Genomic DNA, 447,564 nt, shown 5'->3' on the forward strand with positions numbered 1-447,564 from the left:
AACCTGGTGGACCTGGGCATCGAGCACCTTTGGGTCAAGGCCATCACCCCGTCGCACGGCAAGATCCTTTCGCGCATCGGCGCCAACCACGTCATCTATCCGGAGGCCGACGCCGGCCGCCGCGCCGCCCACCTGGTGGGCGGACGGATGCTGGACTTCATCGAGTTCGACGACGGTTTCGCCATCGTCAAAATGTACCCGCCGAAGGAGACCCAGGGCTTCACGCTGGGTGAGTCGCAGGTTCGCTCAAGGTACGGCGTCACCGTGGTGGGCGTGAAGTCACCCGGCGAAGACTTCACCTATGCGCGGCCGGAAACCAAGGTCTCCAGCCGGGACATGCTGATCGTCTCCGGGCACGTGGACCTGCTGGAGCGCTTCGCGGCCCGTCCGTAGCGGAGCCCGCGCCGGTCCCGGGATCCCAGGGCCTGCCGCGGTTCAGGCCAGTTCGCGCGACAGCTCGGCCGCCCGTTCGGCGGCGGCGGCGGCACCGCGCGCGATGACCCGCGGCAGCCCGTCGTCGTCGAAGGAGGCGATGGCGCGCTCCGTGGTGCCGTTCGGGCTGGTGACGGCGCGGCGCATGACCGCCGGGTCGGCATCCGGCGCGGTGAGCATGATGCCCGCGCCGGCCACGGTCTCGCGGGCCAGGGTCATCGACAGCTCCGGGTCCAGGCCCAGCTCCACGCCGGCAGCGGCCATGGCCTCGGCCAGGTAGAAGGCATAGGCGGGGCCGGAACCGCTGACCGCCGACACCGCGTCCAACTGGTTTTCCGGAACCACGACGACGGTGCCGGCGCCGGCGAACACCTCGCGGGCGGCAGCCAGCTGGGAATCGGTCACGTGGCTGCCGGCAGAGATGCCCACGGCGCCCCGGCGCACCTTGAGCGGCGTGTTGGGCATGCTGCGCACCAGCGGCTGGCCTTCCGGCAGCGCGGTTTCCATGGCGGCAACGGTGACCGCCGCGGCCACGGAAACCACCACCGTCGCCGCGTCCAAAGCCGGCGCGATGGTCCGGCACAGGTCCGCGATGCCCGCCGGCTTGACCCCCAGCACGGCAACGTCGGCACCCTGCACGGCGGTGGCGTTGGCGGCGGGGTCGTCCTGTTCCGCCAGCACCGTCAGGCCGGGATAACGTCCGTGCAGTTCCTCCGCGCGCTCGCTGCGGCGCACTGTCGCCGTCACGTTTTCGGCCGGTGTTCCCGAGGCCAGCAGCCCGGCCAGGATGGCCTCGTTCATGGACCCACAGCCCAGGAAAGCGATGCGGCGTGCGGTCGGTGTTCCGGTGGCGTCAGCAGTCATGTCTGCCATTGAATCATGTGGCCGTCATCGGGCGCGTGCCGCCGTTCCGTCCCCCGTCACAGCCGGCGGGGAAGAACTCACAGGTGTCGTTCAGGTATTTCACGGCGTTGTCCCAAAGTTGCCGCCTAGTGTCGTAAGCACCTCATCAAGGTGCGAGTGATGATGGACCGGATCTGCTGGTTCCGGTCCAGGCGCCGGCGAACAGCGGTTGACTCCCCCAACCGACCGCAACGTTCGCCGGCGTCGCCATTTAAGAACTCCCCCCGGGTACCGACAAACCTTGTAAGCCCCACGGGCACTGACAACTGCGCGGCTTATGGGCCGAAGTCGCTAGCTGCCCACCTTTTCGACGGCGGGGGCCGGCTCCAGCGCCTGCTGCACCAGCATGGTGCCCACCGGGCTGACCGGGGCGTCGCTGTCGTAGAGCAGGTGGTCGAAGCGTTTGAGGATCAGCCCCTCCCGCAGAGCCCAGGGGCAGATCTGCAAGGTCTCGATCCCGAACATTTCCATGGCCGCCTCGGCAACCATCGCCCCCGCCAGGAGCTGCGGCGCCCGCACCATCGAAACGCCGGGCAAATTAACACGGTCGCTGACCGGCATGGCGGCCAGCCTGCGCGCCCACAGGGACAGGTCCGTGCGGTGCAGTTCCCGCCGCACGTACGGGCCGGCGGCCGAGGGGGCGGCTCCGGCGATCCGTGCCAGCGAGCGGAAGGTCTTGGAAGTTCCGACCACCATGTCCGGCCGGCCCAGTGCAGAAAACTCTCCCACGACGGGAGCCAGCGTCTCGCGGATATACCCGTGCAGGTCCTTGATGCTCTTCACGCTCGGCGGGTCCTCGGGCAGCCACTGCCGGGTCAGCCGGCCGGCTCCCAGCGGCACCGATACGGCGAGTTCCGGCAGTTCATCATGGCCGATGGCCATTTCGAAGGAGCCGCCGCCAATGTCCAAATCCAGGATGGTGCCCGACCCCCAGCCGTACCAGCGTCGGACGGCCACCAGGGTCATGCCGGCCTCCTCCGGGCCGGTCAGCTCCTGCAGCGTGACATTGGCTTCCGCCTTGACCCGGTCCAGCACCGCCCTGCCGTTGTTCGCTTCGCGGATGGCGGAGGTGCAAAAGGCCAGCATGTCTTCGGCGCCATGCAGCCCGGCAAACCTCCAGGCCTCGCGGATAAAGCCGATGAGTTCCTGCTGGCCCTCTTCGCTGATATTGCCTTCGGCATCCAGGTAGGCCACCAGCGACAACGGCCGCTTGTGGGAGGCGAAAGGCACCGGCCGGGCACCCGGGTGGGCATCCACCAACAACAAATGCACCGTGTTGGAACCGATGTCGAGGACGCCCAGACGCATGTTCTCATTATGCAGTGTTGCGGCCCGGGCACCGCAAACAGGCAACGGTTCCGGCCCCGACCGCCGCGGGCCACGGCCGGGGCACGTCCGCTACTTCTTGGCGGCGGCCTTGCGCCGTACCGGTTTCTTTGCCGCCGGTTTCGCCGGTCCCTTCGCGCGCTTCTCCGCCAGCAGTTCGATGGCCTGCTCGCGGGTCAGTTCCTCGATGACGGTTGAGCGCGGCACCGTGATGTTCGTGACGCCGTCGGTAATGTAGGGGCCGAACCGGCCGTCCTTGACCACGATGTTCTTCTCCGACACCGGATCCACGCCGAACTCGGCCAGCGGCGCAGCCGCGGTGCGTCCGCCGCGGGTCTTCGGCTGCGAGTAGATCTCCAGCGCTTGTTCCAGCGTGATGGTGAAGATTTCCTCCTCGGAACCGATCGACCGCGAGTCGCTGCCCTTCTTCAGGTACGGGCCGAAGCGGCCGTTCTGCACGGTGATTTCGGTGCCCTCGGCGTCGGTGCCCAGCACCCGCGGCAGGCTCAGCAGCTTCAGCGCGTCCTCGAGGGTGACGGTGTCCACGCTCATCGATTTGAACAGGGAACCGGTGCGCGGCCTGACCTTGGCGGGCTTTTTCGGCGGCTTGGGCTTGCCGTTCTTGTAGTACTCCACCGGCTGCGCGGCCAGTTCTTCGGCCGTCGGCTCGTGGATCACTTCGGTGACGTAGGCGCCGTAACGGCCCTCCTTGGCCACGATCGTCCGACCGGTCTCCGGGTCCGTGCCAAGCTCGCGCTCGCCCGGTCCCTGGGTTTCCATCAGCTCGAGGGCTTTCTCCGGGGTCAGCTCGTCCGGAGCCAGGTCGTCGGGGACGTTGGCCCGCTCCGGCTCCTCGCCGTCGCCCTCGCCGTTGCGTTCCAGGTAGGGCCCGAACTTGCCCACCCGCAAGGTGATGCCCTCGGCAATCTCGATTGAATTGATCCGGCGCGGATCGATTTCGCCCAAGTCGTTCACCACGGTGTTCAGGCCGGTTTCCTTGCGGTCCCCGTAATAGAAGCCGGACAGCCACTCCGTCCGGCTGGCCTCGCCGCGGGCAATGCGGTCGAGGTCCTCTTCGAGTTCCGCCGTGAAGTCATAGTCCACGTAGTCGCTGAAGTACTCCTCCAGCAGCCGCACCACGGAGAACGCGATCCAGCTCGGAACCAGGGCGGAGCCGCGGGTGCGGACGTAGCCGCGGTCCATGATGGTGGAGATGGTGGCGGCGTAGGTGGACGGGCGGCCGATGCCGCGGTCTTCCAGCGTCTTGATCAGCGATGCTTCCGTGTAGCGCGGCGGTGCGGACGTCTCGTGTCCGACGGCGTCGACCGCCTGCGCGTCCAGCGCGTCGCCCTTGGCGAGGTTCGGCAGGCGTCCGCCGGTGGCATCGTCGTCGTCCTCGCGGCCGGCGTCCTTGCCCTCCTCATAGGCGGCCATGAATCCGGGGAAGGTGATGACGGTGCCGGATGCGGTGAACTCCGCGTCCCGCCCGTCCCCGGCCGTGGCGCCGAGCCGCACGGTGGACGTCGACCCCTTGGCGTCGGCCATTTGCGAGGCCACCGTGCGTTTCCAGACCAGCTCGTACAGCCGGTACTCGTCGCCGGAAAGCTGGCTGCGGACCTGGCCGGGCGTGCGGAACGAGTCCCCGGCAGGCCGGATGGCTTCGTGGGCTTCCTGGGCGTTCTTGTCCTTGCCCTTGTAGACGCGGCGGGCGTCCGGGACATATTCGGGTCCGTACAGCTCGGAGGCCTGGCGCCGCGCCGCGTTGACGGCCTGGTCGCTCAGCGCCGGCGAGTCCGTACGCATATAGGTGATGTAGCCGTTTTCATACAGCTTCTGCGCCACCTGCATGGTCGAGCGGGCGGAGAACCGGAGCTTGCGGGCTGCCTCCTGCTGCAGGGTGGACGTGGTGAACGGCGCTGCCGGACGGCGGGTGTATGGCTTGTTCTCAACCGCGCGGACGGAGAACCGGGCGCTGCGCAGGGAGTCTGCCAGGGCGGTGGCGGCGGCCTCGTCCAGATGGACGGCGGAGCGTGCCTTGAGCCGGCCCAGATCGTCGAAGTCCTTGCCGACGGCGACCCGGCTGCCGTCGACGGAGACCAGCTTGGCCTTGAACACCCCGCCCTTGTCGGCGTCCTCCGGCGCCACCGTGGCCACCAGGTCCCAGTAGGAAGCCGCCCGGAACGCCATCCGCTCGCGCTCACGCTCGACGACCAGCCGGGTAGCCACCGACTGCACGCGCCCGGCGGACAGGCCGGCCTTGACCTTGCGCCAGAGCACCGGGGAGAGTTCGTAGCCGAAGAGCCGGTCCACGATGCGGCGCGTTTCCTGGGCGTCGACCAGGTCGGTGTCCACCTCGCGGACCTCGGTCAGGGCGCGCTGCAGGGCTTCGCGGGTAATCTCGCTGAACGTCATGCGGTGCACGGGCACCTTGGGCTGGAGCACCTGCAGCAGGTGCCACGCGATGGCTTCGCCTTCGCGGTCACCGTCAGTTGCCAGATAGAGTTCGTCGGCGTCCTTGAGCATCGACTTGAGCTCGGAAACTTTTTTCTTCTTGTCCGGAGACACCACGTAATACGGCTCGAAACCGTTCTCGATATCCACGGCAAACTTGCCGACGGACGTCTTTTTCAGCTCGGTCGGCAGGTCGGAGGGCTGGGGCAGGTCACGGATGTGCCCCATGGAAGCCGTGACCTCAAAGCCCTCGCCGAGGTACCCGGCGATGGTTTTGCCCTTGGCCGGGGACTCGACGATGACGAGTTTCTTGCCGGTTTTTTCGCGGGCCTTGGCTGGCACTGTGCTCCTACGTAAAGAAAGGGGTGTTGATGCGCTTGTAAATACGTCCCCCAACCCGGCGGGGTGGAGGACCGTCAGCACTAGGTTAGCCGCAACAGTACCGCGAAACAGAAAACGCCAGCGGGTGCAGCCGGTTGCTTCCGGTGCCGCGGACCGCTGCCGATGCCCGCGGCAGGGCCCTAATCGTTGTCGATGTCGCCGGGCAGGAAGGAGAAGACATAGTAGAGCTTTTCCGCCCCTTCATCCCGGTTCTCCGGATTGGTGGTCGGGCTGTATTCCAGCAGGATCTCGCCGATCCGCCGGCCGAGGTCCTTTCGCTGTTCCTCGGTCAGGTAGAACCGTCCCGTGCTGAGGGCGGCCAGGTGCCCTTCCTGCCGCCACGTGTCAGGGTTCGGTAATTGCTTGTCCCGTTTAACGTACTTGGACAGACGTTCGCGCAGGTCGTTCAGTTCCACGTCCACCACGCCCATGGTGGCGGCACGGCTGTCCGCCACGCTGGTCACGTCCAGGCGTCCGGCTGCGGCCTGCCAATGCCGTTCCCGGCCGTCGCCCTGGTTCACGCACCGCTTGACGAATCCCCACTTTTCCAAGGCCCGGAGGTGGTAGCTCATGGCGCTGGGGGTCAGCCCGTGCCGCTGGGCCAACTCCGTGGCGGTGGCCGGCTGCTGCGTATCAAAGAGCTCTTCGATAACCTTCAACCGCACGTTATGGGCCAGGGCACGGATGGCTCGGGCGTCGGAGATATTGACCCTGTCTCCGGCTGCCGGCTCCGCCCGAGTGGCCGCCGCTGCAGCGGCCGCCCGGCCGGTCGTCGTGGTTGAACCCTTAGTCATGATCAGTAAGTGTAATGCCGGTCACCGCTCCCGGGCGGGGCTGCCGGGCAATCCCCGACTGCAATCCGGCAACAATTTCCTAGTCGCCGGCAGGCACCAGGAAGCCGTCTGCCACCAGGTTCCGCACTTCGGCGGACAGCTGCCGGGCGAAATCCGGCTCCTCGCGGCCCAACAGTGCCGCCAGGGCACCAATGATCTGGTCCACGCCCAGGTCGCCGTCGCTGGCGGAAACGAACCCGGCCAACTCGGTGCTCATCAGGTTGGTCCGGCGCAACCCCGCGCCTTGGCGCAGCAGGATGACGCCGGGATGTTCGGCGCCCGGCCGCTGGTGCCGCTCCTCGGTCACGTCCTCGGCCACCCGCAGATGCTGGCGGCCAAAGTCCGCGGCGTGCTCGGCCAGCCAATCGGCCCGTTCGACCGCTGCGGCCAGGTGCGGGCCGACGGGCTGCTCGATCGGATACGTGATCTCCTCGAACCGCCGCAGCGCTCCTGCACCTGCAGCGGCTGCCGTTGTCTCGAGCAGGGGGCGGCGCAGCCAGACCAGCCCAAAGCCGAGGGCCTCCACGTCCCGGGACGCGAAATCGTCCAGATAGGCGGCGTAAGCGGATTCGAACAGCTCCGGGTCGCGGTTCACCGAGGCGTCGCGCAGCCACGTCTGCGCATACTGCGCCGGGCTGAGCTGCTCCCGCTGGATCACCCAGGCGTCGATGTCCGGCGCCAGCCACTGCTCCAGCCGTGCGTGCCAACTGCCGGCTCCGGCCGGAATTTCCCAGTTGCCCAGCATCTGCGCAACACCGCCGTCGACCAATACCGAGGGCAGGGCGCGGAAGAGGGTGGCCACGATGTCGTCGCCGGGCAGCCCGCCGTCGCGGTAGGTGAATTGCTCGTCGGCGCGTTCGGCCGGGCGCCGCGGCGTGATCACGAACGGCGGGTTGGACACCACGAGGTCGAACCGCTCCCCCGCCACCGGTTCCAACAGGCTGCCCAGCCGCAGGCTGACCCGCTCCTCCAGGTTGTCCGGGTCCAGCCCGAGGGCACCGGCGTTGAGCGCCAGGTTGAACCGGGTGAAGGCCAGCGCCCGCTCCGAGATGTCGGTCGCGGTAGCGTGGCGGGCGTGTCCCAGCAGGTGGAAAAGCTGGATTCCGCAGCCGGTACCGAGGTCCAGTGCCCGTTCCACCTCGGGGCGGACGGTCAGCTGCGCCAGGGTCAGCGAGGCCTGGCCGATGCCCAAAACATGGTCGTGCCGGAGGACGCCGGGCCGCTGGTGCGCACCGAGGTCGCTGGCCACCCACAGCTCGGTCTCGCCGAAGGCGTACGGGCGGAGGTCAACAGCCGCCCTCCACTCACCGCCGTCGTGCTCGGCCAGCCGGAGGGCGGCCAGGCCGTCCAGCCCGGTGCGCGGGAACGCCCGTGCCAGCTGCCCGGGCTCCACGCCCCGGCCCAGCAGCCAGAGGCGCACGACGGCGGCCAGGCGGCCCTGCGCCGGATCCTCCAGCAGGCGGGCGGTGGCCAGAAGGGCCGGGACCAGCTGGTCGCGGTCGAGGGCCTCCCAGGCCTCTGCGCCGAGCAGCGCTGCCACCCCGTCCACGCTGTAATCGAGGTCGGTCATGTCTGTGGCCAGGTCCGCCAGCAGCCGCGGGTCGGTGCTGGCGGGCGCGCCGGGCACGTCGGAGAAGTCTGTTTTACGCACGGCCCAAGTTTAGTAACCCCGCCGGTTTCCCCGCCGTTCACCCCCACGGCGACGGCGTGTGGTACTGAGTGGGGCATGGATGCACGAACGAACGGGGCGGTCCTGCCCCGCACCGACCGGCCGAAACGCGTCGGCGACCTGGGTGTCAGGGTCCCGGTGGTCGCCGCCGACACCCTGGTGATGGAGGTCAACGGCTGGTTCCAGGCTGACCGCTCGCTGCAGGCCGTGGCGGTGGGAACGGACGGCCCGTACTGGCTGCTGTTGCGGGAGCGGCTGGAGTCGGAGCTCAGCGGCCGGCTCGGCTACGGCCGCGCACTTAACAGCCGCGCACGGGTGGGTCAGTTCCGGCCGGACCAATCCTTCGAAGTGGATCCTGAATTGTCCATGACGCAGACCGCGCGGGAGATCCTGGCCCGGCCGGCCGGCGCCCGGTACGAGGACTTTCTGGTGGTCGGTCCGGACGGTCCGCGCGTGGTGGCCGTCTCACGCATTTTCGAGGAAGTCTCGGCGCTCTTCCAGCATGACGCCATGCATGACCCGCTGACGGGACTGCCCAACCGGCGGCTGCTGGACGAGCGCGGGGCTGAGCTGGTCGGCGACTGCGACCCGGGCCGGGTTGCAATCCTGTGCATAGACCTCGACCGGTTCAAGCACGTCAACGACACCTTTGGCCACCGCGCGGGGGACGGCATCCTGAGGGGGTTCACCGGCCGGCTGCAGCGCACCGTGCGCGGCCGCGACATCGTGGCACGGCTGGGCGGCGACGAGTTCGCGGTGTTGCTGGTCGATGTCGGTCCCGAGCAGGCCCGCAGCATCGCGGACCGCATCTTGGCCGAGTCGATAAAACCTTTCCCCTTCGACGACCATGAGCTGCACGTGTCGGCGTCGATCGGGTTGGCCATGGCGTCCGACGTCGTCGAGGAAGAACAGCTAAGTCAACTGGACGTGCTGCTGCGGCAGGCCGACAGTGCCATGCTGGCGGCCAAACGCGCCGGGAAGGGCAGGGTTGTCTGGTTGGACACCCGCGGTGAAACCGCGCCGGTGGCCCGGCAGGCTCAGCTGCGGCGCCGGCTTCAGCTTGCGGTGGCACGGGGAAGTTTCCGCCTGCATTACCAACCCCTGCTGGATCTGGCCACCGACGGCAGCCTGGCAGTGGAGGCGCTGCTACGGTGGCACGACGAGGTCCTCGGCTCGGTGCCGCCGTCGGAGTTCATCCCCGTGGCCGAAAGCGTGAACCTGATCCAGCACATCGGACGCTGGGTCTTCAACGAGGCCTGCGCCCAAGCCGGCGCCTGGTTGGAGGCCGGCATCCCGCGAACCATCTCCATCAACGTCTCCCCGATCCAGCTGGCCGCGAACCGGGTCGTCGGCGAGCTGCTGGCCGCCATGCGTGCGCATCGCGTCCCGGCGGAACTGATCCGTGTGGAGATCACCGAGAGCTCCGCCATCGCGGACTTTCCCCGGGCGATTAAACAGCTGTCCGAGCTCCGCGCAGCCGGCATCTGCGTCGACCTGGATGATTTCGGCACCGGCTACTCGTCGGTCGGGATGCTGCGGGATCTGCCGCTGAACACCGTCAAAATCGACAAGTCCTTCATCGACAACATCGACACCTCCGAGCGCGAGGCCGCCTTCGTCGGCGGCCTGATCAATATCGCCCACGCTTGGGGCCTGAAGGTCACCGCCGAAGGCGTCGAACGGCTCGGCCAGCTGCGGGTGCTGCGGGAGCTCGGCTGCGACACGGCGCAGGGCTACTATATTTCCCATCCCACCGGCGCTGCGGACCTGCCCGGGGCGGAGTTGTTGGCGGGGCTTTAGCGACCACGGTCGCTGCTGCCCGTGCGTTACGCGGACGTGCTCGGGTGGTTAAATGACCTCATGCTCGTCACCACCACCTACCTTGAACAAACCGATCCGGCCCAGCTGGTGCCTGGCTCGCGCCCGCTGCCTGATGATGCCGCCGTGGTGCGGGTACCGCAGATCAGCCCCGAGTACAGCAAGTTTCTCTATCGGAGTGTGGGCAGCAGCTGGAACTGGGCTGACCGGCTGGTGCTCACACGCAGCGAATGGGACCAGGTCGTGCGTGCTCCCGGTGCGGAGACCTGGGTGCTGTACACCACCGGCGCCCCGGCCGGCTACGTGGAACTGCTGGGCCGCCCCGGCCAGGCGGGCACCGACGTCGAAATCATGTACTTCGGTCTGTTCCCCGAGGCGATCGGACGCGGCCTCGGCGGTGCCCTGCTGGCCGAGGGCATCCGGCAGGCCTGGCAGCTGCACGGCCGTTGGCACGGGTTTCCGCCGGTGCAGCGCGTCTGGGTGCATACCTGTTCACTTGACGGGCCGGCGGCGGTGGCCAACTACCAGGCGCGGGGCATGAGCGTGTTCAAGACCGAGGTCGAGGACATCGAACCGCAGGATGCAACTGCGGGCCTGTGGCCGGAGACCGCGAACGCCTGACCCGCCAGGGGACCGGACGTCCTTGGGAGGCCCCGAAATCGTCCCCGCGACGTAACAGTTCCTCGGGCAGTCCCTGCCCGGGAGCGACGTATGTGTTGCCGTCCGGGCCAGTCTGCAGGGCAGCCAGGCAGGGCAGTCGGGACAGTCAGGCGGCAGTCAGGCAGGCTCCGGGCAGCCGTCCGGGCAGCGCAGGGTCTGTGGATCCGCCGCGCACGCGGAACAGTACAACGTCAATTGGCGGCAGTCCGGGTTGGAACAGTTCTCGAACTTGTTGGTCGGCGCCTGGCAGCTGACGCATTCCCCGATGGTCTTGGCGTCCGGCGTGAACTCCAGGTGCATGCGCTGATCGAAGACGTAGAGCGAACCTTCCCACAGCCCGGCGTCGCCGAAGGTTTCGCCGTAACGGACGATTCCGCCGTCGAGCTGGTAGACCTCCTGGAAGCCCCGGTTGACCATCAGGGATGAAAGCACTTCGCAGCGGATGCCGCCGGTGCAATAGGTCACCACCGGCTTGTCCTTAAGCTCGTCGTACTTGCCCGAGTCCAGTTCCTTGATGAAGTCGTGGGTGGTGGCCACGTCCGGGACGATGGCGTCTTTGAACTTGCCAATTTGCGATTCAACGGCGTTGCGGCCGTCGAAGAAAACCACGTCTTCGCCGGCTGCCTTCTTCGCGTCGATGAGCTGGTGCAGTTCCTCCGGAAGCAGGTGCGTCCCGCCGCCGACCACGCCGCCCTGGTCCACTTTGAGCTCGCCCGGGGCACCGAAGGACACGATCTCGTCTCGGACCTTGACGCTCAGCCGCGGAAAGTCTTCCGCCCCGCCTTCGGACCACTTCACATCGAGGCCGCGGAAAGCGGGGTATTCGCGCATGGTTTTCACATACTGCTTCACCGCGTTCAGCTCGCCGCCCACGGTGCCGTTAATCCCGTCCTTGGAGATCAGGATCCGGCCGCGCAGGCCGAGTTTCTCACACAGCGCTCGTTGCCACAGCCGGACGGCGTCCGGGTCCGGCAGCGGGGTGAAGGCGTAATAAAGCACAATTCGGTTCAAAGCCACGCATCAAGGGTACGCGGTGGTCGGAAATCAGGGATTGTGACAGGGTTGTCATCGATTTCCTGTGCCGCCCGCGGCCGCTGTTCGGTACAGTCCTGCTATGGGTCACGAATACACGACTGACGTCCCCGACGACGTCCTTGCCGCCTGGGTTGCCGGCTGGTCGGCCTGCCGGGGCTACTCCGCCGAAGAGGTCGACGGACACCCGGCCGTGCTGCTGGCCGACAAGACCGGGGACTGGGAATACTTTGCGTTTGAACCGGGCGACGAGGAATTCGCCGCCGTGGCCCGCGACACCACCAAGTCGCCGGGACGGATCTTCACCGTGCTGACGCGCGACGCGCAGCGGATCCATCGACTGGCGCCGCAGCACGGGCTGCGCGTGCACCACAACGCCCAGTCGCTGATGGTCACCGACATGTCCGGCCAGGACACCGAGGACCCGTGGTACCGCGACCCCGATTTCAAGACCGAGGTCGAGAAGCACGGGAATGTCCACCGGGTCCGGGTGGTGCATGAAGGCAACGAGGCCGCCCACGGGGTCGCCGCCGCCGTCGACAATTTCGCGGTCTTCGACCATATTGAAACGGACGTTAATTACCGCCGCCGCGGGCTGGCCACGCACGTGATGCGCGCGCTGATCGCCTCCGTGTTGGAGCACATGGTGGACACCGGGCTGCTGATCGCCTCGCACGACGGCCAGATGCTCTACCGGCACCTGGGCTGGGACACCGTCTGCGATGTGATGATCCTCAAGCCCACGGCGGAGGGCTGACCGCCTACTGCCCGCCCAGTGCAGGTTGGCCGACGGCCCGGCAGGCGCCCGGCCTGCCGGGCAGCGGAAGCCCGCCCGCCGCGACCCGGGCGCCCGGCCTGCCGGGCTGCGGAAGCCCGCCCGCCGCGACCCGGGCGCCCGGCCTGCCGGGCTGCGGAGCCTGTCCGCCGCTCCTCCGTCTGGTGACACAATGTTCGGGTGGCCCTGCACGATTCCCTGATCCCGCTGCTCGGCTCCGGTCCGGAGCCTGAGCAACTCGTACACGTCCGCGAGCTTCCGGCCCGGGAGGCCGTGGCCGAGCCGTGGCCGGACTGGGTGCATGAAGATATTCGTGCCGCCTATGCCATGCTCGGGGTGCACGAGCCGTGGCGCCACCAAGTCCGCGCCGCAGAAAGTGCCCATCAGGGCCGCCATACGATCATTGCCACGGGAACCGCGTCCGGAAAATCGCTGGCCTACCAAGCGCCGGCTTTGGACGCCATCCACAGGACGGCCTTGGCAGACACCGTCAGGCTCGAGCCGAGCGGCGCCGTGGCCCTGTACCTGGCCCCGACCAAGGCGTTGGCGGCCGACCAACTGGCAGCCATCAAGGCGCTGAAGCTGCCCACCGTGCGGGCGGAAACCTACGACGGCGACACGGACCCGGGTGCCCGCCGCTGGATCCGGGACCATGCCAACTTCGTGCTGGCCAATCCGGACATGCTGCACTTCGGGATCCTGCCCAACCACGCCTGGTGGGCACGGTTCTTCCGCCGGCTGCGCTACGTGGTCATTGACGAGGCGCACAGTTACCGCGGTGTCTTCGGCTCGAATGTGGCCAACCTGGTGCGGCGGCTGCGCCGAATTTGCGCCAGCTACGGCGCGGACCCGGTGTTCATCGGGGCCTCTGCCACCTCCGCGGACCCCGGAACCTCGTTCGGCCGGCTGATTGGCGCGGAAGCCGAGGCTGTGACCGAAGACTGCTCGCCGCACGGCTCAACCACCGTGGCGTTCTGGGAACCTCAGCTGACCGAGCTCAAAGGCGAGAACGGCGCCAAGGAACGGCGCACGGTGGTTGCAGAGACATCCGACCTGCTGGCAAACCTCGTGGCTGCGCAGGTGCGTACCATCGCCTTCATCAAGTCGCGCCGGGGCGCCGAGACGATTTCCTCCATCACCAAGCGGCTGCTGGACGACGTCCATCCCTCGCTGCCGGGGCGGGTGGCTGCCTACCGCTCCGGCTACCTGCCGGAGGAGCGCCGCGAACTGGAAGCCAAGCTCAGGTCCGGGCAGCTGCTGGGCGTCTCGAGCACCTCGGCGCTGGAACTGGGCATCGACATCTCCGGGCTGGACGCCGTCCTGGTCGCGGGCTGGCCGGGCACCCGCGCGTCGTTGTTCCAGCAAATCGGACGTGCCGGCCGGTCCGGGCAGGACGCGCTGGCTGCCTTCGTGGCCAGCGACGATCCGCTGGACACCTACCTGGTGCACCATCCCGAGGCCGTCTTCGACGTCTCCGTGGAGGCGACCGTTTTCGACCCGTCGAATCCCTATGTCCTGGGGCCCCACCTGTGCGCCGCCGCCCAGGAGCTTCCGTTGACGCCGGCGGATATCGGGCTGTTCGGTGCAGCAGCTCCCGGCCTGCTCGACCAGCTGACCGCCGACGGTTATCTCCGGCGGCGGCCCGCCGGCTGGTATTGGACCCATCCGGAAAGCGCCGCGGCCATGGTGAATCTGCGGGCCGACGGCGGTGGACCGATCAGCATTGTCGAAACGGAATCAGGGACGCTGCTCGGGACCATGGACTCTCCGCAGTCGCACTACCAGGCCCACAGCGGCGCCGTGTACGTGCACCAAGGCACGACGTACGTGGTGGATGAACTCAACGAGCAGGACCACTGCGCGATGGTGACCCGGGCCAATCCGGACTACTACACGCAAGCCCGCGACGTTACGCAGATCGAAGTACTCGGTGCGCAGCGGACCGAGCAGTGGGGCGAGGTCCAGGCTTGTTTCGGCGACGTCAAGGTCACCACCAAAGTCATCTCCTTCCAGCGCAAGGCCTTCATCTCCAACGAAATTTTGGGCGAAGAGCCGCTGGATCTTGGCGCCCGGGAACTGTTCACCAAGGCCGTCTGGTTCGCCATCGGCGAGCAGCAATTGACGGCCGCCGGATTGGTCGCGGCCCGAGTCCCCGGCGCCCTGCATGCGGCAGAACATGCCGGCATCGGGCTGCTCCCGCTGGTGGCCTCCAGCGACCGGTGGGACATCGGCGGGGTGTCTACAGCACTGCATGCCGATACCGGCAAGCCAACCATCTTCGTCTACGACGGGCATCCCGGCGGTGCAGGCTTCGCTGAGCGGGGCTTCGAGGCGGCAAGGATCTGGCTGGCGGCCACCCGGGACGCCATCCGGTCCTGCGAGTGCGAAACGGGTTGCCCGTCCTGTGTGCAGTCCCCGAAATGCGGCAACAAGAACAATCCCCTGGACAAGTCCGGGGCGGTCACGCTGATCGAGGCCTTGCTTTCCCACGCCGGCCCTGCCCCTGCCGACCGGCACCAGACAGCCGTCGCATAACAGCGAGGCACCGCCGCCCTGCACTCGGCTTACCGCGCCGGTGGCGGTCCCGCCCGTGACAGGCCCTCGGCATGCGTCCATTGTCCGTTGAGCCACCCCAGCACGCCGGGCAGCCGGGTCCGGGTCCGAACGTCAACCACCACACCGCCGGGACCGGAGCGGCGGCAGGCGGACAGCTCGGCCTCCTGCTTGCGTGCCACTTCCGCGGCCAGGGTGCATGGTTCGCCGGCCAGCAGGCCGCGGGCAGCATCGGCACCGGCCAGGGCAGCCAGATCGGCCGCCTTGCCCGCCCGCGCCGATGCCGTACCCGCCTGCATCACCGTGACGACCACCGCGAGCATCAGGCACAGCAGCAGCACCAGCCCCACCGCCAGCACTGTTCCTGCCCCGTGGTCCGTGCCGTCCCCTCCTGTTGCGCCGGCACCGGCAGCCGCATCGGCCCCGGGCGGTGCCGCCCCGGGTGGTGCCGTCCCGGGCAACGGCGGACGGTTAACGGCCATCATTTCCTGCCTGACGGGACCACCGGCCCCCGGTCGGCTCGGCCGGCCCGGTGGCCCGGGCCTCCAGCGTCCAGCCGCCAAACTCCGGCCACGGACCCGGCACCTGCGCCGTGACATGGACAGTAACCCAGCCGCCGCCGCTGCCGGACGCCAACGTGGCGCCGTCCCCCGCGATGGAGCGGACGGTATGAGCGGCGGTTGTCTCCGACTCGCCGCGGCCGAGCTGCCGGACCGCGGCCTGCGCGGCCTTCTCCACATTCAACTGCGCAGCGCCGGCGGCTGCCCCGGCCAGCAGGAAGACCAGCACGACGACGACGGCGGGCAGGACGACGGCGAACTCAGCCGTAACGCTGCCGCGCTCGCCGGGACGGCCGAACTTGGCCTTGCCACGCTGACTGGCGCGGACGTGGGCGGGGCGGCACAGAGACACCGGTCAGACCGCCGTCAGCGCCAGTTCCACCAAGTCCGTGAGCATGCCACGCACTTCGCCGCTGCGCAGGATCAGGACCAAGAGGCCGGCGAAAGCCACCGCCGCAAGCGTCGCGATGGCATACTCGGCGGTAGCCATACCGGCTTCAGACCCTGCCAGGTGTCGCCATTTTCGCCTGTTCCGCTTGCCACAGCCGCCGGCCGGGAAGTCAATTTTCTCCGCCCGATGGCCGGAGTCCTCACGCTCCATCCGCGGCGGCCGCGACGGAGCGGGCCCGGCCGGCTGCGCAGCCGCGTTCCCGCGTGGATGCGGCAGCGCGGGGTTCGGCGTCAGCGCAGGGTTCGCCGGCAGCGCAGGGCTCGCCGGCAGCGCAGGGTTCGCCGTCAGCGCAGGGTTCGGGGCCGGCGCGGGGTCCGGCGGCAGCGAACGTGGTGCCGTCCGGTCCCGGATTTCGACCAGTGACAACGACATGTTTTCCTCCTGGATAAGGCCGCCGGATTGCGGTCATTCGAGCCTCCCCGACTACGCCAGGTGCGGGCACCGCCGACTTGCTGCCGGTGCACAACCTGCGGCGCGGTCTGCACTGTGGAGGAGTGCTTACAGCCTGGGCACGAGGGCGACGAGCACCGGCACGACGCCCAGCGCGATGAAGGCGGGAAGGGCGCACAGCCCCAGCGGGAGTACAAGCCTGGTGCCGAGGGCAGCCGCCCGCTGCTGGTCTTCCTGGTGCCGGCGCCGCCGCAGCTGGTCTGCTTGGGCAAAGAGCACCGCCGCCGACGGCGCCCCCGTTGCGGCACCGAAGCGCAAAGAATCACGCAACACGTCCAGTCCGGAACCGCGCTCCGCGAGCGCCCAGGCCTCCTGCCAGTCCACGCCCAGCAACAGCGCGGAAGCAACCTGATCCAACGCCGTCTTCGTCGTTCCCCGGATGGTGGCGGCGAGGGCAGCCACGGCGTGGGGCAGGGACAGCCCCGCCGACAGCATGGCACCCAACAAATCCAGGTGCAGGGCGGGATCGCCAGCCGCTTCGTCCCCGCCGCCGCCCTCCCGGCTTCCGTCTGAAACCCGCGGCGGCTTCGCGGCGATGCGCCTCGCGCCGAACAGGCCCGGCCACAGCAGCCAGGCCGCGGCAAAGAGCAGTACACCGGACAGCACCGGGATCACAGGCCCTCCCGTCCGGCAGCATGGCGCACGAGTCGCCGCGACCAGAAGCGTGCGCCCACCATGAGCGCCACCCCGGTGACCAGGACCGGCCACCCCGTCGGTGACAGCAGCAGCGTGGCGACGGGGTCGGCACCCATGGCAGCGCCGAGTCCAAGACCCAGCAGCGGCAGCCACCCGAGCAAGGCCGCGGTGGCCTTCGGCCCCGCCAGCGCGGTCCGGCGCGCAGCCCTGGCATCAAGCCGATGCTGCAGATGCCGCGCATAATTCTCCAGCAGCAACGCCAGTGGTGCCCCGGTCCTCTCGGAAACCTCCCAGCAGGAAGCCAGATCATGCCACATTCGTTGCACGGCGGCGGCCTCAGGGTGTGCCCGCCGGCCGCTCCCCGGCCCCTGCCTCCGCAGAACCGGTCCGATTCCCAGTCCCAGTTCCGCGGCCCGTGCTGCCGCCTCGAGGGTTGGGAGCAGCAGCCCGACTTCTCGCGCCGCCGCGCCCGATGCAGGCCCCGTTCCATCCCGCTGCCGTGCGCCCGGCGGGGACCGGTCAGACCGTCCCGGCGCAGCGTAGATCGAGAGCATATCCGGCCAGAGCTGGGCCGGTGTGCGCCCGGAACTCAACAGCGCGGCCAGCTGCCGCACGAAGAGGGGCAACTGGTCCAATTCGCTGGCAGCGGACCGCCGCCGCGTCCTGTCGCCGGCGCGCCCATGCCAGGAGCGGCGCCGTAGCCCGGCTGGACGGAACCTTGGCCTCGGCAACAGCAGCAGGCAGGCGGCCGCAGACAGCAGGAACACCGCGAGGCCCGTCACGGGAACAGCCGTCGGTGAAGTTCGTCCCAGCCAGCCGAGTACCTGATGCCGGCCCCGTCAGCGGCCAGCGCCGGGATGGTCTGCAAGCCACCCGCGGGATCGCGCCGCAGCAGGCAGATTTCCTGTACGCCACGCCCTTCCCCCGTGCGGTGCATCGAGATCACCAGGTCCAGTGCGCTCACCGCCTGCAGCACGACCGCTTCGGCGCTCATCCCGGCGAGCGCGCCCATCGCAGCCAGCCTGGCCGGGACCGCCGCGGCAGAGTTCGCGTGGATGGTGCCGCCGGCTCCCGCGTGGCCGGTGTTCATCGCCGCGAGGAACTCGCGGACCTCCGCTCCCCGGCACTCTCCGACCACCAGTCGGTCCGGTCGCATCCGCAGCGCCTGCCGCACCAGCTCCGCCATGCCGATCGATCCGGTGCCCTCGACGTTGCTGGTTCGGCTCTGCAGGCCCACCACATGCGGATGGTCCGGGTCCAGTTCGGGGCATCCTCGACCAAGACCATCCGTTCCTGCGGACCGGCGGTCCCCAGCATCGCCGAAAGCAAGGTCGTCTTGCCTGACCCCGTGGCTCCGCAGATCAGGAAGTTCAGGCGCTGCACGACGACGGCCTCAAGGTAGGGCTGCCACTGCGGTGCGGCGACAAGCAGTTCGGCGAGCGTGAAGCGGCGCGGACGGTGGAGCCGGATCGAGAGCAGTGTTGCGCCGGTCGAAACCGGGGGCAGCACCGCGTGGATCCGGTAACCCGCAAGGCGCACGTCCGCGCACGGGTTTCCATCGTCGAGCCTGCGCCCGCCGGCCGCGACCAGGCGTGCGGCCAGCGTCCGGACCTCCGCGTCGTCGGCAAAAGCGACGGGGGCGCGGCGCAGGCCGCTTTCACCGTCGGTCCAGACGTCCTGCGGGCCATTCACCAGGATGTCCGTCGCTCCCGCGTCGGCCAGGGGTTGCAGCGGCCCCAGTCCGCGCAACTCCGCGGCCAGTGAGTCCACCGCCCGCAGCGTACCGGCCGTTCCCAGCAAACGGCCGCTCGACTGAACGGCTGCCGCCAGTCGGGCTCCCGTTACCGGCGACGGATCGGAGAGCACGGCGCGGCGGAAGGGCTCAAGGCCGATGCCGGGGGTCGGTGCTGGGGCAGCCCGGTGCCTGCGTCCCGGGCCGTTCATGACCTGCTGCCCGGGCCAGGTACCGGGTTTAGGCGCTCCAGCAGGCCGGCGCACAACGCGCGGATCCGCCTGTTCGATGCCAGGTCCAGCAGGCGGCCTGCCCGCTGTGCAGCCGGGACCGCGCGCAGGTACGGCACATAGCCGGCCAACGGCAACCCGAGCTCGTCGGCGATCAGCTGCTCGTCGGCTCCCGCCGGCAGCGGTCCCCGGACCACCAGGTGCACGTTCGCTCCGGCGCCGGCAAGTGCAGCGGCTGCAGCGGCTGCCGCGGCCGCCCGCAGGGAACGGCTGTCCGTACGGGCCAGCAGCACGACGTCGTCCGCCGGCGGTCCCGCCTCGGGCGGCCTTCCCAGCCGTCCGGCGTCGACGACCACCAAACCAAAGGCACCTGCTGCGGCCGACATGACCTCCGCCGCGACCTCGTCCCGCGGGACGTCGTGCAGCGCGGGATCCCCCGTCCCCGGCCATGACAGCAGGGAGAAACCGCCCACAGCCGGCAGCGAGGCCGCCAGTTGGACCGGGTTCACCGTTCCCTGCACGGCCGCCAGATCCGGCCAAGCCAGGCCCGGGACATCGGCGGCGCCCAGGGCTGCCGAGAGCCCTCCGCCGAGCGGGTCGTCGTCCACCAACACCGTGGCCGTTCCCGACCGGGCTGCCGCTGTGGCCAACCATCCGGCCAGTGCCGAGGCTCCTACTCCGCCGCTGGCTCCGTGCACGGCGACCACCTTCCCGGCCGTTTCCCGCCGCCGGGTCCGGCTCAGGTATTCCGCAAGCCACGCTGCCCCCTCGGGCAGCACTGCCACCCGGCCCGCCCCCGTGGAGGCCGCGAGGTCCCAGAGGGCCGGTGCCTCGTCGATGAATCCGACCACGATGATTTCCCCGTCGGTCCGGTGCGCCCGGTGAGACCCGGCGGTTCCCAGCAGCAGCGGGGTGGCTCCGCCGGCAGCAGCAGGTGTTCCCGGCGCTCCGTCGGGGCGAAGTGCAAGCCCGGCGGCCGCCGCGATCCGGGCCACTTCATCGCGCAGCCGGTCGGTGCCGCCGACGAGCACGACGTCCGTCGCTTCCGCGGGCTTCCAGCGGGACCGTTCGGCGGCGGCGTGGTGTCCTGGCATGCTCCGATCGTCCCGGAGCTTCGGCCGGCGGCGGCCGAGGGGGCCCCGGATGTGGGCCGCGGCGGACGGTTTGGCCCGTGTGGAGGACAGGTCAGTGGAGAATTGAGGTGTGTACATGGTCCTGGCCTCCGCTGCGCGGAACATTTCCGTGCCGGAGGGCACGGAACCCGTCGCGTACCTGCAGCGCACCGACGCGCACGGCACCCCCTCGGGGCCGCCCGTCGTCGTGCCCCAGGGACAACTGGCCGCGACGGTCCGGAGCCTCGATGGCGAGGGACCCCGCTGGGTCTTCGAAGCCACGCGTGCCGCGTACCTGCCGCTGCTGGCCGCCGGCACCGACGTGGACCGCAGCCACGATCTCGCGCTCGCCCGGAACATCCTGGCGCTGTCGGTCCATGTCCCGGACACAGGGTATATCCGCGCGCTGCGGGAGGCGCCAGCCCTGCATCAGGACGAAGAGCTGCCCCGTCAACTGCCGCCGCCGCAGCAGTCCCCGGACCAGTTCACCCTCTTTGACGAACCACGGGTCGGCGGCACGGAGCTGGAGGACCTGGTGGCCGAGCTGCAGGACCAGTTGGCGGCCGTGGCCGCGTCGGCCCACCGCGGCCGGCTGCAGCTGCTGCTGGCGGCCGAATCGGCCGGCGCCCTGATCGCCACCGAGATGGAGCATGCCGGCGTGCCGTGGCGCGAGGACGTGCACCTGGGCATCCTTTCGGACCAACTGGGTGCACGTCCGCGGGAGGGCCAGCGGCCGGAAAAGCTGGAGGACCTCGCCGTCAGGCTCGGACGGGAGCTGGCCAATCCCACGTTCAACCCCGACTCCCCGCAGCAACTCATCCGCGCCCTGCACCGGGCCGGCATCGAGGTCAAAACCACGAGCTCCTGGGAAATGAAGCAGCATTCCCATCCGGCCATCGAGCCGCTGCTGCAATACCGGAAGCTCGCCCGCCTGTTCACGGCCAATGGCTGGGCGTGGCTGGACGCCTGGGTCCAGGATGGCCGTTTCCGGCCCGAGTATGTGGTGGGCGGCGTGGTCACCGGGCGATGGGCCTCACGCGGCGGTGGTGCCCTGCAGATACCCGGCCAAATCCGTGACGCCGTCCGTCCCGATCCCGGCCGCAAGCTCATCGTCGCGGACGCGGCCCAGCTGGAACCCCGGGTGCTGGCGGCGCTGGCGCAGGATGGGGCGCTGGCAGCGGCCGGCCGCGGCAAGGATCTCTATCAGGGCATCGCCGACACCGGATTCGGCGGCGACCGGGCCAAGGCGAAGATCGCGATGCTCGGGGCCATGTACGGTGCGACCACCGGTGAATCCGGCCGGCTGATGCCCCAGCTGACCCGGACGTATCCGCAGGCCATCGCCGTGGTCGAACGCGCGGCACGGGCCGGCGAAGCGGGGCAGGTGGTCAGCAGCTATCTGGGCCGCAGCTGCCCTCCGCCGTCGGAACGCTGGCTGGCCTCCCAGCGGACAGCCACCGCGGAAGAGCAGCGACGGGCCGACACCCTGGCGCGCAGCCGCGGCCGCTTCACGCGCAACTTCGTGGTGCAGGCCACGGCCGCCGAGTGGGCGCTGTGCTGGCTGGCGGAATTACGACGGCGGCTGCGCGCCTGCGCTGCCGAAGGAACCCCCGTGGGGGAGATGGTGTTCTTCCTCCACGACGAGGTCATGCTGCACGTCCGCGAGGACCGGACTCAACTGGCCTGCCGGTTGGTCGAAGAGTCCGCTGCTGCCGCCACCCGTCTGGTCTTCGGCCACATCCCTGTGGCTTTCCCGGTCAGTGTGGCAGTGGTCGATTCCTACGCCGACGCCAAGTAAAGCAGCGCGCCTCCCCCGCCCGGGTAACAAGGGGCCCACTACGACCGTCAGCCGGCTGCGGGGCGCGGGGCGATCGGCGCCGGGATCTCGCGCGACCTGTCCCAGTCCAACGACCAGCCCAGGTCGTCAAAAAGATGGCTGAGCAAAATGGCGGTGAAGCCCCAGACCACCACTCCGTGGACCAGGAACGCGGGGCTGCGGAAGACCTGTCCACCGCGGCGGAGCACCGACATGCGCCGGTTGACAGGGTCCAGCAAGTCGGCGACGGGCACCCGGAAGACCTGCGCCGACTCGGCAAAGTCGACCACGGCGACCGGCGAGGGGGCGGCCCACCAGGCCAGGACCGGCGTCACCAGGAAGTTGCTGACCGACAGCGGGATCTCCGGCAGGACGCCCAGGACTTCGACGCCGGCCGCATCCAGACCGGTCTCCTCGACCGCTTCGCGGACCGCGGCGGCGGCGGGTCCGTCGTCGTCGGGATCAATGCTGCCGCCCGGAAACGCCACCTGCCCCGGATGCGAGGAGAGGCCCGCGGCGCGTTCCACGAAGAGCAGGTCGAGGTCATCCGGTACGGCCGAATCGTGGAAGTGCGCCGGCGCGTCGTCCAGGGCGCCGAAGAGCAGGAGCACCGCGGCCGGCCGGGCCGCTTTCTGGTCCAGGGTGACGTCGTACCAGCGCTCCCGTTCGCGGACGGAGAGCCGCTGGTCCATCGGCAGCTCCATCAGCCGCTGGAGGTCCTTCTTGGCGCTCACCGTCAAGCTCCCAGAGGGAAGCCGGCTGCGCGAAGCTCCCGCCTCGTCTCACCGGCCATCATCCGGGCCAGCAGTTCTTCGCGCCCCGGCGCCAGTTCGTACTTCAACAGTTTCCGCGCCTTCTCCGGGTTTACCTCTCCCTCCCCGTAGGACGGGCACCATTGGGCCACGGGGCAGGCGCCGCACGCCGGCTTGCGGGCGTGGCACACCCGGCGGCCGTGAAAGACAACATGGTGCGAGAGCATGGTCCAGTCCTTGGGCTCGAACAGCTCCGCGACATCAAATTCCACCTTGACCGCGTCGGTCGACTCGGTCCAGCCGAAGCGGCGCGACAACCTGAGGAAATGCGTATCCACGGTGATGCCCGGGATCCCAAAGGCATTGCCCAGCACCACATTGGCGGTCTTGCGGCCGACCCCGGCGAGCTTGACCAGGTCGTCCAGGTTTCCCGGGACCTCGCCGTCGAACTCGTCGACGATCTGGTTGGCCATCTTCAGCAGGCTCTGGGACTTGGCCCGGAAGAAACCGGTGGGCTTGATCAGCTCCTGCAGTTCGGTCTCATCCGCGGCGGCGAGCGCACGGGCATCCGGGTACCGGTCGAAGAGCACCGGGGTGGTCATGTTGACCCTGACGTCGGTGGTCTGCGCGGAGAGGATGGTCGCCACCAGCAGCTCGAAGGGATTGGAGAAATCCAGTTCCGCCACCGCATACGGGTAGTGTTCGGCGAGCTCCTTGTTGATCCGCCGGGCCCGGCGCTTGCGTGCCAGGAGGGATTCTTCGGTTTTGCGCCGGCGGGGGGCCGGCGCCCGGTCAGGCACGCTCAATGTTTGTCAGGTCCCTTAGGACGCCCACCCGGCCGTCCGTGTGCTGCACCAGGAATTCGTCGCCGCGGTCCTGCAGCGCCAGGATCCATGACCCCGGCTCCACCGTGAACATGACCTGGCCGGTGTTCTCGTCCAGCACCGGGCGGGTGCGCCCGACGGCGAACCAAAAGGCTTCGTATTCCCCTTCGGCTTCCTCGTAGTGTTCCCTGGTGGCGCTGATGGGCGAAGACGCCGAGGCAGCGTCGGCGACGGAGCGCCCGGTGCCGGTCTCCCCGACGGACGGCATGGCCGTGGTGGCTGTTGTCGCCTGTCCGGCGGCAGCGGGAGCCGCGCTGGCTCCGGCCCCGGTCGGCTTGGCGGCTGCACCGCCGACGGCCCCACCGGCGGGAACGGCCGCCTCTGCCGGCCGTTCGGCTGCACCGGGCTCCGCTGTGCTGTGCTCCCCTGCGCTGTGCCCACCTGTGCCGTCGGCATGATCCCCAGCGCCGGTCCGGCCCGTTCCGGCAGGCTCCTGGGACTCCCGGCCCCCGGCCGACGAGGCGGAACCTCCCACCACCGTCCTCGCGGAGTAGCCGACGTCGCGGGCCACGCCGCCCGCTGAGGATGCGGCAGCGCGCGCAGTTGCGGATCCGCTCGCATCGGCGGTCACCGGAATGCCCACGGCCTCCCCGTCTGCAGCCCCCGGCGACACGGAATCGTCCGGTTCAAGGTCTTCGGCCCGCTGGGTGCTGATAGGGCTGGCGTCGGTGTTCCGTCCGGAGGCAATCGTCGCGGTACCGGCGCCGGGTTCGGACGAGTTCGCGGCGTGGGCGGCTGCGGCAGCGCCTGCTACTCCGGCTGCGCCGTTGCCGGAGGGTGAAGCGAACTGCCCGGTAGACGGTTGTTGCGCTCCGGTGTGGTGCGCGCCGGACGGAGCGTGGGCTGCGGAACCGGCGCGGGCTCCAGCGCCGGCGGTTCCCGGCGTCGCCTCGTCAATCCGGACGGCACCGGCCCGGGCCCCTCCCTTGCCGGCGGCTCCCCCATGGGCGGCCGGCTGCCCGGTGGCGGGCTTGGGCTGCCGCGGCCGGGGCGCAGCCGGAACAGCGTCGCGCGCCACGGGGTGGGCGACGGCTTTGGGGCGCCCGGCGAAATCGGCGGCAAGCTGCGGAATCCAGCGTGCGCAAACGGTTCCCGCAAAGAGCACCAGCGCGCCGATGAATCCGATGACTCCGCTGACGCTGAAGACGGTGACGATGGTCAGGAAGTAGAAAGCCAGGGCCAGGGAAGCGACCACCGAGGCGAATTGGTCGACCGACAAGGAGCCGACCCGCAGCGGCGTCTGCGGTGCCAGCCGCCGCACGACGAACAGGACCAGCACCACAGCCGGCAGCAGGATGCCCAGCCCCAGTTGGAACAGGCCGCCCGAGTTCCAAAGGTTCACGCCGATGCCCTGGAGAACCTGCAGGGGCATCACCGACGAGAGGAAAAGCAGGACGACGCCGGCGCCCACCACCGTGTCTCGCACGGTGAACGGGCCGGCCACCGCAGTTCCTGCCGTGCCGTGGGTCTGGGAGCTCTGGGACATCTTCGATCCTCCGGTTGTTACGGTTGCAGCGCGGGCCGGGCCCGCCATGGGTCGTTAGGGTCGCACCGCGGGCCGGGCCCGCCGTGCAACGTTCGGGCGCTGGTCTCAGCGTAGTCAAGGAACCCACCCTTCACTAGCCGGATTCCCGCGGGCGGAGGCCGTGCCGCGTGCCGTTCACCGCAGATTCACCTCCATTCACATCGCACAGTGTGACGCTGCACACTGCAGTCGGCGCGCGAAGGATTAGGCTGGCAAGCAGCAGGTGCGCCCGGCAGACGAGGCCGGGTGCACGCCATTGACCCAGCAAGACGAAGGGGCCTTCACATGTCTGAAGCCAACGGAACGCAGTCGACCGCCGCCACCGGCGACGCCCTGGAAAACCTGCTTCACGAGAACCGAAAGTTTGCGCCAAGCGCTGAATTCGCCGCCGCCGCGGTGGCCAAACCCGGCGTCTACGCGGAAGCCGAGGCCGACCGTCCGGCCTTCTGGGCCAAGCAGGCCCGCGAGGTCCTGTCCTGGGACAAGGACTTCACCCAGACGCTGGACTGGTCGGACGCCCCGTTTGCGAAGTGGTTCGTCGGGGGCGAACTGAACGCCGCCTACAACGCGCTGGACCGGCATGTGGAGAACGGGCTCGGCGACCGGGTGGCGATCCACTTCGAAGGCGAACCCGGCGACACCCGCACCTACACCTATGCGCAGCTGACCGAAGACGTGAAGAAGGCCGCCAACGCGTTCGAGTCCCTCGGCGTGGCCAAGGGCGACCGGGTCGCCGTCTACCTGCCCATGATCCCGGAGGCCGTGATCACCATGCTGGCCTGCGCCCGGATCGGCGCCGTGCACTCGGTGGTGTTCGGCGGTTTCTCCGCCGACGCCCTGCGTTCCCGCGTCGACGACGCCGATGCCAAACTGGTCGTCACCGCCGACGGCACCTGGCGCCGCGGCAAGCCGTCCCCGCTGAAGCCGGCCGTGGACGAGGCGCTCTCCGCCCCCGGACACACGGTCTCCAACGTCGTGGTGGTCAAGCGCAACGGCGAACCCGTGGACTGGCACGAGGGCCGCGACCTGTGGTGGGCGGACACCGTGGAGACCGCATCGGCCGAGCACATCCCGGTGCCGCACGACGCCGAGCACCCGCTGTTCATCCTCTACACCTCCGGCACCACAGGAAAGCCCAAGGGCATCCTGCACACCACCGGCGGCTACCTCACGCAGTGCGCCTACACGCACAAGGCGGTGTTCGACCTGAAGCCGGAGTCCGACGTGTTCTGGTGCACCGCGGACATCGGCTGGGTCACCGGCCACTCCTACGTCACCTACGCGCCGCTGATCAACGGCGCCACCCAGGTGATGTACGAGGGCACCCCCGATTCCCCGCACCAGGGCCGCTGGTGGGAGATCGTGGAAAAGTACAAGGTCTCCATCCTCTACACCGCCCCGACGGCGATCCGCACCATGATGAAGTGGGGCGAAGACATCCCCGCCAAGTACGACCTGTCCTCCATCCGGGTGCTCGGCTCCGTGGGCGAGCCCATCAACCCCGAAGCCTGGATGTGGTACCGGCGGGTGATCGGCGGCGACAAGGCACCGATCGTGGACACCTGGTGGCAAACCGAAACCGGCGCGCACATGATCGCCCCGCTGCCCGGAATCACCGCCGCCAAACCCGGTTCCGCGCAGGTCGCGATCCCGGGCATCGCCGTCGACGTCGTGAACGAACTCGGCGCCTCCGTCCCCGACGGGCACGGCGGCTACCTGGTGATCCGCGAGCCCTGGCCGGCCATGCTGCGCGGCATCTGGGGCGACCCGGAACGGTTCAAGGAAACCTACTGGTCCCGGTTCGAGAACATGTACTTCGCCGGCGACGGCGCCAAGAAGGACGACGACGGCGACATCTGGCTGCTCGGCCGGGTAGACGACGTCATGAACGTCTCCGGCCACCGGCTCTCCACCACCGAGATCGAGTCGGCGCTGGTCTCCCACCCCGCCGTCGCCGAAGCCGCCGTCGTCGGCGCAAAGGACGAAACCACCGGCGAAGCAGTCGTCGCGTTCGTCATCCTGCGCGGCGAAGCAGCCACGCAGCACGGATCAAACGAAGACATCGTCGCCACGCTGCGTGCCCACGTCGGCAAGGAAATCGGTCCCATCGCCAAGCCGCGCACCATCCTGGTGGTGCCGGAACTGCCTAAGACCCGCTCGGGCAAGATCATGCGCCGGCTGCTCAAGGACGTGGCCGAAGGACGCGAAGTCGGCGACGCCACCACGCTGGCCGACAACACCGTCATGCAGCAGATCGCGACCTCGCTGAAGGCCTGACGCCCGGCAACCGGCTGGATGCCGGGTCCTTCCGCCGCCCTTGGCGGCGGGAGGGCCCGGCATCATGCTTCGGGGACAGGGGCGCCCCGCCCGCAACAGGTCAGCTCCACCCGAACGTGATTGAGGCATAGTAAAAGGCATGACTGCAGACATCCCCGGCACCCGCCGCGTCCTGATCCTCAACGGCCCCAACCTGAACCTGCTGGGCACGCGCGAGCCGGACGTTTACGGCACCGCCACGCTGGCCGACGTCGAGCAGCTCGCCACCGACGCCGCGGCGGCCCGCGGCTGGACCGCCGAGTGCGTCCAGTCCAACCACGAAGGGGCGCTGATCGACGCCGTCCATGCTGCCCGCGGCACGGCCGATGCGATCATCATCAACCCCGGCGGCTACAGCCACACGTCCGTGGCGCTCCGGGACGCGCTCTCCGGCGTGGCCCTCCCGGTGGTCGAGGTGCACATCTCGAACATCCACCGGCGCGAGCAGTTCCGCCACCACTCCTACATCTCGGGCGTCGCGGACGCCGTCATCGCCGGCGCTGGCATCACCGGCTACCGGCTGGCGGTCGAATACCTCGCCGAGGCCCTGTAGCGGGACGGCCACGAACGATGGGCGGACAGCGAGGGAACATCGCCGGCTGGTACCGGAACTTCGGCCTGTACGAGGCCGCGGGCCAGTCCCCGGTGTACGTCAAGTGGGCCCTGGGCATCAGCGACGATCCCGAGGTCCTGGCGCTGATCGAGGCCCTGCCCGCGTCGAAGCGCCAGCCCAACCTGGTCCTGGCGGCAGCCCGCTCGCTTGGCGCCGGCGTCACGGAGTACGCGGGCTTCCGCGACTTCCTGCTGTCGCGGTGGGACTCGGTTCGGGAGGTGGCCCTGGCCCGCACCACGCAGACCAATGAACCCGGCCGCTGCGCCGTCTTCCTGCCGTCCCTGGCGGCCATCGCCGCCTCCGAAGCCAAGCCGCTGGCGCTGATCGAGGTGGGCGCCTCGGCGGGGCTGCTGCTCCATCCCGACCTGTACCGCTACCAGTACGACGGCGGTGCGGTCCTCGCGCCACGGCCCTCGCCTGCGGCCGGGGCCGGGGCGGACACGCCGGAGGCTGCACCTGCCGGCGGTGCCGCACCGGGGCCTCCGCTGCTGGAATGCTCCACCTCCGGCCGCCCGCCGCTGCCCGGATCGCTGCCCGAAGTCTGCTGGCGCGCCGGAATCGACCTGAATCCGCTGGACATCACCGATGCCGGCGATGTCGCCTGGCTCGAGGCCCTGATCTGGCCGGGGCAGGAGTTCCGCGTCCTCCGGCTGCACCAGTCCCTCGAGGTGGCCCGACGCAACCCGGTCCGGCTGGTGGCCGGCGACCTCACCGAACAACTGCCCGCGCTGGTGGCCCAGGCACCCGAGGATGCCGCCGTCGTCGTGTTCCATTCGGCGGTGCTGGCCTACCTGCCCGAGCCGGACCGGCGGCGGTTCCGCACCCTGGTGGAGGGGCTCATCCGGGAGCGGGGCGTGCACTGGCTCGCGCACGAAGGACCCGGCGTGATGCCGCTGCCGGAAGACGACTCCGGCATACCGGGCCTGGACGACCGGACCCAGCGGGGCCGCTTCCTGCTCTCGCACAACGGGAAGCCGGTGGCCGTCAGCGGCCCGCACGGCCAGTTCCTGGACTGGCTCCGGCCGGACAACCGCTAGCGGGTCACGCACTGGCCGGCGGAGATGGTCTCCTGATAGCCGAGGGCTTCGTCGACGACCGGCTGGACCTCGTCCAAGGTCAGGGCGTAGCCCACCGGCACGTTCTCCGTGGACTTGGCGAACACCACGCCCGCCACGTTTCCGTCGGCATCCAGCAACGGTCCGCCGGAATTGCCCTGCTGCACGTTCGCCGCCAGCGTGTAGACCTCGAGCGAGGACGGGTCCGCGCCGTAGATGTTCTGCACCAGCACCTGCGAACGGCCCTGCACGGTGGCCGGGTTGCTTTGGAAGGGACCGCCGGCCGGGTAGCCCTGGAACGCCGCCAGGTCGCCCTCGGACAGTTCGCCTCCCAGCGGCAGCGGCCGCACGTCCAACCCGTCCACGGCCAGGACGGCCAGGTCACGCACCGGGTCGAAGAACACCACCCGGCCGGGCAGCACCCGTCCGTCGGGGATTTCCACCACCGGTTCGTTGACGCCGGCCACCACGTGGGCGTTGGTCAGCACGCGGTCAGGTGCCACCGCAAAGCCGGACCCGGTCTGGTTCTGCCCGCATTGGAAGGCCGTCCCCGCGATCCGCAGCACGGAGGCCGCCGCCTCGTTCAGGGCCGCGGTATCGGTGCTGGCATCGGGAACCTGCGCCGATCCCTGCGGCACCTGCGGGTCGAGGACCAGCGGGATGCCGTCCGCAACGACGATGGAGCGCACCTGCGCCGCCCATGCCTTCACCGGATCCGGGGTCAGGTTTTCGATCGAAGCGATCACCTTGGACGCGGCAATCTGTTGCGAGATGAACGGCACACCCATGGTGCCCAGGCTGAACGCCAGCATGGAGATGACCAGCGCGGTCACGGCAAGGTTCATCACGCCGCCCAGCAGCCGGTCCAACGGCCGCAGCGGCGGGAAGTCCATACGGCGTCGGATGGCCGCACCGATTCCCGTCCCCAGGGCGTGCCCCAGCACCACCAGCAATATGGCCACCGCAATGGCTGCGGTCAGCCGCCAGGCGCTGTCCGGGACCCATTCGCTGACCAGCGGGATGGCGAAGAAGGCCGCCACCGCTCCCAGGGCGATGCCGGCTATGCCGCCGAGGGTGAGCAGGAACCCCTTGCGCAGACCTGAGACCAGGTACGCCAAGAGGATCAGCAGCAGGACGATGTCCAAGATGGTCAGGCCGAAAATCACTCATTCTCCGTTGCGGTGGGATGTGCATTAGTCTAGGCGGTCCGCCCGCGGGAATTATCAACCGCCGTTACCGGTTGTCACTTCCGGCAGCCCGTGTCGGTGCCCGATGCCGGCGCTTTCCTCCTCTGGGAGCGAAAAGCCTTGTGGAAGATGTCACAGGGGCTTTACATGCGGCAAAATGGAGAACAGTGCCCCAACGGGAGGGCAGCTTGAACCCCAGCCGAACAGTACTAACTTGGAGAATTCATGGACGTAGAGATCCTTCGCCGCGCACCGCTTTTTGCCACACTCGACGACGACGTTTTCGCCGCGCTGACCGACGAGCTGACCGAGGTCGATCTGTCCCGCGGCGCATCGGTGTTCCGCGAAGGTGACCAGGGCGACCAGCTCTACTTCATCGTCTCCGGCAAGATCAAGCTGGGCCGCACCGCTGCCGACGGCCGCGAGAACCTGGTGGCCATCCTCGGCCCGGGCGAGCTCTTCGGCGAGATGGCCCTCTTCGACCCGAGCCCGCGCAGCACCTCCGCCACCGCCGTGTCCGAAACCCGCCTCGCGGGGTTGAAGAACGAAAACCTGCGCGGCCTGCTGGAGACCCGTCCCGAGGTATCGGCGCAGCTGCTGCAGGCCCTGGCCCGCCGCCTCCGCCGCACCAATGACTCGCTGGCCGACCTGGTCTTCTCCGACGTTCCGGGCCGTGTGGCCAAGGCGCTGCTGGATCTGGCCGACCGCTTCGGCCGCCCCGCCACGGACGGCATCCTGGTGGCCCACGAACTGACGCAGGAAGAGCTGGCCCAGCTGGTTGGCGCCTCCCGCGAAACCGTCAACAAGGCGCTGGCCGAGTTCGTCCAGCGCGGCTGGCTGCGCCTGGAGGCACGCGCGGTAGTCATCCTGGACATCCAGCGGCTCCGCCAGCGTTCGCGCTGATTTTCGGCTGAAACGTACGACGGCGGGGGCTCACCAATGGTGGGCCCCCGCCGTCGTTGTGGTTGGGAGGATGGATCCGGGACGCCGACCCCGGGCCGCCGCGGCGGAGCGGGGTCCGGCTGAGCGGCGCGCGTGGCCGGATTCGGCGGAGCGGGGCCCGTGGCGGGGTCCGTGGCGGCTGAGCGGGTCCGTGTCGGCGGAGCGTGCTCAGCGTCCCCGCTGCGCGGCGCCGCCTTCGGTGGCGGAGTTGGCCGCCACCTGCAGCATGGGCACACCGTCAACCTGGATCAGTTCGGGGTGGTAGAGCCGCTGCGGGCGCTTGTGCGAGAGGTAGGCAATGCAGCCGCGGGCGCCGGCGATCTTTTCCACGATGATTTCCACCGCCGGCGAGGTCACTTCGCTAAACGTCAGCCCACGGGTGTCGGGCTGGTCCACCAGATCGCCGAGCGCCGTGGTGTTCCGCCCGGCCACCAGCTCCTGTGCAGGCAGCCACGATGCCCACACGCCCTTGCTTTCCAGCAGGGACGGCCGTTGGTTGGCCGGCTGCGCCGCAGCGAAGTAGCGCGTGTCGAAGCGTCGGTGGGCGAAGTCCGGGCTGAGCCAGTGGGACACGGGTTTGAGCAAGTCCGTGCGGACGCCGAGTCCGCGCTTGCCCAGCGCTTCGCCGAAGGACTTTTCCTGGTCGGAGACGGCCTCCCGGGTCCGCATCCAGTCGGCGCCGGACGTGGATTCCGGCAGGCTGGACTCGTCCGGGCCGGCCAGCAACACCCCGGTTTCCTCGAACAGCTCGCGGATGGCCGCCACCACGTGGGCATGGGCCAGGCGGTGGTCGTCCAGCCCGAGCATCTCGGCCCATTTGGTCGGCGAGGGACCGTACCAGGTGACCGGGTCGCCGTCGTTCTCCTCCACGCTGCCGCCGGGAAAGGCCACGGTTCCCAACGGAGAGGACCCCGACCGGTAGCCAAGGTAGGTCTCCGTGCCGGCTGGTCCGTCCCGCACCAAGACCACGGACGACGCCAGCCGGGGCTTCCGCGGCGTGCGCTCTCCGTGTTGGAACCAGCTGTGGGCGGCGCCCAGCTGGTCGGGCGCCACGGGGAAGAGCCGCTGCTCCTCGCGAAGCGGACTAGCTGAATTCGGCAATCAGTTCTACCTCGACCGGCGAATCCAGCGGCAGCACTGCCACGCCGACGGCGGACCGGGCGTGGGCGCCGGCCTCGCCGAGGACCTGCCCCAGCAGCTCGGAGGCGCCGTTAATCACACCCGGCTGGCCGGTGAATCCCGGATCGGAGGCCACGAAACCGACGACCTTGACCACCCGGGTGATCCGGTCCAGGTCCCCGATGACGCTCTTGACTGCTGCCAAGGCGTTCACGGCGGCCGTAGCGGCCAGGTTTTTGGCCTCGTCGGCACTGACCAGGCCGGCACCGTCGCCCACCTTGCCGGCCGCCGGAAGTTCGCCGTTGACGAACGGCAGCTGCCCCGAGGTGTACACATAGTTCCCGGAGACAACCGCCGGTACATAGGCGGCCACCGGAGCTGCCACGTCCGGCAGGGACAGGCCCAGACCGGCCAGCCGCTCTTCGACGTTGGACTTCCGGGCCTCTGTCGTTTCCGTCATGGCTACTGCTTCTCCCGCTTCAAATAGGCAACCGGATTGGTTCCGTTCGGACCGGGGAACACCTGGACGAGCTCCCACCCGTCCTCACCCCACTGGTCCAGAATCTGCTTGGTCGCGTGGATAATGAGCGGAATTGTCGCGTATTCCCATTTGGTCATAACTCAAAGGGTAGCGCTTGCTTGTAAACTGAACCCCATGGCCGCTCGCAAATCCCCCTTCTTCGACACTGCGACCACCCTGGGCAAGATCGTTGGCTTCTTGGGTATCAGTGCGCTCTGTGGCGTTCTCGCAGCCGGCCTGCTGGTTCCGGCCGCAGCCGTAGCCGGTGTCGGGGCCACCTCATCGATCGAATACTTCGACCAATTGCCGGACGAACTGCAGACGCAGCCGCTGTCCCAGCCGTCGCGGATCCTCTCCGCCGACGGCAAACTGATTGCCACGTTCTACGCCGAAAACCGCGTCCCGGTGACCCTGGACAAGGTCTCCCAGCACATGCAGGACGCCATCATCTCCATCGAGGACGTTCGTTTCTACGAGCACAACGGTGTGGACCCCCAGGGCATCATGCGCGCCGCGGTGACGAACATGGCCGGCGGGGACCTGCAGGGCGCGTCCACGCTGACCATGCAGTATGTGAACAACGTGCTGATCGATGCCGGTGCTTCCGCAGGCAAGGGCGCCGAAGAGCTGACCATCAGCGGCACCAAGGACATCGGCGACAAGCTGCGCGAGGCGAAGCTGGCCATCGCCGTCGAAAAGGAATTCAGCAAGGAAGAGATCCTGCAGGGCTACCTGAACATCGTGTTGTTCAGCGGCCAGGTCTACGGCATTGAAGCTGCGGCGAAGACCTTTTTCGGTGTTCCCGCGGCCAAGCTGAACATCCAGCAGTCGGCCATGCTGGCCGGCATGGTTCAGTCGCCCAACTACTTCAATCCGGTGAACAATCCGGAAGCGACGGTGGAGCGGCGCAATACCGTGCTGTCCGCCATGCTTAGCGCGGGCAAGATCACCCAAGAGGAGTACGACGAAGCCGTTGCCAGCGACCTGGGTCTGAACCTCAAGCCGGTGCGTTCCGGCTGTGTCGCGGCGAACTTCGCCGACTACTTCTGCAGCTACGTGCAGCACACCATCATGCAGTCCGATGCGTTCGGCGCAGATTCCACGGAGCGGGCGAAGCTTCTGGCCCGTGGCGGCCTCACCATCAAGACCACGCTCGACTCCCGCCTCCAGAAGGAAGGCCAGAAGCAGATCGAGCAGGAAGTCCCCGTGGGCGATGAGTCCGGCGTCGGCTCGGCCATGGTTTCGGTTGAGCCCGGCACCGGCAACATCCTGATGATGGCCCAGAACACGAACTACAGCCCCGAAGACGGCGTGGCCAATACGGAGCTGAACTACAACGTCGACGCGGATATGGGCGGCGGCAACGGCTGGCAGCCCGGCTCTACGATGAAGCCCTACACCATGGTCGCCTGGCTCGAAGCAGGCAAGGCGCTCAACGCATCGGTCGACGCGCGCCGGACGGAGTACCCGGCGCAGTACAACTGGAATGCCAGCTGCCTGCCTCCGGACGCGTGGTTCAGTGAGTGGGACTTCCAGAATGCGCTGCCCGGTTTCGAGCGGACCATGACCGCCAGCCAGGGCCTGACGTGGTCGATCAACTCCGCTACCGCAGCCATGGCCGCGCAGCTGGACCTCTGTGACATCCAGGATGCGGCAACCCGCCTCGGCGTCCGCACGGCGACGGACAAAGAGCCGATCAGCATTGAGCACCCGTCCTTCATCATCGGCACGACCAACGTTTCCCCGATGACGATGGCGGCTTCGTTCGCGGCGTTCGCCAACGGCGGCGTGTACTGCAAGCCGATCGCGCTGACCTCCGTCACGGATGCCCAGGGCAACGAGTACGAAGTGCCGAAGAAGTCCTGTGAACGGGCGATCTCGGAAGAAGTCGCTGCCGCAGTGAGCGTCCCGCTGGAAAACCTGGTCAACCTGCAGCTGGGCGGAATCCACCCGATTGGTGTTCCCGCCGCAGTCAAGACCGGCACCACCGACAAGTCTGAGTACACCTGGACGGTGGGCTACACGAAGGGCATCTCCACTGCTTCCTGGGTGGGCAACCCGCACGCCTACAAGTCCATCAACAACATTCCGATCAACGGCGTTACGCGCAGCTACGTGGACGGTGCGACCATTGCCGGCGGCCAGTGGACCGATTACATGGAGAAGGTCGCCGGCTTGTATAAGACGGGCGAGTTCGGCGCCGCGCCGAGCAACATGCTGTATCCGCCCCGGCCGGTGCAGGCACCGGCACCCTCCGAGTCGAACAACAACTCGAATTCCAGCAACAGCAGCGACGAGGGCAGCGGGGATTCGGGCGGTGACTCCGGGGATTCCGGCAACGGAAACGGAAACGGCGGAGGCAATGGAAACGGAAACGGAAACGGTGGAGGCAACGGGAACGGCAACGGGGACGACGACTAACCGTGGACACTGACTTGCTGCGAGCACGGCTCCGGACCGCAGGCAACCTGGCCCTTGGGGCCACTGCCGCGGGCGGGGCCGCGCTGGTGTACGGCTCCGTTATCGAGCGGAACCTGTTCAAAGTCCGCGAAGAAACGCTGCCCATCCTGCCCGTCGGCCGCGGCCCCCTGAAGATCCTGCATCTGTCCGACATCCACATGACACCCGGGCAGACGCTGAAGCAAAGGTGGCTGCGGCAGCTGGCCTCGCTGGAACCGGATCTCGTGGTCAACACCGGCGATAACCTCAGCCATCAGCAGGCCGTAAAGCCCCTGCTGGACTCGCTCGCCCCGCTGATGGACGTTCCGGGCGTGTTCGTCCCGGGCTCCAACGATTACTACTCCCCGGTGATGAAGAACCCGTTCTCCTACCTCACCGGTCCCTCCACGCAGCCCAAGGACTATGCGGAGCGTGAACTGCCGTGGCGTGAGATGCACGCGGCATTCGGCACCGCCGGCTGGGTCGACTTAACCAACCGGCACCAGTCGCTGGTGGTGGGCCGCGTGCGGCTGGACTTCACGGGCGTGGACGATCCGCACCTGCAGCGCGACCGCTATGCGGGTTTCCCCAACGGTTCGACCACCGCCGATGAAGCCGCGTACCTGCGGATCGCGGTGGCCCACGCCCCGTACCAGCGGGTGCTTGACCGGTTCACTGCCGACGATGCCGACCTGATGCTGGCCGGGCACACCCATGGTGGCCAGGTCTGCATACCGGGCTACGGGGCCTTGATCAGTAACTGCGATCTGCCCACGTGGCGCGCCCGTGGACTGACGTACTGGGAGCACGAGGGGCGTAGCGTCCCGTTGAATGTGTCGGCCGGGCTGGGAACGTCCCGTCTGGCTCCGGTGCGCTTCGCCTGCCGCCCGGAGGCTGTGCTGCTGACGCTGACGCCGGCGGCTCCGGCCGGCGAAGTCCCGGCCGGAGCCCCCGGGCTCAGCTGAGCGCAAAAGCTCTATCCCGGGCAGAGCCGATAGCTCAGCTGAATGCTGAAGCTCCGTCCCGGGCGGAGGCCCATTAGCTCAGCAGAGCTTGAAAGCTCGCTCCCTGGCGGTGGGCCATCAGCTGGCACATAAGCCTGTGGTGCCATTTGTCCTACAAAAGCTGTGCCTCGCCACTTGCAGGCCGCTGATGCGTTCCAACTGTCCCGTGCGCGTCCACCCGCAAGTGCATCTCCACTGTTCCCGCGCGTCCACCCGCAAATGCACCTCCACTGTTCCCCGCGCGTTCACCCGCGCCGGATTGGTCATGGTGCCGTTTGGAGTGGTTGGGGTGGGACGTAGGTTTGCCAGTAGGAGTTGCGCAGCGGTTTGCGGCGGGGGTCGATGTAGTCCGGCGGGGTGAACCAGGGGATGCCGTCGAGGACGTTGATCTGCCAGTTGCCTTGCTCGATCAGGTCGTGGTGGAGCAGGCAGAGGCACACCCCGTTATCGACGGTGGTGCGGCCTCCGGCCCACCACGGGATGATGTGGTGCGCTTCGGTCCAGAACGCGGGCATGCTGCACCCCGGGAAGGCACAGCCCTTGTCCCGGGCGACCAGTGCCCGGCGGATGGCGCGGTTGAAGAACCGTTGCGACCTGCCCAGGTCCAGGATTTCGCCCTCGGACCCGAGGACGGCCGGGATGATCTCGGCGTCGCAGGCCATCCGGCGCACTGTGGTGGCCGAGACCGGTCCGTTGAAGACCGCGTTGCCGCCGCCGGAGAGCAGCCCGGCCAGCTGTTCGTACCCGGTGGTGACGATCACCTGTGTCCGGTGCCCGCCGGACTCCGGAAGCCTGCCGGTGTTCAGCGCGATCCGGCAGGCCCCGACCAGGCCGGCGAGCAGCTTCTGCGCCCGGGTGGCATCGTCCATCGCCTCCACCACGGCCGGATCCACCGCCACGCGGCCATCAGCCCCTGCAGACGCAGCATCTTCTGCCGCGGCCATTTCCGGGCCAGCAGCGTCAGTGCCTGCGTCGGTGTTTGCCGCGCTGCCGGTGTCGGTGCCGGAGGGTCCTGCCGTGTCACTTTCACTTCCGCCGTTGGCGGCGGTTTCGATGGCGTCGGGGCGGATCCGCGGGTTCGCGGCGCTGTTCATCACGGTGGCGAGGGCTTCGTACTGGGCATCGGTGGTATTGATGACGAACTGGTGCAGCCCTCGGCGCCGGCCCCGGTAGAACATGCCCTGCCGGGCCCGCAGTTCCTCCTCGGTCGGCTCGGCACCGTCCTGGTCGACCGCCGTTTCCCACGTCCTGGCGACCATCACCAGGGTATCGGCATCAGCCTCTACGGCCTGCCGGACCAGCGCCGCTTCCATCGCCTGCAACGCCTCCGGGGTACCGGCGTGCCGGGCCCGGTCCAGGGAATCCACCACCAGGGCCGCGGCCCGGCCGCTGACCTCCCCGCCGGCCATGGCCTCCGCCAAGACCGGCAGCGCCGGGACACCGGGTTCCCCGTCAAAGCGCGCCGCCGCGCTGATCGCCTTGCCGACCCGCAGCCTGCGCCGCGCCTCGACAATGCCGATCCCCAGCCTTGAGCGCAGATACTCCGCGTTGTTGGCAAACTCCGTCTTGCGGCGGCGCTGCGCCTGCTTAGATCGGGACAGGTCCGGGTTCGCGGCCTCCACGCCGCCGGCGTTGATCGCCGCCGCCGGATCCGCCCACTCCCCCGCACCTGTGCCGGCCCCGGCAGTACCAGACCCCACCGCGCCGGCACAGGCTTCGGCCTCGGCTCCGGTTTCGGGCGCCGTGGAGTGTTCCCCGTTGCCGGCGATGTCCGCCCGTTCCACGGACTGGGCGCCGACGGCCTGCAGGAACTCCACCAGCTTCGAAACGTCCTCGACCGCCGCTACGGTATTGGCCAGATCCCGGGTACACAAAGATGCAGACTCTGCGGGGAAGCGGTCAGCGACATCTTGCAGCAGGACAAACGCCTGGGCCAAGGATGTTCCCATCTCCCCGGTGCGGTCCAACGGTGCAAGAGCCATACCACAATTTTATTCGTACACACATTCGACGGCCATCGAAAGGTGCCATTGTGTAGGAGTAGTGCCGGTCCAGAGGCAGTGCATGGGGGTAACAATGCGTGCGGGCTCCTAAACAATGGGAGCGGCCCGGAAATCTGTATAGGCGGGCTCCAGATCACGGCCGCAGCAGCCCGCTCGCCCACGCTGCCAAATGGAAGGCAAGCAGCCCGCGAACGCACCATGACGGCGGCCAGCAGCCCGCGAACGCACAATGACAGCGGTAAGCAGCCGCGAACACACAAAGGCAGGCGGAAGCAGCCCGCGAGCGCCCGACGCCAAGGGAAGCACGCTGCTAGGCGGAAGCGGCCGTCTCCGCGTGCGCCGCGCGCCACCTGGACCAGCCGTACAGACTCAGGACGCCCAGCAGGACGGTGAACACGATGCCGTCCAGTGCAAAGAGGACCTGCGGGTTTGCGTTCGCTGCCCCTCTGGCCAGCCCCATCAGCGAGAGGGTGACGCCGATCCACCAGGCTTCGATGACGCCGCGCGCGAGACCGAGGTACAGCAGCGGGGTCAGGAGGCTAACGACCACTGCTTCAGCAATGGCCCCCGGGTCGGCCATGTACATCAGCATCATGGGCAGCACCTCGATACCGAAGAAGACCAGGACCAGCCCCATCAGGAGCGCCGCGGCCAGCCAATCGGGCCGCTGGACCGGATGGACCGGAACCCCTCCGACCCCTGACCGCCCGCGCCACCGCCACCATCCATAGGCGGCCACCGCAGGCAGCACCAGGACGGCAGGGCTAAAAGCGCCCGCCACGCCCATCAAAACCAGGGACAGAACCGGTTCCACCAGCAGCACCAGCCAGCCGGCCGGTTTCCGCAGCACCAAGAGCAGGAAGGCGCCCACTCGCAGCATCGGAAAGAGCATTGACATCCACAGGACCAGCTCGAAGCCGTGCACCACGTCCGTCAGATCCATGCTCTCCCCCGTCGGTGAATGGTTCGGCCCAGACTAGCAAGCATCGGTTTCCCAGCGCGCCGGCCCGGCCGGGCCGGGTAGTGACCAGCGCCTCAAACCGGTCGCTAGGATAGTTGCTGCGGTACACGAAGCCTCCGAACCACTGCGATGAATCGACCACATGACTGAGTTATCCCTCTGGCGCTCGATCGCCCGGCTCAAACACTATGTCCGGCCCATCCTCCCGCGGCTGATCCTGGGATTCTTCAGTGCCCTCGGTGCCAGCCTGGTGGCGCTGGCCATCCCCCAGGTCTTGCGCGGCCTGGTGGATACCATCCATACCGGCGGCCGCCCCTCGGAAGTCTGGGGCCCCGCCGTCGTCATTGCCGTGCTTGGTTTGGCCGAGGCCGCCCTGGTGTACCTGCGGCGCGTGTTCGCGATCGCGCCCGCCACGGACGTGGAGATGGGCATGCGCACCAGCTTCTACCGGCACGTGCAGCATCTGCCGGCTGCCTTCCATGACCGGTGGGGTTCGGGCCAGCTGCTCTCCCGCGCCATGGCCGACTTGGGCCTAATCCGCCGGTGGCTGGCGTTCGGGTCGCTCATGCTGGTGGTCTCCTTCGTCACGGTGGTTGTGGGGCTGGCGCTGATGTTCGCGTTGAACCAACTGCTGGGACTGATCTTCCTGGTCGCCGCCGTACCCCTTGTCTGGCAGGGGTTCCGCTTCCGCACCGCGTTCGGCGCTTCCTCCCGGCTGAGCCAGGACCAGGCCGGGGACCTCGCCACCACGGTGGAGGAATCGGTGCACGGCATCCGGGTGCTCAAGGCCTTCGGCCGCGGCAAGTACGCCTTGGAGAATTTCCACGGCCAGGCCGAAGAACTGCGCCAGACCGAACTGGCCAAGGCCCGCACGCTGTCCAAGTTCCTCGCCACCGTTGTTTCGCTGCCCGATCTGGTGCTGGGCGCAGCGTTGGTCATCGGCATCATGCAGGTCTCCGGCGGACACATGACCGTGGGCGACCTGGTCGCCTTTTTTGCCACCGCTGCCGTGGTGGCCGGGCCGGTGGAAGCGATCGGTTCCCTGATGGGCATGACCCTGACGGCGAAGACCGCCCTGGACCGGCACTTCGACGTGATGGATACGAAGAACACCATCACCGACCCGGACGTACCGGCGCCGCCCGGCTCCGTGCGCGGGGAACTGCGCCTGTCCGACGTCGTCTTCCGCTATCCCGACGCCGCCGCGGACGCGCCCCCGGTCCTCAAAGGCGTGAACCTGCACGTGCGTGCGGGGGAAACTTTGGCGTTGGTCGGGGTCACTGGCTCGGGCAAGAGCACCCTGCTGCAGCTGATCCCCCGGCTGTACGAGGTCACCTCCGGCGCCGTGCACCTGGACGGTACGGATATCCGTCGTTTCCCGCTGGCCGAGCTGCGCGGCCATGTGTCGGTGGCCTTCGAGGATTCCACGCTGTTCTCCACCTCGGTCCGGGACAACGTGCTGCTGGGGGCCCATCCGAACGGCGAAGATCCAGAAAAACTGCTCTCCCGGGCGCTCGAGGTGGCGCAGGCCCGGTTCGCCTACGACCTGCCGCAAGGCGTGGATACGCGGATCGGCGAGGAAGGGCTGAGCCTGTCCGGCGGGCAGCGGCAGCGGATCGCGCTGGCCCGGGCCATCGCGGCCCGCCCGGCCGTGCTGGTGCTGGACGACCCGCTCTCGGCCCTGGATGTGCGGACCGAAGAAGCGGTGACGCAGCGGCTGCGGGAAGAGCTGCGCGGCACCACCACCGTGATCGTGGCGCACCGGCCCTCCACCGTGGCGCTGGCCGACCGGGTGGCGTTGCTGCAGGACGGCCGGATTGCCGCCCTCGGCAGCCACTCGGAACTGCTGCGCAGCAGCACACACTACCGGTACGTGATCGCCTCGCTGGCGGCCGAGCCCACCGTCGAAGACGTCCTGGACGCGAAGGAAGCCCGATGAGTTCCATGACCGGGGTCGCCGGCGAAGACAACATCAACCTGGACCAGGCCGACCGCAAAGCCGTCAGGCGGCGCTCGTTGCGCCTGCTCGGCGAACTTGTGTCTCCGCACAAGCGGCTGTTCGCGCTCTCGATCGTGCTGGTGGTGGCCAGCAATGCCGCCCGGGCAGCCGGTCCGGTGCTGGTGGCCTTCGGCATCAACAATGCGCTGCCGGCCTTCACCGGCGGCGACGCCACTCCCCTGGCGTTGGTCGGTGCCGCCTACGCCGCCATCGCAATTGCCGGCGGATCCCTGCTGGCGGCCTACATCTACGTCACCGCCCGGCTCAGCCAGGCCATGCTGCTGGCCCTGCGGGTCCGGGTCTTCCGGCACACCCAGCGGCTGAGCCTGGAGTTCCACGAAACCTACACGTCCGGCCGGATCATCTCCCGGCAGACCTCGGACCTGGAGGCGCTGCGGGAACTGCTGGACAATGGGGTCACCCAGCTGACCTCCGGCGTGATGTTCATGCTCTTCACGGCCGTCAGCATCGTGGGACTGGACTGGAAGAGCGGGCTGATCATCCTGGTCGCCGCCATCCCCATTGCCTTCGTCACCCGGTGGTACCAAAAGGGCTCCGAGCTGGCCACCCGGGCCTCCCGGGTGGTGTCCGCCCGGTTGATCGTGCACTTTGTGGAAACCATGACCGGCATCCGGGCGGTCAAGGCCTTCCGCCGCGAGCAGGAGAACTCCCGGCGCTACAACGAGCTGGCCGCCGACTACCGCGGCGCGACCCTGAGGAACATCAAGTACTTCGGCGTGCTGCAGCCGGTGTTGAACGGCGTCGGCAACCTGACCGTGGCCGTGGTGCTGCTAATCGGCGGCTTCCGGGTGCTCGACGGCGACCTTGCCATCGGCACCCTGGTCGCGGTGCTGCTGGCCACCAAGCAGGTCTTCCGCCCCACCGAACAGATCGCCATGTTCTACAGCTCCTTCCAGTCCGCGGCCTCCGCGCTGGAGAAGGTCTCCGGGCTGCTGGAAGAAGAGCCGACCATCGTCCCCCCGGCCCGGCCGGTTCCGCTCGAGGACGCCCGCGGCGCGATCCGGTTCCGTGATGCCGTCTTCGGCTACGGCGACGGCCGGGTGGTGCTGCCCAGCCTGAACCTGGACATTCCCGCCGGCCAGACGGTCGCCGTCGTCGGGCAAACCGGAGCCGGCAAGTCCACCGTGGCCAAACTGATCGCCCGCTTCTACGACCTGACGTCCGGATCGCTCACCCTGGACGGTATCGAGCTGCGGCAGCTGTCCAACGAAGACCTGCGCCGCGCCGTCGTGATGGTCACGCAGGAAGCGTTCCTGTTCAGCGGCAGCGTCGCGGAGAACATCGCCCTGGGCAACCCGGAGGCCAGCCGCGCACAGATCGAAGACGCGGCCCGCGCCGTCGGCGCCCACGAGTTCATCCTGTCGCTGCCCGAGGGTTACGACACCGACGTGAACAAGCGCGGCGGCCGCGTCTCGGCCGGCCAGCGGCAGCTCATCTCCTTCGCGCGCGCGTTCCTGGCCGACCCGGCCGTGCTGATCCTGGACGAAGCCACCGCGTCGCTGGACATCCCCAGCGAGCGGCAGGTCCAAAAGGGCCTGCAGACGCTGCTGGGCAACCGCACGGCGCTGATCATCGCGCACCGGCTCTCCACCGTCGAGATCGCCGACCGGGTGCTGGTCATCCACGAGGGGCGGGTGGTCGAGGATGGCTCGCCGGCGGAACTGATCGCCGGCGACGGCCGCTTCGCCCAACTGCACGCGGCGTGGAAGGACTCACTGGTCTGACACCGGCTGGCCGCCGTCGATTTCTCCTTTGGGGGCTGTCTCCGCTATCCTTGAACAGTTGCTTTCGCGGCCGTCACGACGACGGCGGGGCAACGGTATCGGGGTGTGGCGCAGCTTGGTAGCGCGCGTCGTTCGGGACGACGAGGTCGCAGGTTCAAATCCTGTCACCCCGACCAATCACTGAGAACTCCCGCTGCTCATCGGAGCAGCGGGAGTTCTTGCTTTTCCGCTCCCGGAACCGGTTTGTACCGGAGGAAAGTTGTGAACCCGGCCCTAAAGCGGGAAGTATGGTCCCATGGGGTCATTGCAGCGCTCGGCGCTCATCGTAGGGGCCGGAATCGGCGGGCTCGCCACTGCGCGGGCCTTGCAACGAACCGGCTGGAAAGTCCATGTGGTCGAACGCGCCGGGACGCTGCAGCAGCTGGGCACCGGGTTGACGATCTGGGCCAACGGGACGCGCGCCCTGCAGCGCCTCGGCGTATTGGACCCGTTTGAAGAGGCCTCCCTCCCCGTCGGCGGCAGCTCGCACGACCAGTTCGGCAACGTGCTGTCCACGTTCAGCAGCGAAGACCTCCGGCAGCGCTACGGCCACCCGCTGCGTTCCATCCACCGCTCCGACCTCACCACGCTGCTGAACGACTCGCTCTACGTCAACACGGTGCACCTCGGGCTGCAGGCGGTGAAGTTCCGGCGCGACCCGCACGGCGGGACGGTCACGCTGAACAACGGCGGCTCCCTGCACGCCGACCTGGTGATCGGCGCCGACGGCTTGCGCTCACTGGTCCGCCACGACCTGGTCGGCGACGGCGCCCCGCGCGCCTCCGGCATCACCGCCATGCGCGCGGTCTGCCCGATCGGCGATCTCGATCCCGACTGGCTGCCGTGGGGCGAGTCCTGGGGCAACGGGGAAGTTTTCGGCATGGTCCCGCTGCCCGGTGGCCTCATCTACTGGTACGCCACCATGCCCAATGACGCGCTGGCGCAGGACGAGGAAGTCCTCTGGCGCACCCTGGCCCTGCAGCGCTTCGAGGGCTGGCACCCGGCCGTCCGGGCGGTCATCGGCGCCACCAAGAGCCAGGACATCATGGCGCACGAGCTGTTCGACCGGAAACCCGCGGCCGTCTGGTCCGGCAGCCACGCCACCCTGGTGGGCGACGCCGCGCACCCCATGTTGCCGTTCCTGGGCCAAGGTGCGGGACAGGCCCTCGAGGACGCCGTCGCACTGTCCGACGCGCTGGCCGCCGACTGGGACATCACCACGGCCCTGCGCAACTACGAACGGGCCCGCGCCCCGCATACCGCCAAGGTCGTCGAGCGCTCGCGCAAGATGGCAGGCATGGCACGGCAGCGGAAGCCATGGAAGCAGAAGCTCCAGCGGACGTTGATGAGCAAGGCGCCGCAGGCCCTGGTCTTCAAGCAGCTGGACGACGTCGTCGGCCGCGTCAATACCTGACCCGGGCGCCGCAGCGCCCCCACCATTGACTCTGCCCGCGCCACGTACTGGAATGGAAGATAACTCCGTCAGCAGGGGTGTCGATGTTTCTCGCAGAGTTCGCGCAGCTGGCCGTGGCCACGGTCCTGCTTGCCGCCGTGGTTTTCCTGACCTCCTACGCGGTTGAACGCGGCCTGCGCCGCCGTCCCGATCCGGACACGGCCTTCTGGTACTGCTTCTCCGGGCTGTGCTGCGCCCTGGCCGTAGTACTCGCCGCCGCGGTCGCCTTCCCCGCCGCGGTGCCGCTCTGGCTGCTGCTCGCCGCCGGCTGCGCCGCGCCCGCGGTATGGCGGATCAGCAGTTCTGCCGCGGCCGCCATCCGCTACCAGGACACGCGGGACTGGCATAGCGCCGCGGCGCAACACGACGCCCTCCGGGCCCGCTGGCTGGCCTACGAACTGGATCCGGCGCTGGCCATCGACTACCCGGACATGTCGGATGCCTCGCGCCCGGAAACAGCTGCCATGCTGCGTGCCCTGAAACATGCGGACGCGCTGCGTTCCCTTGGTCCCGCTCACGACGGCAGTGCCGGCGCCTATCCCGCGGCCGTCGCCGAAGCGGAGGCCCGGCTGGCGGAAGCCGTACGTGCCTCTGGCCACGGGTAGCCGGAAAGCCCGTTCACCACGGTCGCCCGTGCCGGCAGGCGCAGTGCCATCTTTGGGTATGATCTCGCGCATGGCTTTTCGCGCGGGTCGGCAGGTTAACCAATGAGGCGCCCCCACCACCGCGCCGGTTCGCGCGGATGGACCGGCGTGCGGCGGGGAAATCCGCCCAAGCAACCGGTGGTGCCGGTAGCGCTGCGGACCAGGCCCTTCAAATGGGCATTCCTTGCCAGCCTCGGTGTGGGGGCCGGCGCCGCCGTGCTGAGCGCCATCATGTCCTTGGCGTCCGTGTTGGTGTACATAGGGCTGGCATTTTTCATTGCGCTGGCCTTCGAGCCCGTTATCCGCTGGGCCACATCGAAAGGTTCTCCCCGGTGGGCTGCCGTCCTCGGCATCGTGGCACTCAGCATCGCCACGGTGATTGCGCTGTTCCTCATCATCGTCCCGGCGCTGTCCAGTCAGATCCTTTTGCTCATCAACTCAGCCCCGTCGATCGTCGACGGTTTCCTTGCCCAGCCGTGGGTTCAGGACGGCGTTGACTGGGTCGGGTCGAGTGTCGATGTGGAAGGCCTACTGGACCAAGCTGTCACATTCATTTCCGATCCAGGCAACCTGTCTGCGCTCGGCAGCGGCCTGCTGTCCATCGGATCCACGGTTGTGAACGGCGTGACGGCGGTGATCGTGGTCACCATTCTCAGTCTGTACTTCACATCCACCCTTCCGGCGACCTTACACAAGGCATACCAGGCTGTTCCTCGGTCCAGAAGGAAGCGGACCGCCGAGCTCGCGGATGAAGTCTTTCTGACGGTGGGGCGCTACGTCGCAGGCCAACTGGTATTGGCCCTGGTCAATGGGCTGTTCGTGTTCACCGTCCTTAGCCTCATTGGCGTGTCATTCCCGCTGTTCCTGGCCCTGTTGGCCTTCGTGGGTGCTTTGATTCCGGTGGTCGGCACCATAGCGGCCTATGCCATCATCACGCTCTTTACGCTGATGGTTTCACCTGCCACGGCTCTCGGCGTTGGGCTCGTCCTGCTGGTCTATGCACAGATCGAGGCTTATGTTTTCACCCCTCGCGTGATGGCCCGTGCTGTTGCGGTCCCTGGCGCCTTGGTGATTATCGCCGCGATCGCGGGCGCCACGCTCGGCGGAATCCTCGGCGCTCTCGTCGCTGTCCCGGTCGCCACCGCCGCGGTGCTGATCTACGAACGAGTCCTCGTTCCCCATCAGCAACAAGCGTAGGCGCCGCCGCCGCCGGTCAGGCGAACGTCCGGCCGGTGAGCCGTTCGTAGGCCTCGACGTAGCGGGCCCGCGTCTTCTGCACGATCTCCTCCGGCAGGGCCGGCGGCGGGGTGTTTGAGTTTTTGTCCCAGCCGGAGGCCGGCGACGTCAGCCAGTCGCGCACGAACTGCTTGTCGAACGACGGCTGCGCCTGGCCCGGCTCATAGGTTACCGCGTCCCAAAACCGCGACGAGTCAGGGGTCAGCACCTCGTCGCCCAAGGTGATCTCCCCCGTCGTCGGGTCAATGCCAAACTCAACCTTGGTGTCCGCGAGGATGATTCCCCGCTCCCGTGCGATCTCTTCGGCGCGCGTGTAGATCTGCAGGGTCTTCTCGCGCAGCCGGGCGGCGGTCTCCGCGCCGACGGTCTGGACCACGGCATCGTAGGTGATGTTCTCGTCATGCTCGCCCACTTCGGCCTTGGCCGAAGGTGTAAAGATGGCGGGCTCCAGGCGGGAGCCGTCCACCAGGCCGGCGGGCAGGGGCAACCCGCACACGGTCCGGGATTGGCGGTACTCGGCCAGGCCCGACCCGGTGAGGTAGCCGCGGGCGATGCATTCCACCGGGTACATGTCCAGTTTCTTGCAGACCATGGCCCGGCCGGCCACGGCGTCGGGCACCTCGGTGGACACCACGTGGTGCGCCACCGGGTTGTCCCCCTGGGCGAGCTGTTCGAACCACCACAGGCTCAGCTGGGTGAGGATCCGGCCCTTGTCCGGGATCTCGCTGGACAGCACGTGGTCGTAGGCGCTGATCCGGTCGCTTGCCACCACCAGCACGGTGTCGTTGCGCCGGTCCAACAGGCCCTCGGCGGCAATGTCGTCGCTGGCCGTCTCCACCTGCTGCGGGGCGGCCGGGACGTACAGGTCGCGGACCTTGCCTGAGTAGACGTGCTTCCAGCCGGGCAGTTCGAGTACTTCGGGGGCAAATGCCATGGTTGACGGTCCTCAGTCTTTCTGTGCGCCGGCCCGGGAGTTCGTGCCGGACGCTGGCACCTTGATCTTGCCCTCGGCGGCCAACAGGGCAATGTCGTTGCGGTACTGCGACCCCTCCAGGCTGATGGCTTCGATGCCTTCGTAGGCGCGTTCGCGGGCTTCCACCAGGTCTTCACCCAGCGCGACGACGGCGAGCACCCGTCCGCCTGCGCTGACCACCTTGCCGTTCTCGTCCAGGGCGGTCCCGGCGTGGATCACGTGCACGTCGGTCAAGGCGTTGGCTTTCTTCAGGCCGCGGATCCGATCCCCGGTGCGCGGAGTCCCCGGGTAATTCTCCGAGGCCAACACCACCGTTACGGCGGACCGCTTGGACCAGACCAACTGTTCGGCGTCGTCCAGTTCCCCCTTGGCGGCGGCCAGCAGCAGCCCGCCCAGCGGAGTGCGCAGCCGGGCCAGTACCGCCTGGGTTTCCGGGTCCCCGAAGCGGGCGTTGAATTCGATCACCCGCACGCCGCGGCTGGTGACGGCCAGCCCGCAGAACAGCACGCCCACGAACGGGGTGCCGCGGTGGGCCATCTCGCGGATGGTCGGCAGCGCCACGCGGTCCATGACCTCGTCGACGAAGCCGGGCGGCAGCCAGGTCAGCGGGGTGTAGGCGCCCATGCCGCCGGTGTTCGGGCCCTCGTCGCCGTCGGAGATCCGCTTAAAATCCTGCGCCGGCACCAGCGGAATGGCGCGTTCACCGTCGGAAATCACAAACAGGGAGACTTCCGGGCCGTCGAGGAATTCCTCGATGACCACGGAACCGCCGGCGTCGAAGCAGGCCTGGGCGTGTGCCAGGGCGGCATCGCGGTCTTCGGTCACCACCACGCCCTTGCCGGCCGCCAGCCCGTCGTCCTTGACTACATAGGGGGCCCCGAACGAATCCAGGGCTTCGGCCGCTTCCTCGGCGTTGGTGGCCACATGCGCCATGGCGGTGGGCACGTTCGCGGCGGCCATGACCTGCTTGGCGAAGGCCTTGGAGCCTTCGAGCCTGGCCGCTTCCTTGCTGGGGCCGAACACCGGGATCCCGGCCGCGCGCAACGGGTCGGCCACGCCGGCGGCCAGCGGGGCCTCCGGGCCCACCACCACCAGGTCGGACTCCAGCCGCCGGGCAAGCTCGGTCACCGCCGCCGGGTCGTTCGCGTCTACCTGGTGCGTGGGCACGATCTGCGCGATGCCGGCGTTGCCTGGGGCGGCATGCACCTCGGTGACAAAGGGATCGGCCAGCAGGGAACGGATTATTGCGTGCTCGCGGCCGCCGGGGCCGATCACAAGTACCTTCACAAGGAACTAGCCTACTGGGCGCGGGGCGGAGCCTCGAAGTTGTTGCACCGGCCCCTAAACTAAGTCCATGCCCGAGACATTCAAAGCCGCGGACGCCGTGGAACTGGCCGTCGTTGAACGCAACGGTTTCATCGAGTCCCGCCATCTGGGCTCCGCGGTGGTCATGGCCGCGGACGGCACCGTGGTGACCGAACTCGGCGACATCGCCGCACCGATCTTCCCGCGCTCAACCCTTAAGCCCTTCCAGGCCCTGGCCGCCATGCAGTCCGGCGTCCCGCTGCGCGGCGACCAGGTGGCCCTGGCCTGCGCCAGCCACGTGGGGTCGCTCGAGCACATGGACGTGGTGGAGGGCATGCTCAAGGCCGCCGGCCTGACCGAGGCCGATCTTCGCTGCCCGCCGGCGTGGCCTCAGGACGAGCAGGCGCGCGGCTGGTTGGTCCGCACCGAACGCGGCCAGCAGCGGCTGTCCTTCAACTGCTCCGGCAAGCACGCCGCCTTCCTCTGGGCCTGCGTGGAGAACGGCTGGAACACCCACACCTACCTGGAACCGAACCATCCCCTCCAGCGCCGCGTGATGGAAGTGATCGAGGAATACGCCGAGGAAAAGATCGAGCACATCGCCGTCGACGGCTGCGGCGCCCCGGCACCCGCGCTGTCGTTGAGCGGCCTGGCCCGGGCCGTCGGGAAGCTGGCGAAGGCGCCGGCGGACAAGAACGCCGATGCCCGCGCCGCCACCATCGCCACCGCCATGCTGGACTACCCGTGGGCGGTGCACGGCTGGGGGCAGGAAAACACCGTGGTGATGGATCAACTGGAGATCGTTGCCAAGTCCGGCGCCGAGGGCGTGATCGTGATGGGCACACCCCACGGCGTCTCGGTGGCGGTGAAGATCCTGGACGGCAGCGGCCGTGCCGCGTCGCTGATCGCGCTGACCCTGCTGGCCGCCTGCGGCGCCGTCGACGTGGAGAAGGTCGGCCCGGTGCTGGAGGACGTGGTCAAGCCGGTGCTGGGCGGCGGCCAGCCCGTCGGCCGGTTGCGGCTGGCACCGCCCATGGTCGCACTGCTGGACTGAGCCGCGGAAGGACCTTTGATGGGAGTACGACGCCGGATCCCGGCTCAGGAGGGCAACGCCGCCGTGGGTGCGTGGCGGGGCGGGGCCACGGACCGGAAGACCACTGCCACGGCGGTGCGGTACGCCTTGGAAGAACTGGCCGAGCGTGCCCCCGGCAACAGCGTGGAGGTGCGAGTGCCGCCGTTCGGCGTCGCCCAGTGCATCGAGGGCCCCCGGCACACCCGGGGCACACCGCCGAATGTGGTGGAAACCGACCCCGCCACCTGGCTCGCCCTCGTGACGGGCGCGCTCGGGTGGGACGCCGCCGTCGCCGAGGGCAAGGTGGCGGCCTCCGGGCTGCGGGCCGAACTGGCGGACAGGCTGCCGCTCTTCGCCCGGTAGGCTGGAACGTATGACTTCTGAGCAAGAACCGGCTCGCGACCGCAGACCCATCGAGCCGGACCGCCGCGACGTCACCGTTCGCCGGGCGCCGAAGTTTGCGCCCTTCATCTTTGTCTGGGCCGTGCTGGGCGTCGTGCTGGCCGCCGTGTCCGCCTACACCGGGCCGGAGAACGAGGAGTTCACCCGCGGCACCGTTTTCGCCTTCCTGGCCGTGCTGTTCGCCTTGGGCGGCATCCTGGTGGGATCGCTGCTGTTCCTGCTGATCGACCGGGCCAGCGTCAAGCGCGCGAAGCACGTGACGGCGGTTGCCGAACCGGGGCGGGAAGATTCGGCGGACCCCGCAGCGGATCCCACGGGCCCCGCTGACCTTCCGGAGACGCCCGGTGACCGGGCCGGAAGCACCGCCATCACCCGCGAACGGGACGGCGAAACCGACGGCGACACCGAGGACGAACGCAAGGCGTAACACGCCGGCGGGCACCCGTAATGCCCGTCACCTCGGTGATGCCGTGCGCCGGACGCATGAGAGAATAGGCGGGTGGCACGCGGTGACGGAAAACTCTCCCATGAACTTCTCCCCGGCGAAAAGGGACCCCAGGACGCCTGTGGCGTTTTCGGCGTCTGGGCACCCGGAGAAGAAGTTGCAAAACTGACCTACTACGGCCTGTACGCCCTGCAGCACCGCGGACAGGAGTCCGCCGGTATTGCCACCAGCGACGGCAAACGCATCAATGTCTACAAGGACATGGGCCTGGTGTCCCAGGTCTTCGACGAAACCACACTGAACACGCTGAGCGGGCACATCGCCGTCGGCCATTGCCGCTACTCCACCACCGGCGGCTCCACCTGGGCGAACGCACAGCCGACGCTGGGCGCCACCGCCACCGGCACCGTGGCGCTGGCCCACAACGGCAACCTGACCAACTCCGCGGAACTGTACGAGAAGGTGCTGGAGAAGTTCGGCAAGCCCGACCGCGGCGAACTGGCCCAGGGCAACACCACGGACACCGCGCTGGTCACCGCGCTCATGGCCGGCGAGGAGGGCCAGACCCTCGAGGAGCGCTCCCTGGAGCTGCTGCCCAAGCTGCGCGGCGCTTTCTGCTTCACCTTCATGGACGAAGGCACGCTGTACGCCGCCCGCGACCCGGCCGGGGTCCGCCCGCTGGTGCTGGGCCGGCTGGAGCGCGGCTGGGTGGTCGCTTCCGAGACGGCCGCGCTGGACATCGTGGGCGCATCGTTCGTCCGCGAAGTCGAACCCGGCGAATTCATCGCCATCGACGAGAACGGCCTGCGCTCCCAGCGCTTCGCCGAGAAAAAGCCTGCCGGTTGCGTCTTCGAATACGTCTACCTGGCCCGCCCGGACACCTCCATCAACGGCCGCAGCATCCACGCGGCCCGCGTGGAAATGGGCCGGAAGCTCGCCAAGGAGCATCCGGCCGAGGCCGACCTGGTGATTCCGACGCCGGAATCCGGAACACCGGCTGCCATCGGCTACGCCGAAGCGTCGGGCATCCCCTACGGCCAGGGGCTGGTCAAGAACGCCTACGTGGGCCGGACCTTCATCCAACCCAGCCAGACCATTCGCAAGCTCGGCATCCGGTTAAAGCTGAACCCGCTGCGGTCCGTGGTGCAGGGCAAGCGGCTGGTGGTGATCGACGATTCGATCGTCCGCGGCAACACCCAGCGGGCCTTGGTCCGGATGCTGCGGGAAGCCGGTGCCGCCGAGGTGCATGTGCGCATCTCGTCCCCGCCCATCAAGTGGCCGTGCTTTTACGGCATCGACTTCGCCAGCCGGGCCGAGCTGATCGCCAACGGCATCGGGGTCGAAGATGTCAGGGCGTCGCTCGGCGCGGACAGCCTGGGGTACATCTCCGAAGAGGGCATGATCGAGGCGACGGAACAGCCCCGCGAGCGGCTGTGCACCGCGTGCTTCACGGGCGAGTACCCGATCGAGCTGCCGTCCGCGGACCGCCTGGGCAAGAACCTGCTGGAACGCAGCGCCGCAGACCAGGAACACGGCTCGTGCGACCCCGGGCCGGATTCGGAACTGGAGAAGCTCCTGACCGCCGACGACAAGAAAGAGCGAGTATGACCTCCCCCGAACAGGGCCAGATCACCTACGCCAGCGCCGGCGTCGACGTAGAGGCCGGCGATAAGGCCGTCGAGCTGATGAAGGGGGCCATCAAGGCCACTCACAACGCCAACGTCATCGGCGGGGTCGGCGGTTTCGCCGGTCTGTACGACGTTTCGGCACTGCTGAAGTACCGCAAGCCCCTGCTGGCCACCTCCACCGACGGCGTGGGCACCAAGGTGGCCATCGCCCAGGCCATGGACATCCACGACACCATCGGTTTCGACCTGGTAGGCATGGTGGTGGACGACATCGTGGTGGTCGGGGCAGAGCCGCTGTTCATGACCGACTACATCGCCTGCGGCAAGGTGGTCCCGGAGCGGATCGCAGACATCGTGCGGGGCATCGCCGCCGCCTGCGAGGTGGCCGGCACCGCCCTGGTGGGCGGGGAGACCGCCGAGCACCCCGGCCTGCTGGGCGAACACGAATACGACGTTGCCGGCGCCGCCACCGGCCTGGTCGAAGCCGACGACCTGCTGGGCCCGGAGCGGGTCAAGGACGGGGACGTCGTCATCGGCATGGCCTCCTCGGGCATCCATTCCAACGGGTATTCCCTGGTCCGCCGCGTGATCAACCATGCAGGCTGGGCGCTGGACCGGCAGGTCAGCGAGTTCGGCCGGACCCTGGGCGAGGAACTCCTGGAGCCCACCCGCGTCTACGCGGCGGACTGCCTGGATCTGGCCCGCTACGAGGCTGCCGGCGTCCACGGCTTCAGCCACGTCACCGGCGGCGGGCTGGCCGCAAATCTCGCGCGCGTGCTGCCTCAGGGACTCATGGCCACGGTGGACCGTTCCACCTGGGAGCTGCCGGCCATCTTCAAGCTCATCGGCGAGCTGGGCAACGTCCCGCAGGCCGACCTGGAACGGACGCTGAATTTGGGCGTCGGCATGGTTGCCATTGTGGACGGCGCCAGTGCCGATGCCGCCGTGCAGCGCCTGAATGAGCGCGGCGTGCCCGCGTGGGTGATGGGACAGGTGGGTCCGGCCGACCCGTCCCTGGGCGGCATCGACTATGTCCAGGGCGCCAAGGGCGTCGACGGCGGTGCCGTCCACTTGGTGAACTCCTACGCCTAGGCCCCCCTCGGACACCGGGCCGCCCTTGCACCGCGAACGCGACGGTGCAGGGGCGGTTTTGTTTCCCGCATACCCACCAGCCGGTCCCGGTGGCACACTGGGCGGATGGGTGCGTATGTGGTGGTGGCGTTCGTCAGGCCGGTGAGCGCCGGCTACTTGTTCCCGCGCAGCCAGTGGCCGCTGCACATCACGCTGGCCCGCTTCGATACCCGGGAGCCGTCCGACGCCGTCGGCGGGCGCGTTGGCCCGGCGCTCTCCGGCTGCCTGGGGTTTGACGTGCGCATCGGTGCCGACGCGTTCTTCGGGCGGGGCGGATCCGTGCCGGTCTCGCTGGTAGAGCCGGAACCACAGCTGCAGTTGCTGCACGACAGCCTGCTCGACGCGCTGGGCGATGATGTCCACCTGCTGAGTCCGCACCACCTGCGGGAGAACTTCCGCCCGCACGTCAGCCATCAGGCAGAAGGCCGCCTCCATGCCGGCGACACAGTCCACGTGGGCCAGGCGGCCCTGGTGGACATGCGCCCCGATGGAGACGCGAAGCACCGGATGGTCGTCGCCGTCTGGGACGGGACACGCTAGGCCGGCGACCTGACACCGATTCGGAGCAAATCGCAGGATGGATCAGGGCGGTTGCGGCGCCGGACCAATACGCGCAGGCCCCGGCTCCGAATATGAGGTGTGAAGACTCTCAAACTATCGCCCCGATCCATCCTGGCGGCCGCCGCGGGAATCATTGCCGCCAGCATCCTGCTGGGCACCGCACAGCTGGTGGGCACGTGGTTCCGCCCCGCTGCTTCTCCCTTGGTCGCCGTGGGAGCAGCGTTCATCGATTTCACGCCAACATGGCTGAAAAATTTCGCTGTGGACACCTTTGGCACGGCTGACAAGACCGTCCTGGTCGTTGCGATGGTTACTGTGATGGCCGTTCTGGCCGCCGCGGTCGGGCTGCTCGCCCGGCGCCGATGGCGGGACGGCACCGCCGCCGTGCTGCTGCTGGGCGGCGTGATCTCTTTGGCAGTGATCACCCGTTCGGGCGCCGAACTCCTTGATCTGCTGCCGACGGCGGCAGGAACCGTGGCCGGGCTGGCCGCCCTTCGACTACTGATGCACCGGCTTTCACCTCAATCCTCCGTGACTGGTCCGGGTAGCGGACTGCCGCCCTCCCGGCGCTCCTTCTTTGCCGCCGCCGCCGTCCTCAGCGTGGGCGCTGCCGTCATGGCAGCTGGCGGCGCGGCGCTCAAGGGAGTGCGCGGGGGCGTCCAGGAGATCCGGCGTGCCTTGCGCCTGCCGGCCCCTGCGCTCCCCGCGGAAGCCATGCCGCCGGGAGTGCAGGCACCGGTGCGGGGCGTCGTCCCCTTCGTGACGCCGAACGCTGATTTCTATCGGATCGACACCGCGCTGGCGGTACCGGAAGTGGACCCGGCGACCTGGCAGCTGCGGGTCCATGGCATGGTGGAAGAGGAGTTCACCCTGTCCTTCGCCGAGCTGCTGGCCTCCCGACTCGTCGAATCGCAGGTGACGTTGACCTGCGTCTCCAACGCGGTGGGCGGCGAGCTGGCCGGCAACGCCACGTGGCTCGGCTACCCCCTGGCGCAGCTACTGGACCGGGCACGTCCGCTGCCCGGCGCCGATATGGTGCTCTCGACCAGCGCCGATGGCTTCAGCGCCTCCACTCCGCTGGAAGCGCTGACGGACGGCCGCGATGCCCTGCTGGCCGTCGGCATGAACGGCGAGCCACTGCCTTTGGAGCACGGATTTCCGGTGCGCATGGTGGTCCCGGGCCTCTACGGTTTCGTGTCGGCCACCAAATGGGTTGTGGATCTGGAGGTCACCCGGTTCCAGGACAAGACCGCCTACTGGACGGACCGCGGGTGGTCCGAGCGCGCGCCGATCAAGACGGCGTCACGGATCGAGGCACCGCGGCCGTTCGCCCGTGTGCCGGCTGGCAAGGTGGCAGTGGGCGGAACGGCCTGGGCGCAACAACGGGGCATTGACCGTGTTGAAATCCAAGTGGACGACGGACCCTGGCGGGAGGCCGTCCTCGCCGCCGAAGCCACCATCGACACGTGGCGTCAGTGGTCCTTCAACTGGGAGGCGGAGTCCGGCCAGCATTACCTGCGGGTGCGTGCCTACGATTCCGCCGACGGGCTGCAGACCCCGGAACGGGCAGACCCCATCCCGAACGGCGCCTCCGGCTGGCATTCCATCTCCGTCACCGTCGAGCCCTGATCCCTGCCCTGCCCTGCCGAAAACTTTTCCTTATATCCAATCCGTCCCCGGCCCCGTTCCGAATACATGATGACAGCCCGGAGGGTTTCACCGCCGGGAACAGGGCGGCAGCTGCCGCCGACCAGTAAGGAGAAAAGCCATGTTGAAGAACACCAACAGGACGTTTGCAGCACTGGGACTCGTAGCGGCTGCAGGCTTGGGACTGGCCGCCTGCGGCGGTTCGGGTGAGACGGCTGCTCCCGGCGCCGCCGGCGAAGAGACCAGCGGTCCCGACTCCATGACAACAGAGTCGATGGCGCCGGAGGATTCCGGCACCGACATGGGAGACCCGATGGCCAACCTGGTCGGACCCGGCTGCGCCGACTACGCAGCACAGGTTCCCGACGGCGCCGGCTCGGTGGAAGGAATGGCCGCCGATCCCGTCGCAGTCGCTGCGTCCAACAATCCAATCCTGACCCAACTCACGGCTGCCGTCTCCGGCAAGCTTAATCCCGACGTGGATTTGGTGGACACGCTGAACAGCGGGGAATTCACCGTCTTCGCGCCGGTGGACGCCGCCTTCGAGGAGATTTCGGCCGAAACGGTGGACACCCTCAAGGCGGATGCGGACATGTTGACCAGCATCCTGACCTACCACGTGGTGGAAGGCCAGCTGGCGCCGGAAGACATCGCCGGCGAGCACGCCACCGTGCAGGGCGGTTCCGTGGAGGTGACCGGCAGCGGCGATGAACTGATGGTCAACGACGCCATGGTGGTTTGCGGCGGCGTACAGACCGCCAACGCCACCGTCTACCTGATCGACTCGGTGCTGATGCCGCCGGCCAAGTAGGCCGAAGCCCTCCCCTTTGGGGAGTGATGGGGGAAGGTACGACGGCGGCCCGAAGCCGCCGTCGTACCTTGGCCAGGCAACAACAGGCGGCTGCAGCAGGGCATAATCTGCCGAAACCAGGAGTCAGGAGGTGCACCGTGGCGGACGGACATGAGAACCTTGACCCCATGCGATTGCCGTGGCTGCGGTCGGTGGAGTCGACCGGACCAGCGACGCAGGAGGAACTCATCCGCCGCGTGGCACTGGGCGACGAAGCCGCTTTTGAGGCACTCTACGATGCCGTGGCGCCCACGATCTTCGGCCTGGTGCGGCGGGTGGTCCGCGACCCCGCCCAAAGCGAGGAGGTCGCCCAGGAAGTCTTCGTGGAGGTCTGGCAGCAGGCCGGACGATTCGATGCCGATCGGGGCAAGGCCCTCTCTTGGATATTGGTGATCGCACACCGGCGGGCCGTGGATCGGGTCCGCTCCAGTCAGGCCAGCGCAGACCGGGACCTGCGGCAAGGGGTCAAGGAATACCAGGCGAGCTACGATGACGTCGCCAGTACGGTGGAACTTCGACTCGAGTCTGAACGTGTAGCCAAGGCGCTTGATGCGCTGACGGACAACCAGCGCGAAGCCATCAAGCTGGCTTACTATGGCGGCCATACACACCGGGAGGTGGCCACCATGCTGCATATTCCGGTGGGAACAGTGAAGACGCGGATCCGGGACGGAATGATCCGCTTACGGGACAAGTTGGGAGTGGCGTGATGGACGAGCAGTTGCATCTGTTGACCGGCGCGTACGCCCTCAACGCCTTGGACGACGACGAGCGCGCGGCTTTTGAACGTCACGCGTTGTTCAACGAGGACAGCCGCGAGGAGGTGCGCGGCCTCAGCGAGACCGCCGCCCTGCTGGCCTACGGCACTCCGGCCGTGGCCCCACCTCCGGAGCTCAAGGACAAGGTCATGTCCTCCATCCGGAACACCCGGCAGCTGCCGGTGAATGCGGTCGTGACGGACCTTGGTGATCGACGGAAGGCTGGGGAAACCGGCGCCGGCCGCGAAAAGGCTGCGGCCGCGAGTACGACGGCGGTTCGCTGGCTGGGCGCGGCGGCGGGCATCCTGCTGGTCGCCGCGGCTGCCCTGGGCGGCTGGGCCGTGGGCCTGGCGAATGACCAGGCACGGACCGAGCAGCACCTGCAGGCTCTCGCCGACCAGCAGGCTGAAGTCCTGTCCGTCCTGATGGCCCGGGATTCCAAGGTGATACCGGGGCGTTTGCCGGATGGTGCGGTGGTCAACATCGCGGTCTCGGTCGAGAGCGGCAAAGCAGCGGTGATCACCGAAGGCCTGCCTGCGCTGGCGGAGGACCGCACATACGAACTGTGGCTGATTTCCGACAAGGGGGCCATGCCTGCAGGTCTTATCGAAGCCACGGGGCAAACCAGCATGAATATGCTGGAGGACATTTCAGGCGCGACCCACGTGGGCCTCACGGTAGAACCAGCCGGGGGCTCGCCCCAGCCGACCACCGATCCCATCCTGCTGCAGGAACTCTAAGAACCTGGCACCGCAAGGGTGGGAAAGCTTGTCCGCCCCCGCGGGCATGCATTGTCCGACCCGCGGGCATGAGCGTGTTCCTCGTCATGGAGCATGACCGGACGCCGGCGTCCCAAGCCGCAGTGCGGTAAACAAGGATCGGGCACGGGACGTGCTGCAGCGGAAGACTCCCGTCCGGGAGGAAACGACCGAAGCCGGCTAACCTACGTTGCGGCTGCCGTGATCTTCGTCGTCGTCGTACTGATCTGCGTACTTGTCCTCGTAGTCCGAGTAGTCCGGCTCATATGGCTCCTCGGAAAACGTGTCGGAGTTATGGCGTTTCGCAGCGCCGAGTTCGCGCTGGAGAGCAGTCAAGTCAGTGGCCGGGCTGAAATACTTCATGTCCCGGGCCTGCCTGGTTGCTTTTGCCTTCTGACGGCCGCGCCCCATGGCGTGACCCCCTTTGTACGTCGATCCGGAAGTGGTCGCACGACTAGCGCACGAGGCCCCGGAATAATTGATCAATTCTGTCGTACTTATAGGGTACATGGTTTTCCCGACCGCTCGTGGCAGGCCAACAAGGGCCGGGAGGCGGCCCTCCCGGTCTCCGAAACGACGAAATCGTGCGGCGACGCGGGATTGTTGGCTAAAGTCATCGTGGACCGGTTCTCCCGTTCTCCCGGAAGACAACACGCACGGAAGGCAAGTTTCCCCATGAGCGAACAGGACAAGCTGCCTGACGACGACGGGAGGCCTCCGCTGGAGCGCCCCGAGAACCTTGAGGTACCCGATCCCAGCCTGCGCGTCAGCGCCGACGAGGTAGAGCTGGCCGAGCCAACTCTGGGTCCGGCCCGCATCAGTGAGGATGCCGCGACCGAGGCCGACCTGGCCAAGGCCGCCGCCGAAGCCGAAGCGGTGGAGAAGGAAGCCGACGCCGCCGGCGAACTGGTGGGCGGTACCCGCGAGGACCGCAGCATCAAGGCCCGCGGCACCGCGCCTGCGGGAGCACCCGCGGGCGATCACGTCCCGGCGGACGGCGCAGCAGCGCGCGACCGAGACGCGGCGGGCGGCGCGCCGGCCGCCCCTGTCACCGGCCCGGCGGATGCCTCGGAGCCCGACGTCTCCGCGGCCCCTGCCCACGACGCGGACGCACCGGAAACCTCGGAGCCAGAGACGCCTCGGCCCCCTGCCCACGGGGCCGCCGTAGCGGGGGCACCGGCGCCGCCGGCCGCAGCCGTCCCGCCCTCGGACTGGGACTCCGCGCCGCCCGGCTCCGACGGCTCCGCGCCGGAGAAGAAGTGGTATTCCACCGCCGTCGGCGGCCTGCGCCGCAACGGCGCCCGTGACGGCGCCGGGGACGACGCCGGCGATCCCGCCGCGGGCCCGGCGCGGAAAATGGACTGGAAGCCGCTGGTCATCATCGGCGCGGTCGTCATTGTGGCCATCGTGATTATCGCCATGATCGTCTCCAGCCTGACCAGCGGCTCGCCTGCCGGCGGGGCGGCCACTCCCGCGTCGTCGCAAACCGCCGCACAGACGCCCAACGGGGACGGCGTTGTCGCGGAGAACGTCTCGCCGTTCGATTTCCAGCAGGGCCAGTGCTTCACGAAATTCGAATCCGTGATGCGTGAAGCGACGGTCGTCACCTGTGACACGCCGCATACGGCGCAACTTGTCGGCACCTTCTCCTACGGGGACGACGAAGAGTTCCCGGGCGCCGACGAACTGAACATCAAGGCCCAGGAGGTCTGCACCGCCGTCGCCCTGAACGACTCCGCGGCGGACCAGCCGGACCTCAAGGACTCCTACGGCATGCCTTCGAAGGAGACGTGGGCGCAGGGCGATCGCAGGATCGACTGCTTCAAGATCGCCGAAGAGGGCCAGGAGATCACCGGCTCGCTCGTCGACCAGTAACCCGGGGACGAAACAGTCCGGCGGCCACCGCTGTGCGGGGCCGCCGGACTTCTTTTGGGACTCGGCCGAGGCCCGGGGTCAGCTGCCCCGGACCGCCCCCACCTTCGACTGGACGGTGAGGCCGCCGGCCCCGCCGTCGACGTCGATCTCCGGTACATCCACCAGCACGGTGTCGCCGTCGCCGATCGCACCCGCGAGCAGCCCGCGGGCCAGCTTGTCTCCGATCTCGCGCTGGACCAGCCGCCGCAGCGGCCGGGCGCCGTAGGCGAGATCAAAGCCGGTCAGTGCCAGCCATTCGCGGGCCGCGTCCGTGACCTCGAGGGTCAACCGGCGTTCGGCCAGCCGCGCAGCCAGCGACGCCACCTGCAGATCCACGATCCGGGACAGTTCTTCGATGCTCAGCGGGTCGAAGACGATCACGTCATCCAGCCGGTTCAGGAACTCCGGTTTGAAGCTGGCGTTCACCACGTTCAGCACTGCTTCGCGCTTCTTGTCCGCGTCCATCGTCTGGTCCACGAGGAACTGCGAGCCGAGGTTGGAGGTCAGCACCAGGATCACATTGCGGAAGTCCACGGTGCGGCCCTGCCCGTCGGTGAGGCGTCCGTCGTCGAGCACCTGCAGGAGGATGTCGAAGGCCTCGGGATGGGCCTTCTCCACCTCGTCCAGCAGCACCACGGAGTACGGGCGGCGGCGGACGGCCTCGGTCAGCTGGCCGCCTTCTTCGTAGCCCACGTAGCCCGGAGGGGCACCGACCAGGCGCGAGACGGAATGCTTTTCCGAATACTCGCTCATGTCGATCCGGACCATGGCCCGTTCGTCATCGAACAGGAAGTCCGCCAGCGCCTTGGCCAGCTCGGTCTTGCCCACGCCGGTGGGGCCCAGGAAGAGGAACGAGCCGGTGGGCCGGTCCGGGTCGCTGATGCCCGCACGGGCGCGCCGTACCGCGTCGGAAACCGAGGCGACGGCCTTGGACTGGCCGACCAGCCGCGAGCCGATGAACTCCTCCATCTGCAGCAGCTTCTGGCTTTCGCCCTGCAGCATGCGACCGGCGGGGATGCCGGTCCACGCGGAGATGACCTCGGCAATGTCGTCGGCGGTCACCTCCTCGGAGACCATCTGGTCCCGGCCGGCGCCGCCCTGCTCCTCGGCCGCCTGCGCCTGGGCCAGCTCCTTTTCCAGCGTCGGGATCTCCCCGTAGAGGATCCGGGAGGCCTCGGCCAGGTCGCCCTCGCGCTGGGACTTGTCCGCCTGCGAGCGCAGCTCGTCCAGCTTGGCCTTCAGGTCGCCCACCTTGTTCAGCCCGGCCTTCTCCGCCTCCCACCGGGTGTTCAGGGCCGCCAGCTGCTCCTTCTTGTCCGCCATGTCGGCCCGCAGCGCCTCGAGCCGTTCCCGGGAGGCTGCGTCCGTCTCGTTGGCCAGCGCCAGTTCTTCCATCGTGAGGCGGTCGACGGCGCGGCGCAGCTGGTCGATCTCCTCGGGTGCCGAGTCGATCTCCATCCGCAGCCGGGAGGCGGCCTCGTCCACCAGGTCGATGGCCTTGTCCGGCAACTGCCGGCCGGAGATGTAGCGGTTGGACAGCGTCGCGGCCGCCACCAGGGCGGAGTCCCCGATCGACACCTTGTGGTGCGCCTCGTAACGCTCCTTGAGCCCGCGCAGGATGCCGATGGTGTCCTCGACGCTCGGCTCCCCCACGTAGACCTGCTGGAAGCGCCGCTCCAGCGCCGGATCCTTCTCGATGTTCTCGCGGTATTCGTCCAGCGTGGTGGCGCCAATCAGCCGCAACTCGCCGCGGGCCAGCATCGGCTTGAGCATGTTGCCGGCATCCATCGATCCTTCGGAGGCGCCCGCGCCCACGACGGTATGCAACTCGTCGATGAAGGTGACGATCTGCCCGTCCGAGTTCTTGATCTCTTCCAGCACGGCCTTCAGTCGTTCCTCGAACTCGCCCCGGTACTTGGCGCCGGCCACCATGGCCGCGAGGTCCAGCGACATCAGCGTCTTGCCGCGCAGCGATTCAGGCACATCGCCGGCCACCATCCGTTGGGCCAAGCCCTCCACCACGGCGGTCTTGCCGACCCCGGGTTCGCCGATCAGCACGGGGTTGTTCTTGGTGCGGCGCGAGAGCACCTGGACCACGCGGCGGATTTCCGCGTCCCGGCCGATCACCGGATCAAGCTTCCCGGCGCGCGCGATGGCGGTCAGATCCGTGCCGAACCTCTCCAGCGCCTGAAACGTGTTCTCCGGATCGGCGCTGGTGACCTTCCGGTCGCCGCGCACGCCCGGCAGGGCGGCGAAGAGCGCCTCATGGGAGGCACCGGCGTCGCGCAAAATCTTCCCGACGGCGGCGCTGTCCGCCGCGAGGCCCAGCAGCAAATGCTCGGTGGAGACGTAGGAATCTCCCAGCTTCTCCGCCTCCTGTTGCGCGGCCTGCACCGCTTGGAGCAGTCCCCGGGAGTACTGCGCCTGTGCCACGGAGGAGCCCGATGACGCCGGCAGCGCCTTGATCGCGGTGCTCGCCTGGACACTCACCGAGTCCGGATCGGCCCCGGCGGACTTCAGCACGGCAACGGCCACGCCGTCGCGCTGGTCCATCAGGGCCTTGAGCAGGTGGGCGGGCTCGATCTGCGGATTGCCCGCCGTCGAGGCGTTCATGGCCGCAGCCGACAGCGCTTCCTGGCTCTTGGTGGTGAATTTAGCGTCCAACTCTTGTCTCCGTTCACTCCGGAATGGTTCTGGCCAGCGCGTCAGTGCTGGCCTAAAAGCTAAGTTGAGTCTACTTCACTCAACTTTGGAAGTAAAGTTATCCACAGGTTGCGGAGCCTGCTTGCCCACGACCCATCTTGTCGCTCCGGCGGCCTGCCCGGAAGGGCGTCCGACGAATAGGCTGTATCGGGGACGTGAAGGAAGCAGGACGGAGGTGGCCACGACGGAAACCATGTTGGAGACTGCCCGGCTGCTGCTGAACCAGCCGACGCCGGAGGACATCGGCGCCATGTTCAGGATCCTCTCCGACCGGCGCACCACGCGGTTTAATCCTTCCGACGCGCTGATCTGGAACGAGGAAGCCGAGGGCCTTTTCCAGCGCTGGGAAGCGCAGTGGGAGAACCACGGCGTTGGCTACTTCGCCGTCCGCCTGCCCGGCCGTGAAGACGCAATCGGCTTCGCCGGCGTTAAGCACGTGGCGCTGTCCGGCCGCCCCGTGCTCAGTCTCTACTACCGCTTCGACCCCGCCGTGTGGCACCGCGGTTACGGGCGCGAGGCGGTCGCCGCCGTCGTCGCCCATGCAAACGAGTTTTTGGAACTGCCGCCGTTCCTGGCGCTGGTCCATCCGGCCAACACCGCGTCCCTGCGCATCGTCACGTCGCTGGGCTTCGAACGGAACGAGGCCGCGGCGGTCAGCGGCGCGGACGGCTACCAGGACGCTTATGTGCTGAACTGGGACCGGCAGCTTTAACATCCGGTCAAGGAGTCCCAGTGGAAATCATTCGCGCAGCCGCGCTCAAGGAACAGCGGTGGCGGAACGGCGGCGGCGTGACCAGGGAACTGGCGGCCGGTGACGCCGGCGCGGACGGATTCCCCGGCTGGCGGTTGAGCCTGGCGGACATCACGTCGGACGGCAGCTTCTCCGAATATCCGGGCGTGGACCGGATATTCACCGTCGTGGACGGCGACGTCGCCTTCCTGACCGTGGATGGCAGCCAGCACCGGATGGAACGCTACCGCCCCTTCCGCTTCGACGGCGGGAGCAGCACGGACTGCAGCCTGCCGACGGGACCGTGCCGCGCGCTGAACATCATGACCCGCCGCGGGGCCTGGGGCGCCGGCCTGCTGATCGTTGAGCTGTCCAAAAAACAGCCGCTGCAGCTGGCCGACGGACAGTTCCTGGTGCTGCTCCAGGGCCAGGCACAGGCGACGGCGGAGGGCACGGCCCAGCCACTGCATACCTACGACACGGTGGCCGGTTCAGGGACGAGCGAGGTCAGCGGGCGCGGCTTCGCGGCACTGGTGTCGGTCTACCCGGCCGGGGATTGAGGGCGGCGGATTATCCGGGCGCGCCGGCTGCTTACGGCGCGGCGGGGTCCTCGACCTTGACGGCGGAGACCTCGAACTCCAGCATCACGCGGTCCGACACCAGCATGCCGCCCGAGTCCAGTGCCGTGTTCCATTTGACGCCGAACTCCTGCCGGTCGATGCGCCGGGAGCCTTCAAAGCCGGCCCTGAGCTGCCCGCCCGGGTCCCGCTCCACGCCGATAAAGTCAATCGGAACCGCGACCTGCTTGGTGATGCCGCGGATGGTCAGGTCGCCGTTCACTATGAAGTTTGCGCTTTCCACCTGATCGATGCGGGTGCTGACGAACGTGATCTCCGGGTAGTTGGGCGCATCGAAAAAGTCATTGGTGCGCAAATGCTCGTCGCGTTGCGGGCTGCGGGTATCGATGCTGGCGACCTTGATCGTGACCTTGACCGACGAATTGGCCGGGTTATCCACGTCGGCCTGGATGATGCCTTCCACGTCGTTGAACGCACCCCGGACTTTCGTCACCATGGCATGGCGGGTGGAGAAACCAATCCGCGTATGCGCCGGATCGAACCGCCACTCGCCGGATAGATCCGGAGATAGTTCGGACATTGCAGCGCTCCTCCTCTGGCACAGGCACTGCCCTCCCCAAAAGCCAGATGGATGCGCCTGGCCGACCCATTCAGCCGCGTGCGGCTCGTGTGGTAATTCCAGCACATATTGGGACGCATTGCACCACATCGGTGCGTGAATTTCGGGGCTGCTCCGGCGGCCCGTAGCGGCGCCCGGCGGGCGAATGCGCACCCTATCCCCGCCGGTCAGGGATCAATAAACTGAAACCATGACCGCCGCGAACGAGCTGCCTTCATCGACGACACAGCTGCCTGTCGCCGATTGCTGGAAATTGTTCCGCAGCGCTGACTTCGGCCGGCTCGGAGTCGTCGTCGAGTCTCACCCGGAGATCTTTCCGGTCAATTACGTAGTGGACCACGGCAGCATCGTGTTCCGCTCGGCCCCGGGCACCAAGCTCGATGCCGCCCTTGCAGGCGAAGTGGTTCTGGAGGTGGACGGCTTTGATCCGACCACGGGCGTCGCCTGGAGCGCAGTGGCGCGCGGCAGCGCCCAGCGGATGGACACCATTGAGGAAGTCCTGGAATCGGCCATGCTGCCGCTGTTCCCTTGGCAGTCGGGCGAAAAGAACAACTTCGTCCGCATCGTTCCCACTGTGGTCACCGGACGGCGTTTTGTGGTGCCGGCTTCAGCGCGCCGCATTCCGGGGCTCAGCGACAGCCGCCGCCTGCAGATCGAGTAGCCCGCCCTCGGGACCGGCCGGCCAACAACGTCGGCCGGTCAACATCCTCCGGTCAGCGCCACGTAACGGCGCCCGGCTGATAGCCGGGAACATACCCCGGGAACGCGCGGTCGGTGGACACGATCTCCTTGCCCAGCGGCGTCAGGGACACCGGAATCATCTTGAGGTTCGCGATCGCCAGCGGAATACCGATGATGGTGATGGCCTGCGCCACCGCTGTCAGCACATGCCCGATCGCGATCCAGATGCCGGCGACCAGCAACCAGATGATGTTCCCCACGGTGGACATGAAGTAGGTGCGCCCGCCGCGGTCCACCACCATGCGGCCGAACGGCCACAACGCGTAGCCCGCGATCCGGAACGAGGCGATGCCAAAGGGGATCGTCACGATCAGCAGGCAGCAGACGATGCCGGCCAGGAAGTAGCCCAGCGCCAGCCAAATGCCGCCGAACAGGAGCCAGATAACGTTCAGAAGTGCCTTCATCCCACCATTCTGGCCAGTGACGCGGTCGGCCGCCATACGGGATGCCCCTGAGTGTCCCCCTAATGCGTTGTTTGGGCGGACCCGTGGATCTCGCGGACAGGGGAAGGATCGCGGCAACCAGCACTACAGGACCTTTCCCTCTGGGGCAACAAAAGGCCGCAGGGCGGCCCCTCCGTACGAAGGGACCGCCCTGCGGCTTCGGCTGTGCGCCCGGCCTAGTTTGTCCGGCGCTTTTCCTGCGAAGCCGGTGCCGTGGCGCGGCGCGGGCCGCGGCGGGCCGGACGCTCGGCCGCCGGAGTCTCCGACCGGAAGACCGGCCGGGTGCCGGCCGCGGAGCGCTGACCGCCGGCGGCGCGCTGTGCGCCGCCCGAGCGGGCCGGGGCGCCGGAACGCGCCGGCCCCGAGCCGCTGCGGCCGCCTGCTGCGGTGCCCGACTGGCCGCGGCGTGCGGCGGAATCCGAACCTGCGGCGCTGCGATGGCTGCCGTGGCTGCGGGCGGCAACGTCCCGGCCGGCCTGGCCGTGGCTTTCGCCGCGGGCCGGCTGGCGCTGGCCGTTCTCCGGGCCGCCGGCGCGGGCGGCGCCGGAGGCCTGGCGGGCCTCGCCGGAACGGGCTTCACCGGAACGGGTCCGGCCGCCGCGGCCGCCGGACCGCATGGCCCGCTTGCGCTGGGCGTTGGCGCCGGTCGAGGTGCCACCGCCGCGCTGCGGCAGGTTCGCTGCCTGCTGCTGGGCCCGCAACTGCGGATCCACGGGTGCGGCAACCTCGCCCACCAGGTTCGCCAGCAGCTCCGAGGAAGCCGTGACGCTTTCGAAGGCTACGTCCACCCCGGCGGCCTTCATCAGCTTGCCGACTTCCAGCCGCTGTTCCGGCAGCGCCAGGGTCACGACGGTGCCGTCGGAACCGGCGCGGGCGGTACGGCCGGAACGGTGCAGATACGCCTTGTGCTCGGTGGGCGGATCCACGTGGATCACCAGTTCCACGTCGTCCACGTGCACGCCGCGGGCGGCCACGTCCGTGGCGACCAGCACGCGCACATGGCCGGAGGAGAACTCTGCGAGGTTGCGGTCGCGGGCGTTCTGCGACAGGTTGCCGTGCAGGTCCACCGCCGGGATGCCGGCGTCGGTGAGGGCCTTGGCCAGCTTGCGGGCGTGGTGCTTGGTGCGCGTGAACAGCACGCGGCGCCCGGCACCGGCGGCCAGCCGGTTGAGCACCTGCTTCTTTTCGGAGGCATCGCGGGTCACCAGCACGTGGTGTTCCATGGTGGTGACCGCGGCCTGCGGGTCGTCCACGGAGTGGGTCAAGGGGCTGGACAGGTAACGCTGCACGAGCTTGTCCACGCCGTTGTCCAGGGTCGCGGAGAACAGCATGCGCTGGCCACCGGCCGGCGTGGTGTCCAGCAGCTTCTTCACCACGGGCAGGAAGCCCAAGTCGGCCATGTGGTCGGCCTCGTCCAGGACGGTGATTTCCACCGATTCCAGCGTGATGATCTTCTGCTTCATCAGGTCTTCGAGCCGGCCCGGGCAGGCAATCACAATGTCGACGCCGGCGCGCAGCGCCTTTTCCTGGCGCTGCTGCGAGACGCCGCCGTAGATCACCGTGGTGTTCAGGCCCAGCTCGGCCGCCAGCGGCTCGATGGTGTTGTTGAGCTGGGTGGCCAGTTCGCGGGTCGGAGCCAGAACCAGGCCCAGCGGGCGTCCGGGTTTGCGGAAATGGGCGGCTTCGCGCTCGGCGAGCCTGGCCACCAGCGGCAGCGCGAACGCCAGCGTCTTGCCGGAGCCGGTGCGGCCGCGGCCCAGCACATCCCGGCCCGCCAGCGTATCGGGCAGGGTCTCGGTCTGGATGGGGAACGGAGCTTCAATGCCATCGGCAGCGAGCTTCGAAGCAAGGGACTTGGGCACGCCAAGGGCAACAAAAGTAGTCATAAGAAAGTGCGAATGTCTTCCGGTCAGTGTCCCCGCGGCAGGTTAGCCCAGGGTCGCCGAAGAAAAATCAGACAGTGCCAACCGCCCGGATCTGCCCGGTCACGTCGTTAGACGGATAGCGGCGGTGCAATTGAAAGCGTTCATCGACGCAGGGAAACGCGTCAAACTGCGCCTCCGAGTAGTTCAAGTCTAGCAGCACGTGCGGGCCGCCCGCGCACGGGCGATACTCTGGTGGGGATGACCAGCGACTCCCCCACCCCTGATGTTCCCGTGCACGACGACGGCGCGCGCCTCACGCAGCCCACCCACCTCGCCCGTCCGGTCAGCTTTGTACGACGCGGCTCACGGCTGCAGGGCCGCCGCCAGCAAGCCTGGGACGAATACGGCCCGAAGTTCGCCGTGGACCTCCCCCGGCACGGCGGCGACACCACCGTGGACCCGGCCTTTGTCTTTGATGCGGCGGCAGCTTTCGGACGCGAGGCACCTCTGGTCGTGGAGATCGGCTCCGGCCTGGGCGAGGCCGTCTGCCATGCCGCGGAGCAGCACCCGGAGTGGAACTTCCTGGCCCTGGAGGTCTACCGGCCTGGGCTGGCGCAGACCCTGCTGCGGATCGGCCAGCACGGCCTGTCCAACGTGCGTGTGGCGCAGGTCAACGCCCCGGACGCCCTCGCGACCATGCTGCCCGAGTCCTCGGTGGCCGAACTCTGGGTGTTCTTTCCCGACCCGTGGCACAAGACCCGCCACCACAAGCGCCGGCTCGTGCAGGAGAGCTTCGCGGGCCTTGCCGCCCGCGTCCTGCAGCCGGGCGGGATCTGGCGCCTGGCCACCGACTGGTCCGACTACGCGATCCAGATGCGCCGGGTCGCGGATGCCTCGCCGGACTTCCGCAACCTGCATGCCGGCGAGCGTACCGGCAAGGACAGCCCGTTGACCCAGGTCTGGGAAAGCGGCGTGGAAGGCGTGGTGGGCGGCGCCCCGGTGCGCGAAGGCAAGATCCCGGTCAGTACCGGCAATGCCAGCACCGGTGAAGGCATGGACGAGCTCGGCGGCTGGGCGCCCCGCTTCGACGGCCGGACCATGACCAGCTTCGAGCAGAAGGCCCACGACGCCGGCCGGATGATCTTCGACCTCGCCTACCGCCGGAACTGATCCGCAGGGACCTGGTTGCGGGCCTGCTCCTGCTCAGTCCGTAGCCACGGCCGCCAGCGTTGCGTCCGCCCCGCTGCGCAGTTCCACCTGGACGATCTCGTCGGTGTCCATGGCGCAGGCTGCGGTGAGCGTGGCGCGGCCCGCCGACGTCGCCTGCCAGGAAGCCACCTGGTAGGTGTAGCCGGTATCTCCGGTCACCCACAGGGTGAGCAGGCCGTCCCGCGGCAGCTGCTCCCCCGCTACCTGCATCTCGGTGCCCCAGGCCTTGTGCACCAGTGCCAGCTCCAGTTGCAGGCCGCCGTCGGCAGTCATCACATAACTCTCCGTCGCCGGCGGCTGCTGCTGCTGCTGGGTCAGCAACGGCCCGATGGCCGCCCCGGCGACCAGGCAGACACCCGCCACGGCCGCCACCAACCCGACCCACCGCCGTCGCTCCTTCCGCCGCCGGTTGGCCAGTTCATCCACCAGTTCCCGGGTGCGTTCCTCGACTTCATGCTGCGGCGGCGCCGCCAGCTCCAACGCTGCGTCGCGCGGCAGCGCGTCCAGCAGGTCGGGCAGCGATTCCAGCTCGTCGGCTTCCCTGCGGCACGCGGGGCAGGAGGCCAGGTGTTCTTCGAAGCCCGCCCGTTCGCGGCGGTCCAGCCCGCCCAAGACGTAGAGGCCGAGCAGTCGGTGCTGTTCCTCGTTGGTGTTCACGGCTGCCCCACCCCCATCTCGTCCAGTACGGCCCGCAGGGCCTTGGCCGCGTAAAACGCCCGCGACTTCACCGTGCCCAGCGGAATGCCCAGCGACCGGGCGGCTTCGGACGAGGTGAGCCGCTGGTAATGCAGGGCAAGGATGATGTTGCGGTGGTCGGGGCTGATGCGTGCCAGGGCTTCCTCCATGACCACACGGAGCAGGAGCCGCTCCAGCTGGTCTTCTTCGACGGCCGGCTCGTCCTCGCCCAGTCCGGTCTCTCCCGGCCGCCGGGTGCGGCGCCGGTAGCCGTCGATAATCACGTGCCGGGCGGTTTGGTACAGGTAGCCGCGCATGTTGTCGGTTTCCGGGCCGCGCTTCCACACCCGCAGGATCGTCTCCTGCACCACGTCCTCCACCTGGTCCGCGTCGGAGGTCGCGGCGCGCACGAACCGGCGCAGCGCCGTGGCATGGTCGCGGTAGAGGCGGGCCACGGCCTCGTCGTCCAATGCCACGGCCGCCTCCTCCCTGCCGGCAACCCCGGCCGCCTCACCGGCGGTCGCAACCTCCCCACGCGGCTTCCTACCGGGTACGACGACGGCGGCGGCGTTCCGGTTCATCCTGCCCACGGGATTCCCTCGCCCAACGTTGAACCATTGTGGGCGCGGCCGGCGTCTTTGCCAATAGCGGGCCGCGCCCCGCGGCACCGCGCTCCGGGCAGCGCCCGGGAGACGGCAAAGGAAGCCCCATGAAAATCACACAGACAGCCGCGACAGCCCTGCTGGGCGCTGCCATGCTGGGCCTCGCCGGTTGCGGAGGCGGTTCGGGTACGGAAACGCCCGCCGGCCCGGAGGCACCGCCGGCAGTCGAGACGCCGACGGCCGGCGCCCCCGAAATGACCACGCCGGCGGCCCCGGAGACAGACGGCGCGGAGACAGGCGGCGCGCAAGCGTCCGGATCTGCCTCCACCTTGACCACGGCCGATTCCGACCTGGGCGAAATCGTGGTGGACGGCGAAGGCATGACTGTTTACTACTTCACCAAGGACGTCCCGGACTCCGGCGAAAGCGCCTGCACGGGCGACTGCCTGGCCGCGTGGCCACCCGTACTGGCCGAGGAAGAGCCGGAACTCGACGGGGTCACCGCCGAGGTGGGCCTCATTGACACCCCCGACGGGCAGCAGCAGGTGACACTGAACGGCATGCCCATCTACTACTGGGCCCAGGACAAGGCCCCGGGAGACACCACCGGCCAGGGCGTTAACGACGTCTGGTACGTGGTCGCCCCGGACGGCGAAATGATCAAGTAGCTCCACGCCGCCATCCTGCCCGCAGCCGCCTGCTTGGGGCCGGCAGCTGCGGGCGTTCGATCATAGGCGCAGGCCGAACGGATCAGCGCTCCGGACGCCAGGCCATCAGCGCTGCGGACGCCAGACCATCAGCGCCTGGCTGCGCGGACGCGGCCGCTGGCCGCGGGCGAGCGTCACCACGTCCCCGGCCAAGCCGGCGGCGAACACCCGGCTGGAGTCGGTGCCTCGGCGCTGCCTGGCCATCAGCTCCTCGGAGAGGTCCCGGACCTGGGCCTTGAGGGCGGCGACCTCGTTTTCCAGCTGGAGGATGCGCTTGATCCCTTCCAGCGAGACGCCTTCCTGGGAGAGCCGCTGAACCTCGCGCAGGGTGTTCACGTCCTTCTGCGAATAGCGGCGCTGCCTGCCCCGCTGGCGCGACGGAGAGACCAGGCCGAGACGGTCATACTGGCGCAGGGTCTGCGGGTGCATGTCCGCCAGTTCGGCCGCAACCGAAATCACGAAGATCGGCGCATTCATATCGATGCTCATGGTGCTCTCCCTCCTGCGCTTCGCGCGTTTCCCGTCCGGCCAGTCCCGGCCGGTTGCAACTTCCGCCCGCTACAACCTGGCCTTGGCGGCAAGATTCCCGCGCGGGTCGGACCCGGCAGTCGCCGCCGCGAAGGCGTTGACTGCTTCTTGGGCCTCTTTCCCAAGGTTCTGCGGGACCACCACGTCGATGGTCACGAGCAAATCGCCGGTGTTCTTCGAGGTCTTCACCCCGCGTCCCTTCACGCGGAGTGTCCGGCCGGAGGGTGTTCCTGCCGGCACCTTGACCTTGACGAACTCACCGCTCAGGGTCGGAACGTCGATCTGCGCGCCCAGCGCGGCCTCCGGGAACGTGACCGGGACGTGGATCCGGATGTTGTCGCCGTCGCGCTGGAAGAACGGGTGGGGCTTGACGTTGACGGTCACCATCAGGTCTCCCGCGCCGGCGGGGCCGGGCTGGCCCTTGCCGCGGACGCGGACCTTCTGGCCGTCTTTGATCCCGGCCGGGATCCGCACGTCGATCACCTCGCCGCTGGGTTCGCGCAACCCGATGGTGGTGCCGTTAATGGAACCGGCGAAGGAAATGCTGGTGGTCGCTGTGCGGTCGGCGCCCCTGCGCGGCGGCTGCTGCTGCTGCGGGAAACCGCCGAAGCCGCCGAACAGATCGGCGAACTCCGGCGGCACCGTGCCCCCGGAGCCGGCACGGGTGCGGGTGCCTTGGCCGAACAGGTTGCCGAAGATGTCCTCGAAACCGCCTGCGCCCGGCCCGCCGGCGCTGCCGGGTCCCCCGGCGCTGAAGCGCGCGCCGCTGCCCATGGCGCGGATCGCGTCGTACTGCTCGCGCTCCCCCGGGTCCGAGAGGACCGAGTAGGCCTCGGAGATGTCCTTGAACTTCTTTTCCGAACCTTCATCCCCCCGGTTGGTATCCGGATGGTGGGTCCGCGCGAGCTTGCGGTACGCCTTCTTGATGTCCGCATCGGATGCGTCCTTGGAGACACCGAGGATCTTGTAGAAGTCCTTCTCGACCCAGTCCTGGCTAGCCATGCAGGCGCCTCCTTTCAGTTGTCACAAAGTCTATGGGCACGGGAGCCCCGGACGGTGACGGGTTGGCCTCCGACGGTCCGGAGGCCAACCCGTCATCTGCGGCTGGGCGCCGGGGCGCCCCCTGCCGGTGTCATTCCGCCGGTACGGCTACCACTACCTGGGCCGCGCGCAGCACGCGGTCGCCGGCCCTGTAACCCAGGCGCAGGACCTGGCTGACGGTGTCCATTTCCACCTCGGCGTCAGGCTGCTGCATCAAGGCCTCGTGGATGTTCGGGTCGAATTCGACGCCGGCCTCCTCGATGCGGGTCAGGCCATAGGTCCTGAGCACGCCGTCCAGCTTGGTGGCAATGGCCGCGAACGGGCCGTCCGCGAGATCGCCGTGCTGGCGCGCGGCGTCGATGTCGTCCAGGACGGGCAGCAGCGAGTTCAGCACACCGATGACAGCCATCTCGCCGGCCACCGCGCGGTCGCGTTCCACCCGCTTGCGGTAGTTCACGTACTCCGCCTGCAGCCGGAGCAGATCGTTCTTCAGCTCCTCGGCTTCCTGCGACGTGGTCCCTTGGGCAACAGATTCCCCCGCGGGGACCTCGGCGCCGTTCAGGATCTGCTCCGCCTGGGCCAGCGCGTCGGCGTCGGCGCCCTGGCCGGCCGCGGAAGTTGCCCCCGCAGCCGCGCCGGCATCCCCGGTTGCTCCCGCGGCGCCGCGGACCTGTCCGGTTTCCGGATCGATCTTGCGGTTGTCGCGGAAGTTCACCGGCTCTGTCTGGTGTTCTTCTTCGTTACCCTTTTCCGCCATGGTTACTTCTTCTCGTCTTCGTCGACCACTTCGGCGTCCACGATGTCCTCGTCGGCCGCGCCGGAGCCGGCCTCGGAGGAACCGTCACCGGCGGCTGCACCGTCGCCGGCCGCGCCGGAGGCCTGCGCCTGCGAGTAGATGGCCTCGCCCAGCTTGGTCTGGGATGCCTGCAGCTTCTCGAACGCGGCCTTGACCTCGTCGTCGTTGTCCTGCTTTTCCAGTGCGGATTTCAGGGCGTCGACGTCGGACTTGACCTCGGTCTTGACCTCTTCGGGCAGCTTGTCGTCGTTGTCGGCGAGCAGCTTGTCCACGGAGTAGGCCAGCTGCTCGGCCGAGTTGCGGACGTCGGCGGCCTCGCGGCGCTTCTTGTCCTCGGCGGCGTGCTCTTCGGCCTCCCGCACCATGCGGTCGATGTCATCCTTGGACAGCGCGGTGCCGCCCGTGATGGTCATCGACTGCTCGGCGCCGGTGCCCTTGTCCTTGGCGGAGACGTGCACAATGCCGTTGGCGTCGATGTCGAAGGTGACCTCGACCTGCGGCACGCCGCGCGGCGCCGGCGCGATGCCGGTCAGCTCGAAGGTGCCCAGCGGCTTGTTGTCGCGGGTGAACTCGCGCTCGCCCTGGAAGACCTGGATGGCCACCGACGGCTGGTTGTCATCGGCGGTGGTGAAGGTCTCGGACCGCTTGGTCGGGATCGCGGTGTTGCGCTCGATCAGCTTGGTCATCACGCCGCCCTTGGTCTCGATGCCCAGCGACAGCGGGGTGACATCGATCAGCAGGACGTCCTTGCGCTCGCCCTTCAGGACGCCGGCCTGCAGGGCAGCGCCCACGGCCACGACCTCGTCCGGGTTCACGCCCTTGTTCGGCTCCTTGCCGCCGGCCATTTCCTTGACCAGTTCGACGACGGCGGGCATCCGGGTGGAACCGCCGACCAGCACGATGTGGTCGATGTCGGAGACCTTGATGCCAGCTTCGGTGATCACGTCGTGGAACGGCTTCTTGGTGCGCTCGAGCAGGTCCGCGGTCAGTTCCTGGAACTTGGCCCGGCTGAGGTGCTCATCCAGGTGCACCGGTCCCTCCGGCGTGACGGAGAGGTACTGCAGGGAGATGTTGGTGGAGGAAGCCGAGGACAGCTCCTTCTTGGCCTGCTCGGCCGCTTCCTTCAGGCGCTGCAGGGCGATCTTGTCCTTGGACAGGTCGGCGCCCTTGGACTTGGCCTGCTTCAGCAGGAAGTCGACCACCCGCTGGTCCCAGTCGTCGCCGCCCAGGCGGTTGTCGCCGGAGGTGGCGCGGACCTGGATGGTGGAGAAGTCGTCCTCGTCCTTGCCCACTTCCAGCAGGGACACGTCGAAGGTGCCGCCGCCGAGGTCGAAGACCAGGATCAGTTCGTCTTCCTTGCCCTTGTCCAGGCCGTAGGCCAGCGCGGCTGCGGTCGGCTCGTTGACGATGCGCAGCACGTTCAGGCCCGCAATTTCGCCGGCTTCCTTGGTGGACTGGCGCTCGGCGTCGTTGAAGTAGGCCGGAACGGTGATGACCGCGTCGGTGACCTTCTCGCCCAGGTAGGACTCTGCGTCGTGCTTGAGCTTCTGCAGGATGCGGGCGGAGATTTCCTGCGCGGTGTAGTTCTTCCCGTCGATCTCGGTCTTCCAGTCGGTGCCCATGTGGCGCTTGACCGAGGCGATGGTGCGCTCGATGTTGTTGACGGCCTGGCGCTTGGCGATCTCACCGACCAGCACCTCACCGGACTTGGAGAATGCGACGACGGACGGCGTGGTGCGGCCACCCTCGGCGTTGGCGATGACGGTGGGTTCGCCACCCTCCAGAACAGAAACAACGGAGTTGGTGGTTCCGAGGTCGATACCTACTGCACGAGACATACGCGTGTCCTTCCTTTGCGGCCGCTTTCGCGGCCTCGATTACTGTGGCGGCCCATCACCCGGGCGTACCCGGGCGGCGCCGCTGTGGGCGGCAGCCGATGTGAGCCTTCTGCACTCAAGTTTACTCGGACGACGGCCATTGTCAATCAAGTTGAGCGCACCGGACTCAAGTTTGGCTCGATGGGTAGCGGGACCCGCGGCGGGCGGCAGCGGCAGGGCGGTTGTTTGGCGGCCATCATCGCCGCCACCGAAGCCGCCTGTTCCGAGGTCACCGCGGCCGACAAATAGCGCAACATTCCGGCACGGCAGCTACGTGGCCGCTGGGGCGCGGAGTAGTCTCCCACTATGAAGGACGAGGTCTACTCACACGGACACCACAAGAGCGTGGTCAAAGCCCATGCGATCCGGACGGCCGAGGACTGCGCGGCGTACCTGCTGCCGGAGCTCAAGCCCGGGATGATGCTGCTGGACGTGGGCTGCGGCCCGGGCAGCATCACCGTGGACCTGGCAGAACGGGTGGCCCCGGGACAGGTGACCGGATTGGACCGGTCCGACGACGTCCTGACCCAGGCGGCCGAACTCGCCGCCCTGCGCGGGATCGAGAACGCAACCTTCGTCGCCGGCAACATCTACGACCTCGAGTTCGACGACGATACTTTCGACGTGGTGCACGCCCACCAGGTCCTCCAGCACCTGACCGACCCGGTCGCCGCGCTCTACGAGATGCGGCGTGTGGTCAAGCCCGGCGGCATCGTGGCCGTCCGGGACGCCGACTTCCACGGCATGAGCTGGTACCCGGAACTGCCCGAACTCGACGACTGGATGGACACCTACCAGCAGCTCGCCCGCGGCAACCGCGCGGAACCGGATGCCGGCCGGCACCTCATCTCCTGGGCGCAGGCGGCAGGCTTCCACGACATCACTCCGTCGTCGTCCAACTGGCTGTATGCCACCGAGGAGCAGCGCCGCTGGCAGGGCGACGTCTGGTCCGAGCGGGTCCTGCACTCCGGCTACGCCGAACAGTCGCTGGAGCGGGGGCTGATCGACCGGGCCGGGCTGGAACGCATTGCCCGCGGCTGGCTGACGTGGGCAGCCGCCCCGGATGCGTGGTTCCTGATCCCCAACGGCGAGATCCTGGCCCGCAAACCCTGATCCCCGCCGGCGGGACGGAAGGACTGACATGCCCGAGCACTACGACGTGATCATCGCCGGCGGCGGCCACAACGGCTTGGTGGCGGCCGCCTACCTTGCGCGCGCGGGGCGCCGGGTGCTCGTGCTCGAACGCGAGGACCAGGTCGGCGGAGCCGCGGTTTCGGCAGAAGTCTTTCCCGGCACCGGGGCCCGCATCTCGCGCTATTCGTACCTGGTCAGCCTGCTGCCGCGGCGCATCATCGAGGATCTGCAGCTGGACCTGCGGCTGCTGCGCCGGCGCTTCTCGTCCTACACCCCCCTGCCCGGGGCCGCGACGGGCCTGCTGGTGGACAACCAGGACCCGGACGCCACCCGCTCGTCCTTCGCCGCGGTGGGCGCGGCAACCGACTTCGAGCCCTTCACCGGGTTCTATCAGCGCACCAACCGGCTGGCCCGGGCCCTCTGGCCCTCGGTCACCGAACCGCTGCTGCGCCGCTCCGAGGTGCGCAGCCGGGTCGGCGACGACGAGGCCTGGCACGACTTCATCGACCGGCCGATCGGCGAGGTGGTCGAGCGCAATTTCGGCTCGGACCTGGTCCGCGGGGTGGTGCTCACCGACGCCCTGATCAGCACCTTTGCCGGCGCCCACGACGCCTCGCTGCAGCAGAACAAATGCTTCCTGTACCACGTGATCGGCGGCGGTACCGGTGACTGGGACGTGCCCGAGGGCGGCATGGGTGCAGTCACCGCGGCGCTGGAAAAGGCGGCCCGCAGCGCCGGCGCGGAGCTGCGGACCCGGGCGCGGGTCACCTCCGTCTCCCCCGAGGGCGAGGTGAGGTACGACGACGGCGGTGCGGGCGGCGTCGTCGTCTCGGCGGAACGGGTACTCGCCAACGTCTCCCCCGCCGTGCTCAACGGGCTGCTGGCCGCCGGCGGCGCCGGCCCGGCCACCCGGCCGGACGCGGCTCCGGAAGGCGCGCAGGCGAAGGTGAACCTGCTGCTGTCCCGGCTTCCGAAGCTGCGGGAGGGCTCGGTGGCGCCGGAGGCGGCCTTCGGCGGCACCTTCCATATCAACGAGTTGTACTCCCAGCTGGAAGCGGCCGCTGCCGAAGCGGCCGCGGGCCGGGTGCCGGTTCCGCTGCCCGCCGAGATTTACTGCCACTCCCTGACCGACCCGTCCATCCTCTCGCCCGAACTGCAGGCAGCCGGCGCCCACACGCTCACCGTGTTCACGCTCCAGACCCCGCACCGGCTGATCACCGAGGAGAACAACGACGCGATGCGGCAGCGGCTCCAGGACGCCGTGCTGGCCTCGCTCAATTCCGTGCTCGCCGAGCCGATCGAGGACTGCATCCTGCGCGATCAACGCGGCGAGCCGTGCATCGAAACCAAGACCACCCTGGACCTCCAGCAGGCGTTGAACATGACCGGCGGCAGCATCTTCCACGGCCCCCTGGACTGGCCGTTCGCCGAAGACGACGAACCGCTCGACACGCCGGCCCGGCGCTGGGGCGTGGCCACGGCGCACGAGCGGATCCTGCTGTGCGGGGCCGGCGCGCGGCGCGGCGGCGGAGTCAGCGGCCTGGGCGGCCACAACGCGGCCATGGCCGTGCTCGAGGCCCGCTGACCGGAAGCGGCCGGGCCGCACCGTAGGATCATCTGGTGCAAATCTCGTTATGGCTGGCGCTGCTCGGCGCCACCGTGGTCATCAGCTTCACCCCCGGCGCCGGTGCCATCAACACCATGAGCAACTCGCTCAATGCCGGCTTCCGCCGCTCCATCTGGGGAATCCTGGGCCAGCAGGCCGCCCTGGTCGTCCACGTGGTGATCGTGGCGCTGGGCCTGGGCTTGCTGGTCTCCAATTCGCCGATGCTGTTCGCCGCCATCAAGTACGCGGGTGCGGCGTACCTGATCTACCTGGGCCTGCGCCAGTTCTTTGCCAAGCCGACGGGCGGCGCGGAAATCGAAGAGTCGCGCCGCAACGAGCCCGCCTTCTCCATGTTCCGGCGCGGTCTCTGGGTCAACCTGCTCAACCCGAAGGCGATCGTCTTCTTCCTGGCGTTCATGCCCGGCTTCATCCGGCTGGACCAGCCCCAACTGCCGCAGTACTTGATCCTGATCGCCACCGTGGTGGTGGTGGACATCCTGGTGGTGTGGTTCTTCTTCGCCGCCGCGGCCCGGTCCTTCCAGCGCTTCACCCGGACAGTGCGCGGGCTGATGTTGATGAACCGGGTCTTCGGCACCTTGTTCATCGCCGTCGGCCTCATGCTGGCGTTCCTGTAGCCGGGTTCTCATAGACTCGAAGACATGTATCGCAACATCGCAGTCAGCGCCGGCAGCCCCTGCCGCCGCGATACGGTCCGGGGGCATTCCCCGGGCCGGGCCGCTACCGCGTCCGGCTGCGGGGAAACCCGTGCGCACTAAGCCCGTCCTGATCGCCGTCGACGGGCGCTCGGGGGCAGGCAAGACAACGCTGGCGGTGGAACTGGCGGCGATGCTGCGGGTCCATCGCACGGTATCGCTGTTCCATCTGGAGGACATCTACCCGGGCTGGCACGGCTTGGCCGGCGGGCAGCAGCGGTACTTGGAGACCGTGCTGCGGCCCCTGGCCGCCGGGGATACCGCGCTCTGGACCGCTTGGGACTGGGACAAGGACGACGACGGCGCCTCCCGCACCACGGAGCCGGCCGACGTGGTGGTGTTCGAGGGCGTCGGTGCCGCCCATGCCGCCGCCCGCGGGCTCCTCGACGCCGTGATCTGGCTGCAGGCGCCCTCCGCCGACCGGCGCACACGCGCCCTGTCCCGGGACGGCGCTACGTATGAACCTTTCTGGGACGTCTGGGCCGACCAGGAAGAGGCCTGGCTGGCCGCCGACGACGTCGCGGCGGCGGCGGACGTCGTCGTCGAATCCGGTCCCTCCGGCACCGATCCCCGGCAGGTGCTCCGAGCGCTGGCCTCGGTACCGGCCCTCGAACACGCCCTGGCCCCGGAGCGGGCGGCCCGCGAGGGCGTCCGCCTGGTCGCCGAACGCCTGGCCGCTTACCCGGACGCCGAAGGCATCTACCGGCGCCTGTACGCCGGCTCCGGCCGCAGCGTCTGGCTGGATAGCTCCAACACCCACGAATCCGCTGACCGAAACCGGATCAGCATCCTGGCCGACGACGGCGGCGGCTTCGGCGCCTGGGCGGAACACCGCAACGGCACCACCGTGGTTGGCCAGGGCAACGCCACGGCCCGGATCCGTGGCGGCTTCTTCCGCTGGCTGGACACCGTGTGGGGACGCCGCATCGTCACCCTGCCGGACGAGGTCCCCGGGAGCTTCGCCCTGGGCTGGATGGGCTACCTGGGATACGAGCTCAAGCGCGAGACCGGGGGCGCGGACACTGGCGCCGCGGCACCGGACGGCGCGCCGGATGCCGCGCTGCTGTTCGCCGGCCGCGCCATCGTGCTGGACCACGAGCGGCGGTGCACCTGGCTGCTCGCCCTTGCCGGCCCTTCCGCGGGGGACGGCGCCGCCGACTGGATCGCGGCGACCGCAGCGGTGATCCGCGGCCTGCCGGCAGCCGCCGGCCCTACCCCGGATCCGGTTGCGCGTCCAACGGCCTTGGGCTTCCGGTCCCGCGACACGCGCGAAGCCTACCTGGCCAAGATTCGGGAGGCGCAGGCCGAGATCGCCGAGGGCAACACCTACGAGGTCTGCCTGACCACCTTGCTGCACGCGACTGCGGCGGAACAGCTGGATCCGCTGGACACCTACCTGACCCTCCGCAGCCGCAATCCCGCGCCCTTCGCCAGCCTCCTGCGGTTCGGGCGGCTCACGGTGGCCAGCACGTCGCCCGAGCGTTTCCTGGGCCTCGATGCCGGCGGGCGGCTGCGGGCCGAACCGATCAAGGGCACGCGGCGCCGTCTTGCGGATCCCGACGCCGATGCCGCCGTCGTCGAGGAGCTCGCCGGCAGCGCGAAGGACCGCGCCGAGAACATCATGATCGTGGACCTGCTGCGCAACGACCTGAGCCACTTCGCGGTGCCGGGCTCGCTGCAGGTCAGCAGGCTGTGCGCCATCGAGTCCTACGCGACGGTGCACCAGATGGTGTCCACGATCGACGCGCAGCTGTTGCCCGGGGCGGTGCGGGCCGAGGCCGTGGCGGCGGCGTTTCCCGCCGGGTCGATGACGGGCGCACCGAAGATCAGCACCATGGACATCCTGGACCGGCTGGAGACCGGACCGCGCGGCGTCTACGCCGGTGCCGTGGGCTACTTTTCGCTGGACGGGGCGGCGGACCTGTCCGTGGTGATCCGCACCCTCGTGATGGACGGCAACCGGCTGAGCCTGGGGGTTGGCGGCGCGATCACGGCGGACTCGGTTCCCGAGGACGAATGGGACGAGGTCCGGGCCAAGGCCTACGGGGTGCTTTCCGCGCTCGGGGCAGCGTTCCCGGAGTAGCGCATAACTGTGCCGGTAGACGTGGACGGCTCGTGGAGCCGGTGACCAGAATCGAGGAATCGTGGAAGCAGCCGGTGGCGGGATGACCGCCCGGGTGGGCATTTTGGTCTTCGACGGGGTGAAGCTTCTCGATGTCGCCGGCCCGGCGGAGGCATTCGCCGAGGCGAACCGCCTCGGCGGCTCCTACGAACTCATTTTCCTGTCACCGGACGGGAATGACGTCGCCTCGTCGGTAGGGCTGCGGGTATCGGTGGATGCCGTCGCGGCCGGCGCCGGAAACTTCCACACGGTCCTGGTAGCCGGCGGGGATGCCCTGCCCGAGCACCAACTTCACGCCGGGCTCGTCGCCGCCGCCGGACATCTTGCCGACAACACCCGGCGAATGTCCTCGATTTGCACCGGCGCCTTCGTTCTGGCGGCGGCGGGACTGCTGGACGGGCGCCGGGCGACGACGCACTGGAAACACACCCGTGAGCTGGCCAGGCGTTATCCGGCAACGCGGGTGGAGCCGGACGCCATCTTCGTCAGCGACGGCCGGATCCACACTTCGGCCGGCGTCACGGCCGGCATCGACCTGGCCCTTGCGCTGATCGAAGAGGACCACGGCCCGGATCTGGCCCGCGAGGTGGCCCGCTCCCTCGTGGTGTACATGCAGCGCTCCGGCGGACAGTCGCAGTTTTCGGCGCCGCTCCAGGGGGATCCGCCCAAGTCCTCGCCCCTGCGGCCGGCGCTCGACGCCGTGCGCGCCGATCCGGCGGCGGTGCTCTCTGTTCCGGCCCTCGCCCGGGACGCCAACCTGAGCGTGCGGCACCTGACGCGGCTCTTCCGTGAAGAACTGCAGACGACCCCGGCGAAGTATGTGGAGCTCGTCCGCTTCGACACCGCCAAGGCGCTGCTGGACTCGGGGTACAGCGTCACCGAGGCAGCCGAACGCTCGGGGTTCGGCAACTCCGAAGCGCTGCGGCGGACCTTCGTGGCACGGATCGGCGTGCCGCCGTCGAAATACCAGCAGCGTTTCCGGTCCACGGCGAAGAACGGCTGAGCGGCAACGCCGTTGGCCGAATCCGAGGGATTGTCGTCCTTTGTGACGGTGCCCGGCTGCCGGTGGCCGGGCAGTATGGGAAGCAAGGCACATTCCCATGCCTCTGGACAAAGGAGACAACCATGGCAGAAGTCATCGCCGGCATTACCATTCCGGACACGGAACTCGTTCGGAAGGCGACCGAGTTGGTCCGCGATACCACCGACGACCTGCTGTTCGACCATTCCCGGCGGGTGTACCTCTTCGGCGCCCTTCAGGGCCGGCGGCTCGGCCTCGACGTCGACCACGAGCTGCTCTACGTCGGCGCGCTCTTCCACGATCTGGGCCTCACCGGCACCTATGGCACCGACACCCTGCGCTTCGAGGTCGACGGCGCCAATGCCGCGAAGTCCTTCCTGCTGGAGCAGGGGCGCCCCGAGGCGGACGCGGCCAAGGTGTGGACCGCCATCGCGCTCCACACCACGCCGGGGGTGCCTGAATTCATGGATCCGGAAATCGCGCTGGTGACCGCCGGCGTCGCGACCGATGTCCTGGGGCTCGGCTACCAGGACCTCACGCGGGACGACATCGACGCGGTAACCGCGGCGCACCCGCGCCCGGACTTCAAGCGGCGGATCCTGGCCGCCTTCACGGACGGCAACAAGCACCGCCCGGAGACTACCTTCGGCAATGTCAACGCCGACGTGCTCGAGCACTTCAGCCCCGGCTTCCGCCGCATCGACTTCGTGGACATCATCCAGAACTCCGCCTGGCCGGAATAGGCACTCGCCGGACGCCCGGCGGTCGTGACACCCGGTGTGCCGGCGGGGCGCGCGGCCGCCCCGCCGGCTCGCCGGGGGGCGGCGGGGCGCGGCTACCCCGCCGGCTCGCCGGGGGGCGGCGGGGCGCGGCTACTGCAGCGTTGCCGTCAGCCGGGCCACGTTGTCCACGTAGCGCTGCCAGCGGGGCCGCTGCCTCCACTCCTCCAGCGTGAGCTCCCGCGAAACCACCCGATAGCTGTCCTGAATCTCCGACACCCGCTCGACGATGTGGTCCCCGAGCATCATCACGGAGACCTCCATGTTGAGGGAGAAGGACCGCATGTCCATGTTGCTGGAGCCGATGACCGCGACCTCATTGTCCACGGTGAAGTGCTTGGCGTGCAGCACCAGCGGCTTCGGGTAGCGGTAGATCCGCACGCCGGCCTCCAGCAGCGCCTGATAGTAGGACTGCTGGGCGTGATGGACCAGCAGTTGGTCGCCGCGTTCGGACACGAACAATTCGACCTCGACGCCGCGCTGGGCCGCCGTCGTAATGGCATAGAGCAGCGAGTCGTCCGGTACGAAGTACGGGCTGCAGATGGACAGCCGCTCCACCGCCGCATAGATGAGCGTGTTGAACAGGCGCAGGTTGTTCTCGGTTGCGAAGCCGGGACCGCTGGGCAGGGCCTGGCAGGTCATGGGGCCGGGCTCGCGGAACGGGGCCGGGGTGAACAACTCGCCTTCGAGCGTGTCGTCGGTTTCGCTGGACCAGTCGGTGGCGAACACAACGTTCAGCGCGGTGACGATGGGGCCTTCGTAGCGCGCCATCAGTTCCACCCATTTGCGGCCGATCTTATGGCTGGAAGTGCGGCGGTAGCCGGGCTCGATCAGGTTCTGCGATCCGGTGAACGCCACACGGCCGTCCACCACCAGGATTTTGCGGTGGTTGCGCAGGTCGATCCGGCGCCACTGGCCGCGGACCGGCAGCACCGGCAGCATCCGGCGCCAGTCGATGTCGGTGGTCTCCAGCCAACGGCGGAACTTGCGGTAGCCGGCGACGCGGAGGGTGCCGATGTGGTCGAACAACAGGCGCACGCGGACACCCCGGGCGGCGGCTTCTTCCAAGGCGGTGAAGAGCTTGCCGGTGGTTTCGTCGCGGCTCATGATATAGAACTCGATGTTCACGAACTCACGCGCCTCGCGCACGGCCTCGGTCATCGCGGCAATGGACTCGTCGTAGTCCGAGTACAGCTCCACGTGGTTGCTGTCCACCATGGGGAACGCGCCGAGCCGCCGGTTCAACTCCGCCGCCGAATGCACCCACGCCGGCGCTTCCTGCTCGCTGCTGGGCTCCTTGAGGTTCCGGGTGGCGGCCCACACCCGGCTGTTAATCTCCGACTGCTTGGCGATCCGGCGCTCCGAGAGGCGGTACCTGCCGAACATGAAAAAGAGCAACAGGCCGATCAGCGGGATGAAGAAGATGGCCAGCAGCCAGGCCATGGCGGTATTGGGGCGGCGGTTCCCCGGGATCACGCCCAGTGCAATGATGCGGATGGCCATATCGACCACGCCCAGAATGGCGACGGCCCAATCGGGGAATGTGCCCAGCCCCGCAAACGACCACAGCACGCGGCTGTTCCTCCCCTCCCGCCGTGTGCCGGCGCAATCCTCCCAGCCTACCCGGCGTTTGGGGGCAAACTAACTAAGCTGTAGCCATGACAGTTCTGGTGTTTTTGGACCCTGCCCACGAGGCGGGCCGCGTCGCAGATGCTTCCCGACCTCAGCTGATGGCCACCGATCTCGGCGCCACCCGCGGGGACGGCATCTTCGAGTCCCTGCTGGCAGTCAACGGGGCCCCTCGCAAGCTGCAGGCGCACTTGGACCGGCTGGCCAGTTCGGCCCGAATCATGGGCCTGCAGCTTCCCGCCCCGGACGCCTGGGAGCGTGCCATTGCGACGGCGATCGCCGAGCACCCGCCCGTCGAAGAACTGGTGATCAAGCTGCTGGTGACCCGCGGCGTGGAAGGCGCTTCCACGCCCACGGCCTGGGTCCAGGCTTCCCGGCCGCCGGCGGCCGGACGGCGCCAGCGCACCGACGGCATTTCCGTGCTGCTGCTCGACCGCGGGTACGACAGCTCGCTGGCCGAACGCGCCCCGTGGTTGCTGATGGGGGCCAAGACGCTTTCCTACGCGGTCAACATGGCCGCATTGCGTTATGCGCACAAGAACGGCGCCGACGACGCCATCTTCACGTCCAGCGACGGCCGCGTGCTCGAAGGGCCCACCTCCACCGTGCTGATGGCGCGGGTGCGCGACGGCGTAAAGACTTTGGTGACGCCGCTGCTGGAGAGCGGCATCCTGCCGGGCACTTCCCAGTCGGTGCTGTTCAAGGAGGCGGAAGCTGCCGGCTGGCAGTTGGGCTACGGTCCGCTGGAGCCGCACGATCTCTACGAAGCCGACGCCGTCTGGCTGGTGTCAAGTATCCGCCTGCTCGCCCCGGTCAAGAGCATCGACGGCAAGGAAATCCCCGTCTCGCCCGACCTGACGGAGGAGCTGACAGCGCTGCTGGCCCAGGGCAGCCGGGAGTAGCCGGCCGGAGTCATCCGCTTGACGCTGTCCCGACCGAGTATCCCAGGAGCCACCGCCGATGTTCTTGAAGCTTGAATGCGTCTGCGTTCCGACGGTCGACGTTGAGGCCTCCGTCAGGTTCTATGCCGGGCTCGGGATGCGGGAGTCCTGGCGGATCAACCGCGAGACTCCAGCAGGACTGGCATGGACCCTGGTGGGCATGCGTTTTCCGGGCGGGAACAGTTCCGAACTCGTTCTCAGCGACAACCCCGATAACCGGCGCCTGGAGGTCGAGGTATTCGTGGGCGATGTCCGGCGCGCCTACGAGGAGCTGTCTTCCAACGGCGGGGTGGAATGGATAGAGGCGCCCTTCGCGACCGAGTCAGGGCACGTGGCCGTGATGCGTGCGCCCGACGGCAACGTTTTCGTCCTGGTCGGTTCGTAGGGCGGGGGGGCTGCCGCTGCGGAAACAGCCTCCAGGATGATCTGCTTGGAACACCGCGCTACTGCGATGTTAGGGTCGATTGACCGAAAGATCAGCATGCTGTCGTTCCGTCCGGGGCGGCAGCCCTGAGAAGGAGGGCAATGAAGGCTTTGACGTGGCAGGGAAAGCGCTCGGTCAGCGTGGAGGAGGTCCCGGATCCGCGGATCCAGGAGCCCACGGACGCGATCGTGCGGATCACCTCGACCGGCATCTGCGGCTCGGACCTGCACCTTTACGAGGTGCTCACTCCGTTCATGGACAAGGGCGACATCATCGGACACGAGCCCATGGGGATAGTGGAGGAAGTCGGCTCGGCCGTCACCCACATTAAGGCCGGGGACCGGGTGGTCATCCCGTTCAACGTCTCCTGCGGCCACTGCTTCATGTGCCGGAACGGTCTGCAGTCCCAGTGCGAAACCACCCAGGTCCGCGAGTACAACAACAATGCACAGTTCCTGGGCTACTCGCGGCTCTACGGCTCCGTGCCCGGCGGGCAAGCCGAGTACCTGCGTGTCCCGCACGCCGACTACGGGCCCATCAAGGTGCCCCAGACCGGTGAGGACGAGCGCTATCTGTACCTCTCCGATGTGGTTCCCACCGCCTGGCAGGCCGTGCAGTACGCGGCCCCACCGGAAGGCGGTTCCCTGGCTGTACTGGGCCTTGGCCCTATCGGCCAGATGTCCGCTCGGATCGGCCGGCACCTCGGCTTCCGCGTGCTCGCGGTGGACCCCGTCGCGGAGCGGCGAGCAATGGCGGAGCGTCACGGCATCGAGACGCTGGACCTGCACGGCGACGTCGCGGACGAACTGCGGGAGCGCACGAACGGCCGCGGGCCGGACTCGGTGGTGGATGCGGTGGGCATGGAGGCGCACGGCTCGCCCGTGGCAGGCGCGGTCCACCAGGCGGTGGGGCTGCTGCCGTCCGCCCTGGGCCGCAAGGCGATGGAGACAGCCGGAGTGGACAGGCTCGACGCGCTCTACACCGCGATCGACGCCGTCCGGCGCGGCGGCACGATCTCGATCAGCGGCGTGTACGGCGGGATGAAGGACCCCCTGCCGATGCTGACCATGTTCGACAAGCAGCTCCAGCTGCGGATGGGCCAGTGCAACGTGAAGCGGTGGATTGATGACCTGCTGCCGCTGGTCGACGACCCGTCGGACCCGCTGGGCGTGCTCGACCTGGCGACCCACCAGGTTCCGCTGGAGCAGGCTCCGGAGATGTACGAGAAGTTCCAGAAGAAGGAGGACGGCTGCATCAAGGTGGTGCTCAAGCCGTAGCCCCGAACGGAACGGCGGACCCCGGCTTTCATGGGACGGCCGGGGCCCGCCGGGCCCCGGTTCACACGAAGATGAAGTTCCAGGTCCCGGCGGCCACGGCGGCGGCGGCTGCCGCTCCGGCAATGACCGCGCCACCCAGCAACACCCAAACATCCACCACGCTGTAGGTGGATTCCCGCGCCCAGGTCCTGGGCCCGGCGCCGAAGCCGCGGGCCTCCATGGCGACGGCCAGCCGGGTGGCACGGCGGATGGCCTGCACGATCAGGCCGAACGCCTGGCCTACGAACGCACCAGCCTTGGCCAGCGGCCGGTTCTCCGCTCCGACACCGCGGGCGCGGCGCGCCAAACCGAGAATCCGCCATTCCTCTACGAGCAGCCCCACCAACCGCATGGCGGCCAGCGCTCCCAGCACGAAGCGGTGGGGCAGCTTCAGCTTCTGCGCCAGGGCGTCCGCCAGATCCGTGGGGTCGGTCGTCAGGAGCAGGAAAATGCCCGGCAGCGCCACGGCGAGCGAACGCAGGCCGATGGCAACGCCTCCGGCCACCGAGTCCTCGGTGAAGATCAGCGGACCGAACTGGAACAGCACGGCCCCGGTCTTCTCGGCCAGCAAGGCCGTTGCCCAGGCCCCGACGGCAGCCGCCGCCAGCAGCGGCCAGCCGCGCTTGAGCAGCACCCACGGCTTGACGCCCAGCACGGGCATCAGCAACAGTTCGGCGGCCAGCACCACGGAGGCGCTGACCCAGTCCACACTGAGCATGACCACCACGGTGATCAGGGTGGCGGCTGCCAGCTTTGATACCGGGTTGGCGCGGCCGAACGGGGAGGCTGCCAGCCGGGGGGTCAGCAGGTCCATGTTCATGCTGCCCTCCGAAGCGGCTGGGCCGGGCGCACGCCGCCGTCTGCCACCCGTATGCCGGCACCGCCGAGCGCCGCGGTGAAATCGGCGTCGTGCGTCACCGAGACCACGCTCCTGCCATCGGCCACCAGCTCGGCCAGCAGCGTGACCAGCTCGGCCCAGGTGTTGGCGTCCTGTCCGAAGGTCGGCTCGTCCAGCACCAGGATGTCCGGGCTGGTGGCCAGCATGGTGGCAACCGAGAGCCTGCGTTTCTCGCCGCCGGAGAGGGTGAACGGGTTGGCCTGCAGCAGGCGGGTCAGCCGGAGCCGCTCGGCGATCGTGTCCACCCGCTGCCGGACCGTCGCCTCGGGCAGTTTGGCCACGCGGCGCGGGCCAAACTCAAGTTCGTCAAGCACCGTGCCGGTGAGGAACTGGTGTTCCGGTTCCTGGAAGACGCTGCCGATCCGGGTCACCAGCTGCGCGGACTTCCACTTTGCCGGTGACAGGCCGGCGCCGCGGTGCAAGGCCGGTGTCGCCGACAGCTCCCCTCCTGCGGGCGGCACCAGGCCGGCGAGGGTGAGTGCCAGCGTGGATTTGCCGGCGCCGTTCGCGCCGGTGATGCTGAGCGCCTGCCCGGCCAACAGGTCCAGGTCCACCCCGCACAGCACCGGTGCGGCCCTCCGGTTACGCGACACGTCCAGCGCCGCCGCCCGCAGCAACGGCCCGCCCGGGGACGGCGCCGGGGGCAGGTCCAGCCCCGGGGTGTGTCCGGGAACCCAGACGCCGGCGTCGATCAACCGGGCGCGGGTGGCGCTCTCGGCGAGCACGGTGCCCGGCGGCCCGTCGGCCAGCACGCCGCCGCCGGCCGCGAGGACGATCACTCGGTCCACCACGTCCGCCCAGACAGCCACCCGGTGCTCGACCACCACCAGGGTGGCGCCGGTGCGGTCCAGCACCCGGGCCACGGCGTCGCGTACTTCCTGCACGCCGTCCGGGTCCAGGTTCGCGGTCGGCTCGTCCAGCAGCAGCAGCCCCGGCCGCATGGCCAGGACGGAGGCCAGCGCAAGCCGCTGCTTCTGGCCCCCGGACAGCGCCGAGGTGGGGTGATCCAGCGGTACCGTCAGGCCGACATCGGCCAGGGAATCGCGGACCCTGTCCCAGATCTGCGTGCGCGGCAGCGACAGGTTCTCCGCTCCGAACGCCACCTCGTCGCCCACCCGGGCCAGCACCAGCTGGCTCTCCGGATCCTGCAGCACAAGGCCGGCCCGGCCGCGGGCCTCGGAGGGACGGACACCCGCCACGGTGAGCCGGCCGGTCTCCTCGCCCTCGCCCTCGTCGCCGAGGACGCCGGCCAGGGCGTGCAGCAGCGTGGACTTGCCGGCCCCGGAGGCGCCCAGCAACAGTACCCGTTCCTCCGGGGCGATGCTGAAACTGGCCCCGCGCACCGCCGGATCCTTGCGGCCGGCATGCCGCCAGCCCCACCCCTCGGCGTGGACCGGCACGGGCCCGGGCACCGCCGTCGTACTCTGCTCTCCCATGGACCGGCTCAGACGTCGGCCGAGCGTCCCGCGGCGAAGGAGGACAGCACGCCCGTCTTCGCCAGGCCCCTGACCGCCAGCCACGGCAGCAGCCCGGCAATCACGACGCCGGACACGGCGGCGAAGCCCACGTAGGCCAGCTGCCACTCGGCGGCCCAGAGCATGTTGTAGAGGATGTTCTCGCTGATGGACAGTGCCAGGCCTGCGCCCAGGCCGGCCAGCAGCGCCACGCCGAGGTTGAACTTGCGGTACAGGAAGAGCAGGAAGACGACCTCGGCCCCCAGTCCCTGGATCAGGCCGGAGACCAGGACAGTCATCCCGAAGCTCGTGCCCAACAGCGCGGAAACAATGGCGGCCAGCATCTCGCAGTAGAGGGCCGCGCCGGGCTTGCGGATGATCAGCCCGCCCAGCACGCCGGCCATCAGCCAACCGCCGGTGTACAGTCCGGCGGACGGCGGGAAGGCAAGGGTCAGGCCCTCGATCAGCGGCCAGCCCGCCGACCAGGCCCAGAAGATGACGCCGACGGCCACGGCGACCACCGAGGCCACGACAATGTCCACCACCCGCCAGCCGTACCGCGGCTTCCGGGCAGGGGTGGGCGTGGCGGGTGCATTCGAAACGGTACTCATTGGGATCCTCCTGGTTGCAGGAGGGGAGGGCGGCCATGCGGCGCGCCCCGAGAACTCGACTCCCTTCGCCGGTACTAACCGGAGCAGGTTCGAGGGTCTGCGGTTCATCCGCACTCTCAGCGTCCCTCCCGGTCTCCGGTGTGAACCGGCCGGTCGGACGCTCCCCTGTCGTCATAGGTGCTGTCTAGCAGCACGCACCAGTCTACACTCGCCCGCAGCGGCGGGCGATTCGGGCTTCAGACCCTTGGAAAACGCACGACGGCTTACGGCCCGGGCGGGTGCCGGGCAGTAGGCTGGGAACCGGAACAGCAGTTGAGACGGGGCCCCGGCCCCGGAAGGGAGCGGGCATGAACATTGTGTTGAGGCTCTTGGGCACACTGGTGAGTATCGGCGCGGGCCTGGCAGCCAGCCAGCTGCTGGGGTTTGTCTGGAAGATGGTCACCGGAAAAGATGCGCCGAAGAGCGACGACGACCTGGAGAACAGCCTGCGGGCGGCGGTCGCCTTCGCCGTGGTGTCCGGCACCGTGGCGCGCGTGATCCAGGTGCTGACCAAGCGCGCCACCGCCAAGGCGGTCATCCGCTACGACAAGACGCGGGAAATGGTCTAAGCGGCTCCTTGAGGGGGCCCGATGGGGGACGGGACCGCGGTCCCGTCCCCCATCGCGCTTCTGTTCCGGTCCGCAGGAACCCGCCACCGGACCGGTTTCTTTTGTCCGCGGGTTATTTCTTGTCCGCCGGCCCGGCGTTGTCCTCATCGTTCCGCGCCGGACCAGCCGCAGCCGCCGCGGTGGGCCGCTCCCCCGGCCGCCCGGCGTCCTGGCCGCCGGCTGCGACACCGCTGCCGGCGTCGCTGCTGGAAGGCGCGACGTCGTCGGATGCCGCCGCGGAATCTTCCTCGGCCGCTGCCTCCACCACCGCGTCGAGATCGTCCACGCTGAGGATTTCCTTGCGCAGGTGTTTGGTGCGGTATCCGGCCCGGCCCACCATGTGGGCGGAAACCGGCACGGTGAGCAACTGGAACAGCCAGGCTATGAGGAGCAAGGGCACAGCCGCCCAGCTGCGCAGCTGCAATCCCAGTCCCGTCAGCAGCAGCAGCAGGCCGAACACCTGCGGTTTCGTGGCGGCGTGCATCCGGGAAAGCAGGTCCGGGAACCGCAGCAGGCCGATGGCCGCGGCCAGGGACATCGTCGCGCCGGCGATCAGGCAGACGGCGGTCGCGATGTCGAGTATCAGGTCAGTGTTCACGGGGCCGCCCGTCCGTCACAAAACGGGCCACCGCGACCGAGCCGATGAAACCGACAACGCAGATGACAACGACCAGCGTCAGGTTGTTCAGGTGGCCGCCGGCGGCCATGTCCACGATGAGTCCGGCGCAGACAATCGCCAGCAACACATCAATGGCCAGCAGCCGGTCCAGCAGCGAGGGTCCGCGGGCGAGGCGGATCAGCGACAGTACCGCGGCCACGCCCAGCACTGCGCTCACGACGACTTGGGCAACCGGAATGACGCCCCCGTTCACACTGCACCTCCCCTGCCGCTACCTTCGGCCTTGACCATTGCCAGTTCTTCCTTCGTGCCCATCATCCGGATCAGGCCCGCCTCGATCCGCCGCACGTCTGCCCGGAAACGTTCTGCGGCGTCCTCGGTGGCCACGTCGATCACGTGCAGGTAAAGGGTGGACGTCGAGCGGTCCACATCCACCACGAAGCTGCCGGGGATCAGCGAAATGGCATGCCCGGTGGCAGTCACCAGCAGGTCGGAATGGCTTCGCAGCCGGACCGCCACCACCGCGTTGCGCAGCGTCGGACCGCGGGTCAGGGCCAGCCACAGGACTTCGACGCTCGCCACCGCCACCTGCCACACGAACGTGACGGCGAAGACCAGCGCCGCCAGCGGATTAAAGCGTCCGCTGAGTTCGACCGGCGGCAGGTAGAACAGGTTCACGATGACCAGCGCGATCAGCAGGCCGAAAATCAGGTTGCCGGGGCTGAAATCCTGCCACAGGGAACCCCAGAGGATGACCAGCCAAGCCAGCAGCGGCAGCTCGACCCAGATGGAGATGCGCGGTTTCCTCATTGGCCACCCTCCTGCAGGGCACCCTCACCCAGGACGGCCTCGATGTACGGGGTGCGCTGCAACATCTCCCGCGCCGCCTGGTCGCTGAGCTCGAACAGGGGCCCGGCGAACAGCGTCAGGGCAAGGCCCATCGCCACCAGCCCGACCGTCGGCCAGACCATGGGCAACGGCAGCAGTTGAACGATGCCCCGTCCGGTGAACCGTCCGTGCGGGTGGTCCTCCACATGGCGGGTGGTCCGCACGGCCGATCCGTCAGGCTTGGTGGCGACCAGGACCGGGTCCGGGTGCTCGGCATCCTCGGGGCGCCGCCAGAACACGCGGTTCCAGACCCGCGCCATGGCCAGCAGGGTCAGCAGCGACGTGACCATGCTGCCCGCCACCAGCACCCAGGCGATCGGGGTGCCCAGCTCCACGCCGCCCTGCACGAGGCCGATCTTGCCTAGGAAACCGGAGAACGGCGGGATGCCGGCCAGGTTCATGGCCGGCACGAAGAACAGGATGGCCAGCAGCGGCGACAGCTTGGCCATGCCGCCCAGCCGGTCCATGTTCGTGGTCCCGCCGCGGCGTTCAATCAGGCCGGCCACCAGGAACAGGCTGGTCTGCACCGTAATATGGTGCGCCACGTAATAGACCGCCGCGCCGAGGCCCACCACCGAAGACATGGCCAGGCCAAAGACCATGTAGCCGATGTGGCTGACCAGGGTGAAGGAGAGCATGCGCTTGATGTCGATCTGTGCCACGGCCCCCAGGATGCCTACCACCATGGTCAGTACCGCCACGACCATCAGGAACGTGTTGAGCCGGTCGCCCGGGAACAGCAGCGTCTCGGTGCGGATGATGGCATAGACGCCGACCTTGGTGAGCAGGCCGGCAAACACCGCGGTGACCGGCGCCGGCGCCGTCGGATACGAGTCGGGCAGCCAGAAGGACAGCGGGAAGACCGCCGCCTTGATGCCGAAGGCCACCAGCAGCATCAGATGCAGCGTCATCTGCGTTGCCGGATCCAGTTCGCCGAGCTTGATCGCCAGGTCGGCCATGTTGATGGTCCCGGTGGCCGCGTAGATCATCGCGATGGAAACCAGGAACAGGACCGAGGAAATGACGCTGACGACGACGTAGGTGACCCCGGCACGGATCCGCGGGCTGGTGCCGCCAAGAGTCATCAGCACGTAACTGGCCGTGAGCAGCATTTCGAAGCCGACATACAGGTTGAACAAGTCGCCGGTCAGGAACGCGTTGGAAACCCCTGCCACCAAGATCAGGTACGTCGGGTGGAAGATCGAGACAGGGCCTTCTTCGTCGCCGTCCGTCATGCCCTGGCCCGAGGCATACAGCAGCACCGCCAGGCTGACGGCCGAGGAGACCACCAACATCAGTGCGGACAGCTCATCCACCACCAGGGTGATGCCAAAGGGAGGAAGCCAGCCGCCGAGGTTCACTGCCTGCGCCCCGTTGGTCCATGCCGAGGCCAGCATCACGGCCTCCAATGCCAGCGTGACCGTGAGCGTGATGGCACCGGTCCGGCGCTGCGCGTTGGGGTGGCGGATCAGCACGAACGCCAGGGCAGCACCCAGCAGCGGCAGGACTACTGCCAGCGGCGCGATGGTGGCGGCGTTCACTGCTTTCTCTCCATCCGGGACCTGGTGGTGGCTGGCGTTTCTTCGGCTTCGTCCGGCGGGACGAACTCCGTGGTCTCGGCCGGGATCTCCGCGTCGTCCTCGGCATCGAAAGTGGGCTGGTTGGCCACCCGGCGGTCCTCGATATCGTCCTGGACCTCGTCTTGCCGTCCCAGCACCCAGGAGCGGTAGATGATGGCCAGCATGAAAGCGGTGACGGCGAAGGAAATCACGATGGAGGTAAGGATTAACGCCTGCGGCAACGGATCGCTGTAGGCGTCCGCGGGGATGTCGCTGCCGAAGATGGGCGCCAGGCCCGCGGGCCCGCCGGTGGTGAGCAGGAGCAGGTTGGCACCGTTGGTGATGAGCATCAGGCCGAGCATCACCCTGGTCAGGCTGCGTTCGAGGATCAGGTAGACGCCCACCGCGAACAGTACGCCCATCACGAGGAGCAGCGTCAGGTTAACAGTCACCGGGACACCTCCTCCTCGATCGCTTCGGGTACTTGCAGTTCGGCACTCTTGCGGCGGCCGTGTGTACGTTCCTCGGTGCGTTCGTCGATCTCGGCGCCGAAGCTGCGCAGCACGTCGAGCACCAGTCCCACCACCACCAGGTAGACCCCGATGTCGAAGATCGTCGACGTGACGAACTTGTGTTCGCCGAAGACCGGGAGGCTGAACTCAAGGATCGCGCTCTGGAAGACCTGGCCGCCCAGGAAGATCGGGACGACGGCGGTCAGCGCCGCGGCGCCAAGCCCCAGGCCGAGCAACAGGCCCGCACTGATGGGCGTGGCTTCCGCCAGCTCGATCCGTCCGCCGGCCAAATAGCGGACGGTCAGGGCAATACCGGCCAGCAGGCCGCCCGCGAATCCGCCGCCGGGGAGGTTGTGGCCGGTCAACAGCAGGTAGACCGAGAAGATCATCACCGAGTGGAAGAGCAGGCGGGTGATCACCTCGAAGATGATGGAGCGGCGTTCCGGCGCGAGGGTACGGCCGGCCACCAGCCAGGCGTCGCGCGGCACGACGGCGAACTTGCGGGCGGTCGCCAGGGCTGCTGCCTCGCGGTCCGAATGGGCCACCGTCTCGTAGCCGCGCCCCACCGATCCGCTGGCCACGGCGTCCACGGGCTCCGGACGCTTCTCCCCGCGGCTCCGGATGAAGATCAGGCTGGCCACGCCGGTAGCTGCCACTGCCAGCACGGAAATCTCGCCGAATGTGTCCCAGGCCCGGATGTCCACGAGGATGACGTTGACGATGTTCTCGCCGCCGCCGCCCTCGTAGGCCAACTGCGGCAAGGCCAGGGACACCGGAGCTGCCGTACGTGCCGCCATCGCCGTCATCGCGATCACAATCATCGTGAGGCCGAAGGCGGCACCGATGATGGCGCGCAACAGTTTGAACCGTCCGGGTGTGCGCAGCCACAGCCGGGCCGGCAGCGAACGAAGGGCCAGCACGATGGCCACCAGGGAGATGGTTTCCACCAGCAGTTGGGTCAGGGCGAGGTCCGGCGCCCCCTGCATGGCGAAGATAAAGGCCAGCCCGTAGCCGGCCACCGACACCATGAGCACCGCCATGAAACGCTTGTTCGCGCGGATGGCGCCCAACGCGCCTGCCGCCACGATCAGCCCGGCGATGGCCTGCGCCGGGGTATCGAACCACACCAGGCTCTCCGGCAGCGGGGCATCCATCAGTACGATGGCGCTCAACGGAGTCACGATGGCAACGATCAGGATCACGCACAGGTAGAAGACCAACGAGCCCCGCTGGGTCCGTCCGGTGACCCAGATGGCCACCTCGTCCAGCACGCCGATGATGCCGCGGTAGATCCGGTCGGCGTCCGGAATGAACCGGATCCGGGCCTGGAAGGCGGCAATAGGGGTGCGCAGCAGGAACAGCGCGACGCCGGCGGCGATGGTGATGACGGTCAGGCCGAGAGCCGGCGTGAATCCGTGCCACAGCGCCAGGTGTGTGGCTGCGGTGTCCAGCGTGAACAGGCCGGCATAGGGCGTGACGGCGGCTTCGACCGGAGCGGGCCAGAGCCCGAACAACACGGTGGCCACGGCCAGCACGGCCGGTGCCGCCAGGAAGGCCCACGGAACGGGCTTGAATTCGATGGCCGCGCGGCCGGGTTTGGGCGCGAATCCGCCCCAGATAAAGCGGGCGCTGTAGGCGAAGGTCAGGACGGATCCGGCCACCACGCCGGCCAGGAGCAGGCCTCCCACCCAGCCGGAGACTTCGGCGCGGTGGATGAAGGCTTCGTAGACCGACTCCTTGGCGACGAAACCCAGCAACGGCGGCAGGCCGGCCATGGACGCGGCACCGATCAGGGCGACCGCGAACAGTTTCGGGGCCTTGCGGTACAGGTGCGACAGTTCGCGGATGTCACGCGTTCCGGCCTGGTGGTCGATGATGCCCACCACCAGGAACAGGGTCGCCTTGAAGAAACCGTGGGCCAGCAGCAGGCCCATCCCGGCCAGCGCGGCTTCCTGCGAGCCGAGCCCGACCACCAGGGTCAGGAACCCCAGTTGGCTGACCGTGCCGTAGGCCAGGATCAACTTCAGGTCATTCTGGCGCATGGCCTGCCAGCCGCCCACCAGCATGGTCAGCAGCCCGAGCCCCAGCACGACGCCGTGCCAGTAGTCGGTACTGGAGAATCCGGGCGACAGCCGCGCTACGAGGTAGATGCCGGCCTTCACCATGGCGGCGGCATGCAGGTAGGCGCTGACCGGAGTCGGTGCCGCCATGGCCGCCGGGAGCCAGAAGTGTAAGGGCACCAACGCGGACTTGCTGATGGCCCCGATGAGTACCAGCAGAATGGCTATGTCGATGATCTGCCCGTGGGCCATCAGCGTTCCGGCTGCTGCGAGGATCTCGGAGATCCGGTAGGTGCCGGCCGTTTGACCGAGCATCAGCAGGCCAACCAGCATGGTCAATCCGCCGAAGGTGGTGACCATCAGGGCCTGCAACGCGGACCGGCGCGCGGAGAGGCGGTGCCTGGCGTACCCGATCAGCAGGTAGGACAGGACGGTGGTGAGTTCCCAGAAGATGTAGAGCAGGATCAGGTCGTCGGCGGTGACCAGGCCGAACATGGCGCCGCTGAAGGCCAGCAATTGCGCGCCGAAAGGACCGATGTCCGGATCGTCAGCCTTGAAGTAGCGGGCGCAGTAGAACAGCACCAAGGCGCCGACGCCCAGGATCAGGATGCACAGCACCGCCGCGAGGGTGTCCATCCGAAAGGCCAGTTCCAGCTGCAGGCCCGGGACCCAGGCGAAGACCTCCGACGGCGGGGCGTTGGGAGCGCCGTCGAGCGCTTTCTGGTTCGCGCCGGTGTAGTTGTCGAACGTGGCGATCAGCCAGACGAATCCGGCGGCGGGAACCGCGGCCAGGATATAGAACGTTGACCGTCCGAGTTTCCGGAAAATTAAGGGCGCTATAAAGGCCACCGCAAAAAGCAGGGTGAGCACAATCAGCACGGGATACTCCGGAACTTCCTTCAGGTTTACCAAGGATTAGACGGACATGGCCAAGGTCCATTCTACCCATGGCATAGACGGTGCGGCGCCCGCGGAGGGTCACAAACAGCCGTCGGGAACCCCACGGCAAGCGCGCAATCTGCTTGTTCGCCAAAGATTCACGCGGCTCCCGGCGCTGCTCAGAGTTCGCAGCCGGCGAAACGGATAGCATCGCGGTATGACTGAGTCGGCCGGCATTCCGGCAACCCAAGATGCGGGCGGCAAAACGGGCGGCGCGGCCGCGGAGCGGTTGAATAGAAAGCACGTCCTGGCCTGGGCCTCTTGGGACTGGGGCTCGGCGGCCTTCAACGCGGTCATGACAACGTTTGTGTTCACCGTCTACCTGACCAGCGATGCGTTCGGCGGCGAAGCGTTCGCGTCCGAAATCCTCGGTTACGGCCTGGCCATCGCCGGGCTGGCCATCGCCCTGCTGGCCCCGGTCACCGGGCAACGTTCCGACACCGGGGGCCGCCGCAGGCTTTGGCTCGGGCTCAACAGCGTGGCTGTCGCAGTATTAACCGGCCTGTGCTTCTTCGTCTTCCCCTCCCCCGGCTTCCTCTTCCTGGGCGTGGGACTCATCGCGCTTGCCAACATCTTTTTCGAGTTTGCGAATGTGAACTACTACGCGATGCTCACCCAGATCTCCACGCCGTCGACCATCGGCAAGGTCAGCGGCTTCGGCTGGGCCATGGGTTACGTCGGCGGAGTCGTGGCGCTTGCCCTGGTGCTGGTCGGGTTCGTCCTGCCGGAAACCGGCTGGTTCGGGGCGACTGCGGAGAACGGGCTGAACATCCGCCTGGTGGCGGTGTTCTGCGCCGTGTGGTTCATGGCCTTCGCGCTGCCGGTACTTTTCGCCGTCCCGGAGATCCCGCGCCAGCCTGCGGCCGCGTCGCTCAGTTTCTTTGCGTCCTACGGGCTGCTCTTCCGCCGCATCAAGGCAATCTTCACCTCCAGCCCGCACACAATCTTTTTCCTGATCGCCAGCGCCATCTTCCGCGACGGACTCGCGGCGGTGTTTACCTTTGGCGGGGTGATCGCCGCGGGCACCTTCGGTTTCTCGCTCAGCCAGGTGATCGTCTTCGCCATCGCCGGAAACGTTGTCGCCGCGATCGGAGCCGTGGCCGGCGGGGTGCTGGACGACCGCATCGGCCCGAAGAACGTCATTGTGGGGGCGCTGATCGGGCTCATCGTCGCCGCCGTCGCCATTTTCGCGTTGGGCCCGGGGAACCACGTGTTCTTGGGCAACGCGTGGTCCGGTGATACCACGTTCTGGGTCTTCGGCCTGCTGCTGTGCCTGTTCGTTGGGCCGGCCCAATCGTCGTCGCGCGCCTACTTGGCCCGGCTGGCACCGCGCGGCGAGGAGGGCGAGTTCTTCGGCCTCTACGCCACCACCGGGCGCGCCGTCAGCTTCCTGGCCCCGTCCCTGTTTGCCCTGTCCATCACCGTCTTCGGCGAACAGCGTCACGGCATCCTGGGCATCCTGGTGGTGCTGCTGGCCGGCCTGCTGGCACTGCTGCCGGTCAAGACGCCGGCCCGGATCCAGCGCGCCAGCACGCCCAGCGCCTGAGCCGCCCGGCCGGCCGGCCCGGATCAGCGTTCGATGACCGTGCGGTGGAAGTTCTGGTAGCTGCGCGAAGCCGTGGGGCCGCGCTGGCCCTGGTAACGGTTGCCGTATTCGCCGGAACCGTACGGATGCTGTGCCGGCGAGGACAACCGGAAGAAGCACAGCTGGCCGATCTTGGATCCCGGCCAGAGCATGATCGGCAGCGTCGCCATGTTGGAGAGCTCCAGCGTCACGTGCCCGGAGAAACCGGGATCGATAAACCCTGCCGTCGAGTGGGTCAGCAGGCCCAGCCGGCCCAGCGAGGACTTGCCCTCCAGCCGGGCGGCTATGTCATCGGGCAGCGTCACCGTCTCGTAGGTGGAGCCGAGCACGAATTCGCCGGGATGCAGGACGAACGGTTCCTCCGGGTCCACCTCCACCAGCCGGGTCAGCTCCGGCTGCTCCAGCTCCGGGTCAATGTGGGCGTACTTGTGGTTGTCGAACAGCCGGAAGAACCGGTCAAGCCGCACGTCGACGCTTGAGGGCTGGATCATGTCCGGTTGGAACGGATCCAGGACGATGCGTTGGGAGTCCAGTTCGGCACGAATATCGCGGTCGGAGATCAGCACACTTCAAAAATACACGGGACCGGCCCCTCCCCTGACGCATGACGCGGCCGCCCCCCGGGCTTTCGCGCCTGGCCTCTGTCCCGATCGGTGTGGGGGTGCGACCATTGAACCAGGCGGGCCGCAGCACCTCGTTGGCGGCCACCGGGCCGCTGTCGGCGGGGGAACGAACGGCCTCCGCCGGCAGCTTTAAAGCCGCCGGTCAGGCCTTGCCGATTTCCGTGCGCACCGCGTACAGCTCGGGGAAGAAGGTGAGCTCCAGCGCCCGGCGAAGGAAGCCGGCGCCGGAGGATCCGCCGGTGCCATGCTTCATCCCGATGGTCCGCTCCACCGTCTTCAGGTGCCGGAAGCGCCAGAGCTGGAAGTTGTCCTCCAGGTCCACCAGTTCTTCGCAGGCCTCGTAGACGTCCCAGTTCGCGCCGGCGTTCTCGTAGACGGCCTTGAAGGTCCCCACCAGCTCCGGGTTGAACTCGTGCGCCTCGGTCACGTCGCGGTCCAGCAGTTCCGCCGGAACCGGGTAGCCGTGCCGGTGCAGGTAGGCCAGGAATTCGTCGTACACGCTGCTTTGTTCCAGCAGCTCGCCGAGCATGGCCTGGGCGGCGGGATCGTCCGCAAAGACGGCCAGCATGCCCCTGTTCTTGTTGCCCAGCAGGAACTCCACGGCCCGGTACTGGTAGGACTGGAAGCCCGACGCCGATCCTAAATCGCCGCGGAATTCGGCGTATTCGGACGGCGTCAGCGTGGCCAGCACCGACCATTGCTCGGTCAGCGAGCGCTGGATGTGCTTAATCCGGGCGATGCCTTTCATGGCGAACCGCAGGTCGTCGTCGCGCAGCTTCTGCCGTACGGTGCGCAGCTCGTGCAGCACCAGCTTCAACCACAGCTCGGACGTCTGGTGCTGAATGATGAACAGCATCTCGTCGTGGTGCTCCGGGCTGCTGACCGGGTGCTGGGCAGAGAGCAACTGGTCCAAGGACAGATAGGAGCCGTAACTCATCTTGTCCGAGAAATCGGTCTCGATGTCTTCCTCGAGACGTCGGGTGTTCTTGTCTACGGTCATGGCGGCTTCCGTCGGTTCTCCTGCCTCGTTGCAGGCCTGCTACCAGCCTACGGCCCCGACGCCGCGAATGCCTCCGCCGCCGCGATGGGCGCCGTCAGCCACGGACCGAGGAGTCCCACCGCCACTTCTGTCCGCGGGTTTCGGGCGTCCTGCCGCTGGCGCTGAGCAGATCCTGCCAGGGATCGTCCGTGCGCCGAGCCGCCGGAAAGATGCGGTTCAGTACCCGCCCTATGACAGCTTCGTCGGGCCGGTATCCGACCCCGTGGACAGCCAGGATGTCGAATCCATGCAGCACGGCTTCGGCGATGCCCATCGCCGCGAAACCCGAGGCGTCCGAGGTCCCGGCCGGATGGTAGCCGCGGTGGGTGCCGGGGGCGGTGGCGGTCACCGCGTACAGCAATCCAGCGGCGGCATCGAAACAACTCGCGATGCCGGCCGTTCCCGTGGAAGGGTCGGGCCAGAACAGGATTGGCGGCCCGCCCGGGCGCCACGGCGGCGGGTCCAGCAGCACCACGTAGCCGTCCTGCGGCGGTTTCCGGCCTGACAGCTGCAGGGCGTAGAACGCGAAGTCGTCCATGACGTGGGCCGCCGTCTCGCGGCAGCTCCACTCCAACTCCAGCGCGGGCTTGTCCCAGGCATCGTCGGGGAGCTCCGCCAAGCGGCTGGTGAGGTCATCGGTGATGGTGCGGAAGTCTTCCGCCGTTGGTTCCATCCGATGATCCTGCCGTAGACCTGCCGCCGGCGCCACCATTCCCAGCGAATGTCAGCTCACGCGGCGCTCCCCGGCTTCCACCGGTGCCGCGATGATGTTGCCCTCCACCGGCATCGGGCAGATGCCGAAGTCGGTGAAGGCGCTGGGAAAGTTGGTGGCCCGGTTGAAATCGATCAGTACCGTGCCGTCGGGCCCGGGACGGCGGGTCACCACGGAACGCCAGCCGGCGGTGCTGTCTCCGTTGGTTTCGTCGTGGAAGTTCAACGACAAGGCGCCCAGTTTCTCCGGTTCCGCCACCAAGGTGTGGACGGTGCCGCCCAATTCGAAGCTGACCGTCCCGACCGCGGTGGCGATCCCTCCCACGTCCGGGTTTGACGTGGCAATCTGCAGTGTGACGGGTTCCGGATACGCTTCGAACCGGCCGGCCACCACCAGGTCCGGGTTGTAATCGAACACCGGGACCCCGTCGAAGTCCTGCCGGTTGGGCGAGTCATTGTCCCGGGTCCGGACCGCGTACCGGTCGCCGCGGACGGCCAATTCGACGGCGATGCTGCCGCGGCGCACCCAGAGCAGCGATTCCTCATTTCCCAAGGTTGCCGTCAAGGTGCCTATTGCCGGCTCCCCGCTTTCTGCCCAGTACAAGCCATCGTCGGCGGTCGCCGTCAACGAGGCGTGGCCGCCGCCGGATGCCGGTCCGTTGGCGCTCCACAGGCCGGTGACCTGTTCCAGCCGCGCCGGTTCGGCCGGCAGCCACTGCAGCGAGGTGAGCGTGAGCCAGCCGTGCTCCGCCGCCAGCGCCTGGTTGCGGTTGTCCCTGAACCGGAGCCAGCTTTCCCGCCTGCGGGTCTCGTCACGTGGATTGGTCATGCTCGCCTTCCCTCGATCATCGCCGGGCAATTGCCGGGCGGTACGGGCACAACGTGCCGCCCGCCGCGCGGTATTCCCCGTGCCGGCAGGCTCCTTGTCATTGCGACCATGGCGCATTCGCCTGCATGCGAATACGCTCTATTTCACAAGGCTGCGTGGCACAAAGCGCAACGGAAGCCGGGCGGCCAGTGCGTCTACCAGATTGGGAGGCTCATGCCGATGCCCAGAGACGGAAACCGGCGGTTCCGCCGGCGCGCGACGGCCCGCCTGGGGGCAGCAGTGACGCTGGCACTGGGCGCTACACTGCTGGCCGGCTGCGGCTCCGGGGAGGGGCCTCCCACGCTGACCTGGTATATCAATCCCGACGACGGCGGGCAGGCTGCCATCGCGCAGCTGTGCACCGAGCAGGCGGGCGGCGAGTACCGAATCGAAACCTCGCTGCTGCCCAATGAAGCCGCGTCGCAGCGCGAGCAGCTGGCCCGGCGCCTGGCGGCCGGCGATGCGTCGCTGGACATCATGAGCCTGGACCCGCCGTTCATCCCGGAGCTGGCCGAACCAGGATTCCTGGCTCCGGTCCCGGACGACGTGGCCCAGCGCACCACGCAGAATGTCGTGGAGGGCGCGCTCGCGGGGGCAACGTGGAAAGACCGGCTGGTCGCCGTCCCGTTCTGGGCCAACACGCAGCTGCTGTGGTACCGGAAGTCCGTGGCCGAGGCAGCGGGCCTGGACATGACGCAGCCGGTCACCTGGCAGCAGCTGATGGATGCCGCGGCCGAGCAGGAGAAGTTTTTGGGCGTCCAGGGCCAGCGCGGAGAGTCCATGACCGTCTGGCTGAACGCGTTGGTCGAATCGGCCGGCGGCCAAATCCTGGAGAACCCCGAGGCGAACGCGGACCAGATTCAACTGGGCCTGGCCAGCGAGGCCGGTACGGAGGCGGCAGAGGTCATTTCCACCATCGGCAGGGAGGGACTGGGCGGCCCTGGCCTGCCGACCCAGGACGAAAACAATTCCATGATCCTGTTCCAGGGCGACGAGGGCTCGTTCATGGTCAACTGGCCGTTCGTCTGGCCGGCGACGAACACCGCCGCTGAAGACGGCACGGTGGATGCCTCGCTGATCGAGGACATCGGCTGGACGCTCTACCCGCAGATGAACGAAACCGACCCCACCGCTCCGCCCCTCGGCGGCATCAACCTGGGCGTCGGGGCGGCCAGCGAACACCCGGATTTGGCCTACGCGGCCATTGAATGCATCGTCGCCACGGAGAACCAAGCCGAGTACTTCATCACCAACGGCAATCCGCCCTCGAACACCGAGGCCTACGAGGATCCGCGGATCGAGGAAGCCTTCCCGATGGCCGACGCCATCCGGGAGTCGCTGGAGATGTCCGCACCGCGGCCGCAAACCGTGTTCTACAACGAAGTGTCCACCAGCCTGCAGCAGAACTTCGCCCCGCCGTCCCAAGTGGATCCGGCCACCACGCCGCAGGAGACTTCCGACTTCATCGTCTCCGTCTTACGGGGGGAGAACCTGCTGTGAGCACCTCGACCGAAATTCCAACCCTGCCGAACGGCCGGACGGGACGGGCCGGCCGGCGCCGGGCGGTCCAGCAGTACAGCGACCGGGCCAAGGCGGAGCGGCGGCTCGGCTGGCTGCTGGCCGGGCCGGCGTTCTTCCTCATGCTGGCCGTGACGGCCTACCCGATCCTGCAGGCGCTGTTCGACTCGCTCTTCAGCTACCGGCTCACCGCGCCCGACGAACGCGAGTTCCTCGGGCTGGGCAACTACGCGGTGATCCTCACCGATATCGTGTGGTGGCGGGACCTCGGTGTGACGCTGCTGATCACTGTGGTGACCGTCGTCGTCGAACTCATTCTGGGCTTCGCCCTGGCGTTGGTCATGCACAAGGCGCTCAAGGCGGTGCGCGGCTGGCTGCGGACCGCGATCCTGGTCCCGTACGGGATTATCACCGTGGTCTCCGCGTTTGCCTGGTTCTACATGTTCGACATCAACTCCGGCTTCGTGAATGCCTGGTTCAACTGGGTGCCCGGGATCGATGAGGACCTCAACTGGTTCGCCGGCACCTGGACCTCGCTGTCCGTGATCATGGCCAGCGAAATCTGGAAGACCACCCCGTTCATCTCGCTGCTGCTGCTGGCCGGCCTCGCCCAGGTCCCCGACGAATTGACCGAGGCGGCCGAGGTTGACGGCGCTACCTGGTGGCAGCGGATGCGCCGGGTGGTCCTGCCGAACATGAAGGCCGCGATCATGGTGGCCGTGCTCTTCCGGGCGCTTGACGCGTTCCGCATCTTCGACAACGTGTTCATCATGACCAACGGTGCGTTCAACACCGAGGTGCTCTCGCTGCTGGCCTACCGCACGTCCATCGGGCGGCTGGAGATCGGGCTTGGCTCGGCCGTTTCCGTGCTGCTCTTCGTGTGCGTACTGCTGATCTGTTTCATTGCCGTCAAGCTGTTCAAGGTCGACCTTGCCGGCCAGAGAGGAGGCAAGTGATGCGGGCTTTGCGGACCAAGGAGCGGGTTACGTGGACCATCATCTCCGTGCTGGTGGTGCTGTATGCCCTGTTCCCGGTGGCCTCCATCCTGGCCACATCGTTCAAGCTGCCCAGTGACCTGACGTCCGGCAAGTTCCTCCCCGGCACGTGGACGGGCGCCAATTACGAGCAGATCCTGGTCGGCTCGGCGCAGGGGCTGTTCCTCAGCTCCCTGTGGAATTCGATCGGCATCGCGCTGATCGCGACTTTCATCGCCGTCGTGTTGGCCACGCTGTGCGCCTACGCGATTGCACGGCTGGATTTCCCCGGCAAGAAGGTCATCCTGACCACCGCGCTGGCAGTGTCCATCTTCCCGGTCATCTCCATCGTCACCCCGCTGTTCAACGTCTGGCGGACCATCGGCCTCTATGACACCTGGCCTGGGCTGATCATTCCCTACCTCTCCCTGACCCTGCCCATCTCCATCTGGACCCTGGCCGCCTTTTTCCGCCAGATCCCGTGGGAACTGGAACAGGCCGCGCAGGTTGACGGGGCCACCACCTGGCAAGCATTCCGCAAGGCCATCGTGCCGCTGGCCGCACCGGGTGTCTTCACGACGGCGATCATCGCCTTCTTCATCGCGTGGAACGACTTCGTCTACGGCATCTCGCTGACGTCCACCGAAGCGGCGCGGCCGGTTCCCGCGGCACTGGCGTTTTTCACCGGCGCCTCCCAGTTCGAGTCCCCCGTCGGGGCGATCTCGGCGGCGGCCATCATCGTCACCATCCCCATTGTGCTGCTGGTCCTGCTGTTCCAGCGCCAAATCGTCTCCGGCCTGACCCAAGGCGCCGTCAAGGGCTAAGCCCGCGGCAGGAAAGGACCTCCCATGGCATCGATCACGCTGCAGAACCTCGTCAAGGAATACGGCGACGGCTTCGCCGCCGTTAACGACGTCAGCATCGACATCGCCGACGGCGAATTCATCATCCTCGTGGGCCCGTCCGGCTGCGGCAAGTCGACCCTGCTGCGCATGATCGTGGGGCTCGAGGACATCACCTCCGGCGACCTGTTAATCGACGGCGAGCGGGTCAACGAGAAGGCCCCCCGGGACCGGAACCTGGCCATGGTGTTCCAGAATTATGCCCTCTACCCGCACCTGACAGTGTTCGAGAACATCGCGTTCCCGCTGCGCCTGGCCAAGGGTAAGTTCACCGAGGACGACATCCGGAAGCGCGTCACCGGTGCCGCGAAGACCTTGGAACTGACCGACCATCTGGAGCGCAAGCCGGGAAACCTGTCCGGCGGCCAGCGGCAGCGCGTTGCCATGGGCCGGGCTATCGTGCGCCAGGCCGATGCCTTCCTCTTCGACGAGCCGCTGTCCAACCTGGACGCGAAGCTGCGGGGCCAGATGCGTTCCGAGATCTCGCAGATGCAGCGGCGGCTGGGAGTCACCAGCGTCTACGTCACGCACGACCAGACCGAGGCGATGACCCTTGGCGACCGGGTGGCGGTGCTGAAAAAGGGCTTGCTGCAGCAGATCGCTTCCCCACGGGAACTCTACGAGCAGCCCGTCAACCTCTTCGTGGCAGGCTTCATCGGATCGCCGTCCATGAACTTCCTGCCGGCCACCCTGGAGGGCAGCGTCCTGAAGACGCCGATCGGCGACATCCCCGTGGCCGGTGACAGGGCCAGGGCGGCCGAAGGCAGGAGGGTCGTGCTCGCGGGTCTTCGGCCCGAGTTCTTTGAGGACGCCTCGCTGGTGGAAGAACACAAGAAGGACCAGGGATCCACGTTCATGGCCGAACTGACCCACACCGAGTGGCTGGGGAACGAGCAGTACGGCTACATCAACTTCGACCCGGATCCCGCCGTGCGGGAGCTGCTGAATTCGCTGGCCAGCGACATGGACGCCGAGGAACTGCGGCCGCAGATCGTGGTCACGCTGGATGCCGCCAGCCGGATTCGCGGCGGACGCTCCGCCGAACTCTGGCTGGACACGCGGAAGATGCATCTGTTCGACCCCGAGACCGGTGAGAACCTGACCCGTGATGCCTCGGCCGGCGCGGCTCTGACGGAGGAGGCCAACCGTGCCCGGGCAGAGGAAATTGCCGAAGCCCGCGAACGTGAAGCCTCCGCGGCCGGCCAGCCGGCCGAATTCCGGACAGCCGCCGAACTGGGGTAAACTCGGTTTCGTTGTTGACGGATCCGGCTTCCACGGCGGATCCTGTGCGGGCGTAGCTCAATGGTAGAGCGCTAGCTTCCCAAGCTCGATACGCGGGTTCGATTCCCGTCGCCCGCTCCACTCGCACTGCGCACCCCGGCCCTCGGACCGGGGTGCCTTTCTTTGCCTTTGCCTGCAGGAAGCGGCCGCAGCTACTCGTCGTCGTCCGGCACGAAGCCCGCACGGTCGATGGCCCGGTGATAGCGCATGCCCGCGGCGCCGCCCAAAAGCGATCCGGCGAGGCTCGCCAGCAGCACTACAGCCAAGGCAATCAGGCCCGGCATCGCCAGCTGCTCGACGGGGCGGTCGATCACCGGCGCCGGTCCCGTCAGCATGCCAAGTCCGCCGACCGACAGCCCGGCCACCGCCGCGATGACCGCCACCACCAGGCCCCATAGCCACACCGCGAAGCCCTGCCGGACGCCGTCAAACCGTGCCATCCGTCCCGCCACGTAGCCCCCGCAGAAATAGGCGATCAGGATGATGGCCCCCAGCGCCGCCCCGGCGATCCCGGCGGCCTGCCCGCCGCCGGCGGTGATGCTGTCCAGCAAGCCGCGCACTTCCGTATTGTTGGCGACGCCGATAGCCGCGGCAACGCCGGTGGCGACCGCCGTGAGCAACACGATCATGGCGGTGGCGGTCAGCCAGCCGAAAAACGCGGACCCCAGCCGCAGCCCGCCGTAGGCATGGTGCTGCCGCTGGTACAGCAATTCCTCGTCGAGGGTTGCTTCTGGGCGGTAGGCGCTGGTGTCCCGGTAGCTCCGCTCGGCGTAGATGCCATCATCCGGGCTGCCGCCGACGGCATCCGGGTCCATGTCGTCCGCCGTGGCTTGGCGGCCGAACACGGCCGTTTCCGGCTGGTCGCTGCGCGTGCGGTCCTGGCTTGCCACCGGCATCGCCTCGGTCGGCAGAGGTTCCGCCGGCGCGGGCTCCGTTCCAACGTCCCGCGGTTCCCGGGCAGTTGCCGGAACATCGCCTCCCGGCCGCACGCCGCCGTCGTCGCGCCTGCTGCTGCCGATTTCCGAACTCATCGCATGCCTCCTGCTTCGATCGCTCTCGCTCAGCAGGTTGTTGCCCCCTGTGGCTCCACCCTAGACCTGCACCCGCCGGCGGACCAGATCGGGAACCCCTTTCATGGGCGGCCGGGGTGGAGACTAAACTGGTAGGCGATGATGCGCAAAATGTTCAAGTCCAAAATCCACCGCGCGACGGTCACGCATGCGGATCTGCATTACGTCGGGTCCGTGACCGTGGACCTCGACCTGCTGGACGCCGCCGACATCCTCCCCGGCGAGCTGGTTTCCATTGTGGACGTCACGAACGGCGCCCGGCTGGAGACGTACGCCATCGCCGGCGAACGCGGCTCAGGCGTGCTTGGCATCAACGGTGCGGCCGCGCACCTGATGCACGAAGGCGATCTCGTCATCCTGATCACCTACGCCGACATGACCGATGACGAGGCCAGGTCCTTCGTGCCGTCCGTGGTGCATGTAGACGCGGGCAACAGGATCGTAGAGCTGGGCTCGGATCCGGCGGAGTCCGTGGACGACGGGCTGATGCGCCCGCCGTTCGCGGTTCAGCAGTAGTCCCCGAGCTCAGCGCCGGTGGAACTGCCGGTGCAGCTCGCGGACCTCGTCCGCAAGCTCGTCGGACGGCCCGCCGACCGGGATTCCCGGTGCCACCACATGAATCGGCAACGCGGCCACTGGGGCCGGCGCTATGCCCCACCCCGCCAGCCACCGGCCCAGCTGATCCGATGACACAGCGTAGATAATCCGTCCCAGGCCCACCCACGCGTGCGCTGCCGAACACATCGGACAGTGCTCGCCCGAGGTGTAGACGGTCGCCGCGCGGCGTTCCTCGGGTGGGAGGTTCCGCGCGGCCCAACGGGCGATCTCGAACTCCGGATGCCGGGTATGGTCGCCGTCCTTGACCCGGTTGCGGTCCTCGAACAGCACGTCGCCGCCGGCATCGACCAGCACCGAGCCGAACGGCTCATCGCCGTCGTCCAACGCTTCGCGGGCCAGTTCGACGCAGCGCCGCAAATGCCTAAGGTCCTCCGCTGCCGGTTCCATGAGCCGATTATGGCAGAGCGGCACAATTACCGGCACGTAACGCAGCCCACGCGGAACCGGGGAACCGCGCCGCCAACAGGTAACGCGTCCTGCCAGCAGGTAACGTAGTGCGGGTGGGAAATTCGACAGTGCTCAGGACCGTAGCCACGTGGCTGCTGTGCCTGATGCTTGCCGTGGCCGCTGCTGCCCTGACGATCATGCTGGTCAATGCGTTCGTGTTCAGCCCGCAGCACCAGGTGAAGGCCTACTTCAAGGCGCTGGAAGACGGCGACGGCGGTGCGGCGCTGGGTTTGCTCCACGCAACCGTGCCGGACGCCAACGCCGCCATGCTCGACGGCGCCGCACTCAAGTCCTCGGTAGAGGATCTCGAAGACCTGGAAATCGGAGATCCGGTGCCGGCGGGCGAGAACAAGGTGGACCTGCCCGTCCATTACACGGTTGGCGGTGACGCGCACACCTCGACGTTCGCCTTGGAGAAGACCGGCACGACGTGGCTCTTTTTCAACCAGTGGTCCTTCGTGCCCAGCACCCTTCCCACCATCAGCGTGGACGTGATCAACGAGAACGAAGCCTCGCTTAACGGCACCCGGGTGGCCCTGCCGGAAGGCAAGAATTCCTTTGCGGTGTTCTATCCCGGAACCTTCGAGGCCCACTACGCCAGCGACTACTTCGCCGCCCCGGTCGTCGAGTCCGTGCTGACCGGCCCGCAAAACGCACAGGACGCCCGGCTCTCGCTGGCGACGGCAGCCACGCCCAAGCTCGTTCAGGACCTGGGCGCGCAGGTCAACGCCTTCCTTGACTCGTGCGCGGAGCAGCGCGTGCTGCAGCCCTCCGGCTGCCCGTTCAGCGCAGCGATGGACCGCGTCCAGGACAGCACCATCAACTGGTCGATCGTGAAGTACCCGGACGTCAAGATAGAGCCGTTCAAGGGCAGTTGGGTCCTCAGCCCGCTGACCGGCGTCGCCAAGCTGAACGTCGTGGAGATCGATTTGTTCACCGGCGCCGCCGTCGAGCGGGAAATCGAGCAGGAGTTCGGCTTCACCGGCCGGCTGTCCGTCAATGACGGCAATGTGACCCTGACCCCCGTCGTGGAGTACTGAGTCCGCTCCACCTGAGACGCCGGAGGCGGACAGGCTGGTCCTGTCCGCCTCCGGCGTTGGCAGTCCTGCCGCGCGGCCCGCCTAGTTCAGCCCGCGCAGGTCCAGGGTCATCTCGCCGGTTCCGGAGCCAATGACCACGGGGATGCCCCAGTCCTGCTGGTACAGGTGGCAGGCGGCATGGTCCGGGATCTCGCCGCCGGGCTCGCCGTCGCAAGCCGCCGCCCGAGCGGTGATGTGCAGGACGCCCTCGCCGACCTCGTCGGACAGCACCAGCTCGCGCACCAGCCCCACGGAGGTGCCCGCGCCGGAAACCAGCAGGTTCTCCGGTGAAGAAGAGATTTTCAGCTGGGTCGGGTCTCCCCAGCGGTCATCCAGCTTCTGGCCGGAGGGGGCTGCGAAGCGGACGGTCAGCGCCAGCGGCCCGGCCGAGACCTCGGTCTTGGGCCGCTGCGTCTGGGAGGCCCCCTCGTCCACCTTCAGCGCTTCCTTGGGGAGGGGAAGCCGGACGAGCTGATGCTTGTTCGCTTCGACCACCAGCAGCAGCGGCTCGCCGCCGCCGGCCACTGCAGAGGTGTCCAACAGAACGTCGGACGGCTCGGCCAGGCCGCGCGCCAGGGTGGAGACGGTCCCGCTGCCCGGGTCGTAACGGCGTACCGCCCCGTTGTAGGTATCCGCCACGGCCACCGAGCCGTCCGGCAGGACGGCCACGCCCAACGGATGCTGCAGCCGTGCCTCGGCTGCCTCCCCGTCGCGGAATCCGAAATCGAAGAGGCCGGTGCCGACGGCGGTGGAAACCTGCGCGCGGTGCCCGCCCTTGACCTCCACGAAGGAGATCTTGCGCAGGGCGGACGTTTCCGAGTCGGCAACCCAAATTGCGCCTGCCGCATCCTCGGCCAAGCCGGACGACTGGGCGAACCAGGCCGCGGCGGCCTCGCCGTCCTGCAGGCCTTCCAGTCCGGTACCGGCAAGGATGTCGACCGCACCGGAGGACGGATCAAAGGTGAAAATCTGGTGCACGCCGGCCATGGCGATCACCACGGCCTCCAGGCGGGTGGACCACAGCACGTCCCACGGCGAACTGAGCGAGACGGCCAGCGGGTCGGCGGGAAGCTGCTCCCGGCCAGATGCGATGGCTTCTGCCAGCTCCTCCCCCAGCCCTTCCCCGGAAGCCGCTTCGTCGGCCACGGATCCGGGACCGGCTTCGGCGAGCCCGGGGGCGGTGCGCTGGGAGTCGGCATCGAGCAGCCGCTGCACTCCGCTGCCCGCGACCGTGGTCACCTCGCCGGTGGCCAGGGACAGGCCGCGGAGGCGGTGGTTCACGGAATCCGCAACAACGACGTCGTAGCCCGCCTTTTCGCGGATCCCTTCCGGAAGCAGGGCCACTCCCTGGGGCTCGTTGAACTGCGCAGCGTCGGCCGGCCCGTCCTGCCAGCCCTTCGTTCCCGAACCGTAGGTCTTGAGGACTGTCGACAGGTCCGCGGCAAGTTCCACCAGCCGGTGGTGACCGGTGTCGCTGACCAGGAAGGACCCGCCGGCGGAGCCGACGCCGTCCGGCAGCGGAATGACCTTGCCCGGGAAGCGCAGGTCGCCGGCGGTGGTTTCCGCCGGCACGTACGGCCCGTCGCCGCGGTGCAGGGTGCCCTTGGCTTCGTGTTCGGCCACCAGTTCCTCCACCAGCGACGCCAAGCCGCCGGAGTGGCCTTCGCCGGACAGGTGCGCCACAATGTAGCCCTCGGGGTCCACGACCACCAGCGTCGGCCAGGCCCGGGCGGCATAGGCCTGCCAGGTGTCCAGTTCCGGATCATCGAGCACCGGGTGGTGGATTTCGTACCGCTCCACGGCGGCGGCCAGCGCCACGGGGTCGGCCTCGTGCTCGAACTTCGGGGAGTGCACGCCAACGGTGACCAGCACGTCCTTGTACTTTTCCTCCAACGGCCTCAGTTCGTCCAGCACGTGCAGGCAGTTGATGCAGCAGAAGGTCCAGAAGTCCAACAGCACGATCTTGCCCCGCAGGTCTTCCAACCCCAGCTGCTTGCCGCCGGTATTGAGCCAGTTGCGGCCCACCAGGTCGGAGGCACGGACCCGGTAGTCGCTGCGGATGGTGTCGGCTGCCTCAGTCATCTGGTTTCTCCTTGTGCCCGGCCGGCGTCACCCGGTTCCGGAACGGGCGGCTGCCCGGTGGTCGTTGTCGGAAGTTCATGGTCGCCGGAGTCCGTGCCCGGCCCGGCGGCAGGCCTTGCTGCCCCCGGCGGGACCACGCGTGCGTCCTGCCGGGCCATCTTGGCAAACATATCGTTATAAGCCGCCAGTTCGGCGTCGTTATTCCTCTCGGCCGAACGATCTTTACGCTTTGTTTCCCGCGCGTCGGACCGCGACCAGGCAATTGCCACTCCGATGGCGATGCAGAGGGTGGGTATTTCCCCGATGCCCCACATGATGGCCCCGCCGAGTTGCTGGTCGTCCATGGCCGACAGTCCCCACTCCCGTCCCATGCTGCCGAACCAGGAGGCCTGGATCAGGGCCGTGGAACTGGTGAGGGCGACGCCGAAGAAAGCGTGGAAGGCCATCGTCGCGAACAGCAGCAACAGCCGCAACGGATAGGGCGCGCGCCGCGGCAGCGGATCCTGGCCGATCATCGAGAGGATGAACAGGTAGCCGGTGAGCAGGAAGTGCAGGTTCATCAGCTCGTGCCCCACGTGCTCGCGCAGGGCGAAGCCGAACAGCGGCGAGTAGTAGAAGATGATGATCGAGCCGGCGAAGTTCGCTGCCGTGAAGAGCGGATGGGTGATGATCGCGGAATACTTCGAATGCACCAGCCAGAGGATCCATTCGCGCAGGCCCTTGCTGCCGTCGCGGCGCGGCGGCAGCGCCTTCAGCGCCAGGGTGACCGGCGAGCCCAGCACGAGGAACAGCGGCACCACCATGGTCAGGGCCATGTGGTCCAGCATGTGCGCGCTGAAAAGCACCATCCCGTAGACTGCCGGCGGCCCCGACGTGACATAGGTGAGCGCCAGCAGGCCGACAATCCAGCTGATGGTCCGCGCCACCGGCCAGCCGTCGCCGCGCCGGCGCAGCCTGGCGGCTGCCACCAGGTAGGCGATGCCGGTGACCAAGGCGAACGTCACCCACAGCCAGTCCCACCGCCAGACGGTGAGCCAACTGCTCCCGACCAGTTCCGGCGGCAGCTCGTAACCGGTCAGGATGCGTGCGGGGGACGCGTCCAGCGGCAATTCCTCGGGCGTGGGCGGCGCGGTGCGGGCCAGCGCCGTGGCCACACCGAAGACCGCCGCCATGATGAGGAGTTCCACGGTGATCAGCTGCCAGAGGACGCGCTTGCCGGACTTCGTTCCGAGTTCGGGGATGATCCACTGCCGGTGCATGAAGCCGATTGCCCCCAGCAGCAGCGTGGCGAGGGCTTTGATCACCACGAGCACCGCATACGGGCTGGAGAGCTGGTCCAGCGAGGTGATTCGAATGGACGCGTTGATGATGCCGGAGAAGAAAACCAGGCCGAAGCTGATCAGCGCCAGCGATGAGTAGCGGCGCAGCACCTGCCCGGTGATGTCCTTGGTGCCCAGCGTCCCGGAGATGACCGCGAGCACGATGATTCCGCCCACCCAGAGGCAGGCACCCAGCAGGTGCAGTCCGATGGAGTTCACGGCCCCGTAGTGGTCGTCGCCGCCGGCCGAGTGCCCGATCAGGGCCATCGGTAGCAGCCCGCCGATGGTTGCCAGCACCAGGGTGGCTCCCAGCCCGGGGAGGGAGCGGAGTCCGAAGATCAGCGTGGCCACGACGGCGGCCACGACGGTGATGGACAGCCAGGCCTGGCCGGTCCCGATGTCCGTCATGAAGCCGATGAATCCGGCGGTGTAACTGGCGTCCCCGCTCACCGGCAGCCCGGCGACGTCGGAGAAACTGAAGACCAGCACGGCCATGGCCGCCAGTGTCCAGACGACGGCGGCGGCCGCGGCCAGCCGCAGCGCGGCCGTGAAGGCGGGATGCTCGGGGCCCTCGTCGCCGTTGTCCGGCCTGCGGCCGGGGCGCAACTGCTTGGGCAGGATTCCGACGGCGAAGAGCAGCGCGGCGATGACTGTCGCCAGGGCGGTGTTGTTGGCGGCCTTGGCCACCGGCAGCGCCCATCGGGTCAAGGCGCCGGGGTCGGAGAGTTGGCGGGTAGCGGCCGCCCCGGAGTAGAGCAGGGCGGCTGCCAGCGCCAGGACGAGGACAACCGCACCGGCCAGGACCCATCCCCTGCCGATCCCGTCGGCGGTGATGGCCGCAGGACGCCGGTCAGCTGCAGGGGTCAGCCGCTCAGCCACGACCGCCAGCGCCTCCGCCCCGCTTGCTCATCACGAAGGCGGCCAGCCCGGCCAGGATGGCCAGCGTGCCGGCGCCCAACGCGAGAAACAGTCCCCCGCTGCCGGCCCCGTCCTCTTCCCCGGCCGCCTCGGCGGTGTTGCCGGATCCGCCGGCCGCGGACGCGGATGCCGCGGGCGAGGCCGTGCCGCCGGCCGCAAGGGAGAATTTCGTGGTTCCTTCGATCGGATGGCCGTCGCTGGAGACAACCCGCCAGCCCAGCTGGTAGTCGCCGTCGGGCATGCCGTCCTGCAGGGGAATGGTGACCTCGCGGCCGCCGAGCACCGGTGCGCCGGCGGCCCAGTCGGTGCCGGCGGTGTCCAGGACCTGGGTGGTGGTGCCGATATCCATCACATTCGCGCTGAACTCCAGCACGATGCTCTCGGGCTGGACGTCGAGGACGGCGCCGTTTTCCGGGGTGGATCCGATCAGTTCGTCGTGGGCCGACGCCGGACGTGCCAGCGTCAGCGCCGCCGACAGCCACAGCAGCATGGCCACCAAGGCGGCCACGAGCAGCCGGCGCAGGGCAGCCTGCCGGGCAGTGTGGCGGGCGTCCTCGCGGCGCTGCCTGGCGGCCGAAGACCCTGAGGTGGCAACGCGGACGGGTGCAGGGGCGGTCGTATGGGGGTTCATCACGTTCTTTCGTCGGGGGATGCGCACGTGCGCCGGTCAGAAAGCGTGATGCAGGGGTGGTCCCCGGTGGCGCAGGGAAAGCAGCGGCACTCCAAGCGCGGCGAGTGTGCCGACAGCCCGTGCCCCCGGGACGGCGAGCCTGGCCAGCGGTACCGGATGCCACCTGTACAGCCGGCGCGGAATTGCCAGCGACATGGTTCCGGCCAGGGCCGCGGCCGCTTGTTCACCGCGGCGCAGCAACACGACCGTTGCAACGGCTGCGGCAAGGTGGGCGGCCAGCATCGCCGAATCCTCGGCTGCAGCCGGCGGGGCAGGTACGGCCGCCACCCATTCGCCGGGAGGCAAGGAGATGCCGTGTCCGGCATGGGCTCCGGCGCCCGGGGTAATTCCCGCAGGGGCGCCGTGGCCCATTCTGAAGAGCCGGTGGTAGATGGACTGGCTGCCCCCCACCGCGGCCAACAGGCGCGGCCAGGACAGGGACTTGCCGGCCAGGCCCACGCACACGAGCCCGGAGAGGGCGAGGGACAGTGTCCAGACGGCCAGGGCAGGCGCATGTCCTCCACCGGCAAGGTGCGACAGCGCAGCCGCGGAGGTGGCCACGGCAGCGCCAAGCCAGCCGCGCAGCAGTCGCGCTTCCCGCTGGACCATGCCCTGAGTCCTCCGTCCCGATGCTTACGGGCATGCTCATGGCGCACGCCCCGCCCGGCTATTTTACCGCCGGTAGAAGTCAAGGCGTTAAAGAGCAGGACCGCCACCGGTTGCCGGTGACGGTCCTGCGGAAGTCTGGTGGGAAACTACTTCTTGGCGACAGCAGCCTTCAGCTTGGAACCAGCGGTCAGCTTCACGCTGTGGCCTGCCGGAATCTGGATGGATTCGCCGGTCTGCGGGTTGCGGCCGGTGCGGGCCGCGCGGTCGGTGCGCTCGACAGCGAGCCAGCCCGGGATGGTGATCTTCTCGCCCTTGGCGACGGAGTTTGCGAAGATGTCGAACACTGCGTCCAGAACACCGTTCACTGCGGTCTGGCTGGTGCCGGCCTTCTCTGCAACAGCTGCAACAAGTTCACTGCGATTGATAGCCAATTTTTGTCCTCCTGGACTGCTTCGGTTTGGTCAGAGCCTCCGCAGGCTGCGGAAAAGCTACTGAGCGAAAACTTACCAGCTTGGCCGCCCGGATCCGGCAAAATCCGCGGAATCTGGCGGAATTTTTAGCGAAATACCCTGATTTTGGGCCGATTTCGCCCGGCGGGGTCCGCTTTTTGCGCCGAGAGCATATGATGGGCCGTTTCCGCGCGTCCCCGGCCGCCCGGTCCCGCGTGGCACCGCCGTCGTTCTTCCCGCCGCCTGCCCGATGCATCCCGGACATGGCAAAGGGCGGCGGTCCCGAATGGACCGCCGCCCTTTGAAGCAGCTTCACCAGGAAGCCAGCCGGATTCCTACCAGCTGGACTTCTTGATGCCCGGCAGTTCGCCGTTGTGCGCCATGGTACGGAAACGCACGCGCGAGATTCCGAACTTCTGGAGCGTGCCGCGGGGACGGCCGTCGATCTGGTCACGGTTGCGGACGCGGACCGGGGACGCGTTGCGGGGCAGCTTCTGCAGGCCCAGCCGGGCCTCTTCGCGGGCCTCGTCGGTCGCGTTGACGTCGACCAGGGTCTTCTTCAGCTCGGCACGCTTCGCGGCGTAACGCTCGACAACGACCTTGCGCTGCTCGTTGCGAGCAATCTTGGACTTCTTGGCCATGTTTAGCGCTCCTCTCGGAATTCGACGTGCTTGCGGATGACCGGGTCGTACTTCTTCAGGACAATGCGGTCCGGGTCGTTACGACGGTTCTTCCGGGTCACGTAGGTGAAGCCGGTGCCAGCGGTGGACTTCAGCTTGATGATGGGACGTACGTCCTTGTCCTTTGCCATTAGAGCTTCACACCCTTCGCGAGGAGCTCGGCAACGACTGCGTCGATGCCGCGGACGTCAATGGTCTTGATGCCGCGGGCCGAAACTTGCAGCGTAACGTTGCGGCGCAGGGACGGAACCCAGTAGCGCTTCTTCTGAATGTTCGGATCGAACCGGCGCTTGTTGCGGCGGTGCGAGTGCGAAATGCTGTGGCCAAAGCCGGGCTCGGCTCCGGTCACCTGGCAGTGTGCTGCCATGATCTCTCCTCCAGTTGTAGTAAATATTGACGGACCTGACGCAGAGACGTAAGTAAAGCGGCCTGCGAATCTGCGTGTAAGAGCGCCCGCCACCAGTTGTGACACCGTTATTACTGCGACTTTCCGGAGGTGAACCTGGCGGGGTGAGATCCAGCCGAAGTGCCTCGCCGCGGGGAAGACGGTGAAGTCAGGTGCAATAAACCGCGCATTTCCCGGGGGAAGCACGGCCTATCCGCGACCCTCAATTCTAGGTAAACACGGACGCCACGCAACGTCGTCTCCCTCTGCCTGGGCAAGGGGGTGCCAAAGTTGCGTGACTTAACGCCTCTCCATCTTAGGGGCAGCGGCGGTTTGGATCAAACCAACTGCCACCCATCGACTGCGGTTGCGAGCCGCGGTGCCGGGCGCGCGGCTCAACTGTTCAGCCGCGGTTCGCGCAGCACCCAACTGCTGGGCTCCAACTGCTGCACGATCTTCTTGCCGATGCGCTCCAGGTCCCGCACATCCTTGCGGTCCAGTCCGTCGAAAACCGCCTGGCGCACGGTTTCGACATGTCCCGGCGCCAGCGCCACGATCGCAGCCATCCCCGCATCCGTGAGCAACGCCATGGTCACCCGGGCGTCGTCGGCGCACTGCGCCCGGGAAACCCAGCCGCGGCCCTGGAGCTTCTTGACCACGTGCGAGAGGCGGGACAGCGAGGAATAGGTGCGGGAGGCCAGCTCGCTCATGGGCAGCGACCGGTCCGGCGCCTCGGACAACATGGCCAGCACGTTGTAGTCGAAGAGCGTCAGCTTGCCTTCCCGGTACAGCGGGGCGTCAAGGTTGCCCGGCAACAGGGTGGACACCGCCAGCAAGGCCAGCCATGCCTGGCGCTCTTCGGGGTCGAGCCAGCGTGCAGAAGTCATACCCCTATTCTGCCATAAAACTTGAGGCTTCAAGTGTTATGGGCCGACGGGGCGCCCGGATAAGGACCGGCTCCCGGTCGTCCCCGCGACGGGCCCGCGTCGACCCGCTTCTGCGCGACACTACCCCGGCCGGCCGGTGGCGTGGAGCCCGGTTAGCTGCGGGTACTTCGCGGTGAGCGAGTCCCCCGAGGACGTTCCGCGCAGCCGGCGCCCCATCCACGGGCCCAGGTGCTCCCGGGCCCACCGGACATTGGCGGCCATTGCGCGGCGGCGGGTCAGCGTCGCCAGGTCCGGCAGCGCCGGCAGGTCGATGATGTCCTCTGCTTGCAGCACTTCCAACACCTTCTTGGCCATCAAGGTGTGCCCGGCGGTGGACATGTGCAGGCGGTCGTCGTCCCAGTAGCGCCAGTCGCGGAACTCGCGCATCCGCCAGTAGTCAACGATTTTGGCTCCGTGCAGGTCGGCAATCTCCCGCACCCATTCGTTGTAGATGGCGGTGCGGCCGCGGGTCTTGCCGAAGACCGCCGAGGCCACCGTGTCAAAGCCGGTAAACAGCACGACGTCGGCCCCGGTGGCCGCCAGCTTGGCCACCCCGGCTTCGTACCCGGCCATCAGGTCGTCGATGTCCACCCGCGGGCGCAGGATGTCGTTGCCGCCGGCGTAGAGGGTCACCACGGTCGGCCGGAGCGCTACGGCGGCGTCGACCTGGTCGTTGAGTACCTGGGCGATCTTCTTGCCCCGGATGGCAAGGTTCGCGTAGCCCCAGCCGGTATCGGCGAGCATCAGCTGCTCGGCAACCCGGTCGGCCCAGCCGCGCACCCCATTGGGCAGGTTGGGGTCCTTGTCCCCCACCCCTTCGGTGAACGAATCCCCCAAGGCCACAAAACGCTTCGCAAAAGTCACCGGACCAGATTAACAAAGAACCGTTCCGGCAGCGGCCCGCGCGACTCCGGCCTCCGCTTGGCCGGGCAAGCGCACCGGCTCAGCGCCAGCTGACCGGCACCGCCGACCGGCACCGCTTAGCCGCCGCTGCGCGGTGCGTACATGATGACAGCAACCCCGGCGAGCGCGAGGCCGGCGCCGATGTAATCCCAGCGGTCCGGCTGGAATCCGTCCAGCAGCATCCCCCAGGCCAGTGACCCGGCGATGAACACTCCGCCGTACGCGGCCAGGACCCGGCCGAAGTTCGCATCCGGCTGCTGGGCGGCGATGAAACCGTACAGGCCCAGGGCCATCACGCCCAGGCCGGCGAACCACCAGTCCCGGCCTTCGCGCACCGCCTGCCAGACCAGCCAGGCGCCGCCGATCTCCGCGATGGCGGCGAGGACAAACAGGATGGCGGATTTGGCGATCGTCATCCAGCCAGTATCCCAAGCCGACGGCCCGGCGCGGCCGCCTCAGCGGCCCGTCAGCTCCCGGACGGCTTCTTCGAAGACCTCGTGGTGCCGTTCGACGTCGGCGCTGGTGGTTTGCGGGCACATCAGGGCCATGTTGTGGAACGGGGTGAGCAGGATGCCGCGATTGGCCAGGTACAAATGCAGGAAGTCTTCCAACCGGCCGTCGTGGCTGGCCGCCGACTCCGTGCCGTTCCGGGGGGCCGGGCTGGCGAAACGGTATTCGGCACGTGCACCCAACCGGGACACCGACCACGGCAGCGAATAAGCATCGATCAGCCGCTGCACGCCGGCGGCGAACTCCGCGGCACGCGCGGTCATGGCGGCGAAGGCCTGATCCGTCAGCACGTGTTCGAGCGTGGCCCGCATGGCGGCGACGGACAGCGGGTTTCCGGCCAGGGTGCCGCCCACACCGCCCATGTCCACCAGGTCCAGGTCGGTCCGGCCCAGTGCCCGCTCGGCCAGTTCGGCGCTGAGCCCGTAGGCGCCGCAGGGGATGCCGCCACCGATCGATTTGCCGATCACCACCACGTCCGGCTCGAGCCCCCACGCCGCCGTTGCCCCGCCGGGTCCGGCGGAGAAGGTGTGTGTCTCGTCGATGATCAGCAGGGTGCCGTGCCGGCGGGTCAGTTCCCGCACGCCGTCCAGGTAGCCCGGTTCGGGCAGCACGATGCCGATGTTGGTCAGCGCCGGTTCCATCAGCACCGCCGCCACGTCGCCGTGGGCAAGTTGACGTTCCAGGGCCGCAAGATCGTTGAACTCCGCGACCCTGCTGGTCTCCGTGACGTCCACCGGCGCCCCGACGTTGCCCGGGCGGTTCATCCCCTCGCCGTCGGGGCCGGCTACGATCAGCGATTCGTCGACCGACCCGTGGTAGCAGTACGGATTGAACAGGATCTTGCTCCGGCCGGTCAGGGCGCGGACCAGCCGGATGGCCCACCGGTTGGCATCGGTGGCGGTGAGCGAGAAGCTCCAGCGCTCCACCCCGAACCGGCGGGCGAGCTCCGCCCCGACCCACTCCGCGTCCGCGGTGGGCAGCATGGTGGCCAGCCCGCCGTCCTCGGCGGCACGCCGGATCATGGCCTCGACGGTGGGCTCCGGGGAGTGGCCGGCCATCGCGCCGGTGTCGCCCAGCGCGAAGTCCACGTATTCGAGGCCGTCCACGTCCCACACCCGGCAGCCACGGGCCCGCGCCAGATAGAGGGGGAAGCCGCCCGGCTTCTTGTTCATCCACGTCATCGGGACTTTCCCGAAGAGGTGGGAGGCGCCGTCGTACAGTGCCTTGGACTGGGGATGCTTCGCCTCGAAGTCCTGCAGTTCGCGGGCGAAGAGCACTGCCAGCCTGTTCCGGTCGATCATGAAGTGCTCCTGGTCAGCAAGCCGGCGGCGGTCAGCGTGCCGCCAACATCTTGGCGCGGCGGTGGGCGAGGATCTGCCCGCCGATGACGATCAGCAGCGCGATGATGAACATCGCCGAGCCGATCACATTGGCCTGGGCGGGAATGCCGCGGGTGGCGGCCACGTAGATGAACGTCGGGAAGGTATCCACGTTGCCGGAGTTGAAGTTGGTGATGATGAAGTCGTCGAAGCTGATCGCGAAGCTCAGCAGGGCTGCCGCCACGATCCCCGGCAGCAGCAGCGGGAAGGTGACCCGCCAGAAAGCCTGCATCGGGGAGGCATAGAGGTCCGCCGCTGCCTCCTCCAGCTTCGGGTCGAGGCTGGACACCCGGGCCTTAACCGTGACCACGACGAACGAGATGCAGAAAACGGTGTGAGCGATGATGATGGTGCCCTTGCCCAGTTCCGCGCCCACGTTCAGAAACTGCGCCAGCAGCGAGGCGCCGAGGACCACTTCCGGGGTGGCCAGCGGGAGGAAAATCAGCATGTTGGCGGTGGAATTGAACCGGAACCGGTAGCGGACCAGCCCGATTGCAATGGCGGTGCCCAGCAGGACGGCGATCAACGTGGCGACCGCGCCGATCTGGAGGCTGTTGCCCAGCGCCTGGCAGACCGCTGGGGCGCCGCACGGGTTGGTCCAGTTGTCCCAGGTAAAGGCGCGCCAGGTGAGGTTGGTGCGCCCGGCGTCGTTGAAGGAAAACACGAAAACGTAGGCGATCGGGACCAGCAGGAAGACGAACGCCAGTCCGCCGAACACAGGGACCAGCCAGCGGCCGAAGGAGTTTTTCACGTCAGGGCCCCCTACAGCAGTTCTTTGGTGCCGAAACGGCGGACGTAGATGAAGACCAAGGCGAGGATGGCCAGCATCAGCACAAAGGACAGTGCCGAGGCGCCCGGATAGTCGACGACGCGGAAGAACCGGGAGTCGACGACCTGGCCGATCATGGTGGTGTTCTGGTTGTTGCCCAGCAGCGAGGCATTAATGTAGTCCCCGGCCGCCGGAATGAACGTGAGCAAGGTTCCGGCCATCACCCCGGGCATCGACAGCGGCAGCGTGACCGTCCTGAACGTGGTGAAGCCGTTCGCGTAGAGGTCGTTGCCGGCCTCGATCAGCCGGGTGTCCAGCCGTTCCAGGTTCGCGTAGATGGGCAGCGTCATGAAGGGCAGGAAGTTGTAGGTCAGGCCGCAGACCACGGCGAAGGCGGTGGCCGTGAGCCGCCCGTCCTCCGGGAGCAGGGCAAACGTCCTGAGCACGGCGACTACCGGGCCCTCATCGGCGAGGATCTGTTTCCAGGCCTGGGTGCGCAGGATGAAGCTGGTGAAGAACGGCGCGATGATCAGCACTAGCAGGATGCCCCGCAGCAGGCCGCGACCGCGCAGCCTGACCGCAATAAGATAGGCCATCGGATAGCCGATCAGCAGTGCAGCGGCAGTGGCGACCAGCGCGAACCCGAAGGAACGCAGCAGCTCCGGCCAGTAACTGCCCAGCACCCGCACGTAGTTGTTGAATTCCAGCGCCGGCGCGAATTGGCCGATGTCGGCCCCCGGCGGCTTCGTGTAGAGCGAGGTCGCCAGCAGCGAGAACACCGGGAGCACGAAGAACAGCAGCAGGAAGAAGAAGCCCGGCAGGATCAGCCAGTAGCCCATCCGCCCCCGGCGGCGTTCCTCCTTGAGCTCGCCGCTGCCGCGTCCGTTATCCGCAGCGGGGGACTTGTCTGCGGTGGCAAGGGCACTCATCAGTCACCGTCCTCGGGCGCCCCGTACTGCGGTTCCTCGTCGCCGTCCAGGCCGAAGGCGTGCTCCGTGTCCCAGCTGAGCACCACGGCGTCGCCCGGCTGCGCCAGCTGCTGGCCGTGGTTCTGGCTGAACACGCCCACCGTGCCCACCCCGGCAACCCCTACCAAGTACTCGGTGCTGACCCCGGTGAACGAGGTGTCCAGCACCGTGCCGCGCAGGATGTTGGCTGCCTCGGCCGGCGCATCATGCGGCCACATCATCTTCAGCTTCTCCGGGCGGATGCCGATCAGCGCCTTGCCCCGGTGCACGGTCGCGCGCTCCTTGAGCACGGCCAGCCGGTTGCCGTTGGCATTGACGACGACGGCGTCGCCCCGGTCCTCGATAATCTCACCGGCGACCAGGTTGGATTTGCCCAAGAAGTTGGCCACGAAGACGGTGCGCGGCAGCTCATACAGCTCCCTGGGTGCCCCCATCTGCTCCACTTTCCCGGCGTTCATGACGGCCACGGTATCCGCCATGGTCATGGCTTCTTCCTGGTCGTGGGTGACGTGGACAAAGGTCAGCCCCACCTCGGTCTGGATTTTCTTCAGTTCCACCTGCATTTGCCGGCGCAGCTTCATGTCCAATGCGCCCAGCGGCTCATCCAGCAGCAGCACGGCCGGCTGGTTCACGATCGCCCGCGCCAGCGCCACCCGCTGCTGCTGGCCGCCGGAGAGCTGGGCCGGCCGGCGTGCGGCCAGGTGCGACAGCTCCACCAGCTCCAGCGCCTTCTTCGCCTGCTCCTGGGCGTCGCGGACCTTGCGCCGGCGCAGCCCGAACGCCACGTTGTCCAGCACGCTCATGTGCGGAAACAGGGCGTAGTTCTGGAACACCGTGTTGACCGGCCGCTGGTGCGGGCTGGTCTTGCTGATGTCCTTGCCGCCGATGCTGATGCTCCCCGACGTCGGCTGTTCCAGCCCGGCTACCATCCGCAGGGTGGTGGTCTTGCCGCAGCCCGAGGGGCCGAGCAGGGCAAAGAACTGGCCCGCCGGAATAGTCAGGTCCAGGGCATCGACGGCCACGAAGTCGCCGAACCGCTTGGTCACGGACGCCAGTACCAGATCCGCGCCGCTGTCTTCGCCGATGGCGTTGGCGTGCTCTGTCCTCAGTGGTGCCTGGGTCATCAGTTGCCGATCGCCTGCTGGAAACGGTTGCCGAAATCGGTTTCCTCATCGGCTTCCAGGCTGCGAAAGACCTTGACCTTGGCCAGGTCTTCGTCCGTGGGGAAGATCAGCGGATTGTCGACCAGTTCCGGATCGATCTTCTCCATGGCTTCCTTGGCCCCCTGCACCGGGCAGATGTAGTTCACGTAGGCCGCGACGGTCGCCGCGTTTTCCGGATCGTAGTAGAAGTCCATCAGCGCTTCCGCGTTCTTCTTGTGCGGCGAGCCGATCGGCACCAGCAGGTTGTCCGACCACAGGGTTCCGCCGGCTTCCGGGAGCGCGAATTGCCACTTGTCGCCCTCTTCGAAATTCAGCTGCGTGATGTCGCCCGACCAGCAAATCACTGCCAGCGCGTCGCCGGAGATCAGGTCTTCCTTGTAGGAGTTGCCCTTGACCTGGCGGATCTGGCCGTCGGCAATCTGCTTTTGCAGGACCTCCAGCGCAGCGTCGTATTCGCTCGTGCCCCAGTCGCCGGAAATGTCCACGCCGTTCTCCAGCATGAGCAAGCCCATGGTGTCGCGCATCTCGTCGAGCACTTCCACGCGTCCCTTGAGCTCGGGCTTCCACAGATCGGATACCGTCCGCAGCCCGCCCGGGACCGCTTCCTTGTTCCAGGCAATGCCCGCGTATCCGGACTGCCAAGTCAGGGAGTTCTTCCGGTCCGGGTCGAAGTCCACGTTCTTCAGGGTTTCCAACAGGTTGGCCGCGTTCGGAATGTTCGCGTGGTCCAGTTCCTGCGTGTAGCCGAGCCGGATCAGGCGTGCGGCCATCCAGTCGGTGAGCGTGATGATGTCCTGTCCGATGTCCTGCCCGGCGGCGAGCTGGCCCTGGACCTTCCCGAAGTACGTGTCGTTTCCGTCGATGTCCTCGGAATAGTTGGCTTGGATCCCGGTTTGCTTCGTGAAGGCCTCCAGCGACGGGTAGGTCTGGGTGGAGTCGTCATAGTCCAGGTACAGGGTCCAGTTGGCCCAGTTGACTTCCTTTTCCTGGTCAGACAGGTCTTCCGCCGGTGACAGCGCACCTGCCGAACCGGTGTTCGACGAGCCGCCCGTGCCGCCCGTGCCACACGCAGCGAGCAGGCCGGCCAAAGTCAGTCCGCCGGCGCCCATGAGGACGTTGCGGCGTGACATCTGCGCAGCGACCAGGCGGCGCAGGCGTGGGTCTTCAGGTAGTCGTTTCGGCATCTGGTGCTCCTGTTGACGGATCGGACCTCGCTGGTGCGTCGATACTTGCAGACGCCGGAGACCCCGACAATAGTTTCAGTTGTAAATTTTTGATTACACGACGAAATCCGAAGCAAGCCCTCTTCCGGAACGCCGATTGTCCTGTCGCAACGGGCACACCCGCGAAGTATGCACCCGGCGGCCGGAACTGCCGCGCCAAAAAGCTGCTGTGAGCCGCTTCACAACAGATAGTAGCCTCAAGGTCTTCGTATTTCGATAGCCGCGGCGGCTAATCTTTTCGAAATCAGCACTTGCGCTCTTCCCTGACAACGGATTCAATAGTCAGCAATCCTGCCGGTGGCGGGTATTCGCTTAGGAGGTGGATACGCTTGACCTTGCTGCCCAGCGCCGGCCACGGCCCCATCGGCAACAGCCACAGCCCTGCGGTTGACGAGGTCTCCAAGGCCATCATCGAGCAGCTGCAGGAAGACGGCCGGCGTTCCTACGCCGCCATCGGCAAGGCGGTCGGGCTCTCCGAAGCAGCCGTCAGGCAGCGCGTGCAGAAGCTGATCGACTCCGGCATCGTGCAGATCGTCGCGGTGACCGATCCACTGCAGCTGGGCTTTGCGCGGCAGGCCATGCTGGGCATCAAGACCGCTGCCGACCTGCTGGAAGTGTCGGACAAGATCGCGGAACTGGACCAGGTGGACTACTGTCTGGTCACCGCGGGCTCGTTCGACATTCTGGCCGAAGTCATTTGTGAAAACGACCAGGACTTGTTGCGGCTGGTCAACCAGATCCGCGGCATTCCCGGCGTCCTGAGCACCGAAACATTCATGTACCTCTCTCTGCGCAAGCAGGAATACAACTGGGGAACCCGATGACACAGACATCCGCATCGCCAAGCACCAGCATCCCGGGCCAAGGCACACCCGCCGGCACGACGACCGACGCCCCGATGCGCCGGACCTACACCACTCCGATGGGAACGGACCGCCAGCAGGCGGCCCGCGACCACCTGTGGATGCACATGGCCCGCCACTCACCGCTGGTTGCCGGCGGCAACGTACCGGTGATTACCCGCGGCGAAGGCCACCTCATCTACGACGACCAAGGCCGCGAATACATCGACGGTCTCGCAGGGCTCTTCGTGGTCCAGGTGGGCCACGGCCGCGAGGAACTCGCGCAGGCCGCCGCCCGGCAGGCCAAAGAACTGGCCTTCATGCCGCTGTGGTCCTACGCCCACCCGGCGGCCATCGAGCTGGCCGAACGCCTGGCCCACCACGCCCCGGGCGATCTGAACCGGGTCTTCTTCACCACCGGCGGCGGTGAAGCCGTGGAATCTGCGTGGAAGCTGGCCAAGCAGTACTTCAAGCTGCAGGGCAAGCCCAACAAGACCAAGGTGATTTCCCGCGCCGTCGCCTATCACGGCACCCCGCAGGGAGCGCTGTCGATCACCGGCATCCCGGACATGAAGGCACCCTTCGAACCGCTGGTGCCCGGCGCTTTCCGCGTTCCCAACACCAACCAGTACCGCGCACCGGCGGGCCTGGAAGACCCGAAGGCCTTCGGCCGCTGGGCTGCGGACCGGATCGGCGAGGCCATCGAGTTCGAGGGCCCGGACACCGTTGCCGCCGTGTTCCTGGAACCGGTGCAGAATTCCGGCGGCTGTTTCCCGCCGCCGCCCGGGTACTTCGAGCGGGTGCGCGAAATCTGCGACGAGTACGACGTTCTGCTGGTCTCCGACGAAGTCATCTGCGCGTTCGGCCGGATCGGTTCGATGTTCGCCTCCACCGACTTCGACTACGTGCCGGACATGATCACCTGCGCCAAGGGCATGACCAGCGGCTACTCACCGATCGGCGCGATGATCGCTTCCGACCGCCTGTTCGAACCGTTCAAGCACGGCGACACGACGTTCTACCACGGCTACACCTTCGGTGGGCACCCGGTCTCGGCCGCCGTTGCCATGGCCAACCTGGACATCTTCGAACGCGAGGGCCTGAACAACCACGTCAAAGAGAACGCCCCGGCCTTCCGCAAGACGCTGGAAAAGCTGCTGGACCTGCCCATCGTCGGCGATGTCCGCGGCGAGGGCTATTTCTACGGGATCGAACTGGTCAAGGACAAGGCCACCAAGGAGACGTTCAACGACGAAGAGTCGGAGCACCTGCTGCGCGGCTACCTGTCCAACGCGCTGTTCGACGCCGGTTTGTACTGCCGCGCCGACGACCGGGGCGATCCCGTGGTCCAGCTGGCTCCGCCGCTGACCATTGGCCAGCGCGAATTCGACCAGATCGAGCAGATCCTGCGCTCCGTCCTCATGGAGGGGATGAACCACCTCTGACCGGCAGCAAAACCCCGGTGGAGGGAGCTTATCCCCGGGGACGGCAAGGCGGCGGGTGGCCGGGCAGGGCACCCGCCGCCTTCATCCGGCTTCGCCGCGGACCTGCCGCAGCCAGGAGCGCCGTTCGGCCAGGCAAGGCTCGATGTCGGCTACGCTCTCCAGCGACACCCCCGCCGGCTCGAGCCCGGCCGCTTCGATGATGATGCCGTAGCGGCCCCGCTCGGCCCCGGGTCGCCATGCAGCAGCCCGTGCGGACCGCCGTCGAAAATCCATTCGCCGACCATGATGCCGCCATCCCAGCCGCCGAGGCCGAAACACGGCAACTCAGCAAAAGTTTCCCGAATACGCTGTTCCCCTTCGGCCACCATGGCCCAGAATCCGTCCGGGTCGCGCTGTCCATCAACGTCCATGGAGCAAGTATGGCAGCGGCCGCCTCGGTGTCGACCAAAAACCTAGTCCGCGGCCTTGGCGACCACCGGGCACGTTGACCGGCTCCCCTGTCCCCCGGCAGCCAAGTGCGCCGCGATGGAGGACGGGCGGGTACGCAACCCCTACAGTTCGGCCTTACCGGCCCGCCAATAGCCCATGAACGCCACCTGCTTGCGGTCCACTCCCACGTCCCGGACCAGATAGCGGCGCAGCCCGCGGATGACCGCCGCCTCCCCGGCAATCCACGCATAGAACGGCCGGGTGGAACCGGCGGTGGTTTCCCACAGGATCACCCGGTCGATATCCACGTCTTCGGGGTCCTCCCCCGTGGACGGGGCCAGGCCCGCTCCGGGCACAACGACGGCGGCGCGCACCGCCTCGTCCAGCAACTCCCCGTGCGGGCGGCCGCCCCGCGCCAGCCAGGAGATCTGCACGTCCGCCGCAGACCGGATGTCCTGGAAATCCGCCGGGGCGGGAACCTCGAGCACGGCGTGGCCCGTCATGTGCTCCGGGAGGCTCTCCAGGATGGCCGCGATGGCGGGAACGGCGGTCTCGTCGCCTGCGAGCAGCACGTGCGACGCCAGCCCGGGCCGCCACTCAATGCCGCCGTAGCTCTTGGCCGTCGCGCAGTTGGCCGCGGCGGCGTTCGGGCCAATGATGGTGACCTCGTCACCCGGGGCGGCAGCGGCCGCCCAGCACGACGCCGGGCCGCCCTTTCCCTCGGCATCGAAATGCAGCACAAAGTCCACGTCCAGTTCCGCGCCCCGGCCGCCTTCCGCCGGCCGGAATCCGCGGACGGTATAGGTGCGCATGGAGCCGCGTAGGGCCGGGTCCGTGGCCAGCCACTGCTGGTACCAGCCGCCGCCCAGTTCCACCGCGGTGCCGGTGGTGACCGCCGTGGCTCCCTGGGTGGCCGTGGTTCCGGGATCGGCCGCGGGCACGGGGCCGCCGAATGCCGGCAGCGGCAGCGGCAGCGGACGTCCGTCGGCGCCGGTGGACGGGATCATCACCTTGATCCGCAGATCCAGCGTCGGCCCGTCCACGCCGAAGCGGCGGAGTGATTCCCCGGAAAACGTGACGCGCCGGTAGCTCGGCGAGAGGTCCTCTACCCGGGCGACGGCGACGCCGAAGGCCAGCACGGGCACTACGGCGGATGTCTCAGTTGCTACGGCGGTCATCGTGCTCCGTATCTCCTTGTCCGTTCCATCGGCTGCGCGGGCGGGTTCCTTTAGCGCAGCACGGGCCCGTGCGGGCAGTCGGTGACGCCGCCCGGCGCCGCTCACGCCGCGGGTTCTTTGTGCTCGAGGTCCGCCGTGGAGAGGACCGGCGCGGCGGCTGGTTCTCCAGCCGGGGCGGAGGCCTCGCAGTGGTGGCGGCCCACCGGAACCACCATCGGCGTTCCGGACACCGGGTCAGGGATCACCCGTGATTCCAGTCCGAACACCGTCTGCACCAGCTCCTCGGTGACCACGTCGGCCGGGGCGCCCTCGGCCACCACCTGGCCCCCCTTCATCGCCACGAGTTGGTCGGCGTAGCGGGCGGCCAGGTTCAGGTCGTGCAGCACGATGGCCACCGACGTGCCACGGCGCCGGTTCAAGTCGGTGATCAGGTCCAGCACCTCCACCTGGTGCGAGACGTCCAGGAAGGTGGTCGGCTCATCCAGCAGCAGCACGTCGGTCTCCTGCGCCAGCGCCATCGCGATCCACACCCGCTGGCGCTGGCCGCCGGAGAGTTCGTCCACGTTCCGGTCGCCCAGCTCCAGGGTGTCGGTGGCCGCCAGAGCCGCGTTCACGGCGTCGTCGTCCTCGCGGGTCCACTGCCGGAACCAGCCCTGGTGCGGATACCGGCCGCGGCCCACCAGTTCCGCCACCGTGATGCCGTCCGGTGCCGCCGGGCTTTGCGGCAGCAGGCCCAGCACCTTCGCGACCTCGCGGGTGGACTGCCGGTGGATGTCCTTGCCGTCCAGCAGCACGGACCCGGCAACGGGCTTGAGCAGTCGCGCCAGTCCACGCAGCAGCGTCGACTTGCCGCAGGCGTTCGCCCCGACGATGATCGTCACCTTGCCCTCTGGCAGCCGGACGGTGAGGTCCTGCACCACGGTGCGCTGGTCGTATGCCAGCGTGAGGTCACGGGATTCGAGCGTTCGCACTTAGCCTCCTTGGCCTCGGCGGTTGGTGTTGACCAGCAGCCAGAGCAGGAACGGCGCGCCCAGCGCACCCGTCACTACCCCGACCGGCAGCGAGGCGCCGTCGGTCAGATACATCGGAATGAGGTTCGCCGCGGCGAAGTCGGCGGCCAGCACGATCAGGGCGCCCACCAGCGCGGCCGCCGGCAGCGAAGCCGCACCGCCCAGCAACCGGCGGGCGATCGGCCCGGACAGGAACGCGATGAACGCCACCGGGCCTGCCGCCGCGGTGGCTGCGGCGGCCAACAGCACGCCCACAGCCATCAGGCCCAGGCGGGCCGGCCCCACCCGGACCCCCAGCGCCGCAGCGGCGTCGTCGCCCATTTCCAGGCCGCGCAGGCTGCGTGCCAACAGCGCCACGGCGACGAACAGCGCGGCCAGTCCGGCCACCAGTACCCCCGCCCGGTCCCAATTGCTGGAGTTCAGCGACCCGTTCAGCCAGACCAGCGCGTCCTGGGCGGTGCGGATGTCCGTGCGGGTCAGCAGGTAGCTGACCAGGGCCTGCATCACGGCCGCGAAGCCGATGCCCACCAGAATCAGCCGCGAGCCGGCCGCCCCGGACACCGTGCTGGAGCGGTACGAAATCGCGTAAATTCCCGCCGCCACCACCAGCGCGCCGGCCATGGCTGCGGCCGAGACCGCCGCCCCGGCCGCGCCGAACACGACGATCGCGGTCACGGCGGAGGCGCTGGCCCCGTAGCTGATGCCGATGATGTCCGGGCTGGCCAGCGGGTTCCGCAGCATGGTCTGGAAGATGCTGCCGGCCAGGCCGAACGCGAGCCCGACCAGCACGCCGATCACGGCCCGCGGCAGCTTGTGCTCCATCACGATAAAGCTGGCCCCGGGAATCTGTTCCCCGGCCAACAACCGGAGGAAGTCCGGAATGGTCACGGTGTAGCTGCCCAGCAGGACGTCGACAAAGAACAGTACGACGACGATGCCCGCCAGAATGCCGACGGTTACCGAGCGCCGCCGGCTGCGTCGTCCGGCCCTGCCCGAAGCGGCGGCTCGCTGGTCGCTGCCTTCGCGAGGGCGGGGTATGTCTTCGAGGGCACCCTCTATATACCCTGCCCTCGACGACAAACCCTGCCCTGGGCGATCCGGGGCCTGGGGCAGAGCGGAGTCGGCCGCCTGCTGCGCCGCTTCCGGGCGATTTCCGCGCGGGGTGTGCAGCCGGCTCACAGCCCGGCCGCCTTCCGCCGCCGGACCAGCCAGATGAACACGGGAGCGCCGATGACCGCGGTGGTGATGCCGGCTTCGATCTCGCCCGGCGGCGCAACGAAGCGGCCCGCCACGTCGGCACCGACCAGCAGCACGGGGGCCAGCACCATGGAGTAGGGCAGGATCCAGCGGTAGTCGGGTCCGGTCAGCGCACGGACCATGTGCGGAATGATCAGGCCCACGAAAGCGATCGGGCCGGCGATGGCTGTGGCCGCGCCGCACAGGATCACCACACCAAGCGCGGTGAGGGCACGGGACAGGCCCACCATCTGGCCCAGGCCGCGGGCGACGTCGTCACCCAGCGACAGGTTGTTCAAAATCCTTCCGGTGAACAGCGTGACAACCAGGCCGACGGCGATGAACGGGGCCACCTGGCCGATCAAGTCCCAGCCGCGGCCGGCCACCGATCCCACCTGCCAGTAGCGGAAGCCCTCCAGTGTGTCCTGGTTGGTTACCAGCACCGAGTACATCAGTGAGCTCAGCCCAGCGGACAGGGCGGCGCCGGCGAGCGCCAGTTTGATCGGGGTGGCGCCTTCCCGTCCCATGCTGGCCACCCCGTAGACCAGCACTGCGGCGAGCGCGGCCCCGGCGAACGCGAACCAGACGTAGCCGGACAGTTGGGTCACGCCGAACAGGAAGATGCCGGCCACCACCGCGAGCGCCGCGCCGGCGTTAACGCCCAGGATGCCCGGATCGCCCAGCGGGTTGCGCGCCACGCCCTGCATCGCGGCGCCGGCGACGCCCAAGGCCGCTCCCACCAGCAGTCCGGTGACGGTCCGCGGGATGCGCGAGTGGACCACGGCGTGGTCTCCGTTGGCGGGGTCGAAGGCGGTGAAGGCCTGGATGAACGCCTCCACGCTGATGGGGCGCGCCCCGAGGGCCAGCGAGGCAAAGCAGATCAAGGCCAGCACCACCAGGGCGGCCGGGATGCCCACCAGCGCCCTGCGCGGGAGCCGCGCACCGGGAGCGGTGGAGGAGGGCCCGCCGGGTCCGTTGACGCCGCCCGACGCGCGGCCGGCGGGACGTCCGGACACCGGATGGGAAGGCGCCGCGGCCGCCAGATCAGCTGGCATGCGCATACCCCCTCGGGCCGGAAAAAGCGACTCAAGTAAGGCTAACCTATCCTCGCCGGGAATAAGAAACGATTTCTTGCCCTATTTGCCGCCGGCGCAGGACCCTGGCTCCGGGCCTCGGGCCGGCCCCGGCGGCGCCGCCGCGTCATCCGGCGGGCGCCTGGCCCGCCGGGCATAATCGAGCCATGACGCCTCCGATCGTCCTGCTGCACGGCTGGGCCTGCTCCGCCGGCTACTGGAAACCGCTGGCCGCCCGGCTCTCCGCCGGCGGCCGCGACGTCGCGGCCCCGGACCTTCCCGGTTACGGCGGCGGCCTGCCCGCCGGCTTCGACTGGACCGTCGAGAACGCCGCCGCGGCCCTGGTCGACCGCTTCGGCAGCGGGCCGGTGCACTGGGTCGGGCACTCCCTGGGCGGAAACATCGCCGCCACCATCGCGGCATGCTTCCCGCGGACGACGGCGTCGCTGACCTTGGTGGGGATGGTTCCGGTGGCGCCGTCCGCGGCAACCGTCGACAAGCTCAGCCGCCTGTTCGGTCGGGAGCCGGCCCGCCCGGAAGAGGACCTTGCTGCCGCCGATGAACTCATCGGGGCCTGGTTCCGAGGCGGCAGCGAACCGCAGGGTGCGGACCGCGAAACATTCCGGGCCCCCTTCAGGCGGCACCCCGACGTCGTGCGCCGGAGCCTTCCCGCGGGGCTGGCCGGCGCCGCACCTGGGGTCGCGGAGCTGGTGGCCGCTCCCACCCTGGTGGTGACCGGCACGCGGGATCCCACCCGGCCGCCCGCCGCGGTCGCGGACTTCTTGGCCCGGCACCCGCACTGGCACCACGTATCCGTGCAGGATGCCGGGCACATGGTGCACTGGGAGCAGCCTGCCGCCTGTGCCGCCGCGCTCCTGCAGCACTCGGAGTCCGCCGAGCACGGCGCCTGACCCAAGCCGCGGCCGGGGTCGCCGACACCCGGGCCAGGTGCGCTAGGGCTGCTTCGCCGGATGTGTTTCCCGCTGGATGACCGGCATGATTTCGGTGGCCAGGAGTTCGATCGACCGGGCGGTATCCGCGAACGGCAGCCCGCCCAGGCCCACCTGGGCCATGTAGCGGTCGTGGCCGAACAGCTGGTACTGCTCCATGATCTTGTCGATCACTTCCTGCGGGCTACCGGCCAGCAGCCCTCCGCCCGGGCCCGCCCAGGCTTCGAAGGTCTCGCGGGGAAAGTGCCCGGCCGGCCGCGGCATGTTCTGCTCGAAGTACGCGCGGTAGTACGGGTAGAACGTGTCGCGCGCCTGCTGCGAGGTCGGAGCCACGAAAAAGTGGCCTCCCGTTCCCACCGGCAGCGTGGCCGGATCGTGCCCGTGCGCGGCGGCGGATTCCCGGTAGTACTCAATGTGCCGGACGAAGTGCTGCGGACCGGAGAGCAGCGCCAGGTACAGCGGCAGCCCCAGGCGTCCGGCCCGCTCAAAGGAAGAAGGCGTGCCGCCCACGCCCACCCAGACCGGAAGGCTCTCCTGCAGCGGCCGCGGCGACACGTCCATGCCCCGGATGCTGTGGTGGTACGTGCCGTTCCAGCTCAGGTTTTCCTGTCCGCGGGCGGCCAGCAGCAACTGGAGCTTCTCTTCGAACAGTCCGTCGTAGTCGGCCGTGTCGTACCCGAAGAGCGGGTAGGACTCGGTGAAGGCGCCGCGGCCGGCAATGATCTCGGCGCGCCCGCCGGAGAGCAGGTCCAGCGTGGCAAACTGCTCGAACAGGCGCACCGGGTCCTGGGTGGACAGCACGGTCACCGCCGTGGCCAGACGCAGGTTGGTGGTCTCGCGGGCAATGGCAGCCAGGACGATTTCCGGCGCCGAAATGGCGAAGTCCTTGCGGTGGTGCTCGCCGAGCCCCAGGAACGAGATGCCGGCCTGGTCGGCAATCTTGGCCAGCTGGACCAGTTCCTCCAGGCGCCGGCGGGGCGACAGCGCCTGGCCGCCCGGGCCTCGCGTCAGCTCGCCGAAGGTAAAGATGCCAAAGTCCATGGTGCTCCCGGGGTTGCTTGCAATAACTAATTACTTGAAGCTTCAGTTATTCACGGATATTCCCGAGATCCCGACTCCACCCCTCGGCAAAAGGGCTACCGGGCAGTAACATGAGGGGACAGCACAGGGCCTGGAGCCCGGCAGGCCCGCGTCGAAGGGGACTGCCATGAGCGCCGAGACCGACCAGACAACTGCCGCCCGCGCCGCCGGTGCTGGAACGAAGGCCGGGCCCGCCGGCACCGCGCCCGACGCGGGACCGTTGCCGGCCGAAGCAGGGACAGCCGGACCGGCCGAGACCGGCGAGCGGGAGGCGCGGGAACTCGCCGAGGCAGCCCGCGAGACCGAATGGAACCGGCCAAGTTTCGCCAAGGGCCTGTACATGGGCCGCTTCGAGCTGGAACTGATCCATCCCCATCCGCTGCCGACTCCGTCCGAGCGCGAGGCCGGTGAGTCGTTCCTGGCAACGCTGGAGGAGTATGCCCGCACCATGGACGGGGCGCGGATCGAGCGCGACGCGAAGATCCCGGACGAGTACCTTGCCGGACTGGCCAAGCTCGGCGCCTTCGGCATCAAGATCCCGGTCGAATACGGCGGCCTCGGCCTGTCGTTGCTCTATTACGGCCGCGCCCTGATGCTGCTGGGCTCCGTGCACCCCTCGCTCGGTGCGCTGCTCTCGGCCCACCAGTCCATTGGTGTTCCCGAACCGGTGAAGGTTTTCGGCACCGAGGAGCAGAAGCGGGAATACCTGCCCCGCTGCGCGGCCGGGGCCGTGACGGCGTTCCTGCTCACCGAGCCCGACGTCGGATCCGACCCAGCCCGGCTCGGCACCACCGCCACGCCCACCGAAGACGGCGAAGCGTACCTGCTCAACGGCAGCAAGCTGTGGACCACCAACGGCGTGATAGCGGAACTGGTAGTGGTGATGGCCAAGGTCCCGGAGCATGACGGACAGCGCGGCGGCATCTCCGCCTTTGTGGTGGAAGCGGATTCCCCCGGCATCACGGTGGAAAACCGCAACACCTTCATGGGCCTGAGGGGCATCGAAAACGGCGTGACCCGGTTCGACAACGTCCGCGTCCCCGTGGCCAACCGCCTGGGACGTGAAGGCCAGGGCCTGAAGATCGCCTTGACCACGCTGAATACCGGCCGCCTGTCCATCCCCGCCCTCTGCGCCGCGAACGGCAAGTGGTCCCTGAAGATCGCCCGCGAATGGTCCAATGCCCGGGTGCAGTGGGGCAAACCCGTGGGCAAGCACGAGGCGGTCGGCAAGAAGGTCGCCTTCATCGCCGCGGGCTCCTTCGCCCTCAACGCGGTCTTTGAGTTGTCGGCCGGACTCGCCGATGCCGGGATGAAGGACATCCGGATTGAAGCGGCACTGGCCAAGCTGTGGTCCAGCGAATTCGCCTGCAGGATCGCCGACGAGCTGGTCCAGATCCGCGGCGGCCGGGGCTACGAGACCGCCCAATCGCTCGCTGCCCGCGGCGAGCGCGCCGTTCCGGCGGAGCAGGCGTTCCGCGACATGCGCATCAACCGGATCTTCGAAGGCTCTACCGAAATCATGCACCTGTTGATTGCCCGCGAGGCCGTCGACGCCCACCTGGCAGCGGCCGGAGACCTCGCCTCGCCCGACGCCGGCGCCCAGGCCAAGGCGAAGGCGGCCCTGGGCGCCAGCAGCTTCTACGCCAGGTGGCTCCCCCAGTTGCTCGCCGGCCGAGGCATGGATCCACGGTCGTACAACAATTTCGGCCTGCTGGCCCGGCACCTGCGGTTCATCGAACGGTCCTCCCGCCGACTGGCCCGGCAAACATTCCTCGGGATGGGCCGGTGGCAGGCCGGGTTGGAAAAGCGGCAGGCCTTCTTGGGCAGGATCGTGGATATCGGTGCCGAGCTCTTTGCCATGGCCGCCTGCTGCAGCCACGCCGAAATGCTGCGCAGCCGGGACGCCGCCCAGGGCAGGTCGGCCTACCAGCTGGCCGACGCCTTCTGCCTGCAGTCCAGGCAGCGGATCGACCGGCTCTTCGGCGAACTCTGGCGTAATTCCGACGCCAGCGACGGCAGGCTGGCCTCGCATGTGCTGGCGGGCGACTACGCCTGGCTGGAAAGCGGCGTGCTGGACCCGTCCGAGGGCACCGGGCCGTGGATTTCCGAGCACCCGGGCGGCGCCTCCACCAAGGAAAACCTGCACCGCTCCTACCGCTGATTCCTCCCGGGACTCAGAGCAAGGGCCACACCCGGCGCTGCGCATCGAAAACGTCCCAAGCGCGCGGCACCAGGCCCAGCGACACCTCGCACATCCGCTGCAGCTGCTGCATGCTCCCGGACCGGAATTCCCCGGTGCCGGATTCGGTGAACGGATCCGGGTACCGGGCTCCCTCCGCGGAGGCCCACTCCAGCCCGTGTGAATGGCCGCTGCAGAACTGCCAGACATACATCAACGACGGCGGCAGATCCTCCTCCCGCAGATCCTTCAGGATGGAGGTTTGCGTACGGTTCTTGGTGGCGTAACCCCAGGAACCGTCGGCCTTGTGGGCGAAGACCGGCGGCAGCTGCAGCGACTCCGCGGCCCCGTTGACCGCGCGGCGCAGCCCGTTGAAGTAATCCATCGCCCGGGCATGCCGTTCCGGCCAAAGATCGGCGAGATACGCATCCCAGAACGACGCGGCATTGAAGACGTCGCGGGAAATGAGTACCAGGCTGCGCCGCGCCCGCTCAGTGCCGTCTTCGGGCAGGAGCGCCCACAGCACGGTGGAGGTGCATTCGATGACCGTTCGTACCAGCGAGTACGGCGAGTGCGTGTGCACGCGGTAGGCCGCGGTCCCGCGGTGCCCGGGCTGCCGCGGCTCCTCCTGCTCCGGGTGCTGCCCATGCTCCTGGTGCTCCTGCTCCCCCTGTTCCTCGAACAGCAGCCGGCGCAGCGCCAACACATTGTCGGTCGCGGCGGCCAGGGACTGGCGCAGCAGGCTGCTCACGCTGTGGACCGTGGCGAATCGATCGTCCAGCAGCGCCAGCGGGGACCCCTGCTCGACGACGGCGTCGTTCCGCAGCAGCCATGGCTCCAATTCGCGCAGCATGCGCAGGACGGCCAGCGCCGCGCGGCTCTCCGGATCCGCTCCGAAGACCGAGCGCATCGGGCCCACCGAGGCACCGCCGTCGTCCATTGGGCCATGGTAGCGCCGCCCACCGGCCGGCCAACCTTCGGCGCTCAGCCTGCCTGACGTGCGCGGCCGGGATGACGGCGGGCGCGGCCGGAACGGGCAGCAATCAGCAGCCCCGCGCCCGTCAGCCCGATGCCCACCAGTGTTTGCGGACCGACCGCGCTCCCCACGGATGGCCAGAAGAGATCCAACACCAGTGCACCCACCAGCTGCCCGCCGATCACCGTCAAGGTCGTCAACAGCACGCCGGTGCTGGCCACCGCGACGGTGGCGGCGGCCAGGATCAGGGTTCCGAGGGGCCCGCCCAGATACAACCACCACTCGCCGGTCACCAGGTCGGCCCGCCCGGTATATACCGCCTGGACCGCCCAGACCGCCAACAGCGCGACGGTCCCTACGCCGAAGTTCAGCAGCGTGGAAATCACGGGGCTGCCGTGTGCCGCGCCGATCTGGCCCAAGACGCCTTGCTGCACGCTCTGCATCAACCCGGCCGCCAGCGGGATGAGCATGAACAGTACGAGCAGCCCCGCGGAACGTGACGAGCCCAAGTGGGCGCTGGCGGCAACGAGCGAGGCCAGGAAAGCCAACGCGGCGCCGGCAAACCTGGCACCGCTGACCTCGATTTTCCGTCCGGCCCCGATTCCCCAGCGGTCCATCAGGAGGCCGGAAGCCATTTGGCCGGACACGATGGCGATGGTGAACAGCGACAACCCGATCGGCCCGACGGTGGCTGCTTGTGCGAACACATAGAAGGCGCCGACGACGCCGGCCGCCAGGTACCAGCGGGGATAGGCACGCTGCAGCAGGAGCCCGGGAACGGCACGCAACTTCGCCCGCACCGACGGGTGCACCAGCGTGAAGAGCAGGACGGCCGCGAACCCGGTACCGAAACTCACCAGGGCCGCTCCCACGTGGTCCCGAAGCTCGATGCCCAGCTGGCTGTTGAGGCGGCTCTGCATGGCCAGCCCGACCCCCGCCACCAACGCCAGGGACAACGCGAACGGCCCGGACATCCGGATGCCTTGGCGGTGCGCCGCGTTGTGCGCGCCGGGTGGGTGGGCACCGCCGTCGGCGCCTCGGGGAGAATCTGCGGGCCGGTCGGAGTACACGTGCCGATGCTATCCCGGACGGCCAGGATCCCGTCCCTGTGCCCACTTGACCTTGCCGCTACGTCAACCTTCATAGTGGTTGTCATGGGAACAGCGCCGCGGGCCGAACGGGCCGAATACTCCATCCAGGAGGTCGCCAGGGCGGCAGGAACAACCAGCAGGACCCTGCGGCATTACCAAGACATGGGCCTGCTCGAACCGAGCCGCATCGGCCACAACGGCTACCGCTATTACGACGACGGAGCCCTGCTTCGGTTGCAACGCATCCTGCTGCTGCGTCAACTCGGATTGGGGCTGCCGGAGATCACCAATGTGTTCGAGGGCGCCCGGGACGCCTCAGCGGCCCTGCGCGGCCATCTGGAACTTCTCCTGCAGGAGCGTGATCGGCTGGAAAGGCAGATTGCCTCCGTTGAGACCACCATCGACAAGACAGAAAGGGGCGAGGATCTCGTGGCCAGTGAAATGTTCGACGGATTCGACCACACCCAGTACAAGGAGGAGGTCGAAGAACGCTGGGGCAAGGACGCCTACGCCAGGGGCGAGACGTGGTGGCGCGGCATGTCCGCCGGGGAGCGGAAGGCGTGGACGGAACGGTCCGGCCAGCTGATCGCCGACTGGGTCGCCGCCAGCCAAGCCGGGGTCGCCGCCGACAGCGCGGAGGCGCAGGCGTTGGCCCAGCGCCAGTTCGACTGGCTTTCCAGCGCCAACGGCGGCCAGCAGGTCTCCTACGGTTACTTCACCGGCCTTGGCGAGATGTACGTGGCCGACCCGCGGTTCGGCGCCAACTACGGCGGCGGCGCCGGCGCGTCTTTCGTGCGGGATGCCATGAAGGCCTACGCCGAGAAGCACTTGGCTTAGGCCCCTCCCGGCTTCGGCGGGACCTGCTTTACTGCCGGGTTCCCACCGGAGCCTGCGGAGGCACAGTCCGCAACCACCCGGGCAACCGCTGCGCCAACCGGCTCCGCAGCCGCCTTGGTCAGCCCAGTCCTGCGGTCGTCTTCCGGCACGCCTCGACGAAGGGCTCGAGCAATGCCCGGAACTGCCCTTCGGGCGACCCGGGTTCTTCGGGGTGCCACTGGACCGCCAGCAGCCAGCCTTCATCGGGGCGGGCGAGTTCCACCGCTTCCACCACGCCGTCGGCCGCGGTGGCCACGACGCGAAGCCGGTCCCCCAACCGTCGCACCGCCTGGTGATGGCCGGACTGGACCGCGACTTCGCCGGTGCCGAGCGCCGCCGCCAGCAGGCTGTCGGGGGCAATCCGCACCGGGTGGCTGGCCATGGGCGGCTGGGGCCGGTGGATCTTGTGGAACGATTCCGGGCCCAGATCCTCAAAGAGGGTGCCGGCGAAGGCGACGTTGATCAGCTGGAGGCCGCGGCAGATGCCGAGGACCGGCCGCCCGTTCGCGATAGCCCCCTTGACCAGGTCGATCTCGGTCTCGTCTGCGGCGGTGTCTACGCCATGGACCGTTTTTTCGTCGGTGTCGCCACCGTAGCGGGCGGGATCCACGTCCCCGCCGCCCAGGATGACCACGCCGTCATAGTCGAGCGCGCTGAAGACGTGGCCCGACGCCGAATTCACGACGACGGGGTCCGCGCCGGCGGCTTTCAGGCCTGCGGCCGCATGCCGGGCCAGCGCGGCCAGCACGTCCGAGAACCAGGCGGGATGGGACGGGGCGGTCTGCGCGTAGCTGACGGCAATACGGGGATGGTCGGTGCGGCGGCCGGGACGCCCGACGGCGGTGCGCGGCTCGGTGCGGACACCGCCGTCGTCATCCAACCCGCGGGACACAGCGGCTACGCGGGGTAGAGCGGGTTGTGGCCGGCGGTGACACGTTCGGATTCGCGCACCAAGCCCGGCGCGGTGCCGTCCCCGAAGGGGCTGCCGCCGAGGGCCTCGCGGCCGTGGTCGGTCAGCCAGCCGGAGAGGTCGGGGCCCTGCGGGACGATCCTGGTGGGATTGATGTCCTCGTGCACGATGTAATAGTGCTGCTTGATCTGCACGAAGTCGATGGTGTCGCCGAAGCCCGGGGTCTGGAACAGGTCGCGGGCGTAACCCCACAGCGCCGGCATTTCTTCCAGTTTGTTCCGGTTGCATTTGAAGTGGCCGTGGTAGACGGCGTCGAAGCGGGCCAGCGTGGTGAAGAGTCGGACGTCTGCCTCGGTGATGGTGTCGCCCATGAGGTAGCGCCGGCTGGTCAGGCGCTCCTCCAGCCAGTCCATAGCCACCCAGAGCCGGTCGTACGCCACATTGTAGGCTTCCTGCGAGCCGGCGAACCCGCAGCGGTACACACCGTTGTTGACCTCCGTGTAGATCCGCTTGATGACCGGCTGCATTTCGTCGAGCTTGTCGGCGGGCAGCAGGTCCGGCGCGCCCTCGCGGTGGTAATCCTTCCACTCGGTGGAGAAGTCCAGCGTCATCTGCGGGTAGTCGTTGGTGACGACGGCGCCGCTCGCCTCGTCCACGATGGCCGGCACGGTAATGCCGCGCGGGTAGTCCGGGAAGCGCTTGAAGTAGTTCTCCTGCAGGCGCTCGGTGCCGAGGACCGGGTCGCGGCCGTCGGGGTCCAGGTCGAAGGTCCAGGAGCGGGCATCATGGGTGGGACCGGGCAGTCCGAGCGAAATGGCGTCCTCCAGCCCGAGCAGGCGCCGCACAATGATGGCTCGGTTGGCCCAGGGGCAGGCACGGGCGGCGACCAGCCGATAACGGCCGGCCTCCACCGGCCAGGCCGTGGCACCTTCGCCGAGGCCGCCGTTCGGGTTGCCGATGGTGCCGCCGGTGGGACCGTTCGAGGCCCGGACCGCCTCGGGATCGGCGACAATCCGGTCCTCGATGTAGTTGGTGTCCCGGTCGAATTCCCCGCCGCCCTGGATGTAGGCGCCCTTGGTGCTGAACTCTGCCGTGTCGCTGCTCTGGCTCATGCCTCCACCATATCGGCCCGTCGGCGCCCGGTGGCAAGGGTCCGGGGGCAAGGGGCCGGGGGCAAGGGGCCGGTCTCCGGCGGCAAGGGGCCGGCGCTCATCCTCGCCGGCTGTCTGCCGTCTCGGGTCAGCCGCGCATCCTGTGCAGCAGCAGGGCCACGTGCAGCGAAGCCCGCGACTCGGCGTCGTCGAGCGGGACGCCGAGCTGCTCCTGCAGGCGGGCCAGCCTGGCATAAAGAGTGGGGCGGCTGAGGTAACCGTCGCGCGCGAGCCGGGCCTTGTTGCCGCCGGCCTCCAGGTACCGCTGCAGGAGGTCCAGCGCGTCGCGGTCGTTGGCGATGGCGGCGAGTTCGGCGTCCGCGAAGGCGGCCACGCGCGGGTCGTCGCGCAGCAGGGAGAGCAGTCCGCGCATCCGGACGTCGGCAGAGCGGTAGAACCGTTTTCCGGTGCCCAGCCCGGCCGCGGATTCGGCCACATGTGCCGCTTCGTCCATCCCCGCCGCGGCGGCCAGCAGCTCCGGCCGGCCGCGGCCAACCCCCACGGTCCAGTCGGCGCTGGTCTGCTCGGCCAGCTGGCCGCAGAGCCGTTCCAGCACGGGGTCCTCCAGCTGCCGGGCCGGCACGGAGACCAGCAGCCCGATGGAGCCGGCCTGCAGGCTCGCGGCCAGCGCCGACACCCGGGCGGCCGCGGCGACACTGTTGAGCAGGTCCAACAGCGCCCGTTCCCGCCGCTGCAGTTCGATCGGTTCTTCCGCGGCAGGCCGCGCCAACCGGAACACCACCGGCAGGTAGACCGGAGCCGACGCCAGCCCCAGGGCTGCCGCCCGCGCCAAGGCTTCGGCCTCTTCCAGTGCGCCGGGCCGGCGGAGTTCGTGCAGGAGGCCGGAGCGGGCCTGGTGGGAAAGTTCGCGCTGGTCCCGTTCCGCCATGCGGTTGATGGTCAGGGCCTGGCCCGCCCGCTCCAGCACCATGGCGGCGTCGGCGTCAGCGGTTCCGGCATTCGCGGCCGCGCGGCCGCCGGCCAAGGGTTCCTTCGGCGAGGGGCCGCCGCCGGCCGGGGGTTCCGCCGCCGGTCCGCCCCCTGCTTCGCCCGCCACCGGCACCACCAGGCGGCCCCAGCGCTGGCCGCGCAGCCCCACCGGCGCCTGCAGCCAGCCCGCCGAACCGGCACGGACCGTCTCCTCGCGATAGTGCACCAGGCGCGACCGTTCGGCCCAGCCGTCGAGCAGTTCCGAAGCGGGCACGCCGGCCGTGGCGAAGGCCAGCACCAGGTGCGCCACGTCTTCCAGCACCACGGGGGCACCGATCAGTTCGGCGGCCCGGGCAACGATCTCCTCCGGCGCGGCGTTCTCCAAGCTGAGCATGGTGAAGACCTCGTGCACCTGGCGCGACCGTTCCAGCTGCGCCAGCTGCCCGGCCACCAGCATGCGGTGCACCACCTCGGTGACCTCCACGAACCGGATGCGGCGGGTCACCAGGATGACCGGCAGGCCGGCGGTGCGGCCGGCCTCGCGCAATGCCGCGGCGGCTTGCGGTCTCTGGGCAGTAATTTCGACGATGACGGCGGCGGCCCCTGCCGCTGCCAGCTCGGCGAGGTATCGGGTCGCTTCGGCGGCGGAGTCCTCGAACGCCAGGCCGGTGGTCAGGACCAACTCGCCGCCCTCCAGCAGGCCGGCCAGGCTCCTCAGCTCGGCCACGTGGACCCAGCGGACGGGCGTGGCCAAGGCGTCGGCGCCCGAGAGGACTTCGGGTCCGCCCGCTCGCACCACCTCGAGGTCGAGTACATCCCGCACGTTCAGCTGCATTGACACAGTGTAAGTCGCAGGGCAGTTATTCCGACAGAGTGTCAGTGGCACCGGCGCACGAGGCGCCGGACGATAGGGGAAGACCCACGCACACCTCCACGGTTCACAGGAAGGTTGGGCGTGCAAAACGAGAAGCCGCGAGAGAAGGAGCACCATGCAGACCATCCAGCACTGGATCGGAGGGACCTACACGGCCCCGCAGGCCGACAGCCGCCTCGGCGACGTGACCAACCCGGCCACCGGCAAAGTTTCCTCCCGCGTCGCCCTGGCCAGCACCGCCGTCGTCGATCAAGCGGTGCAGGTGGCGGCGGCGGCGTTCCCGGCCTGGCGAGACACGTCGCTGGCCCGCCGCATGCAGATCCTGTTCAACTTCCGCGAGCTGCTGAACGCGCGCAAGGGCGAGCTGGCCGCCATCATCACCGCCGAACACGGCAAGGTGTTGGACGACGCGCTCGGCGAGGTGTCGCGCGGGCAGGAGGTCGTGGAGTTCGCCTGCGGCATCCCGCACCTGCTTAAGGGCGGCTACACCGAGAACGCCTCCACCAAGGTGGACGTGCACTCGGTCCGGCAGCCGGTGGGGCCGGCGGCGATCATCTCGCCCTTCAACTTCCCCGCGATGGTGCCCATGTGGTTCTTCCCGGTCGCGATCGCCAGCGGCAACACCGTGGTGCTGAAACCCAGCGAAAAGGACCCCACGGCCGCCAACTGGATGGCCGAGCTGTGGAAGGAAGCCGGGCTGCCCGATGGCGTGTTCAACGTGGTCCACGGCGACAAGGAAGCCGTGGATGCCCTGCTGGAGCACCCGGAGATCAAGTCCGTTTCCTTCGTCGGTTCGACGCCGATCGCGCGCTACGTGTACGAGCGCGGCACGGCCTCCGGCAAGCGGGTGCAGGCGCTGGGCGGGGCCAAGAACCATATGCTGGTGCTTCCCGATGCCGACCTGGACCTTGCCGCGGATGCGGCGGTCAACGCCGGCTACGGCGCCGCCGGCGAGCGCTGTATGGCGATCTCCGCGGTGGTGGCCGTGGAGTCGGTCGCTGACGAACTGGTGGCCAAGATCGCCGAGCGGACCGCGAAGCTGCGCGTGGGCGACGGCCTGCGCGGCACGGACATGGGGCCCCTGATCACGGCGGCGCACCGCGACAAGGTGGCCGGCTACATCGCGGCAGGTGCCGAAGCCGGCGCCGAACTGGTGCTCGACGGGCGCACGGTGGAGCCGGACGCCGAGGGTGACGGCTTCTTCCTGGCCCCGACGCTGTTCGACCGGGTGACGCCGGAGATGTCCATCTACACGGACGAGATCTTCGGACCGGTCTTGTCGGTGGTGCGGGTGCCGGGCTACGACGAAGGACTGGCGCTGATCAACGACAATCCGTACGGCAATGGCACCGCGATTTTCACCAACGACGGCGGCGCCGCCCGCCGCTTCGAGAACGAGGTACAGGTGGGTATGGTGGGGATCAATGTGCCGATCCCGGTGCCCATGGCGTACTACTCGTTCGGCGGCTGGAAGAACTCGCTGTTCGGTGACAGCCATGCGCACGGTTCCGAGGGCGTGCACTTCTTCACCCGCGGCAAGGTCGTGACCACGCGCTGGCTGGATCCGAGCCACGGCGGCATCAACCTGGGCTTCCCGCAGAACGTTTAAGAGGAGAGAGCGATGACCACCACCACAGGCACCCCGTTGAGCTCCGCGGAGCTGGAAGCCGGCCGCCGCGCCTATCAACTGGACCGGCAGCACGTGTTCCACTCCTGGTCCGCCCAGGAACAGATCACGCCCATGGTCGTCACCCGGGCGGAAGGTTCCTGGGTCTGGGACGGCGAGGGCAACAGGCTGCTGGACTTCTCCTCGCAGCTGGTCAATACGAATATCGGCCACCAGCATCCCAAGGTGGTCTCGGCCATCCAGGAGCAGGCCGGGCTGTTGTGCACCGTGGCGCCCCAGCATGCGAACGCCGCCCGGTCCGAGGCGGCGCGGCTCATCGCCGAGCTGACCCCGGGCGACCTGGACCGGATCTTCTTCACGAACGGCGGAGCGGATGCCGTGGAGCATGCGGTCCGGATGGCCCGGCTCCACACCGGCCGCTACAAGGTGCTCTCCGCCTACCGCTCCTACCACGGCGGAACGGCGCTGGCGGTCAACATCACCGGCGACCCGCGGCGGGTGGCGAACGACTACGGCAACGCCGGCACGGTCCACTTCCACGCCCCGTTCCTGTACCGCAGCCAGTTCCACTCCGCCGACGAGGCACAGGAATGCCAGCGCGCGCTGGAACACCTGGAAACCACGATCCAGCTGGAGGGGGCGGCCAACATCGCCGCCATCGTGCTGGAATCGATTCCCGGCACCGCGGGCATCATGGTGCCACCGCCCGGCTACCTCCGCGGCGTCCGCGAGCTGGCCACCCGGTACGGGATAGTGTTCATCGCGGACGAGGTGATGGCCGGGTTCGGCCGTGCCGGCAAGTGGTTCGCCATCGAGCACGCCGACGACGTGGTGCCGGACCTGCTGACCTTCGCCAAGGGCGTCAACTCCGGCTACGTGCCCCTGGGCGGTGTGGCGATCTCCGAGGAGATCTACGCGACCTTCGCCCAACGCGCCTACCCCGGCGGCCTGACCTACTCCGGCCACCCGCTGGCGTGCGCCGCGGCAGTGGCCACGATCAACGCCATGCGGGACGAAAAGATGGTCGAGCATGCGGCGGAGCTGGGCACCACGGTGTTCGGCCCGGGGCTTGCGGAGCTGGCGGCAAAGCACCCGTCGGTCGGCGAGGTCCGCGGCGTCGGAGCCTTCTGGGCGGTGGAACTGGTGCGCAACCGGGACACGCGCGAGCCCCTGGCGCCGTACGGTTCCTCCAGCCCGGAAATGAACGAGGTGGTTGCTGCCTGCCGCCAGCGGGGGCTGCTGCCGTTCGCCAACTTCAACCGGATCCACGTTGTGCCGCCGCTGAACATCAGCCCGGAGGATGCGCGCTCCGGCCTGGCTATCCTGGACGAGGTGCTGGAGGTGGCGGACACGCACGCCGCGGGCTGATGCTTTCCCGCAGCCGCTGACTTGGTAGGTTGTTCATTTACTGCACGAACCTACCGCAGGAGAGCCAGGCGCGCATGGGCATTCATTGGGATCGGTTGGACGAGCGGTTGCGTGCGCAGGTGGAGGCCAACACCGCGCAGTACGAGCGGGTGCGCCCGGCGCTCGCAACCGTCACGTCGCAATTGCAGTCGGGCATCCGGGACATCTTCCGCACTGCCGAACTGACGCCCCTGTTCGTCACCGCCCGGACCAAAAGCGTTGAATCGTTCCGGGACAAAGCGTCGCGGATGCTGCAGCCTGCCGAACCGGGCGGTGCCCCGGCGCTGGAGTTTCCGGATCCCTTGCGAGAGATCCACGACCTGGTCGGCGTCCGGGTGATCGTGAGCCTGCCCCATCAGATCCGGGAGGCCGCAGCGTTGATCAAGCGGCAGCGCAGCGACTTCGACTGCCGTGCCGACCGCGAGAAGGACATCGGCTCGATCGAGTCCGGCACCTATGGCTACGCCAGCCGCCACCTGATCATGCGCACACTGCAGAACAACACGGTAAAGGCGTACCAGCAGGCCCTGGGCGAACCGGCCCGCGCCACCGGCAGCTACCTCTTCGAGGTCCAGATCCGTACGATCCTTTCGCACGCGTGGTCGGAACTGGAGCACGATATCCGCTTCAAGTCCTCTGACCCGCGGGCCTGGAGCCCCTACTTCGACCGGCAGTTCACGGCTACGGCCGCCATGCTGGAGGCAGTCGAATCGGCCTTCGCCGAGCTGCACGAGCGCTACGAAACCGTTACAGGCTACTGGGACGAAGAGGGCGAAGGCGCGGCGCCGCTGACCCCTCGCCGGGTCCGCGAGGTCTGGCAGACCCTGCTGCCGCACGTGGACCGCAAGTCCGACGACGACTGGGGCTGGGCGGCGGAGTTGCTGGCAGCGCACGGCCTGAAAACCACGACCGAGTTGGCTGCCTTGCTGAACCCGGAAACGATCACGGATGTCCGCGCCGCCCTGGAACACCGCTACTCCCCCGGACCGGACCGTCTGCTGGACGACCTGCTGCTGTGGCGCTTCGGCCGCCGCCACATCGAACTCACGGCGGGCGAGGACGTGCACCGGCGCGAATCGCTGCAGCGCCGGTTCCGGCAGCTGGAGACCTACCGCCAAGGCGTGTAGAGGCGGCCGGCCGGGGCGCTCGGGGGCTCACCCGGCCGGCGCTGCCGGGCTCACCGGTGCGAAGGCGAAGCGATCCCGTCCGACCAGCAGGCCGATGGCCGCCTGCGCCACGGCGATGAGGCACAGCAGCGCCAGGGAGGTTTCCCAGGCGCCGGTGGCGGCGAAGAGCCCGCCGAAGATCGGCGGACCGGCGGCGGCCAGCAGGTAGCCGATCGACTGAGCCATGCCGGAGAGGGCGCCGGCTTCGCGGTGGGTGCGGGTGCGCAGGCCGAAGAGCGAGAGCGCGGTGACCAGGGAGCTGCCGCAGCCGAAACCCGCCACCAGCACCCAGAACAGCATGACCTGCGGCATCAGCATGATGCCCAGGCCGCCGGCCACGACCAGCAGGGGCGGCAGCGCGGCGGCCAGGCGCTGGGTCGGCCCGCGCAGGACAACAGGAGTCAGCAGGCTGGATACCACCCCGATCAGCTGGAACAACATGAGGTCCCAGCCGGAGGCAAGCTCGCCGCGGCCGTGGAAGCGTTCCAGGGTGGGCAGCCACGTGATGAGAATGTAGAAGGTCATCGACTGCAGGCCCATGTACACCGTCACGTGCCAGGCGAGACCGGACTTCCACACCGAACCGCGGACCAGAGCCGGCGCGGCGGCGGCGGCACGGGCCCGCTCTTCGGCCGCGTCGCTGCGCCGCAGGCGGGGCAGCCACAGCAGCACGGCCGGCACCGCCAGCACCACGAAGGCGGCCAGGGCGAAGCGCCAACCGGCCGGTCCGCCGCCGAACGGAACGAGCGCCAGCGGCACCGCGAGGCCTGCCCCGAGGGAGGCGCAGCCGCCCAGCACGGCCGAATAGGCGCCGGTGAGCGAGGCCATCCGTTCCGGAAAGTCGCGCTTGAGCAGCGCGGGCAGCATCACGTTGCAGACGGCGATGGCCGCACCGACCAGGAAGGTGCCGACCCACAGGTTCGCGATGGTGCCGGGAACCGGCCGCAGGAACGTCCCGGCGACCAACAGCATCAGGGCACCGAAAACCGTGCGCTCGACGCCGAACTTTTCGCTCAGTCCGTGCGCCAGCGGGGACACCGCGCCGAAGGCCAGCAGCGGGACCGCGGCCAGCACGCCCAGGGCGGTGGTGCCCAGCCCCGTGTCCGCGCCGATCTGGTCCAGCAGCGGGCCGACGCTGGTCAGCACCGGGCGCAGGTTGGCTGCCACCAGCAGGATGCCGGCAATCAGCAGCCCGGCCGACATCGCCCGGCTGGACCCGCGGGTCTTCACCACCCCCACCCCTTCCGCGATAGGCAATCTCCGGCAACCTTATGCGACGGGACAGGCAAAGGGGCACCCTGCCCGCGCCGGCACTGCCCAATCCGCGCGGAGGGTGCCCCTCGCCGTCGTACCGGGGCGGCGCCGCAGGCTACTGGGCGGCGTCAGCCGCGTCGGCGGCCTTGGCGAGCATGGGCAGGAAGGTATCCAGCGCCCACGGCAGGCTCAGCGGCGACGCGGCCGAAATGGACAGCGTCAGCGTGTTGTCCGAGTCCGCCACCAGCGCACCGTCTTCGATCGCCGGGATCTGGCTCAGCAGCGGGTCGGTCGTGATTTGCTCGGCGGTCTTGTCGTCCGGCACCCAGGTCACGAACACATCGGATTCCAGCTCGTTGGCCTTCTCGGCCGACCACGGAATGAAGAACTCGTCGGAGCCGGCGGTGGCCTCGGTGACCACATCCGCCTGAACCATGCCGATGCTGGTGAGGAACTTCGGCCGGTTGTCGTTGGCAGTGTAGACGTTCACGCCGTCGCCCTTGGCCGGTTCAAGGTTGCCGTAGATGAAGCTCTTGCCAGCCAGCTGCGGGTACTCCGAGGCCTTGGCCACGATGGCCTGCTCGGTCTCGGCCACCAGGTCCTCGGCGGCAGCACTGCGGCCCAGCGCCTGGCCGATCAGCCGGGTGGAATCCTGCCAGTCGGTGCCGTACGGAGTCTCCGGGTACGCGACGACCGGGGCGATCTTGCTGAGCGTGTCGTAGTCTTCCTGGGTCAGCCCGGAGTAGGCGGCCAGGATGACGTCGGGGGCCAGCTCGGCAATCTCGTCGAAGGCGATGCCGTCCGCCTCGGAATACAGCGTGGGCGCGTTTTCGCTGCCGATCGCGGAGCCCAGCTCCTCCAGCTTGGCGTCCCGCCACGGGGTGGACCCGTTCTCGTTTCCGCCCCAGTCCTCCTTGGGCATGCCGACCGGAACCACGCCCAGCGCCAGCGACACGTCGGAATTGACCCAGGACACGGTGGCCACGCGTTCGGGCTGTTCTTCGATCACGGTCTCGCCGAAGGCGTGCTCAACCGTCACCGGGAACTGGTCCGACGCCGCGGCCGACGGGCCGGCCTCGGAACCTCCGCCGGCGGGACCGGTGGAGCAGGCGGTCAGGGACATCAAGACGACGGCGGCTGCAGCAGCCAGCCCGCGCATGCGTGAAAGGGCCAACTCGGGGCCTCCTCGAATCAAGGGAAACGAACAAAGTAAGGGTAGCCTATGCTCACTCCTATTAAGCAAGTACTTCGTTACGTATTCCACCGAGGCTTGGCCGACCGGCCAGAGCGAAGTCGGGGCCGCCCTCTTCCCGGGGAACTCCGGCAAAACCGTTGACAAAGAGACCCGCCGCCTGTGTCATAAGTGAAACCCATTCATTTCCGGCGGCGGCCGGGTCAGAGGAGCGGCCATGGCGGCAGACTGGATATTCCACTCCGGCAGGATCTTCGATGGGCTGCGCCTGCTCCCCGGGCCCACGGCGGTTGCCGTCACGGGCGGGGTGGTCACCGCCATTGGAACCGAGGCCGAAGCCCGGACAGCGGCGGGGCCGCATGCCACCGTCGTTGACCTGCGCGGCCGGCTGCTGGCGCCCGGCTTCACCGACGCCCACGTGCACGCCGTGATGGCCGGGATGGAACGGCTGGGCTGCGACCTGTCCCTCTGCACCGGAACCGACGAGGTGCTGGCCCGGATAGCCGGGTTCGCCTCGTCCAGCACCAGCGGGTGGATCACCGGCGGCGGCTGGCACAAGGCGGACTTCCCGGGCGGCTACCCGACCCGGCAGGCGCTGGACGCGGTGGTCCCGGACCGCCCGGTCTATCTGGTCAACGCGGACCACCACAGCGCCTGGGTCAACAGCCGTGCGCTGGAGTTGGCCGGCATCGATGCCGCCACCCCCGACCCGAAGGACGGCCTCCTGGAGCGCGATGCTTCCGGAAGACCGGACGGTACCCTGCACGAAGGCGCCATGGATCTGGTCAACCGGGTCATCCCCCGCGCGACGGTCGAGGACATGCGGGCCGGCTTGCTGGAGGCTCAGCGCTACCTCCACTCGGTAGGCGTAACCGGATGGCAGGAGGCGATTCTGGGCGACTATGCCGGCTATCCGGAGGCCAGCGCCGCGTACCGGACGTTGTGGGAGGAGGGCCTGCTGACCGGCCGCGCCGCCGGAGCCCTTTGGGTGCCGCGGAGCACCAGCCTGGCGTCGGTCCCCGACCTGGTCGCGGAGTTTATCGCTCGCCGGGAACGGAATGCGGCGGCCGGTTTCCGCACCACCAGCGCCAAGATCATGGTGGACGGGGTGCCGGAGAACAGGACCGCGGCCATGTTGGAGCCGTACCTGCAACCCTGCGCCTGTGCCGGCGCGGCGGGACACGAAAGCCCTGCCGCCCGCGGCAACGCGGCGGGCAGTCCGGCGGCGACCCGCGGGCTGACCTATCTTCCCGAGGACGTTCTGGTGGCAGTAGTGACGGCACTGGATGCCGCCGGATTCGACCTGCACCTGCACGTGATAGGCGACCGTGCCGTGCGGGAGGGACTTGACGCCGTCGAGCGGGCCAGGCGCGCGAACGGCCCCGGCAGCGGCCGGCACCACATGGCGCATTTGCAGATCATCCACCCCGCCGACATCGCCCGATTCGGGGAACTGGGCATCACCGCGAACCTGCAGGCGCTCTGGGCCTGCAACGACGCACAGATGCGCGAGCTGACCGTGCCGCTGATCGGCGAGGAACGGGCCGGCTGGCAGTACCCCTTCGCCTCCCTGGCCGCCTCCGGCGCCCGGCTCGCGATGGGCTCGGACTGGCCGGTGTCCACGCCGGATCCGTGGCAGGCCATCCACGTGGCGGTGAACCGGTGGCACCCGGACGACGGCTCGGACGGGCCGCTGCTTCCGGGCGAGGCGTTGTCCCTGCAGACGGCGCTGGCCGCCTACACCTCCGGCTCGGCGTGGCTGAACCGCCATGACGACGGCGGCCGTATTGTCCCCGGAGCGCCGGCCGACCTGGCGGTGCTGACCGTCGACCCGTTCAGCCTGCCGCCGGCGGAGCTGCACACCGTCGGCACCGACATAACTCTGGTGGCCGGCCAACCGGTCTTCGAACGACAGGGGGCGCCGGCATGAAAACGTTCTATGACCGTGCCGAAGAACAGATCCCGGCCGCCCGCCTCGACGCCGCATTGGCCGGGGCGTCCCCGACGCCGTACTGGCTGGATGATCCCTCGCGTCCCGCACCGCTGCCGTCGTTGCGCGGCCCGGTGACGGCGGATTTGGCGGTGGTCGGCGGCGGCTACACCGGCTTGTGGACCGCGCTGCTGGCCAAGGAGCGGGACCCGGACCGCTCGGTGTTGCTACTGGAGGGCAACCGCATTGGCTGGGCCGCGTCCGGGCGCAACGGCGGCTTCTGCGAGGCCAGCCTGACCCATGGAAGCGCGAACGGGCAGAGACACCTCCCCGGCGAAAACGAACTGCTGGACAAGCTGGGTCTGCAGAACTTGGACGAGATCGAAGAGAGCCTGGCCCGGTACGGGATCGACGCCGGCTTTGAACGCACCGGCACGCTGTCCGTGGCCACCGAAGAGCACCACGTCGCCTGGCTGGCCGAGGAGGCCGCCGAGGACCCCGCGCTGGAGTTCCTGGACCAGGCCGCCGTCCAACAGCAGGTGGCCTCCCCCGCCTACCGGGCGGGGTTGCGGGACCGTCGGGGAACGGCAATGCTGCACCCCGCGAAACTCGCCTGGGGACTGCGCGACGCCTGCCTGGGCGCCGGCGTCGAGATCTATGAACACACGCCGGCACGCTCCCTGTCCCAACGGGCGGGATCCATCCTGCTGCGCACCGACGCCGGCTCCGTGGCCGCCGGACGCGTCGCGCTGGCGACCAATGCCTTCCCGTCGCTGCTGGCGCGCACCCGGCTGCATACCGTCCCGGTGTACGACTACGCGTTGATGACCGAACCGCTGACCGGCGGGCAACGGGAAGCGCTGGGTTGGTCGGAGCGGTTTGGCATTTCCGACAACGACAACCGGTTCCATTACTACCGGCTGACCACCGATGCCGACGGGCGGGACCGGATGCTGTTCGGCGGCTACGACGCCGTCTACCACTACGGCAGGTCGCTCCGGCACGGCCACGAACACCGCCCGGAAACGTTCCGCCGCCTCGCCGCACACTTCGCCGCCACCTTCCCGCAACTGGCGGACGTGCGCTTCAGCCACGCCTGGGGCGGCGCCATCGATACCTGCAGCCGCTTCTTCTCCTTCTTCGACACCGCCTGCGCCGGCCGGGTGGCCTATTGCGCCGGCTTTACCGGCCTCGGCGTGGGAGCCTCGCGTTTCGGCGCCAACGTGATGCTGGACCTGCTGTCCGGCCGGCCGACCGAACGGACGGAGCTGGAGCTGGTGCGGCGGAAGCCGCTGCCGTTCCCGCCCGAGCCGCTCGCCTGGCTCGGCATCAAGCTCACCACCGCTGCCCTGATCCGCGCCGACCGCAACCGGGGACGACGCGGCCCCTGGCTGAAAGCCATGGACGCGGCCGGCATGGGCTTCGACTCGTAAAGGAGACAAGAATGCACCAGTACATCGACGGCGGACTCCGCGAGGGCCGCGGAGAGCGTGCCACGCGCGTCAACCCGGCCACCGGAGAGGCCGCGGAGACCATCCGCTATGCTTCCGGGGCCGACGTGGACGACGCCGTGGCGGCCGCCAAAACCGCCTTTCCGACCTGGGCGGGCGCGACGCCTGCCGAACGTTCCGAGGCCCTGCTGAAACTGGCGGCCGAACTGGACCGCAGGGCCGCAGAGCTGGCGGCGGTCGAAACCGCGCAGACCGGCAAGAGCATCCGCCTGGCCACCGGGTTCGACGTTCCCGGGACCGTCGACAACGCGGCGTTCTTCGCGGGCGCGGCCCGCCAGTTGCAGGGAGTGGCGGCCGGCGAATACGGCACCGGCGGCACCTCGATGATCCGGCGCGAGCCGATCGGCGTGGTGGGTTCCGTGGCGCCGTGGAACTACCCGCTGCAAATGGCCGCATGGAAGATCCTGCCGGCGATCGCCGCCGGCAACACCATTGTGCTCAAGCCCTCCGAACTCACGCCGGGCACCAGCCTGATCTTCGCCGAAGCCGCGGCCGCGGCCGGAATACCGGACGGCGTGGTCAACATCGTCACCGGCAGCGGCCGGGAAGCGGGCGAGGCCCTGGTGACCCACCCGGATGTGGCCATGACGTCCTTCACCGGCTCCACCGCCGTCGGACGCCGCATCATGGCGCTGGCGGCGGGGCGGGGGAACCGCGTGCACCTTGAGCTGGGCGGCAAGGCACCGTTCGTGGTGTTCGACGACGCGGACCTGGAAGCCGCCGCGCACGGAGCGGTGGCCGGCTGCACCATCAACGGCGGCCAGGACTGCACCGCCGCCACCCGGGCGTACATCCAGCGGCCGCTGTTCGACGCCTTCACCGCACGGGTGGCCGAGCTGATGGAACTGGTGGTGGTGGGCGACCCCACCGACGACGCCACCGACATGGGCTCCCTGATCAGCAGCGCGCACCGGGACAAGGTGGCGGGTTTCGTGGACCGGGCGCGGGACGCGGGGGCGAAAATCCTGGCCGGCGGGGCGGCTCCCGGCGCCGAACTGGCGGACGGTGCGTACTACCGGCCCACGCTGGTCACCGGCGTCGGGCAGGACGCGGAAATAGTCCGCGACGAGGTCTTCGGCCCGGTGCTGACCGCGATTCCGTTCGACACCGACGGCGAGGGCATCGCGCTGGCCAATGACACCCAGTACGGGCTGGCTGCCTCCGCGTGGACCAGCAGCCTGGCCCGTTCCCTGCGCGCATCGGCCGACATCCAGGCCGGCTGCGTCTGGATCAACGACCACATCCCGATCGTCTCCGAAATGCCGCACGGCGGGTACAAGGCCTCCGGTTTCGGCAAGGACATGTCCGCGTATTCACTGGAGGACTACACAAACATCAAACACGTGAGCATGGGCAGCGACCCGGCCGCGCACAAGGAGTGGCAGGACACGGTGTTCCGTTACCGCGGCTGAGCGGCGCCACGCGCCCCGACGGCACGCTGCCCCGCGCCGGACGCCGCTGCCCGGAGGAAGTCGGAACAGTAGCGCGGGACTCACCTCAACGCGCGCCGGAACGTCTGCACGGGAGAGAATGAAAGCGGACGAAGGAGCGCCATGACCCGCGTGCACACCCTCATCGATACCCCGGTCGGGGAGCTGACGGCCGTCGCCGAGGACGGGTCGCTGACCGCGCTCTACTTCCCGGGCCACAAGCGGATGCCAGCTGCCGCCACCTTCGGCGAACGCACCGCCGTCGGCCGCGAAGCAGTCTTTGCAGCAGTCGCTGAGCAACTGGCAGAGTATTTCGCCGGCGGGCGCAGGGAGTTCGACCTGCCGTTGGCGCCGAAGGGTGACCCCTCTAAGCTCAAGGTGTGGGCGCTGCTGCGGCACATCCCCTACGGCCAGACGCGCTCCTACGGACAGCTGGCAGCCGGCCTGGGCGATCCGCATCTGGCCCAGGCGGTGGGTTATGCCAACGGCCAAAACCCGCTGTCCATCGTGGTGCCGTGCCACCGCGTGGTCGGAACGGACGGCTCGTTGGTGGGTTATGCCGGCGGGCTGGAGCGAAAGCGCTTCCTGCTGGAACTGGAAGAGCCGGCAGACGTGAAGGCGGGCAAGCTTTTCTGATGCGCCAACCTCACGGAATGCGCCCGGCGAGCGTCTACAAGGTGTGCAGATGAAACCCTTCGAGCAACTGGTCAGCGACCACGGCCCCACGGTGCTGCGCGTCTGCCGGGTGGTGCTGGGTCCCGGGCCGGACGCCGAGGATGCCTGGTCGGAGACCTTCTTGTCCGCGCTCAGGGCCTATCCGGAGCTGCCCGCCGCCGCAAACCATGAGGCCTGGCTGGTCACCATCGCCCACCGCAAGGCCATCGACGTCGTCCGGCGTCGGGCGCGCACTCCGGTGCCGGCAGAGTATCTGCCCGAGTCACCGTCAACGCTGGGTATCCCCGGTAATGACGACGACGAACTGCGCCAGGCCGTCGCTGCCCTGCCCCTGAGGCAGCGCGAAGCGGTCGCGTTGCATTACCTGGCCGGGTTGCCGTACGCCGAAGCCGCCGAAATCACCGGGTCCACGACCGGAGCCGTCCGTCGCGCAGCCGCCGACGGCATCGCCAGGCTTCGGGCGCTGTACCGCGGTGACCGGGAGCAAGCCGCGGCGGCCGCCCCACAACACGCAAGTGAAGGAGTTATGCGATGACTACCGCACAATCGGCGGCCCGGGACGCCGCGCCCGGCCCCGCGCTGGACGTGCTGACCCGCCTGGATCCGGCGCTGCTGGAGCGGCTGCACACCAGGCTGGAACACGAGGCCGCGGCCGCAGGCACCCTCGACCTGGCCTACGCTACCGCCGACACTCCGCTCGGGCAGCTGTTGCTGGCCGCCACGGACGAAGGACTGGTCCGCGTGGCCTTCGAGGGCGAAAATCACGAAGCCGTGCTGGCCGGCCTGGCAGCCAGGGTCAGCCCACGGATCCTGCATGCTCCGGCCCGGCTCGAGGCGGCCGCTCGGCAACTGGACGAATACTTCGCCGGCCTGCGGCGCTCCTTCGACCTCCGGCTGGACCGCCGGCTGTCCAAGGGATTCCGGGCGGACGTGCTCAGGCACTTGCCCGAGATCCCCTACGGCCGGACAGAAAGCTACGCTCAGGTGGCCGCCGCCGTCGGAAATCCCAAGGCGGTACGTGCCGTGGGCAGCGCCTGTGCCACCAACCCGCTGCCCGTCGTCGTGCCCTGCCACCGCGTGCTGCGCTCTGACGGCGCCTTCGGCGGTTACCTCGGCGGGCCGGAGGCGAAGGCCTACCTGCTGGGCCTGGAGGCGGCGGCGTGAGCACGCTGTTCGACGACGCTCCGGCCGGCCCCCGCGAGATCGCTCCGGGCGCGGTGCATGTGCCGGGCTGGCTGACCGTGGCGCAGCAGCGCGAGCTGGTCGAAGCCTGCCGGGAGTTCGGCCGCGGGCCGGTCCCCTACCGCGCGGCCAAAGTGCCGGGCGGCCACGAGATGAGCGTGCGGACGCTATGCCTGGGCTGGCACTGGGCGCCGTACAAGTACACCCGCACCGCCGACGACGTGAACGGCGCCCGCGTGCTGGAGTTCCCCGGCTGGCTCGCCGAGTGGGGCAGGCTGGCCCTGGCCGACGCTTCGGGGGATCCCGCCGCGGGGCAAGGCTACGAGCCGGATACGGCCCTGATCAACTTCTACGACGACACCGCCAAGATGGGCATGCACCAGGACAAGGACGAACAGGCGGACTTCCCGGTGGTATCGCTCAGCGTCGGCGACGACTGCCTGTTCCGCTTCGGCAACACCGAAACGCGGACCAAACCGTATACCGACCTCCGGCTGCGCTCCGGGGACCTGTTCGTATTCGGCGGACCCGCCCGTTTTGCCTACCACGGCGTGCCCAGGATCTACCCTGGCACCGCCGATCCCGCCTGCGGGCTGACCGGCGGCCGGTTGAACCTGACCATGCGGGTGACCGGACTGGGGTGAGGGTCCGCGGTTTTCCACAGCGTGTCAGGCGGTCCTGCGGGCGGCGCCACGGTAGGAGAGAATCGAACCATGGAGACAACCGCTTCCGGCGTAGTCCTCTGCGAGGACGGCCTGGCACGGCCGGCGTGGGCCGCCACGGATCCGATGCTGCGCGAATACTACGACACCGAATGGGGCATGCCGGTCCGGGGCGAGCAAGGCGTCTATGAGCGCATCACGCTGGAGGGCTTCCAGGCCGGGCTCTCCTGGGCCACGATCCTGCGCAAACGCCCGGCCTTCCGGGAAGCGTTCCAGGGTTTCCACGTGGACACCGTCGCCGCGTTCACCGAAGACGACGTCGAGGCACTGATGCAGGACGTCGGAATCGTGCGGAACCGGGCGAAGATCCGCGCCGCCATCACCAACGCGAACGCCACCATTGAGCTGCGTGCAGAAGGCGGCCTGAGCGACTTCGTCTGGTCGTTCCAGCCGGAGGAAACACCGGCCCCGCGGCACATCCAGGATGTGCCCACCACATCGCCGGAGTCGGTCGCCCTGTCCAAGGCGCTGCGCCAGCGCGGCTTCGCCTTCGTCGGCCCCACCACCATGTTCGCCCTGATGGAGGCCATCGGCATGATCGACACCCACCTGGTGGACAGCCACCGCCGCGGCTCCTCCGGCGTCTGGAACTGACGCCCGCTTTCACAATCACTTCACGCGTCCGCCGCACCGTGAGATGCGTGCCACAATGAAGTGCATCCGCTGGCTTCGGGGGGAACCGGACGTGCATGTTCGACCGGGAGCCGGCACCGCAGGAGTTATCTCGGTAAGGAGAGCACGTTGACGATTCTTGTTGCCTACGCCCCGCGTCCCGAGGGCCGTGCGGCCCTGAGCAAGGGCATTCAGATGGCCACCCAGACCAATGAGAAGCTGGTGGTCGTCAACGCCAGCCCGGGCGGGACGCAGAAGGACGAGTCGTTCGCGGACGCCCATGACGCGGCGTGGGTGCAGCAGGAACTGTATAACTCCGGCCTGGAAGCAGAGTTCAAGCAGTTCGTCCGCGGCAAGGATGCCGTGGACGAAATCGTGGAGCTGGTCGAAGAACTCTCGGTCTCGCTGCTCGTCATCGGCCTGCGCCGGCGCTCGCCGGTGGGCAAGCTGATCTTGGGCAGCACCGCCCAGGAGATCCTGCTGTCCGTCGACTGCCCGGTCCTGGCGGTCAAGGCCCGCTGACGCATGCAGGTTAACCTGCCGCTGCTTCCGCCGTTCGACTCCTCCGCCGCGCTGGCTGCCCTGGCCGCCCATGCGGTACCCGGCATCGAAACCGTCAATGTGGCGGCGGGCACCTGCACCCGCCTGTTCGGCACCAGCGCCGGCCCGGTGCCGGTCACCGCCACCCTGTCGCCCGACGCCGTCGACCTGGACATCTGCAGCGATTCCCCCGCCGTCCTGAGCGAGATTACGACGGCGGTGCGCGGCTGGCTCGACCTGGACCTGGAACCGGAGCGGGTGGCGGCGGCGTTGGGCGCCGATCCGGTGCTCGGGCCGCTGCTCGCTGACCGTCCCGGGCTGCGCATCCTTGGTTACCCGGACGGCTTCGAGGGTGCCGTCTCCACCGTGATCGGCCAGCAGGTCTCGCTGGCCGCTGCCCGCACCTTCACGGCCCGGCTGGTCTCTGCCTTCGGCTCCCGGTCCGGCAGCGGCCTGGCGCTCTTCCCCACACCGGATGCACTGGCCGCCGCCGGCCCCGACGCCGTCCGCGAAGCCGTCGGCTTGACCGGTGCCCGCGCCCGGACCGTCCAGGTCTTGGCCGAAGCCTGCGCGGATGGGCTGGACCTCTCTCCGGACACGGACCACGCCGACACCCGCCGCCGCCTGCTGGCGCTGCCCGGCATCGGTCCGTGGACGGTCGAGTACCTTGCCATGCGGGCGTTGCACGACCGCGATGCCTATCCCGACGGCGATCTGGTGCTGCGGCGGGCCCTCGGAGTGAAGACCGCCACCGAGGCCCGCGCGCTCGGCCGGTCGTGGTCTCCAATGCGGGCCTACGCCGTCTTCCACCTCTGGACCGCCTCGGCCTACCTGCCTTAGGAAAACCGCCCTTCACCGGCTGCCCGCGCGGGCGGGAGCGGCGTTCCCTTTTTCGGCCCTCACCCGGCGCGCACACCCTTCACCTCCGGGCTGCAGAACCTGCCTGCTCGATCCGCTCCAACAGCTCCGCGGGCAACCGGACCTGCGGCGCCTTGAGGTTGGAGCGCAGGTGTTCCGGCTTCACGGTGCCGATCACCGCGCTGGAGACTCCGGGATTGCTGAGCACGAAGGCCAGCGCGATCTCGCTCGCGGAGAGGCCGTCGACGTCGTTAATGAACCGGTACTTCCGGCCTTGCACAAACTTGTGCCGGTGGTTTTTCAGCGCCCGCAACAGGTACCAGACGTCGCTGGGGCCGGTGATCTTGAAGATGTCGCGCGAGTAGAGGGTCTGGGCGAGCGGCGACTTGAGCTTGACGCCCACGCCGGCGTCCCGCGCCTCGGAGATCACCGTCGCCAGCGACCGGTCCACGATGTTGTATTCCACCATCAGGGCGTCGAAGATGCCCAGCTTCAGCGCCTTCCCGGCCCCGCCGCGGCCGGTGGAGACGCCGAGCGCCCCGACCTTTCCCTGTTCCTTCAGCTTCAGGACGGTGTCGATCGCAGGACCGGCCGGCTGGGGGAAACCATGGAAGTGCAGCAAGGGCAGGTAGTCCAACTGGAGCCGCCGCAGGCTGCCATGCACGCTGTTTTCGATGGCCCGGGCCGAGTAATCCTTCACATTCCGGTTGTTGATCCAGTGGGACCCGACCTTCGTGGAGATCACCAGATTCTCCGTGCGGCCTTTGAGGATCCGGCCCAACCTCTCCTCGGCATTCCCGCGGCTGTAATTCGGGCCGGTGTCAAAGGCGGTGATGCCGCCGTCGAGCGCTTGGTCGATCAGGTGCGCCGCCTGCCGCTCGGGGAAAGCCTTCATGCCCCAGTACCCGCCGGCACCGAAACTCAGTTCTGAGACGTGCAATCCCGACCGTCCGAGTGCGCGTTGTTTCACCGTGTGCCTTCCTGCAGTCCCAACATCTCCGTTCACCAAGCTACCCGAGGCGAAATCAGCGCACGACGCCGGCGCGGTTGCCGTAGGCGCGGAGGGCGACGGCCAGCACCGAGCACAGCAGGTATCCGGCGCCCACCAGCAGCCAGCCGGTATCGAAGCTGCCGGTGGCCTCGAGCAGCAGACCCATGAGCAGCGGCCCGGCGGCGAAACCGGCATACATTCCCATCGAGACAATGCCGGAGGCTGCTCCGACCCGTTCGGCCGAAACCACGCGCATCACGCCGGCGATCACCACCACATTGGTGCCCAACACGGTGGCACCATGCAGGACGACGCCCAACCAGAGCAACGCCGGAATTCCGAGCGAACCCGCGGCCAGGAATGCCCCCGCTCCGCCGAGCGCCCCGATTCCGAGCAGGATGAGCAGCGTGGAGGCCCGCACACCCGTGGCCATGCGCCGCCCCCACAGCACCCGGGAGGTTACGCCGACGACGCCGGAGACGCCGGCTGCCACGCCGCCCATGACCAGGCTGAAGTCCAGTTCCCGGACGGTGAACAGCGGCAGGTAGACGTTGGTGGCCTGCATGCCCAGGCCGGACAGCAGTGCGTAACCGGCGAACAGCCAGACCGAGAGCGGGAACCGGGCCGGCCCGCCGGCGCCCTCGGTTTGCTTTGTGCGGTCCGAGCGGTCCGTGCGGCCCTGCCGGGCGGCCGGGGCGCTTGCGCCAGGTGCGGCCGGGACATCAGCCGGCGGTGTGGCGGACGGCGCCGCGTTTGCGGGAGGCGCCTTCGCCGCCGTCGTTTCGGTGCCCCGTCCCGGGAGTTGGCGCAGGCCGTAGAGCAACAACCCGACGACGACGACGGCCGCCAGGGCGGTGGCGCCTTGCCAGCCGGCCCACAGCGCGGCGACGGGGAAGAACAGGCCCGAGAACAGTTGGCTGCCCTGGACGCCGGACTGCTTGACCCCGATCCAGCCCGGGCGCTTGGGCGCAGGAACCTGGGTCATAATGATCCGGTTTGTGGTCGGGTTGGAAATGGCCTGCGTAGGGCCCGCCAGCAACGCGGCGATCACCAGGACCAAGTAATGGTGGGACAACGCGGCGACCACCAGGGCCACCGCCGTGCCGGCGAAGATCAGGATCAGCTGGGAGCGGCTGGAAATCCGGTCGCTGAGTTTGCCCAGCCACATGCTGGAGACAGCGGCGCTGGCGAAAATGGTCGTGGCCAGCAGGCCGAATTGGCCCTCGCTGATTCCCAGGTCGTCGATGACCAGCGGGCTGACGGCGCTCAGGCCGTAGTTCAGCAGCGGGCCGACGCCCATGGCGCAGGTCAGGACGAAAAGCAGTGCGCCACTGGGGTGTTTGGACATACTGCTCTCCTCGCTGCCCGGGTCGGGCTCCGTCCAGCAGGCTACTCCCCGCGCCGGCCTTCCGGCGGCAGGCTTCGCAGCAGAACGGTCTCCCACCGTAACAATGGAGAGCTGGCTCACGTTTGGCCGCGCCGGCTGGACTCCGGCCGCCCTGGTGGTGCACGGACGGGCGCGGGAGGGTGCGGATTCGGGGGCTCCGCTGGCAGCCGGTGGGCAGCCGCTGTGCTGGCGGCGGAGGCCCTGATATCAGCTCAGCCGGCAGCCCGGGCCAGGGCCCTGCCTGCGGCCTGCCTGCTTGCCCCGGGCCTGCCTGCTACCCGGGGGCTTACGTCCGGCCCTTCTGCGTGTCGGCATGCGCCTCGACGAAGGCGCGCCGCGGATGCTGGGTGGCCCCCATCGACGTGATGTCCCGGCCGCCGAACACCAGCGGGCTCCAGCCTGCCAGCAGGCGCCATTTGTGGATCCAGGTGGGCAGCGCCATGCCGTGGTAGCCCATGGCGACGTACCAGGCGGGCTTGCCCTTCAACTCGTAGCCAAAGATCTTCGCGGCGCCCCGGCCCACGCCGTAGGTCGCGACCGTGCCCAGCGATTTGTGCCGGTACTCGGCCGGCGTCTGGCCTTGCACGGCGTTGACCACGTTTTGGGCGAGCAGCTTGGCCTGGCGGACCGCATGCTGGGCGTTCGGCGGGCAGTAGGCCGGCTGCTTCTCCGCCTCCAGATCGGGTACCTGGGCGCAGTCGCCGGCGGCCCACGCGCCTTGCACCACCTGGCCGGCATCGTCGATTACCTGCAGCCGGGCGTTCGCGTTCACGTGTCCCTTCGGGCCGCGCGGCACGTTCGTGTCGTCCAGCACCGGATTGGGCTTCATGCCGGCCGTCCAAATAATGAGGCCGGCCGGGATACGCTCGCCGGTGCTGAGCTCGGCCACCGAGTCCTCGCAGGAGGGCATGGTGGTGTTCAGCCGCACATCGATGCCGCGCTGGCGCAACTGGCCCAAGGTCCACTCCGAAAGATTCGGTCCGACCTCGGGTGCTACCCGGTCCAGTGCCTCGACCAGCACCCAGCGCAGCTGCGAGCGGTCCAACTCCGGATGCGCGTCCACAGCCAGCTTGGACAAGTCGCTCAACTCGGTCAGGGCCTCGACGCCGGTATAGCCGCCGCCGACCACCACGAACGTGAGTGCCCTGGCCCGTTCCTCCGGGTCGCTGGTGCCGGCGGCCAGCGCCACGTTGTCGAGCACCTTGTCACGGCAGTAGATAGCCTCCTCCACGGTCTTGAACCCGATGCCGTGCTCTTCCAGCCCCGGCGTGGGGAAGGTCCTGGTGACCGCACCGACGGCGAACACCACGTGGTCGTAGGCCACCGAAAATTCGTCGCCGCCGAGCTCGCGCAGCTGGGCGATCCTGGCCTGGACGTCCAGCGACACCAGCTTGCCGCGGACGATGTCTACCTTCTTCAGCGCGCTGCGCAGGTTAACCGTGACGATTCGCGGTTCGATCTCCCCGCCGCCTACCTCCGGCAGCAGCGGCTGGTACGTCATGTACGAGTTGGGCTCAACAACGGTGATCCGTGCACCCGCCGGTCCCAGCCGCTTGCGTATCCCCCAGGCAGTGTAGAGGCCGACGTAGCCGCCGCCCAGGATGAGTATGTGAGGCGTCGCTGAAGTGGTCATGGTCCAGGTTTCCTCCCTGTTTGTCGACAGTGTTTGAGTGGTCCTGGTGCATTCCTCGCCGGCAGTTTCAGGGCCGGCCTGCGGCCAGACTAGCACCGCCCCAGACGCAGCTGAACCCTCGGTCCGGCCCGGCTTCCGGCAGGGCCGCATTCACCGGCCCGTCCCTCCGGCGTGCCCTCCGCGCCCGGGGCGGGCGGCGGCCTACAATGTGCTCAGGTGCCTGAATTCGTGGGGCTGTCGTTGGGGAGTAGGAAGCGTGGAGGCGGCTAAGCACACCGTGCGCGGGCGGTCGCTCCGTACCTATCGCCGGGCCCGCACCACGCTCTGTGGCGTCATGGTTTTCTGGCTCTGGCTGCTGCTGGGAGCCGCGGCCTTCGTCGCCGGCATGTTTGATTCCCCCGCCAAGGTGTTCCTGGCCATGTATGCCGGCGCCGTTGCCGTGCTGGTCTCCATCCCGGTCGCCTTGCTCGCCGCCATCCTGATGGTGCTCAACCGGCCCGAGGCGGATGGCCGGCGCCCGGCCGCCCAACGGCTTTTAGCCGCGGCACGCGCCGCCGGCGCGGTAATCTCCGGGCTGCCGTGGGGTGAGGCCGCCGGTCGTGCCACGGTCTTGGCCAGTCAAATCGCCCCGGCTGCCCGCAGGATTGGCGCTGCCGCCAAGTCCGGCGCCGGACAGCTGGGCGCCGGTGCCGGACAGTGGCGCGACGCCGTGGGGCGCCGGCCGGGGACACCGCATCAGCCGCCGGCCGCACCTGCCCGGTCGCAGACCCCTGAACGTCCTGCCTCGGTCTTGTCCGGCGCCCGAAAGCCGGTCGCCACGCGCCGGCCGCCGATGCCGCCGCGGCGTCCCGCCGGCCCGCCCGCCGTCGACCGGTCGGGACAGGACATGGAGGACGTGGCTTCCTAGCACTCCACGACGTTGACGGCGAGACCGCCGGTGGCGGTTTCCTTGTACTTGTCGCTCATGTCGCGCCCGGTCTCGCGCATGGTCACAATGACCTGGTCCAGCGACACCCGGTGCGTGCCGTCACCCATCAGCGCCATCTTGGCCGCGTTCACGGCCTTGGCCGCGCCGATGGCGTTCCGTTCGATGCACGGGATCTGCACCAGCCCGCCGATCGGATCGCAGGTGAGCCCCAGGTTGTGCTCCATCGCGATTTCGGCCGCGTTTTCCACCTGGGCCGGGGTTCCGCCGAGGATTTCGGCCAGTCCCGCGGCAGCCATCGACGACGCGGAGCCGACTTCGCCCTGGCAGCCGACCTCGGCACCGGAGATGGATGCCTGCTCCTTGTAGAGGACCCCGACGGCGGCGGCGGTCAACAGGAACTTCACGACCACCTGCTCCTTGTCCTCGCGGGTGGCCTGTTCCATGCCGGGTGCATAGTGCGTGGCATAGAACAGCACGGCGGGGATGATGCCGGCGGCCCCGTTGGTGGGCGCGGTGACCACCCGCCCGCCCGAGGCGTTTTCCTCGTTGACGGCCAGCGCCACCAGGTTGACCCATTCCTGCCAGTACTTGTGGTCCCGGTCCGGGTCTTCCTTGCGCAGCCGTTCGTGCCAGGCGGGGGCCCGACGACGGACGTTGAGTCCGCCGGGCAGGTCGCCTTCCCGGCGGATGGCCGAGTCCTTGCACTCTTCCATGACGTTGTAGATGTGCAGCAGCCCGGCCTCGATCTCCTCGCGCGGGCGTGAGGCCTCTTCGTTGAGCATCATGATGTCGCTGATGGCCAGGCCGGTGTTGCGGCAGTGCTCCAAAAGCCCTGCCGCCGTGCGGAACGGATAGGGCAGCTGCTGCTTGGAGGACTCCAGCTCCTCGCGGGCGGCTTCCTCCTCGCCGCCGCGGACAATGAAGCCGCCGCCCACCGAGAAGAAGGTGGCTTCGTGCAGGAGGCGGGACTCGCCGTCGTCGGCCGATTCCAGCACCTGGAACGTCATGCCGTTGGTGTGCCGGGGCAGCACGGTCAGCGGGTGCAGCACCATGTCCTGCACACCGTAGTCAAGCGTCCGGCCGGCGGCGCCGGGCAGTTCCGCGCCCAGCCGCAGCCGGCCGGAGGCGGCGATGTCCGCCAGCCGCTCTTCCACCTGAGCGGGCAGGATCTGCTCCGGTTCGAAGCCCTCCAGCCCCAGCAGCACGGCGGTGAACGTCCCGTGTCCGCGTCCGGTGGCAGCGAGCGAGCCGTACAGGTCCACGCGCAGCCCGTCCACCCTGTCGAGCAGGCCGGCCTCGGCCACCTCCCGCACGAACACGGAGGCAGCCCGCATCGGGCCCACCGTGTGCGAACTGGAGGGACCGATGCCCACGGAGAAAAGGTCGAAAACGCCTACAGCCATGTCATCCCTTTCCTTATTCACGCAGCTCTCTGGCACAACGGGTCCGCGGTGCCGCCGCTACTTGCCTGCCGGGACGCGGTTACTTGTCCCGCCGGTAGAAGGGCAGCTCGACGACGTCGAACGGCTCCGGTTTGCCGCGCAGGTCCACCTCCACCCGGGTCCCGGGTTCTGCGTACTCGGCGTCCACGTAGGCCAACGCGACCGGGTAGCCGAGGGTGGGGCTGGGCTGGCCGGAGGTGACTTCGCCGATGGTCCGGCCGTCTTTCAGGACCGGGTAGTGGGAGCGGCCGGCGCGCCGTCCGGCGCCCTTGAGCCCCACGAGCTTGCGGGCCGAGCCCTTCTCCTTCTGCGCCTCGAGCGCCTCGCGGCCCACGAAGTCGCCGTCCTTCTTCAGCGCCACCACGCCGCCCAGGCCGGCGTCGAACGGGCTGGTCTCGAGGGTGAGCTCGTTGCCGTAGAGCGGCATGCCCGCTTCCAGCCGGAGCGAGTCGCGGCAGGCCAGCCCGGCCGGCAGCAGGTCGGAGCCCCGCCCTGCTTCCAGCAGGGCGTTCCAGAGCGTGGCCGCGTTGATGTTGGGAACGTAGATCTCGAAGCCGTCTTCGCCGGTGTACCCGGTCCGGGCCAGCAACAGCTTGAGCGGCGCCCCGGACACGGTGAAGTCCACCTCGTCGGCGGCGTAGTACTTCATGTCCCGCACCGCGGCGTGCTGGTTGGCGGGCACCAGCTGGAGCAGGATTTCCACGGACTTCGGTCCCTGCACCGCCACCAGCGACGTTTCGGCAGTGGCGTCCTCCACGGTGGCGTCGAAGCCCTGGACCCGGGCGGCGAGTTCCGCGGCGACGGTCGGGGCGTTGCCGGCATTGGGCACCACCAGGTAGCGGTCCCCGTCCTGGCCGGCGGGACGCCGGTAGATGATCAGGTCGTCGATGATCCCGCCGTCGGCGTTGCAGATCAGCGAATACTTGGCCCGGCCCTCGGTGACGGCGGAGAGCTTGCCGACGAGTGCGAAGTCCAGGAACTTCCCGGCTTCCGGGCCGGTGACCCAGACTTCGCCCATGTGCGAGAGGTCGAACAGGCCGGCGCTGTTGCGCACGGCACGGTGCTCGGCCAACTCGCTGCTGTACTTCAGCGGCATCATCCAGCCGCCGAAGTCGGTGAAGGAGGCACCCAACCGCTCGTGTTCCTCGTAGAGGGCGGTGTGCCGGGGCATGGTGGTGGTCTCGGTAGTCATTCGGTGCGGACCTCTCTAGTTCTCGAAGGCTTCGGGCGGCGGGCAGCTGCAGATCAGGTTGCGGTCGCCGCCGGCGCCGTCGATCCGTCCGACCGGGGCGAAGTATTTGTCCACCTGCAGGCCCGGTACCGGGAAGGCGGCCTGTTCGCGGGTGTACGGCCGGTCCCAGTCGGAGCTGACCACGGCCGCGGCGGTGTGCGGCGCCAGGCGCAGCGGGCTGGCGTCGAGCGGGAAGTCGCCGGCGATCACCTGGTCGATTTCGCCCTTGATCGCGATCATCGCGTCGATAAACCGCTCGATCTCCGCCAGGTCCTCGGACTCGGTCGGCTCCACCATCAGGGTGCCTGCCACGGGGAAGGACAGCGTGGGCGCGTGGAAGCCATAGTCGATCAGGCGCTTGGCCACGTCCTCGGCGGTCACCCCGGACTTGGCGGTGAGTTCGCGCAGGTCCAGAATGCACTCGTGCGCGACCAGTCCGTCGTTGCCGGTGTAGAGCACCGGGAAGTGCTCGTTCAGCCGGGCGGCGACGTAGTTGGCGGCCAGCAGGGCGCTCTTCGTTGCCTCGGTCAGGCCCTCGGCGCCCATCATGGCCACGTAGGCCCATGAGATCGGCAGCACGCCGGCGGAGCCGTACTCGGTGGCCGAGACCGGCACGCCCTTGCCTTCGTGTTCGGCCAGCGCGGCGTTGCCCGGCAGGAACGGCACCAAATGCTCGGCCACCGCTACCGGCCCGACGCCGGGGCCGCCGCCGCCGTGCGGGATGCAGAAGGTCTTGTGCAGGTTCAGGTGGGAGACGTCGCCGCCGAACTTGCCCGGCTGGGCGAGTCCGACCAGCGCGTTGAGGTTGGCCCCGTCGATGTAGACCTGGCCGCCGGCTGCATGGACCGCCTCGCAGACGTCGCGCACGTCGGCGTCGTACACACCGTGCGTCGACGGGTAGGTGATCATGATGGCCGAAAGCGCGTCCGCGTGCTGGTCGATCTTCGCGCGCAAGTCGGCGTGGTCGATGGTGCCGTCCGGTGCCGTGGCGACCACTACAACCTTCATGCCGGCCAGCACGGCCGAGGCCGCGTTGGTGCCGTGCGCTGAGGCGGGGATCAGGCAGACGTCGCGCTTGTCGTCGCCGTTGGCCAAGTGGTAGCGGCGGATGGCCAGCAGCCCGGCGTATTCGCCCTGCGAACCGGCGTTGGGCTGGATGGAGACGCCGGCGTAGCCGGTGATCGCCGCGAGGCGTTCCTCCAGGTCGGTAATCAGTTCGCGCCAGCCGGCGGTCTGGCTGGCCGGGGCGAACGGGTGGATGGAGGCGAATTCCGGCCAGGTCATCGCTTCCATTTCCGCGGTCGCGTTCAGCTTCATGGTGCACGAACCCAACGGGATCATGGTCCGGTCCAGCGCCAGGTCGCGGTCGGACAGCCGGCGCAGGTAGCGCAGCATCTGGGTCTCGGAGCGGTGGCTGTGGAACACCGGATGATCCAGGTAGGACGAGCTGCGCAGCAGGTCGTCCGGCAGCTCGAAGCCGGCGCTCCCGGCCGTTTCGGCGGTCTTGCCGGCGGCGTCCTCCACACCGAAGGCCTCCGCGACCAGGGCGAGGTGCTCCGCCGTCGTTGTTTCGTCGGCGGAAATGCCCACGTGGTCGGCGTCGATGCGGCGCAGGTTCACGCCCTTGGCCTCGGCGGCGGCGGCGATCTCCGCGGCCTTGCCGGGAGCCTTCACCGTGAGGGTGTCGAAGAACCGGTCGGCCACCAGCGAGTAGCCTGCGCCGGTGAGCACGCCGGCCAGGGTGCGGGCGGCCTCGTTGGCGTGCTGCGCAATTGCCTTCAGCCCCTCGGGTCCGTGGTAGACGGCGTACATGCTGGCAACGACGGCCAGCAGCGCCTGCGCGGTGCAGATGTTCGAGGTGGCCTTCTCGCGGCGGATGTGCTGCTCGCGGGTCTGCAGGGCCAGGCGGTAGGCGGGGCGGCCGGCGTCGTCCTTGGACACGCCCACCAGGCGGCCGGGCAGCGAGCGCTCCAGCCCCTTGCGCACGGCCATGTAGGCGGCGTGCGGGCCGCCGAAGAAGAGCGGCACGCCGAAACGCTGGGTGTTGCCGACGGCGATGTCCGCGCCCTGCTCGCCCGGAGGCGTGATCAGGGTCAGGGCCAGCAGGTCGGCGGCCACGGTGACCAAGGCGCCGCGCTCCTTGGCCTGCGCGATCACCGGAGCGTGGTCGAACACGCGGCCGGTGGCTCCCGGCTGCTGCAGCACGATGCCCGAGATGTCGCCGTCGGGCAGGCCGGCGGAGAGATCGGCAACCACTACGTCGAAGTCCAGCGCCTCGGCCCGGCCCTTGACGACGGCGATGGTCTGCGGCAGCAGGTCCGCGTCCAGCACGGTCTTGCCGGCGGACTTGGACTTGTTGGACCGGCGCATCAGCAGCACGGCTTCGGCCACTGCGGTGGCTTCGTCCAGCAGCGAGGCGTTGGCGATCGGGAGCGCAGTGAGGTCCTGGACCATGGTCTGGAAGTTCAGCAGCGCCTCCAACCGGCCCTGCGAAATTTCCGGCTGGTACGGGGTGTAGGCGGTGTACCAGGCCGGGTCCTCCACCACGTTGCGGCGGATCACGGCCGGAGTGATGGTGTCGTAGTAGCCTTGGCCGATCATTTGCACGGCCTTCACGTTCTTCGCGGCGAGGGCGCGCAGGTCCCCCAGGACCTGGGACTCGCTGCGGGCGGCGGGCAGGGCCAGCGGTTCCTGCTGGCGGATGTCTGCGGGCACGGCCGCGTCCACCAGGTCGTCGATACTGCCATAACCCAGCTGCTTGAGCATGGTTTCCGCGTCGTTCCGGCGCGGACCGATGTGGCGGTCGGTGAAGGAAGCGCTGCCGGGCCGGGTAGTGCTGGTGGACTTAGCCGTCATGTGAGGAACTCCAGTTATCCCCGGCTGGGCGGACCATGCCGGTAGTGAAGGGTTCCTCCCCGCTCTGTGACTGAACCTGAGAGATTCCGCAGGGATGGCCCAAGGGGCCGACTCCTGCTTGCACCGTCGGTGAGCCGGTCCTGAACGGTCCGGCTGCTTTCCAGAGTTGCCTCTCCGCGGCGGTACAGGGGCCTGAGAGATTCCTGGGGAGGTATTGCTCCTACGGCGCCTGCTGACTGGTACCCAGCAGGACTCTCCCGCCGCATGTCGAAGGCTGTATTCAGTTGTTTCTGACTCCTTGAATGGTAGTCGAGCGGCTGGCGGGCAACAAGGCGGCGACGGCCACGGCCCGGTTTAGCGGCCGCGGCCGCTAGGCTTTCGCGCGCGAGAGCATGCCCTTCACGTACGCGGCCTGCCCGACGTGCTCCAGGCAGTCGTCCAGGACGCTGACCAGCCGGACCCCCAGGCTGACGTGCGGGTCCCACCGGGTGTCCACGATCTGGTCCAGGTCGTCCTCGGTCAGTCCTTCCAGGTACTTCAGGGTGCCCGCATGGACGTCGTCGTAATAGCCGCGCAGCAACTCGGCCGATTCGACCCGCACGGCCGCTACCTGCTCGGACGTGTGGCCGTAGCCATGGTCTTTCCGGGGCAGCGGCAGGTCGAACCGCTCCGCCCAGCCGGTCAGCCAGTACTGGTCCGTGCCGGCGACATCGGCAATATGGTCGTCCTGGATGCGCGTCAGATGCCAGAGGAGCCAGGCGATCGAGTTGCTGTCGCCGCCTGGCCGGGCGGCCAACTGTCCGGCGTCCAGCCCGTCCAGCACGGTGTGGACGCGTTCCTGGATCCTGCCGTAGGCATCGGCGAGCAGGTCATTGAACTTCATGGCGCCTCCTCGTGGTCGATTGTGGCGCCAGCCTACCGTCTGGTGCCACAGCGAGGAATGCGTGCCCCGCGTGAGGGCGTGGGGACGGCGCATCCCCGCCCGAACCGCCTCGAAGCCGTCAGCTGTAATCCGCCGTGATGGTTCGGTTCCGGCCGTCGAGCCGCATCGTTCCGCCGTAGGGGACGATCCATTGCGGACGGGTATGACCGAACGGGACCCCGACACAGACGACGGCGTGTTCGTTGTAGCGCTTCATCTCGGCGAGGACCACATCGCGTTGGGCGGCGCGGAGACCGGCCCGCTCGTCCGCTGGCGGGACCATGTCGTGGGTGCTCACCGGCGGCCGCGCCACGACCACTCCCTCCACGGCCGACAGGACCCCCCGTTCGCCCAGCGCCCGGACCCACCTCTTGACCCATGCCGCCGGAGGAGTCTCCTCGCTGGACTCAAGGATCAGGATCGATCCCTCGAGGGATTCCCGAGAAGGGAGCCGATCGGCCAGGGCCAGCTGATCGATGACCTCCAGGCACCCGCCCCAGGTGCGGCCGGCCGCTTCCCGCTCCGGTCCCGCCCAGGTCCACGGCTGCGTGGGTTCCCGTTGGCCGAATTCGACAAGGGCCTGGGGCGTCAGCCAGTCCGGCCCAAAGTCCTCGGACTCGCCGGGATCCACAAGTTCCAGCTCGGCGCCCGTGAACAGCGCTGCCTTCAGCGACGCCAGGTGCACGTCGTCAACGTGCGGGCCGGCTCCGAGGTGCACTTGGGTCGAGCCCCCGTAGTAGCCCGCTATTCCGAGCGACCACAGCCAGTTCAGGAGGTTCGTGTTGTCGCTGTAGCCCATGAAGATCTTGGGGTTCGCGGCGGCGAGACCGGCGTCCAGGTGGGGAATGACGGCTATCTGGTCATCGCCGCCGATCGTCGCGAGGATGGCCCGGATGGCCGGGTCCGACCACGCGGCATGGAGGTCCGCAGCGCGTTCCGCGGCGGAAGCGCCAAGCTTTCGGGTCGTCGGGTATTCCACGGGGATCAGTCCCGTTTCGGCGATGAGACGACGCATCGCCTGCTCGTGGACATCCGGTGCGAATCCGGGGGCCGCAAAGGACGGAGAGAGAATCGCGACCCGGTCGCCCGATTCAAGCTTGGGCGGCGATACGAGGGCATGGCTCGTCGGCATTTCCCCATCCAACCACGGGCTGTCCGTCGGCAGCCGCTACCGGTCCCGGGCCGAGTCCTCCAGATAGCGGGGCCGCCGCACGATGACCAGGCCCACAGCCAGGATGAGCAAAGCAGCTCCCAGCAGGCCGAAAGAAGCACCCCAGCCGCCGCTGACGTCGCGCAGCAGCCCAAACATCAGCGGACCGGCGCAGGCGACGGTGTATCCAATCCCCTGCGCGAACCCGGAGAGCGCCGCCGCACCGGCCGTGGTGCGGGTCCGGAGGTTGACCAGCAGCAGCGCCATGGCATAGGTGCCCTGGCCGAGCCCGGCCAAGGTGATCCACAGCCACGTGCCAAACGAGGGCGACAGCAGCAGCCCGGCGTATCCGGCCGCGTAGAAGCCGATGAACAGCAGGCCCAAGCCCAACGGATTGCGCAGCCGCGCCGCGATCAGCGGCACCAACAGGCTGGTCGGCAGGCCCAGGATGGCGTAGTAGGCCAGCATGGTGCCGGCCGTCGGGGGCAGCATCCCGCTGTCCACCAACAACGGCGGCAACCACGTGAACATGGCAAACGTGTTCGACGAGGTCCCGGCGAACACCAGGGCCAGCCCCCAGGCGACCGGCGAGCGCCAGACGCGTACCTCCGTCGTTTCGGCGGAAGCGGCCGCGGCTCCCGCTGCGGAACCCGTGGCCTCCGCCCCGGGCGGCCCACCGGTCGCCCCGGGGCCGGCCGCCACCCCGGAGCGGGCATCGCCGGGGCCACCTGCCGTCCCGGGACCCACGGCCGGCCCGGGCCCGGCCGCGTTCCGGGCGCCGCCGTCCTCCGGCGGGAGGATGTCCAAACCGCCGGGGCGGTAGGGCTGCAGCACCAGGCGCGCGGTCCGACGGCGCCAATGTTCCGTCCACGCGGTCATCAGCCACGGCACGAGCGCGGCCACGCTTACGGCCGCCCACACTCCGATCGAGAACCGCCAGCCGGCAGCCTGCTCAAGCGGCACGGCAAGCAGCGGGCTGAACGCCGTGCTGACCGCCAGCAATGTCACGTAAAGGGCGGTGATGAGGCCGATCCGGTCCGGGAAATAGCGCTTCACCAGCGGCGGCAGCAAGATGTTCCCGATCCCGTAGCCCGCCATGGTGAGGCCGGACAGGACCAGGAACGACGGCACGTCGGAGACCATCGCACGGCCGAGTTGGCCGATCGCGGCCATGCCCAGTGCCACGAGCAGCAGCGCTTCCAAGCCGATCCGGCGCATCAGCACCGGAACGGCGAACCCGGCGGCGGCGAAGGCTGCGGTGGGCAGCATGCCCAGCACACCGGCGGAAGCCGTGCCGAACGGCAAATCCGCGGCAATATCCGCCAGCACCGGCGACACACCGGAGACGGCCAGCCGCAGGCTCAACGCGAGCAGCAGGACGCCGGCGAATACGGTCAGCCGGCCGGCAAACGGGGCGGGGCGCCGCCGCTGGGCGGGGCGCGGCCCGGTGCGGGTCTCCGGAGGCGGCGGGGAATCGGGGCTCGGTCGGTTATCGGCAGTCAGTTGTGCGGGCGAGGGCAAGCGTGGTCCATGGGTCGAAAGGCCGGGCGGGCGGCCGGGATCAAAACCGGCCGGGAATCACTTTATCCCGTCGCGGCCCGGTCGCCCGGCAGGCGGGCCAGGAACCTCCTGGGCCAACCCTTCGGCGAGGATCCAGAATGTTTGCCGCAGTCGCTCCACTGCCGCCTCGGGCTGACCCTGCTGGAGATACTGCACGGTCTCGCGCCAGCCGTCGGTCCAGAGAGGATAGGCGGCGGCATGTTGGAAGAGGTGCAGCCGGGCGAGCGAGCGGTCGAGCACATGCGTGTTCACGGCCTTCAGTTCCTGATGATCTGCCGCCCCCAGGATGACGGCCACCAGCCTGCCGACCGCGCGGTAGGAGGCCAGCGTGTCCTCGCGGTTGATCGCCCCCTGCAGGTCCTCCGCCAGCGTGGCCATGGTGTCGATCTCGGCGGGCGACAAACGCGGGGCAGCCCGCTCGAACAGCGCGACCAGCACCACGCCCATCACATCCAGGAGCTGGATGGCCTGCTGTGGACCGGGATTGGCAATCCGGTGTTCGTGCCCGGTGGCCTCAATCAGGCCTTCTTCCGTGAGGACGCCGACGGCGTCGCGCACCAGGGCTTCCTCCGCATCGATGCGCCCGGCGAGCCCGGCAACGGTCACCCTGGAGCCTGGCTGCAGGCCGCCGGCCAGGATGTCCTCCCGCAGTTTCCGGACCGCCTCGTCGCGGCCCGCCCGTCCGGGCCCGCTGCCCCTCATCATGACCTCCTGCCGGATTATGACTGGCGTCACATACGAGTAATGTACGCGAAAAGGTAGATCGGGGTCACGGGGCTGGCTACTCTGATGGGACCTGCGGCACAGCGTCGTGCGGCAGGTTCTAAACGTGCAGTCAGGACGTGCGCAGCATGAACGCCACCTATACCGCCACCGCAACCGCCAACAGCAAGAACCACCAGGACTGGGGCCGGGCGATGGCCGCCGCCTTGGCCGATCTGGTGCAGCAGAGCGAAAGCGGCCCCGCAGGTCCCCGGGAACTCTATGGCGATGAGCTGCGCCTGGTCATCGAAGAGACGACGGACGGGGTCCTGATCCACCTGTCCTGGACACCCGGCGGGCGGGACGCCTCCGGCACCGTCGGCTGAATCCATCCCGGCCGATGGACGGCCGGCGCAGATTGTTCCGGGACTGCCGATGCTGCCAAGATGAGTAAATGGTCTACCGCCAGCCGTATCTGCACGATCTCACGGGAGTCTTTGCGGCACCCGTCCAAGCCTGGAGCGAGCCCCACGGACAGATCAGGGGTACCGGAGCCCAAGGGGTCTACTGCGGGGACGACCGCGTGTTGGCCCGCTGCCTGCTGGCGGTGAACGGGCAGGAACCGGAGTGGATTTCCACCCAGTCGCGCTCGGCCGGACGCGCCGACTTCTTCGCATTCATCCGGACCACGGCGGACGGGACGGATCCGCTGGTGACGTTGAACCGCTCGCGGGCGGTGGAAGCCGGCCGGCTGGCCGAGGCGCTCACGTTTACGTCGGCCCTCGAGGACGAGTTGGAGCTCCAAATCCGCGTCGACCTGGTGGCCGACGCCATTCCGCTGGAACAGGTGCGCGCCGGGGCCGCGGGCGAGGCCGGCTCGGTGGCCCCGGGCGAAGCCGCCTGGAGCTGGCGCGACAATACACGCGCCGCGCTGACGGCCGAAGGTGCCCGGGTCAGTTTTGACGGCAGCCTCATCCGGCTGGAGTGGACGGAGCTGCTCAAGCCGGGCGCCGTCGTCGTGCTCTCCTGGAGTCTTGAGCTTAACGACGACGATGCTCCCCTGACTGCCGCGGCCGCGCCCCCGCTGCGCACGCCGTCGCTGGCGGGGGATCCCCGGCTGCAGCGGCTGATGAGCCGGTCCATCACCGACCTCAACAGCCTGCGGATGGCGGGACGCCAGACCCCTGGCGATGTCTTTTTGGCGGCGGGTGCCCCCTGGTTCCTGACGCTGTACGGCCGGGAGTCGCTGGTTGCCGCCCGGCTGCTGCTGCCGGTCGACGCCGCGGTTGCGGAAGGGACGCTGCGGGCGGTGGCGGCGTGGCAGGGCACGGCCGAGTCGGCCGAATCGGGAGAACGGCCCGGCCTGATGGTCCAGGAGGTGCGGCAGCGCCGCCTGGCGATGCCCGCCGATGCCGTGGTCCGGCAGCTTCCCCCGGTCCTGTACGGGTCGCCCGACGCCACGCTGCTGTGGATCGTACTGCTGCACGACGCCTGGCACTCGGGGATGCCGGAGGACGCCGTCCGGGACCTGCTGCCCCATCTGGAGGCTGCGCTGGACTGGCTGCGCATCGACGGCGACCCCGACGGCGACGGCTTCCTGGAGACGCCGGTTCCCGCCCTGCAGGGGCCGGGGCACCAGGGGTCCGGCGACACGCGCGCCGCGTACCGCTATCTGGACGGCCGGGCGGCGACCGGGACGGTCGCGTCGGGCGAACTGCAGGCCTACGCCTACGAGGCGGCCCGTGCCGCAGCAGTGTTGCTGGACTACTTCGGCGAAGCGAACGCCGGCGCCGAGTGGCGGGATTACGCGTCCCGGCTGGCGGAGAACTTCCGCAGCCGGTTCTGGTGCACCGACGACGCCGGCCCTTACCCGGCGATGGCACTCGACGACAAAAAGCAGCGGGTGGACGGCGTCGGGTCCGGCATGGGACACCTGCTGGGCACGGGGCTGCTGAACCCCGAGGAAACCCGGACGGTGGTTGCGCGGCTGATGGACCGGACCTTGTTCTCCGGCTACGGCGTCCGGACCCTGTCCACCGCGAACCCCGGGTTCTGGCCCACCCGCCGCCGCTCAGGGGCGGTCTGGACGCAGGAGACCGCCTGGATTGTGATGGGGCTGCTGCGCACCGGCTTCCAGGAACAGGCCGCACAGTTGGCGGCAGGGCTGCTCGACGCGGCCGAGGGATTCGACTACCGGTTGCCGGAGCTCTTCAGCGGGCAGGCCGCGGTGGAGGTCCGCCCGGCGCTGCCGTATCCGTCCGCCTGCCGGCCGCACGCCGGGGCGGCCGCGGCGGCGGTGCCCGTGGCGCTGGCCCTGGGCGGTTTCAGCGCCACGGCCGTTTAGCACACGCCGCCGGGCAGGCGGTCCGTCCCCGCCGGGCGGCGGGCGTCCGCTCGGCGCGCCACGCCCGGGCGCTCCGGCGCTCCGGCGCTCTCGGCACGCCGGAGGACCTTAGCCTCGCGGCACGTCGGGGCCGGTGGGCCAGCGGAGCAGCGCCGCTATGCTCTTCCCTCCCGGCAGGGCCCCTTCGGGGACCATGGTCACCCGGGCGTCGGTCAGCGCCGCTGCGCGGACCAGCGCCGCCGGGGCAGGAACCTTGGCCAGCAGGTCGCCGTTGACGGCTTGCTCGCCGGCCGTAGCGATCCACGGTTCGGCCGTCAGGGCGTGCACCTGATGATCGGCGAGGGCGTCGTCGTTCATCAGCAGCGTGCCAACCTGCGCCTGCTGCAGCGCCCGGACGCACTCGCCCAGGCCCGCCGTCCACTCCGGATGGGCCTGCCCTGTTTGGTTGGCCAGGCGGTCCAGGATGGCTTTGCGCTGCTCGGTCCACACATGGGCCACCCGGGCGGCTATTTCCGCACGGAGCGCTTCCTTGTCCGCTCCGCCGGTGCGGGTGTGCGAGTCGATGGTGGATTCGATCGCACGGCTGGCTTCGGAAAGCTGGTCGACCACCAGCTCGCGGGCCCGGATATCCCCCGCCACAATCAGCAGCCGCGCCTTGCTGGCCTGCACCACGCGATCGATCTCGGCGGCGATTTCATCGGCGTTCTTGCGCCAAATCTCCTCGGTGCGGTGCTGATAGCGGCCCTGGGACCAGCCGCCGCCGGGGACCTTGGTGAGGTTCTCCCGCTCGCCCTCCACCGTCCTCGTTTCCACCACGCCGTTCCGGCGCGCGTACTGCAGGTGGACCTCGCCGCCGTCCCGGCCCACCTCGGCCACCACGTATGGGAAGTCGTCGCCGCGGGCCTTCAACAGGGGCACCAGGTCGGGAATCGGGCCGGCCTGAACCACCTCCGGACCGGACAGCGCGCCCGGGAGCACCTCATTAATCTCGGCCTCACCGCCGCGCACCAGCACGAAGCGGCCGACCGGAGACGGAACGCCGGTGGCCGGGGAAACGGCGTCGATCACGGCTTCTATGTCCGCCTTCGCGGCGCCCTGTTTCTCGAGCGATTCCCGCAGCCTGTCCGGCAGCACATCGCCGGCCCGCAGGGATTCCACGGTGCCAGTACTGGCGTCCACGTAGACGGTGATCCAGGGTCCCGGCTTCTTGTACAGTTCGGCGTACCTCTTGTTGGCTGCGTGGGTCGTGTTGACCTGCTCGGTCATCGTGATCACCTTCCCTGCGATTGGAACTGCGGGTTTTCTTGATCAGTAGCCCTCACCGTAGCACCGGACGTTTTGCCCTTGAAGAGGCGGCCGGTCTGTCCTCGCCGGCCCGGCGAATCAGTCCGCCGGGCCGGTTTGCCGCCGTCGCCAGCGGTCCGCTTGGGTGCGGGAACGGGGGTTTTGGGCCTGCCGGCACCCCGGTGGGACGTCCTTGTGGGGTCCCGATTCCTGTGCCCGGCCGGCTCAGGCGGCCCTAGCTCCTCTGGTATTCCGCGTGCTGGCGGTGGGCCTCGGCCACCTGTTCGCGGATGATGTCCACGTCCTTGGCCTTGTTGCGGTACTTCGGTTCCATTTGCACGATCTGGCGTTCTTCTTCCACCAGCAGCCGGTAAATGCGTTCACGTTCTGCCGGATCAGCGGTGTAGGAGAGATCCATGTAGTTGACCGCGTGCCGGCGTGCGTTGTTGATGGCGTTCTGTGCCTTGCCCGCCTTGCTCATCAGCGAGGCCACGACGGTGACCACCAGGATGCCGATGATGACGGTGAGCGAGAGTCCAGTGGTGATCTCGACGACCGGAACCGGGTTGCCGTCGTTGACGAAGGGCAGGTTGTTCTCGTGCAGTGCGTGCAGGATCAGCTTCACGCCGATGAAGGCCAGGATCGCTGCCAGGCCGTAGGACAGGTAGATCAACCGGTCCAGCAGCCCGTCGATCAGGAAGTACAGCTGGCGCAGGCCCATCAGCGAGAAGGCCGTGGCGGTGAAGACGATGAAGACGTTTTGCGTCAGGCCGAAGATCGCGGGAATGGAGTCCAGGGCGAACAGGATGTCCGTGCCGCCGATGGCCACCATGACCAGCAGCATCGGGGTCATCGCCTTCTTGCCGTCCTTGATGGTGAACAGTTTGTCGCCGTCGTAGTAATCCGTGGTGTGGAAGAACCGCTTGGCCAGCCGGATGATGAAGTTGTCCGCCTCGCCGCCGTCGTGTCCGGGCTTGAGCAGGTTGCCTGCCGTGATAATCAGGATCAGTCCGAAGGCGTAGAACACCCAGGCGAAGGTGTTGATCAGCGCCGCGCCCAGGAAGATGAATCCGGTGCGGGCGATCAGCGAGAACACGATACCGAACAGCAGCACTTTTTGCTGGTCTTCGCGCGGCACCTTGAAACTGGCAATGATGATGAGGAAGACAAACAGGTTGTCTACCGAGAGCGCCTTCTCGGTGATGTAGCCGGCGAAGTACTCGGAGCCCATGTCCACGCCGCCGTAGATCAGCACCAGGATCCCGAAGACGATGGCGATGCCCACGTACAAGGCGGACCAGATGGCGGCTTCCTTCAGCGACGGCACGTGCGCCTTGCGGATGTGGAAGAAGTAGTCGAAGGCGAGCAACGCGAGGATAACGGCGATTGTGATGCCCCAAATCAGGGGAGAAACGCTCATGTGTTTCCTTCCGTAAGCGGGTAGCGGTGAGCCCGCAAGTCTCTCCTCCGGCACGGCCGGCCACTGCAACCGGCCGGGCGTCGGTGCCCTACGTGTTGACGGCTGCAGCGCATCTGGATACTCCCTTACGCACCTGCCAGTCTAACGACGACGACGGTGCACGGCTAACCGGCCGCGGGCAGATCCGGGGCGGCCGGGGCCCAATCGCCCCGCCGGACGGGCCGGACTCCTGCGGCCTATGCACCGCATTTCGGCTGTGACAGGCTGGGGGCCCGGGCCGCCGCCCGCAATTGACCCGGCGGCCGACCAGCGCCGAAAGGAGCACCGCCATGTCCTATTACCTGGAGTACACCATCCCGGCCGCGCCGGACGAGGGAAGCTTCGAGTTCCCGATCAGCGAAGAACACCGCGGCTATACAGTCCCGCTGAGCGAAACGGATGCGGAAATCGTCCGCACGGACCAGTTGCCCGCCCGCAGCGAGGTGTTCGGGGCGTCGCTGGCGGAGGCCAAGGAAGCGGCGGAGTCCATCCTGTCCAACAGCAAGGCGGACACGGCGCAGCTCTACGACGATCCCGACGATTCGATGCAGCCCGGCGCCGGCACGCTGGTCGCCAGCTACACAGTCGGCGGCGGGTGGGAGGACGCCGGGCAGGTTGCGGCCGGCTGATCAATCCCGCAGCACGACGTCCGCGGCTTCGGTGGAGCGGTCGGTGACGGTGGTCGGCGATTCCAAGTGCACGGCACCGGAGGGCAGGATGCCGGCACCGCCGTAGCGTTCCATGACCCTTAGCTGCGCCACCACATCTTCGCCGGCGTGGGCCGGCGGCAACTCCTCCCAGAACCCGAAGCCGCCGCAATCCAGCAGCGCGCTCCGCCGGTACAGCACGCAGCCGCCGGCCCACGCGATCTTGTACAGCCGCCAGCCGCCGTCCGGAATTCCCAGCTCGGCGGCGATATGCGTCAGGTTTGCCGCGTTGTGCAGTTGCCAGCGGCCGAACCGGTCGTCAGCACGGCGGATGCGCTCGGGACGCACCGAACCGTCCCACAGTTCGAAGGGTTCCTGCTCCCCCGGCCGTACGTCGTCCAGGTAGGACATGCCCTGCACCGCGGCACCGATGAACCCGCAGCCCGCCTCCCGAATGGCCGCCGTCATCCGGGACAGCATGCCCGGTTCCAGCCACACGTCGTTGTCCAGGAACAACACCAGTTCAGCCGTGGCAAGCCGGAGCAGGAAGTCGCGCTGCTCGGCCAGCCCGCGCCGGGGCAGATTCCGTTCCAGCCGGACCGGGCGCCCTTGGGCTTCCAGCACCCTGATCATGGCGCCGGCGGCCGGGTGCTCCAGGCGGCGGCGCCGTCGGTCTGGTCGCTGATAATGACCGAGAACGCCGGACCGTCCTGTGCCGCCAGCCCGGCGAGTGTTACCGCCAGCTCCGCTTCCCGGCCGTAGCTGGGCACCAACACGTCCAGCTCAGGCCCTGATTCCGCTGAAGCCAGGGCCCAGCTGGCCGAACTCCGGCGGCTCACGCCGAATCGGCTCCCGAGGCGGGCGCCGGATCCGCTCCCGCCTCCGGCGCGGTACCTGTCCCGGCCGCGGGCGCGGAGCCGCGGATCCGGCGGACCACCGCCGTGGTGGAGTGGTCGGACACATAGTCCAGGATGCAGACCTCGCCTCCGCAGGCTTCCACCACCGCCGCTTCCTCAAGCATCTCCGGGGAGTAGTCCCCGCCCTTGGCGTAGATGTCGGGGCGGATCGCTTCGATCAGCGGGATGGGCGTGTCCGTGTCGAAGACGGTCACGTAGTCCACGCAGCTGAGGGCAGCGATAATGCCGGCCCGGTCGGCGGCCGGGTTGATCGGCCGGTCCGGTCCCTTCAGCCGCCGGGCGGACGCGTCGCTGTTCAGCGCCACGACCAGCACGTCGCCCAGCTGCTTGGCCTGGTTCAGGTAGCGGGTGTGCCCGCGGTGCAGCACGTCGAAACACCCGTTCGTCAGCACGATGCGCTTGCCCGAGGCCCGCTCGGCGGCGACCGCCTGCCCGAGCGCCTCCGCACCCAGCGCGGCGTCGGAGAAGCTGCCCAGGTGCGCGGCGAGGTCGGTGGTGCCGCAGACCGACGTGCCGCGCCGGCGCACCACCACATCCGCGGCGGCCTGGGCCAGGTCCAGGCTCGTGCTGAGCTGCAGTCCCGCGGCCCGCGCCAGGGTCAGGCAGGCCACGTATGTGTCGCCGGCGCCCGATGCCTGCTTCTCGGTGACGGGGCTGGCCCAGGTGCGGTGGGTTCCGCCGTCGGGCGTCAGCAGGAAAGAACCGTCCTTGTCCAGCGTGACGACGGCGGCGCCCGCCCCGGTCGCCTGCAGCAGCTCCCCGGCATGCTCGGCTATGGCGGCGGCCCGGTCCGTGTCGGGATCCAGCGTCATGCCCAGCAGCGCGGCAGCTTCCGCAGCATTCGGAGTGACCAGGTCCGGCGCGATCGCCGACCAGGGCCGCGGGTCGTGGGCGTCGACCACCAGCAGCCGGCCGTCGCGGTGACGGGCCAGCACGCTGCGCAAGGCATCGCCCAACGCACCGGAACCGTAGTCGCAGACCACCACGGCGTCGCTGCCGGCGAGCGCGTCCGGCACGGCTGCGGCCAGCCGTTCCTGCGCCGCTTCCGGTACTCGCTCCGTGCGCTCGTCCAGCCGCAGCATGATCTGGTCGCCGCCGATAATGCGGTACTTGGTGGTGGTCAGGACGTCCTCGTGTTCCACCAGCCCCGAAATGTCCACCCCCGCACCCTGCAGGAGGGCACCCAGCCGCCGTCCGGCGTCGTCCCCGCCGATCAGGCCGACAATGCGCACCCGCGCCCCGAGGGCGGCGAGGTTCATGGCCGTGTTGGCGGCGCCGCCCGGGGCGTACTCCCGCTTGGTCATGTCCACCACCGGGGCGGGGGCTTCCCGGCAGAACCGTTCGATCCGGCCGCTGAACCACCCGTCCAGCATCACGTCGCCCACCACGGTGACCTGCGATGCGGCCTCTGCCAGCCGGGCCGGCAACCAGCCGGCCAGCCCGGAAACGTCCGACAGGGGCGTGCTCATGGCCGCACCCCACCGGGCAGGCCGACGTGGACCACCTTCACCGCGCTGAACTCGTCCAGCAGTTCGGGGCCGTAGCCGAACCCGTCGCCGCTGTCCCGGCGCGGCTGGGCGGAACCGCCCGGCGCACCGCCGAAGACGGCGTTGATCTTAACCGTGCCGACCTGGAGCGCCGCAACGGCCCGGTGCGCATGCTCCAGGTCCGGGGTCAGCACCGTGGCGGCCAAACCATACCGGCCCTCCGCCGCCAGCTGCAGCCCGTCGTCAAAGCTGTCAACCACCCGGACCGGGGCCACCGGGCCGAAGGTCTCCTCCTGCATCACGGTCATTCGGTCCGTACAGTCCAGCAGCACGGTGGCCGGATAATGGGCGCCCGGCCCCTCGGGCACCGAGCCGCCCTCGGCAGCCGTCGCACCGAGCGAGAGCGCCTCTGCCACCTGGGCGTTGACGCTGTCCCGCAGCCTGCGGTCCACGAGCGGTGCCATCAGTCCGGCGTCGTTGCGTGTGCGGGCCTCGGCGACGAGCGCTTCACAGAACGGGCCGGCGACGTCGCGGTGCACGTAGATCCGCTCCACCGACGTGCAAATCTGCCCGCTGTTGGCGAACGCCCCGATGGCGGCCTGCTCCGCCGCCCACGCCGGATCGACGCCGGCGTCGACGATCAGCGGATCGTTTCCGCCGTTCTCGCGGATCACATGGGCGCCGGTGAGCGCCGCCGCCCGGGCAATCCGGGCACCGGTGAGGCTCGATCCGACGTGCGCGATCACGTCGACATCAGGATGGCCGGCCAGCGCCGCTCCGACCGCGGGTCCGCCGGTCAGCGTCGTGAAGACCCGCGGCGGCAGCACGCCCGAGAGAATCCGACCGAGCAGCTCGCCCAGATGCGGGCAGCGTTCGCTCGGTTTGTGCAGGACGGTGTTTCCCGTGGCCAGGGCGGCACCCAGCAGCCCGGCTGCCACCGCCACCGGATCGTTCCAGGGCGTGAGGACAGCCGCCACGCCCCGCGGTTCGTTCACCGTGTAGTCGGCGGCAAGCGAACCGCCGCGCAGGCTGCGGCCGCGGTGCACGGGGCCCAGCTGGGCGTACTGCCGCAGGGTCCCGGCCCCGGCCAGCACGCCCTCCAGGGCTTCATGTTCCGGCCGACCGGTTTCCCGCGCGTTCATCTCGGCCAGCTCCTGCGAATGCTCCTGCAAGGCAGCCGCGGCCGCTTCCAGCAGTTCGCCGCGGGCGGCAGCGTCGGTGGCTGCCCAGCCGGGTTGGGCAGCCTTGGCGGCCGCGACGGCGGCCCGCACCTCGTCGGGGCTCGTTTCCTCAAGCCCGCCCACCAGGCTGCCGTCCCTCGGGTCGTGCACCTCCAATAAGGCAAAATCCCGGGCAGTATCGGAATCGGTGGTCATATTGCTCCTCCCCTCCACGGCGGCCTGGGCCTGCCCGTTTGGTCTCTGGCCAAAGTCCACGACACGCAGCGGCAGTCCGGTGCCCGCCACGGGCACGCCGACGCCGGCAACAATGCGTGGTACTGGTTCCCTACCCCGCATCGCGCGGTTTCAGACATCGGTGTGCAGCCGGTTCCGGCTGGCCGGTTCGTGCCTCTGGGCCCGATTCGGGCTCTGGCCAGCGGCTCGAAAGCACCCTAGGGTGAAGTTCACGAGGGGCCCGCGGGGGCGGGTTCGCAGGGGTTGCGGCAGACCCGAAACCCGCGCGCCGGGTGGAGGCGCCGCGCGGGACATTGATCCAGGAGGTGGAGATGGCTGGTTCTCCCACAGGCGGCGCCGCTTTCGGTGGCCAAAGGCTCAGTACCGAGGCCCGGCATGGCCGGGGCATCGGACCGGTGTTGGAGCCCTTCGAGGGTGTTCGGAAGATTGCGGTGCTCCGGGGCGGAGGACTGGGCGACGTGCTTTTTTCGGTTCCGGCACTGGAGTCGCTGGCTGCCGCCTATCCGGAGGCCAGCTTGACCCTGCTGGGCACGCAGGCCCACGCCGCGCTGTTTCGCGGCAGGCCCGGCCCGGTGCACCGGGTGGAACCGCTGCCGTTCGCCCACGGGGTTCGCCCGGGACCGGAGGATCCGCAGGCCATCGCCCGCTTCCAGCAGCGGATGCGCGCCGAGCAGTTCGACCTGGCCGTGCAGTTGCACGGCGGCGGCCGGAACTCGAACCCATTCCTGCTGAAACTGGGCGCGCGGCACACGGTGGGTACCCGGACCGAAGACGCGGCCGCGCTCGAGCGGTCCATCCCGTACCTGTACTACCAGCACGAGGTGTTGCGCGCGTTGGAGGTGGTGGGCCTGGCCGGCGCGGCTCCGGCCGCGCTGCAGCCGGAGCTGCAGCCCCTGGCCGACGAAGAGGCGATGCTGGCCGGGCTGCTCGAAGAAGGCAGGCCATCGCTGGTGACCATCCACCCGGGCGCCACCGACCCGCGGCGTCGGTGGCCGGCGTCGGAGTTTGCCCAGGTGGCCGCGTGGGCGGCCGACGACGGGTGCCAGGTCCTGGTCGTAGGCGACCAATCCGACATGGCGCTGGCCGAGGAAGTGGTGAACCTGGGCCGCGCGGCGGCCGGAACCGGCGGCGGCGGCAGCATCGACTCCGTGGCCGGCCGGCTGGAGCTGGATGAGCTGTCCGCCGTGCTGCGCGCCAGTGACGTGATGGTCGGCAATGACAGCGGGCCGCGGCACCTGGCGCAGGCGGTGGGAACGCCCACGGTGGGCATCTACTGGGCCGGCAACATGATCATGGCCGGGGCACTCGGCCGGACCATGCACCGGATCCACATGTCCTGGATGACGCAGTGCCCGGCCTGCGGCTCCGACCTGAGGCAAGTGGGCTGGACAGCCGAACGCTGCAGCCACGAATTCTCCCTGACGGATCAGGTCCGCGCAGAGGATGTCTACGCGGACCTGCGCCAGCTTAGGGCCACGAGTCTTCTTCTTCGTGGCAAATGACCATCTCGCGCACCTCGCAGCCCTTCGGCTGTGACAGGGCGAAGATGATGGCATCGGCCACCCGTTCCGGATCGTTAAGCCGGGAGTCGTCCTGCGGCTTGTACTGCTCGGTGCGGTCGTCGAAGAACCTGGTCTTCATGCCGGCCGGAATCATGGTGGTCACTCCGACCTGTCCGCGGGTTTCGGCCGCCAGCGCCCGGCTGAAACCGACCACGCCGAACTTGGAGGCGCAGTAGGCGGTGGCGTCGGAGACGGCCTTGATCCCCAGCGACGAGGCGACCGTGATCACCCGCCCGTGGGAGGACATCAGGTGCGGCAGGGCCGCGCGCACCACGGAGACAGTGCCCATCAGGTTGACGCCGATGACCTTTTCCCATTCTTCGGCCGGTACATCTTCCAGGCGTCCGCAGCGGTCAATCCCGGCAGCCGTCACGACGGCGTCCAGCCCGCCGAGGGTATCGGCGGCCTGCTGCACCGCCGCTTCGACGGCGGCGCGGTCGGCGACGTCCACCTCGATGCTCTTGGCCCGGCCCACCCGGCTGACGTCACGGTCCAGCACGACCGGCGTGCCGCCGGCGGCAAGTACAGCCTCCACGACGGCGGCTCCGAGTCCGGATCCTCCGCCGGTGACCAGGACGCGCCCGGGGTTCGTTGGTGCAATGCTCATGTTTTTCCTCCTCAGGTTCGGGGATGGTTCTTCGGTCCAGGGTCCGCCGGATCGGCGGAGCGGTCCTGTGTTTCAGCCGACCTTCGCCAGGGCGGCGGCCAGGCCGGTGGTGGAACGCGCCCGGTAGTAGGGCACGGTGACGGTTTGCCCGCCCCAGGACTGCAGCAGCCGCGCTTCGGGCAGTTGGTCCGCGGTGTAGTCGCCGCCCTTGACCCAGATGTCCGGGCGCAGCCGTTCCAGCGCCGCTTCGGGGGTGGCCTCGTCGAAGACCAGCACCGCATCCACGCACTCCAGCGCCAGCAGCAGCTCGGTGCGGTCCTCCTGGTTCATGATCGGACGCTCTTCGCCTTTGAGGCGGCGGACCGAATCGTCCGAGTTGAGGCAGACGATCAGGCAGTCGCCCAGCTTCCGGGCGGCGGCCAGGGTCCGGGCGTGGCCGGCGTGCAGCAAGTCGAAGCAGCCTCCGGTGGCTACCACCGTGCCACCGGCTTCGCGGGTCTGCGCGGCAACGCGCATGGCGTCTACCCCCGGCCCGTGCAGCGGGACCGGGGCCGTTTCCCGCCGAAGCGATGCCACCCCGCCTGCGGCAAGGAAAGCCGCCGCCTGCCCGACGGCCTCTTCCACCGCGGCGGTCAGCGGCTGCCCGGAGGCCAGCGCCACCGCCAGGGAGGCGGCGAACCGGTCCCCCGCTCCGCAGGTGTCGGCCGGGTCCAGCGTCGGGGCGGGAACGGCCTGCGGCAGGTCGCCGTCCGTCTGGATCAAGGCTCCTTCCGCGCCCAGCGTGACGACGACGGCGCCGCTGTTCCAGCGTGAACGCAGTTCCGCCGCGGCCAGTGCCGCTTCCCGGGTGCCGCTGTCCCGCTGTCCGGCGATGCGCAGGGCTTCGGGCAGGTTCGGCGTCGCGGCGGCCACGCCCTCGACCGGGGCCGGGCCCGCCGGGTGCGGATCCCACACCACGGGGATCCGGTGCACCAGCGAGGCCAGGGCATCGCGCAGAGCGGGTGCGGCCGCCAAGCCGCGGCCGTAGTCCGCCACGACGATCGCGTCGGCCGTCCCGAGCGCGTCGAGCATGTCCGGTGTCGGGACCGGCACAGGTGCCGGGGCGCAGCCTTCGTCCACCCTGACCACCGACTGCCCGCCGGCCCGGATCCGGGTTTTCACCGGCGTTGGGGCGCCGGATGGCCCGGCGACCACGCGGACGCCATCCAGGGCGTCGTGCAGCCGGGAGGAAGCGCCGTCGTCGGACATTGCCGTGACCAGGAGGACGTCCCGACCGTCGCGGGCCAGCATCCGTGCCACGAGCCCGGCTCCGCCGGCGCGGTAGGTCGTTTCGGCGGCATCAACCACCGGCACCGGTCCGTCCGGACTCAGCCGGGTTGCCGCGCCCTCCACATCGGCATCGAGCAGTACATCGCCCACCACCACGATCCTCATGGCCGGCCTCCCTGCCCGCGCCCGCCGGCGGTGCCTGCCTCAAGGCGCGCCACCTCGGCGTCGAAGGCCCGGCAGATGGCGTGCAGCGCCATGAGGTGACCTTCCTGCACATTGGCCGGCGCAGCCTCCACGGCTACGTAGTCGTCGCACAGCAGGGTCAGCGGATTCGGTGCCTGGCCGGTCAGCGCCCAACAGGTCACGCCGATGCTGCGGGCAGCTTCGGCCGCACGCAGCAGGTTCCCGCTCTTGCCGCTGGTGGTCAGCAGGAGCAGCACGTCGCCGGCCCGGCCGTGGCCCAGGACCTGCCGGGCAAACAGTTGGTCGAAGCCGTAGTCATTGGAGATGGCCGTGACCGCCGAGGTCTCCGCATGCAGCGAGATGGCGGAAAAGGCCCGGCGTTCGCCGTCGAAACGGCCCACCAGTTCGGCGGTGAGGTGCTGGGCTTCCGCCGCGGAGCCGCCGTTGCCGGCCGCCAGCAGGCGTGCGCCGCCCATCAGGCGCCCGGCCAGCTCGGTTCCCCAACCGGCCAGCTGGCCGGCCTGGGCGCGCAGCGACTCCACCGCCGGCGCCACCGCCTGCAGGTGCGCCAGGACCGCGTCCACCGCTTCGGTCCCGGCCTGCTTCGGGCCGGTCGCCGGCACCGGAACCAGGGCGGGTCCCGCGGGTCCCGGCCCGGGCGGCCGCACGTACGCGTCCGTGCGGGCAGGGGCGGCGGGGGCGGCCGCGGCCAGAGCCGTGGTCCGTGCTGCCGTCTTGGCGAGGCCGGCTGGGCGCTTCACAGTGCCTCCCCTTCCAGCTGCCGGACGCCGGCGGCGACTGCGCCCGAGCCCCTGCTGACGGCCAGGTGATAGGCCTTCTCGGTGTCGGCGGCCACCCGGTCCCAGGAGTAGCGGTTGCGCACGCGCTGCTGGCCGGCGCGGCCGAGCTCGCGGCGCAGCTGAGGATTCGCCAGCAGCTCGGCCACCGCGTCTGCCACCGCCGCCGGATCGCGCGGCGGTACGTGCAGGCCGGTCTTGCGGTCCACCACGGTATCGATCAGCCCGCCCACCGAGGCCGCGACCACCGGTACGCCGCAGGCCATCGCTTCCAGCGGGACAATCCCGAACGGTTCGTACCACGGCGCGCAGATGACGACGTCGGCGCTGCGCAGCACCGCCGGGATTTCTTCCCGCGGCAGCTGGCCGCGCAGCACCAGCTGGTCTTCCACGGCGAGCTCGCGGGCGAGGCCGCGCAGCCGTTGCGCTTCCGGGTCGGACGCCAGCCCGGTTGCACCGGAGGCGCCGCCGACCACGATCAGTTCGACGTCGTCCAGTCCCTGGTCCTTAAGCAACCGCAGGGCCTGCACGGCCAGGTCGATGCCCTTGCGCGGAACCAGCCGGCCCAGCGTGACGATGCGGTGGGCGCGGCCGCGCGGCTCGGCCTCGCCGTCGGCCTTGAAGAGTCCCAAGTCCACGCCGCAGGGGGCAATGGAGATATTGCCGCGCGGGATGTCCATGGCCGCCAACTCGAACACTTCGTCCGAACACGTCGCAATGATGCGGTCCACGCTGCGGCCGACGGACGGTTCCAGCCAGGCCCGCTCGGCCGGGCTGGTGTCCTGCGCGCCCTGGTGCCGCCGTTTCACGGTGCCGAGCGCGTGGAAGGTCTGCAGCACCGCCACCGGCGGGCTGCCCGGGCGGCGGGCAGCGTCGAGGGCCGCCACCCCTGACATCCAGAAGTGCGCGTGCACCAAATCCGGCGGTGTGTCCGCCCAGTCCGCGCTGATCCCGTCGGCCAGCTGGCCCATGAAGGGCAGCAGCTCGTCCTTGGCGACCGGCTCGGGCGGTCCGGCGTTGAGGTGGACCACTTCCACCCCCGGCCGCATGGTCACGCGGGCTGGAAGCAGCGGGTCGTCGCGGCGGGTGTAGACGCGCACGCTGTGCCCGCGCCGGGCCAGTGCGGCGGAGAGGGCCGCCACGTGCACGTTCTGGCCGCCGGCGTCAACACCACCCAGCGCGGCCAGCGGGCTGGCGTGTTCGGAAACCATAGATATCCTCACGGATCTCTCCTCTCGTTGGCGGCAATGGCCCGTCCGGTGCGCGTGGTGGTCTCTGCCAGCAGAGAATCCCAGTTGTCCAAAAAGGCCTGCAGCCCGTAGTTCCGCAGTGCCGCCTCGCGGGCCACGGCGCCCCGTGCAGCGGCCTCCTCCGGGTCCCGCAGCAGCCGGGCCGCCTCGAGCCGCAGCTGGTCCACGTCCGCTGAGATGGCGCCGGCTTCCGGCGGCACGGCCCGGACCGCCTCCGTGCTGGCCAGCACCAGAACCGGCATGCCCAGATGCATGGCTTCCAGCAGAGCCAGGCCCAGCGAGGTCCAGCGCAGCGGGTGCAGGTAGAGGCGGCAGCGGGCCAGTTCCGCGTGCAGCAGCGGGCCGGGCAGGTCGCCGCGCACACGCAGCCGGTCCGGGCCCAACCCGGTGGCGGCGCCCAGCTGGTCGGCACCCATGCCGAACACTTCCAGCGGTCCTGTCTCGGCGAAGGCCGGCAGCAGATCCGTTCCGGTCACGCGCCAGCGGCGGACCGGTTCGTTGACCACCACGCCCTGGCGTTCCAGTTCCCCGGTGTAGAGCGGACCGGGATCCACGATGCCGTGTTCGATCACCGTGGTCCGCGCCGTTCCGCAGTCCCAGAACAACCGGTTGAAGTAGGTGACATGCACGACGGTCATGTCCTGCTGGTCGGCCAGCGGGTGCAGCGAGTTGGGCACGTCCCCCTTGGGTGTGTTGTGCTCCAGGAACACCGCCGGGATGTCCCGTCCCGGCCGGCGGCCCAGCAGCCGCTCGCATTCCTCGATCTCCTCGGGCCGCTGCAGCACCACGACGTCGGGTTCTTCATCGCGCAGCCGGTCCGGGTGCACGTCCCGGACCGACGACGGCCAGTCGCGGCCGGCCCGGCCGAGGCCCCACGGCCCGCCCTCGGCGGTGGCGGGCAGCAGGTATTCGTGGCGGCCGCGCACAAAAGCGTCGGTCCAGCCGCCGTGGACATGCCAAAGCAGGATCTTCATGCGTTCCTCGTCTTTCTCCGGGCGGACAGATACGTCACGCCGCGGGTCAGCCGCTGTACAGCCTCGAGCACTTCTTCGGGTGCCACCTGGGTCAGGCAGGGATGTCCGGGAACCGGGCAGGTACGTGCCCGGCTGAGCCGGCAGGGCGCATTCTGGTCGCCGAGCAGCTCCAGCGGAACCCTGTACGGCGCCCAGCGGACCGCCGGAACCACCGGCGCGAACAGGGACACCACCGGGGTACCCACGGCCGCGGCCAGGTGGGCCGGTCCGGTATTTCCGGTCACGACGGCGGACGCGCCGCCCAGGACCCCGGCCAGGCTCCGCAGGTCGGTCTTCCCGCCCAGGTCCAGCGCGCCGGGGACGGCGACGGTCGCCGTCAGCTCCTGTTCCTGCGGGCCGCCGGTGACCACCACGCGGTAGCCGGCGCCGATCAGCAGTTCGACGGCGGCGGCGTGGTGCAGCGGCGGCCACGCCCGCGCCGGAACGGAGGCACCGGGGTGAACGACGATGTAAGGCTCGCCGCCGGTCAGGTCCGAGGTATCCGGAATGCCGCGCACCTGGAGCCGGCCGTCGTCGTCGGCAGGAAGCCGGTACCCGGCGGCAGCGGCGATCTGCAGCGCCCGCTCGGCCTCCGGCTGGTCCTCCGGGAAGTCCTCGCCGGGCCGGAGCCGCTGATCCAGCAGCGAACCGGCGTAATCGACGGAAGCGCCGGTGATACGGCCGACGCCGGCCAGCCGCAGCAGCAGCGCCAGCGGCAACGGCGACTGGTGGAAGGACGTGAGGATGACGGCCTCGGAGATCTCCGAGGCCCGCACCCAGTCCGCCAGCGCGGCGACGTGTTCCCGGGTTGCTGGCGGCGCGGGGTCGACGATCCACGGGCTGGCCCAGCTGAAAACGCCTGCGACGCCGGGCAGCAATTCAGCGGCGGCTTTGCCCTGCGGGCCGCACAGCATCACGACGTCGCGCGGATTGCCACCGTTGCCTGCCGCGACTGCCCGCACCGCGGGGCCCGCCAGCAGTACGTCTCCGACGCTGTCCATCCGCGCCACCAACACACGGCTCACCGCCGGCCCTCCAGCAGCAGCGACACCGCGGCGGCGAGGTCTTCGGCGACCACGGCGGCGGCCTCGACCTCTTCGCGCCGGGTCACCGGGGTCGGTACCAGGACGCCGGTGGCGCCGGCGGCGGCAGCGGCCTCGACGTCGGCCCCAATGTCCCCGACGTAGGCCACCTCCGCGGGATCGAGCCCGAGCCGGCGGCAGGCCGCCAGGATCATGCCGGGCTGCGGTTTCCGGCAGGGGCACCCGTCGTCCGGGTTGTGCGGGCAGATCTCCCAGACGTCAAACGGTCCCAGCAGCTCTTCCACCCGCATGTTGACGGCGTCGACCTGTTCCCGGCTCAGCAGGCCGCGGCCGATGCCCGACTGGTTGGTGAGCACCCCGCACGGCAACCCGGCGGTGCGGACCGCTTCGACGGCTTCCCGCGCTCCGGCCACCGGCCGGACCTTCGCGGGGTCCGGGTTGTAGGGCACGTCCGTGACCAGCGTGCCATCCCGGTCGAACAGGATGGCCCGCGGCGGGTATGCGGCAGTTGTGCTCATACCAGCACTGTTCCCAGCACGGCTGCGACCTAAACACTTCTCCTGCTACTACTTTTGTGTCGCACACTTCCCGCCGCGGCAACGGCTGCCGCTGAAAGCGTACGGTCGGGCATCTGGGAGGATGGGCACAGCCGGAAGGAAGGACGGGTGCAGTGGCAGAACCTGAAGGACTTGAACGGGACGGACGCCCGGAACTGCTGGTGCTCCGGGCGCTCAAGCTGGGCGATCTTTTGGTCGCGGTTCCGGCGTTGCGGGCGCTGCGCGCGGCCTACCCCGAACACCGGATCATCTACGCTGCCCAGGCCTGGCTGCGGCCCATCCTCGGACTGACCGGCTCGGTGGACGACCTGTTGGCCACCCATGGACTCGATGTCCCGCTGGCGCTGGCTCCCGGCCGGGTGGAAATCGCCGTGAACCTGCACGGCAACGGGCCGGAGAGCCGCGGCCGGCTGGAAGCCCTGCAGCCCGCCGTGCGCATCGGCCACCGGGCCCCCGGATGGGACGGCCCCCAGTGGCCGGAAGGCGTGCACGAACGCGAGCGCTGGGCCCGGCTGCTGCGGTGGCACGGGATAGACGCGGATCCGCTCGACTACCGGCTGGACAAACCCGCCGTCCAGAGCCCCTGCCCGGGAGCGGCGGTACTTCATGTCGGTGCCGCCTACGGCAGCCGGCTGTGGCCCGCCGAGCGCTTTGCCGCGGTCGCCCGGGAACTGGCAGCCCAAGGACACCGCATCCTGTTCACCGGCAGCACGGCGGAACGGCCTCGGGCACAGGCGGTGGCCGAATTGGCCGGGCTGGGTCCGGACACCGTGGTGGCCGGCACCCTTCCGCTGGCGGAGTTTGCCGCGGCCATCGCCGAGGCTGCCCTCGTGATTTCCGCCGATACCGGGGCCGCCCACCTGGCCTCGGCCTATGCCCGGCCGTCGGTGGTCATTTTCGGGCCGGCACCCGTCAGCGTCTGGGGTCCGCCGCCCGGGCCCCATACGGTCCTGACCAACGAGAGCCTGCGGTTGGGCGACACGTTCTCCGCGGACCCGGACCCCGCCCTGCTGGCCGTCAGCCCGGACGACGTCCTGGCCGCCGTCGCGCAACTGCCGGTAGCTACGCCGTCCGCATCCGCTGCCGGGCCGGGGCCGGCCGTTCCCCCAGCACCCGGTGCTGGAGCTTGACCAGGATCCTGGCCAGCGCGCGGGAGACCTGCATCTGCGTCATGCCGATACGTTCCCCGATGCGGCGCTGGGACTCCTCCTGGAAGTAGCGGTAGAAGAGCAGCTGCCGTTCCTGCGGCTCAAGCTCGCGGATGGCGCCCCGCAGCATCAACAGTTCCTCGGTCCGTTCGGTCCCGCCGTCGGAGGCAGCCAGCGTCTCGGCCAGGTCCTGTCCCTCGGGGGTCCCCTCCAGTGATTCCGGCCGCAGGCTGCCGTGGCAGTTGAGGGCTTCGGCGACCGTTTCCGGGCTTTCGGCGAGTGCGTCGGCCAGCTCCTGCAGCCTGGGTTCGCGGCCCAGCCGCTGGGCAAGTTCCGACGTCATCTTGATCGCCGCCGTCCGCAGGTCCTGGAGGTGGCGCGGCGGGCGGATCATCCACGAGCTGTCCCGAAGGTAGCGCTTCAGCTCGCCGTGGACCGTGGGGGCTGCATAGGCGCGGAAGTCAGCGCCGTGGTCGGGGTCAAAGCCGCGGACCGCCTTAAGCAGCCCCAGCCGTGCAACCTGGTTTAGGTCATCGAGCTCCCTGCCGGGGCCCGAATAGTTGCGGGCTATCCCCTCGGCAATGCCCAGGTGTCCCAGCACCAGCTCCTCTTCCAGGGCGGCGCGCAGGGATCCCCTGGCGCGTCTCGCCTCGCGGAATAAAACCTGTATGTCTTTCTCGTTGTGTTGCATCAGAAGCCCACCCTCTGTTGGGAAGTGCGCGACCAGAACCGCTTCTCCCCCAAGAGAACATAAGCATGCTGATTATGCAACAGGTCACCGCCGAAAAAATGCGCAGAAGTCTTTTCTTCTCCGCGGAGAAGAAGGTATAAGCAGCAGAAGCAGGCCGGTGGCCGCTCAGGCGGGTTTCGTCAGCGGATCAGGACCAGGGCGTGTCCGGCTTCTCCTGCGCCTGGCCGTCGACCACCAGGTCCACCTTCTCGTTGTAGAAGCAGAAAAGGTCGCGGATCTTGGGATTCTCCGGGATCGGATCCGGATAGCTCCACACCACATCGTGAACGATGTTCTCGCCGACGCGAACCGACCAGTACCGGGCCTGGCCCTTGTACGGGCAGCTGGTCACCGCGTCGCTGGCTTCCAATAGGTCAGTGCGCACGTCGTCGGCTGGCAGGTAGTAGCGGACCGGCAAGTGGGTCTCAAAGAGCAGCAGCGGCCGGATGCTGTCAGCTATTTTCTCGCCCTCAAGGTAGACCTGGACCCGGCGCGAACTGCGCAGCGTGTCCACCCGCTTGTAGGGATCGCGGGCGTGCACCAGCGCGCGTTCGTCTTCCTCGTACCATTCCAACTGGCGCCACGAGAACGTCACATGCCCGGCCAGCGGGCTCAGTTCACCCGACGGGTCGGCATGCTCCCACGCCCCGGCTTCGGCCCTCTTGCTGCCAAGGGCGACGTCCCATACCTGCTGCCCCGCCCGCCCGGTGCGCGGATTGGACAACGCTCCTTCCACCACGTCCTCCCGCGGAACGTAGTAGGTGGGCAGGCTGCCGGTGTCGTACTGGATCAGCAGCCTGGCCCGGGTGCTGTCCGCCACCAGGCTTCCGCCCAGCCGCACCCGGATGCGCCGCGCGGTCGGTTCCGTGAAGGGCCTTCCAAATTCCATGTGGCACACGCTACTCCGATCGGGCCGCCGCGGGCAGGGCTGTCAGAATGGAGGTCACCCCCAGCAACAAGGAGGCTTTGAGTGAGCACCGACGAACGTCCGGCCAGGTTCTACATCGACAAGCAGACACCGGCGGCCCACCGCGCGCTGAACGGGGTCGCGCTCAAGGTAGCCGACGCCGCCGAGGCAGCCGGCCTGGACAGGAAATTGGTGGAACTGCTGAACCTGCGCATCTCGCAGATCAACGGCTGTGCCTACTGCCTGAACATGCACACCCGGCTTGCCCTGGGCGAAGGCGAGACCGCGCAGCGGCTTTCCGTGCTTCCGTCCTGGCGGGACACCGAGGTCTTCACAGACAAGGAACGGGCCGCGCTGGCCCTGGCCGAGGCGCTGACCGAACTGCCGGACCACCACAGCCAGGAGCGCGCCTACTCCGCAGCCCGCGAGGAACTGACCGACGACGAGTTCTCCGCGGTCAGCTGGATCACCGTCGCGATGAACGCTTTCAACCGCGTCTCCATCATCAGCAAGCATCCGGTCCGGCCGCAGTAGCCGCCCCGGGCGGGACACGCCGGCACATCGCTGGGCGCGGCTCGCGATGGCGGTGCGCCCCGGCGGCACCGGGCCGCGGCTATTCGGGCTGCGACGGGACCTGGGCGAGCGCGTCGATCTCGACCAGCACGCCGGGCCGGGCAGAGCCCACCTGCAGGACGGTGATCGCCGTCGGCACCGGGCCCCACACCTCCGCGGCCGCGGCGTACCCCTCGTTCGCGTCCTGCCCGGCCGCGAGGTAGATGTTCAACTTGGCCACGTCCCGTTGCGTTGCTCCGGCCTCCTCGAGGACCGCCAGCACGTTGCGCATCGCCTGCCTGGTCTGTCCGGCAAGATCGTCGCTGACCATGTTGCCGTCGGCATTGATGCCATTCTGGCCGCCGACGATCAGCAGCCGGCCGGGCCCGTCCACGAGCACGCCCTGGGAAAAGGCCGGACTGCGGTACATTCCGGCTGGATTGATGTGCGTGAGGGTCATGGCTGTCCTCCGTTTTCCGGTTCCGGTGCGCTGGACGGGCACCACGTGCCGGTGCCCGAGCGGGAGCGTATCCACGGTAGGCGGTTGCAGCACCGGGCACCAGACCCGCACAGTGGTGAAGCCCACATGAACGCCTGATGCACTGTGTGAAAAAATGGGGCATGCGTCCGATGCAACATTCCAGCAAACTCCAGAACGTCCGGTACGAACTTCGCGGCCCTATTTTGCACGCGGCCAAGAAGATGGAGGCGGAGGGCCACCGCATCCTGCGGATGAACCTCGGCGACCCGGCGCCGTTCGGGCTGGAGGCGCCGGAGTCGATTGTGGTGGACATGATCCACCACCTGCGCGGCGCCCAGGGCTACAGCGATTCGAAGGGAATCTTCTCCGCCCGCACGGCCATCTCGCAGTACTACCAGACCAAGGGCCTGATGCAGATCGGCGTGGAGGACATCTTCATCGGCAACGGCGTGTCCGAGTTGATCTCCATGACGCTGCAGGCGTTCCTGGAAAACGGCGACGAGGTGCTGATCCCCGCGCCCGACTACCCCCTGTGGACGGCTTCGGTCACGCTCTCCGGCGGCAAGGCCGTGCACTACCTCTGCGATGAGGACAACCACTGGTGGCCCGACATGGCGGACGTCGAAGCCAAAATCACCGACCGGACGCGGGCGATCGTGCTGATCAACCCAAACAATCCCACCGGCGCCGTGTACCCGCGGCACGTGCTGGAACAGTTCGCGGCCCTGGCACGCAAGCACGATCTGGTGCTGTTCTCCGACGAAATCTACGAGAAGATCACCTACGACGACGCCGTCCACATCCACACCGCCTCCGTGGCCCCCGACCTGCCGGTGCTGACCTTCAGCGGGCTGTCCAAGGCGTACCGGATGCCTGGCTACCGCGCCGGCTGGGTGGCGATCAGCGGGCCGCGCGCCGAGACCGCGGCCTACCGCGAATCACTGGAGCTACTGGCCTCGCTCCGGCTGTGCTCGAACGTCCCGGCGCAGCACGCCATCCAGACGTCGCTGGGTGGCTACCAGTCCATCGGCGACCTGGTGAAGCCCGGGGGCCGGCTGCACGAACAGCGCGACCTGGCCTGCCGGCTGCTCAACCAGATTCCGGGGGTCAGCTGTGTCCCCGCGGCCGGGGCGATGTACCTGTTCCCCAAGCTCGATCCGGCGGTCTACCCCTTCGAGGACGACGAGAAGTTTGTGCTGGACCTGCTCGAGGAGGAGAAAATCCTGGTCTCGCACGGCACTGCCTTCCACTGGCCCACGCCGGACCACTTCCGGTTTGTGATCCTGCCGTCGGTAGAGGATATCGAAGAGGCGGTGCGCAGAATTTCTTCCTTCCTGGCCATCCACCGGAAGAAGACGGCCGACGCCGCTGCCGCCGTCTAAAGCCTGCCTACCCACCGGGTGAAGGCATGCCGCGCTGCCTAAGCCGCGCGCCCGGTCGGTCGCGTCAAGCGGTCGGCCACAGCGGCTCCCATCCACGCCGGCCGGCCCCTACCCGCGGCCCCGTTCGAAACGTCCGAGGGGTACCGGCTCCATCTGGTCGCGGACAGGGCCTGACCGCAGTCCCGCGCCGGCCCCTACCGCCGGGTGCCCTGCCGGCGCTAGCGTGTCGGTCATGGAGATGAAACTCGAGCTGGTGGCCGTGCCGGTCACCGACGTCGACCGGCCAAGAAGTTTTACGTGGAACAGGTCGGCTTCCATGCCGACCACGACCACCGGGTCAGCGACGGCCTGCGGTTCGTGCAGCTCACGCCGCCCGGCTCGGCCTGTTCCATCGTGATCGGCGAGGGCATCACCGAGATGGCGCCCGGCTCGCAGCAGGGGCTGCAGATGGTCGTTGCCGATGCCGAAGCGGCCCGGGAAGAACTGCTCGGCCACGGCGTCGCCGCGAGCGCCGTGGACGCACAGCCGTGGGGGAATTTCGTCTACTTCAGCGACCCGGACGGCAACACCTGGGCGCTGCAGCAGCTGCCGGCCAGGGACTGAACCTACCGCTCGCGCGCTGGCCCTGGGGTTCCGGGCTGGCCCTGTGGCCGCCGCAGCGCCCGCATGAAATCGCCCGTCATCTGGCGTGGCCGAAGCCTGGGTTCCGCCTGCCGCCCTCGACGGAAGCCTGGAGAAACTTTTCTTGCTCCGACGGAATAAACCGGCCCGCCGGGCGTGTTCCTTAAACTGAGACTGCCAAGACAGCTGAGGAACCACCGAGTTTGCAGCAGGAGATCAGCGGAGAAGCTCTTTCCCGCGCCCTGCAGGATCGATGCCCGCCTTTGCTGTTAGCGCTCACCAGCACCCGGCATGAGCCGGCGCTTTTTCGCCTACCGAGCAGTCCCCGAACTTTGCCACGGCAGGGTCAGCCCCACGGCTGACCCGCCTGGTACAGCACGCCCTTACCGCCACGACACAGGAGGTCACGCATGACACCATCCGCAACCGGTCAGTCCCCGCTGGTCAATTCCACCCCCACCAGGATCCGCAATCTCGGGCATCTGCGCCGCGGCGATTCGGTCGAGGCCCGCATGGACAATGCCGTCCAGTACCGGGGCCGCGTGGACCGCACCGCTCCCGGCGTCGGCCTGGTGTGGATCCGCGATGACGTGGACGGCTCACGCCGCGCCATCAGCACGCAGGATTGCACGGTCTGGCGGCTGCCGCAGAAGGGCTGACGCCAGCACGGGGCGGCACGGCCCCACCACGGAGCGGACGGCTTCGGCACTCACCACAGCGCCGGCGTCGTCCGTTGCTTCGTTAACCTGACCCTTCAGGGTTCACGTGCTTGTCCCGGCGGCCCGGGCGGAGTTGAATGGGTGCCAGCATTCCGGCCGGCCACCGCCCCGGCCACCGCCTTCGGAGCATGCCATGGCCGTCTCGTTCAGCCACACCATCGTCTACGCCGCAGACAAGAAAGCGGCGGCGGAATTCTTTGCGGAGATCTTCGGCCTCGATCCGCCGCAGCCGATGTTCGGACACTTCATGACGGTCCTGCTGGAGGGCGGTGTGGCACTCGACTACGCGGACACCGGCGGGAATGTTCAGCCCCAGCACTACGCCTTCCTGGTCACCGAGGACGACTTCGACGGGATCCTCACCCGCGTCCGCTCCGCCGGAATCGACTACTGGGCGGACCCTGCCCGCAGCCGGCTCAAACAAATCAACCGCAACGACGGCGGCCGCGGCGTCTACTTCACCGACCCGAACGGCCACTTCCTGGAAGCCATAACGCGCCCCTACGGTTCCGGCACCGCGTGAGGCGGGGCAGCGCCGTCGTACGCTGGACGGATGTCCGAACAGGAGCGAAGCATGCACCAACAACAGGAAGCCGCCGGAAGCGTCCGCCTGAGCGCGACGGTGAGCGGCCGTGTCCAGGGAGTGGGCTTCCGTTACTGGACACGCGAACACGCTGAACGACTGGGGCTGGTCGGCTCGGCCGTGAACCAGGCAGACGGCACCGTAGGTGTGGTGGCAGAGGGGCCCCGCGACGCAGTGGAGCAATTCGCGGCTGCGCTCAAGTCCGGCGCGGCGCCGGGGCGCGTGGACGCTGTCGAAACGACGTACGCCCCGCCGACGGGCGGATTCACCGGCTTCGAAGTGGGCTGAGTTTTCACCGGCCTGCAAGCGCCCCGAGGGCTCTTCCCAAGCGGGACCTTGGTGTGACGTTTAAATCGAGCCGGCCCCGCGGCATATTCACGCGGGACCGGCTCTTGGGGGTTCGCCGGCCCGGCAAAAAAGTGGGGGTCCGAACCGGCTAATGCTGGAATTATGCCACTCGCCGTCCTTTAAATTGCAGGGTTGTGATTTATGTTACGAAATGGCGTAACACTTCCTTGTCGCGGTCTTTGATTACGGGCGGGCCGTGTTTCCGGTTACCGAAGGATCAAGAAAAGCGTGCCCGGGGCGCGGGCCGTAACGGTTTTGGCGTTATCGCGAAGGCGCCGGGTCCCACCGTGGAAAACGCCCCTATTCTGAGTGCATCTGTCACCCCCATGAAAGGCGGTGTGCCATGCGCAAGCTCCCCACATGGCTGTCCGTTATCCTGCTGGTTCTCGGCTTGGGACTGGTGGCGCCCGGCCCCGCCACCGCAGCGCCCTACTGCGGCATTACCTGGGGCTCAACGCCGGAGTGGGCGCCGGGGACCACCACCGCCCCCATTACCAACGTCCGCACCGGCCGGCATGCCTGCTTCGACCGCATGGTCGTGGACCTTCGCGGCGATGTGGCCGGCTACTCCGTGAGGTACGGGACGGTGCGGGCCCAGGGCTCCGGCCACGCGATCCCCTTGCGCGGCGGCGCCGACCTGGCGGTGGTCGTGAAAGCTCCGGCGTATGACGCCAACGGGCGCGCCACCTACCGGCCCGCCAACCCGCGGGAACTGGCTAACGTCGCCGGCTACACCACGTTCCGCCAGCTCTCCTGGGGCGGCAGTTTCGAGGGGTACACCACCATCGGCCTCGGCGTGCGCGCCCGCCTGCCGTTCCGGGTCTTCACCCTGGATGGCCCGGGCAGCATGTCCCGGTTGGTGATTGACGTGGCCCACCGCTGGTAGGCCTGAAGCGCTACAGGCCGGCCGTTGTCCGGCCTTCCGCTGACGACGGCGGTGCCTGCGTTCGGTGCCTTCACGCACCTCGGGCGGGCACCGCCGTCGTTGCTCAATGCCTAGCCGGCGGCGGCTTCCAGGAAAGCCTCGGCCAGCGGGCCGGCGGTTTCGGAGCCGAGCTCGCCGTCCTCCACGAACACCGCAATGGCCAGGTCCCCGTGGCCGGCGATGACCCAGGAGTGGGTCTGCGGCGGGTCCTGCGAGCCGTACTCTGCGGTGCCGGTCTTGCCGATGGCGGGTTTGCCGGGCAGGTCGGCCAAATTGGTCAGGTAGCCGTCCACCACTGCCGAGCGCATCATGGTGCGCAACTGCTTGGCCTCCTCGGCAGTCAGCTCCGGCACTTCCGGGAGCTCGGCCTTGGGGTCGTGCCCGTCCACCAGCGTGGGCACGACCGATCCGCCTTCCACCACGGCGGCCATCAACGTGGCCAGCGCCAGCGGCGACGTCTGCACCCGTGACTGGCCGATCAGCGAGGCCGCGTGCGCGGTCCCCTTGGTATCCTCGCGCGGCACATGGCCCATGAAGGCATCGATGCCGGGGTTCGCCTTCATGCCGATGCCCAAGGCGCCGGCGGCATCCGCCAGCTGGTCCTGGGAGAGTTCCTGGTGCTCGGCGATGAACGCCGTGTTGCAGGAGTGGGCGATGGCCTCGGTCAAGGTGATCTCGCCGGTGAAGGCCGCGGGATAGCTGTCCGCGTTCTCGAAGCTGCGGCCGTCCACCACGAGCTCCGGATCACAGGTGACGGCGGAGTCGGGTGTCATGCCGTTGCGCAGCAGGCCCAGCGCGGTGGCGATCTTAAAGGCGGAACCCGGGGCGTACTGGCCCAGGAACGCCGTGTTGTAGCCTTCGCTGTCCGGGCCGTTCGCGGCCGCCAGGACGGCACCGGTCGACGGCCGCAGCGCGACGATCGAACTCGGCGAGTCGATGTCGGCCAGGATGTCCTCGGCCTCCGACTGCAGGTCCGGCACCAGCGTGGTCTTCACGTTTTCGCCGCCAACCGGATCTTGGCGGAACAGCTGCCGGGACGGCGCTTCGCCGCCTTCTTCGGCAGCCTGCCCTACGGCGGAGACGGTGACTCCCGGCGTGCCGGAGAGCTCGGTGTTGAAGGCTGCCTGCAAGCCGGACGAGCCGACGGTCTCGCCCGCCACCACCGCGCCTTTGGACTTCTCGATGTCCTCGGCCGTGGCCTCGCGCACCGATCCCAACACCGGCGCGGCGAACGTGCGGCTGGGCGCCAACGGGATCTGGTCATCCACCGCCAGGAAGCCGTCGATGTCCTTCAGCTTCTTCTGGTCCAGGTCGTCGAAGGCGTCCTCGCGCAGCGTGATGGCATCCACGAAAGCTTTCGGTCCGTAGGCGGCAACCTTCTCCGCGTAACCGGCGGCGTCAATGTCCACCAGCTTGGCCAGCGCCCGCGCGGAGTCCTCGGCGGCCGATTTGTCCAGGCCTGTCTTGTCGATGCCGACGATTTTGACCGGGCGGTTCTTGACGATCGCCTTCCCCTCGGCGTCGAGGATCTGGCCGCGCTCCGGCTCCTCGGTGGACAGCACCAGCCGCTCGCCCTCGGCAAGCGAGGGCTCCAGGATTTCGGGCGTCCACCGGACCTGCCAGGCGTCCTCGGCGTAATGCAGGTCCGCCGTCGTGGTGTAGCTCCAGCCCTGCTCCGCATCCGGCACCGGCCAGTCATAGGAAAGGGTGGCCCGAAAGAGGTTGGATTCGACCTCTTCGACGCCGGTCACGGTGACTTCGGGCTCCCACGGGCCCATGCCCTCGGTCAGCCCGGCCAGTTGTTCCTGCACCTGGGCGCCGGTGGCATCGGCGAAGGCGACGTTCGACACGTCGTTGGCGGTCAGCCCTTCCGCCAGGGCCTGGGCGGTTGGATCCGGCGACTCCCGCTCCGGGGCGCAGGCAGCCACCGCTACCGCCATCAGCAGGGCCATGATGAGTGCAAGTGCGCGCCGAAGCAATTCTTCTCCCGGATCCGAGGGTGTCCTGTTAGAACCTATAAGCGGCCAGCAGCGATGTCGAGCCGGGCAGCGCGGGCCGGATGGTGCTTGAATGGGTTCCGTCGGGACGTCGGCCTTGGAGCCGGCAAACAGGACAGTTAGGACACCATGACCGAATCCGCTCCCCCAGGTTCCCGCCGTGCCGCGGTGGTCTGGAACCCGTCCAAAAAGTTTAACTTTGACCTGGTGGCGCTGGTCGAGGGCCTGTGCGCCGAAACCGGCTGGCAGCCGCCGCTCTGGCTCGAGACCACTCTGGAGGATCCGGGCGCCGGCCAGGCGCACCAGGCGCTGGAAGCGGGGGTCGACCTGGTGATCGCCGCCGGTGGCGACGGGACGGTGCGCCGGGTGGCCGGCCGGCTGGCGGCAACGGACATGCCGCTGGGCGTGATCCCTTTGGGCACAGGCAACCTGCTGGCCCGAAACCTGGACCTGCCGGTTGACGACCCGGAGACCGCTGTCGGCATCGCGTTGGCCGGCCGGGACCGGCGGATCGACGTCGTCCGGGCCACCGTGGACAAATCGGGCGGCGATTCCGTGTTCCTTGTCATGGCCGGTCTCGGGTTCGATGCTGCTGTCATCGGCGGCACCGACGACGGCCTCAAGGACCGTATTGGGTGGCTGGCGTACGTGGAAGCCGGCCTGCGCAACCTTCCGGGCAAGCCGGTCCGCGCCACGCTCACTATCGACGGCGGGAAGCCCATGACCTTGCGAATGCGCAGCGTGATGGGCGGGAACTGCGGCAAGATCCAGGGCGGATTCGAGATGTTCCCCGGCGCGCAGCTCGACGACGGCCTGCTGGACATCATGACCATCTCCCCGCGTGGCCGGCTGGGCTGGCTAGGCGTGCTGGCCGGGCTCGCCAAACGCGGCCGGAGCGTGGATCCTTCGGTTGACTACTACCAGGGCAAGCACGTGGAGATCTACGCCGGCCGGCCCCAGGAGATGCAGCTGGACGGCGACCATATTGGCATGGGTTCCCGTTTGATGATGCGCGTCGATCCGGGCGCACTCGTGGTGCGGGTGGCGGCGGAATAGAAGCATAACGACGCCGGTGCGCGGCCTCGGGAGTGCCGCTGCTCACATTGCCGACACAGTTCGGAACATATCTTGAGGTACCCGTTGTTGTACGTGCTAGCGTTCAGCGTTTGCCGGTCACCCGCCGGTTGGCTTTTCGTCCCACACCACAAGGGGTTTTCCACCATGATTCGTCGTCGTTTGTCCGTCCTCGGTGCCGCCGCATCAGCCGCCCTGGTGCTGGCCGGCTGCAGCACGTCCTCGCCGTCGGAGTCGGAGCCGGCGACCTCTGCCGCCGCGACCACGCTGCAGGAGATCCAGGACGCAGGCGTGATCACCGTGGGGACCGAGGGGACCTACCGCCCGTTCAGCTTCCACGAAAACGGCACCGGCGACCTGACCGGTTACGACGTCGAAATCGTCACCGCGGTGGCGGAAAAGCTCGGCGTGGACGTGCAGTTTGAAGAGACCCAGTGGGATGCCATCTTCGCCGGGCTGGACGCGGGACGTTTCGACGTGATCGCCAACCAGGTTTCGATCAACGAAGACCGCCTAACCAAGTACGACTTCTCGGATCCGTACACCGTCAGCACCGGCGTAGTCGTCGTGAAGTCGGACAACAACGACATTTCCTCCCTGGCGGATCTGGAGGGCAAAACTTCCGCCCAGTCGCTGACCAGCAACTTCTACAAACTGGCCAAGGCCGCCGGCGCCGAGGTGCAGGCCGTGGAGGGCTGGGCGCAGGCGGTTTCGCTGCTGGAGCAGGGCCGCGTGGACGCCACCGTCAATGACAAGCTGACCTACCTGGACTACCAGGCCACCAACAACAACGAAGCCATCAAGGTAGCCGCCGAAACCGACGAAGAGACGCAGAGCGCCTTCGCCTTCCAGAAGGGCAGCGACGACCTGGTGGAGGCCTTTAACACGGCGCTGGAGGAGTTGCGCGCGGACGGGACGCTGGCGGAGATCTCCGAGAAGTACTTCGGCGCGGACGTCAGCAAGTAGAGGGGCTGGGTCTAAAGGGAAACGCTAACGTAGCCGTATGGACATCGACTGGGAGCTTGTCGGCAGTTCGCTCTGGCCTATCGTCCAGGGCGGGCTGACCGGCACCATCCCCCTCTCGCTGGCCAGTTTCGCCATCGGCCTGGCGCTGGCCCTGGTCGTTGCCCTCATGAGGTTGAGCCGCAACCGGCTCCTGGCCGGCATTGCCCGCGCCTACGTGTCGGTGATCCGCGGCACCCCGCTGCTGGTCCAACTGTTCGTGATCTTCTACGGCCTCCCGTCGATCGGCGTGGTGCTCGACCCGTGGCCGAGCGCGATCATCGCGTTCTCACTGAACGTGGGCGGCTATGCGGCAGAAATCATCCGCGCCGCGATCCTCTCGGTCCCCAAGGGTCAGTGGGAAGCCGGCCACACCATCGGGATGGCCGGCACCACCACCCTGCGCAGGATCATCCTGCCGCAGGCTGCGCGCGTATCGGTGCCGCCGCTGTCCAATACCTTCATCTCCCTGGTCAAGGACACCTCCCTCGCCTCGCTGATCCTGGTGACCGAGGCGTTCCGTGCGGCTCAGGAGATTGCGGCGTTCAGCCAGGAGTTCATGCTGCTCTACATAGAGGCCGCGGTTGTCTACTGGGTGTTCTGCCTGGTGCTGTCCGCCGGGCAGTCCCGACTGGAGAAGAGACTGGAACGCTATGTCGCCCACTGACATCCCTGCCGCCCCCGGCCCGCAGCCCGGCGCAGCCGGGCCCGTGCTCTCCGTGGAGGGGCTGCGCAAGTCCTTCGGCAGCAACCAGGTGCTCAAGTCCATCGACCTGTCCGTCCAGACGGGCGGGGTACTGGCCCTCATCGGGCCCTCCGGATCGGGCAAAACCACAGTGCTGCGTTGCCTGAACGGCTTGGAAACCCCCGACGGCGGCCGGGTCGCCTTTTCCGGCGGCCCAGCCGTGGACTTCGGTTCGCCGGTGAACCGGAAACAGATCGCCGCCCTGCGAGACCGCAGCGCCATGGTGTTCCAGCACTACAACCTGTTTCCCCACATGACCGTGCTGCAGAACATCATCGAGGGCCCGGTCCAGGTGCAGAAGCGGCCCAAGGCCGAAGCCGTGCGCGAGGCCAGGTCGCTGCTGGACCGCGTCGGGCTGTCCGGCAAGGAAGACCAGTACCCGCATCAGCTCTCCGGCGGGCAGCAGCAGCGGGTCGGCATTGTCCGGGCCCTGGCGCTCAAACCCTCGCTGCTGTTGTTCGACGAGCCCACGTCGGCGCTGGATCCCGAACTGGTGGGCGACGTGCTGCACGTGATCAAGGAACTGGCCGACGAAGGCTGGACCATGGCCCTGGTGACCCACGAGCTGGCCTTCGCCCGTGAGGTGGCCAGCGAAGTAGTGTTCATGGACGGCGGCGTGGTCGTCGAACGCGGGCACCCCGAACAGGTGCTGCGCGAACCGAAGGAAGAGCGCACCCAGCAGTTCGTCCACCGGCTGCTGAACCCGTTCTAACGCCACGCCCACCCAAAATTCATCTGATGTCCATTGGGATGGCAGAATGTAAACTTCCATGCACCGTTCCGCATGGCAGGCTCGTTCCGGCCGGAAGCTTCCATCCCGCGTTTTCTCCTCTGCGGAAACCTCCGGCCACGAAAGGCAGAACCATGGCCACCTCCTTGGCTACCAAGTCCTTGACGGCACAGACGGCTTCCGAGGCGCACGATCTTCTGAATGCTGCGGTCGAAGAGTTGCAAAAGATCGCGGCCCTCGACGGCGATTGCGGCATCCTGGTCACGCGCACCGGCCCCGGACATTTCACCGTGGAGCTGAGCGACGACGTGCCCTACGGCATCACCCAGGAATCCCATCTGTACTAAGCCGCGTGCGGGCCGGTCATGTTTTGTGACGCCGGCCGGACCTCCGGAATGAAGCAACGGCCGGCCCCGGTGGGATAATTTCGCCCATGGCTCCAGCAATTGCGTACCAAGGCGAACCCGGCTCGAACTCCCATATGGCTTGCCGTGAAGTGCGCCCCGGTTGGGAAGCGGTGCCGTGTGCCAGCTTCGAGGACGCCTTCGCCGCCGTCACGGGCGGCGAGGCCGAACTGGCCATGATTCCCATCGACAACTCGATCGCCGGCCGGGTGGCGGACATCCACGCACTGCTGCCCAAGACCACCCTGCAGATCGTGGAGGAATTTTTCCTGCCCATCCGTTTCAGCCTGCTGGGCATACGCGGGGCCACCGTGGAGCAGGCCAGGGAGGTGCACAGCCACATCCACGCGCTGGGCCAGTGCCGGAAGCTTATCCGCAGGCTCGGGCTTACTCCGGTGATCGCCGGCGACACCGCAGGTTCGGCCCGAGAGGTGGCCGAGTGGAACGACCCGGCCAAGGTCTCGCTGGCGCCGCCGATGGCTGCCGAGCTCTACGGCCTGGAAGTCTTCGCCGAAAATGTCGAAGACGATCCGACGAACACCACCCGGTTCGTGGTGCTGGCCGACCGCCGGCCGGTCCCGTCCCGCGAAGATTTGCCCGGCCCGGCCGTGACCAGCTTCGTCTTCCGTGTGCGGAACGTGCCGTCGGCGCTGTACAAGGCCCTGGGCGGATTCGCCACCAACGGCATCAACATGACCAGGCTGGAGAGCTACATGGTGGGCGGCGAGTTTGCCGCCACCATGTTCATGGTGGACGTCGAAGGGCACCCGGACGACCAGGCCATGGTCCACGCCTTCGAGGAACTGGACTTCTTCACCACGGAAATCCGCATTCTGGGCGTCTACCCTGCGCATCCGTTCCGCCAACAGACCGTGCGCCCCGGCGGCGTCGCCCGGTAGCAGTCGGGCGACAGCCGTCGGGCAACAGCCGTCAGGCGGCAACCGTCGGGCAGCCGCAAGTAAAACGCGGCATTTGACGAAGTATTACCGGCGTTTGACCCAGGCCCTTCCCCGCTCTTAGCGTGGAGACGAATCAAGAGTGCCAACTGCACAGCCCTGGCTGGTTGGCCGGCAACCCTCTACCGTAGCGGGGTGCTCCAGGTGATGATTCGGCCCGCCGGGTATGTCGGCAGGCAAGTACGCGTATCCTCCCGCAGCAGCCCGGCAGCAGCGGATGCGCCCAAGCCCCAAGGACGCCATGTCGCTACACAATGACCTGACACCCAACACATTGCGCTCCGCCTTCGGCCGCTTCCCCTCGGGTATCGCGGCGCTGTGCGCGATCGTCGACGGCGAGCCCCAGGGCATCGTCGCCTCCTCGTTCACCGTCGGCGTCTCCCTCGAGCCGCCGCTAGTGATGTTCGCCGTGCAAAACACCTCCCGGACCTGGCCGGTGGTCCGGCGGGCCGACCGGATCGGAGTCTCGGTGCTCGGCACCGGGCACGACGGCGTCTGCCGCCAGATCGCGTCCAAGAACGGTGACCGCTTTGCCGGACTCCGCCTGCACGGCACGGACGACGGCGCGCTGTTCCTGCACGACGCGGCGCTGTGGCTGGACTGCTCGGTGCACCAGGAGGTCCCGGCCGGGGACCACCACGTCGTGCTGCTGCAGGTGCACGGCCTGTCCACGCACGACGGCACCCACGAGCCCCTGGTCTTCCACGATTCCGGGTTCCGCCGGCTGGAACAGCCGGCCTTCGTCTAGGCAGAAAAGTTCCCGCACCGGCGGCAGCCGTCGGCTAGGGCAGCGGCCTTCCCCGGGCCGCCACCCACAGGGAGTACCACTCCTGGCGGGTCATCGCCGCTCCGACCGCCTCCGCCTGGGCGCAGGCCCGGATCCGGTCCGGGCTGCTGGTACCGATGACAGGCCGGATGCCCGCGGGATGCCGCAGCAGCCAGCCCAGCACCACGGCTTCCGGAGGGCAGCCCTTGTCCCGGGCAAGTTCCGTGACCAGGGCAGCGGCCGAATGGTCCGCGGAGAGTGGGGCATCCGCCCGTGCGGAAGCATCCGTCGTCACAGCCCCCTCTGCCGTCCGGCCGTGATTCTGCCCGGTCCCGGCGGCGGGCGTTCCCGCGCCGGCCGCCGCGTCGGCCAGGCCTGCCGCACGGCCGCTGTAGCGGCCCTGGGCCAGCGCGCCCCAGGCCTGCAGTTCCACCCCGTTGGCGGCGCAGTATTCCAAGGTGCCGTGCGGGAACCTGGTGCCCGTTCCGTCCGGGTGGTTCACCAGCACGGCGGACTCCAGCCAGTCGCGTCGGTACAGGCTCATTTCGAGCTGGTTCACCGCCAGCGGCTCGTCCAGCGCCGACTGCAGCCAGCGCATTTGGTCGCCGGACATGTTCGAGACACCAAGCCGGCGGACCTTCCCGGCCATCCGGAGCTCGTTGAACGCCGCGGCGATCTCTTCGGCCGGCGCCAGCGGGTCCGGCCGGTGGATCAGCAACGTGTCCAGGTGATCGGTATGCAGCCGGCGCAGGCTTTCGTCGGTGCGGGCCAGGATGGCTTCGCGCGAGGAGTCGTACTGCCCGGCCAGGCCGGGGACCGGCAGCCGGATGCCGCATTTGCCCTGCAGCTGGATCGAGTCGCGCAGCTCGGGACGTTCGGCCAGCACCCGCCCGAACGCCGCCTCGGCCTTGCCGTGGGCGTAGATGTCGGCGTGGTCGAACGTCGTGATCCCGGCCTCCAGCGCCGCCGCGACGGCCACATGCGCGGCGGCGACGTCGGCCGCTTCCAGCGGCCCGCTCCCCCAGCCGCCGCCCAAACCCATGCACCCGAAAATGAGCCGGGATCCGGCGTCGTCCATTGGTAGTTCCCCCTTCGCTGGGCAGGTTCCCAGCGTACGACGGCGGCGCCCGGGGAGGCATCGGCGCCGGCAACCCGGGGTGACGCAGACACCGAAGATCTTGCCTCGCAGCAGGGCGGGCCCTGCCCGATGGGCCACCCGCACCACAGGCTCGTCCCCCGGCCCCGTGAGGCGGTTCACCAGTGGCGGCTCAGCGTGTCCCAAGCTTCACCCGGTGTGGCGGCGGAGGAACGCCACGCTGCGCTCCAGCACCTGCCATGCCGCCTCCAGCTCCAGGTTGAACTGGAACTGGTGCCCCAGCCCGGCGCCCGTTTGGGGGAAGAACTCCTCCACCACCGCGCCCTTGGCCCGCAGTGCTTCGACCAGCCCGAGCGAGTGCGGCAGCAACGGGTCGGTGTTGCCTGCAGAAACGAGAGCCGGCGGGTAGTTGGCGCCCACATGCCGCGCAACGGAGGCCAGGGCGATGTACGGCCGCTCCAGATAGTCCTTTGCCCCGGTGTAGGACCACAGCACCGTCCGCAGGTAGTTCTGGTTCCCGGCTTGGTCCGCCCCGGCGAGCGATAGATCGTACGCCCCGCAGTGCAACAGCACGGCGCGCAGCCGGTCCGGCCTGGTGGGCGAGGCAATGCCCAGCCTCTTGGCATAGTCAGGGTCGGCGATGACCAGCGCCAGTTGCGCAGCGATCTGTGCGCCCGCCGAGTCCCCGGCCAGCACGATCCGCTCGGTATCGATGTGCAGCCGGTCGGCATTGTGCTCCAGGTAGCGCAGCGCGGCGGCTGTTTGGCGCACCGGGGCGGGGTAGCGGCGCACGTGGGCCAGCGAATAGTCCACCCCCACGGCGGTGAAGCCGTAGGAGGCGAGGATCCGAAGGTAATTGGCGACGTCGTTCTTGGTGCCGGAGATCCAGGCCCCGCCGTGAATCCAGACGATCGTGGGAAGGCGCAGCGAATCCTGGGCCGCCTTGTCCGGGAAGAACACGTCCAGGTGGGTATGCCCGTGGTTGCTGAGGTACTCCTGATTCAACACTTCGCTGATGCCGTCCGGCACATGCCTTGCCATGGCCCGGGCCGTGCGCCGGCCGTCCCGCTCGGACAGCACCCGCAGCAGCACCGCCAGCGGCCGGGGGCTGAAGCGCAGCCAGAAGACCAGGCCGCCGGCAAGAGCCGCCGGGACGGTGATGAGCACCGCGATGGCTGCCAGTGCGCGGCGGAAACGGACCCGCATTGCTTCCTCCCGATCGGCCGGTAGTGAACCAATCGTGAGGCCGCCCCGCCCGCAGGGCAAGCCCCTCCCCCGCCTCCCGCCAACGGCCGGCAAGCCCCGCCGGCCAAAGGGCCGGAATGCCTGTCAGCCGAGGGCAACCACCAGGCTCAGGCCGGCCAGCGCCAACGCGACCGGCGTCATGGTCCACCGCTCGGGCTTGCTGCGCGAGATGGCGTTCATGAGGACGCCGACGAACAGGTACGCCGTCAGGATCCAGATCAAGACGAGCGAAGCGGTCTCCGGCAGCGTGTCGAGAAGCTGGGCCCGGTCCATGATGATGAACGCGAAGAACGCATACAGGACTACCGAGACCGCGCTTCCAAGGCGCAGCTTCGTTGGCAGCGTACGGTGGCTTCCTCCCCAGGCGAACCGGCCCAGCGGCAGGCCCGCGGCAAGCAGGATCTGGAAGACGGCCAACAGCGCGAAGACAATGCACGCGGCGATGGCCGCAACGGTGATCATGGAGGGCAGTGTAGCGGTGCTCCCTCCGGCAGCGGTCAGGCGGCCACGCGGTCTGGATGCGCACCGTCAGCCGCTGGCGGCCTTGCGCGTCAGCCGCTGGCGGCCTTGCGCGTCAGCGGCTGGTGACCTTGCCCGTCAGCGAGCTGGCGGCCTTGCCCGTCAGCGGCTGGTGACCTTGCCCGTCAGCGAGGCGATCGGCCGCAGGAAGATCGGGCGGGCCAGGAACCAGGCCGCCACCGTCACCGCGATGGAGGCCGCGAAGATCCAGAAGCCAGTCCATCCGCCGTCGTCCGTAGCCGCGTACATGTGGTTGAGGTTGCGCAGCGCTCCGGTGGCCAGCACCAGGGTCACGTGCACGATGATGAACAGCACGAAATACACCATCACCGGGAAGTGGATGGCCCGGGCCGCCTCAATCGGGAAGTACTTGTTGACCGCCGCCCGCTTGGGCCAGGCGGCGGAGGTGCGCAGGCCGGAGACGATGGCCAGCGGGGCGGCGATGAAGACGGTCGCGAAGTAGGTCAGCAGCTGCAGCGCGTTGTAGTTCACCCACCCGTTCTCCAGCGGCCAGTCCAGCGAAGCGTACTGCAGCACGGCGGAGAGCGCGTTCGGGAAAATGTCCCAGCTGGTGGGCACGATCCGCATCCAGTGCCCGGTGGCGAAGATCAGCACCATGAAGACGATGCCGTTCAGCACCCACAACGCATCCAGGGTCAGGTGGAACCACAGATTCAGGGTGATCTTTGTCGGCGGGTTCTTGGTCTTCACCAGGCCCTTGTTGTTGCGGGTCCAGTACGCCGGCGAGCGCGTGCCGGCGCGCACCTGCAGGCCGGTGCGGATGATCAACACGATCAGGAAGAAGTTGAGGAAGTGCTGCCAGCCCAGCCAGGCAGGCAACCCGACGGGCGCGGACTCGGGCAGTTCGGAGCGGCCCGGGTAGGCGGCCAGGAAGTCCTGGACACCCGGCATCGTCCGCAGCCACTTGGCCAGCAACACCAACAACAGAAGCACGACGACGGCGGCGGCCACTGCCGCGGTGATCTTCAGCCACGTCTTCCGGGTGCTTCCGGACGGTTTCGTCGAAGTGGACATCGCCAGCTTTCCTCGTTCCCTGCTTCCCGACAGTCCGGGCTTCGTGATTCAAGGTACCCCGCCTGCGCGGCATCGTGCCACAAGCCCGGCCGTGGCGGCCAAAGCCCCGCCGCCGCTCGGCGCTGGCGGGGCGCTATTGGCCTTTCTGCGGCATCCATTTCAGGCAGTAGCGCAGGTTGGCGGTGACGGTCCGCACCGCGGCTTCTTCGTCCCCGGCCGCGATGGCCTCCGCGAGGTCCTCGTGTCCGGCGCGCAGGCACCCATCGAAGCCGTCCCGCAATCGCTGGGCCATCTTTGCCCCGTGGAACACGTCGCCAAAGCTGCCGTACAGCTCGTGCAGCAGCGGGTTGCCGGAGGCCTCGGCCACGGCCAGGTGGAAGTCCCAGTCCGCAGCAATCCAGCCCTCCAGGTCCTGCTCCGCCCAAGCGCGCCGGCGCCGGGCCAGCATTTCCCGCAGCGACTCCACGGCGCCACCATCGGTTGACGGCTCCGACCGCACGGACTGCGCCGCCAGCCGCGCGGCCTGGGTGTCCAGCGCAAAGCGCACCTGAAGCACGTCCTCGTCGTCGTACTCGCGGTAGGCGCGGCGTGCGGTGCCGCTGATCTCGCTGGTGGCCCGCACGTAAGTGCCGTCGCCGCGGCGCACCTCGAGCATCCCGGCGTGGGCCAGCGCCTTAACTGCCTCGCGCAGCGTGCCGCGGGAAACGCCCAGACTTGCCATCAGTTCCGGCTCCGGAGGGATCCGGGCACCCAGCTGCCACTGCCCCGCCGCGATGGACTCCCGCAGCCTGGACGTGACTTCCTCCGCCAGCGGCGGCCGCTGGAGCGGGCCGGACCTCACGCCCGCGCCTTCCGCACCAGGCCGCTGACCGCGTGGGCCAGCAGCAGTTGCAGCGCCGCGCCGGCCACCAGGAGCACCAGCGGGATGGTCCAGTCGGCGAGCGCATCGTGCAGCAGGCCAAGGCCGAACGGGCCCAAGGCGGCGAAGAGGTAGCCCACCGATTGGGCCAGCGTGGACAGCGCCGTGGTTTCGGCGGCATCGGAACCGCTGCGGCTGATCACCAGCATCAGCAGCGGGAAAACGCCAAACCCCAGGCCGATCAGAACCGCGGGGAGCACGGCGAGTTCGGCGGGCAGCACGAGCAGGGCGAGATAGCCCGCCAGCGACGCCGTGCAGGTGATCATGAAGGCCGGCCGCAGCAGGCCCGGGCGGGCTGCCATTGCCAGCAGCAGGACGACGGCGGGGATGGACACCAGCTGGACCAGCGCGAGCAGCTGCCCGGCCGCCGCGGCATCCACCCCGCGCGAGATCAGGATGTACGGCAGCCAGCCCATCACGGTATAGACGAGCAGCGCCTGGATGGTGAACAGGCCGGTGAGCAGCGCGCCTTTGCGCGTGAGCAGCAGCGGCCACGGCGACGAGTGGCTCCGGGTCCGGGTGCCTGACTCGCGCCTGCCGGCCAAAGCCATGGGCAGGAACACCGCCAGGCCGACGACTGCCAGCAGCGCCCAGGCGGCCAGGGCGAGCGACGGCGAGTCCAACTGCGCGGCCAGTGGGACGCTGACTGCGGCGGCCAGGGTGGCGCCCACGGACATGGAGATGGTGTAGGCGCCGGTCATTGTCGACGGCCGGTGAGCGAAGTACTTGCGGATGAACGCCGGCAGCGCCACGTTGCAGACCGCCAGTCCGGACATGGACACCACCGTGCCGGCCAGCAGCATCCCGACGGACTCGATCCCCCGCAGGCCCAGTCCGGCAATCAACAGTGTCAGCGCGAGCGCGATGGCCCGTTCCAGTCCAACGCGGTTGCTCAGCCAGGCGGTCGCGGCTCCTGCCACCGCGAAGCACAGTACGGGAACGGTGGGCAGCAGGGCGGCGACCAGCGGCCCGTACCCCAGCAGCTGCTGCAGGTCGTGGAAGAGCGCGGCCGCGCTGGCAATGCCCGCCCGCAGGTTCAGCCCGATGAGTATCACGGCGGCCACGGCCACGGCGATGAACCAGCGGCCGCGCGCGGCCGGGGCCGGGACCGGCTCCCGCACGTCCAGCTCAGGTGCCAGAGCCTCGGCGAACTCCACCGCAGGGACGTCCTCCCCGCCCGGCTCCTGTCCGCCGCTGGCGCCCTCGAATGGCAGTCGGTTCGATGTCACCCCTAAACGTTAGACGTTTGATGTTTGCGCGGCAAAATGAACCGCTCCTTGGCTGGCGTCCGTTCGGGTACCGGGACTCCGGCGAGGGAGCACCGACCTCGTAACTTTCGGGGCGGCGGATGAAAACGACGCCGGACCCTCGGCGGGGCGGAAGCCCTGCCCGAGGGGCCGGCGTCGTCCGTAAAGACGGTTGCCGCTTAGTTAGCAAAGACGTCCTGCAGCGTGCCCTGCGGGGTCCACAGTGCCATGGAGTCGCCGCCGTTGTTCAGCAGTGACGCGGTGCCGTTGTTGTAGTAGGCCTCGGCGCTGTTGGTGCCGGGACCGGTGTAGACCCGCAACTCCGCGCCGGGGGCAAGCACGTAGCCCTCGCCCACAGCAAGGATATTGTTCGCCGCGTCGCGGATGATGTAGCCGCTGGCGTCGACGCTGTGGTTGGCGGTGTTGCGCAGCACCACGTGCTCGCCTGTTTCCGGCTGGACGTCGCTGCCGGCCGGGTCATTCACCGCGCCCGCGATTTCCAGGCCGGTGCCCGCGGGGAAGGGCTTCCGCCCGTCCAGATAGCGCATGGTTTGGATCGGGAAGTCACCGGTGACGGCATCGACGCCGAGGTCAATGGAGTGCTGGACGGCCTCGGGCGAGTTGGCGGTGTAAACGCCGACGACCAGCCCGGCGGCCTTGGCGTCTGCTACATTCAGCGCCGTCAGGGTGCGGTAGTTGGTGCCGATCGAATCGGCAAAGGCCGCCCAGGATTCCAGCGTGGCCGGAGCCGGGACTGTGCTCGAGAGCTGCTGCAGCGCGATCTCGGGGGCCAGGTCGGCGAAGGTGCGGTTGGAGGCCTCGTCGAAGCCGAGGACTTGGACCTTGTCGGCCGCAACAAGCTTTTTCCAGGTGGCATCGGTGCGGAGCTCGTCGGCGACGAGCTGTTCGATGCCCGGGGAGTTCTTCGGCGACTTGATTTCGATGTACACGCCGGTCTTCACCGTGGCAATCTTCGCCGCGTCATCCAGGTGCGGGATCCGCTCCCCTTGGTACTTGGCGCCGAAGTAGGATCCGGCGTCGAGCTGCTGCAGTTCATCCCAAGTGAAGGACGTGATGGGGTCCCCGGCACGCTCGGGGAATACCTCCTCCACGTTGGTGGTGCGGGCGGGAGTGTCGTCGTGGAACAGGAACGGCACGCCATCGGCGCTGAGCTGGACATCGATCTCGAAGAAGTCGGCCCCGGAGGCGCGCCCGTCCTTGAAGGCCGCGACCGTATTTTCGGGGGCGGTGCCGGCGGCCCCGCGGTGGCCGATCAGCAGCGGGGCTTCATCCTGCCCGCCGGGGTTGATCTGCGCGCCGGCCGCCGGGGCGGCCGCGAGGGTAGCGCCGACGGCGACGGCCGCGGCGGATGTGGTCAATGTTCGGAACAGGCGAGATGCCATGGGATATGACGCCCTTCGTAGTGGTTTGCCGGGTTCCCCCGCCATCGAGCTTCACAGCGCCAGTGAGCCTGCGGGCTAACCGGCTGTGAACAGAGGGTGAAAGGAAAAACCACGGCGCGCGTGGGAGGGACGGTGACGGCGGCGGCGTGATCCGCCCGGCCGGGGCCGCCGCCGCGGCGGCGCTAGACTCGGAGGGGCCATGAACACTTCCGCCAATACCCCGAGCTCGGTGCGCGTCGATGCGTGGCTGTGGGCCATCCGCGCCTACAAGACCCGCTCCGCGGCCACCGCCGCCTGCCGCGCCGGACACGTCCGGTTGAACGGCAACCCGGTCAAGGCCTCCCAGCCGGTGGTACCGGGCGATACCCTGCGGGTGCGGCAGCCCGGCTACGAGCGAATTCTGGAAGTGCGCCGGCTGATCGCCAAGCGGGTAGGTGCCGAGGCGGCCTCACACTGCTTCACCGACCACACGCCGCCGCGCCCGGCCATGCCGTCGCTCGGCATTCCGCAGCGCGACAGGGGCACCGGCCGGCCGACCAAGAAGGACCGGCGGGAGATGGACAGGCTGCGCGGCCCGCGCTAGGAACGGGAGCCCGGCAGCGGTTCGCCGGACACCTCAGGGCGTGCGGACGGGCCGGACTGGACCCCATCGTGACCGGGCTACCGATCAACCTGGCGGTGCCGGGCTTCTTGGTCTCATGCCGTGAGCGTAACTCACTTCACATAACCGGCCGGACGGTACAAGATGGGAAGCGGAGACGGCCGCGCCGCCGTCCCGCTGCTATGTCATTATCTGAAGGAGATCAGGGCTGTGACCACCACTTCCCACGCCGCTTCATCCACCCAGCCGGGCTACCGGGTCCAAAACCCGTCCACCGGCGAGGTGGTCGAGGAGTTCCCCACCGCCACCGACGCCGAGGTCAAGGACGCCCTCGCGAGGTCCCAGGCCGCCTACACAGCGTGGAAGGCCACGCCGATCACGGACCGCGCCAAGGTGGTGTCCCGCATCGCGGAACTGTTCACCGAACGGGCCGACGAGCTGGCCGCGATCATCACCGAGGAAATGGGCAAGCCGTTGTCCGAGTCCAAGGGCGAGGCCGAGTTCTGCACCGACATTTTCAGCTACTTCGCCACTGAAGGCCCCGAGCTGGTGGCGGACCAGGAAATCAAGGCCATCGGCGGCGGCCGCGCCATGATCCAGAAGCTGCCGGTCGGCCCGTTGCTGGGCATCATGCCGTGGAACTACCCCTACTACCAGGTGGCCCGCTTCGCGGCGCCGAACCTGATGCTGGGCAACACCATCATCCTCAAGCACGCCGAGACCTGCCCCCGCTCGGCCCTGGCCATCCAGAAGATTATGGACGACGCCGGTGTGCCCGACGGCGTCTACATCAACCTCTTCGCCAGCCACGAGCAGATCGCGGACATCATTGCCGACCCGCGCGTTCAGGGCGTCTCGCTAACCGGCTCCGAACGGGCCGGCGCCATCATCGGCGAGCTCGCCGGCAAGAACCTGAAGAAGGCCGTGCTGGAACTGGGCGGTTCCGACCCCTACGTGGTGCTGGACACCGACGACGTCAAGGCGGCTGCCGCCCAGGCGTGGGCCACCCGCATCGAGAACACCGGGCAGGCCTGCAACTCCAACAAGCGCATGATCGTCATGGAGGACATCTACGACGACTTCGTGGCGGAGCTGACCAATCTGGCGAAGGATCTCAAGCCCGGCGACCCGGCGGAAGAAGCCGAGGGCACCTTCGCTCCGCTCTCCTCCCGGGCCGCCGCCGAAGGGCTGGCCGAGCAGCTCAAGGACGCCGTCAACAAGGGCGCCACCCTGCACGCCGGCGGCACCCTGCACGATGGCCCCGGCGCCTACCTGGCCCCGGCCGTTCTGACCGGCGTCACTCCGGAAATGCGCGCTTACCGCGAAGAGCTCTTCGGCCCGGTGGCCGTGGTCTACAAGGTCAGCAGCGACGAGGAAGCCTTGGAACTGGCCAACGACACCGACTACGGCCTGGGCGGCGCTGTCTTCTCCACCGACGAGGAGCGCGCCCGCAAGATCGCCCAGCAACTGGAGGTTGGCATGGCCAACGTCAACGGAGTCGGAGAAGGCGCCGACATTCCGTTCGGCGGCGTGAAGCGCTCCGGCTTCGGACGCGAGCTCGGGCCGCTGGGCATGGACGAGTTTGTCAACAAGCGCCTGTTCTACATCGCCGACTAACCGGTTTGGCATCGACTGATCAGCGGGCCCCTTTCCACGCGTGGAAAGGGGCCCGCTGATCTTTGCGCCTTCGAGACGGCCCGGTTCGGGATGGTGACTTTCGGGCACCGGACTCGCGGCAAGCTGCGCTGGCCCCTGGTCTCAAAGGGCCGGACGGATCTGCTCAGACGCCGGCGGGTTCCGCTATCAGTTCCTTCAACCGGACGCTGCCGTCCGCGGCCGCGTCGGCCGGGATGTCTTGGCCATTGACCAAGGCACTTCGTACCGCCATGAAGTCCGCCGGAGAATTGACGCTGTCCGCGGCAATGATCCTGCTCTCCCGGTAGTACAGAAGGCTGAACCTGTCACCGGCGGCATCTCCCCGCAGCACTGTATGGTCGAAGCCCGCGGAGAGGCCGGCGATCTGCAGTTTGATGTCCGCCTGGTCGGACCAGAACCACGGCAGCATCCGGTACGGTTCTCGGCCTCCCAGCAGGCTGGCGGCGGCAGTTTTCGCGTGCTCGATGGCGTGCGGAACAGACTCCATCCGCAGCCTGCCGCCGCTGCCGCGTAAGTAGGGGTTGGGCAAGTTGGCACAGTCTCCCGCCGCCACCGTCGACCCGTCGGAGCACAAGCCGTACTCGTCCACCAAAATCCCGTTGTCCACGGACAGCCCCAGCTGTTCGGCAAGTTCCGTCCGCGGTACCACACCCACACCGATCAGGACGACGTCGGCCGTTACCTCGGTGCCATCGGCAAGTTCCACGCCTCTTACTTTGCCTCCCCCGCCGGCCAGTCGAACGATCCGTGCATTAAGCAGCACATCCGTCCCCCTGCGCTGGTGCGCGGCACGGAAGTATTCGCTGGTCTCCTCGGCAACCGCGCGCGCGACCAGTCGCGGTGCTGCCTCGAGCACCGTGACGTGTTTGCCCGCGGCGCGGGCTCCAGCCGCCACTTCGAGCCCGATGAAGCCCCCGCCGATCACAACGACGTGGCGGGCGGCCGCCAGATCCGCGGCCAGGTTTTCAGCGTCTGAGGCATCGCGCAGGTAGTGCACGCCGGCAAATTCCGACCCTTCGAGTGGCAGCCGCCTCGCGGCAGCGCCGGTGGCCAGCGCAAGCCGGGCGAAGCGGAACCTCCGCCCGTCCGCTGAGGTGGCGACACCGCCGTCGCTGTTCCGTTCAATCTGCACGATCCGCCCGCCGGTAACCAACCGGATGTCCTGGCGCTGGTACCAGTCCGCGGTGCGGAAGGACAGGGCAGCCGCATCTACCGACCCTCCGAGCAGGTTTTTCGACAACGGGGGACGCTGATACGGAGCATGCGGCTCCTCCCCCACGAGGGTGATCGGCGACGAGTCGCCGTGGTCGCGCAGGCTGGCCGCCAACTGCACTCCTGTTTGGCAGGCGCCGATAATGAGGGTGCCCGCGTCGACTGCCACGTTCAGACCTGCGCTTCCGGCAACCGAACGACAATGTCTGCCTCGACGGGGAGCTGGCAGGAGAGCCGGCTATTGGCGGAGCGCGCAGAGGCAGCGCAGTCCAGCATCTCATCCTCCACGTCGCTGACCGCCGGCAAGCCGTCAAGATGCCCCTCCACGTAGACGTGGCAGGTGGCGCACATCGCGGACCCGCCGCACTCGGCGACGATGCCCGGGACCCCATGGGAAACTGCTGTCCGCATCACACTGGTGCCGGCGTCGGCGTCCAGCACGGTCTGGATGCCGTCGGGGTGAATGAACGTTACTTTGGGCATTGCCCGGTCCTTTCTTTCGTTCTTAGACGGCTGTCAGCCGCAGCGGCAAGCTGTCCAGCCCGCGCAGAGTGTTGTTCAGCTGCTGCTTCGGCGCCCCGGCCGGTTCAAGATGCTTCACGTGGCGGGCCAAGGCCGTGAGGAAGCACTCGCCTTCCAGGCGGGCCAGCATCTGGCCGAGGCAGGCGTGGACGCCGAACCCGAAGCCCACGTGGCCTGTGGCTTTGCGCTGGATGTCGAACGTGTCGGGTTTCTCCCACTGTCGCGGATCTCGATTGGCGGCGGCCAGGAACATCAGGACCTTGGAGCCTTCTGGAAGGGTCAGGCCGGAGAGCTCCGTGTCCTTGTTGGTGGTGCGGAAGAACGTCTGGACAGGCGAGGAGTAGCGCACTGTTTCCTCAAAGGCCGCGCGCGCCAGCGAAGGATCCTCGCGCAGGGCCGCGAATTGTTCCGGGTTCTCTGCCAGGCACTGGAGGGCATTGCCGATACCGTGCACGGTGGTATCCACGCCGGCCGAGAGGAATGAGCGAAGCAGCTTGGCCTGGTCCTCCTCGCTGTACCCGGCCTCCGCGGCCGCGGCATGGATCTGCGCGCCCAGCCCGCCCGGAGCCGGAGCGCCCGGCTGGCACTGCTCCATGATCCACGCCTGTGCCTTGGCGCCGCGTTCCAAGGCCAGCTCGAAGTGACTGTTGCGCGGCCCGAAGGTGTTGAACACCATGGAACCGTACGGCAGCAGGTTCTCCCGCCCGTCCTTGGGCAAACCGATGAAGTCCGGAAACACCTCAAGCGGATAGGCTTCGGCCAGCTCGGCGACACCGTCGATCTCACCGCCCTTGGCCGCCACCCGCGCCACTAGTTCGTCAGCGCGCCGTTGAAAGCCTTCCTTCAGCGAACGCAGCACTTTGACGGTCAGGATCTTGGTGACCACGTGCCGCGCCTTTGTGTGCTGCGGCGGGTCGGCCTCCAGCAGCAGGCTCGGCGGGCGCCACGGCTTCTCCTTGGCGAAGTCGGAAATTCCGACGCCGCGGGACGAGACGTAGGTCTCATGGTCCGCCAGCACTTGGGATACCTCGTCATGGCGGGCAACGCCGTAGATGCCGTACCGATCCAGCCAAAATACCGGGCCGGCTTCGCGCATCTGCTCATGCGCGTCGTACGGGTCGGTGAGGAAGTCGTCGCTGAACGGATCAAGGTCCAGCGCCGGGACGTTGGCGGCCAGGGTTTCGGCGGTCATGGATTCCTCCTACTTTGCGACCAGCGACTGGACGTCCAGCTCGCTGTCGGTGATCTTGTACTTGAGCATCAGGTCGGCGGTCTTTTGCAGCTGCTCCACGTCGAGGTCCCCTTGGAATTTGGGCATCTCCACCGCCTTGACGACGTCGGCCGTCACCTTGGTAAAGGTCGGCACGAGTTCGACCAGCCGCTCGCGGTTGTCCTGCAGTTCCTCGGCGGATGCTGCGATGGATTTTTGGAAGGCTGCCACTGCTTCCGGGTTTTCCGTGGCGAAGGCTTCAGTGGTGACCCAGCCGGCCACCGGCATGTCTGACACGGGCCCGCCGAACAGGTCGCCGAGCTTGACCAGTCCTGCCGCTTTTGCGCTGGCCTGGAACGGTTCGACCTGCCAGATGGCATCCACCGCTCCCCGTTCGAGCGCGGCCTGCATGTCGGGGTAAGGCATCTCGACCAGGTCGACGTCTCCGGCGTCCATCCCGGCGTCTTCAAGGTGCGATTTGATGGCTACCGTTCCGATGTTTTGCAGGTTGTTCACCGCGAATGTTTTGCCCTTGAGGTCTGCAATCTTCTCGATGCCAGACCCGGCGGCGACGAAGATGCCGTGGTCGGAGCTGCCGACGTCGTTGCCTGAAACCATTCGAAGGGGCAGGCCCTGCTCCACTGCCAGCAGCATGGAGGTGTAGTTGCTGTAGGTAAAGTCGACGCTGCCGGAGACCAGGGCTGGAATAGCGGCGGCCCCGCCCTGCGTCTGCACGAGCTCGACATCAAGGCCGTTGTCCTGAAAGATTCCGGTTTCATCGGCGTTGACCGCGGTGGACGTGTGGACCAGCGGGAAGTAGCCCACTTGGACGGGCTCGTCCCCTGCGCCGGCGCCTGCTGCGGCACCGCCCCCGCAGGCACTCAGGGCAAACACCGCCGTCGTCATGATGGCGAAGGTTGCCCCTGTGGTGATGTCTCTCCGTCGAAGCATCTCTTTCCTTCCCACGGGCGTCTTCGCCCTGCGCTAAGTTGTTCCGGCTGCTCTGCCGACACACACAGAACTATGAGCTGTGACACAATCTGGGAACAGTAGGTTTTCCGATGAAAGGAAACTTTAGGTGGCGCGAGCTTCAGCCGGGCGTTCTGCCTTGAGCCGCATCATGCAGGTTTTGGGCGCCTTCGACGTGGACGCCGTGTTCCTCACCGTGTCCCAACTGGCCGCCCGCAGCGGCCTCGCCTTGGCGACCACGCATCGGCTGGTGGCGGAAATGGAGCAGTTCGGCCTGCTGGAACGCCAACCCGACAAGACCTACCGGCTGGGCGTTCGACTGTGGGAAATCGCCTGCCGGACTCCCGGTGCGCTGGGGCTGCGTGAAATCGCCAAACCGTACCTGCAGGAGGTGCAGGCACGGGTGCGGCAGCATACCCAGCTGGGCATCCTGGAGGGGCACGAAGTGTTGTTCCTAGAGCGCTTATCCACGCGGGATGCCGTGGTGAATGTGACGCTGGTGGGCGGACGGCTGCCGCTGCATGCCTCAAGCAGCGGGCTTGTGCTGCTCGCCCACTCTGATTCCGCATTCCAGGACGAGGTGCTCGCCGGCGCCCTGTTCCGCTACACCGACCAAACCGTGCAAGCACCCGACAACCTGCGTTCCTTGCTCCGGCAAATCCGCGCTGACGGCTATGCCTGCGGCAGCGGCTACATTCACCCCGAGGCGAGGGGGATTGCTGTCCCTGTGCGAGGGGTCAACAACGTGGTCGTCGCCTCGGTGGGCGTGGTGGTGCCGAATGACGACGCCGCCGTCATCCCGTTTGTGCGGTTGCTCCAGGCCGCCTCGCAGGCCATCAGCAAGGACCTCCATGCTGCCTATGCCCCCGCCAACGACCCTGAAGCGACCCCCGGGGGCCGGTACCGGCCGCTGGTCAGCTCATCCCTCGACTCGATGGAGTACTTACCCACCGCGCCGCGGCCGAATGCTCGTCACTAGAAGCGCGCAGCGGTCCGCCGCAGCAGTCCCTCGCGTCCTCACAGCATGCGAATTCGGTCCGGATGATGGCCGGAGCGCCTCCTACCAGTGACAACCTGGCGCTGCGGCGGTAAGTTCACAAGACTGGTGCTGAAGCTTTACGGCCGGCTGCACCGACGTTATCAACCCGCCGGACGCAAGGCATGTCATGGACTTTCAGCCCGAGCCCCAGACCAATACGGCTCCCCAGCCCAATTTCGATCGCGAACCAGCTCGCCCGTCCCGCGCGCCCAACAGTATCGCGGCCGGGTACCTGGCACTCATGGCCCGCATGAAGTCCGCCGGCCTGCTGACCCGGCGCAGGGGCTACTACATCACCCTCTTCGCAGTGCTCACGTTGCTGCTGGCCGCGGCCTGGACGGGATTCTCGTTGCTCGGGAGCAGCTGGTTCCAGCTTCTGATCGCGGCCGGCATGGGAATACTGTTCACACAGTTCGCCTTTCTCGCCCACGAAGCGGCCCATTCGCAGGTCTTCAAGACCAAGCGGGTCAACGAATGGGCTGCCCGGCTGGTTGGCACCTGCCTGGTGGGCATTAGCTACGCCATGTGGATGCGCAAACACACCAAGCACCATGGATTTCCCAACACCGTGGACAAGGACCCGGACATCAGGACGGGGTCTATCGCCTTCCACCCGGATGCTGCGGCCGGCCGCCGCGGCGCCATGGTGCGTGTCACGCGGCTGCAGGGCTACCTGTTGTTCCCGCTGCTGCCGTTCCTGGGCTTTAGCCTCTATGCGGATTCCTTCAAGTACCTGATCCGGCAGGGCAAGGTGGAGCACCGCTGGCTGGAACTGGGCATCCTCGTGGCCCGCGCCGCGGTGCTGCTCACGGTTGTCTTCTGGCTGCTCCCCTTGGGGCAGGCCTTCGCGTTCATCGGCGTGCAGATGGCGGTCTTCGGCTTCTACATGGGCGCGTCGTTTGCGCCGAACCACAAGGGCATGCCGATCTATTCCAAATCCAGCCGGCCGGACTTCGTCACCCGCCAGGTGACGGCCTCCCGCAACATCCGCGGCGGTTGGATCATGGACCTCCTGATGGGCGGCCTGAACCGTCAGGTCGAACACCACCTATTCCCCGACATGCCCCGTCCCTGCTTGAGCAAGGCGGCGCCGATGGTTCGCCAATACTGCCGCGAGCACTCCATCCCGTACACGGAGACCAGCCTGCTGGCTTCCTATGCGGCCATCGTCCACTATCTGGGCGCCGTAGGAATAGCCGCTTCCGATCCCTTCCAGTGTCCGGTGGCGGACATCTACCGCCGGGCTTAAGCGCCTCCACAGGTACGTCTCCCGCCGGGTCTACAGCCGTCAGGACATCCATCGCCGGCCAGCGCCCTGCAGGCGGGTGTAACAGCCAAAGTTCCGCATGCCGGCAGGCTTTCCCTCCCGTTTCCGCGTCGCCCGTGTCCGCGAGGTCATGGACACTGGCTGGGACAGCACCGAGAATGGGCGCATGGACCTGCCCGTAATGCCACCCGTTCCCCCAATGCTGGCCAAAAGCGTGGCCAAGATCCCCGACGGCGGAATGACGTACGAGCCGAAGTGGGACGGCTTCCGTTCGATCATCTTCCGCGACGGCGACGAAGTTGAGATCGGCAGCCGTAACGAGAAGCCCATGACGCGTTACTTCCCCGAACTGGTGGACGCGTTCCGCGAGCAGTTGCCGGAGCGTTGCGTGGTGGACGGCGAAATCATCCTGGTGGGCGAAGGCGGGGACCGGCTGGACTTCGAGATGCTGCAGCAGCGCATCCATCCGGCGGCCAGCCGGGTCAAGCTCCTCGCGGCGGAGACACCGGCCCGGTTCGTGGCCTTCGACCTGCTGGCCCTCGGCGACGACGACCTGACCTCCCGTCCCTTCGAGGAACGGCGGGCCGCGCTGGAGAAGGCGCTCTCCGCCGTCGTCAATCCCATCCACCTGACCCGGGCCACCACCGACCCGGCGGTGGCCGAGAGGTGGTTCGGGGAGTTCGAGGGTGCCGGGCTGGACGGTGTGGTGGCCAAGCCGCTGGACGGAAAGTACCAGCCGGACAAGCGGAGCATGTTCAAGATCAAGCACGAGCGCACCGCCGACTGCGTGGTCGCGGGCTACCGGGTGCACAAGAGCGGGCCCGGCCTGGTGGGCTCGCTGCTGTTGGGCCTGTACAACGACGGCGGAACCCTGGTGCACGTGGGCGTGGCCGGGGCGTTCAGCATGAAACGCCGCGAGGAGCTGTTTGAGGAGCTGCAGCCGCTGATTGCCGACTCGGACGACCACCCCTGGAATCGGGAGCAGCACGAAGCCGGCAAGCGCACACCCCTGACGACCGAAGGCAGCCGCTGGAGCGGGGGCAAGGACCTGTCCTTCGTGCCCCTGCGCCCGGAAAGGGTGCTGGAGGTCAAGTACGACCACATGGAGGGCGAGCGCTTCCGGCACACCGCGCAGTTCGTCCGTTGGCGGCCGGACCGCGACCCGGAGTCGTGCACCTACGAACAACTGGACGAGCCGGTCTCCTACGACCTGAACGACGTGCTGCTGTAGCGTCGGGCCGGGTCCCAGCGCCAGCCGGCCCGGATGACCTCGCCCGGGTCTCAGCGCCAGCCGGCGGCCGGTGCCACGTGCCGGACGATGGTGTCCAACAGCTTGGTGTTGTACGCAACGCCCAGATAGTTCGGCACCGTCAACAGCACCGTATCTGCCGCCTGCACGGCCTGGTCCTTGGCCAGGTCTGCGCCTATCTTGTCCGGCTCCCCGATGTAGCTCTTGCCGAACCGCGAGCGGGTGCCGTCCAGCATGCCGACCTGGTCGTGCTGGTCGGCCTGGCCGCGCAGCCCGAAGTAACGGCGGTCTTCGTCGTCGACAATTGGCATCACGCTGCGGCTGACCGACACCCGCGGAGCATGGGCGTGGCCGGCCTTCTGCCACGCCTCGTGGAACAGGTGGATCTGTTCGGCCTGCAGTTGGTCGAAGGGCACACCGGTGTCCTCGATCAGCAGGGTGGAGCTCATCAGGTTCATGCCCTGCTCGGCGGTCCACACCGCAGTGGCTCGGGACCCGGCACCCCACCAGATGCGCTCCGGCAACCCGGGAGAGGTGGGCTCCACCGGAAGCATGCCGGCATGCCTGCCCTGGAGATGGTTCGGGTCGGAGGGGACCATGCCCGCACCCGTGATGGCCCTACGGAACACCGCGGTGTGGCGCCGGGCCATGTCCGCATCGGTCTCGCCCTCGGCCGGCCGGTACCCGAAGGCTGCCGCACCGTTCAGCGCCGGCTCGGGCGACCCGCGGCTGATGCCCATCTGCAGCCGGCCGCCGCTGATCAGGTCCGTGGCCGCAGCCTCTTCCGCCATGTACAGCGGATTTTCATAGCGCATGTCGATAACGCCGGTGCCGATCTCGATCCGGCTCGTCCGAGCGGCAATCGCAGCCAGCAGCGGAAACGGCGAGGACTGCTGCCGCGCGAAGTGGTGCACGCGGAAATACGCGCCGTCCACCCCAACCTCCTCAGCCGCAACGGCAAGGTCGATGCTCTGCAGCAGCCCTTCGCCTGCGGTGGGAACCGGCGAGCCGACGGCGGGGCTCCAGTGGCCGAAGGACAGGAAACCGATTCGCTTCATATCCGCCACAACCCCGCCGCCGGTACTTCAATTCCCTAGCTCCCGTGCGGGACCACCACGGCGCGGCCGCTGAGTTCGCCGGCCTGCAGCTTGCGGTAGGCCTCCAGCGCATCGTCCATGCTGTAGCGCTCGATCTCCGGAGCGATCTGCCCGGCCTTGTACATGTCCACCACCTCATGCAGGTCCTCGATGGTGCCCCAGTAGGTGTTCGTGATGACGGACTCGTACGGGTTGGTGAAGAAGCTCCACTCCAACGTGCCGCCGGCGATCCCCACCACCGTCAGCCTGGACAGCCGGGCCATGGAAGCGTGGGCAGTCTTGACGGTCGGGCCCACGCCCACGAAGTCGAACGCGGCATCGACGCCGCGGCCGCCGGTGATTTCACGGATCCGCTCAGCCTGCCCCTCGCCGCCGGGAACGGTCACGGCGCCGGCCTCTTCGGCCTTGCGCATCGCCTCTTCCTTCATGTCGGTGGCGATGACGGTGGCGCCGGTCAGCGCCTTAAGGATCTGCACGGCGATCTGGCCCAAGCCGCCCAGCCCGATGACCAACGCGTACTTGCCGCCACCGGCCAGGTGCGGCAGCGACTGCTTGATGGCGTGGTACGGAGTCAGCGCAGCGTCGGCCAGCGGCGCCGCGGCCACCGGATCGGCGTCGCCCAGCGGCACCAGATTCCGCGCCGGCACGCTGACGTACTCGGCCATCCCGCCGTCGCGCCCCAGCCCCACGCCGAGGTAGGGCATCTTGGCCGCGTTCTCGCAGTAGGTGTCCTGGCCGCGCGAACACGCCTTGCAGTGCCCGCAGCCGATCGGCCCGTACACCAGATAGGCATCGCCGACGTTGAAGCCTTCCACGCCCTCCCCGAGCTCCTCGACCCACCCGGAGTTTTCATGGCCGAGCGTGAACGGCGGCGGCACCGCTCCCGGCCCGCCGGCCTCGAAGTCGTTGTAGATCGCCACATCGGAGTGGCACGCTCCGGCGCCGGCGACCTTCAGCAGCACCTCCCCGGCCCGGGGCTTTGGCCGCTCCACATCCTTGATGGTGGGGAAAGTCTTGAAGTCCTCGAACACTACAGCGCGCATGATTCACTCCTGCCGGTTGACTCTGCGATTGCTACACAGGCCACCCTACGCACTGCAGAAAATGGTCAGCAAGCTGTCTAATAAGTTGTCACCTTTCACCAGCCTGTGTAGCGTAGGCAACGAGGCCACCTCGAGGGGCGCAACAGCGGCCCTGGCCCAATTCCAAAGGAGGCAACTGATGCAAACCGTGGAAGAAACCATTGATGTAGCCGTTCCGGTCCGCACAGCGTACGACCAGTGGACGCAGTTCGAATCCTTTCCGAACTTCATGTCCGGCGTTGAGTCCGTGACCCAACTGACCGACACCACCAACCACTGGAAGACCAAGGTCGGCGGCGTGGAGCGCGAGTTCGACACCGAAATCGTGGAGCAGCAGCCGGACGAGCGGATCGCCTGGCGCAGCGTCGACGGCAAGTCCCACGCCGGCGTCGTCACGTTCAGCCCGCTGGGCGCCGACAGCACCAAGGTCTCGGTGCGCTTCGAGTGGGATCCGGAAACCTTCACCGAGAAGGTCGGCGCCGCCCTGAACATCGACGACAAGCAAGTGAAGTCGGACATGCGCAAGTTCAAGGAGTTCATCGAAACCCGCGGCGCCGAAACCGGCGCCTGGCGGGGAGAAGTCAATGACAGCGGCCCCGTCGGCACGCAGCTCTAGACCTCAAAACACAGCATGACGACGGCGGTGGGCCGGCTCTTGGAAGCCGGCCCACCGCCGTCGTCATAGCCTCACGGCTCCAGGTTGAAGAAACCGGCCCGCCCCCAAGACCACGGCGGCGTTCCGGCCTCCTGCTTGATGCCCGCTCCCAGGGCTCCTTCAGCCGACAGCGGGCCGGCGGCGCCGGGAAGGCATTTCAGCACTTCCCCGACCAGGATGACGTGGTCGCCGCCGTCGTACATGTTCCACGGCGAGCACACAATCGTGGCTGCGTTTCCGCTCAGGACGGGAACGCCGTCGGCGTAGCGCCAGCCGGTAGTGAGAGCGGCTCCCCCGGCAAAGTCGTGCGGCGCGTCGGCCGGCACGGTGGGGAGTACATTGACCGCGAACTTGGCTTCGTCCGCCAGTCTTCTGGCGCCGGGACTGCGCCACAGGGTCACTTGAAGCAACGGAGGATCCTGCGAGACGGGTCCAGCAGCGCTGGCCCCGATCCCGCAGGGTATCCCCTCGCGGTCGACGGCGGTGACCACCGATCTCGCAGCGCCCAGCCGGGCGAACAGGTCCGTTACCACCCCGGCGTCCGGACCGGACAGGGAAGAGTGCGGCGACACGCCATCCTCCTGACCGTCAGCCGGCCGGGCTAGGACTCGGGGTCCAGAACGAAGTCGTACGTGGTCTGCACGCCCTGGCCGTCTGCGGTTGGCTGGATGTCGAGCATCAACTCCGGCTTGGTCGCCGTGGCAATGTCGTCCTCATTGTGCGGGTCGCCCGGGAAGTACAGCTGGGCGGTGAGCAGTTCATAACCCGGGGCCGAGACCTTCAAGTGCAGGTGGGCCGGGCGCCATGCGTGCCACCCCGCCGCGGCGATCAGCTGGCCGCAAGCCCCGTCGGTCGGGATCTGGTAGGGCGCCGGCTGCATGGTGTCGATGTGGAAGTTGCCCTGCTCGTCGGCAATGAAGGTGCCGCGCAGGTTCCACTCCGGAATACCCGGTGCGAACTGCGAGTAGAAGCCTTCCTCGTCCGCGTGCCACAGCTCGATTTTGGCGTTCGGCAGCGGAGTACCTTCGGTGGAGCGGACCTGGCCCTGGAAGAGCAGCGGGGTGCCCTTCTCGTCCGGACGCATGGAAATCTTGGCCGGCGACTTCTGCTCCGGGGAATTCGGGATGTAATACGGACCTTCAATGGAGCCCTTGTTGCCTTTGCGGTGGCTGGTGGCGACCTCCTCGACGGAGTGTTCGACCCAGACGTCGAGGAAGAGCGGCCATTCGCCGTCTTCGCCCACCTTGATCAGCCACGCCTTGAAGGCGTTGTACTCGTCGTAGGTCACGTGCTCTTCTAGCACGATGTCATTGACGGCCTTGACCAGCTTGCTGGCGAGCAGGTCAACCCGCTCCTGGGATGCCTCGACAGCGGCGGTCTTGCCGGACTGGCGAAAACGGTCGGTGGCGGCGTTGCCGGAGGCAGCCGCGGTGGCATTGGTTTCGGTGGACATGGCGCTCCTTTGTGCGATGTACGGTCGGCTGGGCCTACTGCCCGAAGCCAGTGGTTGAAGTGGCGGAACCATTCAGGCGGAGGTGATGTGCCTCCCAATCTAGAGGCCGGTACAACCCCGAGGGAAATACCTAAATGGCCCCTATTGAGAGGGCAGAGGTCTCAAAGGCGTCGCATTCATTTGATTGAGTTCGGGTGCTTCGCCAGCGGGGTGACCTTGATCTTCATGTACGGATACATCGGAAAGCCGCTGAGGATTTCGTGCAGTTCGTCGTTCGATGCGACGTCAAACAACGAATAGTTGGCGTACTCGCCCACCACGCGCCAGATGCCCGCGAACCGGCCATCCCGCTGCAGTGCTTGCGAGTACTCTTTTTCCAGTCCTTGGAGCCGGGATATTTCTTCCGGTTCCAGATGTGCCGGAAACTCGACTTCCATGCGGGCCAGGAACAGCATGTGATTTCTCCTCTATTCGTGGGTCATATCCGGCGGGCCGGACGGCCGGGCTGCGGCTAGGACAGGCGGTACCTGTTGAGCTTCTCCTCGTCGATCTCCGCGCCGACGCCCGGCATGTCACGGACGATGATGGTTCCGTCTTTGATGCGGATCGGCTCTGCCAGCAGGTCGTCGGACATGTCGAGGAAATTGGACAGCTCTCCGGCACGCCGGCTGGTCGCCTCGTGGGCAGCACCGAAGGTCACCGTTGCCAAGGAGCCAATCTGGGTATCAATCTGGTTCCCCATCGTCACGTCGACACCCAGTCCGGTGCAGAGGCCCAAGATTTGCTGTGCCTCGGTGAAGCCGCTGCGGGCAGTCTTGATGCAAATGGCATTGCAGCCTCCCGAGAGCAACTCCCGCGAGACGTCACCCGCCGTCGGAACCGACTCGTCGCCCACAACCGGGATGGGGGACTTTTCCACCAGGCGCCGTCTGCTCATGGTTTCTTTGGCGTCGCATGGTTCCTCCAGCAAGGTCAACCCAAGGCCGTCGGTACGGCGCAGGACCTCCAGCGCTTCATTCGCGGTCCAGCCACGGTTGGCGTCAAGGTAGATTTCGACGTCGTCCCCCAAACCTTCCCGCAGCACATGACAGGCTTCCACATCCAAGGCGAGCGGCCGCCGCCCCACTTTCAGCTTGAACGTGGTGATGCCGTACTCCTCGCCAAACCGGAGTGCCTCATCCAGCAGCTCCCGTGCCGGCCTGAAGCCGAGCATGTGGCTGACACGCATGCGGTCGGTGTAGCCGCCGAGCAGCTTGTGCACAGGCGTGGACAGTGCCTTGCCCATAAGGTCCCACAGCGCAATGTCCAAGGCTCCCTTGGCCACCTGGTTGTGGATCGTGCGGTTCAGCACCGCATGGATCTTGCCGCGGTCCAGCACGTCGAGGCCCGTCACTTGCGGGCCGAAGACCTGTTCCACGATGGAGACAATGGACGTCTGCGTCTCACCATACGTATAGGGGCGCGGGGGCGCGTCCGCGATCCCGACCAGCCCGTTGTCCGCATGGACCCGCAGCAGGACGTGGTCCGCCGTGGCCACTTCGCCGCTGGCAAACTTAAGCGGGTGCGTGTAGGGGATCGCATAGGGAATGGCTTCAATCCGCTCAATCTTCACGGGCGGTTCCTTCCGGGGCAGTGGATGTATCGAATAGGTCGAGGAAATTGTTGATCAGCTGCGACGTGTTCCCCTTGCGCCAGGCCAGGGCGAGATCGACCGCGGGGGCATCGCGCAGCGGCCGCAGCACGGTCCCCTGCAGCGCAAAGACACGGCGCGTCATCGGCACCAGCGCCAGCCCCATGCCGGCGGCCACGAATGCGAGCAGGGTGGAGGTCTCGCGTGCCTCCTGCACGATGCGCGGCCGAAAGCCGACGTGGCGGCAAGCATCCATGAAAATGCCGCACACTGCAGAATTACGGGGATAGGAAACAAACTTCTCAGCGGCAAGGTCGGACAGGTCCAAGAAGCCCTGGGAAGCCAGCGGGTGGTCTTCGGGAAGCGCGACGACCAGTTCGTCCTGCTCCAGGAACTTGAGCTCGAGGTCGCCGGAGCGGACCGGCGGCCTCAGCACTGCCACGTCGATCCGGTTTTCTTCCAGCGCCTCTTCCAGTTGCGGCGTGAGCATCTCACCCAGCACGTGGAGCTTCAGCCCGGGCAGCCGACGTCCGGCCGCGTCCACAATGCGCGGCATCAGGCGGTAGGTGGCGGAGCCGACGACGCCAACGCGCAGCACGCCGCTGGCGCCTTGCCCCACCAGCTTCACATCCTCGCCCAACTGCTCAATCTCCGCCAGCAGGCCGCGGGCGCGGTCCAGCAGTAACTCGCCCGCGGGCGTCAGCTCCACCTTGCGCGTGGTGCGGACCAGCAGTTGCGTGCCGAGTTGCTCTTCGAGTTGCCTGATCTGGTGCGAAAGCGGCGGCTGGGCCATGTGCAGGCGCTGCGCCGCGCGGCCGAAATGGCGCTCTTCAGCAACGGCCACGAAGTAGCGCAGCTGGCGTGTCTCCACACTGGCCTCCTGTCCGTCTCCGGACGCAGCCATTGCGGCGTGCGCTCGCACCCACTTTAGGCGCCGTGATTAGTGAGAGGAAATACTTGATTTCGACCTATTGAGACTTCCTGCGTATCGATCCGGTCGGGGCTTGCGCCGCATCCCTGCTACGGGCCCACGCTGGGCAAGCTTCCCCTGCCGCTTCAGAACGCCACCGGGGACCTTGACACCTCGTCCCATCGGCGTATGTTTAAGTAATCACTTACATAAGGAGTTGCTTACATGGCAGGGGCCGCGGACGAGCTGAGCCTGATCTTCGCCGCACTGGCCGACCCTACCCGCCGGGCCATCCTGTCCCGGCTGCGGCAGGGGTCCGCGACGGTCGGCGAACTGGCAGAGCCGTTCCGGATCAGCCGGCCCGCCATCTCGCAGCACCTGCGGGTGTTGCAGGATGCCGGGCTGATCGGGCGCACAGCCACCGCACAGTGGCGCACCTGTACTTTGCGCACCGAGCCCCTGGACGACGCTTCGGCCTGGATCGACCACCACAGAGGTCTCTGGAACGAGCGCTTTGACCTATTGGACGAGCGGCTCCGCCAACTCAAGGAAGAAGCCGGAAATGACTGAGCAAACCACGACTCGGGACAAGCAATTCACCATCACCCGCATCTTTGACGCCCCGCGCGAAACCATCTGGCGCGCGTGGACCGATCCGGACGAAGCCGCCCGCTGGTGGCACCCGCGCGAAGTGGACAGCCCGCGCGAGTTCGTCAGGATCGACGCCCGCGTCGGCGGCACCTACGAGTACAAGATGATCGCACCGGACGCCAGCGAGTACCCCACCGCCGGCGAGTACCTCGAAGTTGTCGAACCGGAGCGGCTGGTCTTCACCTGGGCCTCACCCGGGGACCGCCGCGAAGACTCGCCGGTGATCACGGTGGAGCTGGCCGAACTCGAGGGCGGCCGCACCGAGATGACCTTCCACCTGCGCGGCATCGAAGGTTTCGCCGGCGACAACAACGTCCACGATGGCTGGAGCGAAGCCTTCGACATTCTCGCGGAGCAGCTCCGCTAGCAGCGAGTTTTCCCCATAACGACGGCGGGGCGCGGCTTGTCGGGCTGCTCCCCGCGGTTCGCCGCACGTACGGGCCCGCGGCCGAACCAGCCAGCGCTCCTAACGCGTCTGCGCTATTGACACTCCCCCGCAGGACAGCATGATTGGACACCATCAGCATCCGCATCCAGCGAAGGAGTCCGCCATGGCCCGCCCCGTGCACTTTGAGATCCAGGCAGAAGACCTGGAACGAGCGAAAAACTTCTACGCAACCGTGTTCGGCTGGACGTTCGAGGACTATTCACAGGTCACCGGCACTCCCTACTACGGCGTCGTGACCGGCCCGGAGGACCAGCCCGGCATCAATGGTGGCCTCATGCAACGCCCCGCCCCGACCCCGGGCACCGGCCAAGGCACGAACGCCTGGGTGGTCACCATGGAGGTGGATGACTACGACGCGACCGAACGGAAGATCCTGGATGCGGGCGGCCAAACGGCCCTGCCGAAGTACGCGTTGCCGGGAATGGCGTGGCAGGGCTATTACCTGGACACGGAAAACAACACCATCGGCATCCATCAGCCCGACGAACAAGCCGGGATGTCGTAACCAAACCCGAACCAGCGGCGAGGACAGCTATCGTCCGACTCCGGCCGCGACCGACTCTAGGACAGCACGTCCTTGGTGCTGAAACGGCCGTAGGCGAGGGCGCAGGACACGGCGATGTAGCCGCCCTGCAGGAGGGCGTTGGCGCCGAAGGCGTCCCAGGAGATGGGCTGGCGCAGCAAGTCGGCGAAGCTGAGCCAGTGGTGGGTGAACAGCCACGGGTGCAGCCATTCCAGCTGCGGCAGGGCGCCGACAATCTGGGCGACGACGGCCAGCACAGCGGTCGCCGCCATGGCGCCGACGGGGACCTCGGTGAGGGTGGAAATGAAGAGCCCGATGGCCGCCAGCCCGGCCAGCGACAAGGCTACATAGGCCGCCACCAGCAGCAGCCGAGCGAAGGACTCGCCGACGCCGATCGTGTCGCCGGACAGCAGAGTCACCGGCCCGATGCCAAAGAGCAGGCCGCCGATCAGCGCACCCGCGACGGCGATGGCAAGCGCCGCCGCGGCACAGAAGGCTACCGCCGCACCGTACTTGACGGCCAGCAGCCGCAGCCGGCCGGCCGGCGCGCTGAGCAAGTAGCGCAGGGTGCCGTGGCCCGCCTCCCCGGCGATCGTGTCCCCGGAAACGACGCTGACTGTCAGCGGCAGGAACAACGGGATGGACACCACCAGCCCGGTCAGCGCCACGAACAGCCCGTTCTCCGTGATCCGGTTGAGGAACGGCGGCCCGCCGCCTGGCCCGTCCTCGTCCGCAGCGAACCGGACCACCACCGCGATGAGCGTCGGGACAGCGGCCAGGGCCAGCAGCATGGCCCACGTCCGACCGCGGCGGAAGAGCACGCTGAGCTCGGAACCGAAAAGGGCCCAACCGGCGGACTTACCGCCTTCGCGTCCCTCGGCCGGAGGTGCCGCCGAAGCGCCGGGGCTTTCCTCGGCGGGGTCCTCGACTTCCACAATCTCGGGCCCCACCCGGCGGTGGCCGCCCGTGCCGGGCTGCTGCTCACTGGACAACGTCGAAGCCCTCCCCCGTCAGCTCCACGTACCGGTCCTCGAGGCTGCTTGCCTCCACGGAGAACCCGCGGATCCGCACGCCGTCCGCCACGAGAGCGGCGGCGATGTGCTCGGGCAGCAGTCCGCCCTGGTTCATCGGGGCGTTCACGTGTCCGTCGAGTGCGGCGCTCGGGACCTCGGGTTCCAGGCCCAACCGGCGCAGCACGCCGCGCGCCGCCACGACGTCCGGGGTCTGGACGCTCACGTGGGTGAGGCCCGCCCTGCGCACTTCATCCAGGGCCCCCTGCGCAACCAGCTTGCCGGCGCGCATGACGGCCGCATGCGTGCAGATCTGCTCCACCTCGGAGAGCAAGTGGCTCGAGACGAAAACCGTGGTGCCCTCCCCCGCCAGCGAACGGACCAGGCTGCGGACTTCGCGGGTGCCCTGCGGATCGAGCCCGTTGGTGGGCTCGTCCAGCACCAGGAGCTGGCGCGGCATCATCAGGGCGTTGGCGATGCCCAGCCGCTGCTTCATGCCCAGCGAGTAGGCGCGCACCTTCTTGTCCGCGGCGTGGGTCAGGCCGACACGCTCCAGCGCCCTGCCGATCCTCTCCCGCCGGGTGTTTGACGGTGCATGGCGGTCCGCGGTGTCCAGCCGGTGCAGGTTCGCGGCGCCGGACAGGAAGGGGTAGAACGCCGGGCCTTCGATCAGGGCTCCGACCCGCGGAAGCACGTCCCGCAAAGAGCCGGGCATGTCCTGGCCGAAGATCCGGACGCTCCCGCTGGTGGCTGCGGCCAGCCCGAGCATGACCCGGATGGTGGTGGTTTTCCCCGAGCCGTTGGGTCCCAGGAAGCCGAAGACGGAACCGTGCGGGACGGCCAGGTCCAGGGAGTCGACGGCGGTTTGCCGGCCGAAGCGTTTGGTCAGTCCGGAGGTCTCGATGACCAGCGCGGCAGGGTTGCCGCTGCCGCTCACCGGGCCTCCGCGGCTGCCTGCAACGACTCGAACGGGACGGACCCGGCCAGAACGCGGCCATCGTCGGTCAGGTACACGTTGACCAGGGCGGTAGAGATCAGCCGGCCGCCGTCCACCGCTTCGGTGGCTTGGGCGAGCAACGGCGAGTCCTCCCAGCCCTCCGGCAGGGCCCCCGCGGGGGCTTCCGCCACGGTCTCCCAACCGGAGCCGTGCAGGGTGACGTCATCGCTCAGCGCGGCAGCGCCGTCGTCGTGCTGGCCATGGCGGCCGGACGGTGGCTGTTTTCCGTGCCGCGGCACGGCCTTTTGGGTGACGCTGGCACCGGCCGGCGGGGTGAACTCGAACAGGCCCTGGTCGGGGGCCTCGAGGCTTAGCTTGCTGAAGCCCAGCTGGAACGCCGGGTCTTGCTGTCCCCGGGCAGTTACACGGAGGCTGAGCGGCAGGCCGGTCTCGGCGTCGACGGCGACGGTCACGGATCCCACCAGCGTGGCAGTGCTGTTCGGCTCCACCAGCAGCTGATAGGCGCTGCGGCCGGCGACCTCGGTATCGGCGCCGACGGACACCTTCGTTTCCGGGCCGATCTTGGCCAGCAGGTGCTCGGCGAGCTGTTCGGGGGTGTAGGCCCCACCCGGGTGGGGTGCACCGCCGCGTTTTCCGGCGTCCGCACAGGCTGGCAACGTCAGGTGGACCGCCTCGTTCTCCTTGGAACTGTAGACCCAGGCCTCGGTGCCGTTGCGGATCACGTCGCGCTCCGCAAAGCGGTCGAAGAGCTGCAGCCGGGCCTGATCCGGCCCGTCCAGGTAGACGCGGGCGGTGCGGGAACCGGTCAGCAGTTCCAGCGCCGCGGCCACGTCGCCGCCCTCGTCCGCGGGCAGGTCCTCGGGAAGTTCCGGAAGCCCCAACGCGGAGTCCTGTTCCAGCGTGCCGGAGAGCGCGCGGACGTCGCTGTCCGCCACCAGTTCCAGCAGCTGCTGCGGAGTCTTGTCCGGCAAATCCGTTGCGGCGTTGGCCTGCAGGGAACCGGTGAGCACTCCGCCGGCAATCACCGCGGGCACGACGGCGGCCGGCAGCCAGCGCTTCCACGTCCGGTCCATGGCACATCACCTTTTTCTGCTGCAGGACTCGCTTCCCAGCCTACGCTTCCCGCCTCCCGCGGTCACCCGTCAAAGCACACTGCCCTGGAGGATCCCGACCGTCGCCGATGTCCAGCGACTGCTCCTGCTGCCCGGCAGCGCCGTCCGACCGGCCCGGACACCCGCTGGAGACCCGCCCGCACACACGCCGGGGATCATGCTTGTCAGGCCCCTGTAGCCGTGTTGTAGTTGACTCACGCAATGACATGGACGCACCGCAGCGTCCCGGCAAACCCGGCCTGGCTGCGGCAATCCAGGCGCCGGTCCGCACCCAGGCCGGTAGCCGGAGGGGTGAGTGGCGATGGTTGTGCAACGGTTGGTGCCGACGGAGGAAGCACAGGACCTGATCGAGCTGGTCCGCGACATCGCGGACCGCGAGCTGCTGCCGCAGGCGGCCGAGGCCGAGGCCGCCGAGCGGTTCCCGCGCGAGGTCTTCCGGATGCTGGGGGAAACCGGGCTGCTCAGCCTGCCGTACCCGGAGGAGTTTGGCGGCGGCGGCCAGCCGGCCGAGGTCTACCTGCAGGTCCTGGAGGAACTCGGCGCCGCATGGGGCAGCGTGGCGGTGGGCGTCAGCGTCCATGCCCTCTCCTGCTTCCCGCTGGTGCATTTCGGCAGCGATGCGCAGCGCAAAACATGGCTGCCGGACATGCTTTCGGGCGACACCTTGGGGGCCTACTGCCTCTCCGAATCGCACGCGGGCTCCGACCCGGCGGCGATGCGTACCCGCGCCATCCGGAAGGGCGACGGCTATCTGATCCGCGGTGCGAAGGCCTGGACCACGCACGCCGGCGAAGCCGATTTCTACACGGTCATGGCCAGGACGTCCGACGATCCGCGGCACGGTGTTTCCTGCTTCCTGGTTCCGGCCAACACCGAAGGCCTGAGTGCGGCCCCGCCGGAGCGCAAAATGGGGCTGACCGCCTCCACCACGGCGACGATGAACTTCGACGACGTGTACGTTCCAACCAACCGCTTGATCGGCGAGGAAGGCCAGGGCCTGGCGATCGCCTTCGCGGCGCTGGACTCGGGCCGGCTGGGCATTGCGGCGGTGGCTGCCGGGCTGGGCCAGGCCGCGCTGGACCTGGCCGCCTCCTACGCCAACGAGCGCGAGGCCTTCGGTAAGCGGTTGATCGAGCACGAAGGGCTGGCCTTCCTGATCGCCGACATGGCGGTGGAGGTGGAAACCGCGCGCGCCATGTACCTGGCGGCGGCGCGGTTGAAGGACGCCGGCCTCCCCTACGGCCGGGAGGCCTCGATCGCCAAGCTGGTGGCCACCGACAACGCGATGAGCGTGACGACCAACGCCGTGCAGGTGCTGGGCGGGGCCGGTTACACCCGGGACTTCCCGGCCGAGCGGTACATGCGCGAGGCCAAGGTCATGCAGATCTTCGAGGGGACCAACCAGATCCAGCGGCTGCTCATCTCCCGCCACTTCATCCGCTGACTGGGACCGGGCGGATGAGACCCGCTTGATGGCGGCAGCCCGCCCGGCGTGGCGGCACGCGCCCGCCGTCCCGGCGTGGCGGCAGTCCGCCCGTGCGGCGTGTCAGGCCGTTACCTCCGGTGCTTGGTCCGCCCGGTGGCCGGCGCGGTCCACGGATCCTCCGGCCACGGGTGCTTCGGGTAGCGGCCGCGCATCTCGGCGCGGACCTGCGCGTAGGGACCGGACCAGAAAGACGCCAGGTCATCGGTCACAGCCAGCGGCCTGCCCGCGGGTGAGAGCAGGTGGAACAGCACGGGGACGCGCCCGCCCACCAGTCGGGGCGTGTCCGCCCAGCCGAAGCACTCCTGCAGTTTGACCGCCACCACCGGGCGCTCTCCCCCGTCACGTTCCGGGTAGTCGATCCGCACCCGTGAACCGCTGGGAACCTCCAGCCGCTCCGGCACGAGCTCATCGAACCTGGCCGCTTCCGGCCAGGGCAACAGCCGGCGCAGCGGCTCGGCCAGGTCCACTGCGGCGGCCGGCTTCCCGCCGGCCAGTGCCTCCAGTTCCGGCGCCAGCCAATCGGCCAGCCGTCCCAGCAGCGCTGCGTCGGCGACGTCCGGCCAGGGCGCGCCCAGTTCGCGGTGCAGCAAGGCCAGCCGGCGGCGCAGCCCCTGGGCTGCCTCCGACCAGCCAAGAATGCCCAGCCCGCCGTCTTCCAGGGCCCGCGCTACCGCCTCCCGGCCCTCGTCCCGCGACGGCCGGACCGGGGCCGAGGAGAGCACGATGGCGCCAAGCCTGCGTTCCCGGCGGGCCGCAAGTTTGCCCGACTCGAAGCGCGCCTCCACCCGGTCGGTCATCAGGTGCTGGGCCGCCGCTGCGGCCGTTTCCCCCGCCAACGGGGCGGCGGCTCGGATCACCGCTCCGGTGCCTGCCGCGTCGCGGCCCTGCGCCCGGGACACCTCGGCCACAGCCAGCCACTCCTGCCCGGCCAGGGGACTGCCGGACGGCAGCCCGGCCCGGGTTCCGGACGCCAGCAGGTAGGTCTGCCCGGGACCGGGCACGCGGCGGGCGACCCGCTCGGGGAAGGCCAGCGCCACCACGAAGCCCGGATGCTCCGACCCCTTCACATCGCCGGTGGAAGGGACGACGGCGGTGCCCTCCTGCTGTGCGATGCCCTCCAGCCGTTGCGCCTCCTCCCGCCAGCGCCGGGCAGCCGGGTCGCCGCGGCCTGCCGAACGCAGCCGGGACAGCAGCACCGTGAGGTCTGCCCCGGCCGCCCGCTCCTCGCCGGAGACCATGGCGACTACCTCGGCGGCAACCTGCCCACCCACTACCGCCGCACCGTCCAGCAGCGCCCGGCCCAGCCGGGGGTCGGCCGGGACCCGGGAGAGGACACGCCCCAGATCGGTGGCGCGGCCGCCGTCGTCAACAGCCCCCAGCTCATGCAAAGTGCGCACGGCGTCCGCCATGGCCGACGCCGGCGGCGCGTCCGGAAGCTGCAGCCCCTCGCCGCCCGGGGCACCCCAGCAGGCCAGCACCAGGGCGGAATTGGTGAGGTCGGCGACCGCGATCTCCGGGGTGGGATGGGCCGGCGCGGCGCCATAGGTTTTCGGCTCGTAGCAGCGCACCACGGTGCCCGGACCCTGGCGGGCGGCGCGGCCGGCGCGCTGGTCGGCGGAAGCGCGGGAGGCTGACACCGTCACCAGCCCGGACATGCCGCGGGCCGCGTCCCGGCGGGGTTCGCGCGACAGACCCGAGTCGACGACCAACCGCACGCCCGGCACGGTAAGCGAGGACTCGGCCAGCGAGGTGGAGACGATGATGCGCGGCGCCCCGCCCTGGTCCCGGCCGGAAACGGCGCGGTCCTGCGTGGCCGTGTCGGCCTGGCCGTGAAGTTCCAGTACCTCGGTGCCGGTGCCGCCACCGCCGGTGCCGGTGCCGCCGCGGATCCTGTCCCGGATCAGCGCGGCCACCTGCTGCACTTCCCAGGCTCCCGGCACGAAGACCAGGGCGTCCACCGAGGGGTCGTCCGCGAGCGCCGCGGCATGGGCGGCCGCCGCGGTGGAGGCAACGTGGTCCAAAAAACCGCGGGCAACTCCCCGCCCGTCCAGCCGTGGCACGGAGGCAGGAGCCCACCGCACCTCCAAGGGATGCAGCGCCGAAGGGCAGTCGACCACCGGGGCCGGCCCGGCGCCGTCGTCCCCGCCGATCAACGCGGCGAAGCGCGGCGCGTCCAAGGTGGCCGACATCGCCACCAACGTAAGATCCCCGCGCAGCTGGCGGACCTCGCCGAGCATGCCGACCAGCAGGTCGGTCTCCAGGCCGCGCTCATGCACTTCGTCCAGGATCACCGCGTCCGTCCCGTCCAGGCCGGGATCGGTGAGCAGCCTGCCCAGCAGGATTCCCGGCGTGACGAATTCGATCAGGGTCTGCGGACCCGCCCGGCGTTCCCCGCGCACCGTATAACCGACGCGGCCGCCAAGCTGGCTGCCATCCAGGGCTGCCAGGCGCCTGGCAGCTGAACGGGCCGCGACCCGGCGGGGCTGGGTGACCACGATGCGCGGCCGGCGGCCCGGTGCGCTGCCCGCCGCCAGGTTGGCCACCAGCGGCGGGACCAGGGTCGTCTTGCCCGTGCCCGGCGGAGCCTGCACGACGGCGGTGCCGGCCCGGGTGCCGGTGGTTGCCGGCCCGCCGGCACCGGCCCCAACCGGGCTGCCCGTCAGGGCAGCGGCCAGATCGTCCAGGGAATCGGCGAAGACCAGGCCCGCACCCATCGCGGCCAGGTCGAAAAGGACGTGGCGGTGCGCGGGTTCCTGCGGGGCTGACTGGCTCACCCTTCCATTGTGCCGGTGCCTGTTGCGTCCTCCGGCATCGCGAAGGTCCGCCGACGGCAGGCGGCTGCTCCGCCGTCGTTGTTCCCATTTCCACAGGCGCCGCATCTCCCTTGGCAGCGTCGGGGAACTGTGCCACGTTGGAGGTGGAATGGCGAACAATCCTTTCTGAAGGGACGTGGTCCAGATGCCGAAGACGACGAAGAGCGGCAAGCCGAAGCAGAGCGAATTGCCCAGCACACTGCGGCGGTCGGGCAAGAAGGCCCAGGAGACTTTCGCGGAAGCCCACGATTCCGCCGCCGAGACGTACGGCGACGAGGAACGTGCCCACCGCGTGGCCTACAGCGCGCTTAAGCACACGCACGAGAAGGTGGGCGATCACTGGGAGCCGAAGGAAAAGAAGGGCCCCTCCGACCCGCAAGCGGAGGGCGGCGCCGGCACCTCGCGGGAGACCAAGGGCGGGGTGGACGCAAACGCCTCCAAGCAGCACCTCTACGATCTGGCCAAGAAGCTCGATGTCCCCGGCCGGTCGAAGATGGACAAGTCAGAGCTGGTCGATGCGCTGCGCAAGGCCAACGACAGGGAGACCAGAAAGTCCCGGTAGCCGTTGCATGGAGCGGCGGCTTCGGCGTCGTGCCCTGACCTCCGCTGGCGCCGGCTCCAGCGCTGCGGGTGACCCACGGACAGCTGCCGCCCGCACGGGGTTTGCATCGTCACCCCGCCAACCGTGGCCGAAAACAACCGCGGACGGCCGCTCCTATTAGGCTGGGGCACATGGACCTGGAGAGCGCGGCACGGGAGCTGTACGCGCTGTTGCCCGGCGAATTCACCGCGGCCCGCAACGCGAGGGCCAAGGAGGCAGCCCAGGACGGCCACAAGGAGCTCGCCGGGCAGATCAAAGCGCTGGCGAAACCGTCGGCCGCGGCCTGGTTGGTCAATCTTCTGAGCCGGCACCGGAGCGCGGACATCGCCGGGATCGTGGAACTGGGCCACGCCATGAGCGAAGCCCAGGAGCAGCTCGATCCGCAACAACTGCGCCGACTGGGCGACCAGCGCCGGGAACTGCTGGCCGCCGTGGCGGCAGAGGGCCGGAAGCTGGCCGATGAGCTCGGGCAAAAGGTGAGTGCCGCGGCCGTCGCGGAGGCGGAGCAGACGCTGCATGCGGCGATGGCAGATGCCGCTGCGGCGGCGGCCGTAACCAGCGGCCTGCTGACCGAGTCGCTGTCGTCGAACGGGATTGACCCGGTGGACCTGGACGGCCGGGTGGCGCTGCCCGGGGCTGGCGCTCCCCCGGATGCGGGTGCCGAGCCGGCGCCACCGCGCCAGCCGAAGCGGTCCTCGCGGGACGAACTCGCCGAGCGCCGGGCCGCCAAGGCCGACCGGGCCGCCAAGCAGGAAGCCGAAGAGGCCGAACGGCGGCGCCGGCAGGCGCAGGCGGCGCTGGACAAGGCGGAGCAGCGCAAGGAAGACGCCGAAGCGTCGGAACAGAAGGTACTGGACAAGCTGGACCAACTGCAGAACCGGCGGGACGAACTGGTGGGCGAGCTCGCCGAACTGAAGCGGCGCATCGAAGACCTGGAGCGTGAGGTCGCCTCGACGGACCGCAAGATGGAAGCCGCCGAGGAAGACCTGGTTTCCGCGGCCAAGACCGCCGACCGGACGCGCAAGGCTGCCGCCGCCGCCCGCCGCGAGCTCGACGACCAGGACTAGCCGCCCGGCGGTCACCGTGCGGCCGGCACGGTGTGAACATGTAGCCTAGGTCTCAGGTCCGGCGGGCAGAATGCCCGGACCGGCCGGAGCCGACAGGGGGGCCAACATGTGGCGCATTGATGCGGCCAGGACCGCACTGCTGATGATCGACATGCAGAACGATTTCGTGCTGGAAGGCGCACCGATGGAAGTGCCGATGGCTCGCCACCGGCTGCCGGAAATGGTGACCGCCGCCGCGGCTTGCCGGCAGGCAGGCATCCCGGTCATATACACCCGTCACGTGCTGCTGGATTCGTTCGACGTTTCACCGTTGGAGACCACCTACAACCAGCGGCTGCGGACGGCCGGCATGCGCCGCGGAACCAGCGGAGTTGAGATCATCGAGGAACTCAAGCCCGAAGCCGGTGACTACGTGCTGGACAAGCACCGCTACGACGCCTTCCACAACACGCCACTGAAGAGCGTCCTGACGACCATCCGCGGCCTGAACACCGTTGACACCGTGATCATCGCCGGCACGTTGACCGAGGTGTGCTGTGAATCGACCGCGCGCAGTGCCTACATGAACGACTACAAGGTGGTTTTTTTGTCGGACGCCACCGGCGGCCGGTCGGAGGCGGCCCAGTCCGCCAGCCTGGACGCCATCGGCACCTTCTTCGGCCGGGTAATGAACACCGTCGAGATGGAACGGGAGATCGGCACCACGGCGTAGGGAGTTTTTCTCCGTAGTGAAACGTTGTATAGGTGACGTATCAACATAGCCGGCAAGACCGTAAGGAGCATGGCAATGAAGATCAATGCGCTGGTAGTCGAAGAAAAGGACGCCCCGTTCGTCCCCGAGCAGCTGGAGCTGGACGCACCCGGGCCGGGCGAAGTGCTGGTTAAGGTCGCCGCCGTCGGCCTCTGCCACACCGACCTGATCACCCAGGCCGGCGACATGCCGCTGCCGCTGCCCGGCGTGCTGGGCCATGAAGGCTCCGGCGTGGTGGAGGCCGTCGGGGACGGCGTGACGAATGTTGCCGTGGGCGACCACGTGATCATGGGCTGGGCGTACTGCGGCGAGTGCAAGAACTGCCTGCGTGGCGAGCACCGCTACTGCCTGCGGCTGGGCGAGGCGCTGGTGAGCGGCGCACGGTTCAAGGGGCCGGACGCGGGAAAGTCCGCGTACACCCGGGCCGACGGCGGCAAGGTCTCCGGCCACTTCTTCGGCCAGTCATCCTTCGCCGACTACTCGCTCGCACTGGCGTCGTCGCTGGTGAAGGTGGACAAGGACATCCCGCTGGAACTGCTCGGGCCGCTGGCCTGCGGTATTACGACGGGTGCCGGCGCGGTGTTCAACACCGCAAAGCCCGAACCGGGCCAGTCGCTGGTGGTGTACGGAGCCGGCGCCGTGGGCCTGGCCGCGATCATGGCCGCGAAGAACACGCCCGCGGCCACCATCATTGCCATCGACCTGCATGATTCGCGGCTGGAACTGGCGCGCGAACTGGGTGCCACCCACACCATCAACTCCGGCAACACCAGCGCCCTCGAGGAGATCCAGCGCATCTGCGGCGGCCCGGCCGACTACGTGCTGGAATGCACCGGCAACATCAAGGTGGTTGAAGAAGCTGCGGACGCCGTGGGCATGCTGGGCACACTGGTGCTGATCGGCGGGGCGCCGGCTCAGGCGCGGTTCTCGGTGGACCACCTGCGCACGCTCTGGGGCAAGCGGATCATCGGCACCCTCGGCGGTTCCAGCACCTCCGCCCAACTGATCCCCGGGCTCATCGCCCTGTACAAGGCCGGACGGTTCCCCTTCGACAAGCTGGTGAAGTACTACGGGTTCGACCAGATCGACGCGGCCATCGCCGATTCCGCCGCCGGCGGGACCATCAAGGCCGTCTTGAAAACCGCCGGCTGAGACCCTTCTCCACACGGCCGCGCCGCTACGGCCGGCACAACCATGCAAATCAACCTGAAAGGACGGGATATGTCCCTGCTTGATGCCTCCCTGTGGGAGGGCAAGATTTATGTCAATGGCTGGCGCGACGGCGGTGCCGGCACCGCCGCTTCGGTGGAGCCGGCCACCGGCGAGACCTTGGGCTCCTACGGCCTGGCCTCGGTCGAGGACGTGCACGAGGCGGCAACCGTTGCCGCCGCGGCGCAGAAGGAATGGGCCGCCCGCAAGCCGGAAGAACGCGCCGCCGTGCTGCGCCGCGCCGGCGCGCTGTGGGAAGAACACGCCGAGGAAATCCAGTCCTGGATCGTGCGCGAATCGGGCGGCATCGGCCCCAAGGCCGGCCTGGAAACTCACATCGCCGCCAACGAATGCTACGAAGCCGCAGCGCTGCCCTCGCTGCCGGCCGGCGACGTGCTCACCTCCAACGAGGACCGCTGGTCCTTCGCCCGGCGCCGCCCGGTCGGCGTGGTCTCGGTCATCGCGCCGTTCAACTTCCCGCTGATCCTCTCCATCCGCGCCGTCGCCCCCGCCCTCGCGCTGGGCAACGCGGTGCTGCTCAAACCGGACCCGCGCACCGCGGTGTGCGGCGGCGTGACCCTGATGCGCGTCTTCGAAGAAGCAGGCCTGCCCGCCGGGCTGCTGTCCCTGCTGCCCGGCGGCGCGGACATCGGCGCCGCCGTGGTCGAAGCCCACGAGGTCCGCGTCATCTCCTTCACCGGCTCCACCGCCGCCGGCCGCAAGATTGGCGAATCGGCCGCCCGGAACCTCAAGCGCGCACACCTGGAACTCGGCGGCAACAACGCCATGATCGTGCTGCCCGGCGCGGACCTGGCCAAGGCCGCGTCCGCCGCAGCGTTCGGCTCTTTCATGCACCAGGGCCAGATCTGCATGACCACCGGCCGGCACATCGTCCACGAGGACATCTACGAGGACTACGTCGCCGCGCTGGCCGAAAAGGCCAGGAACCTGCCGGTCGGCGACCCCAAGACCGGCACCGTCGCGCTCGGCCCGATCATCGACGAGAACCAGCTCAAGCGCATCGACTCGATCGTGCAGGACGCCGTCGCCGCCGGCGCCCGGCTCGCCGCCGGCGGCACCAACGACGGCCCGTTCTACTCCCCCACCGTGCTGGCCGACCTCGACCCGGCCAACACCGCGTGGAAGGACGAGATCTTCGGCCCGGTCGCCCCGGTGATGAAGTTCTCCACCATCGACCAGGCCGTGGAACTGGCCAACGCCAACGAGTACGGACTCTCGCTGTCCATCCTGGGCGAGGTCGGCCTGGCCATGCAGATCGCTGACCGCGTCGACTCGGGCAAGGTCCACATCAACGAACAAACCGTCTCGGACGAAGCCAACTCCCCGTTCGGCGGCACCAAGAACTCCGGCAACGGCTCCCGCATCGGCGGCCACCAAGCCAACATGGACTCCTTCACCGAAACCCAGTGGCTCACCGTCCGCCCGGACATCGCACAGTACCCGTTCTAAACCCCGCGGGTACCGACGACGGCGAGCGGCTGGCAGCCAGCCAGCCGTTCGCCGTCGCGTGGATTGAACTCCCGGACCAGGCTGCAAAGTGCCGCCCGTCGGCGTGGGGAAGGCGCCGCGGTCACCCGGCGGAGAACCGCCCGTACCGGGTTCACTGAAGGCGTAGCGGCAGCAGGATCAAACCTGCCCATTCTGCGTTTCCATGGAGAGCAAGCAAAGCTCCCGGAGGTGGGCCGTGAACACAATCCCGGAACCGCATGCCGAACCACAGGCCGCGGACACCATGCAGGACCCGTTGGACTCGTATTCGGCGTCCGTGGTGCGCGTAGCCGAGACCGTCACGCCGCACGTGGCGGGCATCCAGATGGAAGTACGACGCCGGGACAGGACCTTCCCGTCCGGCGGCGGCTCCGCTGTGGTCTTCACCGAAGACGGCTACCTGCTCACCAACGCGCATGTGGTGGCCAACTCCGACGGCGGCCGTGCGGCCTTCGCGGACGGGTCACGCACGGACGTTGACGTGGTCGGCGCAGATCCACTCTCCGACCTGGCCGTGCTGCGCGGCCGGCTCACGGTGCCGCGCCCGGTCGAGCTGGGCGATGCTTCCAAGCTGCGCGTGGGCCAGTTGGTCGTCGCCGTGGGCAGCCCGCTGGGCCTGTCCGGCTCGGTGACGGCAGGGGTGGTCAGCGCCTTGGGGCGCTCAATCCCGGTCGCCGCGGGCAGGAACCGGAGGGTGATTGAGGACGTCATCCAGACGGACGCCGCGCTGAACCCGGGCAATTCCGGCGGCGCCCTGGCCGACGCCTCCGGACGGGTTATCGGGATCAATACGGCCGTCGCCGGGATCGGGCTGGGCCTGGCCGTGCCGATCAACGCCACGACCCGCCGGATCATCTCCGCGTTGCTGGCCGACGGGCGCGTGCGGCGCGCCTACCTTGGCCTGGTGAGTACTCCGGTGCCGTTGTCCCCGCGGGACATCATGAGTACCGGCGAGCGAAACGCGCTGCGGGTGGTCGAGGTGCTGCCCGGCTCCCCCGCCGAGCAGGCCGGACTGCGACCCGGCGACCTGGTGATCCGGGCCGCCGGCCAGCCGGTGGCAAACGCGCAGAGCCTGCAGCGGCTGCTCTTCGCAGACGCCATCGGCGTGGAGTTTCCGCTGGCCGTGCTGCGCAGCGGGTCCGTGCTGGAGCTGATCGCCTGGCCGGTGGAGATGTCAGCCGGTTAGATTCGGGGCACCGCGGGCTCTTGCCCCGCCGGCACGGTGTCTGGGTGAGGATAACCCGGACCCGAGACACCGCCGTCGTTGTATCTGAATGGGCCCAAGTCCTACGGTTGGAGAAACCGCGCCGAACCAGCCGGCCCTCACGTCGGGCCGGCGGACCAGGAGGGGCAAAAACATGGCGATCACGGACGGCCTCGCCGGCTCACTGGAGAAAGAGCTGGGCTGGCAACGGGACCTGTACAAGGACCTGCACCGGAACCCCGAGCTCAGCATGGAAGAACATAACACCGCCGATCGGATCGCGTCAGAGCTGACCGGCTTCGGCTACGGGGTCCAGCGGATCGGCGGGACGGGCGTCGTCGGGGTCCTGGCCAACGGTTCCGGCAGCACCGTGCTGGCTCGGGCGGACATCGATGCGCTGCCGGTCGCCGAGGCCACCGGCCTGGACTACGCCGCGGAGACCACCACGAAGCTTCCCGGCGGCGGGACCACCGGCGTCATGCACGCCTGTGGCCACGACATGCACATCGTGTCCTTGCTGGGCGCGGCGAAGCTGATGGCCGCGCACCGGGACGGCTGGGCAGGCACCTACGTGGCACTCTTCCAGCCGGGAGAGGAGACGGCCGCGGGGGCCCAGGCAATGGTCGACGACGGCCTTGCCACCAAGGTTCCCAAACCCGACGTCGCCTTCGCCCAGCATGTGATGCCCACCGAAGCCGGAAAGATCGGCACCACGGCCGGCCCCATCCTCTCTGCCGGCGACTCCCTGAAAATTACGGTCTACGGGCGCGGCGCCCACGGCTCCATGCCGCACAACGCCGTGGACCCGGTGGTGTTGGCCGCGTCGATCGTGCTGCGGCTGCAAACCATCGTGTCCCGCGAGACCAAGCCGGGCGAATTTGCAGTCGTGACCGTCGGCGCCTCCAACGCGGGCACCAAGTCGAACATCATCCCGGACCGTGCGGAGCTGCTGCTGAACCTGCGCACGTACGATCTGGTGCTGCGGGAACGGATCATGGCATCGATCGAACGGATTGTCCGCGGCGAGTGTGCGGCCGCCGGATCGCCCCGCGACCCGGAGTTCGAGTACTACGACCAGTTCCCGTTGACCAGCAACGACGCGAAAACCACCGAGCGCATCACGGCGGCCTTCACCCGGCACTTTGGGGAAGACATGGTCTACCACGCCGAACCGGCCACGGCCTCCGAGGACTTCAGCCGGATTCCGGATGCCTTTGGGGTGCCCTACACCTATTGGACGGTCGGCTCCGTCCCGGCCGACGTCTACCGGAAAGCCGTGGAGAACGGCACGGTCGCCGAAGACATTCCGGCCAACCACTCACCGTTCTTCGCTCCCGCCATCGACCCGACGCTCTCGGTCGCCACCCAGGCGCATGTCGTTGCAGCGCTGGAGTACCTGGCAAAGTAAGGGGTCGTTTGCCATGACCGAATCCACCACGGCCACCGTCCGCACGGACTGGAAACCTACCGACATGTGGCTGCTGGGCATCGTCCTGGCCGTCATTAATTTCTGGCTCTTCGCCCAGACCCTGCTCAACGTCATCCCGGGGATAAGGGACGAGTTGGGCGTTGAACAGACGCTGGCCAACCTGGCAGTCTCGATCACGTCGCTGTTTTCGGGCATCTTCATCGTCGTCGCGGGCGGACTCGCCGACCGGCTGGGCCGGGCCAAGGTCATGTACGCCGGGATCTACCTCAGCATTCTCGGCTCCCTGCTTATCGCGCTGACACCCGAAAACCTCGGCGGCCTCACCGACTTTATGCTGCTGGGCGGCCGCGCGATCCAGGGCCTGTCCGCCGCGTGCATCATGCCTTCGACCATGGCGCTGATCAAGAGTTACTACGAGGGCAAGGACCGGCAGCGGGCACTCTCGTATTGGTCCATCGGTTCCTGGGGCGGCTCGGGCTTCTGCGCGCTGTTCGGCGGGCTGATGGCCACCTCCTTCCTGGGCTGGCGGTCCATCTTCTGGATCTCGATCGTGCTGTCCGTGCTGGCGCTGTTCCTGCTCCGGGGCACGCCCGAGTCGCGGGCGGCCGCCGATCCGGAGGCCGCCGGGCACCGCTTCGACTGGGGCGGGCTGGCCTGCTTCATCGTCATGCTGGTGGCCATCAACGTGTACATCTCCCAGGGGCCGGCCATCGGCTGGTTCAGCTGGCCGGGGGTCGCGCTGGTGGCCGCTTTCGTGGTGTTCGGCCTGCTGTTCCTGCAGATTGAAAGCCGTCGCCACTTCGCGTTTGTGGACCTGAAGCTCTTCAGAAACGGCACCTTCACCGGCGCCACCCTGTCCAACTTCCTGCTCAACGGCGCCGCGGGAACGCTGATCGTTTCGCTGGGACTGGTGCAGGTGGCCGCCGGGTTGAGTTCGCTGCAATCGGGCCTGCTGACGCTCGGCTACCTGATCGCCATCCTCGCCACCATCCGGGTGGGCGAGAAGCTGCTGCAGCGCTTCGGTCCAAAGAAGCCCATGCTGTGGGGCAGCATGATCACCGGTGTTGGCATCCTGTTCTGCTCCGCGACCTTCCTGCACATCGAAGAGTACATAGTGCTCACCGTCATCGGGTTCACCCTGTTCGGCGTCGGCCTGGGGTTCTACGCCACCCCGTCCACCGATGCCGCCCTGTCCAACGTCCCGGACGCCCAGGTGGGTGCGGCGTCCGGCATCTACAAGATGGCGTCCTCGCTGGGCAATGCCATCGGCGTGGCCATCTCCGCGGCACTGTACGTGGCCGCGCAGGCGGTGAACCCGGAGCTCATCCAGTCCTGGGGCCTGTTTATCGGCCGCCAGGACAACGTGGCGCTGCGCTTCGGCGGGGCGGTCGGGCTGTTGTTCAACGTCTTCATGGTCGTGGTCGCAATCGCCTCGATTATCGTCACGGTCCCCGCCACCAGGAGCAAGGATGAGGAGGAGGCCAGGCCGGACGAAGTCGCGCCGCCGGCCTTCGGGAACTAAAGCGTCGTTGACCGCAGCCGTGACCCGGAGTATAAATGGCCGTTCAGGTCGCCGTTCGCCAATCCTTCAGTGGAGGCACTGCCATGTCGGTCCATGCATCCAGCGGTTCAAGCATTCCAGGCTACGAGTACGGCACGGTGGCCCACTCACCGGTTACTCTGGCCGAGCTCGAGGAGCTCAAAGCAAGCGCCATGTTCGGCAAGGAGGACGCCGCCGTGCTGCGCCGTGCCGGCGAGGTCCTCGACGGCCAGGTGGAGGACGTGCTCGACGTCTGGTACGGCTTTATAGCCGGGCAGCCGCATCTCGTGGCCCACTTTTCCCGGCCCGACGGCCCGCCGATCGAGGACTATCTGGGGGCAGTCCGCCTGCGGTTCGGCCAGTGGATCCGGGACACCTGCACCAAGCCCTACGACCAGGAGTGGCTGGACTATCAGAATGAGATTGCCCTGCGCCATACTCCCGAGCACAAGAACGACACGGACCATGTCGGGTCGACGCAGGTGGTCCCGCTGCGGCATCTCATCGCGCTGATCGGGCCCGTAGTCACCACGATGCGGCCGTTCCTGGCACGCGGCGGAGCTTCGGCCGAGGACGTGGACGCCATGATGCAGTCCTGGCTGAAGGCCGTGGTCCTGCAGATTGCGTTGTGGTCCCGGCCCTACACGCTCCCTGGCGAGTGGTAACGGCCCCGGGCAGAAGGCTCAGCGCCGGGGCCGCTCCGGTACGGCGTCGGCCGCCGGCAGCCAGCGCCGTGCTGCGGCGATAAGCATCAGGACCAGCAGGATGAGCAAGGCACCGTCGGCCGCGATATAGAAATAATGCAGCGCGGAACCACCGTCGTCCGTGCCTGCCAGCACCATGTCGGTCCGGCGGTTAAGCAGCGGCCGGACCACTATCACCTTGGCCAGCAGCACGACGACGGCGCCGCCCACCAGCGCCCAAAACCGACGGTCTACGCGCTGCCCCACCAGCGACAGCACCAGCAGCGCGGCCAGGACGAGTTCCGCGATGTTCATCGCGGTGAAAACCAGCCGGCCGATACCCAGCCCCAGCGGAATGGTGATGCCGGGCGCCTGAAACTTCAGCGGCGCCTCGATCAGCGAAATGCCGACAATGAGGCCCAACCAAAGGGCCGGCAGCACCAGCCGCGCCGCCATGCGCAGGCGAACCATGTTGTACCTCCAAGTCCACCCTCCATCCTACGTTTCCGCCCGAGCGGCACGGGCGCGCGCGCACGTTCCTCAGGATTTGCTCAAGGATGCGCGCCCGCGACAAATTGCTATCGACAAGGCCCAGCGGTGTCCATACACTCCAAACTCTAGTGACTTACTAGAGTATCGAGGAAAGGCACACAAGATGCGCAATCTGTTCCTCATGGCCATCGTCGGCCTACTCGCCCAAATGGTCGACGGCTCGCTCGGCATGGGATACGGCGTGACCTCCTCCAGCCTGATGATTGCCGTAGGCATCGCTCCCGCTGCGGCCAGCGCAGCAGTCCACCTCTCCGAGGTCGGCACAGCGCTGATTTCCGGTTTCGCCCATCACAAGTTCGGCAACGTCGACTGGCGCATCGTCGGGATCATGGCTGTCCCCGGGGGCATCGGCGCCTTCATGGGAGCCAACTTCCTGGTCAGCCTGCCGGCCGACGCCGCCAAGCGATGGGTTGCCCTGCTGCTCTGCCTGCTCGGTGGCTACGTCCTGTTCCGGTTCCTGATCCTGTCCGGCCGGAGGCCGCAGTTCAAGGGTCGGGTCAAGGCCGCCTTCCTGATGCCGCTTGGCCTCGTCGCCGGAACGATGGACGCCATCGGCGGTGGCGGCTGGGGGCCTGTCGGCACCACCTCGCTGCTGTCCACCGGCAAGATTGAACCCCGCAAGGTTATCGGCTCGATCTCCGCCACCGAATTCATCGTTGCGGTCAGTGCGTCATTGGGCTTCCTGCTCGCACTCGGACGGGAGGGCATCAACTTCGCTTGGGTTCTGGCCCTTCTGGCCGGCGGCGTCATCGCGGCCCCCGTCTCGGCGTGGCTGGTACGGCACCTGGCCGCAGCGGTCCTCGGCGTAGCAGCCGGAAGCCTCATTATTCTGACCAACGCCAAGACCATGATGGAGACTTGGGGCGGGGCGGAAAAGAACTCCGACCCGGTCTGGCTCACGCTGGCCGTCCTGGCGGTCGCGGCCGGCCTGTTGATCACGCAGGCCGTCCGCAAGGAGTCGCGCCGCCGCCATGAGGAGGAGCCCGAGCGGGAGCTCGCCGGCGCCTGAGACAATGGGGTGGTGCACATCACCGCCAAATCCGACTACGCCCTGCGCGCCCTGATCGTCATCGCCCGGTCGTCCGAGGCGCAGACCGGGACGCTGGCGGCCGAGGCCGTAGCGGCCGCCCAAGACATCCCGCACAACTACTTGCTGTCGATCCTTGCCGACCTGCGGCGCAGCGGCATTGTGCGCAGCCGTCGCGGCCAAGGCGGCGGCTGGCACCTGGCCCGCACGGCAGCTGAGATCACCGTCGCGGACATCATCCGTGCGGTCGACGGGCCCCTGGTGAGCGTGCACGGAGTGCGGCCCGAAGCGGTGCAATACGGGGATGCGGCAGCGGTTCTCCAGCCGGTCTGGATCGCCGCGCGCAGCAGCCTGCGCGAAGTGCTGGAGTCGGTTACCCTGGACCAGCTCGCCTCCGGTCAGCTGCCGGCTGAGGTCACCCAGCGCAGTGCGCGCGACGACGCCTGGGAGCCCAGGTAGCCACGCCTCGGCGGCATCTCCTCGCTGCGGGTCACCGGCCGACGGCTGGGCACGCGGCTTGCAATCGGGCCCGGCGAAGTCGGCCGCTCTCTATCTCGCCAACCCAGTACCCTCGGTGCCGGCTGAAGGAGTCTTCGACGGCACCGTGGTGTCCACGCGGTAGAGCGGTTTCCTGCGCCGGCCACCGGCCCCGGGCGGGTCCTCGATGTTCCTGGGCCCGTTGATCATGACGGCGCCGACCAGCATCACCACGATGCAGGCGCCCAGCATGGCGAAGGAAGCGTTCCAGGACCCGGTGGCTTCGTGCACCACGCCGAACAGCAGCGGGGCGATGCCTGCGCCGGCGTAGCCGATGCCTTGGCTGAAGCCGGACAGGACCGCCGAGCCGTGCGTGGTGCGCGAGCGCAGGTTCACCATCAGCAGCGCGGTGGCGAAGGTGCCCTGGCCCAGCCCGGAGAGGGTCATCCACCACCATGTGCCGCTCTCCGGCGAGAGCAGCAGGCCCAGATGCCCGCCGATCCAGCAGGCGGTGAAGACCAGGATGGCGGCGATGGGGTGCTTCAGCCGGGGCACGATCAGTGGCACGAGCAGGCTGGCGGGCAGGCCGAGGATGGCGAAGTACGCCAGGGCCGAACCCGCGGTCGCAGCGTCGATGCCGTGCTCGGTCAGGTAAGGCGGCAACCAGGAGAAGTACACATACGTCTGCGCGGAGTTGCCGGCCAGGAAGATTGCCAAGCCCCAGGCGACCGGTGAGCGCCACGGGTTCAGCTTCGCCGGCACCGCCGGAGGTTCCGGAGCGCGAACGGCAGGCCCCTTGGGGCGGATCGGCCCGAGGGCGTCCTCGTCCGCACGCTGTTTGGGCGAGGCAACCGCCGGAGCAGGCCCACCGGCGTCGTCCGTCCGGCCCTTGCGGCGATCCCCTACCGCCTGGACCGCCCACGGGATCAGCACCACGGCGCTGACCGAGGCCCAGAGCGCGATCGAGGTCCGCCAGCCCGCGGCGTCCGCCACCGGGACAGCCAGTTGCGGACTCATCGCCGTGCTGACCGCAAGCAGGGTCACATAGCCTGCGGTCACCACGCCCAACCGGTCCGGGAAGTATTTCCGGACCAGTGGCGGCAGCACGACGTTGCCGATTCCGTACCCCGCCATCACCACCGCGCTGAGGGTAAGGAACGGCCACACGCCGTCGGCGGCGGCGCGGCCCAACTGGCCGACGACCGCCAGCAGCACGGCGGCCACCAGCACCTTTTCCAGCCCGAGCCAGCGGATCAGCGCCGGGGTGCCCAGGCCGGCGGCGGCGAACACCAACGGCGGCAGCATCGCCAACACTCCGATGGTGGTGGCGTCGAAGCCGAGTTCGGGGCCGAGCTCGCCCAGCAGCGGCCCGACGGCGGAGACCGCGGCGCGCAGGCTCAGCGCCATCAGCAGGATGCCCAGCAGCGCGCCGATCCGCCCGGTCCACGGCCTGCGGAGAAAGTAGTTCACCCGCCCACCCTAGCGGCGGCCGGCCCGCTTACCCGGCCGGATACGGTTCGCGGCGCAGCAGCCGGGCCAGATGAACGGCGTTGCGCGCCGCGGTCGCCGTCGTCGTCACCGTCACTTCCGGGGTTTCCGGCAGGTCCTGGAAGTCGGTACCGTGCATCGCCTCGCCCACCCAATAGGTGGACCCCTGCGCTGGCAGGCTGAAACCGACGTCTCCCAGGCCCTGGTACAGCTCGGCCGTGACATGGTGGGCGCCGTCCTCATTGCCGACGACGGCCACCAGCGCGACTTTGTCGAACATGCTGGGCCGCCCCTGCTCGTCGGTTTCGGATAGCTCGGCGTCCAGGCGTTCGAGCACGAGTTGCGCCAGGCTCGCGGGGTGGCCCAGCCAGATCGGTGTCGCAAGCACCAGGATGTCCGCGGCCAGGATCTTGGTGCGAATGGACGGCCAGGCGTCGCCGTCGCCCATGTCGGTCTGCACGCCGGGTTTGACGTCGTGGTCCACGACCCGCATGAGGTCACACGTGACGCCGTGTGCCGATAATTGCGTGATCACCTGCCGGGCCAGCAGTTCGCTGCTGGACGGTTTGGGCGACGGCGTCAGGGTGCAGACCAGTGCCAGTGCGTTGAGTTTCGTCTCCTCCATAGCGCCATCCTGCGGCTTCGCCAATCCGTCGGGAAGGGGAGGCAATGAGTGGTGCAGCTGTGACTGCCGAATCTGGTGTTCGGGAAGGCGGTGTTCCGCACCTCGAGCATTGACGTCCGGAAAGGAGACGGTCGCCGTCGTTGTTCGCTTCCGTTGTAACCGACTTCCGGGCGGTGACGCGTGCCACCGTAAGATGGTGCTGGCGCCCTTCCCGTGCGGCGCCGCGACCGCAAAACCGCCCGCCAGGGGCGGCTGCGGCCCTGCGAAGAACTAGGAAGTGGTGCCAAGGATGCTTGACCCGTCAACGATCGAGTCCATCGCCGACGAGCTGGTGGAAGCCGGACGGACCCGGACGCCGGTGAAACGGCTGACCGCCCGCTACCCGGAGATGACCATTGAGGACTCCTACAAGGTGCAGAACCTCTGGCGCGAGCGCAGCGAGGCCGCCGGACGCACGCTGGCAGGCCGGAAGATCGGCCTGACGTCCAAGGCGATGCAATACGCCACCGGCATCAGCGAACCGGACTACGGGATCATCTTCGACGACATGATCCTGGAGAACGGCTGCACGGTGAAGTGGGACCAGTACACCCACCCGCGCATCGAAGTCGAACTTGCCTTCGTGCTCAACCGCGACGTCAAGGGACCCAACGCCACCATTTTCGACGTCCTGAATGCCACCGAGTACGTGGTTCCCGCGCTCGAGATCCTGGACTCGCGGATCGAGATGGAGGGCCGCACCATCGTGGACACCATCTCGGACAACGCCGCCATGGGCGCCATGGTGATCGGCGGCAACCCGGTCCGCCCGCAGGACGTGGACCTGCGCTGGATCTCCGCCATCCTGTACAAGAACCAGACCGTGGAGGAAACCGGCGTCGCCGCCGGCGTGCTCAACCACCCGGCCGCGGGCGTGTACTGGCTGGCCAACAAGATCGCCCCGCACGGCGACCACCTCAAGGCCGGGGAAACCATCCTCGCCGGCTCCTTCACCCGCCCCATGTGGGTCCACGAGGGAGACACCGTCTTTGCCGACTACGGGCAGCTGGGAACCATCACATGCCGTTTCGAGTAGAGCCCGATCGGTCCTTGAAGGACGCACTGTCCGCCGCCGACCGCCCGTTGGCCGGCATCTGGGTTTGCTCCGGCTCGCCGCTGGTGGCCGAACTGTGCGCCGGGGCCGGCTTCGACTGGATCTTCATCGACGCCGAGCACTCCCCCAACGGGCTGGAGTCGGTGCTGGCCCAACTGCAGGCCGTGCGCGGCTACCCCGGCATCCCGGTGGTCCGCCCGCCGGTCAACGACACCGTGCTGATCAAGCAGTACCTGGACCTGGGCGCGCAGTCACTGATCATCCCGATGGTTCACACCGCCAAACAGGCCCGCGCCGCCGTCTCGGCCACCCGCTACCCGCCGGCCGGCGTACGAGGGGTCGGTTCCGCGCTCGCCAGGTCGGCCCGGTGGAACCGGATCCCGGACTACCTCACCCGCGCGGAGGAGACGCTCACGCTCATTGTCCAAATCGAGTCCGCCGAGGCCGTGGAGAACGCCGCGGAAATTGCCGCGGTGGACGGCGTGGACGGCGTGTTCATCGGCCCGTCCGACCTGGCCGCCTCGATGGGCGTGATTGGCCAGCAGGAGCACCCGGACGTGGTCGCCGGCGTGGAGAAGGCGTTGAAGGCGGCCAAGGCGGCCGGCAAGTTCGTGGGGGTTAACGCCTTCGCCGAAGCCTCCGCCCGCCGCTACATGGAGTGGGGCGCCGATTTCGTCGGCGTCGGGGCCGACGTGGCGCTGCTGGCCCGCGGCTCCGAGGCCCTGGCGGCCAAGTACATCCCCTCGGACGGGGACGGCACGGCCGGCACCCCGGCCAGTTACTGATCCTCCGTAGAACGACGGCGGTGCTTGGGTGGGTTCGCAGCCTACCCGAAGCGCCGCCGTCCTGCGCGGCGAGGTGGAGCAACTGCGGGTTGGGGAAGCGTCCTTCGGCTAAAAATGCTAAGACTTGACCATGGCTGATTCTTTCAAGGTTGGCGATAGAGTGCGCTGGAATTCAGAGGCCGGCGAAATACACGGCAGAGTCACCAAGGTCCACACCAAGGACTTCGAATTCCGGGGCCGCACGAGGCGCTGCTCCGAGGATGAGCCCCAGTACGAAGTCCAGAGCGACAAGACGGACAACTTGGCTGTCCACAAGGGCTCGGCGCTGCGCAAAGCGGGCTAACCGGCGACGCAGCCGAAGGCTCTCGGGCCTGGGACTCCACCGACGTTTGAGGCTCCGCACCGGTTCCAGGAGGTTGAGACGTGGCAACTGCAGCTAACCGGACCCCCGGCCCGCTGCACCGGGCTCCCGCCCTGGCCCGCGTCACCCAAGAACCGGGCGGCGTCGGGTTGATCGAGCACACGCTCCGCGCTCCGGGTGCGGACGAGCTGGAGCTGCAGATCGGCCTGTGCGGGCTGTCCGGCTCGGACGTGATCGTCTACCGTGCGGATCCGGCAGCGGCTTCGGTACCCAACGGCATGGTGCTGGGACACGAATCGGTCGGGACCGTGACCTCCGCCGGGCTGCTGGCCCCGGAGGGCCTCTCCCCCGGCACAAGGGTGGTACCGATGTCCACCGTTGGCTGCGGCCACTGCGACGCCTGCCGGGCGAACCAGCCGCACCTGTGCCGCCGGCGCTCGATCCTGGGCCTGACCCAACACGGTCAGGCGGCCGCCAGCGCCCTTGTTCCGTGGCGCAACGTGGTTCCCGTACCGGATGCCGTTCCGGATGCAACGGCGGTGCTCACCGAGCCCGCGTCGGTCGCTTGGCGTGCCGTGACGACCGTGGGCCAGATCAGGCCCGGGGAACGCGTGGGGATATCCACCACCCGCAGCATCGGCCTGCTCGCCGGCCTGATCGCGCAAGGCGCAGGTGCCGAGGTCACCATGATCGGGCGCGAGGGGCCGGGGCATGCCGCCCGGGTCCGGCTGGCCGACAGCCTCGGGCTGCCCAGCTCCACCCGGGAGCGTCCCGACGGCTACGACGTATGGATCGAAGCCACAGGCGCGGGCACTCACCTGGCACGGGCCGTGCAGGAGCTGCGTCCGGGCGGTCGGCTGGTCATGGTGGCCATGTACGCCACCGGTTCCGCCGCTCCGGCGGTCCGGACGCGCAAGAACCTGGCTGTCCTGGACAGCTTCATCTCCACCCGCCCGGACTTCGAGCAGGCCCTCGAATTCCTCGCCGGCGTCCCAGATCTGGGCCAGCGGCTCATCACGACCTATCCCCTGGACCAGGCCGTCGAAGCGCTGCGGCTGACAGCCGAAGCCAGCACTGACGCCGCGGGGCGGCCGCTGGTCAAAGCCGTTCTGGACCCCAACGGCTGAGCGGAAGCCTCGACATGTGACCGATTGGTCACCTATGATGCTTGCATGGATGCCGTGTTCAAGGCCTTGGCGGATCCCACCCGGCGCGGGCTGCTGGATGAACTGTTCCGCGAGGACGGGCAGACCCTCACCGCACTCGAAGCGCGGTTCGGCATCACGCGCTTCGGCGTCATGAAGCACCTGAAGCAACTGGAAGAGGCCGGCCTGGTGGTCACCCGCCGCCGTGGCCGCGAAAAACTCCACTTCCTGAATCCGGTGCCCATTCGGCTCATCCACGACCGCTGGGTGAGCAAATATGCACAACCATGGGCCGCTGCCCTCAGCGACCTCAAATCCCGATTGGAAAGTCCCATGGAAAAAATCTTCGAGATCTACATCCGCACCACTCCGGAACAGCTTTGGGAAGCCATCACGGACAGCGAGATCAGAAGCAAGTACCAGTTCGGCAACCGGATCGAGACCGACTGGACGCCGGGTTCCGGGTACGCGGTGACCAACCCAAAGGCCGATGCGCCGCTGAGCGAAGGCGAGAACCTGGAAGTCGATCCGCCGCGCAGGCTGGTCCAGACCATGCGCGCGTTGTGGGGCGAGGACGTTGTGGCCGAAGGCACGTCCCGGGTGACGTGGGAGATCGAGCAGGTGGAGGATTCCTGCCGCCTCACCGTCACGCACGACCAGCTGCGCGAGGGGGCCAACGAGCAGGTTTACGGCGGCTGGCCGATGGTCCTTTCCGGCCTCAAGACGTGGCTGGAGACCGGGGAGAAACTCACCACCCCCGGCTCGCTGATGTACACCTGATACCGGCCCGGCAGACCCCTGGCGCTTCGTGCGGGCGCAGCCACGCGAAGCCCAACCGCCCGCGGAAGCAGAACAGCAGGTGCCCTCGTGAGGGCACCTGCTGGCTTAGGTGGACGACGGGTCCGAAACCTGCGGAATCAGGACAGCTTGGACGCCACCAGGGAGGTCAGGTCCACCAGGCGGTTGGAGTAGCCCCACTCGTTGTCGTACCAGCCCACGACCTTGACCTGGTTGCCCATGACCTTGGTGAGCCCGGAGTCGAAGATGGCCGAGGCAGGGTCGGTGACGATGTCCGAGGAGACGATGGGGTCCTCGGTGTAGGTCAGGATGCCGGCCAGGCGCGGATCTTCTGCGGCCGCCTTGAACGCGCCGTTGACTTCCTCGACCGTCACCTCGCGGCCGACCGTGACCGTCAGGTCCGTGGCCGAACCGGTGGGCACCGGCACACGGATGGCGAAGCCGTCCAGCCGGCCCTTGAGCTCGGGCAGCACCTGCCCGATCGCCTTGGCGGCCCCGGTCGAGGTGGGAACCATGTTGATCGCAGCTGCCCGGGCCCGGCGCAGGTCGCGGTGCGGTCCGTCCTGGAGATTCTGGTCCGCGGTGTAGGCGTGGATGGTGGTCATCAGGCCCTGCTCGATCCCGAAGTTCTCGTGCAGCACCTTCGCCAGCGGGGCCAGGCAGTTGGTGGTGCAGGAGGCGTTGGAGACGAGGTGGTGGGTGCCGTCGTCGTACTCGCCGTCGTTGACGCCCATCACCACGCTGAGCACATCGCCCTTGGCGGGAGCGGAAATGAGGACCTTGCGGGCGCCAGCGACCAGATGCTTTTCGGCATCCGCAGAGCTGGTGAAGTGCCCGGTGGATTCGATCACGATGTCGACGCCGAGCTCGCGCCAGGGGAGGTTTCCGGGATCGCGTTCGGCAAGCACCTTGATGGTCCTGCCGTCGACCACCAGGTTGCCGTCGGCGACCGTGACGTCCGCGCCAAGCCGGCCGACGACGGAGTCGTACTTGAGCAGGTGCGCCAGGGTTTCCGGCGAGCCGAGGTCGTTGATGGCCACGATCTCGAGGCCTGAGCCAATCTTTCCCTGTGCCATGGCCGCCCGGAAGTAGTTGCGGCCAATGCGCCCGAAACCGTTGATGCCAATCCGTACTGCCATGGGAACTCCTTTTATTTAGCCTCTAAATTTATGTTCCATTATTATTATCCTGATACTGCCGGACAAGGTCAAGGGGATCGATGTGAGCACCACAGCCACCACTCCGCAGGTCCTGCGGCTGACCAACCTGAAAGCCGTGCTGTCCGTGATGCGGGAGAACGGCGCGGTGACCGGGAGCGACCTGATCGAGGCGACCGGGCTGACCCGTGCCACGGTCATCGCGGTCTGCGACGACCTGGTGGCCCGCGGCTGGGCCCGGGAGGTGGCCGGCGAACGCGTTGTCGGCACGGCGAAGGGCCGGCCGGCCCGGCGGTTCCAATTCAACCCCGGTGCGGGCTGCGTGCTGGGGTTGGACGTCGGCATGGCCACCGCCACCGTGCTGGTGGCGGACTTGAACGGCCTGGTGCTGGCCCGCATCTCCGAGCGGTTCGAGAAGCCGCCGGCCACGGCGGAGTCACGCCGCTCCACCATCAAGCAAGCAGTCGCGTCAGCCCTGGCCGAGGCCGGACTCCAGCCGGCCTCGGTACTGGCCACGGCCATCGGCGTATCCACCGTCGTCGACCGCCACGGCAACGTGGCACCCGGACATGAACTCTCCGAGCACTTCGACATCGGCCTGCAGACCGAGGTCTTTGCCCGCTACGGCTGGCCGGTGCTGCTGGAGAACGACGCGAATCTGGCGGCCCTGGCGGAGCGCTGGAGCGGCGCCGGCAAGGGCGTCGACGACCTGGCCGTCATGCTGGCCGGCGAACGGCTGGGCACCGGCCTGATTGAATCGGGCCGGCTGCTGCACGGCTGCAACGGCGGCGCCGGCGAAGTGGGCACCCTGGAACTGGTGGACGGGGTGGGCAGCCAGGACGGCATCGCGCGGCTGGCCCGCTATTGGGGCAACGAGGCCCTGGCGTCCGGCCGGCCCACCTTGATCCGGGAGCTGGTGGGACCGGGCACCACGCGCGTGTCGGCCCGCTTCGTCTTCGAAGCCGCTGCCAGAGGCGACGGGGTGGCGCAGGAAATCCTGGAGCGCATCGGCCGGCGGATGGCCCGCGTGGTCGCGATACTGGGCACCTTCCTCAACCCGGAGCTCGTGGTGATCGGCGGCGCGGTGGCCGCCTCGGCGTCGGCCCTGCTGCCCACCATCACCCGGGAGCTTCCCCTCCTCACCGCGACGCCTCCGCGGGTGGCGGTCTCGGGCTTCGGCGACGCGATCGTGGCCACGGGGGCGGTACGGCTGGCGCTGGACTACGTGGAGGAGCATGCCATGGAACTTGCCCCGGCCGGGATGCCGGCGAGGTAGGCGGGATCCCGTCGGGCACCTTTACGAAGCCCGGCGGAAAGGACGACGGCGGGGCGCGCCGCCGCCGGTCAGGTGAGGGTGTTGATCGGCGCCCCGTCGAGGTAGGCCAGGATGTCCTCGAGCATCTGCGTGTACCCCAGCCTGTGGGCCTCCTCGGTGACGAAGCCGACGTGCGGGCTGAGGATCAGGTTGGGCACGCTGCGCAGCGGGCTGTCCTGCGGCAGCGGCTCCACGTCGTAGACGTCGAGCGCTGCGCCGGCGATCCGCCGCCCGGCGAGCGCTGCCACCAAGGCGGCCTCATCCACCAGCGGTCCGCGCGAGGTGTTGACCAGCCGGCCGCCGGGACCGAGGAGGTCCAGCTCGGCGGCGCCGACGATCCCGCGGGTGGACTCCGCCAGCCTCAGGTGGACGCTGACGATGTCCGAGCGCCGGAACAGGTCCTCCTTGGACACCAGCTCCGCCCCGTGGCCGGCGGCGCGCTCCCGGGTCAGGTGCGGACTCCACGCCAGCACGTCCATCCCGAAGGCCTGCGCGTAGCGGGCCATCAGCTGGCCCAGCCGGCCCAGGCCCAGTAGCCCGAGGGTGGAACCGGCCAGGTCGACGCCCATCCGTGCCTGCCAGATTCCGGCCCGCACGTCCCGGTCGTTCTGCGGGATCTCCCGGGCCACGGCCATCACCAGCGCCCAGGCCAGTTCGGCCGGAGCCTGCGTGCTTTTCCGGGTTCCGCAGACAATCACCCCGCGGGCGCGCGCGGCGTCCAGATCGATCGAGGCGTTGTGCATGCCGGTAGTGGTCACCAGCTTAAGGCCGGGCAGCAGGTCAATCAGCTCGGCGGTGATGGGAGTCCGCTCGCGCATGGTGACCACCACGTCCGCCCCTTTCAAGCGCTCGGCGAGTGCGCCGACGTCGTCAACATGGTCAGTGAAACGCTCGACGGCGATGCCCGCCGGCAACTGCTCCCACGGGGCGCTGGACAGTGCTGCGTCCTGGTAGTCATCGAGGATGGCGATCTTCACGATGCCAGCGTATCCGCCCGGAACACGGGAACCCGGCCCCTCGGGCGGGGCCGCCGCCGGCTCCGAGCAGTTCCGGATCAGCGCCGTTGCCCCACGGCGTTAACGCAGCAGGCAGGGCCCGGAGAGGATCCGGGCCCTGCCTGTGTGGCGCTGGTTAGTTGGCCGGCAGCACGAAGGCCGAGTCGACCGTGATGGTGACCTTGTCGCCCACCAGCACGCCGCCGGCTTCCAGGGCGGCGTTCCAGGTGATGCCGAATTCCTTGCGGGAGATCTGCGTGGTGGCGGAGAAGCCGGCGCGGGTGGCACCGAACGGGTCAACCGCCATGCCGCCGAATTCGACGTCGAAGACCACCGGCTTGGTGGTGTCCTTGATGGTCAGCTCGCCGGCCAGCTGGAACTCTTCCGGAGTGCCTTCGACGCTGGTGGCCTTGAAGGTCATCTCCGGGTACTGCTCCACATTGAAGAAGTCTTCGCCCTTCACGTGGGCGTCGCGGTTGTCATCGTTGGAGTCGAACGAGGCGGTCTTCACGACGGCCTCGACGGAGGAAGTGGCCAGGCTGTCGCCGACCACGAGGGTGGCATCGGCTTCGGTGAACTGGCCGCGCACCTTGCTGATGCCGGCGTGGCGGACGACGAAGCCGACCTCGGTGTGGGACTGGTCGAGATTCCAAGTTCCTGGGGTGAGCTGAACGGCCATTAAGTGCCTCCTGGTTGAAGTTAGGATGTGAAGCTCGGGCGAACTCCATGCTTATGCATTTATCGTAACACGCTGATAGTTGAAGAGTCAACTAATAGCCGGTGAACGGCGGGGCAACAACTATCAGCCCCGCGCGGCGCGGCTCGAAGCGGTCAGGCGTGGTTGTCCTACGGCCTGCTTCAGGTAGATGATCGGACCAAGGGCACAGTGCCATCCGCCGGAGACACATAGCCCGTCGTCGAGCGAAGGACAAGGTCGGCATGGCAGCACCGCCAGCCACGAAGGCCGCGTTGACCGGGTGGATGCCGGCCATGCTGGCGGGCGTCGTGTCGGCGTCCGCCCTCTTTGCCACAGCGGAACTGGCGGCCGCGTTTTTCGGCCCGGCCGCCTCCCCCTTCGGCTCGGTAGGTGCCGCCGTCGTGGAGCTCTCGCCGATCTGGCTGACCGAATTCGCCATTTCCACATTCGGGACAGCGGACAAACTGGTGCTGTTCATCGCCATGGGGATTGTTGCGGCGCTGATCGCTGCCGCGGCCGGCCTGCTCGCCGCCCGGCGCTGGACCGCCGGCGCGCTTCTGGTGGTGCTGCTCGCGGCGGGCATGGCGGCCTGCGTGCTCACCCGCGCCGGGGCGGTGCCGGCCGATGCCATTCCGACGGCGTTGGGAACCGCGGCAGGCCTGTTCGGCCTGCGCCGGCTGATCAGGCTCTTGCCCCGGCCCGCGGCCTTGTCCGTTGGCGGCGCGGCCGTCTTGCCGGAGGATCCGGGCCGCCGCCGCTTTCTGGCGAACGCCGCAGCAATGGCGGGTGTCGCCGTCGTCATGGGGATCGCCGCCGGCGCCGTTTCTGCCGCGCGGAACACCGCACGGCAGGTGCGGCAGGCACTGGGGCTCCCTGCGCCCGCGCGGCCGGCCGGGCCGTTGCCGGAGGACGTGCAGGCACCGGTGGACGGGGTGGTTCCCTTCGTGACCCCTAACAATGAGTTCTATCGCATCGACACCGCACTGATCGTCCCGTCGGTGGATCCGGGGCAATGGCAGCTGCGCGTTCACGGACTGGTAGAGGAAGAATTCAGCATCAACTTCCAGGAGCTGCTGGAGGCCAAACTTGTGGAGAGCTACACCACGCTGACGTGCGTTTCGAATCAGGTGGGCGGGGAACTGGCCGGCAACGCCCGCTGGCTGGGCTATCCGCTGCGGGACTTGCTGGCGCGTGCACGGCCGCTTCCGGAGGCGGACATGGTCCTGTCCACCAGCATCGACGGCTTCACTGCTTCGACCCCTTTGGAGGTGCTCACCGACGGGAGGGACGCGCTGCTCGCGATCGGGATGAACGGGGAGCCCCTGCCGCTGCAGCACGGTTTCCCCGTGCGGATGGTGGTGCCGGGACTGTACGGATACGTGTCCGCGACCAAGTGGGTGGTTGACCTGGAGCTCACGCGCTTTGCGGACAAGGCGGCCTATTGGACCACCCGCGGCTGGTCGGACCGCGGCCCGATCAAGACGGCCTCGAGAATCGAGGTGCCTCGGCCCGGAGCCCGCCTGCCCGCCGGGCCCATGGCCTTTGGGGGAACGGCATGGGCCCAGCACCGGGGCCTGTCAAGAGTCCAGGTGCAGTTGGACGACGGCGACTGGGTGGACGCTCAACTGGCGGCGGAGGCTTCCGTGGATACCTGGCGCCAGTGGTACTTCGTGCAGGACAATGTTCCGGCCGGGCAGCACCGGCTCCGGGTGCGTGCCTGGGAGGCGGACGGCACGCTGCAGACCGAGGCCGCGGCGCCGCCTGCTCCGGATGGCGCCACCGGCTGGCACAGCGTTGAATTCACCGTTGATTAACCGCCGGGTCATCTTCGTCACAGGGCCTGGGCATTAAGCCCGGGATTCCGCCACCGGCCTGCAGGAGGCGCCCAGCTTCGGTTGCTATGCTCAATACCCCGCCTCCCGCAGCCGCAGGCGGCTGCCCGTTCCCAAGGCGGCACCGCCGTCGTTCCCGGCGGCCCCATTTCCCTACCGTTCACCTTCCCTTCCCTCCAGGAGACCCGCACCCCGATGACCAGCCCGGCAGTATCCGATCATCACAAGGACCTCATGGACCGCAGGTACGATTCCGGCGTCGCCGACATTAACCGTCTCTGCGACGAACTGCGGGACCTGAAGCCGGGTACCGAGGTCCCTTACGTGGATCCGATCCACGACGCCGATGAATGCCGGATCGTCTCGCTCTACTCCAACATCGGGCAGGCATCGGACACCGGTTTCATCTGGCCCGGGGACCAAGAGGCAGCGACGCGGATGCTCGGACTGCAGTGGCAGCTCGGCCTGCGGCCCCAATATGTCATGCCCTGGAATGTGCACCCGTGGTTTACGCCGGGCGAGGCCAACGGCAAGCTCACCCCGGACCAGATCAGTGCCGGCCTCAAGCCGCTGCTGAAGATGTTGACACTGGTCCCGCGGGCCTCGGTGCTCGTGGCCCACGGAACCGAAGCCCAGCGGCTGGCCGGATTGCTGCTGAAGACCGAGAACCCGCTGCTGTGGCGGCGCGGTTTCAAGACGTACAAGGTCAGGGCGCTCAGCGGACGGGCGTTCGCAGGTTCGCCGGCCCGCCAGCAGGAATGGCTGGACGCCATGCACGATGCCTACGCGGACGCGATGGCCCGCACCGGGTTGGGCCGGCCCGCCAAGTAGCCCTTCGGCACCCAGGCATCACCGACGCCCAGGGCATCCTCGCCGCTGGGCGCCGGCCCGGGATCCATGCGGGCGGATAGCGGCGGCGGAAGCCCGCTTCGGCGGCGGGCGACACCGCCCGCCGCCGTCGTTGTGCGCACGGTAGCCGGAGGGCCGCTACGCCTGCGGACGAGCATTGCGGTGCCGCCGGGGTGCGGCTACATTACTTGCATGTCTCATGAACCAGGGATGGGGGCGCCTGGAGCTCAGGGAACCGGGGGGATGTCCGGCGAACCGGACCGTCCTGCACCGCCGCGTCCGCAGATGTCCGACCATACGCCCCCGCCGATCGCAGGCATCCTGGTGCCTCCGCCTGCAGTCAAGAGGGTCCGCTTCTTGTGGATCCTCAGTTTTGTATCAGGGCTAATTGCAGGGATATTCGCGTACTTCGCCCAGGACGAGATCCTCGAGCACCTGCGCGGGCTCATCAACGGCTTGGAGCAGGGCGCCGACGAGGAGACCGTGGAAGCCATGGCGGTGCTGGTTTTCTGGGGGACCTTGGGCATGCTGGCGCTGGTCATTCTGATCGAGGCCCTGCTGCTGCGGACCCTCATGCGCCGCCACGGCAAGGTGCGCTTCGTGCTGCTGGCCATGCTGTTCGTCCACGGGGCAGTGACCCTGTTGGCCGACGAATTTTTGGCCGCCCCCGGTGATCAGGAATTGGGCATCAGGATCATGCTGGTTCTGCAGCTGGTGCTAGCCGGCGCGGCGGTAGTCGCCAGCGTCCTGCGCGGGGCCAACCGATGGTTCCGCGCCGAGCACCAGGGGCGACGAGGCCGGACCGCCTGAAGCTAGCTGCATGCCGGCCAGTAGTTCCTCGCAGCTGCGAATGACGGTCTGGCAGACCTCGGCAACGGCCCGGCCGCGCAGCGGATCGCCCGCCACGGCGTGCCAACGTCGCAGGCACGCCACGGCGGTCTCCCGCAGGACCTCGTCGGGAGTGTCACCGGGCAGTCCCAGGCGTTCGGGTGCCGAGACACCTTCGCCGCCAATCATTCGTTCAGCTTCGGCGGCCAGCTCCGGTTCCAGCGGCAGCCCGGTGGTGCGCGCAGCCGCCAGCAGGCGCAATTCGCGGAAGGCGTGAGCGCTGGCGAGCAGCCGTTCCAAGCCGGCCGCGACTCCGGCGGTGCCCGGGCGAGGATGGTCGTTCAGCAGCTTTTCGATGCCGACCAGGGCCGTGCGGGCTTTGAGCTGTCCGGCCCGGGCTTGGAACTGTCCGGTCATCACGGCCAGCAATTCGTCCAGCCCGCTGCGGCGGGCCAGTTCGTGGGCCAGCTCGGTCGGCTCGGAGATTCCTCCACGGAGCAGCGCCGCTGCCAGCCGGAGCCCGAAGAGCCCGAACCGGTCCAGCAAGCTCGCCCGCGCTTCCGGCGTGGCGGACAGCGGCCCCCCGGGGCGGACGAAGCGGTCGGCGGACAGCAAGAGCCGCTCCCGTTCCCGCCTGTCCAAGGAAGCTAGCTCGGCGAGGACGGAGTATTCCCCCTGCCGCAGGCTGCGCGCCGACTGGGCCAGCAGGCCCGCGATCGGCACTACCCCGAGGGCCAATGAACGCAACGCGCCGTCACGGCGGTAGCGCGCCGCGATTTCCCGGGCGGAGAGCATGGCGTCGATCCGGCCGGATCCGACTTCGTCCGCGCGGGACAGCACCGCCAGCGCGTTCACGGTACCGCTCTGGCCGGCCGCGGTATCACGGAAGGACTCCAGGAAGCCCAGGTCGGACGCGTGCAGGTGCCGCAGCAGGTAGATGATTGCGTCGGCCTCCGAAGGTGCGTCTACTGGCGTCAGGAAATCGGTGGAGCGGGCCGACACGTCCCGGGAGAGCGAGGCAATGCCCGGCGTGTCGATCAACGTCAGGTCGCGCAAGGTTCGGGACGGCCAGTCCACCACGAGCCTGTCGACTTCCTCTGCCTTGATCCCGCCGAACTCGAAGACCAACCGGCCGTCGGTGCGCTTGGTCGGAAGGTCCCGGGGCGCTCCGGAGCGCGGATACAGGGTGATGCGCGGGGTGTCGCCGTAGCGGTACCAGGTGACCACCCGGGTGCACTCTCCCGTGTCGGTCGGGGCAATCTCCTCCCCGATGATGGCGTTGAGCAGTGTCGACTTGCCGGCTTTGATCATGCCCGCAATGGCTACCCGCAGCGGCTCGTCGAGCCGGCGCGCATACGCCTCCAACACCCGACGCACCGCAGGGTCGTCGCGGTAGGCCTCGATCGCTTCCCGGACCAGCCCGCGCGCCGCTTCGACGTCCGCTCCGGCTGCCGCGGGGTTCATGCCTGTCCCGCCGGTTGCGGTGCAGCATCCAGCGCCAGTGCCTGCTTGCGCAGCGACTCAGCGAGCGCGAGGGACGCCTTGAGCTCCTTGATCCGCAGGTCGCGTTCCTGGTGGAAGCTGCTTGCCGCCTTCTGTGCCGCCAGCACAGAATCCGCCAGCGAGCGATGGTGCTCCTCGGCCAGCTCGGTGAAATGGTCGCGCGTGGCCCGCTGCACGATCCGGAGCCGGTCCTTGAGCTGCTTGCCCACTTGGAACACGACCTCGTCAACTTGTTTCCGGACCAGGGCCTTGGCCTCCGACTGGCGGCGCTTCAACCGGGCCTCCTTGTCTTCGCGGTAGGCCTTGCCGCCGAGCAGCAGGCCGGCTCCGACGGAGATCGGGTTGATCAGCGCCATGCCCACGATCCCGGTGAGGAGGCCGAACATCAACACACCGCCGTACGAGCCACGCATGCCGATCAGTATTTTCTGGACCGGTCCCAGGCGGCCCGCATCCAGACCCGGGATCTCCTCGACCGGGTCGAGCACGTTCTCCGTAGAATCGACCTGCAGCAGCGGCAAGGTCACGTCGTCCTGGTTGAAGTGCTCGGCGACCTTTTCCGCCAGCCACAGCGACCGTTCGTTGGTCCACACGAAGGTGTCGGACACGGCAGCGGCCACCCGCTGTTCAAGCCAGTGCACAAACTGCTCCCACTGCGGACCAGGATCCCCGGCATCGATGGACTGTTCGGCTTCCCGCAAAATACTGCGCAGCCGGTCGCGCAAGTCGTGTTCCATGTCGGAGATGAGATCGCTCATGCCGTCGTTGAGCGTGACCTGCCAACGGGAAGAACGACGGCGGAGCTCGTCGGCGCGTTCCTTGGCCGCCTCCAGCTCGGCCAGCATCTCGGGTGTGCCGTCCGGATTCTCCAGCGCGCTCAGTTCCGACTTCAGCGACAGCCGTAAATGATCCACGGCCGAAATCAGGTCCTGCGCCACGGAGCGCCGCTGGAGCCGCTCGGTCTGGCCCAGGATCTTTTGCCGGAGATATGCCACCAGCTCCGGAAATCCCGATTCGCCGTTCAGTTCGCTGTCACGCATTTCGGCCGCCCGCAGGCGAAGTTCCGAGGAGATCGGAATCAGCGGCATGTCTGCCCCGATCCGCTTCAAATGGCTTCTGTCCAGTTCGGCCACCTGCCGCCACTGCGGGTACAAATCCGTCTTGGACAGCACGCCGGCCACATTGGGGCAGATTCGTTGGGCCTGCCGCAGGAACCGGATCTCCGGTTCGGTGAATTCCTGGGATGCGTCCGAGACCAACAGCATGGCGTCCGCCGTCGGCAACGCCGTCAGCGTGGTGAGAGTATGCGCCGAGTCCAGCCCCCCGACCCCCGGCGAGTCCACCAACGCTAGTCCGCCCTGCAGGATTTTCCGGGGCAGGGAGACTTCCGCGGCTGCGAGCCGGCGCTCGTTACCCGGATTTCCCCGTTCCGAAACGTGCTCGGCGAGTTCGTCCAAGGCGATCGGGCGACGCTCCAGTTCAACGTCCCCGTCGTTGGAGTCGGTACCTTCCTTCGGCACCAGGATCACGGCTGAGGCAGGCTCCCCGTGCTTCACGACCGTCGGCACCGAGGTGGCGACGTCGTCGTCAATGGGACAAACCGGCGCATTCACCAGAGCATTGATGAGCTGGCTCTTGCCCTGCTTGAATTCACCGACGACGATCACCCGGGTAGTCGGGTCCTGCAATCGCTTGCGGGTCTGCTCCAGGCGCCGCTGCAAGTCTGCGCGCTCACCCTTCTTGGCCAATTCCAGGCCCTGATCAACCAGCTTGACGAGCTCGACCACCGTACCCCCTTCTGGGTCCGGCCGCCAAGCGGCCGGACCGTGACACTGTCCAGCAGGAGGTCCCCCGGCCTCCTGCTGGACAGCTGATCTGTCGTGATTCAGTTATCAGATCGGTTAGAGGTTGACCTCTTCGGCAACAACACTGTCTTCGATTTCCACTTCATTCTCCGCGATGATCACGGAGTCGTTCACCGAGTTGTCCGTGAATTCGGCATCGATGTCGGCGTCCACCTGCACGTCCGTGTTCGTGGAGTTGTCGTTGAACGAATCCTCGACCTCGACCTCGTTGAACGAATCCTCGACCTCGACCTCCTTGTTGAAGGAATCCTCCACGTTGATGTCGGTCGTGGAGTTGTCCTCGTTGAACGAATCCTCGACCTCGATCTCGGTGGTATTGCCGTTGTAGGAGTCCTCGATTTCCACGTTGGTCGAGTTATCCGTCGAGTGGTCGGAGTTGTCGTTGAAGGAGTCTTCCACCTCGACGTCCAGATCGACATCCGTGTTGTAGGAGTCCTCGTTATAGGAATCCTCATTGTAGGAGTCCTCATTGTAGGAATCCTCAACGTTGAAGGAGTCCTCCACGGAGATGTCGGTAGTATTCCCGACGGCCACATCGCCCTCAATGTCACCGGTGGTTACGGTGGTGGAATTGTCGGTGGAGTAATCCTTGGAGTTGTCCGTCGAGTTATCCAGGGTGGCGTCGTCGCCGGCTGCAACAGAGTCGTCGCCCGAGGCAATCACGGCGTCATTGTCGAACCACTGGTTGACGTCGCCGTCCGCCCAGATGTTCTGGTTGACGGACTGGTCCGTGATGGTGTCCCGATCGTCGATCGTCGAGGTGTACGAGTAGTTGTTCACGATGTGCGTCAGCTGCTGGACAGCATGGGCGTGGTCATCGTGGTCGTGGTCCCTGCCGCCGCCGTGACCGTGGTCATCGTCGTCATGACCGCCGCCGTGACCGTGGCCGCCGTCGCCGTGGCCCCCGCCACCGTGACCGCCGCCGCCCCAGCCACCGCCATTGTTCCCGGAGTTATCACTGGACCAGTCGCCGGTGTCGCCGCCGGAGTGGTTGCCGCCGGTGTTGTACTCGCGGTCGAAGGACGAGCTGGCATCCACGGGAGCGTAGTCGAGGATGACCGGCATGATGGCGTCCACATCATCGGAGCACACATCGCCCAGGCCGGCCTCGGCGAGGGCGGCCTCCGGGTCCGCCTGGAATTCCGCGGCGGCGCGCGGATCACGGAGCAGATTCATGATGAATTCGAGAAGAGAGCTTGCGAGTGTAGGCATTATATGAATCCCCATTCTTTTTCCTACTGGATCTGGCCAAATTATGGATGGTGGCCCGCCGAGCTGAGCTGCTTGGCTTGATTCAAAGCTACGGTCGGGCTGCTCCGCCCGCATCGGGGCTTCCTCCCCCGCCACCCGGCCCCTGCAGGGGGATCGCGGTATCCGGGGACTAGGTAGGGAGGGGTCCCAAGGCCGGAAGTCCGCGGAATTACTGCGCTTGGGAACCGTCTTCGCCGAGCGCAAGCCGCAACTGGGTCAGCAGTTCGGAGCGGTTCGAAGCCCCTAACCGGCGGCGGATACGCGCAATGTGGTGCTCGGCGGTACGCGGCGAAATAAAAATTGCGGCACCGATCTCCCGGTACGTCTTGCCCTCTAAAACCAACCGGGCAACTTCGCGCTCCCGCTCGCTCAAGACAGCCCCCTCCTGACCGTGTGCTGCTCCGGCGGGGACTGGTGTCTGCCCTTCGTGCTCCACGGCAGCTGTCTCGGCCGGCGCGTCCATGGTCCCGCGCGTACCGGGATGAAGGTCCCTGGCGCAGGCCAGGAGGCGGCTCATGTCCTTGCGCTCGTCCGCATGCGCTGCCGCGTGCCCGGCGAGCCGAGCCCCATCCCATGTGAGGCCGACGGATGCGAGCGCGCGGGCGGACTCCTCCACCAGCCGCGGATCAATCCGGCCGGCCAGCACCGTCACCCACGCCCGGCCTGCCGCCGCAAGCACGCCCGCCAGGCGGTACGTCCCCGAGGCGCGCACCAGCGCCGAGGCATGCGGGGCGAGCTCATTGGGGCTATCCGCCAAGAGGGCTGCCTGGACCGCGTACCAATGCAGGGACGTAGACCACAGCGCCGGTTCGCCCAACCTCCCCAGCAGCGCCCACGCCTCGGTCAAGTGCGGCTGTAGCCGCGAGGAATCCCGCAGGCGGGCAGCGGCTACTGCCAGTTCGCCCAGGGGCAGCAGACTGTAGAGATCGACGGCGACGTGCAGCAACCGGCCCCGCGCCCGGTCCCAGGCGCGCACCAAGGCGGCCGTGTCATCGGTTCGGCGTGCCAGCCCGACCCGTAGTGCGTCCAGCAACAATCCATCACGTGGGGTGGGAGGGATTCCGCTGGCGGTCGCCTCTGCAATGGCTGCTCCTGCGCTGTCCGGGTGGTCCTGCAGCATGGAGACCCAGGCCCGCAGGAGCAGCAGCCTCAACCGGGCCGCCGGACCTCCCTGCCCTCCGCGCAGTGCATCGTCGAGGATGGATTCCGCTACGGAAAGCTCACCGCTGTGCAGGGCCACCAATGCCGCGAGGGCAGCCGGGCTGTCCGGCAGCGGAATCGCGGCGCCCGAGGCGGTCAGCATGTCGGAGGCCCGTACCAGGGCGGGCAGCGCCTGCTCGGCGTGCTCGCCGATGGACTCGGCAATGCCTTGTCCCATCAGCGAGACGGCCACGTTCGTCAGTGTTGGCGAGTTGTCGGAACGGCCGCCTGCGAGCAGGCTCCGGGCCGCGTCGGGCTCGCCCGTACCGATCATGACGACGGCGGCCAGCGCCCTGGACGCCTCCGTGGCGGGAGATCCGAGCCACCGGTAGACCTGTGCGCTGCGCGCCAGCATGCCGCGCTGCGCCCACAGCGACGCCGCCACGTCCGCTCCGCGGAGCTTGTCGGGCGCGTCCGGGTGAGCCAGCACCCGGTCAAGGATGCGGCCGGCTGTTTCGAGGTCTCCGGAGGCCAGGGCCGCTTGGGCCCGGCGTGCCGCTGTTGCCACCCCGTCGGCTCCGGCTGCCGCCGCTTCGTTGTAGAGTGTCGCGGCCACCAGAGGCTCGGAAGCCAGGGCGCCGTCGCCTGCATCTTCGAGGACGCGGGCGACGCGTGGGTCCTGGAACCCGCCCCGAACCAGGCCGCGGGCCACGTCAAGGGGCGCCTGTGCGCTGTTGTTGGCTAAACAGTCCGCCAAGGCCCGCTGGACCGCCCGCACATCGTGCAGCGGCGTGACGTGAAGCAGGACGCTGCGCATGAGGGGAGCCAGGATTCCCTCGGGCAGGATCAGCCCTGCGGCCGCTGCCTGCGACATCAGCGGCCCGATTCCGCCAGGCAGTTCCCGCAGTCCGGAAGGCAACGGCCCGGTTAGATCAAACCCGACCGCTAGTGCCAGCAGCAGCTCCCGAAGGTTTGGTTCCAGCCGTTCGAGTTCGTAGCCCACATGGTTGACCAACCCACCGAACTTAACCGGATCTGATGGTATTTGGCGGGCGTCATCGATCGCTTCCAACACATGCTGGACCAGCCAGGGCAGGCCCCCGGTGAGCCGGAAAATCTGATCAATGGCCGGCGCAGGAAGCCGTTCCGGGCGGGCAGCCGCTGCATGGCGGGCGATGTCGTGACGGGTCCAGGGGCCCAACAAGACCGGCCGCCGGTGCGCTTCCAACACCGCGGTCAGCCGCTGCAGGGCCGGCAACTGCGGCCACGTCCGATACGCGACCACAAGATTCACGTTCTGCTCGACGGCCAACCGATGGACGCGCTCCAGTTCGGCGTCGTCCAATTGGTGGGCATCGTCGATCAGTACCGCGGTGCCTTCGTCCACCGGGTCTTGCCCCAGCGCTTGCCTGCTTGAGCTGACGGGGACTCCTGATTCGTCATAGGCTGCCGCCAAGTTCTCCAGCAGAAGGCTCTTCCCCGAACCTCCCGGACCGGACACGGTAGCCAGTAAACGCGACGTGGGCTCCGCCGCGGCTTCCGTCAGCAGTTGCGCGGCATCCCGGTTCACCAAACGACGTGCCGCCGGCTGCGCCGGTGTCGCACCTGTCATGCCGGCCCCGGAGCAGGCGCATCGGTGGGGTCACCCGACGGAGCTGGCGGCTGCGTCGGATCCATCAAGGCCGGCGCGGTCGGCGGAGGATCGACAACAGCCGTCTCTGACGGTGCCGATGAAGGCTCCGGCGCTGGCTCCGGGTCAGGTTCCGGCGCGGGCGCGGGAGACGGAGGCGTCTGCACCGGATCCGGTTCCGGTGCCGTTGTCGGTGCAGTTGGAACACTCGGTTCCGGCTCCGGGACGGGAGGTTGGGGAGTCGTGCCTGGCTGTGGCGTCGCGGGCGGCACGGGAGCTCCGGTGGTTCCCGGAGCAGGGGTGCTGGTGCCGTTATCCGGATTCGTTCCCGGCCCCTGCCCGGAATCGCCGGCCGGCGTAGACGCGCCGCCTGTGCCCGTTGACGGGGTGCCGTCCGGCGCCGTCGTCGCCGTTCCCGTTGCCTGATCCTGCGCGAAGCCCAAGGCGCCGCCAAACCCTGGTGAGCCTTCCGGGCTCCGAGTCACCGCACCCGGGGACGCAGCCGGGTTTTCCCAGAAAACCACAGGACTCATGCCAGGCTGCGACGGCTCAGCAGCCATCACGGAATTGGCCGGCCCGTCCCCTTTACTCCCCTGCGGCGCTCCCCCCGGTACGTAGCCGTTCCGTTCCGCTGCACTGCCCTGGGCAACTCCCGGCTGGGAGCCGAAGAGGCCGAATTCGTGGGGGCTTTGCGCGGCGGTTGCCGTCAAGGCCGTGAGGGCCGCGACCGCCACCGTAACGGCGGCGGCGCGCATGGCCAGCACGGGTTTCCGCGCGCCGCCGGCGCCTTCCACCGCGGACGCCGCATGGGCGTGGAACTGGGGTGGCGGAAATGCGCGACCTACGGCGGCGACCAATTCCGGCTTCGGCTCCGCTGCATCTTCAGGTGCCAGGGCGAGCCGGTTTCGCGCCGCGAAGTACGCGGCGCCCAAGCTGATCGAGGCCTTCGGATCCGCATCCACGGCGAGGGGACGGTTCAGTTCGGCGGACAGCAATTGGGCAACCAGGGGGATGCGGGAGGAACCGCCAGTCAAGAGGACCGCGGTGAGGGCCTCGGCAGCTACTTCCGCTGTTTCGAGGGACCGGCGCAGGGAGTGGATCGTATCGCGCACCAGTGGGTCAATCATGCCCTCAAACTCGGACCGCACCAGGCGGACGCCTGTCTGCAGATCCGGCAGCAACACAGGGATCGTTGCCTCTGAATCGGCCGAAAGAGCTTCTTTGGCTTCAACGCACTCCCGCCGGACACGGTCCAGGGCCACGCGCGTTTGCATCGAGCCGGGGTCCACGGTGCTGAGCCCGCCGTCCAAGCTGGCGACGACGTGGGCGAAGACAATGTCGTCCACATCCGCTCCCCCCAACCGCTCCAAACCTTCCGGTTTGCCCAGCAGCGTGAACGTGGACGTGTCGTTCTTGTGCAGAACTGCCGCGTCGAAGGTACCGCCGCCAAAGTCATAGACCGCGACCAGGCTGCCCGTGCTGACGCGGGTCTGGGAGGCGTAATGGAGCGCGGCTGCTTCCGGCTCGCTCAACAGGATGACGTCGGCCAGCCCCACGCCGGCCATGGCATCACGGATCAGGCCGGTTTTGTAGTCACCCCAGCCGGCCGGATGCGACACCACTATGCCTTCCGGAGCTTCGCCTTCACGTTCGTGGGCGCGGTCTACGACCCACCGCACCACGGTGGCGAATATATCCTCAGGCGTGACGAACAGGTCTCCGACCATGATCGGCACCGCGTCGCCGATCCGCCGTTTGAATTCACGAACCACCCGGTCAGGAGAAGTCGTGCCGCGGCGTTCGGCTGCCTCGCCGACCAGGACTGCGCCGTCGTCGCCTATATAGATCACCGACGGCACGGCCGCCGCACGCGAACCCAAGTGGACGGCCTGCGGCTGCTGAGGCTTTCGGTCCCCGCTCCCGTATCGCGCTATCGCTGCTGCCGTGAAACTTGTGCCGACATCGACACTCAGTACATAAGCCATGAATCCCCTCAGGTACGCCCAGCAAGGAACGTCCCCCACCGCTTCTTTATACTGTCTCCAGAGTCATGCTCTGCTCCCCGCTAGGCGGGCGGTATCCATCCGCCCGTGTCCCCATGAAGCCGCTGCGAATGACGCCCTCAGCCGCCGCCAGCCGCAGTTCCCCATACATGGATCCGGCGTCCTTCAGAAGCCGGTCCGTTACATTCAGCCTAGGAGGGGTTAGGGGGTTAGACAAGGGAACGTTTCCCCCGGTTTCGAGGAACGCGCTCCACCAAAATCTGGTTAATGGTTTACTCCAAGAGGCGCCTCCGCCCTTGATTTTGCCACCCTCGGGTAATACATATGCAAAGGCGCGCATTTTCTTTTGCCTAGCGCCTGAATGGGTGGGACCACCAAGCGATTACGGCCGGTGCATACAATGATTTCTCCGCCAATATGACCCGGGAGCTCAATGAAAAATAAATGCGGCGAACCCGATTCCTTGCGGTCTTATGCCGTCTTTTTACGCGGCATCAACGTTGGGGGCATCCGGATTGCCATGAAGGACCTGCAGCGGGTCCTCAGCGAAGCCGGCTTCAGGCAGGTGGAGACGGTCCTCGCCTCGGGCAACGTCGTGCTGTGCGCAGAGACCGATGACCCGGGTGCGGTCAAGGAAAGGGTCGAAGCGAGCTTACGGACGGCATTCGGCTACGACGCGTGGGGCATCGTCAAGACGCCGCAGGAACTGGCCGCCATCGTCGAGGGCTACCCGTACATCCCACCCGACGACGGTGTTCCCCGGCACGCTTACGCGGTGCTCACCACGGGTGCGGCGGTTGTGGAACGACTGCTCGGGGACTGCCCGGAACTTTCGCCCGAAGAACGCGCGACCCCAATTGGCGACGTCTTGTACTGGGAGGTGCCGAAAGGCAGCACGCTGGAGTCGAAGCTGTCCAAGCAAATGGCCAAAACCATGTACAAGCCGGTGACCACCACCAGGAACCTCAACACCCTGCATAAGGTACTGGCCAAGTTCCAGACGGAGGACTGAGGCCCCGGGCCCCTGCTACCGAGGGAGGAGCGTAACCGCTCCGAACTCATCCTCTCGGAGGATAGCCGCAGCACCGCTGCGATTCTAGACTCGTCATGATGCGGTCTTTGGTGCGGGCCGGCGGCCGGGTACGGCCAAGGAGGGGGATCCTATGCTGTTCGACTCGGTCACGTGGATATCAGCTGTCGTCTGTGCCGGACCGTTTGCCCTTTTCCTGGCGGTCGGAGCGCTGGTCAGCATAGGGCGGAGCAAACGGCAGCGGCAGGCGAAAGCAGTCTGGTCGCTGGTGGTGCTCATGTTGCCCATCCTTGGCCCCCTGGCATGGTTCCGGACCGCATCTCGCCGGGCCGCCGCTGCTGGGCCCCAGCCAGATCCCGGTCGGGCGACGCAGGCGGCGGGACCTTCTGTTCGATGAGCCTGCGCCCCAAAGGGGCCACGGCTCCTCCGCTCCATGTCCCAACGGGCTTTCGGTGCAGTATCCGGTTGGACTTGCATCGCCGGATGTCTCTACTGTTCTGGCATGACCACCAGCACAAACGCGCAGGCCGAGACCACCAGCGCCATCAGAGGCAGATCCTTCAGGGCGGCCCGGTGAACCCCGTTATCGCCGCTTCTTTGACTGATGAGCCTGGAGCCCTGATGCTCTCCGACAACCCTGAATAGGGCTAGTTCCTGCAGCGGCACGCCCTCGGTATTTGTGTGGCGGTGTGTCTCGGCCGCGTTCCGCCCATCAGCCACAGCAGACCATCCGCAGTCCAGAAGGAGCATCCTATGCCCAGCACGCAGACAACCCTGACAGGCCACTCGATCATCGCCGGCGAAGCCGTGACAGGCACCGGCGGCACGGTCAACGGTTTCGACCCTGCCACCAACAACGTCCTCGAACCGGCCTACAGCCTCATCGACGCAGCCCAGCTGGCTACCGCCACCGCCGCAGCCGCGGAGGCTTTCGACTCCTTCAGCACGCTGGATCCGGAAACGCACGCTGCCTTCCTGGAGAAGATTGCCGAGAACATCGAGGCGGTCGGTGAAGAGCTGGTGGAACGCGCGATGGCCGAAACCGGCCTGCCCGCCGCGCGGCTGAACGGCGAACGCGGCCGCACCACCGGCCAGCTCCGCCTGTTCGCCGCGGTGGTGCGCCAGGGCGACCACCGCGGCGTCCGCATCGACCCGGCGCAGCCGGACCGCCAGCCGATGCCCCGTGCCGACATCCGCCAGCGCAAGGTTCCGCTGGGTCCGGTCGCCGTGTTCGGCGCCAGCAACTTCCCGCTGGCCTTCTCCACCGCCGGCGGAGACACCGTCTCCGCGCTGGCCGCGGGCTGCCCGGTGGTGTTCAAGGCCCACAACGCCCACCCGGGCACCAGCGAAATCGTCGGCCACGCGATCGCCAACGCGGTGGCCGACTCCGGCCTGCACCCGGGCGTGTTCTCGCTGGTCTACGGCCCGGGCGCCAGCATCGGGCAGGCGCTGGTCGCTGATCCGGCAATCAAGGCCGTCGGCTTCACCGGTTCCCGCTCCGGCGGCACCGCCTTGGTGGCCACGGCCGCGGCACGGCCGGAACCCATCCCGGTCTACGCCGAAATGAGCTCCATCAACCCGGTCTTCTTCTTCGACGGCGCGCTCAAGGGCGGCCTGGATGCCCTTGCCGCGGCGTACGTCGGCTCGGTCACCGGTTCCAGCGGGCAGCTCTGCACCGCCCCCGGGCTTGCCTTCGTGCCGGCCGGCGACGCCGGGGACGCGTTCGCGGCCGCCGTGGGCCGCGCCCTGGCCCCGGCCGCCGGCCAGACCATGCTGACCCGCGGCATCGCCGACTCCTGGACCGCCGGCGTCGACTCCCTCGGCCGGCAGGACGGCGTGGAACTGGTGGCCCGCGGCCAGGAAGGCAGCACGCAGAACGCCCCCGCTCCGGCGGTCTTCGGCACCGATGTCCGCACCTTCCTGACCAATGACGTGCTGCACGAGGAAATTTTCGGCGCCGCTTCGCTGCTGGTCCGCTACACCTCCGCCGAGGACCTGGTCACCGCCGCCAAGCGGCTCGAAGGGCAGCTGACCGCCACCCTGCACATGAGCGACGAGGACCACGCCACCGTGGCCCCGCTGCTGCCCGTCCTGGAGCGCAAGGCAGGCCGCATCCTGGCCAACGGCTGGCCGACCGGCGTCGAGGTCGGACACGCGATGGTCCACGGCGGGCCCTTCCCGGCCACCTCGGATACCCGCACCACGTCGGTGGGCACGCTGGCGATCGAGCGGTTCCTGCGCCCGGTGGCCTACCAGAACTTCCCCGAAGCCCTGCTGCCGGCACCGCTGCAGCAGGACAACCCATGGCGGCTCACTCGCCTGATCGACGGCACCCTGGAACTTGCTGAAGGGCAGGCATGAGCAACCAACCCACCATTGCCGCCGTCGAGGCGTTCGCGGTCGCGGGCCGTGACCCGATGCTGGCTAACTCACACGGCCTCGGCGCCCGCGACGACGCCGTCTCCATGCAGTACCTGGTGCCCGGCTGGGAATTCGATCCCAAGCGCCCCTGCCTGGTCCGCTAGGACCTCACGCCCGCTCCGCATCCTGCGGGGCGGGCGGTCTTCTCTGTTCCGCCGTTTGACTCTGTTCGGCCGCCCGTCCCGGGCCGGCCGGACAGAGCCGTGACTTCTGGAGGTCCCGTGGAAGGTGTGCTGCTCGGCTTCGGCGTGGTGCTGGTGATCGTTGCCGTCGGCTTTGCCGCCGCAGCCATCGTGCCGCAGAAGGCGCCGGAGATGCAGCGCGGACTCACGCCTGTGATTTACTACATCACCAACCCGGCGCTGATGCTGGTGCTGCTGTCCGACACGGATCTCGCGTCGGTCGTCGGCGTCTACACGCCGATCGCCTTGATTACCGCCGCCCTCGCGGGTGCGGTTTACGTGCTGTTCAGCCGCTTCATGCTGCGCCGCCCGGCAGCGCAGACGGCCGGCGGCGCCATGGCCTCCACCTATGTCAACGCGGGAAACATCGGGGTGCCGATCGCCCTCTACGCCGTGGGCAGCGCCGACCCGGTGGTGTCGGTGCTGCTGGCGCAGCTGCTCGTCATCGCGCCCGTGTACCTGACCGTCTTCGCCTGGTGCCAGCGGAAGGCGGCGGCGGGGATGCCCGTGAAGCACGACGGCAGTGCTGCCGCGGCTGTCCCGTTGTGGCGCACCGTGGTGAAGTCCATCCTCAATCCGGTCACCGTCGCCACCGCCGTCGGCGCGCTCATCTCCGTGACCGGGCTGCACTTGCCCGAGGTGGTCTGGACGCCGGTGGAAATGCTCGGCAACGCGTCCATTCCGCTGCTGCTGATGCTGTTTGGCATGAGCCTGCACGGACAAAAACCGCTGACCCAACGCGCCCTGCGGGCCGACGTCGCGCTGGGCTCCGTGGTGAAGCTGGCCCTGATGCCGGCCATCGCCTGGGCGGTGGCGCACTTCGTGTTCAATGTGGGCGGCATCCCGCTGCTGGGCGTGGTGGTCATGGCGGCCTTGCCGACGGCGCAGAACGTCTTCCTGTTCACCAGCCAGTTCCGGATGCAGTCCACGCTGGTGCGGGACATCATCTTCCTGAGCTCCCTGCTCTCGCTGCCCGCCGTCCTGCTGGTCGCCCTGCTGCTGGGCTAGGTCGGGCCTGCAGACGTGTTGCTGCCGGCGGTGCCCGCGACGCTGGTCCCGGCGTTCACCGGCGGGACCTGTGACAGAATCGACTGCTGTTGATGTGGGTGACCGTGTTGCCTGTGCAGCAGTGCCGTGGCGTGAGCAGGATTTGGCGATGATTGGATGGCAGGCATGACGTTCGCGTTGATACTGGACCTCTTCGGCACGTTCTTTTTCGCCATGTCCGGCTGCATCCTGGCGGCCCGGCGGAAGTTCGACATTATCGGCTCGCTGTTCCTGGGTTCGCTGGCCGGGCTGGGCGGCGGAGTCATCCGCGATTTGATCTTGGGCACCGTCCCCAGCGCTTTCAATAATCCGCTGTATGTTGTCCCGCCCGTCCTGGCCGCCCTGGTGGTCTTCTTCCTGTTCCGCAGCGTGGAACGGTTCCAGCGTCCGCTGCTGATCTTCGACGCCGGCGGGCTGGCATTGTTCTGCATCACCGGGACGGTCAAGGCCCTGAGCCTGGGCATGAACCCGGTTGCCTCGGCGCTGCTGGGCCTGACCACGGCCGTGGGCGGCGGAATCATGCGCGACGTAGTGGCCAACCGGGTGCCCCAACTGTTTAGCCCGGACGATCTGTACGCCGTGCCTGCCATGTTGGGTTCTGCCTTGGTGGTCGTGCTGTGGTTTGCCGGCGTCTACGGGACGCTGGCCGCCGTGGGCGTGGCCGCCGTGGTGTTCGGACTGCGGGTGGTCTCGCTGCACTTTGGCTGGCACATTCCGCACGCCGCCCCGGTATCGCGCCTGCCGCAGGACGAGGACTGATGGGGAACGCCGCGCCCGGACGGCCCACGGCTGGCGGCCCCACGTCGACAGGGGCAGCTTCTGTGAGCGCGCTGCCGGCCCTTATGCCCGGTTTTGCCGGTGGATCTCCTCGATGATGCGGATGGCCGCCACCGCGTCCCCGGGCTCCACGGGAACCGGGGCGCCGTCGATGATGGCCGCGGCCAGCTGCCGGTAGAACTCCGGGTAGGCGCCGGCCAGGGAAGGAACCTTGCGGGCATGGCCCGGCGTGCCGAGGGTCCCCCACCGCTCTGCGGGTTCCTCGCCGTATCCGGCTGCCCCGGGAACCGCGCCGGCTCCCAGCGCGGCCTCCTGGCTGTCCGTGCCCCACAAGGTGAAGGCGGCGGCCGAGCCGAGCACATGGAAGCGTGGCGCGGGCAGCGCGGAAATAAGGTTCATCGACAGCCGGGAACGCACGCCTGACTCGTGCAGCAGGGACACGAAGGCGTCCTCGTCGGCGGCGGATGCTTCGGGAACGGTGTGGCGGGCGGTCTCGCCGTAGACCGTGGCGGCCGGCCCGAAGAGCGTGAGCGCCTGGTCGATGAGGTGCACGCCAAGGTCGAAGAGGATGCCGCCGCCCCCGGTGGCGCCGGCCGTCGCTTTCCACGCCCGCAGTCCCTCCGGCTTCCAGCGCTCGAAGCGTGACTCGAAGGTGTGCACCCGGCCGAGTTCGCCGTCCTCGATCAGCTTCTGCAGGGTCAGGAAATCCGAATCCCAGCGGCGGTTATGGAAGACGGAGAGCACCACGCCGGCCCGCCCGGCCTTGGCCATCAAGGCCTCGCCTCGGGCGGAGTCCGGGACGAAGGGCTTGTCCACCACCACGTGCAGACCGCGGTCGATCGCGGCGTCGGCGAGCGCGTAGTGGCTGGCCGGCGGGGTGCCCACCACCACGAGGTCGAGAGACTCCGGCGCCGCCAACAGTTCGTCCGCGGATGCCGCGATCCTGGCGCGGGGGTGCGCGGCCGCTGCCTGTGCCGCCCGCTCGGGGTTGGCCGTCACGATGGCGTCCAGCGAATAGTCGCTCGATGCCTCCAGCAACGGCGTGTGAAAGACCCGCCCGGAGAGTCCGTAGCCGATCACGGCGGTGCGCAGCGGGTGGTGCCCGGCCATGGTTGCTCCTAGCGTGCTCTGGTGCCGGCCGGAGGTGGCGGCTGCCCCGAGCTTACCGGCGGTTCTGCGGTTGCTCGCGCAGCTGCTGCGTGAGTAGGTGTGCTTCCTCCAGCAGCAGCTTGCCCAGGAACTCCTGCCGGTCGGGTCGGAACCGCTGCTCGATGCCGGTCAGTGACAGCGCCCAGGCCGGCTGGCCCTGCCGGTCGAAGACGGCCGCGCCCATCCCCCAGCTGCCCTCCAGGATCAGCCCGGGGTTGACCGTATAGCCCCGCTCCCGGGTTTCGGCCAGGTTGGCGCGGATCTTGTCCGGCGCATGGGTCGGGCCGAAGCGCTCGACCCGGGCACCGCCGTCGTCGAGCAGTCGGTCAATTTCCGCAGGCTCCAAAAAGGCCATGATGGCCAGCCCGGCGGAAGCGATGCCCAGCGGGAAGCGGACCCCTTCGTGCAGCACGAAGGAGCGCACCGGGAAGCTGCCTTCCACCCGGACCAGGCAGACGGTTTCGTCGCCCCGCCGGATGGACAGAAAGGCGCTCTCGCCGGTCTCGTCCGCCAGCCGCTGCAGGCGCGGCCGGGCCAGGTCCTCAATCGCGAAGCGGCCGGCGGCAACCGAGCCGAGTACGTAGAGCTCCGGGCCCAAATGCCAGGTGCCGGTCTCGGCATGCTGGTCCAGCAGGCCTTCGGCAGCCAGCGAATTCAGCAGCCGGTAGACCGTTGGCCGCGTCAGGCCCGACGCCCGTACGATGTCGGCCAGGGCCGCGCCGGTCTCCGGCGCTCGCCCGACGATCCGCAGCAGCCGGGCCACCCGGCCGACCACCTGGGCACCCTGCACCTGTTTGTCCGGCAACTGTCCTCCTGGCGGGTCCTGGCCGGCGGACGGCTCAGTTTCGCAGCCAACCGATCCACAATGTGGACAGTCTACCTCCTGCTGTCCACAGTGTGAATGTGGCATCTGAGCTGCCGTTGACGGTTCCGCCGCGACCCCACTAGTCTGCCGGATAACAGCTGTCCACAAGATGGACAAATTCCGCCCCCGTGTGCAGACGAGCGGGTGGGGACGGCACTCAACGAGGAGGAAGCAATGTCCAAACTGACGGCAGGACCCGCCGCCGCACTGGCCGGCGTGCTGCATGACGGCATGACGATCGCGGTGGGAGGATTCGGGCTCTCCGGCATCCCCGCGGACCTGATCGACGCGGTGCGCGATTCCGGCGTCAAGGACCTGACGGTGGTCTCCAACAACATGGGCGTGGACGGCAAAGGCCTGGGCGTGCTGATCGAAGCCGGGCAGGTCCGCAAGGTGTTGGCCTCCTACGTGGGCGAGAACAAGCTGTTCGCCCAGCAGTTCCTGGCCGGCACGCTGGAGGTCGAATTCAACCCGCAGGGCACGCTCGCCGAGCGCCTCCGCGCCGGTGGGGCGGGCATCGCGGCCTTCTACACGAAGACCGGGGTGGGCACCGTCATCGCCGAGGGCAAGCCGCACGAGGAGTTCGACGGCGAGCTCTACGTGCAGGAGCGCGGGATCGTGGCCGACCTGGCCCTCGTCCACGCGCACACCGCTGACACGGACGGCAACCTGATCTACCGCTACACGGCCCGCAACTTCAACCCGGTGGTGGCCACCGCCGGCCGGGTCACCGTCGCCGAGGCCGAGGTGATCGTGGAGCCGGGCCAGCTGGACCCGAACCACATCGTCACCCCGGGCGTGTACGTCCAGCGCCTCGTGCAGGCCTCGGACCGCGCCAAGGACATCGAGCAGCGTACCGTCCGCCCCCGCCCCGCCGCCGTCGGCGCCTGAGATTTTAGACCAGAAGGAGCACATCATGGCTTGGACCCGAGACGAGATGGCGGCCATCGCGGCCGCCGAACTGAACGACGGCGACTACGTCAACCTGGGCATCGGCATCCCCACGTTGGTGGCCAACAACCTGCCGGACGGCGTGCGCGTGGTGCTGCAGAGCGAAAACGGCCTGCTGGGCATGGGCCCGTTCCCGTACGACGGCGACGAGGACGCCGACCTGATCAACGCCGGCAAGCAGACCGTGACGGTGTTGCCCGGCGGGTCCATCTTCGATTCGGCCACCAGTTTCGGCATGATCCGCGGCGGGCACGTGAAGACCGCCGTTTTGGGCGCCATGCAGGTCTCCGCGGCGGGCGACCTGGCGAACTGGACCATCCCCGGGAAGATGGTCAAGGGCATGGGCGGCGCGATGGACCTGGTCGCCGGCACCCCGCGCGTGGTGGTGCTGACCGAGCATGTGGCCAAGGACGGCACACCCAAGATCGTCAACGAATGCTCGCTGCCGCTGACCGGCGTGAAGGTGGTCAACCGGATCATCACGGATCTCGCCGTCTTCGACATTGACGACGACGGCGGCGCCCTCCCGCTGCGGCTGGTCCGCCTGGCACCGGGGGTCACCGTGGCCGAGGTGCGGGAGAAGACCGAGCCGGACTTCGCCGTCGCCCCTGAACTGGACGAAGACGCCGCCGCACCGGCCGGCGCACGGGAAACAGCCCTGGAAGGAACTCACTGATGAGCCTGAAGCAACATTTCGGCCGGGACATCCTGCTGACCGGCTGGGGGCATTCCCCGTTCGGCAAGCTGGCCGACGAGACGCTGGAGTCGCTGATCGTCGGGGTGGCCCGTGACGCCATCTCCAATGCCGGATTGGAGCCCGGACAGATCGACGAGGTCTACCTGGGCCAGTTCAACTCCGGCATGGTGCCGCTGGGCTTCGCGTCCTCGCTGGCCCTGCAGGTCTCCGACGACCTGGCCAACGTGCCGGCCACCCGGGTGGAGAACGCCTGCGCCTCCGGTTCGGCCGCCGTGCAGCAGGGGGCCAAATCGCTGCTGGCCGGCACGGCGCGCAACGTGCTGGTGATCGGCGCGGAGAAGATGACCCACGCCGGCGCGGACGTGGTGGGCGCTGCCCTGCTCGGCGCCGACTATGAGGCCGCCGGCAAGCCGAGCTCCACCGGGTTCGCCGGCCTCTTTGCGGAAACGGCCAAGCACTACCAGAAGCGCTACGGCGAGGTGGGCGACGTCCTCGGCTCGATCGCGGCGAAGAACCACCGCAACGGGGTGGCCAATCCCTACGCGCAGCTGCGCAAGGATCTGGGCGAGGAGTTCTGCCGGACGGTCTCGGACAAGAACCCGGTAGTTGCCGACCCGCTGCGCCGCACGGACTGCTCGCCGGTCTCCGACGGTGCCGCCGCGGTGGTGCTCAGCACGGAGGCGCCGCGCCCCGGTGCCGCCGCCGCCGCAGTCCGGCTGGCAGGCTTCGGCCACGCCAACGACTTCATGCCGGCCGAAAAGCGCGATCCCACCGCCTTCGCGGGCAGCCGCGCCGCCTGGCAGCGCGCCCTGGACATGGCCGGGGTGGGGCTGGATGACCTGGACCTGGCGGAGGTGCACGACTGCTTCACCATTGCCGAGCTGATCATGTACGAGGTCATGGGGCTGGCGCCAGCCGGCGAAGGCCGCCGGGCCATCGAGGAAGGCTGGGTATACCGCGACGGCAAGCTGCCGGTGAACTTGTCCGGCGGGTTGAAGGCCAAGGGCCACCCCGTCGGCGCCACCGGCGTCTCGCAGCACGTGGTGGCCGCCATGCAGCTGTCCGGCACGGCCGGTGACATGCAGCTCCCGGGCGCCCGGCGCGCGGCCGTGCACAACATGGGCGGCCTGGCGATCGCCAACTACGTCAGCGTGCTCGAAGCGGTATAGTTCGCTTGCGTCCTCGCGGCAACGGGCGCCCGGCAACCGGCCGGGCGCCCGTTCGCGTCCCTGGCCTGCCGAACTACGTCGCCGCGGACTGGTTGATGCCGGCCTCCAGCAACTCCTGCAGTCCCCGGCGGAACAGCTCCTTGCCGCCATGGGCCGGGTGGCGGACCTTCGGCACGTTGAGCCCGGCTGCGGCGACGCTTCGGTGCCCGATGTTCCCCACGGCAACAACCGTGTCGATGCCGAAAATCCGGGCCAACTCCTGCCAGAGCGGCAATCCGTCTTGGATTTCGGTGCTTGAGGGTGTCCGGTTGGACAACGGCCGGCCGGGCTGGTGCGGGTGGAAAGGGTATGCACTCCAGAGCAGCGGCAGGAAGTCCAGATCGGCCAGCACGTTCCACATGACCGTTGCCGTCGGCTCGGCCGGGACGGTGAGGACTTCCGGCGGAACCACGTAACCGTTGTCCGGGCCGAACATACCGAACGGGTCACCCCCCGAAATCAGCGCCTTGTTGGTGAAGGGGACTCCGGTCACGGTCATGCCGCGGTAGCCGGGGGCCTCCCCGACCAGCAGGACCTGTGGCCGGCATTCCAACATCTGTTCAAAGTATCTGCTGATGTTGTGCCGGCGCGCTGCGTTCTCCGTTAGAGACGTCGAGAAGAAGTTGCGGCTCGCCGGGCCCGTCTCGAACTCCCCCAGCCGCACCACAAAGTCCCTGATTTCCTGCTGCGCCGTCACCATCCCAACCTATGCGATCTGTGCGGCAGACGGCGGAACCTGAACCCCGGAACCCCCGCCACCGAATTGCTAACAATCCGCACCCGCGCCACCGAATTGCTAACAATCCAGTGGCGGGAAGATGCAGCGAAATGGCCCTGTTCGCTGCCTCTTCTCTCCACTCGAGTGGCGCAGGGGAACACATGTCAGTGAACTGCTGGGGGAACAGGAAGGCGCCGGGGAGCCAACCCGGGGCTTCGTCCCGCCCGCCCACAGACAACGACGCCGGCGCCCGGGTGAGGAACGAATCCCCAGCCGGACACCGGCGTCGTGCTATGAAGTTGTCCGGCTGCAGCGGGCGCGGAGCCTGCCGCCCACACGCTAGGGGCGGGCAGAGTCCTTGGGCAGGCGGGCCGCCAGCTTCCACGCAGCCGGCATGGCGGCTGCCGCGATCAGCGACTTCACGATGCCGCCGATGATGAACGGGTACAGGCCCCACTCGAGGGTCTGCTGCAGGTCGGCGCCCAGGGAAATGGCCAGCCAGGCCATGCCGAAGACGAAGGTGACCACGGTGCCCGCGAGGAAGGAGACGGTGGCGCCCAGGAACTTTTTGTCCCAGTTGCGCTTGGCCAGCCATCCGGTCAGCCCCGCGGCGGCGATGAAGCCCACCAGGTAGCCGCCGGTCGGGCCAACGGCGGCGGCCAGGCCGGAGGATGCGTCGCTGAACACCGGCATGCCGGCCACGCCGGCCACCCAGTACAGCGCCATCGACAGCATGCCGCGGACCGGGCCCAGCGTGCTGCCGACCAGCAGGACGGCCAGGGTCTGGCCGGTGATCGGGACCGGCCACAGCGGCACGGCCAGCTGCGCCATCACGGCGGTCAGGCCGGCCCCGCCGACAACCAGCGCGGTGTTGGCCAAGGCGGTGCTGGGGACGAGGGCGTCGGCCAGGACACCCTGGCGCGCGACGGCGGCTGAACTCATGATTGCTCCTTCTGGGGACATTTCCCTGCGGAAACTGTGGTCCGGTTTCGGCACCACTGTACCGGCTGCCCTCCGCGGCGGAACCGTTTATGGCGATGATTACGCGGTTCCCTGCAGGCTGCAGGAGGACTACCCTGAAATGCAGGAGCGCTATGGAGCCAATCGAAACACTGCTGGCTACTGCACGCGATGCCTACGCGCGCGGGGAATGGCGCCCAGCCTATGACGGATTCGAGAAGGCCCGCAGCCTCTCGCCGCTGGACGTGGAGGATCTGGCCCGGCTGGGCGATGCCGCTTGGTGGGTGGGGGATGTCCGCGAATCGGTAGTGGACTCCGAGGAGGTCTTCCACCGCTACGAGAACGACGGCGAGAAGCTCGCCGCCGCCATGAAGGCCCTGGATCTGGGGCTGCTGTGGACACTGCGCGGGGACCTGATGATCGCCTCCGGCTGGATCAACCGGGCGAGGCGCATGCTGATGGATGCCCCGGAGAGCCCGGTCCACGGTTACCTGCTGTATCTGGACACCGTCAACGCGCTGCTGTTTGCCGAAGACCCGGAGCCGGCCCTGGCCGCGGTCGCTGAACTGCAGCAGATGGGGCGGAGGTTCAACGCACCCGTGCTGCATTCCTTCAGTCTCACCCTGGTAGGGCTGGCCGATCTGCGAGCGGGGCGGACCGCTTCGGGGTTCGCGGCCTTGGACGAGGCAATGCTCCCGGTCCTGGCCGGGCAGGTGCCACCCACCTGGGCGGGAGACATCTACTGCACAGTACTCCACGCCTGCTACCAGCTGGCCGACCTGCCGCGAATGCGGGCATGGACCGAAGCCACCGAGCGCTGGTGCGAGCAACTGGCGGGCGGCATGGTCTATTCCGGCGTGTGCCATATCCACCGGCTCCAGATCCGCAGCATAGAAGGCAATTGGGACGGAGTGGAACGCGAGATAGCCCAAAGCAGCCTGGAGTTGGCAGACCGAAACGTGTGGGCCGCCGGGGAAGGTTACTACCAACTCGGCGAGCTGCGCCGACTGCGCGGCGACCTGCAAGGTGCCACCGAGTCCTACGCCAAGGCGCGCGACTTGGGTGTTGAACCACAGCCCGGCGAGGCCAAAATGCTGGCGGCTCGCGGAAATGTCGACGCCGCGTGGGCCGGCCTGGCAGCGGCTCTGGAATCCAGTGATCGGCTGACCCGGGCGCAGATGCTGCTCCCCGCCGTAGAACTCGCTGTGCAGATGCATTCGCTGGCGGAAGCCGAGGAATACTGCCGCGAACTGGAGCAATCGGCCAGTGACTTCAACAGCCCCGGTTTCCTGGCCTGGGCGCGGCATGCCCGCGGCGTCCTGCTGTTTTCCGGCGGCCAGGCCGCGCAGGCCCTCTCGGTGCTGAGGTCGGCGCTGCAGGGTTATCGTTCCCTGCACCACCGGCACGACACCGCCCGCGTCTACGAACTGCTCGCTGCCGTACGCCGGGAACTGAACCAGCCGGACGCCGCCGCCTCCGAGGCAGCCATTGCCCTGGCCATCTACCGGGAACTCGGCGCGGAACCCGATGTGCGGCGCTTGGACGGGCAAAAGTCCCCGGGCGGACTGACCGACCGCGAAGCCGAAGTGCTGGCCTGCATCGCCCGCGGCGCCACCAACAAGGAAACCGCGGCGGAACTGTTCATCAGCCAAAAGACGGTGGGCCGGCACCTGGCCAACATCTTCCTCAAGATCGGTGTCTCGTCGCGCACCGCGGCCGCCGCGTGGGCCCACGAGCACGGCATCACCGCTCCCTTGGCGCGGCGCTGACGCCTGCACCCTCGGCGCGGCACCGACGCCTGCATCTTTTGCCCCATCCGCGCCGCCCGGCCCCACAGAACTTGCCCGATGTTCCGGGTGCCGCCAGCTCCCTACCGTGGGATTCAGCAGGCAACAGGTGCCTGCTCCCAGACCGCAGGAGAAGCCATGACCACCACTCAGGAGACAGCAGAGCACCTCGACACCCAGGCAGCCGAAGCCTTTGCGCAGCGCTGCCTGACCATCCTGAACGACGGCGCGCTGGCCATGCTGGCCAGCATCGGACACCAGACCGGACTGTTCGACACCCTGGCGGCGTTGCCGCCGGCCACCAGCCAGCAGATCGCGGACGCCGCGGAGCTGGACGAACGCTACGTGCGCGAATGGCTCAACGGCCTGGCCGCGTCGCAAGTGGTGGTCTACGACCCGGTTGCCCGCACCTACCGGCTGCCGGCCGAACACGCCGCCTCGCTGACCAGGGCCGCCGGCCCGGACAACCTGGCGCGGCTGCTTCAGTACATCCCGCTGCTCGGCGGCGTGGAGGAAGGGGTCGTCGCCGCATTCCGCCAGGGCGGCGGGCTGTCCTATGCCGACTATCCGCGCTTCCACCAGCTGATGTCGGAGGAAAGCTCGGCGGTTTTCGACGCCGGCCTGATCGAGGAAATCCTGCCGCTGGCCGACGGGCTGGTTGAACGCCTGCGCGAGGGCATCGGCGTGGCCGACGTCGGCTGCGGCAGCGGGCACGCCATCAACCTGATGGCGCAGGCGTTTCCCGCCAGCCGGTTCACCGGCTACGACTTCTCGTCAGAGGGAATCGCCCGGGCACGGCAGGAAGCGGCGCGCATGGGCCTGCAGAATGCCTCGTTCGAGGTCCGGGACGTCGCCGAGCTGAATGAACCGGAACGGTTCGACCTGGTCACCGCCTTCGACACCATCCACGACCAGGCCCAGCCGGCGCGCGTGCTCGGCGAAGTCCACGCGGCCCTGCGGCCCGGCGGAACCTTCCTGATGGTGGACATGAAGGCCTCCAGCAATGTGGAGGACAACGTGTCGCTGCCCTGGGCGGGCTTCCTCTACACCATTTCGGTCATGCACTGCATGAGCGTTTCGCTGGGCCAGGGTGGCGCGGGACTCGGCACCGTCTGGGGCCAGCAGCTCGCCCTGTCCATGCTGGCGGATGCGGGCTTTTCCGGGGCGGTGGTCAAGGACGTCGAGCAGGACCCGTTCAACGCCTACTACGTCGCGTCCAAGTAGCCGCGACCGTGCGGAGAGCGGCTCAAGCGGGCCGGCGGAACTCAGCCCGCAGCTAGAGCGGGCCGGCGGAACTCAGCCGGCGGCCCCGCACGGCTCAGCAGCCAGCGCGGCTCAGGCAGCCAGCGCGGCTCAGGCAGTCAGCTCGGCGGCTTGGGCCGTCAGCTCCAGCGAGCGCAGCCGCTCCGCAACGGTCGGCGACTGGAAAGCCACGATCAATTCGTCCGCGCCGGCATGCTTGGCGAAGCCTTCCAGGTACTCCGCGACGGCCTCGGGCGTCCCGACGGCCGAGTACTTGACCATCTGCTCCACGTGCTGGCCCTGCGGCGAGTCCAGGATGAGGTCCGCTTCCTCGTCGGTGAACGTCCGGTCGCGCCCGAACAGCAGCGAGACCCGGCTGCGCCGGACAAGCCGGAACTGCTCCTGCGCTTCCTCGTTGCTGTCCGCGGCGATCGCGTTCACGCCGGCGATCACGTAGGGCTCCGCGAGTTGTTCCGAGGGCTGGAACTCGCGGCGGTAGACGGACACGGCGTCCTGCAGCGCATTGGGCGCGAAGTGCGAGGCGAACGAGTACGGCAGGCCCAGCGCCGCGGCCAGCTTGGCACCAAACAGCGAGGAGCCCAGGATGTACAGCGGCACGTTGGTGCCCTTGCCCGGTGTCGCATCCACGCCCTTAATGCGCGTCTGCCCGGTCAGGTAGCCCTGCAGCTCCAGCACGTCCTGCGGGAAGGACTCGGCGCTCATCGGATCACGGCGCAGCGCCCGCAGGGTGTTCTGGTCGCTGCCCGGCGCGCGGCCCAGGCCAAGATCGATCCGTCCCGGGTGGAGCGCCTCCAGCGTGCCGAACTGCTCGGCGATGGTCAGCGGGGCATGGTTCGGAAGCATGATGCCGCCAGCGCCGAGGCGGATGCTGTTGGTATGCGCTGCCACGTGGGCAATCAGCACGCTGGTGGCCGAGGACGCGATCGACGCCATGTTGTGGTGCTCGGCGTACCACACCCGCCGGTAGCCCAGTTCCTCCGCGCGCTGCGCCAAGGACACGCTGCCGGCAAGGCTTTCACCCACGGTTTCATTGCTGCCGATGGTTGCCAGGTCAAGGATGGACAGGGGTACGTTCACGTCGGCGGAGCCTTTCGTTGCGGGACGCCCACGGTGGTTGCCGCGGGCACACATCCTGCACAACGACGGCGGTGCCCATCTTTATTTCTTCCCTCCCGGCCTGCGGGGGCTGGCTACCAGCCCGTCGCCGCCGTTATACCGCCGTCGGCTCCTGCTCCTGCTCCTGGTGAAGCACGTCAGGACTTCTGCGCCGAAACCGCACGGGCGTAGAGTCTGCAGGCATGGAGCATCATCACGACCACCTGGAAGCGCCCGACCAGTTCTGGGAGTCCTTCTACAGCCAGCGGGACCAGGTCTGGAGCGGCCGGCCCAACGCCATGCTGGTCCGCGAGGTCTCCGGCCTGCGGCCCGGCACCGCCCTGGAACTGGGTTGCGGCGAGGGCGCGGACGCCATCTGGCTCGCCGGCAAGGGGTGGGTGGTCACCGGCCTCGACATGTCCGGGCTCGCGCTGCAACGGGCGGCCAAGCACGCCGATGAAGCCGGAGTTGCGGACCGCATCCGGTGGCTCCGGCAGGACTTGGCCCGCTGGGAACCGCAGGAGAGCTACGATCTGGTCTGCGCCCAGTTCCTGCACTCGCCGGTCGAGCTGCCCCGGGACGCCATTCTCACCACGGCGGCCCGCGCGGTAGCACCCGGCGGCACGTTGCTGGTCATCGGCCACGAATCGTTTCCGCCCTGGTCGGGACATCCGGAGCCCGAGGAACCGCTGCCCACCGCCGGGGAGTTGGCCGGTGGGCTTGGCTTAGGTTCCCCGGTCTGGGCCCTCGACACCCTCGACTCCGTCCCCCGCGAGGTCACGGGCCCGGACGGGCAGACCGCCACGATCACGGACAGCGTCCTGCGCGCCCGGCGGCTGGCGGGCTAACCTGCAGCCGGCTCGATGCTGCAGTCGGTGCCCGGGAAGACGATACTTTCATGGCCGTCGTCGAACCTCACGAAGTAGGGCGGGGCACCGTCGTCGCCCCTGACCTCGATGACTTCACCGTGACGGTCCGCCGATTCCACGGTCCTGCCCCTGATGACGATGCGGTCTCCGGGTGCTGCGATCATGACCGCTCACCTCCTTTCCCATAGCGTAGGGGAACGCGCTGTCGCCGACCAGAGTCAGCGGACCCAGAGGTGCGGGGCGGGACGGCGGGTGCTGGGCAGGGCGTTGTTCTCCCGCCACTCATGCAGCCATTCGGGCAGGACCAGGTCGGCCGGCGGCCGCTGGCCGACGGCCGCGAATATTTCTTCATTGGCGACCGGCCCCTGCTTCGAAACCAGCCGGGTGGCAATGTAGGCGCGGGCATATATCTCGCCGGCGGACACCATGCGCTGCTCGAAGAAGATGGCGCGGTCGTCGAAACCGATGATCCGGGTTTCGATGCTGTACCGCTGGCCGAGCGTGAGCGATTTACGGAAGGCAATGGTCTCCGCGCCGACCACCGGCGACCAGCCGTTGCGGCGGAAGATGTTCCACACCCCGGCGCGCACCATCAGCTCAAAGCGGCCCAGGTCCATCAGCGAGAAATACATCCCGTTGTTGACGTGCATGGCGATGTCGATGTCGGTGGGCAGCACGCGCAGGGACAGCGTGGCTGAATCCCAGATGCCGAGGGCGGGCCGGCGGCGGGCCGTCAACAGCAGCAGGAGGGTCCGGAAGATCAGATGCATGCCGCCATGTTACCCGCAGGTAACATGGCGGCGCCGCAATGTGGCCCGTCAGGTCGCGACGCTGCGGACAATGACGCCCCCGGCGCCCACGGTTCGGCACCCCACATCTGGCCTAAGCTTCTGCTGTGCAGAACATGAGCATTGTGAAGAGGCCCGGATACGCCGTCGATTCCGTGGACCGGGCCCTGCAGCTGATTATCTTGCTGCAGGAGCGCGAGTGGCTGCGGATAGCCGAGGCGGCCAGGGCACTGAACGTCGCACCATCCACGGCCCACCGGCTCATGTCCATGCTGGTCTACCGGGGCTTCGCCCTGCAGGATGACCAGCGGCGCTATTGCGCCGGCCCCCTCCTGCGTGGCGAGGCCTCCGCGGGTCCCAGGCGTACCCTCATCACCGTTGCCCGCCCCCACCTCGAGGCCTTGGCCCTCGCGGTCCGCGAAACGGTGAACCTCGTGGAACGGGTGGGTGTAACCGCCCGCTACCTGTTCACCGCCGAGGGGCCACAGTTGCTGCGCGTGGGCAACCGCACCGGCACCGTCCTGCCCGCCCATATCTCCTCCGCGGGCAAGGCCGCCCTCGCCACGCTGCCCGAGCCGGCCGTCGCGCAGTTGTACAGCGGCAGGCAAGCGCAGCAGAAAGGCAGCAGCCTCGGGGCCACGGAACTGCGGGCGCTGCAGCACGAACTTGCGGAAGCACGGGCGAGGGGTTTCGCGATCAACCTTGGACGCAGCGAGGCCGACCTCGCGGCCGTCGGGGCGCCCCTGGCGCGCGCGGGCGGGCCGGCAACACTGGCGTTGTCCGTCAGTTCACCCCTGTCTCGCGCCGGCGACATCCAACGCCCCTCGGTCATCGGCGCCCTCCACGCCACCTGTGACGCGGTGCTGAAGGATCTGGAGAGCGAGGGGCTCCTGCCGGCTTCCTGACATTCTGTGCAGCAGAATGCCTTGGCTGAAGCGTGGCGCCGGTCACTACGATGTGATGCACCGCGACCACTTCCTTCAGCGCGGGCTGCCGCCCGGCGGACGACCAGGAGCATCATGCAGTTTTATCTCGACGGCTACCACCCCGGCGATCCGGAGCCCCGCCCGGCTGCTCCCGGCCGGCCCGACGAACAGGGCAACTTGCCGGAAGAGGTCGATGTCCTGATCGTCGGCACCGGCCCGGCCGGCGTCGTACTGGCAGCACAGTTGGCCGAGTTCCCGGGAATCACCACCCGCGTGGTGGAGCGCCGGGAGGGCCCGCTGGCCCTGGGGCAGGCCGACGGCGTGGCCTGCCGCACCGTCGAAATGTTCAACGCGTTTGGCCTCGCCGAGCGTTTAGTCCGCGAGGGGTACTGGGTCAACGAAACCGTGTTCTGGCGTCCGGACGAGCAGGACCGTTCCCGCATCGTGCGCAGCGGGCGGGTCCAGGACGTTGCCGATGGGCTGTCCGAATATCCGCACGTGATCGTCAACCAGGCCCGGATGCAGGACTACCTGCTCGAGCACATGCGCAAGTCCCCCAGCCGGCTCGAGCCGGACTACGGCCTGGAGGTCGCTCACGTCGAGGTTGAGTCCTCCGGCGATTATCCCGTCCGGGTGACGATGCGCCGCACCGGCGCCGAAGCCGGTGCCGAAGCCGGTGCCGAAGAAGTGACCGTCCGCGCGAAATACGTGGTGGGATGTGACGGCGCCCGCAGCGCAGTGCGCAGGTCGATCGGCGCCGAACTGCGCGGCGACGCGCGCAACCACGCCTGGGGTGTCATGGACGTTTTGGCGGTCACGGATTTCCCGGATGTCCGCTTCAAGGCGGCCATCCAGTCCGCCCACGACGGCAACATCCTGCTGATCCCGCGGGAAGGCGGCTACCTGATCCGGCTCTATGTCGACCTGGGCGACCTGGACCCGGCCGACCGCGAGGCCCGGAAGCGGTTCACGTCCGAGATGATCATCGAAACGGCCCAGCGGATCCTGCACCCGTACACGCTGGATGTGAAGGACATTGCCTGGTGGTCGGTCTACGAAGTGGGCCAGCGCATCGCCGACCGTTTCGACGACGTGCTGCCCGAGGATCGTGGTCAGCGCACGCCCCGCGTATTCATCGCGGGCGACGCCTGCCATACGCACAGCGCGAAGGCCGGCCAGGGGATGAACGTCTCCATGCAGGACGGCTTCAATCTCGGCTGGAAGCTCGCGGCGGTCCTGGAGGGCCGCAGCCCCGAGGCCCTGCTGGATACGTACTCCGGCGAGCGCCGGGCCGTGGCCCAGGAGTTGATCGTCTTCGACACCCGCTGGTCCAAGACCGTGAGCGCCCGCCCGAAAGACCCGAACCAGCCCGGCGGCGAAGGCCTGGACCCGGAGGAAGTGGAACGGCAGTTCGTTGCGGCCGGGCGCTTTACCGCCGGCTTCGCCACCGACTATGCGCCCTCGTTGATTACCGGGCCTGATGCCTACGAGCATCTGGCCAAGGGCTTCCCCATCGGCGAGAGGTTCCATTCCGCCCCGGTCGTCCGCCTGGCCGATGCGAAGCCGGTCGGCCTGGGCCATGCGGCGCGGGCGGACGGACGCTGGCGGATTTACGTCTTCGCCGATTCCGCGCATCCGGAGGCCGCGGAGTCCCGCCTTGCCGGCCTGTGCCGCTTCCTGGCCGGTTCGGAAGATTCGCCGGTCCGCCGCTACACACCGGCCGGAGCTGACGCCGACGCCGTCTTCGACGTCCGCGCCGTCGTCCAGCAGGGCCACCGGGATCTGGACGCCAACGCCGTGCCGGCCTTCCTGTTTCCGCGGAAAGGGCCGTTCGGCCTGAAGGACTACGAAAAGGTCTTCTCGCCCGACCTGGCGTCCGGGGAAGACATCTTCGACCTGCGCGGGATCGACCGGCAGCAGGGCGCCATGGTGGTGGTCCGCCCGGACCAGTATGTGGCCCATGTGCTGCCACTGGACGCTTACGGCGAACTGTCGGAGTTCTTCGCCGGCATCATGGTCTAGTTCTCACGGGCCGCACGGAACAAAGCAGGGGGCGGGACCGGCGTCGCTACGCCGGTCCCGCCCCTTGGCTTGTTCGGCTACGCGTGGTGTCCGTGTTTTTTGCCGTCGCCGAGGTCCTCCGGCAGTCCCCCCGCGGGATGGTCGGGGCCGCCGGAACCATTGATGCGCTCCGGCTGTCCAGCCTGGACGACCGGCGTCTCGGACGTCACCGGCACGGCAAACGGCACGTTGCTGGGAACGCTGACGGCTCCGCGCACCGGGCCCATGCGCCGCTGCCGCAGCGGATCCCGGCGCAAGTCCACGTACAGCGAGAGGCAAAGCCCGACCATGATCAGCACGAAGGGCGTTGACGCCAGGATGGTGAACGTCTGCAGCGCGTCAAGCCCGCCGACGAACAACAGCACGGCCGCGACGGTACCGGTGAGAACGCCCCAGAGGATGACCAGCGGTTTCCACGGCTCCTTGCGGCCACGGGAGGAAAGCGTTCCCAGCACGACGGCGCCGGCGTCGGCGCCGCTGACGAAAAACACGGCAGTCAGCACCATCACCACGATGGCTGCGCCGATAAAGAACGGATAGTTCTGCAGGGTTGCGAAGAAGCCGGCCGCCTCGTTTCCGGCCCCGGCAATGTCTTCACCGCCCAGCTGCAGGTGGATACCCGCACCGCCGAACACGGAGAACCAGACCACGCTCACCGCGGTGGGCACCAGCAGCACGCCCAGGACGAACTCCTTGATCGTCCGCCCGCGGGAAATCTTGGCGATGAACGTGCCCACGAAGGGGGTCCAGGAGATCCACCAGGCCCAGTAGAAGATGGTCCAGTTGGCCAGCCACTCGGTGCCGCCGAAGACGGCCGAGTGGAAGCTCATGGGGACGAGGTTGGCCAGGTAATCGCCGATCGCGGCTGGGACCAGGTCAAGGATGAAGACGGTGGGGCCCAGCACGAAGACGAACAGCAGCAGCACCGCGGCCAGCACCATGTTCGTGTTGCTCAGCCACTTGATGCCGCGGGCAACGCCGCTGGCCGCCGAAATCACCACGCCCACGGTCAGCACGCAGATGATCAGGATCGGAGCCGCGACTCCGGGGTTCTCCTCGAACTGGCCGGTCCGCAGCAGGGCCAGCCCGGCGGCAATCTGCAGCGCCCCCAGGCCCAGCGAGGTGGCTGAGCCGAATTTGGTACAGATGATCGCCAGGATGTCGATCGGCTTGCCCCAGCCCTTTTTCTCGATCCGTTCCTTGCCGAAGATCGCCTGGAAGGGCGAACTCATCAGGTTGCCGCGGCCCATCCGGTACGTCGAATAGGCCAGTGCCAGGCCAACCACCGAGTAGATGGCCCACGGGTGCAGGCCCCAGTGGAAGAGCGTGTAGGCCATCGCGCTGTTCGCGGCCTCCGGGGATCCCGGTGCGGCATCCACGAAGGGTGGCGGCGAGGCCAGATGGGTGACCGGTTCATAGACGCCGAAGAACATCAGGCCGATGCCCATGCCTGCGCTGAACATCATGGCGATCCACGACAACGTGGAGAATTCGGTCGTCTCGCCCTCCTGCGCGAGCGGAATGTTGCCATACCGGCCGAAAGCCAGCACCAGGGAAAAGACCACGAAGCCGGTGGCGCCGAGTATGAACAACCAGCCGAACGAGTTGGTCACCCAACCGAGAATGGATCCGGTTACTTCAGTCACCTGCTCGGTAAAAAAAACGCCCAGCAGGCAGATGGCAACAATAATGCCGCCCGAAACGAAGAAAACCGTCTTATCGACGGTATTCCAGCCCCGCTGCCCGTCGTCGCCCGTATCCTTGGCGACCGTCGGCAAGGGGCCGGTAAATTCGCTGCTCATCATGATCCTCACTGTTGTCACCGGCTGTGCGCATGCTGCGCCCCGGGCTTCCTGCGGCTCTTCGATGTCAAACGTCCCGTCAGTATGATGGCAGGCATGAGTGGAGATCGCGACTTTCAAAGGGATGACCAAACCCGAATGGACCACTATGGAGACACCGGGTACACCGACTTCGGCAGCCACGGCGAGGTGTCCAAGAACGACCCGAGGGTTGTCGGGCATGCCGAAGTGGATGCCGCCAACGCCGCGGTGGCCGTGGCCATGGCGAGCGGCGGGTTGTCCCCGGAGGTCAGCGCCATGCTGGTCAGCGTCCAGAACGATATGTTCGACCTGATGGCCGACCTGCTGGTGCCGTATCGTGGCAATCATCCTGCGGACGCCCGCATCATCCCCGAGCATGTGGAGCGGCTGGAACGCGCCATCGAGCACTTCAAGCAGGAAGCCCAAGACCTCAGCGGCATGCTGCTGCCGGGCGGAACCCTCTCCGCTGCGCTGCTGTACCAGGCCCGCACGGCGGTGCGGCGCGCCGAACGCGCGGTCTGGGCAGCACTGGACGAGTACGGCGACGTGGTTAATCCCGAGGCCGGCCGTTACCTCAACCGGCTCTCCGGACTGCTCTTCGTGATGGCCCGGGTGGCCAACGCCGAGCACGGGGACGTGATGTGGGTCCCGGAATCCTCCGTTCGCGGCGTCCTCGAGGACCAGTCCGGCACGGAGTAGCGCTACGCGGGGTGTAACCGCCGTCGCGAGGCACGGGCCCGGGGGTATCCTCGACGGTGATGAGCATCACCTCCGCCCAGCCCGTAACCGCGGCCACGACCGGGCCGTCCGTGCGTGCGTTGGCGCGCGGCCTGTCCGTCTTGAGTGTCTTCGATGACGGGCATCCGCAGATGCGGGCCGCCGAGATTGCCGCCCGTGCCGGCCTCAACCGTGCCGCTACCGCGCGGGTGCTGCGGACACTGGTCTACCTTGGTTATGTGCGCTGCCGCGACGACCGGTACTCGTTGACCCATCAAGCGCTGGAGCTGGGCCATGGCTACCTCTCCGGTTCTCCGCTGGTCCGCGCCTCCCGGAGGGCCGTCCAGTGGCTGACGGAGGAATTTAACGAGCCGTGCACTGCGGGCGTGCTGGCCGGCGGTGACGTCATCTGCATCGCGGCCACCCGCGTTCCCGGGATGATCCGCGCCGGGCTGACGGTCGGCATCCAAATTCCCGCGCACGCCTCGTCGATGGGCAAGGTGCTGGTGGCCGGACTCTGCGGGGACGACTTCCAGTCCGCCGTCGACGGCAGCCTCAGCAGGCTGACCGAGCAGACCATCGACAGCACCTGGCGTTTCCGGCAGGAGATCGAGCGGGTCCGGCGGCAGGGCTACGCGGTCAACGACAGCGAGCTGCAGCCGGGCCACCGCACCGTGTCCGTGCCCATCCGCGACGCCGCCGGAGCGGTGGCCGCCGCCGTCGGGGTCAACATGCTGGCAACGCCGGACACACTGGACGCCGCCACCGCGGCCCACCTCCCGCTGCTGCGCCGTGCCGCGGAGCGGATCACCGAAAGCGCCACGCGCTAAGAGCCCGAGGGCGGGGCCTGCTGTCGGTGCCGATCCGCCCGAAGCGGGCACCGCCGTCGTCGTCCTCCGGTTCAGGCGATCAGGACACCGGATCCGCGGCCGCCGCGAACTGCGACATGTACAGCCGGTAGTACGGGCCTTCGGCCGCCAGCAGCGCCGTGTGGTTGCCCTGCTCCACGATCTTGCCGTCCTCCATCACCAGGATCACGTCAGCGTCCCGGATGGTGGAGAGCCGGTGCGCGATGACGAAGCTGGTGCGGTCCGTGCGCAGCGCGGCCATGGCGTGCTGGACGAGCAGTTCCGTGCGGGTGTCCACCGAGCTGGTGGCTTCATCCAGGATCAGCAGCGACGGGTTCGCCAGGAACGCGCGCGCGATGGTGATCAGCTGCTTTTCACCGGCGGAGACGTTGTTGCCCTCTTCGTCGATCACCGTGTCATAGCCGTCCGGGAGCGCCCGCACGAAGCGGTCCACGTAGGTGGCCTTGGCCGCCGCCATCACTTCTTCCTCGGTGGCGTCCAGGTTGCCGTAGCGGATGTTCTCGTAGATGGAGCCGCCGAACAGCCAGGCGTCCTGCAGCACCATGCCCACCTTGGAGCGCAGTTCGGCGCGGCTGAGGGCGGTGATGTCCACCCCGTCGAGGGTGATGCGGCCAGCATCCAGTTCGTAGAATCGCATCACCAGGTTCACCAACGTGGTCTTGCCCGCGCCCGTCGGCCCCACGATCGCCACCGTTTCGCCCGGCCGCGCGGCGAAGGAGAGGTCCTCGATCAGCGGCTTGTCGGGGCTGTAGCTGAAGCTGGCGTTGTGGAACTGGACCTGCCCTTCGGTTTGGGCGGGCAGCGATGCGGTGGCGGTGTCCGGGGCCTGCTCATCGGCGTCGAGCAGCTCGAAGACGCGCTCGGCCGAGGCGACGCCGGACTGCAGCATGTTGGCCATGCCCGCCATCTGGCCCAGCGGCTGGTTGAATTCACGCGAGTACTGGATGAACGCCGTGGCATCGCCCAGGGTCATGGAACCGGACGCCACGCGCAAGCCGCCCACCACGGCGATGCCCACGTAGCTCAGGTAGGAGATGAACTGCATGACCGGCATGATCATGCCGGAGACGAACTGCGCGCCGAACGAGGCCTTGTAGAGTTCCTCGTTCTTCTCGTCGAACTGTTCCACCGACTGCTGCTCGCGGCCGAAGGCGCGGACCAGATCATGGCCGCTGAACGATTCCTCGATGTGTCCGTTGAGCGCTCCGGTGTTCTTCCACTGCGCGGTGAACAGCTTCTGGCTGCGGGTGCCGATGATGCCGGCGGCCGCTGCGGAAAGCGGCAAGGCAATCAGGGCGATCAGGGCCAGCTGCCAGGAGACAATGAACATCATGATGGTGATGCCGAGCAGGCTCAGCGCGGACATGATCAGCTGCGCGAAAGCCTGCTGCAGCGCCTGCTGAATGTTGTCGACGTCGTTGGTCACCCGGGAGAGCATGTCGCCGCGCTGGCGGGTGTCGAAGTAGTTCAGCGGCAGCCGGTTCAGCTTGGCTTCCACGTCGCGGCGCAGCCCGAAGACCACCCGCATGACGATTTGGTTCAGCAGCCAACCCTGCAGCCACATGAACAGCGACGCGACGACGTACATCCCCAGCACCAGCAGGATCAGGTTGCCCAGCAGCTGGAAGTCGATGCCCACGCCGGGGATCAGTTCCATGCCGCTGAGCATGTCGGCAAACTGGTCCTGGCCCTGCGCGCGGAGCCCGGTGATGACTTCTTCCTGGCTGGCGCCGGCGGGCAGGTTCGCGCCGATCGCGCCGCTGAAAATGACGTCCATTGCGTTGCCCAGCACCTTGGGCGCAATCACGTTGAGCACAACGGCCACCAGCACCATCGCCAGCACCAGGATGATCCCGGCCTTCTCCGGCTTCAGCAGCCCGAACAGGCGCTTGGCGGACGGCCAGAAGTGCTGGGCCTTGCGGGCCGGCGTCCCGGTCATAAAATCCTGGTCGGCCTCGCCCGGCTGGAACTGTTCTTCCAGGACTTCTGCCTCGGCTTCAGCGGCGGCTCCCGGCGTTGGCGCCGTCACGGGGTCCGGTCCGGTGGCGACCTCGGCCGGGGTTTCCTTGTCCGGCGTCATGCCGCTTCCTCCACCGCAGTCTGGGAATGAACAATTTCCTGGTATGTTTCCGAGCTTTCCAACAGCTGCTCGTGCGTGCCGCGGGCCACGATTTGTCCGTGCTCCATCACCAGGATCTGGTCCGCGTCGATGATGGTAGCCACGCGCTGGGCGACGATGATGACCGTCGCGTCCCTGGTGGTACCCTTCAGCGCAGCCCGCAGCCTGGCGTCGGTTGCCACATCCAGCGCGGAGAACGAGTCGTCGAACAGGTAGACCTTGGGCTTGGCCACGAGCGCGCGGGCAATGCACAGCCGCTGGCGCTGGCCGCCCGAAACGTTGGTGCCGCCCTGCGAGAGCGCAGACTCCAAGCCCTTGTCCTTGGCGCGGACGAAGTCCTCCCCCTGGGCAACCCGCAGCGCCTCCCAGAGTTCTTCATCCGTGGCGTGCGGGTCGCCGAAGCGCAGGTTGTGCGCCACCGTGCCGGAGAACAGGTACGGCCGCTGCGGCACCAGTGCCACGCGGTCCGTGATGTCGGTGCGCTCCATCGAGGTGACCGGAACGCCGTCGATGAGCACCTCACCGCTGTCGGCGTCGAACAGCCGGGGCAGCATGCTGATCAGCGTGGTCTTGCCCGCGCCGGTGCTGCCGATGATCGCCGTGGTCTGCCCCGGCCGGGCGGTGAAGCTGACGTTGCGCAACACCGGCTCTTCGGCGCCCGGATAGGCGTAGGTGACGTCGCGGAACTCGACGACGCCGGCGGGTTCCCGGGCTTTCTGCGGCTCGTCGGGTTCGTGCACGGAGGGCTCGACGTCGAGCACTTCGCCAATGCGTTCGGCACAGACCGAGGCCCGCGGGATCATCATCGCCATGAAGGTGCCCATCATCACCGCCATGAGGATCTGCAGCAGGTACTGCAGGAAAGCGGTCAGGGCGCCAACCTGCATCTCGCCCGCGTCCACGCGCAGGCCGCCGAACCACAGGACCGCCGCCGTGGCCAGGTGCAGGATCATGCCGATCGAGGGGAACATCAGCACGAACAGGTTGCCGACCGAGAGCGAGACATCGGTCAGTTCGCGGTTGGCCTTCTCGAAGCGCTTGGCCTCGTAGGGCTCGCGGACAAACGCCCGGACCACGCGGATGCCGGTAATCTGCTCGCGGAGCACGCCGTTGATGTTGTCGATCTTCGTTTGCATCATGCGGAAGAGCGGCATCAGCTTCCATACCAGCACGCCGACGACGACGAACAGCAGCGGCACCGACGCCCACACCAACCAGGACAGCTGGAGGTCCTCGCGCAGCGCCATGATGATGCCGCCGACGCACATGATGGGTGCCATCACCATGAAGTTCAGGCCCATCAGCACAAGCATCTGCACCTGCTGCACGTCGTTGGTGCCGCGGGTGATCAGGCTCGGCGCGCCGAATCGTCCTACCTCGCGGGCGGAGAACCCGGTCACCTTATGGAAAATGCCGCGGCGGAGGTCACGGCCCAGGGCCATTGCTGCCTTGGAGCCGAAATAGACGCCGGCGATCGCGGCGGCCACCTGGATAAAGCTGACGACCAGCATGAGGCCGCCGGTGCCCCAGATGTAGTCGGTGTCGCCGCGGGCCACGCCCTCGTCAATGATCTGGGCGTTCAAGCTGGGCAGGTACAGCGCGGCGATGGTCGCGATCAGCTGCAGCACCACCACGGCGAACACGTAGGGAAGGTAGGGGCGGCCGTAATGGCGGATGAGGCGGAGCAGCATCGGGACGTGACGCAACTTTCGGCGAAAAGGTGGATTGAGGCCAGATAGAGGCTACACCTTGGCTGTAGCGGCTGTAACCCACCGCGAGCCTTGGTGCCCGACGGGACCGCACAGGTGCCTTCCCGACGTCGGGAAGGGCACCTTTTGCCTGGCGGACCAGAGCGGCCCCGCCGTGCACAGTCCCCCGCCAGTGCCAATCCTCGGCCGGTACCGGACGACGAACCTCGGCCAAAATCGCCCGCCTCAAACCATCGACATAACTATCTCCATAGGTATAGAGTCTGAGTATCTTGGAAATGTGCACTGCGTCACACTCCGGCCCGCCATCGAGGAGGACAAGAACCCATGAGCGCCAAGAATCTTCAGGAAGTTTTGGACCAATCCGGCAACACCGTCGAGATGCTTCGCAACTCGCAGATCGGCGCCTACATCTACCCCGTCGTGGCCCCGGAATTCACCAACTGGCGCAGCGAGCAGCGCGCCTGGCGCGAATCCGCGGTGCTGTTCGACCAGTCGCACCACATGGACAATCTGTTCATTAGGGGCAAGGACGCCCTGAAGCTGATCTCGGATACCGCCATCAACTCGGTCGCCAGCTTCCCCGTGAACAAGGCCAAGCAGTACGTTCCCACCACCCCGGCCGGGCACGTCATCGGCGACGGCATCCTGTTCCACGAAACCGAGGACCAGTACGTCTACGTGGGCCGCTCCCCCGCCGCCAACTGGCTGATCTACCACGGTGAAACCGGTGGCTACGATGTGGACATCGAGGTGGACCGGCGCTCCCCGTCGCGGCCCATGGGGCAGCCGGTGAAGCGCAAGTACTGGCGCTTCCAGATCCAGGGCCCGAACGCCTGGAAGATCATCGAAAAGGTCAACGGCGGTCAGGTTGAACAGCTGAAGTTCTTCAACATGGACCAGATGCAGGTCGCCGGCCAGCAGGTCCAGACCCTGCGCCACGGCATGGCCGGCGCACCGGGGCTGGAGATCTGGGGGCCGTACGAGACGTATGACCAGGTGCGGGACACCATCCTGGAAGCCGGCCAGGAGTACGGCCTGCTGGCCGTCGGTTCGCGCGCCTACCCGTCCAACACCCTGGAATCGGGCTGGATCCCCTCCCCGCTGCCGGCCATCTACACCGGCGAGGAGCTGCGCCCCTACCGCGAATGGCTCGGCGCCGACAGTTACGAGGCGGTCAACGCGGTCGCCGGCAGCTTCGTCTCCGACAAGATCGAGGACTACTACCTCAACCCCTGGGAACTTGGGTACGGCCACATGGTGAAGTTCGACCACGACTTCATCGGCCGCGAGGCCTTGGAGAAGATCGACCCGGCCGCCCAGCGGAAGAAGGTCACCCTCGAGTGGCGCGCCGAGGACATGGCGAAGATCTTCGCCTCGCTCTTCGATACCGAGGGCACGCCGTACAAGTATTTCGATTTGCCGCTGGCCAACTACGGTTCGTCCAACTACGACGCGGTGCTCGACGCCGCCGGTGAGACGATCGGCTTGTCCATGTTCACCGGCTACTCCGCCAACGAGAACAGGGCGCTGTCCCTGGCGACGGTGGACGCCGATGTACCGGAAGGCACGGAGGTCACGGTGGTCTGGGGCGAGCCGGACGGCGGGACCCGCAAGACCACCGTGGAGCCGCACCAGCAGCTGAACGTGCGGGCCATTGTCAGTCCCGTGCCGTACTCCCAGGCAGTGCGCCAGGACTACCCCGGCGGCTGGCGCTCCGGCCAGAAGGCCTGAGCAACCCTGCGTTAGGCAGCACGACGACGGACGGCGGGGAAGGTGCCTGGGGCACCTTCCCCGCCGCTTGCGTTGCTGAGCCGACACCGACTGGACGCCGGCCTGCGAACCCGCCCGGAGGCCGACCCGCTTCAGGCGCCCATCTGCCTCAGGCAGGGACCGACGTCAGCCGCCGTTTTCTGGTGCTGCTCAGGCGGGACCTGCCTCAGGTGCCGTTGTCCTGGCCGCCGGTCTCTTCGATGTACCGCTCGCCCGATTCGGTCTCCCCGACGCGGTAGTGCTGTTCCATGTGCTCGATGGCTGCGGCGTCTTCGGGGCCGGGCGCACTGACTGGATCGTCAATAGCCGTCCGGTCGGCATCGCCGTAGACGTTCGCCAGGCCCTTCTTGGCGTCCGCGGGCAACTCGCCCGGCGGGAGCAACTCCTCGTCCCGGGAGGTTTCGCTGCCCTGGCTCTCCCGGCGATCCGTACGGTCGTAGCGGTCCGGGTTGTTGATTTCCTCGCTCATGAATCTCCTTCCCTCAAGCGCTGGTGCGCCCTGCCTTCACCTAATCACAGAGCGGCGGCACGCAACAGGGCCGGGAACTGCGCACCACGCCCTCTGGAGCTCGATCAGCCGACCTGGGCGGGGCCATGGAGTGGCCCAATCCAGCCCTGACTCCGGCAAGCGCCGCTAGGGAGCGGCGCTGTCCAAGTATTAAAACCTGCTCAACCATCGTCCCTTGTCAGGGCGCCATGGCGCACCAAGAGATGGACAATTCCGTCTGAACGTGGACAGCGCAGCCCCAAGAAGCCCGCTACCATCGCCGCGGCGCGGAGTCACCGTCCCCTATGAGCTTCCGTTCGCGCGCCGCTACCGTCCGGCCCGGAAGCCCTTGACCCAGTCGGCCGTGGCCTTCATCCCGCCAAAGGTGTAGAAGTGGAGCTTCACGGTGCCGTGCACAGCGGGGTCATAACGGTTGGCGAATTCCTCCAGGAACTTGTCCGGCCCGGCGGTCCCCAGCAGGTTGGTCAGGGAGAACCCGTACTTGTGCACGATCCCGGCCGATGACGCCACCCCGAACCGCTTGGCATAGTTCAGCAGCCTCTTGACCCCGGCCGGCCCGGGGATGCCGATGCGCACCGGCGCGTGGATCCCACGGCGGCGGGCCTCGGCCAGCCACTCGAAGACCGGATCGGCGTCGAAGCCGAATTGGGTGATGATGGCCGCTTCAAGGTTTTGCCGCTGCAGTTCGGCGTGCTTGTCTTCCAGCGCCTTCCACAACACCTCGCCGGAAATGTCCGGATGCCCCTCCGGGTAGCCGCTGATGCCGACCCGGCGGATTCCGTACCGGGGCAGGAGCCCGCTGCGGATGACCTCCAGCGAGTCCGGATAGGGCCCCATCGGCTCGACCGGGTCGCCGCCGACCACGAAGACGTCCTCGGGTGCCGCGTCGGCGGACAACGCCCGCAGGAAGTCTTCCAGCTCGGCCCGTGACGCCAGCCGGCGGGCGGAGACATGCGGCACCGGGACGAAGCCGTGCCGCTTGACGGCGGCGGCCGCCGCCACCCGCGTCGGCAGGTCCTCATTCCCCAGGAAGGTGACGTTGATCCGCGTCCCCGCCGGGATGGTGCCGGCGGCGTCTTCCAGCGCGGGGACATCCTTGCCTGTCATCTCGAGCGAGAAGTCGTCAAGCAAGGTCCGGGCTGCCTGCGACGGTGCGTGTTTGGGGTCGGCCATAGTCGGAAGTCCTTCCACGTGTGGTGCCGGTCACCCTTGACCGACCTGCAGCGAGTCTAGCCGTAAAACCACTACGGATATAGGGGTTGGGGAGTGATTTGCTTTTCTCAATCACTGGATGGATACTATGGGAGCCTTCCCTTCTAATCCCAGGAACCACATGTCCACGCCCCGCGCGCTGCGGCCGTTCGCCCATCGCAACTATCGGATCCTCATCTCGGCCCTGGCCATCTCGGTCTTTGGCGCCGGCATGTGGGCCGTGGCCATGGTCTATCAGGTCATCGCCCTGGGCGGCGGGCCCATCCAACTCTCGCTCGTCGCAACCTGCGCCAGCATCGGTTTGTTGGCGTTCGTACTGCTCGGCGGCATCGCGGCCGACCGGCTTCCGCGGCGCCGCCTGATCATCAGCGTGGAGGCGGCCAATCTGGTAGCCATCGGCTCTGTGGCCCTGCTGGCCACGACCGGGCTGCTGCAGCTGTGGCACCTGGCCGCTGCCGCTTTCCTGCTGGGTGTGGGAGCCGCGTTCTTCTTCCCTGCCTACTCGGCCATCCTGCCGAGGATCCTGCCAGCCGAGGACCTGCTGGCGGCCAACGGCATGGAGGGCACCATGCGGCCGCTGCTGCAGCAGGCCGCCGGCCCGGCGGCAGCCGGCATGATCGTCGCCTCCCTCTCCCCCGGTGCGGCCATCGGGTGGATCACGCTGTGCCATCTGGCCGCGCTGATCATCCTGAACTTCCTCGGCCAGGAACTGGTTCCGGATGCAGGGACGACGGCGTCGGTCGCCGCTGCAGACGAGCCCACGGCCAAGCGGGGCTCCGTGCTGGCGGATTTGCGCGAGGGCGTGGCCTACACGCTGAAGACTCCCTGGTTGCTCTGGACGCTGCTGTGGGCCGTCGTGAGCGTACTCATCTTCATCGGCCCCATCGAGGTACTGCTGCCGTTTGCGGTTGCGGACCAGCTGGGCGGGGACTCACGCACGTTCGGCTTCCTGCTGGGCATCTTCGGCATCGGCGGCGCCACGGGGGCGATGGTCACCGCATCGCTGCGGCTGCCACGGCGCTACCTGACGGTGATGCTGCTGTTCTGGGGTGCCGGCGCCCTGCCGATCGCCGTCATCGGCTTCACCGGCAGCTTTTGGGCGATGGCCGCCGCGCTGTTCGTGGTTGGTGCGACCGGCAGCGCGGGCCAGGTCATCTGGGGCACGCTGCTGCAGCGCCGGGTGCCGCCGCACCTGCTCGGCCGGATCTCCAGCCTGGACTTCTTCGTTTCGCTGGCCCTGATGCCGGTCTCCATGGCGCTGGCCGGCCCGCTGGGCGAAGTGGTGCCCATCTGGCTGATCTTCCTGCTGATCGGCCTCGCCCTGCCGCTCCTGGCGGTGCTGGCGCTCGTTTTCGGCGGAATGCTGAAGGACGAGCTTGAGCACCCGCTGGACCGGACCCTCGAACCGACGGGGCAGGCGCGCACTTAGCCGGCCGGCCGCAGGGCCGGGAGGGGCACATCCCGAAAACGGCCCGTTTCGAACCCGCTGTCTCAGGATCCACATGGATTTTTGCGTGGCCATCCGACTATCGATGGATATAGTGATTGGCAACACAACACTGAAAAGGAAGTTGAATCAGTGAGTCTCCGTTATGCCTTATTGGCGCTGCTCAGCGTCGAACCAATGACCGGTTACGACCTCTACAAGGAATTCGAGGCGTCCGTCGGGAATGTGTGGCACGCGCCCGACTCCCAGATCTATCCGGAGCTGCGGCGGATGGAGCAGGAAGGCCTGCTCGACGGGGAGGAGGTCGTCTGGGGCCAGCGCGGCAAGAAGCGCCGCTACCACATCACTTCCGCCGGCCTGCAGGCTTTCCGGGACTGGATGAACACCACCCTGGACTACACCCGGGTGCGGGATCCCGCCCACCTGAAGGCGGCCTACCTGGAGTGGGCCGAACCGGACGCCGCGCGGGAGCAGATGCGCGCGCACATTGAGCACCACACCGCGCTCCGGCAGCAATGGGAGCAGCGGATCCGCGAGATCGACGGCGACAGCAGCGAGATGCTCAATCGCCGGCTGGCCGGCACCCCGGACAGCGAAAGGACGCGGGTGAAGGCCTTCAAGCGCTTCACCTATGAAGGGCTGGTTGACCGCGCGGAACAGGAAATTACCTGGGCCCGCCGCGGTCTCGCCCTCATCGACCGCCTTTACGTCGACCAGCCGGACGCCGGTCAGCCGAAGGCCCCGCAGCCGGCCGGCGCCCGCAAGTAGCTTCGCTCAAGGGGGAAGCCCGGGGGCTAGTTCGAGTATTCCTTCCGCAGGTCGGCCTTGCGGATCTTTCCGCTGGCCGTCCGCGGCAGGTCCTGAACGAACACCACGGACTTGGGAATCTTGTAGCGGGCCAGCCGCCCGTCCAGGTGCTGCTGGATCTCCTCGGCGGACACCGAGAAACCGTCACGGACCGTGACCACCGCGCGTGGCACCTCCCCCCACTTCTCGTCCGGGATGCCGATGACGGCGGCACTGCTGACGGCTTCCAGCTCCAGGATGACCTGCTCCACCTCGGCCGGGTAGATGTTCTCGCCGCCGGAGATGATCATGTCCTTGAGCCGGTCGGAGATGAACAGGAAACCGTCGTCGTCCACATAACCCATGTCGCCGGACTTGAACCAGACGCCGTCGGCATAGCTCTCGGCCGTGGCATCGGACCGGTTCCAGTACTCGCGGATGACGTTGGGACCCGAAATCTGGATTTCGCCGACCTCGCGCGCCGGGAGGACCTCGCCCATCGGATCGGTGATCCGGATGTCGGTGAAGAAGTGCGGAAGCCCGGCCGATCCGGCCTTCGGGCGGGACTTTTCCGCCGCCAGCGTGGTGGCGCCGGGCGCCGTTTCGGTCATCCCGTAGCCGTTGGTGAAGGAGAGCCCGCGGGCCTCGTAGGCCTCCAGCACCCGCATGGGCACGGCCGATCCGCCGCACGTCAGCTTGTTCAGCGAACTGATGTCCGTCCTGCCCCAGTCCGGGTGCTCGCAGAGCAGCTGGTAGGTGGTCGGCACGCCGCTGATGCTGGTCGCCTTGTACTTCTCGATCAGCATCAGGGTCCGCCCCGGATCGAACTTTGGCTCCAGCACCACGGTGGCCCCCTTGAGCAGGGCCGGCAGCACGCCCATGCCCAGGGAGGCCACGTGGAACATCGGGGCGATCATCAGGGCGACGTCGGTGCTGGCCATGTCGAAGTCCACCAGCACATTAATGCTGTTCCAGGTCATGTTGCCGTGAGTGAGCAGCGCACCCTTGGGCCGGCCCGTGGTGCCGGACGTGTAGAGGATCATAGCCGGGTCGTCCAGCGACACTGCCTCATCACGGCGTTCCGCACTGCCGGAGGCTATGACCTCCTCCAGAAGTTCGACGGCGGTGTCCCGCTCCCCTGCCTCGGCAACGGTTCCCGCCGGGGCATCTTCCACCACTATCCGGTGGCTCAACCCTAGGAGCGAACTGCCCCGGGCGGCCAGCGCTTCCAGGCTGCGTGCGTGCACCAGGATGCAGCTGCCGGAATCCTGCAGGGCGAACTGAACCTCGGGCGGCGCCAGCCGGGTGTTCAGCGGGACAAAAATGGCGCCCAGGGTCCCGCACGCAAAAAAGGTTTCAAGGAACGCCGGGTGGTTCTCCCCCAGGTAGGCCACCCGCTCGCCGCGGGTGACGCCGCGGTCCGCCATGGCGTTGGCCAGCCGGTCCACCCGCTCGGCGAAAGCGCCGTAGCTCAGTTCGCCTGCGCTGCTGATGATCGCGGTCTTCTCCGCAGACTTCATGCGGCGCTTGTGGATCCAGGCACCGAGCCCTTGGTTCTGCATCGTGACATACCCTTCCGACGTACCCGGCGAGCTGGTCTGGACAGCCCCGGCACGCCCCAACTCATAGCCCGGCGGGGCCGAACTCACAGCTTCGCGGTGAACCACATCACAGCGGACACCTCCAACCTAGGGCTTATTAGTTGAGAAAGTCAATAGTTGAGGATGCAGTGCTACCAGCAGGTTCGCGACGCCCCCGGAACAGTGAAACGCCCCTCCGCAAACGCGGAGAGGCGTTTCTGCTCGGGGCCCGCCCGTAGCCGTACCGCCAGGCCCTCAGCAACACGTCGGCCAACGCAGGCCGGTGGACGGTTATTGCTGCGGCAGGAGCGCCTTCATGTCCGGGATCTCCTCGATCAGGCCGTTCTTCAGCGAGATGTCGGCGATCTCCTGGATGGATTCGGCATTGACCTCCTGCGGGAATTTCGGCAGGGTCAACTGCTCAATGACCGCCGGGTCCAACTGGGTGTACTCGGGCAGGATCTCGCGCACCCGGTCCGGGTTCTCGTCGGCGAACGCCAACGACTTCTTCATCGCCCGAACAAAGGCCTGGGTGACATCCGGCTTCTCCCCGGCGATGTCGTCCGAGGTGAAGTAGGTCGCCACGGTGAGATTTTCCACGGGATAGGCGTAGTTGGAGAACACCGGCACCGCACCATCACCTTCGACGATGGTCACGAACGGCTCGACCGCGGCAATCGCGTCAACGTTGCCGTTGGCAAGTGCCGCGGGCATGTCCGGGAAGGGCATCTCAACGAAATTCAGGTCGGACGAGTCCGCACCGGCCTGCTCCACCGCCTCACGGATCGTGGAGTCACTGATGTTGTTCAGCGTATTGACGCCGATGCGCTTGCCGGTCAGGTCCCCAATCTCCTTGATCCCGCTGTCCGGCTTGACCATCACGGCGGCAAAATCCTCATCCTGATTGCCGGTGGTCGAAGCGCCGTTGGCCACCATCTGCATGTTCAGCCCCTTGGAGCGGGCGATCACCAGTGACGTGACATTGCTGAAGCCGAAATCCATCTGGCCGCTGGTGATGGCAGGAATGATGGCCGCGCCGCCCTGGGCCGGAACAAGCTCGAGATCCAACCCCTCCTCTTCGAAGAATCCCTCCTGGTCGCCCAGGTAGATGGGAGCCACGTCTACGATCGGGATGACCCCAACGCTGATCGGCGTCAGTCCACCGCCGGCCTCGGTGCCGGTCGGCGCCGCACCGCCGCCACCGGATGGACTGCCGCCGCCGCAGGCTGTCGCCGCCAGCACTGCCGCCAGCGCGGCTACCGTTCTGATTCTCTTCATGGGTCCCTCTCCCACTCACCGCCCCATGCAGCAAGAGTGTGCCTTAGGTCACAGTATCTACGGACATAGTGGAGGCAGTCAACGATCCTGGGCCGCGCGCTCCAGTCCGGGCTCCGGCCGGCCGCCGGGGCGCCCCCGAGGCGCCACGGCACATTGGCGGCGGAACCTTGCGGGTTGACCCCCCCCGGGACGGGCAGAGACACGGCGGCAGGGCGGCTGCCGCACCACCGGAAACCGCCCTGCCGCTTGCGACGAACGAAAGTTACTGCACGATCATGGCCGGCACGTCGGGAGCCTTGTCCACGTACTCGTACTTGACCATCAGCTCGCCCATGTCGCTGAGCACCTGGGTGCGGACCTCGCCGTCGAAGACCTCCATCTTCAGGTTTTTGGCGACCTCCTCCGGCATGCCCATGAATTCCGGCAGCACCGCGCGGACGCCGTCGGTGTCACCCTCGGCGGCCTCCAGGGTTTCCGTCACCGCGGCCTTGAAGTCGGCCACAATGTCCGGGTTCTGCTCGGCGTAGCTGCCGCTGGTGAACGTGACCATGGTGGGCAGGCCCGGCAGCGTCTTCTGGTTCGGGTAGCCCAGCAGTTTGTAGGCGTCGTTGGAGAGCGCCTTGGACTGGAACGGCTCCGGCACCCAGATGGCGTCCACGTTGCCGCGCTCCAACTGCGCTTCCATGTCAGGGAACGGCATTTCGCTGAACTTCAGCGCGGAGGGGTCGGCCCCGTCCATCTCGGCAGATTCCATGATGGTCAGGTCGCCCTGGGTTTTGAGCGTGTTGACGGCAGTCGTCTTGCCGGCCAGGTCGGCAAAGGTTTCGATTCCCGAGTCGGCCTTGACGATGACGGCATTGTTGTCCTCGCCCTCGGCGCGCGAGGCGCTGAAGCCGGAGACAATCTTCATGTCCAGGCCCTTGTCCACCGCCGTCATCACCGACAGCGGGTTGCCGACGGCAAAGTTCATGGTGCCGGTGGAAACGGCGGGCAGCATGGCAGCGCCGCCCTGCCCGGTCTGCAACTCCAACTCCAGGCCGTGCTTCTCGAAGATGCCCTCATCGATGCCGTACTGCATGGCCCCCGACGGGGCGATCGGCAGCACGCCCACGGTGAGCTTGGTGAGCCCGGAGCCGGCGGCGCCGGACTGTTCTGCCGGCGCTTCGTTCGTCCCGGAGGGGGAGCCGGAGCCGCAGCCGGTCAATGCCATCGCTGCAATCGCGCCACCGGCCAGTAACTTCGCCAAGTGCTTCTTCATGAATTGCTCCTCGCGGTCTTCGGCGCCGCCGCCCCCGCCGTCGGGAGACTGACTGTGATCGGCACCACACCTAAATACAATGTAGATACAATAGTTGAATAAATCAACAGTTAGGCAGGATTTGTAGAACTGCCTTCCATTGCGACCGGGAGCGGCCAGGCGTCAGGCGTAAAAGCGGGCCAAGAACTCCGCGATGACCGCGGGGCGCTCCTCGCCTTCGATTTCGATGGTGTTGTTGGTCTTGATCTGGACGCCGCCTTTGACCTCGTTGACCTCGGATATCACCGAATGCATGCGGACCTTGGAGCCGACTTTCACCGGGCTGGTGAAGCGGACGCGGTCCAGGCCGTAGTTGACCTTGGTCGCGACGCCTTCCACGTCGAACAGTTCGCTCCAGAGCGGAATGATCAGCGACAGGGTCAGGAAACCGTGGGCGATCGGTGCGCCGAACGGGCCTTCCTTGGCCTTTTCCGGATCGGTGTGGATCCACTGGTGGTCATCGGTGGCATCGGCGAAGGTGTTGACCTGGTCCTGCGTGATTTCACGGTAGTCCGTGTAGCCCAGGTCCTTGCCGACCAGGTTGGGCAGTTCTTCGAGGGTGACGACGGTGTTGCTCATGGGTGCTCCTTGGGGAATGTGGTGCGGAATGGTTCTAGCGGAATGCGCCGGTGCCGGTGATGGCCCGGCCGACTATCAGGGCGTTGATCTCGTGGGTGCCTTCATAGGAATAGACGGCTTCGGCGTCGGCGTGGAAGCGCGCGACGTCGGTGTCCAGGGTGATGCCGTTGCCGCCAACGACTTCCCGGGCCAGCGCAACGGTCTCGCGCATGCGGGCGCTGCAGAACATCTTGGCCAAAGCCGAGTTCTCGTCCTTGTAGATGCCCTCCTCCTGCTGCTGGGTCAGCCGCACCGCCATGCCGAGCGAGGCCGTGAGGTTGCCGAGCATGGTGGCCAGCTTCTCCTGGACCAGCTGGAATCCGGCCAGCGGCTTGCCGAACTGCCGGCGCTCCTTGACGTAGCGCAGCGCGGCTTCGTAGGCGCCGGCCTGAACGCCGGCGGCGATCCAGGCGACGTCGGAGCGCATGTTGCGCAGCAGCGAGGCCACGTCCGCGAACGAATTGACGTTCTGCAGGCGCGCGGACTCCGGTACGCGGACCCCCGCCAGTGTGATGTCCGCGTTCTGCATCATCCGCAGCGAGGTCTTGCGCAGGATCTTGGCGATGCCGACGCCGGGGGCATCGGTGGGGACGAGGAAGCACTTGACCTGTCCGTCCGCCTGGTCGCGGGCAAAGATGGCGAGCACGTCAGCGGTGACGGCTCCGCCGATCCAGCGTTTGGCGCCGTCGATAATCCATTCGTCCCCCTCGCGGCGGGCGCTGGTCTCGAGCCCGCCGGCAATATCCGATCCGTGTTCCGGTTCGGTCAGCGCAAAGACCCCCTTGAGCTCGAAGCTGCGGATCTTCGGGTCCAGCTCTGCAGCCTGCTCGGAACTGCCGCCCAGGTTGACGGCCGTGCGGAACAGGCCGGACTGGGCGTTGTAGAAGGTGGCGACGGAGGCGTCGGTCCGGGCGAGCTCGAAGTTGCGGAAACCCTCGTAGAGTCCGGAGGGCTTCGCGCCGCCGTCAGTCAGTTCGGCCGGCGCCATCAGGTTCAGGTCATAGAGCGGCTGGGCAATCTGGTACGGGAACTCGCCCTGTTCCCAGTAATCCGCCAGCAGCGGCTGAACCTGCTCCTCCAGCACGCTGCGCAGCCGGCCGAGCACGGTCCGCTCGGCGTCGGTCAGCAGCGTGGCGTAGCCGTACTGGTCGGAGGGATAGAACGGCCCGGCCGCGGTGCCTGCCTTCTCTTCGGCCACGGCGCTCATGCCTGCCCACCGCCCAGCCCGAGCAGGCGCACTGCGTTGTCCTTGAGAATCTTCGGCCGGACCTCGTCCTTCAAGGGCAGGTCCGCGAAGGCGCCCAGCCACTTCTGCGGGGTGATCAGCGGGTAGTCGGTGCCGAACAGCACCTTGTCCTGCAGGACCGAGTTGGACAGTTTTACCAGGGATTCCGGGAAGTACTTCGGAGACCAGCCGGACAGGTCGATGAACACGTTCGACTTGTGCGTGGCAATCGAGTTGGCCTCGTCCTGCCAGGGCACCGAGGGGTGCGCCATGATGATCTGAAATTCCGGGAAGTCAGCGGCGATCTCGTCCAGCAGGAGCGGGTTTGAGTAGCCAAGCTTGATGCCGGAGCCGCCGGGAGTGCCTGCACCCATGCCGTTCTGGCCGGTGTGGAACACCGCAGGCAGGCCCAGCGACTGCAGGGCTTCCCACAGGGGGTAGAACCGCTCGTCGGACGGATTGAAGCCCTGCAGGCTCGGATGGAACTTGAATCCCCGCACCCCGTAGTCCTCGACCAGGGACTTGGCCCGGTCGATGGCCGCCGGACCCGTCAGCGGATCGACGGAGCCGAACGGGATCAGCACGTCGTTGTTGCGGGCGGCGCCCTCGGCGATGTCCTCGATGCTGTTCGGCTCGTGCTTCAGGCGGGTCCGGGCGTCCACGGTGAACACCACGGCCGCCATCTTAAGTTCCCGATACGTTGCGGCAATCGCGTCCAGCGACGGCGTCCGCTCCTCGGCCTTGAAGTACTTGCTCGAGGCGTCCATCAGCTCCTGCGGCAGCGAGACGTGCCCATGGCCGTCGATCTCGATGTGCACATGCATGTCGATCGCGGCCAGCGACGCAACGTCGAGCCCGGGTTCGTAGCGCGTGGGAGCCATGGCTACTTGGCCGCCGGTTCGGGCTGCAGCTCGGCCGGCAGCTCGGGGAACTTCTCGCCCACGCTCTGCAGCCGACCGCCGAACAGGTCGTCGAAGCGCTCGGTCAGCGCCTCGTAGGTCCAGCCGCCGTCCATGAACTCGGTGGCGACGGCCTCCGGGTGGGACCACAGCTGCAGCCGGTCGCCGCCCACGCCGAGCGCCTGTCCGGTCACGGTGGCTGCCGCGTCCGAGGCGAGGTAGGCAACCAGGCCGGCGACGTCGTCGGCCGTTCCGAAGCCCAGGTCCTTGCGGAAGAAGTCGGGCATGGCCTCGCCGCGTTCGTCCGCCTCCACGGCCTTCTGGAAGAACGGCACGGTCTTCGTCATCGCGGTAGCTGCGACCGGGATGACGGCGTTGGCGGTGACGCCGGCCTTCTTCATTTCCAGTGCCCAGGTGCGGACCATGCCGACGATGCCGGCCTTTGCCGCGGCGTAGTTGGTCTGGCCGAAGTTGCCGCGCTGGCCGGTGGGCGAACCGATCGTGATGATCCGGCCCGCGACACCGTTCTCCTTGAAGTAGGCGTAAGCCTCGCGCACGCAGGTGAAGGTGCCGCGCAGGTGCACGTTGATCACCAGGTCGAAGTCCTCGTCGGTCATCTTCAGCAGGGACTTGTCCCGCAGCACCCCGGCATTGGTCACCAGGATGTCGACGCGGCCGAAAGTCTCCACGGCGGCGCCCACCAGCTGCTTGGCTGTTTCGGTGGACCCCACCGGAGCAACGACGGCCGTAGCCTTGCCGCCGGCAGCGGTGATACTGGCAACGGCTTCCTCCGCGACCTGCGCGTCCACATCATTGACCACAACGGAGGCGCCCTGCCGGGCAAGCTCCTGCGCGTAGGCCAGGCCGAGGCCCCGGCCGCTTCCGGTGACGATCGCTACTTTTCCGGCCAAAGACATCTGTTGCTCCTTCGTCCCGCACCGTGGAGGTGCGTTGCGGTTTATGCTGGTCTAAAACCAATGACAACCCATATGATTGAAAAAGTCAATCATTTTTGGCAGCACCGACTTCGAGCGAGGGAACATGTCCGCACCAACCACGGCCGTCCGCCCGTCGGCAACCAACGGCCTCGAACGGCTGTACGGTACCGATCTGGCCAACGAGATCGAGTTCCTCACGGCGCGGGCGCGTTCGCTGGGGTCAGGCCTGGCCAACACCATGCTGGCCGAGCTGGACCTGAAGGTGCGGTCCTACTCGGTGCTGTCGCTGGCGTGCAGCGGAGAGAACCCGTCGCAGCGCGAACTCGCCGACTTCCTGAGCCTGGATCCCAGCCAGATCGTGGCCCTGGTGGACCAGTTGGAGCGGCGCGGTGCCGTCACCCGCGAAGCCGACCCGCGCGACCGCCGCTCCAAGGTCATCGTTGCGACGGCGCCCGGCCGAAAGCTGTACAAGCAGGCCGAAGCAATCATCCGCCAGGCGTCGGACGAGTCCCTGGCCCAGCTGAACGAACAGGAACGGGAGACGCTGCGCGACTTGCTGCGGCGCATCGCCTTCTGAGCGGCGGCACCGGGCCCGTGAAGGCACAGGGGAAAGCTGGCAACAAAGGGCCAGCGGTCCGCGCAAGACGCATGGCACACAAACCCTAGTAGCTCGACGATCCTATTGGCGTTGGTGATTCCTATCGGAAGCCTTCATCTCTGCAGACTGCCCCTCGACCCGTTGAGCAGGAATTGGACGATGAAATGGCAGCGAGAAAAGGCACGGCGACGGGCCGGCAAGAGACAGAGGGCAATGTTTAGAGAGCGCAACTTGAGCAGCGGCATACTCGCCGCCGAAGATGATGCCACTGTAGGATCGGACCCCTCTCGAGCAGCAACGACAGCTTCAATTTTCGATCGTGATCCGATCGCGTGGGGCACGAGATTTCTTGTCGATCTCAAGAAAACGGAGGTCAATCGCGCGTTCCATGAGTACTCGACTTCTCAGTGCCGGCGGGCCACGGATGGGTCGGCCTGAACGGCCCGCAATGTCAGGTCCAGGAATTCTGCCGCCAACTCGTTGGCGCTTCGTCCGCGAAAGGCTTGACCTGTCCACGTGCGCAGGCTGTTTAACGACCCTTCGATGTACCGGCCCAAGATGCGCGCATCGGTCGTGCTGCGAATCGAGCCGTCTTCCTGGGCGGCGGAGACCAGGGTGCGAATCCGCTTCTCGTATTCGCGCCCCCAGTTTTTCATCTGCTCCAGCCGCTCACCAGTCAGATGCCGGCCTTCGGTGTAGTAGATGTTCGCCCGGTCTTTGTACGTCAGGTATCGCACTGCTTCACTGCGAAGGAATTCGCACAGCTCGCCCAACGGGCCCAGCCCCAAGGCCTTGGCTTCCTCGGCGGCAGCATTCGCGTGGAGATAGGACTCTTCGATCACTCGGAAGAGGAGGTCCTCCTTCGAGGAGAAATAGTGGTAGAGGCTGCCCTTGAGCACCCCTACGGCGTCGGCAACTTCCTGCACTGACATCGCGGAATATCCCTTGGCTGCCATGATGGACACGGCGGCCTCGATCACTTCCGTGTCACGGTTGCGTCGCTCGACCACCCGCCCGGACGGCGACTTCAGGCTTACGTTTCCATTAGACCGAGCCATAGCCCCACCTCCCTGCCTGCGCCAGGCTCAAATTTTCCTCTCGCCACACACCAACCGATGCGCTTCCCAGAATAGCACCGTGTCAAACGAACGGTCGGTTCTGATCTTATCGATTTTGGGTCAGGTAGTCGATTGCCCTGTCACGCCCGTCCGCGCCGTCGATTCTCAGTAGGGTACAACACACCATGGGCGTAACTTTGAACGCCGCACCGGTCATGCCGTTGCCGCTTCGGCCAGCCGGTGCCGCACCACTTTTCCGCTCGCGTTGAGAGGGAACTGGTCGACGACACGGATCCACGCGGGACGTTTGAATCCGGCCAGCATCTGGTTGCAGTACACCTCAAGGTCCTCCTCGCGGGGGCGGGGATCACCGGCGAGCACAAAGGCCGCGGGTACTTGCCCCCAGCGGGCATGGGGCACCGCCACCACAACGGCGTCCCGCACACCCGCCACCTGACACAGCACCTGCTCCAGCTCGCTGGGGTAAATGTTCATCCCGCCACTGTTGATCAGGTCGTTGCGGCGGTCGACGATCCTGACGAAACCACCGTCGTCGATCGTGCCTAGATCGCCCGTGAAGTACCAGCCGTCGCGGAACATAGCGGCGGTAGCCTCGGGACGCCCCCAATAACCACGCGCCAAGGCAGCCGAACGGGCCACCAGCTGGCCGACCGCCCGACCGTCTTCGGGCAAGGGCGCTCCTGTTTCATCCAAAACCGCCACCTCGGTGCCGGGCACCGCCCGGCCGACGGTCTCCAAGACCCCGCGCCCCGACGCCTGTAGGTCGCGGATGGACGTAGCGGTCAACAACCCGCCGGAGTTTTCGGTCATCCCCCAGCCCTCGATCAGTTTGGACCCGACAGCCCGGTACAACTGCTCCAGGTCGGCGGCCGGAACCTTGGAGGCGGAGTGCAGCACCGACACCAGGGAGGCAATGCGTTCCGGCTGGCGGGAAACGGCCTGCCCGAACTCGGCCACCACCGGGCTGGGAACGATGAGGAAGGTGGCCGCGTGCTCCTGCACCGCGGCGATCACCCGTTCGGTGTCCCATTTGCCGAGCAACACGGTAGTGCCGCCCACGAACAGGTGCGGCAGGATATGTGCGGGTACGGTCGCCGAAAAGGACAGGGACATCCCGAAGACCTGGACACTGCCGAGCACGTAGCGGCAGGCCAAGGCGTTGCTGCGGCCGAGGTGCGCCACGCTGCGGTGGGTCAGCATGGCGCCCTTGGGTGTGCCGGTCGTGCCGCTGGTGTAACCCAGGATGAACAGGTCATCGCCCTGCGCGTCGATCCGCTGCAACTCCTCCGCTCCCGCCAGCAGTGCGTCCATCGCTTCGCTGCCGTGCTCCCGCGACGCGTCGAAGGAGACCCTGAACCTGACGTCCGTGCCCGCGCATGCTTCGTCGACGTACCGTTCCATGTCGGCGGAGTAGAAGAGCGCGGCCGCTCCGGAGTCGGCGAGGATCACCGAGGCTTCCCGCCCTTTGAAACGCGCGTTCACGGGAACCACCACCAGACCTGCCTGGGCGCAGGCGATGTAGACATCCAGGTAGTCGAGCCGGGTGTCGGACCAGATGGCTACCCGGTCGCCCTTAGTCAGGCCTCGGAAGAGGAGCGCCCCCGCGATCCGGGCGCTCCGTTCGGCCAGTTCCGCATAGGTCCGTACCGCGCCACCCTGCACCGCCAACGCCGGACGGTGCGGGTGGGCGCGGGCCCCGAGCTGCACCGAGGTGGCGATATTGTCCGTCACCTCACCTGCTACAGGCAGCATGGGTGACTACACCCGTTCGACGATCATCGCCATGCCCTGTCCGCCGGCCACGCACATGGTGGCCAGGCCGAACTGCTGGTCGTGCCACTGCAGGGAGTTGAGCAGGGTGGTGGTGATCCGGGCGCCCGTCATCCCGTAGGGATGGCCCAAGGCGATGGCGCCGCCGTTGACGTTGACCTTGTCGGCGTCGAAACCGAGCTGGCGGTAGCTGGGAATAACCTGCGCCGCGAAGGCCTCGTTGATTTCCACCTGGTCGATGTCCGCGGCGGTCAGCCCCGCCTGGACGAGCGCCTTGCGGCTGGCCTCGACCGGCCCCAGCCCCATGATCTCCGGTGAGAGCCCGGAGACTGCGGTGGAGCGGATCTTCGCCAAGGGCCGGATTCCCAGCTCCCTGGCCCGGTCGCTGCTCATGATGACCAAGGCGGCAGCGCCGTCGTTAATCCCGCAGCAGTTGCCCGCGGTGATCCGGCCGTCTTCCCGGAACACCGGCGCCAGGCCGGCCAGGCCCTCGGCGGTGGTCGACGGTCGGGGGCCGTCGTCAGTCTTGACCGATGTGCCGTCAGGGAGCTGGACCGGCGTAATGTCGACGTCCCAGAATCCCTCCTGCCGGCGCTGCTCGGTGAGCTGCTGGCTGCGGAGGGCAAAGTCGTCCATCTCTTCGCGGGTGATCCCGCAGATGTCGGCGACGTTCTCGGCGGTGGTGCCCATGTCCTGGTAGATGTTGGGCATGCCCCCGGTTGCCCGGGGATCCTGCCACAAGCCGGACGGCCGGTCTGACGGAGCAAAGATGGGGTTCTTGGCTTCTTCCGGCCCGTCGGGCACCCCGGGAATGGTGCGGGAGACCACTTCCACGCCTGCCGAGATAAAGACGTCCCCGGCGCCGGCCAAGACAGCGTGGTGGGCCATCCGGGTGGTTTGCACGCTGGAGGCGCAGTAGCGGTTCACCGTCAGCCCGGGCACGCTGTCCAGGCCAAGCCTGACCGGCACGACGCGGCCGATGTTGAAACCCTGTTCGCCGCCGGGCAGGCCGCAACCCATGAACAACTCGTCCACGGTGGCCGGGTCGAGTTCGGGCACCTTGGCCAGCGCAGCCGAGACCATCTGGGCGGCCAGGTCATCGGGCCGGATCGACACCAGCGAACCCTTGTAGGCCTTGCCGATGGGCGAACGGGTCGCGGAGACAATGACTGCTTCAGCCACGGCGCGCCAACCCATCAACGATTTCGCGCAGGCTCAGCACGTGCCGCAGGTAGAAGTGGATGCCCATCTCCCACGTGAACCCTAGGCCGCCGTGGACCTGGATGGCCAGCTCGATCGCCCGCACCGCCTGGTTGATGCCGTGGTAGGCAACGCCGAGCGCCTTCTCCGGTTCCAGACCCGCCCAAATGGCAGCGGTCTCTGCTTGCTCCGCCGCGATGTGCGCGTTGGCCAGATGGTGCTTAACCGCCTGGAACGATCCGATGGGTTTGCCGAACTGGGTGCGTTCGGACACGAATGCGACGGCGTCGCGGACGACCTTGGCAGCCGCACCGCCGGCTTCCGCGGTAAGAACCGCGGCGTACGCCATGGCAGCTTCCGAGGAAAACTCGGTCACTACCGGGACTTCCACGGAGAGCAGGCTGGGCGCGAAATCGGCCGTCGCCCCTTCCGGGATGGAGACCAGCCCATCCGCGCCACTGCCGAGTCCGGTGGCAAGGCTGATCCCGGGCATCTGCCCGAAGACCGCCACGCCCCAGCCCGGGCGGCTGACCGCAGTAGGAATGCTGACGGTCACTGGGCCTTCGGCTTCCCGTGCGGCCTCGGAGTAACGCTTGGCCAGCAGACTGGAGATCAGCGGCAGCTGCAGGCAGCTCTCACCCCAAGCGCGGGCGATCTCGACCAAGTCCATCACACTGGCTGAATCCTCGTCTTCGATGACGCCGGCCAGGTCCCAGCCGCCCTCGGCGAACACATCCCAGGAAACTGGGGAGTCGGATTCAACGTACATGGAAATGTTGTCGGTACCTACCGCCTTGGCCGCGATTTCACGGACCGCTGCGGCCCCCGCCAACCCAATTTCACCTGCAGTCGTCAGCTTTATGGTCATCGCGGCAACCCCAGAACTCGTTCGCTAATAATATTCCGTTGGATCTCGGAGGTTCCCGAGTAGATGGTCGAGGAGCGGGTCTCCAGGTACTGGAAACGCCAGTGATCACGGTCCTCCGGCACGCCTGCCTCGAGCCCGAGGGAGGTGATCTCCTGCCACAGTTCGCTCCACAGCACCTTCAGGACCGAGGTGGCCCGGAAGAACGAGGCCTCATCCTCCTGCCGGTCCACGGCCTTGGAAATCTGCCAGCGCACCAGCTCCACCCGGGTATCCAGCTCGGCCAGCTTCCGCCGGTACTCCGGCCGTTCGCCGCAGGAGGAGAGCAACAGATCCATGTCCGCCCTGATCTCCACATAACGGGTCGCTGCCTCGACGCCTCCGCGCTCGTTGGCCAGGACGGTCATGGCCACGCGCCAACCGTCGCCCTCCCCGGCAACCCGGTCGTCGTCGGCCACAAAAACATCGTTGAATTGCACCTCGGCGAAGTGGGTGATGCCCGAGATCTGCCGGATGGGGCTGATTTCCACGCCGGGTTGCCGGATGTCGGCCAGAAACATGGTGAGGTTCTTGTGACGCGGCGCGTCGGGATCCGTCTTAGCCAGCAGCAGGCACCGATCGGCATGCTCCACGAAGCTGGTCCAGATCTTCCGCCCGTTGATCAGGTAGCCGCCTTCGACCTTGGTGGCACGGCACGAGACGCCTGCCAGGTCGGATCCCGCTGATGGCTCGGAAAAGCCCTGGCACCAGATCTCTTCGCCGTTGAGAATCTTTGGCAGGAATCGTTCCCGCTGTTCATCAGTGCCGTGTGCGATCAGTGTCGGTGCCGTGAGGATTTTGCCAATGCGTGCCAGCCCGTCCGGCGCCTGGGCGCGCGCGGCGAGCTCGTGGAACACGACCTCCTCGGCCAGCCCCAGGCCCTGTCCGCCGAACTCACGCGGCATCGACAATCCGGCGTAGCCGCCACGATGCAGCTGCCGGTCCCACTCGCGCCGGATCTGTACGACCTCGTCTTCGTCCAGTCCCCCGCGGTGTTCCCGCCATCGCGGCGAGACGTTCTCCTGCAGCCAGGCCCTTGCCTCTGCGGCAAATCCGGCCAGGCTGTCTGTGGCCTCGGTAACCATCAATTCCTCTATCCTAAAAGCTCCCAAACGGTTGGTAGACAGATTAGTCCGGCCAATGACCGCTTGTCAATGAAATTCGATGCGGGCTCGGCACCCGCAGGCCCGCCGCGAGCTGCGGCCGCCGCCAGGGTGCGGCTGCTGCGGCACCGGATCGGCGCCACGGCAGCCGCACCCTGGACGTTTGGCACCCTTTGGCCCGCGCTCAGGTCTTCAAGAGGGCCGGGCCCTTCGCCTTCAGGCTGCCGTTCAGGAAGCCACCGCGAGGGACGGCTCCTCGACCCTGGGCAATACCTCGCTTACCAGCATCTCGAGCGAGGCGTTCCATGGCGCCGGGTCGTCAATGTAGTCGTACGAGAAGGGCATGATGTGCCCGAATCCGTCCACCTGGTGGCTGAACTCGCTGAGCTTCTCCGCAACGGTCTCCGGCGAGCCAACCAGCCAGACATGCTCGGCCAGGTACTCCACGTCCATCTGGTCCGGGTCGATCTCATGACCTTCGACGACCAGTCCGCGGTTCAGCCCAAACATCTTGTAGACCGGCAGCAGGTACTCCATCCAGGCTTTGCCCATACCTCCTTCCATGGCCAGCTTCTTCGCCTCCGCGTCGGTTTCGGCAACGAATACGTCCCGCACGATGTAGTGCATCGACTTGTCCACCGTCTGGCCATGGGCCGCCGCCGCTTCTGAGTAGACCTCCCAGTGCGACTTGATGAAAGGCACACCCGAGTAGGTCGACAGCGCCCGGAAGCCATTCGCGCCGGCGAACGTGATGGAGGGGGAACTGGCGCTGTTGCCGGTCATGCCCACGATCATGTTCTCGCTGTAGGGACGCACGTCGCGGTTCGGGTGGTGCGGATCATTCTCGGGCAGTCCAGCACTCCAGAATTCACCTTCGTGGAAGAACTCCTCACCCTTCCAAATCTTCTGCATGATCTCCAGCGACTCGATGGTCATGTCCCGGTTCCGTGACATGTCCTTGATCCCGTGGACGTAGGCGTCCTTGGGAAATGAACCCATGGCTACCCCCGCCATGTAACGGCCTTCCAGGATCTGGTCCAACCAAGCCATCTGCAGCGCCAGGGTCGACGGATGGTGATAGGGAAGGATGTGGGCCATGGGGCCCAGGACGATGTTCTCGGTCTGCAGGGCCGCCGCAGCGATCACCAGGTCGGGGTTGGGAATGGACTCCCAGGACTGGGTCGCGTGCTCGCCCACCAGGTAGGTGCCAAAGCCCGCCTTGTCACAGACAACCGCCTGATCCACCGCCCATTGGAAAACCTCCTTCGGCGAACGTGTCGGAGGGATGAAAGGGGTCTGGAACATTGCAGCCTTCATGTGCGTCTCCTTGACTCGAATTATCTAACAGTCGTTTGGTAGATATAGTATGTGCTGCGTCACACCCGCCTGTCAAGGTGATTGTGGTATGCAGCAGACGGATCTGAGGATCCGGTTTCCTCCCCGGCCGACAGCCGCGCGCAGGCGCCCCGGAGGCTCAGAAGGCGATCATGACTTTCAGCGCCTCGCGGTCGGCCACAGCCCGGAGCGTCGGGTGCCTCGTCGATCCGGGCGGTCCGGTCGAACACCCGGCCCGGATTGAATTTCGCCCGCTAAGACCTGCTGGAGGCGGGCCCCATGTAGGCACGGGCGGGCGCGGGGCCACCAGTGAGAGTCGCGATCTTGCCGAATAACGATCCGAAGCCGATGGGTGCCTCCTCATACTGGGGAGCGCCCACCCCCGAAATCACGCCGCCCGGGCGGTCGATGCCACAGGCCTGCTCGTAGGCGGGCATATAGCCCACGGCGTCCAGGATGACGTGGCTTCCCTCGCCCTTGGTCAGCTTCATGACCCGCGCAATGCCGTCGTCTCCGCGTTCGGCGAGGATGTCGGTAGCCCCGAACTCTAGACCCAAATCGGTGCGCTTCCGATGACGGCCCATCAGAATGACTCGTTCGGCACCGAAGCACTTGGCCGCCATGACCGCTGAAAGTCCCCCGGCGTCGTCGCCGGTCACCGTTTTCCCTGCCTCCACCCGGCCCATATAGGCGGCGTGGTGCCCGGTTAGGTAGACATCCGAGAGGGGCAAGCAGCGACGGCAGCAGGTCACTGGTCTCATCGACTCCGGGCACGGCGACCAGGCTCCCGTCGGCCAGCGGAATGCGGGCAAGCTCGGCTGGAAGGCCTACGGAGTCCGGCCGGCCGTACCAGCCCCCCGTGGACACAGGAGGTGTGGATGCCTTCACGGCAGAACACAGAGGTATTGTCCTGAAAGCCGAAGGGGGCGATGACGAAGTCGCCCTGCTTCACGGTGTGCGCACGGCCGAGCCGACCTCCTCGACAACACCTATGACCTCGTGACCCATCGGCGTACCGGCTTCGGCTGCCGGCATGGACTTGTAGCGGTGGAGGTCGGAACCGCAGACGCATGAGCGAACGGCTCGCACAAGTGCGTCGGTCGGCTCCTGGAGAACCGGATCGGAAACGTCTCAACCCTGACGTCGCCGGCGCCGTAGATTACGGTAGCTTTCATGAATCCTCCGAGGGGCTCATGGAGTCCGCCGAGAGGCTGCCCCACAACCCCCTCGGAGGCTCGGTCGGTTTATCGGGGAAGGCTCAAGGCCTCGGTCGCGTCCCGCAGGGGCAGACCCACCATCTCCTGCAGAGCGGTGAAATCGACGTCGCGGTCAAAAATCTCTAGGACGCGCACCTCGCCGTCGCCGATCTCGAAAAGCGCGACGTCGCTGTACACCCGCTCAACACACTGTTTGCCGGTCAACGGGTAGGTGCAGGACTCCACCAGCTTGCACTCCCCTGTCTTGGTGAACAGGTCCATAATCACGTAGACGTGCTTTGCGCCCACGGCCAGGTCCATCGCTCCCCCGACACCGGGAATTCCACTCTTGGAGTTGGTGCGCCAATTGGCCAGGTCCCCGGCCGCCGACACCTGGAAGGCGCCCATGACGCAGTAGTCCAAGTGCCCGCCGCGCATCATGGCGAACGAATCCGCGTGATGGAAGTACGCGGCGCCGTCCTGCTCGGTCACATAAATCTTGCCGGCGTTGATCAGGTCCGGGTCGGTGTCCCCCTCATCGGCGGCTGATCCCATCCCCAGCATTCCGTTTTCCGTGTGCAGCACGATCTCTCTGTCTGCGGGCAGGAAGTCAGCTATGAGCGTGGGCACCCCAATGCCCAGATTGACGTAAGCGCCATCCGGGATGTCCTGCGCAACCCTGGCCGCGATTTCCTGACGACTAAGCCTCATTTGCCAGCCCCTTTTCTGTTTCCAGTCCGGATGTTGAAACGAACCTGTCGACGTAAATGCCCGGCGTCACTACCGATTCCGGGTCGAGACTGCCCAGCGGCAGAACGTTGTCCACTTCCGCGATGGTCGTCTCTGCGGCCGTAGCCATGATCGGTCCGAAGTTTCGGGCCGTCTTGCGGTAGACCAGGTTGCCCCAGCGATCAGCGGCATGCGCCTTGATAAGCGCAAAGTCCGCCTTGAGCGGGGTTTCGAAAACATAGCGGAACCCGTCGAACTCCCTAACTTCCTTGCCTTCAGTCAGCTCGGTACCCACGCCCGTGCGGGTAAAGAAACCGGCGATCCCTGCCCCCGCTGCACGGATTCGTTCAGCGAGGCTGCCCTGCGGGACCAGCTCAAGCTCGATTTTGCCCGCGAGGTACAACTCATCGAACACGGTCGAGCCGATGGCTTTGGGAAAGGAGCAAATGACCTTCCGGACGCGTTCCAGTTCAAAGAGTCTGGAAATCGCGTCCCCGCCGGCACACGCATTGTTGTTGATGACCGTGAGGTCTCCCACCCCCCGCTCTACGAGCGCGTCGATGAGGTGAGTGGGTTGCCCGGGAGGGCCGAAACCGCTGATGAGGAGGGTGGCGCCGTCCTGGATGCCGTCGACGGCGGCGGCGGCATCAGCGACCTGTTTGTTGATCATCGTCATTCCTTCTCAGAATTGGTCGGGATGTAGAGGCCATCGGGGTGCTGCTATCGCGTGACTGAACCGGTCAGCGAGGCGATGGGCCGGAGGAAGAGCGGTCTGGCCAGCACCCAGAGCACAACCATGACCACCACCGACGCAGCGAAGATCCAGAAACCTGTCCACGATGCGCTGTCCTGACCGGCGTACATGTGGTTGAGATTGCGCAACACCCCTGTGGTGGCGACCAGTGTGACGTGGACGATGATGAAGACTACGAAGTACAGCATCACCGGGAAATGCACGGCCCTGGCCAGTTCAATCGGATAGATCTTGTTGATCCTGGCGGTCTTAGGCCAGGCACCGGACATCCGCAGTCCGGTGATGATAGCCAGCGGCGCGGCCACGAAGACCGTCAGGAAATAGGCCATCACCTGCAGGCTGTTGTAATTGACCCAGCCGTTCTCCATCGGCCAGTCGAGGGAAGCATAATGAATGGCTGCCGAGACAGCATTCGGAAAGGCGTCCCAGCTGGTGGGAACAATGCGCATCCATTGCCCTGTGGTGAGGAGCAGCACATAGAAGACGAGCCCATTGATCACCCACAGTGCGTCCATGCTCAGGTGGAACCACAGATCAAGGCTGATTTTCGACGGCCTGCCCTTGGTCTTGAACAGACCTGAGTTTTTTCGGGTCCAGTGCGCGGCGGGCCGCGCCACGGTGCGCACTTGGATGCCCGAACGGATGATGAGCAGGATAAACAGCGAGTTCAAGAAGTGCTGCCAGGAAAGCCAGGCGGGGATTCCCACCGGCGCGCTCTCCGGCAATTCGCTGTGACCCGGGAACTGCACCATGAAGGACTGGACGTCAGGCAGGGTCCGCAGCCACTTGGCGAGGAGCACCAGGCCCGCCAGCACCAGCAGGCTCAGCGGGACAGCCCACAACAGCGTGGCCCATTTACCGCGCTGCCGCTTCTGGGCGCGTTGTGGATTGAGCAGCGTTTTCATAGCGGATCAACCGCGCTTGGACTCGATGGTCTTGATCAGCTGTGGAACCACAGTGAACACGTCCCCGACGATACCGAAGTCGGCGATATCAAAGATCGGAGCGTCTTCATCCTTGTTCACGGCGACGATCGTCTTCGAGGTCTGCATCCCGGCCCGGTGCTGGATGGCCCCGGAGATACCGAGCGCTATGTACAGCTGGGGTGATACGGTGACACCGGTCTGCCCCACCTGGAAGGTCTGCGGCCGGTAGCCGGCATCCACGGCTGCGCGGGACGCCCCGACGGCGGCGCCGAGCGTGTCGGCGAGTTGCTCGACCAGTTCGAAGTTCTCCGGGGAGCCGAGTCCGCGGCCGCCTGAGACGACGATGTCGGCGCCTCGGAGCGGAGGGCGATCAGTACCGGCTTCTGACTGCTGCACGCTTCGGATCGTGGCCGCGACAACAGAATCCAGGGCGATGTCGGCCGTTACTGCTTGCGGGGCCGCTACGGGTGCCGCGGGTTCCGCGGCGGCATCCTGAAGGATGACGACGGCGGTTCCGGCCGCTGCGGCCGCCTCGACGTCGTAGGCACCGCCGAAGACCGAATGGGACGTGACGATGCGCCCATCCTCGGTGCGCACGTCGACGGCGTCGACCAGCAGCCCGGCGCGCAGCTTGACTGCGGCACGGGCGGCGGCCTCGCGGCTCTCGATACTGCCGCCGGCAAGTACGGCAGACGGACTGTACCGTTCCGTGGCTGCCATGAGCGTTGCAACCTGGGCGGAAACGAGGAGTTCGGAGATCTTCGCTGACTGGCCGATGAAGACCTCTGCCGCGCCGGCTGCCCCGAGTTGTCCGGTGAGGGAGCTGCTTGTTTCGCTGCTCGCGGCCACCACGGCCACGGGGGTCCCCAGCTTCGCGGCGGCGGCCAGCAGCATCGGGGTGCTGTCATGGATCTGGCCGTTCTGGGTGACTTCGGCCAAGACTAGAATGTTCGACATTTTGCGTTCCCTTCCTCGGGTCAAATCAGGCGGCCGGCGGCCAAGAACTCGGCGAGCTGTTCGCCCGCGTTGCCCTCATCGAAAATCTTCTTGCCGCCGGTCCGGGCCGGCCGCTCTGTCACCGACACCATCTGCGTGCGGACGCCTTCCGACAGAACCGCGTCAATGTTCAGGTCGGTTGCATTGAGCTCAGTGAGCGGCTTCTTCTTCGCCATCATGGTGCCCTTGAAACCCGGGAACCGTGCCTCGGGTGTCCGCTCTGTCACGGAAATCACGGCCGGCAGCGCCGCCTCCGCTTCTATGGTTCCGCCTTCGATCCCCCGCTTTCCGGAGACGTTCTGAGGCGTCAACTCGACTGAGTCCAAGTAGGTCAGATGCGGCACGGCAAGATGTTCGGCGACCATTGCGGGAATGACACCGCCGCCTCCGTCTGTAGATGCGTTTCCGGCAATGACCACGTCGTACCCGCAGTCCTGCACGGCCGCCGCAAGGACGACCGAAGTCTGCAGTAGGTCCGAACCGGCCAGGGAATCATCCTGAACGTGCAAGGCCGAGGTGGCCCCCATCGCCAGTGCCTTCCGCAAGGCCTTCGTCACCGTCTCCGGCCCCATGGCCACGGCGACGATCTCCGTATCCTTGTTGGCGTCCTTGTAGCTCAGTGCAACTTCCAATGCCCGCTCACTGATCTCGTCGATCACGGCGTCGCTGGCCTCGCGGTCGACGTACCCCGTATCAAGGTCTAGCTTCCGCTCCCCGTAGGTGTCGGGAACCTCTTTAACCAGAACTACGATTTTCACGGATTCGCTCCTTGTAACTTCTACTACCGGCGCCTCATTTCTAGATCCAGTACAACACGCGGCGCCGAAATTATCAACCATCCGTTTGATTGATTATCGTTACCGCTCCTCCGGGTCGAGTGCGTCAGTCGTCGGCGCCCCGTCCCGGAAGTAGATGCACTCCTGCATGATGAAGGAGAAGCGGCGCTCCGGGGCGGACACGTCCCCGGCGATCTTGGCGACATCGCTCTCCGCAAAGCTTTCACAGGCCAACTCCAGTCCTTTGCGATCGGCAAACCGGAACTCCTCTAAGACGCCGAACGAGGGAAAGCTCTCAACTTTCTCGCCGGCCAGGGATGTGGCCGGTCCGACGGTGAAGCCCGCTGTCCAACCACAGACATGGCGGGAGAATGTGCCAGTGCCCTGAAGCTCCGCCGCGTATCGGGTGAGGTATTGCCTGCGGAACTCTTCTGGCGGCACGTCATCGCGGCAAGCAGACATGACGAGGAGCTTGACCGGGCCGGTTCCGGTAATGACCACATGATCCGTGAGCGCCAATGCCACACTGGCTTGCCTGTCGAGGAATTTCTGCTCGTCGCGAAGAATGCGATGCTGGAACTCTGGAGTTTCGGAAAAATCTCCTGTTGCGTTCGCGGTCGTGGGCAGGCGGACTTCCGCCAAGCCGGCGAAGCAGGCGGCTGACCCTACCGGCCCCTCCCCGACGATGTAGCTTTGCGCGTAGAAGGTGCGGTATTTCCCGTAGCCGGGGGTGGAGGCGACCAGCGGTCCGTGGACGTGCTTCCAGTAGTGCTCGAAGGATGCAGGACTCATCCCGGGCTTGGGGACCAGCAGAGCCGCTCTGCGTAATTCCGGCACTGATCATGCCTCCAGCTTCTCGAAGTGGAACCGCTACAGGGTCAGGCCGCCGTCGACGGTGATGACCTGCCCCTGCACCATGGCGAACTCCCGACGGCACAGGAACTCCACGACACCCGCAACGTCATCGAATTCGAGGCCGCGCCCACTGGGGTTGGCGCTGCTCTGGGCCGCGAGGCGTGCCTCCCAGGTGTCCGGAAACATCCGGCGGCGGGCTTCGGTATCAAGGGGTCCCGGCGAGACGCAGTTGACCCTGATTCCGTCGGCTGCCAATTCAATGGCCAGGTAACGGGCAAAGTGCTCCGCCAGGGCCTTGGGGGCACCCAGCGCGCCGTAATCCTTAAGAGCGCGCGAGGAACCAGCGCTGGTTACGAAGACGATATTGGAGCCCTCCCCGTATAGATGCCTGGTCTCGCGCACCAGATGGACCAGGGACGTCCCGTTCGTGGCGACAGCTTGGTCAAGGACGTCAGCGGACATGCCTAAAAGGCTTCCAGGCGCCGCCATTGCTGCAGCGTGCACCATCACTGTCAGGTGGTCGGTAAACGAAGAGATTTTCTGCGCGAGATTCCGGACTCCGGAATGGGTACCCACGTCCGCTTGAATAAGGTGCGGTTTGGCGCCAAGGTCTTCAATGCTTTTCGCCGCTTCCTTGGCGGCCACTTCATTGGAGCGATAGTTAAGGAATACATCGGCACCCGGTCGAGCCAACCGTTCAGCGATGGCCCGCCCGATCCCGCTGGTTCCTCCGGTCACGCATACTGACATCTCCTGGTCCTTTCCAGACATGCAAGTGGAGAGCATCCGGTCCGATGCTCTCCACTTGTGGGACTGATTTATCCGTAATCTTCGTACTTGCTGACTTTTCCGTCCGAGATCGTAAAGACGGTCGCCAGGTTAATGCTGATGGGCTCACCCGCCGGCCCGAAGGGCGTGTCAACCTTGTTGGTCCCCTTGAGCGTGTGCTGGACCAGTACCTTATTACCGTCCACCATCAGTCCGGTCCTATCGACGAGGGCCCGATCGGGAATGAGGTCCGGCGTCGCCCGGTACAGGGCTACCGTTGCCTCGCGACCTTCGGTGACAAAGCCGCGGTTGTGGTGGGTGAGGTAGACGTCTTCGGCGAGGAGCGCCTCAAGTCCGTCGATGTCAAAGTTGTTGTAGGCCTCGAGGTACTGCTCAACGATTTCTACCGGTTTCGCTGCCATGGTGCCCATTGCTCCTTAGATTGATTTCTTCATTTGACAACCCCGCAATCAACCGGGCGTTTGTTTTATTATTGTGGCGCCTATCACTCATGTCAAGACTGTACGCGGCCTGCTATTGCTGCATCAGCGTCGGCAACCAGTCCACCAGCTCCGGGAAGCCCGCGAGCAAGAAGACGACGGCAAGGGCGGCCGGGACGAACCATAGGGCACCCTGAAAGACATCCCACAGACCCACCTTCTGGCCCACGTTGACGTCCTTGTCCTGCGCGATACGGTGCACCAGGAAAGACAGCATGCCAACCGGCGGCGTGAGGAGCCCGATCTCGCCCATCAGGACGACGAACACGCCGAACCAGATCGCACTGAATCCCATCTCCATGACCACCGGAAGCAGGATCGGCACAACGATCAGGATCGTTGCCATGGGCTCCATGAACATGCCCAGGACCAGGAAAACCAGCACCAACAGCACCACGAATCCGACAAGGCCTAAGCCAGCGTCCGAAATTTGGTCAGCGAACCACCGAGCCAGGCCGGTGAGGGCCAGCATCCGATTCAGCAGCGCCGCGCCGATGAGCAGGAACATGATCGCTCCGACCGATGCGAGGGTGTCACGCAGCGCCTGGCCGACCGATGGGAGAAAGTCCTTCTTGTTCTGGCGCCATGCGGCCAGGATCAGGGCGCCGAGGGCGCCGATTGAACCCGCCTCCGTCGGAGTGAAGAACCCCAGATACATGCCGCCGATCACCACAAGGATCAGCGCGATGAGCGGCCAGATGCGGCCGAGGCTGATCCACCGCTCCCCCCAGCTCGCCCGTTCGCCCCTCGCGGGGCGCGGCGCCAGGCGCGGGCGGACGACGGCGATGCCAAGGACCAGCAGGATGTAGGCCAGCGTCAGCAGCAACCCGGGAATGATCCCCGCCATAAGCTGCGGTCCGACCGGGATCTCGGCAAAGCTGGCGTACACCACCAGCAGGATGCTGGGTGGAATGAGCTGCCCGATCGTCCCGGCTGAAGCAACCGCGCCCGTGGCCAGCCGCTTGTCGTAGCCCGCTTTCAGCATTTCCGGAATGCCGATACGGCCCACAGCATAGGTGATGCCCATCGTGGAGCCGCTGGCCGCCCCGAGGCCCGCCCCGGCTATGTTGGTGGTGATGGCCAGCCCTCCGGGCAGCCAACCCAGCCAGCACTTGGCCGCGTTGTAGAGATCCGTTGTCACCCCGGAACGCCAGAGCAGCAGCCCCATCAGTACGAACATGGGCAGGACACTCAGCATAAACGAGGCTGTGTTCCCGAACGGCACTTCGGTCATCATGTTGACCAGTCCCGGCGTACCGGCGATCAACCAGACGCCCAACAGCCCCGGAATTGCCATGGCGACGCCGATATTGATGTTGAGCAACAGCAACACCAGCATCAAACCGAGCAACATCGCGCCTTTCGCGACATTGGGGACCGGCTGGTTCACGCCCCAGACAAGTGCGACGATGGCAACCGCGCAGGCGATCAGGAGGAAAGGTCCGACCTTCCGGGTCTTCCGCGGAACCGGCGTCATCACGGCCGGCTCCGCAGTGCTCTTGATTTCGGCAGTTGACGCATTCCGGATCATCGTGCATCCGTTTCTGGAAGTATGTCGTCAGCGAGAACCGCCAACGGGGTTCGGATGTATTGGACGGTTTGCACGGCCAGGGTGAGGAAAAACGCCCCCAGCGTCACAGGCACAACGAAGCGCATGGGCCACACAGGGACCGCCGTCGCTCCGCTGAACTCGCCCAGCGCAGCCTGGTGAAGTGCGCCTTCCAGCCCGAACCAGACAAACGCGGCGAGTAGAACCATGGTGATGATGTTTCCGCCGATGGCGGCGACCGCCTGAGACTTCAGCCCCAGGCGTTCGGTCACCAAGCTGACGGAAATATGCTCCTTGCGCTGCTGCGCCAGCCACATGCCGATGAAGGAGATCAGCACGATGTACCAATACGTCACCATCTCCAACGTGCCGGCTATGGGCATATTGAAGAAGGAACGAAGTGACACTTCAGCCACGACGTGGAGCATCATGACGACGATGGATGCCATGCCGACCCATTCGATCAGCCGTGCCATCCATCCGACGCCGATGGCGGCCCTCGGGCCGACGCCTGGGTTTTTTTCCATGGTTCTACTCACCGTTACTCTGCTAGCTGGGCATGTTCGGGGCGAGGATCTTCTCGGTCACGGCGTCCAACCAGGGCTGCAGATCCGGAATGTCCTTGCCGTTTGCCTCCACGTGGTCCGCCCAAGACTGCGCATCAGCCGGGTAGCCGAGCTCGTCGACCGCGCTCGTCAGCCATTCCTTATGGTTGGCTTCCATGGCGCCGAGCGTGGCACCAGGATCAGCGATGACGCCAGGTGCGGACTTCACGATCTGCTCATCGAGTCCGGCGTGGTAGTCAGCGATCTTCTGCGACATAGCTTCGTCCGGGACCACGTAGTTCATACCCTCGAGATCGAGCGCCTTGATGTTCTGCTCGAAATTGCCCGTGATCATGGCCTCTAGATAGGCAGGGATTTCGCCCCAGATGGCGTCCTTGGCTTCCTGGGGCAGACGGTCCCAGGTATTGACGGACATTCCCAGGACCATGCTGCTGAAACCCATCAGGCCGGCAGCGTTGTAGTACTTCGCGTGGTCCTGAAGGCTCAGGGCCATCATGTCCGGCGGCTGGGTCCAGGAGCAGTCCAAGACGCCCTGCTGGAAGGCCGAGTAGGTCTCCGCTCCGGTCACGGAGGTGGGGACCATGCTCAACATTTCGGCCTCGCCGGTCGCCGCGGCGCTGCCCACGCGGGCCCGCTTGCCCTGGACCTCGTCAAGCGTCGAGTTTTCGCTGGAGCAGAGGATGCCGTACTTGTGATGCGCCAGGAGTCGCGGGACAAGCGGCGTAATCCCCTGCGACGTCAATTCGTCCATGTACTCGTCCGTCTCGAAGGCCCACTCCATCGTGGCCGCCGCGCCCTGCAGGGCGCCGGCAACAGGACTGTTGTCCGCCATGTACGCCAGGCTCGAAGCCCACTCATCCATCGGGAAGGCGGCCGGGGTATAGACGGGCACGAAGGTGGCAAGGTCGATAATGCCATCCTTCAGTCCACCGGCCAGCTCGTCCGAGCCCAGGAGGCTGTCGCCGTAGAAGTACTCAAAGGTGATCTTCCCGTCGGTCGCCTCGGTGACTCCGTCGGTGAACGATTCCATGGCAGCGGTCTGCCAGTTTTCGGGGCCATACATGGTGCCGACCTTGAGTGTCATCTCCTCAAGTGCGCCGCCGCTGCCGGAATCAGAGCCGGCACTGGAGCCGCCTCCGCCACATCCGGAGATGAGAAGCGCAGATCCCGTCACACATGCGACAACCCCTGCCCTCCCCAACCCTACTCGCGGCTTACTGGTCCAAGACATGGGGTTCCTTTCTCGCTGCACCTACAAGGCGATGCATTTGACCATACGTCTGGTTGGTTCGACATGCCAGCCTAGCGCGGTCACTGGGAATGCGTCAAGGATCACAAGTGACATTGATTACCAGACGATTGGTTGACGGCCGGCCATGACAGCAGCGCTACGCGGGAGCATCATCACTTCGTCCTCGACCGCAGGTCTCGCGGGCAGCCCGGGGTGGTTTCGTACGTGACTTCCAGGCATGCTCTCGTGGGGTTGACGAAGTTGCCGCGCTGGAGGCCGCGCCCTTCCGGGGTGCGCGTCATCTCCATCCATCCCTCCCCCGTCGATTCACGTATGATGCGGGCGCTGGAGGCTGGATATGTTTCCGGCGACGCCCAATTCGGTCCGTGAAGCGATGGCCGCAAGCATCCCGCTGGCCCGATACGCTACCCCACACGATGTGGCGGAGGCTCGTGCTGTTTCTCGGCTCGAATGACAGCTCTTTCATCACCGGTGTGCAGTATCGTATCGACGGCGGAAAGGCCGCCCTGTAGGACTAAGCTGACCAACCGCTGCAGGCGCAGTTCCGCGCGGACGATCGGTTCCCCGCAGGACGCGTTGCCGGAGGACCAGGCATCTGCCCTCCAGCAAGCGTTTGACTACCGGGCCACGAGCGCAATGGGCCGCACCGGCGATCCGGTGCCGCCGCCGATCCGCAGGGGGATGGCGATAAACGTGAAGTCGGTGACGCCGTGCTCCGCAATGCCTTCCAGGTCCATGCTCTCCATGATCGATATGCCGTTCTCGACCAGGTTGTGGACGTGCACCGGAAGGTTGATGATCTGCGACGAGGGTTTGTGTTCGTAATTCATGGTGTCAGAGCCGGTGGCAACGATCCCACGTTCGCTCAGCCACTTCGCCCCTTCCAGGGTCACTCCGGGTAGGCCCGTGGACAGACCAATGTATTTTTCCGGGTCGTCCCAGTACTGCATCCATCCGGTGCGCAGCAGCACGATCGAGCCCGGGCCGGGCTGCGTCTTATCGGAAAACCAGGCTTCGAACTCCTGCGGCCCAAACCCGTCCGCCGGGGTCAGGTCGCGGCCGAGCAGCTTCGGACCGTCCACGAGATGGCCGGGGCCAATAAGCGGACCCGTTTCTTCGATACTCCCGGCGTTCAGCCCGTTCATGCAGTCGAGGCCTTGGGCCACGTCCCGGCTGCCGTAGGTCTTCCCATCCTTGATCACATGCCCCAGCGCATCGACATGGGTGCCGACGTGGGCACCCATGGCGATCATTTCCATCGCGGCGGATACGCCGTCCTTGTAGCCGAACCCGCCATGGGTCTTGGCCATCGCGAAGGCGTACGGCGGGTGGTGCGGGTGGCGTGCCATCCCGTTCTCCAGCCGGACTGCAAGGTCGAAGATCCGGGTCGGACCGCCGATCTCCGCTCGAATGTCTGTGTCAAAGTGTCCGCCGGACCAGTCCACCATCTGTCTTCCTCCAATAGTCAAAGTCTTTTGCCGCCCAACTCCCCCGGCGCCTGCAGCTCGAACCCCGCCGGCACGGGCAGTTCAGAGGATTGCCAGGGCGTTGGACGTCGAGCTGACGCCTCCGGTGATGGGGAGCGGCACGGCGACGAACAGGAAGTCGTACTTCCCCGTCTCACGGCAGCTGCCCGCCAGCCGGTCGAGGTCGAGCAGCTCTGCCATCGGAAGGCCCAGCCCCGGCAGCAGGCGGCGGTGCAGCGAGCCCACGCGGGGGTCTCCAGGGGCGCTCTCCACCGCAGGGTTGTCGGAGCACACGGCCGCCATGCGGCTGTCCCAAAGCCAGGCCGCCATTTCATGGCCGGATTCCAGTCCGATGAAGGCATCACCGGCGTCCGCGAGGTCCTGCCCCGATTCCCGGCGGCTCCTGTATTCCTCCAGCCAGCCGGTTCGGACGCATAGGATATCGCCGGGCCGGAATTCAACGCCCTGTGCGGCTGCCACCTCACCCAGCTCCGCGGGACCGATGGTTCCCTCCAGGAACGGGTCCGTCCCCAATCCGCGCTCAGCGCGATACCCTGCCACATCCAGCAGGACGCCCCGGCCCACAATCCCGCGCTCAGCCCAGTGGTGCATGCCTAGGGTCTCGCGGGCTTCCTGGTCGTCGGTGATGCCGCCGTAGTATCCAAACTCCCGGGCACGGATATGGGTGAGCCCGTCCCATTGGGATGAGGCCTGCGGGTTGAAATCGTTGAGAACGTCCTCGTTGATGTTGCGGGCGCTTTCCAGGAGATCGTGCCGCACCGCCGGCCGGCCAAACAGGGCCGGATTGAACGTGTCCATTGGAACGTTCAGTGGAACCGTCCGGCCAGTGGCCGCTTCGCGCGTGGCCGTCAGAACCCGCTCCGGGGTCAGATGGGCCAAGGTGCCCAGTGAAGCCGGCAGCAGCCCCCAGGACTGCTTGACGTCCAGCGGCCCGATGTGGGGAAGTTCGTCGTATTTCGGCAAGTCATCAACCTGGCCCTCCGTCATGCTTCCTCCCCGTTGAAGATGCGGATGGCGCCCTTCAGCCCGTGGTCCTTGATGGATTGCTGCAGCTCCTGGATCTCCGGAGTCAGATGCAGCAGCGCATCGGTTTCAGCGCCCATGCGGCCGATCAGCTCGAGCCCCTGCAGTTCCGCAACCCGGTTGACCCCCTCCTTCTTCAGCTTGAGGATCGACGCCGGTGTCCGGGCGATCGACTCCGCCGTGCGTCGGACATGCTCCAGCAGTTCCGCTTCCGGCACCGATTCCGTTGCCCAGCCCCAGGCCGCAGCGGTCGTGCCATCGATCCGATGGCCCGCGTCGAAGGACATCAGTTTGGCCCGTTTAGGGCCGACCAGGGTGGACCACAAGGGCGAGATGAATCCTCCGCCGATGGGAATCGCCGGGGAGGCGGCAATCACGGCGTCATCGGCCACGATCGTGATGTCGCTGAACACGCACATCTGCGTGGCGCCGGCCATGCAGTATCCATGGACGGCGGTGATCACCGGGACCGGGTGGCGCCAGATTTTCATGTAGCGCTCGATGTTGGAGAGCTGTCGGTCACGGTCCTCGACCGGGTCCCGCTCGTCCGCGTATCCGATCTCTGCCGAGTCGCCCGAGACGTCATACCCTGCGGAGAACGCGCGGCCGGCTCCGTGGATGACGACGACGCGGTTGTCGGTCTGGGCCAAGCGGTCGAGGGCGTCCTCCAGTTCGGAGAGTAACTGGTCGTTGAGGGAGTTGAGCTTCTCCGGCCGGTTCAGTGTTATCCAAGTGACATAGCCCTCCTGTTTGACCAGGAGCGTTTCGTAATTGTCGTTCATGGCGTCCTTACCTTGTCCTGCGGGCGAGCTTGACCCGCATTTCGGGCGTCGTGAGCGAGAGGCTGGTCGCACTGCCGCGCGTCCCCACCAGCTCCTTGATGTGGTTCAAAATGGTGTTGGCACTGTACCGGGGATCGGTCTGAATGGGACCGGCGGCGAGCATCGCATCCACTTCCAGCTCATTGGTCATGTAGCGCAGCAGCAATTCCTCGTCGCTGATTCCCTGGGAGAACCGCTTGCGGATGTCGGTAAGGCTCTCACTCGGCTTCTCCCACGATTCAAAGGCCTTTGCCCGGGGATTCGATAGGATCTTGTCGCGGACATCCTCGTTGAGTTTGCCGTGGATGGGGCCGTAGTGGCCCATGATGTAATGAAAAACCTCGTCCGGGATAATGGTGTAGGGGTCTCCGGTGACGACGTTGAGCACGGCCTGGATCCCGACGAACTGCGAGAACGGGGTGGCCATAATCGGTTCGCCAAAGTCCAAGCGCACCTGCGGAATGGCCTCCAGAACCTCCGGCAGCCGGTGCTCCATCCCGTGCTTGGCCAGCTGTGCGCGCAAGGACCCCGTCATGCCGCCCGGCAGTTGATGATCGTAAACCCGCGGATCATGCTCAACCGGCTGGCCGGTCCGGTACCCGCCGGCGGCGGCCTGCCTGATAAAGTTCTGCGCTACCGGCCCCAGCTGCGAGGCATCCAGAGAGTGCGTACCGCCGAGATATTCGACGATGCCGATCATGCTTTCGGTCGACGGCAGGGACACCCCGTTGGCCATCGGGCGGGAGGCCGTGTGAATCCGATCGAAGCCGGCCTGGATGCCGATCATGTAGTTGAGCTCTGCCATCGCCGCATTGTTGTGGCAATGCAATTCCAGCGGCAGGCCCTGGACGGCCTGGCGGATCGCCGGCAACAAAGTCTTGGCCCGATCCGGCTTGAGGATGCCGGGAGCGTCTTCAACCTCGATGGCGTCCACACCGTCCCAAGAGGCCATTTCCGCTGCGCGGGCGGCGAAGAAGGCGTCGTCGTGCACGGAAGTCAGTCCGTACATGACTGTAGGCACCGACTGACCGCCCTCGCTGACGATGTAGTCGGACAATCGCTTCATGGTAGGCATGTCATAGGCGCAGTCGTAGATCCAGAAGCTGGTGACCCCGTGCTTGATCAGGGTGCGCACCCACAAGTCGATGATCGATTCGGGTGCCCGCTGGAAGCCGATAACGCTGTGCGTGCGCATGCCCGCGCGCAACTGGTTCCCGGTCAGGCCCCGCGCCATGAAGTCAGTAGTCGCCCACGGATCGTCGTGGAAATCGCGGGTCAGTACCTGGAACATGCCAGGACCGGTCAGGTCGATGGTCCGAAAGCCCGTGTCACGCAGGTGTGGCAGCGCATCGGCGGCGTCGTAGGCGCGCATCTTCAGACCCCAGTGGCTCTGCTGCCCGTCGCGTAGGGTCTGGTCGACAAAATCAATGTGCATCCGAGTCTCCTAAAAAATTCTGTTTCTGTGCGGCGCCGGTTCTCTGAGGGCTCCGTCGGTGGGGATTCGCCTCGTCCCCTACCCGCGCTGGGGCAGGAACACCTCTTCAAGCCATTTAGTGGTGATCGGCTTCGTCCGGAAATACTCGTCGGCCATGATGTCCTGGTGCAGGTCGATCGTGGTGCTGATGCCGCTGACGCGCGTCTTCGCCAGGACTCGCGACATCAGGTCGATGGCCCCCTGGCGGTCTTCGGCATGGACGATGATTTTGGCGATCAGGGAGTCGTAGAACGGCGGGACCTTCGCTCCGTCATGGGCGTACGTGTCCACGCGGATTCCCTGCCCTTGGGGCACTTTCCACTCCGCCAGGGTGCCGGGGGTCGGCAGGAAGCCGTTGCGTGAATTCTCGGCGTTGATCCGGCACTCGATGGCGTGGCCGGAGACCGCGACTCCTTCCTGAGAGAAGGACAACTTCTCCCCGCGGGCGATGCGGATTTGTTCCCGGACAATATCGATGCCGGTGACTTCCTCAGTGATCGGATGTTCTACCTGAACGCGGGCATTCACTTCAAGAAATACGAATGTCAGTCGCTGGGCATCGACGAGGAATTCCACTGTGCCCGCGCCGACGTAATCGAGGGCCTTGGCCAAATCCACCGCGGACTGGCGGATTTGCGCAACCAGGCCTTCCGGCAGGCCGACGCTTGGGGCTTCTTCGACGAGTTTCTGGTAGCGGCGCTGCGCGGAGCAGTCACGCTCCCCCAGGTGGCAGATGTTGCCGTGCTGGTCGGCGAGAATCTGCACCTCGATGTGCCGTGCCTTCTCAATGTAGGGCTCGAGGTAGATCGTGCCGTCCCCGAAGGCCCGCTCCGCTTCGTTGCTTGCCCGGCCGAATTCGCGACGGACTTCTTCTGCATTCCGCACAACAGTCATACCTCGGCCGCCGCCGCCGGCCGAGGCCTTCAGCAGGAACGGATAGGTGTTGATCTCTTCGGCCGCCACCACCGCCGCTTCAGGATCGGTCAAACCGTGGGTCCCGCGGCCCACCGGAATGCCAATGGATTCCGCCATGGCACGAGCGCGAAGCTTATCCCCGGAGCGCTCCATAACATCAGCCGGCGGGCCGATGAACGTGATCCCGTTCTCCTGGCAGGCTTCGACCAATTCCGTCCGTTCCGACAGGAACCCGTAGCCGGGATGCAGGGCATCGCAGCCGGCGAACTTGGCGGCAGCTACGACGCGGTCCACGGAGAGGTAGCTGTCCGTGGCAGCCGCGGGACCGATGGCTACAGTGCGATCCGCCAGACGGGCAGCCAGCGAATCGCGGTCGGCTTCGGAGACCGCCAGCACGCTCTCGATGCCTTCGTCAAAACAGGCCCGGATGATTCGAACCGCTATCTCACCGCGGTTGGCAACGAGGATACTGCGCACTGCCTAGCCTTTCACCGGAATGATCGTGAACAACGGCGTGCCGAACTCCACGTTCTGGCCGTTCTCACTGTGAACCGCCGCGATCTCGCCGCTGACGTCCGCCACCACGTTGTTCATCAGCTTCATGATTTCCACGATGCACAGCGTGTCGCCGGCCTGGACTGAGTCCCCAACCTCAACGAAGGGCTTGGCCCCGGGTTCGGGTGAAAGCCAGAAGACACCCACACTGGGAGCCGTGACCACGTGGCCGTCCTCGATCGGACGTTCGGCAACAGCAACCGGCGATGGGCTTGCCGCCGCCTGGGCCGGTGCGGCCTGCGCCGTCGGGGCTTGCTGGGGCGCGGGAGCAGCCTGTGCCGCCGGCGCGGCAACAGCGGCCGGCTGCGGTCCCTGACTGCCACCGTCCAATTGTGCGCCGTTACGGGCGACGGCTATGCGGACGTCACCGACCTCGACGACTGCTTCGTCCCATTCGGACTTCTGCAGTGCATCGACGATGCTGTTGATTTCGTTCGGCGTCAAGCTCAAGGGAATGCTCCTTCTTTCATGTAACGGGAGAATCAGGCACGGTGGCAGGCGGTACTTGTTTCGATGGTCAGCTGGCCCGCTTCTCCTGACGGGCTGCAAACATGCCGTATTGGCCTCGGTGGAAAACCAGCGGCTCAGCGTCCTCACGGGCTTCAAACCCAGTGACCCGTCCCAGCGCCAGGACGTGGTCGCCTGCTTCGGCCTGCGAGTGAAGGTCGCAGTCTATCCACGCGACAGCCTCTGCCAAGCCCGGGCCGGACGCGCGCTTTGACCATTCAACTCCTGCAAACCGGTCTTCATTCCTTCGCGAGAAGGCGCGCGACAATTCGTCATGATGGCTGGCGAGGATGTTGACGCAAAACTTACCGGAGTCCCGGATACCGGGCCAGGTCGACGAGCTCAGGGCGGGGAAGAATCCAACGAGGGGGGGCTGCAACGACACTGAGGTGAATGAGTTGCAGGACATGCCGATGGGCTGCCCCTCGGCCATCGCGGTAATGACCACCACGCCAGTGGGGAGATGCCCCAGCACCTTGCGGAAGTCGGCGTCATCAAAAGTTACCGAAGTCATAATGTCCTCGTCCTTTCACGGCCGCCCCCGGCTGCCGCCTTGAAGTAGCCCTGATTCATTACTGGATCTCGGGAACCAACCAATCGGTTGGCAGGAAAAGTATATGTGACCAGCTTCATAATGGTCAACAGCCAGGCCTTCAGGCTGTGACTCGCGCCGGCTCCTCGGCGTGTTGGCGTTGCTCAACCCCGTCCCGGTGCAGCACTGCAGCCACTTCCGCCGGAACTTCTCCCCGGCAAGCCGGTTCCGCGATGGCGTAGGTCAGCGGGCATGAGTCATAGACGGCAGCAAGGCCCTCCACAAGCCACGAAGTCGGCATGGTGAAGGCGTAGCGCAGCGGTCCGCCCCTCCACCTGGGGAACGCGAAGCCCTCCGTCATGACCACGTCGACAACAGCGGCGTCGCGGGCGATGCCGTCGCGGACAGCCTCCGCTGCGGCACACACGATGGCGGACAGCACCCGCTGGACAATCCGGTCAGGCGCCTCTGCATGGGCGTTGATGCCCTTGGCCACCCTCTCGGCAGCAGCAATGGCTTCAACCTCAGGATCTGCGGCCCCCCGGGGATTGTTTTGGTAGGAGTACCAGCCGCTGCCGGTCTTGCGGCCCATCCGGCCCGCTTCGCAGAGGCGGTCCGGGATGCTGACATAACGCTGCCCCTGCGGCATGAGGGGACGCAGGCGCCGCCGTCGAGCCCAGGCAATGTCCAGCCCGGACAGGTCGGCAACGGCGAAGGGGCCCATGGGGAAGCCGAACGCCTTCAAGGCTCCGTCGATGTTCTGCACTGTCGAACCGTCTTCCAGGAGGAATTCACACTGCGTCCGGTAGGAGGCATAGATCCGGTTCCCAATGAACCCTTCTCCGACCCGGGCATGCACGGCGGTCTTGCCGAGCTTTCGCGCAAGCTTTCCGAGGGTGGCTACCACCCCTGCCTGTGTAGCATCGGTCTGCACAACTTCCAACAGCGGGTTCTTCCCGGCCGGGACAAAGAAGTGGAACCCGGCGAAGCGTTCCGGGTGGCGCAGCCGGGCTCCGAGTGCATTCAGGTCCAGGTATGACGTGTTGCTGGCTATGATCGCGCTCGACGGCATCACCTGCTCAAGCTGGGCAAACAGGGTGGATTTGACCTCCACGTCTTCGAAAACGGCGTCAATCACGACATCCGCCTGAAGTTGTTCCAGCGACGCGACCGCCCTGATGGCTCCCCCGCGCGGCACCTCAGGTTGGTTCTCGACGACGCGGCGCACCGCCTCCTCATGGGTATCGAACAGCGAAACCTCGAAACCTGCCGAACTGGCCAGGGCCGCAATGGCCGCCCCCATGGTGCCGGCGCCCACCACACCTAGCCTCCGAACCTCCCTGGCGGGGCCGAATCCCCGCAGGTAGGACGCGCTTTGTGCCTTGGCGAAAAAGAGGTATCTGAGGTTTCGTGATTCCTCACCCGTTCGCAATTCGTGGAAACAGGCGCGCTCGGCCGTGAGGGCTTCAGCAGGGTCTTTCGTCAGTGAAGAGGACACCAGTTCCATCGCCCGGAGAACATTCGGTCTGGCCCTGCCACCCTTGGCCAGCCGCTCGATCGCCGCATCAAGCTCAGCGTCTGCAACGGCGGGCACATCCCGGTGCAGCACACGGGACTTGGTCGTCATGGACTGCGCCATATCCAGGGCGCTTTCGAGCAATTTGCCCTCCGACGCAATGCGGTCGATCAGTCCAATCGCCAGCGACTTCTCCGCGGTCACAGGCTTTCCGGAGGCGATCATCTCCAGTGCCGTCACGGCGCCGACCAGCCGGGGCAGCCGGACGGTCCCGCCCGCCCCTGGGATAATTCCGAGCGTTACCTCTGGCAGTCCGAGCTGGGCCGACGCGTCTGAAATCCGGGCATCGCACCCCAGGGCCAGCTCAAGTCCGCCGCCCAGCGCCAGGCCTGAGATGGCGGCGACAACCGGGATACCAAGCTCCTCGACGGCCGAGATCACCGCCGGGAGCTGGGGCTGCAGGAGCGGCCCGTCGAATTCCTTAATGTCGGAGCCCGCGTAGAAGTTCGGCTTCCCAATGATCACCGCCGCATCGATGTCCACGCCTTCGAGGGACTGGATGGCGGTGAGGAGATCGGCCCGCAGCCCGCTACTGCCCACGTTCAAAGGGGGATTGTTGAGCGTCAGCACCGCACAGCGCTCACGGATTGTAATGGAAACCTTGTCCATTTCGCCCTCTTCCTATCTCCTTGGCGGAGCATCTGCGCAGCCCACTGCTCAAAAAAACACTCTCGACCAATTGTTTGGTTGATGCTAGTCTAAGTGCCACTTCCGGCTTCGTCACCTTGCCGGAGGACCTACTCTTCACTACATCACCAGGAGGCATGATGAGTTCCATTGCAGCGGCGGGCAGCCCCAGGGTAATTGCCGACGTTTTCATCCCCACCAATGTGGTTGCCAATACCGCTGCCGTGGTTGGCGGGGCGGCGTTGACTGCGGTCATGGCCCAATTGGCGGTGCCGCTGTGGCCGGTTCCGATCACCGGCCAGACTCTGGCCGTCCTGCTGGTGGGCAGCACTCTGGGCCCGGTTCGGGGCATGCTCTCCATGGCGCTGTACTGGGTAGCCGGCGTGGCAGGAATGCCAGTGTTCAGCGACGCCTCGTCCGGCCTGGCCGCCGCAGTCGGACCCACCGGCGGATATCTGGTGGGATTCATCGCGGCCGCGGGCCTGACCGGTTGGCTGGCCAAGCGCGACTGGGACAAGAAATTCCTGGGCGCCACGGTGTCTTTCCTGACCGGCACAGTCATCACCTTCGTCTTTGGCATGGCATGGCTGGCAATTTCCCTCGGCGCCAACCTCCAGCAGACCCTCGAGTGGGGCCTCTACCCGTTCATCATCGGCGGAATCATTAAGTCCCTGATTGCGGCAGCCGTCATGCGGGCCGCATGGAAACTTGTGGCCAAAAGCCGCCGCTGAATCCCACGCGGGTGCCGTACGTTCTCCTGCCCTTGGGTTGATACCCAAAATTGCCGTCGGCCGGGCCCAACTCCGGCCGACGGCAGTTTTCTGCCGAGCCGGGCATCGCGTGAAGAGAGCCAGGATCCCGTCGGCTGGGAAGTCCGGGCACCCTTATATAGGGGCAAAGATGTGCCTCACAGCAGCGGCGGCCTGAGATCGGCCGCGAACCAGAGCCATCAAGGCACCTGCGCCGCGGGCTGCCTGCCGGGGGCGTGATCGGCGTGCTCCTGTATGTTCCGCTGTCGCATCCGGAATCCCGACCGGTGAGCCTGCTGGAAGCACCACGCCGGGCCTTTCGAGAGTTGGTCCTCCGGGCCCGCTTGCTTGGCCCGCCCGTGCAGCTCTGGCTATTGGCTAGCTGCTGCCGCCTCTGACTGCGCTCCTCGCCGGCCTGCTGCGGTTTTACCGGCTCGATGAGCCGGGCTCGCGGGTGTTCGACGAGACCTATTACGTCAAGGACGCCTACTCCTATCTGCTTACGAGTGGGAGTGGCCGGAGGACGCCAACGACTCCTTCAACGCCGGCAGCCCGGAGCAACCTCTGGAGTCGCCGGTGGGCAAGTGGATGATCGCCGCCGGCATATGGCTCTTCGGACCCGACAACGGGTGCGGCTGGCGGTTCGGCGCCGCCCGCCAGTCTCTGTCCGTCCTGGTGATCGCCCTGATCGCCCAAATGCTGATCAGGTTGGCTGCGCTCGGCGGGGTTGCGGGCCTCCTGACGGCCATCGACGGCACCACCCGGCGCATTCACGCACCTCGCTGCTAGACGTCTGCCCGATGTTCTGGGTGGTGGCCGCGTTCCGCGCGCTGCTACTGGACCGCCGGGACGGTCCGGGGCTGCTCGGCGGAGATCACGGTCGTCGGAAATTCGCTGAGCTGGTGGGCGGCGGCCCCGTCGCTGCTGGTCCTGCTCTCCTACTGGGCCGGGCGCCGCGACTGGCGTGCCGGCGCGATCTTGGCCGGGGTTGCCGCCGACACCTGCCCCGGTTCCTGTTCCCGGAGCGGACCATGTCCTTCTTCGACGGCATATTCTGGCCCTGACCTACGCGCTAGGCCTAGTACTGGGACGGTTTGCCGACCCGCCCTGGCGCCGCCGCCAGGGCATTCTGGGCGTCGCAGTGTTCCTGGCCGCTGCTCTGCTGGTCTCGGCGTCCTTCTTGCCTGTGTGGACCGCCGAATTGATCCGTTGTCACCCGAGTGGCGCTGGCGCATGTGAATGCCAAGCTCGCCCTGGTCCCGGTTTCGGGGGCTACCGCCCGCTAAACTCCGTCGTCCCTACCGCGCGGTGTACCCGCCGTCAGCCACATAGTAGGCACCGGTAATAAAGGAAGACTCGTCCGAGGCAAGAAACGCAACCAGAGAGGCGATTTCCTGCGGGGTTCCCAGCCGGTTCAGCGGATGCCGCGCACCAATTTCGGCCAACTGTTCGGGGTTCCGCCCGGCAAGCATCGGAGTTTCGATGTAACCCGGCCCCACGGCGTTGATACGGATCCCGGCGTCGGCGTAGTCCAGTGCCGCCGCTTTGGTCAGACCCACGACGGCGTGCTTGCTCGCCACGTACGCGCCCGCCCCCCGTGTCGCCACGGTGCCCATGATGGAGGCGATGTTGATGATAGATCCGCCTGCCTCCAGCATGGCCGGTATCTCGGCTTGGAGGGAGTAGAACATGCCGTCGAGGTTGACCGCCATCAGGCGACGCCACTCGCTGATGGAGATGTCCGCCAGCAGGCTCTTATCCGCGTTCCCCGTTCCGGCGTTGTTGACAGCAAAATCGCAACGTCCGAACGCGTTCTGCGTTTCCTCGACCATCCGGCGGCAGTCCTGTTCAGCACTGACATCCGCCTGCACCGCCAGAGCGTCGGGGCCAAGTTCGTCAGCCAGTTGCTGCGCAGCGGCCATGGAGTAATCGGCGACGACCACACGATGGCCCCGTTCGGCAAGGAGCCGGGCACAGGCTGCGCCTATGCCCGACCCCGCACCGGTGACCAGGCCGGCGAGCCGGTCGGTCTGGCGGCTCACGCTGTCCGGACCGCGCTTTCCTGTTCGGCCGTCACGGCGTCGACGAACTCCCGGCACGCCTCATTCACCTGATCGGAGTGCGTCAGGTTGACCGCGTGTGGCCCGTCCTCGACCAGCAGCAGGCCACGCGAGTCCGGGACCTCCTTGGAGACGCGGACTCCCCGCTCAAGCGGCGTTGAAATGTCTGCCAACCCATGAATGACCAGGGTCGGCGCCGTCACTTCGCCGAGCCGATTGTAGATGTCTTCTGCGTCATACAGCGCATAGGTCGCGTCGTTCAACTGCTTGGGAGTGAGGGTCGTCCAGTAGTTGCGCCAGAATTCTTCGTCGGCACCCGAGCCGAGGATCAGATTGACCAGGAAGTCGAGCTTTTCCTTGGTTGGACCAAGCTCGACCCACTCGGCTACGATCGCGCGGAAGGCCTGCTCCTCTTCACCGGCCAGCCCGCCGGCCTGCGAGGAGCACTGGATGAGGCCGGCAAAGCGTTCGGGGTACTTCATGGCTGCCCGAAGGCCCAGCAGGCCGCCCTGACTGAAGCCGAAATGGATGAACTTATCGATCCCCAAGTGGTCGGCGAGGGCGATCAGGTCGTCAGCGGAGTCCCAGTAGGTGAACTCCCCTTCCCAACTGGTTTCGCCGTGCGCCCGCTCGTCCCACGTGACGCATCGGTGATCCTTGATGAACTCTTCGAGCTGGGGTCTGAACATTTCCCTGCTCATGAACAAACCGTGGCTGAAGATAATCGGGATCCCAGCACCGCCAGAGTCCGTGTATGAAAGAGTAGGGCCATTCGGAATTTCTACAGTAGGCAAGGTCAGGCTCCTCTGTTGTTAGTGACCTAAATAATCCAAACGTTTGATTGGTAGCTTAGTGGCTCCAGGACCCGAGTCAAGAAGGGGTACAAAACGGCCTGGTTGCCGCTCTAGGCGTGTTTTGCGACTTCCTCGGACAGATAGTCCTTGGCGGCCGCCACAACATCGACGGGCGAAGGACCCTTGGGTGATAGACGTTGCGCCACGTCGACATGCGGAAGGTGGGTTACGCGGCGGAGGGCAAGGCGCCTAGACCCGCGCCCCTGACCGGCTCAAGTAAGTTTCTTTGAAACGGTTCTGTGCTTCTGCCGTAATGTCGGCCCCGGAAGAGTCCTTCATGACGTCGTCGAATGAACGCAGCATCGGCTTGATCGTCCCGTCAAAATACGGCATGACCTCCTGCGCGAAGAGCCGGTGGCTCCGCAGTGTGTCGTCATGGTTGGCCCAGTCAACGCCCATCATGAGGTAGGAACCAAAACCGCCGGACTTTTCGATGAGCCGCGTGATCTGCGCACGGGCCATTTCGGGGGTTCCAATGATTGCAGCCCCGGTTTCGTTCATCATGTCCACCGTATTATCAAGGTCCCAGTAGTCGGGCCCCTGCGCCTGCGGGTGGATATGTGCCCGGTAGTCTTCGATCTTCGACAGACCAAAGCGAACCTCTTCGAGAGCCTGCTCCTTCGTCGGCGCCAGGTGCATGGGGCCCATCAAACGCCAGCCGCTGCGCTCCGGCACGCCATGGCCGAACTCCGCGTAGGTGTCTTCCAGGATCTTCCACTGACCGGCCAGGGCTTCGATCCCGGCCGGACTCGTTGCCGCGACGGAGAGCATGTTGCCCCCGACCTTCCCGACGTTGTAGGGAGCATTGGGAGAGACACCACTTACCCCCAGAATGTCGAAGTCGTTATAAGGAAGCATCTGAAGTTCAGCGTTCTTCAACGTAAACCAGTCAGTCGAGTAAGTGACAACCTCGCCCTTCAAGAGGCGGACGATGCAACCGAGTGACTCATCCATCATTTCCCGATGCCTCAACGGATCGGTGCCCATCATCTCGGCATCTTTAACAAGCTGGCCCGGTGCCACCCCAAGGTGTACCCGTCCACGGGTCATGTGCGAAAGCTGAACAATACGTTCCGCCACCTGGAAGGGGTGGTGCCAGGGAAGCGTGACGGCGCCCGTGCCGAACTGGATGCGCTTCGTCCGCTCCGCCGCAGCAGCAATAAACATCATGGGGTCGGCGATCGTCTCAACTCCGCCGGAGTGGTGCTCACCGACCCAGACCTCGTCGTAGCCGAGTCGATCCAACTGCTCGATCAACTCTAGGTCCTGCTGGAAGGTCAGCGTCGGGCTGATTCCAGGTTTGTGGTAAGGACCAATGAAGAGGCCGAACTTGAGCCGTGGTTCCTGGCTAAATCGCATTTGTGCATGTCCTTTGCATTGCATGTGATGGATCACACAGAGGTGAGAGCATCACCAGCTTGCCTTGCCTCAAGCTAACCTGTCAAGCGTTTGGTTGGTAGACAATTCCTGCTCCTCTTGGCCACAGCCACCCTCGCCTCGGCCTTACCAGAAAGATGCCGCCAACCTGAAAGGATGGCGGCATCTTTTGTTGCAGCAATCGGTCTAAGCAGAGCTGCCGGCCTGGGTGGCGGCTGCCGGCCGGTGGCCCTGCTTGGCCAGCTGGATCTGTTCGTAGACGTGGTGGCGCAGTTCGGTGAACCGCGGCAGCGCGCGGGTGTTCAACTGGTCGCGCTCGTCGGGCAGGTCGATCTGGAGGTCTTCCTGGATGACGGTCGGCGAGGAGGACAGGATGATCACGCGCTGGCCCAGGTAGACCGACTCGTCGATGTCGTGGGTGACGAACAGGACGGTGACGCCCAGTTTCTTCCAGACCGTGCGGATCAGGTCCTCCAGGTCGGCCCGGGTCTGCGCGTCGACGGCGGCGAACGGCTCGTCCATCAGCAGCACCTCGGGCTGGTAGGCCACGGCCCGGGCGATGGCCACGCGCTGCTGCATGCCGCCGGAGAGCTGCCACGGGTAGGACTGCGGCACGTGGTCCAGGCCCACGGCCTCCAGGGCGTCGTCCACCAGCTTGTCGCGCTCGGCCTTGCCCATGCCGGCGTTCTTCAGCGGCAGCTCCACGTTTTCGCGCACCCGCATCCAGGGGAACAGCGAGCGGCCGTATTCCTGGAACACCACGGCCATCTTCTTCGGCGGGCCGGTCACCCGGGCGCCGTCCAGCAGCACCTCGCCCTCGGTGGGTGCCAGCAGGCCGGAGATGCACTTGAGCAAGGTGGTCTTGCCCGATCCGGACGGACCGACCAGGCAGGCCAGCTCACCGGCACGCAGGTCGAAGGTAAGGTTGCGCACCGCCTCGATGTCGCCGCCGTCGGTGTGGTAGACCTTCTTGACGCCGCGGACCGAGAGCATGGCCTGGCCTTCGGGCAGGGTTTTGCCGGTCGGAACCGGGGTGGTTTCAGGCTGCATTTTCTACCTCTCGCAGGCCGTGGTACCAGCGCAGGATCTTGCGCTCGGTCCATTGGAAGATGAATGACATGGCAACACCGATCAGGCCCAGCACCACGATGCCGGACCACATTTCCGGAATCGCGAAGGAGCGCTGGAACTGCACGATGGTAAAGCCGAGCCCCGACGACGAGGCGAACATTTCGGAGATGACCATCAGGATCAGGCCGATGGACAGGCACTGGCGGACACCGGCCATGATCTGCGGCCCCGCCGAGGGCAGCACGAGGTGGCGCACGCGGGCCATACCGCCGATGCCGTAGGTGTGCGCCGAGTCCGAAAGCACCGAGTCGATGGCGCGGACGCCTTCGATGGTGTTCAGCAGCACCGGCCAGATGCAGCCGGAGATGATGACCACAATCTTCATCGTGTCGGTGATGCCCATCAGCAGCATCAGTACCGGAATCAGCACCGGCGGAGGGATGGCGCGGAAGAACTCCAGCACCGGCTCGGTGAAGTCGCGCAGCCACTTGATCGAGCCGATCAGCAGGCCGGCGACGATGCCCAGGATGATCGCGGCGGCCACCCCGATGAGCAGTCGGCCGATCGAGGGCAGCACGTCGGACAGGAGCCGTTCGCCGAACCAGGTCTCGGCGAACGCGTCGACGAGCAGTGCCGGCGTGGGCACGAAGAAGTTTGCCTCGCCCAGCGTTGAGGCCCACCAGATCAGCACCAGGATGACCGGCAGTGCCAGCGCGTAGGCAATGCTTTTCAGGACTTTCACGCGATCACCTCGGAACGGATCGATTCATGCCAGGACAGGGTCTTGCGCTCAATGAAGCGCATCACCAGGTTGACCAGCACGCCGATAAGGCCGGTGGCCAGCACCAGCGCGTACATTCCCGCGATCGCGCCGCCGGACTGCGCCAGTGCGATTTCCCGGCCCAGACCCGGCGATCCGATCACCAGTTCGGCCGTGATGGCCAGAATCAGGGCGACCGCTGCGGCCAGCCGCACCCCGGTCATCAGGTACGGAAGGGCCGTGGGGAACACCACGTGGCGGACCCGGGCGAACCGGCCCAGGCCGTAGGACTTCGCCGTCTGCATAGCCACGTTGTCCACGTCGGCCACCCCGTACAGGACCTGGATGAAGACCTGCCAGAACGATGCGTAGACGATCAGCATCAGCGAGGACTCGATTTTCACGCCGAACAGCAGCACGGCCAGCGGAATCAGCGCCACCGACGGGATTGGCCGCAGGAACTCCACCGTGGAGTTGGTGAACTTCCGCAGGAAGTTCGACGAACCGATAATGAAGCCAAGCACCACGGCCAGGAGTACCGCCATCAGCAGGCCAAGGAACCACGCGAGCATGGTCTCGCCCACCGCCAGCCAGAACGCCGCCAAACCGAAGTCGTTGATGAGCACGGCCAGCACCTCGGACGCAGGCGGCAGGAAGCGCGCCTCCACTATCCCCACCCGCGGAACCAGTTCCCACACCAGCAGGAACGCAAGGATCCCGGCAAGCCCCAGCAGCTGCTTGGCGGGACGCTTCTTCGACGGGCGCCGGCGGGACCGGCTGGGCGCCGGGCCCTTGCTGTCCGTGGTCACCGCGGGGGCGCTCATGAGAGCATCTCCGCGAAGTGCGGCGCCCTATACAGCGCACATTTCATTTCCACTCCTTCTGCCCCGAGGAGAACGGGGATACAGACCGCCCTGTTCGCTAGCCGAACAAGCGTTCACTAGCTTAAGTGTGGTCGATGCCACTTGGTGACGTCAAACACTCTAGGCCATCGTTACGCAGGCAACACTGCGCGACGGTGTTTAACGCCGGTGAATTGAAATGATCAACGGTTTGTGCTTGGCGGTTCAGCGCTTTCGGCCGAGCAGGAAGTAGGCCAACGGGCCGACGAAATTGAGGAAGGACGCCGCGAACCACACCGGCTTCGGCCCGTTGACCAGGGCGGCCGGGCGCTTCTTCAGGTCCTTGAGTGCGGCCGTCTGCAAAACAAGCTGCAGTCCGGCCATGGTGGCCACGCGCAGCCGCTGTGCCCCGCTCAAATCCTTTAAGGACTTCTTCTTCATGGCTTTCTTCATGGCGGCCTCCCGGTCTGTTCTGGCAGCAGGTGCCTCAAGTGTAGGCGTGCACCGGCCGGCCGCGTAGGGGCTCAGCGGTCCCGTTCGTACCGCCACGGCAGCGACCCGGTGGAGAGCCGGTGCCGGGCCCCGGCGGAAGCCGCCGGCCCGGGACCGGGGTAGGCGTCATCGCCCGCCCACACGATGACTTGTCCGCCCGCCGGGCCGTCAATCACGTGGCTCTCATAGTTGAAAGGCTCCGTCGTCCGGGCGGCTTCCAGCGCGTCAGCCACGGTGCCGTAGCGGCCCAGTTCATGCAGTGTCACCCAGGTCGGCGGGACCAGCCGCATCCGGCCGGACTCATGCCGGCGGAGCGCTTTCTCGGGCGGCATCCAGGCGAAGTTGGCCAGCTCGCCGTCGTTGAGCACGATTTCCCCGGCCGGCGCCGCTGCGGCAAAAAACCACGTCTGGAAGCGGCGGACCAAGCTGTGCCGCGGCACCCAGTTCGACAGGTGCACCAGTTCCTGCCCGGCGATCTGCAGTCCGGTCTCTTCGAAGGTTTCGCGCACCCCTGCAACTTTTGCCGCCGCCAGCTGCCTGTCATGTTCACCCTCGACGGCGCTGCCGATCCCCGTGCCGCCGAGCGCTTCCGCTTCGGCCGCCAGGTAGTCCCCCGGATCCACCTTTCCGCCGGGGAATACCCAGGCCCCGGCAAAGGATCCCCTGCCGGGGCGTTCCAGCATCAGGACTTCCAGTCCCTCCGGGCTATCGCGCAGCAGGATGACTGTTGCCGCCAGCTCCGCTTGGTTCGCGTGCTTGTCCTCCGCTTTATCCACGCCCTTAGCTTAGGACGATGGCTGAAACGTTGGTTTTCGAACCAACCCTGTCGCGCCTACCTCCGTGACAGCAGCCGCTCAACCCGCGGCTTGACCTCCGTGGCCAGCAGCGTGATGGATTCGATCAGGTGCTCGTGCGGCAGCCCGCCGATGTCGGTCTGCAGGAAGTGGCGCACATGTCCCAGGTATCCGTGCAGGTGGGCAATCCGCTCGGCCACGTCGTCCGGATCGCCGACGTAGTAGGCGCCCGGGGCTTCGGCCTGGGCCAGGAAAGCGCGCTTGTCCGGCGCGGGCCAGCCGCGCAGCCGGCCCATTTCCACGTTGAGGTTGTGCCAGCCGGGGTAAAACCGGTCGAGGGCCTCCTGCTTGCTCGGCGCTACCAACCCGAGGGCGGCTACGGAAACCTTGATCTGCGGACCGCCGTGGCCGGCCTGGGCCGCGGCGCGCCGGTAGAGCTCGGCCAGCGGCGCGAACCGGTGCGGGGCCCCGCCGATAATCCCGTAGGAAACAGGCAGTCCGAGCTGCCCGGCCCGGGCCGAAGACCCGGCGTTGCCGCCGGTGGCCAGCCAGATCGGCAGCGGCCCGGCGGCGGGCCGCGGGACGACGGCCAGGTCCGCGATGGCCGGCCGCCGGGATCCGCTCCACGACACTTCCGCGGCGCGGCTGTTGTTGATGGTCATCAGCAAATCCAGCTTCTGCGCATATAACTCGTCGTAGTCGCCCAGGTCGTAGCCGAACAGCGGAAAGGTCTCCACCGACGAACCGCGGCCGGCGGTGATCTCCACACGGCCGCCGCCGGAGATCGCGTCGGCCGTGGAGAACTGCTGGAACACGCGAACGGGATCGTCCGTGGAAATGATGCTGGCGGCGCTCCCGAGCCGGATCTGCTTCGTGGCGGCCGCGGCCGCGGCGACGATCGCGCCCGGCGAGGACGCGGGCATGCTGGTGGTGTGGTGCTCGCCGATCCCGAAGTAATCCAGGCCTGCCTTGTCGGCGTGGACGATGGCGTCGAAGAGGTTGCGGATGGCCTCGGACGTCGGCCGCTGGGTGCCGTCCGGATTCAGTTGCGTGTCGCCGAAGCTGTAGGCACCGATTTCCATGTCTTGTCCTGTCCTGCCTGTCGACGCCGTCATGGACGTGCGGGTTCGTTGGCCGCCGCCAAAAGGCCGCGGAGCTGCCCGGCGGTATGGGCCTCGTTGAAAATGCGGGTGCCCGGTTGGAAGACGCGGCCGGCGGACAGCGGGCCGGCATCGACCGGGTCATAGCCGAGGCGGTCGATGAATCCGGCGACCAGGGACTTGGCGTCGTCATCGTCGCCGGCAAGAGCCAAGGCCCGGCGGTCGGCGGAACCCGGATCGCGGCCGTCCTCTTCGAGTTCCCGGTAGCCGATATGGTTCAGCGTTTTGACCAGGCGCGCGCCCGCCAGGAAATCCTGGATGACTTCGCTGCTGCCGCGCGGGTCGTTCTCAAAGTCGTCGATCACGCCGTCGGTGGGTGCCCAATAGTTCATCGCATCGATCACGGTCTGTCCGGCCAGTATGCCCGGATCCAGGGTGCGGTATCTGTGCAGCGGCACCGCGGCGAGGACCAGGCCCGCCGTCACAACCTCGGCGGCGTCCACCGGTTCCGCCCCCGGCGTGATGATTTCCGTCAGCAAGGCGATTTCTGCGGCCGGCTTGGACGTTGCGATCTTCACCCGGTAGCCGGCTTTGAGTGCTTGACGGGCCACGGCGGTGCCCACCCGGCCGGCACCCAGGATGCCAATGGTGCCCAACTCCATACCAACTCCAGTCTGCAAATATGTTGTCCGACAGACTATATTGTGCGCAGATTATCTGTGCAACTTCGCTTGGGTGGATATCATGTGAGGCATGACAGGAGAACGAGCCGCCACAGCGGACAGGACGCACAGCCCGGTTCCTGGCGATCTCGGCTGGAACCTCGGCATGGTCCTGCGCGGGTACCAGGAGAAATTCGAGGAGGCCGTCACCGGCATGCCGGAAGGCATCCGCGGCTACCAAATCCTCTCCGCCGTCGTTCATCGGGACCCGCCGAACCAGCAGGCCCTCGGGGCTCACTTGGTCATCGACCGAACCGTGCTGACCTACATCCTGGACAAGCTCGTGGCCGCCCGGCTGGTGAAGCGCGTACCCGCCGCCAACGACCGGCGTGCCCGGAAAATCGTCCCCACCGCGCAAGGACGCGAAGCGCTCGCTGACCTCGAGGTCCGCGTCGCACGTGCCGAGCAGGCCCTGCTCTCCGGCTTGTCGCCGGATGACGTGCGCCGGCTCTCCACCCTGGTCGAGGTGTTGGCCATGGAGATCCACCGCGCCCAGCCGAACTCCAGCCCGTGCGAGGCGATGGACCACCTGCCCTAAACTCGTCAGCATGTGGATCGGCTGGATTGAGTTCGACCTGCTCCTGGGCGACGTGCATTCACTCAAGGAAAAGCGATCCGTGCTGCGGCCGATCGTCGCCGAGGTACGGAAGCGGTTCGATGTTTCCGTTGCGGAAGTCGGCCAACAGAACCTCTACCGCCGGGCCGAACTGGGCATCGGGCTGGTAGGCGGCGACCGGGCCCATGTGGTCCAGGTGCTGGACGCGGCCGAGAACTACATTGCCTACCGCCCCGGCGTGGACCTGCTCAGCACGCGGCGGAGAATCCACTCCAGCGACGACTGAGTCCGGCAGCGGACCGCTGCATACCGGTCATGCAAACAGCTGGTGCGCATCGACCGGCGCGGATATTGGTAGCGTTGGTCACGCCCATGATCCATGCCACATCCGGAGGCTCTGTTGACCACCCCCGCCACCGACGCGCAGTTTTCTACCGTTGAGGAGCTTGTCCGCCACCGCTATGCCTCGGACAAAGCGTCGCAGCATCTTGGCATCGAGGTGCTCGAGGCCGAAGAAGGCCGCGTGGTGATGGCCATGGGCGTGCAGGACTACATGCTGAACGGCCACCACATCCTGCACGGCGGCTACCTGTTTACCCTCGGCGATACGTGCTTCGCGTTCGTTTGTGAGTCGCTGGGCCGGCCGTCGGTCTCCCGTCAGGCCGAGATAACGTACATTGCGCCCGGCGCGGCGGAAGCCCGCCTGGTGGCCACCGGCGTCGAACGCACCCGCTATGGCCGCAACAACATCGTGGATATTTCCATTCACGACCAAGACGGCCAGCACTTGGCCGAAATGCGCGTCTACGGCGTGCTGGTCCCGAAGAAGTAGTTCCGCCCCCGCACCGAAGGAGCATTCCCGATGGCCGTAGTGCCCGCGATCGATCTCAATAACGGCGTCAGCATTCCGCAACTGGGCTTCGGCGTTTTCAAGGTGCCGCCGGCTGAAACAAAGCGGGCCGTTGAAGCTGCGCTGGAGGCAGGCTACCGCCACATCGACACCGCCGCCGCCTACCGCAACGAGTCCGGCGTCGGCGCCGCCATCTCCTCCAGCGGGATCCCGCGCGAGGAACTGTTCATCACCACCAAGCTCCGCAACGGCGAACAGGCCGACGCCCGCCGGGCTTTTGATAACAGCCTGCGCGAACTCGGCTTGGATTTCGTGGACCTGTACTTGATCCACTGGCCGGTGCCCTCGCAGAACCTGTACGTGCAGGCGTGGCAGGCGCTCGAAGAGCTCTACGCCGAAGGCCTCAGCCGGGCCATCGGCGTCTCCAACTTCCTGTCCGAGCATCTGAAGACCCTGCTGGCCGCCGGAGGCATGGTGCCGGCGGTGAACCAGATCGAAATCCATCCCACCTTCCAGCAGCGCGAGGTCGCAGGGTTCAGCCGCCGGCACGGCATTGCCGTCGAGGCCTACAGCCCCCTGGGCCAGGGCGCTGATTTGGAGAGCCGGACGGTCACCGCCATCGCGGCAAAGTATTTGGCGACCCCGGCCCAGGTGGTGCTCGCCTGGCATCTGGCGAACGGCAACATTGTGATCCCCAAGTCCGCCAATCCTGACCGTATGGCGAAAAACCTGGCCGCAGCGCGGCTCACGCTCGATGCGGAGGACCTGGCCGCCGTCACTGCGCTCGACGCCGGCGGCCGCGTGGGCGCCGATCCGGCCACGACCGCCTTCACGCAGCTCTAGAAACGACGACGGTTGCCGGTGTCCGCGTTGGACACCGGCAACCGTGGGGAACCTGCTGAGCGCTAGAGCCGGCGGTACTCGGCCACCATCGGGCAGTCGAAGGGATCCCGGGCCGACAGGCCAACCTTGTTCAGGTACTGGACCACGATGCCGTAGGACTTGGGCAGCGACGTTTCGGTGTACGGGATGCTGTGGTTGGCGCAGTATTCGCGCACGATCTGGGCCGCCTTAGCCAGGTTGGGCCGGGGCATGCTCGGGAACAGGTGGTGCTCCACCTGATAGTTGAGTCCGCCCATGAGTGCGTTAATGGCGCCGCTTCCCGTGGGGGTGCGGCCAACGATGTTGCGGCTGGTCAGGACCTGGCGGCTGAGGAAGTCCACCTTCGAGTCCTTGGGGATCAGCGGCATGCCCTTGTGGTTCGGTGCGAAGGACGCGCCCATGTAGACGCCGAAAACGGCCAACTGGACTCCGAGGAACGCGAAGGCGATGCCGGGCGGCAGGAAGACGAAGATGGCCGCGACGTAGAGAGTCAGCCGGGCGAACAGCACGGAGATTTCCCGTTTGCGGCCCTTGACGGGGCCGCGGGCAAACAGCGACTTAATGGAGGTGATGTGCAGGTTGATGCCCTCGAGCATCAGCAGCGGAAAGAACAGGTAGCCCTGCCTGCGGGTGAACCAGGCCATCAGGCCCCGGCGTTCGGCAGCCTGTTCGGGCAGGAAGGAGACGGTGTCCTGCTCGATGTCCGGGTCTTTCCCGATGGTGTTCGGGTTGCCGTGGTGCCGGGTGTGCTTGTTCATCCACCACTGGTAGCTGATCCCCACGACGGCGTTGGCCAGGAACCGTCCGGCACGGTCGTTGGCCGGCCCGGTTTCGAAGACCTGCCGGTGGGCGGCCTCATGGGCCAAGAACGCCAGCTGCGTGAACAGGATGCCCAGCGCGCCGGCAATCAACAGCTGGAACCAGCTGTCGCCGAGCAGTACGAATCCGGTGACCGCCCCGGCCAGCCCCAGCACCAGCGCAACAAAGAGGCTGATGTAAAACCCCCTGCGCTTTCGCAGCAGACCTGCATCCCGCACCGTACTCAACAGCTGGGAGTAGCCGCTGGCGGCGGAAGAACCGCGCTTGCTACGGGTAGAAGTTGTCGGGGGAGATACAGATATGCTCATGCGGCCTTCAGTGGATCGGGTCCGGCTTCCCAGCCGTGGTGTAGGGCGAGCGCCCCGTAGATGAAGATCACTTTACGGTAGCAACCTGAACGAGTCCTGAACAGAGGGTGCCGTGGTAGCGCCATTCGGATTCCCGGAAAATGTCCTGTACAGTAGTTCTTGTAGTTGTTGTGTTGCGCATTTGATTTTGAGCAACAGGCCCTTCACCGAAGGGCTTGTGCTTCTCTGAACGGCGGACGAAAAACACCGCTGCAAACGACCCGTGAAGTCCGCGGGGCGTGAAAATACTCGGAGGAGTACAAGAATGGCAACTGGAACCGTCAAGTGGTTTAACTCTGAAAAGGGCTTCGGCTTCATCGCTCCGGACGACGGCTCGGCCGACGTCTTCGCTCACTACTCGGCTATCGAGAACAGTGGCGGATACCGCGAACTGCGTGAAGACCAGAAGGTCGAATTCGAAACCGTGCAGGGCCCCAAGGGCCTGCAGGCTGCCAACATCCGCGGCCTCTAAGACGGCAGCGGCAACGCCGCTCTAGTCTTTCCAATGGAGCCGGTTCCCGTAAGGGAGCCGGCTCCATTGTTTTGCCCGCTGGCTTGCCCTTGGTCTTTTGCCTGGCTGTTTTGCCCGGCTGTTTTACCCGGAATTCCACTCCCACTGGCAGGAATCGAGCATCCGGGGGCAAACTTGAGGCATGCCCTTGACACCAGTGCCCGCCAGTACCGGAACTTTCGTGGCCGACATGGTCCTGCAGATCCTGATGTTCACCGGCATCGCCGTGCTGTGCGTCGGGACGGCGGCGGCCGTGACCGTTTGGCTGGTGATCCGCAGGATCCGGCGCTCCCGCCGGTTCCGGAACGGGCTGCGCCGGGGATCCCTCACCGTCCGCAGCTTCACCAAGGACGACGCCGGCCGCCGCCTTGCGCGCCAGCGGCTCGGGTTGCAGCGCTCGGCGGAGGCAACGGAACGGACACTCGCCGCCGCCCGGGCGGAGGGCCGCCCCGTCGGGGAACTGCCGCTGGTGGCGGCCAGGCTTGAGACGGCTTCCCGGTCCCTGGACGAACAGCTGAAGTTGGCGGAAGGCGAGCCGCTGCCGGAGGTGAGGCGCTCCCTCGCCGCCAGCTTGAGCGGGCGGGCCGAACAACTTAACCGGCTGTCGGGCCAACTGCGGCAACACCTGGTGGAAGCCGGGTACTCTGCCGACGCCGAACAGCTGGAACTGGCCGGACGGCATTTGTCCCGGGAGATCGAGGCGCTGCATGCCTGGTCCTCGGCCTACCGCGGTGTCCGCGATGGGCGCAGCGCTGCTGTCCCGCCACACACCCGGTCCGGCTTCCCGCCGCGCCGCCAGCCCGCCCCGGCGCAGCGTCGGCCCGATCCCATGAGGAGCTAACGTGTCCATCAAGCACCGCCTTGGACGCATCATCCGCGCCAACCGCGCGGCCAAGGAGACTCCGGTCGATCCCCTGGCGGCCATTGAGGCCAGCCAGCAGCAACAGTCCGAAGCGGTGGACCAGGCCCGCCGCAGCGTCGCGGACATCGCGGCCGATTGCCGCCGCATCGGGCTGCTGCTGGATGAGGCCAAAGCAGAGCAGGCATACTGCGACCGCCAAGCCGAAGAGTGCGTGGCCCGCGGCGACGACGACGGGGCCCGCGAGTTCCTGCACCGGAGCATCACGGCGTCGAAGCGCGTGGAAACCCTCGCCCGGCAATATGAGCGCATGGCCGATCAGTGGCGCCGGCTGGACGGGGAGCTCGCCCGCTTGTCCTCGCGGATAGACGAGAGCCGCCTGCGGTACCAGACCCTCCAGGCACGCCACAACGTCGCCCAGGCCACGCTCGGCATGCAGCAGGCCGCTTCGGCGGCAGCCGGCAGCGCAACCGGAATGCAGTCCGCTGCGCGAGATGCCGAGCGGGAGACCCGTCGCATCGAGGCCGAGGCATCCGCCCGCAACGAAATCGCGTGGTCGGACCCGGACTCGCCGCAAGTGCAGGAGGCCTTCGAATGGCTGGAGGCCAGCACGGAAGTTGACGACCAGTTGGGCGCGCTGAAGTCGCGGCGCAACAAGGCGCCGGAAGCCTGATGGCCGCAGCCGCAAGACCCGTCGTCACCGTCCTGTACAAAGACCATCTGCCGCCGGGCATGGAGGACGTGGAGGCCGCCGCGGAGGTGCGTTATGCCACCGCGGACCAACTCGCCGAGGCCCTGGACGGCGCCCACGTGCTGTTCCTCTGGGACTTTTTCTCCCCCGCGCTGGAGGACGCCTGGCATGCCGCCCGCTCGCTGGAATGGATTCACGTGGCGGCCGCCGGCGTGGACAAGCTTTTGTTCCAGGACCTGCGGGATTCAGGCGTGGTGGTTACCAACGCCCGCGGCATTTTCGACCGGCCGATCGCCGAATTCGTCCTCGCCGGAATGCTGGCCTTCGCCAAGGACCTGCCCGGCCTGCTGTCCCTGCAGCGGGGGCGAACCTGGCAGCACCGCGAGACCGAACGCCTGGAGTCCGGCCGAGCGCTCATCGTCGGCGCCGGGGCCATCGGACGCGAAATCGCCCGCGTGCTCAAGGCCCTCGGCCTGCGGGTTGCCGGGGCTGGGCGCACTGCCCGCAGCGGTGACGCCGATTTCGGCGAGGTTTACGCTTCGTCCGAGCTTGCCGCCGTCGTCGGAGACTTCGACTGGGTGGTGATGGTGGCACCGCTGACCGAAGAGACCCGGCACCTCGTCGACGCACCCGTGCTGGAGGCCATGAAGCCGAGCGCCCGGCTGGTCAACGTGGGCCGCGGGGCGTGCGTGGACACCGACGCGCTGGTGGCAGCGCTGCAGTCCGGCGCCATCGCCGGAGCCGCCTTGGACGTGTTCGAAACCGAGCCGCTGCCGGCCGACCACGCGCTCTGGACGATGGACAACGTGATCGTCTCGCCGCACCTCAGCGGTGACGCGCGCGGTTGGCTGCCCCAGCTGGCCAGCCAGTTCGCGGACAATTTCGCGCGCTACATCCGGCAGGAACCGCTGGAGAACATGATCGACAAGAAGCTGGGTTTCGCCGCTCCTGCAGGATCATGAACGAACACGCGGGCATCTCCCTCTAGCGCATTTGCTCACCGGTTATGCCGTCAATCAGCACATCAATGCTGGAGCCGTCTTCGCGGTCGATTTCGATCTCCCACACCGGCAGGCCGCCCTCATTCCCCAGCGTCACTTCGTCCACGTTGCCTGGTTCTGCCTCCGCGGCGGTGGCAAGGGCCTCGGGCATGGAAACCCTGGTTTGCTCCAACTCTCGGGCATGCTCCGGTTCGGCACCCCCGGATTCGCGCTGCTCAAGCACCTCGCTGCCGTCCGGCGAGACCTGTACCTCGACCTCAGCATCGACGTCGAAGACGTCCACTTCCCAGGCCTGAAGCCGGTCGCTGTAGTCGAGTTCGATCGCGGAACTGCCGTGGACGGCAGTCACCGCGGTTTCGACAGCGGCTATCGCATTGCGTTCACTGGGCATGGCAGATCCGGTGCCGGCAGGGCTGGGGTTGCCGGCCCCGGCTGGGGTTTCGGCCGGCTGGGCCTGGCCCGGTTCGGGCTGGGATACGTCGTCTCCGGTGGCGTCACAGGCCGACACTGTAAGGGCCAGCCCGGCAGCAATCGAAAGGGCGGTGAAGGTCTTCCTCAGCTGTTCCATACACCGATTCTCCGCCCCGACCACCGGCTTGGCCATGCCTCGGAGCCTCCGCCGTCGCCCCACCCGGTAAGCCCGACAACGTCCGCTGCTGTCCTAGACTGACATGGAATGCCCCCGAGCGATCAGGAGTAGGACCTTGGCCAACAACCCGACGTACCAGAACGTCACGTTCGAATCCGCAGGCACCCAGGCCCACGGCTATCTGGCAGTGCCTGAGTCGGGGTCCGGCCCCGGCGTCATCGTCATTCAGGAGTGGTGGGGCCTGGTGGACCACATCCGGGACGTTGCCGACCGCCTGGCCGCCGAAGGTTTCGTCGCGCTGGCACCCGACCTCTACGGCGGACGCATTGCCCACGACGGCAAGGAAGCCGCGGCGATGATGTCCAAGCTGCCGGAACAGGAAGGTGCCCGGCTGCTGGCCGGCGCCGTGGACTACCTGCTGGCCCACGAGGCGGTCACCAGTACCACCGTGGGCGCCATCGGTTTCTGCATGGGCGGCGGCTTTGTCCTGGCGCTGGCCGCACAGCAGGGCGAGCGCATCAGCGCGGCCGTGCCGTTCTACGGCGTCGGCCAGGGCGTGCCCAAATCGTACGAAAGGGTCCGCGCCGCCATCCAGGGCCACTACGGCGAACAGGACTCGTCCTACCCGGTGCAGAAGGCCAAGGCGCAGGAGGAGCAGATCCGCCGCGAGTCCGGCGCGGAAGTGACCTACTACTTCTACGACGCCCCGCACGCCTTCCACAACGACGAGAACCCGCAGGGCAACTACCGTCCCGAGGAGGCCAAGCTGGCCTGGAGCCGCTCCGTGCAGTTCCTCAAGGACAAGGTCAAGTAGCCTCCACAAGTCATAGGACAACGTCGGTGCCCACCTTGGCACCGGCGTGGTCCTTTGTGTTCGTGATCGAGTGCCGGAGCGGCTTCCGCCGGCCCGGCCACGGCCCCCGCCCGCGGAAGTAGCCCCTCCCCCGGCGGCGGGGCGGTTCGGCCATGTTGTTCTTTCACAGGGGCCGCTACTCTGTTGACCATGAAGCCCGAGGCGGCGTTGGTCGACTGGCTGCTCGACTCCGATCCGGCACTGCGCTGGCAGGTCGAACGGGACCTCGCACACGCTCCCCCTGAACAGTGGGCCTCAACCAAGGCGCGCGTGGCTACGGAGGGTTTCGGCGCGCGGCTGCTCGCGCACCAGGACCCCGACGGCCAGTGGGCCGGCGGGGCGTACTTCCCCAGCGACTTCGACTTCCAGGGGCCGGAAGCAGCCGAGGGTGCCGGACAGCCGTGGACGGCCACCACGTGGTCGCTCAACTCCCTCCGGGACTGGGGCCTCGAGGCCGCCGCGCTCGCCGGCACCTCCGAACAGCTCGCCGCCAACAGCCGCTGGGAATACGAGAACCTGCCGTACTGGGACGGTGAAGTGGACTGCTGCATCAACGCCTTCACCATCGCCAACGGCGCGTGGCTGGGTGCGGATGTGGACGGAATCGCCACCTGGTTAACCGAGCACCAATTGCCCGACGGCGGCTGGAACTGCGAGTGGATCGAAGGTTCCACCCGCTCATCGTTCCACTCCACGCTCAACACCCTGAAGGGGCTGCTGTACTACGAGGCCGCCACCGGCGGCTCCGCCGAACTCCGCGCCGCCCGCCACGCCGGCGAGGAGTACCTGCTCGAACGCCGGCTGCTGTACACCCACTCGACCGGTGAACTCGTCGCCCCGTGGGCCACGCACTTCGCCTACCCGTTCCGCTGGCTGTACAGTGCACTGAACGCCGTGGACTACTTCAGATCGGCGACCCTCCATGACGGCGCGGCACCCGATCCCCGGCTGGCCGACGCCATGGAGCTCATCGAATCCGCGCGCCAGCCCGACGGAACCTGGCTGCAGGAACGCCGCCACCCCGGCCGCGCCTGGTTCGACGTCGACGTAGCCCCTGGCGAGCCGTCCAAGTGGCTCACGTTCCACGGCCTGCGCGCCCTGGCGTGGTGGGACGAGGTCGGCGCCTTCCCACCTGCGCCGGGTTACAGGTCCGAGACCGTGTGAAGTTGGTCGCGTCCCTTCAGACAGACGGAGCGAAGCGGATGACACCGGGGAGCTCGAGATTTCAAGCAATTGCGAGGCGGTGGTGCCACCGGATTCCCATCAAGTTGCCGGGTGCAATCTCCGTGGCTATCCTTGCCTTATCCACGGGCCTCCCGGTCTAGTCTCTGACCGGTTGTAGATAACGGGTGGACGCTTCTTTCTGTTAAGGACTAGGGAGTTCTACATGCATTTAACGCCCCGTGAGCACGAAAAACTCATGATTGTGGTCGCCGCCGACCTGGCCCGAAGGCGCCAGCAGCGCGGCCTTAAACTCAACCATCCCGAAGCGGTCGCCCTGATCACGTACGAGCTGATCGAGGGGGCCCGCGACGGCCGGACGGTCGCGGACCTGATGAGCTACGGGTCCACGATCCTCTCCCGCAGCGACGTTATGGACGGCGTCGCAGAGATGATCGCCGACGTGCAGGTCGAGGCCACCTTCCCCGACGGCACCAAGCTGGTCACCGTCCATAACCCGATCCGCTGAGCCTGAGGAGGAGTACCTATGAAACCGGGAGAATACATCCTGCGCGGCGAGCCCATCATCTGCAATGAGGGCGCCGCGACCCGAATCATGAACGTGACCAACCGAGGCGACCGGCCGGTCCAGGTCGGGTCGCACTACCACTTCGCCGAGGTTAATCCGGCGCTGGACATGGACCGGGTCGCGGCGCGCGGCTTCCGGCTGGACATTCCGGCAGGCACGGCCGTGCGTTTCGAGCCGGGCGATGCGCGCAGCGTGCACCTGGTGGAGATCGCCGGGAACCGCGTGGTCCATGGCTTCCGAAACCACGTGAACGGGTCGCTGGGCGCCAGCGTCCCCCCGGGCTACACCGAGGCCATCGGAGGCACCGCCGGCATCAATGCGGAGGCCGAGCCCGAACTGGCGGCCGAATACGCCATTGATCTGCCCAACGTTGGCTTCGAGGGGGCCGGCTTCCACACTACGTACGGCCTGGACCCCGTCGACGAATCGCGCGGACCGAAGGCCCGCGGCGCCGGCAAGAAGCCGGGCCGTGGCGAGGCCGCCGAGAAGACCGACGACGGTGCTGCCACTGGGAAGACCAACGGCGACGGGGAGGAGCAGCGATGAGTTTCGAGATGAAACGCAGGCACTATGCCGAGATGTACGGGCCGACCACCGGCGATGCGATCCGGCTCGCAGACACCGACCTGCTGCTGGAGATCGAGCACGACTTCACCCGCTACGGAGAGGAAGTGGTCTTCGGCGGCGGGAAGGTGATCCGGGACGGCATGGGCCAGAACGGACAGCGTACGCGCGACCAGGACATTCCGGACACGGTCATCACGAACGTCGTGGTGCTGGACTACAGCGGGATCTACAAGGCCGACGTCGCGCTGCGCGACGGACACATCTTCAAGATCGGCAAGGCCGGCAACCCGGACATCTCCGCCGGCGTCGACATCACCATCGGTGCCGCGACGGACGTGATCGCCGGGGAGCACAAGATCCTCACCGCGGGCGGCATCGACACTCACGTGCACTTCATCAGCCCCGACCAGGTGCCGGTTGCCCTGGCGAACGGCGTCACCACGCTGATCGGCGGCGGCGCCGGCCCGTCGGATGCCTCCAAGGCGACGACCGTGACGCCGGGACCGTGGCACATCGGCCGGATGTTGCAGGCGGTCGACGACCTGCCGGTCAACATCGGGCTGCTTGCCAAGGGCCACGCCAGCGCGCGCGGTCCGCTGGCCGAACAGATCCGGGCCGGTGCCATCGGCTTCAAGGTGCACGAGGACTGGGGCGCCACAACCTCCTCCATTGACATGTCGCTGCGGATCGCCGACGAGTTCGACGTGCAGGTCGCCATCCACGCGGACACGCTCAACGAGTGCGGTTTCGTGGAGGACACCATCCGCGCCATCGACGGTCGGGTGATCCACACCTTCCACACCGAAGGCGCCGGCGGCGGGCACGCCCCGGACATTATCCGCGTCGCCGGGCTGCCGAACGTCCTGCCCGCTTCGACCAACCCGACCCTGCCCTACACCACCAACACGCTCGACGAGCATCTGGACATGCTCATGGTCGCCCACCACCTGAACCCGGACATCCCCGAGGACGTAGCCTTCGCTGACTCCAGGATCCGCAAGGAGACCATCGCCGCCGAAGACGTGCTGCACGATCTCGGCGTCTTCTCGATCACCAGCTCGGACGCCCAGGCCATGGGCCGCGTCGGCGAGATGGTGCTGCGGACCTGGCAGGTGGCGGATGCGATGAAGCGCCAGCGCGGCAAGTTTGAGCAAGACCCGGAGATTGGCGACAACTTCCGGCTCAAGCGCTACGTCGCCAAGTACACCATCAACCCCGCGCTGGCCCACGGCATCGCCGACTCCGTCGGCAGCGTCGAGGTGGGCAAATTCGCCGACCTGGTGCTTTGGGATCCGGCCTTCTTCGGCGTCAAACCGGAGATGGTGATCAAGGGCGGACAGATCGTCCAGTCGATCATGGGCGACGCCAACGGTTCAATTCCCACCCCGCAACCACGGGCCCTGCGGCGGAACTTCGGGGCGTTGGGCAACGCAGTGCACTCATCCTCGATCACGTTCATGCCGAAGATCGCCATCGACGAAGGCATCCCGGACCGGTTGAATCTGCGCCGGACCATCCGGGCAGCGCACGGCATCCGCACCCTGACCAAAGCCGACCTGAAGTACAACGGGGAGACCCCGGACATCCAGGTCGACCCGCAAACCTACACCGTCACGGTGAACGGTGAGGTAGCGACCTGCGAGCCCTCGAGCGTGCTGCCGATGGCCCAGCGCTACTTCCTGTTCTAGACCGAGCCATACCCGAAAGGACGTAGTCAATGATTGTTGAGCGCGTCATCGCCAACCGGCACGATCTTCCGAACACGGAGCTTGCCGGCCTGCACGAGGAGAAGGTAGCGCTTCCCAGTAGCGAACTGGTCAAGCGCGTCCAGCGCGTCACCACCGATCTCGGCCGCGAAATCGGCATCCGGCTGGCCACGCCGGGCGACCTGCGCGACGGCGACATCCTGTTCCGCGACGAGTCGAACGTCATCGTCGTCAGCGTCCTGCCCACGGACGTCCTGGTCATCGCCCCGCGCACCATCCGGGAGATGGGCGTGGTGGCCCACAGCCTGGGCAACCGGCACCTGCAGGCGCAATTTTTCGACGCCGGCAGCGACTACCGCGCGGAGGTCATGGTGGTGCAGTACGACCACACCGTCGAAGACTACCTGCAGCACATGCAGGTGCCCTACTCCCGGCAGGAACGGGTCATGCCCGTGCCGTTTCGACATGCCGAACACACGCACTGAGGCACCCGGCCGCCACTCGTCGTCGTACCTGTTGCCCCTGCTGCAGCTGGCCGACTCCGCCCTGCCCACCGGCGCCTTCAGCCACTCGTTCGGGCTCGAGACGTTTCTGGAACGCGGGCTGGTCCGCGACGAGAAGACCTTCGCGGTCTGGCTCGGCCAGTTCATCCACAGCCAGCTGACCTACAGCGACGGCCTCGCCATCCGGCTGGCTCTGGGAGCCCGCTCGACGGCTGAACTGCGTGAGCTGGACGCGATGCTGGCAGCGCAGGCCCTGCCGCGGCAGGTGCGCGAGGCCGGAGTGAAGATGGGCGCGCGGATGCTCCAGATCGCCTCGGTGATCCTCGATAGCGACGAGATCGAGCAGTACCGCGAGGACGTCGCGAGCGGCGCCTGCAGCGGACACCCGGCGCTGGCGTTCGCCCTCGCCGGGCGCAGCCTGCAGGTTCCGCTGCCGGAGCTGCTGGGCACCTACCTGTTTTCGACGGCGACCTCGCTGACGCAGAACGCCATCCGCGGCATCCCGATCGGCCAGGATGCCGGCCAGCGGGTGCTGCGCCAGGTCCATCCGGAGATCACCGCGGCCACGGCCAGGATTTCCGGACTGGACCGCAGCGACTTCGGCGCCGCCGCACCTGGGCTGGAGATCGCCCAAATGCGCCACGAGCGGCAGCGGGCCCGCATGTTCATGTCCTGACCCGCCGTCGCGCACCGCAAGACCCGGCCGCCCAGCGGCCGGCCCCACGGAACAAGGAGTAAGACAATGGAACCCATCAAGATTGGTATCGGCGGCCCCGTCGGTGCCGGCAAGACCCAGCTGGTCGAACGCCTCACCCGGCACCTGTCCGGCGAGATCTCCATGGCCGCCATCACCAATGACATCTACACAATCGAGGACGCCAAGATCCTGGCCGCCAACGGCGTGCTGCCGCTGGACCGGATCATCGGCATCGAAACCGGCGGCTGCCCGCACACAGCCATCCGCGAGGACACCTCAATGAACTCCGCCGCCGTGGAGGAATTGAAGAACCGGCACCCGGACCTGCAGGTCGTGTTCATCGAAAGCGGGGGTGACAACCTCTCGGCGACGTTCAGCCCGGAACTGGTGGACTTCTCCATCTACATCATCGATGTGGCGCAGGGCGAGAAGATTCCCCGCAAGGCCGGCCAGGGCATGATCAAGTCGGACCTGTTCATCATCAACAAGACCGACTTGGCGCCGCACGTGGGCGCCGACCTGTCGGTCATGGAGTCCGACTCGAAGGAATTCCGCGGAGAAAAGCCGTTCTGCTTCACCAACCTGAAGACGGACGAGGGCCTGGACAAGGTCATCGAGTGGCTCCGCCGCGACGTGTTGATGCAGGACCTGGCGCAATGAGCGCGGCCCAGCCGGTGGGCGTGCAGCTGCCGACCGGTGAGCTGCGCCTGACGGTTGGCCAGCGCGGCGGCCGCGGCGTCGCCACCTCGCAATACCACCAGGGCGCGCTGCGCGTCATCCGCCCGCACTACCTGGACGCCTCCGCGCAGGTCGCCTACACGATCGTCAACCCGGGCGGCGGCTATCTGGGCGGGGACGTCTACGACGTCGACATTAAGGTCGAGGACCAGGCCCGTCTGTTGCTGACCACCCAGTCCGCCACCAAGATCTACCGGACGCCGGGCGATCCGGCCGTGCAGCACACCCGGTTCCGGCTCGGCCCCGGCGCCAGCCTGGAGTACCTGCCGGACCAGCTCATCGCGTACCGGGAGGCTACCTACCGCCAAGAGACCGTCGTCGAACTCGCCGCGGACTCCTCGCTGGTGATGTGCGATGTGGTCACTCCCGGCTGGTCCCCGGACGGCCGGCCCTTCCGGTACGAGGAGGTGCGCATCCGCAACGACATCTACCGCGACGGCCGCCTGCTCGCGCTGGACAACCTGCTGATCCGCCCCGGCGATCCGGACGCGCCGCTGTCCAGCATGCTCTTCCTTGAGGACTATTCGCACCTGGGCTCGATGCTCGTGGTCGACCCCCGAGTGGACGGTGACCTGGTACGCGAGTTGCAGGACCTGTTGGCCCCCATGGATCCCGGCGGACAGCTCGGCCTGTCGCTGCTGAACGGCCCCGGCTTCGCCCTGCGCGCCCTGTCCCGCAGCACCGACACGCTGAACGCCATGCTGCACGCAGCCGTCGACATGCTCCGCCACCGCTGGTTCGGCCAGCAACCACTGAATCTTCGCAAGTACTGACCGAGCCTTATTGGAGGCACTAATCTTCCCGTCATCGGCCCCTACCCCGCGCGAACGCGAGGTGCGCGACGGCAACACCTCGTGCGGCGCGGACCCGCTGCTGCGGGCAAGACTCCGGCGTCGTCATCTCTTCTGGATGCTGGCGCTGGCCGCGCTTCTCGCCACCGGAATGGTGCTGTCAGTAGCGACCGGGCCTGTCATGCTGAATGCCGCGACCGTAGCCCAGGTGATTTGGTCGCATATGCCGGGCCAGCTGTCCGGGCACCAGCCCGATCCGATAGCCTCTGCGATCGTTTGGGACGTCAGGCTGCCCCGCGTGCTGCTCGGAAGCGTCGTTGGCGCCGGGTTGGCGGTGTGCGGAGCAGCACTGCAGGCAATGGTGCGCAACGTGCTGGCCGACCCCTACCTGCTCGGCATAAATTCCGGGGCCTCCAGCGGTGCAGCAGCCATGATCCTGTTCGGCGTCGGTCTGGGTGTGGGCGAACATGCTCTGCCCGCCAGCGCCTTCGTCGGCGCGCTGGCCGCGTCGATGATGGTCTTCCTGGTCGCACGCTCGGCCGGACGGGTGACATCAATGCGGCTGCTACTGGCTGGCGTTGCGATCGGGTATGCGCTGACCGCCGTGACCAGCTTCCTGGTCTTCGCCTCCGGGTCGGCAGAGGGCGCCCGGTCCGTAATGTTTTGGCTGCTTGGGTCCCTGGCCTTGGCCAAGTGGGGAAGCCCCCTGGTCATCGTCGTCGTGGTGGTCCTGATAACCAGCTGCGTGCTGACCCTTGGCGGAAGGCGCCTGGACGCCCTGGCCATTGGTGACGAAACCGCGCACATCGTCGGCGTTGCACCCGGCCGGTTCCGCACCCAACTACTGATCATCATCTCCCTATGCATCGGTGTGGTCGTCGCTGCCTCCGGATCCATCGGTTTCGTTGGACTGGTAGTTCCGCATCTGGCCCGCAGGCTGGTCGGCGCCGCCCACTCCCGGGTCATCCCGGTCTCTGCCCTGCTCGGTGCAATCTTCCTGATCTGGGCCGACCTGCTCGCACGGATCCTGCTGCAACCGCAGGAATTGCCGATCGGGATTATCACGGCTTTCATCGGCGCCCCCTTCCTGCTCTACCTCATCCGCAGGATGAGCCCGGCGGGCTAAGTGTCCCCCGCTCGACCCACCGTCCCAAACATCCACTAGCCAGAGGAATATTCATGAGAACTGCCGCCCATCTGCTGTCCGTTGCAGCCGCGGCGGCTTTGGCCGTCGGCCTGGCCGGCTGCGCCGGTGCTCCCGGGAGCGCAGGGACTCCCGAAAGCGCCGGAATAGCCGAGGCCGATGGCTACCCGCTGACCATCACTAATTGCGGCGCCGCAGTCACCCTGGACGCGCCGCCCGAACGGGTTGTCATGCTGGACAGTTCACCGGTCTCCTACCTGGCAGCACTCGGTGTCATGGACACAGTCGTGGCCCGCGCAGGCGTCTACCCGTCCGAATACTTCGACCCGGCCACCCAGACCGAACTCGCCAGCATTCCGCTCTTGACCGACCGCTTGGACACCACGGGCCACCTGCAGATTTCGCAGGAAGTCGTGTTGGCGCAACAGCCGGACCTGGTTCTCGGTTCGGCCGAAAACCTCAACCGTGAAACACTCGCCGCCGCGGGCATCCCCATGCTTCAGGAACCGTCCTTTTGCCCCAACGCCTCCGAAACGCCGGGGTTCAGCACCATTGAGGATCAGCTGCTCACCTACGGCAAGATCTTCGACGTCGAAACACGGGCCGAAAAGGCAGCCGGCGAACTCAAGGCCCAGGTGGAGCACATCACCTCCAAGATGGCCGACATCGGCCCCCGCACTGCAGCCGTCCTGTACCCGACAGTCGGCGGCGGAAGCACCTACGCCTACGGCACCAAGTCCATGGCCCAACCGCAGTTGGAAGCCGCCGGGCTGGAGAACGTATTCGACGACGTCGACCAGCGGGTCTTCGAGGTCACGCGCGAGGAACTCATTGGCCGCAACCCCGATGTCCTGGTCCTGCTCCACTCCGCCGGGGACCCAACCGAGGTCATCGACGCCGTGACATCTTTGAAGGGCGCCGCGTCCATAACCGCGGTGGCCAACGACGACATCCTCGTGCAATTGTTCAACTTCACCGAGCCGCCGTCACCGCTGTCGGTCACCGGACTCGAGCGGATTGCGGAGCGGTTCGGGCAGTGATTTCCGGCTCCGGCATCTCTTTCTCCTACGGCTCCCGCGACGTCCTGGACCGTGTTGACCTCCAAGCCCGGCACGGTGAAGTCCTCGGCCTGGTGGGGCCGAACGGCAGCGGCAAGAGCACCCTGCTGCGGATCCTGTACGGATCACTGGCCCCACACATCGGCACGGTCATGCTGGACCACACGGACCTGCGCCGGCTCACCGCGCAAGAGCGCGCCCGGACGGTTTCAGTGGTCGTGCAGGAGACACCGGGTGACCTGCCGCTACTGGTTTCCGACATGGTGCTGCTCGGCCGCACCCCGCACCAATCGCGGCTGGGCCGGCGTAAGGCGCGAGACGAACAGGCCGCCGCCCGGGCACTGGAACGGGTCGGCATGCTTGGCCACGCGGACCAGAGCTTCGACCTGCTCTCCGGCGGGGAACGGCAACGGGTATTGATTGCGCGGGCGCTGGCGCAGGAAGCAACGCACCTGCTGCTCGACGAACCGACCAACCATCTGGATATCCGCTATCAACACGAGATCCTCAAGCTGGTGCGCGACCTGGCGGGGACCAACGATCATGCCATCGTTGTGGTCCTGCACGACCTCAACCTAGCCGCGGACTACTGCGACCGGGTCCTGCTGCTCAACGAAAGCCGGGTGGTCGCCTCCGGGACACCGTCCGAGGTCCTGGTCCCGGAAAACCTTGAGCCGGTGTACAACATCGGGGTCCGGCGTTTCCAATTCGACGACGGCTTCCAACTGGTGTTTAGACCATTCCCTGTAGGTAATCCGCCAAACTGAGGCGTCGACGCTTCACGACCCGTGGTCAAGAACATCGAAGGCACAACTGCACCAGCCAGCGGAAAAGGCTCCGCCGTTGTTCCGCCGGGTTAACCGGGGCGCAAAGGCCTCTTGGTGCCGAACCTGTCGTTGCCGAGACCCCGGACGACACCGATGAGCTGATTTTTGAGCTGCTCGGTCTCGTCGTCCTCGCCCAGCAGCTCTTGTCCCAATCTCACCACCTGGTGGAAGGTCTCCTTGCCTCGTTCGGAGATGTTAACCCGTTGCTCGCGCCGGTCGTTCTCGCCACGGACGCGGGATATGTGGCCAGTCGCTTCCAGCCGTGACAGAGTCTTGCCCACGGTCTGGGGCTGAACCCGCACCCGCTTCGCCAGTTGTGCTTGGGCCATCGCCCCCTCCACGGCCAGGATCTCCAGGACAGTTGCACCCGCATGGGTCAAGCCGAGGGAGGCCAGCCGCTCGTTCCACTCGTATTCGACAAGCCTCGCGGCTGTTGAGAGAAGCCGGGCCATGTGCCACTTGGAAAGATCAGGCATGCAGGATTATAAGCAAACTGATCTTTGCTTGGTCAATGGTTTACCCGCCGGAGGGGTCAGAACCTGCCTCTATCTTCTGCCAGCGCGGCCACCGCCACCGCCGACCTTGTCACGCTCTGCCAAAGGCCAACCCGTGCGGTCCCCAGGAGGCAAAATGCCGGGGTAAGGTCGCCGTCCGACGGCGCGCTGGCGAAAGAACCTGCGGGCGCCGACAAGGAGGCGGTTGCCGGGGAAGTGCTGCCCATGGCACAGCGCGACCGAAACCGGCAATCCCGCTGCCTTCCGTGTGTGACGGTGCGGTAGGCTTCGACTCAGTAGGCAGGCCTGTCTGTCTACCACACGCAGCAAGCGCTCTCTCACCAGAGGAAGAAGCGCTGCATTTTCCCTTGAAAGGGACATTGATGGATCCCGTGACCGAAACCAACACGCTGCCCCTGTCCATCGCGGAGTTGGACTCCACGATCTATACCGGACGGCCAGCTGCGACAGACACACTCCCTGAGGGACGGGCGCAGACAGTTTCCGACCTGACCCCGGGGCAGAAGAAAGCACTGGAGGCCGTCACCGTCCGGGCAGGACAAGTCGAGGCGGCGGAATGGGCCCTGGACCAGGCGAAGGCCGTCTTCCAGGAGCAGACATCCGCCGCATTGGCCTCCGGCGTACCTGCCGAACTGGTTGCCGCAGCCGCCGGAACGTGCGCCTCTGCCCTCCCCGCACCGACCGGTGGGGCTGCCGCGAGCCCGCTGGATTTGGTGGCCATCGGCTGACCCGCTCTGCCGGCATGGCGGTCCGGCCGCAGGCGCGCCGCGCCGGGTCCTCTACGAAGCCGCTACGAAGGTGACCCACGAAGCCCGGGGCATGCGGGTCAGCCTCTGCCGCCGGGCGTCGAAGCGTCGGTGTGGTGGGGACGTTGCCGGCTATGGTCAGCCGGGTCTGTTTCGTTGGCTGAGAGATCACGCAGGTGCTGCCGGTCGGCAGGATGCAGCCTGGAGTTTCCGTCGATCGCTTCCGTCAGTATCGTCAGGTGCTTGCGGAGCACCGGGACGTGCTGGGGACGACCCGACTCTTGTGACAACTGGATGAGCATGCGGAGTGTTCTCAAGATTGCGGCAGCCACCTGCGGCTGTTCGGTTGCGGCATGCCGCAGCTGGTCAAAAGCATGGTCAATGTATTCATCCATGTTTAGCTCCCAGGGCCGCAGCAGGAGCCGGCCTTGGCGCCCGGCGATCCTTTCCGGAGGCAACTCCGAGAGCACCAGTTTTCGCAGGAGGCTTCCGAGCCGCAACACCACTTCGACGGCGGTGTTCGGATCGTTAATCGCCGAGCTCAGCGCCCGCAGGCCGATGTCGACCAACTGCCGAATGGAAAAGTCGATGTCCTGCTGGGCAGTGCGGGCGTTGCTGACCCTGATCACGCCCCTCAAGCGGCGGGCGACGGCCGCGTCGCCATCAGGCCAGACGGTGGCCAGCGGTTCGCCCTGGTGGATGTAAGCCCCGACGCGGGTCTCGAGCCGGACGGTGGTGCGGGCGGGAACGGCAGCAAGAATATTCTTGCTCAGGGCTTGGGTAACCCAACCGTCCCGGTGCGCGCGGACAACAAATCCTGGCTGCGTTTCCGGCGGTACCGGTGATCCTGTGGGACTTGTTTCGTTTCCGCTGCTGTGCAGGACGGTAGCCGCAATTCTTTGGCCTTCGTTGGCGATGGTCCGGACAATTTCCCCCACCTGGAGCCGGTGGGCAAGGTGGTTAAGGTGCGCAATAATGAGCAGCACCGTCCCCACCGTCAGCAGCACCGCAATGGTCATGGATAAGCGGGGCGCAGGGTCGCTGGATTCGGCATTGATGTTCCGCATCACCAGGACGCAGTAAACGAACGTGGCCACGAGCAGTCCCACCACGCATTGGCTCAGACGGTCGCGGACAAAAGAGCGCATTACCCGGGGCGAGAACTGGCTGCTGGCCAGCTGCAGGCTCACGACCGTCAGGGAGAAAACAACACCTGCGGTCGTGATTGTCGCACCCGAAACAACGCTCAATAACCAGACCGCAGCGTTGCTCGACATTCCGAACGTGAAGCCAAGCAGCGGAGTTTCTGTGCCCGCCGCGTCAATCGCTGCGGCAACCTCCGCCAACCCGGCACCGCACACGACGATGATCGCCGGAAGAAGAAACAGGCTCTCCCGGAAGGCATATGCCGCCGCACTGGCCCTGATCCCGAACCTTGTCCACATCATGGGCTGAGACTATGGAGGAGCGCGAGGCCAGTCAAAACACCGTCGTCGAGCGTTCAAACCCGGAAGGGTGGGACCAGTCCCATGAGCCTCTTTCGGACTAAGTCCATCGAGCAGTCCATGGCGTGCATGACGGAGCCAGGGCGGGAGCTGCAACGCACGCTGAGCACCTTCGACCTGATGGTGCCCGGCGTGGCTGTCGCCGTCAGGCCGGCATCTTTTCCGTCGGTGCGAAGGCCGCCGACAGCTACGCAGGCCCTGCCGTGACGGTGTACATTGCGGCTTCTGCCGCGTTCTACGAGAAGCTCGGGTTCAGCCAGCACGGCGGTGACATCACGCAGAACTGGTTGATCCTGAAAAACGGCGAGGCCGTCATCGGACTCTTCCAGGGAATGTTCGAGAAGAACGCCTTGACCTTCAACCCGGGCTGGAATCAGGACGCCCAGGCCCCTGACTCATTCGCAGATGTGCGCGATCTCCAGCGGCAGCTAAAAGCGGAGGGCGTGCAATTCCTGTCGGAAGCAGACGAGGCAACCACCGGTCCTGCCAGCTTTGTTCTGCAGGACCCCGACGGCGACCCGATCATCGTGGACCAGCATATTTAACGGCCGCTGACTCTGACCCCCGAACGGGGAGGGCCGAGGTCGAGACGCTCATGGCGCTGCACCCGGAAAAGCAACCAGCAGAGGAACCGCCCCCCAACCACAAGGATCCGGGGGCGGAATTCAAAGCCGTCCGAGCGGGCGGATGTTCTCAGCCTGCGGGCCGTCCGCCCCCTGGGCGTCATCGAACTCGACCCTTTGGGTCTCTTCCAGGGAGCGGTAGCCGCTGGAGGAGATTGCCTAAACGTGCGCGAACACGTCCGGTCCTTCGTCATCATGGCCGATGAAGCCAAGACCCTTTTCGGTGTTGAACCACTTGACGGTGCCTGTTGCCAGTTCGGGGTGGCCGAGGGGTGCAGCTTTGGGGCGGCTACCGGTTGGTGATGGCGGACGCCTGCGCGAAGTATTCTGAGTCGACCATGACGGCGTAGCGCTCGGCTTCGAGGGACTTTACCGACTTGAAGTCCCGGCGTCCGCCGCTGCTCCAGTGCCCGATGAAACCGAACAGGGCACCCCACACGGCGGCGATGAGCACGCTGCCCAACAGCACGCTCAGCCATACGATGCCGGGGACGAACAGCCCGAACAGCAGCCCGATGAGCAGGCCGAACCAGGCGCCGCCGGCAGCTCCGGCCAGCGCGGCCTTGCCCTTCGTCATTCGGCCCGTGACTTGCTCCACGCTGCTGATGCCGAGGCCGACAATGCGCACGTGCTCCACCGGGAACTTTTCATCCGAGAGCCGGTCCACCAGGCGCTGCGCCTGCAGGTAATCACCAAATTCGGCCAACACGGCCGTGGCGCGCGGAGCGGAAAGAGTTGACTGGTTTTCGATCGTTTCGCTGGTCATATTCCTCCTCTAGTTGTACTCGGTCATCTATCTGAGGACGCTTCCACCGTACCAACCTTAGTTCGGTTAGTCGAACCGAACCTTGTTGATAAACTCCTTCCATGACCGACCCTCATTCGACAAAAGCCGGCGATGTGCCGACGCCCGGGGAACAAGTGCGCCACGGCTTCGCCCTGCTGCTCCAGTGGTCCAGCCGGAGAAAAATCCGGAGCTACGTCCTCGGGCCCGCCGCCGCGAACCTCTCGCCCACCGATACCGCGCTGCTGGAATATCTGACCAGGAACGGGCCGATGCGGCTTTCGGATCTGGCAGCACAGTGGGGTGTCAACAAGTCCACCATGAACCCGCAAGTCCGCCGCCTCGAGGCCAAGGGGCTGATCGACCGCCAACCCGATCCGGCCGATCGCCGTGCCACCCTGTTGGGGACTTCCGCCAGCGGAATCGAACTGCAACACCAAATCGGCGTGGCCGGTGCTTCAACGTTCGACGAAATACTCTCCACTTGGTCCCCGGGAGATCGAGAAGTCCTCGGCGTCATGCTGGTCCGCTTCGCGAACGAACTCTCGGCCGCCACACCCGAACTCCTCCACAAAGGTGCCGCCGGGGCCTCCCTGCCCGGTTCCAGCTGAGCGCCCGCACAGCAAAGGCGCGATCCGACCGACGGCCGGCCGCTGCATATGCCGATGCGCCTAACGACCATCCTCCCGCGAAACCAGACCAGCAATCGTCGTCCCGATGTCCCGGACGCACCGGAATCCGATGTGCGTAGTGGCGGAGTCGCGGTCCTGGGGCTGTCGGGCGGCGGGCCGGTAGCGCAGGCAGTATTCGGGGGCGCAAAGGTGGGAGCCGCCCTTGACCACGAAGGCGTCGCGTGGATTTTCCGGGCCGGCATGCTCCCGGCGCGGATCCGCCGGGACGCAGCAAGGGGAGGCCGCGGCCCGAGGGTGACGGGGCGACCACCGGTCGGCCGTCCACTCCCAGACGTTTCCGATCAGGTCCAGGGCTCCGTAGGCGTTGGCAGCGTAGGCGCCCACGGGAGAGGTCGCGGGCCAGCCGTCCTCGGCGGAGTTCCGGTAGGGGAACGCCCCTTGCCAGGTGTTGGCCAGGTGGTGACCGCCCGGGCAGCGCTGGTCGCCCCAGGCGTAAGGAGTCGGCGCGGTACCCCCGCGGGAGGCGAACTCGTGTTCCGCCTCGGATGGAAGCCTTCGCCCGGCCCATCTGGCGTAGGCCGCGGCATCATCCAGTGACACCTGCGTGACGGGGTGGTCCGACCGGTCATCCAGTGCCCGCGAGCCGGGGCCCTCGGGGTAACGCCACGACGCGCCGGGCACCCAGGACCACCAGAGTGACGGGTCGCTCAGTGGAACCGACCCGGAGGTTCCGGTGAACACCAGCGCCCCTGGAACCAGCAGTCGTGGGTCCACGCCGGGGTAATCCCCCGGGTCGGGGGCCCGTTCGGCCACGGTCAGGTAGCCGGTGTCGGCGGCGAACCGGGCGAACTGCGTCACAGTCACGGGCGTGCGGTCCATCAGGAACGGGGACACACGCACCGGGTGGACGGGCCGTTCTTCGGGATAGAAGTTCTCTGAGCCCATCGGGAATGTCCCGCCGGGTACGAGAACCATTCCAGCCGGAACCTCAGCCTCCGGGACAACACCCTGGCTCACGGCTCTTGCTCTTGCCGCGCTGCGGTTGCGGGACCAGGTTCGGCCGGCAGCCCGCCGCCCGGGGCCCCGGCCTCGATGTCCTCCAGCCGGTAACGGACCTCCCGCGTGCCGAAGAGGTCCAGGTCGAAGGGCGGTTCGTCCTCGCCCAGCTCGGTGTCGATAAGGTTGACAAGCTTTTTAAGCATCGACTCCATCAAGTGCTCGTCATAGTCCGGGTGGGAGGGATCCCCGATGTTACGTGTCTCGCCGGGGTCTTCCAAAAGATCATAGAGCGCCACCTCGGAGACTGCGTGCAACTCCTCGACCGTACGGGGTACGCCGTACTGGGTGGGAGAAAACCACCGGACCAACTTGTACCGGCCGTCGGAGACCGATCGAAAGAACGTGCGCTTGTCCAGGTCCGGGGCCCCAAACTTTTTCCCGGCCGCACGGCAGTCCTCCAGTGTTTTCTCAGGGCCTTCGTGCAACTGGGCCAGTTCGCCCAAGGCGCCCTGGATAGCCCACTCCGGGTCCTGCATGTTGAGGCCGTCCCAGCTTATTAACGCGCCATCGCCGGGCTCGGAGGACGAGCCGCGAGGCGGCTTCGCCTGTCCGGGGCTTTCAAACACGGGCCGCAGGTTCCGGCCTTTCAACGCCGGGTACAGGCGACCTATCTCCGTCTCCTCCAGCCCCGCCCATGACAGGAAAGTAGTGGCGAGGTCCAGATGCGATCCGACGGCGTCGGACTGCACCCCCTTGGGGCTGCGCGGCGCGACGACGGTCATGTTGACGATCGAGGCCTCCTGGAAGGGAATTGCTCCCTTCTGTGTCATGCCGTGCCCGCCGTTCATCTCGCCGTGGTCGGAGGTGAGGATCACCACGGTGTTCCGCCACAGGTCCTGCCGGTCGAGCTCGTTCAGGATTTGCTGGAACTGTGCGTCGACCATCCGCAGGCAGTTGATCAGGTAGTTCCGCCGGGCCTTCCACAAATCTTCCCTGCCCTCCGGAATCCGGCCGTAGTTCCATTCGGTGCTCCGCTTGTAGGACCGCACCCCGTACGGCTGGGAGTCAAGGTCGTCGTGGAAGTTCACCGGGAGTTCCACGTCGTAGTCGCGCATGAACCCCAGGTCCTGCGCCGGATGGGTCAAGGCGGCCATCACCCCGTTCGCGTGGGCCTGCTCCTCTTGGCCGGAGCGCAGGAACATGACGTCGTGGGGGTTGACCATCGAAGAAATCAGCAACCATGGGCGATCCTGCGGCCGCTTGTGGCGCAACCAGTCCACGGTCTCGAAGGCCACCGCGCCGTCCAAGGTCTCGCCGTGGAACGGGGCGCCCCAGTTGTCGCCCCAGGACTGGTAATCCGAGAAGCCATAGCCTTCAAGTGCGTCCGAAGATTGCCCTGGGTGCGACAAGTGCCACTTGCCCTTGAACGCGGAGTAATATCCCTGCTCCCGCATCATCGTGCCGATCGTGGGGACGTCCTCGTCCAGCACGTCTATCCACGCGAAGTTGGTGTTGTCCCACAGACCAATGTTCTTGGCGTGCTGGCCGGTCCACATCGTGGCCCGGGAGGGAGTGCACTGTGGGACCGTGCAGTACTGGTTGCTCAAGCTGACACCCGCCCCCACCAGGCGCTGGATGGCAGGCAGTTCCACACCGGGCGGCAAGTCCATGTGCACGTCCCACTGGTCCATGCACAGCACCAGGATGTTCGGTCGTTGATCGCGGGCAGCGCTCATGATTCGGGGCCTCCTCCACATGTGGTGTCTATGTATCGTCCTCGGATTCCCCCGGGGCGTCAGCAGCTTGGGGTATCAGGAAGTCGAAACTGTTTTCCCTGCTCATCAGCTTCGCGGCAACGATGAGCATGACCACCCCGAAGGTGTTGAGCAGCGTGATGACCACCAGTATGCGCGGATCGTCGAAATTGGCCTGGGCGACGATCAGGGCTGCGGCGATGCCGCGCTGAGCCGTACTCAATCCGCCCACGTCCTGCAGGTGGTCGTGGCCATCGCCCATGGTCCAGCCTAGGAACAGGGCCAGCAGCAGCACCACCATGCCCACGCCGATGGCCACCCACAGCCCTGGATCGGCCATTGCCGGTAGATACCCGATCGGGATCGCGACGATCAGCACGTACAGCGAGATGTTGGAGATTATCGCCACCCACGGCTGCACGGCGGCCACCACGTTCTCGGTGAACTGCCGGACGAGCATCCCAACCACCAAGGGCAGGACCATCTGCGTGAGCAGCCCCTGGACCACTGCCCAAGTGTCCACCGTCACACCTTCCAGTACCTGGGGAAGCAGGAGCGGGAGCCAGAGGACGGTGCCGACAATCAGGACGAGCATCACGGTCGCGCCCAGAGCGATGTCCGAATCGGAGACCCCGGTGAGCTTGATGGAAAACGGAGCCCCGGCGGACAAGGAGAACAGCAACAAACCAGCCGAGTAGACAGGGGCCAGTTCAACGAGGTCCGTTGCAGCCATCATCAGGGCCGGCACCACAATGAAATTCAGCAACAGCATCCGCAGCAAAAATGCCCGGTTGGACAGGTGCGTGAGCAACCGTGAGGGTTTTTGGGTCAACCCCACGTTGAGCATCGAGGCGACCACGAAGACGGTCACCCCCCATGAGCCCAGAGCCTGGAAAAATTCGTACACGCGCGGATCCATCGTTGGGGAACTTCCGCCCCCGAACGGAACCGGTGCCGCTGGTTTCGTCCCGGGTTGTCTAACCATCCAATCACGGATGTACGTTAGATAGGGAGTAACGGCTTAGCAAAAGCGCTTCCGCTACAGGAAAAACCTTTGCATAAAGGGGCAAGCCCCCAAAGAATCCACACAGCCGGGAGGGACCGTGCCACAGGACAGTGAGAAGGCGTCGGGGTTCCTACCGCGGATGAAAAACCTACCCGGGGATGCACTGGCCGGGCTCGTCAACGCCGTGGTCAGCGTGCCCTCCGGCATGGCCACCGCCGCACTGGCCGGGGTCAACCCCGTCTACGGCCTCTACGCCACCGTCGTCGCCCCGACCGTGGGCGGTTTCTTCGCCAGCTCCCAGCTGATGCAAATCGCCACCACCAGTGTCTCTGCCATCACCGCAGGCCAGGCGATCGCGGCATTTCCCGCCGAACAGCGCGCGCCGGCCCTGTTCTTCCTCGTGGGGCTCAGCGGGCTGTTCCTGGTGGCCTTCGGCCTGCTCGGTGCCGGCAAGCTGGTCCGCTACATCTCCTACCCGGTGATGACCGCCTTCCTCTCCGGGGTGGGAGCGGTGCTGGTGATGGACCAGGCGGCACAGCTCGCCGGATACACCTCCCAGGCCAGCACCAGCCTCGGGGCGTTCGTGGACCTGATCCTGCACGTCGGGCAGTTCAGCTGGAACTCAGTGCTGGTCGGATCCATCGCGCTGATCATCATGATCTTGCTGGGGCGCACGCGGCTGGCCAACGCTGCTTCCCTCCTCGCCCTCGGCATACCCAGTCTCATCGCCATCTGGTGGCAACCTGAAGGTGTGAAGATCGTTCAGGACGTCAGCGACATCCCCACGGGCCTGCCGCCCTTCGCGATTCCCAACCTCACCCTTTTCACCCCGGGCCTGGTAGCCTCGGCCTTCGCCGTCGCGGCAGTCATTGCTATCCAGGGCGCCGGGGTGAGCCAAAGCGTGCGGAACCCGGACGGCTCCCGGCCCGACATCTCCCGGGACATGGTTGCCCAGGGCCTGGGCAACACGGCCGCCAGCTTCTTCCACGGCATGCCCACGGGCGCCTCCGTGAGCCAGAGCGCGCTGAACACACAAGCCGGAGCAAAGAGCCGCTACGCCATGGTGTTCCACGGGTTGGTCATGCTCGCGATCATCCTAGTCGCCTCGACCCTGATCGGTCAGGTACCCATGACCGTGCTCGCCGCGATCGCAATCGTCGCCGGCTTCCAAGTCATCAAGATCACCGAGATGCGCTCAATCTGGCGCGTGGGCGGAACCGCACGATGGGCGATGGTCATCACCTTCCTCGCCACCCTGCTGACCTCCATCCCGGTGGCCGTCGGCCTAGGCGTGCTGCTGACCTTGGTCTTGTTCATCTACCAGGCCGGGCAACTGACCGAGGTGCATGAACTGGTCCGCGAGGATGACGGCAAGATCCACGTCAAGGACGCCCCGACCCGATTGCGTTCGGGTCAGGTCACGGTCCTGGACGTCTACGGCCCGCTCTACTTCGCCGCAGCCCGCACGCTGCGGGAACGGCTTCCGGCGCCGGACTCCGCCGAGAGCGCCGCACTCGTGCTGCGGATCCGCGGCAACAGCCAGATCGGAGCCACCTTCATCGAAGAGATCAACGACTACGCCCACGAGCTCGCCCAGCACGGGGGCCGGGTCTACCTGTGCGGCATGACCCCCGACCTCGCCGACAAGCTATACCGCGCGGACCGTTTCGCGCTCGACGACGAAGTCGTCCTGGTTCCGGGAACCGAGATACTCGGCTCCTCCCTTCAGGACGCAGTACGGCAGGCCCGGTCCTGGCTGGACAATCGCGGTGAGGATGAGGGCCGGCTGGCCTGACCCGGACTGCCCAGCCGGCGCTTTCGTGCTAGCTGGCGTCGCCGGTACGGGAACCGAGCTGCTCGTCCAGGCGCAGCAGGCCGGGCCCGTCGTCGTTGACCAGCTTGACCCGGCCGATGATCTCGCCGACCGTGGCTTCTTCTTCCAACTGCTCGTCGATGAACCAGTTGAGCAGCGGAATGGAGTCGATGTCGCCCTCCTGCTGGGCGAGCCGGTACAGGTCGCGGATCGACTCGGAGACCTTCTTCTCGTGTGCCAGCGAGGCTTCGAACGCCTGCAAGACGGTCCCGGCGAAAATTGTCGGAGCGGTGATCGCCTGGATCTTCGGGTGGGCGCCGCGGTCCATCATGTGCTCGATGAACTTGTTCGCGTGGACCACCTCTTCCTCGGCCTGGGCGCGGAACCAGCCGGCGATCCCGGGCAGGTCGATGGCATCCATTTCGATGGCGAGCTGGCGGTAGACCACGGAGGCCTGTAGTTCCAGCGTGACCTGGTCGTTAAACGCTTCTGCGAGTTTTCCTGTGAGTCCCATGGCTCCAGATTATGCGCCGGCCTGCATCCCCGCCAGCAAGGTAAGGCAAGCCAAGATTAGGGAAGCCTGTGCTATCCGTCCCCTGGACTGTCGGTGGCGTTGAGCGGCACGGCGGGTTTCGCCAGCCCTTCAATCACGACGGCGCCGGGCAGCTTGGACAGCTCCCCGGGCCTGAGCAGCAGTTTGCTGGACCGGTTGCCGCCGCCCATCACCACGCGTTCCTGGTCCATCACGGCGGCGTCGATGTAGATGGGGTGGCCGGAGGTCCCGATGGCGGTCACTCCCCCGATCTCCATGCCGGTCACGGCTTGGGTGGTCTCCGCGTCGGCGAAGGACGCGCGCTTCACGCCCAGGAGTTCGCGGACCGTCTTGTTCACGTCCAGCCGGGCGGTCCCCAGCACCACGCACACCGCGTACCTGGCCGGTTCCACCTTCTTCGACGCCACCAGAATGGTGTTGGCCGACTGCTCCAGGGCGAAGCCGTAGTGGGCGCAAAACGCCGCCGTGTCCGCCAGGTCCGGGTCGCAGTCGAGGACCTCGTAAGGGAGACCGTGCCCGGCGAGCGCTGCCTCGACGGCGGGCAACAGTTTGGCTGCGCTCACTGCGCCCCGGTTGCCTCAACGGTCTTGGTGACCGCGGCCAGGATGGCTTCGCCGAGCTCCGCCGGTTTGGTGAACTGCGGCCAGTGCCCCGTAGGCAGGTGCACGTACTCGACGTCCCGGATCCTGGCCAGTTCGACCACCTGGGGTGCGCCGGCGTCGATCCAGCCCTGCAGCTGTTCGGGCGTGAACTCGCACGTGATCACCGTGACCGGAACGTTGAAACGCCGCTCGTCGGACAGGTGCTGCGGATCGGAGGCCACGCCCCTCGGTTGCGGGATGGCCCGGGCACGGAACGCGGCGCGGAGCCCCTCGTCGAGGTCCACCAGGTCTTCTTCCTCGAAGAGGCTCCAGTCCGGCAGCGGCACCTCGTCGCCTTCGGCGGGCAGTTCGTCATTGATCACGCCGCCTTCACCCAGCGGGCCGCTGTCCACGTAGACGGCACGGGCGATCCTGTCCGGGCGCTGGTCTACCACGCCATGGATGATGGCCCCGCCGCCGGAATGGCCCACCAGGACCACCGGCCCGTCCAAGCCGTCCACCGCTTTGACGGTCGCGTCGATGTGGTCGCGCAGGCCGATCCCAGCCCGCGGCGCATCAGGCGCTTCCAGCCCGGGCAGCGTCAACGGGTGCACCCGGTGCCCGGCGGCGGCCAACGGTGGGGTCGCCTCGGCCCACGACGACGCGTCCAGCCAGAATCCGGGTACCAGGATGATGTCCATGTCAGGTGACTCTAGTGCCCGACCGTGACCCGGAACACCCTTGCGGCGAAATTCAGGACAACCACGGTCCCTTAGGTGGTTCCGGAGGAGAACAACGGCCGGGTCCACCGGCCGAAGAGCCATAGGCTGGTTTCGGCGAACTTATTGGCCCCGACCCGGAGGACCGTATGGGAATCATGAACGACCTGCTGGGGCCGGCCGCCGTCGAGCGACTGCAAAGTTCCCTGGCCGCAGCCGGCGGCCAATCTGCATGGCCGGCGCTCCGCGAAGCAGGGATTTGGCTCGAGCCGCTGGCCCTGCGCGCCCGCGCCGACTTCCTGGCGGAAGCGCTCCTCGCCGACTTGGATGGCGGCTACGAACGGGTTGCAGCCATGATCCGCGCGGCGCTGGCCGACGGCGCCTTCACCGGCTGGATGCTCTGGCCGGTCGGCGAGGCGGCCGTAACCCGCGCCTTGGAAGACGGGAGCCAGCGGACCTTCGACGATGCTCTGGCCCTGCTCGCGGAACTGACTCCGCGGATGAGCAGCGAGTTCGCCATCCGCCGCCTGTTGCTCCAGGACCTGGACCGGGCGCTGGGAATCATCCGGGACTGGACGGCCCACCCGGATGAACAGGTGCGGCGGCTGGCCAGCGAAGGCACGCGGCCGTACCTGCCGTGGGCCGTCCGGGTACCCGGCATCATCGCCCGGCCGGCGGCGACCCTGCCGATCCTCGACGAGCTGTTCCAGGACGACAGCGACGCCGTCCGCCGCTCGGTGGCCAACCACCTGAACGACGTCTCCCGCCACGCCCCGGACGACGTGGTGGCGACCGCGGCCCGGTGGAACGCTGCGGCGGGTGGCCACACGGCCTGGGTGGTACGGCACGGGCTGCGCACGCTGGTGAAAAAGGCCCACCCCGCCGCCCTCGCGACGCTTGGCTTCACAGCCGACGCCGTCACGGTGACCGTCCCGCAACTTGACCGGAACATTGTCCACCTGCCCGGGGAGCTCGGCTTCGCCGTCGAGATCCGCAATGAAACGGACGCCCCGGCTCGCGTGGCGGTGGACTACGTGGTCCACTACGTCAAGGCAAGCGGTTCGCTGGCTCCAAAGGTCTTTAAGCTGGCGGTCGCTGACCTCGCCCCGGGCGAGGCCCGGCAGTTCCGCAAAACGCACGCCTTCCGCCAGATGACCACGCGCGTGCATTACCCCGGTCGGCACTTCGTCCAAGTGCAGGCCAACGGAACCCTGTCGCCCGAGGCGGGCTTCGACGTCGTGCTCTGACACATGCACGGTGCGCAAACGTTTGGAATTCGCTCTCGGCATGGTGCGCCCGCATCTACCCGTTTGGGCCGGTAGCATCCGGTAATCTTGCTCCAACCTTTATCCGGGGTGCCGACCCTGACGGCACACCCGGAGGCTCCGACCCGTCCCACAAGGGAAAAGTGCATGAAGTTTGACTTGCCCTTGCCGCAAAGCACGTGCAGCGCGGCGCGCATCCGTCCAGGCGGACTCATCCAGCAGACAGGACTCCTATGAACCCGTTGGCCGAGCAGGAACGCAAGCTCCATGTTTCGCACCACGACGCTGAAGACATCGGCGCGCTGGCCGCCGACATCGTGGCCGACCTCGTCGAAGAGCTGCCCCGTGCCGTCATCGGGCTGGCCACCGGGTCCTCGCCGCTGCCGTTGTATCAGTCCTTGGCACGGCGCAGCCTGGATCTGTCCGGGGTCCGCTGGTTCGCGCTGGACGAATACGTGGGACTTCCGGCCGGGCACCCGGAGAGCTACGCGCAGGTGATTGACCGGGAAGTAATCCGGCCGCTGGGGCTCGACCGGGCGTCGGTCCTGCTGCCGGACGCCGTCCGGACCGATGTGGACCGGGCGGCTGCGGACTATGAAGCGGCCATCGCGTCGGCGGGCGGAATCGACCTGCAGATCCTGGGCATCGGCCACAACGGCCACCTGGCCTTTAACGAGCCCGGCTCGGCCCTGGATTCCAGAACCCGGGTCGAGGAGCTGACGATGACGACGCGCCGAGCCAATGCCCGGTTCTTCCCGTCGCTCGACGACGTCCCCACCCGCTGCATCACGCAGGGCCTGGGGACCATCCTGGATGCCAGGCGGCTGCTGTTGATGGTGCAGGGTCGGGACAAGGCCGACATCCTTCACCGCGCGCTGACCGGGCCCATCGACCCCGACTGCCCGGCCTCGGTGCTCCAGCTGCACCCGGACGTCACCGTCCTCACGGATGTCGAGGCGGGCTCCCGGTTTCCCGCCGGATAGGCCTCGATTCCGCCATGACACGCCTAGGCGCGGGCAGCACTGACGGCTCCCCCCTCCCGTTCCGCGAAGCGGAACGGGAGCCGCTGCCGGGCGGCCGGACCATCCTCAGGGGCAGAATCCACACGGGCGAGGGTGAACTACGGGACGGAGCCGTTGCGGTGTCCGGCGCGAAAATCAGCTTCGTCGGTCCGTCGGAGGCCCTGCCGCCCGGCGAGGCGGACACCGTCGTCGACGTCCCTGCCGGCCAGAGGGTGATCCCCGGGCTGGTTGATCTGCACTGCCACGGCGCCTTCGGCGTCGACTTCCCCACCGCCCACGAAACGGACGCACGCCGCGCGGCGGCCGGCATCCATGCTTCGGGCACTACCACCCTGCTGGCGAGCCTGGTGACAGCACCGCCCCAGGATCTGCTCGGCGGACTCGACGTCCTCGCGCGCATAGCCGCCGACGGCGAGGTAGCCGGCATCCACGCGGAGGGGCCATTCCTGTCACCTGCCCGATGCGGCGCGCAGGACCCGCGATGGCTGCTGGAACCGGACCTCGGCCTCACACGCGAGATGCTCGCGGGCGGTCGCGGCTTCCTGCGCACCATGACGTACGCGCCCGAGCTGGCCGGCGCCGACGAACTCGTGGAACTGCTCGCCGGCCACGGCGTTGTCCCCTCGCTGGGCCACACGGCCGCGGAAACCGCGGTCGCGGCCGACTCCCTGCGCCACGCACGGGATGCCCTCGCCCGGCGGTTCGCTGAGGGGTCAGCGGTGCCCACGGTGACGCATTTGTTCAACGGGATGGAACCGCTGCACCACCGCTCCCCCGGCGCCGTGAGCGCCTGCCTCCGGGCCGCCCGCGCCGGCGAGGCCGTCGTGGAGCTCATCGCGGACAACACCCACCTGCACCCCGACCTCGTCGTGACCATGTTCGAGCTGCTGGGTGCCGACAACATCGCCTTGGTCACCGACTCGATGGCAGCAGCCGGGCTAAGCGACGGCGTGTACCCCCTGGGCCCGGCGGAGGTGCGGGTGCAATCGGGAGTGGCCCGCCTGGCATCCGGGGCCATCGCCGGAGGCACCGCCAGTATGCTGGACCTGCTGCGGAACGCCCTCGATGCGGGAGTCCCTTTCGACCAGGCCCTCCGGTCGGCCACTGTGGTCCCGGCCCGGATCATGGGCCTGGCCGACAGCGTAGGCACCTTGGCTCGCGGCAAGTTCGCCGACCTCGTAATCATCGATGAAGCCCTGGCAATCACCGGCGTCATGCGCCGGGGCCGGTGGCTGGGCCGGCACTGAGCGCGCGCAGGACCGCCGCCGGGATGGAATACCAGCCTGCCGGCCACGTTGTGACTGGTATGCAGCGTGCCTCCACCCCCGTCTCCATCCTGGACCGCGCCAACGCCCGCGAGGGCACCTCGGCGTCGGCGGCCCTGGACGCCACCATCGGCCGGGCGCGGCGTGCCGAGCAGCTGGGCTACCGCCGGTTCTGGGTGGCCGAGCACCACGGTGTGCCGGGGATCGCCGGTTCAGCTCCGACGGTGCTGATGGCCGCGGTGGCTGCGCAGACGGAACGGATCCGCGTCGGCTCCGGCGGCGTGATGCTGCCCAACCACCAACCGCTGGTGGTGGCCGAACAGGCCGCCACCCTGCAGGCGCTCTTTCCCGGCCGGATCGATCTCGGGGTCGGACGCTCCGTCGGATTCACGCCGGCGGTACGGTCGGCGCTGCGGCAGGACAAGGATGCCGCGGACCGCTTCGGCGAGGACCTGGCGGAACTGATGTCCTATCTCGACGGCAGCGCCGCCGTCACTGCCCGGCCGCACGACGGCGGTGCGACGCCGCTTTTCGTGCTGGCTACCGGCAAGGGAGTGGACATCGCCGCCAAGGCGGGCCTCGCCGTCGTGGTTGGCGGTCCTGCCTTTACCGGACGCAATGCGGAACCGGCCCGCGGAGTTCTGGGGCGCTACCGGCAGAATTTTCGGCCGTCCGCCTATTACGCCGAGCCGTACGTGATCGCCTCCGCGACCGTGGCAGTTGCTGAAACCGCCGAAAAGGCGCGGGAGCTGCTGCTGCCCGAGGCCTGGGCAATGGCGCAGTCCCGCACCCGCGGGGAATTCCCGCCGCTCGCGCCCGTCGGCTCCATCCGATCAGCTCCCATGACCTCCAGGCAGGAGCGCCTGGTAGCCGAGTCCCTTGCCGCTGCCGTGCACGGAACGGCGGACCAGGTGGGCCAGCGGCTCGGACGCTTGCTGGAGGTGACCGGTGCCGACGAACTCTTGGTCACCACCAATACCTTCGACACGGACGCCCTCGCCGACGCCGACCGGCGGCTTGCCGCGCTGTTAGGCCTGGGCGAAGGTACAAATACCAGCGTTTTTTAGAGGCTGGCAAGGAGGTCCTGCATTTCCTGGATTTCCCCTTCCTGGTCTTCGATGATGGTCTGTGCCAGTTCCTTGGCCTGCGGGTTGGAACCCTGTTCGACTTCCTGCTCGGCCATCTTCACGGCGCCCTCATGGTGGGCGATCATCTGGGTCAAAAACAACTTGGCCGCCTCGGGCCCCTGCGCGGACTCCAGCCATGCCAGATCTTCCTCCGACATCATGCCTTCCATGGCACCCATGCCGGCCTCCCCGGATTCTGCGCCGTGCATGTCGTGGCCTTCCATGCCGCCGGTGCCCGCGGACATACCGACCTGTTCTCCCCAGGCTTCAAGCATGGCGGTCATCCGGTCGATTTCCGGGCCCTGTGCTTCCTTGATGCGGGTCGCCAGCTCGGTGATCCGCGCGTCCAGGCCTTCCTTGGACAACATGGTCCCGCTCATCTCCACGGCCTGCTGATGATGCGGGATCATCATCTGCGCGAACATCGTGTCGGCGTCGTTGTGCTCGGTGCCGGTTTCCGCGCCGGCCTGAGGCGCCGTCCCCGTGGTCGCGGCGGTCGGTGCAGGGGCGGTTTGGCCGCCGGAGTCTCCGGTTGCACAGCCGGCGAGCGCGAGTACGACGGCGAGGGCGGCAGCGGACAGGGTCAGGTCATGCTTCATGATTTTGTTCCTTCGAAATAGCTTGCTCGTGCGGGTGTGGCTCCGCACTGCTACTGGATTCGTTCCGGGTCCAGGTCAATCCGCCGCAGCAACTGGGCGTTGAGGGCGACCACGATGGTAGAAACGGACATCAGGATCGCCGCAATGGCCGGGGAGATGGCGACCCCGGCGAAGGCAAGCACACCGGCGGCCAGCGGCACGGCGATGATGTTATAGCCGGTGGCCCAGATCAGATTCTGAACCATCTTCCGGTAGCTGGCCCGGGACAGGTCGATCATCGACAGCACGGACCGGGGGTCGTTGCCCGCCAACACGACGCCGGCAGATTCCATCGCCACGTCGGTGCCGGCTCCGATGGCGATGCCGACTTCGGAGCGGGCCAGGGCTGGCGAGTCGTTGACGCCGTCGCCGACCATCGCCACTTTCAGGCCGCGTTGCTGCAGTTCGGTGACCTTCTTGTCCTTGTCCTGCGGCAGGACCTCGGCGAAGACCTCGTCGATGCCCAGGTCGCGGCCCACGGAGTTGGCGACTTGCCGGGCGTCCCCGGTGATCATGGCGACCTTGAGCCCGCGCGCCTGCAAGGCCCTGACCGCCGCCCGCGACTCGGGGCGGACCTTGTCTTCCAGGGCCAGCGCCCCAATAATCTTGCCGTCGCGGACCACGTGCAGCACACCGGCGCCCCGATCCATCCAGGCCGAGGTTTCTTGGGCTACCTCCGCCGCCTCAGCCCGGTTCAACTCCCGGAGCATGTTCGGCCCGCCCACGGAGATGTCGGCCCCGTTAACCACGGCACGCACGCCCCGGCCGGTGCTGGAGGTGAAGTTGCGTCCGGTCAGGCCCAGTCGTGCCGCCTCGGAATGCTCGGCGGCAGCCAGGACGATCGCGCGGGCGACGGGGTGTTCGCTGTCGGATTCGGCGGCGGCAGCCAGGGCCAGCAGCTCGCCTTCGGTCACGCCCTCCGCTGCGGCGACGGCGGTAACCGCGTGTTCGCCTTCGGTCAGCGTGCCGGTCTTGTCGAACAGGACGACGTCGATGGTGCGCATCCGCTCCAGGGCGATGCGGTTCTTGATCAGCACGCCGGAGCGCGCGGCGCGTTCGGTGGAGATAGCGATGACCAGTGGGATGGCCAGGCCCAGCGCATGGGGGCAGGCGATGACCAGGACGGTCACGGTGCGGACGACGGCCTCATCGGGACTTCCGAGCAGCAGCCAGGCCCCGAAGGTGATGATGCCGGCCACCAGCGCGAAGTAGAACAGCAGGGCCGCAGCCCGGTCGGCCAGGGCCTGGGCCCGGGACGATGATGCCTGGGCCTCGGCCACGAGGCGCTGGATGCCCGCCAGCGCCGTGTCGGAGCCCACGGCAGTGATCTGGACCCGCACCGAGTTGTCCGTGGCGACCGTACCGGCGACGACCGTATCGCCGGTCGCCCGGGCGACGGCTTTGGATTCCCCGGTGATCATCGATTCGTCGAACTCGGCGCCGCCGTCGATGATCTGCCCGTCTGCCGGCACGCGGGCGCCGGAGCGCACCAGCACGATATCGCCGGTGGCGAGGGACCCGACCGGCACGGTTCGGACACTTCCATCGCTGTTGACCACGTCCGCCTCATCCGGCAGCAGGGCGGCCAGCGCGTCGAGTGCTCCCTGCGCGGAGCCCAGTGCACGCATTTCCATCCAGTGGCCCAACAGCATGATCACGATCAGCAGCGCCAGTTCCCACCAGAAGTCCAGGTCGAACCCGCCGAGGCCGAGCGTCGTGATCCACGAGGCGGCAAAGGCAACCGTGATGGCCATTCCAATCAGCAGCATCATGCCCGGCTGCCGGGACCGCAGTTCCTTCATCGCCCCCTTCAGGAAGGGGGTGCCGCCGTAGAAGAAAATAATGGTGCCAAGTACCGGCGGGATCCACGCCGCCCCGGGGAACTCCGGGACGGTGTAGCCCAGGAGCATGGCGAACATCGGGCTGAAGAAGACCACCGGGACCGACAGGACCAGGGACAGCCAGAACTTGTTCTTGAACATCGCCGTACTGTGCCCGGCGTGCTGGCCATGCGTATGGACGGCATGTTCCTCGTCCACCGCCGAATGGACGGGTCCGTCCGGCATGGCCTGCCCGTGCGATTCGTGGTCGGTCACCATCGGGCCCTGGCCCGGATGGCGGTGCTCAGGGCCAGGGCTTTGGGTCTGCTGGCCGGAATTGTAGAGGTGCTGCGAATGCTCGCTTTTCATGACTCTTCTTTCGCGGGCGCCCCTGCCTTTGGAAGCGGGGCGGCCCTTAGCGGGGAACCTGATCTTCAGGAGGCAATAAGTTCGTAGCCGGCGTCGGCGACGGCCAACCGAAAGGCCGCCTCGCTGACCGGCGATACGGCCGCAAGGGTGACGGCGGAAACGCCGCCGGGAACGAGGGCGACCTGCACGTCGCTCACTCCGTCGAGAGCGCCCAGCGCGCAACAGGCACATCCTGGTGCGAACTTGGCGGTCGGGGACAGTGCCCGGTCAAGGGACTCGGCCATGGTGTTCTCCTCACACATCATTGGTGCTGGCTGCGGGAAGTGGGAACGCCAGACCATGTGGAATGACGCTCCGCCGCCGAAGCCGGTGAGGACCTTCACTGCGTTGAAGCCCTGGCGGGCTCGTGACGCTTGTTCCGGTTGCTCTGAAACTATACCCCCGGGGGGTATAAGTCAAGGGGGTGGCAGGAGCTCCGAGTGCTTGTGCGGCTGTGGCCACAATCCCGGCGCAAGGGCTACGGTGCTTAAGAGGTGGCCGGCGGACGGCGGCCCGCAACCGGACGACAGGAGCAGATTATGACGCACATCAGCTCGATGCTCGATACCTACCCCAAGGACCTGGGCGGCGTGGACCGCCAGAAGCTGGCGGAGTGTATTGCCGCCTGCTTCGATTGTGCGCAGACGTGTACCGCGTGCGCCGACGCGTGCCTCTCGGAGGACATGGTTGCCGATCTCACCAAGTGCATCCGCACCAATCTGGACTGCGCCGACATCTGCGCAGCCACCGGCCGTGTCCTCTCGCGCCACACCGGCTACGACGCCAACATCACCAGGGCGCTTCTGGAGGCCTGCCGGACTGCCTGCAAGGCCTGCGCCGACGAATGCGTGCAGCACGCGGAGATGCACGAACACTGCAAGGTCTGCGCGGAGGCTTGCCGCCGGTGTGAACGCGCCTGCGACGAACTCTTGGCCTCGCTGGGACGCGACGCCTCCGCTTAAGCAGGCACCGCCTTCCGCGTTTCCTTCACCGGCGCGGCCGCACCCATCCCGCCACGGGCCCAAGGCCCCGGACCTGCCCTGCTACGAGCCGATCTTCAGGCCGTTCCAGCCGCCGACACCTACAGTGATGCGCTTCTGCATTTTCTTCGAGGAGACCGGGTAGAAGTGCAGGTTGCCCTTCTTGTCGCGGGCGAGGATGCCGGACTGCCCAGCGCTCACATGGTCCTCGGCAGTGGACAGGTGCGTCATCGCGTTCCAACCGGACGTGGCGATCACCTTCCGGGTCTCGCTGATGAGCTTGCCTTTGCCGTTGGAGCGGGAGAGCTCCAGCTGTCCGGCCGCGGTGCGGGCGACCAGGTCCATCTTCTTGTCCGCGTCGAAGTCCAAGGCCATCACATCCATGCCCTTCCAGTTGCCGGAGCTAAGCAGCTTCCGCGGCTCGGGCGTTGTGCCGGCTGCGTTCGCGTAGGAGTACAGCTTGCCGTCACGGTTCTTGGCGATGATGCCCGGGTGCTTGTCCGCGGTCTTCCACTTGGTAACGAGGATGGTGTTGTGCTGCCAACCGCTCGCGCCCAAGGTAGATCGTTTGAAGCCGCCGTTCTTCTGCCCATAGTCGACGGTGAGCCGGCCGTCCTGCCAGTTGGCGATCAGGTCCTGGATGCCGTCGGCGTTCCAGTCGGCGATCTCCACGGCTCGCGCTGCTCCCCATCCGGCCGAAACGTACGAGCGCTTGTTCAGGTCCCGCCCCTTGGCGGACGGGTATAGGTAGAGCTTGCCCGCGGAGTCCACGGCTGCGACATCACCGGACTTGGCCTTGGCTGGCGCGACCGCGGCCGGCAAGGCCTTCAGGTCGTTGGCGATCAGCTTCGGCATGTCATAGGTGTAGTGCGTGACACCCGGGAGAACGGTCATCTTCGTGTTGGTGAATCCAAGGCTCTTGTATTTTTTCTCCGCGCTCTTGGCGGTGCCCAGGGCTGACCAGGTCTTCAGGCTGGTGCCGCCGCGTCCGTCGCGGCTGCCGCAGATCCAGTGCAGCTTCATCTTCTTCACCGCCGCGGGAGCGGCAGTCTCCATGCCCGTGTATCCGCCGCCGCCGACGATGGTGGCCCCGCCGCCCTTCATCCACTCTTGGCGGTCTGCGAGGAGCTCATAGGTGATGAACTCGGCTCCGCCGGAGTAGCCGTGGAGCCAGATGCGGCGGGCGTCGAGCTTGTGTTTGGCGATCAGTGTTGCGGCCAAGGCCCGGAAGTAGTCACCGTTCCGGTCGGCATCCTCCCACCAGGTGATGCCGCCCTTCCTGTCCGGAGTAATGACGGGAACCATGATCATGTTCTTCTTGGCAGCCTCTGCTGCCATCTTCTTCATGATGGAACCGTTGGGGTGGTGGACGTAGGACTGCGCCGGGTAGGAGTAGTCGCCGTGGAAGACGAATAGGACGCCGACCGGCTTCTTCGCGTCGATGCCGTTGGCGTAGACGTGGTATTTGCTGCTGACGCCGTTGGGAGCGGTGTAGGTCTGGTAGGTCGCGTTGCGCGGTGCTGCGGCCTGGGCCGGTGTGCTGACAACCAGCGCTGATGCGAGCATAGTCGTTCCGAGGATTGCTCCCAGGAGCGCGCGGATGAGGGCCTTCATCGAACTGGATCCGTTCATAGTGCTGCCGCACTGCGCGAATGCGGGCACGGGTGCTAAGGGATGCAATCGGACGTAAGGGCTCATCCGTAAGGAATTTCGGGAAACGCGCCAGTTCCTGCCATCAAACCGCCTAGCAGGACGACATGGAGGACATGCTCCTCTGAGAGCTCATCCTGATCCTTGAACTCCCGCACCCTGCCTGACGGCGCCCAGGACTATCCGGGCCTCGGACACGAAATTTGCCCGTCATCTGACGGGGCAGGTTGATTTCCCCGAAAGGTGTGGAGCTTAGGGGAATCGAACCCCTGACCCTTTTATTGGACGGCCAATGGCACGCAAAAGCTGGCCAGAACCGCTCCGTCCTGTCGGCAGCGGTCCGGCCGGCTGTATCCTGCCTCGCTGCGAGACGCTCAGGCCCGTCCCTTCAGGATCAGGTGCCAGTAGATCTGCGGGAGGATCCGCCGGTCCATCACCCACTGCCAGCGCCGTTCCTTGGCCATCCTGAGGACCGGGTAGCTCGGTTGGGGGCGGTATTGGTCGTCGAACTCGGCAAAGAACGCGGTGCGGCGGCTCAGCGTGAACGGGCAGACTGAGTAGCCGTTGTAACGCGCATCAGGCGCACGCCCGGCCAGAACAGCGGTGAGGTTCTTCGCCAGTACCGTGGTCTGTTTGCGGAGCGCCCCGCCGGACTTGGAGTTCCGCGTTCCGGCGGCGTCGCCGAGGGACCAGACGTTGGGAAATCGCGGGTGGCGCAGAATCTCTGAATCTACCTCGACAAAGCCGCCGCTGCTCCCCCTCGGCGGCAGTGAAGTGGCTTTTAACCAGTCCGGCGCCGACTGCGGCGGCACCGCGTGCAGCAGGTCGTACCGGACCTCCCGGTCCCCCGAGGAGCCGTGCAGCACCAGTGTCTGTGCCTCAGGATTGACCGAGGCTACGGTGGTGGAGGTCCACAGCGTGATCCCGTACTCGCTGATCTTGCGCTCCAGCTCCCGGTCCACCTCCGGCATCCCGAAGACGGTAGGCGTGGGCACCACCATGTGCACGTTGATGTCCTGCAGCACGCCCTGTTCGCGCCAGTAGTCGCAGGCCATGTACGCAATTTTTTGGGCGGCACCTGCGCACTTTGCGGGCCCGGGCGGCTGAGTGAATACGGCGGTGCCGGCGCGCAGCCCTCGCACCAGGTCCCAGGTCTTGGGGGCCAGCGCGGCGTCGTAATTGGACGAGCCGTGCGGCGAGGCTATCGCCTCGGCAAGCCCGGGAACGGCGCCCCAGTCCAACTGCAGGCCCGGGCAGACCACCAAGTGCTCGTAACCAACGCGATCGCCTCCGGCCAGGACGACGACGTTCTCCTCCGGCCGCACGTCGGCCGCCGCCCCGCGGATCCAGTCAACCCCCTGCGGCATGACATCCGCCTGGGGGCGGACTGCTTCGGCCATCCGTGCAGCCCCGGCTCCTATGTGGGAGAACAGCGGTTGGAAGTAGTGCTGGTCCCGGGGTTCGATGATTGCGATGTCCTTAACCTTCCACCGGCGAAGCCGCGCGGCCAGCGAGATTCCCGCATTGCCGCCGCCGACAACCACTACCTGATGGTGCTTGTCCATGTTTCGGCCTTCCGCCATTGGCGGCCGCGCCCCAGCCGCTCCCGCATCCGCCCAGTCCACAACGCCCAGGGCCTTCCGTCAAGGCCGGAGAGCCAGGACCGGGTCGTGAAACGTCGGCCTCAATCTCCAAATGCAGCGGTGCGCGCAGGATGGGGCTGGGACGTTACGGCGGCGGTCCGGGATGAGGCGGTCGGGTTCCGGCACATGCGGTCGTGATTGGCGGCTGCGAGCACCAGCGCGACCGATGAGTAGCAACGTTGGCCTCGATGCCATTAGTACTGCCAAAGTCTGTGGAAAGTGTGTTCTTTGGGAGGCGGAACACAGAAGTCGCGCGTCTTCAGTGGAGCTTAGGGGAATCGAACCCCTGACCTTTTCATTGCGAACGAAACGCTCTACCAACTGAGCTAAAGCCCCGGATGCGCAGGTTACCCGCGCTATCACACGTGTGTAAGGGTAGCGCATCGACCCGCGTGTGCACCAAATGAACTCCGGCTTTCTGATGTGCAGCTTCGAGGGTGCTATTCCCTATTCAACGCCCACGGCCGTTCGGGATCCCACGCTCGGTCGGACCGCTGGGAGCTCACCAGCTAGCTCGGATGGTGGCGTCCGGGCGACCTCCGACTACTTCTCCTGCAAGACCGACAGCACGTTCCCGGACGGATCTTTGAACCATGCGATGTAGGGGCCTTCGTCGCGAAAGATGCCATGTTTATCCTGGGCAAAACCCTCATAGCGCTCGAAATGCACTCCCTGCGAGGCCAGTCCGGTCACGGCAGCATCGATGTCATCCACTTGAAAGTTGAGGATCGTGAAGCTCGCCGGAACGGCGTCGGGCTGTTCGTAGACAAGCGTGTCCCGGCCGCCTGCCAGATGCAGCCACATCAGCCCATACTCGTCGGACGTTCTCAGGCCAAGAGTTTCGCCGTAAAAGCGTTGCGCCTCCTGCAGATCATGAACGGCGATGCCGCTGTAGGCCTTGCTGTTGGTGAGCTTCAACGCAACCCCTCCCCTGTCGACCCAGCCGTAAATTTGCATGGCTTGTCCCCCACGTTTTCGGCCGTCGGCGCTTGGCCGGTGGTGATCCGCTACGGCGAAAGTTCCTGCTCAACAGTGTCGCAGTTCGAGGGATTTCGGGGAAGACGCTTGCTCGCTCAGGGAATGTAAGCCAGTCGCGACGCACCCGCAGCTGGGAGGTTCTGCTTAGTCTTAAACCACAGGTGCGGCCTTCGCCGTCGTGGGCGATTCATCGATGAGGGCCAATTCCCCGCCCGTATGTCCTCGGGCTTACCTCTAGTAGGTGCACCCGCCCAGCCGGCTGAAGGCGGGAGAGACAGGAGCAGCAATGCAGCAGGTACCGCAGCAGAAAATCACCACCTTCCTCATGTTTGATGGTCAAGCCGAGGACGCGATGAACTTCTACGTCTCGCTGTTCCCCGACGGCGAGGTGCTGAGCCTCGTCCGCTACGGGGCCGATGGCCCCGGCGTTGAAGGAACAATCGAGCACGCGGCCTTCTCAATTGCCGGGCAGCAGTTCATGTGCAGCGACAGCAGCGTCAAGCAGAGCTTTGGCTTTACTCCGTCCATGTCGCTGTACATCGAATGTGAAGCCGAAGATGAAATCGGTCGCCTTTACGACGCAGTGGCCGTGGACGGGGAGCTCCTGATGCCCTTGGACTCCTACGGTTTCAGCACAGAATTCGCCTGGGTACAGGATCGGTACGGGGTGTCTTGGCAGCTGAACCTGAAATAGGCGCAAACCTCTCACGGAGCACGCCGCGGGCGACGCTTGGAGCGCCTGCGCTACAGGATTGCTAGAACAAACGCAGCAAGACCCCTGGCGGTCCGGCATCCGGACTGGCAGGGGTCTTCAGCTGTGTGAACAACAAGGTCGGGGCTTTGCGGGCCCGCAGACACTGCTCCGGCGTCGTGGGCCTGAACGGTGCACCTCAACGGGCTGGCAGCTTGTGGCTTAGCCCGATCTGATAAGTATCAGAGCACTCTGCCTACAATCCGTGCAAGCGCTCCCCTTACAATTGATCAGACTGTTCAAGCAGTAGTGCGGCACTCGACAGGAAGTGGTCATTTTGCAGCAACTTGATGCGACGGACCGGCGGATCCTGCTGGCGCTGGATGAGGATCCGCGGATCCCGGTGATGATGTTGGCCCAGCGGCTGGGTCTGGCCCGCGGCACGGTCCATTCGCGGCTTGAGCGCCTGGCTGCCTCTGGTTGCATGCGCACACACTCCGCGCGGGTGCTGCCGGAAGCCTTGAACCGCGGGGTGATGGCCATGGTGAGTGCGGAACTGGACCAGAGCAAGCTCAACGACGCGGTGGAAGCGCTCAGGAAGATTCCGGAAGTGCTCGAATGCCACGCCCCGGCGGGCGACACGGACTTGCTGATCCGGGTGGTGGCCAGCAGCCCGGACGATCTGTATCGGGTGAGCGAGGAGATCCGTTTCTGTCCTGGCATCACCCGCACCTCCACGCAGATGTTCCTCCGCGAGGTCATCCCCTACCGCACCACGGGGCTGTTAGAGCAGGACTGATCATCGCGGAGCCACCGCCGGCAGCGCCGCGCTGGTCTGAAAAGCCGCTCGTTGGGATGGCCGGTTCCGGAGCCAGCCGCTAGAAGAAGAATTGCGCCAGCACGCCGACCACCCAGACGGCGCCGGCGGCGAACGCGCAGCCGAGCTCAACCAGCATCCCCAGGCCCACGGCCTTGAGCGCCGCCCAACTGGCCCCGACCGCCTGGCCGAAGTCCCGCCGTCGTGCGTATTCGCTGAGCAGGAGCCCGGCGGCAAATCCGATGAACAGCCCGACGACGGGAATCACGAACATCCCGACCACACCGACCAATACGCCCGCCAGGATTGACCAGTTGGGCACCTGCCGCTGTTTCAGCCGGCGCCCGGTGAGCACCAGGCTGGCCAGCATGCCGGCGGCCACAAACACCATGCCGATCGCGAAGACCACCCAGCCCAGGGTGTTCTGCAAGACGATGGCCCAGACCAGCAGGCTGATGCCGATGGTGATGGTGCCGGGCAGGACGGGGACGACGATGCCGGCAATGCCGACAGCGATGAGCAGACCGCAAAAGACGGTCGCGAGTATCTGGGCTTCCACCCACTCAGCCTACTGGGATGCATCGCGTCCGTCGGGAAGGGGTGTGTCACCAGAACGTGGTGCGCACCTCGATTCCCCTTCGGTCCCCGTTCATTCCCGCGGGCAACAGTTGAGGGGTCGGCCACCTCCAACGGCCGGCCATCACTCAACCGGAGGTCCCATTCGTGTACGCGTCCCCAACTTCGAAATCAGCCTGGTTGTCCCGACCTTTGCGCCTGACCGGCGGCGCTCTGATCCTGCTGGCTGCCGGCGCAATGCTCGGCCCCGCCGCCACCGCCGCTCCCACCCCGGTAGAAACCGATTGGGCAGCCTCGGCCTACCGCGGAGGCATCGACGTCATTGATGCTCCTGATGCCGACCAGCAGACCCTCGACGGTTCCGTCTTTGATGACAAGAACAAGAACTCAAAGCAGGACGTCAACGAACCGGGCCTGCGCGGGGTCACCGTCTCCAACGGCCGCGACGTCGTCACGACGGACAGCCATGGCCGCTACGAACTGCCGGCGTTCGACAACATGACCGTCTTCGTTACCCAGCCCCGCGGTTACCAGGTGCCGGTGGACGAAGACAACGTCGCCCAGTTCTTCTACCACCACCTGCCGGAGGGGTCCCCCGACCTGAAGTTCGGCGGCATCGCCCCGACCGGAGCGCTGCCTGACAAGGTGAACTTCCCGCTGGCCAAGAGCAAGCTCACCCAATCCCCGGAGCAACACTGCGCAATCGGCGCCGACGTCCAGACCTACAACCAAAAAGAGGTGGAGTTCGCGCACAACGGCGCCTTCGCCGATCTGGCCGCCCGCTCCGACTATGCCGGCTGCGGCGCGCTCTTCATCGGCGACATTGTGGGCGATGACCTGTCCCTCTTCGGGCAGACCCGGGAACTGACCGCCAAGCTCAACGGTCCGGCCCGGTTCCTGCCCGGCAACCACGACCTCGACTTCGACGCCCTCGACGGCGAGCACGAGTTCGACACTTACCGCAGCCAGTTCGGACCGGAATACTACTCGTATGACGCCGGCAAGGCCCACATCGTCGCCCTGAGCAACATCGAATATCCGACCGCGATCCCCGCGAAGAAGAGCAATTACACTTACGCACTGGGCGAACGCCAACTCGAGTGGCTCCGCCAGGACATCGCGAAGGTGCCCAAGGACCGGGTGATCGTGCTGGCCGGCCACAGCCCGCTGCTTGAGTTCTACTACAGCGACTCTCACACCACGAAGCAGCTGCAGGCGATTTACGGGATACTCGAGGGCCGCGAAGTCGTTTCCCTGGGCGGGCACACCCACATGTCGGAGAACCTGCGGGAGGGCGACCTCATGGCCGGCTGGCGCGACGAGCTCGGCGACGCGGGCTTGCCGTTCACCCATTTGACTGTCCCGGCAGTGTCCGGCCAGTGGTACAACGGCCGGGTGCTCGAGGAGGGCTTCCCCACCGCCATCCAGCGTGACGGGACCCCTCCCGGCGTCCTGACCCTGGACATCAAGAACACGGAGGTCCGCGAGCGTTTCACGGCCACCGGCGACGACGGCTCGGACCAGATGGCTCTGGGCATCAACTCCCCCGCGTACCGTGCATGGTTCGACGAATACAAGAACCAGCGCGGCAAGGCCCCGTCCCCGGAGAACCCGAACGCGGTGGCACAGGGCGAACTCGGTGAGACCTGGCTGACGACCAACTTCTGGATGGGCTCCACCGGCTCCACCGTGAAGGTATCCATAGACGGCGGCGAAAGCGCCGAAGCCGCGCGTACCCAGTCGATGACCGCCGACGACGTCCCGCTGATTGGTGCCGAGTACACCGATCCGACCGCCACCACCGAACAGTTGGTGCACGGCGGCGGCCTACACGACCGCACCTCCCACCTGTGGCGACTCGAGCTGCCGGCCGGCCTGGCCGTCGGCGAGCACACGGCCACGGTCACCGCGACCGACGTGCACGGCCGCGAGTTCACCGAGACCATCACCTTTGAGGTCGTCAAGTAACCCTTCCTGATATCCGACGGCGGGTGGTTGCGTTCCGCAGCCACCCGCCGTCGCTGGTCTCACCCCAGGGGAAGTAGTTGTTGCCGTTCTTGATTGGATCCGTGTCTGGTGCTGTCCATTGTCCAGTTTCAGGGGAACCGCATTCAAAGGTTGTAGTTCTAACCGTTGGGGTACGCCCGTTCGTGACCGTGTGGGCCTTGCGGCCTCTGCCCAAGAATCTTCTCGACCGTTCTGGGACGTTCTTTCTCAGCTGGTTCGCTCCCGTGGGCTTCTCCGCGCTCTTCTGCGAGCCAAAGGAGGAGCAGGGCGTCGATAAAGGCAGCCGTTGCAAGCCACCGGTAAAGGACCACGGAAGGTTGGGCGAAAATCCGGTGAACATCCCTCGGATCCGGGCTTTTGCTACCCGGCGATAGGGTTGAATACGGTGAGTGACATCCGACCGCTCCTTTACTCCATCCCAGTCCGCGGCGACGGCACTGCCCCGGCGTCAATTACTTCGATCAGCCGGAATTCTTGCCGCTGCTGCCTCGGTTCCGGGTTTCCTGACCGCCCCGCTGCCCGCGCATGGCGCGACGGGCTTCTTCCGGCACGGCGTTGCCTCGGGAGATCCCTACCCGGATTCGGTGCTGTTGTGGACGCGCCTGACGCCGGAGGAAGACGCGACGCCCGGTTCGGGACGTGGTGGCGACGCCCGTATCCGCTGGGAAGTAGCAGCCGACTCAAATTTCAAGCAGGTGGTGTCGCGCGGTTGGACGGAGACGGGCGCTTGGCGGGACCACACGGTCAAGGTGGTGGCCGCCGGGCTGCTACCGGGCACGGCGTACTGGTATCGGTTCAGGTTCGGTAAGGACTATTCGCCGGTGGGCCGGACACGCACTGCTCCGGCATCCGGCGCGGCCGTGGACCGGCTCCGGATGGGCGTGGTGTCGTGCGCCAATTACCAGGCCGGCTACTTCGCTGCTTACCGACACCTGGCCGACCGCGGCGACCTGGACCTGGTGCTCCATCTGGGCGACTACCTCTATGAGTACGCGCCGGGCGAGTATCAGGCGCGTGACGTCCTCGTGCGTCCCCACGACCCCGCCGTGGAGATGACCACGTTGGAGCATTACCGGCGGCGCCACGCCCAGTACAAAACCGACCCGGAACTGCAGGCGTTGCATGCTGCGGCACCGTTCGTGGTGACCTGGGACGACCATGAATCCGCCAACGATGCCTGGTCCGACGGCGCAGAAAACCACACCGAGGGGGCTGAAGGAACCTGGTCTAAGCGCTCGGGCCACGCCAGGCAGGCCTACGCGGAATGGATGCCGGTCCGCTACGAACCCGGTGGACAGTTGTACCGCAGGCTGGAGTTCGGCTCGCTGGCGAGTCTGTCGATGCTGGACCTGCGCTCTTACCGGAGCAAGCAGGCCGACAGCCAGTTGAACTCGGCGGTCGACGATCCGAACCGCACCATCACGGGCGATGAGCAGATGGACTGGCTGTTGGCCGGGCTCGGCAACGATTCCCCGCAGTGGAAGTTGGTGGGGAACCCGGTCATGATTACTCCGGTTCGCTTCCCGTCGACCCTGAACACGCAGGAACTGCATGCGCTGAGCGAATTGCTGGGGGACCGCAATATCGACGGGGTTCCCTACAACGTGGACCAGTGGGACGGCTATGTCGCCGACCGAAACAAAGTCCTCACGCACCTGCGCGACCACGCCGTGACAGACACCGTCTTCCTGACCGGGGATATTCATTCGGGTTGGGCCTGCGACCTGCCGGCCGACCCGCTGACCTACCCGCTCAACGGCCGCTCCGTGGGCACGGAACTTGTGTGCACGTCCGTCACCAGCGACAACCTGGACGATATCCTCCGAGTTCCGGAACGCACCGCCTCGCTGACGGTCGAGTCGGCCCTGAAGCTGCTGAACCCGCACGTCAAGTACCTGGATTTCGACTCGCACGGCTTCTCAGTACTCGAGGTGACTCCGGCCGAGGTCCGAATGGACTGGTACCGGCTGGCGGAACGGACCGACGCCGCGTCGCCTGCGTACCTAACGGCGTCGTGGGCAGTCGCTGCCGGTACGCAAAGAGTCCGCCGCGCAGCGAAAGGTATTCTTGGATGAGCCCGACTGAGACGAGCGGCGGCACACCCCGCCGAAGTTTCCTGAAGTTTGCCACTGCCTCAGGCGCCGCCGTCGTACTTTCAGCTGTCCCGGGTGCCGGATGGGCCGCGCCCGGCAGCAACGGGAAGGGCAAGGCCGCTCGGGAAGTGTCGACGCCCAAGGTCTACGTGCTGGTGGTCGACGGCTGCAGGCCGGACGAGGTCACAAAGGCTCTCACACCGAATCTGGCGGCACTACGCGATGCCGGTACTAACTTTCCAGCGGCCCGCTCCCTGCCAATCATGGAGACCCTCCCCAACCACGTCATGATGATGACAGGCCTGCGCCCCGACCGCACCGGAGTCCCGGCCAACTCCGTCTACGACCGGGCGGAGGGTGCGGTTCGCACGCTCAACCGGCCCGCGGATCTGCGGGCGGTGACCGTGCTGGAGCGCCTGAATGCAGTCGGCTTCACCACGGGAACGGTGCTCAGCAAGGAATACCTGTACGGGATCTTCGGGGAGCGGGCCACATACCGATGGGAGCCTGCGCCGATTGTCCCCGTCTCGGGCCACGCGCCGGACGCCTACACAGTGGACGCCCTGATCGGCATGGTGGAATCAGCCGACCCCGACTTGGTCTTCACAAACCTCGGCGACGTCGACCGGATGGGCCACTCGGACCTGACAGGTACTACCCTGCAAGCAGCGCGGCATGCTGCGCTGGCGTCGACGGACCTGCAGGTGAGTCGCTTCATCGAACATTTGAAGGCCCGGGGGACTTGGCAATCCAGCGTGGTGATCGTGTTGGCCGACCACTCGATGGACTGGTCATTGCCGACCAACGTGATTAGCATCGACAATTCCCTGTGGCTGTATCCGGAACTCCGCCGAAACCTGCAGATTGCCCAGAACGGCGGGGCGGACCTGCTGTACTGGACGGGGGATGCGGCAAGCCGGGACGAGGCGGTAGCGCGGCTCGCCATGGTGGTAGCCGCCCATCCCGGGGTGCTCTCAGTGCATCGGCCGGCAGAACTGCGGCTGGGACCGGAAGCGGGCGATCTGGTGGTCTACTGCCGGGCCGGATGGCGGTTCTCCGACCCCTATATCTTGTCCAACCCGATTCCCGGCAACCACGGGCATCCCGCGACGGAACCGATCCCCTTCTTCATTGGCGGCGGCAGCGATCTGGTGCTGCCCGGAGTGTCCTCGGAACCGGCGCGAACCGTCGATGTAGCGCCAACAGTTGCAGCCCTCTTCGGTTTGGAGGAACCGAAGGGCGGCTACGACGGAAGGCAGCGGACCGCATCCTTGTCGCTGGCCCGCTGAGCCCCGGTCCCGGCTCGCTGAATCGGCCACTCGCCGTCGCTGGTTCCGCTGGCCGGGGCGGTTAGGCTATCGCGGCCTTGACGAGCGCCTCGACCTTCTCCTCCACCGCGGGGGTCCACTCCACTATGGCGAAGGAGACCGGCCACATCGGCCCCTCGTCGAGCGTGGCCGCGTCGTTGAATCCGAAGGTGGCGTAGCGGGCCTGGAACTTGGCCGCGCCCTGAAAGAAGCAGACGACTTTGCCGTCCGTGTTGGCGTACGCAGGCATCCCGTACCAGGTCTTGGGCAGAAGCTCCGGCGCGTTCGCGGTGACGAGTGCGTGAATGCGTTCGGCGAGGACGCGGTCGGCGTCGGGCATCTCCGCGATCGCGTTGAGCACGGCGCGCTCGTTGTCGGCCTTCTTCTGACCGCTGCGGCCCTGTGCCTTCAGCTCCTGGGCACGCTCCTTCATGGCGGCACGCTCGGCCTCCGAGAAGCCGCCCGCATCAGACTTCTTAGTGGTCATCTCGATCTCCCTTGTACGAATCACGACCGACAGTAGCAGCCACGCGGGGCGCGGGCTTCTCGAATCCTGCTCGGTTCGCGAAAAACGTAGCCGTCAGCGGGCAATCTGATATACGGTGCAGCGATACCTCGCGGCTACAGGGCGGGGGCTATTTACCGGAAGGCGCGGGGACATCATGGACGACGCACAGAGCCGCCAGGACCTGACCCTACAAATCGACCAGCGCCGTGATGACATCAGGGCCTTTCTTCGCCGCGCCCGTCCCAAGCGCAACCGCCTGACCAACGTCAGCATCGTCGGGAGCTCAGTCGTCGCCGCATTGACGGCGGGGCCCGGCTTCGGCCAAAACAACTTCAACTCGGCCGTGGCAGGCGCTTTCTCGCTGTCCAGCACTTCGGTCGTCTGGCAGGTCATCTGCATCCTGGCCTCGCTCCTCTCCCTTGCCGCCGCGATCGCGTCCGGCCTTGCCAACTCACGCAACGGCGCGGAGCAGATCTCGACGGCAGAGTCCGCCAGCGCGCAGCTCGACGGGCTGCTGACGGCACTGAAGTACGGCCAGCTGCCGGTGGGCGATGCTGCGCGGCTCTATCAGGAATACAGCTCCAAAGCAGCCTTCATCGACTAGCCGTAGCCGCGACCAGGTTCGCCAACCTTGGCTTCACGCGGCCTTAATACCGGGCTGTTGTTGGCTACCGGACGCCCTTGATCTTGACTACGAAGACCGCGCCGAGCAGCCCGATCACAGCGGACAGTACGAACAGCGCCGTGTAACCGCCGAGGTAGAGCACGGTGGGGGCGGCGATCAACGGGGCGATGACCTGCGGCGACGAGGCCGCGATATTGATGACGCCCATGTCCTTGCCCCGGTCCGCGGCGCTCGGCAGCACTTCCGTGAGCAGGGCGAAGTCAACGGCCAGGAACATGCCGAAGCCCGCGCCGAGGACCATAGCCGCCCCGACCACGGCCGGCCACGCGGGCGTGATGGCCACGATGATCGAGGCCGTTGCGATGGTGACCGAGGACGCGATAACGAACGGCTTGCGGCGCCCCACTCGGTCGCTGAGTGGTCCCCCCACGACCGCCATCACCACCACCATGGCCGCATAGACGCCGGTCAGCAGCAGCACGCCGGCGGCCGGGTCCGGATGCCCCACGGCGTCCTGGAGGAAGAAGAACAGATAGAGGGTGAAGATGTTGTTGCCCAGATTGACCAGGAACCGGGTCAGCCACGCCCAGCCGAAATCGGGGTGCTTGGCCGGGGAGATCCAGAAGCCCTTGAGAAAGCCGGGCCAGGCGAAGGGCGGGCGGTCGGCCTTCCGCAACGGGGTGTCCCGGCCGGCAATCACGAAAGGGATGATGCTGGCCAGCAGGAAGACGGCACAGTAGAGGTAACCGAGGACGAAGCCGCCGGCCAGATTGGCCAGCACCGCGCCCATCACAATGCCCAGCGTCTGCCCGATGGCCGCCAGTCCGCCGATCTGGCCGCGCTGCCGCCGCGGTACACGGTCCGGGATGCTGGCCGTCACGGCCGCGTAGGCCCCATTGCACCCTGCCTGCACCAGGCACCAGCCGATCACCATCACGGCGATGTTGGGGGCGCCGGAAAGCAGCAGCAGCGCGGCGAACCCCAGGATGCCGCCGGCCAGCGCCCACGGCACGCGGCGTCCGAACCGTGAGGTGGTGCGGTCGCTCAGCGCCCCGAAGACCGGATTGGCGACGAGGGACACCGCGGCGCCGAAGCCCGTGGCCATCGCCAGTACGGCTTCCTTGTTCACGGCATCGAACGCCTGCGACTGCTGGGCCAGCAGCACCTGCAAGGGGCCGAAGAACGCCGCGTTGATGCCAAGGTTGGTCAGCAGGACGGCGGTGACCCAGCCGGCCCGGACCTTGGTGGTGGGTTCCCGGAACGCCGCGGGAAGGTCGAGCGCCGGCACGGGCTCGCGCGGTTCCTGGACGGACATGGCGACAACCCTCCTCACCGACGGCGCGGCATGGCCGCGCTCCCCTGTTGTTGCAACAGCGTACAGCCGCCGCCGCGCAGGCTGGTAAGGCCATGCGCCGGCTGCCGGTGGTGTCGCCGAACGGCAGTGTTGCCGCGGTGACGGGCAGGCCCGTCGCGGTGACCGGCTGGCTTAACGCAGGCGAGCGGGACGTTATATCTGCGGGGCATCGCCCCGGCGGCCGGCCGACGGGGCTCTGCGGGACGTCAGCCTGCGGAAGCGGCAGCCCGCTGCCTGGCCAGCTTTTTCAGCCCGTGCGAGACCCGGACCGGCTCGGGCCAGCGCGGCGTCAGGTTGTCCCCCAGCGTGACGCCCTTGAGCTTGCGGCCGAACATCGGGACCACCCATTCCTGCAGCCAGTCGCGCTCGCGCCGGAGTGCCTCGCGCCAGCCCGCCCGCACCGGAGCCTCCGGCCGCTTCAGCCTGAGTGTGTGATCCACGCCGAGGGCCTCAAGGACCCTGGCCGCCATGTACTTGTGCCCCAGCGCGGACATATGCAGCCGGTCCGTGTCCCACATCCGCCGGTCCTGGTAGAGGTCGAACGCCCAGTGGTCCACCAGCACGGCGTCGTAACGCCGGGACAGGTCGCGGACGGCCTCGTTGAACACCCAGTTGCGCCGCCGCATCGGCTCAAGGACCGGCGGGAGCATGACCTCAAAGCCGGTGAAAAGGATCAACTGGGCACCCGTTTCCGACAACCGGCCGACGGCGGATTCGTACTCGGCCAAGAGCTCCGGCATGCTGCGCTTGAGCTCCAGGATGTCGTTTCCGCCGGCATAGAAGGAGACCAGTGTGGGCTGCATCGCCACGGCCGGTTCCAACTGGTCGGCGATGATCTGGTGTAACCGCTTGCTGCGCACCGCCAGGTTTGCGTAGCGGAAGTCCGGGTCCTGCTTGCCCAACTGCTTGGCCACCCGGTCGGCCCAGCCGCGCACGCCATTGGGGAAGTTGGCGTTGTAGTCCCCCACGCCCTCGGTAAAGCTGTCGCCCAGCGCCACGAATAGTGCTCCCACCTGCGGAAGACTAACTGCGCCGGGCGACGCACCGGCAAACACGCGGTGAAGTCCAGCGCTGTGGCGGCCGGGTTGTCCGCTGCGGGGTTACGAGACCCGGAGCCACGCGGCAGTTGCTCTGCTGCCGTCAGGTGGCGTCGGGAACCAGCTCCGGCGGGTCGAAAATCCACGGCTCAAGCGGCAGGTCATCGGGCCGGAAGTCGGAGAGCAACTTGTGCAGGGGCACATCCGGCAAATCCAGCGATGCCAGCAACAGGCCGCGCACCGCGGCCGCGTCCAGCCCGGCCAGCTCAAGTGCCCCCAAGGTCACCGCGCCGTCGCGCTTGGCCAGGCGCCGCCGTCGTTCATTGAGGACCAACGGCACATGGACGTATTCGACCGGCGGCAGCCCCAGCAGCGCGGCGAGGTAAGCCTGCCGCGGTGCCGAGGACAGCAGGTCATCGCCGCGCAGTACTTGGTCCACGCCCTGGGCGGCGTCGTCCACCACGACCGCCAGGTTGTAGGCAGGGACGCCGTCGTTGCGCCGCAGCACGAAGTCGTCAACGATGCCGGTGTAGTCGCCGTGCAGCCGGTCGGTGACCGTGTGGCTGGTGGTGGAAGCGCGCAGCCGCAACGCGGCGGGGCGGAACTGGCGGCGCTCCTCGCGTTCGGCGTCGGTCAGGTTGCGGCAGGTTCCCGGGTAGGCGCCCTCCGGAGCATGCGGGGCGCTGGGCGCCTCGGCAATCTCCCGCCGCGTGCAGAAGCATTCGTAGATCAAGCCGGCCTCCGCCAACTGCCCGAGGGCCTGCCGGTAGACCGCGGAACGGTCGGTCTGGCGCACCACCTCACCGTCCCAGTCCAGACCGATGGCCGCCAGGTCGGTCAGCTGCCGGGCCTCGAACCCGGCTCGCGCCCGGTCCAGGTCCTCGACCCGAACGAGGAAGCGGCGGCCGGTGCTGCGGGCGAAGAGCCAAGCGAGCAGCGCGGTGCGCAGGTTGCCAACGTGCAGTTCACCCGAGGGGCTGGGCGCGAACCGACCGGCGGGACTCTGGGCTGCTGGCACGTCCCCACGGTAGCAAACCGGTCCCCGCCCGCGGGGTGTTGCCGCGGCCTATTAGGCTGGTGCTATGAGCACACCCGACTCCCCCATGGAAACCCCGATTGCCGTCACCGGTGCCACCGGCGAGCTGGGCGGCATGGTCGCCAGGATGCTGGCGGAGCAGAACCTTCCACAGCGGCTGATTGTCCGCGACCCGTCGCGTGCGCCGCAGCTGCCCGGGACGACGACGGTGACTGCCGGCTATGGCGACAAGGCCGCCGTCGCCGCCGCGCTGCAAGGCATCGAGACAGTGTTCATGGTGTCCGCCGCCGAAGCCGAGGACCGGCTGCAGCAGCATTTCACCTTCATCGACGCCGCCATCGACGCCGGCGTGCAGCACATTGTCTACACCTCGTTCATCGGCGCCACCGAGGACGCAACATTCACGCTGGCCAGGGACCACTACGCCACCGAGGAGAAACTGCGCGGAACCGGCCTGAAGCACACGCTGCTGCGCAACAACTTCTACGCAGACGTCCTGCCGTCGTTTGCCGACGAATCGGGCGTGATCCGCGGCCCGGCGGGGGACGGAAAGGCGGGCTTCGTGGCCCGCGAGGATGTAGCCCGGGCGGCCGCGACCATCCTGGCCGAACCGATGCCCCACGCCGGCTTTACCTACGAGCTGACCGGCCCGGAGTCGGTGACCCTGGCCGAGGCGGCAGCGGCCATCGCAGAGGCAACCGGCCGTCCGACGTCGTTCCTTAACGAAACGGTGGAGGAGGCCTACACGAGCCGGGCGCACTACGGCGCCCCCGACTGGCAGCTGGATGCCTGGGTCAGCACCTACACGGCAATTGCCGCCGGGGAGCTGGACCTGGTGACCCACGACGTGGACCTGCTGACCGGGCGGCCGGCGCTGAGCCTCCGGGAGCTGTTCGGCGGCCGGGAGTGAGCCACAGCCCCGGGCAGTTCGGCGTCTGATCCGGAGCCGGGTCGCGCTTGACGGTGCCGGCCGGACGGTGCCCCGCGCCCGGAAAGTGGAACCTAGGCGTTCCAGAGTCCGTAGGAGTCCGCGAGCGAAGAGATTTTCTCGGCGCGGGCGAGGCGCGGCAGGTAGGAGCCGTCGCCCACCACCGCGCCGGCCGCATGCGCATCGAGCAGTTCGTGCGCCCACTTGATTTCCGACTCGCTGGGTGAGAGTCCCTTGTTGATGGTGTCGGCGGCGTCGGTGAGCAGGCAGAGCTTGCCCGTCATGCCCATGGACGCTGTCACCTTGCAGGCTTCCAGCAGTTCGTCGCCGAGCGCGCCGACGGTCGGACCGTCGATGGGGCCCGGCAGCTGGCCCACGCGGGAGGCGACTACCAGCCGGGAACGGGCATACGCCAGGGCCATCGGTGAATCGCTGGCCCCGGTGTCGCGGCGGAAGTCGCCCACGCCGAAGGCGAGGCGGAAGGTGCCCGGCGCGCGGGCGATGTCGGTGGCGTTCTCAATCCCGACGGCGGATTCGATCAGGGCGAGTACCGGGGTGCCGGCCTGCAGCCGCATGGCGGTGTGCGTGACCTGCTCGGGCTTTTCCGTCATGGCCAGCATGACGCCGCGCAGGCCCGGCGCCTTGGACAGGGCGGCCAGGTCGTCGGCCCAGTAGTCGGTTTCCATGCCGTTCACGCGGACCCAAGCGGTCATGCCGGTGGACAGGGCCTCCACCACCCGTTCCCGCGCCGCGGCCTTGCCCTCCGCCGGCACGGCATCTTCCATGTCGAAAATGACGGAGTCTGCTTCAGAGGCGAGTGCCGGCCCGAAATTCGCTTCGTCCGCCGCCGAGGCCAGAAGCCATGAGCGGGACAATTTTGCGGGAAGAGCGGCAGCACGGCGGTTTCTTAAAGCGGACATACCCCTAGCCTAATGTTTCCGCCGCCGGGGCCACCAATGGAGGGGCGAATGCCGATGAGGCATGCGCCACGTGCGTTCGCGGCGGAGGTAAACCGGCGTCAGAGAGATGCCGGGTGGCGGCCGCTAAACCGGCGTCAGAGAGATGCCGGGTGGCGTCGGCGCCGCCGGCGGGCCACAACGATGGCGGCGACCACCGCTGCTGCCAGCAGCACTACGACGGCGATGCCCAGCGGGGACCCGGCGGCCGCGGCCAGCCAGGCGTTGAGGGCAGCCAGGCCCACGGTGGCGTACAGCACCGCCCACAACACCGAGCCGACCACGACGGCCGGCAGGTACCTGCGCAGCGGCATCCGGCCCAGGCCGGCCGCCGCGTTTACCGCAGTCTGGACGCCCACCGTCAGGAAGCAGAGCGCGACGGCGGGGGCTCCCCAGCGGGCGATGATAGCCTCCGCGCGGCGCATGGCCGGCGAATCCAACTGGCGGACCAGACGGGTGTGCCGCCCGCCGGCGGCCACTCCCCTGCCGGCCCAGTACGTGGCGTTGGCGCGCAGCATCACGATCACGAACAGCGCGCTGACCGCGTATCCGAAGGGGAGGCTGGCGATCTGCTCCATGTCAGACCGCGGGCTCCGGCCGATGCGGGGCGTTCGGAGCACCCTTCAGTTCGGCGCAGAACGGTCTGCCCACGATGGTCTCCTCTGGAGTCGGCGGATGTTCCCTTCCGCGGACGGAGCACGCTGTCCGTCGCGAACAGCAGTTTACGCTTACCTAACGCCGGGCCGTCAGGGAATGTCAATGCCGCCGCCGGGCACGTCCGTGGCAATAACGACGACGCAGCACGCCTTCCCCAGTGCGGGCCGGGAAGTGTCTTACGCTGTCCCCATGGCCCAGCTGACTCCCCGCACCACCGATGCCCTCCCGGCCGCCCAGGCGCAGCGACTGCAGCGGGCGCTCGACGAGAGCGCCGATGTCACCGTTTTCGTGAACGGCACCACGGTGAAGCTGCCCGCCCAAGCCGCGGACGCCGTCGTCGATATGCTCCGCCGCTTTGCCCACGGCGATGCGGTGATGGTCAGCTCCGCAGTCGAACTGCTGAACACCTCGCAGGCGGCCGAGGTGGCCGGCGTGTCGCTGACCTACATGCGCCGCCTGACCGACGCGGGGACCATCCCGGTCCAGTACCGCGGGACCCACCGGCGGATCCTGCTCTCCGACGTGTTGGCCTGGCTGGAAACCCGGACCGCCGCACCCGACGCAGGTTCGGCGGACGCCGCCTCCGCTGCGGGTTAGCGGGCTCTTCCCGCCTGTGCCGGGGAACCCGCGCCCTACGGCATCCTCTTCCCGCCTGTCGCCGGGCCGCGGCAGGCACCGGGGTGCACAGCCGGCGCGATCACCCCTAGGCTGGGTGCCACGGGCCCGGGACCGGGTCCTGAAGGACAACCAGAGGAGACTGTGACCGTGGCCGACCTGCTTGCTCCGCTCGTGACCCTCCGCAACGGTGCCAAGATGCCGCTGCTGGGACTGGGAACCTGGCCCCTGGACAATGCGGAAGCCGCCCGGACGGTCGAAACTGCACTCAACCTCGGCTACCGGCTGTTCGACACCGCGGAGAATTACCAGAACGAGGAAGGCGTCGGCGAGGGGTTGCGCCGCAGCGGGCTTGACCGCTCGGAAATCTTCATCACCACCAAGTTCAATAAACAGTGGCACAGCGTCGACGGCGCGCGGCAGGCCTGCGAGGCCAGCGCCCGGCGGCTGGGCGTCGACTACGTGGACCTGCTGCTGATCCATTGGCCCAACCCCGGGCAGGACCGCTACGTAGAGGCCTTCGAGGGGCTGACCCGCTTGCTGGAGGACGGGAGCGTGCGGGCCATCGGCACGTCCAACTTCAAACCCGCGCACCTGCAGCGGTTGTTCGACGCCGGACTGGTACCCGAGGTCAACCAGATCCAGCTGGATCCGCGGCACACCCGCGGGGACCTGGTGGAGATACACCGCCAACGCGGCATCGTCACGGAGTCCTGGAGTCCGCTCGGGAAAGGCCGCGACCTGCTGCGGGAGCCGGCGGTTCAGTCGCTGGCCGGCAAGTACGGCAAGAGCCCGGCCCAGATCGTGCTCCGCTGGCACACCCAACTGGGGCATGTGCCCATCCCCAAGTCCGCCCGCCCGGACCGGCTGGCCGAAAACTTCGCCATCTTCGACTTCATGCTGGAGGCCGGCGAACTGGCCCGGCTCTCCACGCTGGACCGGGGCACCGGAGACATCACCGACGCCGACGCTTTCGGCCACTAGGCGGCGGACTGCGGGAACTGCTCCGGCTCCCTCCCGCTCGAGGCGCGCCAAGGTTCCAGTCCGGCTTCCCTCCCGCTTGAAGCGCGCCAAGGTCCCGGTCCGGCTTCCCTCCCACTCGAGGCGCGCCAAGGTTCCGGTCGGCTTTCCTCCCTCCGGAAACCGCCGGCCCCGCCATGGCCGGCTTCTGACCGTCCCGACGCGAACCTCCGCGGTCTTGGTGGCACCGGTCACCGGGCCAGAAATATGCAAAGGAATACATACTGATGGGTTTGTGTTGCGCCTAGTGACACCGGATTTAACTCAACGGTGTTCACCGCAGCCGGCGTGACGCTCGGATTAGCGCCACAGGCCGGCTGGAAGCAGTACAAAGGAGACAACAATGACTGTGCAGGACAAGGTCGCTCTCGTAACCGGCGCCGGCCAAGGCATTGGGCGGGCCATCGCTCTTCGCTTGGCTGAAGACGGCTTCAACGTCGCCATCGCCGATATCGAACCGCAGCGCTCCAAGGGCGAGGCTGTCGCGACGGAGATCGAAGCCCTCGGACGCAAGTCCGTTTTTGTGGCAGCAGACGTCGCAAAGAGGGACGAGGTTGTTGCGGCTGTCGACACGGCCGCCGACCAGCTCGGCGGATTCGACGTCATCGTCAACAACGCAGGCATTGCCCAGATCAAGCCGGTTCTTGAAATCAGCGAGCAGGAACTCGACCAGATTTTCAATGTGAACGTCAACAGCGTGGTCTGGGGCATTCAGGCCGCGGCCGCCAAGTTTGAAGAGCTCGGCCACGGAGGCAAGATCATCTCGGCTGCCTCCATCGCAGCCATCCAGGGCTTCCCGATTCTCAGCGCCTACTCCGCCTCCAAGTTCGCCGTGCGCGGCTTCACGCAGGCCGCAGCCCAAGAGCTGGCGCCCAAGGGGATCACGGTCAACGCGTATGCGCCCGGCATTGTGGGAACCGGAATGTGGGAGCTCATCGACAAGGAGCTCAGCAAGATCAACGGAAAGCCGATCGGCCAGAACCTCAAGGAGAACGTGGAGGGCATCGCCCTCGGCCGGATTGAGACACCGGAAGACGTTGCAAAGATCGTGTCCTTCTTCGCCGGCCCCGACTCCGATTACGTCACCGGCCAGGTGCTGCTGGTGGACGGCGGCATGCTCTACAACTGACCAGGGCAGGCGGGCTGTCCGCACCACAGCTTGATGGGTGAAAACAACCCCTGATGGGCAGGACAGGCAAGGAAAGGATCAGGCCGGAGCGTTGGGGGTCGCTCCGGCCTGATCCTGTTGGGGGAGGTTTGGTTTTGAAGGCGGACGCCGGCGGGATTTCTCCTATTGCCACGCCTGGTCTGCCCAGGCGGCGTCACGCGAGTAGTTGCTGCCGGTGAGGTTCCAGAGGTCGTCATCCTGGGCGTGCGCACCCAGCACACCGACCTGATCAAGGGATGTTGATGTTCCTTCGTTCTGGACATCCGGACTCTTGATGGATTCGGGTCCAATCGACGAGAAACCGAACGGGCTCATTTTGTCCTCTTTTCCAACAGTGAGGATTCGACTTCGGGCGACCAGGCCCTGGCATAGACACCGAGTGCCGCTTCTTCCCACGTGGTGAACCCCAACCGGTTCATCAGCAGGTGGGCCTGGGAAAACGTCAATTGCTGCGCACTGCGGCTAACCCGCGCACGGTCCGCCCGGTACAGGTACGAGTCAAGGGTCCTGATCCAGCGGCGGCGCCAGTTCTGGACACTGCTTTCGTCCGCGGTCGCGGCCATCAAACGGTGCATCGGCGCGGTGCGGGCTACCAGTCCGGCGGTGAGGCTGTGGCGCGCCTTCGGGGCCGAACGGCCCAGCTCGGCCGTGGATACCCGCAGATGGTTGTCCCAGCAGTACTCCCAGGACAGCCTGCCGCGGTCCGGCCACTGCTGCGCCTTCGGCCCGTACATCATGGCCCACGCTGCATCGCAGAGGAGCAGGGAAGCAAGCGCCGAACGTCCTTGGGACTTGCTGAAACGCTGCGTGGCCCACATGGCCAGCTCGGAGGATAGTTCGAAGACCTCCTCCGCGAGTTCCAGCCCATCGGGTCCCCCAAAACGGTCCAAGTCCGCTTCGGGCACGGGGACGGCTGCATCAGCCGGCGAGAGGTGGATGGAATCCTCGCTGCCGGAAGGCAGCACGAAATTTTCCTGCGTGGTGATGCCGGGAAGGATGTCGAGGACCCGGTCCCGGGCCGCCAGCTCAAACCTTTGGAGGCTGTCGAGGATTGGACGGCGGCCCAGGAACCGGACCTTCACGTGAGGCCCCATCTGGTCGGCACTGTGGCTGAAGTACCAGCGGCCCACACCTTCGCGGCGAGCGTGGGCGACCAGCGGTGTAACCAGTTCTCCTATGACTGCGTCGACTACGTCCTGCCTACCCGTGTAAATAGACAGAACCCACCAGTACGATTTGACGTTCACCGAACTTGTTGGGCGGATGGCTGTCAGCTGGCTCATGCGCTACTCCTGGTTCGATGTTCTGATGGTTGGGGAGGGATAGCCGGCGTCATCCTGGTTACGGAATCAGCACAATGCCGATGAGATGGGGCGGCTTTTTACCAGTCCCAGATATAGGCGGAAGCGGTGGCGTTTTGAGAATGGGGAACCGGTCCTAGATCGGCCGCTACTGCCGGAGTGGCCGCAGAGACCGCCCCCAAGGCAACCAGCAGACCTGCCGCGATGCTTGCGATCTTCTTGAACATGTCATTCCCTTCACATGGCTTAGGTTCGTTCAGTGACAAATCCAGCCGGGTTGCTCGCCCCCGACATGTTCAAGAGTTCCGTGCTACTGCTACGCCTGTCCAGCCAATCCAGTTGCAACATCCGGACATGCCATGATCGTGCCTCACGGCTTGCGCTGTCACGTTCCGGACAGGTGGTCGAAACCGCCTGCTGCCCCGAGAACCCGGGGAAGGGAACGGCTCCACCGGATCACCGGACAAACGCCGTGAGCCGGTGGCATAATGTGGCCATGGCAGGAAGTGGCCGGTAACAAAAGGCGCAAGATGCCCCAAAGAAGTGCTTTAGACTGACCACAGAGCGGCCGCACCGCACCGGAAATGGCAGGCCCTGCGTGATACATAATGGATCAACCGGAGGAGCGCCCTATGCTGAGCGGGACGGCATTCGAGGTCTATGAATTCGCTGTGGCCCACCCTGGCTGGACCAAAGAAACCATGTCCACGGCACTTGGCTACACCATCCGCGACCTCAACATCGCCATCGGCGAACTGGTCAGCCGGCAACTGCTCCAGCAGCCGGCACCGGACGTCGAATGCTATGTCGCCATCTCCCCCGACGTTGCGCTGTCGCAGCTGGTGGACTCCGACGAACGGCTGCTGATCGACCTGCGCACCAAGATCAGCGGACACCGTGCGGACATGGCGGCCCTCGTGCCGACGTATTTGGCGGCCCGCAAACGGGTGTCGCTTGACTCCTCCGTGGAGGTCCTCGAAGACCCGGGAGTGATCCGCAAGCTGCTGGTGGACTATGGCCGGGACGTTTCCGAGCAAGTGCTGATCAGCCAGCCGGGTTCCGGCGCCTCCGCCGACGTCCACGAAGAGGGCATCCAAAAGGACATCGAACTACTCAACCGCGGGGTGGTCCGCAAGAACATCAGCCACGCCAGCACCCTGGACCACGTGCCCACGCGCAAAGCGGTCGCCGCGATTTCCCCGGCCGGCGGTGAGTACCGAACCTTGCCCTACGTGCCGCTGAAGATCATGATCTTCGACCGCAACCTCGCCCTGATCGGACGCCAACTGCATCCGGAAGACCGCGGCGCGCTGGTGGTGCGCGACTTCAACCTCATCCAGGTCTTCATCAACCTGTTCCACGTGGCCTGGGAGCTGGCCGACCCCTACATCTTGGACGGGCAGGACAACGCCGCCTCGGATCTCAACGGCATCCAACACTCCATCCTCAACGCCATGGCCGCCGGTTACTCCGATGAGGTGATTGCCCGGAGGCTGGACATCAGCGTCCGCACGTGCAGGCGCCACATTGCGTGGATGCTGGAGCAGCTCGGCGCGGAAAGCCGTTTCCAGGCCGCGCTGAAGGCCCGGGACGCGGGCTGGCTCTAGCCCCAGGCAGTACCAATAGAAAACTTCTGTTTCCTATCCCGTAACGTCTCGGGCTATCCTGTGTGAGTGACTTCACAGGATGCAGACCTTTCCGAGACCCTGCCCACCGAAACGGAAGTGGCGCTGGAGCGCGCCACTGCGGCGCACCGGCACGAGCACCTGTTCTCGCAGCGCGCCGCAAACATCAAGCAATCAGCCGTCCGCGACGTCTTCGACATCTCGATGCGCCCCGGGCTGGTATCCTTGGCCGGCGGCAACCCCTACCTGCAGTCCCTGCCCTTGGAAAAGATTGCCGGCATGGCGCAGCGGCTGATCGCCGAGCATGGGATGACCGCCCTGCAGTACGGCGGCGGCCAGGGCACCCCGGACCTGCGGCGCCAGATTTGCGACGTCATGGCACGGGAAGGGATCACCGGCGTGGATCCCGCGAACGTGGTCGTCACGGCGGGGTCCCAGTCCGCCCAGGATGTGGCCGCCAAGGTCTTCTGCAACCCCGGCGATGTGGTGCTGTGCGAGGATCCCACCTACGTGGGCGCGCTGAACACCTTCGAGGCCTACGAGGTCCAGGTGGAGCCGGTGTCGATGGACGAACACGGTCTGGTCCCCTCGGAACTCCTGCGCCGCATCGAAGAGCTGCAGGGCGAGGGCCGCAGCATCAAGTTCCTCTACACCATTCCCAGCTTTAACAATCCTTCCGGCATCACGCTGGCCGCCGAGCGCAGGCAGCACATCGTGGACATCTGCCGCGAGGCCGGCGTTTTGGTCCTCGAGGACAACCCCTACGGGCTGCTGCGCTTCGACGGCCAGCCCTTGCGGCCGCTGCGCGCCGATAATCCCGACGACGTGGTCTACCTGGGTTCGTTCTCAAAGATCCTGGCGCCGGGCCTGCGGATCGGCTGGGCCCTGCTGCCCGACCACCTGCAGCGGAGCTTCTATCTGGCCAACGAGGCGGTCACCCTGTGCCCGCCCACGTTCAACCAGATGCTGATTTCCGCCTACCTGGACGAGCACGACTGGGTGGGGCAGATCGATACCTACCGCCGGTTGTACGCCACGCGGTGTGCCGCCATGTTGTCGGCGTTGGACGAGTTCATGCCGGACGGGGCCACCTGGACCGAACCCGAGGGCGGCTTCTTCGTCTGGGTCACCCTCCCGGAGGGTGTTGACACCTACCCGCTGCTCTACGACGCGATCGAGGCCGGAGTGGTCTTCATCCCGGGAGCGGCGTTCAGCCCCTCCGAGGACCCGTCCCGTCAGCTGCGGCTGGCTTTCAGCGCCGTGCCCGAAGAGGCTATTCGCGAGGGCGTGCGGCGGCTGGCGCCCGTCCTTGCAAAGGCTATGGCCGGCGCCGGTTCTTGAAATAGCGGTAGTACGCGTAGCGGCCGGCGAAATACAGGCCGATCACGATGATGATCCGCAGGATGGGGTGCAGGCCGGGCACCAGCCAGATCATGACGTAGCTGAGCAGGAAAACGGCCGCCATGGCCCACAGGGTGCCCTTCCAGTCGATCCTGGGCACCCCGGAGTCGTTGCGCTGACCCGAGGGCCTGTTGTTACTCATGGCCCCAGTCTTTCACAGCCGGTACGCGGCCAACGGTCCGTCAGGGAATGAGGTCGTTGATCTGGCGCAGCGGATCCCAGACACCGTCCTCCGAGTTGGACACCATGGCCAAGGTGAGGTCGTGTGCGGGAAAGTACTCCACGATGGCGCTGGCCCCGGTGTTGATTCCGTCCTTGGACAGCGTCCGCATCCTGCCGGCTGTAGACGTGAATTCGAGTCCGAACCCGTACTCCACCACGGTGTCGCCGTCCTCGTGGTGCTTCACCTGGGGAGTCAGGAAGGCCCGCGTGGATTCGGCCGACAGCAGTTTCCCGAACCTCGCAGCGTCCAGGAACACGGCGAGGTCGCGCGCCGTCGCGTGGGCGCCACAGTCCGGAGACCCGATGGGCGGATAACTGTAGATGTTCGACCGCCAGCCCGTCCCGTCCCCGGCCGGTTCCCAGCCTTCGGCTACATCCGGGACCGCCGCGCGCATATCGAAGAAACCGGCCGTCATCCCTGCCGGAGCGAAGACATGATCGACGACGTAGTCGCGGTAGGCACGGCCCGTCACCTTTTCCACAGCCAGGCCGGCCAGGACGTAGCCCACGTTGCAGTACCGGCATCCCTGCCCCGGCGCGAAGTTGGGCACCTTGTGCACGAACTGCGGCAGGAAGTCCGCGGTCTCCGTGACCGAGTAGTTGGGCCTGTCATGCCAGAGCGCCTCGTATGATTCGCCGCTTTCCTCATCGGCGTCGTCGGCGATGCCGGAGGTGTGGGTCAGCAAGTGCCTCAGGGTGACCGATGCGGGGATCTGCGTGTCGGCCAAATCCACGTATTCGTGGATCCGCGCGTCCAGAGCCAACGTGCCGGCATCGACCTGCTGCAGCACGGCGACGGCGGTGAAGAGCTTGGTCACGGAGGCGACGTCGAACCGGGTGGCCGTGCTGACCCGCACGTTCCACCGCCGCGTGGCCACCCCGTAGGCTTCGTCGAGCAGGACCCGCCCGCCCTGCCGGACGTGGATGGCGCCGGAGAAGTTCCCGGCGGCCGCCGACTCCAATATCCCGGCGGCAGCGGCGGCACCGAAGGATGCAGTCATGAACCGACTCTAGCGCGCGGTCAGCGGCCCACCAGGATGCCGTCCAGGTCGGCGTGGACCGTGGCGCCGGGCCGGAACAGCACGCCACCGATGTCTACGGGCACGTCCGTTTCCCCGCTGCTGTCCTTGGCGCTCTTCCGCGGGTTGCTGCCGAGCGCCTTGACGCCGAGCGGCAGCCGCGCAAGTGCCGCCCGGTCCCGGACCGCCCCGTTGATGATCACCCCGGACCAGCCGTTGGCCACGGCGGCCGCGGCGATCATGTCCCCCATCAGCGCCGTCTCCAGCGAACCGCCGCCGTCGACCACCAGCACGGCGCCGTGGCCCGGGGAGTTGAGGACGGATTTCACCAGCCCGTTGTCCTGGTAGCACCTGACGGTGCGGACGGGTCCGCTGAACGCCGCCCGGCCGCCGAAGTCGCCGAACTGGAGCGACAGCGACGCCAGTTCGTCGCCGCGCTGGTCGTACAGATCCGCCGTGGGGATCACTGTAGGTTCTGCGCCGCGGGCCGCTGCGTTGCCAGCTGTCTCAATCACCTGATGGTGCTCCTCCTCGCCACACCGCGATCATAGCCAACCGCGGCCCGGCGGGCATCCACGCGCCGCGCACCGCCCATTCAGCACGCGGTGCCAGCGCCCGGTCAGACCAGCATGACGCGGCGCCGCGCCGTCAATCCAGCAGCAGCGCCGGTTCTTCCATGATCGCCGCGACGTCTGCCATGAACCTGGCGGAAAGGTCGCCGTCCACCACGCGGTGGTCGAACGATCCGCCCAGCGTGGTGATCCAGCGCGGAATGACTTCGCCGGAGACCACCCACGGCTTCTGCCGGATGGTGCCGAACGCGACGATTGCGACTTCGCCCGGGTTGATGATCGGGGTGCCGATATCGATCCCCAGCGCGCCGATGTTGGTGATGGAGAGGGTGCCGTTCTGCATGTCTGCCGGCTTGGTCTTGCCGGCACGGGCGGTGGTGGCCAGGTCGTTGAGGGCGACCGCGAGCTCTTTGAGCGAGAGGTCCTGGGCGTCCTTGATGTTCGGGACCAGCAGGCCGCGCGGGGTGGCGGCGGCAATGCCCAGGTTCATGAAGTGCTTGACGTGGATCTCGTCGCCGGACTCCGTCTCCACCCAACTGGCGTTGACGTTCGGGTTGCGCGCGGCAGCCCAGATGACGGCCTTGGCCAGGATGAGCAGCGGCGACACCCTGACGCCCTCGAAGTCGCGGGACTTCTTCAGCCGCTGGACGAACTCCATGGTCCGCGAAGCATCCACATCCACGAAGATGCTCACGTGCGGGGCGCTGAAGGCCGACTCGACCATGGCCTTGGCGGTCGCCTTGCGCACGCCCTTGACCGGGACCCGCTCGATCCGGTTGTCCAGCCCCTTGCGCGGCGTCCAGAACGTCGGGGCAGCTGCCTGCTCCGCCTCGCGCTGGGCCTGGTAGCTGAGCAGATCCTGCTTGGTGACCTCGCCGCCCTTGCCGGTGGGGGTGATGTCCGCCAGGTTGATGCCCAGGTCCTTGGCGGCCTTGCGCACCGGCGGCTTGGCGAGCACCCGGGTCAGCAGCCGCGTGACGGCCGCCTGGACGGCTTCGCCGCGGGCGGCCCCGGTCGCCGGGGCCGCCCCGGGAACCGCTGAGCCTTCGCCGGCGGGAACCGGCGGCACGTGCTGGGCCTGGCCGTGCGGCTCGGGCAGATGGATTTCCGCGGCGGGTGCGGCCCCGTCGCCGGACGGGACCGCGGAACGGCGCACCGCCGTCGTCGTTGTGGGAGAGGAAGCCGAGGCGCTGCCGCGGCGCGGGCGCCGCCGGACCGGATCCGCCTTGGGGCCGGAACCGACCAGCGGCCCGCCCTCGGCGGTGGCCTCGGGCACCGGCTGCTCCGGAACGGGAGCCGCGGCGCGCGGTGGGGCGGCGGGCTGCCGGGCAGCGCCTTCGGCGGCGACGGCGAAGATCGGGGTGCCGACCTCTACGGTCTGCCCCTCCGGCACCAGCAGCTCCGACACCACGCCCGCGTAGGGGCTGGGCAGCTCGACCAGCGACTTGGCCGTCTCGATCTCCACGATGACGTCATTGACCGCCACGGTGTCCCCCGGCTTGACCTTCCAGGACACGATTTCGGCTTCGACCAGTCCCTCGCCGACATCAGGGAGGTTGAAAATCTGCGTGTTCGACATGGAAACTCCGATATCAGTAGGCGAGCGAACGGTCGAGGGCCTCGAGCAGGCGGTCGATGTCCGGCAGGTACTGTTCCTCCACCTTCGCCACCGGGTAGGGCATGTGGAAGCCGCCGACGCGAAGCACCGGCGCCTCCAGGCTCAGGAAGGCGCGTTCGCCGACGCGCGCGGCGATCTCCCCGCCGATGCCGCCAAAGGTCGGGGCTTCATGCGTGACGATCAGCCGTCCGGTCTTCTCCGCCGACGCCGTGATGGTGTCGAAGTCGATCGGCGAGATGGAGCGCAGGTCGATGACCTCCACGCTGTTGCCGTCCTCTTCCGCCGCCTTCGCCGCGGCCAGGGCCACCGGTACCAGCGGGCCGTAGGCGACGATCGTGGCATCGGTGCCTTCGCGGACCACCTGGGCGCTGAAGGCGTCGCGGCCGGCCGACTCGGTGTCCACCTCGCCCTTGAGCCAGTAGCGGCGTTTGGGTTCAAAGATGATGACCGGGTCCTGGCTGGCCACTGCCTGCTGCGTCATCCAGTAGGCGTCGTGCGGGTTCGAGGGGGTGATGATGCGCAGGCCGGGAGTGTGCGCGAAGAGGGCCTCCGGGGACTCCGAATGGTGCTCGATGGATCCGATGCCGCCGCCGTAGGGGATGCGGACGACGACCGGGGCGGACAGGAGTCCGGAGCTGCGGGTCCTGATCTTGGCCAGCTGGGTGGTGATCTGGTTGAACGCCGGGAAGACGAACCCGTCGAACTGGATCTCGCAGATCGGCCGGTAGCCGCGGAAGCACAGCCCGATGGCGGTGCCGAGGATGCCGGATTCGGCCAGCGGGGTGTCGACCACGCGGTCGGCGCCGAACTCGGCCAGCAGTCCTTCGGTGACCCTGTAGACCCCGCCGAGCTTGCCGATGTCCTCGCCCATGATCAGCGTCTTCGGATCATTGGCCAGGGCCTCGCGCAGCCCGCTGGTGATGGCCTTCGCGATCGTCATGGTGGTCATCAGCGGGCCTCCCCAGCGGCGTTGTCTTCGGTGGCGGAATCGGCGAAACCGGCCTGGTACTGCCGGTGCCACTCCAACTCCTCGCGGACCAACGGGTGCGGATCGGCATAGACGTTGGCGAAGTGGTCCTCGAAGTCCGGGGCCTCCATGGCCAGGACGTCGGCACGGGTGGTCGCCGCGAGCTTGTCGGCGTCTGCCGACACCTCGTCGAAGAATTCGTCGCCGGCCGTGTTGGTGCTGCGCAGGTACCGTTCCAGCCGCAACATCGGATCGCGCTCCCGCCAGCCCTCTTCCTCGGCAGCCTCGCGGTATTTGGTCGGGTCGTCGGCGGTGGTGTGGGCGCTCATCCGGTACGTGAATGCCTCGATCAGCACGGGCCCCTTGCCCGAGCGGGCGTGCTCCATGGCCCACCGGGTGACGGCGTGGACGGCGACGACGTCGTTGCCGTCCACGCGGATACCCGGGAAGCCGTAGCCGGTGGCACGGTTGGAGAGCGGAACGCGGGACTGGACTTCCGTGGGAACGGAGATGGCCCAGTGGTTGTTCTGGCAGAAGAACACCACCGGTGACTGGTTGGAGGCGGCGAAAACCATCGATTCGTGCACGTCGCCTTCGGAACTGGCACCGTCGCCGAAGTACGCGATGGCCACGGCGTCGTCGCCGTCGCGCTGGATGCCCATCGCGTAGCCCACCGCGTGCAGTGCCTGGGCGGCCAGCACCAGCGTGTAGAGATGAAAGTTCGCCTCCTGCGGGTTCCAGCCGCCCTGGCTGACACCCCGGAACAGCTTGAGCACGTGGGACAGGTCCAGCCCCCGGGTCAGGGCGACGCCGTGCTCCCGGTAGGTCGGGAACACGTAGTCCTGCGGTTGCATGGCCCGGCCTGAGCCGATCTGCGCCGCTTCCTGGCCGAGCAGGGGAGGCCAGAGCAGCAACTGCCCCTGCCGCTGCAACGCGGTGGCTTCCTGGTCGAACCGGCGGATCAGCGCCATGTCGCGGTACATCCCGCGAAGCGCCTCGCCGTCGAGGTGGGCTGCGTAGGGGCTGTACTTCGCATCGTCGCGGACGGTCCCGTCCGGGGCCATCAGCTGCACCAGCGCAGGCGCGTCCGAGGGGTCGCTGGACACCAGCGACTGCTCAAGTTCTTCGATGTCGAATTCCGAGGCGGGCAGGTGCTCAGCGCCCATACGAACTCCTCGCCGATCCGCTGCCCTGCGGCAGAGATCTTCGCTGTTCATATATGCCGGGCCGGGAATACATTCCTGACCCGGCATATACCTGTCGTTTGTCTCGTCCTAGCCTAATGGCAGGTGCAGTGGGGGCCGGTGATATTACCGTCAGGAAACGCCCGGACCGTTTGTATAGTTCTCACAGACGGCCAGGAAGCGGGTGTTGGCTTCGACTTCGCCGATACTGACCCGCACGCCCTCCCCTGCAAAGGCCCGCACGGACAGTGCCTGCCGGCCGGCCAGCTCTGCGAACTCCTGCGCCCGGTCACCCAGCGGCAGCCAGACGAAGTTGCCCTGCGTCTCCGGGATCTTCCAGCCGAGCATGTTCAGTCCGGCGACCACGCGGTCCCGTTCGTCGACGAGGCTTTGTACCCTTTCTACAACTTCGTCGTAGTGGCGCAGCGAGGTGATGGCCGCATGTTCGGCCAGGCTCGACACCGCGAACGGGGTGGCCGCTACGCGCAGGTGCCGGGTGATCTCCGGCTGCGAAATGGAATAGCCCACCCGCAGGCCGGCCAGTCCATGCGCCTTGGAGAAGGTCCGGAGCACCACAACGTTGGGGTACTTCTTGTACATGGCTACGCCGTCCACCACCTCGGGGTCGCGGACGAATTCCGTGTAGGCCTCGTCGATCACCACGATGATGTCGTCCCGCACGCTGCGGACGAAGCCTTCCACTTCCGCCGCAGTCAGCGCCGGTCCGGTGGGGTTGTTGGGCGTGCACAGCAGGATGACCTTGGTCCGGTCGGTCACGGCGTCCAGCATGGCGTCCAGATCATGCGAGCCGTCGGACCGGTTGGGGATCTGCACGCTGCGGGCACCGGAGAGTCCAACCATGATCGGGTAGGCCTCGAAGGACCGCCACGCGTAAATCACTTCGTCTTCGGTGCCGTCCTCGTGCTGCCCGGCAAACGTCTGCAGGATCTGCACCAGGGCACCCAGGCTGCCGGCGCCGGTGACCACGTCGTCAGCGGGGACATCCAGGAACCGGCCGAGTTCGGTCCGCAGCGCCGTGCACAACGGATCGGGGTAGCGCATGATGTCCGCCGTCTGCGCGTTCACGGCTTCCAGCACGGCGGGCAATGGAGGCAGCGGGTTTTCGTTGGAGGACAATTTGTAGGACTGCAGTCCTTGGATTGCAGCCGGCGGTTTGCCGGCAGCATATTTGGGCAGCCTGTCGAGCACCGGCCGGGGGTGGATCCGGACCGACGCACCTGCTGCCGGAACCGCAGCTTCCTTGATGGGGTTCTCAGGAGGAGTCATGCCTTAAAGGATACGTGCGCCGGTCACGGGCTTTTCCGCGCCCCGGCGCCGGATGTGGCAGCATACACGCATGGGAAAGTTCATTGTGCGGGTCGTCGTTAATGCGCTGGCGCTCTGGGTGGCAAGCTGGATCCTGCCCGGCCTGGCCATCGAGGCCTCCGCAGCGGCCGACGTCGCAGGCAACGAGTCCTTTGGCACGGTGCTGGCGTACCTGTTCATCGGCCTGATCTTCGGCCTGGTTAACGCCATTGTCCGGCCCATCATCTCCTTCCTCACGCTGCCCGTGACCATCCTGACGCTGGGCCTGTTCACCATCGTGATCAACGCCCTGATGCTCGTGCTGACGGCCTGGTTGTCAAGCTTCACGCCCGTCGAGTTCGTCGTCGATTCCTTCTTCTGGACGGCGATCCTCGGCTCGCTGATCATCAGCCTGGTCTCGCTGGTAGTGGGCACGCTGACCCGCACCCGCTGATGCCCGGCATCACTTACCCCTGCCCGCCCCGACCCGCCGCCGGCGGTGCCTTCCGGAGGCCCGGGCGGGGCGGCTTCGACCCGTCCGGCTGCGAACGGCGCAGGGTGAACAGATGCTGCCTGGCGGTGCCGCCGGCGAGCGCTGCGCCCAGGAATGCTGTCGCGTCGCGCACCGACGGATCCGGACTCGCGTCGATGTTTCCGGCCGCCCGCACATAATTCCCGAGATCATGCCCGGGTCCCAGCCCGGCCCCCGCGCCCTCAGGGGTGGCCACGGGGTCGGTCAGGGTCACGGTGACCTGATCGCGTCTGTCCGGATTCGGCCTGGCGTCGGCGCCCGGCACCCAGTCCTGGGCGTGCTCCAGGTGAACGCTCCGGACGCCCGGGCCAGCGTCGATGCCGGCCACCGGCGACCCGGCCGTGAGGACGAAGCCCACGTTGTGGTCGGCCAGGAAGGCCGGATCGGCGGCAAGGTTCATGGCGTGGATGCCGCCCTGGCTGTACCCGACCAGCACCACCAAATCCTCCGCGCCGGCGCCGGCTCTCTCGAGGGCCTGCGACACGGCGGCCGAGACGAACGGGCTCCCGCCGGCGACCGCTTCGGCGATGCCGGTCTCATCGAACGGGTTGGCTGTTGCCTCGGCCGAGCCTGCGGCCTGGGTGCCCGGCAAGGCGACCACCCACCCCTTCCGGCCGCCGGGGGCGGACACTTCGAGCACCTCTACCGTGCCGTCGCCGGCGCGGTCCGCGATAGCCGTCCGGTGGAGCAGCCCTGCCAGGGAAGCCGGTGCGGGATCGATGTCCACGGCCGCCGCGGCCACACGTTCAACCTGGATGTCTCTGGCCCGGAGCATTCCGGCTTGCCGCGCCGCGGAGACCAGCAGCGGGGCCACGTGTTCGGTGGCCGGGTTGTTCCACCGGCCGCCCTGCCGGCCATCCCGTAGCAGCATCCCCGCTGCCGGGCCTCCCAGCGCTCCTGCCGGCGCTGCCGGGAACTGCCCGAGCAGCCGTTCGCCTCCCGCCCGGGTCGGCCGGCCCTCATTGGCGGCCATGCCGAGGGGAACCGTCAGCCACCAGGTGGCCGAGTCGACCGCCTGCAGCCCGGCGGAGACGGCCTGCTCGGTTGCCAGGTAGGTTCCGTGGGCCAACCGCACCTTTCCGGCCAAACCCCCAGCGCTGTCGGCAAGGGCGGCCAACGATCCCGCAGCGGTTGAGACGGCAGCTTCGGCCGCCAGCCTCTCCGGCAGCAATGTCCAGCGCGGATCGGCCAGCAGCATTTGCACCGACAGGAGCTGGCGCCACAGGTCGTCGATGGCAGCGGCCGCCGACTCCAGTCGGATTGCTGCAGACGTCAGCTCCTGCCACTCAAACGCGACGCCGCCAATGCCCCCGGCAACCCGATAGCCGGCGTACCGGCGGTGCCCGGTGCCGCCTTCCCACCACCGGGCTCCTTCGGGCAGCCAGTCGGCGTCAGCCACCGGGCATCACCAGCACACTGCATCCTGGCCCCAGCAGTCACGGCCGGGGGGCGCACAAAGCGGCGGCCGCCGTTTTTGCCGCGCCGGCAGCTGCTTCTGCCGCGCCGACCGCGGCTGCCGCGAGCCTTAGCAGTTCTGCAGCCTCCGCCATCCCGGTGCGGTACTCGTACAGCCGCGCCCTGAAGGCCTTGCCGGCCGGCGAGACCCATGCAGCAGCTGCGCCGGCCAGATCCGCCCGTACGGCCAGCAGATCCTGCTCACAGGAAAGCAGCCGGCCCGGGGCCAGCCCCCATTCCGGGTCCGGCGGACCGCCCAACCCGGCCTCCGCCGTCGCCGTTTGCCAAAACATCACCGTAACCTCCTTTGCTCTCGACTTCCGACGCTAGGGCCGGCGCCGCCTGCGATGCCCGACGTAAAACGGCCATGTGCACGAGGGAGGACGCAGCGCCGCTGTGCAGGCGAAGTCACGCAGGAAGCGGCGGCAGCGGACATGGAAGAATGGGGCCATGGCTGAAACTCCCCGTGTCCCCCTGGCAGACGTCACCCCCGCTATCGCACTCGGTCCGCTGGACGGGCGGTACCACCAGGCGGTTGCGCCCCTGGTCGATTACCTCTCCGAAGCCGCGCTGAACCGCGACCGCGTGCACGTGGAGGTGGAGTGGCTGATCCACCTGGCCGGCCAGTCCGTCCTGCCGGGGGCGGGACCGCTGACCGAGGAGCAGCAGTCGGCGCTGCGCAAGATCGTCACCGACTTCGACGGCAATGCCGTGCGCGAACTGGCCGAGATCGAAGCCGTCACCGTCCACGATGTGAAGGCCGTGGAGTACTTCATCGGCCGCCGGCTCAGCCAGATGGGCATCGAGAACCTCACCGCCATGGTGCACTTCGGCTGCACGTCGGAGGACATTAACAACCTCTCCTACGCGGTGGGCGTCAAGGGAGCCGTGGAACAGGTCTGGCTGCCGGCCGCCCGCGCCCTGGTCGAGCAGTTCTCGGCTATGGCCCGGGAACACCGCGAAGTGCCGATGCTCTCCCGCACCCACGGACAGCCTGCCACCCCCACCACGCTCGGCAAGGAGTTGGCGGTCATTGCCCACCGCCTCACCCGCCAGCTCGACCGGATCGCCCGGACCGAGTACCTGGGCAAGATCAACGGGGCCACCGGCACATACGCTGCGCACTACGCTTCGGTTCCGTCGGCGGACTGGCAGGCCGTTGCGAAAACCTTCGTGGAGGGCCTGGGCCTGACCTGGAACCCGCTGACCACGCAGATCGAGTCGCACGACTGGCAGGCCGAGCTCTACTCCGACATGGCACGCTTCAACCGGATCCTGCACAACGCCTGCACGGACATTTGGAGCTACATCTCCATCGGCTATTTCGCGCAGATCCCGGTGGAAGGAGCCACCGGCTCGTCCACCATGCCGCACAAGGTCAACCCGATCCGCTTCGAAAACGCCGAAGCCAACCTGGAAATCTCCAACGGCCTGCTCGACACGCTGGCGGCCACCCTGGTCACCTCCCGCTGGCAGCGCGACCTCACCGACTCGTCCTCGCAGCGGAACATCGGTGTCGCCTTCGGGCACTCGTTGCTCGCCATCTCCAACGTTGCCAAGGGCCTGGACCGGCTCAGCGTGCCGGCAGACGTGCTGGCCGCGGACCTGGACCAGAACTGGGAGGTGCTCGGCGAGGCCATCCAGATGGTCATGCGCGCCGAGGCCATCGCCGGGGTCGAAGGCATGGAGAACCCCTACGAGCGGCTGAAGGAGCTCACCCGCGGCCACCGCGTCGACGCCGAGCGCATGAAGGAGTTTGTCTCCGGCCTCGGCCTGTCCCCGGATGCCGAGAACCGCCTGCTCGCGCTCACCCCGGCCAATTACAACGGCATCGCCGGCAAGCTGGTGGACCACCTGCGCTGACCCTCCGCCGGTTCTGGCAACGACGGCGCCGGTCGCCTTCCGCGGGGAAGGCGACCGGTCGCCGTCGGGCCGCAGGAGCACGGCCGATCCCCGGGATCAGTGATCCGTCTCACCAAATTCGTCGTTTGTTCACCGGGGGGTCTAGAGTCATTACTACGCCGCGGGGTGGAGCAGTTCGGTAGCTCGCCGGGCTCATAACCCGGAGGTCGTAGGTTCAAATCCTACCCCCGCAACGAATGAAGGCCCTCTGACTAGGGATTATCCCGGTCAGAGGGCCTTTCTTTTTGATTCGATACTACTCGGCTCCGTTCTAGGTTTAAGTGATCCCGCAACGCTCTGTTGTCCATTCAGCAGGCCGTAGGGCTCCCTTGACTCAGGGCCCTGGGCTTGCGACGTTGTTCATCACTTCGCCGTCCTGAAACTCCTTCCCGGCAAAGAGAGACCTGTGGTGCATCTATGGTGCAGACTGGCGGCACCGCCGATGTTTATGTTCATGTGGGTTCGGGGATCGTCGATCCCCCTCCCTCCGGCACCGCCCGGCGATCCATGAATGGATTTGACCTGAACAAGTGACGTCCTCTGCGCCTCAGAGACTCTCTTTGCATCGGCGGCAAGTGCACTCGACCGGTGTAGACCTGGGCCGAAGGCACAAGAACTCTCGGTGAGGTCGATCGTGAGCGGCGCCCGTGCTTCAGCAGGATCTTCAGAAACAACTCCGCCGGCGACGCAATCGACGGCGGAAGAGCAGCCACAGCCGCTGACGACGAGTGCCAAGGAAGCCATGGCCGAATAGCAGAAGGTAGCATCCGAGTTTCCGGAAGCGCTCGTGCACGGCGTCAGCTTCCCCAACACTCTCCCTCCCGCTCTGTTGCAGAATAACTACTCAGCAGAAATGGGCGTCGGTGAAGGTGTGGCCGCCTTCTATTGGTTGTGCTCATGGCTAGACGTATTCCTGAATGTGGAATCCTCAGGCGATCAGGTGGCAGCTGATGAAGCTTTCGAGCGGATGACTGTCGATTGGGAAAGTCTTCCGTTCTAGCAAAGCAGGTCGAAGACGCCTATCAGGTTTGGCACAACGAAAATACCGGGCCGGCCAAGCTCGGCAATGATAGGACCCTCAAAGAATATTTCAGCACTACCTGCGGTTTCTACAAGGAGCACAACCCCAGCTAACGTCAGGGAGGAATTATCGCCCAAACACACCACGCACCGGTCTTTCTTACCGGAGGGATCTTGATTCTCGTCGGCTGGGTACTCTTCGGTCTCTCGGCGTGCGGGCGGCTGATGCGAACTATGCAGCGACGAAGACCTCTCCTGCCGCCAATAATAATCGTCTTGGAAGTGCCAATTCGTCGAGGATCTCCCATGATTTACTCCCTGACTCTTACCTGTGAGTTGCCTGTGAAGTGGATCTCATGTTTTGATGAAACAATTCACTCGCTTGAGCCGTCCGCGCTGTGGGCGGCTTTTCTGTTTGTTGGTGCGGAGACCCTCGCCGGCGTACCCACGATCATCCGCGTCGAGGAGAAGAACGCCGTCGGGGCCATGATCTCCGCCCCGGTGCACTACGGCTACGGCATGGGGCCCAACATCAGCGGGCGCACCGACTGGCTCGAAACCATTCACAAGAGCGATGCCAGTACCGGCGCCGGAAAGGTCCTGTTCGCCCGCATCGTCTACGGCGTGCCGGCCAAGGGCGACGGTTCTGCCCTGCCCAGACTCGAGGCCGCCACCACCGGTGTGTGGGAGCAGGACGCACCTGCTCTCGGTGCCGCCGTGTTCGGCATGGGCACGGACATTCCCACCTCCCGCGCTGAAACCCTGGGTCTGACCTCGGGGAATTGGAAGCGGGCCGAAATCACCTACTGGGACGCGGTCAACCGCACCGTCAACACAGCCTTCCACGGAGCCGGCGGCTGGCAATACGGCGCGACCGTTTACAACGAGGACAACCTTTCCATCCGACAGTACACCGCCTCCGCCATCGGGCAGATCAGCAGCGCCGCGCAGGCACCCGGCGCCCTGACCGCCGAAGGTACGCTCGCGGGGCACGAAGACTTCGCAACCATTACTGCTTATCCGGCTGAAGAGGACCTCGAAGGCCAGGAACACGCAGCCCATATCCGGTTCTTCCCCACCGATGTATGGGGACCTGTCGCCCCAAACAACGCCGGCACCGACACCCGTGTGCACACGACGACCACCTACACCTCACCGTCTGACGTCGACGCGGCCGGCATGCCCCGCATGCTTCCGCTGACTGTCACGACCACCGAAACCTCCGGCGGCAAGCAGCCCACTGCTACGGTCAAACTTGAGACGCCTGAGCCCGTTATCCGCAAGACTGTCAACGGCTACAACGCGCCCAACTCGGAGAACAAGAACGACCCGAACTCCGGATGGGTTCACGGCACCCCCACCAGCGTCAGCACAGACGTCGGTAACGGCACCATGATCACCACCCGGACCTGGCTGGACGACAAAGGCCGCACCGTCGGTGCCCTCCAGCCCGACTCGAACGGCTCGGACGCCGGAACCACCGCGACCATCTACTACACCGCCGAAGCCGGCGCGGACCCCGCCTGCGGGAACAAGCCCGAATACGCCGGATACCTGTGCAAGACCGTCCCTCAGGGCGCCGGCGCGGTGACCGAACACCAGACGGCGTTCAACCTCTACGGCCAAGTCACCCGCACCGAAGAAACAGCGTCCGGCACCAGTAACGTGCTGCGCGCCACTGTGCAGACCTACCGGGCCGACGGGCAGGAACTGACCACCACCGTCACCGGCAATATCGCTGGCTCCGCCCCCGTGCAGCCCACCGAGAAGCTCTACGACAGCCTCGGCCGGCACACCGGCAACCGCGTCCTCGCTTCGCACGGCAAAGCCCAGGCTGACACCGTCTGGACCCTGGACCTTTGGGGACGGACGACGAAATACACCAACTCGCTGGGCGAAGCCACCGAGACGACCTACAACACCATCGGCAAGGTCGGGAAGGTCACCACCCCGCACTCGGTCAGCACCTACTGGTACGGGGCCTGGGGCGGCCACGGCACCACCGAATACCGGTATCTGCCGACCAAGATGACCATCTCCAACCATGGCGCAGCCGGCACTACCGCAACATACACCGCTGGCTACAACACCGACGGGAACATCACCACCCAAACCATGCCCGCCGGCCTCATCCAGACCAGGGACTATGATTCCGCCGGCCGGCCGACCACTCTCACTTACTCCGGGCCGGTCACACAGCCGGACGGCACCACGACCACCAGCACCTGGATCTCTTGGACCCAGGCCCGCAACACCGCAGGCCAAGTCGTCGCCGAATCCACCCCGGACGGGATCCTGCTCGGTGGCCTCGCACCAGGCGGTGACCCCGCCGCGGATTACGAGCGCGAATACACCTACGACCAAGCCTCACGACTGACCAATGTCGTGGACCGTACGGCGGCGGCCGGGGAAGCTATCAACACCGACCCCGCGGAAGGAGACCTCACTCCCACCACCACCCGCACGTACACCTTCGACCAGAACGGCAACCGCACCTCGCTTGTCACCAGCATTGAGGGAGGCGCTAAGTCCACCAGGACCTGGATCTACGACGACGCCGGCCGCATCGGAGCAGCCGAAGGCTACGGCTACGACGGGCTAGGACGCCAGACCACCATCCCCGCCGCCGACGCCCCCGGAACCGATAGCACCGCTGCAGGCAGTGGCGCCATCGCCATCGGCTACTACGATGATGATCGCGCTCACACCATCACCCGTATCGGAACCACAACAAGCATTGGAATGGATCCGGAAGGCCGCCGACTGACCTTGGACAACGCCAGCGGTACGCTCACCCAGCATTACACCGACAGCAGCGATAATCCCGGATGGATTAGCCAAACCAGCGGAACCACTACGACGACGACTCGCTATGAAACCACCCTAGGCGATGACCTTGCCGTCACCATCACAGACAGCGAGGCCAGGCTGGCGATCAACAATCCCCACGGCGACACAGTAGCTACCGCTACCCTCCCGGTAACGGGGAATGCGACCGGCATTAACTCCTGGACTCAATACGACGAGTACGGAAATCTGCAAACCGTTTCCGTCGACACCGGAACCATCAAGTACGGCTGGCACGGCGCCGACCAGCGCGCCCTCGACACCAGCGGTCTCATCCTCATGGGAATCCGGTTGTACAACAGTTCAACGGGTCATTTCACGAGCAATGACCCAGTGCGAGGAGGCAACACTACTCCTCTTACATACCCGCAAGACCCGATTAACATGCAAGACATTTCGGGCCAGTACCGTGTCTGTGGCAAAGCGTGTGAGATCGCTGTGAACATTGGAAACGGAATTGCTTTTATCGGTTGCCGGACTTTTGGGCTTGGAGGCATCCTGTGTGGAGGCGTAGTAGGAGCTATCACAGAATTCGGCAAATACCTCTACCAGTGGAGCGGTGATCGTCGCTTCTCTTGGAAGAAGGCCGGAGAGGCTGCCGCGTGGGGGGCACTTATCGGATCTGTAAGTCTTGCCGGGCTGAAAGCTATCGGTAAGGCCGTGGGCTGGGCGCTTAAACGCGGGGGACATCATTCAGCTGCTCGATTCTTTGCGGCTCAGTTCGATGTCCTACTGCGTAAGCCTAGACACAGAAAGTAAGGAAAGCAGGAGATGACAAGCGCGGAACATAACGGGGCATGGCGGACCTTGCTGCTTTACGCCCTTGGCGTTCTAGCCATAACCAGCACAGCCACGGCTGCTTCAGCTCTTCTTTTCGGCCCAATCCTAGGGCGCTTCGAATCGTTCGCCGATGGTTTCTTCTCCGTTCTACCCTTCACTGGAGCTGCAGCTGCATACGGCCTAGGGACATATTTATGGCGCCGTAAAGGCACGCGCAACAGGGGAGACTGAAAGCCGGCCAACAGCAGAAGGCTAACCCTCGCACTCACTGCGTGAGCGCAGCTGACGCCCCCGACGGCAAGATCACCACGGACGGCGACACGCGCTGTCGCTCAGCGCGAACTGCGCACCTCGCCGCAGACGCGGCGAGGTGCGCAGGGAGACGTTCGCTGCCGCCGTCACGGGGCTTTTTGCCAGCTGGCCTGATCGGGGCAGGGAGGCCGGCAGAGCGCAACCCGTTTGCGCCTGATCCACAGGCCCTGACCTCGCCCGTATGGATCGTCGCCACGTCCCCCGTGAACTCGCGAGTGGTCACGATCTATCAAGGGAACCTACAGCAAGCAGGAGATCCAGGATTTCAAAGTGATTGCAGGACCGGTCACCGAGGCGGGCGTGGTCGTTACGCTTAGTAAGATTAGCCCCTCGGTTTTGAAGCGCTGAAGAACGCCTCGCTGCAGCAGGCGCCTTCGTCATTCTCGCCTTCGCCCAACAGCCGGCGCTGCCGGGACATGGGGAAGGACTCCCGCACCCTGGCTACCGTCTCAAGCGAGATATTCACGGTCTCAACACCGGGTTCGAGGCCGAGGTCGGCTTCGGTGGCCCCCATCGGATCCAGCAGAATGCTGCGGCCTACCGAGACCGGCGGCGCTTGGCACACCCCAGCCACATATACGCTGTTTTCGATGGCTCGGGCGGCGTTCAGGGCCAGCCACTGTCCGGTCTTGTGCTTGCCTGGCACCCAGGACGAGCAGACCAGCAGGACTTGGGCGCCGGCGTCAGCAAGCGATCTGGCCAGTTCCGGGAACCGGAGGTCGTAGCAGGTCATCAGGCCGAAGCGCGCTCCCTCGGATTCGAACACCACCGGGCGAGTGGACGGGCCTGGCTTAATGAACGTCGACTCGCCGAAGCCCTGGGCGTCGAAGAGGTGGATCTTCCGGTAGGAGGCCAGCAGGTCTCCGTCTTGCCCGAACGCCACCAGGGTGTTGTAGGCCTTGCCCGGTTCGTCCGAGGTTTCCACTACCCCCGCCACCAGCGCGATGCGGTGGCGCCGGGCGGTGCTGGCAAGTTTCTGGCAGACAGGACCGTCTAGCGGCTCCGCCACTGCGGGGAACGTCGCGTCCACAACCTTTTTCTCGTATGTAGCGTATTCCGGGAAGGCGACCAGGGTGGCGCCGTCGCGGGCTGCCTCGGCGGCAAACCGGTCGATCGCGTCGAGGTTGCCCTGGATATCGGTGCCCGACGCCAACTGCCCGAGCGCTATCCTCACGATGATTCCTTCCATTGGGTCAGGCGGCGGCCCCTGATCAGGCGGCCGCCTCAACCGAGGCCTTTTCCGTGGCGGTCATTTCCGGCGGTGCCGCCTTGAAACCTCTGGTGATCAGGGCCAGGACAACCGCGCCAAGTACCAGCCAGCACACTCCCAACGTAATCGCGTTGCTGTCCAGCTGTGAGAGCAGGTAGGCGCAAATCACGGCTCCAATCACCGGGACCACGACGTAGGACGCGGGGTTCAGCCGGCGCCCGGCACGGCGCTGGCGCACGTAGTGGAACACCACCGAGGCGTTGACCAGGCTGAAGGCGGTGAAGGCGCCGAAGTTGATGAATGACGTGGACGTGGCCACGTCCAGGAAAATCGCGATCAGTCCCACGATGCCCGTGAAGATCAGGTTTACCACCGGAGTGTGAAATTTAGCACTGAGTTGGCCGAAGACAGCCTTGGGCAGGACGGAGTCCCGGCCCATGGCATACAGGAGGCGCGAGGCGCTGGCCTGCGCGGCGAGGCCGGAGGCGAACTGCGCCACCACCAGGCCGGCGAGGAAGACCGCGCCGAACAGCTGCCCGCCGATCTGCAGCGCGATGGAGCTGGCCGCGGAGGCCGAGTCCTCGAACACGCCGCCGGGGTGGACCAGCTGGGTCACGTAGGACACGGCGACGAAGATACCGCCACCGATCAGGGCGATGAGCATGATTGCGCGGGGCATGTTCTTGCGCGGTTCGACGGTCTCCTCCGTGAGGGTGGTGACGGCGTCGAACCCGAGGAACGAGTACGCGGCGATGGCGGCGCCGGCGGAGATAGTGGCGAAGCTGGAGGTGTCGTTGAAGAACGGCTGAGTGCTGGCCAGGCCGCCGACGCCCGCGGTGGACACCACATTGCCGATGGACAGGGCCACAAAGAACACGATGACCAGCAGCTGGAACGCCATGAGCACGTAGTTGGCCTTGTCCGCCACCTTGATGCCGAGGATGTTCAGCAGCGTGGTGATGAGGATGAAGCCAACGATCCAGACCCCAATGGGGATCCCGGGGAACTGCGCGCTCAGGTACGAGCCGCCGATGAGCCAGATCACCATCGGCAGGAAGAGGTAGTCCAACAGGATGGCCCAGCCGACGAGGAATCCGACCCTAGGATCAATTGACCGGCGGACGTAGGTGTAGGCGGAACCGGCCACGGGGTATGCGATGGCCATCCGACCGTAGCTGTGGGCCGTGAACAGCATGGCGACCATTGCTACCAGATAGGCGGACGGCGATGCCCCGCCGGTGGTCTCGGCGATGATGCCGAAGATTCCCAGGACAATCAAAGGGGTCAGGTACGCCAGCCCGAACAAGACCAGGGAGGGCAGCTTCAGCGTCCGGGTGAGGGTTGGTGTTGTCGTCACAGGTGTTCCTTAGGCGCTAAAGGATTGAGGAGCCCAGGTGGCTGGGCTGATCCTGCCCTGGTAAACGGGAAGTTCGACGGCGTCTTCGCCGTCGCGGAACTGGGACCAGGGGCGGTTGAGGTTTTCGGTGCCGTGGGTTCTGACATGCTCGACGGCGGCGAGGTCCAGTTCCGCTGTCAGCAGCACCGGGGTGTCGTCGTCGGCCTCGGCGAGGGTGTTGCCCTCCGGGTCGACAATGATGCTCTGGCCTTTGCCTGTGGGTCCGGCACAGTTGACGCTGACCACGAAGACCTGGTTCACGATGGCGTTGGCCTTGGCCAGCACGAGTTCCTGCCGCCGGTCCGGTTTCGTGGTTTTCACGACGTTGAGGATGACCTCGGCGCCCATCCAGGCGAGCTGGCGGGACACCTCTGGGAACCACGCGTCGTAGCAGATGTTCAGGCCCACCCTGCCGACGCCTGGCAGATCCACGGTGGTGAACCGGTCGCCGGGGTCGTAGGGCTCAAACGGGCGCCAAGGGAAAACCTTTCGGTACCATCCGGCTAGCTCGCCCTCTGGGGACAGGACCAGCTGGGTGTTGAACAACTGCCCTTCTGGACCGCGCTCACAGATGCTGCCCGGGACCAGCCAGATGCCCAGGTCGCCGGCGAGCTGCCGGAGCTCGTTGACCCGGGGACCGTCCAGCGGTTCTGCGGACTCCTGGAGCATTTCGGTGCGCTGCTGGTCCGGGTCGGAATCCCCGAACAAGTGCAGTTCAGGGAAGACCACCAGCGTGCTGTGCGGCTTGACCGCGAGGGCGGCTTTGACCTCGTCCGCGAAAGCCGAGACGGGTTCACCGATGAGCCGGGGCGGGGCCTGGGCAGCGATGAGGGGAAGAATGCGTTGCATGTTATCTCCACGTTGGGGATGTGATCCGGACTATATTAGATCAGAATGATCCAATTATGGGAAGGGGGGTGAAGATGAGCCGTAGAGTAGCGGTTATGATCCGTCAGCTGGAAGACACCGTCGGACCCTCGCCCATCGGTTCAGGAAGGATTCCCGGGACGAACCGCCGAAGCGCGATCGACGCCGTCCGGCTGCGGATCGGCATGGCGATTTCGCTGGGGCTGCTGAAGCCCGGGGAGCGTCTGCCCGACCAGGAGGACGTGGCCCTGGGCCTGTCGGTCAGCCCGATCACTGCTCGCCGAGCGTTAGCGAGTCTGGCGGAGCAGGGCGTGGTGGTCCGCCGTCGCGGGCGGGCCGGCGGGACGTTTGTGGCGGACGAGCCGCCGCGGAGTGTGCTGGCCGAGCTGTCGGCATCACCGGCCGAGTCTCAGGCTGTAAATCGGTTGGTGGACAGCAGACTGCTCTTCGAATGCGCTGTGACGCATTACGCGGCGGTCAACGCCACGGCTGAACAATTGGAGGAGCTGGACCGGCTGACTCTTGAGATGGCCGAATCCACGGACTGGTCCTACTATCACCAAGCGGACGAGCGGTTCCATCAACTGGTCGGCACCGCGTCGGGGCTGGGCAGCGCTGTCGAGGCTTACCACGAGACGCTCGCGCAGCTCTATGAGTACTTCATCCCCTACCCGATCGAGCGGCTGCATAAATCGAATGGCGACCACATCGCGCTCGTGGCGGCCCTCCGCGCCGGCGACGTACAGAAAGCCGTAGAGGTCTCCCGCAGGCACGTGGACAACCTGCACCAAACCATGTTCATGGGATTGGCCAATGGCTAAGCCACATCCACCTCTACCTAATACGCCCCCTCGGAATGCACCTTCGCGGTCATACAGAGTGCGCAGGTGGCGATGTCCGTCGAGTTCTCAGGAACGGGAACACCAGCCGGCACCAGAACAGCAGGGCCTCCGTGAGAGGGAAGGGCACAGCACATTTAGTCCTGCGGTACGCGTCGTCGATGGACGTCTCCAGGATTGGGCTTCCACCCAGGTGCCGACGTTCAGGGGGTGGCCGTCGGGCCGCCCTTGGCAGGCGTCCTCAGGGGCGTTCTTGTTCGGCTTCTTCCACGCCGGGTCCTAACGGCAGCCAGTATCGATCAAACTACCGCCGCCTGCAAACAATAAGCGAGGCCACGCGTTGCAGCCCGACCGGTGTCAGTTGGCCCGAACCTGCCCGGCCCGGCGCCTGCGCAGCTCTGCCCGGTGACGGTAAAGGCTCAGCAGGCGGGTGACCAGCGCCCAGTAGGCGACGCCGGAGGCCAGTGAGGCGACGACGGCCACCGCGGGATGGATGGAGACCAGGGGCGGGAAGACCAACCAATGGGTGAGATAGATGTACAGCGACGCGCTGGCCAGCAGGACGGTCAGCCGCTGCAGGCCGCGGGGTACGGGCAGGGTGCGCAGCCAGATGAGCACCAGTATTCCGGCCAGCAGTGTCGCTTCCCGGGACGGATCGTTAAAGAAGCCCGGAACGCTGAGCAGCACCAGGGCAGTGGCCAGGCAGCGCTGTGGAATTGTCCGCGCCTGCGCGATGGTCCACCCAAGGGCGAACAACCACAGGGCCGGGCCGGTGTTCGGCACGTCGAGATCAACGATTTCAAATCGGCCTGCCATGCCGGCCGCGGTCAGTCCGAGCGGGAACCCAAAGGGGAACCGCCCCTGCAGGCGGGAAACGGCGGGAATGGCCAGCAGCGCCGTCATGCAGATCAGGAGGTAGGTCAGGACCTCCACGAACCAGAAGTGCCATTCGGTCGTCACCTCCTGCGGTCCGATGAGGGCATTCAGCAGGAAGATGTTGGCGATGCTGTAATCGTCGGTCAAGACATAGGCCAGCGCGATGAAGGCGACGCTGGGCACGAGAATCCGGGCGAGGCTGGCAAGTTGGCGGCGCAGCCGTTTGGCTGGCTGGCCCTGCACTTGGAAACGCGCGAAATTGTATCCGGCGGCCGCCAGCAGCACGTGGGCGGTTCCCTCCCAGTGGAACAGTCCGATATGTGTGCTGATGATGAAGATGATCGCTACCGCCCGCAGCACGATGCTCGACTCCATCGGCGCGAACAGCTTTCTTCGCCGCCTGACCGGAGGCGCCGTCCGTTCAAGCTCGCTGACGGGGCGGAGATGCCAGTCATCCGGCAGTAAGCCAAGCGCATTTTCAAGCCGGACCGAGGCAGCGACGTAGGACAGTGAGTCGCCGCCCAACGAGGCGAACGTGTCGGTGTCCTGGACGGCGGGGACCTCCAGCAGCTCCGCAAAGATGGCCCGCACGTCGCGCGGCCCTTCGGCCCGTGTTCGGGTTTGTCCCTGCGGCGCCGGGGCGGGATCGGCGAGGGCCAGCACGGCTTGATAATCGGGTTTTCCGCTGCCGAGCCGCGGCAGGTGCTCCACCGCATGCACGGCCAGCGATCCACGGGGAATACCCATGTCCACCGCCAGGGACTTCTTAAGCAGTCCGGGGTCGTGCTCACCCTCGACGGCGACCACGAGGTGTTCATCCTTGCCGGCGGCGACGGCCCGTACGCCCAGGTCCCCGAGGATTTGCTCCACCCGCCCCAGATCGATGCGCAGGCCCGCGATCTTGATAAACCGGCTGCGCCGCCCCACCACCTCATACAGTCCGTCCGGATGCCTGCGGGCGAGGTCTCCGGTGCGCAGTTCAGTGACCGTGCGGCCGGTGGCCAGGTCTCCTGGCTTTTCGGCGTAGCCCAGCATGACGTTGGGACCGGTGTAGACGAGTTCGCCGTCGTCGAGACCATCGATCGGGTCAATCCGGAAACTGCCACCGGGCACGGGAACACCGATGCGGGACGGGTTCTGAGCAGTCAGGCCAGGCGGCAGGTAAGCCATCCGTGCCGTGGCTTCGGTCTGGCCGTACATGACGAACAGTTCCCAGCCCCGGTCCCGGCCGAGCACGGCGTAGCGCCGGACAAGCTCGGGCGCCAGCCGTCCGCCGGCCTGCGTCACGTAGCGAAGGTGCGGCAGGTCCATATCGGCGAATCCCACGCGTTCCAGGAGATCGAAGGTGTATGGCACCGCGGCGAAGGCGGTGGCCTCCGTGCTGCGGAACAGGTCCCAAAAGCAGGGATCGACCACGGAAAGGTTGGTCAGCACCAGCGAGGCGCCCGTGAGCAGGTGGCTGTTGATCACCGACAACCCGTAGCAGTACGACATCGGGAGGGTGGTGACAGCCCGGTCCTGAGGCCGAAGCCGCAGGTATTCGGCAATCGCACCGGCATTCGCCTGCAGGTTTCGTTGCGAAAGCCGCACGAGTTTCGGGGAACCAGTGGAACCGGACGTGCTCAGCATCAGGGCCAGGTCCGGGTGAAGTTCGTGTCTGGTGGCCGGGCGCACTTCCCGTATTGTTGGTTCCCCGTTTCCGGCGGCGTCTCCCATGACCACGTCCGGATCGAAGGCGTCGATGATGGACCGCATGGCCGAGGGTTTGTCTGCCGGCACCAGAATCAGCGGGTGGCCCGCGGACAGCGCCGCCAGGTAGGCCACCAGGGAATCGAGGTTGTTGCTTGCGGTCAGCACAGCCAGCCGGCGAACGGGGCCAAGCCTGTCGACGACGGCTTCCACCCGTTCCGCCAACTGGCGGTAGCTGATCTTCCCGTCATCGGTGAGGACGGCAGGGCTGTCGGCGAAGCGGGCGAGCTCCGCGGCGAAGCCAACACCCGGTGTCGCCCTTTCCAGGGGCCGGGACGGTAGTGAAACGGACAACGGAATTACCTCATTGGTGTAGCTATGGGGGACGGTAGCGGCGTCGCGGAGCCGACAGCGGATGCGGGCGGTTCCGTGACGGCACGGTCGCCGATCAGCAGGGTCGGGTGTGTTCCGGCTGCGACGGCCACGCTGACGGCAGTGCCGGGGGCATAGCGCACCTGGTGCGGCTGCCAGGACCGCACGGTACGGCCCGAGGCCAGGCGGATATGGTGCAGCAGGAAAGCGCCCCTGTATTCCAGGGACACCACCCTGGCCTGGGCTGCAGGGTCCGGCGACAGCGACACTTCATGCGGCCGGAGCACCACGTCCACGTCCGCGTCACAGTTCGCCCAGCCCGGCACCGTGGAGACGACCCCGATTTCGCAGGTCAGCAACGCGTTGTGGACATGTGCGGGAAGAAAATCGGCGTCCCCCATGAAGGAGGCCACAAAACGGGTGGACGGCCGTTCGAAGACCTTCTCAGGTGTATCGACCTGCTCCATGACGCCGTCGCGCATCACTGCCACGCGGTCACCGACCGACAGCGCTTCGGTCTGGTCGTGGGTTATCAGCAGGCCGGTGGTACCGGTTTCCCGGAGGACTGCGACAACGTCTGCGCGAACCCGACCCCGCAGCGTTTCGTCCAGACTGGAGAAGGGTTCGTCCAGCAGGACGACGGCGGGTCGCGGGGCCAAGGCGCGCGCCAGGGCGACCCGCTGTTGCTCACCGCCGGACAACTCGTGCGGATAGCGGGAGGCCAGGTGCCCGAGCCGTACGAGTTCGAGCACCTCGGCGACGCGCTTTTCCCGTTCCCGGGCGGCCATCCGGTTCAGCCCGAAGGCCACGTTTTTCCGGACGGTCAGGTTCGGGAACAGGGCGTGGTCCTGGAACACCAGTCCCACCCGGCGGTGTTCCGGCTGCTGGAACCGCCGCCGGTCCGCGACGGTCTCGCCGGCGATGGTGATGCTTCCCGCGTCTGGCCGCTCCAGTCCGGCAATGAGCCGGAGCATGGTCGATTTCCCGCATCCGGACGGGCCGATGACAGTGACCAGCTCGCCCGCGGCAACCTTCAGTTCCAGGGCAGTCGCGGCGGCCACCTTGCCGTAGCGCTTGCCCACACCGTCCAGTTCCAGTGCAGGGGGCAGGGAACGGGGGCCAAGAGTGGACGTCACGGTGCCATCGCCTCGCTCCGGAGCCCGGCCGTCCGCCTAAACAGGAAATACACCGGGATCACGGCCACCGCAATGATGCCCAGTGCCGGCAGCGCCGCCTTCTCCCAAAAATTTTCGCGGGCCAACTCGTAGACCCAGACGGACACCGTCGTGAACCCAAAGGGCCGCAGCAGGAGCACGATCGGCAGTTCCTTGACAGCGTCGATGGCCACCAGAATCAACGCGACGGCGGACCCCCGGCGGGCCAGCGGCAGGTGGACGTGCATCAGCAGCCTTCGCGGCGTGGCGCCAAGGCTCAGCGCGGAGGAAGTCAGCGATGGCGGGATCTTGGCAAAGCTCGCGTCGACCGCTTGGTACGCGGGCGCGAGGAAGCGCACCACGTAGGCGAAGAGGATCCCGGCCACGGACCCGGTAACCAGCAGGCCGGTGCCGCCCGGGACCCCTGCCGTTTCGAGCAATTCATCGAATCGGGCGAACGCGATCAGCACGCCGATACCTATCACCGCGCCCGGAACTGCATACCCGAAGGTCGTTACCTGCGCGGCAGACGTGACCAGCGCGCCACCACCCAAGCGCAGGCTGTGCCCGATGAGCAGCGCCAGCGCGGCGCACAGCAGTGCGACGATCGTGGCAACCGCGATGCTGTTGGCCAAATACTCCGCAAACCGCGGATCCAGTAAGGTCTCCGCACCGCCGAAGGCCTCCCCGGCAGCCCAACCGGCCAGCTGCGCCACGGGCAGGACGAACCCGGCCCCGAACACGGCCAGGCCTGCAACTGCGGCGGCCCATCCCCTCCAGCCGGTAAGCTGCCGGGGCTGCACGCCAGCGCCACGACTGTTTTTCTGGTGGAAACGGGACCGCCCCCGGAGCAGGCGTTCCCCGGCAAGCACCGCTACCGCGAACAGCAGTACCAGCACCGAAAGCTGGGTGGCGGCGTGGAAGTCGAAGCTGCCTTTCCACACCAGGTAAACCCCCACGGAGACCGTCTGCACGTTGAAATACTGGACGGTGGCGAAGTCGGTCAGCGTTTCCATCATGACCAGGGCCAGGGCCGCGGCCAGCGACGGCCTGGCCATAGGCGCGACCACCCGCCACAGCGCCCGCGTCCGGCTGGCCCCCAAGGTGCGGGCGGCGTCGTAGGTTGCTGTGCCCTGTTCGGCCAAGGCCGCCCGCGCAAGGAGATAGACGTACGGGTAGAGCGTCAGCGACATGACCACGACGGCGGCGGGCAGGGACCGTACCTCTGGCAGCCATGCCCCCGGCCCCAGCACCGAACGCAGCACGGCCTGCACCGGACCGCCAACGTCGAAGGTGGAAAGGAACACGAAGCCCAGGATGTACGCCGGCATGGCCAGCGGCAGCACCAGCGCCCACACCAGCATTCTCCGGAAGGGGAAATTGAAGGCGGTGACCAGCCATGCCAGCCCGCCACCAATCAGGAGGGTGCAGGCGCCGACGCCGGCCATCAGCGCAAGGGTGGACAAGACCATCGCGCCGAGGTCGCGCGGCACGGTTGCATGCCCCAGGCTCCCCAGCCCGTCCACAAGCACCGCGACGACCGGGGCGGCCACCAGCGCGGCAACGGCCACCACGGCCGCCGACCACAAGGGACGGCCGCCCCCGGCCATCCGGCGCCTGCGCTGTCCGGGAACCGCGGCAGGTGCCAGGACCCGCGGCTGACTCACTTGTAGCCGGCCTCGGCCAGGACCTCGGTAGCCTCTGCGTTGAGGTCTCCGTAGGCCTCTGCATTCAGCGGCATGCGGCTAAACTCACCGAACCCTGCAATCACCGGCTCCGGCTTGACCGACGGGTTGACCGGGAACTCGTGGTTCGCGTCCACAAAGGCGTTCTGCCCGGTCGTGGCCAGCCATTCGATGAGCCGCTGCGCGTCCGCCGCATTGTCCGAGTTTGCGACCACGCCGGCGCCGGAGATGTTCACATGCGCGCCGGCGCCCTCCTGGCTGGCCCAGAACAGGTCGACGGAGAAGTTGGGGTTCTCCTCCAAGGTCCGGGCGAGGTAGTAATGGTTGGTGATGCCCACGTCACAGGCCCCGGCGTCGATCGCTTCCAGCAGCAGCACGTCGTTGCTCATGATGTCCACTTCGTTGGCCACCCACCCCTTCACGATCTCCAGGGCTTTCTCCCGCCCGTGCAGGTCGATCAGGCTGGCGACCAGGGACTGCGTGTAGGAAGAGGTGGCATCCCGCATGCACAGCCGGCCCTTCCACTGCGGATCTGCCAGGCCTGCATAGGTGTCCTGGGCATCAAAGTCGCCGGCATCAACATTGTCGGGGTTATAGGTCAAGGTCCTGGCCCGCATTGCCAGACCGAACCATTGCCCCTCGGGAT

The 447,564-nt window shown here is 67.4% G+C and carries 419 protein-coding genes, 4 tRNA genes, 7 pseudogenes and 3 riboswitches (2 of these 433 only partly in view); of the genes and pseudogenes, 189 read left to right on the plus strand and 241 right to left on the minus strand.

The genetic code is table 11. The features are described from left to right. Positions 1–393: the 3' portion of a potassium channel family protein gene (locus AC5RV3_RS04285; protein WP_494113609.1), read on the plus strand. 246 nt of this gene lie to the left of the window's left edge; 393 of the gene's 639 nt are visible here — the last part of the coding sequence; its start codon lies off the left edge, out of view; it ends in the stop codon at positions 391–393. Between the two features lie 42 nt (positions 394–435). Here AC5RV3_RS04285 and proC read toward each other — a convergent pair whose 3' ends face one another. The 5 genes from proC to AC5RV3_RS04310 all read right to left on the minus strand — a co-directional run bounded on the left by proC (position 436) and on the right by AC5RV3_RS04310 (position 7,896). Beyond that, positions 436–1,296: a pyrroline-5-carboxylate reductase gene (gene proC / locus AC5RV3_RS04290; protein WP_494121068.1), complete on the minus strand. Its 861-nt coding sequence runs from the start codon at positions 1,294–1,296 to the stop codon at positions 436–438. Positions 1,297–1,626: 330 nt separating this feature from the next. Then, the gene (locus AC5RV3_RS04295) at positions 1,627–2,643 is read right to left on the minus strand and encodes a Ppx/GppA phosphatase family protein (protein ID WP_494121069.1); all 1,017 of its coding nucleotides are present in this window, start codon (positions 2,641–2,643) and stop codon (positions 1,627–1,629) included. A gap of 90 nt (positions 2,644–2,733) precedes the next feature. Next, entirely contained in the window at positions 2,734–5,454 is a 2,721-nt protein-coding gene (gene topA / locus AC5RV3_RS04300; RefSeq protein WP_494121070.1) for a type I DNA topoisomerase, read from the minus strand. 179 nt (positions 5,455–5,633) lie between these two features. Further along, on the minus strand, positions 5,634–6,287 hold the full coding sequence (locus tag AC5RV3_RS04305; protein ID WP_494121071.1) for an ArsR/SmtB family transcription factor: 654 nt from the start codon (positions 6,285–6,287) through the stop codon (positions 5,634–5,636). Positions 6,288–6,366: 79 nt separating this feature from the next. Further along, positions 6,367–7,896, minus strand: a complete 1,530-nt coding sequence (locus AC5RV3_RS04310) for a DUF7059 domain-containing protein (protein WP_494121495.1) — start codon at positions 7,894–7,896, stop codon at positions 6,367–6,369. Positions 7,897–8,052: 156 nt separating this feature from the next. Between AC5RV3_RS04310 and AC5RV3_RS04315 the strand changes: the two genes are divergently transcribed. Both AC5RV3_RS04315 and AC5RV3_RS04320 read left to right on the plus strand, forming a co-directional pair. Further along, the gene (locus AC5RV3_RS04315) at positions 8,053–9,795 is read left to right on the plus strand and encodes a putative bifunctional diguanylate cyclase/phosphodiesterase (protein WP_494121072.1); all 1,743 of its coding nucleotides are present in this window, start codon (positions 8,053–8,055) and stop codon (positions 9,793–9,795) included. Between the two features lie 60 nt (positions 9,796–9,855). Beyond that, entirely contained in the window at positions 9,856–10,434 is a 579-nt protein-coding gene (locus tag AC5RV3_RS04320; protein ID WP_494121073.1) for a GNAT family N-acetyltransferase, read from the plus strand. Between the two features lie 156 nt (positions 10,435–10,590). Here AC5RV3_RS04320 and trhO read toward each other — a convergent pair whose 3' ends face one another. Continuing rightward, entirely contained in the window at positions 10,591–11,490 is a 900-nt protein-coding gene (gene trhO / locus AC5RV3_RS04325) for an oxygen-dependent tRNA uridine(34) hydroxylase TrhO (RefSeq protein WP_494121074.1), read from the minus strand. Positions 11,491–11,587: 97 nt separating this feature from the next. Between trhO and AC5RV3_RS04330 the strand changes: the two genes are divergently transcribed. Both AC5RV3_RS04330 and AC5RV3_RS04335 read left to right on the plus strand, forming a co-directional pair. After that, positions 11,588–12,262, plus strand: coding sequence for a GNAT family N-acetyltransferase (locus AC5RV3_RS04330; RefSeq protein ID WP_494121075.1), 675 nt, complete (start codon positions 11,588–11,590; stop codon positions 12,260–12,262). Positions 12,263–12,460: 198 nt separating this feature from the next. After that, positions 12,461–14,815, plus strand: a complete 2,355-nt coding sequence (locus AC5RV3_RS04335; protein ID WP_494121076.1) for a DEAD/DEAH box helicase — start codon at positions 12,461–12,463, stop codon at positions 14,813–14,815. A 29-nt stretch (positions 14,816–14,844) separates the two neighbouring features. On the opposite strand, the gene AC5RV3_RS04340 is transcribed toward AC5RV3_RS04335, so the two are convergent. From AC5RV3_RS04340 to ssd, 8 genes are all read right to left on the minus strand, one after another. Further along, entirely contained in the window at positions 14,845–15,315 is a 471-nt protein-coding gene (locus AC5RV3_RS04340) for an Rv3654c family TadE-like protein (RefSeq protein WP_494121077.1), read from the minus strand. Then, a complete protein-coding gene (locus AC5RV3_RS04345) occupies positions 15,305–15,745 on the minus strand; it encodes a TadE family type IV pilus minor pilin (protein WP_494121078.1) in 441 nt (146 codons plus the stop codon). The genes AC5RV3_RS04340 and AC5RV3_RS04345 overlap by 11 nt, the downstream gene beginning before the upstream one ends. A 3-nt stretch (positions 15,746–15,748) precedes the next feature. Continuing rightward, complete coding sequence (locus AC5RV3_RS04350; protein WP_494121079.1) at positions 15,749–16,216, minus strand: DUF4244 domain-containing protein; 468 nt, start codon at positions 16,214–16,216, stop codon at positions 15,749–15,751. A gap of 126 nt (positions 16,217–16,342) precedes the next feature. Then, positions 16,343–16,909, minus strand: a complete 567-nt coding sequence (locus AC5RV3_RS04355; protein WP_494121080.1) for a type II secretion system F family protein — start codon at positions 16,907–16,909, stop codon at positions 16,343–16,345. Next, a complete protein-coding gene (locus AC5RV3_RS04360) occupies positions 16,906–17,256 on the minus strand; it encodes a type II secretion system F family protein (protein WP_494121081.1) in 351 nt (116 codons plus the stop codon). Before AC5RV3_RS04360 ends, AC5RV3_RS04355 begins: the two co-directional genes overlap by 4 nt. A gap of 452 nt (positions 17,257–17,708) precedes the next feature. Then, on the minus strand, positions 17,709–18,116 hold the full coding sequence (locus tag AC5RV3_RS04365; protein WP_494121082.1) for an ATPase, T2SS/T4P/T4SS family: 408 nt from the start codon (positions 18,114–18,116) through the stop codon (positions 17,709–17,711). Then, on the minus strand, positions 18,017–18,700 hold the full coding sequence (locus AC5RV3_RS04370; protein ID WP_494121496.1) for an ATPase, T2SS/T4P/T4SS family: 684 nt from the start codon (positions 18,698–18,700) through the stop codon (positions 18,017–18,019). Before AC5RV3_RS04370 ends, AC5RV3_RS04365 begins: the two co-directional genes overlap by 100 nt. Positions 18,701–18,870: 170 nt before the next feature. Further along, on the minus strand, positions 18,871–19,986 hold the full coding sequence (gene ssd / locus AC5RV3_RS04375; protein WP_494121083.1) for a septum site-determining protein Ssd: 1,116 nt from the start codon (positions 19,984–19,986) through the stop codon (positions 18,871–18,873). 115 nt (positions 19,987–20,101) lie between these two features. On the opposite strand from ssd, the gene AC5RV3_RS04380 reads away from it, so the two are divergent. Continuing rightward, positions 20,102–21,802, plus strand: a complete 1,701-nt coding sequence (locus AC5RV3_RS04380; protein ID WP_494121084.1) for a bifunctional 3'-5' exonuclease/DNA polymerase — start codon at positions 20,102–20,104, stop codon at positions 21,800–21,802. Between the two features lie 47 nt (positions 21,803–21,849). Here AC5RV3_RS04380 and AC5RV3_RS04385 read toward each other — a convergent pair whose 3' ends face one another. Genes AC5RV3_RS04385 through AC5RV3_RS04395 form a run of 3 tightly spaced genes read right to left on the minus strand, consistent with a single transcriptional unit; the run spans position 21,850 to position 24,942 of the window. After that, on the minus strand, positions 21,850–22,554 hold the full coding sequence (locus AC5RV3_RS04385) for an NUDIX hydrolase (RefSeq protein WP_494121085.1): 705 nt from the start codon (positions 22,552–22,554) through the stop codon (positions 21,850–21,852). 2 nt (positions 22,555–22,556) lie between these two features. Further along, positions 22,557–23,372, minus strand: coding sequence for an endonuclease III (nth, locus tag AC5RV3_RS04390; RefSeq protein ID WP_494121086.1), 816 nt, complete (start codon positions 23,370–23,372; stop codon positions 22,557–22,559). Further along, entirely contained in the window at positions 23,365–24,942 is a 1,578-nt protein-coding gene (locus tag AC5RV3_RS04395; protein ID WP_494121087.1) for a hypothetical protein, read from the minus strand. Before AC5RV3_RS04395 ends, nth begins: the two co-directional genes overlap by 8 nt. Before the next feature lie 324 nt (positions 24,943–25,266). Here AC5RV3_RS04395 and acs point away from each other — a divergent pair, with 324 nt between their 5' ends. The 3 genes from acs (at position 25,267) to AC5RV3_RS04410 (ending at position 28,947) form a co-directional block, all read left to right on the plus strand. Next, on the plus strand, positions 25,267–27,258 hold the full coding sequence (acs, locus tag AC5RV3_RS04400; protein ID WP_494121088.1) for an acetate--CoA ligase: 1,992 nt from the start codon (positions 25,267–25,269) through the stop codon (positions 27,256–27,258). Positions 27,259–27,397: 139 nt separating this feature from the next. Continuing rightward, the gene (aroQ, locus tag AC5RV3_RS04405; protein WP_493989536.1) at positions 27,398–27,850 is read left to right on the plus strand and encodes a type II 3-dehydroquinate dehydratase; all 453 of its coding nucleotides are present in this window, start codon (positions 27,398–27,400) and stop codon (positions 27,848–27,850) included. Positions 27,851–27,867: 17 nt separating this feature from the next. After that, positions 27,868–28,947 carry a DUF2332 domain-containing protein gene (locus tag AC5RV3_RS04410; protein ID WP_494121089.1) on the plus strand — a complete coding sequence of 360 codons (1,080 nt, stop codon included), beginning with the start codon at positions 27,868–27,870 and terminating at the stop codon, positions 28,945–28,947. On the opposite strand, the gene AC5RV3_RS04415 is transcribed toward AC5RV3_RS04410, so the two are convergent. Further along, entirely contained in the window at positions 28,944–30,128 is a 1,185-nt protein-coding gene (locus AC5RV3_RS04415) for a MarP family serine protease (RefSeq protein WP_494121497.1), read from the minus strand. The two genes, AC5RV3_RS04410 and AC5RV3_RS04415, sit on opposite strands and share 4 nt — an antisense overlap. A gap of 249 nt (positions 30,129–30,377) precedes the next feature. On the opposite strand from AC5RV3_RS04415, the gene AC5RV3_RS04420 reads away from it, so the two are divergent. Continuing rightward, entirely contained in the window at positions 30,378–31,055 is a 678-nt protein-coding gene (locus AC5RV3_RS04420; protein ID WP_493966729.1) for a Crp/Fnr family transcriptional regulator, read from the plus strand. Between the two features lie 207 nt (positions 31,056–31,262). Here the strand turns inward: AC5RV3_RS04420 and AC5RV3_RS04425 are convergent, their stop codons facing one another. From AC5RV3_RS04425 to sp36, 3 genes are read right to left on the minus strand one after another with little or no spacing between them, the layout of a single operon-like run. Then, complete coding sequence (locus tag AC5RV3_RS04425; RefSeq protein WP_494121090.1) at positions 31,263–32,195, minus strand: NUDIX hydrolase; 933 nt, start codon at positions 32,193–32,195, stop codon at positions 31,263–31,265. Then, positions 32,179–32,673 carry a RidA family protein gene (locus tag AC5RV3_RS04430; protein ID WP_494113804.1) on the minus strand — a complete coding sequence of 165 codons (495 nt, stop codon included), beginning with the start codon at positions 32,671–32,673 and terminating at the stop codon, positions 32,179–32,181. The genes AC5RV3_RS04425 and AC5RV3_RS04430 overlap by 17 nt, the downstream gene beginning before the upstream one ends. Positions 32,674–32,675: 2 nt before the next feature. Beyond that, on the minus strand, positions 32,676–32,831 hold the full coding sequence (sp36, locus tag AC5RV3_RS04435; protein WP_493978079.1) for a Sp36 family protein: 156 nt from the start codon (positions 32,829–32,831) through the stop codon (positions 32,676–32,678). Between the two features lie 37 nt (positions 32,832–32,868). Between sp36 and AC5RV3_RS04440 the strand changes: the two genes are divergently transcribed. Both AC5RV3_RS04440 and AC5RV3_RS04445 read left to right on the plus strand, forming a co-directional pair. Beyond that, entirely contained in the window at positions 32,869–35,154 is a 2,286-nt protein-coding gene (locus AC5RV3_RS04440; protein ID WP_494121091.1) for a transglycosylase domain-containing protein, read from the plus strand. A gap of 2 nt (positions 35,155–35,156) precedes the next feature. After that, on the plus strand, positions 35,157–36,137 hold the full coding sequence (locus AC5RV3_RS04445) for a metallophosphoesterase (RefSeq protein WP_494121092.1): 981 nt from the start codon (positions 35,157–35,159) through the stop codon (positions 36,135–36,137). Positions 36,138–36,439: 302 nt separating this feature from the next. Here AC5RV3_RS04445 and AC5RV3_RS04450 read toward each other — a convergent pair whose 3' ends face one another. Together AC5RV3_RS04450 and AC5RV3_RS04455 are read right to left on the minus strand one after the other, a co-directional pair. Further along, a complete protein-coding gene (locus AC5RV3_RS04450) occupies positions 36,440–38,158 on the minus strand; it encodes an HNH endonuclease signature motif containing protein (protein ID WP_494121093.1) in 1,719 nt (572 codons plus the stop codon). A gap of 331 nt (positions 38,159–38,489) precedes the next feature. Then, positions 38,490–39,122 carry a hypothetical protein gene (locus AC5RV3_RS04455; RefSeq protein WP_494121094.1) on the minus strand — a complete coding sequence of 211 codons (633 nt, stop codon included), beginning with the start codon at positions 39,120–39,122 and terminating at the stop codon, positions 38,490–38,492. 160 nt (positions 39,123–39,282) lie between these two features. Between AC5RV3_RS04455 and AC5RV3_RS04460 the strand changes: the two genes are divergently transcribed. The 6 genes from AC5RV3_RS04460 to AC5RV3_RS04485 all read left to right on the plus strand — a co-directional run bounded on the left by AC5RV3_RS04460 (position 39,283) and on the right by AC5RV3_RS04485 (position 46,217). Further along, positions 39,283–41,079, plus strand: coding sequence for an ABC transporter ATP-binding protein (locus AC5RV3_RS04460; RefSeq protein WP_494121095.1), 1,797 nt, complete (start codon positions 39,283–39,285; stop codon positions 41,077–41,079). Next, positions 41,076–42,884, plus strand: coding sequence for an ABC transporter ATP-binding protein (locus tag AC5RV3_RS04465; RefSeq protein WP_494121096.1), 1,809 nt, complete (start codon positions 41,076–41,078; stop codon positions 42,882–42,884). Before AC5RV3_RS04460 ends, AC5RV3_RS04465 begins: the two co-directional genes overlap by 4 nt. 99 nt (positions 42,885–42,983) lie before the next feature. Continuing rightward, positions 42,984–43,060: transfer RNA gene (locus AC5RV3_RS04470), tRNA-Pro, on the plus strand. A 119-nt stretch (positions 43,061–43,179) separates the two neighbouring features. Then, entirely contained in the window at positions 43,180–44,337 is a 1,158-nt protein-coding gene (locus tag AC5RV3_RS04475) for an FAD-dependent monooxygenase (protein ID WP_494121097.1), read from the plus strand. 83 nt (positions 44,338–44,420) lie between these two features. Continuing rightward, complete coding sequence (locus AC5RV3_RS04480; RefSeq protein WP_494121098.1) at positions 44,421–44,981, plus strand: hypothetical protein; 561 nt, start codon at positions 44,421–44,423, stop codon at positions 44,979–44,981. 180 nt (positions 44,982–45,161) lie between these two features. Continuing rightward, positions 45,162–46,217, plus strand: a complete 1,056-nt coding sequence (locus tag AC5RV3_RS04485; RefSeq protein ID WP_494121099.1) for an AI-2E family transporter — start codon at positions 45,162–45,164, stop codon at positions 46,215–46,217. Positions 46,218–46,233: 16 nt separating this feature from the next. Here the strand turns inward: AC5RV3_RS04485 and AC5RV3_RS04490 are convergent, their stop codons facing one another. Together AC5RV3_RS04490 and purD are read right to left on the minus strand one after the other, a co-directional pair. Continuing rightward, entirely contained in the window at positions 46,234–47,190 is a 957-nt protein-coding gene (locus tag AC5RV3_RS04490) for a phosphoribosylaminoimidazolesuccinocarboxamide synthase (protein ID WP_494121100.1), read from the minus strand. A gap of 12 nt (positions 47,191–47,202) precedes the next feature. After that, a complete protein-coding gene (purD, locus tag AC5RV3_RS04495; protein WP_494121101.1) occupies positions 47,203–48,516 on the minus strand; it encodes a phosphoribosylamine--glycine ligase in 1,314 nt (437 codons plus the stop codon). A 67-nt stretch (positions 48,517–48,583) separates the two neighbouring features. On the opposite strand from purD, the gene AC5RV3_RS04500 reads away from it, so the two are divergent. From AC5RV3_RS04500 to AC5RV3_RS04545, 10 genes are all read left to right on the plus strand, one after another. After that, the gene (locus AC5RV3_RS04500) at positions 48,584–49,588 is read left to right on the plus strand and encodes an asparaginase (protein WP_494121102.1); all 1,005 of its coding nucleotides are present in this window, start codon (positions 48,584–48,586) and stop codon (positions 49,586–49,588) included. An 18-nt stretch (positions 49,589–49,606) separates the two neighbouring features. Continuing rightward, on the plus strand, positions 49,607–49,969 hold the full coding sequence (locus tag AC5RV3_RS04505) for a sterol carrier family protein (protein WP_494113680.1): 363 nt from the start codon (positions 49,607–49,609) through the stop codon (positions 49,967–49,969). Between the two features lie 10 nt (positions 49,970–49,979). Further along, positions 49,980–50,435: a hypothetical protein gene (locus AC5RV3_RS04510; RefSeq protein ID WP_494121103.1), complete on the plus strand. Its 456-nt coding sequence runs from the start codon at positions 49,980–49,982 to the stop codon at positions 50,433–50,435. Between the two features lie 72 nt (positions 50,436–50,507). Next, positions 50,508–52,061 (plus strand): amidophosphoribosyltransferase, encoded by a 1,554-nt coding sequence (purF, locus tag AC5RV3_RS04515; protein ID WP_494113678.1) that lies wholly within the window; start codon positions 50,508–50,510, stop codon positions 52,059–52,061. Further along, the gene (gene purM, locus AC5RV3_RS04520; protein WP_494121104.1) at positions 52,058–53,173 is read left to right on the plus strand and encodes a phosphoribosylformylglycinamidine cyclo-ligase; all 1,116 of its coding nucleotides are present in this window, start codon (positions 52,058–52,060) and stop codon (positions 53,171–53,173) included. The genes purF and purM overlap by 4 nt, the downstream gene beginning before the upstream one ends. A 105-nt stretch (positions 53,174–53,278) precedes the next feature. Continuing rightward, positions 53,279–53,752, plus strand: a complete 474-nt coding sequence (locus AC5RV3_RS04525) for a 2'-5' RNA ligase family protein (RefSeq protein WP_494121105.1) — start codon at positions 53,279–53,281, stop codon at positions 53,750–53,752. Between the two features lie 99 nt (positions 53,753–53,851). After that, positions 53,852–55,402 carry a molybdopterin-dependent oxidoreductase gene (locus AC5RV3_RS04530; protein ID WP_494121106.1) on the plus strand — a complete coding sequence of 517 codons (1,551 nt, stop codon included), beginning with the start codon at positions 53,852–53,854 and terminating at the stop codon, positions 55,400–55,402. Between the two features lie 139 nt (positions 55,403–55,541). Continuing rightward, positions 55,542–56,231, plus strand: coding sequence for a fasciclin domain-containing protein (locus tag AC5RV3_RS04535; RefSeq protein WP_494121107.1), 690 nt, complete (start codon positions 55,542–55,544; stop codon positions 56,229–56,231). Positions 56,232–56,398: 167 nt separating this feature from the next. Then, positions 56,399–56,980 (plus strand): ECF RNA polymerase sigma factor SigK, encoded by a 582-nt coding sequence (gene sigK, locus AC5RV3_RS04540; protein ID WP_494121498.1) that lies wholly within the window; start codon positions 56,399–56,401, stop codon positions 56,978–56,980. Further along, positions 56,980–57,768, plus strand: coding sequence for an anti-sigma factor (locus AC5RV3_RS04545; RefSeq protein ID WP_494121108.1), 789 nt, complete (start codon positions 56,980–56,982; stop codon positions 57,766–57,768). The genes sigK and AC5RV3_RS04545 overlap by 1 nt, the downstream gene beginning before the upstream one ends. Before the next feature lie 198 nt (positions 57,769–57,966). Here AC5RV3_RS04545 and AC5RV3_RS04550 read toward each other — a convergent pair whose 3' ends face one another. Then, complete coding sequence (locus tag AC5RV3_RS04550; protein WP_493978099.1) at positions 57,967–58,197, minus strand: DUF3073 domain-containing protein; 231 nt, start codon at positions 58,195–58,197, stop codon at positions 57,967–57,969. 264 nt (positions 58,198–58,461) lie between these two features. Between AC5RV3_RS04550 and AC5RV3_RS04555 the strand changes: the two genes are divergently transcribed. Next, positions 58,462–59,661, plus strand: coding sequence for a septum formation family protein (locus AC5RV3_RS04555; protein WP_494121109.1), 1,200 nt, complete (start codon positions 58,462–58,464; stop codon positions 59,659–59,661). Positions 59,662–59,739: 78 nt separating this feature from the next. Here AC5RV3_RS04555 and clpB read toward each other — a convergent pair whose 3' ends face one another. Beyond that, entirely contained in the window at positions 59,740–62,364 is a 2,625-nt protein-coding gene (gene clpB / locus AC5RV3_RS04560) for an ATP-dependent chaperone ClpB (protein WP_494121110.1), read from the minus strand. Positions 62,365–62,578: 214 nt separating this feature from the next. Between clpB and AC5RV3_RS04565 the strand changes: the two genes are divergently transcribed. Both AC5RV3_RS04565 and AC5RV3_RS04570 read left to right on the plus strand, forming a co-directional pair. Next, positions 62,579–63,115, plus strand: a complete 537-nt coding sequence (locus tag AC5RV3_RS04565; RefSeq protein WP_494121111.1) for a GNAT family N-acetyltransferase — start codon at positions 62,579–62,581, stop codon at positions 63,113–63,115. Positions 63,116–63,135: 20 nt separating this feature from the next. Continuing rightward, on the plus strand, positions 63,136–63,693 hold the full coding sequence (locus AC5RV3_RS04570; protein ID WP_494121112.1) for a HutD/Ves family protein: 558 nt from the start codon (positions 63,136–63,138) through the stop codon (positions 63,691–63,693). Between the two features lie 31 nt (positions 63,694–63,724). On the opposite strand, the gene AC5RV3_RS04575 is transcribed toward AC5RV3_RS04570, so the two are convergent. Continuing rightward, positions 63,725–64,291: a YceI family protein gene (locus tag AC5RV3_RS04575; RefSeq protein WP_494121113.1), complete on the minus strand. Its 567-nt coding sequence runs from the start codon at positions 64,289–64,291 to the stop codon at positions 63,725–63,727. Between the two features lie 229 nt (positions 64,292–64,520). On the opposite strand from AC5RV3_RS04575, the gene AC5RV3_RS04580 reads away from it, so the two are divergent. After that, positions 64,521–64,991 (plus strand): pyridoxamine 5'-phosphate oxidase family protein, encoded by a 471-nt coding sequence (locus AC5RV3_RS04580; protein WP_494121114.1) that lies wholly within the window; start codon positions 64,521–64,523, stop codon positions 64,989–64,991. Positions 64,992–65,043: 52 nt separating this feature from the next. On the opposite strand, the gene AC5RV3_RS04585 is transcribed toward AC5RV3_RS04580, so the two are convergent. Next, a complete protein-coding gene (locus tag AC5RV3_RS04585) occupies positions 65,044–65,475 on the minus strand; it encodes a YccF domain-containing protein (protein WP_493989568.1) in 432 nt (143 codons plus the stop codon). Between the two features lie 215 nt (positions 65,476–65,690). Next, a complete protein-coding gene (locus AC5RV3_RS04590; RefSeq protein ID WP_494121115.1) occupies positions 65,691–67,400 on the minus strand; it encodes a DEAD/DEAH box helicase in 1,710 nt (569 codons plus the stop codon). A 237-nt stretch (positions 67,401–67,637) separates the two neighbouring features. On the opposite strand from AC5RV3_RS04590, the gene trmB reads away from it, so the two are divergent. Next, entirely contained in the window at positions 67,638–68,549 is a 912-nt protein-coding gene (trmB, locus tag AC5RV3_RS04595; protein WP_494121116.1) for a tRNA (guanosine(46)-N7)-methyltransferase TrmB, read from the plus strand. Between the two features lie 33 nt (positions 68,550–68,582). On the opposite strand, the gene AC5RV3_RS04600 is transcribed toward trmB, so the two are convergent. Together AC5RV3_RS04600 and AC5RV3_RS04605 are read right to left on the minus strand one after the other, a co-directional pair. Then, positions 68,583–69,245, minus strand: coding sequence for an anti-sigma factor family protein (locus AC5RV3_RS04600; RefSeq protein ID WP_494121117.1), 663 nt, complete (start codon positions 69,243–69,245; stop codon positions 68,583–68,585). After that, on the minus strand, positions 69,242–69,739 hold the full coding sequence (locus AC5RV3_RS04605) for a sigma-70 family RNA polymerase sigma factor (RefSeq protein WP_494121118.1): 498 nt from the start codon (positions 69,737–69,739) through the stop codon (positions 69,242–69,244). The genes AC5RV3_RS04600 and AC5RV3_RS04605 overlap by 4 nt, the downstream gene beginning before the upstream one ends. Before the next feature lie 233 nt (positions 69,740–69,972). On the opposite strand from AC5RV3_RS04605, the gene AC5RV3_RS04610 reads away from it, so the two are divergent. Continuing rightward, positions 69,973–70,533: a COG4315 family predicted lipoprotein gene (locus tag AC5RV3_RS04610; RefSeq protein ID WP_494121119.1), complete on the plus strand. Its 561-nt coding sequence runs from the start codon at positions 69,973–69,975 to the stop codon at positions 70,531–70,533. A 105-nt stretch (positions 70,534–70,638) separates the two neighbouring features. On the opposite strand, the gene AC5RV3_RS04615 is transcribed toward AC5RV3_RS04610, so the two are convergent. From AC5RV3_RS04615 to dnaK, 4 genes are all read right to left on the minus strand, one after another. Then, on the minus strand, positions 70,639–71,061 hold the full coding sequence (locus tag AC5RV3_RS04615; RefSeq protein ID WP_493978112.1) for a heat shock protein transcriptional repressor HspR: 423 nt from the start codon (positions 71,059–71,061) through the stop codon (positions 70,639–70,641). 69 nt (positions 71,062–71,130) lie between these two features. Further along, positions 71,131–72,102, minus strand: coding sequence for a DnaJ C-terminal domain-containing protein (locus tag AC5RV3_RS04620; RefSeq protein ID WP_494113833.1), 972 nt, complete (start codon positions 72,100–72,102; stop codon positions 71,131–71,133). 130 nt (positions 72,103–72,232) lie between these two features. Next, the gene (locus AC5RV3_RS04625; RefSeq protein ID WP_494121120.1) at positions 72,233–72,898 is read right to left on the minus strand and encodes a nucleotide exchange factor GrpE; all 666 of its coding nucleotides are present in this window, start codon (positions 72,896–72,898) and stop codon (positions 72,233–72,235) included. A 2-nt stretch (positions 72,899–72,900) separates the two neighbouring features. Then, a complete protein-coding gene (gene dnaK, locus AC5RV3_RS04630; protein ID WP_494113831.1) occupies positions 72,901–74,775 on the minus strand; it encodes a molecular chaperone DnaK in 1,875 nt (624 codons plus the stop codon). A 345-nt stretch (positions 74,776–75,120) separates the two neighbouring features. On the opposite strand from dnaK, the gene AC5RV3_RS04635 reads away from it, so the two are divergent. The 6 genes from AC5RV3_RS04635 (at position 75,121) to AC5RV3_RS04660 (ending at position 82,153) form a co-directional block, all read left to right on the plus strand. Then, positions 75,121–75,927 (plus strand): class I SAM-dependent methyltransferase, encoded by an 807-nt coding sequence (locus tag AC5RV3_RS04635; RefSeq protein ID WP_494113830.1) that lies wholly within the window; start codon positions 75,121–75,123, stop codon positions 75,925–75,927. Positions 75,928–75,955: 28 nt separating this feature from the next. Continuing rightward, positions 75,956–77,533: a phytoene desaturase family protein gene (locus AC5RV3_RS04640; RefSeq protein WP_494121121.1), complete on the plus strand. Its 1,578-nt coding sequence runs from the start codon at positions 75,956–75,958 to the stop codon at positions 77,531–77,533. 35 nt (positions 77,534–77,568) lie between these two features. Further along, on the plus strand, positions 77,569–78,189 hold the full coding sequence (locus AC5RV3_RS04645) for a LysE family transporter (protein WP_494121122.1): 621 nt from the start codon (positions 77,569–77,571) through the stop codon (positions 78,187–78,189). Positions 78,190–78,319: 130 nt separating this feature from the next. Next, positions 78,320–80,350: an aminodeoxychorismate synthase component I gene (pabB, locus tag AC5RV3_RS04650; RefSeq protein ID WP_494121123.1), complete on the plus strand. Its 2,031-nt coding sequence runs from the start codon at positions 78,320–78,322 to the stop codon at positions 80,348–80,350. A gap of 61 nt (positions 80,351–80,411) precedes the next feature. Then, positions 80,412–81,392, plus strand: coding sequence for a GlxA family transcriptional regulator (locus AC5RV3_RS04655; protein WP_494121124.1), 981 nt, complete (start codon positions 80,412–80,414; stop codon positions 81,390–81,392). A 122-nt stretch (positions 81,393–81,514) separates the two neighbouring features. Next, positions 81,515–82,153 (plus strand): HD domain-containing protein, encoded by a 639-nt coding sequence (locus AC5RV3_RS04660; RefSeq protein WP_494121125.1) that lies wholly within the window; start codon positions 81,515–81,517, stop codon positions 82,151–82,153. A 129-nt stretch (positions 82,154–82,282) separates the two neighbouring features. On the opposite strand, the gene cls is transcribed toward AC5RV3_RS04660, so the two are convergent. Then, a complete protein-coding gene (gene cls, locus AC5RV3_RS04665) occupies positions 82,283–83,761 on the minus strand; it encodes a cardiolipin synthase (RefSeq protein WP_494112854.1) in 1,479 nt (492 codons plus the stop codon). 86 nt (positions 83,762–83,847) lie between these two features. Between cls and AC5RV3_RS04670 the strand changes: the two genes are divergently transcribed. The 3 genes from AC5RV3_RS04670 (at position 83,848) to AC5RV3_RS04680 (ending at position 86,460) form a co-directional block, all read left to right on the plus strand. After that, positions 83,848–84,720, plus strand: a complete 873-nt coding sequence (locus tag AC5RV3_RS04670) for an aminodeoxychorismate lyase (protein ID WP_494121126.1) — start codon at positions 83,848–83,850, stop codon at positions 84,718–84,720. A gap of 58 nt (positions 84,721–84,778) precedes the next feature. Next, positions 84,779–85,144, plus strand: a complete 366-nt coding sequence (locus AC5RV3_RS04675; RefSeq protein WP_494121127.1) for a VOC family protein — start codon at positions 84,779–84,781, stop codon at positions 85,142–85,144. Positions 85,145–85,284: 140 nt separating this feature from the next. Next, positions 85,285–86,460, plus strand: a complete 1,176-nt coding sequence (locus AC5RV3_RS04680) for a zinc-dependent alcohol dehydrogenase (protein WP_494121128.1) — start codon at positions 85,285–85,287, stop codon at positions 86,458–86,460. 61 nt (positions 86,461–86,521) lie between these two features. Here the strand turns inward: AC5RV3_RS04680 and AC5RV3_RS04685 are convergent, their stop codons facing one another. The 3 genes from AC5RV3_RS04685 to AC5RV3_RS04695 are packed head-to-tail and all read right to left on the minus strand — an operon-like array spanning position 86,522 to position 89,462. After that, positions 86,522–87,319, minus strand: coding sequence for an energy-coupling factor transporter transmembrane component T family protein (locus AC5RV3_RS04685; RefSeq protein WP_494121129.1), 798 nt, complete (start codon positions 87,317–87,319; stop codon positions 86,522–86,524). Next, positions 87,316–88,833 carry an ABC transporter ATP-binding protein gene (locus tag AC5RV3_RS04690; RefSeq protein WP_494121130.1) on the minus strand — a complete coding sequence of 506 codons (1,518 nt, stop codon included), beginning with the start codon at positions 88,831–88,833 and terminating at the stop codon, positions 87,316–87,318. The genes AC5RV3_RS04685 and AC5RV3_RS04690 overlap by 4 nt, the downstream gene beginning before the upstream one ends. An 8-nt stretch (positions 88,834–88,841) precedes the next feature. Then, entirely contained in the window at positions 88,842–89,462 is a 621-nt protein-coding gene (locus AC5RV3_RS04695; RefSeq protein ID WP_494121131.1) for an ECF transporter S component, read from the minus strand. Between the two features lie 43 nt (positions 89,463–89,505). Further along, a riboswitch (TPP riboswitch) is annotated at positions 89,506–89,639 on the minus strand. Positions 89,640–89,809: 170 nt separating this feature from the next. Between AC5RV3_RS04695 and AC5RV3_RS04700 the strand changes: the two genes are divergently transcribed. Further along, a complete protein-coding gene (locus tag AC5RV3_RS04700) occupies positions 89,810–90,070 on the plus strand; it encodes a DUF4235 domain-containing protein (protein WP_494112847.1) in 261 nt (86 codons plus the stop codon). Between the two features lie 112 nt (positions 90,071–90,182). Here the strand turns inward: AC5RV3_RS04700 and mnhG are convergent, their stop codons facing one another. Genes mnhG through AC5RV3_RS04730 form a run of 6 tightly spaced genes read right to left on the minus strand, consistent with a single transcriptional unit; the run spans position 90,183 to position 96,626 of the window. Continuing rightward, positions 90,183–90,707 carry a monovalent cation/H(+) antiporter subunit G gene (mnhG, locus tag AC5RV3_RS04705; RefSeq protein ID WP_494121132.1) on the minus strand — a complete coding sequence of 175 codons (525 nt, stop codon included), beginning with the start codon at positions 90,705–90,707 and terminating at the stop codon, positions 90,183–90,185. Next, a complete protein-coding gene (locus tag AC5RV3_RS04710; protein ID WP_494121133.1) occupies positions 90,697–90,981 on the minus strand; it encodes an MrpF/PhaF family protein in 285 nt (94 codons plus the stop codon). Before AC5RV3_RS04710 ends, mnhG begins: the two co-directional genes overlap by 11 nt. Continuing rightward, positions 90,978–91,538 carry a Na+/H+ antiporter subunit E gene (locus tag AC5RV3_RS04715; RefSeq protein ID WP_494121134.1) on the minus strand — a complete coding sequence of 187 codons (561 nt, stop codon included), beginning with the start codon at positions 91,536–91,538 and terminating at the stop codon, positions 90,978–90,980. Before AC5RV3_RS04715 ends, AC5RV3_RS04710 begins: the two co-directional genes overlap by 4 nt. Further along, entirely contained in the window at positions 91,535–93,157 is a 1,623-nt protein-coding gene (locus AC5RV3_RS04720) for a Na+/H+ antiporter subunit D (RefSeq protein ID WP_494121135.1), read from the minus strand. The genes AC5RV3_RS04715 and AC5RV3_RS04720 overlap by 4 nt, the downstream gene beginning before the upstream one ends. Then, the gene (locus AC5RV3_RS04725) at positions 93,154–93,627 is read right to left on the minus strand and encodes a Na(+)/H(+) antiporter subunit C (protein ID WP_494121136.1); all 474 of its coding nucleotides are present in this window, start codon (positions 93,625–93,627) and stop codon (positions 93,154–93,156) included. The genes AC5RV3_RS04720 and AC5RV3_RS04725 overlap by 4 nt, the downstream gene beginning before the upstream one ends. Beyond that, positions 93,624–96,626, minus strand: a complete 3,003-nt coding sequence (locus AC5RV3_RS04730; RefSeq protein WP_494121137.1) for a Na+/H+ antiporter subunit A — start codon at positions 96,624–96,626, stop codon at positions 93,624–93,626. Before AC5RV3_RS04730 ends, AC5RV3_RS04725 begins: the two co-directional genes overlap by 4 nt. Before the next feature lie 217 nt (positions 96,627–96,843). Here AC5RV3_RS04730 and AC5RV3_RS04735 point away from each other — a divergent pair, with 217 nt between their 5' ends. Then, complete coding sequence (locus AC5RV3_RS04735; protein WP_494121138.1) at positions 96,844–98,232, plus strand: MFS transporter; 1,389 nt, start codon at positions 96,844–96,846, stop codon at positions 98,230–98,232. A gap of 23 nt (positions 98,233–98,255) precedes the next feature. Here the strand turns inward: AC5RV3_RS04735 and dcd are convergent, their stop codons facing one another. The 4 genes from dcd to AC5RV3_RS04755 form a co-directional block, all read right to left on the minus strand. Further along, the gene (dcd, locus tag AC5RV3_RS04740) at positions 98,256–98,837 is read right to left on the minus strand and encodes a dCTP deaminase (protein WP_494121139.1); all 582 of its coding nucleotides are present in this window, start codon (positions 98,835–98,837) and stop codon (positions 98,256–98,258) included. Between the two features lie 199 nt (positions 98,838–99,036). Next, on the minus strand, positions 99,037–99,894 hold the full coding sequence (locus tag AC5RV3_RS04745; RefSeq protein ID WP_494121140.1) for a tryptophan 2,3-dioxygenase: 858 nt from the start codon (positions 99,892–99,894) through the stop codon (positions 99,037–99,039). A gap of 94 nt (positions 99,895–99,988) precedes the next feature. Next, on the minus strand, positions 99,989–100,606 hold the full coding sequence (locus tag AC5RV3_RS04750; RefSeq protein ID WP_494121141.1) for a DinB family protein: 618 nt from the start codon (positions 100,604–100,606) through the stop codon (positions 99,989–99,991). Between the two features lie 51 nt (positions 100,607–100,657). Further along, positions 100,658–101,473 carry a DUF1684 domain-containing protein gene (locus AC5RV3_RS04755; RefSeq protein ID WP_494121142.1) on the minus strand — a complete coding sequence of 272 codons (816 nt, stop codon included), beginning with the start codon at positions 101,471–101,473 and terminating at the stop codon, positions 100,658–100,660. Between the two features lie 219 nt (positions 101,474–101,692). On the opposite strand from AC5RV3_RS04755, the gene AC5RV3_RS04760 reads away from it, so the two are divergent. The 5 genes from AC5RV3_RS04760 (at position 101,693) to AC5RV3_RS04780 (ending at position 106,268) form a co-directional block, all read left to right on the plus strand. Further along, positions 101,693–103,012 carry an extracellular solute-binding protein gene (locus tag AC5RV3_RS04760; protein WP_494121143.1) on the plus strand — a complete coding sequence of 440 codons (1,320 nt, stop codon included), beginning with the start codon at positions 101,693–101,695 and terminating at the stop codon, positions 103,010–103,012. A 23-nt stretch (positions 103,013–103,035) separates the two neighbouring features. Beyond that, positions 103,036–103,986: a carbohydrate ABC transporter permease gene (locus AC5RV3_RS04765; protein WP_494121499.1), complete on the plus strand. Its 951-nt coding sequence runs from the start codon at positions 103,036–103,038 to the stop codon at positions 103,984–103,986. Beyond that, on the plus strand, positions 103,986–104,828 hold the full coding sequence (locus tag AC5RV3_RS04770; RefSeq protein WP_493989601.1) for a carbohydrate ABC transporter permease: 843 nt from the start codon (positions 103,986–103,988) through the stop codon (positions 104,826–104,828). The genes AC5RV3_RS04765 and AC5RV3_RS04770 overlap by 1 nt, the downstream gene beginning before the upstream one ends. A gap of 24 nt (positions 104,829–104,852) precedes the next feature. Further along, complete coding sequence (locus AC5RV3_RS04775) at positions 104,853–106,148, plus strand: ABC transporter ATP-binding protein (RefSeq protein ID WP_494121144.1); 1,296 nt, start codon at positions 104,853–104,855, stop codon at positions 106,146–106,148. 46 nt (positions 106,149–106,194) lie between these two features. Next, positions 106,195–106,268: transfer RNA gene (locus AC5RV3_RS04780), tRNA-Gly, on the plus strand. A gap of 71 nt (positions 106,269–106,339) precedes the next feature. Here AC5RV3_RS04780 and AC5RV3_RS04785 read toward each other — a convergent pair. Then, entirely contained in the window at positions 106,340–107,218 is an 879-nt protein-coding gene (locus tag AC5RV3_RS04785) for a hypothetical protein (protein WP_494121145.1), read from the minus strand. 138 nt (positions 107,219–107,356) lie between these two features. On the opposite strand from AC5RV3_RS04785, the gene panD reads away from it, so the two are divergent. Next, on the plus strand, positions 107,357–107,773 hold the full coding sequence (gene panD / locus AC5RV3_RS04790) for an aspartate 1-decarboxylase (RefSeq protein ID WP_494107479.1): 417 nt from the start codon (positions 107,357–107,359) through the stop codon (positions 107,771–107,773). Between the two features lie 9 nt (positions 107,774–107,782). On the opposite strand, the gene AC5RV3_RS04795 is transcribed toward panD, so the two are convergent. Beyond that, a complete protein-coding gene (locus AC5RV3_RS04795) occupies positions 107,783–108,262 on the minus strand; it encodes a nucleoside deaminase (RefSeq protein ID WP_494112832.1) in 480 nt (159 codons plus the stop codon). 113 nt (positions 108,263–108,375) lie between these two features. Here AC5RV3_RS04795 and AC5RV3_RS04800 point away from each other — a divergent pair, with 113 nt between their 5' ends. Next, entirely contained in the window at positions 108,376–109,362 is a 987-nt protein-coding gene (locus AC5RV3_RS04800; protein WP_494112831.1) for a hypothetical protein, read from the plus strand. Positions 109,363–109,443: 81 nt separating this feature from the next. On the opposite strand, the gene AC5RV3_RS04805 is transcribed toward AC5RV3_RS04800, so the two are convergent. The 16 genes from AC5RV3_RS04805 to AC5RV3_RS04880 form a co-directional block, all read right to left on the minus strand. After that, positions 109,444–111,483: an NHL domain-containing thioredoxin family protein gene (locus tag AC5RV3_RS04805; RefSeq protein ID WP_494121146.1), complete on the minus strand. Its 2,040-nt coding sequence runs from the start codon at positions 111,481–111,483 to the stop codon at positions 109,444–109,446. Next, positions 111,480–113,681 carry a bifunctional copper resistance protein CopD/cytochrome c oxidase assembly protein gene (locus AC5RV3_RS04810; protein ID WP_494121147.1) on the minus strand — a complete coding sequence of 734 codons (2,202 nt, stop codon included), beginning with the start codon at positions 113,679–113,681 and terminating at the stop codon, positions 111,480–111,482. Before AC5RV3_RS04810 ends, AC5RV3_RS04805 begins: the two co-directional genes overlap by 4 nt. Beyond that, on the minus strand, positions 113,674–114,351 hold the full coding sequence (locus AC5RV3_RS04815; RefSeq protein ID WP_494121148.1) for a copper resistance CopC family protein: 678 nt from the start codon (positions 114,349–114,351) through the stop codon (positions 113,674–113,676). Before AC5RV3_RS04815 ends, AC5RV3_RS04810 begins: the two co-directional genes overlap by 8 nt. A gap of 36 nt (positions 114,352–114,387) precedes the next feature. Beyond that, positions 114,388–114,999 carry a hypothetical protein gene (locus tag AC5RV3_RS04820; protein ID WP_494121149.1) on the minus strand — a complete coding sequence of 204 codons (612 nt, stop codon included), beginning with the start codon at positions 114,997–114,999 and terminating at the stop codon, positions 114,388–114,390. 146 nt (positions 115,000–115,145) lie between these two features. After that, complete coding sequence (locus AC5RV3_RS04825) at positions 115,146–115,430, minus strand: HU family DNA-binding protein (protein WP_494112826.1); 285 nt, start codon at positions 115,428–115,430, stop codon at positions 115,146–115,148. A 353-nt stretch (positions 115,431–115,783) separates the two neighbouring features. After that, positions 115,784–116,089: a 30S ribosomal protein S14 gene (rpsN, locus tag AC5RV3_RS04830; RefSeq protein WP_493939214.1), complete on the minus strand. Its 306-nt coding sequence runs from the start codon at positions 116,087–116,089 to the stop codon at positions 115,784–115,786. Positions 116,090–116,091: 2 nt separating this feature from the next. Next, a complete protein-coding gene (gene rpmG / locus AC5RV3_RS04835) occupies positions 116,092–116,259 on the minus strand; it encodes a 50S ribosomal protein L33 (RefSeq protein WP_127512989.1) in 168 nt (55 codons plus the stop codon). After that, positions 116,259–116,495, minus strand: a complete 237-nt coding sequence (gene rpmB / locus AC5RV3_RS04840; RefSeq protein ID WP_136785732.1) for a 50S ribosomal protein L28 — start codon at positions 116,493–116,495, stop codon at positions 116,259–116,261. The genes rpmG and rpmB overlap by 1 nt, the downstream gene beginning before the upstream one ends. 413 nt (positions 116,496–116,908) lie before the next feature. Next, complete coding sequence (locus AC5RV3_RS04845) at positions 116,909–117,400, minus strand: MarR family winged helix-turn-helix transcriptional regulator (RefSeq protein ID WP_494112825.1); 492 nt, start codon at positions 117,398–117,400, stop codon at positions 116,909–116,911. A gap of 120 nt (positions 117,401–117,520) precedes the next feature. Then, entirely contained in the window at positions 117,521–118,303 is a 783-nt protein-coding gene (locus AC5RV3_RS04850) for an SGNH/GDSL hydrolase family protein (protein WP_494112824.1), read from the minus strand. A gap of 116 nt (positions 118,304–118,419) precedes the next feature. Next, positions 118,420–118,758: a YnfA family protein gene (locus tag AC5RV3_RS04855; protein ID WP_494121150.1), complete on the minus strand. Its 339-nt coding sequence runs from the start codon at positions 118,756–118,758 to the stop codon at positions 118,420–118,422. A 39-nt stretch (positions 118,759–118,797) separates the two neighbouring features. Continuing rightward, on the minus strand, positions 118,798–120,153 hold the full coding sequence (locus AC5RV3_RS04860) for a transaminase (RefSeq protein WP_494121151.1): 1,356 nt from the start codon (positions 120,151–120,153) through the stop codon (positions 118,798–118,800). A 31-nt stretch (positions 120,154–120,184) separates the two neighbouring features. Further along, positions 120,185–120,982 (minus strand): ABC transporter permease, encoded by a 798-nt coding sequence (locus tag AC5RV3_RS04865; RefSeq protein ID WP_494121152.1) that lies wholly within the window; start codon positions 120,980–120,982, stop codon positions 120,185–120,187. An 11-nt stretch (positions 120,983–120,993) separates the two neighbouring features. After that, positions 120,994–121,929, minus strand: a complete 936-nt coding sequence (locus AC5RV3_RS04870; protein WP_494121153.1) for an ABC transporter permease — start codon at positions 121,927–121,929, stop codon at positions 120,994–120,996. After that, positions 121,929–123,092 (minus strand): ABC transporter ATP-binding protein, encoded by a 1,164-nt coding sequence (locus AC5RV3_RS04875; protein ID WP_494121154.1) that lies wholly within the window; start codon positions 123,090–123,092, stop codon positions 121,929–121,931. Before AC5RV3_RS04875 ends, AC5RV3_RS04870 begins: the two co-directional genes overlap by 1 nt. Further along, positions 123,092–124,315 carry an ABC transporter substrate-binding protein gene (locus AC5RV3_RS04880; protein ID WP_494121155.1) on the minus strand — a complete coding sequence of 408 codons (1,224 nt, stop codon included), beginning with the start codon at positions 124,313–124,315 and terminating at the stop codon, positions 123,092–123,094. Before AC5RV3_RS04880 ends, AC5RV3_RS04875 begins: the two co-directional genes overlap by 1 nt. Before the next feature lie 368 nt (positions 124,316–124,683). On the opposite strand from AC5RV3_RS04880, the gene AC5RV3_RS04885 reads away from it, so the two are divergent. Beyond that, complete coding sequence (locus AC5RV3_RS04885; protein ID WP_494112817.1) at positions 124,684–125,178, plus strand: Lrp/AsnC family transcriptional regulator; 495 nt, start codon at positions 124,684–124,686, stop codon at positions 125,176–125,178. A gap of 74 nt (positions 125,179–125,252) precedes the next feature. Beyond that, on the plus strand, positions 125,253–126,641 hold the full coding sequence (locus AC5RV3_RS04890) for an aspartate aminotransferase family protein (RefSeq protein WP_494112861.1): 1,389 nt from the start codon (positions 125,253–125,255) through the stop codon (positions 126,639–126,641). An 81-nt stretch (positions 126,642–126,722) separates the two neighbouring features. On the opposite strand, the gene AC5RV3_RS04895 is transcribed toward AC5RV3_RS04890, so the two are convergent. The 5 genes from AC5RV3_RS04895 to AC5RV3_RS04915 form a co-directional block, all read right to left on the minus strand. Next, positions 126,723–126,914, minus strand: a complete 192-nt coding sequence (locus tag AC5RV3_RS04895; protein ID WP_494121156.1) for a hypothetical protein — start codon at positions 126,912–126,914, stop codon at positions 126,723–126,725. A 278-nt stretch (positions 126,915–127,192) separates the two neighbouring features. Next, the gene (locus AC5RV3_RS04900; RefSeq protein ID WP_494121157.1) at positions 127,193–128,248 is read right to left on the minus strand and encodes a siderophore-interacting protein; all 1,056 of its coding nucleotides are present in this window, start codon (positions 128,246–128,248) and stop codon (positions 127,193–127,195) included. Between the two features lie 101 nt (positions 128,249–128,349). Further along, positions 128,350–129,219: an ABC transporter ATP-binding protein gene (locus AC5RV3_RS04905; RefSeq protein ID WP_494121158.1), complete on the minus strand. Its 870-nt coding sequence runs from the start codon at positions 129,217–129,219 to the stop codon at positions 128,350–128,352. After that, entirely contained in the window at positions 129,220–130,206 is a 987-nt protein-coding gene (locus tag AC5RV3_RS04910; protein ID WP_494121500.1) for a FecCD family ABC transporter permease, read from the minus strand. 227 nt (positions 130,207–130,433) lie between these two features. Next, positions 130,434–131,549, minus strand: coding sequence for a FecCD family ABC transporter permease (locus AC5RV3_RS04915; protein ID WP_494121159.1), 1,116 nt, complete (start codon positions 131,547–131,549; stop codon positions 130,434–130,436). Positions 131,550–131,734: 185 nt separating this feature from the next. On the opposite strand from AC5RV3_RS04915, the gene AC5RV3_RS04920 reads away from it, so the two are divergent. Then, the gene (locus tag AC5RV3_RS04920; protein WP_494121160.1) at positions 131,735–132,478 is read left to right on the plus strand and encodes an alpha/beta fold hydrolase; all 744 of its coding nucleotides are present in this window, start codon (positions 131,735–131,737) and stop codon (positions 132,476–132,478) included. Positions 132,479–132,520: 42 nt separating this feature from the next. Here AC5RV3_RS04920 and AC5RV3_RS04925 read toward each other — a convergent pair whose 3' ends face one another. Then, positions 132,521–133,558, minus strand: a complete 1,038-nt coding sequence (locus tag AC5RV3_RS04925; RefSeq protein WP_494121161.1) for an LLM class flavin-dependent oxidoreductase — start codon at positions 133,556–133,558, stop codon at positions 132,521–132,523. 166 nt (positions 133,559–133,724) lie between these two features. On the opposite strand from AC5RV3_RS04925, the gene AC5RV3_RS04930 reads away from it, so the two are divergent. Continuing rightward, complete coding sequence (locus AC5RV3_RS04930) at positions 133,725–135,758, plus strand: acyl-CoA dehydrogenase family protein (RefSeq protein WP_494121162.1); 2,034 nt, start codon at positions 133,725–133,727, stop codon at positions 135,756–135,758. 13 nt (positions 135,759–135,771) lie between these two features. Here the strand turns inward: AC5RV3_RS04930 and AC5RV3_RS04935 are convergent, their stop codons facing one another. Both AC5RV3_RS04935 and AC5RV3_RS04940 read right to left on the minus strand, forming a co-directional pair. Next, the gene (locus AC5RV3_RS04935) at positions 135,772–136,716 is read right to left on the minus strand and encodes a thiamine pyrophosphate-dependent enzyme (protein WP_494121163.1); all 945 of its coding nucleotides are present in this window, start codon (positions 136,714–136,716) and stop codon (positions 135,772–135,774) included. A 44-nt stretch (positions 136,717–136,760) separates the two neighbouring features. After that, entirely contained in the window at positions 136,761–137,822 is a 1,062-nt protein-coding gene (locus AC5RV3_RS04940; RefSeq protein ID WP_494121164.1) for a DMT family transporter, read from the minus strand. Positions 137,823–137,906: 84 nt separating this feature from the next. On the opposite strand from AC5RV3_RS04940, the gene AC5RV3_RS04945 reads away from it, so the two are divergent. After that, entirely contained in the window at positions 137,907–138,680 is a 774-nt protein-coding gene (locus tag AC5RV3_RS04945) for a MerR family transcriptional regulator (protein ID WP_494121165.1), read from the plus strand. A gap of 118 nt (positions 138,681–138,798) precedes the next feature. Here the strand turns inward: AC5RV3_RS04945 and AC5RV3_RS04950 are convergent, their stop codons facing one another. The 3 genes from AC5RV3_RS04950 to AC5RV3_RS04960 form a co-directional block, all read right to left on the minus strand. Continuing rightward, positions 138,799–139,611, minus strand: a complete 813-nt coding sequence (locus AC5RV3_RS04950; protein ID WP_494121166.1) for a gamma-glutamyl-gamma-aminobutyrate hydrolase family protein — start codon at positions 139,609–139,611, stop codon at positions 138,799–138,801. 5 nt (positions 139,612–139,616) lie between these two features. Then, positions 139,617–140,741, minus strand: coding sequence for a glutathione S-transferase family protein (locus AC5RV3_RS04955; protein ID WP_494121167.1), 1,125 nt, complete (start codon positions 140,739–140,741; stop codon positions 139,617–139,619). 127 nt (positions 140,742–140,868) lie between these two features. After that, a complete protein-coding gene (locus AC5RV3_RS04960) occupies positions 140,869–142,545 on the minus strand; it encodes a PucR family transcriptional regulator (protein WP_494121168.1) in 1,677 nt (558 codons plus the stop codon). A gap of 154 nt (positions 142,546–142,699) precedes the next feature. Here AC5RV3_RS04960 and AC5RV3_RS04965 point away from each other — a divergent pair, with 154 nt between their 5' ends. From AC5RV3_RS04965 to AC5RV3_RS04975, 3 genes are all read left to right on the plus strand, one after another. Continuing rightward, complete coding sequence (locus tag AC5RV3_RS04965; RefSeq protein ID WP_494121169.1) at positions 142,700–144,193, plus strand: CoA-acylating methylmalonate-semialdehyde dehydrogenase; 1,494 nt, start codon at positions 142,700–142,702, stop codon at positions 144,191–144,193. 12 nt (positions 144,194–144,205) lie between these two features. Then, positions 144,206–145,579: an aspartate aminotransferase family protein gene (locus AC5RV3_RS04970; protein WP_494121170.1), complete on the plus strand. Its 1,374-nt coding sequence runs from the start codon at positions 144,206–144,208 to the stop codon at positions 145,577–145,579. A gap of 74 nt (positions 145,580–145,653) precedes the next feature. Then, the gene (locus AC5RV3_RS04975; protein WP_494121171.1) at positions 145,654–146,745 is read left to right on the plus strand and encodes a GTP pyrophosphokinase; all 1,092 of its coding nucleotides are present in this window, start codon (positions 145,654–145,656) and stop codon (positions 146,743–146,745) included. 27 nt (positions 146,746–146,772) lie between these two features. Here AC5RV3_RS04975 and AC5RV3_RS04980 read toward each other — a convergent pair whose 3' ends face one another. After that, a complete protein-coding gene (locus AC5RV3_RS04980) occupies positions 146,773–148,041 on the minus strand; it encodes an MFS transporter (protein ID WP_494121172.1) in 1,269 nt (422 codons plus the stop codon). Positions 148,042–148,153: 112 nt separating this feature from the next. Beyond that, positions 148,154–149,197, minus strand: coding sequence for an iron-siderophore ABC transporter substrate-binding protein (locus AC5RV3_RS04985; RefSeq protein WP_494121501.1), 1,044 nt, complete (start codon positions 149,195–149,197; stop codon positions 148,154–148,156). Between the two features lie 250 nt (positions 149,198–149,447). On the opposite strand from AC5RV3_RS04985, the gene AC5RV3_RS04990 reads away from it, so the two are divergent. The 10 genes from AC5RV3_RS04990 (at position 149,448) to AC5RV3_RS05035 (ending at position 158,672) form a co-directional block, all read left to right on the plus strand. Beyond that, positions 149,448–151,160 carry an amidohydrolase gene (locus tag AC5RV3_RS04990; RefSeq protein WP_494121173.1) on the plus strand — a complete coding sequence of 571 codons (1,713 nt, stop codon included), beginning with the start codon at positions 149,448–149,450 and terminating at the stop codon, positions 151,158–151,160. Continuing rightward, complete coding sequence (locus AC5RV3_RS04995; protein ID WP_494121174.1) at positions 151,157–152,593, plus strand: NAD(P)/FAD-dependent oxidoreductase; 1,437 nt, start codon at positions 151,157–151,159, stop codon at positions 152,591–152,593. Before AC5RV3_RS04990 ends, AC5RV3_RS04995 begins: the two co-directional genes overlap by 4 nt. A gap of 11 nt (positions 152,594–152,604) precedes the next feature. Further along, entirely contained in the window at positions 152,605–154,083 is a 1,479-nt protein-coding gene (locus tag AC5RV3_RS05000; protein ID WP_494121175.1) for a gamma-aminobutyraldehyde dehydrogenase, read from the plus strand. 141 nt (positions 154,084–154,224) lie between these two features. Then, entirely contained in the window at positions 154,225–154,737 is a 513-nt protein-coding gene (locus tag AC5RV3_RS05005; protein ID WP_494121176.1) for a methylated-DNA--[protein]-cysteine S-methyltransferase, read from the plus strand. A 49-nt stretch (positions 154,738–154,786) separates the two neighbouring features. Further along, on the plus strand, positions 154,787–155,311 hold the full coding sequence (locus AC5RV3_RS05010) for an RNA polymerase sigma factor (RefSeq protein WP_494121177.1): 525 nt from the start codon (positions 154,787–154,789) through the stop codon (positions 155,309–155,311). Further along, positions 155,308–155,940 carry a methylated-DNA--[protein]-cysteine S-methyltransferase gene (locus AC5RV3_RS05015; protein WP_494121178.1) on the plus strand — a complete coding sequence of 211 codons (633 nt, stop codon included), beginning with the start codon at positions 155,308–155,310 and terminating at the stop codon, positions 155,938–155,940. Before AC5RV3_RS05010 ends, AC5RV3_RS05015 begins: the two co-directional genes overlap by 4 nt. Next, entirely contained in the window at positions 155,937–156,602 is a 666-nt protein-coding gene (locus AC5RV3_RS05020) for an alpha-ketoglutarate-dependent dioxygenase AlkB family protein (protein ID WP_494121179.1), read from the plus strand. The genes AC5RV3_RS05015 and AC5RV3_RS05020 overlap by 4 nt, the downstream gene beginning before the upstream one ends. Before the next feature lie 69 nt (positions 156,603–156,671). Next, a complete protein-coding gene (locus AC5RV3_RS05025) occupies positions 156,672–157,274 on the plus strand; it encodes a DNA-3-methyladenine glycosylase I (protein WP_494121180.1) in 603 nt (200 codons plus the stop codon). 147 nt (positions 157,275–157,421) lie between these two features. Beyond that, positions 157,422–157,814: a universal stress protein gene (locus tag AC5RV3_RS05030; protein WP_494112791.1), complete on the plus strand. Its 393-nt coding sequence runs from the start codon at positions 157,422–157,424 to the stop codon at positions 157,812–157,814. A 3-nt stretch (positions 157,815–157,817) separates the two neighbouring features. Further along, positions 157,818–158,672 (plus strand): DNA-3-methyladenine glycosylase family protein, encoded by an 855-nt coding sequence (locus AC5RV3_RS05035; protein WP_494121181.1) that lies wholly within the window; start codon positions 157,818–157,820, stop codon positions 158,670–158,672. A gap of 79 nt (positions 158,673–158,751) precedes the next feature. On the opposite strand, the gene AC5RV3_RS05040 is transcribed toward AC5RV3_RS05035, so the two are convergent. From AC5RV3_RS05040 to AC5RV3_RS05050, 3 genes are all read right to left on the minus strand, one after another. Beyond that, positions 158,752–159,660, minus strand: coding sequence for an aldo/keto reductase (locus tag AC5RV3_RS05040; RefSeq protein WP_494121182.1), 909 nt, complete (start codon positions 159,658–159,660; stop codon positions 158,752–158,754). Positions 159,661–159,715: 55 nt separating this feature from the next. After that, on the minus strand, positions 159,716–161,029 hold the full coding sequence (locus tag AC5RV3_RS05045; protein ID WP_494121183.1) for an MFS transporter: 1,314 nt from the start codon (positions 161,027–161,029) through the stop codon (positions 159,716–159,718). A gap of 325 nt (positions 161,030–161,354) precedes the next feature. Then, entirely contained in the window at positions 161,355–162,701 is a 1,347-nt protein-coding gene (locus AC5RV3_RS05050) for an NAD(P)/FAD-dependent oxidoreductase (protein ID WP_494121184.1), read from the minus strand. Between the two features lie 256 nt (positions 162,702–162,957). Between AC5RV3_RS05050 and AC5RV3_RS05055 the strand changes: the two genes are divergently transcribed. Beyond that, complete coding sequence (locus AC5RV3_RS05055; RefSeq protein ID WP_494121185.1) at positions 162,958–163,608, plus strand: hypothetical protein; 651 nt, start codon at positions 162,958–162,960, stop codon at positions 163,606–163,608. Here AC5RV3_RS05055 and AC5RV3_RS05060 read toward each other — a convergent pair. From AC5RV3_RS05060 to AC5RV3_RS05090, 7 genes are all read right to left on the minus strand, one after another. After that, the gene (locus AC5RV3_RS05060; protein WP_494121186.1) at positions 163,605–165,032 is read right to left on the minus strand and encodes an L-serine ammonia-lyase; all 1,428 of its coding nucleotides are present in this window, start codon (positions 165,030–165,032) and stop codon (positions 163,605–163,607) included. The two genes, AC5RV3_RS05055 and AC5RV3_RS05060, sit on opposite strands and share 4 nt — an antisense overlap. 79 nt (positions 165,033–165,111) lie before the next feature. Continuing rightward, the gene (gcvT, locus tag AC5RV3_RS05065; RefSeq protein WP_494121187.1) at positions 165,112–166,263 is read right to left on the minus strand and encodes a glycine cleavage system aminomethyltransferase GcvT; all 1,152 of its coding nucleotides are present in this window, start codon (positions 166,261–166,263) and stop codon (positions 165,112–165,114) included. 15 nt (positions 166,264–166,278) lie between these two features. Next, on the minus strand, positions 166,279–169,158 hold the full coding sequence (gene gcvP, locus AC5RV3_RS05070) for an aminomethyl-transferring glycine dehydrogenase (protein WP_494121188.1): 2,880 nt from the start codon (positions 169,156–169,158) through the stop codon (positions 166,279–166,281). A 170-nt stretch (positions 169,159–169,328) separates the two neighbouring features. Further along, a riboswitch (glycine riboswitch) is annotated at positions 169,329–169,428 on the minus strand. Between the two features lie 100 nt (positions 169,429–169,528). Further along, positions 169,529–170,041: a mycothiol transferase gene (locus AC5RV3_RS05075; protein ID WP_494121189.1), complete on the minus strand. Its 513-nt coding sequence runs from the start codon at positions 170,039–170,041 to the stop codon at positions 169,529–169,531. Positions 170,042–170,159: 118 nt separating this feature from the next. Next, entirely contained in the window at positions 170,160–171,212 is a 1,053-nt protein-coding gene (locus tag AC5RV3_RS05080; RefSeq protein WP_494121190.1) for a S66 family peptidase, read from the minus strand. 36 nt (positions 171,213–171,248) lie between these two features. Then, positions 171,249–172,751 (minus strand): MFS transporter, encoded by a 1,503-nt coding sequence (locus AC5RV3_RS05085; RefSeq protein ID WP_494121191.1) that lies wholly within the window; start codon positions 172,749–172,751, stop codon positions 171,249–171,251. Positions 172,752–172,808: 57 nt separating this feature from the next. Continuing rightward, complete coding sequence (locus AC5RV3_RS05090) at positions 172,809–173,525, minus strand: GntR family transcriptional regulator (RefSeq protein WP_494121192.1); 717 nt, start codon at positions 173,523–173,525, stop codon at positions 172,809–172,811. A gap of 116 nt (positions 173,526–173,641) precedes the next feature. Between AC5RV3_RS05090 and AC5RV3_RS05095 the strand changes: the two genes are divergently transcribed. Next, a complete protein-coding gene (locus tag AC5RV3_RS05095) occupies positions 173,642–173,878 on the plus strand; it encodes a hypothetical protein (RefSeq protein ID WP_494112778.1) in 237 nt (78 codons plus the stop codon). 68 nt (positions 173,879–173,946) lie between these two features. Then, the gene (locus AC5RV3_RS05100; RefSeq protein ID WP_494121193.1) at positions 173,947–175,836 is read left to right on the plus strand and encodes a glycogen debranching N-terminal domain-containing protein; all 1,890 of its coding nucleotides are present in this window, start codon (positions 173,947–173,949) and stop codon (positions 175,834–175,836) included. Between the two features lie 108 nt (positions 175,837–175,944). Here AC5RV3_RS05100 and AC5RV3_RS05105 read toward each other — a convergent pair whose 3' ends face one another. Together AC5RV3_RS05105 and AC5RV3_RS05110 are read right to left on the minus strand one after the other, a co-directional pair. Then, positions 175,945–177,102: a baeRF2 domain-containing protein gene (locus AC5RV3_RS05105; RefSeq protein WP_494121194.1), complete on the minus strand. Its 1,158-nt coding sequence runs from the start codon at positions 177,100–177,102 to the stop codon at positions 175,945–175,947. A gap of 253 nt (positions 177,103–177,355) precedes the next feature. After that, complete coding sequence (locus AC5RV3_RS05110) at positions 177,356–178,540, minus strand: TerC family protein (protein WP_494113175.1); 1,185 nt, start codon at positions 178,538–178,540, stop codon at positions 177,356–177,358. A 329-nt stretch (positions 178,541–178,869) separates the two neighbouring features. Between AC5RV3_RS05110 and AC5RV3_RS05115 the strand changes: the two genes are divergently transcribed. Further along, the gene (locus AC5RV3_RS05115) at positions 178,870–179,208 is read left to right on the plus strand and encodes a hypothetical protein (RefSeq protein ID WP_494121195.1); all 339 of its coding nucleotides are present in this window, start codon (positions 178,870–178,872) and stop codon (positions 179,206–179,208) included. Here AC5RV3_RS05115 and AC5RV3_RS05120 read toward each other — a convergent pair whose 3' ends face one another. The 4 genes from AC5RV3_RS05120 to AC5RV3_RS05135 are packed head-to-tail and all read right to left on the minus strand — an operon-like array spanning position 179,209 to position 183,006. Next, positions 179,209–179,850 (minus strand): glycosyltransferase, encoded by a 642-nt coding sequence (locus AC5RV3_RS05120; protein ID WP_494121196.1) that lies wholly within the window; start codon positions 179,848–179,850, stop codon positions 179,209–179,211. Positions 179,851–179,855: 5 nt separating this feature from the next. Beyond that, positions 179,856–180,065, minus strand: a complete 210-nt coding sequence (locus AC5RV3_RS05125; RefSeq protein WP_494121197.1) for a glycosyltransferase family 2 protein — start codon at positions 180,063–180,065, stop codon at positions 179,856–179,858. Then, complete coding sequence (rfaE2, locus tag AC5RV3_RS05130) at positions 180,062–181,612, minus strand: D-glycero-beta-D-manno-heptose 1-phosphate adenylyltransferase (RefSeq protein WP_494121198.1); 1,551 nt, start codon at positions 181,610–181,612, stop codon at positions 180,062–180,064. The genes AC5RV3_RS05125 and rfaE2 overlap by 4 nt, the downstream gene beginning before the upstream one ends. Then, positions 181,609–183,006: an aldehyde dehydrogenase family protein gene (locus tag AC5RV3_RS05135; protein ID WP_494121199.1), complete on the minus strand. Its 1,398-nt coding sequence runs from the start codon at positions 183,004–183,006 to the stop codon at positions 181,609–181,611. Before AC5RV3_RS05135 ends, rfaE2 begins: the two co-directional genes overlap by 4 nt. Before the next feature lie 350 nt (positions 183,007–183,356). Between AC5RV3_RS05135 and AC5RV3_RS05140 the strand changes: the two genes are divergently transcribed. Continuing rightward, on the plus strand, positions 183,357–184,547 hold the full coding sequence (locus AC5RV3_RS05140; protein ID WP_494121200.1) for a glycosyltransferase family 9 protein: 1,191 nt from the start codon (positions 183,357–183,359) through the stop codon (positions 184,545–184,547). Here AC5RV3_RS05140 and AC5RV3_RS05145 read toward each other — a convergent pair. The 7 genes from AC5RV3_RS05145 to AC5RV3_RS05175 form a co-directional block, all read right to left on the minus strand. Next, positions 184,513–185,214, minus strand: a complete 702-nt coding sequence (locus tag AC5RV3_RS05145; RefSeq protein WP_494000785.1) for an SDR family oxidoreductase — start codon at positions 185,212–185,214, stop codon at positions 184,513–184,515. The genes AC5RV3_RS05140 and AC5RV3_RS05145 overlap by 35 nt on opposite strands. 72 nt (positions 185,215–185,286) lie before the next feature. Continuing rightward, positions 185,287–186,648: a PfkB family carbohydrate kinase gene (locus tag AC5RV3_RS05150; RefSeq protein ID WP_494121201.1), complete on the minus strand. Its 1,362-nt coding sequence runs from the start codon at positions 186,646–186,648 to the stop codon at positions 185,287–185,289. Continuing rightward, complete coding sequence (locus tag AC5RV3_RS05155; protein WP_494121502.1) at positions 186,645–187,289, minus strand: D-sedoheptulose-7-phosphate isomerase; 645 nt, start codon at positions 187,287–187,289, stop codon at positions 186,645–186,647. The genes AC5RV3_RS05150 and AC5RV3_RS05155 overlap by 4 nt, the downstream gene beginning before the upstream one ends. Before the next feature lie 134 nt (positions 187,290–187,423). Beyond that, entirely contained in the window at positions 187,424–188,686 is a 1,263-nt protein-coding gene (locus AC5RV3_RS05160; protein WP_494121202.1) for a glycosyltransferase, read from the minus strand. Further along, positions 188,683–189,687, minus strand: coding sequence for a glycosyltransferase (locus AC5RV3_RS05165; RefSeq protein WP_494121203.1), 1,005 nt, complete (start codon positions 189,685–189,687; stop codon positions 188,683–188,685). The genes AC5RV3_RS05160 and AC5RV3_RS05165 overlap by 4 nt, the downstream gene beginning before the upstream one ends. Beyond that, positions 189,684–190,751 (minus strand): glycosyltransferase family 9 protein, encoded by a 1,068-nt coding sequence (locus AC5RV3_RS05170; RefSeq protein ID WP_494121204.1) that lies wholly within the window; start codon positions 190,749–190,751, stop codon positions 189,684–189,686. The genes AC5RV3_RS05165 and AC5RV3_RS05170 overlap by 4 nt, the downstream gene beginning before the upstream one ends. After that, a complete protein-coding gene (locus AC5RV3_RS05175) occupies positions 190,748–191,287 on the minus strand; it encodes a D-glycero-alpha-D-manno-heptose-1,7-bisphosphate 7-phosphatase (RefSeq protein WP_494113186.1) in 540 nt (179 codons plus the stop codon). Before AC5RV3_RS05175 ends, AC5RV3_RS05170 begins: the two co-directional genes overlap by 4 nt. Positions 191,288–191,439: 152 nt before the next feature. Here AC5RV3_RS05175 and AC5RV3_RS05180 point away from each other — a divergent pair, with 152 nt between their 5' ends. After that, positions 191,440–192,456: a glycosyltransferase family 9 protein gene (locus tag AC5RV3_RS05180; protein ID WP_494121205.1), complete on the plus strand. Its 1,017-nt coding sequence runs from the start codon at positions 191,440–191,442 to the stop codon at positions 192,454–192,456. On the opposite strand, the gene AC5RV3_RS05185 is transcribed toward AC5RV3_RS05180, so the two are convergent. Next, complete coding sequence (locus AC5RV3_RS05185; protein ID WP_494121206.1) at positions 192,389–193,165, minus strand: sigma-70 family RNA polymerase sigma factor; 777 nt, start codon at positions 193,163–193,165, stop codon at positions 192,389–192,391. The genes AC5RV3_RS05180 and AC5RV3_RS05185 overlap by 68 nt on opposite strands. 187 nt (positions 193,166–193,352) lie before the next feature. Continuing rightward, the gene (locus tag AC5RV3_RS05190) at positions 193,353–194,093 is read right to left on the minus strand and encodes a DUF427 domain-containing protein (protein ID WP_494121207.1); all 741 of its coding nucleotides are present in this window, start codon (positions 194,091–194,093) and stop codon (positions 193,353–193,355) included. Between the two features lie 81 nt (positions 194,094–194,174). Between AC5RV3_RS05190 and AC5RV3_RS05195 the strand changes: the two genes are divergently transcribed. Next, complete coding sequence (locus tag AC5RV3_RS05195; RefSeq protein WP_494121208.1) at positions 194,175–194,645, plus strand: carboxymuconolactone decarboxylase family protein; 471 nt, start codon at positions 194,175–194,177, stop codon at positions 194,643–194,645. Between the two features lie 79 nt (positions 194,646–194,724). Here AC5RV3_RS05195 and AC5RV3_RS05200 read toward each other — a convergent pair whose 3' ends face one another. Then, complete coding sequence (locus tag AC5RV3_RS05200) at positions 194,725–195,123, minus strand: RidA family protein (protein WP_494113191.1); 399 nt, start codon at positions 195,121–195,123, stop codon at positions 194,725–194,727. Positions 195,124–195,284: 161 nt separating this feature from the next. On the opposite strand from AC5RV3_RS05200, the gene AC5RV3_RS05205 reads away from it, so the two are divergent. The 6 genes and pseudogenes from AC5RV3_RS05205 to AC5RV3_RS05230 all read left to right on the plus strand — a co-directional run bounded on the left by AC5RV3_RS05205 (position 195,285) and on the right by AC5RV3_RS05230 (position 199,683). Then, positions 195,285–196,526, plus strand: a complete 1,242-nt coding sequence (locus tag AC5RV3_RS05205) for a pyridoxal phosphate-dependent aminotransferase (protein WP_494113192.1) — start codon at positions 195,285–195,287, stop codon at positions 196,524–196,526. 232 nt (positions 196,527–196,758) lie between these two features. Continuing rightward, a pseudogene (locus tag AC5RV3_RS05210) lies at positions 196,759–197,129 on the plus strand (glyoxalase superfamily protein). 428 nt (positions 197,130–197,557) lie between these two features. Next, the gene (locus AC5RV3_RS05215; RefSeq protein WP_494113195.1) at positions 197,558–197,806 is read left to right on the plus strand and encodes a hypothetical protein; all 249 of its coding nucleotides are present in this window, start codon (positions 197,558–197,560) and stop codon (positions 197,804–197,806) included. A 193-nt stretch (positions 197,807–197,999) separates the two neighbouring features. Beyond that, positions 198,000–198,389, plus strand: a complete 390-nt coding sequence (locus tag AC5RV3_RS05220; RefSeq protein WP_494121209.1) for a VOC family protein — start codon at positions 198,000–198,002, stop codon at positions 198,387–198,389. Positions 198,390–198,440: 51 nt separating this feature from the next. Beyond that, positions 198,441–198,737, plus strand: a complete 297-nt coding sequence (locus AC5RV3_RS05225; RefSeq protein ID WP_494121210.1) for an acylphosphatase — start codon at positions 198,441–198,443, stop codon at positions 198,735–198,737. A 403-nt stretch (positions 198,738–199,140) separates the two neighbouring features. Then, positions 199,141–199,683: an AMIN-like domain-containing (lipo)protein gene (locus AC5RV3_RS05230; RefSeq protein ID WP_494113198.1), complete on the plus strand. Its 543-nt coding sequence runs from the start codon at positions 199,141–199,143 to the stop codon at positions 199,681–199,683. A gap of 110 nt (positions 199,684–199,793) precedes the next feature. On the opposite strand, the gene AC5RV3_RS05235 is transcribed toward AC5RV3_RS05230, so the two are convergent. Then, positions 199,794–201,701 carry a penicillin-binding transpeptidase domain-containing protein gene (locus AC5RV3_RS05235; protein ID WP_494121211.1) on the minus strand — a complete coding sequence of 636 codons (1,908 nt, stop codon included), beginning with the start codon at positions 201,699–201,701 and terminating at the stop codon, positions 199,794–199,796. 147 nt (positions 201,702–201,848) lie between these two features. Between AC5RV3_RS05235 and AC5RV3_RS05240 the strand changes: the two genes are divergently transcribed. The 7 genes from AC5RV3_RS05240 (at position 201,849) to AC5RV3_RS05270 (ending at position 207,378) form a co-directional block, all read left to right on the plus strand. Beyond that, the gene (locus AC5RV3_RS05240; RefSeq protein ID WP_494121212.1) at positions 201,849–202,775 is read left to right on the plus strand and encodes a diacylglycerol/lipid kinase family protein; all 927 of its coding nucleotides are present in this window, start codon (positions 201,849–201,851) and stop codon (positions 202,773–202,775) included. A 165-nt stretch (positions 202,776–202,940) separates the two neighbouring features. Further along, the gene (locus AC5RV3_RS05245; protein ID WP_494121213.1) at positions 202,941–203,759 is read left to right on the plus strand and encodes an amino acid ABC transporter substrate-binding protein; all 819 of its coding nucleotides are present in this window, start codon (positions 202,941–202,943) and stop codon (positions 203,757–203,759) included. A 43-nt stretch (positions 203,760–203,802) separates the two neighbouring features. Next, on the plus strand, positions 203,803–204,462 hold the full coding sequence (locus AC5RV3_RS05250; RefSeq protein WP_494113234.1) for an amino acid ABC transporter permease: 660 nt from the start codon (positions 203,803–203,805) through the stop codon (positions 204,460–204,462). After that, positions 204,449–205,252, plus strand: a complete 804-nt coding sequence (locus AC5RV3_RS05255; protein ID WP_494121214.1) for an amino acid ABC transporter ATP-binding protein — start codon at positions 204,449–204,451, stop codon at positions 205,250–205,252. Before AC5RV3_RS05250 ends, AC5RV3_RS05255 begins: the two co-directional genes overlap by 14 nt. Before the next feature lie 152 nt (positions 205,253–205,404). Beyond that, entirely contained in the window at positions 205,405–205,617 is a 213-nt protein-coding gene (locus AC5RV3_RS05260; protein WP_494121215.1) for a hypothetical protein, read from the plus strand. Positions 205,618–205,703: 86 nt separating this feature from the next. After that, on the plus strand, positions 205,704–206,573 hold the full coding sequence (locus tag AC5RV3_RS05265) for a prephenate dehydratase (protein WP_494121216.1): 870 nt from the start codon (positions 205,704–205,706) through the stop codon (positions 206,571–206,573). 131 nt (positions 206,574–206,704) lie between these two features. Continuing rightward, positions 206,705–206,819: riboswitch (SAM riboswitch) on the plus strand. Positions 206,820–206,871: 52 nt separating this feature from the next. Beyond that, positions 206,872–207,378 carry a flavin reductase family protein gene (locus tag AC5RV3_RS05270; RefSeq protein WP_494113205.1) on the plus strand — a complete coding sequence of 169 codons (507 nt, stop codon included), beginning with the start codon at positions 206,872–206,874 and terminating at the stop codon, positions 207,376–207,378. A gap of 34 nt (positions 207,379–207,412) precedes the next feature. Here AC5RV3_RS05270 and AC5RV3_RS05275 read toward each other — a convergent pair whose 3' ends face one another. From AC5RV3_RS05275 to AC5RV3_RS05305, 7 genes are all read right to left on the minus strand, one after another. After that, positions 207,413–208,474: an aldo/keto reductase gene (locus AC5RV3_RS05275; protein ID WP_494121217.1), complete on the minus strand. Its 1,062-nt coding sequence runs from the start codon at positions 208,472–208,474 to the stop codon at positions 207,413–207,415. A 207-nt stretch (positions 208,475–208,681) separates the two neighbouring features. After that, on the minus strand, positions 208,682–209,698 hold the full coding sequence (locus tag AC5RV3_RS05280; RefSeq protein WP_494121218.1) for an alpha/beta hydrolase: 1,017 nt from the start codon (positions 209,696–209,698) through the stop codon (positions 208,682–208,684). A 123-nt stretch (positions 209,699–209,821) separates the two neighbouring features. After that, positions 209,822–210,199 (minus strand): hypothetical protein, encoded by a 378-nt coding sequence (locus tag AC5RV3_RS05285; protein ID WP_494121219.1) that lies wholly within the window; start codon positions 210,197–210,199, stop codon positions 209,822–209,824. A 159-nt stretch (positions 210,200–210,358) separates the two neighbouring features. Then, a complete protein-coding gene (locus AC5RV3_RS05290) occupies positions 210,359–211,291 on the minus strand; it encodes a cytochrome b/b6 domain-containing protein (RefSeq protein WP_494121220.1) in 933 nt (310 codons plus the stop codon). Between the two features lie 133 nt (positions 211,292–211,424). Then, positions 211,425–212,132, minus strand: coding sequence for a FadR/GntR family transcriptional regulator (locus AC5RV3_RS05295; protein WP_494121221.1), 708 nt, complete (start codon positions 212,130–212,132; stop codon positions 211,425–211,427). Beyond that, on the minus strand, positions 212,129–213,439 hold the full coding sequence (locus tag AC5RV3_RS05300) for an MFS transporter (protein ID WP_494121222.1): 1,311 nt from the start codon (positions 213,437–213,439) through the stop codon (positions 212,129–212,131). The genes AC5RV3_RS05295 and AC5RV3_RS05300 overlap by 4 nt, the downstream gene beginning before the upstream one ends. Positions 213,440–213,636: 197 nt before the next feature. Next, positions 213,637–214,860 (minus strand): glycerophosphodiester phosphodiesterase family protein, encoded by a 1,224-nt coding sequence (locus AC5RV3_RS05305; protein WP_494121223.1) that lies wholly within the window; start codon positions 214,858–214,860, stop codon positions 213,637–213,639. A 199-nt stretch (positions 214,861–215,059) separates the two neighbouring features. On the opposite strand from AC5RV3_RS05305, the gene AC5RV3_RS05310 reads away from it, so the two are divergent. Further along, positions 215,060–215,443 carry an RNA-binding S4 domain-containing protein gene (locus AC5RV3_RS05310; RefSeq protein WP_493989720.1) on the plus strand — a complete coding sequence of 128 codons (384 nt, stop codon included), beginning with the start codon at positions 215,060–215,062 and terminating at the stop codon, positions 215,441–215,443. Positions 215,444–215,671: 228 nt separating this feature from the next. After that, complete coding sequence (locus AC5RV3_RS05315) at positions 215,672–217,078, plus strand: NAD-dependent succinate-semialdehyde dehydrogenase (protein WP_494121224.1); 1,407 nt, start codon at positions 215,672–215,674, stop codon at positions 217,076–217,078. Positions 217,079–217,241: 163 nt separating this feature from the next. On the opposite strand, the gene AC5RV3_RS05320 is transcribed toward AC5RV3_RS05315, so the two are convergent. From AC5RV3_RS05320 to AC5RV3_RS05335, 4 genes are read right to left on the minus strand one after another with little or no spacing between them, the layout of a single operon-like run. After that, positions 217,242–218,498, minus strand: a complete 1,257-nt coding sequence (locus tag AC5RV3_RS05320; RefSeq protein WP_494121225.1) for an NAD(P)/FAD-dependent oxidoreductase — start codon at positions 218,496–218,498, stop codon at positions 217,242–217,244. A gap of 2 nt (positions 218,499–218,500) precedes the next feature. Next, on the minus strand, positions 218,501–218,812 hold the full coding sequence (locus AC5RV3_RS05325) for a 2Fe-2S iron-sulfur cluster-binding protein (protein WP_494121226.1): 312 nt from the start codon (positions 218,810–218,812) through the stop codon (positions 218,501–218,503). A gap of 22 nt (positions 218,813–218,834) precedes the next feature. Beyond that, the gene (locus tag AC5RV3_RS05330) at positions 218,835–220,043 is read right to left on the minus strand and encodes a cytochrome P450 (protein ID WP_494121227.1); all 1,209 of its coding nucleotides are present in this window, start codon (positions 220,041–220,043) and stop codon (positions 218,835–218,837) included. 9 nt (positions 220,044–220,052) lie between these two features. Beyond that, positions 220,053–221,012 (minus strand): ABC transporter substrate-binding protein, encoded by a 960-nt coding sequence (locus AC5RV3_RS05335; RefSeq protein WP_494121228.1) that lies wholly within the window; start codon positions 221,010–221,012, stop codon positions 220,053–220,055. Between the two features lie 127 nt (positions 221,013–221,139). Here AC5RV3_RS05335 and AC5RV3_RS05340 point away from each other — a divergent pair, with 127 nt between their 5' ends. The 3 genes from AC5RV3_RS05340 to AC5RV3_RS05350 all read left to right on the plus strand — a co-directional run bounded on the left by AC5RV3_RS05340 (position 221,140) and on the right by AC5RV3_RS05350 (position 224,567). Continuing rightward, positions 221,140–222,009 carry an IclR family transcriptional regulator gene (locus AC5RV3_RS05340; RefSeq protein WP_494121229.1) on the plus strand — a complete coding sequence of 290 codons (870 nt, stop codon included), beginning with the start codon at positions 221,140–221,142 and terminating at the stop codon, positions 222,007–222,009. A gap of 187 nt (positions 222,010–222,196) precedes the next feature. After that, positions 222,197–223,318: a fatty acid desaturase family protein gene (locus AC5RV3_RS05345; RefSeq protein ID WP_494121230.1), complete on the plus strand. Its 1,122-nt coding sequence runs from the start codon at positions 222,197–222,199 to the stop codon at positions 223,316–223,318. A 184-nt stretch (positions 223,319–223,502) separates the two neighbouring features. Continuing rightward, positions 223,503–224,567: an ATP-dependent DNA ligase gene (locus AC5RV3_RS05350; protein WP_494121231.1), complete on the plus strand. Its 1,065-nt coding sequence runs from the start codon at positions 223,503–223,505 to the stop codon at positions 224,565–224,567. 50 nt (positions 224,568–224,617) lie between these two features. On the opposite strand, the gene AC5RV3_RS05355 is transcribed toward AC5RV3_RS05350, so the two are convergent. Then, entirely contained in the window at positions 224,618–225,643 is a 1,026-nt protein-coding gene (locus AC5RV3_RS05355) for an LLM class flavin-dependent oxidoreductase (protein ID WP_494121232.1), read from the minus strand. A gap of 35 nt (positions 225,644–225,678) precedes the next feature. Continuing rightward, on the minus strand, positions 225,679–226,725 hold the full coding sequence (locus AC5RV3_RS05360; protein ID WP_494121233.1) for an NAD(P)-dependent alcohol dehydrogenase: 1,047 nt from the start codon (positions 226,723–226,725) through the stop codon (positions 225,679–225,681). Between the two features lie 178 nt (positions 226,726–226,903). On the opposite strand from AC5RV3_RS05360, the gene AC5RV3_RS05365 reads away from it, so the two are divergent. Next, positions 226,904–227,380, plus strand: coding sequence for an SRPBCC family protein (locus tag AC5RV3_RS05365; RefSeq protein WP_494121234.1), 477 nt, complete (start codon positions 226,904–226,906; stop codon positions 227,378–227,380). A 71-nt stretch (positions 227,381–227,451) separates the two neighbouring features. Here the strand turns inward: AC5RV3_RS05365 and AC5RV3_RS05370 are convergent, their stop codons facing one another. The 5 genes from AC5RV3_RS05370 to AC5RV3_RS05390 form a co-directional block, all read right to left on the minus strand. Beyond that, the gene (locus AC5RV3_RS05370; RefSeq protein WP_494121235.1) at positions 227,452–227,991 is read right to left on the minus strand and encodes a flavin reductase family protein; all 540 of its coding nucleotides are present in this window, start codon (positions 227,989–227,991) and stop codon (positions 227,452–227,454) included. A 29-nt stretch (positions 227,992–228,020) separates the two neighbouring features. After that, a complete protein-coding gene (gene catA, locus AC5RV3_RS05375) occupies positions 228,021–228,872 on the minus strand; it encodes a catechol 1,2-dioxygenase (protein ID WP_494121236.1) in 852 nt (283 codons plus the stop codon). Positions 228,873–229,048: 176 nt separating this feature from the next. Next, a complete protein-coding gene (gene catC / locus AC5RV3_RS05380) occupies positions 229,049–229,327 on the minus strand; it encodes a muconolactone Delta-isomerase (protein ID WP_494113220.1) in 279 nt (92 codons plus the stop codon). 56 nt (positions 229,328–229,383) lie between these two features. Beyond that, positions 229,384–230,484: an enolase C-terminal domain-like protein gene (locus AC5RV3_RS05385; RefSeq protein WP_494121237.1), complete on the minus strand. Its 1,101-nt coding sequence runs from the start codon at positions 230,482–230,484 to the stop codon at positions 229,384–229,386. Continuing rightward, on the minus strand, positions 230,474–231,373 hold the full coding sequence (locus AC5RV3_RS05390) for a LysR substrate-binding domain-containing protein (RefSeq protein ID WP_494121238.1): 900 nt from the start codon (positions 231,371–231,373) through the stop codon (positions 230,474–230,476). Before AC5RV3_RS05390 ends, AC5RV3_RS05385 begins: the two co-directional genes overlap by 11 nt. Positions 231,374–231,637: 264 nt before the next feature. Between AC5RV3_RS05390 and AC5RV3_RS05395 the strand changes: the two genes are divergently transcribed. From AC5RV3_RS05395 to AC5RV3_RS05405, 3 genes are all read left to right on the plus strand, one after another. Beyond that, a complete protein-coding gene (locus tag AC5RV3_RS05395) occupies positions 231,638–231,982 on the plus strand; it encodes an ArsR/SmtB family transcription factor (protein WP_494121239.1) in 345 nt (114 codons plus the stop codon). After that, a complete protein-coding gene (locus tag AC5RV3_RS05400) occupies positions 231,975–232,430 on the plus strand; it encodes an SRPBCC family protein (RefSeq protein WP_494121240.1) in 456 nt (151 codons plus the stop codon). Before AC5RV3_RS05395 ends, AC5RV3_RS05400 begins: the two co-directional genes overlap by 8 nt. A gap of 184 nt (positions 232,431–232,614) precedes the next feature. Continuing rightward, complete coding sequence (locus tag AC5RV3_RS05405; RefSeq protein WP_494113225.1) at positions 232,615–233,016, plus strand: VOC family protein; 402 nt, start codon at positions 232,615–232,617, stop codon at positions 233,014–233,016. A gap of 56 nt (positions 233,017–233,072) precedes the next feature. Here AC5RV3_RS05405 and AC5RV3_RS05410 read toward each other — a convergent pair whose 3' ends face one another. From AC5RV3_RS05410 to AC5RV3_RS05420, 3 genes are read right to left on the minus strand one after another with little or no spacing between them, the layout of a single operon-like run. Beyond that, positions 233,073–233,969, minus strand: a complete 897-nt coding sequence (locus tag AC5RV3_RS05410) for an ABC transporter permease (protein WP_494121503.1) — start codon at positions 233,967–233,969, stop codon at positions 233,073–233,075. 46 nt (positions 233,970–234,015) lie between these two features. Beyond that, positions 234,016–234,981 carry an ABC transporter ATP-binding protein gene (locus AC5RV3_RS05415; RefSeq protein WP_494121241.1) on the minus strand — a complete coding sequence of 322 codons (966 nt, stop codon included), beginning with the start codon at positions 234,979–234,981 and terminating at the stop codon, positions 234,016–234,018. Beyond that, entirely contained in the window at positions 234,978–236,075 is a 1,098-nt protein-coding gene (locus AC5RV3_RS05420) for a LolA family protein (protein ID WP_494121242.1), read from the minus strand. The genes AC5RV3_RS05415 and AC5RV3_RS05420 overlap by 4 nt, the downstream gene beginning before the upstream one ends. A gap of 340 nt (positions 236,076–236,415) precedes the next feature. Between AC5RV3_RS05420 and AC5RV3_RS05425 the strand changes: the two genes are divergently transcribed. Continuing rightward, positions 236,416–237,558: an acyl-CoA dehydrogenase family protein gene (locus AC5RV3_RS05425; RefSeq protein WP_494121504.1), complete on the plus strand. Its 1,143-nt coding sequence runs from the start codon at positions 236,416–236,418 to the stop codon at positions 237,556–237,558. A 110-nt stretch (positions 237,559–237,668) separates the two neighbouring features. Here AC5RV3_RS05425 and hrpB read toward each other — a convergent pair whose 3' ends face one another. Beyond that, positions 237,669–240,314: an ATP-dependent helicase HrpB gene (gene hrpB / locus AC5RV3_RS05430; RefSeq protein WP_494121505.1), complete on the minus strand. Its 2,646-nt coding sequence runs from the start codon at positions 240,312–240,314 to the stop codon at positions 237,669–237,671. Between the two features lie 244 nt (positions 240,315–240,558). Between hrpB and AC5RV3_RS05435 the strand changes: the two genes are divergently transcribed. The 9 genes from AC5RV3_RS05435 (at position 240,559) to AC5RV3_RS05475 (ending at position 250,388) form a co-directional block, all read left to right on the plus strand. Then, complete coding sequence (locus AC5RV3_RS05435) at positions 240,559–240,975, plus strand: ChaB family protein (protein WP_494121243.1); 417 nt, start codon at positions 240,559–240,561, stop codon at positions 240,973–240,975. Between the two features lie 170 nt (positions 240,976–241,145). Then, complete coding sequence (locus tag AC5RV3_RS05440) at positions 241,146–242,081, plus strand: transposase (protein WP_494121244.1); 936 nt, start codon at positions 241,146–241,148, stop codon at positions 242,079–242,081. 106 nt (positions 242,082–242,187) lie between these two features. Continuing rightward, on the plus strand, positions 242,188–242,793 hold the full coding sequence (locus AC5RV3_RS05445; RefSeq protein ID WP_494121245.1) for an isochorismatase family protein: 606 nt from the start codon (positions 242,188–242,190) through the stop codon (positions 242,791–242,793). 75 nt (positions 242,794–242,868) lie between these two features. After that, a complete protein-coding gene (locus tag AC5RV3_RS05450; protein ID WP_494121246.1) occupies positions 242,869–243,984 on the plus strand; it encodes an NAD(P)-dependent alcohol dehydrogenase in 1,116 nt (371 codons plus the stop codon). Between the two features lie 69 nt (positions 243,985–244,053). Further along, positions 244,054–245,511 carry an aldehyde dehydrogenase family protein gene (locus tag AC5RV3_RS05455; RefSeq protein WP_494121247.1) on the plus strand — a complete coding sequence of 486 codons (1,458 nt, stop codon included), beginning with the start codon at positions 244,054–244,056 and terminating at the stop codon, positions 245,509–245,511. A 283-nt stretch (positions 245,512–245,794) separates the two neighbouring features. Next, positions 245,795–246,736, plus strand: coding sequence for a S1C family serine protease (locus tag AC5RV3_RS05460; RefSeq protein ID WP_494121506.1), 942 nt, complete (start codon positions 245,795–245,797; stop codon positions 246,734–246,736). Positions 246,737–246,908: 172 nt separating this feature from the next. After that, on the plus strand, positions 246,909–248,162 hold the full coding sequence (locus AC5RV3_RS05465) for a M20 family metallopeptidase (protein WP_494121248.1): 1,254 nt from the start codon (positions 246,909–246,911) through the stop codon (positions 248,160–248,162). A 13-nt stretch (positions 248,163–248,175) separates the two neighbouring features. After that, complete coding sequence (locus tag AC5RV3_RS05470; protein WP_494121249.1) at positions 248,176–249,705, plus strand: MFS transporter; 1,530 nt, start codon at positions 248,176–248,178, stop codon at positions 249,703–249,705. 83 nt (positions 249,706–249,788) lie between these two features. Continuing rightward, positions 249,789–250,388 carry a protoglobin domain-containing protein gene (locus tag AC5RV3_RS05475; protein ID WP_494121250.1) on the plus strand — a complete coding sequence of 200 codons (600 nt, stop codon included), beginning with the start codon at positions 249,789–249,791 and terminating at the stop codon, positions 250,386–250,388. 18 nt (positions 250,389–250,406) lie between these two features. Here the strand turns inward: AC5RV3_RS05475 and AC5RV3_RS05480 are convergent, their stop codons facing one another. Beyond that, complete coding sequence (locus AC5RV3_RS05480; protein ID WP_494121251.1) at positions 250,407–250,877, minus strand: hypothetical protein; 471 nt, start codon at positions 250,875–250,877, stop codon at positions 250,407–250,409. A gap of 184 nt (positions 250,878–251,061) precedes the next feature. Between AC5RV3_RS05480 and AC5RV3_RS05485 the strand changes: the two genes are divergently transcribed. Together AC5RV3_RS05485 and AC5RV3_RS05490 are read left to right on the plus strand one after the other, a co-directional pair. Further along, positions 251,062–251,967, plus strand: a complete 906-nt coding sequence (locus AC5RV3_RS05485) for a sulfite exporter TauE/SafE family protein (protein ID WP_494121252.1) — start codon at positions 251,062–251,064, stop codon at positions 251,965–251,967. Positions 251,968–251,979: 12 nt separating this feature from the next. After that, positions 251,980–252,444: an RrF2 family transcriptional regulator gene (locus AC5RV3_RS05490; protein WP_494121253.1), complete on the plus strand. Its 465-nt coding sequence runs from the start codon at positions 251,980–251,982 to the stop codon at positions 252,442–252,444. Between the two features lie 90 nt (positions 252,445–252,534). On the opposite strand, the gene AC5RV3_RS05495 is transcribed toward AC5RV3_RS05490, so the two are convergent. After that, complete coding sequence (locus AC5RV3_RS05495) at positions 252,535–253,932, minus strand: MFS transporter (RefSeq protein ID WP_494121254.1); 1,398 nt, start codon at positions 253,930–253,932, stop codon at positions 252,535–252,537. Between the two features lie 28 nt (positions 253,933–253,960). Further along, a complete protein-coding gene (locus AC5RV3_RS05500) occupies positions 253,961–254,575 on the minus strand; it encodes a flavodoxin family protein (protein ID WP_494083715.1) in 615 nt (204 codons plus the stop codon). A gap of 289 nt (positions 254,576–254,864) precedes the next feature. Here AC5RV3_RS05500 and hpaH point away from each other — a divergent pair, with 289 nt between their 5' ends. The 5 genes from hpaH (at position 254,865) to AC5RV3_RS05525 (ending at position 258,739) form a co-directional block, all read left to right on the plus strand. Continuing rightward, entirely contained in the window at positions 254,865–255,650 is a 786-nt protein-coding gene (hpaH, locus tag AC5RV3_RS05505) for a 2-oxo-hept-4-ene-1,7-dioate hydratase (protein WP_494107391.1), read from the plus strand. Next, positions 255,635–256,453, plus strand: coding sequence for an HpcH/HpaI aldolase family protein (locus AC5RV3_RS05510; protein ID WP_494121255.1), 819 nt, complete (start codon positions 255,635–255,637; stop codon positions 256,451–256,453). The genes hpaH and AC5RV3_RS05510 overlap by 16 nt, the downstream gene beginning before the upstream one ends. A gap of 130 nt (positions 256,454–256,583) precedes the next feature. Continuing rightward, a complete protein-coding gene (locus tag AC5RV3_RS05515) occupies positions 256,584–256,796 on the plus strand; it encodes a hypervirulence associated TUDOR domain-containing protein (RefSeq protein WP_494121256.1) in 213 nt (70 codons plus the stop codon). 80 nt (positions 256,797–256,876) lie between these two features. Further along, a complete protein-coding gene (locus tag AC5RV3_RS05520) occupies positions 256,877–257,941 on the plus strand; it encodes a zinc-dependent alcohol dehydrogenase (RefSeq protein WP_494121257.1) in 1,065 nt (354 codons plus the stop codon). 45 nt (positions 257,942–257,986) lie between these two features. Then, a complete protein-coding gene (locus AC5RV3_RS05525; protein ID WP_493978964.1) occupies positions 257,987–258,739 on the plus strand; it encodes an ArsR/SmtB family transcription factor in 753 nt (250 codons plus the stop codon). A gap of 137 nt (positions 258,740–258,876) precedes the next feature. On the opposite strand, the gene gap is transcribed toward AC5RV3_RS05525, so the two are convergent. After that, a complete protein-coding gene (gene gap, locus AC5RV3_RS05530) occupies positions 258,877–259,896 on the minus strand; it encodes a type I glyceraldehyde-3-phosphate dehydrogenase (RefSeq protein WP_494121258.1) in 1,020 nt (339 codons plus the stop codon). Positions 259,897–259,978: 82 nt separating this feature from the next. On the opposite strand from gap, the gene AC5RV3_RS05535 reads away from it, so the two are divergent. Then, positions 259,979–261,190, plus strand: coding sequence for an ROK family protein (locus AC5RV3_RS05535; protein WP_494121259.1), 1,212 nt, complete (start codon positions 259,979–259,981; stop codon positions 261,188–261,190). Positions 261,191–261,258: 68 nt separating this feature from the next. Here the strand turns inward: AC5RV3_RS05535 and AC5RV3_RS05540 are convergent, their stop codons facing one another. Together AC5RV3_RS05540 and AC5RV3_RS05545 are read right to left on the minus strand one after the other, a co-directional pair. Next, the gene (locus AC5RV3_RS05540; RefSeq protein WP_494121260.1) at positions 261,259–262,206 is read right to left on the minus strand and encodes a D-2-hydroxyacid dehydrogenase family protein; all 948 of its coding nucleotides are present in this window, start codon (positions 262,204–262,206) and stop codon (positions 261,259–261,261) included. 154 nt (positions 262,207–262,360) lie between these two features. Next, positions 262,361–262,903, minus strand: a complete 543-nt coding sequence (locus tag AC5RV3_RS05545) for a YceI family protein (RefSeq protein ID WP_493989749.1) — start codon at positions 262,901–262,903, stop codon at positions 262,361–262,363. Positions 262,904–263,163: 260 nt separating this feature from the next. On the opposite strand from AC5RV3_RS05545, the gene AC5RV3_RS05550 reads away from it, so the two are divergent. The 3 genes from AC5RV3_RS05550 to AC5RV3_RS05560 all read left to right on the plus strand — a co-directional run bounded on the left by AC5RV3_RS05550 (position 263,164) and on the right by AC5RV3_RS05560 (position 266,412). Next, positions 263,164–264,735: a molybdopterin-dependent oxidoreductase gene (locus AC5RV3_RS05550; RefSeq protein ID WP_494121261.1), complete on the plus strand. Its 1,572-nt coding sequence runs from the start codon at positions 263,164–263,166 to the stop codon at positions 264,733–264,735. Positions 264,736–264,948: 213 nt separating this feature from the next. After that, positions 264,949–265,584 carry a uracil-DNA glycosylase family protein gene (locus AC5RV3_RS05555; protein WP_494121262.1) on the plus strand — a complete coding sequence of 212 codons (636 nt, stop codon included), beginning with the start codon at positions 264,949–264,951 and terminating at the stop codon, positions 265,582–265,584. A gap of 261 nt (positions 265,585–265,845) precedes the next feature. Continuing rightward, positions 265,846–266,412 (plus strand): hypothetical protein, encoded by a 567-nt coding sequence (locus AC5RV3_RS05560; protein ID WP_494121263.1) that lies wholly within the window; start codon positions 265,846–265,848, stop codon positions 266,410–266,412. Here AC5RV3_RS05560 and AC5RV3_RS05565 read toward each other — a convergent pair. From AC5RV3_RS05565 to AC5RV3_RS05585, 5 genes are all read right to left on the minus strand, one after another. Then, positions 266,320–267,894: a dynamin family protein gene (locus AC5RV3_RS05565; RefSeq protein WP_494121264.1), complete on the minus strand. Its 1,575-nt coding sequence runs from the start codon at positions 267,892–267,894 to the stop codon at positions 266,320–266,322. The genes AC5RV3_RS05560 and AC5RV3_RS05565 overlap by 93 nt on opposite strands. Continuing rightward, on the minus strand, positions 267,891–269,720 hold the full coding sequence (locus AC5RV3_RS05570; RefSeq protein WP_494121265.1) for a dynamin family protein: 1,830 nt from the start codon (positions 269,718–269,720) through the stop codon (positions 267,891–267,893). Before AC5RV3_RS05570 ends, AC5RV3_RS05565 begins: the two co-directional genes overlap by 4 nt. 114 nt (positions 269,721–269,834) lie before the next feature. Then, positions 269,835–271,010, minus strand: coding sequence for an IniB N-terminal domain-containing protein (locus AC5RV3_RS05575; protein ID WP_494121266.1), 1,176 nt, complete (start codon positions 271,008–271,010; stop codon positions 269,835–269,837). 208 nt (positions 271,011–271,218) lie between these two features. After that, on the minus strand, positions 271,219–273,801 hold the full coding sequence (locus tag AC5RV3_RS05580; RefSeq protein WP_494121267.1) for a LuxR C-terminal-related transcriptional regulator: 2,583 nt from the start codon (positions 273,799–273,801) through the stop codon (positions 271,219–271,221). Further along, positions 273,798–275,699 (minus strand): Hsp70 family protein, encoded by a 1,902-nt coding sequence (locus AC5RV3_RS05585; RefSeq protein WP_494121268.1) that lies wholly within the window; start codon positions 275,697–275,699, stop codon positions 273,798–273,800. The genes AC5RV3_RS05580 and AC5RV3_RS05585 overlap by 4 nt, the downstream gene beginning before the upstream one ends. A gap of 556 nt (positions 275,700–276,255) precedes the next feature. Between AC5RV3_RS05585 and AC5RV3_RS05590 the strand changes: the two genes are divergently transcribed. From AC5RV3_RS05590 to AC5RV3_RS05615, 6 genes and pseudogenes are all read left to right on the plus strand, one after another. Next, positions 276,256–276,834 carry a DUF1697 domain-containing protein gene (locus AC5RV3_RS05590; RefSeq protein ID WP_494121269.1) on the plus strand — a complete coding sequence of 193 codons (579 nt, stop codon included), beginning with the start codon at positions 276,256–276,258 and terminating at the stop codon, positions 276,832–276,834. 151 nt (positions 276,835–276,985) lie between these two features. Beyond that, positions 276,986–277,249 (plus strand): PLD nuclease N-terminal domain-containing protein, encoded by a 264-nt coding sequence (locus AC5RV3_RS05595; RefSeq protein ID WP_494121270.1) that lies wholly within the window; start codon positions 276,986–276,988, stop codon positions 277,247–277,249. A 356-nt stretch (positions 277,250–277,605) separates the two neighbouring features. Next, positions 277,606–279,213 (plus strand): aldehyde dehydrogenase (NADP(+)), encoded by a 1,608-nt coding sequence (locus AC5RV3_RS05600; protein WP_494121271.1) that lies wholly within the window; start codon positions 277,606–277,608, stop codon positions 279,211–279,213. A gap of 71 nt (positions 279,214–279,284) precedes the next feature. Beyond that, a pseudogene (locus AC5RV3_RS05605) lies at positions 279,285–279,377 on the plus strand (enolase C-terminal domain-like protein); the annotation flags it as partial. Positions 279,378–279,476: 99 nt separating this feature from the next. Continuing rightward, on the plus strand, positions 279,477–280,463 hold the full coding sequence (locus tag AC5RV3_RS05610) for an AEC family transporter (protein ID WP_494121272.1): 987 nt from the start codon (positions 279,477–279,479) through the stop codon (positions 280,461–280,463). A 165-nt stretch (positions 280,464–280,628) separates the two neighbouring features. Further along, positions 280,629–281,261: a trimeric intracellular cation channel family protein gene (locus tag AC5RV3_RS05615; RefSeq protein ID WP_494121273.1), complete on the plus strand. Its 633-nt coding sequence runs from the start codon at positions 280,629–280,631 to the stop codon at positions 281,259–281,261. Between the two features lie 81 nt (positions 281,262–281,342). On the opposite strand, the gene AC5RV3_RS05620 is transcribed toward AC5RV3_RS05615, so the two are convergent. Next, complete coding sequence (locus AC5RV3_RS05620; protein ID WP_494121274.1) at positions 281,343–282,389, minus strand: Gfo/Idh/MocA family protein; 1,047 nt, start codon at positions 282,387–282,389, stop codon at positions 281,343–281,345. A gap of 52 nt (positions 282,390–282,441) precedes the next feature. Continuing rightward, positions 282,442–283,233 carry an IclR family transcriptional regulator gene (locus tag AC5RV3_RS05625; protein ID WP_494121275.1) on the minus strand — a complete coding sequence of 264 codons (792 nt, stop codon included), beginning with the start codon at positions 283,231–283,233 and terminating at the stop codon, positions 282,442–282,444. 234 nt (positions 283,234–283,467) lie between these two features. Between AC5RV3_RS05625 and AC5RV3_RS05630 the strand changes: the two genes are divergently transcribed. The 3 genes from AC5RV3_RS05630 to AC5RV3_RS05640 are packed head-to-tail and all read left to right on the plus strand — an operon-like array spanning position 283,468 to position 286,110. Further along, entirely contained in the window at positions 283,468–284,184 is a 717-nt protein-coding gene (locus AC5RV3_RS05630; protein ID WP_494121276.1) for a CoA transferase subunit A, read from the plus strand. Between the two features lie 25 nt (positions 284,185–284,209). Next, entirely contained in the window at positions 284,210–284,920 is a 711-nt protein-coding gene (locus AC5RV3_RS05635; protein ID WP_494112651.1) for a CoA transferase subunit B, read from the plus strand. Continuing rightward, positions 284,920–286,110, plus strand: a complete 1,191-nt coding sequence (locus tag AC5RV3_RS05640) for an acetyl-CoA acetyltransferase (RefSeq protein ID WP_494121277.1) — start codon at positions 284,920–284,922, stop codon at positions 286,108–286,110. The genes AC5RV3_RS05635 and AC5RV3_RS05640 overlap by 1 nt, the downstream gene beginning before the upstream one ends. A 73-nt stretch (positions 286,111–286,183) precedes the next feature. On the opposite strand, the gene AC5RV3_RS05645 is transcribed toward AC5RV3_RS05640, so the two are convergent. Further along, entirely contained in the window at positions 286,184–286,846 is a 663-nt protein-coding gene (locus tag AC5RV3_RS05645; RefSeq protein WP_494121278.1) for a uracil-DNA glycosylase, read from the minus strand. A 360-nt stretch (positions 286,847–287,206) separates the two neighbouring features. Continuing rightward, a complete protein-coding gene (locus tag AC5RV3_RS05650; RefSeq protein ID WP_494121279.1) occupies positions 287,207–287,809 on the minus strand; it encodes a biotin transporter BioY in 603 nt (200 codons plus the stop codon). 152 nt (positions 287,810–287,961) lie between these two features. Between AC5RV3_RS05650 and AC5RV3_RS05655 the strand changes: the two genes are divergently transcribed. After that, positions 287,962–289,596, plus strand: a complete 1,635-nt coding sequence (locus AC5RV3_RS05655) for a helix-turn-helix transcriptional regulator (RefSeq protein ID WP_494121280.1) — start codon at positions 287,962–287,964, stop codon at positions 289,594–289,596. Positions 289,597–289,752: 156 nt separating this feature from the next. Next, positions 289,753–290,838 (plus strand): class I SAM-dependent methyltransferase, encoded by a 1,086-nt coding sequence (locus AC5RV3_RS05660; RefSeq protein WP_494121281.1) that lies wholly within the window; start codon positions 289,753–289,755, stop codon positions 290,836–290,838. A 129-nt stretch (positions 290,839–290,967) separates the two neighbouring features. On the opposite strand, the gene AC5RV3_RS05665 is transcribed toward AC5RV3_RS05660, so the two are convergent. Then, positions 290,968–291,954 (minus strand): LLM class flavin-dependent oxidoreductase, encoded by a 987-nt coding sequence (locus tag AC5RV3_RS05665; protein WP_494121282.1) that lies wholly within the window; start codon positions 291,952–291,954, stop codon positions 290,968–290,970. A 221-nt stretch (positions 291,955–292,175) separates the two neighbouring features. Here AC5RV3_RS05665 and AC5RV3_RS05670 point away from each other — a divergent pair, with 221 nt between their 5' ends. Then, the gene (locus AC5RV3_RS05670) at positions 292,176–292,820 is read left to right on the plus strand and encodes an SAM-dependent methyltransferase (RefSeq protein WP_494121283.1); all 645 of its coding nucleotides are present in this window, start codon (positions 292,176–292,178) and stop codon (positions 292,818–292,820) included. Here AC5RV3_RS05670 and AC5RV3_RS05675 read toward each other — a convergent pair. After that, complete coding sequence (locus tag AC5RV3_RS05675) at positions 292,817–293,005, minus strand: DUF1918 domain-containing protein (protein ID WP_494107353.1); 189 nt, start codon at positions 293,003–293,005, stop codon at positions 292,817–292,819. The genes AC5RV3_RS05670 and AC5RV3_RS05675 overlap by 4 nt on opposite strands. 54 nt (positions 293,006–293,059) lie before the next feature. Continuing rightward, positions 293,060–293,611: an acyl-CoA thioesterase gene (locus AC5RV3_RS05680; RefSeq protein ID WP_494121284.1), complete on the minus strand. Its 552-nt coding sequence runs from the start codon at positions 293,609–293,611 to the stop codon at positions 293,060–293,062. 134 nt (positions 293,612–293,745) lie between these two features. On the opposite strand from AC5RV3_RS05680, the gene AC5RV3_RS05685 reads away from it, so the two are divergent. Together AC5RV3_RS05685 and AC5RV3_RS05690 are read left to right on the plus strand one after the other, a co-directional pair. After that, positions 293,746–294,534 (plus strand): IclR family transcriptional regulator, encoded by a 789-nt coding sequence (locus AC5RV3_RS05685; protein WP_494121507.1) that lies wholly within the window; start codon positions 293,746–293,748, stop codon positions 294,532–294,534. A gap of 114 nt (positions 294,535–294,648) precedes the next feature. Continuing rightward, positions 294,649–296,577: an FAD-binding monooxygenase gene (locus tag AC5RV3_RS05690; RefSeq protein WP_494121285.1), complete on the plus strand. Its 1,929-nt coding sequence runs from the start codon at positions 294,649–294,651 to the stop codon at positions 296,575–296,577. Between the two features lie 77 nt (positions 296,578–296,654). On the opposite strand, the gene AC5RV3_RS05695 is transcribed toward AC5RV3_RS05690, so the two are convergent. After that, the gene (locus AC5RV3_RS05695; protein WP_494121286.1) at positions 296,655–298,418 is read right to left on the minus strand and encodes a BCCT family transporter; all 1,764 of its coding nucleotides are present in this window, start codon (positions 298,416–298,418) and stop codon (positions 296,655–296,657) included. A gap of 138 nt (positions 298,419–298,556) precedes the next feature. On the opposite strand from AC5RV3_RS05695, the gene AC5RV3_RS05700 reads away from it, so the two are divergent. Both AC5RV3_RS05700 and AC5RV3_RS05705 read left to right on the plus strand, forming a co-directional pair. Next, positions 298,557–299,138 carry a cob(I)yrinic acid a,c-diamide adenosyltransferase gene (locus AC5RV3_RS05700; RefSeq protein WP_494121287.1) on the plus strand — a complete coding sequence of 194 codons (582 nt, stop codon included), beginning with the start codon at positions 298,557–298,559 and terminating at the stop codon, positions 299,136–299,138. A gap of 59 nt (positions 299,139–299,197) precedes the next feature. After that, complete coding sequence (locus AC5RV3_RS05705; protein ID WP_494121288.1) at positions 299,198–299,986, plus strand: IclR family transcriptional regulator; 789 nt, start codon at positions 299,198–299,200, stop codon at positions 299,984–299,986. A gap of 79 nt (positions 299,987–300,065) precedes the next feature. Here the strand turns inward: AC5RV3_RS05705 and AC5RV3_RS05710 are convergent, their stop codons facing one another. Further along, positions 300,066–301,964 carry an ABC transporter ATP-binding protein gene (locus AC5RV3_RS05710; protein ID WP_494121508.1) on the minus strand — a complete coding sequence of 633 codons (1,899 nt, stop codon included), beginning with the start codon at positions 301,962–301,964 and terminating at the stop codon, positions 300,066–300,068. Between the two features lie 137 nt (positions 301,965–302,101). Beyond that, a complete protein-coding gene (locus AC5RV3_RS05715) occupies positions 302,102–303,835 on the minus strand; it encodes an ABC transporter ATP-binding protein (RefSeq protein WP_494121289.1) in 1,734 nt (577 codons plus the stop codon). A gap of 345 nt (positions 303,836–304,180) precedes the next feature. Here AC5RV3_RS05715 and ligM point away from each other — a divergent pair, with 345 nt between their 5' ends. Next, positions 304,181–305,587, plus strand: coding sequence for a vanillate/3-O-methylgallate O-demethylase (gene ligM / locus AC5RV3_RS05720; protein ID WP_494121290.1), 1,407 nt, complete (start codon positions 304,181–304,183; stop codon positions 305,585–305,587). 205 nt (positions 305,588–305,792) lie between these two features. On the opposite strand, the gene AC5RV3_RS05725 is transcribed toward ligM, so the two are convergent. Then, a complete protein-coding gene (locus AC5RV3_RS05725; RefSeq protein ID WP_494121291.1) occupies positions 305,793–306,095 on the minus strand; it encodes a hypothetical protein in 303 nt (100 codons plus the stop codon). A 345-nt stretch (positions 306,096–306,440) separates the two neighbouring features. Next, positions 306,441–307,307: a methylenetetrahydrofolate reductase gene (locus AC5RV3_RS05730; RefSeq protein ID WP_494121292.1), complete on the minus strand. Its 867-nt coding sequence runs from the start codon at positions 307,305–307,307 to the stop codon at positions 306,441–306,443. A gap of 160 nt (positions 307,308–307,467) precedes the next feature. Between AC5RV3_RS05730 and AC5RV3_RS05735 the strand changes: the two genes are divergently transcribed. After that, a complete protein-coding gene (locus AC5RV3_RS05735; protein ID WP_494121293.1) occupies positions 307,468–308,775 on the plus strand; it encodes an MFS transporter in 1,308 nt (435 codons plus the stop codon). 150 nt (positions 308,776–308,925) lie between these two features. Further along, complete coding sequence (locus AC5RV3_RS05740; protein ID WP_494121294.1) at positions 308,926–309,561, plus strand: helix-turn-helix transcriptional regulator; 636 nt, start codon at positions 308,926–308,928, stop codon at positions 309,559–309,561. 26 nt (positions 309,562–309,587) lie between these two features. Here AC5RV3_RS05740 and AC5RV3_RS05745 read toward each other — a convergent pair whose 3' ends face one another. The 7 genes from AC5RV3_RS05745 to AC5RV3_RS05775 all read right to left on the minus strand — a co-directional run bounded on the left by AC5RV3_RS05745 (position 309,588) and on the right by AC5RV3_RS05775 (position 317,393). After that, entirely contained in the window at positions 309,588–311,141 is a 1,554-nt protein-coding gene (locus AC5RV3_RS05745; RefSeq protein ID WP_494121295.1) for a long-chain-fatty-acid--CoA ligase, read from the minus strand. Between the two features lie 309 nt (positions 311,142–311,450). Next, entirely contained in the window at positions 311,451–312,437 is a 987-nt protein-coding gene (locus tag AC5RV3_RS05750) for an ABC transporter substrate-binding protein (protein WP_494121296.1), read from the minus strand. Between the two features lie 262 nt (positions 312,438–312,699). After that, positions 312,700–313,695, minus strand: a complete 996-nt coding sequence (locus AC5RV3_RS05755; RefSeq protein ID WP_494112629.1) for an ABC transporter substrate-binding protein — start codon at positions 313,693–313,695, stop codon at positions 312,700–312,702. Positions 313,696–313,857: 162 nt separating this feature from the next. Continuing rightward, positions 313,858–314,313, minus strand: coding sequence for a MaoC family dehydratase (locus tag AC5RV3_RS05760; RefSeq protein WP_494121297.1), 456 nt, complete (start codon positions 314,311–314,313; stop codon positions 313,858–313,860). Between the two features lie 34 nt (positions 314,314–314,347). Then, positions 314,348–315,559 carry an acyl-CoA dehydrogenase family protein gene (locus tag AC5RV3_RS05765; protein WP_494121298.1) on the minus strand — a complete coding sequence of 404 codons (1,212 nt, stop codon included), beginning with the start codon at positions 315,557–315,559 and terminating at the stop codon, positions 314,348–314,350. Beyond that, complete coding sequence (locus tag AC5RV3_RS05770) at positions 315,556–316,458, minus strand: amidohydrolase family protein (protein WP_493989804.1); 903 nt, start codon at positions 316,456–316,458, stop codon at positions 315,556–315,558. Before AC5RV3_RS05770 ends, AC5RV3_RS05765 begins: the two co-directional genes overlap by 4 nt. A gap of 2 nt (positions 316,459–316,460) precedes the next feature. After that, the gene (locus AC5RV3_RS05775) at positions 316,461–317,393 is read right to left on the minus strand and encodes an SDR family NAD(P)-dependent oxidoreductase (RefSeq protein ID WP_494121299.1); all 933 of its coding nucleotides are present in this window, start codon (positions 317,391–317,393) and stop codon (positions 316,461–316,463) included. 124 nt (positions 317,394–317,517) lie between these two features. On the opposite strand from AC5RV3_RS05775, the gene AC5RV3_RS05780 reads away from it, so the two are divergent. Further along, complete coding sequence (locus AC5RV3_RS05780) at positions 317,518–317,991, plus strand: MarR family winged helix-turn-helix transcriptional regulator (protein WP_494112625.1); 474 nt, start codon at positions 317,518–317,520, stop codon at positions 317,989–317,991. A 425-nt stretch (positions 317,992–318,416) separates the two neighbouring features. Here the strand turns inward: AC5RV3_RS05780 and AC5RV3_RS05785 are convergent, their stop codons facing one another. The 26 genes and pseudogenes from AC5RV3_RS05785 to AC5RV3_RS05910 all read right to left on the minus strand — a co-directional run bounded on the left by AC5RV3_RS05785 (position 318,417) and on the right by AC5RV3_RS05910 (position 345,769). After that, positions 318,417–319,070, minus strand: coding sequence for a TetR/AcrR family transcriptional regulator (locus tag AC5RV3_RS05785; RefSeq protein WP_494121300.1), 654 nt, complete (start codon positions 319,068–319,070; stop codon positions 318,417–318,419). 213 nt (positions 319,071–319,283) lie between these two features. Then, positions 319,284–320,822 (minus strand): class I adenylate-forming enzyme family protein, encoded by a 1,539-nt coding sequence (locus AC5RV3_RS05790; RefSeq protein ID WP_494121301.1) that lies wholly within the window; start codon positions 320,820–320,822, stop codon positions 319,284–319,286. Between the two features lie 27 nt (positions 320,823–320,849). After that, positions 320,850–322,043, minus strand: a complete 1,194-nt coding sequence (locus AC5RV3_RS05795; RefSeq protein ID WP_494121302.1) for an acetyl-CoA C-acetyltransferase — start codon at positions 322,041–322,043, stop codon at positions 320,850–320,852. Continuing rightward, positions 322,036–322,929: an acyl-CoA dehydrogenase family protein gene (locus AC5RV3_RS05800; protein WP_494121303.1), complete on the minus strand. Its 894-nt coding sequence runs from the start codon at positions 322,927–322,929 to the stop codon at positions 322,036–322,038. The genes AC5RV3_RS05795 and AC5RV3_RS05800 overlap by 8 nt, the downstream gene beginning before the upstream one ends. Further along, positions 322,926–324,050 carry an acyl-CoA dehydrogenase family protein gene (locus AC5RV3_RS05805; protein ID WP_494121509.1) on the minus strand — a complete coding sequence of 375 codons (1,125 nt, stop codon included), beginning with the start codon at positions 324,048–324,050 and terminating at the stop codon, positions 322,926–322,928. Before AC5RV3_RS05805 ends, AC5RV3_RS05800 begins: the two co-directional genes overlap by 4 nt. A 246-nt stretch (positions 324,051–324,296) precedes the next feature. Beyond that, on the minus strand, positions 324,297–325,385 hold the full coding sequence (locus tag AC5RV3_RS05810) for an LLM class flavin-dependent oxidoreductase (RefSeq protein ID WP_494121304.1): 1,089 nt from the start codon (positions 325,383–325,385) through the stop codon (positions 324,297–324,299). 157 nt (positions 325,386–325,542) lie between these two features. Further along, a pseudogene (locus AC5RV3_RS05815) lies at positions 325,543–326,578 on the minus strand (zinc-binding dehydrogenase). Between the two features lie 69 nt (positions 326,579–326,647). Continuing rightward, entirely contained in the window at positions 326,648–327,310 is a 663-nt protein-coding gene (locus AC5RV3_RS05820) for a 3-oxoacid CoA-transferase subunit B (protein ID WP_494121305.1), read from the minus strand. Further along, the gene (locus tag AC5RV3_RS05825; RefSeq protein WP_494121306.1) at positions 327,300–327,998 is read right to left on the minus strand and encodes a 3-oxoacid CoA-transferase subunit A; all 699 of its coding nucleotides are present in this window, start codon (positions 327,996–327,998) and stop codon (positions 327,300–327,302) included. Before AC5RV3_RS05825 ends, AC5RV3_RS05820 begins: the two co-directional genes overlap by 11 nt. A gap of 50 nt (positions 327,999–328,048) precedes the next feature. Beyond that, the gene (locus AC5RV3_RS05830; protein ID WP_494121307.1) at positions 328,049–328,987 is read right to left on the minus strand and encodes a cytochrome b/b6 domain-containing protein; all 939 of its coding nucleotides are present in this window, start codon (positions 328,985–328,987) and stop codon (positions 328,049–328,051) included. Positions 328,988–328,993: 6 nt separating this feature from the next. Beyond that, complete coding sequence (locus AC5RV3_RS05835; RefSeq protein WP_494121308.1) at positions 328,994–329,965, minus strand: electron transfer flavoprotein subunit alpha/FixB family protein; 972 nt, start codon at positions 329,963–329,965, stop codon at positions 328,994–328,996. A gap of 20 nt (positions 329,966–329,985) precedes the next feature. Next, positions 329,986–330,762, minus strand: coding sequence for an electron transfer flavoprotein subunit beta/FixA family protein (locus AC5RV3_RS05840; protein WP_494121309.1), 777 nt, complete (start codon positions 330,760–330,762; stop codon positions 329,986–329,988). A gap of 99 nt (positions 330,763–330,861) precedes the next feature. Next, the gene (locus tag AC5RV3_RS05845; RefSeq protein WP_494121310.1) at positions 330,862–331,572 is read right to left on the minus strand and encodes an EthD domain-containing protein; all 711 of its coding nucleotides are present in this window, start codon (positions 331,570–331,572) and stop codon (positions 330,862–330,864) included. 78 nt (positions 331,573–331,650) lie between these two features. Then, on the minus strand, positions 331,651–332,421 hold the full coding sequence (locus AC5RV3_RS05850) for an SDR family NAD(P)-dependent oxidoreductase (RefSeq protein WP_494121311.1): 771 nt from the start codon (positions 332,419–332,421) through the stop codon (positions 331,651–331,653). Positions 332,422–332,453: 32 nt separating this feature from the next. Next, complete coding sequence (locus AC5RV3_RS05855) at positions 332,454–332,834, minus strand: nuclear transport factor 2 family protein (RefSeq protein ID WP_494121312.1); 381 nt, start codon at positions 332,832–332,834, stop codon at positions 332,454–332,456. Between the two features lie 103 nt (positions 332,835–332,937). Continuing rightward, the gene (locus AC5RV3_RS05860) at positions 332,938–334,293 is read right to left on the minus strand and encodes a TRAP transporter large permease (protein ID WP_494121313.1); all 1,356 of its coding nucleotides are present in this window, start codon (positions 334,291–334,293) and stop codon (positions 332,938–332,940) included. A gap of 137 nt (positions 334,294–334,430) precedes the next feature. Beyond that, positions 334,431–334,991: a TRAP transporter small permease gene (locus tag AC5RV3_RS05865; RefSeq protein ID WP_494121314.1), complete on the minus strand. Its 561-nt coding sequence runs from the start codon at positions 334,989–334,991 to the stop codon at positions 334,431–334,433. 10 nt (positions 334,992–335,001) lie between these two features. Further along, entirely contained in the window at positions 335,002–336,102 is a 1,101-nt protein-coding gene (locus tag AC5RV3_RS05870; RefSeq protein WP_494121315.1) for a type 2 periplasmic-binding domain-containing protein, read from the minus strand. 785 nt (positions 336,103–336,887) lie between these two features. Continuing rightward, positions 336,888–337,718, minus strand: coding sequence for a cyclase family protein (locus AC5RV3_RS05875; RefSeq protein ID WP_494121316.1), 831 nt, complete (start codon positions 337,716–337,718; stop codon positions 336,888–336,890). A gap of 81 nt (positions 337,719–337,799) precedes the next feature. Next, on the minus strand, positions 337,800–338,744 hold the full coding sequence (locus AC5RV3_RS05880) for a cyclase family protein (protein WP_494121317.1): 945 nt from the start codon (positions 338,742–338,744) through the stop codon (positions 337,800–337,802). Next, positions 338,741–339,562: an enoyl-CoA hydratase-related protein gene (locus AC5RV3_RS05885; protein ID WP_494121318.1), complete on the minus strand. Its 822-nt coding sequence runs from the start codon at positions 339,560–339,562 to the stop codon at positions 338,741–338,743. The genes AC5RV3_RS05880 and AC5RV3_RS05885 overlap by 4 nt, the downstream gene beginning before the upstream one ends. A gap of 7 nt (positions 339,563–339,569) precedes the next feature. Continuing rightward, the gene (locus tag AC5RV3_RS05890; RefSeq protein WP_494121319.1) at positions 339,570–341,036 is read right to left on the minus strand and encodes a hydroxymethylglutaryl-CoA lyase-like TIM-barrel protein; all 1,467 of its coding nucleotides are present in this window, start codon (positions 341,034–341,036) and stop codon (positions 339,570–339,572) included. Between the two features lie 78 nt (positions 341,037–341,114). Beyond that, positions 341,115–342,467: an acetyl-CoA carboxylase biotin carboxylase subunit gene (locus AC5RV3_RS05895; RefSeq protein WP_494121320.1), complete on the minus strand. Its 1,353-nt coding sequence runs from the start codon at positions 342,465–342,467 to the stop codon at positions 341,115–341,117. A 3-nt stretch (positions 342,468–342,470) separates the two neighbouring features. After that, positions 342,471–342,995: an acetyl-CoA carboxylase biotin carboxyl carrier protein gene (gene accB, locus AC5RV3_RS05900; protein WP_494121321.1), complete on the minus strand. Its 525-nt coding sequence runs from the start codon at positions 342,993–342,995 to the stop codon at positions 342,471–342,473. A gap of 67 nt (positions 342,996–343,062) precedes the next feature. Beyond that, on the minus strand, positions 343,063–343,566 hold the full coding sequence (locus AC5RV3_RS05905; protein ID WP_494121322.1) for a flavin reductase family protein: 504 nt from the start codon (positions 343,564–343,566) through the stop codon (positions 343,063–343,065). Positions 343,567–343,705: 139 nt separating this feature from the next. Further along, entirely contained in the window at positions 343,706–345,769 is a 2,064-nt protein-coding gene (locus AC5RV3_RS05910; protein WP_494121323.1) for a 3-hydroxyacyl-CoA dehydrogenase NAD-binding domain-containing protein, read from the minus strand. 158 nt (positions 345,770–345,927) lie between these two features. On the opposite strand from AC5RV3_RS05910, the gene AC5RV3_RS05915 reads away from it, so the two are divergent. Together AC5RV3_RS05915 and AC5RV3_RS05920 are read left to right on the plus strand one after the other, a co-directional pair. Beyond that, positions 345,928–346,518, plus strand: coding sequence for a biotin transporter BioY (locus tag AC5RV3_RS05915; protein WP_494121324.1), 591 nt, complete (start codon positions 345,928–345,930; stop codon positions 346,516–346,518). Between the two features lie 254 nt (positions 346,519–346,772). Further along, positions 346,773–347,775: pseudogene (locus AC5RV3_RS05920) on the plus strand (phospholipid carrier-dependent glycosyltransferase). Positions 347,776–347,834: 59 nt separating this feature from the next. On the opposite strand, the gene AC5RV3_RS05925 reads toward AC5RV3_RS05920, so the two are convergent. The 10 genes from AC5RV3_RS05925 to AC5RV3_RS05970 all read right to left on the minus strand — a co-directional run bounded on the left by AC5RV3_RS05925 (position 347,835) and on the right by AC5RV3_RS05970 (position 356,548). Continuing rightward, positions 347,835–348,578 carry an SDR family NAD(P)-dependent oxidoreductase gene (locus AC5RV3_RS05925; RefSeq protein WP_494121325.1) on the minus strand — a complete coding sequence of 248 codons (744 nt, stop codon included), beginning with the start codon at positions 348,576–348,578 and terminating at the stop codon, positions 347,835–347,837. Beyond that, complete coding sequence (locus AC5RV3_RS05930) at positions 348,575–349,390, minus strand: alpha/beta fold hydrolase (RefSeq protein ID WP_494121326.1); 816 nt, start codon at positions 349,388–349,390, stop codon at positions 348,575–348,577. The genes AC5RV3_RS05925 and AC5RV3_RS05930 overlap by 4 nt, the downstream gene beginning before the upstream one ends. Before the next feature lie 249 nt (positions 349,391–349,639). Further along, a complete protein-coding gene (locus AC5RV3_RS05935) occupies positions 349,640–350,809 on the minus strand; it encodes an LLM class flavin-dependent oxidoreductase (RefSeq protein WP_494121327.1) in 1,170 nt (389 codons plus the stop codon). A 204-nt stretch (positions 350,810–351,013) separates the two neighbouring features. Further along, the gene (locus AC5RV3_RS05940) at positions 351,014–351,877 is read right to left on the minus strand and encodes an ABC transporter ATP-binding protein (protein ID WP_494121328.1); all 864 of its coding nucleotides are present in this window, start codon (positions 351,875–351,877) and stop codon (positions 351,014–351,016) included. Continuing rightward, positions 351,867–352,640, minus strand: coding sequence for an ABC transporter permease (locus tag AC5RV3_RS05945; protein WP_493989808.1), 774 nt, complete (start codon positions 352,638–352,640; stop codon positions 351,867–351,869). Before AC5RV3_RS05945 ends, AC5RV3_RS05940 begins: the two co-directional genes overlap by 11 nt. Next, positions 352,637–353,482, minus strand: a complete 846-nt coding sequence (locus AC5RV3_RS05950) for an ABC transporter permease (RefSeq protein ID WP_494121329.1) — start codon at positions 353,480–353,482, stop codon at positions 352,637–352,639. Before AC5RV3_RS05950 ends, AC5RV3_RS05945 begins: the two co-directional genes overlap by 4 nt. A gap of 243 nt (positions 353,483–353,725) precedes the next feature. Beyond that, positions 353,726–353,953 carry a PLDc N-terminal domain-containing protein gene (locus AC5RV3_RS05955; protein WP_494121330.1) on the minus strand — a complete coding sequence of 76 codons (228 nt, stop codon included), beginning with the start codon at positions 353,951–353,953 and terminating at the stop codon, positions 353,726–353,728. 71 nt (positions 353,954–354,024) lie between these two features. Beyond that, complete coding sequence (locus AC5RV3_RS05960; RefSeq protein WP_494121331.1) at positions 354,025–354,768, minus strand: NUDIX hydrolase; 744 nt, start codon at positions 354,766–354,768, stop codon at positions 354,025–354,027. 56 nt (positions 354,769–354,824) lie between these two features. Next, positions 354,825–355,868, minus strand: a complete 1,044-nt coding sequence (locus AC5RV3_RS05965; RefSeq protein ID WP_494121332.1) for an LLM class flavin-dependent oxidoreductase — start codon at positions 355,866–355,868, stop codon at positions 354,825–354,827. Between the two features lie 29 nt (positions 355,869–355,897). Beyond that, positions 355,898–356,548 (minus strand): NADPH-dependent F420 reductase, encoded by a 651-nt coding sequence (locus tag AC5RV3_RS05970; RefSeq protein WP_494121333.1) that lies wholly within the window; start codon positions 356,546–356,548, stop codon positions 355,898–355,900. Between the two features lie 91 nt (positions 356,549–356,639). Here AC5RV3_RS05970 and AC5RV3_RS05975 point away from each other — a divergent pair, with 91 nt between their 5' ends. The 4 genes from AC5RV3_RS05975 (at position 356,640) to AC5RV3_RS05990 (ending at position 358,857) form a co-directional block, all read left to right on the plus strand. Then, on the plus strand, positions 356,640–357,146 hold the full coding sequence (locus AC5RV3_RS05975; protein WP_494121334.1) for a MarR family winged helix-turn-helix transcriptional regulator: 507 nt from the start codon (positions 356,640–356,642) through the stop codon (positions 357,144–357,146). Between the two features lie 10 nt (positions 357,147–357,156). Continuing rightward, positions 357,157–357,450, plus strand: a complete 294-nt coding sequence (locus AC5RV3_RS05980; RefSeq protein WP_494112617.1) for a DUF503 domain-containing protein — start codon at positions 357,157–357,159, stop codon at positions 357,448–357,450. 114 nt (positions 357,451–357,564) lie between these two features. Beyond that, positions 357,565–357,996 (plus strand): hotdog fold thioesterase, encoded by a 432-nt coding sequence (locus AC5RV3_RS05985; protein ID WP_494112616.1) that lies wholly within the window; start codon positions 357,565–357,567, stop codon positions 357,994–357,996. A 30-nt stretch (positions 357,997–358,026) separates the two neighbouring features. Beyond that, complete coding sequence (locus AC5RV3_RS05990; protein ID WP_494121335.1) at positions 358,027–358,857, plus strand: aldo/keto reductase; 831 nt, start codon at positions 358,027–358,029, stop codon at positions 358,855–358,857. A gap of 62 nt (positions 358,858–358,919) precedes the next feature. On the opposite strand, the gene AC5RV3_RS05995 is transcribed toward AC5RV3_RS05990, so the two are convergent. Next, positions 358,920–360,023, minus strand: a complete 1,104-nt coding sequence (locus tag AC5RV3_RS05995; RefSeq protein WP_494121336.1) for a fatty acid desaturase family protein — start codon at positions 360,021–360,023, stop codon at positions 358,920–358,922. Between the two features lie 304 nt (positions 360,024–360,327). Between AC5RV3_RS05995 and AC5RV3_RS06000 the strand changes: the two genes are divergently transcribed. The 4 genes from AC5RV3_RS06000 (at position 360,328) to AC5RV3_RS06015 (ending at position 363,085) form a co-directional block, all read left to right on the plus strand. Continuing rightward, on the plus strand, positions 360,328–360,534 hold the full coding sequence (locus AC5RV3_RS06000) for a cold-shock protein (protein WP_127512299.1): 207 nt from the start codon (positions 360,328–360,330) through the stop codon (positions 360,532–360,534). Between the two features lie 181 nt (positions 360,535–360,715). Further along, positions 360,716–361,414 (plus strand): hypothetical protein, encoded by a 699-nt coding sequence (locus AC5RV3_RS06005; protein ID WP_494121337.1) that lies wholly within the window; start codon positions 360,716–360,718, stop codon positions 361,412–361,414. A 1-nt stretch (position 361,415) separates the two neighbouring features. After that, positions 361,416–362,105, plus strand: coding sequence for a PspA/IM30 family protein (locus AC5RV3_RS06010; RefSeq protein ID WP_493989820.1), 690 nt, complete (start codon positions 361,416–361,418; stop codon positions 362,103–362,105). Continuing rightward, on the plus strand, positions 362,105–363,085 hold the full coding sequence (locus AC5RV3_RS06015) for a D-2-hydroxyacid dehydrogenase (protein WP_494121338.1): 981 nt from the start codon (positions 362,105–362,107) through the stop codon (positions 363,083–363,085). Before AC5RV3_RS06010 ends, AC5RV3_RS06015 begins: the two co-directional genes overlap by 1 nt. Positions 363,086–363,107: 22 nt before the next feature. Here the strand turns inward: AC5RV3_RS06015 and AC5RV3_RS06020 are convergent, their stop codons facing one another. Beyond that, a complete protein-coding gene (locus AC5RV3_RS06020; protein ID WP_494121339.1) occupies positions 363,108–363,692 on the minus strand; it encodes a PepSY domain-containing protein in 585 nt (194 codons plus the stop codon). Positions 363,693–363,795: 103 nt separating this feature from the next. Here AC5RV3_RS06020 and AC5RV3_RS06025 point away from each other — a divergent pair, with 103 nt between their 5' ends. The 12 genes and pseudogenes from AC5RV3_RS06025 (at position 363,796) to AC5RV3_RS06080 (ending at position 374,287) form a co-directional block, all read left to right on the plus strand. Beyond that, positions 363,796–364,527: a dienelactone hydrolase family protein gene (locus AC5RV3_RS06025; RefSeq protein WP_494121340.1), complete on the plus strand. Its 732-nt coding sequence runs from the start codon at positions 363,796–363,798 to the stop codon at positions 364,525–364,527. A 189-nt stretch (positions 364,528–364,716) separates the two neighbouring features. Next, complete coding sequence (locus tag AC5RV3_RS06030; RefSeq protein ID WP_494121341.1) at positions 364,717–365,730, plus strand: squalene cyclase; 1,014 nt, start codon at positions 364,717–364,719, stop codon at positions 365,728–365,730. Between the two features lie 223 nt (positions 365,731–365,953). Continuing rightward, entirely contained in the window at positions 365,954–366,256 is a 303-nt protein-coding gene (locus AC5RV3_RS06035; RefSeq protein WP_493989825.1) for an urease subunit gamma, read from the plus strand. Between the two features lie 18 nt (positions 366,257–366,274). Then, positions 366,275–366,709, plus strand: a pseudogene (locus AC5RV3_RS06040) (urease subunit beta); the annotation flags it as partial. Positions 366,710–366,858: 149 nt separating this feature from the next. Further along, positions 366,859–368,571, plus strand: coding sequence for an urease subunit alpha (gene ureC, locus AC5RV3_RS06045; RefSeq protein ID WP_494121342.1), 1,713 nt, complete (start codon positions 366,859–366,861; stop codon positions 368,569–368,571). Positions 368,572–368,600: 29 nt separating this feature from the next. Next, positions 368,601–369,074: an urease accessory protein UreE gene (gene ureE, locus AC5RV3_RS06050; protein ID WP_494121343.1), complete on the plus strand. Its 474-nt coding sequence runs from the start codon at positions 368,601–368,603 to the stop codon at positions 369,072–369,074. Continuing rightward, a complete protein-coding gene (locus AC5RV3_RS06055) occupies positions 369,055–369,768 on the plus strand; it encodes an urease accessory protein UreF (RefSeq protein ID WP_494121344.1) in 714 nt (237 codons plus the stop codon). The genes ureE and AC5RV3_RS06055 overlap by 20 nt, the downstream gene beginning before the upstream one ends. A gap of 66 nt (positions 369,769–369,834) precedes the next feature. Continuing rightward, entirely contained in the window at positions 369,835–370,449 is a 615-nt protein-coding gene (gene ureG / locus AC5RV3_RS06060) for an urease accessory protein UreG (RefSeq protein ID WP_494121345.1), read from the plus strand. Next, positions 370,446–371,300: an urease accessory protein UreD gene (locus AC5RV3_RS06065; RefSeq protein WP_494121346.1), complete on the plus strand. Its 855-nt coding sequence runs from the start codon at positions 370,446–370,448 to the stop codon at positions 371,298–371,300. The genes ureG and AC5RV3_RS06065 overlap by 4 nt, the downstream gene beginning before the upstream one ends. A gap of 10 nt (positions 371,301–371,310) precedes the next feature. Further along, complete coding sequence (locus tag AC5RV3_RS06070) at positions 371,311–372,444, plus strand: FecCD family ABC transporter permease (protein ID WP_494121347.1); 1,134 nt, start codon at positions 371,311–371,313, stop codon at positions 372,442–372,444. Positions 372,445–372,497: 53 nt separating this feature from the next. Then, positions 372,498–373,502 (plus strand): ABC transporter substrate-binding protein, encoded by a 1,005-nt coding sequence (locus AC5RV3_RS06075; protein WP_494121348.1) that lies wholly within the window; start codon positions 372,498–372,500, stop codon positions 373,500–373,502. Beyond that, positions 373,499–374,287 carry an ABC transporter ATP-binding protein gene (locus tag AC5RV3_RS06080; RefSeq protein WP_494121349.1) on the plus strand — a complete coding sequence of 263 codons (789 nt, stop codon included), beginning with the start codon at positions 373,499–373,501 and terminating at the stop codon, positions 374,285–374,287. Before AC5RV3_RS06075 ends, AC5RV3_RS06080 begins: the two co-directional genes overlap by 4 nt. Positions 374,288–374,376: 89 nt before the next feature. Here AC5RV3_RS06080 and AC5RV3_RS06085 read toward each other — a convergent pair whose 3' ends face one another. Beyond that, on the minus strand, positions 374,377–374,823 hold the full coding sequence (locus AC5RV3_RS06085) for a MarR family winged helix-turn-helix transcriptional regulator (protein WP_494121350.1): 447 nt from the start codon (positions 374,821–374,823) through the stop codon (positions 374,377–374,379). A 401-nt stretch (positions 374,824–375,224) separates the two neighbouring features. Here AC5RV3_RS06085 and AC5RV3_RS06090 point away from each other — a divergent pair, with 401 nt between their 5' ends. Further along, the gene (locus AC5RV3_RS06090) at positions 375,225–375,590 is read left to right on the plus strand and encodes a hypothetical protein (RefSeq protein WP_494121351.1); all 366 of its coding nucleotides are present in this window, start codon (positions 375,225–375,227) and stop codon (positions 375,588–375,590) included. A gap of 98 nt (positions 375,591–375,688) precedes the next feature. Here AC5RV3_RS06090 and AC5RV3_RS06095 read toward each other — a convergent pair whose 3' ends face one another. Then, positions 375,689–377,056, minus strand: coding sequence for a DUF2254 domain-containing protein (locus AC5RV3_RS06095; RefSeq protein ID WP_494121352.1), 1,368 nt, complete (start codon positions 377,054–377,056; stop codon positions 375,689–375,691). Positions 377,057–377,137: 81 nt separating this feature from the next. Between AC5RV3_RS06095 and AC5RV3_RS06100 the strand changes: the two are divergent. Together AC5RV3_RS06100 and AC5RV3_RS06105 are read left to right on the plus strand one after the other, a co-directional pair. After that, positions 377,138–377,343, plus strand: a pseudogene (locus AC5RV3_RS06100) (amino acid permease); the annotation flags it as partial. After that, positions 377,317–377,658 (plus strand): VOC family protein, encoded by a 342-nt coding sequence (locus AC5RV3_RS06105; protein ID WP_494121510.1) that lies wholly within the window; start codon positions 377,317–377,319, stop codon positions 377,656–377,658. The pseudogene AC5RV3_RS06100 and the gene AC5RV3_RS06105, both read left to right, overlap by 27 nt. A gap of 120 nt (positions 377,659–377,778) precedes the next feature. Here AC5RV3_RS06105 and AC5RV3_RS06110 read toward each other — a convergent pair. Both AC5RV3_RS06110 and AC5RV3_RS06115 read right to left on the minus strand, forming a co-directional pair. After that, positions 377,779–377,991 (minus strand): annotated as a pseudogene (locus AC5RV3_RS06110) (cold-shock protein). A 34-nt stretch (positions 377,992–378,025) separates the two neighbouring features. Continuing rightward, positions 378,026–378,502 carry a general stress protein gene (locus AC5RV3_RS06115; protein ID WP_493989836.1) on the minus strand — a complete coding sequence of 159 codons (477 nt, stop codon included), beginning with the start codon at positions 378,500–378,502 and terminating at the stop codon, positions 378,026–378,028. Between the two features lie 101 nt (positions 378,503–378,603). Between AC5RV3_RS06115 and AC5RV3_RS06120 the strand changes: the two genes are divergently transcribed. Beyond that, positions 378,604–379,131, plus strand: a complete 528-nt coding sequence (locus AC5RV3_RS06120) for a MarR family winged helix-turn-helix transcriptional regulator (RefSeq protein WP_494121353.1) — start codon at positions 378,604–378,606, stop codon at positions 379,129–379,131. A gap of 60 nt (positions 379,132–379,191) precedes the next feature. Here the strand turns inward: AC5RV3_RS06120 and AC5RV3_RS06125 are convergent, their stop codons facing one another. From AC5RV3_RS06125 to AC5RV3_RS06135, 3 genes are read right to left on the minus strand one after another with little or no spacing between them, the layout of a single operon-like run. Continuing rightward, positions 379,192–380,169, minus strand: coding sequence for a formylglycine-generating enzyme family protein (locus AC5RV3_RS06125; protein ID WP_494121354.1), 978 nt, complete (start codon positions 380,167–380,169; stop codon positions 379,192–379,194). Beyond that, entirely contained in the window at positions 380,166–381,887 is a 1,722-nt protein-coding gene (locus AC5RV3_RS06130; RefSeq protein WP_494121355.1) for a sulfatase-like hydrolase/transferase, read from the minus strand. The genes AC5RV3_RS06125 and AC5RV3_RS06130 overlap by 4 nt, the downstream gene beginning before the upstream one ends. Positions 381,888–381,915: 28 nt before the next feature. Continuing rightward, positions 381,916–382,812: a bile acid:sodium symporter family protein gene (locus tag AC5RV3_RS06135; RefSeq protein ID WP_494121356.1), complete on the minus strand. Its 897-nt coding sequence runs from the start codon at positions 382,810–382,812 to the stop codon at positions 381,916–381,918. A gap of 238 nt (positions 382,813–383,050) precedes the next feature. Between AC5RV3_RS06135 and AC5RV3_RS06140 the strand changes: the two genes are divergently transcribed. Next, positions 383,051–384,706 (plus strand): SulP family inorganic anion transporter, encoded by a 1,656-nt coding sequence (locus AC5RV3_RS06140; RefSeq protein WP_494121357.1) that lies wholly within the window; start codon positions 383,051–383,053, stop codon positions 384,704–384,706. Between the two features lie 28 nt (positions 384,707–384,734). On the opposite strand, the gene AC5RV3_RS06145 is transcribed toward AC5RV3_RS06140, so the two are convergent. The 3 genes from AC5RV3_RS06145 to AC5RV3_RS06155 all read right to left on the minus strand — a co-directional run bounded on the left by AC5RV3_RS06145 (position 384,735) and on the right by AC5RV3_RS06155 (position 386,559). Then, the gene (locus AC5RV3_RS06145; RefSeq protein ID WP_494121358.1) at positions 384,735–385,238 is read right to left on the minus strand and encodes a ferritin; all 504 of its coding nucleotides are present in this window, start codon (positions 385,236–385,238) and stop codon (positions 384,735–384,737) included. Positions 385,239–385,309: 71 nt separating this feature from the next. Continuing rightward, positions 385,310–385,840, minus strand: a complete 531-nt coding sequence (locus AC5RV3_RS06150) for a YbaK/EbsC family protein (protein ID WP_494121359.1) — start codon at positions 385,838–385,840, stop codon at positions 385,310–385,312. Then, positions 385,837–386,559 carry an alpha/beta fold hydrolase gene (locus AC5RV3_RS06155; protein WP_494121360.1) on the minus strand — a complete coding sequence of 241 codons (723 nt, stop codon included), beginning with the start codon at positions 386,557–386,559 and terminating at the stop codon, positions 385,837–385,839. The genes AC5RV3_RS06150 and AC5RV3_RS06155 overlap by 4 nt, the downstream gene beginning before the upstream one ends. A 167-nt stretch (positions 386,560–386,726) precedes the next feature. Here AC5RV3_RS06155 and AC5RV3_RS06160 point away from each other — a divergent pair, with 167 nt between their 5' ends. The 4 genes from AC5RV3_RS06160 (at position 386,727) to AC5RV3_RS06175 (ending at position 391,196) form a co-directional block, all read left to right on the plus strand. Further along, on the plus strand, positions 386,727–387,824 hold the full coding sequence (locus tag AC5RV3_RS06160; protein ID WP_494121361.1) for a DNA alkylation repair protein: 1,098 nt from the start codon (positions 386,727–386,729) through the stop codon (positions 387,822–387,824). A gap of 251 nt (positions 387,825–388,075) precedes the next feature. Then, positions 388,076–388,825, plus strand: coding sequence for a glucosamine-6-phosphate deaminase (locus tag AC5RV3_RS06165; protein ID WP_494121362.1), 750 nt, complete (start codon positions 388,076–388,078; stop codon positions 388,823–388,825). Positions 388,826–388,839: 14 nt separating this feature from the next. Further along, the gene (gene nagA, locus AC5RV3_RS06170; protein WP_494121363.1) at positions 388,840–390,111 is read left to right on the plus strand and encodes an N-acetylglucosamine-6-phosphate deacetylase; all 1,272 of its coding nucleotides are present in this window, start codon (positions 388,840–388,842) and stop codon (positions 390,109–390,111) included. A gap of 23 nt (positions 390,112–390,134) precedes the next feature. Next, positions 390,135–391,196: an LLM class flavin-dependent oxidoreductase gene (locus AC5RV3_RS06175; protein WP_494121364.1), complete on the plus strand. Its 1,062-nt coding sequence runs from the start codon at positions 390,135–390,137 to the stop codon at positions 391,194–391,196. On the opposite strand, the gene AC5RV3_RS06180 is transcribed toward AC5RV3_RS06175, so the two are convergent. From AC5RV3_RS06180 to AC5RV3_RS06190, 3 genes are all read right to left on the minus strand, one after another. Further along, entirely contained in the window at positions 391,193–391,855 is a 663-nt protein-coding gene (locus tag AC5RV3_RS06180; RefSeq protein WP_494121365.1) for a DUF305 domain-containing protein, read from the minus strand. The genes AC5RV3_RS06175 and AC5RV3_RS06180 overlap by 4 nt on opposite strands. A gap of 50 nt (positions 391,856–391,905) precedes the next feature. Beyond that, the gene (locus AC5RV3_RS06185; protein ID WP_494121511.1) at positions 391,906–393,993 is read right to left on the minus strand and encodes a heavy metal translocating P-type ATPase; all 2,088 of its coding nucleotides are present in this window, start codon (positions 393,991–393,993) and stop codon (positions 391,906–391,908) included. A 155-nt stretch (positions 393,994–394,148) separates the two neighbouring features. Continuing rightward, complete coding sequence (locus AC5RV3_RS06190) at positions 394,149–394,367, minus strand: hypothetical protein (protein WP_494121366.1); 219 nt, start codon at positions 394,365–394,367, stop codon at positions 394,149–394,151. Positions 394,368–394,661: 294 nt separating this feature from the next. Between AC5RV3_RS06190 and AC5RV3_RS06195 the strand changes: the two genes are divergently transcribed. After that, positions 394,662–395,084 (plus strand): four-helix bundle copper-binding protein, encoded by a 423-nt coding sequence (locus AC5RV3_RS06195; RefSeq protein ID WP_494121367.1) that lies wholly within the window; start codon positions 394,662–394,664, stop codon positions 395,082–395,084. An 81-nt stretch (positions 395,085–395,165) separates the two neighbouring features. Here the strand turns inward: AC5RV3_RS06195 and AC5RV3_RS06200 are convergent, their stop codons facing one another. The 4 genes from AC5RV3_RS06200 to AC5RV3_RS06215 all read right to left on the minus strand — a co-directional run bounded on the left by AC5RV3_RS06200 (position 395,166) and on the right by AC5RV3_RS06215 (position 399,352). Continuing rightward, positions 395,166–396,668 (minus strand): hypothetical protein, encoded by a 1,503-nt coding sequence (locus tag AC5RV3_RS06200; protein ID WP_494121368.1) that lies wholly within the window; start codon positions 396,666–396,668, stop codon positions 395,166–395,168. 458 nt (positions 396,669–397,126) lie between these two features. Continuing rightward, complete coding sequence (locus AC5RV3_RS06205; RefSeq protein ID WP_494121369.1) at positions 397,127–398,317, minus strand: NAD(P)/FAD-dependent oxidoreductase; 1,191 nt, start codon at positions 398,315–398,317, stop codon at positions 397,127–397,129. 341 nt (positions 398,318–398,658) lie between these two features. Then, positions 398,659–398,731, minus strand: a tRNA-Ala gene (locus AC5RV3_RS06210). A 207-nt stretch (positions 398,732–398,938) separates the two neighbouring features. Beyond that, positions 398,939–399,352, minus strand: a complete 414-nt coding sequence (locus AC5RV3_RS06215) for a VOC family protein (protein ID WP_494121370.1) — start codon at positions 399,350–399,352, stop codon at positions 398,939–398,941. A gap of 307 nt (positions 399,353–399,659) precedes the next feature. Between AC5RV3_RS06215 and AC5RV3_RS06220 the strand changes: the two genes are divergently transcribed. Both AC5RV3_RS06220 and AC5RV3_RS06225 read left to right on the plus strand, forming a co-directional pair. Then, positions 399,660–400,067 carry a VOC family protein gene (locus AC5RV3_RS06220; protein ID WP_494121371.1) on the plus strand — a complete coding sequence of 136 codons (408 nt, stop codon included), beginning with the start codon at positions 399,660–399,662 and terminating at the stop codon, positions 400,065–400,067. Positions 400,068–400,401: 334 nt separating this feature from the next. Continuing rightward, positions 400,402–400,863, plus strand: a complete 462-nt coding sequence (locus AC5RV3_RS06225; RefSeq protein ID WP_494121372.1) for an Lrp/AsnC family transcriptional regulator — start codon at positions 400,402–400,404, stop codon at positions 400,861–400,863. Positions 400,864–400,942: 79 nt separating this feature from the next. On the opposite strand, the gene AC5RV3_RS06230 is transcribed toward AC5RV3_RS06225, so the two are convergent. Continuing rightward, positions 400,943–401,440 (minus strand): DUF456 domain-containing protein, encoded by a 498-nt coding sequence (locus AC5RV3_RS06230; protein WP_493989861.1) that lies wholly within the window; start codon positions 401,438–401,440, stop codon positions 400,943–400,945. Between the two features lie 254 nt (positions 401,441–401,694). On the opposite strand from AC5RV3_RS06230, the gene AC5RV3_RS06235 reads away from it, so the two are divergent. The 3 genes from AC5RV3_RS06235 to AC5RV3_RS06245 all read left to right on the plus strand — a co-directional run bounded on the left by AC5RV3_RS06235 (position 401,695) and on the right by AC5RV3_RS06245 (position 406,846). Beyond that, positions 401,695–403,425: a calcineurin-like phosphoesterase C-terminal domain-containing protein gene (locus AC5RV3_RS06235; protein WP_494121512.1), complete on the plus strand. Its 1,731-nt coding sequence runs from the start codon at positions 401,695–401,697 to the stop codon at positions 403,423–403,425. Between the two features lie 428 nt (positions 403,426–403,853). After that, positions 403,854–405,539 carry an alkaline phosphatase D family protein gene (locus AC5RV3_RS06240; protein WP_494121373.1) on the plus strand — a complete coding sequence of 562 codons (1,686 nt, stop codon included), beginning with the start codon at positions 403,854–403,856 and terminating at the stop codon, positions 405,537–405,539. Continuing rightward, positions 405,536–406,846: an alkaline phosphatase family protein gene (locus AC5RV3_RS06245; protein ID WP_494121374.1), complete on the plus strand. Its 1,311-nt coding sequence runs from the start codon at positions 405,536–405,538 to the stop codon at positions 406,844–406,846. Before AC5RV3_RS06240 ends, AC5RV3_RS06245 begins: the two co-directional genes overlap by 4 nt. A 61-nt stretch (positions 406,847–406,907) precedes the next feature. On the opposite strand, the gene AC5RV3_RS06250 is transcribed toward AC5RV3_RS06245, so the two are convergent. Continuing rightward, a complete protein-coding gene (locus tag AC5RV3_RS06250) occupies positions 406,908–407,351 on the minus strand; it encodes an iron chaperone (RefSeq protein ID WP_494121375.1) in 444 nt (147 codons plus the stop codon). A 175-nt stretch (positions 407,352–407,526) separates the two neighbouring features. Here AC5RV3_RS06250 and AC5RV3_RS06255 point away from each other — a divergent pair, with 175 nt between their 5' ends. Beyond that, positions 407,527–407,976, plus strand: a complete 450-nt coding sequence (locus AC5RV3_RS06255) for a hypothetical protein (protein ID WP_494121376.1) — start codon at positions 407,527–407,529, stop codon at positions 407,974–407,976. 64 nt (positions 407,977–408,040) lie between these two features. Here the strand turns inward: AC5RV3_RS06255 and AC5RV3_RS06260 are convergent, their stop codons facing one another. The 3 genes from AC5RV3_RS06260 to gluQRS all read right to left on the minus strand — a co-directional run bounded on the left by AC5RV3_RS06260 (position 408,041) and on the right by gluQRS (position 411,406). Further along, positions 408,041–409,312, minus strand: a complete 1,272-nt coding sequence (locus AC5RV3_RS06260; RefSeq protein WP_494121377.1) for an MFS transporter — start codon at positions 409,310–409,312, stop codon at positions 408,041–408,043. A 245-nt stretch (positions 409,313–409,557) separates the two neighbouring features. Next, a complete protein-coding gene (locus tag AC5RV3_RS06265) occupies positions 409,558–410,364 on the minus strand; it encodes an SGNH/GDSL hydrolase family protein (protein ID WP_494121378.1) in 807 nt (268 codons plus the stop codon). A 127-nt stretch (positions 410,365–410,491) separates the two neighbouring features. Continuing rightward, positions 410,492–411,406 carry a tRNA glutamyl-Q(34) synthetase GluQRS gene (gene gluQRS, locus AC5RV3_RS06270; RefSeq protein WP_494121379.1) on the minus strand — a complete coding sequence of 305 codons (915 nt, stop codon included), beginning with the start codon at positions 411,404–411,406 and terminating at the stop codon, positions 410,492–410,494. Positions 411,407–411,470: 64 nt separating this feature from the next. Here gluQRS and AC5RV3_RS06275 point away from each other — a divergent pair, with 64 nt between their 5' ends. Continuing rightward, entirely contained in the window at positions 411,471–412,334 is an 864-nt protein-coding gene (locus tag AC5RV3_RS06275; RefSeq protein ID WP_494121380.1) for an SDR family oxidoreductase, read from the plus strand. Between the two features lie 92 nt (positions 412,335–412,426). Here AC5RV3_RS06275 and AC5RV3_RS06280 read toward each other — a convergent pair whose 3' ends face one another. Both AC5RV3_RS06280 and AC5RV3_RS06285 read right to left on the minus strand, forming a co-directional pair. Continuing rightward, positions 412,427–413,272, minus strand: a complete 846-nt coding sequence (locus tag AC5RV3_RS06280; RefSeq protein WP_494112344.1) for an HpcH/HpaI aldolase/citrate lyase family protein — start codon at positions 413,270–413,272, stop codon at positions 412,427–412,429. A gap of 134 nt (positions 413,273–413,406) precedes the next feature. Next, positions 413,407–413,886 carry a DedA family protein gene (locus tag AC5RV3_RS06285; RefSeq protein WP_494121381.1) on the minus strand — a complete coding sequence of 160 codons (480 nt, stop codon included), beginning with the start codon at positions 413,884–413,886 and terminating at the stop codon, positions 413,407–413,409. A 268-nt stretch (positions 413,887–414,154) separates the two neighbouring features. On the opposite strand from AC5RV3_RS06285, the gene AC5RV3_RS06290 reads away from it, so the two are divergent. The 3 genes from AC5RV3_RS06290 (at position 414,155) to AC5RV3_RS06300 (ending at position 416,729) form a co-directional block, all read left to right on the plus strand. After that, the gene (locus AC5RV3_RS06290; RefSeq protein ID WP_493980005.1) at positions 414,155–414,562 is read left to right on the plus strand and encodes a helix-turn-helix domain-containing protein; all 408 of its coding nucleotides are present in this window, start codon (positions 414,155–414,157) and stop codon (positions 414,560–414,562) included. Positions 414,563–414,724: 162 nt separating this feature from the next. Next, positions 414,725–415,564, plus strand: coding sequence for an aldo/keto reductase (locus tag AC5RV3_RS06295; protein ID WP_494121382.1), 840 nt, complete (start codon positions 414,725–414,727; stop codon positions 415,562–415,564). A gap of 379 nt (positions 415,565–415,943) precedes the next feature. Next, a complete protein-coding gene (locus AC5RV3_RS06300; protein ID WP_494121383.1) occupies positions 415,944–416,729 on the plus strand; it encodes an acetoin reductase in 786 nt (261 codons plus the stop codon). A gap of 162 nt (positions 416,730–416,891) precedes the next feature. On the opposite strand, the gene AC5RV3_RS06305 is transcribed toward AC5RV3_RS06300, so the two are convergent. The 3 genes from AC5RV3_RS06305 to AC5RV3_RS06315 all read right to left on the minus strand — a co-directional run bounded on the left by AC5RV3_RS06305 (position 416,892) and on the right by AC5RV3_RS06315 (position 418,296). Continuing rightward, entirely contained in the window at positions 416,892–417,083 is a 192-nt protein-coding gene (locus AC5RV3_RS06305; protein ID WP_494121384.1) for a hypothetical protein, read from the minus strand. Further along, positions 417,080–418,051 (minus strand): lantibiotic dehydratase C-terminal domain-containing protein, encoded by a 972-nt coding sequence (locus AC5RV3_RS06310; protein WP_494121385.1) that lies wholly within the window; start codon positions 418,049–418,051, stop codon positions 417,080–417,082. Before AC5RV3_RS06310 ends, AC5RV3_RS06305 begins: the two co-directional genes overlap by 4 nt. Before the next feature lie 98 nt (positions 418,052–418,149). Further along, complete coding sequence (locus AC5RV3_RS06315) at positions 418,150–418,296, minus strand: hypothetical protein (protein ID WP_493989877.1); 147 nt, start codon at positions 418,294–418,296, stop codon at positions 418,150–418,152. A 405-nt stretch (positions 418,297–418,701) separates the two neighbouring features. On the opposite strand from AC5RV3_RS06315, the gene AC5RV3_RS06320 reads away from it, so the two are divergent. Further along, positions 418,702–419,676 carry a helix-turn-helix transcriptional regulator gene (locus AC5RV3_RS06320; RefSeq protein WP_494112338.1) on the plus strand — a complete coding sequence of 325 codons (975 nt, stop codon included), beginning with the start codon at positions 418,702–418,704 and terminating at the stop codon, positions 419,674–419,676. 66 nt (positions 419,677–419,742) lie between these two features. Further along, positions 419,743–421,035 (plus strand): aminotransferase-like domain-containing protein, encoded by a 1,293-nt coding sequence (locus AC5RV3_RS06325; RefSeq protein ID WP_494121386.1) that lies wholly within the window; start codon positions 419,743–419,745, stop codon positions 421,033–421,035. Here the strand turns inward: AC5RV3_RS06325 and AC5RV3_RS06330 are convergent. The 7 genes from AC5RV3_RS06330 to AC5RV3_RS06360 all read right to left on the minus strand — a co-directional run bounded on the left by AC5RV3_RS06330 (position 421,013) and on the right by AC5RV3_RS06360 (position 427,964). Further along, positions 421,013–421,237, minus strand: a complete 225-nt coding sequence (locus AC5RV3_RS06330; RefSeq protein WP_494112336.1) for a hypothetical protein — start codon at positions 421,235–421,237, stop codon at positions 421,013–421,015. The two genes, AC5RV3_RS06325 and AC5RV3_RS06330, sit on opposite strands and share 23 nt — an antisense overlap. Positions 421,238–421,277: 40 nt before the next feature. Further along, complete coding sequence (locus AC5RV3_RS06335; RefSeq protein ID WP_494121387.1) at positions 421,278–422,318, minus strand: serine hydrolase domain-containing protein; 1,041 nt, start codon at positions 422,316–422,318, stop codon at positions 421,278–421,280. Between the two features lie 20 nt (positions 422,319–422,338). Continuing rightward, the gene (rraA, locus tag AC5RV3_RS06340; RefSeq protein WP_494121388.1) at positions 422,339–422,851 is read right to left on the minus strand and encodes a ribonuclease E activity regulator RraA; all 513 of its coding nucleotides are present in this window, start codon (positions 422,849–422,851) and stop codon (positions 422,339–422,341) included. 133 nt (positions 422,852–422,984) lie between these two features. Beyond that, entirely contained in the window at positions 422,985–424,487 is a 1,503-nt protein-coding gene (locus AC5RV3_RS06345; protein WP_494121389.1) for a dihydrolipoamide acetyltransferase family protein, read from the minus strand. A gap of 13 nt (positions 424,488–424,500) precedes the next feature. After that, complete coding sequence (locus tag AC5RV3_RS06350) at positions 424,501–425,475, minus strand: alpha-ketoacid dehydrogenase subunit beta (protein WP_494121390.1); 975 nt, start codon at positions 425,473–425,475, stop codon at positions 424,501–424,503. After that, positions 425,475–426,659, minus strand: coding sequence for a pyruvate dehydrogenase (acetyl-transferring) E1 component subunit alpha (gene pdhA / locus AC5RV3_RS06355; protein ID WP_494121391.1), 1,185 nt, complete (start codon positions 426,657–426,659; stop codon positions 425,475–425,477). Before pdhA ends, AC5RV3_RS06350 begins: the two co-directional genes overlap by 1 nt. A gap of 150 nt (positions 426,660–426,809) precedes the next feature. Then, positions 426,810–427,964 (minus strand): histidinol-phosphate transaminase, encoded by a 1,155-nt coding sequence (locus tag AC5RV3_RS06360; RefSeq protein ID WP_494121392.1) that lies wholly within the window; start codon positions 427,962–427,964, stop codon positions 426,810–426,812. 70 nt (positions 427,965–428,034) lie between these two features. Between AC5RV3_RS06360 and AC5RV3_RS06365 the strand changes: the two genes are divergently transcribed. Further along, positions 428,035–428,436 carry a phage holin family protein gene (locus AC5RV3_RS06365; protein WP_494112329.1) on the plus strand — a complete coding sequence of 134 codons (402 nt, stop codon included), beginning with the start codon at positions 428,035–428,037 and terminating at the stop codon, positions 428,434–428,436. Between the two features lie 13 nt (positions 428,437–428,449). On the opposite strand, the gene AC5RV3_RS06370 is transcribed toward AC5RV3_RS06365, so the two are convergent. Continuing rightward, the gene (locus AC5RV3_RS06370; protein WP_494121393.1) at positions 428,450–429,913 is read right to left on the minus strand and encodes a hypothetical protein; all 1,464 of its coding nucleotides are present in this window, start codon (positions 429,911–429,913) and stop codon (positions 428,450–428,452) included. A 37-nt stretch (positions 429,914–429,950) separates the two neighbouring features. Next, positions 429,951–430,262, minus strand: a complete 312-nt coding sequence (locus tag AC5RV3_RS06375) for a hypothetical protein (RefSeq protein WP_494121394.1) — start codon at positions 430,260–430,262, stop codon at positions 429,951–429,953. A gap of 157 nt (positions 430,263–430,419) precedes the next feature. Here AC5RV3_RS06375 and purB point away from each other — a divergent pair, with 157 nt between their 5' ends. The 3 genes from purB (at position 430,420) to AC5RV3_RS06390 (ending at position 436,497) form a co-directional block, all read left to right on the plus strand. After that, complete coding sequence (gene purB, locus AC5RV3_RS06380; RefSeq protein ID WP_494121395.1) at positions 430,420–431,832, plus strand: adenylosuccinate lyase; 1,413 nt, start codon at positions 430,420–430,422, stop codon at positions 431,830–431,832. A 159-nt stretch (positions 431,833–431,991) separates the two neighbouring features. Continuing rightward, a tRNA-Met gene (locus tag AC5RV3_RS06385) sits at positions 431,992–432,065 on the plus strand. A gap of 1,132 nt (positions 432,066–433,197) precedes the next feature. After that, positions 433,198–436,497: an RHS repeat-associated core domain-containing protein gene (locus AC5RV3_RS06390; RefSeq protein ID WP_494121396.1), complete on the plus strand. Its 3,300-nt coding sequence runs from the start codon at positions 433,198–433,200 to the stop codon at positions 436,495–436,497. A gap of 655 nt (positions 436,498–437,152) precedes the next feature. On the opposite strand, the gene AC5RV3_RS06395 is transcribed toward AC5RV3_RS06390, so the two are convergent. From AC5RV3_RS06395 to AC5RV3_RS06405, 3 genes are read right to left on the minus strand one after another with little or no spacing between them, the layout of a single operon-like run. Continuing rightward, positions 437,153–438,004, minus strand: coding sequence for a carbon-nitrogen hydrolase family protein (locus tag AC5RV3_RS06395; RefSeq protein ID WP_494121397.1), 852 nt, complete (start codon positions 438,002–438,004; stop codon positions 437,153–437,155). 37 nt (positions 438,005–438,041) lie between these two features. Beyond that, complete coding sequence (locus AC5RV3_RS06400) at positions 438,042–439,397, minus strand: APC family permease (RefSeq protein ID WP_494121398.1); 1,356 nt, start codon at positions 439,395–439,397, stop codon at positions 438,042–438,044. 9 nt (positions 439,398–439,406) lie between these two features. Further along, positions 439,407–440,285: a carbon-nitrogen hydrolase family protein gene (locus AC5RV3_RS06405; RefSeq protein ID WP_494121399.1), complete on the minus strand. Its 879-nt coding sequence runs from the start codon at positions 440,283–440,285 to the stop codon at positions 439,407–439,409. A 95-nt stretch (positions 440,286–440,380) separates the two neighbouring features. On the opposite strand from AC5RV3_RS06405, the gene AC5RV3_RS06410 reads away from it, so the two are divergent. Further along, positions 440,381–441,124, plus strand: a complete 744-nt coding sequence (locus AC5RV3_RS06410; protein WP_494121400.1) for a FadR/GntR family transcriptional regulator — start codon at positions 440,381–440,383, stop codon at positions 441,122–441,124. A 375-nt stretch (positions 441,125–441,499) separates the two neighbouring features. On the opposite strand, the gene AC5RV3_RS06415 is transcribed toward AC5RV3_RS06410, so the two are convergent. The 4 genes in view from AC5RV3_RS06415 to AC5RV3_RS06430 are tightly spaced (at most 5 nt apart) and all read right to left on the minus strand, a layout consistent with a single transcriptional unit that may run on beyond the window. Continuing rightward, positions 441,500–444,061 (minus strand): AMP-binding protein, encoded by a 2,562-nt coding sequence (locus AC5RV3_RS06415; protein ID WP_494121401.1) that lies wholly within the window; start codon positions 444,059–444,061, stop codon positions 441,500–441,502. Positions 444,062–444,066: 5 nt separating this feature from the next. Then, positions 444,067–445,215, minus strand: a complete 1,149-nt coding sequence (locus tag AC5RV3_RS06420) for an ABC transporter ATP-binding protein (protein ID WP_494121402.1) — start codon at positions 445,213–445,215, stop codon at positions 444,067–444,069. Continuing rightward, on the minus strand, positions 445,212–446,900 hold the full coding sequence (locus AC5RV3_RS06425; RefSeq protein ID WP_494121403.1) for an ABC transporter permease: 1,689 nt from the start codon (positions 446,898–446,900) through the stop codon (positions 445,212–445,214). Before AC5RV3_RS06425 ends, AC5RV3_RS06420 begins: the two co-directional genes overlap by 4 nt. Continuing rightward, positions 446,897–447,564, minus strand: the 3' portion of a protein-coding gene (locus tag AC5RV3_RS06430) for an extracellular solute-binding protein (RefSeq protein ID WP_494121404.1). The gene runs 361 nt beyond the window's last position; 668 of the gene's 1,029 nt are visible here — the last part of the coding sequence; its start codon lies beyond the right edge, outside the window; it ends in the stop codon at positions 446,897–446,899. The genes AC5RV3_RS06425 and AC5RV3_RS06430 overlap by 4 nt, the downstream gene beginning before the upstream one ends.

The sequence above is a fragment of the Arthrobacter sp. Y3221114 genome (genome assembly GCF_059092625.1).

What these genes read in the sequence shown, in the direction of transcription:
- AC5RV3_RS04545 (WP_494121108.1), top strand. Translation starts at nt 56,980, where the DNA reads ATGGACGAGCAGTTGCATCTGTTGACCGGCGCGTACGCCCTCAACGCC.
- AC5RV3_RS05885 (WP_494121318.1), bottom strand. Translation starts at nt 339,562, where the DNA reads ATGAACGACAATTACGAAACGCTCCTGGTCAAACAGGAGGGCTATGTC.
- AC5RV3_RS04320 (WP_494121073.1), top strand. Translation starts at nt 9,856, where the DNA reads ATGCTCGTCACCACCACCTACCTTGAACAAACCGATCCGGCCCAGCTG.
- AC5RV3_RS04590 (WP_494121115.1), bottom strand. Translation starts at nt 67,400, where the DNA reads ATGACTACTTTTGTTGCCCTTGGCGTGCCCAAGTCCCTTGCTTCGAAG.
- AC5RV3_RS04635 (WP_494113830.1), top strand. Translation starts at nt 75,121, where the DNA reads ATGAAGGACGAGGTCTACTCACACGGACACCACAAGAGCGTGGTCAAA.
- AC5RV3_RS05560 (WP_494121263.1), top strand. Translation starts at nt 265,846, where the DNA reads ATGTCCGGCGAACCGGACCGTCCTGCACCGCCGCGTCCGCAGATGTCC.
- AC5RV3_RS05690 (WP_494121285.1), top strand. Translation starts at nt 294,649, where the DNA reads ATGCAGTTTTATCTCGACGGCTACCACCCCGGCGATCCGGAGCCCCGC.
- AC5RV3_RS04575 (WP_494121113.1), bottom strand. Translation starts at nt 64,291, where the DNA reads ATGTCCGAACTATCTCCGGATCTATCCGGCGAGTGGCGGTTCGATCCG.
- AC5RV3_RS05980 (WP_494112617.1), top strand. Translation starts at nt 357,157, where the DNA reads ATGTGGATCGGCTGGATTGAGTTCGACCTGCTCCTGGGCGACGTGCAT.
- AC5RV3_RS05230 (WP_494113198.1), top strand. Translation starts at nt 199,141, where the DNA reads ATGCGCAAGCTCCCCACATGGCTGTCCGTTATCCTGCTGGTTCTCGGC.
- AC5RV3_RS04815 (WP_494121148.1), bottom strand. Translation starts at nt 114,351, where the DNA reads ATGAACCCCCATACGACCGCCCCTGCACCCGTCCGCGTTGCCACCTCA.
- AC5RV3_RS05150 (WP_494121201.1), bottom strand. Translation starts at nt 186,648, where the DNA reads ATGAGGATCGTGGTGGTGGGCGATGTACTGCTCGATGCCGATGTGGAG.
- trmB (WP_494121116.1), top strand. Translation starts at nt 67,638, where the DNA reads ATGACCAGCGACTCCCCCACCCCTGATGTTCCCGTGCACGACGACGGC.
- panD (WP_494107479.1), top strand. Translation starts at nt 107,357, where the DNA reads ATGATGCGCAAAATGTTCAAGTCCAAAATCCACCGCGCGACGGTCACG.
- AC5RV3_RS05350 (WP_494121231.1), top strand. Translation starts at nt 223,503, where the DNA reads ATGGACCTGCCCGTAATGCCACCCGTTCCCCCAATGCTGGCCAAAAGC.
- AC5RV3_RS04525 (WP_494121105.1), top strand. Translation starts at nt 53,279, where the DNA reads ATGGGTGCGTATGTGGTGGTGGCGTTCGTCAGGCCGGTGAGCGCCGGC.
- ureC (WP_494121342.1), top strand. Translation starts at nt 366,859, where the DNA reads ATGAGTTTCGAGATGAAACGCAGGCACTATGCCGAGATGTACGGGCCG.
- AC5RV3_RS04890 (WP_494112861.1), top strand. Translation starts at nt 125,253, where the DNA reads ATGCGCCGGACCTACACCACTCCGATGGGAACGGACCGCCAGCAGGCG.
- AC5RV3_RS06335 (WP_494121387.1), bottom strand. Translation starts at nt 422,318, where the DNA reads ATGACTGCATCCTTCGGTGCCGCCGCTGCCGCCGGGATATTGGAGTCG.
- AC5RV3_RS06290 (WP_493980005.1), top strand. Translation starts at nt 414,155, where the DNA reads ATGGCCCAGCTGACTCCCCGCACCACCGATGCCCTCCCGGCCGCCCAG.
- AC5RV3_RS06180 (WP_494121365.1), bottom strand. Translation starts at nt 391,855, where the DNA reads ATGAAGCATGACCTGACCCTGTCCGCTGCCGCCCTCGCCGTCGTACTC.
- AC5RV3_RS05975 (WP_494121334.1), top strand. Translation starts at nt 356,640, where the DNA reads ATGACAGGAGAACGAGCCGCCACAGCGGACAGGACGCACAGCCCGGTT.
- AC5RV3_RS05800 (WP_494121303.1), bottom strand. Translation starts at nt 322,929, where the DNA reads ATGACCATAAAGCTGACGACTGCAGGTGAAATTGGGTTGGCGGGGGCC.
- AC5RV3_RS06405 (WP_494121399.1), bottom strand. Translation starts at nt 440,285, where the DNA reads ATGCAACGCATTCTTCCCCTCATCGCTGCCCAGGCCCCGCCCCGGCTC.
- AC5RV3_RS04975 (WP_494121171.1), top strand. Translation starts at nt 145,654, where the DNA reads ATGGGCATTCATTGGGATCGGTTGGACGAGCGGTTGCGTGCGCAGGTG.
- AC5RV3_RS04675 (WP_494121127.1), top strand. Translation starts at nt 84,779, where the DNA reads ATGTTCTTGAAGCTTGAATGCGTCTGCGTTCCGACGGTCGACGTTGAG.
- AC5RV3_RS05475 (WP_494121250.1), top strand. Translation starts at nt 249,789, where the DNA reads ATGTCGGTCCATGCATCCAGCGGTTCAAGCATTCCAGGCTACGAGTAC.
- AC5RV3_RS05140 (WP_494121200.1), top strand. Translation starts at nt 183,357, where the DNA reads ATGGCTGGTTCTCCCACAGGCGGCGCCGCTTTCGGTGGCCAAAGGCTC.
- AC5RV3_RS06095 (WP_494121352.1), bottom strand. Translation starts at nt 377,056, where the DNA reads ATGATGTGGACAAGGTTCGGGATCAGGGCCAGTGCGGCGGCATATGCC.
- AC5RV3_RS05460 (WP_494121506.1), top strand. Translation starts at nt 245,795, where the DNA reads ATGCAGGACCCGTTGGACTCGTATTCGGCGTCCGTGGTGCGCGTAGCC.
- AC5RV3_RS06320 (WP_494112338.1), top strand. Translation starts at nt 418,702, where the DNA reads ATGCTGAGCGGGACGGCATTCGAGGTCTATGAATTCGCTGTGGCCCAC.
- AC5RV3_RS04745 (WP_494121140.1), bottom strand. Translation starts at nt 99,894, where the DNA reads ATGACCGTAGACAAGAACACCCGACGTCTCGAGGAAGACATCGAGACC.
- AC5RV3_RS04805 (WP_494121146.1), bottom strand. Translation starts at nt 111,483, where the DNA reads ATGACTGAGGCAGCCGACACCATCCGCAGCGACTACCGGGTCCGTGCC.
- AC5RV3_RS05425 (WP_494121504.1), top strand. Translation starts at nt 236,416, where the DNA reads ATGGTTGTGCAACGGTTGGTGCCGACGGAGGAAGCACAGGACCTGATC.
- AC5RV3_RS04880 (WP_494121155.1), bottom strand. Translation starts at nt 124,315, where the DNA reads ATGCCGAAACGACTACCTGAAGACCCACGCCTGCGCCGCCTGGTCGCT.
- AC5RV3_RS05035 (WP_494121181.1), top strand. Translation starts at nt 157,818, where the DNA reads ATGCAGGTTAACCTGCCGCTGCTTCCGCCGTTCGACTCCTCCGCCGCG.
- AC5RV3_RS05105 (WP_494121194.1), bottom strand. Translation starts at nt 177,102, where the DNA reads ATGACCGAGCAGGTCAACACGACCCACGCAGCCAACAAGAGGTACGCC.
- AC5RV3_RS05510 (WP_494121255.1), top strand. Translation starts at nt 255,635, where the DNA reads ATGCCGTTTCGAGTAGAGCCCGATCGGTCCTTGAAGGACGCACTGTCC.
- AC5RV3_RS04985 (WP_494121501.1), bottom strand. Translation starts at nt 149,197, where the DNA reads ATGCGCGGGCTGGCTGCTGCAGCCGCCGTCGTCTTGATGTCCCTGACC.
- AC5RV3_RS06185 (WP_494121511.1), bottom strand. Translation starts at nt 393,993, where the DNA reads ATGGTGACCGACCACGAATCGCACGGGCAGGCCATGCCGGACGGACCC.
- AC5RV3_RS05755 (WP_494112629.1), bottom strand. Translation starts at nt 313,695, where the DNA reads ATGAAGAAGCACTTGGCGAAGTTACTGGCCGGTGGCGCGATTGCAGCG.
- AC5RV3_RS04615 (WP_493978112.1), bottom strand. Translation starts at nt 71,061, where the DNA reads ATGAGCATCGATATGAATGCGCCGATCTTCGTGATTTCGGTTGCGGCC.
- AC5RV3_RS06145 (WP_494121358.1), bottom strand. Translation starts at nt 385,238, where the DNA reads ATGGGACTCACAGGAAAACTCGCAGAAGCGTTTAACGACCAGGTCACG.
- AC5RV3_RS04735 (WP_494121138.1), top strand. Translation starts at nt 96,844, where the DNA reads ATGACTGAGTCGGCCGGCATTCCGGCAACCCAAGATGCGGGCGGCAAA.
- AC5RV3_RS05615 (WP_494121273.1), top strand. Translation starts at nt 280,629, where the DNA reads ATGACGTTCGCGTTGATACTGGACCTCTTCGGCACGTTCTTTTTCGCC.
- AC5RV3_RS05405 (WP_494113225.1), top strand. Translation starts at nt 232,615, where the DNA reads ATGGCCCGCCCCGTGCACTTTGAGATCCAGGCAGAAGACCTGGAACGA.
- AC5RV3_RS04820 (WP_494121149.1), bottom strand. Translation starts at nt 114,999, where the DNA reads ATGGTCCAGCGGGAAGCGCGACTGCTGCGCGGCTGGCTTGGCGCTGCC.
- acs (WP_494121088.1), top strand. Translation starts at nt 25,267, where the DNA reads ATGTCTGAAGCCAACGGAACGCAGTCGACCGCCGCCACCGGCGACGCC.
- AC5RV3_RS04340 (WP_494121077.1), bottom strand. Translation starts at nt 15,315, where the DNA reads ATGGCCGTTAACCGTCCGCCGTTGCCCGGGACGGCACCACCCGGGGCG.
- AC5RV3_RS05760 (WP_494121297.1), bottom strand. Translation starts at nt 314,313, where the DNA reads ATGAGCAACACCGTCGTCACCCTCGAAGAACTGCCCAACCTGGTCGGC.
- AC5RV3_RS05675 (WP_494107353.1), bottom strand. Translation starts at nt 293,005, where the DNA reads ATGATCGCAGCACCCGGAGACCGCATCGTCATCAGGGGCAGGACCGTG.
- AC5RV3_RS05915 (WP_494121324.1), top strand. Translation starts at nt 345,928, where the DNA reads ATGAGTTCCATTGCAGCGGCGGGCAGCCCCAGGGTAATTGCCGACGTT.
- sigK (WP_494121498.1), top strand. Translation starts at nt 56,399, where the DNA reads ATGCGATTGCCGTGGCTGCGGTCGGTGGAGTCGACCGGACCAGCGACG.
- AC5RV3_RS06090 (WP_494121351.1), top strand. Translation starts at nt 375,225, where the DNA reads ATGGATCCCGTGACCGAAACCAACACGCTGCCCCTGTCCATCGCGGAG.
- AC5RV3_RS06300 (WP_494121383.1), top strand. Translation starts at nt 415,944, where the DNA reads ATGACTGTGCAGGACAAGGTCGCTCTCGTAACCGGCGCCGGCCAAGGC.
- AC5RV3_RS04855 (WP_494121150.1), bottom strand. Translation starts at nt 118,758, where the DNA reads ATGACGATCGCCAAATCCGCCATCCTGTTTGTCCTCGCCGCCATCGCG.
- AC5RV3_RS05080 (WP_494121190.1), bottom strand. Translation starts at nt 171,212, where the DNA reads ATGCCGACGAGCCATGCCCTCGTATCGCCGCCCAAGCTTGAATCGGGC.
- AC5RV3_RS06205 (WP_494121369.1), bottom strand. Translation starts at nt 398,317, where the DNA reads ATGGACAAGCACCATCAGGTAGTGGTTGTCGGCGGCGGCAATGCGGGA.
- AC5RV3_RS05595 (WP_494121270.1), top strand. Translation starts at nt 276,986, where the DNA reads ATGCTGTTCGACTCGGTCACGTGGATATCAGCTGTCGTCTGTGCCGGA.
- AC5RV3_RS06055 (WP_494121344.1), top strand. Translation starts at nt 369,055, where the DNA reads ATGCCGAACACACGCACTGAGGCACCCGGCCGCCACTCGTCGTCGTAC.
- AC5RV3_RS04440 (WP_494121091.1), top strand. Translation starts at nt 32,869, where the DNA reads ATGGCCGCTCGCAAATCCCCCTTCTTCGACACTGCGACCACCCTGGGC.
- AC5RV3_RS04775 (WP_494121144.1), top strand. Translation starts at nt 104,853, where the DNA reads ATGGCATCGATCACGCTGCAGAACCTCGTCAAGGAATACGGCGACGGC.
- AC5RV3_RS05000 (WP_494121175.1), top strand. Translation starts at nt 152,605, where the DNA reads ATGCACCAGTACATCGACGGCGGACTCCGCGAGGGCCGCGGAGAGCGT.
- AC5RV3_RS04610 (WP_494121119.1), top strand. Translation starts at nt 69,973, where the DNA reads ATGAAAATCACACAGACAGCCGCGACAGCCCTGCTGGGCGCTGCCATG.
- AC5RV3_RS05395 (WP_494121239.1), top strand. Translation starts at nt 231,638, where the DNA reads ATGGCAGGGGCCGCGGACGAGCTGAGCCTGATCTTCGCCGCACTGGCC.
- AC5RV3_RS05285 (WP_494121219.1), bottom strand. Translation starts at nt 210,199, where the DNA reads ATGATCACCGTTGCGGCCATCGCCGCGTGCATTGTCTTCGCGCTGTTG.
- AC5RV3_RS05115 (WP_494121195.1), top strand. Translation starts at nt 178,870, where the DNA reads ATGTCCTATTACCTGGAGTACACCATCCCGGCCGCGCCGGACGAGGGA.
- AC5RV3_RS05880 (WP_494121317.1), bottom strand. Translation starts at nt 338,744, where the DNA reads ATGACGGAGGGCCAGGTTGATGACTTGCCGAAATACGACGAACTTCCC.
- AC5RV3_RS05245 (WP_494121213.1), top strand. Translation starts at nt 202,941, where the DNA reads ATGATTCGTCGTCGTTTGTCCGTCCTCGGTGCCGCCGCATCAGCCGCC.
- AC5RV3_RS05420 (WP_494121242.1), bottom strand. Translation starts at nt 236,075, where the DNA reads ATGGACCGGACGTGGAAGCGCTGGCTGCCGGCCGCCGTCGTGCCCGCG.
- AC5RV3_RS05060 (WP_494121186.1), bottom strand. Translation starts at nt 165,032, where the DNA reads ATGGCTGTAGGCGTTTTCGACCTTTTCTCCGTGGGCATCGGTCCCTCC.
- AC5RV3_RS05175 (WP_494113186.1), bottom strand. Translation starts at nt 191,287, where the DNA reads ATGAGCACAACTGCCGCATACCCGCCGCGGGCCATCCTGTTCGACCGG.
- AC5RV3_RS05810 (WP_494121304.1), bottom strand. Translation starts at nt 325,385, where the DNA reads ATGAAGGCTGCAATGTTCCAGACCCCTTTCATCCCTCCGACACGTTCG.
- AC5RV3_RS06085 (WP_494121350.1), bottom strand. Translation starts at nt 374,823, where the DNA reads ATGCCTGATCTTTCCAAGTGGCACATGGCCCGGCTTCTCTCAACAGCC.
- AC5RV3_RS06065 (WP_494121346.1), top strand. Translation starts at nt 370,446, where the DNA reads ATGAGCGCGGCCCAGCCGGTGGGCGTGCAGCTGCCGACCGGTGAGCTG.
- rpmG (WP_127512989.1), bottom strand. Translation starts at nt 116,259, where the DNA reads ATGGCAAAGGACAAGGACGTACGTCCCATCATCAAGCTGAAGTCCACC.
- AC5RV3_RS04410 (WP_494121089.1), top strand. Translation starts at nt 27,868, where the DNA reads ATGGGCGGACAGCGAGGGAACATCGCCGGCTGGTACCGGAACTTCGGC.
- AC5RV3_RS06245 (WP_494121374.1), top strand. Translation starts at nt 405,536, where the DNA reads ATGAGCCCGACTGAGACGAGCGGCGGCACACCCCGCCGAAGTTTCCTG.
- AC5RV3_RS05260 (WP_494121215.1), top strand. Translation starts at nt 205,405, where the DNA reads ATGGCCACCTCCTTGGCTACCAAGTCCTTGACGGCACAGACGGCTTCC.
- AC5RV3_RS06235 (WP_494121512.1), top strand. Translation starts at nt 401,695, where the DNA reads ATGCTCGGCCCCGCCGCCACCGCCGCTCCCACCCCGGTAGAAACCGAT.
- pdhA (WP_494121391.1), bottom strand. Translation starts at nt 426,659, where the DNA reads ATGGGCGCTGAGCACCTGCCCGCCTCGGAATTCGACATCGAAGAACTT.
- AC5RV3_RS06275 (WP_494121380.1), top strand. Translation starts at nt 411,471, where the DNA reads ATGAGCACACCCGACTCCCCCATGGAAACCCCGATTGCCGTCACCGGT.
- AC5RV3_RS06285 (WP_494121381.1), bottom strand. Translation starts at nt 413,886, where the DNA reads ATGGAGCAGATCGCCAGCCTCCCCTTCGGATACGCGGTCAGCGCGCTG.
- AC5RV3_RS04875 (WP_494121154.1), bottom strand. Translation starts at nt 123,092, where the DNA reads ATGACCCAGGCACCACTGAGGACAGAGCACGCCAACGCCATCGGCGAA.
- AC5RV3_RS05835 (WP_494121308.1), bottom strand. Translation starts at nt 329,965, where the DNA reads ATGTCGAACATTCTAGTCTTGGCCGAAGTCACCCAGAACGGCCAGATC.
- aroQ (WP_493989536.1), top strand. Translation starts at nt 27,398, where the DNA reads ATGACTGCAGACATCCCCGGCACCCGCCGCGTCCTGATCCTCAACGGC.
- AC5RV3_RS05970 (WP_494121333.1), bottom strand. Translation starts at nt 356,548, where the DNA reads ATGGAGTTGGGCACCATTGGCATCCTGGGTGCCGGCCGGGTGGGCACC.
- proC (WP_494121068.1), bottom strand. Translation starts at nt 1,296, where the DNA reads ATGACTGCTGACGCCACCGGAACACCGACCGCACGCCGCATCGCTTTC.
- AC5RV3_RS04555 (WP_494121109.1), top strand. Translation starts at nt 58,462, where the DNA reads ATGAGCGAACAGGACAAGCTGCCTGACGACGACGGGAGGCCTCCGCTG.
- AC5RV3_RS05225 (WP_494121210.1), top strand. Translation starts at nt 198,441, where the DNA reads ATGCACCAACAACAGGAAGCCGCCGGAAGCGTCCGCCTGAGCGCGACG.
- AC5RV3_RS06120 (WP_494121353.1), top strand. Translation starts at nt 378,604, where the DNA reads ATGACCGACCCTCATTCGACAAAAGCCGGCGATGTGCCGACGCCCGGG.
- AC5RV3_RS04960 (WP_494121168.1), bottom strand. Translation starts at nt 142,545, where the DNA reads ATGCAGCTGAACGTGCGGGATGTACTCGACCTCGAGGTGGTGCGAGCG.
- AC5RV3_RS05575 (WP_494121266.1), bottom strand. Translation starts at nt 271,010, where the DNA reads ATGCCTACACTCGCAAGCTCTCTTCTCGAATTCATCATGAATCTGCTC.
- AC5RV3_RS04420 (WP_493966729.1), top strand. Translation starts at nt 30,378, where the DNA reads ATGGACGTAGAGATCCTTCGCCGCGCACCGCTTTTTGCCACACTCGAC.
- AC5RV3_RS04690 (WP_494121130.1), bottom strand. Translation starts at nt 88,833, where the DNA reads ATGGGAGAGCAGAGTACGACGGCGGTGCCCGGGCCCGTGCCGGTCCAC.
- AC5RV3_RS05745 (WP_494121295.1), bottom strand. Translation starts at nt 311,141, where the DNA reads ATGCAGAACCAAGGGCTCGGTGCCTGGATCCACAAGCGCCGCATGAAG.
- AC5RV3_RS05525 (WP_493978964.1), top strand. Translation starts at nt 257,987, where the DNA reads ATGGATGCCGTGTTCAAGGCCTTGGCGGATCCCACCCGGCGCGGGCTG.
- AC5RV3_RS05335 (WP_494121228.1), bottom strand. Translation starts at nt 221,012, where the DNA reads ATGCTTCGACGGAGAGACATCACCACAGGGGCAACCTTCGCCATCATG.
- AC5RV3_RS05485 (WP_494121252.1), top strand. Translation starts at nt 251,062, where the DNA reads ATGCGCAATCTGTTCCTCATGGCCATCGTCGGCCTACTCGCCCAAATG.
- AC5RV3_RS06255 (WP_494121376.1), top strand. Translation starts at nt 407,527, where the DNA reads ATGGACGACGCACAGAGCCGCCAGGACCTGACCCTACAAATCGACCAG.
- AC5RV3_RS06360 (WP_494121392.1), bottom strand. Translation starts at nt 427,964, where the DNA reads ATGACTCCTCCTGAGAACCCCATCAAGGAAGCTGCGGTTCCGGCAGCA.
- AC5RV3_RS05345 (WP_494121230.1), top strand. Translation starts at nt 222,197, where the DNA reads ATGGACTTTCAGCCCGAGCCCCAGACCAATACGGCTCCCCAGCCCAAT.
- AC5RV3_RS05015 (WP_494121178.1), top strand. Translation starts at nt 155,308, where the DNA reads ATGACTACCGCACAATCGGCGGCCCGGGACGCCGCGCCCGGCCCCGCG.
- AC5RV3_RS05215 (WP_494113195.1), top strand. Translation starts at nt 197,558, where the DNA reads ATGACACCATCCGCAACCGGTCAGTCCCCGCTGGTCAATTCCACCCCC.
- AC5RV3_RS06365 (WP_494112329.1), top strand. Translation starts at nt 428,035, where the DNA reads ATGGGAAAGTTCATTGTGCGGGTCGTCGTTAATGCGCTGGCGCTCTGG.
- AC5RV3_RS04305 (WP_494121071.1), bottom strand. Translation starts at nt 6,287, where the DNA reads ATGACTAAGGGTTCAACCACGACGACCGGCCGGGCGGCCGCTGCAGCG.
- AC5RV3_RS06190 (WP_494121366.1), bottom strand. Translation starts at nt 394,367, where the DNA reads ATGGCCGAGTCCCTTGACCGGGCACTGTCCCCGACCGCCAAGTTCGCA.
- AC5RV3_RS05100 (WP_494121193.1), top strand. Translation starts at nt 173,947, where the DNA reads ATGGTCTACCGCCAGCCGTATCTGCACGATCTCACGGGAGTCTTTGCG.
- AC5RV3_RS04700 (WP_494112847.1), top strand. Translation starts at nt 89,810, where the DNA reads ATGAACATTGTGTTGAGGCTCTTGGGCACACTGGTGAGTATCGGCGCG.
- AC5RV3_RS05910 (WP_494121323.1), bottom strand. Translation starts at nt 345,769, where the DNA reads ATGGACAAGGTTTCCATTACAATCCGTGAGCGCTGTGCGGTGCTGACG.
- AC5RV3_RS05695 (WP_494121286.1), bottom strand. Translation starts at nt 298,418, where the DNA reads ATGAGCAGCGAATTTACCGGCCCCTTGCCGACGGTCGCCAAGGATACG.
- AC5RV3_RS06315 (WP_493989877.1), bottom strand. Translation starts at nt 418,296, where the DNA reads ATGTTCAAGAAGATCGCAAGCATCGCGGCAGGTCTGCTGGTTGCCTTG.
- AC5RV3_RS05655 (WP_494121280.1), top strand. Translation starts at nt 287,962, where the DNA reads ATGGAGCCAATCGAAACACTGCTGGCTACTGCACGCGATGCCTACGCG.
- AC5RV3_RS04625 (WP_494121120.1), bottom strand. Translation starts at nt 72,898, where the DNA reads ATGGCGGAAAAGGGTAACGAAGAAGAACACCAGACAGAGCCGGTGAAC.
- AC5RV3_RS05660 (WP_494121281.1), top strand. Translation starts at nt 289,753, where the DNA reads ATGACCACCACTCAGGAGACAGCAGAGCACCTCGACACCCAGGCAGCC.
- AC5RV3_RS05435 (WP_494121243.1), top strand. Translation starts at nt 240,559, where the DNA reads ATGCCGAAGACGACGAAGAGCGGCAAGCCGAAGCAGAGCGAATTGCCC.
- gcvP (WP_494121188.1), bottom strand. Translation starts at nt 169,158, where the DNA reads ATGACGGCTAAGTCCACCAGCACTACCCGGCCCGGCAGCGCTTCCTTC.
- AC5RV3_RS05400 (WP_494121240.1), top strand. Translation starts at nt 231,975, where the DNA reads ATGACTGAGCAAACCACGACTCGGGACAAGCAATTCACCATCACCCGC.
- AC5RV3_RS05955 (WP_494121330.1), bottom strand. Translation starts at nt 353,953, where the DNA reads ATGAAGAAAGCCATGAAGAAGAAGTCCTTAAAGGATTTGAGCGGGGCA.
- AC5RV3_RS04685 (WP_494121129.1), bottom strand. Translation starts at nt 87,319, where the DNA reads ATGAACATGGACCTGCTGACCCCCCGGCTGGCAGCCTCCCCGTTCGGC.
- AC5RV3_RS06035 (WP_493989825.1), top strand. Translation starts at nt 365,954, where the DNA reads ATGCATTTAACGCCCCGTGAGCACGAAAAACTCATGATTGTGGTCGCC.
- ligM (WP_494121290.1), top strand. Translation starts at nt 304,181, where the DNA reads ATGAGCGCCAAGAATCTTCAGGAAGTTTTGGACCAATCCGGCAACACC.
- AC5RV3_RS04465 (WP_494121096.1), top strand. Translation starts at nt 41,076, where the DNA reads ATGAGTTCCATGACCGGGGTCGCCGGCGAAGACAACATCAACCTGGAC.
- hrpB (WP_494121505.1), bottom strand. Translation starts at nt 240,314, where the DNA reads ATGGGTGCGGGCCTGGTCTTCGCCGATTCCCTGGACGATCTGGCCGCT.
- AC5RV3_RS05440 (WP_494121244.1), top strand. Translation starts at nt 241,146, where the DNA reads ATGGACCTGGAGAGCGCGGCACGGGAGCTGTACGCGCTGTTGCCCGGC.
- AC5RV3_RS04895 (WP_494121156.1), bottom strand. Translation starts at nt 126,914, where the DNA reads ATGGATTTTCGACGGCGGTCCGCACGGGCTGCTGCATGGCGACCCGGG.
- AC5RV3_RS05305 (WP_494121223.1), bottom strand. Translation starts at nt 214,860, where the DNA reads ATGGCATCTCGCCTGTTCCGAACATTGACCACATCCGCCGCGGCCGTC.
- AC5RV3_RS05715 (WP_494121289.1), bottom strand. Translation starts at nt 303,835, where the DNA reads ATGCTGCTCCGCCTCATCCGCCATTACGGCCGCCCCTACCTTCCCTAC.
- AC5RV3_RS05545 (WP_493989749.1), bottom strand. Translation starts at nt 262,903, where the DNA reads ATGGCCGTTCAGCTCACCCCAGGAACTTGGAATCTCGACCAGTCCCAC.
- rpsN (WP_493939214.1), bottom strand. Translation starts at nt 116,089, where the DNA reads ATGGCCAAGAAGTCCAAGATTGCTCGCAACGAGCAGCGCAAGGTCGTT.
- AC5RV3_RS05330 (WP_494121227.1), bottom strand. Translation starts at nt 220,043, where the DNA reads ATGACCGCCGAAACCCTGGCCGCCAACGTCCCGGCGCTGGACCTTGAT.
- AC5RV3_RS04795 (WP_494112832.1), bottom strand. Translation starts at nt 108,262, where the DNA reads ATGGAACCGGCAGCGGAGGACCTTAGGCATTTGCGGCGCTGCGTCGAA.
- AC5RV3_RS04680 (WP_494121128.1), top strand. Translation starts at nt 85,285, where the DNA reads ATGAAGGCTTTGACGTGGCAGGGAAAGCGCTCGGTCAGCGTGGAGGAG.
- ureG (WP_494121345.1), top strand. Translation starts at nt 369,835, where the DNA reads ATGGAACCCATCAAGATTGGTATCGGCGGCCCCGTCGGTGCCGGCAAG.
- dnaK (WP_494113831.1), bottom strand. Translation starts at nt 74,775, where the DNA reads ATGTCTCGTGCAGTAGGTATCGACCTCGGAACCACCAACTCCGTTGTT.
- AC5RV3_RS05240 (WP_494121212.1), top strand. Translation starts at nt 201,849, where the DNA reads ATGACCGAATCCGCTCCCCCAGGTTCCCGCCGTGCCGCGGTGGTCTGG.
- AC5RV3_RS05220 (WP_494121209.1), top strand. Translation starts at nt 198,000, where the DNA reads ATGGCCGTCTCGTTCAGCCACACCATCGTCTACGCCGCAGACAAGAAA.
- AC5RV3_RS05935 (WP_494121327.1), bottom strand. Translation starts at nt 350,809, where the DNA reads ATGCGATTTAGCCAGGAACCACGGCTCAAGTTCGGCCTCTTCATTGGT.
- AC5RV3_RS04430 (WP_494113804.1), bottom strand. Translation starts at nt 32,673, where the DNA reads ATGACGGAAACGACAGAGGCCCGGAAGTCCAACGTCGAAGAGCGGCTG.
- AC5RV3_RS04935 (WP_494121163.1), bottom strand. Translation starts at nt 136,716, where the DNA reads ATGGACGACGGCGGTGCCTCGGTGGGCCCGATGCGCTCGGTCTTCGGA.
- AC5RV3_RS04900 (WP_494121157.1), bottom strand. Translation starts at nt 128,248, where the DNA reads ATGACCGCCGTAGCAACTGAGACATCCGCCGTAGTGCCCGTGCTGGCC.
- AC5RV3_RS05990 (WP_494121335.1), top strand. Translation starts at nt 358,027, where the DNA reads ATGGCCGTAGTGCCCGCGATCGATCTCAATAACGGCGTCAGCATTCCG.
- AC5RV3_RS05470 (WP_494121249.1), top strand. Translation starts at nt 248,176, where the DNA reads ATGACCGAATCCACCACGGCCACCGTCCGCACGGACTGGAAACCTACC.
- AC5RV3_RS05200 (WP_494113191.1), bottom strand. Translation starts at nt 195,123, where the DNA reads ATGACCCTCACGCACATCAATCCAGCCGGAATGTACCGCAGTCCGGCC.
- AC5RV3_RS04365 (WP_494121082.1), bottom strand. Translation starts at nt 18,116, where the DNA reads ATGGCGGAGCTGGTGCGGCAGGCGCTGCGGATGCGACCGGACCGACTG.
- catC (WP_494113220.1), bottom strand. Translation starts at nt 229,327, where the DNA reads ATGCTGTTCCTGGCCCGCATGGAAGTCGAGTTTCCGGCACATCTGGAA.
- AC5RV3_RS04750 (WP_494121141.1), bottom strand. Translation starts at nt 100,606, where the DNA reads ATGGAACCAACGGCGGAAGACTTCCGCACCATCACCGATGACCTCACC.
- AC5RV3_RS05650 (WP_494121279.1), bottom strand. Translation starts at nt 287,809, where the DNA reads ATGAGTTCAGCCGCCGTCGCGCGCCAGGGTGTCCTGGCCGACGCCCTC.
- AC5RV3_RS06305 (WP_494121384.1), bottom strand. Translation starts at nt 417,083, where the DNA reads ATGAGCCCGTTCGGTTTCTCGTCGATTGGACCCGAATCCATCAAGAGT.
- AC5RV3_RS04395 (WP_494121087.1), bottom strand. Translation starts at nt 24,942, where the DNA reads ATGTCCCAGAGCTCCCAGACCCACGGCACGGCAGGAACTGCGGTGGCC.
- AC5RV3_RS05590 (WP_494121269.1), top strand. Translation starts at nt 276,256, where the DNA reads ATGAAAAATAAATGCGGCGAACCCGATTCCTTGCGGTCTTATGCCGTC.
- ssd (WP_494121083.1), bottom strand. Translation starts at nt 19,986, where the DNA reads ATGCCAGGACACCACGCCGCCGCCGAACGGTCCCGCTGGAAGCCCGCG.
- AC5RV3_RS04715 (WP_494121134.1), bottom strand. Translation starts at nt 91,538, where the DNA reads ATGAGGAAACCGCGCATCTCCATCTGGGTCGAGCTGCCGCTGCTGGCT.
- AC5RV3_RS04755 (WP_494121142.1), bottom strand. Translation starts at nt 101,473, where the DNA reads ATGACCAATCCACGTGACGAGACCCGCAGGCGGGAAAGCTGGCTCCGG.
- AC5RV3_RS05275 (WP_494121217.1), bottom strand. Translation starts at nt 208,474, where the DNA reads ATGGACGACGCCGGATCCCGGCTCATTTTCGGGTGCATGGGTTTGGGC.
- AC5RV3_RS06140 (WP_494121357.1), top strand. Translation starts at nt 383,051, where the DNA reads ATGAAAAACCTACCCGGGGATGCACTGGCCGGGCTCGTCAACGCCGTG.
- AC5RV3_RS06025 (WP_494121340.1), top strand. Translation starts at nt 363,796, where the DNA reads ATGGAATGCCCCCGAGCGATCAGGAGTAGGACCTTGGCCAACAACCCG.
- AC5RV3_RS05280 (WP_494121218.1), bottom strand. Translation starts at nt 209,698, where the DNA reads ATGCGGGTCCGTTTCCGCCGCGCACTGGCAGCCATCGCGGTGCTCATC.
- AC5RV3_RS04535 (WP_494121107.1), top strand. Translation starts at nt 55,542, where the DNA reads ATGTTGAAGAACACCAACAGGACGTTTGCAGCACTGGGACTCGTAGCG.
- AC5RV3_RS05765 (WP_494121298.1), bottom strand. Translation starts at nt 315,559, where the DNA reads ATGAGCGCCGTGGCCGAAGAGAAGGCAGGCACCGCGGCCGGGCCGTTC.
- AC5RV3_RS04845 (WP_494112825.1), bottom strand. Translation starts at nt 117,400, where the DNA reads ATGACTTCTGCACGCTGGCTCGACCCCGAAGAGCGCCAGGCATGGCTG.
- AC5RV3_RS06280 (WP_494112344.1), bottom strand. Translation starts at nt 413,272, where the DNA reads ATGTCCGCTTTAAGAAACCGCCGTGCTGCCGCTCTTCCCGCAAAATTG.
- AC5RV3_RS05515 (WP_494121256.1), top strand. Translation starts at nt 256,584, where the DNA reads ATGGCTGATTCTTTCAAGGTTGGCGATAGAGTGCGCTGGAATTCAGAG.
- AC5RV3_RS04995 (WP_494121174.1), top strand. Translation starts at nt 151,157, where the DNA reads ATGAAAACGTTCTATGACCGTGCCGAAGAACAGATCCCGGCCGCCCGC.
- hpaH (WP_494107391.1), top strand. Translation starts at nt 254,865, where the DNA reads ATGCTTGACCCGTCAACGATCGAGTCCATCGCCGACGAGCTGGTGGAA.
- AC5RV3_RS06000 (WP_127512299.1), top strand. Translation starts at nt 360,328, where the DNA reads ATGGCAACTGGAACCGTCAAGTGGTTTAACTCTGAAAAGGGCTTCGGC.
- AC5RV3_RS04295 (WP_494121069.1), bottom strand. Translation starts at nt 2,643, where the DNA reads ATGCGTCTGGGCGTCCTCGACATCGGTTCCAACACGGTGCATTTGTTG.
- ureE (WP_494121343.1), top strand. Translation starts at nt 368,601, where the DNA reads ATGATTGTTGAGCGCGTCATCGCCAACCGGCACGATCTTCCGAACACG.
- AC5RV3_RS05270 (WP_494113205.1), top strand. Translation starts at nt 206,872, where the DNA reads ATGTCGCTACACAATGACCTGACACCCAACACATTGCGCTCCGCCTTC.
- AC5RV3_RS04510 (WP_494121103.1), top strand. Translation starts at nt 49,980, where the DNA reads ATGACTTCTGAGCAAGAACCGGCTCGCGACCGCAGACCCATCGAGCCG.
- AC5RV3_RS04640 (WP_494121121.1), top strand. Translation starts at nt 75,956, where the DNA reads ATGCCCGAGCACTACGACGTGATCATCGCCGGCGGCGGCCACAACGGC.
- AC5RV3_RS05870 (WP_494121315.1), bottom strand. Translation starts at nt 336,102, where the DNA reads ATGACACTCAAGGTCGGCACCATGTATGGCCCCGAAAACTGGCAGACC.
- AC5RV3_RS04925 (WP_494121161.1), bottom strand. Translation starts at nt 133,558, where the DNA reads ATGGACTTTGGCATCTTTACCTTCGGCGAGCTGACGCGAGGCCCGGGC.
- AC5RV3_RS05965 (WP_494121332.1), bottom strand. Translation starts at nt 355,868, where the DNA reads ATGGAAATCGGTGCCTACAGCTTCGGCGACACGCAACTGAATCCGGAC.
- AC5RV3_RS04915 (WP_494121159.1), bottom strand. Translation starts at nt 131,549, where the DNA reads ATGCCAGCTGATCTGGCGGCCGCGGCGCCTTCCCATCCGGTGTCCGGA.
- AC5RV3_RS06345 (WP_494121389.1), bottom strand. Translation starts at nt 424,487, where the DNA reads ATGTCGAACACGCAGATTTTCAACCTCCCTGATGTCGGCGAGGGACTG.
- AC5RV3_RS06220 (WP_494121371.1), top strand. Translation starts at nt 399,660, where the DNA reads ATGCAGCAGGTACCGCAGCAGAAAATCACCACCTTCCTCATGTTTGAT.
- AC5RV3_RS05995 (WP_494121336.1), bottom strand. Translation starts at nt 360,023, where the DNA reads ATGAGCATATCTGTATCTCCCCCGACAACTTCTACCCGTAGCAAGCGC.
- AC5RV3_RS04870 (WP_494121153.1), bottom strand. Translation starts at nt 121,929, where the DNA reads ATGAGTGCCCTTGCCACCGCAGACAAGTCCCCCGCTGCGGATAACGGA.
- AC5RV3_RS05905 (WP_494121322.1), bottom strand. Translation starts at nt 343,566, where the DNA reads ATGACTTCGGTAACTTTTGATGACGCCGACTTCCGCAAGGTGCTGGGG.
- AC5RV3_RS05565 (WP_494121264.1), bottom strand. Translation starts at nt 267,894, where the DNA reads ATGAACCCCGCGGCAGCCGGAGCGGACGTCGAAGCGGCGCGCGGGCTG.
- AC5RV3_RS04670 (WP_494121126.1), top strand. Translation starts at nt 83,848, where the DNA reads ATGACAGTTCTGGTGTTTTTGGACCCTGCCCACGAGGCGGGCCGCGTC.
- AC5RV3_RS04330 (WP_494121075.1), top strand. Translation starts at nt 11,588, where the DNA reads ATGGGTCACGAATACACGACTGACGTCCCCGACGACGTCCTTGCCGCC.
- AC5RV3_RS04500 (WP_494121102.1), top strand. Translation starts at nt 48,584, where the DNA reads ATGCCCGAGACATTCAAAGCCGCGGACGCCGTGGAACTGGCCGTCGTT.
- AC5RV3_RS04450 (WP_494121093.1), bottom strand. Translation starts at nt 38,158, where the DNA reads ATGGCTCTTGCACCGTTGGACCGCACCGGGGAGATGGGAACATCCTTG.
- AC5RV3_RS05850 (WP_494121311.1), bottom strand. Translation starts at nt 332,421, where the DNA reads ATGCTCTCCACTTGCATGTCTGGAAAGGACCAGGAGATGTCAGTATGC.
- AC5RV3_RS04760 (WP_494121143.1), top strand. Translation starts at nt 101,693, where the DNA reads ATGCCCAGAGACGGAAACCGGCGGTTCCGCCGGCGCGCGACGGCCCGC.
- AC5RV3_RS05480 (WP_494121251.1), bottom strand. Translation starts at nt 250,877, where the DNA reads ATGGTTCGCCTGCGCATGGCGGCGCGGCTGGTGCTGCCGGCCCTTTGG.
- AC5RV3_RS06020 (WP_494121339.1), bottom strand. Translation starts at nt 363,692, where the DNA reads ATGGAACAGCTGAGGAAGACCTTCACCGCCCTTTCGATTGCTGCCGGG.
- AC5RV3_RS04315 (WP_494121072.1), top strand. Translation starts at nt 8,053, where the DNA reads ATGGATGCACGAACGAACGGGGCGGTCCTGCCCCGCACCGACCGGCCG.
- gcvT (WP_494121187.1), bottom strand. Translation starts at nt 166,263, where the DNA reads ATGACTACCGAGACCACCACCATGCCCCGGCACACCGCCCTCTACGAG.
- AC5RV3_RS04460 (WP_494121095.1), top strand. Translation starts at nt 39,283, where the DNA reads ATGACTGAGTTATCCCTCTGGCGCTCGATCGCCCGGCTCAAACACTAT.
- AC5RV3_RS05005 (WP_494121176.1), top strand. Translation starts at nt 154,225, where the DNA reads ATGACCCGCGTGCACACCCTCATCGATACCCCGGTCGGGGAGCTGACG.
- AC5RV3_RS04620 (WP_494113833.1), bottom strand. Translation starts at nt 72,102, where the DNA reads ATGGCTAGCCAGGACTGGGTCGAGAAGGACTTCTACAAGATCCTCGGT.
- AC5RV3_RS06330 (WP_494112336.1), bottom strand. Translation starts at nt 421,237, where the DNA reads ATGAGTAACAACAGGCCCTCGGGTCAGCGCAACGACTCCGGGGTGCCC.
- AC5RV3_RS05135 (WP_494121199.1), bottom strand. Translation starts at nt 183,006, where the DNA reads ATGACCACCGATTCCGATACTGCCCGGGATTTTGCCTTATTGGAGGTG.
- AC5RV3_RS05710 (WP_494121508.1), bottom strand. Translation starts at nt 301,964, where the DNA reads ATGACCGGGACGCCGGCCCGCAAGGCCCAGCACTTCTGGCCGTCCGCC.
- purM (WP_494121104.1), top strand. Translation starts at nt 52,058, where the DNA reads ATGACCTCCCCCGAACAGGGCCAGATCACCTACGCCAGCGCCGGCGTC.
- AC5RV3_RS06030 (WP_494121341.1), top strand. Translation starts at nt 364,717, where the DNA reads ATGAAGCCCGAGGCGGCGTTGGTCGACTGGCTGCTCGACTCCGATCCG.
- AC5RV3_RS05600 (WP_494121271.1), top strand. Translation starts at nt 277,606, where the DNA reads ATGCCCAGCACGCAGACAACCCTGACAGGCCACTCGATCATCGCCGGC.
- rpmB (WP_136785732.1), bottom strand. Translation starts at nt 116,495, where the DNA reads ATGGCAGCACACTGCCAGGTGACCGGAGCCGAGCCCGGCTTTGGCCAC.
- AC5RV3_RS05255 (WP_494121214.1), top strand. Translation starts at nt 204,449, where the DNA reads ATGTCGCCCACTGACATCCCTGCCGCCCCCGGCCCGCAGCCCGGCGCA.
- AC5RV3_RS05890 (WP_494121319.1), bottom strand. Translation starts at nt 341,036, where the DNA reads ATGCACATTGATTTTGTCGACCAGACCCTACGCGACGGGCAGCAGAGC.
- catA (WP_494121236.1), bottom strand. Translation starts at nt 228,872, where the DNA reads ATGTCCACCGAAACCAATGCCACCGCGGCTGCCTCCGGCAACGCCGCC.
- AC5RV3_RS04990 (WP_494121173.1), top strand. Translation starts at nt 149,448, where the DNA reads ATGGCGGCAGACTGGATATTCCACTCCGGCAGGATCTTCGATGGGCTG.
- AC5RV3_RS06390 (WP_494121396.1), top strand. Translation starts at nt 433,198, where the DNA reads ATGATTTACTCCCTGACTCTTACCTGTGAGTTGCCTGTGAAGTGGATC.
- AC5RV3_RS05735 (WP_494121293.1), top strand. Translation starts at nt 307,468, where the DNA reads ATGTCCACGCCCCGCGCGCTGCGGCCGTTCGCCCATCGCAACTATCGG.
- AC5RV3_RS06165 (WP_494121362.1), top strand. Translation starts at nt 388,076, where the DNA reads ATGAACCCGTTGGCCGAGCAGGAACGCAAGCTCCATGTTTCGCACCAC.
- AC5RV3_RS06195 (WP_494121367.1), top strand. Translation starts at nt 394,662, where the DNA reads ATGACGCACATCAGCTCGATGCTCGATACCTACCCCAAGGACCTGGGC.
- AC5RV3_RS04580 (WP_494121114.1), top strand. Translation starts at nt 64,521, where the DNA reads ATGACCGCCGCGAACGAGCTGCCTTCATCGACGACACAGCTGCCTGTC.
- AC5RV3_RS04480 (WP_494121098.1), top strand. Translation starts at nt 44,421, where the DNA reads ATGTTTCTCGCAGAGTTCGCGCAGCTGGCCGTGGCCACGGTCCTGCTT.
- AC5RV3_RS05290 (WP_494121220.1), bottom strand. Translation starts at nt 211,291, where the DNA reads ATGTCCACTTCGACGAAACCGTCCGGAAGCACCCGGAAGACGTGGCTG.
- AC5RV3_RS04490 (WP_494121100.1), bottom strand. Translation starts at nt 47,190, where the DNA reads ATGGCATTTGCCCCCGAAGTACTCGAACTGCCCGGCTGGAAGCACGTC.
- AC5RV3_RS05685 (WP_494121507.1), top strand. Translation starts at nt 293,746, where the DNA reads ATGAGCATTGTGAAGAGGCCCGGATACGCCGTCGATTCCGTGGACCGG.
- AC5RV3_RS04310 (WP_494121495.1), bottom strand. Translation starts at nt 7,896, where the DNA reads ATGACCGACCTCGATTACAGCGTGGACGGGGTGGCAGCGCTGCTCGGC.
- AC5RV3_RS05325 (WP_494121226.1), bottom strand. Translation starts at nt 218,812, where the DNA reads ATGCCCAAAGTAACGTTCATTCACCCCGACGGCATCCAGACCGTGCTG.
- purB (WP_494121395.1), top strand. Translation starts at nt 430,420, where the DNA reads ATGGCTGAAACTCCCCGTGTCCCCCTGGCAGACGTCACCCCCGCTATC.
- rfaE2 (WP_494121198.1), bottom strand. Translation starts at nt 181,612, where the DNA reads ATGAGCACGCCCCTGTCGGACGTTTCCGGGCTGGCCGGCTGGTTGCCG.
- AC5RV3_RS05770 (WP_493989804.1), bottom strand. Translation starts at nt 316,458, where the DNA reads ATGGCTCCCACGCGCTACGAACCCGGGCTCGACGTTGCGTCGCTGGCC.
- AC5RV3_RS06005 (WP_494121337.1), top strand. Translation starts at nt 360,716, where the DNA reads ATGCCCTTGACACCAGTGCCCGCCAGTACCGGAACTTTCGTGGCCGAC.
- AC5RV3_RS06250 (WP_494121375.1), bottom strand. Translation starts at nt 407,351, where the DNA reads ATGACCACTAAGAAGTCTGATGCGGGCGGCTTCTCGGAGGCCGAGCGT.
- AC5RV3_RS05825 (WP_494121306.1), bottom strand. Translation starts at nt 327,998, where the DNA reads ATGATCAACAAACAGGTCGCTGATGCCGCCGCCGCCGTCGACGGCATC.
- AC5RV3_RS04475 (WP_494121097.1), top strand. Translation starts at nt 43,180, where the DNA reads ATGGGGTCATTGCAGCGCTCGGCGCTCATCGTAGGGGCCGGAATCGGC.
- AC5RV3_RS04695 (WP_494121131.1), bottom strand. Translation starts at nt 89,462, where the DNA reads ATGAGTACCGTTTCGAATGCACCCGCCACGCCCACCCCTGCCCGGAAG.
- gap (WP_494121258.1), bottom strand. Translation starts at nt 259,896, where the DNA reads ATGGCAGTACGGATTGGCATCAACGGTTTCGGGCGCATTGGCCGCAAC.
- AC5RV3_RS05630 (WP_494121276.1), top strand. Translation starts at nt 283,468, where the DNA reads ATGTCCAAACTGACGGCAGGACCCGCCGCCGCACTGGCCGGCGTGCTG.
- AC5RV3_RS05310 (WP_493989720.1), top strand. Translation starts at nt 215,060, where the DNA reads ATGAACACTTCCGCCAATACCCCGAGCTCGGTGCGCGTCGATGCGTGG.
- AC5RV3_RS06200 (WP_494121368.1), bottom strand. Translation starts at nt 396,668, where the DNA reads ATGCTCGCATCAGCGCTGGTTGTCAGCACACCGGCCCAGGCCGCAGCA.
- AC5RV3_RS05355 (WP_494121232.1), bottom strand. Translation starts at nt 225,643, where the DNA reads ATGAAGCGAATCGGTTTCCTGTCCTTCGGCCACTGGAGCCCCGCCGTC.
- AC5RV3_RS05445 (WP_494121245.1), top strand. Translation starts at nt 242,188, where the DNA reads ATGTGGCGCATTGATGCGGCCAGGACCGCACTGCTGATGATCGACATG.
- AC5RV3_RS05500 (WP_494083715.1), bottom strand. Translation starts at nt 254,575, where the DNA reads ATGGAGGAGACGAAACTCAACGCACTGGCACTGGTCTGCACCCTGACG.
- AC5RV3_RS04770 (WP_493989601.1), top strand. Translation starts at nt 103,986, where the DNA reads ATGCGGGCTTTGCGGACCAAGGAGCGGGTTACGTGGACCATCATCTCC.
- AC5RV3_RS05010 (WP_494121177.1), top strand. Translation starts at nt 154,787, where the DNA reads ATGAAACCCTTCGAGCAACTGGTCAGCGACCACGGCCCCACGGTGCTG.
- AC5RV3_RS05725 (WP_494121291.1), bottom strand. Translation starts at nt 306,095, where the DNA reads ATGAGCGAGGAAATCAACAACCCGGACCGCTACGACCGTACGGATCGC.
- AC5RV3_RS04945 (WP_494121165.1), top strand. Translation starts at nt 137,907, where the DNA reads ATGGGAACAGCGCCGCGGGCCGAACGGGCCGAATACTCCATCCAGGAG.
- AC5RV3_RS05045 (WP_494121183.1), bottom strand. Translation starts at nt 161,029, where the DNA reads ATGTCCAAACACCCCAGTGGCGCACTGCTTTTCGTCCTGACCTGCGCC.
- AC5RV3_RS05075 (WP_494121189.1), bottom strand. Translation starts at nt 170,041, where the DNA reads ATGAAGTTCAATGACCTGCTCGCCGATGCCTACGGCAGGATCCAGGAA.
- AC5RV3_RS04965 (WP_494121169.1), top strand. Translation starts at nt 142,700, where the DNA reads ATGCAGACCATCCAGCACTGGATCGGAGGGACCTACACGGCCCCGCAG.
- AC5RV3_RS06260 (WP_494121377.1), bottom strand. Translation starts at nt 409,312, where the DNA reads ATGTCCGTCCAGGAACCGCGCGAGCCCGTGCCGGCGCTCGACCTTCCC.
- AC5RV3_RS05265 (WP_494121216.1), top strand. Translation starts at nt 205,704, where the DNA reads ATGGCTCCAGCAATTGCGTACCAAGGCGAACCCGGCTCGAACTCCCAT.
- AC5RV3_RS04970 (WP_494121170.1), top strand. Translation starts at nt 144,206, where the DNA reads ATGACCACCACCACAGGCACCCCGTTGAGCTCCGCGGAGCTGGAAGCC.
- AC5RV3_RS06155 (WP_494121360.1), bottom strand. Translation starts at nt 386,559, where the DNA reads ATGGACATCATCCTGGTACCCGGATTCTGGCTGGACGCGTCGTCGTGG.
- AC5RV3_RS04380 (WP_494121084.1), top strand. Translation starts at nt 20,102, where the DNA reads ATGGTCCTGGCCTCCGCTGCGCGGAACATTTCCGTGCCGGAGGGCACG.
- AC5RV3_RS05775 (WP_494121299.1), bottom strand. Translation starts at nt 317,393, where the DNA reads ATGTCTTTGGCCGGAAAAGTAGCGATCGTCACCGGAAGCGGCCGGGGC.
- AC5RV3_RS05550 (WP_494121261.1), top strand. Translation starts at nt 263,164, where the DNA reads ATGGCAGCACCGCCAGCCACGAAGGCCGCGTTGACCGGGTGGATGCCG.
- AC5RV3_RS06350 (WP_494121390.1), bottom strand. Translation starts at nt 425,475, where the DNA reads ATGACCACCATGACGATCGCGAAGGCCATCACCAGCGGGCTGCGCGAG.
- AC5RV3_RS05830 (WP_494121307.1), bottom strand. Translation starts at nt 328,987, where the DNA reads ATGAAAACGCTGCTCAATCCACAACGCGCCCAGAAGCGGCAGCGCGGT.
- AC5RV3_RS05110 (WP_494113175.1), bottom strand. Translation starts at nt 178,540, where the DNA reads ATGAGCGTTTCTCCCCTGATTTGGGGCATCACAATCGCCGTTATCCTC.
- AC5RV3_RS06175 (WP_494121364.1), top strand. Translation starts at nt 390,135, where the DNA reads ATGGAATACCAGCCTGCCGGCCACGTTGTGACTGGTATGCAGCGTGCC.
- AC5RV3_RS05940 (WP_494121328.1), bottom strand. Translation starts at nt 351,877, where the DNA reads ATGCAGCCTGAAACCACCCCGGTTCCGACCGGCAAAACCCTGCCCGAA.
- AC5RV3_RS05620 (WP_494121274.1), bottom strand. Translation starts at nt 282,389, where the DNA reads ATGGCCGGGCACCACCCGCTGCGCACCGCCGTGATCGGCTACGGACTC.
- AC5RV3_RS05145 (WP_494000785.1), bottom strand. Translation starts at nt 185,214, where the DNA reads ATGAGCATTGCACCAACGAACCCCGGGCGCGTCCTGGTCACCGGCGGA.
- AC5RV3_RS04550 (WP_493978099.1), bottom strand. Translation starts at nt 58,197, where the DNA reads ATGGGGCGCGGCCGTCAGAAGGCAAAAGCAACCAGGCAGGCCCGGGAC.
- AC5RV3_RS04585 (WP_493989568.1), bottom strand. Translation starts at nt 65,475, where the DNA reads ATGAAGGCACTTCTGAACGTTATCTGGCTCCTGTTCGGCGGCATTTGG.
- AC5RV3_RS05025 (WP_494121180.1), top strand. Translation starts at nt 156,672, where the DNA reads ATGGAGACAACCGCTTCCGGCGTAGTCCTCTGCGAGGACGGCCTGGCA.
- AC5RV3_RS06160 (WP_494121361.1), top strand. Translation starts at nt 386,727, where the DNA reads ATGGGAATCATGAACGACCTGCTGGGGCCGGCCGCCGTCGAGCGACTG.
- AC5RV3_RS04455 (WP_494121094.1), bottom strand. Translation starts at nt 39,122, where the DNA reads ATGGATCTGACGGACGTGGTGCACGGCTTCGAGCTGGTCCTGTGGATG.
- AC5RV3_RS06115 (WP_493989836.1), bottom strand. Translation starts at nt 378,502, where the DNA reads ATGACCAGCGAAACGATCGAAAACCAGTCAACTCTTTCCGCTCCGCGC.
- AC5RV3_RS04660 (WP_494121125.1), top strand. Translation starts at nt 81,515, where the DNA reads ATGGCAGAAGTCATCGCCGGCATTACCATTCCGGACACGGAACTCGTT.
- sp36 (WP_493978079.1), bottom strand. Translation starts at nt 32,831, where the DNA reads ATGACCAAATGGGAATACGCGACAATTCCGCTCATTATCCACGCGACC.
- AC5RV3_RS05050 (WP_494121184.1), bottom strand. Translation starts at nt 162,701, where the DNA reads ATGACCACTTCAGCGACGCCTCACATACTCATCCTGGGCGGCGGCTAC.
- AC5RV3_RS05730 (WP_494121292.1), bottom strand. Translation starts at nt 307,307, where the DNA reads ATGGCCGACCCCAAACACGCACCGTCGCAGGCAGCCCGGACCTTGCTT.
- AC5RV3_RS04955 (WP_494121167.1), bottom strand. Translation starts at nt 140,741, where the DNA reads ATGAGCCAGAGCAGCGACACGGCAGAGTTCAGCACCAAGGGCGCCTAC.
- AC5RV3_RS05700 (WP_494121287.1), top strand. Translation starts at nt 298,557, where the DNA reads ATGGACCACTATGGAGACACCGGGTACACCGACTTCGGCAGCCACGGC.
- AC5RV3_RS05680 (WP_494121284.1), bottom strand. Translation starts at nt 293,611, where the DNA reads ATGCATCTGATCTTCCGGACCCTCCTGCTGCTGTTGACGGCCCGCCGC.
- AC5RV3_RS06375 (WP_494121394.1), bottom strand. Translation starts at nt 430,262, where the DNA reads ATGTTTTGGCAAACGGCGACGGCGGAGGCCGGGTTGGGCGGTCCGCCG.
- AC5RV3_RS05580 (WP_494121267.1), bottom strand. Translation starts at nt 273,801, where the DNA reads ATGACAGGTGCGACACCGGCGCAGCCGGCGGCACGTCGTTTGGTGAAC.
- AC5RV3_RS05555 (WP_494121262.1), top strand. Translation starts at nt 264,949, where the DNA reads ATGACCAGCCCGGCAGTATCCGATCATCACAAGGACCTCATGGACCGC.
- AC5RV3_RS06130 (WP_494121355.1), bottom strand. Translation starts at nt 381,887, where the DNA reads ATGAGCGCTGCCCGCGATCAACGACCGAACATCCTGGTGCTGTGCATG.
- AC5RV3_RS05185 (WP_494121206.1), bottom strand. Translation starts at nt 193,165, where the DNA reads ATGCAACACAACGAGAAAGACATACAGGTTTTATTCCGCGAGGCGAGA.
- AC5RV3_RS05875 (WP_494121316.1), bottom strand. Translation starts at nt 337,718, where the DNA reads ATGGTGGACTGGTCCGGCGGACACTTTGACACAGACATTCGAGCGGAG.
- AC5RV3_RS05465 (WP_494121248.1), top strand. Translation starts at nt 246,909, where the DNA reads ATGGCGATCACGGACGGCCTCGCCGGCTCACTGGAGAAAGAGCTGGGC.
- AC5RV3_RS05750 (WP_494121296.1), bottom strand. Translation starts at nt 312,437, where the DNA reads ATGAAGAGAATCAGAACGGTAGCCGCGCTGGCGGCAGTGCTGGCGGCG.
- AC5RV3_RS05705 (WP_494121288.1), top strand. Translation starts at nt 299,198, where the DNA reads ATGAGCATCACCTCCGCCCAGCCCGTAACCGCGGCCACGACCGGGCCG.
- AC5RV3_RS05360 (WP_494121233.1), bottom strand. Translation starts at nt 226,725, where the DNA reads ATGCGCGCTGTAGTGTTCGAGGACTTCAAGACTTTCCCCACCATCAAG.
- AC5RV3_RS05095 (WP_494112778.1), top strand. Translation starts at nt 173,642, where the DNA reads ATGAACGCCACCTATACCGCCACCGCAACCGCCAACAGCAAGAACCAC.
- AC5RV3_RS05950 (WP_494121329.1), bottom strand. Translation starts at nt 353,482, where the DNA reads ATGAGCGCCCCCGCGGTGACCACGGACAGCAAGGGCCCGGCGCCCAGC.
- AC5RV3_RS06215 (WP_494121370.1), bottom strand. Translation starts at nt 399,352, where the DNA reads ATGCAAATTTACGGCTGGGTCGACAGGGGAGGGGTTGCGTTGAAGCTC.
- AC5RV3_RS04785 (WP_494121145.1), bottom strand. Translation starts at nt 107,218, where the DNA reads ATGAGTTCGGAAATCGGCAGCAGCAGGCGCGACGACGGCGGCGTGCGG.
- AC5RV3_RS06075 (WP_494121348.1), top strand. Translation starts at nt 372,498, where the DNA reads ATGAGAACTGCCGCCCATCTGCTGTCCGTTGCAGCCGCGGCGGCTTTG.
- AC5RV3_RS05780 (WP_494112625.1), top strand. Translation starts at nt 317,518, where the DNA reads ATGTCCGCACCAACCACGGCCGTCCGCCCGTCGGCAACCAACGGCCTC.
- AC5RV3_RS05670 (WP_494121283.1), top strand. Translation starts at nt 292,176, where the DNA reads ATGGAGCATCATCACGACCACCTGGAAGCGCCCGACCAGTTCTGGGAG.
- nagA (WP_494121363.1), top strand. Translation starts at nt 388,840, where the DNA reads ATGACACGCCTAGGCGCGGGCAGCACTGACGGCTCCCCCCTCCCGTTC.
- AC5RV3_RS04350 (WP_494121079.1), bottom strand. Translation starts at nt 16,216, where the DNA reads ATGTCGTTGTCACTGGTCGAAATCCGGGACCGGACGGCACCACGTTCG.
- AC5RV3_RS05635 (WP_494112651.1), top strand. Translation starts at nt 284,210, where the DNA reads ATGGCTTGGACCCGAGACGAGATGGCGGCCATCGCGGCCGCCGAACTG.
- AC5RV3_RS05165 (WP_494121203.1), bottom strand. Translation starts at nt 189,687, where the DNA reads ATGAAGATCCTGCTTTGGCATGTCCACGGCGGCTGGACCGACGCTTTT.
- AC5RV3_RS05205 (WP_494113192.1), top strand. Translation starts at nt 195,285, where the DNA reads ATGCGTCCGATGCAACATTCCAGCAAACTCCAGAACGTCCGGTACGAA.
- AC5RV3_RS05820 (WP_494121305.1), bottom strand. Translation starts at nt 327,310, where the DNA reads ATGAGGCTTAGTCGTCAGGAAATCGCGGCCAGGGTTGCGCAGGACATC.
- AC5RV3_RS05365 (WP_494121234.1), top strand. Translation starts at nt 226,904, where the DNA reads ATGCAAACCGTGGAAGAAACCATTGATGTAGCCGTTCCGGTCCGCACA.
- AC5RV3_RS05785 (WP_494121300.1), bottom strand. Translation starts at nt 319,070, where the DNA reads ATGGCTCGGTCTAATGGAAACGTAAGCCTGAAGTCGCCGTCCGGGCGG.
- AC5RV3_RS04930 (WP_494121162.1), top strand. Translation starts at nt 133,725, where the DNA reads ATGAGCGCCGAGACCGACCAGACAACTGCCGCCCGCGCCGCCGGTGCT.
- AC5RV3_RS05845 (WP_494121310.1), bottom strand. Translation starts at nt 331,572, where the DNA reads ATGAGTCCTGCATCCTTCGAGCACTACTGGAAGCACGTCCACGGACCG.
- AC5RV3_RS06410 (WP_494121400.1), top strand. Translation starts at nt 440,381, where the DNA reads ATGATCCGTCAGCTGGAAGACACCGTCGGACCCTCGCCCATCGGTTCA.
- AC5RV3_RS04860 (WP_494121151.1), bottom strand. Translation starts at nt 120,153, where the DNA reads ATGATCGACCGGAACAGGCTGGCAGTGCTCTTCGCCCGCGAACTGCAG.
- AC5RV3_RS05450 (WP_494121246.1), top strand. Translation starts at nt 242,869, where the DNA reads ATGAAGATCAATGCGCTGGTAGTCGAAGAAAAGGACGCCCCGTTCGTC.
- AC5RV3_RS05855 (WP_494121312.1), bottom strand. Translation starts at nt 332,834, where the DNA reads ATGGGCACCATGGCAGCGAAACCGGTAGAAATCGTTGAGCAGTACCTC.
- AC5RV3_RS06310 (WP_494121385.1), bottom strand. Translation starts at nt 418,051, where the DNA reads ATGAGCCAGCTGACAGCCATCCGCCCAACAAGTTCGGTGAACGTCAAA.
- AC5RV3_RS05455 (WP_494121247.1), top strand. Translation starts at nt 244,054, where the DNA reads ATGTCCCTGCTTGATGCCTCCCTGTGGGAGGGCAAGATTTATGTCAAT.
- AC5RV3_RS05640 (WP_494121277.1), top strand. Translation starts at nt 284,920, where the DNA reads ATGAGCCTGAAGCAACATTTCGGCCGGGACATCCTGCTGACCGGCTGG.
- AC5RV3_RS04505 (WP_494113680.1), top strand. Translation starts at nt 49,607, where the DNA reads ATGGGAGTACGACGCCGGATCCCGGCTCAGGAGGGCAACGCCGCCGTG.
- AC5RV3_RS05190 (WP_494121207.1), bottom strand. Translation starts at nt 194,093, where the DNA reads ATGGAATTTGGAAGGCCCTTCACGGAACCGACCGCGCGGCGCATCCGG.
- AC5RV3_RS05805 (WP_494121509.1), bottom strand. Translation starts at nt 324,050, where the DNA reads ATGGTTACCGAGGCCACAGACAGCCTGGCCGGATTTGCCGCAGAGGCA.
- AC5RV3_RS06015 (WP_494121338.1), top strand. Translation starts at nt 362,105, where the DNA reads ATGGCCGCAGCCGCAAGACCCGTCGTCACCGTCCTGTACAAAGACCAT.
- AC5RV3_RS04920 (WP_494121160.1), top strand. Translation starts at nt 131,735, where the DNA reads ATGACGCCTCCGATCGTCCTGCTGCACGGCTGGGCCTGCTCCGCCGGC.